This is a genomic window from Psychrosphaera saromensis (assembly GCF_002954545.1).
GTDB classification, from domain to species: Bacteria; Pseudomonadota; Gammaproteobacteria; order Enterobacterales; family Alteromonadaceae; genus Psychrosphaera; species Psychrosphaera saromensis.
Genome location: NZ_MSCH01000003.1, coordinates 2,299,362 through 2,760,734 on the forward strand (window position 1 = coordinate 2,299,362; position 461,373 = coordinate 2,760,734).

The following is a 461,373-nucleotide window of genomic DNA, read 5'->3' on the forward strand; positions in this document are numbered from 1 at the left end:
GCGTTCGTCAAATTGACTTTGCGATAGCGTAAAGGCATATAACAAGTGGAATAATAAAAGACACACTCATAATTCCATTATTCAAAATGATTAAAACATCAGCCGCAAACTTAAATAGTTACTGCGGCTTTTTGCTTCTTGGTGCGCCTAATAAAATAAACACATGACAAATGCAGACGGATAAAAATGCGCTTACGCCGAGTGCTCCGCCGTAACCATCAAAAACGGGGATTAGGTATTCAAACAGGAGTGAGAAAATAATGGATGCGCTGGTTATGGTATAAATGCCAAAGCGGTGTGGGGCGCTCATACCAATAAAAGTCCCGCCAAAGAACACGACAGCGTATAAATCAGCATTAAAACCTAATGCATCAATAATTAAATAGGCGATGATAGAAAGGGCTGCGGAAGCTCTGATACCGTCAAAGCGATTATGTCTAGCTAGGTAAAATGTTAAAAAAGCACCTAGTAGCGCCAGTATTGGGTATTCAATACTCAAAGTATTATCCCTCTGGCTAAAACAAAAATAGCCACACTGGCAAAGGCTACGCCGCCGAGTTTACCGCCAAAACCGGTAAACATATTCATTGTTAACACATATAAGCTTGCACCAATAAGCGAGATAATTGCAATTTCCCAGTAACTGGTAATTAGTTGTGTAGAGCACATGCCGGCAAAACTGCCTGCATAAATGGCAGCGTATGGATGGTTTTTATAATGTTCAGGGAACGGAATAAAAGAACCAACAAGTCCAACTAATGCTGCGGATATCACTAAAGGCAATGCAAATGTAGTATGCATTGCAAAACAGGCGACAAAGCCAAAAAAGAAAGTGATGAATTTTAACAGTAAGAATTTAATCATAAGCCTAGTAATGCAAAACCTAAATTCAAGAAATATACTTTTATATCTGTAACCCAAAATAGTGAGTTTTTTTATTGGTTAAACTTGATTTAACTTGGCAAGTTCTTCTTTAGCTTGTTCTGTATCCGCTTTTTTGTACCAAATTTTTGCTTGTTCAATATCTACAGGCTCTTTGCCTTTTCCGTAATGATAAATTTGAGCAATATTAATATAAGCTTTAGTGCGTGAAGTATTTAGCATCTTGTCAAAGTACTCAATGTTTTTAGCATATTGTATTTCATCTATGTCATACAGAGCGACTAACGTTTTGTTACGTTGTGTTTTACCCATTTTATCTGCATTAATTAAAACACTCTTTTGCTTAGTTAGATCATTTTTATAATACTTAGTGTATAAGTTAGATAGGTAGAATGTAGCGGTGGTTTCAATTTCATTAGTGGGGTTTAAGGTTAATGTTTTTTTCATGAACGCTTCTGTATTATCATAGACTAAAGTCTTCATCACACCGGTTTGTGAACCTCTATTTCCTAGAATAAGTCCAATTTCATAGATTTGATCTAAGTCATTTGATTTTAAAATATTTGAAAGGAGTAATAAGATATCTGGTATATATTCTTCTCTGTATTCTCTTCTTTTCAATAATATCCTTTTAAGATACTCAAGCTCTGTGAGCTTCTCTTCCATATAGCCTTTTTCAACCATCATGGCTTTTACTCGATCTCTGTTTATATATCCATAATAGTCATTTGTTTTCTGGTATAGGTTATAGAGATCGACTAAATCTTGTTTAGTCGCTGTTTTAATATAGACAGATTCAAGTTCTGCTGCTTTAAGCTCTAAGAAATGTTTAGAATAAAAGTTAAGAAGAGTTAACGTCGCTTTTTTATTTAGAGGGCTGTTTGCCAATTTAAGTAATTTTTCATACATTTTACGTCCATTGGGAAACGCTAACTTTTGATCATAAAACATCTTAGTTAAGGCTAGAATATCTTCTGAATTTGCATTTTCATCAATATCATCAGCCCATATTTTATATTGCTCCAAACCTTCTTTTGTAGCACCAAATTTGTATACATTACTCAGCTCTATCATTGACTTAATATCGCCTTGATTTGCTTTTTCAATTAAAGTTTCTTGAGAATTCCCAATAGAACAACCCGTTAAGAGTAAAAGTGGAATTAAGATGATTGAGGCGTAGATTTTGTGCATGTAGAGTTCTAATTTTTTGTTGTTCTTCATTTAAGATCTATTTTAACCTTAAGGATATCAAATGGTAAGTTATTTTATCTTGCGTAGGGTATCAATATCTGTATTGCTTAATGTGGTGGGGCGGACGGACAATAAAATCGAATAACAACACCTCAATTCAAGTTGCACAAAGCGTCTTTTCTAAAACAGATATAAAGTAACAGATATAAAAAAACCGCTCAGTGAGCGGTTTTTTTGTTTTAAGACTAGTAAGAATAACGAGTATTAGTCGTTATTCTTTATGCCTCTTATAGTGTTTTTGTCGTTGTAGACGTTGCACTACTTGTTGCTGATGCAGAGCCACCAGTTCTTGTAGACTTAACCACTGCTGTTCTTTCAGAGTCAGCCATTGCTGTTGGTACACCAACAGAAACTGATTCTACAGGAGTAGGCTTAGTCATTGGTGCACTTGCAAAACCTGCTGCGTTAGCTTGCGCTTTAACTGCCGCTTTTGCTTTTGGCTTAGCCGCGGCTTTCGCTTTAGGTTTAGCTGCTGCTTTAGGCTTTTCATCTGCTATTTTTGTCTCAGCTTCTACAGGAGCAGCTGGCTTTTCAGCTTTTGCTTTCGCAGGCTTTTTCGCTTTTGCTGGAGCTGCTTCAACAACGGTTTCAGTAACAACTGGAGCTTCAGTAGTAACAGTTTCAACTTTAGTTGTCTTTGTTACTTCAGCATTAGCCGTTTTACTTACTGGAGCCGCTTTAGCTTTTGGCGCTGCTTTTTTAGCAGGTGCTTTTTTAACAACTTTAGCTGGCGCTTTTACACCTTGAGCAATATTTACAATCGCTTTACGCTTTTGTTGAACCGCTTCTTGAGTGTTATTACGAATAGTACGTTTAGTCTTCATCACTTTTTTAGCAGCGACTTCATTAACGACTGCAGTATTAACTTCAACAGCTGCTGTATTCATGTCTACAACTGGTGCGTCAGTACTCGCGCTTTCTGATTTTTTAATACGTACATTTTTACGGTTACTACGACGTTGTCTACGTTCAGCATTATGCTCTTCTTTACGTTCTGGCGTTGTACGCTCAGAATTTTGAGTAGCTACAGGCTTTTTACGAGTGTCCGTGCGTGTCTCGTTACGATTGTCATTACGAGCTTCACGTGGAGCGTCTTGGTTACGACGAGTATCTTTTGGATTCGTGCGTCGAGTATCTTTTTGATCCGTACGTGTTGTGTTATCACGTTTTTCGTTACGTTCGTTTGGTTTTCTTTCACCAGAGCGAGCGTTACGAGGACGGTTCTTTTGATTGCCACCACGACGGTTCTCGTTTTTACCTTTGTAATTACTATTACGGTTTTTATTTTGAGGCTTCGGCTTTTCTTCCTTAGCAAATAAAGAACTTACCCATTTAACCGCTTTTGATATTAAGCCAGGTTGTTTAGGTTTGTCATTACTTGAAGATGCAGCTGCTTTTGGCGCCGCAGCTTTAGGAGATGCAAAACCTTTTAGTACAGGCTCTTCAATTTCTTTCTTAGATAAAGGAATAATCTCTTTAGTTAACTCAGTCTCTTCTGGACGAGTCACTAATTTAAAGCTTGAGTCTGCAATATCTTCGTCAATGCGTACACGTACAACATCATAATGTGGCGTATCCATATGGATGTTAGGGATAACCATGATGTTAACTTTGTTGTTGTTTTCAATGTGACGAATAGAGTCACGTTTTTCATTCAACAAGTATGAAGATACAGGCACTGGAACTTGTGCTTGGATTTGAGCCGTGTTGTCTTTAATCGCTTCTTCTTCAATTAGACGAAGAATTGATAACGCTAACGACTCATTACTTCTTACAGTACCTTGGCCATCACAACGAGGACAAGTATGTTGACTTGCATCACCTAGTGAAGGACGAAGACGCTGACGAGACATTTCTAGTAAACCAAAACGGCTAATTTTGCCGATTTGAACACGAGCTCTATCTTGTTTAATGCTGTCTTTTAAACGGTTCTCAACATCACGTTGGTGTTTAGGCGGAGTCATATCGATAAAGTCGATAACTAACAAACCACCTAAGTCACGTAAACGTAATTGACGTGCAATTTCTTCTGCTGCTTCTAAGTTTGTGTTTAGAGCCGTCTCTTCAATGTCGCTACCTTTGGTCGCTTTTGAGGAGTTGATATCAATAGAAACTAGCGCTTCTGTCGGGTCAATAACAATTGAGCCACCAGATGGTAATCTAACTTCACGTTGGAAGGCAGATTCAATTTGGCTTTCAATTTGATAATGAGTGAACAGTGGAACTTCACCTTGATACAGCTTTACGCGTTCAATGAAGTCAGGTCTGAATAATTCGATGTGACCGCGAGCTTCGTTATAAACGTTTTGGTTATCAATTAAGATTTCACCAACATCACGTTTTAAGTAATCACGGATAGCACGGAATACAACATTACTTTCTTGGTGGATTAAGAAAGGAGCAGGCATACTTTCTGATGCTTGCTGAATAGCTTCCCAATGTAATAGTAGGGCGCCTAAGTCGTATTCTAATTCTTCATAAGATTTACCAACACCTGCGGTACGAACGATTAAGCCCATGCCTTTTGGTAATTCTAATTTGTTTAATGCTGATTTAAGCTGCGTTCTTTCATCACCTTCAATACGACGAGAAATACCACCGGCACGAGGATTGTTTGGCATTAATACCAAATAGCTTCCTGCAACACTGATAAAGGTAGTTAAGGCTGCGCCTTTTTGACCACGTTCTTCTTTGTCGATTTGAACGATTACTTCTTGTCCTTCCTTTATCACTTCTTTGATATTTGGACGGCCAGAAAATTTGTAATCTGATGGAAAATAGTTACGAGCTATTTCTTTGAGAGGTAGGAATCCATGACGATCTGCGCCATAGCTTACGAAAGCCGCTTCTAAACTCGGCTCTACTCGTGTAATTATTCCTTTATAGATGTTGGCCTTTTTTTGTTCATGACCTGGACTTTCAATATCCAAATCATATAACTTTTGACCATCAACCAATGCAACACGCATCTCTTCTTGTTGCGTGGCATTAATTAACATGCGTTTCATTATATGTAACTCTTCTTTTATCAAAGGCCACAATTCGCACGTTTATATCTGCACTTTCTAAACACCTCGGCGCTGTATAGTTTCACAACTATTGCTTACTGTATTTCAATCATCACGATTGTAATCAAGGATACTGGATTCTATTTTTAAGAATTCTTCGGTGCCTTTAGCATATAAACGCTATTGGAATTCGTGGCACTGGTTAAGTTAACGCCTCTAAATTTCGACTGGTCTGAACGGTTAAAGTAGAGGGTAATATGATACTCGCATTACCTTACTTAGTTGGCGTGGAGGTTTGAAGCTTTTTGGTCTGCCAGTAATATGTACATGGCTTTATCTATTAACTCTGATATGATCGTGTCTTCAAACCCTGCTCCGTTACATGACTCTTATGTTCATTACCTGAGGCAGTTCAATCAGTTGCTTTATATTCTAAAGCGCCGTTATTATCGGTCGCAAATGCAGATATAGCAACTGAATTAATAGTTTATTTATATAAATGTTAAATTAATGACTAGTGAAAGCCAAAAAATGCCTGAAAATGAAATAAATTATCCAAAAGTTCAACAAGTTGAAATCGACGAAACTTATGTTGGACAGAGGATTGATAATTTTTTAATCACTCGATTAAAAGGTGTACCCAAAAGTGTAATTTATCGAATTATTCGCAAAGGCGAAGTTCGAGTTAATAAAGGCAGAATTAAGCAAACCTACAAACTGCAATTAAATGACATTATTCGCGTTCCTCCTGTTCGAGTTAGCCAAGACACACAACCGGCAATATCGGACAAGTTACAAGCGGTGCAAGACCTTGAAAAATCCATCATTTATGAAGACAAAACGTTAATCGTGTTAAACAAACCTTCTGGCATGGCGGTTCATGGTGGCAGTGGTTTAAAATTTGGTGTGATTGAGGCGATGAGAGCGTTACGCCCAAGAGAAAAAATGATGGAGTTGGTGCATCGTTTAGACCGAGATACCTCTGGCATTTTGTTAATAGCTAAACGCCGTTCAGTTTTGGTTGCCTTGCATGAGCAATTACGTATCAAAACCATGAACAAGGTTTATTGGGCATTGGTAAGAGGGCAGTGGAGTGCGAGTCAGCGTTCGGTTCAAGAACCTTTATTGAAAATCAACACCAAATCAGGTGAGCGCATTGTGGTGGTTAACCGTGAAGATGGTAAAAAGTCATGTACTTTGTTCGAGGTTATTGAAGAGTTTGATGGTGCCACGTTAATAGAAGCAAGACCGCAAACGGGCCGTACTCATCAAATTCGTGTGCATACCGCTTGTAAAGATCATCCAATTGCTTGTGATGATAAATACGGCGACAGAGAATTTGATAAGCTAGTTAAAAAAGCGGGCATTAACCGACTATTTTTACACGCTAAAGAGATCTCGTTCTTTCATCCAGTGTCGGAAACCACGGTGCATTTTGAAGCGCCATTAGATCCTGTATTGGAAAAGGGTTTAGAAAAATTAAAAGTGTTAATTCCTCAAACTAATACAGTTGGAGTCTCAGAATAAAAGTCCTTCCTAGGATATGCGTGCAAAATAAGCTTTATATATAAGATGTGTAAACGAACATGGTTGTGATTTGCTGTTATAAGCGAGTTACAACCAGGTTCTTATTCTTTAAGTCATTCGACTGTCAGTTGCCAAGCTCAGCTCCTTATTTAGAAATCACCCCTTTTGAAGTCATTGCTAAAGTCATTCATAACAGCATTAGTAACGCTATTAGTCACAAAATGGTCATACTCAAATGTTACATTGCCGATAGATGTCCTTTTATCTTAATAACGTAGGTTAATGTGTCGTATACAACCTCATGGCTTGAAGAAATCACTCGTTTAATATTAGACCGTAGTTTAACCATAGTATTCCAACCTATATTTGATGTTAGTGAAGAGTCTATTCTCGGTTATGAAGCATTAACTCGTTTACCCCCAGACTCACTTATTAATAATCCAGAGCATTTATTTAACCTTGCTAATAAAGTCGGCATGTTATCCGAATTAGAATTGCATTGTCGCAAGCTGGCGATTAATCGTTTTGCTCAACTGAAACTCAATGGTTTGTTATTCTTAAATGTCAGTCCCTGCACATTATCTCAAGCCGATCATCCAAAAGGTGAAACCTTAAACTTGTTAAAGTGCGCAGGAATAGCGCCAGATAGAGTCGTTATTGAGATAACCGAACAGTTTGAAGCAAAAGATAATCAAATATTAAAACAAAGCTTAGAGCACTATCGTGAATTGGGATTCAAAATAGCAATTGATGACTTAGGCACAGGGCATTCCGGATTAAAACAATGGTCAGAGCTTAGGCCTGATATTGTAAAAATTGATCGGTATTTTATTAGTGGTTGCCATCAAAATATTGTTAAACGTGAATTACTCAGAACTATTTTTGAACTAGGCACCGCGACAGGCGTGTCTATCATTGCTGAAGGGATAGAGCTTAACGAAGAGTTTTTGTTATTAGAAAAGATGGGAATGCAGTTTGCCCAAGGCTTCTTATTATCAAAACCAGCTGAATTTCCTGATGTTGGTTTACCAGACGGATTAAGCTTACGCCATATAGGGCCTAATAAAATCATCAAAGATAATAATCTTTTTGAATTAGAAAAGTTAATCACCTATGTAATGCCTGTTTCAATCGATGAAGTTTGCTCCGAGGTATATCAGATATTTAAGAAGTCAGCCCAAATACAGTCTATTGCTGTAATCGATCAAAACCAGAAACCAATTGGGGTTATTTACCGCGACACTTTAGCCGAAATCTTTTCGTCAGATTACGGTCACGCGCTTTATGATAAAAAGCCAATAACCAATTTAATGAGCAACTTACCCTTTATTGCTGATATATCCGCTTCAATAGATGATGTGAGTAATTTAGTTACCGACAATATCCATTTTGATTTAAGACCTGAGTTTATTGTGGTGGATAACGGTAAATATGTAGGCGTTGCGAGTATTCGTTCGTTATTGAAAATTATGACGGAACAAAAAATCCAACATGCTCAACACGCCAACCCATTAACTATGTTGCCGGGTAATATAGTGATTGAACAAAAAATCATGCAGTTACTCGCCAATAAGCAAACCTTCTCTATGGCATATTTTGACTTAAATCATTTTAAACCTTTCAACGACTTATATGGATACGGGGAAGGGGATGTGGTGATCCGCCTGGTGGCCGATGTATTATCTAAAGTTTGCAGCAAGGCGTTTGTTGGACATGTAGGTGGTGATGATTTTGTGGTGTTATTTCAATGTGCAGATTCAGAATTTGACTGCAAAAAAGTATTAGAAATATTTGAACAAAGAATTAATAGTATTTTTAAACCCGAACATTTAGCCCAAGGTGGTTACTTTTCTGTTAGTCGTAAAGGTAATAAAGAGTGGTTTTCATTAATGTCATTATCCTGTGGCATCATTCATCCGAACGTTAATATTGTACAATCTCATTTAGATGTGGCGAATTTAGCCTCGGAAGCTAAAAAAATGGCAAAGAAAATGAAAGCAGGGGAAGTTTATATACAACCTACATTAAATATTAACGTGGCGAGTGAATTAGACGGCAGTCGAGCGTAGAGGATACGTATTAGTGGTGACAACTGAGAGATGATAGCAATTAAGTAACGGCTAATTAAGCAGTGCTGTCAGCACCGACTGCTTTGTCAGCACACCTTGTACTGACAAACGCTATTAATTAACCGCTATATATAGCTATTGCTGATTCAGCTTATAGTGATATTTATCGCCAAGCTACTTGGCTTGTTGATTTTTTAAAACCGAATAGCCAAACTTCTCCAATAAGCCTACTAATTTAATAAGTGGCAATCCAACCAGCGTATTTGGATCGTCGCCCACCAATTTTTCAAACAAACAAATCCCTAATGCTTCACTTTTAAAGCTACCAGCGCATTTGTATGGCGTTTCAGCGATAAGATAAGCTTCAATGTCTTCTAACGTTAATTGTTTGAAGTAAACCTCAAACGGTTCAACTAAAGAGTGGGTTTCACCTGTGTCACTGTTAATAACCGCTAGCCCAGTTAAAAACGTTACCTTATTACCAGAGAACGAAGACAGCTGTTTAATGGCGTTTTCGTGGGTATGAGGTTTACCTAATATAGTGTCATTAAATAAAGCAACTTGATCTGAACCGATTACTAACGCATTATCGTGTGCGTTTGCAACCGCCTGTGCTTTTGCAATGGCTAATCGTTCTACTAACTGATGAGCAGTTTCATTAGGTAGAGCAGTTTCATCTACTTCTGGTTTTGCAGTTTGGAAAGATAAATTAAGTTTTTCTAAAATTTGTTTTCTAAATTCAGAAGTGGAACCTAGAATGATAGTTGGTTTTTTTTTCATAAATAGCTCAAAAAAATAGCAAAGTGGTTAATAAGTAAAATATTTTGAAGAAGTTTAGCTTTTTTTACACTTTCATACTATTTTCTTTTGACTATGTTGCTCAGTAACTATAATATGCGCGCCCTATGCAAAAGATGAAAATTCCAATATCAATCGAACCAGCAAAAGCTGCGTTAAAACGAATGACCATAAACGGTATTATCGTTAATGGTGAACTGTCTCGTTTGGCTGAAGTGGCTGATGTGTTAGATGAATACTTGGACGTAGCTATTGAATGTGGTATTGATCCACAGGAATTAGTTTTTGTTCGAGGCAATGCTTCAGCCAATCTAGAATTGCGTTGTCAGCGTTGTGGCAATGGTATAAAAATGAATGTTTCGACTGAATTTTTATACACGCCTGTGCGTCGAGGTCGTGCTGCTGAAGAGAGCGATGAACAGATACCGGATGCATACGAAGAAATCGAGTTAAATGAATTTGGTGAAATTAACCTTGTTCAATTGGTCGAAGACGAATTAATGCTGGCGTTGCCGATTGTAGCAATGCATGAACCAGAAGATTGTTCGATTACAGAAGACGACATGACATTTGGGGAGTTAGCGCCAGAAGCAATGGACGAAGAAAAATCTAATCCATTTGATATATTGAAAAATTTAAAGAAATAATTTAAAGAACTAGGAGACGGCTAATGGCAGTTCAAAAAAGTAAGAAATCCCGTGCTAGACGTGGCATGCGTCGCTCACATGATGCATTAACTACTGAGCATTTATCTGTAGATCAAACGACTGGTGAAACTCACCGTCGTCATCATATGACAGCAGACGGCTACTATAAAGGCCGTAAAGTAATATAAAGTAAGTTTAGGCTACTTTATATTATGCGTGATATTCGAATTGCGCTAGATATGATGGGGGGCGATTATGGCCCCCGATCTACTATCCCTGCAGCGATCAGAGCTGTGGATAAATATCCAAATCTACATCTGTTCCTTTGTGGTCACTCACAGAGTATTCACACCTTTCTGAATAAACATAATGCATTGGCACATCCAAGATTAACTATTGTTCATACTGAACAAGTGGTAAATCAAGACGAACGTCCCGATCTTGCATTACGTCGAAAACCCAAATCATCAATGCGTAAAGCCTTAGAACTTGTTGAACAAGAACAAGCAGATGCTTGTGTTTCTTCTGGAAATACTGGTGCTTTATTAGCGATGGCTCGTTATGTGTTAAAAACCTTGCCCGGAATTAAACGTCCTGCATTAATTAGTGCTTTGCCTACCTATGAGAATGAAAAAGTATTCTTACTAGACTTAGGCGCTAACATTAATCAATGTGCCGACACTTTATTTCAGTTTGCGGTTATGGGCTCTGTTATGGCAACAGAAGTCGAGCAAATTGAATCCCCACGAGTTGCTTTATTAAATGTTGGTTCTGAAGACATTAAAGGCAGTCAACATCTAAAAGATGCGGCGATAAAACTCAATAACTGCAAAGAAATCAATTACGTTGGTTTTGCTGAAGGAAATGACATATTTTCTGGCAAAGCAGATGTAATAGTGTGCGATGGATTTGTGGGAAATGTGGCATTAAAGACAATAGAAGGGGTTTCCAAACTCATATTGTCTAAAATAAAAGCACTTAGCGAAAAGTCATTTTTGAGCAGAATCCTAGCAGGAATGCTACTTCCAGGCATTAAAAAGCTATTTTCTAAAATGAACCCCGACCAGTACAACGGCGCGAGTCTGGTAGGATTGCGCGGAATCGTTGTCAAGAGTCATGGAAACGCATCTTCGCAAGCATTTTTTAGTGCTATAAAAGAGGCGGTTAAAGAGGCTCAACGTCAAGTTCCCCACAAGATTAAAGATAAGGTGGAACAAGTTCTCAACGACGAGAAAAAGTAAGAATAATCTAAGACGTAGAGAGGGTGCATGTTTTCAAGAATAGCAGGTACTGGTAGTTACTTTCCTAAGCAAGTACGTACCAATAAAGATTTAGAAGAAATGGTTGATACCAACGACGAATGGATCCAAGAACGTACTGGCATGAAAGAACGTCGTATTATTGGAAAAAACGAGTCCGTTGCAACTATGTCTGTCGAAGCATCTAAAAAAGCTATTGAAGCCGCTGGTATTGACCCAAGTGAAATAGATTTTGTTATTGTTGGCACAACAAGCCACGCTAGAGCATTACCAAGTGCAGCTTGTGAAGTTCAACGCGATTTAGGTTTAACATCTGGTATCCCAGCAATGGACGTTGCTGCGGCATGTTCAGGTTTCTGTTATGCGTTAAGTATTGCAGACACTTACATTAAAGCAGGTAAAGCTAAAAAAGCATTAGTTATTGGGGCCGACTGTTTAAGTCAGATGATGAGCCCGGATGACCGTTCTATGGTGATTTTATTTGGCGACGCCGCCGGTGCCGTTATTTTAGAAGCCTCAGAAGAACCTGGCGTATTATCTACTCACATCCACTCGGATGGAAATTACACTGAATTATTACAAGTCGCTATGCCGGTTCGCGGAGATGAAGCCTCGGTTCATACTTCTTGGGGAACGATGGAAGGCAACAAAGTATTTAAAGTTGCAGTGACTAAATTATCTCAAGTTGCTGATGAAACATTATTAGCGAATAATATTCAAAAATCAGATATCGATTGGTTGATACCGCATCAAGCCAATTTACGAATTATTTCAGCGGTTGCTAAAAAACTGGATATGTCGATGGATCAGGTTGTCATCAACCTTGATAGATTTGGCAATACTTCAGCAGCAACGGTTCCTACTGCCTTGGACGAAGCCGTTCGTGATGGCCGAATTCAACGTGGTCAAACTTTATTATTTAATGCATTTGGCGGTGGTTTTACCTGGTCATCTGCGTTAATTAAGTACTAATAAATTAAAGACTAGAATTAGAAATTCATAAACCTAAATTAGAGAAGTATTAAATGAGTAAAGCAATTATTTTCCCAGGCCAAGGCTCTCAAGCTGTTGGTATGTTGGCTGATCTTTATGAAAATCATCAGGTTGTTCAAGATACGTTTAAAGAAGCTAGTGATGCACTTGGTTATGATATGTGGGCATTGGTAAGCGAAGATGCTGACGGTAAATTAAATCAAACTGAATTTACTCAACCTGCATTATTAACTAGTTCAGTTGCTGTTTGGCGTGCGTATTTAGAAAATGGTGGTGAAAAACCTGCATTTTTAGCTGGACACAGTTTAGGCGAGTATTCTGCATTAGTTTGTGCCAATGTATTTTCGTTAGCTGACGGTGTTAAGTTAGTCGAAAAACGTGGTCAATATATGCAACAAGCCGTTCCTGCAGGAACTGGCGCTATGGCTGCCATTATTGGTTTAGCTGACGATGCGATTGCGAAAGCATGTGAAGACGCAGCGCAGGGACAAGTGGTTTCATCGGTTAACTTTAATTCACCAGGTCAAATTGTTATCGCTGGTAATAAAGAAGCAGTAGAACGTGCAATGGAATTATGTAAAGAAGCGGGCGCTAAGCGTGCATTACCTTTACCTGTTTCTGTGCCATCTCATTGTGCGTTAATGAAACCAGCTGCTGAGCAATTAGCAAAAGATTTAGAGTTACTAACATTTAACGAACCTACAATTCCGGTTGTTAATAATGTTGACGTTGTAGCTGAAACATCTGGCGAAGCGATAAAACAAGCGTTAATAAAACAATTGTATAGCCCAGTTCGTTGGACTGAAACTATTCAGTTTATTGCTTCTGAAGGTATTACTCAAATGTTTGAATTTGGACCAGGTAAAGTATTATCTGGTTTAGTGAAACGTGTAGACAAATCAGTAAGTTGTGTTGCAATTGGCGATAGCGCTAGTTTAGACGCAATCAATAATATTTAAGAACACATATATAAATTATAGGAATTAACATGTCTTTATTTAGCTTAGAGGGCAAAGTTGTTTTAGTAACTGGCGCCTCCAGAGGAATTGGTAAAGCGGTAGCTGAAAAATTAGTTGCCATGGGTGCAAAAGTAGCTGGTACAGCAACGTCTGATAATGGCGCTGAAAAAATTTCAGAATACTTAGGCGACAATGGTAAAGGTTATGCGTTAAATGTGACCGAAGCCGACTCTATTACTAGCGTATTAGCAGCAATTAAAGCCGACTTAGGTGATGTTGACATTTTGGTTAACAACGCAGGTATCACTAGAGATAACCTTCTTATGCGTATGAAAGACGATGAATGGAATGACATCATCGATACCAACCTATCGTCTATCTTCCGTCTAAGCAAAGCGGTATTAAGACCTATGATGAAAAAACGTCATGGTCGTATCATTAATATTGGCTCTGTAGTAGGTACTATGGGCAATGGCGGCCAAGCAAATTATGCTGCAGCAAAAGCTGGGGTTATAGGTTTTTCAAAATCTCTAGCAAGAGAAGTTGCATCTCGTGGAATTACAGTTAATGTAGTATCACCTGGATTTATTGATACCGATATGACTAAAGCGTTAGATGAAGGTCAGCGCGCAGCGATATCAGATCAAGTTCCAGCAAACCGTTTAGGTGAACCGGATGAAGTTGCATCTACTGTTGCATTCTTAGCAAGCAACGAAGCAGCGTATGTTACGGGTGAAACCATTCACGTAAATGGCGGCATGTATATGGTATAACCGTCGAAATCGTATTGATTTTGATGGAAAAGTAGCCGAATCGCACTTGTGAGGTTCGACCACCGACATAAAGTAAATAATAACTTGAATACGTGGTTATCAGTAATTAAACTAGCCGTATTCAAAATTTAAAATTTATCTTTTTATTGATAAGGAAAATAAGATGAGCATTGAAGATCGCGTAACTAAGATCGTTATAGAGCAACTAGGTGTTAAAGAAGAAGAAGTAAAATCAGAAGCATCTTTTGTTGATGATCTAGGCGCTGATTCTCTAGACACTGTTGAATTAGTAATGGCTCTTGAAGAAGAGTTTGACACTGAGATTCCAGATGACGAAGCAGAAAAAATTACAACTGTTCAATCAGCTGTAGATTATATCAAAGCACACGCTGAATAATTATATAATTGTTTTAAAAAGGCAGCTTTGGCTGCCTTTTTTTTCATCTTATATTTGTTTTACCAGTTAAGATTTAGCAGCAAATACCAATTGTATTAATGAATTTATATCCACACTAGTTCATTAATACAATTGATATTAGGTAGAAGTTTAGGAGAGTGTTTGTGTCGAAGCGTAGAGTTGTTGTGACTGGAATGGGCATGTTGTCACCTGTAGGGAACGACGTACAATCATCATGGGCAAATTTGTTGGAAGGAAAAAGTGGAGTCGATTTAATTACTCACTTTGATACAACAAATTTCGGTACTAAGTTTGCTGCAATGGTTAAAGGTTTAAATACTGAAGATTACATAGCGCGTAAAGATGCGAAAAAAATGGATCTATTTATTCAGTACGGTCTTATTGCTGCTATCCAAGCTATTAAAGACTCTGGTCTTGAAATCACTGAAGAGAATGCATACCGAATCGGTGTTGCTATCGGCTCTGGTATCGGTGGTCTTGGCTTAATTGAAGAAAACCACACTAAGCTGATGAATTCAGGTCCTCGAAAGTTATCACCATTTTTTGTTCCTTCTACCATTATCAATATGATCTCTGGTCACCTTTCTATTATGTATGGTTTAAAAGGCCCTAATATCTCTATTACCACGGCTTGTACAACAGGCGTTCATAATATTGGTCAAGCGGCGAGAATGATCTCTTACGGCGACGCTGACGTTATGGTAGCCGGTGGTGCAGAAAAAGGCTCAACTCAGTTAGGTATTGGTGGGTTTGGTGCAGCTCGTGCTTTATCTTCTCGTAATGAAAGCCCTACAGAAGCAAGTCGTCCTTGGGATAAAGACCGTGACGGTTTTGTTTTAGGTGATGGTGCTGGAGTTATGGTTGTTGAAGAATACGAACACGCCAAAGCTCGTGGTGCGACTATTTACGCTGAAATCGTTGGCTTTGGTATGAGTGGAGATGCTTATCACATGACATCACCGCCAGCTGATGGTGACGGTGCAGCACGTTCTATGATGAATGCAATAAATGACGCACAAATAAACCCTGAACAAATTGGTTATATTAATGCGCACGGCACATCAACGCCAACGGGTGACAAAGCTGAAACTGCAGCGGTAAAACGCGTATTTGGCCATCATGCGGGTAAAGTCATGGTGTCTTCATCTAAATCGATGATAGGGCACCTGCTAGGTGCTGCTGGCTCTGTAGAGTCTATTATCACTGCGATGAGCTTAGTTGAACAAAAAGTAACGCCAACCATTAACCTTGATAATCCAGATGAAGGTTGTGACTTAGATTACGTACCTCATACGGCTCGTGATGCTAAGTTAGAATACGCTCTGTGTAATTCATTTGGTTTTGGCGGCACAAACGGCACATTGTTATTTAAAAAAATGTAACTAAATGAATGATTAAGATGATAATACATCGTTAATTTGATACAAAAGCCTATCTAAATTGTTAGTTAGGCTTTTTTTATGTTTTTTTTGTGTTTTGACCACAATATAAATAAAATCTCGATAGAGAATGAATTTCAACACCAACGAAGTTTTTTATACGGAGATGGTCACTTCACTACGATGAAAGTCGTTGATGGTTTAATTCAATTTTTTTCTGCCCATTTAGTTCGTTTACAACAAGCAAATGAACGGTTAGAGTTTAATGACATTAACTGGAAATTATTAGAACTAGAATTACGAAAGCTGGCTGTTCAGATGGAGCTTGGTTTTATAAAGGTTCACTTTAGCCGAGGTCAGTCAATACGTGGGTATGGTCAATGTGCAAAAATTAACACCAATATTTTTGTCTCTAGTGATGAACTGTCAGCTCCTTTTATAAAAGAAATCCAGCAACCAAAACCAATTGCATTAACCCAATTAACAACTCAATTAGGCTTGCAACCTCTTCTTGCGGGCATAAAACACTGCAATCGTTTAGAACAAGTGTTAGCGTCTGTAGAGTTAGATAAAACCGTATTTACCGATGGTCTAATTGCAGACATTAACGGTAATTTAATAGAGACAACAAAGGCTAATGTTATCTGGTATCAACAAGGCAATTGGTACACGCCATTATTAACTAATGCGGGTGTCAGTGGCGTTATATTAAATCAGCTACTAGAGTACAATAATATCATTGCCGTAGAAAAAAATATTAATGATGTAATTCAACAAGCTGAAGCAATATTCATTTGTAATAGCTTAATTGGTATACAGGCAGTTTCAAGCATTGATGATAGAATGTTCAATACTGAATTGAGTTCGCAATTTATGCAAAAAATAATTTTATGAAAGAAGTAACAAGTGCCTAAAAATTTAAAATTTAACAAAAAAGTTCTGATTAACGTCACGCTCTTATTCTTTGTATGCCTTTCTCTTATTGCGTTTGGCGCATTAAGAGTCAGCTACACTCAACCAATTGTTTTGTCTGACGCTAAGCTCATCCATATTAAAGAAGGTGACTCACTTAACTCAATATGTCATCGCTTAACACAAGACAATTTTATTAATGACTGTATTGGCGTGAAAGTCCTTTCTAAAATCGACAGCCGTATTGGTCAAATCAAAAAAGGCGTTTATGCACTCACGCCTAATACTCCATTAAATGAATTTGTTGCAAATTTAAATGAAGGGAAAGAGCAGCAATTTCCTTTTACTTTGCTTGAAGGCGAAAATATTTATCAGGTCTTAACTAAGTTAAATTCAACCGTATTTTTGGATAACGATTTAGAGTCAGACTCGTTAGAGGAAGTCTCGACAAAATTATCATTAGCTACTAATACGCCAGAAGGTTGGTTATATCCAGATACCTATTATTACTCTGCGTATACCAAAGCGTCTGCATTATTATCACGTGCTGTCGTTAAGCAAAAAGAAGTGCTAACTCAGCTTTGGCAACAAAAACAATCAGACTTATTAGTTAAAACACCTTATGAAGCACTTATTCTCGCCTCTATTGTAGAGAAAGAGTCGTCTTTGGCTTCAGAGCGTAAACTTATCGCCTCAGTGTTTCACAACCGGTTAGTAAAACGAATGCGCTTACAAACCGACCCTACCGTTATTTATGGCGTATGGGATGAATATAAAGGCGATATTACCCGTAAGCACTTAAAACAAAAAACACCTTACAACACATACCGTATTAATGGTTTGCCACCCACACCAATTGCAAATCCAAGCCGTGCATCTATTGAAGCTGTATTAAATCCAGCGGTATCAGATTATTATTATTTTGTGGCATCTGGCACTGGTGGTCATGTATTTAATTCCACATTAGCTGAGCACAATAAGTCGGTACAAGATTATTTAAAGCAAATGAAGTTGCAAAAAAAGAACAGGCTAGAAAAGGGCAGTAATGAGTAAGTTTATCGTTGTTGAAGGATTAGAAGGGGCGGGTAAAACAACCGCACTTGAGCTAATTAAGAATTTATTATCAGGCCAAGGTATCAACTTTGTCACCACCCGTGAACCTGGCGGAACCCCGCTTGCAGAAAAAATGCGTGATATTGTTAAGTCCGAAACTGAAGAATTATTAACACCTGAAGCTGAATTGTTATTAATGTACGCAAGTCGTATTCAATTGATAGAAAATGTAATCAAACCTGCGTTAAATGATGGTAAGTGGGTTTTGGGTGATAGGCATGATATGTCTTCACTTGCGTATCAAGGTGGCGGTCGCCAAATTGATCAAGGCCTGCTCATGCCAATAAGAAATGCGGTGTTAAAAGGCTTTGAACCAGACTTAACCATATTAATGGACTTAGATCCTAAAATTGGCTTGGCCAGAGCCGCGGCTCGTGGAGCATTAGATAGAATTGAACGTGAGCAAATAGAGTTCTTTGAACGTACTCGTGCCGTCTATTTATCGTTAGCCAATAACAATCCAAAAGTCATTGTTATTGATGCATCAAAAACCTTAGAAGAGGTGCAGTTACAACTGACAGCCTCACTAACTAACTGGTTAAACGCCAACAATTCATGATGAACACTAGCCTAGATATTCTGTCATTACCAAAACAACAAGAGCAATTAGCTCATGCTTATATTTTTGAAGGCATAGATATTAATAAACGTTTGTCGAATATGTTAGGGCTGGCAAAAAGTTTATTGTGCCAAATGCAAAGTACTCACACTAAGTCTGAGGTTGGTAATTATTGTGGTCAGTGTCATAGCTGTAATTTATTTGATGCAGATACACACCCAGATTTTATGCTTGTGAATGAAGAAAGAGGCACAATAGGTATTGATGATGTGCGTAAAACCTCTGAATTTTTATCAAAAATGTCTCACTTATCTGGCAACCAAGTTATTGTATTAGAACACGCTGAAAACATGACAGAAAATGCCAGTAATGCGCTGTTAAAAACATTAGAAGAACCAACCAATAAAAGCTTTATCTTTTTACTATGTAAATCTAAAGCTGTGTTATTGCCGACTATTTTAAGTCGTTGTCAGTTTCTTCAGATTAAGAATAAGACCAAAGAGCAACTCAAAGCTATTTATCCAGATTTGGCTGATTATATTATTGGCTTTTCAAACAATTCAGAAAGCGAATTACAAAGCTGGGTAGAAGAGGAAACGTTAGAAGAGTTTACTGAAGTATATCAATTATTTATTCAGTGGCTTAAAAACCAAGTCCCCAATTTTATATTGATCAACAAAGTGGTAACTAAACCACTGATGTCTTCATTTTTATTTTATTTAATAGAGAAACGAATAAGACAGTTAATGCTCAAATCTGCAACAACCGGTAACTCTGCAAATGCGATGGCGGCATCCAGGTTATTAACCGACTTCAATCACTCGGTGATCTTGATAAAAGGTCAGAACAAATCTTTAGCTATGTCTGAATTCCTAAACTCAATAGAGTTGTTAGTTAGGTAGCGGTTAAATTAATAACAACTATCTAACTAACATTGCTATTTGGGCAAGCTCTAATCAGCCGTTAACTAATCGATTCTGACTTTTACCTTAATTCCAGCGTCTTCTAGCGGCTCGGTCTCGACCGGCTTACTCACCAGCTTTATTCTTTTACTTGTTAGTTTGGTAATAGCGGCCTGAATTGTTTGTAAGTCTAACGGTTCTTTTACTGTTTCGGCATTAGAAAACGACACGTTGGAAATTAACTGACCATGTTCAAACAACATGCTTTTATCTTTGTAAACAATGCTGAATAAACCTTTATAGAAGTTAGTGAAAATATAATCATATTCAATGTCGTTTATCGCACTGTCTATTAAATTTTCCTCCACGTATTGTGGGCAATCTAACTGATTTTTAATATATGAGGCAACAATGTTTTGTGGCGCAATTGGAATGTTATTAAATGGTTTGAAACCAACTAATATAGCTCTGCCTCGGTAAAAAGCTAAGTCGCTTGTTTTGTCATAAAATACATAAACTCGACTGGTCTTAGAACTTGCAGATTGCTGCTCAATATCATAAGTGCCAGCATGTACTTCTATGGCAATTTTGTTTGCGTTGAATTGGTGGTTTACTTCCAAATCAGTCTGCGTTTCCATCTGGTTATACAACCCAGGTAAACCTGTGGTGAAGTTAAACATAGCTGTATCAAAGTCAGCTGGGATATTGAGCTGATATGAGCTTTGATAATCTATATCAAACTTATTTAACCAGTCTTTAATTGCAAAGAAGTTAGTAATGTCGACAAAGTGAACGGACAAGTTATCTTTGTCTGTTACATCACAACTTACTTGACTGAAAGGGGTGATGGTATAGCCTGATTGAGTGACATCGGCTTGTTTAGACTTATAGGTATTATACTTGTTCAAATCTATCAGTTCATACTTAGCCAATAAGGTTCTTGCGGTTAATGGGTATGACACTGGGAATATATTGTTCTGTTTCGCTATATCTGAATTGAGTGTGGCATCTGACCACATATGCATCATGTGACTGATAAAAAATATAGAAACCAACGAGGTGGAAATTGCATTCTTATACTTAAAGTTTTGCAATTGGTGTATGCGTTTCCAAGCCATGTTACTGACAAAAAATTGATACGCCAAAATAGCGACAAAAACACATAATAATAATAACCAATAAGCATTGCCTATATGGGCAATGTAAAAATCTTCTACTTCACGAAGTTGCACCAAGGACGTTGCCGATAAGTGATATCCCAAGCTTCTAAATGACAAAACATCTAAAAACAATAACGTCTGAAAAAGGGTCGCCATCACGGACGATAATCCACGAATGTGGTGTCGATGAGGGAACAAAGCAATAATTGGGAATATCGTTAAAATAAAGCAGCTGATGGCTAAAAACGAGAAGTGGCCAACCCAGTTAACGCCTAAATAAAGCCATCCTAAAAATGTCTCAGGTAATTGAGAAGGTGAGAGATAGAAAAACGAAAATAATAAAGCCAACAAAATGTTAGCAAAGGTAAACCAATGTCCCCATGATAATAAGTTAAAAGGGCGGTCTAATTCTTTAAGGTTGGGGATTTTAATCAATTATTCAATCTCTCAGTTTACGCTAAGTCAGTCACTTATTGACGCTAGCCTTTCATCGAAGCTAGAAGGGCATCGGAAAAGCTTTTCGCAATAGCCTTTTTTTGCTTTGGCGATACATTATCGTCAATAACGTTACTAACTGTATTTCCTAGGGCAATTAATGCAAGGTCTACAGGTGCTTTGTTAGTTTGAATAACAGAAATAATTTCTTTAACTAAATTATTAATCTCATCGTTAGAGTATTTTGATATGATTGGCATAATATTTTTGAACTGCGTTGTATTTAGATTAACGCAGATGCTAACACAATAAGATGCTTAGGAAAAATCATGTCAATAACGGTTAACCAATTTTCAATCGCTTTTTATGAAAAAAAAGAAGATACCGACTTTTCTACCAAATGGGCGGTAATGACAGATACAAGTTTAGAGAAATCTAATCAGTTTGTTGAGCAACTACATAATGTCTACAACGCAAAGCCAAGTAAGAGCTATGCGGCATTTAGTGAAGAGAAAAATACTGCATTCTCTCAAGGTCTACATAGTTATTTAAATCAAGAAGTTGCCTTTGATCATGTGTCTAAAGAAACCTTGCAGATATTTCAGGCAGAATTAGAAAAATACGAATTTCAAGAAACCGGTTACCTATTACTCATCGATTATGAATACGTTGCTACACGTTACTTTATGGTTGGTGTGGTTAACTTGACCGAGCATTTCTCTATTGATACTGAATTTGGTATTCAACGCGCTCGTCATTTAGATTTAACTAAAATTCAACTAGCAGCAAGAATAGATGTGAGTAGTTTATTACATGCTAAAGATGACTTAAAAGCGATCTCCTTTATTAAAGGACGAGCTGGACGACAAGTTAACGACTTCTTTATGGACCTATTAGGCTGTACAGAAACTATTAACGCTAAAGTTCAAAGCAAAGAGTTGTTAACGGCGATTGATGACTTCATGTCTACAGAATCTATGGCGCAAAACGAAAAATCAGAAACCCGCGAAAAAGTATTTGAATATTGTAGCGAACGAATTTCAAGTGGCGAAGATGCCGATATGGGTGAACTAAACGAAGCCTTGTCGGTTATTTCAGACAATGAGTTTAAAGACTTTATTCAACAACAAGAATACAGTTTTGATGACAAAGTGACGCTAGATAAAAGTACCGTGCGTAAGTTAGTTAAATTGTCAGGCTCTGGTGGTGGCGTGTCGGTTTCATTTGACCGTACGCTATTGGGTGATAGAGTGAATTATTCGCCGGGGACAGATACGTTAACCATTAAAGGCGTTCCGGCTTCGTTGAAAGCGCATTTGTTAGATGAATTTGGTTTGGAATAAACCGCGCTTATTACTTGAATTCAATAACGTAAAATTAAACGTAAGTAGTGAAACCTAATTATGAAAAAAATCATAAACCTTAAAGCTAAGCTCAATCAAAAGATCAGAGACAAAGCCATTAGCCGAGCAAAAACTCGAATTGTCTTGGCGGGTAAAGTCCCTGAAGATTTTGATGAAGAGCAGTTAGAGATCATCGTTAAAGAAGAAGAAGACTTACTGATCAGCAATGCCAAAGGCAAAGGCTTATTGGTGTTGGCGTCTTTATTAGGCTTGTCTTTGTGGGGATGATTATGGAGGTAACAGAAACTTATGTTTAATCAGCTATTAAAATGGACATTGGTTATTTCCATTTGGCGTAAATATAAAAAGCACATAGGCATAACCATTATCTTGATATTGGCGTTGTTTTTAACTTCGTTAGTACATCAAGATTTTGTTAATTATAGCTTAGTGTCTAACAATAACAGCTTAGGTTTGTCTTACCTGGTTAAATGGTTAGTGTATGTAGCGCTAGTGAGTGTGTATTGGTTTTCAGTTGGTAAAATCAATAGAAATGCCAGCAAAGACTCTGATCTTCATAAAAAAATGAAAGCGTCGAAACAACGAACGGCTAAGTCTGCGCCTGCAGAGTCAGAAGGGGAAGATACGCCAGATCCTTTTGCTAGTATCAGAGGCAAAAAGACACTCAGATCAAAAGCCGACATCGCCCTAGAAAAACAAAATCAAAAGTAATCAACGGCATTAAGGAAAGAATATGCAAACATTTGTTATTTTATTAAGAGGAATAAATGTTGGCGGTAATAACCTATTACCAATGAAAACCTTAGTGCCGCTTTTAATCGCCAGCGGTTATCAAGATATTTCTACCTACATTCAAACGGGTAATATTGTTTTAACGTCAAACAGTGACTCCAGCCCAGAACAAGATATAAAAGCATTAATAACGGAACAGTTTGGTTTTACACCTAACATTTTTGTTATTGCCGCTAGTGAATTTTCAGAGTCTGTAGCCAATAATCCATATCAAGATTTTGAAGGTAAGTTTGTGCATTTTTATTTTTGCCAACAAGCGGTAGAGCTGCAAATGGATAATCTGACTAAATGGCTCTCAAGCACAGAAACATATCAAGTTAACAATAACGTATTTTATCTACACGCACCCGATGGGATTGGTCGCTCCAAATTAGTGGCTAATATCGAGTCTTGTTTAGGTCAGCCTGCAACTGGACGAAACCTAAATACGGTAAACAAAATTACAACCATGATTGGAGGCAAATAGTATGGGGTTTGATAAGTTTAGAAATCGTTCAATTAGAACTGGGAAAGGCATTTTAGGTGTATTTTCAATTTGTGTAGTTGGCGTTGGTTTATTTATATTGTTAGCGAGTTTGTACAATAAAAGTGAATTTAACGTGAACGCATTAATTGCTATTGTTTTGGGCTTAATTGGTTTTTATGTTGCGATGACCAGAAAGGTAAAAGAGTAACGGGGCAATAATTCAGCCCTTTAACTTAAAAATTAAAGGGCTGCGAATATAAAATAAACTACCGAACTGTTAATTCAACAAGCTAGTAAAAATCATATTTACTTAATTGCTTTAATTCATTAATACGTTGAATCGTCATATAAACCTGACATTCTTTCGACATATTAACGGCACTTTCAACGTCAGGTAAAAACGTTAAGTACTGCCACTTACAGTTTTTATTTTTAAACTGTTCAAATTCTTGGCTAGAAGCGGCAAATAAAGAAAGTGCATCTGTGCGACTTGTGACTTTCTTTAATTTTGTCTCCATATCAGTTTGCCATGTTTCTAATTCGCGCTTTTTTGTGGTCAAAACACTATCCAAACAAGTGGAATAGGTCACGTTGTCGGAAAATTTACTCTGACAATGTTTGACTTCAGCTATATCAAAACGACTCACATTATTTACATTTAGCGAATCGGCCTGCGCTGTCGTATTGATGAATATTAAAAAACAAAGAAGTAAAAACTTTTTATAGAACAAGATTAATTTCCTACTTATTGGGGTTAAATGTTTACGGAAGTACTTTTTTAAACGGTTTAACAATCGAACTTTCATAAACACCAGCATCAAGATATGGATCTGCATTTGCCCATTGTTGCGCATCTTCCAAAGAATCAAACTCCGCAACAACTAACGAACCGGTAAAACCGGCATCGCCTGGATTTTCTGCATCAACTGCTGGTAAAGGGCCAGCGATTAATAAACGACCTTGAGATGTTAATTCATGTAAACGAGCCAAATGCTTTTCTCGTGTTTGCATTCTTAAGGCTAGGCTATTTTCGACGTCTTGTGAACAGATCATGTAATACATTTAAAGATAATTCCTGTTTAGGTTATTTGATTTTTATTATTTAACTGGATATTGCAACATTTGAGCTGAAAATCAAGTCTAGAGGAAGACAGAGTATAAATTACTTGCTAGCATGCGATGCAGAATTTCGAATAATAATAATAATTTACTTAAAGGAAGCTTGTATGAGTGCTGAAAGAGAGCATTTTTCCTCAAAACTTGGTTTTATTTTAGCTGCAGCTGGATCAGCTGTAGGAATTGGTAATCTCGTTGGATTTCCAGTTGCTGCCGCCAAAAACGGTGGTGGTGCATTTTTAATTATCTACGCATTATTTGTTATCTTAATTTGTTTACCTATCATGATGGCGGAAATGTCAGTTGGTCGTCACACAAATAAAGATCCACTTGGCGCTTATAAAAGTATTTCTAACAACGATACCAAATGGAAAATAGCTGGATTGCTCGGTGTGTTAACTCCGTTCATGATTGCTGTGTTTTATATGGTGATCACGGTTTGGATATTTGGTTACCTTTATCATGCTGTAACCGGTGACTTAGCCGCCTTAGCCGATCCTAAGATGTTTGGTGAATTCATCACTAGCAATTCATTGTTTGTATACATGGTTGTTGTAGTCGGTATCACAGGCGTTATTTTAATGAGTGGCGTAAAGCAGGGAATTGAACGTGCAGCAAAAATCCTTATGCCGTCGTTATTCGTCCTCTTGATATTACTGGTTATCTACGTATTAACATTAGATAACGCCTTTGCCGGTGTGACTTTTTATCTAGTGCCTGATTTTTCTAAAATTAATGGTTCGGTGATCAATTCAGCTTTATCACAAGCGTTTTTCTCTTTGTCATTAGGCATGGGGATATTAGTTACGTACGGTTCTTACATTAGTAAAAAGCAAGATATAGCCGACTCATCAAAGCTTGTTGCGTTAACCGACACCAGTGTTGCCTTTATTGCAGGTTTGATGATCATGCCAGCGATATTCAGCTTTAACCCTTTGGTTGACCCGGATACGTTAAGTGATTCGTCAGTGACTTTAATCTTTGTATTGATACCAAAAATATTCTTATCACTGCAAACTGATATTGGGTATGTGGGCGCAAGCGCAATAGCCTCGTTGTTTTTCTTATTGGTATTCTTTGCCGCAATCACGTCTTTGGTCTCAATTATTGAAGTGCCAAATTCGGCGATTATGGATGGCATGAAAGTAAGCCGCAAAAAATCACTTGGTTACTTAGCGGTGATCATGGTGTTTTTAACAGTATTGACTTCAATGTCATTTGGCATGTCAGACAGCCTGACGGGATTAACCCATTATGCAGGTGCTTCTAAATCCTTGTTTGATGTTATCTATGATGTATTTTACGACACCATATTGCCGTTAAATGGTTTGTTAATCTGTTTGTTTGTTATGTACCGTTGGAAAATGGTTAACTTTAACAAAGAGTTATCAGACGGTTTGGAAAAGGGTAAGCACAGTATTTTACTTAAATATTCTGACATCGCATTAAAAACGTATATTCCAGTTATTCTAGCGGTTGTGTTTGTTAATACCGTTGCTATGAAGTTCTTTGGTTATAAATTATTCTTTTAATTAAATCTAACGCTGATTAAATAAAAGTACTTAACGCCAATCAATCGATTGGCGTTTTTTTATCAGGTCGACGCTAAATACCTGTTAATAGTCGTGAAAAAAATACACGTCTAAGCTAAGTTACACTCGGTCATACGCGAGGTTAACTAGTAATTGACTTAGTTTTACTGAAAGGTATAATTCGGTCAATTCCCACCTAGATTTTTGAGAGCTAATATGGCTACCACTAGAAGACAATTTGACAAAGATGTAGCGTTAGATGCGGCCATGAAAGTTTTTTGGCGTAAAGGCTACGCAAGTGCTTCTCTTGCTGATTTAACCAAAACTATGGGCATTAATAAACCGAGCATGTATAGCGCGTTCGGTAATAAAGAAGCATTATTTATTAAAGCTACCCAGCTTTATATTGATACCATCATTGAGCCAACAGGCCAGCTACTTTCTCTAAAGGAATTACCTTTAAAGGAGCGTTTACGCAATTATATGATGAGAGCGTTAGAGTTACAGTGTGATCCTAATAATATGAAAGGCTGCTACTTAGCGTTTTGTCGCTCAGAAGTGAGCACTGGTGAAATACCAGCGCAAGCTGAAAATATGCTTAAAGAGTTTGATGTAATTCCACCTCCAGCATATATAAACTTATTCAAAGATGATCCTGAGTCTATTGAATTAGGCTTAGACAAAAAAGCATATGAAAATGCAATGGCGATATTTACAATCCTAAAAGGCACAGCGTCAATGGCTCGTTCTGGTGTTGACAAAGCCAATCTTGAGTTTTGTATTGATAGTGTTATTGCAGGGATTGGGCTCAAATAAAGTTTAGTTTCTATAACTTATAGTTCCGAGAAGGCTGTTTATGTAACAGCCTTTTTTGTATTTGGAATTATTAAAAGTTTTTAAGAAAAAGCAACACCACTCTAATTACACAAATTTAAAGCAGATTGTTTGTTTGCTAATCTCAAATTGATCATTAAAAATTCTGATAAACGGACAGCAAAATTGTTGATCAGAATGAATATAAAGTTTGACTGAACTTAACCTTACTTAATAATATTACAGCTTACAGCTTACAGCTTACAGCTTACAGCTTACAGCTTACAGCTAATCAAAACTCGCCACTCGCTGCTCGACCCTCGCCACTCGACCCTCGCCCCTCGCAACTCGCCCCTCGACACTCGCCCCTCGACACTCGCCACTCTAATCTCGAACCTCTTTCCCCTAATGTTATTAATACTTGGTTGACTTTATTGTACTCATCGGTAAGAATTGCATAATCAATGTAATTAGGATGAATGTGTCAGTCATTTATCTTGCTTGCAAAATTTAGTCTCACGCTGTTTTAAGTTTTATTAATACTTATCTAGACGTGTGTTTTATGCATAAGTGCAGGAAGAGGTTTATATGGTAGACAAGATCAAAATAGATGTTGTGTCGGATGTAGTTTGTCCTTGGTGCATTATCGGTTATCGGAATTTAGAGCAAGCTATTGCTGAGTTGGGTTTACAAGATCGTGTTGAGATTGAGTGGCAGCCATTTGAACTTAATCCTGATATGCCTGCAGAAGGTGAGAACTTAAGCGCGCATTCAGCTCGAAAATATGGCTCTACGCCAGAGAGCAGTGCGCAGTTTAGACTTGATATGGCGGCTCGTGGTGCAGAGGTTGATTTCAAGTTTGACTATTTTAAAGAGATGAAAATAGTTAACACTCGCGATTGTCATGTTTTGTTGGAATACGCGAAAGAGTTTAATTTACAAACTGAGCTTAAATTACGTTTATTTGCAGCATTCTTTACTGAACACAAAGATGTTTCAGACCGTGCTGTGTTGGCAAAAGAAGCTGAGGCGGTTGGTTTGAACGTTGAAGCCGCTATGGCTAAACTGGAAGATGACAGCTGTTTGAAAGAAATTCAAGAAACAGAAGCGCAGTGGCATCAAATGGGCGTGTCGTCAGTACCGACTGTGGTGGTTAATCGCAAAAGTGCGATAGCTGGTGCGCATCCGGTTGAAGGCTTTAAACAGCTACTGCAATCAGCCATCTAGTATTAGTTATCTTAGAATAGCTTTATTACTAAGTTAATGTTTACAGAGCTTATATTCACCAAGCTAATGTTTATAAAACAGGTCAATTGACCTGTTTTTTTATGGGCGCTAAAGAATATAAAATAAGCTGATAAATTCATTTAACGGTTAACAATAGTTTAAAACCAATAGTAAGAGCTAGAGCCCGTTGCGTTAAGCTTTAGGCTTTGTATTAGCTCGGTTAGATGTATTTAAAGTGGTTGGTGCAGTTAATTTGATTATCTCTGTTAAATTGCTTGAACTTTTGACCATGTTCGTCAATTATTCAAGAATAAAGAGGCGATGATTATTCGCTTTCAACTAACAACACAACAAGAGAAATTTGCTTATGCTAATCTTTTTTATCTGCATCACTATCTTAATATTGGGCTATAAGTTCTACAGCCCATTTGTGGAAAAACAAGCGGGTATCGACCCAACCATTGATACACCTCAAAAACGTTTTAACGAAGGCGTTGACTACGTAGCGGTTCATCCTGTTCGTGCATTTCTAATTCAATTCTTAAATATCGCAGGTGTTGGTCCAATATTCGGACCTATTTTAGGTGCCTTATATGGGCCTGTTGCTTTGGTATGGATTGTCCTTGGTAATGTTTTAGGCGGCGCGGTTCACGACTTTTTCTCTGGCGTGATGAGTATAAAAGAAGATGGTAAAAGCTTACCTGAAATTGCAGGTAGTTATTACAATGTCGTTTTTAAAGGCTTTATGTTGGTGTTTACTGCGATGCTACTGTTTTTTGTAGGCGTTGTATTTATCATGAGCCCAGCGGGGTTATTAAGCCATTTAGATGTATTCAAAGGGACTATTTTTGAGAGTAATACCTTTTGGGTATTGGCTATCTTAGGTTACTACTTTTTAGCAACTTTGTTACCAATTGATAAAATTATAACTAAGTTCTATCCAATATTTGGTTTGTTAATGATAGTGATGACAACGCTTATCGCTGTCGCGTTATTAATGGATGCACCTCATCTGCCAGTAGCAGGGGATTTTTTAGCGTACTTTGAGGCTGATCATGCTCATGACTTTTTAGAACCAAATCCTGATGGATTACCAACATGGCCATTATTATTTATAACTATTACCTGTGGTGCTATTAGTGGCTTTCATTCTACTCAAGCGCCAATTATGGCTCGTTGTTTAACCAACGAAAAATACGTACGCCCAGTATATTACGGCGCTATGATCTGTGAAGGTATTGTTGGTTGTGTATGGGCTCTTGCTGGTATTGCGGCTTTCCCTGAAGGTTATGCAGGTTTAAAAGCATTGCTTGATTCTGGTGGTCCAGGTTTGGTGGTTAATCATGTCGCCAACAGCTATTTAGGTGTTTTTGGTGGCATTATGGCCATTGTTGCTGTTGCAGTATTTCCAATCACATCAGGTGATACAGCGTTCCGTTCATTACGTTTAACCATTGTTGACGCATTTAATATCCCACAAAGTTTACGTAATCGTTTATTACTTGCAGTACCAATTTTAACCATAGCGTACTTTATGACTAAGTTGGATTTCTCGGTTATTTGGCGTTATTTTGCTTTCTCAAATATGCTGTTATCAACAAGCGTATTATGGCTTGCAACTAAGTACTTGTTTGATAGAAACACTTTCCACTGGATAGCCAGTGTTCCAGCTGTCATAACTACAGCGGTAACTGTGTCTTATATTATGACAGCACCAATTGGAATTAACTTATCCAGTGACTTTGGTAAGCCTGTTGGCGTTGTTGTTGCTGTAATTGTTTTCATTTTGGTTGTGATTGCAGACGCCAAAAATAAAAAGCTACATGCGGCTTAATTAGAAACAAACTACAAGACAAGCCGATATACCTTTCTAGGTTATCGGCTTTTTTATGTCTGTTACATCCTTTATTGTCCAATTTACCTAGGTTTCCTTGTTTCATTACATTCAAATGTTTTTCTTATTTAACGTTTTCCCTCCTTATTTTATCGCTGTTTTTTTATTTGGTTTATCCAACATCAAGCTGTTTTTCACCATGTTAAATTTAGCTAATTAGTCCTGTTTTAATTATATTTGATTTTTAATAATTTAAGCGTACACTTGTGCGCTCAACTTTCAGCGTACAGGTGTACTCTCAAAATATGCTATCTACAACATTAAATAAACTAAGCCTATGGTTTCTACATCATCGTGCTTTTTCTGGGTATATTGAACCGGTAATGCAGCAATTTAAACCTGCATGGCGTCAAGGTTTGTATCGTGCTCAGGTTATTGACGTGACTAAAACGATAGGCGACTTTGTTCATATTACATTGCAGCCTCAGCCACAATGGAAGGTTCATCAAGCAGGGCAGCATGTGGAATTTACTGCCGAGTTAAACGGACGTTTGCTTACCCGTATTTTTACAATTGCATCAAGTCCAGAGCAATATGCTAAACATAAAATAATTACCTTAGTGATCAAATGTAATGAACTAGGGCGTTTTACTCCTTTGTTGGCTGATGAACTCAGTATTAATAGTTGGATAAATATCTCAGCGGCACAAGGTGACTTTACTTTTAATGATTCTCTTATCAATAGAGATGAAAATAAAGCTAAAAGCTCAGTTGAAAATACAACTAAGCCTGCGGTTATGGTTGCTGGCGGTTCTGGTATTACGCCAATGTACTCTATGTTGTCAGAGCATTTATCTGCAACCAGTGCTCCTGTTTATTTACGTTATATCGCACCAGAAAATCAACATCAATTTGTTGAGTCGTTGGAGCTATTAGCAAAAAAACATTCGAATTTTACGGTCGAGTTTATGACTCGTGCCGAACATGCAGCAAAGCCATTAACTTTGTCGGCTGAGGCACAAGTATATTGCTGCGGACCTCAAGGTTTAATGCTTGATATTGAAACGTTAAGTAAAAACGCTGGCGCTAATTTTTATCAAGAGCATTTTTCTCTTGCGCCAATTGTTACTGAAGATGGCGTAGACGTGGATGTTACCGTCACATTAAACGGCAAAGCTTTTACTGCATCCAATCAACAAAACTTATTAACACAACTAGAAACTCAAAATGCCCCGGTCATTCGTGGCTGTGGTATTGGTGTGTGTCACCAATGTCAGTGCACTAAAAAGAGTGGGCTAGTGAAAAATTTGCTAACTGGCGATGTGTCAGACAGTGGTGAACAAATTATCCAGCTGTGTATTTCACAGCCATTAAGCGACTTGGAGGTGTCAATATGACACAAATGAATTACGAACAATTTGCTCAAGAGCTTGATGCAATTAAGCTAAATACTATGGCAAAAGTAGGTGATAAAGACGCTAAGTATATTCGTCGAGTTATCCGCTGGCAGCGTTACACTGGTTGGTCTGGACGTATTATGCTGTTAACTGGATTAATCCATCCTGCTTTGTGGGTTCTTGGTATTTTATTATTGGCGGTTTCAAAGATTTTGGACAATATGGAAATTGGCCATAATGTTATGCACGGTCAGTACGACTGGATGAATGATAAATTTATTAATTCACAAAACTTTGAGTGGGATATTGCCTGTGATGGCAAAAGTTGGAACCGAGTACATAACTTTGAACACCACACATACACTAATGTAATTGGTAAAGATCGTGACTTTGGTTATGGACTTTTACGTCTATCAAATGACTTTAGATGGAAAGTTAAAAACTTGTGGCAGTTTATTACTTACATTAATTTAAGCCTATTATTTCAATGGGGTATTGCTTATCACGAGTTAGCTGCTGAACGTGTTTTCATCGGTAAGAAGAAAGAAGGGCGAGATCAAAGAACGCCACATAGCGAACTTAAACATCGTTTTTTCAGTAAAGGCGCACGTCAAATCCTTAAAGATTATGTGTTGTTCCCATTACTTGCGGGCCCTTTATTTTTGTGGGTATTAGTTGGTAACTTAATCGCTAACTTGTTACGTAATTTGTGGACATCAACCATTATATTTTGCGGTCACTTTACCGAGCACGTACATACTTTTACTGAAGCTTCAATTGAGAATGAAACTCGTGGTCAATGGTATTACCGTCAAGCCTTAGGATCTTCAAATATCCAGGGTAGCAAAGGTTTTCATGTAATGACGGGGCATTTGAGTTTTCAAATAGAGCATCATTTATTCCCTGACTTGCCGTCTTCTCGTTATCAAGAAGTGGCACCACAGGTACAGGCTGTTTTTAAAAAATACCAGTTGCAATACAATACGGGAAGCTTCGCTACTCAGTATTCATCGGTACTAAAACGTATTTTAAAATACTCTTTACCGAACGCCGCTTAGTCGCTTGATTAAAGAGTAGGTACAAACACAAAATATAGAAGCCGATTAACATTAAGTTAATCGGCTTTTTTGTGCTTTCACATTACATAACTGCGCTGTTTAAGTTACTGAAAACGTGTAAATATCTGTAATTGTCATAAGAGTTTCTTTTTCTATTTATAAAAATGAAATATTTAAACCGTAAGGTGATGTTACTGTTTAAACTTCTTATATAAGTAAAAAATGTCTATTACCTCACGTCGTAAATTTTTGCAATTATCCGCTGGAAGTGCCTTTGCCTTAGCTGTTTCTACCTCGTTAACGGGTTGTGCGGCTCTGCAAAAAAAAGCGCTAACCAGTGTCGAGTTTCACCATGGTGTTGCTAGTGGCGATCCACTCAGTGATGCATTAATAATTTGGTCGCGGGTTAATACCAAAGAGCCTACAGCAAGAGTTGGGTGGGAGCTTGCATCCGATGTCGCTTTCAGCAATATCATTAGACGTGGCACAGAAAGCACCGATAAAAGCCGCGACTTTACATTAAAAATAGATGTGCAAGAACTCCAACCTAACACCGAGTACTTTTACCGCTTTATTGGACTGGACTCATTTAGTCCAATAGGCCGCGCTAAAACATTACCTGTTGGCAATATTGATCAAATAAAAATGGTGGTCGTGTCTTGTTCAAATTATCCTGCTGGATATTTTAATGCTTATTCAGACGCAGCCAAACAAGACAAGTTAGATGTGGTTTTACACCTTGGGGATTATATCTACGAATATCCTATGGGGGGTTATGCAACTAAAACGGCTGAAAAAATTGGCCGACAATTAGCGCCTGATAACAGTGGTGAAATCATTACCTTAAGTGACTACCGTAAACGTTACGCTATTTATAAAACGGATAAGGGCTTGCAGGCATTACATGCCGCTGCGCCTTTTATTGCGGTATGGGACGATCATGAAGTCACGAACGATACTTACAAAGACGGTGCAGAAAATCATAATGAAGGAGAAGGTGACTTTTTAAAACGCCGAGCTGCTGCAATACAAGCGTATTACGAATGGTTGCCAATTCGTCCACCTATGGGTGAGCAAAATCCACAAATTTATCGTTCATTCGACTTTGGTAATTTACTTAGCTTACATATGTTAGACACTCGTGTTATCGCAAGGGACAAGCAATTAGCTTATAGCGATTACCGAGACAAAACCACGAAACAAATGGATATAACCAAATTTGTAAAAGACTTAAATGATCCTAAAAGGCAGTTGCTTGGTCATAGCCAATTAAGTTGGTTAACCTCGGCTATTAGTAACTCTAAGGCAAAATGGCAAGTCTTGGGTCAGCAAGTATTAATGACCAAAATGTTGATGCCAACCGAGATGTTTTCACAGTCCGGCAGCGCAGAAGTATTAGCGGTATTGGCAGAGCTTGCAGAAATAAAACGAGATGTATTAGCGCAGAAAACGGTAACGGCAGAGCAGCTTGCTCGAGTTAACTCGTTAATGCCATACAACTTAGATGCGTGGGATGGTTATCCTGCAGAACGTGAAACCCTGTATGACAGTGTATTAGGGCTAAGTAAAGAGACAAATAAAAAGCTCGTTGTTGTTGCGGGCGACACACACAATGCATGGTCTGGTACATTAAAAGATGCGAAGGGCAATCATATTGGTGTTGAGTTTGCGACGCCAGGAGTGACATCGCCTGGGATGGAAGCTTACTTCTCATTGAATACGGAACAAGCGCAAAAAATGGCGAGTGCATTATCTGTATTGATCAATGACCTAGAATACTGCGACTTATCGCACCGTGGTTATATGTTACTTACCTTAACTAATGAGAAAGTAACCGCCGATTGGCGCTATGTCGACAACATTGAATCAACAAGTTACAACATAGTTAACCCGCATCAAAAGGTGTATACAGCTTAGGAAACGTTAACTAAAGAGTGTTAACCAGACAGCTTTAACCAGACGAGTTAATTGGAAAAAGCTAATTGGAAAAAGCTAACTGGAAAAGCTCACAACAAATAATAGGGCGGTTACACAGATTTTGTTACAGGGTCTGGGTAACCGCCTTTTTTATTCTTTTTTCATCAAGCTTTATAGTTAAAAGCAGGTAATAAAAAAGCCACTTTGCAGTGGCTTAATTAAGGTGTTAATGAATAGTAACGTTTAAAGCAAGCTCTAGAAGTTAGAACCACCAAAGTCCATGGAGAATTCAAGTCCAAACATACGTGGTGCACCGGCTACAAATGTTGGATTACCAAACCCGCCGCCAGTATTACCCGCATCTACTAAATATTCTTCATCAAGTAAGTTATTAGCGAATAAACTAACCGACCAATTGGCACTACTTGCAATACCTAAACGGGCACTCATTAAACCAAAACCTTCCTGGCTAATATCTAAACCAGAGATAGGTGCATTTTCCGGTTCAAAAAATACATCTGTACGGTAGCTGTATATTAACGAGCTGGTTAAGTTTAATGAGCTTGAAATTTCAGTGCCATAAAACAAACCAGTACTAAAGGTCCATTCAGGCTGAAGTCTAAAGGTATTACCGGCTAATTGACCATTGTTGCTGTCATCATCAATTTCAGCATCTAGGTAAGCGGCATTAGCAAATACTTCAAACTCATCGCTTAGTAAGGCTCTTACTTCAGCTTCCAAGCCTAAGTTAGTGGCTGAGCCTGCATCAGCAGAGTAAGCAACACCGTCTTCATCTTGTAAGCTAACCTGAAAGTTTGAGTAGTTTTGATAAAACACCGCTAATGAATAATCCAATGTACTTTGTAGTGCTTTACCTTTTATTCCGGTTTCGTAGTTCCAAATAAGTTCAGAAGGGACTTCTGTAACCGATATAGCAGGAGCGCCTTGAGTGTTAGTTGTTGAGCTAACTTCTAACACTTCAGAACGTCGACCTTTTGAGATAGTCGCATAAACATTTGTGGCAGAGTTTATTTCATATAACGCATTAAAACGTGGTAACCAGTCGTCGTAATCAGCTTCTGCGTAAAACGTTTCGCCAGCCGTATCAACGGTGAAAAGTGGCGCTTGAGTTAATACGCTATTTGGCGCATCTGATTTATAACCACTGCGTTTTTCTTCTTTCACGTAACGTAAACCCGCGGTTAATTCTAATGCGTCTGTTACTTTGTAACTTACATCAGCAAAAGCAGAATACGCCGTGTTTTCACCAAAGTTAGTAAACTCAAGTGAATAAGGCAGTACGCTAGCAAGACCTCCTGTTAATACCGGTGTTAACACATTGACACTGCCGTCACTGTTTATACACGGAACACCGCTATTTAAAACACCTAGGCAGTTTAAGAAAATTGATTCTTCTGTGCTAAATGGCACTGCTTGGCTACCATCTTCACTAAAGTAGCTAGCACCAAAAATGCTGGTTAATTTGTCTTGTGTGTAAACGGCACGAAGCTCTTGGCTAAATTGGTCGCCCTCAGCTTCTTCAGCAAACTCTAAAAACCAGGCTTGAGTTCCGTCAGCATCAAAGACTTCTAAAGAATCAAAACTACGTTGAGCGGTAATTGAAGTAACCGTTAAATTGTCATTTACGTTCCAGTTAGCCGTTAAGTTAATGTCATTAACGGTACGGTCTACGCCTAAGTCTTCTTTTCCAAACACTTGTTCAGAAAGTGGAGAGCCTGACATTTCAACAAAACTATAAGGGCTAGTGTCGCCACCTGTTGGTGCATATAAGCCATTTTTGAATGACGTACCTGAGTCGTCATTTTTTTCGTAGGTGTATACCAAGTCAATCGTTACGTCGTTATTTGGTGTAATGCGTAAAGATGGACGGTAAGATACATGCTCAAGTGCATGCATATCTTCTTGCACAAATCCGCCTGCGCTTTGTGAGTTACTATCACCTGCAATGTTTTCTATAAAGCCATCACGAGCACGGTAAGTAAAGGCAACTCGGCCTTGAACTAAGTCGCTACCACCAGTAACAAAACCACTAACATTGTTTGCAGCAAAGTTACCAACAGAGGCTTTTATTTGTGCGGAAAAGTCTTGTTCTGGTTTACGAGTAGCAACACTGATTGCGCCTACTGACGCCGCCGTACCAAATAATGTAGCCTGTGGGCCTTTTACAACTTCAATGCCTTCAACATCAAACAGTTCAAAATAAGAACCACGAGATCGTGATACATCGACTCCATTATAATAAATAGATACGCGAGGAGATGACTGAGAAGAACCACTGTCAGAGGTAATACCGCGGATAACAAAACCTGGATTATTTGGGCTTTGTTCTTGTATCACTAATCCTGGAGTGATGTCAGATAATGCATCTAACTCGCCAATTCCTAAGCTTTCAAGAAAATCACCATCGTAAGCACTGATAGTTACAGGTACATCTTGAATAGACTGTGCACGTTTTTGTGCAACAACGACTACTTCCTCTAACTCTTTAGCTGCTGTTTCATCTGCATAACTGTTTACTGTAGTAGCACACAATATAGCTAGAGATAATTTTGTTAGTTTAGTAAGAGGGCGGAAAGTTGATTTACTACTTGTCATTTTAAATCCGATTAATTGGTTAAATTTATTGTCATCAAAAGGTTAACTAAGTTATGCGAATGTTTTGTGGCTAAAAAATGACGGATTTATTAAACCACATTGCAAATTTATGAAATTAAGATGTTAGTGGTTTATTTGAGGCTGTTTAGCGACGTTGGCTTTATTTAGTGTGTTTTTTTGTAAAGTGATTGGTGTCTGCCGTGGCAATAATGGCGGAACTAAATTTGGTTTTAAAATCGTAATTTTTCATATTTATGCTTGTGCTAAATGTGTTTTAATTTACTCTACAATTCTCAGATTAGTTAAAGAGATGTTAATGAATTTAAATCAAGTAACATTACCAGTAACAAATATGGATGCGGCGGCCGAGTTTTATTTACAACTTGGGTTTACTCAAATTGTCGATACTCCACACTATGCTCGTTTTGAATGTCCAGAAGGTAATGCAACGTTTTCACTTTCTTTAGAAGATGTTAGTTATTCAAATGGTGCGGTTATCTATTTTGAGCATGAAGCGCTAGATGAGTGGGTCACTCTGATTAAATCTAAGGGTATAGAGTTTGAGCAAGAGCCAACAGAGCAAAACTACTTATGGCGTGAAGCCATATTGTACGACCCATCAGGCAATAAAATTAAATTATACTGGGCTGGCGAAAACCGACTCAATCCACCTTGGCGTGTAGAAAAATACGCTAAGTAAAAAGGTAAGAGCTAATGACAAAAACTAAATCTTCAAAAAACACAAAGCGAACATTGATACAAGCCTGGTTAGCTATTGTCACTGCATTGTTAGTTTCAAGTTGTGTTAGTTGGATTGCACCAAGTGTTAAGTCTGAGTTAATAGAATTACAAGCCGGTGAATATCAACTCGACAGCCAACATGCGGCATTAATATTTAAAATTCAGCATTTAGGATTATCAACTTATGTAGGGCGTTTTAATAAATTTGATGCGCAGCTCAACTTTGATCCTAACAATATGGCCAATGCGTCATTAAATGCCGTAGTGGATATTGGCTCTGTTGATATCAATAATACTGAGCTAGCTGAAACCTTGCAAAATGATACCTGGTTTAACAGTGCAGTTTTTCCGCAAGCGTCATTTACCAGCCACACAGTGACCGTTATATCCGATACCCGTTTTAACTTCTCAGGCGATCTCACATTTAGAGGTGTTACTAAACCTGCGACCTTCACCGCAACATTTCAAGGTGGAGCGGATAACTGGATGACAGGGAAGTACACAATTGGTTTTAGCGCCGTTAGTCAAATTAAACGTTCTGACTTTGGCATGGACAGCTACATTCCCATTGTTGGTGACGACATTGATTTAGAAGTGTATGCCGAATTCCTCGACACTAGTAAGTAGCCCGTATTTAAGTGGCTAAATAGCTTATAGGTGTGTGTTTTTCTCACCCTAAAATAGTGAAAACAGAATATTAACGGCCTTGTCTTTTGTTTTTCACAATTTAGGCATATTATTTAGAAGCTTAAAGTCGTAGGATGGCTATTCGAGTATATTTGGTTCCTCAACAACGTTAACTAATAACTTCGGTCTCTTAAATGAGATGTTAGAACTACAAGGGAAGTTTCGTGAATAAATTACTGTTAATTATTAGCTGCATCATATTTTTAAGTGCTTGTACAACAAACACTCAAACTGCTCAAACCTCACAAGTTAATGCTCCTGAGTATTTAAACTTAATTGGTAACAAAGACGAAGTCTTAAACTACTGGGTAGTTGATAAGTCGGTAGCGCCTAAATACCCAATAAGTGCAGGTGAAGACAAGGTGTCTGGCTGTGTTGAATTTTCATTGATCATTGACTCCAACGGTATGGCAGACGATCTCATCATTGTAAAATCCTTCCCAGAAACCATGTTTGATAAACCAGCGATAGATGCAATTAACAAATGGATCTGGCTTCCTACTGAAACCAATATGAATAAACAAACCGTAGCAACCACCATTCAATTTGATTTCATAACAAAAGAACCGGTTAACGAAAGTGAAGTTTATGAAGCTTGTCGGATATAAACCGCACCAATAAAATTGATGCATTTTACTTAGGATTAGCTATTTAAGACTCGCTATTTAAGACTAGCTATTACGCTTAAATAGTTGGTTTTTACTGGCGTAAAACCAGGTAAGCACCAGTAACAATAAAGTAATAATAACCGCGATAGGCTCAAATGCATTGCCTAGTAACTCGCGGTATTTTTTTGCCCAAAATAAAGCAAAAAAACAGTGAGCCGTGAGTACAAATCCACACCAAAAATTAAACAGCTGAGCCCATTTCACTTGCTTAAACCCATACCAGGCTAAATTACCCAAAAAGATAGCAAACACTAACAATACCGTTGGGATAATAAAGTGCTTTCCAATAATGAATGTCTGTAACACCGCAACCGATATTAATATCGCAAAAGTAGCTAGTAACCAATCAAGGCCATGACGTAATTCTAGTTTTTTCATTATTTCACCCACTTAGTTAAATTTAAAATATATCTATTTAGAAACTTTAGCCTTTGTAAATTATAGAAAAATTAGACGTTTAGCAAATCAACAGTTTTGCAGTTTTAAGTTAACTGACAAGTGTCATTAAGGTGGCTGCCTCTGTTAGTTACAGATTAACTCAGGTGGGTGTTTCCGTTATTTGTGACCTTGGGTAAAAAGAGTGCGTCAACTGAACTCAAATAAAGGTGGGACGCTACGTTATACGCCGTTATTACGTTACTTGAATTCAAATTTAATTTAACATTTATGTTTATATGTTACGTAATGTATATTTGGTTTAAATAAATACTAAGAGAAAATGAGCAAACTACATGAAAAGATTATCAGTCTTAATATTTACCGTTTTACTTTCCTCATGTACATCGCCATATCATGCAAATACTAATGCTCCTTTTGATGGTGTTAAATTTGATAATATTGAGCCCTTTGAAGATAAAGGTATATTTGATCTGCTGAAGTGGAGAATAGGGAGTATTAGTGAATCTACTCCTTGGCCAGATAAAATTGACTCCAAGCAATTTAAACCTTCTAGTCAAAGATCAGTAAAGCCAATTATTACTGTAATCAACCATGCATCAGTTCTTATTCAGGTTGATAATATAAACATATTAACCGACCCTCATTATTCACTCAGAGCTTCACCTGTTCAATTTGCTGGCCCTAAGAGAGTTATTAAACCGGCAATAGCCTTTGAAGATTTACCTTCAATTGATATCGTTCTTATATCTCATAATCATTATGACCACCTAGATCTTGATACACTCAATCGCTTAAATGATAGAGACAGCCCCCAGTTTGTTGCAGGGTTGAAAACGAAGTCATTTTTAGAAGATAACGGAATTAATACCGCCGTCGATCTAGATTGGTGGCAAAGTATAACCACTAATAATACTAAGATTACTTTTGTTCCCTCACAGCACTGGTCGGCTAGAGGCATATTCGATAAAAGAGAAATGCTTTGGGGTGGGTTCTATATTGAAAACACTTATAAGATCTACTTTGCTGGAGATACAGGATATGGGAAGTTCTTTGAACGAATTAAAGAGAAGCTAGGTGCACCGGATCTTTCGTTAATTCCAATCGGTGCTTATGAGCCTAGATGGTTCATGAAAGATGCCCACCTTAATCCAAAGGATGCTTTACAAGCATTTAAAGATCTTGAGAGTAAAAAGATGATAGGGATTCACTTTGGGACTTTTAAGTTAACTGATGAAGGATACAATGATCCAATTGAGACTCTTCAAGAAGAAATTAAGAAATTAAACATGGATCCTCTAAAAGTAATTATTCCTACTTTTGGAAAGCCATATTCAATTTAGGTTTTATTATAGTCAGTTCATTGAGCATCAATAAAATAAAGGGCGGTTATTGTGATAAATAGCTCTGAAGCCCTTTAATATCTTCAAAAAAACAAAAAAGCGACCTAAGTAAAAAGGTAGCTTTTGTTGTTTAATTATTTATAACTTACTTGATGGCACTCGTTACAAACGAGCATTCATAGGGAATTAACTTAAAATTGCTTTTACATTTTTTAAGTTATCCCATAAATGGTGTTGACCAAAGTACATTTCAGGTGGCTTTATTGATGGGTCTATTAATTTGTTAATGGCTAATATAGCCCCACGAACACTATATTCAGTTGTGAAAACTATCCCATCTGGTATTTCAACAAATTGTCCTAACAGCGCAAAGTTTTGCGAGCCTTTAGGGACAACAGGAGGTCTGTCACCTTCGGTTCTAGGTAAAAACTGAGAGATCCCGTAGGGTAATCTACAAGGTACACAGTAAGATGTTTCAAGAAGTTCTGTTTTTTCGCTTTCGTTTAGATCTCCCCATAAATGTCCTAAAAGCTCTTCTAAAATTTCTTTTCCAGTACATTCATACATAGGTTTTTTTACAAATTGACCAATATTATCTTCACCTAATGCTGAAACCCAAATTACACAAGTATCTGCCGCTTGACCTGGGAAAAAAGGCTGGCGATAGGTGTGTACATGCATTATCCATGGAGATTGTGTTAAAGGTAAGGGGCTTTGTACTCCCATTTGTCGTTCAACTAACCATTGGAATTTTCTTTCAAAAAGGTTTCCTCTAAAAGTTACGGTAAAGTGCATCATTCTAGAAAGTGAAACGTCACGTAAATAACGGTCTGGTCTACCTAGGTCTGTTTGTTTTGATGCTATGTTTTGCCATAATTCGTAAGCTTCGCCTGGTTTTTCTACCGGTGTTGTAGATACAGGCTCATCATGAGAACCATAAGAATGATTAGAAACAATTGAGCCGATTGTCAAAAATGCTTTGTCTTGTGGTCTAACCTCTATTGAATCTAAGGTTTTATCTTCTGCATTTTTTAAATGTAAGCGTTCTACCCAGCGTTTATCATCACTTTCTTTAAAATCAACATCCGTAATACAAGTATTATAATGTATTTGAACGCCTTTTTTTGTTATGAGTTTAATAGCAGGTAGAATGAACGAATGGTAGTTTGTGTAACGTGTACGTTCTAAAGAGGTCATTTTATCCATATCAGACATACGGTGATAAAATAGTTTCATGTAACGCTTCATCTCTATCGCAGAGTGCCATGGCTGAAAAGCAAAAAGAGCACGCCACATGTACCAGTAATTACTCTTGAAAAAGTCTTCACTAAAATAATCAGTGATTTTAGCATCCGCTGGTATTTTAGATTCTGGTATTTCTATTAATCGAGCCATTTGAAGGGCTTCAGTAGCACCTAATCCAAGATCGTGTCCAGTATCTTTCTCTCCGTTTGCATGTAATAGACGAACCACAGTGTCCATATTGCATTCTTTAGCATTAGCTTCATAGTCGTCCAGGCAAGACCCAAGTTCGTCATAAGGTATTAATGACCAAAATTCTTTGGTGCAGCAATATACTTTATCTTCGTACATACGGCTGCCTCGCATTATGTAAACAGGCTTGCCATCAACCATTTTAAAAGACGCATCCATTGACCCACCGACTAAATCAGTTTCAGTGTTTTTTTCAAAAATGTGAATGTTTTCTGGGTTGAAGCCAACTTTCTGCACTAAGTAAACTGCAGCTGATAAGGAACCTAATCCTAATCCGTTTAAATAAATTTTAGAATTGCTCATAGTATGTACTCCGTTAAAGAATTATTTAACAATAAATAAAAATATACGCTTCGACTTTTTTCAGTCAAATGTTTGTTTTAACGAATTAAAGTTTAAATGATATAGAACAACTTAAGTCAGTTTTGAGAGAAAACTGTTTGCATAGCTTAGCTTTTTGTAGTCCAGTTATTAAGTTAATTAGATGCTCACAAAGAACAACAATCAATGAGAGCAAAGCGCCTGATTTTGCTCTGAATTACGAACTATCAATGGGGGGAGGTTCTGACCCCTATGGATTCAAATAAGAGAATAGGGGGGAGGTTTAGATTTTATAAAAGTGGGAGCCTCTATTAAGCTTTTTCTATTTTCAATCTTAGCTAAATTTAAAATAAGGCATAACTAATTTATTAGCATCAATGGATGTCTCCATTATTTAATTGTGGAAATATAATTTGCAAATATTGCAGTTAACAAAATTAAAACCGCAAACCCTTTTAAAATTGCTTCAAACCGACGATAAACATGCTCATTATTGCGTTTATCGTAATGATCAATAATGCCTAGAGCTAAATAAGCAATACCAACAATAAGAGCAGAAAATGCAATATAGATAGCATTCCCATAGAGAGTGACCTCTCCCTGTCTATAAGCTAAATAAAGCTCACCTTTAAATAATCCATATCCACCGTATGCCAAAAGAACAATAATTAGAATCAACTTCTCTATTCGCTTTTTAGTCGGGATATAGTTGGGAATGTAATCTTTATCTTTTACTTGTTTTTTATACATAATAGTTACGCAAAGCCTTTTTGAAACATAATAAATTTGAGTACCAGCTCTTGTTTAATTGAATAAAATAAAGAAGAGGGTGCTTCGTTATTTCTGACAATAAAATGATTTTTCTTTGTTTATAAAATCTCTCATTTTATTGTAGGCAACTTCAACATCACCGCGCATTGAAGGGTGTTTCCAAGGGGCAATCCAAGCTTTATTTTTATTGGAATAATATGGCGCGTTATTTGGTAAATCAGAGTTAACTTCTAAATCAAGCAACCAAATTAAAATATCATGTGTTGCCAATGGAACTATAATATTAGGTTTTATTAGCGCTATTTGTTTTCTTAGGAGTTCTTTGTCGTTTTTTGCGTAGGCTGAAACATGAGCCATATTAGCAGATGAGCCACCGCTAGTTTTTTTTAAATTGATCAATGCAATGCGACTGAGTGTATCTTTTAGATATTTTTTATTATTTATTATAGAAAAATCTGGGAATTGATCTAACAACCCAGCAGCCCAACGAGCTAAATTGTGCAAATATGAATATTTAGGTCCTCGTTGTGCAAGATCACGCATATCACCACCAGGCCAGTCATTTACCTCTTTTCCAATAAATAGAATTTTCAAGCACTCATCTTTATAAATTTCAGGTCTAACAATTCCATCTTTACATATCCTTGTAGAACATATGCCAATATTTTTATAATGCTTTTCCCAATCATTCCAGATGGATTCCATTGAATTCCCGTGTTATTTATCGAGCTAACACCGTTTTAAGCGGCAAACTGCAGTTGGCTAAAATAAGTGAGGCACGAACAAAAAGCCAACTGTAATTTGTCCGACTTGAAAACCCTTGTTAGGTTGCTAGTTTATTGCTTCTTTGTAACTCTACTAGATCCATTAAGGCTTTTGTATCATTTGCCAACTCCAAAAGACGAGCAGAAACTGCCATTTGTATATCTGATGCAAGAGCTAAAACGTTACTGACTTCATCATCAGGATATGTTGGTTCTATAGCATCTTCTGAGAATCTACGAGCTACTTGCTCTATCCCTCCATGTGTTAAATCATGAAAAGATTTCAGATTAAGATCAACAGTTTCTTTGATCCATTTTCCGGCAGGATCACCTGAGCTTTCAATAGCGCTAACCAGTGTGGGGAAATTAGGACATTTTCCGCCAATAAACTTTTGTATTTCACTTTTTGTTGCGACCTCCAACAGCCAAACTCCTCGAACGTAAGACTCTAGAAGTGGTCTGCATAGTGATAACGAAGGACCTGGAAGGTTGGACTCTACCAATACGATTATAGCGTCACCGATATCAAGAGAATGCTGAAGCAGCGAGACACCATACAATTTCATCTCACGTTTGATACTTAATTCATTTGTGTTTTCATGAACCCACTTCATCACATACTTCGAGTAGCCAAGTTGCCGAGCTATAGTCATGGTATTGTCAACCTAACAGCTTATTTGCAAGAATTCCTGTTAAAGGAAGTTATTCGCAGGTGGTTTTATTCTGCTAATAAATTTTTATTTCATTATACGAATAACTTAGCAGCTGATTTATGCATAAACAAACGTTTTTTGTTTTGGTTTTGCTTTTATCTCTTGCTCTAACTCCCGATTCAAAATATCTGTGTTAAATATAACTTTTCTCAAATCAGTAGGGCATGGATGCCCGATTGAGGAAAATGTTCATGGACGAATGTTTTTCCGTATTTGATGATAAAAGTTATATTTAATACAAATAGATATTTGTTTACGGGCGGCTTTTTGGCCTACCTTTTTGGCTGTTGAAAAAGGTATGGTCGCCGCAGGCGAAATAAGAACTTTCAGAATATAGTGGAACTTTACAATTAACACCAAACCACTGGCCGACAGGCCAAAAAAACCTACCCAACTTTTAGGTATTAAAGTTAAAGTCCGCGTTGCCACTCTTCCCTAAGCGGTATCATATTCGGTGTATTAATCGCCGTTTGCACTTGAGCCAACAAAGCTTGTTTGTCTTTACCCAAAATACCTTTTAATACTAGGTAGTTTGACGCGTGGTCGGAACGGAATATGGTTTTATCCAGTTCTAAATGAGTCAGCAAGGTTTCCATTTCTTTAAATAAACCAAGTTGATTTGGCAACTCAAAGCCGTTGGTGAATTTCTTAGCAAAGCGTTCTTGGCCAAGAGGGAAGGACACTACTAAGGTAGACAAATACTCAGGCTGAGTTTGGTTCATTAACTTAGCGGAGTTAATCGCATGTTGTTCGCTAAACTCTTTACCGCCTAAGCCATTTAAAATCATGACAGAGCGTTTAATACCCGCTTGTTGTAACTTATCTAATGCCACTTTGGATGAGTCAAAGGTCTCACCTTTTTCAATAAGCTCTAACACTTCATCATCGCCACTTTCACAGCCAATGTAGACTAATGAAAGCTTTAATTGTTGAAGTTCTTGCAGTTGTTCTACGGTTTTATTGGTTAAGTTTCTAGGTAAGCAATAAGACGAGATACGTTGTACGTCTGGGAAGGTTTGGTTTATTAACTCACAAATCTCTTTTAAGCGTCTAAATGGCAAGGTTAAAGCATCGCCATCTGCCAAGAAAATACGTTGAACGGGCATGCCTGAACGCTTTATAGCCATCAGTTCTTGCTCTATGTCTTCAAGTTTTTTAGGTTTGAATTTTTTCTGCTCTTGAGTATACATGTCACAAAAGGTGCAATTATTCCAAGAACAGCCATTGGTCACTTGTAATATAAGCGACTTCCACTCACTAGGTGGACGAAACACAGGTTCAATATATTTTAGTGGATACATGCTTAACCCTAATTTAACTTCTCAACATTCACTGCTCGCAACTCGAACCTCGAACCTCGCAACTCGAACCTCGCAACTCGAACCTCGCAACTCGAACCTCGCAGCTCGCAGCTCGCAGCTCGCAGCTCAAACCTCGCAACTCACAACTCGCAACTCGCAACTCACAGCTTAAGTATACGAATCTTCTTCTTCCGGTTCAGGCTCGTTCTCGTCGCCCATGAACACACCCCAACCGTCAGAGTAACCTTGGTTTTTCTCGGCGATTTTTTTGAATTCTTTTTCAAATGCAGTGATGTTTTCGTAAGTAACCATCATCACTTTTGAAACTTGCAGTTCAATGGCAATGCTTGAGTTACCGCCGTGATCGTATTTGCGACTTTCAACTTTGACAAAAGGTTCGTCGTTTTCAATTCTGGCCATAAACCGTTTAGCGACAAGATCGGCGTCTGATTCGTTGTCGAACAAGGCGAAAAAATCAATTACATATTCTTCACTGAAATCAAATTCAGCATTGGCCATATCTTGTAATATTTGGCCGGTATCATCGTTTGGAAAATTCATTTTTATCCATTATTGTCCGCATTTATACGGAAATTGTAGCTAAGTTAGTGGTTTGACCCAAGCGGTATTCCTGCAACAGGGCGAATGTTACCATCTTGTTGATTAAATACGTTTGCTTATTGTCGATTGGTTCTTATTCTATCAGGTATCAAGGTTGAACTGGTTGTTCTGTACGGATTAATATCTAATCCGCCCCTGCGTGTATAACGGGCGTAAACGGTTAATTCGCTTGGTTTACATAAGGCTTGAATGTCGGTGAATATACGCTCAACACATTGTTCATGAAATTCGTTGTGCATTCTGAACGAGATTAAATAACGCAGCAGCGACTCATGATCAATTTTTAATCCTGTGTAGCTAATAACAATACTTGCCCAATCTGGTTGACTGGTGATCAAACAGTTAGACTTTAATAAATGACTGTTTAATTCTTCAGTCACTTTTATATTCGTGGCATCTAACTGCAGCAGTTGATTGTTAAAGTCGTAGTTATCAATTTCAATATCTAACTCGTCAATGTTATTGCCATTAAGCGCGGTAACCTGAAAAGGCGCGACTTGGTCGACAGAAAGTAGATCAACGTCAACGGCTTGACCTGCACATTGGCTTAAGTCTTTTACCATAGCGCTTTGTACGTCATCCCAGTTAGCAAATTTAGTCTGGTTAAAGCTGTTTAAATAAAGTTTGAACGATTTACTTTCAATTAAATTTGCACTGGTTGCTGGCACTACAAATTCTGCAATGGCGACCACAGGCTTACCTTTGGCGTTTAACCAGCTTACTTCGTAACCAGTCCATAGGTCGTGACCATAAAACGGAAGTGGGTTACTTAGGTTTAAATCGTCTCTATTTAGGCTGCGCGGGACGGGTTGTAGCAGTTTTGGATTATATTTTGTCTCATAAGCGGTTTGTTTGCCAAGAGTCAGTTCATCTAACGCGCCAGTTTCTGTATACTTTGAAGTCATAGGGTAAACAATATCAAGTTTGAATAGCTGTATTGTAAAGAATATAAATTTAAGTGGAAGTGGATATGTCTAAAATTGAATTATTAAATCAAGCTTGGGAAGATTTTATTGGAAAATGGCAAGCTCTTGCGGAGCAAACTGGTTATCCAGAAATAGAATCAGATCCACAATGGCCGTCTGAGTGTGAGTTTGTTGTTAATGCTGGCAGCGAACAGGAAAAAACATGTTGGAAACCGGTTAAACAGCAAGACACGCTAAAGTTTGAAAATGTAGAGGAAGCGATTAACTTTACATTGGATGAGCAGTACAAGCAGTTCTTCTGTCTTTATTATGCGGATAATTTAAATGCGGAGCATGCGAATGGGCCTTTGCAGTTTTTACAAGCATGGTCACAGCCTGACTTTGAGCGTTTACAGCAAAACTTAATTGGTCATGTGATCATGAAGACAAAGCTAAAACAACCACCAACGTTATTTTTTGCCGTTACTGATGAAGACGATCTTAACCTGGTTGTGGTTAACGACGGTGGTGAAGTTTGGTTGGAATATGTAGGGAAAGAACCACATAAGAAAGTAGCTGACAATTTGACTGAGTTTATTGGTCAGTCGACGCCAGTACTTTCCCCATTGTAATGACCCTGTAACAGATGTAGTTGCTTAGCTTTTAAGCTATAAGCCTCAAAAGTGAGGCTTTTAGCTCAGCGACTTCTTGTTCTAATGTTTGTACTCGCTGCTCTAATGTTTGTTTCTCATCATTGGTCACTTTAGTCGTTTCATCTAATGGAATATCTAGGCTAGGGTTGGCGCGCCATTGTTGTAAGCCTGAGATAACCGTTGGCATAGGCGTACCTTTATCCGCACGACTTTTTATTAACGCAATTGAAGGCTCTTTACCTTGCTGGCTTAACGTTTGGCAAATTCTTATTATTTCTGCAGTATTCATATCTTTATAATTTTCTATTTTTTTAGTGTTCGTTTAGGTATTCGTTTAGGCATTAGTCTAGTTGTAAATTTAGTGGTTAATTTCACTAATTAATTGTTAATTTCGCAAGTTGCCAAGGTTTTTATTTGTTTAATTGTTAAAAATGCCATAAATAACAGTGAGTTACATTGTGGTTTTGATTTTGCTAAATAAGAGTAAATACCAATTATTCAATAATAAAGTCGAGACAACTATGAATCAAACATTTAAAACATTACTTATCGCTTTACCACTTACGCTTTCATTAACCGGTTGTGTAGTAGTCGTAGGCAACGACGACGACTCAAGTACTGAATGGAAACAAGTACAGGAATTAAATAAAACCAATATAACGGCTCTAGAAGTTGGCGCTAGTTTAACAGATATAAAAACAAAAATGGGTACGCCAAACATTAACGAAGCATTTAGTAAAAATAACCAACAGTACCAGGTTTTGTTTTACCGCACTCGTCACAAACACTCAGACGGTGAAACCACCAAAGATGAATGTACGGCATTAATTTTTGAAGATGGCCTGTTAACGTCCTGGGGTGAAAAAGCGTATCAAAAGCTTTAATTGTGTTTAGTTGATACAAAAGATCTAATACAACAAACATAAAAAAACCGAGTTAGTTTCAACTAGCTCGGTTTTTTCTTTATATTCTTGTTACAAAAAACAGTTTTTGTTAATTCTTAAGATGTTCAAAATCAACATTTTCAATGTTTTTACCTGCGTCTTTATCGGCAAATACATCGTAATCAAATTCTTTTTCCGATGTAGCAACCACACAACTCACCATACAATCGCCAGTTACATTAACCGCAGTACGAGTCATGTCTAACAATCTATCCACACCAATAATCAGCGCAATACCTTCTACCGGCAAGCCAACTTGTTGTAATACCATTGCCAACATAATCAAACCAACACCAGGAACCGCAGCCGTGCCGATAGACGCTAACGTTGCTGTTAATACCACCATTAAGTAATCACCTAATGCTAAGTCAACGGCAAATACCTGTGCAATAAATACAGTTGCGACACCTTGCATGATAGCGGTGCCATCCATGTTTAAGGTGGCGCCCATAGGCAAGGTAAATGAAGCAATTGAGTTTTTAACACCTAATTTTTTAGTGGCGGTTTCCATAGTAACAGGCAAAGTTGCACCTGAGCTTGAAGTACTAAAGGCGAATAGAGCCGCATCACGCATTTTTCTAAAAAACATAACAGGGCTTAAACCGGTAAATACTTTTAATAACGAGCCATAAACGACAAAGGCATGTAACAACAAAACAAAAACAACCAAAAGGAAGTATTTAATTAAACTGGCAATGGTTTCAAATTCTAATGTGGTAAATAACTTAGCGAGTAAGAAGAACACACCATAAGGCGCGACATTCATTAAAATAACGACTAGGCGCATAATAACAGTATTTAAGTCATTAAATAATGATGCTAAACGTTCACCTGCTTTACCCGCTAGCGCCATAGAAACACCAAACAGTAATGCAAACACAATAACTTGCAGCATGTTACCTTCAGCCATTGAGTTTATCGGGTTGGTAGGGAACATATTAATAAGTACTTGAGCAAATCCAGGCGCTTCTTTCGCAGCATAAGCTTGGTCAGTCGATAGGTTTAAACCTTCGCCTGGGCCAATTAACAATGCGAATAAGATAGCAAGGGTAATTGCGATAGCGGTGGTCATTAAGTACAAACCAATTGACTTACCACCTAAGCGCGCTAATTTGCTGGTGTCGTTTAAGCTACAGGTTCCTACTACTAAGGAAACAAAAACCAGAGGAACAACGATCATTTTTAAACTGGCAATAAATATACTGCCACCAACGTGGAATAAACCATTTACAAAAAAGTCATTGATAGAAAGGTTGGTAATACCTAAAGGAATTACAAAATCACCAGATGTGCCAAATAATGTTTGTAAAGTCACGCCGGTAAAAATCCCTGCGAACATACCTATTAAAATACGAGCCGTCAGCCCAAACTTCTGCTTTGATGCTTGTTTTGTCATTTTTAATTATTCTTATTTTTTTAAATTCGCCCCGAGTATAAACAAGTCAGTTAAAAATGTAGAGCTTTCTGGCTACCGACAGTGTGAAAATTGTTCACCTGTTAACTTATTTAGCCAATTTTAGTTATTTTGAATATAAAAAAACGACCATAAGGTCGTTTTAGTTAAAGCGATTGCATTGGGTAAACTCAATCGCTTTCTATGTTTATCTACATAAACGGGGAATTAACTTACTAGCTGTTAGCTTCCTAGCGTTGGAATTGGTAAACCGAACCAAGTTTTAGAATTTGAGTTAGTTCATCCAACGCCGCACGAGTTTCTATAACCAATAGTGGGTCTTGTAAATCTGACTCGCCAAGTTCATCTCTATAATGTTTATCTACCCAAGTATTTAATGTGGCAAACAAAGAGTCAGACATTAAAACGTTTTGATTGGTCGCGGCTAATTCCTGTTCATTTAAAGCAACACGTAATCTTAAGCAAGCAGGACCTCCGCCATTACGCATACTTTGTTTAACGTCAAAGTATTTAACATGTTTAATTGGCGTGTTTTGCTTAAGAAGCTCTGCTAAGTAGCGAGATACCGATTCATTTTCTTTACATTCCATTGGCGCGATAATGGTCATTTCACCGTTACCGGTATCCACTAACTGGGTATTGAACAAATAGGTTTTTACCGCTTCATCAACACTGACTTGTTCAGTACTGACTTTTATAAAGTGGAATTCTTTATCCGAGGTTTTCGCAAACTTGGACTGTATCTCTTTAAACTTTTCAGCGGTATTTAAAAAGGCTTGCTCATGGTAGAACAACACGTTTTGATTACCGACTGAAATAACGTCGTTATGAAACACACCTTGGTCAATCACATCTGGATTTTGTTGCATATACACAACACCAGATTCATTTAATTGGTGTAACCGTGCAACGGCTTGACTCGCTTCAAAAGTGTGACGGGCAGGGTATTTTTTTGGTGCCGGTTTTGATGAGTCAAATGCATGTTTTCCATAAACAAATAATTCAACACCAGCTTGGTCGTACTCACCACATAAACGCGTGTGGTTTGCCGCGCCTTCGTCACCAAAATGATCGTTATCTGGTAAATGCTGGTGGTGAGCAAAGTGTTGTTCATTATTAAACATGGCTTTAAGAATACGGCCACTGGTTTCTGGCTCTAACGAACGATGAAATTTATTGGTCAGGTTGGCCGGTGTAAAATGGACTTTTTTATCAGCGGTATCGGCACTTGGCGAAACCGTAGCGGCATTCGCTGTCCACATACTTGACGCAGAATACACAGCTCTTAATACTTGTGGGGCTTGTTTAGCCGCTTGTTGAAGTACAGACGCGTCGTTACCACTAAAGCCTAATCGGCGCAGCGCATCTAGGTCTGGTCTTTCATGTGGAGCGAGCACACCTTGAATTAAGCCCATGTCATGCAGGGCTTTCATTTTCTGTAGACCTTGTTTGGCCGCAGATTTAGGATTAGATGAGTCTTTTGCATTACTTAACGATGCAACATTACCGACAGATAATCCGGCGTAGTTGTGAGTTGGTCCAACTAAGCCATCAAAATTAGATTCAAAGTGTTTCATTATTATTGCTTCTCCATAAATACATCTGGGCACGATTTACATTTTTATTCACAAAAAATATTCGTGTTTATTTTTAATTAGACTAAGTTTTTAGGAATTTAATTAAATAAAAAAAGATTTTAAATTAAATTCATTTATTTTTTTTACTGGTTAATCTTCTGCAAAGCCTTGTGCCACTAGGGCTGATTAACTTAAAAGTGTTTATATTATACGCAGTTAACGCAAAAAATCTCACTTTGATGAAGAAATAGATAGCGGTTTTGACTTGAAGTCGAATAGAATCGCATATATATCTTATTACTTAGTATAAGTACGCAATTTACCCAATGAGCGATTGAGGAATTATGGGAAAGTCTCTGGTCATAGTCGAGTCACCAGCAAAAGCAAAGACCATCAACAAGTATTTAGGCAAAGATTTTGTCGTTAAATCAAGTGTTGGTCATATTCGTGATCTCCCAACCTCAGGTGGTAATAAAAAACCAGCTGAGCGTGTGTCAACAAAAGGGTTGTCGGTAGAAGAAAAAGCAAAATTAAAGGCGAAGAAAGATAAAAAAGCGCTTGTCACCCGTATGGGAATTGATCCTGAAAACGGTTGGGCTGCGCAGTATCAAATTTTACCCGGCAAAGAGAAAGTCGTTGCTGAGTTAAAGAAATTGGCTGCCTCGGCAGACCATATCTATCTCGCAACGGATTTGGACCGCGAAGGGGAAGCTATTGCTTGGCACCTGCGGGAAATCATTGGCGGTAACGAAGATAAATTTAAGCGTGTTGTTTTTAACGAAATAACCAAAAGCGCAATTAAACAAGCATTTGATAAACCTGGTGAGTTAGACATTCATCAAGTGAATGCACAACAAGCGCGTCGATTCTTAGACCGCGTTGTTGGCTTTATGGTATCTCCACTGTTGTGGAAAAAGATAGCTAGAGGTTTGTCGGCAGGTCGCGTTCAGTCAGTAGCAGCTCGTTTAGTTGTTGAACGTGAAAGAGAAATTAAAGTCTTTATTCCTGAAGAATTTTGGCGTCTTAATGTTGATACGTTAACCGCTAAAAAAGAACAAATATTATTAGAAGTTAATAAACAAAAAGGGCAGACCTTTAAGCCAACTAATAAAGCACAAATGGATGCGGTATTAGCGGATATAGAAGGTAAGTCGTTCAAGGTTTCAAACCGAGAAGACAAACCGTCTAAAAGTAGACCGTCTGCACCGTTTATTACATCAACTTTGCAACAAGCTGCAAGTACACGTCTAGGTTTTGGTGTTAAGAAAACCATGATGATGGCGCAACGTTTGTACGAAGCGGGTCACATAACTTATATGCGTACCGATTCAACAAATCTAAGCAGTGAAGCGGTTGGTGCTTGTCGTATGTTCATCCAAAGTGAATTTGGTGAGAACTATTTACCGCCTGCACCTCTTAAGTATGGCAGTAAAGAAGGCGCGCAAGAGGCTCATGAAGCGATACGTCCGTCTAGTGTTGGTATGAAAGCCTCACAGCTAGTTGGTATGGAACGCGATGCTGAACGTTTATATGAATTGATCTGGAATCAGTTTGTTGCTTGTCAAATGGTACCTGCAGAATATGACGTTACTAACGTAACGGTTACCGCAGGTGACTTTGAATTAAAAGCCAAAGGTCGAGTGTTAAAATTTGACGGTTGGACTCGAGTACAAACGGCTGTTAAAAAAGCCAATGATGACAATGTTGAATTACCAAACGTAAGCGTTGGTGATGAATTAGACGTTACTGAAATTTTACCTAAGCAGCACTTTACTAAACCAATAGCGCGTTTCTCAGAAGCCAGCTTAGTTAAAGAATTAGAGAAACGAGGCATAGGTCGTCCATCGACATACGCTTCTATCATTTCTACTATTCAAGACCGTGGTTATGTACGATTAGATAATCGTCGTTTTTACGCTGAAAAAATGGGTGAGATAGTTACAGACCGTTTGGTTGAAAACTTTACAGAATTACTTAACTACGACTTTACCGCTAAAATGGAAGGCCGTTTGGATGAAGTAGCTGAAGGCGATTTAGAGTGGAAAAAACTACTTGATACCTTCTATGCAGAATTCCAAGAAAACTTAGCGCTTGCTAATGCTGAAACAGAAGATGGCGGAATGCGCCTGAATGAGCCTGTTGAAACAGATATCGAGTGTAGTAAGTGTGGTCGTCATATGAATATCCGTACTGCAAGTACTGGTGTTTTCCTTGGCTGCTCTGGTTATGCATTACCACCAAAAGAACGTTGTACTAATACAATGAACTTAACGCACGGTGATGAAGCTGAAAATGTGTCGGATGAAGAATTAGAAACCGAAGCATTGCGTCAAATGAAGCGTTGTCCAATTTGTGAAACCGCAATGGACAGCTATTTAATTGATGAAACCAGAAAAATTCATATTTGTGGTAATAACCCAACTTGTTTGGGCCACGTAGTTGAAAAAGGTGAGTTTAAAATTAAGGGCTACGACGGACCATTAATCGAATGCGATAAATGTGGTTCTGATATGCAGCTTAAATCTGGCCGTTTTGGTAAGTACTTTGGTTGTACTAACGAGGAATGTAAAAATACTCGTAAGTTATTAAGAAGCGGCGAAGCGGCTCCACCAAAAGAAGATCCTGTCTTTATTAAAGAATTACCATGTCTTAAGTCTGACGCTCATTTTGTGTTACGAGATGGCGCAGCAGGTTTGTTCTTGGCGGCTTCTACTTTCCCTAAATCAAGGGAAACAAGAGCGCCGTTAGTTGAAGAGCTTGCATTGTATCGTGACCGCATCAGCCCTAAATTTTATTATTTAGCGGATGCACCAGCTCAAGACCCTGATGGCAAGAAAACGGTTGTGAGATATAGTCGTAAGACGAAACAACAATATGTCATGACGGAAAATGATGATGGTAAAGCGTCAGGTTGGAGTGCTTGGTTTACTGATGGTGAGTGGGTCGTTGAAGACAAACGTAAAAAACCGAAAGCTAAAGCCAAGGCTAAGCCAAAAGCGAAAGCTAAACCAGCCGCTAAGAAAAAAGATTAGTTAGCACTGGTTACAAATATGCGAAATTAAAAAAGGCTTCCCACGGGAAGCCTTTTTGTTATTTTGTTCACTCGTCACTCGTCACTCGTCACTCGTCACTCGTCACTCGTCACTCGTCACTCGTCACTCAAAACTCGCCACTCGAAACTCGAAACTCGCCACTCGCCACTCGTCACTCGTCACTCGAAACTCAAAACTCATAGCTGTTTTTCCCATTCCTCCAACCAAGGTAAAGCAAGCGTTTCAGGCTCTAACGTTTCAATCGCGTCGATTTTAATCATAGGCAAGGTTTCTTGACCTTGTAACTCAAAGAATAATTCCTGCATTTTATCACCAGCACCACAATACGTTGGATAACTAGAGTCCCCCAAAGCAATTACGCCAAATGGTTTGCCAGAGAATAATGGCATTGTACTTTTTGCCTCAAAATAAAACGATTCAATATTGCCAGGTAAGTCACCTTGTCCTGTGGTTGAGGTGATCACAAGCACAGCATCTGCAGTATCCATATCTGCAATTGAGCATGGAATGTTAAGCGTTACTGTGTGGGATTGGGCTATTAGTTTTGTCTTCACCAGTTCAGCAAGGTTTTGCGCTGAACCAAAAACACTGCCACATAGAATTGTAATGTTTGCCATTTTGCTAACCTCGGTATTCGTTTAATTAAATAAGTCGAGTAAGGGTTTTAATGTATCATCAACTTGCGCGCTAATAACCATATTTTCATTGGTGATTGGGTGAGGGAAGGACAGTGTTTTGGCCATCAGTGCCAATCTATCAAACTGTAAGTGTTCTCTAGCGGCTTTATTTTGTTTTCCATCACCATGATTAGTATCACCAATAATAGGGTGGCGTATGTGAGCCATGTGACGTCTTAATTGATGTTTGCGTCCTGTATGTGGCTTAAGCTCTACTAATGAATATCTAGTTTGTTCATAACGGCCTGAGGGAAATGGCAGTTCGACGCTTTTTAAATGTTTTAAACTGGTTTGTGCCGATTGAGGCTCTTTGTCTTTATTGGCGTTTTTATCGGATTTTTTATCCAGTATTTCTTTTAACGCATAATCAATATGTAATTTTTCAGGCGTAGTACCACGAACAACCGCTAAATAAGTTTTATGTACTAACCCCGCAATAAACAGTTCAGACATTTTTCTGGCAACCTCAGACGATAACGCAAATAATAAAACGCCAGACGTTGGTCTATCTAATCTGTGTACTGGATAAACGTGTTGGCCAATTAAATCGCGGGTAAGTTGCAAGGCGAATAAGGTTTCACGTTTGTCTATTTCACTGCGGTGCACTAACAACCCAGAAGGTTTATCGATGGCAACTAAGTATTCATCTTGATATAAAATGGTTAACTCGGGCGCAGACTCAAATACAACTTTTCTCATTTTGGCAAGTCAGCACTGATCAGTTGATCTAATTGTGTAATGGTTGTTAGCAGCGGTGTCACTTGTTGGTGCTTAAAGCTTTCTTCTGCCATTGGTAAAATGGCCATGTTTTTAGGTAATGCAGTTTGAGCATTAACAAGATAACTCATTTTAGGGATAAAGATAAATTGTAACCATTGTTCAAAGGCTAAGGTATCAACCGCAAAAGGTTGCACGCTGCTTAATTGTTCAATTGTTGGTGTTTGTTCGCTCCAAAGCTCAAGTTGTTTTAAGTCTTGCTCTAGTTGAATTAATAAGTTTGAGCATTGTTGATAAATAAACATGATAAGAATTTGTAAGCCGTGGGTAATTAGTAGGGCGTAATAATAACATCGGATTAATAATCCATATACGTAATAACCAACAAAATATACAATGCACCTGTATTTAAATTCAATCGATTGCTAAAGGTTCGTTAATGTCTGCTAGTTCTGCTAATAATCCTGTACCCACTCTATCTGCTCTAATGGAAAGCGCCAATGCCCAATGGCGAGTTTATGATATGGGACGGATAATACAGTCGATATCAAAAACTGATTTTACCGCAATTGAAAATGGTCAAAAACCATATCCTTTCCCAATACAAAAAAAGGCACGTTTTGCTATGGTGTTTTGGGATCAGGAAGAAAAAGGCCCACAAGCTAAGGCTAATCCGTTTATCTGGTTTTTACAGTTTGATTTAGATGAAATTGGGTTGTTGAATTTACAACAGCGAGACCATTACATCTCTTTAGTGATCAAAGAACTCGGCAGTAAAATGATGGACTCAAGTGAGCAGCAGTCAACATTAGATAATCATCCTTATAGCTTTACGCCAGATCAAAACCGTCAGGCGGCCTTTAACGCCAAAGTTAAAGTTGCCCTTAAGCAGCCCGCATCTATGCATTATGAACATGTTCAGGCTTTTTTTGCCGGACAGATTGATGCCGATAAATGGCAAGAGCTTACTGTCCAAGGTATTGCTGATTTTAGTGCCAGAATCGACCAGGCGAACAATGAAAAAGACTTGATCAATCATTTGTCTGAATTATCAGTTCAGACCTTGTGTGCCATTGGTGCAACGTTGGAGCATGAACAGGTCAGCTTAAACTTAACCAATAAGTTAATTGAACTCCAAGACCAGGCTCTGGCTGAAAACGATAGTGAACAAGTATTAAATTTATTACGTTGTTTAGTTGGAAGCCCTGCAAAACCACTAGTGTTATCGCAATTGAAAAAATTATTAGCCAGTGCGGAAAGTACCGATGAAACCTTGTTTATCGTGATAGTTGGACGTTTTTGGTCGTATTTTGAAGATAAAGAGTTTTTATATCTTTTCTTTGAAAAGGCCGCGACGAATACGAATAAACAATTGTTTGGCGGTTTGTTTGTGGATTTAGTGGCGATACCGTCGGTACGTGAATATATGTTGAGTTTGTTACGCGATCCAAACAGACCTGAAGCGATTTCTGCAGCAATTGGTACTGTATTTGGTAAGTAACCAAATACAGTTAAAGATAAAGTTAGCGAGAATACTGGTTAATTTTATCTATTATCGCTCTTAGTCCATTTGCTCTGGATGGACTGAGTTGGTTTAATAAATTTAATTGAGCAAGGTAACTCTCTAAATCAAACGCTTGTATTTGTGCTTGAGTTTTATTGTTAAATGCAGCTAACACTACAGATATTAAGCCTTTAACAATCTTAGCGTCGGACGATGCAATTAAGCATAGTTTGTCGTTGTTCCATTCATGTAATAACCAGACTTTGCTCTCACATCCAGAGACTAAATGTTGCTCAAGCTGATATTCAATCGGAAGCTGAGGTAATTTTTTCCCCAATAACATCAATTGTCTAAATTTATCTTCCCAACTATTTTGTTGCTTGAAGACATCAGTAACTTGAATGTCGGTTAACGTAAATTGGCTAGATAATTGGGTAACGGCTTGTTGATCTGTTGGCATTTTAAACTCTTTGTTTTAATCACTTCTGTTTCTAATAATTTAAGACGGCTAATGCTTTTTTTAAGGCAGAAATAAATAAATCTATATCTGATTTATCATTATAAATCCCTAAAGAAACTCGCACAGTTCCACTTACATTTAGTGCCTGCATAAGCGGCATAGCACAGTGATGACCACACCTTACTGCGACATTTTGCTCATTTAACAAGGTGCCAATGTCAGATACAGACTCACCTTCGACGACAAAAGAAGCAACACCAATATTATTACTAGCACCTATGATGTTAACTGAGTCTATTTTCGATAACTGATCGATTAAATAATCATAGGTTTGTGCATTATTTTTAAGTGCTTCAATAGCTGGTGCACTTTGGATAAATTCTAGTGCTGCGTTTAAGCCTAATATGCCAGAAATATTCGGCGTTCCCGTTTCCAGCATTGCAGGAATTGGGCGGAAGGTTGTTTTTTCACGTGTGACGTTTTGGATCATTTCACCGCCAAAATGAAATGGCGATATTTTATTTTTAATATTTGGGGCGATATATAAAACACCAACGCCGGTCGGCCCATACATTTTATGGCCAGAAAAGGCGTAAAAGTCACAACCTATGTCCTTCACGTTAACTGGTAAATGGGCTACCGCTTGGGCACCATCAACTAAAACGGTTGCGCCAGCTTGTTTGGCGAGTTCGGTTAACGATTTAATTGGGTGAATATTACCAAGAGCATTGGAACAATGCTGTAGAGCAACGAGTTTAGGCTTATTGGCCATTAATGCTTGGTAATGTGTTAAATCAACATCGCCATTGGGCAGGATATTAACCACTTCAAAATGGGCGTTTTTTCTAAGTGCGAGCTGCTGCCAAGGAACAAAGTTAGCGTGGTGTTCACTACCAAGTACAACAATCGTATCGCCAGATGATAAGTTGTTTTCGCCCCAAGCGTAAGCGACTAAATTTATACTTTCTGTTGTGCCTTTAGTCCAAACTATGTCGGTGTGATCGTTAGCACCAATAAAAGCTGCAATATTAATTCGAGCCTGCTCGTAACGCGCAGTAACTAAATTTGCGGTGGTGTACGAACCACGGTGAACATTCGCATTTTGTGTTTGATAAAACTCACAGATAACGTCCACAACCGACTGCGGTTTGTGTGTTGTTGCTGCACTGTCTAAATAAACAAAAGGGTTTGGTGAATTTAGATTGGAGTCTGAGAATATTTTAAATTGGCTGCGAATCGGCATAAATATGAATGGACTAGGTCAAAAGTTGTGGCAAGTATATCACTTTGTTTTAAGGTTAACATTTGCAATTAAGTTAACGGATGAAAGTAACAGGGCATGTTAACAAAAGTTAACGGGCATTAAACAACAGGCATAAAAAAAGGCAGCTGAGCTGCCTTTTTTAAATAAACGATTTATCGTTATCGTTATCGTTTATTAGGCGCTACGTAATCACGTTTCGCTGCACCAGTATATAACTGACGAGGACGACCAATTTTTTGGCCTTCTTCGCTTAACATTTCGTCCCAGTGGCTGATCCAACCAACAGTACGAGACATAGCAAATATAACTGTGAACATGCTAGTCGGAATACCGATTGCTTTTAAGATGATACCTGAGTAGAAATCTACATTCGGGTATAATTTCTTAGAAATAAAGTATTCGTCAGACAATGCAATATCTTCAAGTTTCATTGCAACATCTAGCAATGGATCTTGGATATTTAATGCTTTAAGTACTTCATGACATGTTTGACGCATTACTTTAGCACGAGGGTCAAAGTTTTTATAAACACGATGACCAAAGCCCATTAGACGGAACGGGTCATTTTTGTCTTTTGCTTTAGCAACATATTCATCAATGCGATCAACAGAACCAATCTCTTGTAGCATAGATAAACAAGCTTCATTAGCGCCCCCATGTGAAGGACCCCATAATGATGCTATGCCCGCAGCGATACATGCATAAGGGTTTGCACCTGATGAACCAGCTAAACGAACTGTTGAAGTTGAAGCATTTTGTTCATGGTCAGCATGTAACATGAAGATTTTATCCATTGCATCAGCAAGGATAGGATCAACTTTATAATCTTCAGCAGGTACAGAGAACATCATGTTTAAGAAGTTTTCTGAATAAGAAAGATTGTTACGTGGATAAACGAACGGTTGACCAATGCTGTATTTATAAGCCATAGCTGCAATAGTTGGCAATTTAGCAATTAGTCTATATGCACTACGTTGACGTTGCTTAGGATCTGAAATGTCTAAGTCGTCATGGTAAAAGCTAGACATCGCGCCTACAACACCACATAACATCGCCATTGGATGCGCATCAACCACAAAACCGTGGAAGAATGTTGCAATCTTTGCATGAACCATAGTGTGGTTAGTGATTGTTCTATCGAACTCTACTAAATCTTCAGCAGAAGGTAATTCTCCGTGAAGCAATAAGTAACATAATTCAATATAGCTTGAACCGTCAGCTAGTTGCTCAATAGGATAACCACGGTGTAATAAAATACCTTGGTCGCCATCTATATAAGTGATCTTAGATTGACATGATGCAGTTGCTAAAAAGCCAGGGTCATAAGTGAAAACGCCTTTTGAACCTAATGTTCTAACGTCAATAACATCATTACCAGCTGTACCAGACATCATTGGCAATTCGAATGCGTCTTGTCCAGTGATTTGAACTGTGACCTTCTTATCTGTCATACATGCTCTCCTCAAATTATTGTTGTATTGTAATTGTTACTACGCGTTAAATGTACTTTAAAAATCGACATTTTTCACATAGATAATTTTATTAATCTCACCATTGTAACTACAAAATAGAGTAAAAAGTCAATTTTATTGCAAAAATGATAATTTATTATACGAAAGTCTAATGCATTAGCTTGTTTTTTAAACACTTTAAATTCTTAACACATTAAATTTAAACAGAAATTGCCATATTGATTTTCGCTATATATACTGACTGGCACTGCATTCATATTCAATGTGGTTTTTATAATGATGAAGACTAACTTATAGTCCATTATTTATAACAATAGGGTGACTCATTTTTTAATTAATATATGTCACAACATTAATAAACAGCTCGGATAGGCATGTAATCGTGAAAAAACAAAGACCTGTAAATCTAGAACTGACATCTTTTATGCCAGCTTCGGCAATAGCCTCTATCCTACATAGGGTATCTGGCGTTGTGTTTTTCTTCGCCTTGATATTTGTAATTGTAGCTTGGACTATGTCTTTACAATCAGCAGAAAGCTTTGAATTAGCTAAGTCGCTAATGCAAGGTGTGATTGGTAAAGTCATTGTTATAGCCATATTAGCGGCACTTTCTTTCCATACCATCATTGGTTTACGCCATTTAGTAATGGATATGGGTTACTGGGAAGAGTTAGAGTCAGGGAATTTAAGTGCGAAACTAGCTATAGCAATATGGGTAGTAACTGTAATTTTAGCTGGAGTGTGGATATGGTGATCAACGAAGCTTCATTAAAGAGAGATGGCGTACAAGACTTCGTATCTCTTAGAACGACAGCATTAATTATGACTGCCTATATTATTTTTATTCTAGGCTTCTTTTTAACAACTCCCGTTGTTACTTATGAAATTTGGTCAGGATTATTTTCTAATATCGCAGTTAAAGTGTTTACGTTTATCACATTACTTTGTATTTTGGTTCACACACGAATCGGTCTTTGGCAAGTGTTAACAGACTACGTTAAAAACCCAAAAGTACGTGCGATTTTAAGCTTCTTCCTTAATCTACTAGGTTTAGCTTATGTTGTGACTGGTCTATTCATATTGTGGGGTGTTTAGTGTCTATTAAAGTTCAAGAATTTGATGCCGTTGTAATCGGTGCTGGCGGTGCAGGTATGCGCGCAGCTTTGCAAATTGCAGAATCAGGCCAAACAGTTGCCTTGATTTCAAAAGTTTTCCCAACTCGTTCTCATACTGTTTCTGCTCAAGGCGGAATTACAGTAGCATTGGGCAACGCCCATGAAGATCACTGGGAACAACACATGTACGATACTGTTAAAGGTTCTGATTTCATCGGAGACCAAGACGCTATCGAATTTATGTGTAAAGAAGGCCCTGAAGCCATTATTGAAATGGAAAATAAAGGCTTACCTTTTTCACGCTTTGAAGATGGGACAATTTACCAGCGTCCATTTGGTGGTCAGTCTAAGAATTTTGGTGGCGAACAAGCTGCTAGAACGGCTGCTGCGGCTGACCGTACAGGTCACGCATTATTACACCTTCTTTATCAACAAAATGTTAAACATAAGACAACCGTTTATAGCGAATGGTATGCATTAGATTTAGTAAAAAATGATGATGGTGCTATTGTTGGTTGTACTGCCATTGATATTGAGTCTGGTGAAGTTGTTTTCTTTAAAGCTCGTGCAACAGTATTAGCTACAGGCGGTGCAGGTCGTATTTATGCATCAACGACTAATGCTCACATTAACACCGGTGATGGTGTTGGTATGGCCGCTCGTGCTGGTGTCGCATTACAAGATATGGAAATGTGGCAGTTCCACCCTACAGGAATCGCTGGTGCCGGAGTATTGGTAACAGAAGGTTGTCGTGGTGAAGGTGGTTACTTATTAAATAAAGATGGCGAACGTTTCATGGAACGTTATGCTCCTAATGCTAAAGATTTAGCGTCTCGTGATGTTGTTGCTCGTTCAATGATGACCGAAATACGTGAAGGTCGTGGTTGTGATGGTCCTTTAGGTCCACATCTTAAACTTAAATTAGATCATTTGGGCCGCGAAACGTTAGAGTCTCGTTTACCAGGTGTTTGTGAATTATCTAAAACGTTTGCACACGTTCACCCTGCAGATGAGCCAATTCCAGTTCTACCAACTTGTCATTATATGATGGGTGGTGTTCCAACTAACGTAAATGGTCAAGCATTAACAAAAGCTGATGATGGTTCATTTAAAGAAGTTGAAGGTTTATTTGCCGTTGGTGAGATTGCTTGTGTATCTGTACACGGTGCAAACCGCTTAGGTGGTAATTCATTATTAGATTTGGTTGTATTCGGTCGTGCCGCAGGTAAATATTTAGAAACATATTTAGCACAAGGTAAGGGCGCTACAGAAGTTAAAGATGAAGACATTGAAAAAGCATTAGAGCGTTTCAATCGTTGGGAGTCTACTTCTGAAGGTGAAGATCCAGCTCAAATCAAAAAAGATTTACAGCAATGTATGCAACTTAACTTCTCGGTTTTCCGTGAAGGTAAAGCAATGGCTGAAGGTCTAGCTCAATTAAAAGAAATTCGCGAACGTTTAAAACATGCTAAGTTATCTGATAACTCTAAAGAGTTTAATACTCAGCGTATTGAATGTCTTGAATTAGATAACTTGATGGAAACTGCTTTTGCTACCGCATTAGCTGCTAACTATCGTACTGAAAGCCGTGGTGCTCACAGCCGTGAAGATTTCTTAGACCGTGATGACGTAAATTGGTTATGCCATAGCGTTTACGATCCAAAGAATGAAGAGATGAGCAAACGTGATGTAAACATGAGTCCAGTACATCGTGATGCATTTCCACCAATAGCTCGCACGTATTAATAAGGGGAGTAACGAATTATGAAAACTGTAAAATTCTCTGTTTACCGTTATAACTCTGACGTAGACGATGCGCCATACATGAAAGACTATCAACTAGAAATGGAAGATAATCAGGACATGATGGTTTTGGATGCACTTATTCTTTTAAAAGAACAAGATCCAACAATAGTTTTCCGTCGTTCATGCCGTGAAGGTGTGTGTGGTTCTGACGGTTTAAACATGAATGGTAAAAATGGATTGGCGTGTATCACTCCAATCTCTACTTTTGGTAAAAAGACGATTATCTTACGTCCATTACCTGGATTACCTGTAGTACGTGACTTAGTTATCGATATGACTCAGTTCTTTACTCAGTATGAAAAAGTAAAGCCATTCTTAATTAATGACGAAAAACAGCCAGCTCGTGAGTTCATTCAAACTGTTGAAGAACGTGACAAGTTGGATGGATTATACGAATGTATATTATGTGCATGTTGTTCAACATCATGTCCGTCATTCTGGTGGAACCCGGATAAATTTATAGGCCCTGCAGGTTTATTACATGCATATCGCTTCTTAATTGATAGTCGTGATACTGCTACTGATGAACGCTTGGCTGACTTGGATGATGCGTTTAGCGTATTCAGATGCCACGGCATTATGAACTGTGTTAACGTTTGTCCTAAAGGCTTAAACCCTACCAAGGCGATAGGTCATATTAAATCTATGTTATTGCAGAGGGCAGTTTAGTTTTGATAACTGGTGCTGTAATTTAACAGATAAGAAAAAGTCGTTCCGTTTCGGTGGAAGGGCTTTTTTCATTTTTTAACTAGTAAAATTAAGTCTGTAAGACTTACAAGGATATATATCTAATGCACGAAGGTGTTATGCAAAATTGGCTTGATAGTTCGCATTTATCAGCTAACAGCATGGTATATGTTGAGCAGATGTACGAATTATATTTAGATGATCCTACGTCTATATCAGATGAATGGCGTGAGGTCTTCGACCAATTACCTAAAGTTGAAGGTGTTTCGGTTGAAACTAAACATTCAGATGTTCGCGAATTATTTGCCCAACTGGCCAAAAACAAAGACCGTATGGTTGTTTCTGGAGCGGATCAAGCAGATGCAAAACAAGTAAAAGTTTTGCAGCTTATAAATGCTTTCCGTTTTAGAGGACACCAAAATGCCAATTTAGACCCATTAGGGTTGTGGTATAGAGAAACCGTTAGAGAGCTTAGTTTGGCTCATCACGGACTTGACGATGAAGACAAGTCGCGTGAATTTAACGTCGGTTCTTTTGCTGTAGGCAAAGAGAAAATGCAACTAGGTGAGCTGTACTCAGCTCTCGAAAATACTTACTGTGGTTCAGTGGGTGCAGAATATATGCACATTACTGATACTGATGAAAAACGTTGGATCCAACAACGATTTGAATCAATTCAGAGTAAACCTGCATTTTCAACGGACATCAAGAAACGTATTTTAAAAGGCTTAATTGCCGTTGACGGCTTGGAAAAGTACTTAGGTGCTAAATTCCCTGGCGCAAAACGTTTCTCACTTGAAGGTGGCGACGCTTTAGTTCCTATGATCAAAGAGATCATTCACCGCGCTGGTGAACAAGGACAAAAAGAAGTTGTTATCGGCATGGCTCACCGTGGACGCTTAAACGTATTAGTTAATGTTCTTGGTAAAAAGTCTGGCGAATTATTTGATGAGTTTGGTGGAAAAGTTGATCCATCATTAACTGCAGGTGATGTTAAATATCACCAAGGTTTCTCGTCTGATTTTGCTACAGCAGGCGGAAATGTCCATTTAGCCTTAGCATTTAACCCATCACATTTGGAAATTGTAAATCCAGTTGTAATTGGTTCAGTGCGTGCGCGTTTAGACCGTCATAATTGTACCAACGGTTCAAAAGCTTTACCAATCACAGTACACGGCGACTCGGCTATTGCCGGTCAAGGTGTTGTGCAAGAGACGTTTAATATGTCTCAAACACGTGGTTATAAAGTTGGTGGTACGATTCGTATTGTTGTAAATAACCAGGTTGGTTTTACTACATCAAATCAAGAAGATACACGCTCAACTGAATATTGTACTGACATTGCAAAAATGGTTCAGGCTCCAATATTCCACGTGAACTCAGATGATCCAGAAGCGGTTGCGTTAGTATCGCAAATTGCGGTTGATTATCGTAATACGTTCCGTAGAGACGTGGTTATTGATTTAGTTTGTTATCGTCGTCATGGCCATAATGAAGCTGATGAGCCTAGCGCAACTCAGCCAATCATGTACAAAAAAATCAAGAAACATCCAGTTCCTCGTCAATTGTATATCGATCATTTGACAAAAGAAGGTTCAATATCTTTAGATGAAGTTAAAGAACTAACTGATGGATACCGTGGTTTATTAGATAAAGGTGAATGTGCAGTTGAAGAATGGCGTCCTATGGAAGCGCATTCGGTAGATTGGACTCCATATCTAAACCATGACTGGGATATTGCTTACGATAAAGCCATTTCTGTTGAAAAATTGAATGAGCTTGGTAAGAAGATCACTCAATACCCTGAAAGCATGACTCTGCAATCTCGTGTTAAAAAACAATACGATGAACGTATTAAAATGCTTAATGGCGAAAAGCCATTAGATTGGGGTTTCGCTGAAACTCTAGCGTATGCAGATATTGTTGACCGTGGTACTGATATTCGTATTACTGGTCAAGACAGTGGTCGTGGTACTTTCTTCCACCGTCATGCGGTAATACACAATCAAGAAGATGCATCAACGTATGTACCTCTTGAAAATATAAATGAAAAACAAGGCAAATTTGAAATATATGATGCCGTATTATCAGAAGTTGGTGTTTTAGCATTTGAGTATGGTTACGCCACCGCAGAACCTGACTCTTTAGTAATTTGGGAAGCGCAATTTGGTGATTTTGCCAACGTAGCTCAAGTTGTTATTGACCAATTCATCTGTTCTGGCGAACAAAAGTGGGGACGTTTATGCGGTCTTACTATGTTATTGCCTCATGGATACGAAGGACAAGGTCCTGAGCATTCATCTGCACGTATGGAACGTTTTTTACAATTGTGTGCTGATCATAATATGCAAGTTTGTGTTCCAACAACACCAGCTCAAGTATTCAATATGATCCGTCGTCAACAAATAAGACCTATGCGTCGACCTTTGATTGTAATGACGCCAAAATCGTTGTTACGTCATCCTCTAGCTGTTTCTACAATGGAAGAGTTAGCCGATGGGACTTATTACAATGTAATTGATGAAATAGATGACAACATTGATGCTAAAAAGGTTAAACGTGTTGTGCTTTGTTCAGGTAAAGTTTATTACGATTTGTTAGAACAACGTCGTAAAGATAACCAAACTGATATTGCCATTGTACGTATTGAACAACTATATCCTTTCCCTCATGCGGAAATGGAAGTAATTGTTAAAAAGTACAAAAACGTTAAAGACTATATTTGGTGTCAAGAAGAACCACAAAACCAAGGTGCTTGGTATTGTAGTCAACATCATTTCAGGAATTCGATTCCAAAAGGGGCAGATTTAACTTATGCAGGTCGTAAAGCATCAGCTTCGCCAGCAGTAGGTTACGCATCTGTGCATGCCAAAGAACAACAAGCGTTGGTTAACGACGCATTAACGATTAAATAATCTCAAGGATTAATCATGACTACTGAAATTAAAGTTCCAGTATTACCTGAATCAGTTGCTGACGCTTCAGTTGCCACTTGGCACGTCAGTGTTGGAGATACTGTAACTCGAGATCAAATCTTAGTTGATATCGAAACTGATAAAGTTGTATTAGAAGTTGTAGCACCTGAAGATGGTGTTGTTACTGAAATACTACAAGAAGAAGGTGCTACTGTTTTAGGCGACCAACTTCTTGCTAAAATTGAAGATGCAGCAGGCGCATCAGCTCCAGCAGCCGCAGCTCCAAAAGCAGCTGAAGCAAAAGCAAGTGCTCCTGCAGCACCAGCTGGCGAAGCGAAAACAATTCAAATTAAAGTGCCTGTATTACCAGAGTCTGTTGCTGATGCAACTATTGCGACTTGGCATGTACAAGAAGGTCAAGCGGTTAGCCGTGACGAAAACTTAGTTGATATTGAAACTGACAAAGTTGTATTAGAAGTTGTTTCTCCTGAAGATGGCATAATAACTAAAATTATTAGCCCTGAAGGTGAAACGGTTCTTGGCGAGCAATTGATTGCTGAAGTTACTCTTGGTTCTGCTGCAGCCGTAGCAACACCAGCAGCAGCTGAAGAATCTAGTTCTGCAGATGATGTATTAACACCATCTGTTCGTCGTTTAATCTCTGAAAAAGGGTTAGACGCTTCTAAAATTAAAGGCACGGGTAAAAACGGTCGTGTTTCTAAAGAAGATGTTGAAAGCTTTATGAAAACTCAAGCCTCTGCACCTAAAGCATCTGCTCCAGCGTCAGCTGCAGTACCTTCTAGTCAAGTATTAGGTGAGCGTACTCAAAAACGTGTTCCTATGACTCGTTTACGTAAAACAATTGCGAAACGTTTATTAGAAGCTAAAAACTCGACAGCGATGTTAACAACGTTTAACGAAATCAACATGAAACCTATCATGGATTTACGTAAACAATATAAAGATGTATTTGAAGAGCGCCACGGTGCACGTCTTGGATTCATGTCTTTTTATGTTAAAGCAGTAGTTGAAGCGCTTAAACGCTTCCCAGATGTAAATGCGTCTATCGATGGTGATGATATTGTTTACCATAACTACTTTGACGTAAGTATTGCTGTTTCTACACCTCGTGGTCTAGTAACACCAGTATTACGTGATTGTGATAAATTAGGTTTTGCTGAAATTGAAAATGGTATCCGTGCATTGGCTATTAAAGGTCGTGACGGAAAACTAACAGTTGACGAAATGCAAGGCGGTAACTTTACTGTTACTAACGGCGGCGTATTTGGTTCATTGTTATCAACACCAATTTTGAACTTACCGCAAGCGGCTATTTTGGGTATGCATAAAATCCAAGACCGTCCAATGGCAGTAAATGGCAAAGTTGAAATCTTACCTATGATGTACTTAGCGTTATCTTACGATCACCGCTTAGTTGATGGGAAAGAGTCAGTTGGTTTCTTAGTAACAATCAAAGAATTGTTAGAAGATCCAACACGTTTACTATTAGACGTATAATAGAACAAAAAAATTAGTGTAATTATTCAAATATCGACTTTTGTCTTATTGCACTAATTTAAGGGCGTATTTATAATACGCCCGCATGTTATATCGGGCTGCAGATTCTGCGGCCTTTAACTTATAAAAATAGATGGACAGAACATCATGAACTTGCATGAATATCAGGGTAAACAACTGTTTGCTCAATACGGGCTTCCTGTATCAAAAGGCATCGCAACAAAAACTCCAGCTGATGCAGCTGCAGCGGCTGACACAATTGGCGGCGATATGTTCGTTGTTAAAGCACAGGTTCACGCCGGTGGCCGTGGTAAAGCTGGCGGTGTTAAGCTAGTAAAAACTAAAGAAGAAATCAAAGCGTTTGCTGAAAAGTGGTTAGGTAATAACTTAGTTACTTATCAAACAGATGAGAAAGGACAACCAGTTTCAAGCATCTTGGTTGAACCTTGTACTGATATAGCTCAAGAATTATATCTTGGCGCAGTTGTTGATCGTTCATCACGTCGTATCGTTTTCATGGCATCTACTGAAGGTGGTGTTGAAATTGAAACGGTTGCAGAAGAGACTCCTGAAAAAATTCTTAAAGCTGAGATTTGCCCATTAGCGGGTGCACAACCTTACCAAGGTCGTGACTTAGCATTCAAACTTGGTCTTGAAGGCAAGCAAATTGGTCAATTTGTTAAAATCTTCCTAGGTCTAGCTAAATTATTCAAAGAAAAAGACGTTGAGTTAATTGAAATTAACCCATTAGTAATTACACCAGCTGGTGATTTACACTGTCTTGACGCTAAAGTAGCTATCGATAGCAATGCTGTTGGTCGTCACCCAGATCTTAAAGCTATGCACGATCCTTCACAGGAAGATGCACGTGAAGCGCATGCTGCTTCTTTTGAACTTAACTATGTAGCTCTAGACGGAAACGTTGGCTGTATGGTTAATGGTGCTGGTCTTGCAATGGGCACAATGGATATCGTTAACTTAAACGGTGGCCGTCCTGCAAACTTCCTAGATGTTGGTGGTGGCGCAACTAAAGAACGTGTTGCTGAAGCATTCAAAATCATCTTATCTGATTCTAACGTTAAAGCTGTTTTAGTTAACATCTTTGGTGGAATTGTACGTTGTGACATGATTGCCGAAGGCATCATTGGCGCAGTGAAAGAAGTTGGCGTAACTGTTCCAGTTGTTGTTCGTTTAGAAGGCACTAACGCAGAGAAAGGTCGTGAAGTACTTGCGAATTCTGACGTTGACATCATCGCAGCACCTAGCTTACAAGCAGCTGCTGAACTAGTAGTTAAAGCTGCAGAGGGTAAATAATGAGCGTTTTAATCAATAAAGACACTAAAGTAATCTGTCAAGGTTTCACTGGTGCTCAAGGTACTTTCCACTCTGAGCAAGCTATTGAATACGGTACTAACATGGTTGGTGGCGTAACTCCTGGTAAAGGCGGTCAAGTTCACCTTGGTCTTCCTGTATTTAATACAGTAGTTGAAGCAGTTGAAGCAACTGGCGCTGATGCATCAGTTATTTATGTACCAGCAGCTTTCTGTAAAGATTCTATCTTAGAAGCGGCTAACTCAGGTATCAAACTAATCGTTTGTATCACTGAAGGCGTACCAACTCTAGACATGCTTGACTGTAAAGTTAAATGTGACGAGTTAGGTGTACGTTTAATCGGTCCTAACTGCCCTGGTGTTATCACTCCGGGTGAATGTAAGATTGGTATCATGCCAGGTCACATTCATTTACCAGGTAAAGTAGGTATCGTATCTCGTTCAGGTACGTTAACTTATGAAGCTGTTAAACAAACTACAGACGCTGGTTTTGGTCAGTCTACTTGTGTTGGTATCGGTGGTGATCCAATCCCAGGTACTAACTTCATCGACGTTCTAGAAATGTTTGAAAAAGATCCACAGACTGAAGCAATCGTAATGATTGGTGAAATCGGCGGAACAGCTGAAGAAGAAGCGGCTGCTTATATCAAAGCAAACGTGACTAAGCCTGTTGTTTCTTACATTGCTGGTGTTACTGCTCCAGAAGGTAAGCGTATGGGTCATGCCGGCGCAATCATCTCTGGTGGTAAAGGTACTGCGGAAGATAAATTTGCAGCATTAGAAGCGGCTGGTGTTAAAACTGTTCGTTCTCTAGCTGACATTGGTAAAGCATTAAAAGAAAAAACTGGTTGGTAGTCTCTACCTCTAGTTAATATCTAATGTATAAAAAAGGCGCTTTTAAAGCGCCTTTTTTTAATTTTAGACTAAACTGTCTCATAGTAAGTCCATTCGTTCCTTGTTTAGCATTAACCTTTGATTTTTTTACTGAATAGTTAGCCGATTATTTTTAATACCCTAAATTAACTCCCTGTATATTCAAATAAATACACAATAATACATTTAAAATACCATTCATTGTAAAGTAATAGTTACGATAGTGTGGTGTGGATTCAAATCCACATTTTGTATTTTTCATAAGTGTATGATAAAAGGCATAAAAATTTCAAAATTGATGTTTTTTTGTTAAATTTTCATTTCGTTTTCATTTCTTTTCAATGACACCTAGTCTAAATATTAATCAGAGGTTCAGTTGTCCTGATTAATACAAAATAATTGAATTAATAATAAGAATAATGGAGTGTCAAAGTGAATTTATCCAAAATTACATTAACAACCCTCGCTGCTTTAGCCGTTGTACAAGTATCAAATGTGGCTGCCGCCGATAAAAAATATCTGAACCAAGAACCCAGTATTAGTAACGTGATTCAAAATACATCACCTACATTATTGGCTACCAGTCCTACACAATTAGTTGGATTAGGCGCGGGTAACGAGTTAGTTGTATTAAAAGAAGTAAATAGTAACAATGGTGATACTACACGTCGTTACCAGCAAATGTATCAAGGTTTACCGGTTATTGGTGATACAGTTAGTTTAACATTTAGTAGTAATGGGCAATTAAAACGAGCACATGGCGCGGCTGTCTACGATATTGATAGTGATGTTGACTCAGTTTCACCCAAAATGACTAAAAGTGTTGCTATAGCCAAGAGCTCACCTGCAACATTAATGGCTGATGGTCTTGAAAAGCACAACGAAACATCTCGATTAGCTATTTGGGTGGATGAACAAAATATAGCTCATTTAGTTTATGAAGTTACCTATGTAACTTATGGTGCCGCACCTTCACGTCCATATCAAATTATCGATGCAAATACAGGTGATGTACTTCACAGTTACGATAATATCCAGCATGCAGACGCGACAGGTCCAGGTGGTAACGCCAAAACAGGTCAATACATTTACGGAACTGATTTTGATTTTTTAGATGTATCTCAGTCAGGTAACTCCTGCACTATGAGTAACTCAAATGTAAAAACTATTAACCTTAATGGTGGTACAAGCGGCTCTACAGCTTATTCATTTACTTGTCCTGAAAATACTTACAAAGAAATAAATGGTGCATATTCACCACTTAATGATGCGCATTATTTCGGAAATGTAATTTTTAATATGTATAACGATTGGATTGGTACTCCACCTTTGTCATTCCAATTACAAATGCGTGTGCATTACAGCAGTAATTATGAAAATGCATTTTGGGATGGTACGGCAATGACTTTTGGTGATGGTCAAAATACCTTTTATCCATTAGTAAGCTTGGATGTTTCAGCCCATGAAGTAAGTCATGGATTTACTGAGCAAAACTCAGCACTGGTTTATAGCGGTAAATCAGGTGGCTTAAATGAAGCTTTTTCTGATATGGCTGGTGAAGCTGCAGAATATTACATGAAAGGGACAAATGACTGGTTAGTTGGACAGGATATATTTAAAGGTAATGGTGCATTACGTTATATGAATAATCCAACGCAAGATGGTAGCTCTATCGATAATCAAAGCAGTTATTCTTCAGGTATGGATGTTCATTATAGTTCTGGTGTATTTAATAAAGCGTTTTATAACTTAGCTACAACATCTGGCTGGAATACACGAAAAGCATTTGAAGTAATGGCGCGAGCTAACCAATTATATTGGACAGCAAGTACTAATTGGGATCTTGCAGGTAATGGTGTGATGGATGCAGCCTGTGATTTAAATTATGAAACGGATGATGTGCAAGCAGCACTTTTGGCTGTTGGTGTGTCTTCAAATGTAAGTTCAGGAAGTAATTGTACTTCAACAACTCCACCTTCAGACGATGAAATGCTTACTAATGGCGTAACACGTACAGGTATTAGTGGCTCAGCTAAAGAACAGATGTTTTTTGTATTAGATGTTCCAGCTGGCGCAACCAATTTACAGTTTAATACAGCAGGTGGAACTGGAGATGCTGACTTATATGTCATGTTTGGCTCAAAACCGTCACTAACTAGTTATGATTGTAAAAGTACTACTGCAACGAGTACAGAAACCTGTTCGATCAGCAGTGCTCAAACTGGCCAATATTATGTGATGGTTGAAGCATGGAATCAAATATCTGGAGTGTCATTAACCGGTAGTTATACTGATGGTTCTTCAGGCGGTACAGGTCCAATTGATCGCACTGAAAGTAACATCAGTGTTGCTAGCAATGCATGGTCTCGTTACACACAAGAGCTAGATGCTGGTTACTCATCTCTTGAAGTGTCTATATCCGGCGGTAGTGGTGATGCTGATTTATACCTGAATTTTGGTTCAGCTTCATCAACATCATCATATGACTGTCGCCCATATAAAAACGGTAACAGTGAAACTTGTACAATTGACAATCCTCAAGCAGGTACTTGGCATATAGATATACGAGGCTACAGTGCAGCAAGCAATGTAACACTGACAATCAAAGCTAATTAACACTAATCAACATTCTTCAAGGGAGCATTCGCTCCCTTTTTATTTCCAATTTATTTACTTCAGTTTATAAAGTAAATTTCGATTTATAGGAATTATTTCATGAAATACTCTTTATCAAATACCTGGATAGTTTTGTCTGTATTTATTACGAGTCATCCTTTGTTTGCGCAAGATTTATTACAGCAAGATGAAAATATTTGGATAACTATTGATCCGATTGCTGCAAAACATTACACCAATAAAAATTCACTAATTAACCCGAACAATAACGTATTACAAGCTCAAAATACTCTATTGGACACTGTCAATGTAATGGAGGTAAACCAACAGGATATAAACCAACTAAGTGAATTTATGCATGATAACTATCATCGATGTGGTGGATTTGTTGCGCACGATTCTTTGGCTGAAGCAAAGCTATATACACAACAATTAGCTAATGTAGAAAACCAAACTATAAATACACTTGCTGTTAGTTACAGCATTAATAATGGTCAAACGGTACAGCAACTCATTAATAGTATTAATTCGAGTAATTTAACTAACACAGTTGATTCCATGAGTGCCTTCTATAACAGATATTACACACAACAAACTGGTGCGGATGCATCTCAGTGGTTAAAAGATTACTGGCAGCAACTCGCTAGTGCTAGAAGCGATATTAGTGTCGATTTTTTCAACCACAGTTGGGCTCAATCATCAGTGATTGTAACTATACCTGGTAGTGAAAAAGCCGATGAGATCGTCATAATTGGTGGTCACTTAGACTCAATAAATCAATCAAATGCAAGTGATGGTCGCGCTCCTGGTGCAGATGATAATGGATCTGGAATCGCTGTATTATCAGAAGCGTTAAGAGCAATAGTTGATAACAATTATACCCCACAAAGAACGATTAAAATTATGGGCTTTGCTGCAGAAGAAGTAGGCTTAAGAGGCTCGAAAGCAATAGCCGAAGATTATAAAGCCCAAGGTAAGAATGTGGTTGGCATGGTGCAGTTTGATATGACAGGTAACTTTGGTAGTACAGAGGATATAGTCATGATGACAGATTATACGAATGCCGCTCAAAACCAGTTTTTGGGGCAATTAATCGATACCTATTTACCGACGCTGACTTATGGTTTTGACCAATGTGGTTATGGTTGCTCAGATCATGCGTCTTGGTATCAACAAGGTTTTGCAGCGTCCATTCCATTTGAATCTAGAATGGCTGATATTAATCCTCGAATACATACTGAAAATGATACTAGCTTTAACGCAGAACATGCCAGTAAGTTTGCAAAGCTGGCGGTAACTTATTTAGCCGAAATAGCTAAAAATAGTGGTGACGAAACGCCTCCAGCTACCAATGTATTAGAAAATGGAGTTACGGTATCTGGTATTAATGGAATAGCTAAAGAGCAAATTTTCTTTACCTTACCAGTACCAACTTCTAGTACTAATTTAAACTTTACTACATCAGGTGGCACAGGGGATGCTGACTTATACGTTAAGTTTGACCAACAACCTACATTACAAGACTTTGATTGCAAAAGTACGACAGCATCCAGTAATGAGAGTTGCGACATTAATAATGCGCAAGAGGGGACTTACCATGTAATGGTAGAAGCATGGGGTCAGATCTCTGGAGTGTCATTAACCGGTAGTTATAGTAATGGCTCTACAGGTGGAACAGATCCAATAAATCGCACTGAAAGTAATGTTAGTGTGGCAAGTGGCGTTTGGGCTCGTTACACACAAGAATTAGGAGTAGGTTATTCATCGCTTGAAGTGTCTATATCTGGTGGAAGTGGTGATGCTGACTTATACGTGAATTTTGGTTCAGCGTCTTCAACATCGTCATATGAGTGCCGTCCATATAAAAACGGTAACAGTGAAACGTGTACGATTGACAACCCTCAAGCTGGCATTTGGTATATCGATTTACGAGGTTATAGCTCAGCAAGTGGGCTTACACTAACAATCAATGCTCAGTAGGGAACCCCCAATCTCTATAAACTAAAAAACCAAGTATTACTTAAGTAATACTTGGTTTTAATTTTTATAATATAAAACGAATAATTCGTATTATATTATTACTTACCGCCTTTGGCGATGATCTCTTTAGCCATAATATCAGCTACTTGATAAGTAGGCATGTTATCGGCTTTTGCACGCTCAAAAATTTCAGTTAATGTATCGTATATTTCACCCACTTTTGCCGTTGCTCTATCGGCTTTGTAGCCATCTTCATCTTGTTCAAAGAAGATGTTAATAATACCGCCAGCATTTATTACATAGTCAGGTGCGTATAATATGCCTAACTCGGTTAACTTATCGCCATGGCGAGGCTCTTTAAGTTGATTGTTGGCACAACCCGCAACAATTTTTGCTTTTAGTTGAGCAATAGTATCATCGTTAATCGTTGCACCTAATGCGCATGGCACATAAATATCAACATCTAACGCGTATATTTCATCTAAACCAACCGCAGTTGCAGCGTATTGATTAACCGCTTTATCAATAGAGTCTTGGTTGATATCAGTAACAAATAACTTAGCGCCATCATTGTGTAAACGTTCACAAAGGTACATGCCAACTGAGCCTAAACCTTGAATTGATAGCTTAATACCCGTTAAGTCATCGCTACCAAATTTATGTTTGGCTGCTGCTTTTATACCTAAATAAGTACCTAAAGCAGTGAAAGGTGCAGGGTTACCGCTTTTACCTTCTAAACCAACAACAAAATCAGTTACTTTATTCGCGATCATAATATCACCAGTGGTGATATTTACGTCTTCAGCAGAATAATAAGCGCCATTTAGTTTATTTAATGCATGACCAAATGCGGTGAAAAGGGCATCGGATTTTAGCTTTTTAGGATCGCCAATAATAACCGCTTTACCGCCACCAAAGTTTAGTCCAGCCATGGCATTTTTATATGTCATACCTTTAGATAAACGTAAAACATCAACAAGAGCTTCTTCGTCAGATGCATAATTCCAAAAGCGACAACCACCAACACCAGGGCCGCAGTTAGTATTATGAACAGCAATGATAGCTTTTAAGCCAGAGGCTTTATCTGAGCAGAATACAACTTGCTCATGATCATCAAAATCAGGTAGAGAAAATACTGACAAAATAGACTCCAAATAGCATTATTTTAAAAAGCGCGACTTTACCAGAGCTATGCTGACAAAGCTACTTTGATTATGGATTGAAAATAGAGCTAACCTGATGAAACTGTAAAGATTTCGCTCTAATTTATAAATAATAAAACTCGATTTTAGCTAAGTATTCTGTCGAATACTGTGACTTATATTTACCCTTCTATATACCAATAGCCTTGATTGACTAAAGTGGTAATAAGTTGAATATTTTCTAACAGTTTTAATTCAGTTTTTAACTGTTCATTAGTAATCGTTTTTTGTTGATGTAATAACCTAATAAAGTCTATTTGATGTGACTCACAGATAAACTCCTCAGCACAACAGAAGAAGCTAGTTGTATTGTCACCACGGTAAATAGATGTTTCTACACCATTCACTTTATTGATATTAAGATTCGAATTAAAAAACAAATTAACTAAATAGTCCGATGTATGCTGTTCAACTTCCTCTGGTATATCAAGTTCTCTGCTAGGGGCGGTTAAACCTTGATTAAGGAATTTTTCAAAATGACCGTCGTTATTAATTAAATCGGTTAACAACAACTGCATTTGTTTCAGTTGAGTTTTATTAATTAGGCTATCAGCATTTTTATCGATAGATAAGTCGGTATCTTTAAATCGAGTTAAGCCAATTTCAGAGTCGATAACAAAGTCGGCAAAACCACTAATAAGCTCTTGTTGGCTCGGTGCTCTAAAACCAATGGAGTAATTAATAGCTGTCTCAATTGTCTCACCATTATGTGGGCTAAAAGGTGGGATATAAATAATATCGCCAGCTTCCAATACTTGATCAACAATGGGATCAAATTCATCAACTTGTAATAAGTCTTTAGTTTTTTCAGTTTGTTGTAATTGAGTGTTAACCGCACCCGCTCTCCAACGTCGTTTTCCTTGGCCTTGTACTATAAACACATCGTATTGATCTAAGTGGCTACCAACCCCAGCATTAGGCGTTGAATAAGACACCATCACATCATCAATCCGCCACTTAGGAATGAAATTAACCGCTTCCCTTAAGTCGAATACAGACTCAAACCAGCGGTCAACACCTTGCACTAATAAACTCCAATTGCTTTCACCAAGTTGATCAAAACTTTCAATTGGACCATGAGTCACTTTCCAATCATCGTTTTTATTGGTGACTAAACGCGAGTCGATAAAAGACTCCATTGCCAAACCTGCAACTTCGTCAGGGGCAATTGGATCCTGAAAGTTGACTAGCGCATTTTTTAATACGATTGGCTTTTTTTGCCAATATTCAGTGATGAACTCTTGCTTAGAGATGGTTTGCCAATTTATGTTCATAAGTGCTCTATGTGTGATTTTTTTAATCCAAACCAACATGTTGAATTGGATTAGATTTAAATATTGAGTAAGGCTAATTACAAGGTCATTAAAACGTATGTCATAAAAAATGCCAGTCAACGACTGGCATTCTTAATCTGACAAGTGACGTTTAGTGGTTAAACTAACTCGTCAATAAAGGCGATAGCTCGACCAATATAGTTAGCCGGTGTTAACAATTTAAGTTCTGCTTTAACGGTATCAGAAAGTTCTAAACCATCAATAAACTCAGCCATAACTTGTTGATTAACTTTTTTACCACGAGTTAAGTCTTTTAATTTTTCATACGGCTTTTCAATACCGTAACGACGCATAACGGTTTGAATTGGCTCAGCCAATAATTCCCAGTTATTGTCTAACTCGTCTAATAAATTTTGAGCATTCACTTCTAATTTGCTAATCCCTTTTAATGTAGCTTGGTAAGCAATAATAGAGTGAGCAACACCAACGCCTAATGTACGTAATACAGTAGAGTCAGTTAAGTCACGCTGCCAGCGAGAAATAGGTAATTTAGTGGCTAAGTGACCGTAGATTGCATTGGCGATACCTAAGTTACCTTCCGAGTTTTCAAAGTCGATAGGGTTAACTTTATGCGGCATAGTTGAAGAACCAATTTCACCAGCGATAGTTTTTTGCTTGAAATGCCCCATAGCGATGTAACCCCAGATATCACGATCAAAGTCGATTAATATAGTGTTAAAACGTGCCATAGCATCAAAGATTTCAGCAATGTAGTCATGCGGTTCAATTTGGGTTGTAAATGGATTAAAAGTTAATCCTAAAGACGTAACAAATTCTTCAGCATGTTTATGCCAGTCATGTTCAGGGTAAGCCGATATATGAGCGTTGTAGTTACCTACAGCACCATTGATCTTACCTAACATTTCAACGCTAGCTATTTGCTTACGTTGACGTTGTAAACGCACATAAACGTTTGCCATTTCTTTACCCATAGTTGATGGCGTAGCTGGCTGACCATGCGTACGACACATCATAGGTAATGCTTTGTATTCATTAGCTAAACGTTTAAGTTCAGACAATATCTTATCGCAATAAGGTAAAATAACGTCTTCACGTGCAGCTGATAACATTAAACCATGAGATAGGTTGTTAATATCTTCAGACGTACAAGCAAAATGAATGAATTCATTAATAGCGGTTAGTTCTGCATTATCTGCTACTTTTTCTTTTAAAAAGTACTCAACTGCTTTTACATCGTGATTGGTTGTCGCTTCAATGTCTTTTACACGTTGTGCATCAGCTTCACAAAAATTATCAACAATTGAATCTAATAATGCATTTGCTTGAGCAGAGAAGTTTGGCACTTCTTTAATCGCGTCAGTTGCGGCTAATTTTTGTAACCAGCGAACTTCAACAATGACACGGTATTTTACTAAACCGAATTCACTGAATATTGGACGTAATTCTTCAGTTTTGCTGCCATAACGGCCGTCTACTGGAGATATTGCAGTAAGTGCAGATAATTGCATGACTTTACTTTCCTATACGTGTTTAAAGTTAATGAATAGATGTTAATTCTTGATTAAACGATATGACATCTTGTAATACCGTTTTACGATTAAATATAAAGTCGCGTCGTTTCCCACCCATTTGACGCCATAATACCGCAGCTCTTACGCCAGATAATAATAAAGCTCGTACTTTATGTTGGACGCTCTTTTGCTGTAATAGGGCTGGGTTACCAATAACCTGGATTTTTTGACTTAGTGGACTTAATACTTCGCTATAACACTCAGCAAAGTTTTGAATAATACTTGGATCATCAATTTCAAAATGACCTAGGCGACGTTGCACATCTGTTAGCTTATCGGTTAATGCCGACAAGGCTGAACCGTTTTTTAGCAACTTTTTAGAAATAGACATAATACCGGCTAAATAACGAGTAACTTCGACGTCTTTCTTAGTCGCGTTGCCAGATAGTTGCAGTTGCACTAATTTTGCGCCATCAGCTAACACCTCAACTGAGCCGTAGACATCCAACACTGATTTAGGATCTGTGGTTGTAATGCCATTAAATAAACAGAGTAAACTGTCTTTATTTAAGATAACGCCTTTAGATACTTGTTGTATCATCAGAGCAGACTGGCACATGGCCGCTAATGCTATTGTTTGTGAACGTCGTGAAGTCATCGAATTATTAATATCCATATTATCGAATGTACTGCTCTATGATCCCGCCACCTAAACAAATTTCACCGTCATAAAATACAGCGGATTGGCCTGGTGTAACGGCACGTTGTGGTGTATCAAAAATAACTTTTATATTGCCTTCATCATCAGGGAACACTTCACAAGCTACATCTTCTTGACGATATCTTGTTTTAACTGTGTATCTGCCTTGTGACGGACCTTTATGATCTACCCAATTTAACTGATTAGCAATCAAACCATTTGAAAAAAGAAGAGGGTGGTTTTTACCTTGACCAACAATTAACACATTACGTGCTACGTCTTTATCTACCACAAACCAAGGCTGGTCTTTATATTCTTTTAAGCCACCAATCAATAACCCCTTACGCTGGCCTAAGGTGTGATACATCAAACCTTCATGCTCACCAATCACTTCACCTTCAGGTGTTTCGATTTTGCCTGGTTGAGCCGGTAAATATTTTTGTAAGAAGTCTTTAAATTTACGCTCACCAATAAAACAAATACCAGTAGAGTCTTTTTTATCTGCGGTGATTAAACCTTGTTGCTCAGCAATTTTACGCACTTCTGGTTTTTCTAATTCGCCAACAGGGAACAAGGTTTGTCCTACTTGTTCTTGACCAACCGCATAAAGGAAATAACTTTGGTCTTTATTTTGGTCTAAACCACGTAACATTTTGGTGTTATTGTCATCTCCAGTTCTACGCACATAATGACCGGTAGCAATATAATCAGCGCCAAGAATTTCAGCAGAGAATTGCAAAAACGCTTTAAACTTAATTTCTTTGTTACACATGATGTCTGGATTTGGCGTACGGCCAGCTTTGTACTCTTCTAAAAAGTGTTCAAAGACATTATCCCAATATTCCGATGCAAAGTTGACTGTGTGTAATTCAATGCCAAGCTTTTCGCACACAGATTCTGCATCTTTTAAGTCTTCAGCCGCCGAACAATATTCGTCGTTATCGTCTTCTTCCCAGTTTTTCATAAACAGGCCTTCGACCTGATAGCCTTGCTGTAGTAACAAGTAAGCCGAAACTGAAGAATCTACGCCGCCTGACATACCAACAACGACTTTTTTATTTGCATTAACTGAATTTGAATCTGACATAAAAACTTAAAAATTAAACCGTATAAAATTGGCGCGCATTCTATCATATAAGTCGGATGAAAAGTATTGGAATTGGTCGGTAAATATAAGTTTTTTAATAGTCAGTAAAACACAAGGGAGGAGAGGAACTGGATAAAGTTAAGACACTAAAAATAAATGATTAAATTACTTTTAGTGTCTTGTAATACGCAATAACGAGTGAAAGCATATTGGTAGGTAAATTAGTGAACAGATGAAACGATTGGTGAGTTAGGTTACTCGACAAATATTTCCATTTCTTCGCCTATTTTTTTACGTATTTCCATTAACTTTTTAGCAGTAGCATGTTGTTTTATATCGGCTTCTGTTTTCGGTATCCACTCTGGGATTTTTTCAGGCTGACCATTTTGATCAACGGCCACCATGATCACAATACAATGTGTGGTAAGGCGACGATTTAATGATTTAGGATCACAAGCGTTAACTTCTAATGCAATGTGCATTGATGAATTTCCTGTGTAAATCACTTTAGCTTCTACTTCCACTAAGCTGCCTACATGAATTGGAGCAATAAAACGTATTCCGCCAGCGTAAGCGGTAACACAATAGCGTCCACTCCAGCCAGCAGCACATGCATAAGCTGCTAAATCTATCCATTTCATTACAGCTCCACCATGAACTTTACCGCCAAAATTAACGTCTTGTGGTTCGGCAAGAAAACGTAGGGTGATATCACGTTGCGGTTGGCTCATATAAGTTATGCTCTGTTAGATTTAAATATAGGATTTATATTTGATATTAAATTACTTTCAATTAAATACCAAATTTTAACTTTTGTACTGGTATCGTTATTTAATAAGCGACACATAAGTTTTTATTTATTACAGGGTTAACACCTTGTATTGGCCATTAACAATATCGTCAATTGTCCATTCACCAACGCGATAACGAATTAATCTGAGAGTAGGGTGACCAATATGTGCGGTCATTCTACGAACTTGACGGTTGCGCCCCTCAGAAATAACAATCTCCAACCAACAATCTGGAATGTTTTTACGTTGACGAATTGGCGGCTCTCTGTCCCAAACAAGTTTAGGTTGCTCAATAATCTTAACCTGTGCGGGTTTAGTCATGCCATCATTGAGTTCAACGCCATCACGTAATTGTTGTAATTTTTCATCATTTGGTATGTTTTCAACTTGAACCCAATAACACTTAGTTGTTTTGTGTTGAGGGCTAGCTATTTTATTTTGTAATTGCCCATTATTCGTCAACACTAACAAGCCTTCACTGTCTCTGTCTAAACGGCCTGCCGGGTAAACACCAGAGATTGGAATATAATCTTTCAATGTTTTTCTGCCGTCAGCATCGGTAAACTGAGTAAGAACTTGAAATGGTTTATTGAACAATACCACTTGAGTTTGTTCAGGCGCTTTTTTGGGTTGGTAATTGCCTGAGTTAAATTTACTCTTCGGGTTACCTGATGTGCGGCCTAATTTATTAGTGCTTTTAGTCTGTTTACGAGGCATAGATTTGTTTTTATTACTTTTAAGGTTAGTCTTATTTGAAAAATTCATATCGGCTAATTGGATAAAATGCTTTCATTAATGCCCCGTATTTTATAGTATTCATACCCAAAATTCAGACTTTATTATAGTTTGTTTGGTATTGTTTAAATTTCGAACAATTATATGGGGTTTAACTGATTAAATTGGCTAAATGTTGTAATTAGACAACAAGTGTTGTTTTTTTATCCATTAAAACTAGTTGGTCAGACATTCACACTGCACAATGTAGGGAAAAGCAATGACATCTAAAATCATCTATACCAAAACAGATGAAGCGCCAGCTCTGGCGACGTATTCATTTTTACCAGTAGTTGAAGCGTATAGCGCTACAGCTGGTATTGAAGTTACAACAAGTGATATTTCATTATCTGCACGTATTATCGCAAACTTGTCGGATTTTTTACCTGACAACCAAAAGATAAGTGATGAATTAGCATACTTAGGAAAAGTAGCTAAACAGCCAGATGCTAACATCATTAAACTTCCTAACGTTAGTGCATCAATCCCACAATTAAAAGCAGCTATCGTTGAATTGCAAGCTCAAGGTTACGCACTTCCTGAATTTCCAGAAGAAGCCAAAACTGACGAAGAAAAAGCAATCAAAGCAAGTTATGCAAAAGTATTAGGTTCTGCAGTAAACCCTGTATTACGTGAAGGTAACTCTGACCGTCGTGCTCCAGGTGCTGTAAAAGCTTATGCAAGAAAAAACCCTCACTCAATGGGTGCTTGGGCTAAAGATTCTAAATCACATGTTGCTCATATGACTGACGGTGATTTCTTCGGTAGTGAAAAATCAGTAACCGTTGAAAAAGCAGGTTCAGTGAAAATTGAATTGGTTAAAGAAGACGGTTCAGTTCAAGTGCTTAAAAATGCATTTGATGTTTTAGCTGGCGAAATCATTGACGCATCATTTTTAAGCGTTGCAAAACTACAAGACTTTTTAGCAGTTGAAATTGCCGATGCAAAAGCAAAAGGTGTTTTATTCTCTGTTCATTTAAAAGCAACTATGATGAAAGTTTCTGACCCAATTATCTTTGGTCATGTCGTTAAAGCTTTCTACAAAGACGTATTTGCTAAACACGGAGCAACATTTGAAGCGCTTGGTGTTGACGTTAAAAATGGTCTTGGTGATGTTTACGCAAAAATTGCTACGTTAGACGCAGCTAAACAAGCTGAAATCAAAGCTGACATTGAAGCTGTTTATACAACTGCACCAGATATCGCTATGGTTGATTCTGATAAAGGTATCACTAACTTACACGTACCTTCTGATGTGATCATCGACGCATCTATGCCTGCCGCTATCCGTAGCTCTGGTCAAATGTGGAATGCAGCTGGTAAGTTGCAAGATATGAAAGCGGTTATTCCTGATCGTTGTTATGCTGGTATTTACCAAGAAACAATTTCATTCTGTCGTGAAAACGGTGCGTTTAATCCATCAACTATGGGTACAGTACCTAATGTTGGTTTGATGGCTCAAAAAGCAGAAGAATATGGTTCACATGATAAAACATTTGAAATCCCAGCTGCCGGTACAGTAAAAGTAACTGACCAAGATGGTAATGTTGTATTTGAACACGCTGTTGAAGCGGGTGATATTTACCGTATGTGTCAGGCGAAAGATGCACCAATCCAAGATTGGGTAAAATTAGCGGTTAACCGTTCACGTTTATCTGGGATGCCTGCGGTATTCTGGTTAACTGAAGAACGCGGACATGATGCTGAAATCATCAAGAAAGTTAATAAGTATTTAAAAGATCATGACACAGACGGTTTAGACTTACGTATTCTTACTCCTGAAGCAGCAGCTCGTTTTACACTAGCGCGTTTGAAAAAAGGTGAAGATACGATTTCTGTAACAGGTAATGTATTACGTGATTACTTAACTGATTTATTCCCAATTTTAGAGTTAGGTACGTCGGCTAAGATGTTGTCAATTGTTCCTCTTATGAACGGCGGCGGTTTGTTTGAAACGGGTGCAGGTGGTTCAGCGCCTAAACATGTTCAACAGTTTGAAAAAGAAAACCATTTACGTTGGGATTCTCTAGGTGAGTTTTTAGCGCTAGCAGCTTCTTACGAGCATTTAGCTAACACAACTAACAATGCTAAAGCGCAAGTTCTAGCGGATACGTTAGATAAAGCGACAGCTAAATTTTTAGAGAACAACAAATCTCCATCTCGTAAAGTAAACGAGCTTGATAACCGTGGTTCACACTTCTACTTATCTATGTACTGGGCACAAGAGTTAGTTGCACAAACTACCGATGCTGAGTTAAAAGCTAAGTTTAGTGACGTTGCTGACTTCTTTGCGGCTAATGAAACCAAAGTTGTTGCTGAATTAGCAGCAGTTCAAGGTTCACCAATGAACATTGGCGGTTACTACAAGCCAGACGATGCTAAAGGCTTTGCAGCTATGCGTCCAAGTATTACATTTAACGAAGGGTTAGCTTTAGTTAAGTAACCACTTAGTATTTGTAGCATAAAAAAAGCCAGAGGAATTCCTCTGGCTTTTTTGTTTGTTTGTTCGTGTGTTCTGACCCGTCCTGAAATGTGTTTTTAACTTTAGTGCATCTCTGAACGTTTCGGGTTTGTTAACTTAGACTCAACCCTGTCAATTTAACTGAAATCAATTAAACGTCGGTATCATTTAAACGTTTTTCAAAAAAAGCTTTTTCTTGCTCTTTAATTTCTTTTATTTTTGGTAAAGCAAGACCAAGTTCTCTGCCTCTGAATCTAGCAAAATAAGTATTACCAATAAATGCGCCCGTGAGTAATACAACTTCAATAATGATGAATCCAATGTTACCTGTGTAAGTCCATAACGATGTTAAACCATGGATATAACACCACATCAAAACAAAGTTGCTCCAGGCATAGGTATAAGGATTACCTTGAATTAGGCCTCTTACTGCGAACAACATAGGTACCCAAAACAAGGTCATTGGTATATATGGTGCAGCATCTGGATTTGGCTCTAAAATTACAAACAGTATTGGGTAATAAGCAACTAATAATAAGTAACTAGTTAAACCTAATAGTTTGAGCTTTTTTACAAATTGAGCCATAGGTGCATTTTTAAAAGCATCTTGTACATTTTCAAATTTTTGCATGTTTATTCTTTAAAGAGTTAAATTACTGAGAAAGTTTTTTAGCGGTTATCGCTAAGCGTTGACCAAGAGTTTTACAGATAGTAATTTCACTTTTGGTTAATTCATTGTTCGAGTTTAAACCCGACACGTGACTTGCGCCGTAAGGCGTTCCACCACTTGTTGTATTATGTAATTCTGGTTCAGAGTATGGCACACCCATTAATAACATACCGTGGTGTAACAGAGGTAACGACATAGAGAGTAGGGTTGCTTCGTTGCCACCATGCAAGCTTGAACTAGAGGTGAATACGCACGCAGGCTTGTCAATTAAATCACCGTTTAGCCAGTTAATTGAAGTGCTTTCCCAAAAGGCTTTTAATGGCGCGGCCATAGTGCCAAATCGACAAGGACTGCCCAGAGCAATTGCAGAACAAGATACTAATTCTTGCTCAGTGACATAAGGGTAGTCAGCATCTTCATTGTGATCATCACTCACGGTTCTGATCTTGGCTTCTACACCCTGTGACTCAATACCTTTAGCAATTTGCTTTGCTAAGTTCAGCACAGAGCCATGACGTGAATAATATAGGACTAAAACAAAAGGGGATGAGTTTGTCATATTCAATTTATAATATAGCTAGTACGTTTTCTGGAGGTCGGCCAATAGCCGCTTTGTCACCATTGATCACAATAGGGCGTTCTATCAATTTAGGTGTGTTGACTAAAATAGTGTAAATCTCAGCATCGGTTAACGATTGGTTATCCAATCCTGTCTCTTTAAATTCAGCTTCTTTTTTACGTATGATATCCCGAACGTTAACACCTAACTTTGTCACTATAGACGTTAATAGCTCGACAGTTACAGGTGATTTTAAATACTCAAAAACGTCAGGCGTAACGCCATTTTCTTCTAACAAAGCCAGGGTTTGTCGGCTTTTAGAACATCTAGGGTTATGGAAAATAGTGATACTCATAGATTAAAATCCTTTAATGTTTTTGATGTACTTGTCACGGTCACGGTATTTAATTTTAAGTGCTTCAATACGTTTAACTTCTGACTTCTGATCTTCCGTCAACACAGTTAATGCTATATCGGCTGACTTAACCGCGTTGCGGTAATCAGAGCGTAATGCGAATAACTCAGCACTGGTTATATGGTATCTAGCCATGTTTTCATCGGCTTTATATGCATCTCGTAACAGTTGTGTCGCTAAAAAATCGTTTGGTTTCGTTAATAAATAATATTCTAAAATACGAATCGCTTGTTTTTGTTTATTACTTTTTAGCAAAACATTAGCGTAGTTTAACGTAACTACAGAATTATTGGGTCTTAATTGATAAGCATAAGCTAATTTTTCTAGAATTTTCTCCGGCTTATTTTGTGCAATATATAAATCTGATTGAGCATCTAATATGTATAAGTTATTTGTTGTTAACTCTTCTAGCTGAGCGAGTAACTCTTCGGCTAAGTCTAATTTCTCGGTATCTAAATACGCTAAGGCTAACCCATATTGAGCTGCAAATTGTTTATTTCCTTGTTGCTTTTTTACTAGGTCTTTGAATATTTCGACAACATGATCTTTATCATAGATATAACGAGCCATCACACGAGCGCGCATTAGTAAAAAATCTAAAGAATCAGCATAAAACTTTTTAGTATATTGCTGAGCTCTAAGCTTAGCGTCAGTGACTCGAGAGTCAGCTAATGGGTGAGTAACTAAAAAAGGCGCTAACTTAGTTTGATACCTTTGTTGTTCTTGTAATTTACCAAAAAACTCTGCTGCCGCATAAGGGTCAAACCCCGCTGTTGCTAACACATTCATGCCAATATTATCGGCTTCTTGTTCATTACTTCGGGTGTAATTTATCATAGCCTGCTGTGCCCCAGCCGTAGTCGCCATCATTGAGGCCATCATAGCTTGTGGGCTAATTGCCGCCAGTAATATAGAGCCGACAATACCGGCTAAGGTCATATTTGAAGTTTGTGCGGAAGCTTCTTTTCTACGTGCTAAATGACGTTGAGTAACGTGAGCAATTTCATGGCCTAGTACTGAGGCTAGTTGGCTTTCAGTTTCTGCGTTAGCAATTAAGCCTGTATGTACACCAACATATCCACCATAGAATGCAAAAGCATTAATATCAGGACTGTTTACCACAAAGAAAGTAAAAGGGAAGTTTACATCTTTAGAGTGTGCCACCAACTTATTGCCGACAGAGTTAATGTACTCTTTCACGAGTGGGTCGTAGAGTAATGACGCACGGCCTTGTAATTGGTTAAATATAACCTCTCCAAGCTGCTTCTCTTTTTCAATACTTAATACCGTTAATGCTGAAGCGCCCAAATCTGGAAGTTCATTATTAGCGGCAAAAGAGGATGCCGCTGAAAATAAACCTACGGAAATGGCAAAGGCGGTAACGGTTGAGGTAATTTTTTTATACATAAACTACTTTTATTTTCTCATTTGATTTTTGTAGGATACTGATTCAGTAAGATATTACAAATCACCATCTAGAGTTTGGCTCTTAATGACATCATCAGGTGCCAAATTTGGATTAGAGCTTTGTACATTGAATGCATCTTTTATCGACATACCTTTAACTGCGTATACATCAACTTCTTGTTTTAACGTGGTAATTATATTATTCACTACATTAAAAGCATGGACGATAAGTGCCATATCGGCTTCATCACCATTTTTATTATTAAATGCGATGAACTTATGCAATTGAGATATCCGTACCAATACTTTCATGTGAGACGGGTCCCAAACATCAAATTCCATGTTTGGATCGCCACTACGGTATTCATCAATCAGTATGTCTTTGATGTAAGGCAGGGCAATTAGTTCATAACCTTGTCTATTAAATACATGGTAAAGACAAATACGCGGCTTTTTTAAAGGCTGTGTTAACTCAATATGGCCTATTTTATTAATATCAATGGATGGGTCTATACCTAAATTATCGTAATTCCAATTACTGCGATCAACGATTTTTTTATAGGCATTTTCAAAACCATGACTGATAAAGCCTTCAGATTCCGCTACAGCATTGGCGATAAGATGAAAAAAAGCAGGCGTTTCACCCCAGTTTATTTTCTTTTTATAGGCGTTAATATCCTTAATCGTTGGATTGACAGGCAATAGCGGTGTGTCAGGATAATTAGCCATAATAAAAATACTACTCTTTAAATTACTTTAACTACAAGTATTCAGTATTGTGGTAAATTAATGAAGTAAAAAATAATTATATTAGCTTTAATTTATGATATTTAATGGAAAAGGGCTTAAATGTCCTTTGGCATTCGTAAAAGCCAAACAATACTTAATTAAAAATAACTCTAAAGAATTTATGTTTGATGATGAAATTAGCCTATACAATTTTACATCTTACCTAGATAATCAAAACATAATTTATCAGTCTCAATCTTTATGTGACTGTGTGAAAGTAAAGTTGGCTGACGATAGCAGCATAAAGTAAAGGACCCAATAAGACATGTTCGACGTATTGATCCAGTGGTACAAGAAAAACTTCTCAGATCCAAATGCCGTAACTTTAATGTTGGTTATTGTATTAACCGCATTAGTGATCACTTTATTTGGTCAATTATTGATCCCGGTATTTGTAGCGTTAGTCGTTGCATTTTTGTTGGAATGGCCGGTCAAAAAGGTAACTAAGTTAGGTTTAAATCGAAACCTAAGCACAACCATTGTTATTGCCATATTTATTGGTGTGATGACCATGGTCTTTGTTTTGGCTATTCCAGTTATTTGGAAACAAAGTATTGGTTTAGTTAAAGAATTGCCAGACATGATGGTGTACATAAAACGTTATATTTATACCTTACCAGATTTATATCCAAGTCTTGACCCTGCACTTATTACTAATTTAGTTAATAATTTTGATACTAAACTAGTCTCGGTGTTAGAGAGTTCGGTACAAGCTGTGGTGTCTTCTTTAACTAATGTCGTCGCCATACTCGTTTATGTAATTTTAGTGCCTATGATGGTGTTCTTCATTCTAAAAGACAAAGTTAAATTATTAGCCGGCTTTGATAGAATAATGCCGGTTAAACGACGTTTGATCACTCAAGTAACAACAGAGATGAATGAGCAAATCATTAACTATATTCGCGGTAAAATGATTGAGTTAGTGATTGTTGGTACCGCCACTTATATTGCATTTGCAATTATGGACTTACGTTACGCTGCTGTATTAGGTTTGTTGGTTGGACTGTCAGTGTTAATTCCTTATATTGGAGCCGCTGCGGTAACGGTACCTGTAACCATTGTTGCGTTATTTCAGTTTGGTCTAACACCAGACTTTTATGCGGTCATGATCGCTTACGGCGTTATTCAAACACTCGACGGTAACTTATTAGTTCCTTTATTATTTTCAGAAGCTGTTGACTTAAATCCTGTTTATATCATAGTCGCCGTTCTATTCTTTGGTGGTTTGTGGGGATTTTGGGGCGTGTTTTTTGCTATACCTTTAGCATCGTTAGTGAAAGCGGTTATAAATGCTTGGGCAGGGAAAAGCGAACCTGATGCTTTAGAAGCAAGTGATTGTAAATAATAGTATTGTTATTTACACACCTGTTATTTACACAGCTATACCGCTGAGACATTTAGGTAAGATAAGATAATATAAATAAAAAAGGCTTCTATTATTTAATAGAAGCCTTTTTTGTATGTAATACAGTTTATTTAAACTAATTACTTAGCTAAATCCGCCAACACATCTAATACAACCTGATGATGGTCTTTAGTTTTAAACTTATTAAAGAAATGTTTGATAGTGCCGTCTTGGCCAACCAAAAAGCTTAAACGATGAATTCCGTCGTATTCTTTACCCATGAATTTTTTTAAGCCCCATACACCAAAATCATCAGCAACACCGTGGTCTTCGTCAGATAATAATGGGAAGTTCAATTCATCTCTTTCAGTAAACTTAGTTAAGCGTTTAACGGCATCTGGGCTAATACCAACAGCAACCGTATTTAATTGGTCTAACTGCTGTTTAACGTCTCTTAAGTTTTGTGCTTGCACCGTACAGCCTGGTGTCATCGCTTTTGGGTAAAAATAAACTAAAACCTGTTTGGTTTTTAATGTTTCTGCTAAATCAAATATGTCGCCATTTTGATCTTCAAGTTTAAACATTGGAGCTTTGTCGCCTACATTAAGTGTATTCATGGTTTTATTCTGCTAATTAGTTATTTAAATTATAGTTATCTGTTCCGCGCTTAAGCCAATAATTAACATGATTGGCATAAGATAAAGTGCTTACACAGCAAGATATAAATATTACTGCTCAATAGTAATTGGGCTAAATGTACAAGTCATACTTAGAGTCTGACATAAAGCTTCACAACCAGATATGATGGTATCAAGTTCGATTTCGTCGGTTAAACCTATGTTGATTTCAGCGATTTGCCATTCTTTACCATCTTTATTGGTGGCTTTTGACTTTAAGCTACTAACACTTACTTTATGTTTAGCAAAAAAGTTGGTTAGTAAACGGATAGTACCTGAGCTATCTGGTCCATCAAAAATAACTTGATATCGAGCTCGTTCCAGACCTTTATGAGTCGTGGTTCTTTTCATCATAGTTAATAAGTTAAGCGACATCGCTAGCGGAGGAAGTTGTACTTCCAACTGGGCTAATGAGGCATTGTCGCCAGCTAATAACATGATCATAGTAAATTCACTACCAAATATAGCCATTTTACTGTCTAAAATATTACATTTACATTGTGTGATTAAGCCAGTTAATTGGCTTACTAAGCCGGTTCTATCTTTACCGATAACGGTAAGTACTAAATGTTTGGTTGGTGTAGTAGAAAGCGACGAGCTCATTGTATAAAAATCACAGTATCTATTGTTTTATGTCGGGCAAGTTTAACATATAAGGATAAAAACACACCAGAAGGTTGAAAGACGCTTGTTTTGTTATCTATGCGTGAGTAACATAGCCCGCTTAATATCAGGAGGGATCATGTCATCCACAGGAACTAATAATTTTTCAGGTTGTTTTGTCGCATTAATCACACCTATGTTTGAAAATGGTGATGTTGATTATACTGGCTTAAAGAAATTGGTAGATTGGCATATAGAAAGTGGTACTGATGGCTTGGTCATACTAGGTACTACAGCGGAAACTGCCACATTAACTGAGCAAGAACAAGCTCAGGTATTAGACGTTGCAATTGCACAAAACCAAGGTCGTTTACCACTTATTGTTGGTAATGGTTTAAATTGCACCCGTTCGACAGTCGAGAAAACCAAAAAATTAGACAACTTAGCGATAGACGGTTATTTAACCGTGACACCTTATTATAATAAACCAAGCCAAAAAGGCATGGTTGAACATTTTAAAGCGGTTGCTGCGGCAACACGTAAACCGATTATTTTATACAATGTGCCTTCTCGTACCGGTGTTGATTTAAGTAATCAGGCTGTATTTGAGTTAATGGAAATTGATAATATTGTTGGTATTAAAGACGCCACTGGTGATTTATCACGTGTTAGCGCGATGAAACAACAGGACTCATCATTTTTGTTATTTGGTGGTGATGACTTAACATCTCAGCATTATTTATCTTTAGGTGGTGACGGTGTTATTTCGGTAACTGCGAATGTTGAACCAGAATTAATGCAGAAAATGGTTAAGGAAAGTATTGCCGATAACCAGAAAGATGCAGAATTATACGATGAAAAGCTTTGTTTATTGCATCGCGATTTATTTATAGAGCCAAATCCAGTACCTACTAAGTGGGCATTAAAAGAAAAAGGCTTGATTTCTAGTGATATGGTTAGATTACCTTTGGTTACAATGGAACCAAATAACCATAAGACCATCAAACTAGCTTTACAACACGTAAATTAGTCATTCGGAGTACTAAGTGAATTTTATCAAATTGGCAGCTGTATCAGTTGTATTATCGGTTACCACGGCTTGTTCATCTTCTTTTGATGATCAAAAAGACAACGCTGAAAATAGAAAGTCAGGTTTAGTTATTCCAGCTGGATTTAGTGACCCTAAGAAAAGCAGAGAGTATGACTTACCAAAGGTTAAAGCTTCTGCTGATGTAGAAGGGGAAGTTACTTCACCTACAACCGTACTCGTTATATTTGAAGGCAGTTGGATAGATTTAGAAGATAAACATCCAGCAAAAATAAAAGTAGAAAAACCTGAATTAGTTGAAGATTTTCCTACTTTCATTGACCAAGGCATACAATCATATGCAGAACAAAACAATTTAACCTTAACAAAAAACAGTACGGGTTATCGAATTGAGCATCTTATTCAAGAAGATGACGGTTATTGGTTTTTTGAAGACTTAGTGGATGTTGAAAGCTTTGCTTACAACCTAGTGGTTAACATGAAGCCACACGGACGTAGCGGTGAAATTTACATCGACATGTTAAATTATGAAAAACTGAGTTCAGATTTAGCACCAAATCATGTTGCTAGCTATAGAAAAGAAGCGTTAGCGGTACAGTCATTAAACGACGTAATGTTAGAGCTAGACTATATTTACCGTGTTAAATTATTAAAAGAGCGTGCGTCTTTAGATATCACACTTTCACTAGTGAAAAACGTATCGGGTAATTATGTTATTAGCACGCAGCAAGATATGAAATATGTATGGTCACAAATTGATAGCATTATTGAAGACATGGGCTTTGATATTGACGACTCAGACGAAGATTTACATATATTTGATGTGACATATAGCAAATCAAATGACTCATTTTGGAATCGCTTATTCAATTCAGATCACTCAGGTAAATTAGATATTGAACCTGGTAAGTATGAAGTTGTATTAAGCTCAAGCACTACAGGTATTCATATTAGCTTCCGCTCTAAGAAAGGTTCATTCTTAGACCAAGCAAGCATGGAAAAACTGTTCGAAATAATGATGCAAATAGTAAAAGAAGATGAAGCCGAGCTTTAATCTTTAACCACTAATTTATCGGCATTAGCTTGAAAGTTAGACAATAAACAAAGGCGCTCAATTGAGCGCCTTTTTTGTTTTCAGATCAGATTATTATAAGAGTGCCGACAAATTGTACATTTATAGCGAAATGGGATCTTAATCGGATCTTTTGCTTGAATTTGAACACTTTAGCCCTTATAAACAGCTTAATAACTATAATCATCGCAATAAGAAGTCGTAATCTTATTGATATGAATCACGAATACATTCAGAGATCCTATGCCAGCTTTACATCGAATTATTTTAATCAATACCCACATGAGTGGCATCGTAGAATTAAAACTCAATGGTCACACTAATATTTGTGGTACTAACGCGTCGGGTAAAACTACCTTACAGCGCTTAATTCCTGTTTTCTATGGTGAGTATCCAAGCCGTGTTGTTCCTGCTACTCGTGATAGCTTTGAACGTTGGTATTTGCCAACTGAATGTAGTTATATAATTTATGAATACCACAGAGACAATGACGAAACGTGTCAGGTGGTATTAAGCTCAAATGGAACGGGTGTCGACTTTAGGTTAATTGCCAAAGGGTTCGACATTGAAGACTATGCAAAAAGCTCATTAACCGAAGAACGTTATGTTATTCCGCCAAAAGAATTAAGCCGAGACATCAAACGCCAAGGTATTATTTGTAGCCGCATATTAAATACCAAAGAATATAAAGCCATTATTCAAAACGATCGTAGTGTGTTGTCTACCAACCGCGACCTTCCTGGTCTTGCTCGTTTGTTCAGCTTGTGTGAACAAAATGCCAATTTACGCCATATCGAAAAACTCGCCAAAGCCGTACATTCCAAAGAAGGTAAAATGGAAACCATTAAAGCCATGGTTGCCGCTATTTTGGAAGAAGACGGCGTACAGCCGGGGGAAACCAAACTTAGCCACAACAAAGTGGAAGAGTGGATACGTGAATGTAAACTAATCAAAGGGTTTGAAGATATTCGACCTGAGTTTGGCAAATTAGAACAAGCGCATTTTGAATACGGCGAAAACAATCAAAGATTGTCCCAGTTAAAACAACAATACACTTTAGATTTATCAAAAATCGCCCAAACCATAGCTGAAAATGATGCCTTGTTAGATGAAGTGGTATTAACCATTAAACAGTCCGAGTCCATTTGGTCTGAACAAAGAGACAGCTTAAATCAAACCTTATCAGGTGCCAAAGCCGACAGCCGTAAGCTAGAGTCTGAATTAGACGCCGTTGAACAACAGTTTGACGAGTGGCAAGACAAAAACATAGAAGAGCTAAGCCAAAACTTAGAGAGTCTGCCGCGTTGGAAAAACGAATTAGAAAGTGGCGAGTCTCGTTACACCTTAATAACCGAGAAACATCAAGATATTGAAGCCACATTCCACAAACGTAAAAGTGAAGTGCAAGAGCAACATAATCAAGAACTGGAAGGGTATAACGAGCAAAAAGACAAAGGCCGTGATCTACTTGCCAGTAAAAATGCAGAGCAACAAACACAGTTACTAAATACTGAACAAAAATACAAAGATCAGATCTCTGCTGCTCAAACCGATTATCAGAATCAGCAACATGAGTTAAAAAATCAGATCACAGAAATAAGTACTTTAGTTAACAATGTTGGTTTTACCAACCAAGAGCAAAATCAAATAGATATCTTTGAACATACCATCAAAGAAGCCTCAAGCATTGAAGACAGTTGTCGCGATAGACTCAATCAAACCAACGTTGAGTTAAGCAAAGCGAAAGCGGCACGTGATAAAACCAATAAAGAATTAGAACAAACCCGTAAGCAGTTCTCTGAACAGCAAACTCGAGTGGAACACACAGAGCAATTACTGTATCCAGGTCAAAACACCTTATTAGAATTTTTACGTCGAGAAAAATCCGGTTGGGAATTTGAATTAGGTAAAGTCATTCACCCAGACTTATTAAAAAGAACCGACTTACACCCAAGTTTAGACAGTGACTCAAGTAAAGCCTTATACGGTATGTTATTGGAGTTAGGTAATGTTCCACATCCAGATTATGCAGAGTCGGAAAACGAATTAAAATCGCGTTTAGAGCAAGAACAAGAGCTGCTTAGTCAAATCGTGACCAACCAAGATGCGGTAGAAGCCAAACTGGTAGAAGCAAATAAAGCGGTACGTAATGCAGAAATGCAACAAACTAAAATTAGCACAGAGTTAAACAACGCTGAGTTAAGTCGTAAACGTGCGCAACAAGACAAAGACGATGCTTTACAAGAGTTCCATCAAGCATTGCAAGAGCGTAAACAAAGCTACACCAGTAAACTTGCCAAGCTAAAGTCAGACAGTCAAAAGCTAAACCTATTACAGCAAGAAGCGATAGAAGAGCTACAAGATCAACAACGTGAAGCTGAAATGGAACTAAGTTCACATTGGCAGCTTGTTATTACCGATATAGAGCAGCAGCTTGCGCAAATAGAAACGCATATCAGCCAATGCCGTAGCTCGTTAAAACAAGAGTTGTCTAAGCTAGATAGCTGGTTAAAAGATGAATTAGCCAACCGTGGTGTAGACGTTGACGTGATTGGTCAGTTAAAACGTGATATTACCAAGTTAAAACAAGACATTCAGTTAACCGAGAAAAACAGCCACTTAGTAGCGGAATACAAACATTGGTATAACACCTATTACATGGGTCATAAAGTTAAATGGCAAGAGCAACTTGCTGATGTTCGTAAACAGGTGAGCGATACATCGCGTGAACTTGAGAAACAACAAACCACTTATAAACAAAATGTTGAACAAGCCAAAGCAAAACAACTAGAGTTTGAGAAAAACTTAAAAGAAGCTAACGAGCAAGAGTTTGAGCTAGGCAACATCAGCAAACAATTGGCTAAATTAAAACTGCCAGTTGCAGACGTTAACAAAGAAAGCAGTTCAATCTCTCAACGTATTAACGACGGGCAAACTCGTTTAGTTAAACGTGAAGACTTAGCCGCCGACATTAAAGCTTACGTAGAACACTTTGACCAAAAAATTGCAGCCCAATCAGGTACTGGATTTTACGATACATGGGAACACAGCCGAGCGGAATGTTCAGTGGTTAACGAACAAGGTATTCGTTCACTAGATCACATTCGTTTGGTTGGCCATTTAGATCAATTTATTAATGAATTAGTACCGCAACGTATCAACGGTATTCGTGAACAAGGCCGTATATTCGGTTTAGCCTTGTCTGAATACTACAAACTTCTAAAAGACATAGAAGGGCACATAGGCGGACAAAGCAAACGTATCAGTAAAGAAGTGGATGAAGAGCTATTTTTGGATGGCGTGTCTGAGTCTGCTGTTAAAATTCGTTCTAAAATCAGCGAACTTGAATTTTGGCCAGAACTGCAACAGTTTAATAAATTGTACACGGACTGGATCAGCGAAGGCGCGCACGACTTACCTGGCGACGATTATGCTTACAGCATGCGTCGTGTTATGGATATTTTAGGTCGTTCTGCGTTAACCGGTGGCATTAGCAAATTATTAGATATTGAGCTGCATATTAAAGAAGGTAACAGCGACTTAATCATTAGAACTGACCGCCAGTTAAACGAATCGTCAAGTCACGGTATGGCGTACTTAATCTTATGTAAATTCTTATTAGCCTTTACTCGCTTATTAAGAGGCAACAGTAAAACCATTATTCACTGGCCAATAGATGAGTTAGGGACTTTGCATCAAAGTAATATTAAAAAGATATTTGATGCTTGTCAGAACAACAATATCCACGTTGTTGGTGCGTTTCCAAATCCAGAGTCAGAAGTATTGGCCTTATTTGAAAACCGTTACTTGATAGACAAAGACAAAAAACAACTACAGGTTGTTCAACCTAAAGTCAGCGCTATTACGCAAAAGTTACAAACAAAAAAAACGGATGAGAACAAATCCGATACTGGACACTCTGATATTCAAGAAGGAGCAGGCGCATGATCACAGAACAAGGTCGCGTATTAGAATTATTGTTATCCGGTCAATTTGTTTGTACAACAATAGACGAAGATGCTTTCCGTTATTTACAATCTAGCGCTAACAGAGAGCTGGTGGAGCAACAACTAAACGTACTTAATCGTCACTTATCTAGTGCAGCCGACGGAGAAGTGTATTTTTGTTCTTATAGCTCAATTGGTGAAGCCGAACGTAAAGTATTGGCAACCCACTTCAACGATGTGTCTAGCCATCTTCTGCCTTTAATTGAATGGTTATTGTTAGTACAAGAAGCCATGGGGACAGACGTACCATTGACTCAAGGTGCATTAATTCGACTACAAGAAGTGCAAACGGTCGTTGAAGATACGCCTGCGTATGCAGAGCAACTGGGTAAAATATCGCGCTATTCAATGTTTGGTTCAAAAGCTAACGAGCTCGACTCGCAGCTTAAACTTATCTTTAAGCGATTAGTTGAACTAGGTTATTTGGTTCGCCCAAATATGGATAAACAAATTTACTGTGCCACAGGCAAAATTGATTACCTATTTGACGTACTTAAGTTTGTTGATGAAACTGAAAACTTGTCGTTGTCAGAACGTGCCGAAGACTCAATTAGTCAACCAAGTTTGCTGTAGGTTTAATTAATGAATATTAACTTAAATAAATCAGGCTTGAGCTTACTTAACGCGTTAAGTAATCACTCAGAGTTGATCATGCAAACCTACTTTAGCGGTAGTGTTAATGAAGCTGAGCATTCACCAAACATTATTCAAAATCTAATCGACCTTAAAGTGCTGTGGCGACCAGAGTCAGATGTAGAATTACGTTTGCGTCCGTCGTTAAGAACTTTGTTAGAGGAAAGCTTACAAGATGAGAGTAATCGTCAGATAGATGCCAATATTGGTAACTTATTAACGACGTTAACCACTCAAGCTGAGCATTATAAAGAAGCATTAGCGCAACAAAAGTATCATGAGTCGCAAGCGTATTTGTCAGACTTAACTGAACATGTTTATACCTTAACGGAAACTTTATCAACCAATGTGCGTTTATTATGGTCGCGTATTAGTAATGAGTTTGGTTATGTGAGTTCGGTTGATGCCAAAATTCGTGAAAACGAATTAGCGCAAACTCAAGTAACCGACATGTTAAATCAGTTATCTATGTTCCATTTTGATATTTTAAGTCAGTTAGCGGGAAGCCATAGAGAGTTGCGTCATTTATTGGTGATCACGCTGCAATCTGCATTTGCTACCAGCACGCAAGAACTCAGTTTAGTGCAGAGTAAATTACTTGAGTTGTTAGGCAGATTCAGAGAATTTAAAGGCAGAACCCGTTTGCTTAAGGGCTTTATGTTACACATGGAGCAAAAGCCAGACTTTACTCCAGTTAATTATTCCTCTTTATCACAAGTTCCAAACTTGTTTAACCACGCAGCTTGTATCATTAAAGGTGCTGCGCCAGATGTTTATAACGTGGAGCATGAGTTTGAATTAACTTCACTGGTCGATAACTTACGCAGCATAAATAGATTATGGCAAGGTAAGAAAAATCGGGTAGTTGCAACGGCATTAATATTAGAACAAGAAACCTCAATAGAATTAAATGAAGACTTGTTAAAAGACGAAGTGGAACGCTATTTCTGTCAGGTGATTGACTCGGGCAAAAACACACGTGCGCTCGATTATTTTAACCAACACAACTTAGACTTTGATCAAGAAGTATGGATATACCAAGTTCTTGGTGCATTTCAAGGTTTACCAGACAGTGAACGTGACTTCTTTGATATAGATTTAGCCGGTATAGAAGATGAAATTTATACTGGAAACTTTATCATTCAAGATATTGAATTAGGGTTACGCTAATACTTGTATAGTCCGTAATAAATAACAGGTTAGCCATTGTCTCGACTATAGTGGTTAACAGATAAAATCATTAAGAAAATAGGATCAAAAATGAACCCAATTATCCAAATATTAAAAGAACACAACGTTAGCCAAGAGCAAATTAACGACTTATTTAAAACATTAACAGAAAATCCAATGGCCGCTATGATGACCATTCAAACCTTGGGTATTCCGCCAGAAAAATTACAGTCATTAATGGGCTTGGTAATGACAAATCCTGGTTTAATTAAAGAAGCGGTTGAAGAATTGGGCTTAGACTTCTCAAAAGTAGAACAAGCCAAAGAAACGTTAAAGAACGGGCAGTAGATAAGAGTTTCGAGCCGCGAGTTTCGAGATAAGAGGTAAGAGCTACGAGGTTTGAGTTACGAGGTTCGAGGTTTGAGATTCGAGTTACGAGGTTTGAGATTCGAGGTTTGAGATTCGAGTTACGAGGTTTGAGTTACGAGGTTTGAGTTTCGAGGTTTGAGTTACGAGGTTCGAGTTACGAGGTTTGAGTTACGAGGTTTGAGTTTCGAGCTATTAGTTTCGTTGTAGATAACCGAACTTATAGATAGTTGGGCTTTAGCCTCAGCCGTTGGCATGTGATTGTCAGCGGCAGTCAACCTTATCGTTCCCCAATTTAAAACTGTCAATTTATGAACTGCCGATTTACGAGCTTAGCATGCGCCTAGATAAATTCATTTGTAAAAGTACCCACTTCACACGAGCAGAGGCGCGTGAGGCAATAAGCTCTGGCCGAGTGAAAATAAACGGTTGGTACGACTGCCATGAAGCCACCCAAGTGCATGAAAATAATGTGATGACTTTAGACGGCGAAATCCTACAAGCGCGTCCATCTCGTTATTTAATGCTGCATAAACCAGCCGGCTTTGTCAGTTCTAACGTAAGTGGTCGTTATCCATCGCTATTTAATAATTTAACTATTGATAACTTAATTTCTGATGATGCTAATAATTTAGATTTAGCGGATGTAGAAAACCTACATATAGCAGGGCGTTTAGATGCAGACACCACAGGGTTAGTTTTGATCACCGACGATGGTCGTTGGTCTTTTAACGTTATTTCACCCAAAAGTGAATGTGAAAAAGTCTACCGAGTAAGCCTACGAGATCCAATCACAGACGATGCCATAAACCAACTGGTTAACGGCGTATTGCTCAGAGGCCGAGAAGAGTTAACCTTACCCGCCAAACTAACCGTCGTGACAGAAAAAGAAGTATTACTCACCATAACCGAAGGCAAATACCATCAAGTAAAACGTATGTTTGGTGCAGTCCGTAATAAAGTCGTGGCATTACACCGCGAAAAAGTAGGGCCGTTAAACTTAGATATCCCAGTAGGGCAATGGCGTTATTTAACAGAAGAAGAGGTGGGGTATTTTTATGAGGAGTAAAAGCAGTCTTAAGTCTTAAGTTGTAAGCTATAAGTCGTAAGTGTGATGTGTGATGTGACCTCGTAAAAGTAGACACGGGGTTAATTTAATTCTTCATATTGCATGGGACTCATATACCCTAGAGTGCCATGCCTTCTTACTGAGTTGTAATATTTTTCAATATAAAAACGACTTTGTACAGTCATTTCATTTCGACTCAATTGAGTTAAGTTATGCATCCATTCTTTTTTATATTGGGCAAAGAAGCTTTCTGAGCATGCATTATCCCAACAATTTCCTTTTCTAGACATGCTAATTGTCACGCCTCTCTTATTCAGCCAGCGGATTGTATCTTTTGCCCTGTACTGACATCCTTGGTCTGAATGAAACAATAAATTATCGCCATCTGGCTTACGAGCTTCCCATGCTTTCTTTAACGTCTTAATAACTAAAGAGGCATTGTTTATTCTACTCGTTGCCCAACCTACCACTTTACGTGAGTACAAGTCGAGAATGACACACAAGTACTGCCAGCCTTCATTACAACGAACTTGAGTGATGTCTGAAGCCCACACCTTGTTTGCTTCTTTCACATCAAACTGGCGTTGTAGTATATGAGTCGTCGGAATAAATGTTGACTCTTTAGCTGCCTTATTCATTCTGTGTTTTCCCGCGACTGAGCGATAACCCATACACTGTAGCAAGCGTTGTACTTTGCCTTGACTGCAATCAAAACCATGAGATACAGCTGCATCCCATAGTTTTCTATAACCTGGAATGCAATGCTCTTTATCACTAACGCGCTTTAGAAAGTCCCTCAGTAATGTGTTTTTATCTGCATGTTTACTGGGTGTTTGTTGGCACCATTTATAATATCCAGCTCTGGAAACACCCAGCCATTTACACATTTTATTAACGGGCTGTTTTGTATTCGCGTGTTTATTTATATACGCGAACCTTATTCTTTTAGCTTGTCGAAGTAGGCCTTCGCCTTTTTTAACACATCATTCTCCAATTGAGCCTCCTCAAGTTGCTTTTCGAGTTTACGTACTTGGCGCTCTAAATCAGTATAAGACTTATCTGGACCTGCATTCTTAATTGGCTTGTTTGTGTGTTTTTTAGAGGTCATTTGGTTTCTCCACCTTGATAGGGTTGCTGGATGTATTCCTAGCTTTAATGCCGTCATATTAACGGTATCTGGAGAGTCTAGCGATTGTTGAACGGCTTTTATTTTAAACTCTATGGAGTGCTTACGTCTGAATTCGATTTTCATGACACCTTATTCCTAAAAATAGGTGTCTACTTTTGTGGAGTCATATCAGGTTTAACAACGGAGTGTAAATTAGTTGACGATAGATCTCATTGACTTAGCGTATAACAAACGCCTGAACTCCGACAATGATTAGTTGTCACGGTTTTGGCAAACAACGCAAAAAGCCACGCCAACACATTGCGTGTTAGGCGGGCGTTAGATTTATATTGGAGTTACCCGCACATGGATGAACAATTAATTACATTACTTGTAGACAAAGTTGTAAGTGATGTTAGCTTTTGGACTGCTTTAATTGGATTAGGTGGCGTTGTTATCGGTGCTTTAATTGCTATCATTGGTAATGTTATTATTTATAAAATGCAAAATAAGCAGCAAGTAACTATTGATGAGGCTAGGAAAGAGCTTCTTAATAAAATGTTAAGTGATTCAAGATTTTCAGAAGGCAGATCGTTAGAAACTTTATCAAAGGTTACTGGTTCGCAACTAGATGAATGCAGAAGGCTTTTAATCGGTATCAAAGCAAGAGGATTTACACTTTCTGATGGTCGAGAAGGCTGGGTTTATATCAAGAATAGACCTTTATCTGCACAATAAATCTAACAAGAGAATAAATAGTGATTCACTTTAGTTTGTCATTTTTAGTTGCAAACACCGCAATAAAACTGCCAAACTAGTTCACACATTATTCAGGCGTTATAACTCAAGGAGGATTTATGAGTACGAATCAAAGTAATCAGAATATATTTCGTTTTATTTTACTTAAAGGTGTTTTAGGTTGGGGTATTCCTACGGCTATTGTTTTTCAATTAATTATGCATTTAACGGGTGAACGAAACTTTTTCGATGGGCTAATTTCTTCTATAATAATATTTCCAATTACAGGGATATTTTTTGGTTATTTTCTGTGGAAGTCAAAAAGTAAAAAATCACTTAAACAATAGACTTGTGGTATTTGAGTTATAACAAGCGCCTGAACTCCGACAATGATTAGTTGTCACGGTTTTGGCAAACAACGCAAAAAGCCACGCCAACACATTGCTTGTTAGGCGGGCGTTATGTTTACATGAGAGTCCTCAGATGGCTGAAAAAATATTAATCGCCTTTATTGCATCAGTGTTTTCCGCGTTTGTTGCTTGGTCAATTGCGTTAAGAAGGCACCGTAAAACGCAGTTCTGGAATAAGAAACTAGAAGTTTATACATCTACACTATCCTGCCTTCACGAATTGAAGAAGGTGAGTCATCAGATTTTAGATGATACGACCAAGAAGAGTAGTGAAGAGGTTGCAGCCCTAATAAAAAATTTTAACAATCAGAAACACGACTTACATAAGTATCGCGACCTTGGCTATTTACTTATATCTGATGAGGCAGAAGAATCTTTAGTATGGTTAATAGTGAATTTAGAAGTTAGCGCCGACAGCCATCAAATAGTAACGTCGGACTTAGAAACAGATATAGAGGTATATGAAGCGGATGAAAATTTACTGAATATTGATAAATGTATATCTCTATTTAAAGATGCAGCTAAAGATGATTTGCAGGTATAAACATAACAAGTCACTCAAAAGGACAAAAAACAGTTGGTTTTTGCTCCTTCGTCGCTTATTTTAACCAACTATTTTTTGCCTCTTAGTGGGGCGTTATGTTTTATAGGACTTACAGTGAAAATTTTACTCTCTTTATTTTTATTTTGTAGTTTAAATGCTCTGGCCAATTCTTTTGTTGCGAAAGGTAAAATCCAGGAAATAACTTTAGTTGAAGGGCGTAACGTTATGGTTGAAATCTCACATCAACCACATAAAGATGATTGCCAAGGTGATCGGTTTTATCTGAGCGTAGAAGATGAAATAGGATTACAAAATAATTTAATGCTTTTAAATACGGCTTTAGCAAACAAATACACAATTACTTTACATCAAACAACTGGGGCAGAATGCACTGGAAATAAAGTATTTTTTAACATTGTAAAAGTACAAACGTATTAAAAAACATAACAAGCTCCTTAACTCCGACAATGTTTAGTTGTCATGTTTTTGGCAAACAACGCAAAAAGCCACGCCAACACATTGCGTGTTAGGCGGGCGTTATACGCTTCGATAATTTTGAGCCTTTAGGAACTTAATATGTTTATGAACAGAGTTTTTCTTGTTAGTGCATTAATCGTGATAGTGTTATTCGGTTGTAAGCCAAATACAAGTGTGGAAGTCTGGAATTGCTTTCAAGAAACTAAAATAAACGAGGATTGGATTGGGATAAGCGAGAGCACATCAGAAATTCGTGATGGTGTATATGGTGAAACGAACTCTACAGTCATTGTCAGGGAAATATCTACCAATAAAGAGTCATTATTGAAATCAAAAGTAACTTTTGACTTTCATAAAGATGGTAACTCCGTGGAACAAACATTAATTACAGCAGACTGGGAAATTATTAATGATGAGTTAAATGTATTTTCTGAAGGAAGAGCTAGTAACCTTCTTCCTAGCATTGGTTCAACTTTATATGGGACTCAAGAGTCATTAGATAATGGAGCAGTCAAAACTACTTACGATTCAGGTTTAACAACGGAGTGTAAATTAGTTGACGATAGATCTCATTGATTTAGCGTATAACAAACGCCTAAACTCCGACAATGTAATGTTGTCATGGTTTTGGCAAACAACGCAAAAAGCCACGCCAACACATTGCGTGTTAGGCGGGCGTTATGAGTACTATGAGAAATTGGTTAATTTTAGCGTCATTGTTATTAGTTTCTTGTACTAGTACTAATATCAAGAAGCGAGATGCATTTGTAACGTGGGATGAGGCGATAGTAATATTGAACTCTGGAAATGTGGATTCTGCATTTCAAGCGCACAGTTTATATGTAGAATTGCATTTAAAAGATGGTTCGATTGTAAAAACCACATCGCCTAAGATTGATGAAATACTTAGAGAAATTCGAAGGTGTGGCAAAAAATGCACGGGCATTTCCATGATGCTAGAGTAGTACTCATAACAAGCGCCTTAACTCCGACAATGTAATGTTGTCATGGTTTTGGCAAACAACGCAAAAAGCCATGCCAACCATTGCGTGTTAGGCGGGCGTTATGTTTCTAAGTGAATATGTCTAAACTCTGCTCAAAATTATTCAAAGTATCCGATTCTGTATCTGGCGGAATTCTAGTTGTTTCGATTATAGTGGCACTATTGGCTTTTATCGTGCCGCCAGTTGCACTAGTTGTTACTGCAATTATGCTAGGTTCTAATTTAGGGAGTTGGCCTTTATTCTATATTATTGCTTTCCTCACCTTTACATATCTAACGTACAGGCATAATTTTGTTTCAGTGTTTTGCCACCTTGCATTAATCCTATTGCTGTTATTCAGTGGTAGCATCCCATATTTATATATAGTATTGTTTTTAGTATTTTTAATGCCTTATATAACCATCTATAGAGAGGCGATACATAACAAGAGAATGAATAGTGATTCACTTTAGTTTGTCATTTTTAGTTGCAAACGACGCAATAAAACTGCCAAACTAGTTCACACATTATTCAGGCGTTATGCATTTTAGGAGTTTCGGTGAAATATAATGTTTTATGGATAAATATTTGGAAAAAACTTACCAAGTTTATGAGTTTAGCGATTTCAATTCCGGTTTCTTTTGTATTTGTTATTCGTTTTTTTAAGAATGATATGAGTGTAGAGAAAACTTTTGAGCACATTACCTTAATTCAATTACCTTTATTTTTCTTAGGCATAATTGCTTTTTCCGCTTTCTTTTCGTTTCTTATTGCTATTTTGATTCGGCTTGCTGCTGTTGAAATACAAGATGGAAATCTAATTGGTCGTAACTATTGGTATTTTAAAAAAACGATACCTATTCATGCTATTTCACAGTTTTACCCTTTTAGTAATAATGGCATTGAAGCAATAGTCGCAGATGCAGGAGTTCATGGTAAAGTTTATATTTCTACACAGACTGAAAATTTAGATGAACTACTTGAATACCTTGAAGAAGGTAGTGGTGCAGGCAATGCATAACAAGGCAATCAAGAGGGACTAAAAACAGTTTGCTGTTTCGTTCCTCAACATTTTAGCAAACAATTTTTAGCCCCTTATTGAGGCGTTAAGTAGCCAAGGAAATTACGGCGTTTAAAATGACCTACGAAGAATTTTATTACAGCATTGATTGCAAGTTTCCTTACCATCAAGAAAGTGAGTGGAAGCGAATCATTGAGCAATCAATTGAAATAGGTGAAAACGCGCCTTTTCTCGTACTTCACGAAATATGCAGAGTGCCAGCCTCGGAGAAGCTGGATCAAGTAAAGCATATGGAAATGTATAAATATTGGAAGCAATCGTTTGCCAGCCCAGTGCAGGACATCGTTGAGCCAGCTTCTCTTTCATACATCAACAAAACTGAGATAACAGATTCCGAAGCACTAGATATAATGGAAAGACTTTCACCGTTTCCAAAATCCTATAATGCGCTTCAAGTTGTCTTATTTTCGTGCCCAGATGATGATGAACTGGTCGACGAAAAATATGAAAATATTGTAGCTATGTGGAAATCGGCTACTTAACAAGCGCCTAAACAACGACAATGTAAAGTTGTCATGGTTTTGGCAAACAACGCAAAAAGCCACGCCAACACATTGCGTGTTAGGCGGGCGTTATAAGCCACAGGAGTTCGGCGTGCAATTCTTCTTCATCATAGCTTTCTCAGTGCTCTTTATTGGATTTCAACTGAATGCGTTTATTCAACGAAAAAGAGGATTACTTGTATCAATAGTGTTTACTTCTGTTGTTATAGTCTTGTTGTGTATTTATGCATTTTTTACTGAGTCTTCTTCATACGCTAGAGAGTCCCAAACAATTAAATTAATTGTTGTTAATTTTATTATTTTTCTAATACCGTCAGTTGTTATTGTCTGGCTAGCTTGGATAAGCAGAGCTGTTAAACCTATGACTTTACATATAATATCTATTGTTGTTGCAATTTTACTTACAGCTGCATTCCCATTAATAGCATTGTTTACAAGTTGTTATACGGGTTTAGATTGTATATAAGTGGCTTATAACAAGGCATTTAAACGGAAAATTTACAGTTGGCTGTTTTTCGTTCCTCAAACATTATAGCCAACTATAATTTTCCGCTTAATGCGGCGTTATAAGTTTAGGAGAGTTCAGTGTCTAAATTCATTATTGTACTTTTCTTATTAAGTTTTAGTTTGAGTGCTCAAGAGAAAGTTATGGATAACATACCAAATAAAAATATCACGATTGAACAGCTTGATGAGATGTTCAGTAGTATCACCGAACAAGGTCAATGGGATTTATCCCAGCCATTACTTTGGGGTTACTTCTTCACCGATAATGATCCGAATAAATTAGAATTAGCTATGCCTAAAATACAGGCAATGGGTTACTCAGTCGTTGGAATATTTCAGGCTGAAAAAGAAGAAGAAAATGAACCAGACTTATTCTATCTTCATGTTGAAAAGCCAGAAATTCACAATAGTAAATCCCTCGATAAAAGAAACGATGAGTTCTACATTTTTGCATATCAAAACGGCTTAGATTCATACGATGGAATGGATGTTGGACCTGTTGCGCAATAAACTTATAACAAGCTGTTAAAGCAGGACAAAATACAGTTGGCTGTTTTCGTCCCTCAACATTTTAGCCAACTAAATTAGCCCCTTAACGAGGGCGTTATGTTTACCATAAGGATCGGTTATGACCTCAAAAATTTATATACTTTCATTTGCATTATTACTTTCAGGATGTAAATCCACTCCAATAGAGGCAATATATACAGAACTTGATCCTACCCCTTGGACCATTGGGTATCAAAAAGATTTCGGAGTAGGTAACGGCTATATAAGAGAATGGGTTCCAAAAGGTGAAAATATTAAGTCTTGGACAAAATTATTTTCAATAGAGTTTTTGGAAAATGAAAAAACGCCAATACATAAGTATTCAAATAACTTTTTGAAGAAAAGACAAGAGCAGTGTTCAGGAACTAAATACAAGATATTAAAGGAAACTGACTTTAGCCGAACTTACATAATTAATTTTCCATCTTGTGCTGGCCAAGAGGCACAGTCAGAAATAACTCGAATGTTCCAAGGTAATGATGGTTTGCATCGTCTATCTTATGCGGAAAAATCAGCACGTTTATCTCAGGAAGTTATTACTAAGTGGAACCAAGAGTTACAAAATTCTTATGTTGTAAAGGGCCCTAACAAAACTCGAATCAGGTAAACATAACAAGTCGTTGAAGTCGGATTCGTAACAGTTGGCTCGAATTCGCTTCGCTCAGAAAGTTTAGCCAACTGTTCCTTACCTCTTAACGAGGCGTTGAGGCCGTAGAATAACTCTTTTTTAAGAAAAATGGCCGTTTTTATGGGTTCAAAATGCATTGGCTAGTGCGAGAAAAGCGCTTAGCATTTGTTATAGGAGCTCGATTTTTCATCAATTTTGGCTGTTGGAGTAATTCTACAGCCTCGTTATGTTTCACTAGAAATGGTTCTGCACAATGAAAGTGTTTTGATACGTATTATATGTAATTGCTTCACTATTAATTAGTTTTTTATACTCAATCCTTTCAGGCGTAGTTGGAAAAATGCAGGAAGATATTTGCCAGTTGTATAATGAAATGTATTGAGATCATGTCTTGATTACATTGCTACAGCTAATGTTGTTTGGTTTGGTTGCATTTATTCTTAATAAAGTAGATTTATTAAATAAAAAATTCTTATAACTACATTTGTAGTACAAGTAATGATAGTCATATGTTTTTTTGAGGTACCTATGAAATCAGATACAATTTCTAGTATCGGGTATCAGGCGAATAGTTGTCCAAGTCTTTTGGGTATTATTTCCAAAATTATATCCACTGATTAAGGAGGGTGGTTAAATGTTTTTAAAATCAATATTACTGAGTGTTTTTCTGTATTTTATTTTTGTTTTTTATATAGTTGTCGATTCTAGAAATAGCACTGATTTCAAAGCAGATGTAGGCATAGTGTATGGGAATAAAGTTGAGCTAACAGGAAAGCCGTCATCTAGATTGGAAGCTCGATTAAAAGCCGGTGCACACCTTTATGAAAAAAAATTAATAGGTAAATTGATAGTAAGTGGTGGCATTGGAAAAGAAGGATTCGATGAAGCTAAAATTATGGCTCGTTACCTTCTAAATAACGGTGTTAATAGAGGTGATATATTAATTGACAGTAATGGTTATAATACCAATATGACGTCAATCAACGCTTTTAAATTAGTTGGCGTAGAATCATCAGTTGTCGCTATTTCTCAACAATATCATATATCGCGAGCTAAAATGTCATTGAGTAATATTGGTTTTAAAGAAATCTATGGCTTCTCTCCTGATTACACTGAGTTTCGTGATGTTTATGCATATTTACGAGAAGTAGCTGCATGGTGTAAATACTGGTTGTTAAGCTTATAAAAACATAACAAGTTGCTACACTCGGACTCGATACAGTTGTCGCGGTTTTTGCTAAAAGAAAAGACAGCAAAAACAGCACCAACTTACTCGCCGGTGAGCAAGGCGTTAGCATTCAAGGGATATAGTGAAGTACGTTTCATATTATGATATTTCAACAGAAGGCTTTTTTGATGGAGTGCTTTTTCCATTCATTTTAATGTTCTTTTTTATTTCTATTGCTGTCGGGTTACTCATAAGCAAAAAGAACTATTCTGGTTCCGACTCAGAAACTATTACCAAATTGAAATTTGGTAAGGTTTGGGCAATAGCGGCTCTCTTTATGGTTGTAACTTCACTTTATGGCTTAATAAATTCAAAAATAGAAAATAAAAATTCTTTTTCGAATAACCTAGAGATAAAGACAATCGAAGGTAAGATCTCAAAATATACCGAATTAAAAAAAGAAATTGGTTTTTCTTCCTTTTTTGTAGCTTCTGAAAAATTTGAAACGTTTAGCCCGTTTAGAGATTGTAAGTACCCTAAGTGTGGCCTATTCAATAATTTAAATGTGAGAATTACATACACGCATACTTTTATTAATAACATCACCAAAAACGATGATAAATTATTTGGTGTGGAAGTGATTAAAGCCCCACATGAAAATAAAATATTAAAAATTGAACTCAAAGAATCAGATTTTAACTTTATTACTGAAAGAAATAATAAAGCAAGGCAAAGGTGTTTAAATCAAGGTGTGTGTAGTTGAATGCTAACAAGGCATTCCAAAGGACTAAAAACAGCTGGCTGTTGTTCGTGCCTCACACATTTTAGCCAGCTATTATCAGCCCCTTAAATGGGCGTTATATTTTTCTAGAGTGCGGAGTTAACATCCATACTTTTATGTAATATACGCACTATGAGGATTTGATTGTCTTTGTGCTCTTTGTAATAAATCACATGACTAGCTTGTGGGTATTTGCTGTAACCTTCTCTAATGTAATCGCACTTAATACCTAACTCGGGTTCACCAGCTAATAAATGGAACGTGCTATCTAATACTTTTAGGTAATCATTCCGTTGAGAGGGTCCCCAAGTTATTTGGGTATATTTAGCTATTTTAATTAAGTCTGTTTTGGCTTTAGAAGATAATACAAACTTAATCATTAATGGTTATCTTCATCTAATTCAATCAATAAGCTTTCATAGCTGTACTCAGCAACACCGCTTTGCTCGCCTTGGATTAACATATTACGTAAATTTAAAAGCTTAGTTTCTTGATCTTCCAAGACCCTTAATCCAGCTCTAACAATTTCACTTGCTGAGCCATAACGACCAGTGTTAAGTTGTTGGTTTATAAACTGATCAAAATGATCGCCTAGTGTAACGCTTGTATTTTTAGCCATGCTGTAAACCTCATAGGTACCTATATATAATATATTATGGTATAAAGAATATAACAAGTCACTCAAATGGACAAATAACAGTTGGTTTTTGCTCATTCGTCGCTTATTTTAACCAACTATTATTTTCCTCTTAGTGAGGCGCTATTAACAGGGCACAAGTCTTCCAACGCTTCGCTCCACACTATAACTAATTATTTTATTACCTCTTTGCGAGACGTCAATAGTACAAAAATTTATATCAACTAATACGGAGTATTTTTATGTCTGAGACAAAAGGTAAACCTCAAATAAAAGAATCAAATGACAATTTAGATCCTCTTAGAATGCAAACCGGATTGGCACTTGCTGATTCAATGACAAAATAAAAAACGCTAACAATTATTGTAGTTGTTGGTGTGTTGGCATTTTCTGGGTTTGTGTATTTTTTATATAAAATGGCAGGTATGCAATAAGCAACGAATATCAATCTAATAAGCCGTTAAAACATTGCAGCAAACACTTGTCTGTTGCTTTAATGTCACTTATTGTAGACAAAAATTTAAAGCCTTTAAACTGGTGTGTGTGGATATTAACTAGGGCGTTATCATCAAAATATGTTTATCAAATTTAGCTATATTAATTAGTTTTACTTCAACCTCGGTATTAGCAAATGATGATCAATTTGATTACGATAATTTTGTTAAACAGTATCATCTAGCCATTATTAATACGCAAATCCCCAGTGCATCTAAAGAGGACTTAGAGCATTATTATCATTTCTAACTGAAGATATTGATAACCAACACTTTCCTAATGCTCCCGATGACTCTAGAGAGCCTGACGGTAAAAAATTAAAACGCATTACTTGTTTTTTTAACTTCTTATTGATAGCTCTTTTAAACTTTACTTATTGGTATACCCTAAGCTGTACTTACTGGTATACTCACCCTCAAATATATAACAGAAGCAATTTTTGTCAGTTAATTAAAGGGGTTGTTCTACTAATGAAGTATTTAGTAACTTTATTATTTATAAGTGTGTTTGTTACAGGTTGCAGTAAGTCTAACGATTCTGAACAAATTATTGATGAGATAGAAGAAGTTGTAGTAGGCGAAACTGAAGAAGCCGAAGAAGCAACTGAGGAAGAAGCCGAAGAAGCAACTGAGGAAGAAGTTGAAGAAGAAGCCGAGGAAGAAACGGAAGAACAAGTCGAAGAAGAAATAAAACCTTTCTCAATTACATCTATCACTCAAAATATATTTTTTGATGGTGCTAAAGTACAAGTTTCTGGCAGTGAATTAGACGATGCGATAAGTGTTACGTTAAATAACATTCCGCTTGATATTACTTCTCAAAACTCTCACGAATTATATTTCACTGTTCCTGCGATGGCTGCGGGAGATTATGAATTAGAATTCTCACATCAACAGACAAATCAACTGCACACTCAAACTCTAGAGTACGCAAACAAACAACTGGTAAATTCTATCAGCGTAGGCCAAAAACATAATTGTGCTATTAAGTCAGATAAAACGGTTGTTTGTTGGGGATCAAATGGCAATGGTGAGCTAGGTAATAATAACAAAAGAGATGGTGCTTCAGCGATACCAGTTAGTGTAGTTGGTTTAACTGAAATAATGGCTTTAGGTTTAGGGCAAGATCACAGCTGTGCTCTAAAGGGTGATGGCACTGTTAGTTGTTGGGGACGTAATGCATTTGGGATGCTTGGAGATAATTCAACAACTGAAAGGGAAAGCCCCGTTACTGTTTCTAGTTTAAGTACGGTTATCGCTTTGACTACCGGAAATCATCATAATTGTGCTTTAAAAACAGACCGCACAGTAGCTTGTTGGGGACGAAATTATTCAGGCCAACTTGGGGATGGAACCACTGTCGACGCTTTGGTTCCGGTTGTTGTGCAAGGTCTAACCAATGTAAGTGCCATTAGTGCTGGGGATAACCACACATGCGCACTTAAAGATGACAACACTATGGTATGTTGGGGCTCTAACACTTACGGACAATTAGGTGATGGCACAACAACGGATGCGTTAGCTTTTGTACCCTCAGCAGTGAGTAGTGTAAAAACCATTGAATTAGGCGGTGATAGTAGCTGTATAATTAAGCTTGATGATACCGTTGATTGCTGGGGTGATAATAGTGATGGAAAGCTCGGTAATGGCAGTTTAGATTCTAGTGTTACACCTGTTGCTGTAACAAATGTTACAAATACAGCGGCTTTAACAAATGTAGCAACATTAAGTATGAGGGATAATCACTCTTGTGCAACGACTTATGATGGCGACGGCTATTGCTGGGGAAATAATGAGGATGGTCAGCTTGGTGATGACTCAGAACTTTATATGGCAACTCCTATTCTGGTAACTCAAAGCGCAGACTTTAATTCAATACACGTTGGTTCTGATCATACTTGTGGCCTAAAAGAAGATAACTCAATTGCTTGTTGGGGTGACAATGGCGAAAATCAATTGGGTTATAATGACACAATTTCATATGCTTCAAGCCCAGTTTCAATACCATCGCTTGTTAATATTACTTCATATGATTTAGGTGATAACCATAGTTGCGCCATAAAAGATGACGACTCAGTCGTTTGTTGGGGACGTAACCAATATGGTCAGTTGGGTAACGGTGATACCGTTAATTCAACTTATGAGGTGAAGGTTGTTTCCGGTTTAGATGATGTGGCCAGTCTCGGTTTGGGGGCATCACATAGTTGTGCATTACAGAATACTGGAAGCGTTCTTTGTTGGGGATATAATTTATATGGACAACTAGGTGACAGTAGTGAAAACGATTCAAGTACACCGGTTCAAGTATTAAACCTTAATAACCCTGTGAGCGTAGAGGTTGGAAGTAACCATAATTGTGCGCTGAAAGATAATGGAACCGTAGTTTGTTGGGGGCATAACCAGTATGGTCAATTAGGCAATGGTACAGAAATAAACTCGTCAACACCTGTTGCCGTATCAAACTTAACTGATGCTGTGGATATCAAGCTAGGTGATGAACATAGCTGTGCAATAAAAAGTGATGCTTCCGTAGTTTGTTGGGGCCGTAATGGAAATGGTGCGTTAGGTACTGGTGATTTATCTAATTATTCTGTTCCGGTCGCGGTCGTTGGCCTTACAGATGTGATGGCAATTGACGCAGGTGATTTACACAGCTGTGCGGTTAAAATTGATGGCTCGGTTCAATGTTGGGGATATGATTATAGTGGCCAGTTGGGCGATGGTATAAACAACACTTTGTCAACTACACCAGTGAACGTAGTTAACCTGTCTGATGCGGTAGAAGTTAGTTTAGGCTACCGTTATAGTTGTGCGTTAAAAGCCGATAGTACTGGCCAATGTTGGGGCGAAAATAGTAATGGACAGTTAGGTGCTGGCACGTTGACCGACTCGCTCATTCCTGTTGATATTAAAGGTTTAATAGACACTAAACAGATTAGTCTTGGTAGACAGCATATTTGCAGCCTCTATGAAGATGGGGCGTTAGCATGTTGGGGTAGAAGTAGTGTGGGCAGAATCCCTCATCATTTTAGTTATCCATTTGTGCTTGAACGTGATTAGCGTAGATTGGCTTTAATTTTATTAAGTGTTAACGAGCCTGAACGCATTTATTGCGTTCAGGTTTATTTTAATAAATATGTAAAATACTTATTAAAATAGAGTAATCGAATGTTTTACTTTTAGAAGGAAAGTTAATCTAACTATTCATCGCTATATGTTCTTCTACTACACATGTCATTCCAACTCCTGGATAAGCAAAAATCAAAGCGTATATTCCTTTAACTTTGACGATGGGACTTACTAAAGTTTTTCGCTGGTAACTTAATTACAGCATTGCTATTTCCTTTATATAATATAACGTTAAGTTAAAAATACGCCTCAATATGAAACGACTTATAACAACAAAGAGACTACAACCTTGTATGCAATGATCACATTTTCGAAAGTTTTTAAATTCGGTGCTATTGGTGTTGGGGCGTTATTGCTCATTGGCTTTCTTATACCAGAACAAATTATTATTCCGGTTAAAGGCGCTACTAATAAAGATTGGAACTCAGATACGTTTTGGTATGAGCCTTGGGGATCATCAGGCGTACACAAAGGAATCGATATCTTTGGGACAAAAGGTACTTCTGTTGTTGCTGCGACAAGTGGTGTTGTTATTTTTTCTGGTCAATTGGAAAAAGGGGGGAATGCTATTGCTATATTAGGGCCAAAATGGCGAATACATTACTTTGCTCATTTAGCTAAAAATAGCGTAGCGTTTGGCGACTTTGTTACTATCAATGAACAAATAGGCACACTTGGTGATACGGGAAACGCAGCTGGTAAACAACCACATGTACATTATTCAATCTTATCTATTATTCCTATACCTTGGCTGGCAACTACGGAACGACAAGGTTGGAAGAAAATGTTTTTTTTGAGCCCGCACAAAAAGCTTATGTAAATGACAATTAACAAGGTGTTAGATTTTTAATGAAAATAGTTTTAATTAGACACGGAAAACCAACGTCAGCTGAAAATCTTGTATTAAGTGCTTCTGAATATACCAAATGGGTTCGTCGCTATAACTTCTCTGATGTTTCCAATCAAAGCCGCCCTGATACTATTAATAAGGCGTTCAGTGGGCATTACCTTGTTTCTAGTGACTTTCGTCGAGCAATTCATTCCACTGAAATTTATACCGGACGAGTTCCTGATTTAATTTCTCCAATATATAAAGAAATGGAAATACCTCGTTATAAACTACCTTTTAAGCTTAAAGCTATGACCTGGGTGTATTTGTGTCGTGTACTCTGGATGTTTGGTTTAAAAGGGCCATTTGAGTCTTATCAGTTAGCCAAACAACGTTCTGAATTAGCCTCCGAACAATTAATGGCTTTGGCGCAAGATAAAGGTACTGTTGTTTTGTTTGGTCATGGGTATATGAATTTGCATATTAGGCGAGTATTAATCAAACGAGGTTGGTCGTTAAATTGTAAAAGTAATGATTATTGGGGCGTATCTAGTCTTGAAATCGAACGTTAGTGTTAAGTAGGCAGTGTGTATTAGTGGAAAATTCAGAGCTAAATAGTTATCTTCAGGTATTAGAAGGTTTCGCCGATATTGAATTTATTGAGCGAGAGTCACATGATGTATCTGGTAAAATTAGGATTAAATTTACCGGTGATACAGGCTCCATAGACAAAGGTGAAATAGAGTTAACGTTTTATGGCGTCACTGTAATGTATTTGCCTTTTAGATTAATGCCGACTTGTGAGTTTGGCCAAAATGACGTTGAAGTTGACCGTTTTATTAGCCCGCAAGATCAAGAGGATGATTGTCACTTATACACGCTTAAAGATGACTCGGGCACGGTATGGTGGGTCTATGCTGAAGGGTTTGAAATAAAGGTGCTGCCGATATTCTACGGAAAATAACTCTAACAATATTTAAATTGTGGCAGCTAATAAGCACTACACTAATAAAACACTCATTTTACTTTAATTAAATACCAACCCATATTCCCAAACTCAGTAGCGTATTTATGATTAAATCAACTGCTAGCTTGTTATATCAATTTTATTAAATAAAAAATAATTGGCGTAATGACTGATCTGGTCGATAACAAGACTAGACATGAATTTAATCTGTTCAAAATAGCTAAACGTGTAGTCTTGTTGATTTAAGGATGGAAATTAGCTGAACTATTGAAGCGAATTAGCTGAGCTATTGAAGTGAAAGTAATTTAACTAAAGACTTATCTTTTAAAACAGAATATAAAAGAATGAATAGTCAGTTTACAAAAGTGAGAGTTTTGGCCTAAAGTAAGTGGGTATACAAATCACCTAACCCTCTCAAATAACTATAAAAAGTAAGTATGTGAAAGCAAGTATGATTATTACCAAAAAACAAATTAAGACTGCAATTTTTATTAGTATTCTTGTTGGAACAATATTGACCTTAATAAACCAAGGTGAGGCATTTATAGATGGCTCAGCATTAAATTGGTACAAGGTAGTTCTTACTTATATTGTGCCTTTTTGCGTGTCGCTGTATTCAAGTATCGTGGCAAAAATGGATACTAAACAAGACTAGTTACAAACACCTTACCTATTGGATGGCTTAATCCGCCCACATTAAATTGGAAACAGAATGAATTTTTTAAATGACATCAGTATTAACAGACGATTACTGATTGGTTTTAGTATTACTACTTTGCTAATGATCATACTCACTATGGTGGGAATATATCGAGTTAATATGATCGGTAGCTCTTTAACCACTATGACCGACATCAACTTAGTTAAACAGCGTAATGCGATTAACTTTCGTGGCAGCGTCCATGACCGAGCCATCGCCATTCGTGATTTAGCAACGTCTAGCACGCCAGCTGAAGCTAAAGTGCATATTGATAACATCAATGAATTAGCTGATTTCTACCAAAAATCACAAAGAAATATGCAAGCAATGAAGTCGTCGGGAATATATTTTAGTGCTGAAGAAACATCAATTTTACAAAAACTCGATAACATCCAACAAAAAACAGAACGTCTTATACAAAATGTGATCAACAGCCAAGTGAATATGCCCAATAACGATGGTTTGATGTTGTTAAAAAATGGGGGCAGCCAACTGTTTGTGCAATGGCTGAGTAGTATCAATTCGTTTATTGATTTAGAAGAAAATAAAAATATTATCGCAACCGATGAAATTTTGAAAAATGCAGGTACCTTTAAAACCACTATGTTGGTGTTAACCTTTAGTGCATTGGTACTTTCAATTTTAATTGCCTACATTATTGCGAATAGCTTTAAAGCTTCTCTGGGAGCAGAGCCTATGGTTGCTGCCGAGTCTTTATCGCAAATAGCTCAAGGGAATTTAGTTCAATCACTTAGTACTGAACATAAACTTAGTATGATGGCTACAATGGCAAAAATGCAGGAACGTTTGAGACACACTGTACTTGAAATTGCAGGGGCATCAAGCGACTTAAAAGTTCAATCTACGATAGTGACCCAAGGTTCTCAAGACATAATCTTACTGGCTCATGAACAAGATAAATTAACCGTAAGTACGGGGGATAATCTTAATGATATTAAAGCCAATATTACTGGAGTAGCGGAAACAGCTTCTCAAAATAAAGTAAATGCCAAACGTATGGTAGAAAGGGCAAGCACTGGACTTGAGTCGATGTCCTTAAGTGTAGAAGCGATGCAGAACGTGGCGAACATTGTTACTCAAGCAGTAGAGCAAATTAGTAAATTGGAGGCGTTAACAGAACAGATTGGTGGAATTACCAATGTGATCATCAGTATTTCTGACCAAACCAACCTTTTGGCTTTGAATGCGGCTATTGAAGCGGCTCGTGCGGGTGAAACTGGTCGTGGTTTTGCTGTTGTTGCTGATGAAGTAAGACAACTTGCTTTACGTACCGGAGAAGCTACAAGTCAAATTCAATCTACCATTGACGAAGTTCAAAAAGAAACATCGGTCGCCGTCGCTGTGATGCAAAATACGTTACCTAAAGTACAAGACGGTCAAACCAAAACTCAAGATGCGATGACCTTATTACAAGAGATTGGTGACAATGCGAATAACTCGTTTAAAAATGCAGGAATAGTTTCCGATACGGCAACTGAGCAAGTTGTAATTATCGGCTCAATAACTGAGGTTATGGCGCAAATTGATGATATCAACAAAAAGACGGTTGATTCGTTAGAGCAAAATAATACGGCGACTATTGCACTGGATAAATTAGCGGAGAGATTAAACAAAGAAATTGGTTTCTTTAAAACCTCTTAATTTCTCAAAGAGGGCATCAAAGTATTTAGCTTACTTAGTTGCTTGAGTTTATTGATATACATCCAGAGCTGACGTTCTGGATGTATGCTCATTAAACGGTAATAACATAAATCCGAAATAAAAATCCGAAATAAAACTAATCAGCAAGAACGCTAAATAACCTTACGAGTATTATAAAGAGTAAATGCTTAATCTCAGTTTAGTCTTTTATTGCCATTAAAATTTCAAGAGCGTGATGGCGCTTCTCACTGTCGTACAAATCATTGGTGAATATAAACTCATCCACCCCCAAATCCTCAACGATAGTTTCTAATTTACTTTTTATACTAGCAGGGCTGCCAATAACGCTTAGCGCTAAAAAGCTATCTACTTGCGCTTTTTCTTGTGCGCTCCATTTTCCATCCATACTTTCTACGGGCGCTTGTAACCACAACTCTTGACCTCGCATAAGCGCAAGTACACGTTGTTTTGAGGTACTCGACAAATATTGAGCTTCTTCGTCGGTATCAGCCGCAACTACAGGTAATGCCAACATAAAGTAAGGTTTATTCAGTTTGGCTGATGGTTTAAATTCTCGTCGGTATAATGCAACGGCTTCTTGTAAAAAGTGTGGTGCAAAGTGTCCAGCAAATACATAAGGTAACCCTTTTTCAGCGGCAAGCCTCGCGCTAAACAGACTTGATCCTAATAACCAGATAGGCACATTGGTATTTTCACCCGGTATCGCTCTTACTGGATGTGTACCATCGTAAGGACCTAACAGCTTTTGTAACTCTTCTACTTCTTCTGGAAACCGCTCAGCACGGCGCATATCACTATTTAACGCATGACTTGTAACCTGATCGCTGCCAGGCGCTCGGCCAAGACCTAGGTCGATTCGGTTTGGGTATAAGCTTTCTAATGTTCCAAACTGCTCCGCCACCACTAAAGTTGAATGATTTGGCAGCATGACTCCGCCGGAACCGACACGTATGCGTTTTGTTTTACCGGCTATATGACCAATTAATATTGATGTGGCTGCGCATATAATGCCTAGCATATTATGGTGTTCGGCCAACCAAAAGCGATTAAAGCCAAGTTTATCGGCTTTTTGCGCGTATTCGGTACTTTTGTTTATGGTTTCAGATACGGTTGACCCTTTTTGCATTGGGGCAAGTTCTAATAATGAAAAAGGAATGTTTGATAACAAAATAGCACCTCTTAATTAAATACATATTATGCGTTAGCATAACTAGATACTCCCATATATGGCTCTGCTTGCTACAGAATTCAAGGTGCTTTGGGTGCAAAGTTGTAAGCAATAAACTTAGTAGGCTGAGCTGTTTGTTTTACAATGATTTTATCGTTAGGTTATTATGGTTAATGTTTTTGATAACTCGCATATGTGATTTTTGATCAACTAGAGATACAACGCTTTTAAAATCAGTTCTCTTAAAATCAAAGTACTGAAAATAACAGCTTAGAAAATCAAAGCGCTGAAAATGAAAAGCTCAGTACCATCTAGATCTAGTCGAGCAGCACCGCTCACAAAGTAGGCACCTTAAATAAAGTAGAAGTAGAGCAGAAGAACACCAATGAAGAACATCCTAGACCTTTTATTGTACCGCCATCGTCGTTTTAAAGGTGAAAGCTATTTTAAAAATCACTTTCCTTTTATGTTAATTGTCAGCATGCTTTTTTCTATATTTTTAGCAGACTCATTAACTGGCTTTGTCTTTATTGTTTTATTTTTCATCGTTATAGATATGCTATTAGCATTTGCCGCTTGGCTGTATTATCCAACAAAGTTGTAAATCCTTAATCGTCACTAATTCATTCCACATTTTTCCATGCTCGGTCACCAGTATTTTTAACATACGCGATGCGTTTTTTTATTGAACAAGCTCTGGCTGTTTTGTTGAATATACCAACGACTTGGTTAAAGCGTGAACCTTATTAATAATACATAGCGTTTTACTAATTAAGTTAACCCTCTGAATATATTAGAGAACGAACGACGATAGCGGGGAAAACTTTCAAATTATTTTTGCATAGTTAATATTAATTAATGTTTATTTAGTTCTTTATACCCCTCTTGTTTTTACTGCGACTATCCTCATCTATACAGGTATAAATAGTTTGTTTAATTCACCACGATAAAACGCATTAGGAAATTAATAATGACAGATAAAACATATACACCAGCAAAAGTATGGCAATGGAATAGTGAAAACGGCGGTAAGTTTGCCAATATTAATCGTCCTATATCAGGTGCAACGAGTGAAAAACCATTAGCCCATGGCAAACATCCATTTCAGTTATATTCTTTAGCTACGCCAAACGGTGTCAAAGTCACCATAATGTTAGAAGAGTTATTGGAACGTGGTATTAAAGGCGCTGAATATGACGCGTATTTAGTGAATATTATGGAAGGGGATCAGTTTGGTTCTGGTTTTGTTGACGTTAATCCAAACTCTAAAATTCCAGCGTTAGTTGATAACAGCACTGGCGACAACACACCTATCTTTGAATCAGGCGCAATTTTAATGCACTTGGCTGAAAAGTTTGATGCCTTTTTACCAACAGAGTCAATTGCTAGAGCTAAGTGTTTATCTTGGTTATTCTGGCAAGTTGGCAGTGGACCGTTCTTAGGTGGTGGTTTTGGACACTTTTATGCTTACGCACCAGAGAAGTTTGAATACCCAATAGAGCGTTTCACCATGGAAGTAAAACGCCAGCTTGACGTATTAGACAAACACTTAGCCAACAATCAATTTATGTGTGGTGATGATTACACTATCGCGGATATGGCTATTTGGCCTTGGTATGGCGTGTTAGTCCAAGGCGGTTTGTATGAAGCGGCTGAGTTCTTAGATGTTAAGTCTTATAAAAACTTAGTGAGATGGGCGGATCAAATTGCTGAGCGACCAGCGGTTAAGCGCGGTATAAAAGTAAATAAAAGTTGGGGCGAACTAGACGAGCAATTACATGAACGTCACGACGCGTCTGATTTTGAGTTAAAAACTCAAGATAAAGTAGAGCAAAGTTAATTAGCGTATAAAGTTAACGCATTAGATAAACAGCTCTTTGATTATGAAAGCAGAATATAACATTTATATTCTGCTTTTTTATTTGCCGATTAACGTTTTTATTGTCCTAGCCGAGATTGGCATAATAAAAGTTACTTTTACTTAATTAACCTCTATAATTCGCCCGTTAATTAAGCTTGGAATATATTATGTTATCTGTTGTCGATTATACTGCTGAAAACGCAGCTCTTGAATTTGTTACCTCGTTACACGAAACGGGTTTTGGCGTATTAAAAAATCATCCTATTCAAAAAGAATTACTTGAGTCTATTTATAAAAATTGGGCTGGCTTCTTCGCATCAGATGAAAAATTTGATTATCAATTTAACGTTGAAACTCAAGATGGTTTTTTCCCTATTACAGTATCTGAAACAGCCAAAGGTAACAGTTTAAAAGACATCAAAGAATACTTTCACTATTATCCTTGGGGTCAAGTTCCTGCAGAATTAAAGCAAGAGCTTGCTGATTATTATCAACAGGCTAATACGTTAGCGGCTACCTTGTTAGATTGGGTTGAAAAACATTCACCAGCGGACGTATCAGCAAAGTTCTCAATTGCCTTATCAGAAATGATTGCGCAAAGTGAAAGAACATTATTACGTATTTTACATTATCCTCCAATTACTGGAGATGAAGAACTAGGTGCTATTAGAGCCGCAGCTCATGGCGATATAAATTTATTAACGATTTTGCCTGCGGCAAACGCGAGCGGTTTACAAGTTCAGTTAAAAGACGGGACTTGGTATGACGTACCTGGTGACTTTGGCTGTTTAATTGTTAATATTGGTGACATGTTGCAAGAAGCGTCTGGTGGATATTATCCGTCAACCATTCACCGAGTGATCAATCCAGAAGGGCAAGACAAAACGAAATCTCGTATTTCTTTACCTTTGTTTTTACATCCAAATGCTGATGTGGTTTTATCAGAGCGTTATACTGCAGATGAATACTTGCAAGAGCGCTTACGTGAGTTAGGTGTAAAATAAAGCATCTAACCTTAGCTCGTACTATAAATGGAATAATAATAATTTAATCTATTGTTCCATTGATTGTATTTAAGGCATGTAAATTCATGTCTTTTACAATTTATTCGCGTATCATGCACGCCATTACTCAGATCTCAGTCTGAACGTTATCTTTTTAGGAATATCATGAAAAAAACATTTGAACTTGTACACCCAAAAATCCAACCAGCACGTATGGTTGACTCAGTTAAACATGATGTAAAAAAATACTTAAGAAGAGAACGTAATAAACAAATACCTAAAGATGCAGATTTTTGGGATTTTGATGTTAAGTTTGGTTTAACTCAAGAAACAGCTGAAGTTATCCGTTTAAGCGAAATCAATAAATCTATTGATACTGCAGTTGAAGGTGGCGCTACCTCTTTTTATATTGAGATTATTGCTAAACCTGGTATTCGCATTATTCAAGAGCCAGAGTTTGATGAAGACGATATCGAACCAGAATTTGTTAATGATGAAGATTAACTGTTGATTTAAAAACAACAGTATTCAAGCAGTAAAAAAAGAACAGGTTTATATAACCTGTTTTTTTATGTCCATTTTTCATGGAAACACATAAACAGGGAATGTGCTCTCTTACTTGAAAACATATCCAAAGTTATAAACATAAAAAAATCCCGTTTGCATAAACAAACGGGATTTCAATACTACTTACAGCTTACAGCTTACAGCTCTAGTGCTGCAGCTGCATCCATATATTCTAATTTTAATGTATCGCCTAACGCATCAACAACGGCTTTATACGTTACTTTACCTTTATGAACGTTAAGACCATTTAATAAATGTTTGTCTTCTAACATTGCACGTTTAGGACCTTTGTTAGCGAGTGCTAAACCAAATGGCAATGTTGCATTGTTTAATGCGATAGTTGAAGTACGAGCAACACCACCTGGCATATTAGCAACACAGTAATGTACAACGTCATCTATAACATAAGTAGGGTCTTGATGAGTCGTTGCTTTTGCAGTTTCAAAACAACCGCCTTGGTCAATTGCAACGTCAACAACAACAGAACCTGGTTTCATTGCTGCAATGTGAGCTTTGTTGATTAATTTAGGCGCTGCTGCACCTGGAATTAATACCGCACCAATAACTAAGTCAGCGTTTGCACTGTATTCTTCAATTGCATCAACAGTAGAAAATACTGTTTTAACACGACCGTTAAAGATATCGTCTAATTGACGTAAACGAGGTAGAGAACGATCTAAGATAGTCACGTCTGCGCCCATACCAACCGCCATTTTAGCTGCGTTTGTACCAACAACACCACCACCTAACACTAAGACTTTAGCTGGAGCTACACCCGGTACGCCACCTAATAAAGTACCGCTTCCGCCTTGTGCTTTTTCTAAGTTATGCGCACCAGCTTGAATAGACATACGGCCTGCAACTTCACTCATAGGAGCAAGAAGAGGTAATCCACCAGTGTGATCAGTTACGGTTTCGTAAGCGATACAGGTAGAGCCTGAAGCAACTAACAATTCAGTTTGCGTAGGATCTGGTGCCAAATGAAGGTAAGTATATAAAGTTTGACCTTCACGTAACATTTTACATTCGTTAGGTTGTGGCTCTTTTACTTTAACGATCATTTCAGCTTGAGCAAATATGTCAGCAGCAGTTGCAAGGATAGTTGCGCCAGCTTCTTCATATTGTGCGTCAGTGAAACCAATTGCAGTACCAGCATTTGTTTCAACAATAACCTGATGACCATGAGCAACAAATTCTTTTGCAGAGGCAGGAGTAAGACCTACACGATATTCATGGTTTTTAATTTCTTTAGGTACGCCAACGATCATTTTAAGTCTGCCTTTTATAGTTATTTGTATTTGCGAGGCACAAACATAGTGTTGTGTGCATTTTATTTTGTGCGAGTATATGTGTAAGTAATAAATATTAAATACTGTATTTTTAGCTTTTACAGGATATTATTCTGTTACCTATTGCTTACTGAGTGGTTAAATGAATAAAACGCTAGATCGTATTGATAAGAACATTTTAATTGAATTGCAAAAAAATGGCCGAGTTTCTAATGTAGATTTATCTAAGTTGGTTGGTTTAAGCCCAACACCTTGCCTGGAGCGAGTGAAGCGATTAGAGAAGCAGGGCATTATTGAAGGCTATAAAGCGGTTGTAAATGCTGAAAAAGTCGGTGCGTCATTATTAGTGTTTGTTGAAATCACCTTAGAAAAAACGGCGCAGGATGTATTTTCTGATTTTTCAAAGTCGGTAAGTACTTTTGATGAAATATTAGAATGTCACTTAGTCTCGGGTAGTTTTGATTATTTGTTGAAAACTCGAGTTAAAAATATGGCGTCGTATCGTAAATTATTAGGTGACACCTTGTTAAGACTGCCTTCTGTTAGTGCTAGTAGAACGTATGTAGTGATGGAAGAAGTGAAGACAAATACGGCAATTCCAATTAATATTTAAATATTGAATCCATTCAAGTAGATAATCTACAAATAATTGTGTAAAAGAGCACAAACGCAATGATTCTTATCATTAAATTTGCTACAGTTTTACAGCCTCAAATGAATATTTCATATAAAACAAAAAATTGAGTGCGGAGTATATTTTGACAGAGAACCAACCGAATATGTTAAATGGATTTCAACGATTGTTAGAAGCCGGATTATTTATTGCCGGGCTTATCGCAATATTCATTTTAATCACGCTATTTACTTTTGACCCAGCGGATCCTAGTTGGAGTAAAACTGGCAACTATGAATTAATTAATAATGGTGGTGGTGCTTTTGGTGCTTGGCTATCGGACATCCTGTTATTTACTTTTGGTTGGCTAGCTTTTTTTGTCCCAGTGGCGGTTTCTTTAATTGGTTGGTTGTTATTTCGCAAATTTCATAATTTAATTGAAATCGATTACCTAGCATTAGGTTTGCGTTTAATCGGTATTTTTCTATTTATCATTGGCGCATCCACATTAAGCAGTATTAATTTTGATGACATCTACTACTTTTCTTCTGGCGGCATAATAGGCGATGTTTTTGCTTACTTGTTATTACCTATAATTGGTTTTACCGGAACCACGTTATTATTATTAGCGTTTTTAATGATTGGTATTACGTTAATGACGGGAATGTCGTGGATACGTTTGGTTGATGACTTAGGTAAATATTCATTAGTGTTATGTGGCTTACTGTATTCTAATCTGCGCACGTTTGTGCAAAATGCAAAACAAAAGAATAAGCAAAAGGGCAGTGATGTTGCTGATGTTGCTTTAGTGGCAACGCCAACAGTGGAATCAACTGAAAATGCAGCCCTTGAGAACATAAGTACAATTCCAGAGAAACTTGACTCAAATAATTCTCAGTCATTCTTAAATCAATTCTTTGGTGCTGCAGAGCCTAAAGATGAAAGCGTTGATAATCGTATAGCTCCATCAATATCAACCGCACCTTCAATATCAACCTCACCTAACAATTCAGGTTCAACTGGTGCAGAGTTAATTGAAGATGATGAGATTTCTATTGAGAACTCACAAGCAGCAGGCATGGTTGACTCTCATCCAGAGGTTGCAAAACCGACTCATAATATTTCAAAAGCAATAAACCAAGTTTCTCTTGATGACGACATGCCAATCTCATTTGAAGAATACGAGCAACAACCAACGTATTCTGGTGTGGACGACGAGTTACACGATGATGACATCAAAGGCGCATTAGACGGTTTGCAGGCGGCACATCAACGTGCACCACAACGAGATACGTCAGCAGTAGAAAATAAAACGCCATTAGTAAGAGAAGTACAACCTATTGTTTTACCGTCAATAGACTTACTAGACCGTCCAGACAAGGTAGAAAACCCAGTCTCACAAGAAGAGTTGGATGTGGTTTCAAGATTAGTTGAAGCTAAGTTATTAGACTTTAACATCCAGGCTAAAGTGGTTGGTGTATTCCCAGGTCCAGTTATCACTCGTTTTGAATTAGACTTAGCTCCTGGTATTAAAGTAAGCAAAATCACTACGTTATCTAAAGATTTAGCACGTTCACTTTCAGCATTAAGTGTGCGAGTTGTTGAGGTTATACCGGGTAAGTCGTTTATTGGTTTAGAATTACCAAATAAACATCGCCAAATTGTTCGTTTATCTGAGGTGATGGATAGCCCAAGCTTCCAAAATTCAGAGTCACCTTTAACTATGGTTTTAGGTAAAGATATAGCAGGTAAAGCCGTTACGGTTGATTTGGCAAAAATGCCACATTTATTGGTTGCAGGCACCACAGGTTCTGGTAAATCAGTTGGTGTAAATACCATGATTTTAAGCTTGTTGTATAAATCGACACCTGAAGATGTACGTTTAATAATGATAGATCCTAAAATGTTGGAACTATCTGTGTACGAAGGTATCCCACATTTACTTTCAGAAGTCGTAACTGACATGAAAGAAGCGGCAAACGCCTTGCGCTGGTGTGTTGGTGAAATGGAACGTCGTTATAAGTTAATGTCGTCTTTAGGGGTTCGTAACTTAAAAGGTTATAACGCTAAAGTGGCAAAAGCTATTGCCGAAGGAAATCCAATTTTAGATCCGCTTTGGGTTAAGTCAGACCAAATGTCAGACCGTCAACCAGCGTTAGAAAAACTTCCAGCAATTGTGGTTGTTATCGACGAGTTTGCTGACATGATGATGATTGTTGGTAAAAAAGTAGAAGAACTTATTGCGCGTATCGCACAAAAAGCTCGTGCTGCAGGTATTCATTTAGTGCTTGCGACTCAACGTCCGTCAGTAGACGTTATTACCGGATTAATAAAAGCCAATATTCCAACAAGAATGGCATTCCAAGTGTCATCTAAAATAGACTCAAGAACTATCTTAGATCAACAAGGTGCAGAAAACTTACTTGGTATGGGTGACATGTTGTATCTACCACCAGGTTCTGGTGTACCAACACGTGTACATGGTGCATTTGTAGATGATCATGAAGTTCATGCGGTTGTTAATGATTGGAAATCGAAAGCTAAACCAAATTACATTGCAGAAATCCTGCAAGGTGAAATGACAGACGAAAATATGTTGCCTGGCGAAGCAGCAGAAGCCGCGGAAGGGGAAGAGATTGACCCAGTATTCGACGAAGCGGTTGCCTTTATTACTGAAACTCGTAAAGTTTCAATTTCAAGTATTCAACGCAAACTTCGTATCGGTTACAACCGTTCGGCTCGTATTGTTGAGCAAATGGAAGTAATGGGAATTGTAACTAAAGCTGCAAACAATGGTGGTCGTGAAGTATTAGCGCCGCCTCCAGTTAAAAACATTGAAGAAGAATTTTAATAAATGAAAATAACAAAAATAGTTACACTGCTGACTTTAATAGTTAGCTTCGCCAGCAGCTTTTCGCTGTTAGCAGAACCTGCTGAAACTGAACTTAGAAAGTTATTAGCTGATTATGATGGTTTTACTGCTGATTTTAATCAGGAAGTAAAAGACACAAAAAACAATTTACTTCACAGTGCGTCAGGCCAATTGGTATTTAAACAACCAGGTAAGTTTATCTGGCAAATCAATGAACCAGAAGAAGAACTGTTATTGTCTAACGGCGCCACCTTATGGTGGTTTAATCCGTTTTTAGAACAAGTTTCTATCTTTGATGCAGCCGATGCCGTATCAACGACACCATTTGCACTATTGGTTTCGCAAAACGATGAAGTTTGGAATAAATTTACAATTACCGAGTTAGAGTCTGGTTTTATGATCAAACCTAAAGATGAAAACGACTCGCAAGTAAGTCAACTGGCTGTGTATTTTGATGAATTCTTATTAAACGAAATCGTTATTACCGACAGAACACAACAAACCAGTTCTTATGTATTAAAAAAACAAGCATTTGATAAATCCCTTAATGTTAGTTTTGACTTTGAAATACCGGATGACATTGAAATAGATGATCAACGCCAGGTACAAGAAAAGCAGGGGCAATAGGACTTATTTTGTCTCACCACACCAATATAGGTTTTGATTTTTCTCCAACGGATACAAAACCGTTAGCCGCCAGAATGCGGCCTTTAACCTTAGACCAATATGTTGGACAAAAGCATTTGGTCGGTGAAGGCAAAGCAATCCGTAAAATGATTGAAGGTAAACGTTGCCATTCAATGATTTTATGGGGGCCTCCTGGTACCGGAAAAACCACACTTGCCGAACTTATTGCACAATATTGTGATGCCGAAGTTGAAAAGCTTTCGGCTATTAGTGCAGGCGTAAAAGAAATTAGAGCCACGGTTGAACGTGCCAAAGAACGATTACAGCAAACGGGCAAAAAAACAGTGTTGTTTGTTGATGAAGTTCATCGTTTTAATAAAGGCCAGCAAGATGCTTTTTTACCATTTATAGAAGATGGTACGGTCAGTTTTATTGGTGCAACCACAGAAAATCCATCCTTTGAGTTAAACAACGCTATTTTATCCCGAGCTCGGGTTTATATCCTTAAAGCGATAGAACCTAGCGATCTTGTTGAACTTGTCGACCGAGCTTTATCCGACACTGAGTTAGGCTTAGGAAAGTTACAGCTTAAGTTATCTGCGCAAAATAAAGATCTTATTATTAGCCTAGCGAATGGTGATGGGCGTAAATTACTAAACTACCTCGAACTCTGTGGCGACTTAGTTGCAGATGATAATGTCATTACCGATGAAATTATTGAGCAAGCCACTGGCAACCAAATGGCAACCTTTGATAAAGGTGGCGATCATTTCTACGATTTAATATCAGCCTTTCATAAGTCGGTAAGAGGTTCAGCACCAGATGCTGCTTTGTATTGGTATTGTCGAATTTTAGCTGGCGGAGGCGACCCTTTATATGTTGCTCGTAGGTTATTAGCCATAGCGACAGAAGACATAGGTAATGCTGACCCAAGAGCAATGGAAATAGGCTTGAATGCATGGGATATATTCCATCGAGTTGGACCGTCTGAAGGCGAAAGAGCCATTGCACAAGCAACCTTATATATGGCCGCCGCTCCAAAGAGTAATGCGGTTTATAAAGCCTTTAATCAAGCTAAACAAGATGCTGCAAGTTTACCGAGTTACGATGTTCCAATTCATTTAACTAATGCGCCAACAGAATTAATGAAAACCATGGGCAAGGGCGCTGAGTATCGTTATGCTCATGATGAACCTAATGCGTATGCTGCTGGTGAAAAATACTTACCAGAGCAAATGAATGGCACTGAATACTATCACCCAGTCGAACGGGGCTTAGAGAAAAAAATTGCTGAGAAGCTACGTTATCTAAAAGGCTTAGATGATAATGCTTAATATCAAACAAACGCGTTTATCTGCAGTAAATATTCAAAAGGCAGTGCTATGAACAATCTAATATTTGTCGCTATTGGCGGTGCGTTAGGTGCGAGTATGCGTTATGGCGTAACTATGTTGATGGTTAGCTTGTTAGGTAAAGGCTTTCCTTACGCAACTTTGTTAGTAAATGTTATTGGTTCATTTTTCATGGGGATCTTATTTAGCGTAATTGAACATGGTATGATGTCCGACTTGCCTTGGCGATCGCTATTTGGAATAGGTTTATTAGGTGCGTTTACGACCTTTTCTACGTTTTCATTAGACACCTTGTTGTTGTTACAGGACGGTGATTGGTTTAAGGCCATATTAAATATTTCGTTAAATGTCGTTGTTTGTGTTTTTGCCGCTTGGCTTGGAATGCAAATGATGGGATTTAAACACAGTTGAATCTGAACTCAAATTGTCGAGTTTAATTAAAAAAATCAGTTATAGGGTTATTAAAAAATGTTAGATCCAAAGTTCTTTCGTAACGACATTAATGAAGCTGCAAGTCGTTTAGCCACTCGAGGCTTTGAATTGGATGTTGCAAAACTCAATGAGTTAGAAACACGCCGTAAAGACCTACAATCAGCCACACAAGATTTACAAAACGAACGTAATACAAAATCAAAATCTATTGGCCAAGCCAAAGCTAAAGGTGAAGACATTCAACCTTTACTAGCAAGTGTTGCAGACTTAGGTGACAAGTTAGATGCTGCTAAAGCTGAATTATCAGAGTTACTAGCTGAAATAGATACGATTGCATTACAAGTACCTAACTTGCCTCAGCTTGATGTGCCAGTTGGTAAAAATGAAGATGACAATGTTGAGATCTTAAAGTGGGGCACACCTAAGCAATTTAGCTTTGAGGTAAAAGATCACGTTGAGTTAGGCGAAAGCTTAAGCAAAGGCTTAGATTTTGAAATGGGCGCTAAATTAAGCGGTGCTCGTTTTGTTGTTATGCGTGGACAAGTAGCAAGATTAAATCGTGCGCTAGCGCAATTTATGTTGGACTTACATACTGAACAACACAGTTATATAGAAGCGTCTGTTCCATATTTAGTTAACCCGGAAAGTTTACTGGGTACCGGTCAATTACCTAAGTTTGAAGAAGACTTATTTCATACTAAACCTATTTCAGGCCAAACAGACAAGGAAGGTGAGCAAGATAGCCGTAAGCTTTCTTTGATCCCTACAGCGGAAGTTCCGTTGACTAACTTCGCACGTGATGTGATTTTTGATGAATCAGAGCTTCCTGTTAAATTAACAGCCCATACTCCATGTTTCCGCTCTGAAGCGGGTTCTTATGGTCGTGATACTAAAGGTCTTATTCGTCAGCACCAATTTGATAAAGTTGAATTAGTGCAAATGGTGAAACCTGAAGATTCAAATGAAGCGCTTGAGCAACTTACTAATCATGCTGAAACTGTATTACAACAACTTGAGTTGCCATACCGTAAAGTGATTTTATGTACTGGTGATATGGGCTTTGGAGCCACTAAAACTTACGACTTAGATGTTTGGTTACCAGCGCAAGATACTTACCGTGAGATCTCTTCATGTAGCAACATGGGAGATTTCCAAGCGCGTCGTATGCAAGCTCGCTTTAGAGCTAAAGGCGCGAAAAAACCTGAATTGTTACATACATTAAATGGTTCTGGTTTAGCGGTTGGTCGTACATTGGTGGCCGTATTAGAAAATTACCAAAATGAAGATGGCACAATAGACGTTCCAACTATCTTAGTTCCATATATGAATGGCCTAACAAAAATAGGCTAATCAAATAAAGCTTAATCAAATAAAGCTTAATCAAATAAAGCTTAATCAAATAAAGCTTAATCGTATAAAAGCTTAGTTGAAAATATAAAAAGCGACTGCATATAGTGTTAGTCGCTTTTTGTTTATATAAACCCTAAATTGGAAATAACACATGTTTGATTTAACCACTGTATGGCTGATTATGTTTTTTGCTTGTATTGTTGTTGTATTTTTACAGTTTAGAAAACTTGCAGAAATTGCTGAGTCAGCAGCTAAAGGTTATTGTGAACGTTATCATCTTCAATTACTTTCTGTGCCTATGCAAAGCTGGAAAGTAGGATTTAACAAGAAGTTAATTATCAAGGCTAGCTTTATATTAAATTATAGTGGCGACGGTCTAAGCGCCAAAAAAGGTGAAATTATTTTGCACAATGGCAAAGTAGAGCATATCCACCATTGGGGATAGTCTGCGCATCTGCAATGCTCTGCCGTATTTCTATCCATTAACTAATTATTCGTTAATTAAATTTAAGTGATAGTGCAGTCATTCATTATGAAACAGCCAATAAAAAAGCCTATTTAATAAATAGGCTTTTTTGTTTTAACTGTCCCGTCCTGAAATGAGTTTAATTTAAACAAGACAGTTGAATGAAAAGAATGGCATTACGCTGTCATTATTTTCACTGTGTTAGTAGCACCAATTGTTTCCATAGTATCGCCATGAGTAACGATAACTAAGTCACCTTTTTGTAATCGTTCTTGACGAACTAAGGTGTTAAGCGCTTCACGAGTATCTTCATTATCAAACAATGTAGAGTCAAAGAATACTGGGTATACACCACGGTACATTGCACTTTTATTTAATGTTTTCTCGTGACGAGATAACGCAAAAATAGGTAGAGATGAACTGATGCGTGATAATAACTTAGCGCTACCACCAGACTCAGTTAACGCCACAATCGCTTTGATACCTTGCATGTGGTTAGCTGCATACATAGCAGACATGGCAATTGCTTCAGATACATCATCAAACACTTTTTCCATACGGTGTTTTGAAATTTGTGCAGTAGGGTGTTTTTCAGCACCAAGACATACGTTTGCCATTGCTTGTACTGTTTCAACTGGGAAATCACCAGCGGCAGTTTCTGCAGACAACATAACCGCATCTGTACCATCTAATACGGCATTTGAAACGTCCATTACTTCAGCACGAGTTGGCATCGGACTAGTTATCATCGACTCCATCATTTGTGTTGCTGTGATAACCGCTTTATTAAGTTGACGTGAACGAGCAATTAGTTTCTTCTGAACACCAACTAACTCTGCATCGCCAATTTCAACACCTAAGTCACCACGGGCAACCATGATAACGTCAGACGCATGTACAATATCGTCAATCGCTGCATCAGTCGCTACTGTTTCAGCACGCTCTACTTTTGCAACAATAAGAGGTTTAAAACCAGCTTCGTGTGCTAGTGAACGAGCATAATCTAAGTCAGCACCAGAGCGAGGGAAAGAAATAGCAAGGTACTCAACATCAATTTTTGCTGCAGTAAGAATGTCAGCTTTATCTTTGTCTGTAAGAGCTGGAGCTGTTAAGCCGCCGCCTTTACGGTTGATACCTTTGTTATTTGAAAGTGGACCGGCTACGGTTACTTCTGTGAATATTTTACTACCAGACACAGACAACACTAATAATTGAACACGACCATCATCTAGTAATAGAAGATCTCCGTTATTTACATCATTTGGTAATTCTTTGTAATCGATACCAACTTGGTTTTGATCACCTTCATCACGACCTAGCTCAGCGTCTAAAATGAATTTGTCGCCAATCGCTAAATGGATTTTTGTGTCTTTAAATCTTGCAACACGAATTTTAGGACCTTGTAAGTCACCTAAGATAGCAACGTAAGTATTTAATTTTTTTGCTGTTTCGCGTACTTTTCTTGCTCTTTCAATATGATCTTCGGCTGAGCCATGAGAAAAGTTCATACGAACGACATTTACGCCACTTTTTATTATTTGCTCTAAAATGTCATCTTTGTCCGTTGCTGGACCTAATGTGGATACTATTTTTGTTCTTCTCAATACATTCGACATGACGACTATAAACTCCGTTGATATTTTTGCTTTTGTAATTTAATTACATTTTGAGACAATTTAATAAAATTACAAGGAAAAACTACTTAAACTGATTAAAAAATAACACAATAAAACAAAAAAGCAGCCTAGGCTGCTTTTTTTATTACATTAACTGAAATTTTCTTTCTTTTCAAAGCGGGACGGTCTTAACGAGTCTTTCACTTTTTTCAGATTATCTCTGAATTTAGGACCGCGTCTTAAGGTAAATCCAGTCGCGAGTATATCCACCAGTACTAGCTGAGCAATACGTGACGCCATTGGCATATATAAGTCTGTGTCTTCAGGGACATCAGAGCTGATACACATATTACACTCTCTACCTAGCGGGCTGTCTTTGGCTGTTAAGCCAATAACGGTTGCATCGTTTTGACGTGCAATTTGAGCGATTTCTACTAACGGTTTAGTACGACCTGTATGTGAGAAGATCACTACAACATCACCATCTGTACTATTAATACAACTCATACGTTGCATAACAATATCTTCGAAACAGTTTACCGGTACATTAAAACGGAAAAATTTGTTTAGGGCATCTTGTGCCACTGAAGCGGATGCACCAAGACCAAAGAAAGAGATTTTTTTAGCTTGAGTTAAAATATCGACAGCGCGATTAATCTGACCAATATCTAAGTTGCGGTGAGCTATGTCTAACGCCGCCATGGTTGATTCAAAAATCTTAGCGCAATATTCATCAGGCCCGTCGGTTTCATCAACGTGACGGTTAACGTAAGGCGTACCATTGGCTAAGCCTTGAGCCAAATGTAATTTAAAATCAGGGAAGCCTTTGGTGTCTAAACGACGACAAAATCGGTTAACAGTAGGTTCACTCACATCGGCAACTTTTGCTAATGTAGCTATGCTCGAATGAATAGCTTGTTCTGGGTTAGCAATGATGACTTCTGCTACTTTTCTTTCAGATTTACTGAAGGTGGTAATTTGAGAATTTATTTTTTCAAGAATATTCATTCTTTGTCCTTAACTTTACTAAGCTAACTCATTAATATAGTTGTTTTTTGTGTGGTAGTCTTTAATCAAAAAAGGCTATCATTTAAGTTTTCTCGAGATATCAACTTTTTATTAAATTGAAGATGGATTAACGAATAACGAGTTTTGAATAAGTTATATTCAGCATTAGAATGTAATTACGAGTTAAAAACAACAATATAAGTTAAAAATTTACTCAAAATGTAAAAAAATTACATAATTTAGGTTTACATGCACCGATATAGTTAGTTAGCATTGGAAACATGTAGTTAAATTACAAATTAATCATACAAATTTGTTTATTGGAGAATCTGATGGCCACAAATTTAAATCATAAGCCATGTGATTTAGTGTTATTCGGCACTAGTGGTGATTTAGCACGCCGCAAGTTATTACCTTCGTTATATCAATTGGAATTAGCAGGGTTACTTGCTGATGACACTAAAATTATCGGTGTTGCTCGCCAAGACTTTAGTCACGAAGAATATAAAGCGGCTGTTATTGAAAGTTTAGAACGTTTTGTGAAAGAAGACTTAAACGAAGCGGCTAAAACTAAATTCATCGCAAGACTAAGTTATTGCAAAGCTGACATGACCAACCCTAAAGATTACCAAGGGATAAAAGCGTTAGTCGACTTAGAAAACAGAACATTAGTAAATTACTTCTCTACACCGCCTTCGGTATTTGGTGATATTTGTAGTGGCTTACATTCTGCTGGCCTTGTGGTTGATGAAACTCGAGTCGTTGTTGAAAAACCAATTGGACACTGTTTAGAGTCTTCAAAAGTTATCAACGATAAAATCGCTGAGTATTTTAACGAAAACCAAATTTATCGAATTGACCATTACCTAGGTAAAGAAACCGTACTTAACCTTTTAGTACTGCGTTTTGCCAATGCCATATTCACCAACAACTGGGATCATGAGTGTATTGATCATGTGCAAATTACAGTTGCAGAAGAAGTGGGTGTAGAAGGGCGTTGGGGTTATTACGATGACGCAGGTCAAATGCGTGACATGGTACAAAACCATTTATTACAAATCCTATCGTTATTAGCGATGGAACCTCCTGTTGATGTAAGCGCAGACAGTATTCGTGATGAGAAGTTAAAAGTATTAAAAGCATTACGTCCAATTACAGAACAAAACTACCAACAGAAAACAGTACGTGGTCAATACACGTCTGGCTTTGTAAGTGGTCAAGCGGTACCAGGTTACTTAGAAGAAGAAGGCGCTAATACTCAAAGTAAAACGGAAACGTTTGCGTCTATTCGTGTTGATATCGATAACTGGCGTTGGGCTGGTGTTCCATTCTATTTACGTACTGGTAAACGTTTGCCAGTTAAAGGTACTGAAATTGCGATTCACTTTAAAAAGTTACCGCATAATATCTTTAAAGATACGTACAAAGACTTACCGGCTAATAAATTAATTATTCGTTTGCAACCAGATGAAGGCATTGAAATTCACCTGTTGAATAAAGTACCTGGCCTAGGTGAGCAAATGGAATTACAACAAACTAAGCTTGATTTAAGTTTCTCAGAAACCTTTAAAAACGATCGTATTGCCGATGCTTACGAACGTCTTATCCTAGAAGCTATGTTAGGTAATCAATCTCTGTTTGTTCGTCGTGATGAAGTTGAAACTGCATGGACTTGGGTCGATGGCATTTTAGACTCATGGGACCGTTCTAACGAATTACCTAAACCATATTCAGCTGGCTCTTGGGGGCCTGTTGCGTCTATTGCTATGTTGGCAAGAGATGAACGTGAGTGGGATGAATAATCTCACTTTTTGTTCAAAATAAAGATTAGCCAAATAGAAGCTACGGACAAAAAATGAAAGCAAAAATTAGAAAGTTTGAAAACTCTACACTTCTCAATGAAGCGTTTTCACAAGAAATTGCAGATAAATTACAAGCGGGTATTAATGAAAATGGCAGCGCCACTTTATTAGTATCAGGCGGAAATACGCCTAAACCTATGTTCTTAATGTTGAGTAACAAAGACATTGAGTGGAACAAGGTTAATATTGCATTGGTAGACGATCGTTGGGTTGAACTATCAGACTCAGCATCTAATGAAGCCATGGTAAATAGCGCGTTATTAATAAATAAAGCCAGTGTTGCCAACTTTGTTGGAATGAAAACCGAACATAAAGATGCGTTCGATGCTCAAGCAACGGTCAGTGCTAAGTTTGATGCGTTTAAACGTCCATTTGATGTTGTTATTTTAGGAATGGGAGAAGATGGACACACAGCTTCAATTTTCCCATGTTGCGCTCAGTTAGATGAAGCGTTAACAACCAGCAAAGACATTATGGCAACCGAACCAACAACGGCACCACATCAACGTATGACCTTCACTAAATCTGCGTTGTTAAATTCAAAACAACTTTATTTACACTTAGTTGGTGAAAGTAAAGAAACCGTATTATTAGACGTTGCCGCAGGTAGCGACGAAAAACAAGCACCTATACGTGCATTCCTAAATCAGTCAGTTGTACCTATGTCTGTGATGTTAGCAACGACAAAATAACCTGACTTAGCTTTGGAGAGAATTATGAATTCAGTCATTCAAGAAGTAACAAACACAATCATTGAGCGTAGCAAAGTAACAAGAGCTGCGTATTTAGCCAAAATTGAAAAAGCACGTTTAAAAGGGCCACATCGTGGCATTCTTTCTTGTGGTAACTTAGCTCATGGTTTTGCAGCTTGCTCTCCTCAAGAAAAAACCGACCTTACTCAATTGACCAAAGCAAATGTTGGTATTATCTCTTCTTATAACGACATGTTATCAGCACACCAACCTTATGAAGTTTATCCAGCTAAAATAAAAGCAGCGATTGAGAATGTTGGTTCTGTTGCCCAGTTTGCTGGCGGTGTTCCTGCCATGTGTGACGGTGTTACACAAGGTCAACCAGGTATGGATTTGAGCTTAATGAGTCGTGATGTTATTGCGATGAGTGCGGCTGTTGGTTTATCTCATAACATGTTTGATAGCGGTATCATGCTAGGTATTTGTGACAAAATCGTCCCAGGTTTGGTGATGTCAGCATTAACATTTGGTCACTTACCATTTATCTTTATTCCAGCAGGTCCTATGGAATCTGGCATTCCAAATAAAGAAAAAGCACGTATTCGTCAGTTATACGCACAAGGTAAAGTAGGGCGTGATGAGTTATTAGAGTCTGAGTCTAAGTCTTATCACTCAGCGGGTACTTGCACGTTCTACGGAACGGCTAACTCAAATCAACTTGTTGTTGAAGTAATGGGATTACATTTACCGGGTGCGTCATTCGTTAATCCAGGTACAGAGTTACGTGATGCATTAACAGATGCGGCGTCAGTCCAAGCAACCAGAATTACAGATTTAGGTACTGAGTACCGACCTGTTGGTCATATCGTTGATGAAAAATCAGTGGTTAACGGCATAGTTGCACTATTAGCTACGGGCGGCTCAACTAACCATACAATGCATTTAGTGGCTATGGCCAAAGCTGCAGGGATTTTAGTTAACTGGGATGACTTTGATGCGTTATCGTCGGTTACGCCTTTAATTGCTAAGATTTATCCAAATGGTGAAGCTGATATTAATCACTTCCAAGCAGCTGGCGGCATGGCATACCTAATCAAAGAATTATTACGCGGTGGTTTCTTACACAACGATGTAACGACTATCTGTGGTGAAGGTTTAGATAAATATACACAAGAGCCAATTGTTCGTGACGGTAAACTAATGTGGGTTGACGGTCCTGATAAAGCACTAGATTCAGAAGTATTAGCAACGATTGAAAAACCGTTTAAAGCTGACGGTGGTCTTTCTGCATTATCGGGTAACTTAGGTCGCGCTGTTATTAAAACATCGTCTCTACGTCCAGGTAAGGCAACGGTTAAAGCACCAGCAGTTGTATTTGAAAGTCAACATGACATAGACGCTGCATTTAATGCTGGCGACTTAGATAAAGATTGTGTTGTTGTTGTTCGTTACCAAGGGCCAAGAGCTGTTGGTATGCCTGAATTGCATAAACTAACGCCACCTCTAAGTGTATTACAAGATAAAGGCTTTAGTGTTGCTTTGGTTACAGACGGTCGTATGTCTGGTGCATCAGGTAAAGTACCTGCGGCTATCCATTTATATCCAGAAGCGTTGGATGGCGGTTTGATCGCAAAAGTACAAAATGGCGACATTATCGAAATTTGTGCAGAGAAAAATATTGTCCACCTTCATGTAAGTGAAGAAGAATTGGCAAAACGTATCGTTACTGTTAAAGACTTAACAGAAGATCGTGAAGGCATGGGGCGTGAATTGTTTAACGGATTACGTCAAGCAATGACAACGCCAGAAGAAGGCGCATCTTGCGTTTTTCATGAAGCATAATTCGATTTAATCGTGGATTTAAAGTATGACTATTAAAGCATTAGTTGCCGATATTGGCGGCACTAATATTCGACTTGGTATTGCGGATATGGAAACACTTTCCATATCCAATATTTTGTCTTACCAGTGTAAAGATTTTGATAATGTAGATGGTGCAATTAGCCAATACAAACAAGATTCAAAACAAGAGTTTGAGTATGCATGTCTTGATGTTGCTTGCCCTGTTGTTAGCGATGAAGTTAATTTAACCAACAACCACTGGTGTTTTTCACAAGCGGCAGTTGCTAAACAATTTGGTTTGAAAAAATTAATTGTTATCAATGACTTTACAGCCATAGCTATGTCAGTGCCAAATATAGCAAAAGATAAGCTAGTACAAATTGGTGGACAAGATGCTATACCTAATGCGCCAATTGCGATTTTTGGTGCAGGAACAGGACTTGGCGTTGCCAATTTAATCCATGCCGAAAATAAATGGATCCCAGTTGGAGGCGAGGGCGGACATGTCGACTTTTCTCCAATCGACAGCGATGAAATTGGGATTTTACAAGAATTACAAAAGAAATACGCTCGAGTTTCTGCAGAGCAAGTATTGTCTGGTTTAGGTTTAGTACAAATTTATCAATCTTTGTGTGCCATGAATAATGAAACAGCAAAAGATTATGAACCAGCCGACATTACTAAGCATGCAATTGACGGAACCGACCCATTAGCGGTTAAAACACTCGATGTTTTTTGTCGTATTTTAGGTAGCTTTGGTGGTAATTTAGCACTGACGTTAATGACCTACGGCGGTGTATTCATTGCTGGCGGCGTAGTACCAAGATTTATTGAATATGTTAAGACAAGTGAATTTAGAGCTCGTTTTGATGCAAAAGGACGTTTTGGAAAAATAATAAAAACAGTTCCTGTATACGTTGTAACAGAAGAACAACCTGGATTAATTGGTTGCGCGGCATATTTACAACAAGAAATTTAATTAGGCTTCCACACCGGAACAACCTCAAGTTAGAAAAGTTTAAAAGGGTTTAAAATGGCAGAACGTAATTGGTTAATCGACTCAGCAGAAGTATTTGCAGCAGGTCCTGTAGTGCCTGTATTAGTTATTGAGCATGTTGAAGATGCGGTTCCAATCGCTGAAGCATTAATGGCCGGTGGCATTAAAGTATTAGAAGTGACTTTGCGCACAGCCGCAGCACTTGACGTAATACGTGAAATTGCTACGCATTGCCCAGATGCCATCATTGGTGCTGGAACAGTGACAAACGCAGAACAATTAAGACAAGTAACAGAAGCGGGGGCTAAGTTTGCAATTAGCCCTGGTTTAACACCTGACTTATTAGATGCGGGTAATGCAGGTTCTATTGCATTAATCCCAGGTATTGCGTCTATTTCTGAGCTTATGACTGGATTAGATAAAGGTTACTCACACTTTAAATTTTTCCCAGCAGAAGCCTCTGGTGGTGTGCAATCATTAAAATCTATTGGTGGCCCATTCCCAAATGTTCGTTTTTGCCCAACAGGCGGCATTAACCCAGGTAACTATAAAGACTATTTATCACTGTCTAACGTTATGTGTTGTGGCGGCTCTTGGTTATGTCCAGATGACGTTATTAAAGGCAAACGCTGGTCAGAGATCACCGAGTTAGCTAAAAAGGCAACAGCAGGCTCTTAGGCTGTCAAAGTTTAGATTTCTAATTTAATTATTCAAAAACCAGCCTAAGCTGGTTTTTTGGTTTTTAAGCATAGGAATTAACTCTTGAGCTAGAGTGACTATTCTATGTTTATTGCCTTTTCCATTCCATATTCGAATGCATTTGTAGTCAAAGTCGATGTCTTGGACACGTAGTTTAACCGCTTCCATAACCCGCAAACCACTACCATATAACAAACTTGCGACCAAATGATGCCGTTTATGTAGATTAGACAGCAGTAGACTTACCTCATCCGGTGTTATAACAACAGGTAACTTTTGCTGACGGTTACTTTTAATAAAGTTTAAATTTAGTGTCAGTTCATTATCAAGGATATGTTTGTATAAAAACGACAGCGCATTTAACGCCGTAGCTTGAGTTCTAGCAGCGACATTTTTAGTTAATATTAGGTCATCCAAAAATAACTCAACCTCTCTATCACCCATGCTAGCAGGGTGACGTTTATCATGAAAATGAATATAAGCGGAAATCCAACCCAAATATGTTTCGATAGATGATTTGGCGTAATGTTTACGGTACATATATTCTACAATGCTGTTTAAAAATGGCGATCTTGTTTTCATTACACTCTTATTTTGTAACTGTATTTATATACAGCATTGATGAGTTTCCTACCAAGTCAAGAAAACAGGAAAAATGCCCATCCTTGGGGGATCACAAAAAACCGAGTTGGTACGTAACAAAGGTGTGGTAAATGTTGTAGAGGTTTGGTATTAATATTGAAAATAAATAAGAGGAACCGCGTTGTCAGAAACTTAGGCAATCGTCCTCTGATTAAATTGTTAGGGCTCAAGGACAGCTATGAACGAATCCGAGAAAAAAATTATCGGTAATATAGACGAGTATGGATGTCATATCACATCTGTAGTTGATCGAAAAAAAGAAGACCCAGATTTCACTTATACGATCGGAATTAATCAGGAAGAAAAAGCACCTGAACTAATTGTTCTCGGCCTACGTCACGAGCTAGGCTCGTGGATTGCAAATGAATATAATCGAAGAGTTAAGGGTGGGGAAAAATTCTTAGAGGGCGAATACTATAATGGCTTCCTAGAAGGGTTTCAGGTCAGTTTTCGAGAGGTCGCCGAAGAATACAAAAAAGAATTTATGCTTTCTTGTAATTGGCTGTATAAAGGTACTAATTATCCTGCGTTACAACTTGTATACCCCAATATTTCGGGTGTCTGGCCTTGGGCTGAGGATGCTGATGAAGAATTTAGGGACCTTCAGCCAAGCTTTCAAGAGAAACCAGAATGGTAAGCCCTAACAAATTGCTCCAGTTGACGCATCGGTCTACGCTCCTTTTTGTGCATTCGCGGTGCTCATTGTCGCACAAAAATCCACTACAACCGCTGCGCAACTGAGCAAGGCGTTATGTTTCTAAGTGAATATGTCTAAACTCTGCTCAAAATTATTCAAAGTATCCGATTCTGTATCTGGCGGAATTCTAGTTGTTTCGATTATAGTGGCACTATTGGCTTTTATCGTGCCGCCAGTTGCACTAGTTGTTACTGCAATTATGCTAGGTTCTAATTTAGGGAGTTGGCCTTTATTCTATATTATTGCTTTCCTCACCTTTACATATCTAACGTACAGGCATAATTTTGTTTCAGTGTTTTGCCACCTTGCATTAATCCTATTGCTGTTATTCAGTGGTAGCATCCCATATTTATATATAGTATTGTTTTTAGTATTTTTAATGCCTTATATAACCATCTATAGAGAGGCGATACATAACAAGAGAATGAATAGTGATTCACTTTAGTTTGTCATTTTTAGTTGCAAACGACGCAATAAAACTGCCAAACTAGTTCACACATTATTCAGGCGTTAGAGTTTCTTCAATGTCATACGATAAAATCATAGTCAGTGAAAATGGCGAAGAGTTTCCATATTCAGAATCATTTGATGAGGACTCTTATTATTACGAAGTAAGTATCGTTCTTGATGATCGTGATGGTGAATTATTCATTTCAAAATGGGGTTCCCATATTGCATTTGACGACGACGGTAGTTGGTTGGATTTTAAAATAGCACCTAATGAATTTTTTCCTAATCAAAAAGAGTTAACTCACGAAAATATACTCTCTTACATGGGAACTTTGCTAGATAGAGAATCTGAGGGTAAAGTGTTATCTAAAGATGAGGTAGAAAAGCATTATCAAAGGTTTTTAAAATCAGAGCAATGAAACTCTAACAAGCGCCTAAACTCCGACAATGTAAAGTTGTCATGGTTTTGGCAAACAACGCAAAAAGCCACGCCAACACATTGCGTGTTAGGCGGGCGTTAGGGGGCAAGAGTTATCATGATCGTTCAGCATATTATTGAAGATTTAGAATCAGTGTTGACTTCAACACCTGAGGCCTCGAGTTTTGAGGTGGCATTCGCCAGTTACATTGATGATGACTTTGAGCAAATAGAATTTAAAAGTATTGAAGCCTTTAATTGGGATGAGGATGAAGAGTTTTTCCTAGTACCAACAGGTATCGCTAAATATTACAATCTTGAAGAGAATGTATATTCTGCTGAAACGTTTTTAAATCAATTAAAAAATATTGAAAACACCTCTGTTTTAAATTTTGTTACCTTCGCACGAGCTAGAACAAAAATAGCAAAAGACGGTAGTGTTGCTTCCTTAAACTCACCACTTTGGGGAACAGGAATTCATAAAACTGAAAAGCTAGTATATTTTTATCACGGCAAGCAACCAGAATAGCCCCCTAACAAGGGTTTTCAAGTCGGACAAATTACAGTTGGCTTTTTGTTCGTGCCTCACTTATTTTAGCCAACTGCAATTTTCCGCTTAAAACGGCGTTATGTTTGAGTCAGGTATGGATGAAGATTTAAAGAAAAAAGTAGATGTAGTAGTTGGATTGAGCCGTCTTGCAGGTGGCACATTGATTCTTGTTGGTAGTATTTTGTTGTTCGTATTTACACAAGCTGCGCTAGACCCAAATGCTGTAATAGAAATTAATGGAGCTCCAACTAAAGATCAAGCAGATAAAATTATGGCCGCCATTTTTAGTGCTTTATTTCCAATAGCAGGTTTGTTTTTATCTTTTGCGCCAGCCAAACTTCTTGATAAATGGGCTGCAAAAATAATCAGCCGTTTGAGTTAATCTCAAACATAACAAACGCCTGAACTCCGACAATGTAAAGTTGTCATGGTTTTGGCAAACAACGCAAAAAGCCACGCCAACACATTGCGTGTTAGGCGGGCGTTATAAGGCTAGAGAATGGTTCGGTATTTGTGTTCAATATTTTTTATCTGTACGTTAGCTAATGCATCTGAACAAGTTTGCGAAGATCAGCAACAAGCTATTGACCAGCAATTTAAAACAATTAAAGATATGATCATTATCTTGGATAAAAATGATGGTGCACCTACTGATGATAGTTATTCGGTTCGCTTTATAAAAAAGCCCAATAAATGGGATTCTATTTCTAAGTGGGTTTATGTTCCTAAGTCGAGCAATATTATTATAAACTCAATTGCTCTTAGTAAAGATAAGTGCAAAATACCTCATCATGATGAATGGCTTGATTGTTGGATTAAGACAACAAATGCAACTTACCATAATGATAGTAATGAATATAAGTTTAAAGTTAGTGGTGTTCCAGAGGATAAATATTTAGGTTGTAAATCATCAAATGAATTTTATAACTGGGTAGCGTCATAGCCTTATAGCAAGGCAATCAAGCAGGAAAGTTTACAGTTGGTTTTTGCTCCTGTGTCGCTTATTTAAACTAACTATTATTTGCCTCTTAGTGGGGCGTTGAGGCCGTAGAATAACTCTTTTTTAAGAAAAACGGCCGTTTTTATGGGTTCCAAATGCATTGCCTAGTGCGAGAAAAGCGCTTAGCATTTGTTCTAGGAACTCGATTTTTCATCAATTTTGGCTGTTGGAGTAATTCTACAGCCTCGTTAGCAATACATCAACAAGGAGTAGCAATGGAAGCAAGTATTGAAAGTTCGGAAGTTGAATCTCAAGTTCAATCAAATGAAATGGAATTCTATGTAGTATCCCCAAAAAAATTCTTAATTTTATTTCTCGGTACATTTGGTATGTATACCGTTTATTGGTTTTTTAAACATTGGAGTCAATACAAAAAAAGTACAAATGAAGATATGTGGCCAATTATGAGGGGAATCTTTTCAATATTTTTTACTCATTCTTTGTTTGCCTTATTCGAAATGAAATACAAAAACAAAACTGGAGAAAATCCTAAAAGTATTAATTATCTCGCTACCATATATGTAGTATTTGCTATTGGTTGCCAAATTTGTAGTATGTTTTCTGATAATGGCTACGGTAATCCAATAACATTGTATCTTGGTTTATTAATACTCCCTATATCGTGTTGGGTTTTGTATAAAGCACAATCTTTAGCAAACTATGCTAGTGAAGATGTAAACGGTGAATCAAATAGCAAACTAACGGGCTTAAATTATTTTTGGCTTGCATTAGCTGTTGTATTTGGGTTCTTGGTTATTTTGGGGTTGTATGCAACCGCTGTTGGCATGTAACCGTATTGCTAACAAGTATTTAACAAGGCCACCTATCTTAATTTGATTCAAAATCTACACATTATTTTAAGTTTAGAGGTTGGATAAGTTTCATTTAAAATGGATGTCCACGTTATTTACGACTCCGCTAATTTGTCACTTTTAGTTGCAAACACCGCAATAAAACTGCCAAAATAGCTTACACATTATTTAGGCGTTATGTTTCTAGGAGAGGTATGAGTAAATTTGTAGTAGTGTCTAAATATTCATTCCCTTTAGATGCAAATATTGCTAAAGCTAGTTTAGATAGTGAAGGGATTCCTGCCCTCATTGCTGATGAACACACTGTTAATATGCAATGGCTTTATTCCAACGCTATGGGGGGTGTTAGATTATTTGTTCCAGAGGAATTTGAAACTGAAGCAAAGGCTATATTAGACATCAATTTTTCTGAGGATGTCGAATCAGCTTTTGATGAAAAGCCTGAACAATGCTCTAAGTGTAGTAGCGGTAATATTATCAACTTCACTAAAGGAAAAAAGCCTGCATTCCTATTGTTTATATTTTTGGGATTTCCTTTGTTTTTTTATAAACATGGTAAAAAATGCTTAGACTGTGATTTCTTCAAAGAAACCTAACAAGAATATTAAGCGGGACTGTTAACAGTTGGTTAGGTTTCGCTCCGCTTCACATTTTAGCCAACTATTAATCAGCCCTTTATTTGGGCGTTATATTTTCAAGGAGGATTGGCATTGCGTCACATCATAATTATTCTTACTTTTATTTCACTGGCAGGCTGCGCAGCTGCATTAGTTCCGTATACGAGTGATCCTAAACAAAAAATATCGGATGCCTACTGGCTTTTTGATCAAAATCAAAGAGCACTGCCAGCTCAAAAGCTTATATTAGAAGCCATTGAAATTTATAAAAAGAACAACGATAAATCAGGGCTTGCTCAAGCGTATGTTGCTTATGCTGTTTTTCTAAGATCGTATGCGGTTAACAGATATAGTGAACATTACGAAGAAACAGGCTTTAATAGCGGCAATATAACTTTTAAAGATAGATTCGATGCGTCTATTGAATACCTCGAAAAATCTAGTGCTATTTATGAAGAAAAGCAAGAATATGACAATCTAACAAACACCTATCTTCACATGGGTTTTACCTATCTCGCGAACAATAATATTCCAAAAGTTTGTGATATGTATATGAAAAGCTTGGACATGAATAAACTCTTCATGGATAAAAATCCAGATGCAAAATTAAACTTAGGTGGCTTTAAATCTTATAAAGATTATATAAACAATGAGATGCAACAAGCTAAATGTCCAGCGTAAATAAAATATAACAAGCGCCTGAAAGCGAATAAGATATGACTTTTATTATAATTAATAATTAATAATTAATGTTTCAAATTTAAAGGTGATTCAGTGTTTTATTTTAAACTATATGATGACAAAAGATTAAAAGATCTCAAGCACAGTAAGAAAGTTGAGATCGTAAATAATGCTGTAAAGCTATATCGAAAAGATATGCCATTGAATGTAACCAGCCGAATATTATCAATAATAACTTTGTGTGGTATTCCCGCTTTGGTTTTATTCTTACTCTTCAATCTTAGTTTTGCTGTTGGTTGGTTTGCGTTATCTATCTTTATCCTTGAGGTTAAAGTAGCAAATGATGAAAGCATAAATGTAGAACCGTATTTAAACCAAGTGTTAGAGTGAGGTAAATATAACAAGGCAATTCAACAAGGATAAAAAACCGTTGTTTTTTGCTCCTTCGTCGCTTATTTTAACCAACATATTATTTTCCTCTTAACGAGGCGTTATATACCAAAGGAGTATCATGGCTAGCACTAAATCACGAAGATTACGTAAGAAGCTATACCTAGGTGAATTTGCTATTTTAGGTTTTGAGTTTTCCTGCGATTTAGCTATTAATGATGATGGTGGTTTTAATTCATTCTTAGATCTATTTCTTGAGTTTATTGTAGAACGTGAACTTTACATGGGGGGCGGTGGAGATACTAAATCATTTAGTGCTTTCATTTGTTCAGATCATCGTTATGGTTCAGTAACAACAGAAGACCATGATGCTATTAGCAATTGGCTCCAATCTAATTCTTACGTCTCAAAAGTTGTTATGGGTCAATTAGTCGACGCAAACTATGGCATATAACAAGACACTATGGCGTCAATAGTTAATTTTTAACTAATGGCGCTCCACATAATTCCCCATCTATTAACATCGAATTTAGTATCACAATCATCTTTCTAATGCAGGTAATGATAGCGATCTTTTTGGATTCCAGCATCGACTAACCGCTGATAGTTTTTTTTAAACAAAAATAACAAAAATAACAAAAACACGGGCTCTAGTTAATTACTTAGAAGGAAGAGTCCTTTTCTCGTTACTCGCTGTTAGCTAATATTCACCTACAGCTCTGCATTTAAAGCTTTAGCTTTAAATGCCGTCATTTTTTACTGCGTTTCTTCTTAGAAGTCGCTGTAAAAATAAGGTTAAGCTGCCTGCAACTATTCCCCATAATACTGAACTGATCCCCAATAACGATAAGTCTGACGCTGTAACCAATAAGGTGATGATTGCGGCTTCGGATATCTTAGTATCAGTTAATGATTGTTTAATGCTGTTGGTGATTGTTGAGAAGAGGGCTATGCCCGCTAGTGCATATATTAGTGCGCCAGGTAACGATGAAAATAACAACATTAAATATCCGGCAAAGATAGCCATAACGATATAGAATATTCCGCCTGCGACGGTGGCCCAGTAACGTTGTTGTGGTTTATCACTCACTTCGTCAGTCATACATATCGCGGCGGTTATCGCAGCTAAGTTTATCGCATAGCTACCAAAAGGTGCTGCCAGTAACGTAACGCCACCAGTGACACTTAATACAGAAGAGACTGGCGCTTTATAGTTATGGGCTTTTAATACGGCAATGCCTGGTAGGTTCTGTGCGGCCATAGTAACGATAAATAATGGGATGCCTATACCAAGTAAAACTTCGATACTAAAGACTGGAGAAATGTACTGGAACTCACTAAATTGCCACGACAGTTCAACCGCTTTCACTAAGTTAAATTGCCACGCTAGCAAGCCACTGATTAATAATACAAATAACATAGTGAATTTGGGCGTTAACTGCTTACATATTAAGTAAGTAACAAACATAGAAATAACTAAAATTGGTTGTGCATTCATTTGGTTAAAAACATCAATACCAAACTTAATTAAAATGCCGGCCAACATGGCGGAGGCCAGTTGAAAGGGTAATTTACTGATCAGTCTTTCAAATAAGCCAGTCACACCACATAAGAAAATAAAGGCACCAGAAAAGATAAAGCCACCAACGGCTTCATTTAAGGTAAAGCCTTGAGTGTTCGCCATAAGTAAAGCCGCGCCTGGTGTCGACCACGCGATGAGGATAGGAATACGGTAATACAGAGAAAGGCTGATGGAGGTGATCCCCATCGACAAACCTAAAGCCAATATCCAACTTGCGGCTAGATTTACATCACCACCTAAATTAATCACGGTTTGGTAAATCAAAGCAACTGAACTGGTAAAGCCAACAATTACGGCAACTAATCCTGCGACAGTTGAACTTACAACACGATTGACTAGCATAAAATGATCCCGTAATTAATTTAAAATGTGCGAAATAACGCAGCTATACATAAAGCAGCTATAAAGAAACAAGCGTTATTTTTTGTTTTAGACTATGACAACTATTTACTTCTAAAACAAGACCTTGTGTATTGGCCATTTCAACGCAAACCATTTTTTTATAACCTAGGTCATCAAAATCTGTCATGTTTTTAGCGTTTTGTTGCCACGGATTCCAGATCACAACTGAGTCGTGTCCTTCACCTACAATATCTAATTTACGGTTTGAATTGAGTAAACTGACTTTATCTTGAGCGGTTAAATAAATACGGTCGGTATGCTTGTTTATTATTACAGGGCCGTTTTGTTTGGTTTTTCTATCATGGGATAATTTATCAATATAACTGATTTCATCTAACCCTATGATTTGAGAGTCATCAATATTATCTACTGCGAAATATGTATGGATAGCTTGAGATAGTTTTTGTGGTGTTGTGGATGTGTTTTTAGTGATTAATTCTATTTCAACATTATCAGTGAAAACATAACGCATCTTTAGACTTAAACCTAATGAGTCGGCAAGCGTTTTTGGTAATTGAGGAGATAGCACTAATTCAACCGCGTGTTCGCTTTCTTCAAAGTGTTCAAGCTTCCAGTTAACAGAACGAGCATAACCGTGTTGCGGCTCACCCGCGTATAAACCTGATGCAGGGCCAAACCAAGGCCAGCAAATTGGTGCGCCACCTCTAATTGGTTTACTGCCATCTAGTGGGCATGAATCTGACAACCATAATACATCGGCTTTGCCTTGAGGCGTAAAACTAATTAATTGCCCACCTAACTCAGTGATACGCGCTGAGAACTTAGGGTGATTTATTTGATAACTAACGCCATCGTCAATGGTGGCTTTGGTAATATATTGGCTGTTCATGTAATTACTCCAAAATACTAAAGCTTTACAGGGCTATAGTGTTACAACGTAATTTAAAAAGGCGTAAACAAAAAAGGTGACATTTAAGTCACCTTTAATAGAATCGAAATAATATTTATTTTAATAACAAATTATTTCATTAGCAACATAGCGTTGTCTAGCATGCGGTTTGAGAAAGCCCATTCATTGTCATACCAGCTCATTACTTTAACTAAACGTCCGATAACACGTGTTTCTGTGGCATCAAAGTTAGAAGAGTAAGGGATGTGGTTGAAATCGATAGAAACTAAAGGTTCATCATTTACCGATAACACTTCAGCTAAAGGACCGCCAGCAGCAACTGCTTTACGGATAACGTCGTTAACTTCATCAACGGTTGTATCTTTTTTCGCAATGAAAGTTAAATCAACTAAAGAAACGTTTAACACTGGAACACGTACAGAAAGTCCGTCTACTTTACCAGCAAGTTCTGGAACCACTAAACCAACAGCAGCTGCTGCACCGGTTTTAGTTGGGATCATAGACATTGCAGCGGCACGGGCACGACGTAAGTCAGTGTGATATACATCACTCAAACGTTGGTCATTTGTGTAAGCGTGAATTGTATTCATTAAACCAGACTCAATACCAATCTCGTCATTTAATACTTTAGCAAATGGTGCAAGACAGTTAGTCGTACAAGATGCATTTGATATTACTGTCATATCTGGTGTGATTGTTTCATGGTTAACACCATAAACAATAGTGGCATCAACGCCTTTAGCAGGAGCTGATATAATTACTTTCTTTGCGCCAGCATCAATATGTGCACTTGCTGTGTCTTTAGACTGGAACATACCAGTACATTCAAAAACAACATCAACCTTAAGGTCTTTCCAAGGTAAGTCTGCTGGATTTCTTTCAGACGTTACTTTGATTAAATCACCATTAACAGTAATTGTATCGTCGGTGTTTTCTACTTTTGCATTAAAACGACCATGTGCTGTATCGTATTTTAAAAGGTGAGCATTTATATTTGCATCGCCTAAGTCATTAATTGCTACAATTTTTAAATCGTAGTTTTTTTCTGATTCATACAAAGCTCGTAATATATTTCTACCAATTCTACCAAAGCCGTTAATTGCTACGCGAATAGTCATACTTTTACCTGTTAATGATGTTGTGTAATTTCAAATTGGTAATAAAATTACATCCATTGAACCGTAAAGTAAAGCAAAATGGCAAAAAATTAACATGATTTATGCCTATAAAAGGCCATGTAGAGGCAAAGCTTGATAAAGTCCTTTTACTGTTGCTGTTAAAGCCAATACAATTGCGCTAATTAATAAATCATCATTGGCTACGTTTACAATAATCTTAGCCAAATCTGTCGCTGTAAATAGGAATTAAATGAACGCTTCTTTAATTGAACATCTGGTTCAATCCCGTGGAATAGAATCTCAATACATAGATGCTTTGGGGCATGAACAAGTCGTCAGCCCACAGATTATAAAACAGCTTTTAGCGGCGATGGGATATCCAGTGGATGATCAAGAAGCGTTAATTAATACTGCCAATCAAGAAACTGAAAGAGCTTGGTTCACTATTGTTGAACCCGCGTCCATTGTCCGTCAGGGGCAGGGTAATGTTTTGCATTTTAAACTACCGATAGATTTTGCTAATGACGAACTAGATTTAACCATCAGCAAAGATAATCAAATTTGTAAGAAGATAAAATTTGTTCCTATAGACCAAGAGTTATTGGGTTATTTTGATGTGCGCGATATGGAAATTCAACATTATGCTTTACCCGTTGAATTAGACTTACCTATTGGTTATTACCAATTAGCACTTTTTGAGCCTGGGATTGAAGAACCTCTAGGAAGTGGTACTTTGATCATTACGCCTGAATCTTGTTATAAACATCCAACTTTAGAGCAAAACGACAAGGTGGAAACCAAAAGCCTAACACTTGCGAATGCTGAAGAAATAAATGCAATCAAAGCGCCGCTAAACAAAGCCTTATACTGTACTGACGTTATTATTGGGCAGGCTCCCGATGAATATACTACAACGAATGTACAGGCTAATACCGTAAATAATACAGCTGCTCAAAGCCCAATGAACCCAGCTGAACTTTATCAGCAGGGTTATCAGCCGATTATCGACTTATTCCGCTCTAACATGTCAGCTAACAACCGATTAAAAATAAATGATGTCTTAAGCTTATTAAGGCAGTGGTGGGTACCCAAAGCTAGTGAAGTAAACCGTGTAGCTAATGAAGGCGCTTATGTGTATTACCCATTTGACGACTTATTGGCAATATTAGCGCTTGAAAGTCAGTTAAACCAAACGGTTATCCTTGGTGGGGACTTAGCTCGTTTGCCAGAAGAAATTGCTCAGCAATTACAACAAATGGCAATTGAAGCTTAAGTTGTTGGCTTTTACATATAAATTTTTAACTAAAACGACAAGCTGTTAATCAGCATATTCCAAGGCGGAATACATAACAATAAAGGCGTTATCGCGCTGCCTTGTGCTAATTAGATTAATAAATCTGCGCCCTTGTTCATCCAATTAGCCACATAATATAAAATTATTACCGTTTAATTTCAGTTAACTGGTATGAAATTAGGCGGTAATTCTATATAATCCGCGCCAAAATTGCACTGTGCAATAACCATTATTATTGAAACTAAGAGAAGCTAATTCTATGTCAGACAACGCTATTTTATGTGATATCGGTTTTATCGGTTTAGGAGTCATGGGTAAAAACCTAGCTCTTAATTTGGCTGACAATGGTTATACCATTGCTGCTTTTGACTTGGATACGGAAAAGGTAGCCAGTGCAATTAATCAAGACAAGCTGGAAAGAGGCGACAAACCACAACGCATTTTTCCATGTACATCCTATACAGAATTACTCGCCAAATTAAAATCTCCTCACTTAGTTATCTTATCCGTTCCAGCAGGGCGTCCAGTTGATGATGTTTGTCATAAACTGATTGATGCAGGCATAGAAGCTGACGATATTATTGTTGATACAGGTAACAGCCTGTGGACTGACACAGTAGAACGTGAAAAGAACTTTGAAGGTAACTTCTTATTCTTCTCAACCGCTGTTTCTGGTGGCGAAGTTGGTGCTCGTTTTGGTGCTTCATTAATGCCAAGTGGTGACCGTTATGCTTGGACTCGTATTGCTCCTATGTTTAAAGCAATCGCAGCAAAAGTTGACGATGCAACAGGTAAACCAATCGAACGTCATGAGCCTGGTAACCCAGTAACAGAAGGCGAACCTTGTGCCACTTATATTGGTGAAACCGGTTCAGGTCATTACGTTAAGATGGTTCACAACGGTATTGAATATGCCGATATGCAATTAATTTGTGAAGCTTACAATATTATGCGCTCTGGCCTTAATATGAGCCCTGCAGAAATTGCCGTGATTTTTAGAAAATGGAATGAAGGTGAGTTACATTCATATTTAATTGAGATCAGTGCTGAAGTATTGGAGCATATCGATCCAGAAACAAACCTACCTTTAGTTGATATTATCTTAGATAAAGCAGGCCAAAAAGGGACTGGTTTATGGACAGCAGTTAGCTCATTGCAAATTGGCGCTCCATCACCAACGATTTCATCTGCCGTGTACTCAAGAGCATTATCAACATTAAAAGACGAGCGTATCGCTGCATCTAAGGTGCTTGCTGGTCCAGATATCTCTGAATTTAATTTAGATAAAGACGAAGTTATCGCACAGTTACACGATGCTTTATATTGTTCAAAAATCTGTGCTTATGCTCAAGGCTTTCAGCTAATGAGTATGGCTGGCAAAGAACACGGTTGGAACTTAGATTTTGCTGGCATTGCTAAAATTTGGCGTGCAGGTTGTATCATCCGCGCTGTATTTTTACAGTCAATTACCAAAGCGTATGAGCGTGACGAAGAGTTATCTAACTTATTAGTTGACCCATTCTTTGCCGAGCAAATTGCTAAATACCAAACAAACTGGCGTCGTACTATCGCTAATTCGTCATTAATAGGAATTCCTATTGGTGCGTTCTCGTCAGCTTTGGCGTACTACGATTCATACCGTAGCGAAATACTGCCAGCTAACCTATTACAAGGTCAGCGCGACTTCTTTGGTGCACATACATTTGCTCGTACTGACAAAGCCGACGGTAAGATGTACCACGTTGAGTGGAGTCAACCGAACCGTCCGATCGTTAAGGTATAAGCTAAACACAGTCTGGTTATTATTATTGAATTAGTAGTAACTTGCTGAGGAAAACCATATCAATAGATATGGTTTTTTTATGTCTGTGGTTTATCAAAGTCTCTTATAAAACACACGTTTGTAATGTTAATGTAGATCAATTGTATTAAGTACAAACGGATATTGATATAAAGTGGCTAACTTAATAGAAATACCAAGCAATTAAATTGCCTCAATATTTTCAGCACATCGATATCCAAATAAAATAATTAAACCGAGAGCTAAAGCGAATGACAAAATCAATAGACAAAATAGTGAAAACAGAAGCGCAGTGGCAGTCATTACTTGATGATGAAACTTACAGAGTAACCAGACTCAAAGGCACTGAACATCCATACACAGGTAAGTATTTAGAACATAACGAACAAGGTAAATATGCCTGTGTTTGTTGTGGTTCTGAATTATTTAACTCAGAACAAAAATTTGATTCTCATTGCGGTTGGCCTTCATTTGATCAAAGCATAGAAGGTGCTGTCGATTATCATAAAGATTCAACACTAGGGATGATTAGAGTTGAGATCACTTGTGCTAACTGTGATGCACATTTAGGTCACATATTTGAAGATGGACCAACAGAAACTGGTAATCGTTACTGTGTTAATTCAGTGTCACTTACATTTGGCGGCGAGAAATAACAAATGCCTTAGCTTTTGGTGTTAATGCTAAAAAATAAATAACCACCTGTTTTTAAACGGCTTTAAGCGTTAAAGGTCTTTTCTGTATGGTTTTTGATGTTACTTTTCTTGTTCGTAAGAAATGACTTATGACGCTAGTTATTTTTAACTATAATTAATTTATGTAACTAAACTTGTAATATTACATTTAAACTTACGAAATAATAATTTACAATGCATCCGCACTTGAGGCTTACGCATGGTCGTTAGCCTTCTTTAGTGAATCATTTTTGTGAATTAAATTATTATAAAGGCAGATGTAATGACGTTAACTCCTGAACAGGCTTATCAGAAAAGTTGGTTAGAAAGACAAGAATTTGCAGACCGCATGCAACCATTAATCGGTATGTTGTACCGTGGCCGCGGTATTGAAATTTGTATTTATGGCCGTCCATTAGTTTCCGCATCTGCTATTGAAATCATCAAAGCCCATAAAACCGTCACTAAGTATGAAAAAACCAAACTTAGAGTACGCGAAAGTTACGAATTCTTAGAGATCCTTTCTGGTTTAAATTTAAACCCAGCAAAAATAGATTTAGGAAAATTAGCCTTTGGTTACATTTATAAAGATAAAGGCAAAGGACTTTCAAAAGAAGACTATTTAAAACAGGAGCTAGCCGACATCTTAGACCAAGACGGACACCCCGAGCCGCAAGATGTTGTGCTATATGGTTTTGGCCGAATAGGGCGTTTATTAGCGCGTTTATTAATTGAACGTAACGGACCCAATGCAACATTACGCTTACGCGCAATTGTGGTTCGTGGCGGTAAAGACGGTGACTTAGAAAAACGCGCCAGTTTATTACGCCGTGATTCAGTTCATGGGCCATTTAACGGCAGTATCACTGTCGATAAAAAAGCCAATGTTATAAAAGCCAACGGTTCATACATTCAAGTAATTTACGCTGACTCACCAGATAGTATTGATTACACAGATTACGGTATTAACAACGCATTAATTGTTGATAACACTGGTATTTGGAAAGATGAAGAAGGCCTTGGATTACACTTAAAATCTAAAGGCGCAGCCAAAGTGTTGTTAACGGCACCTGCTGGCGGAAAAATTAAAAATATTGTTTATGGTGTTAATCACTCAGATATCAAACAAGACGACAAAATTGTGTGTGCGGCAAGTTGTACTACAAATGCCATTACACCAATATTAAAAGCCATTAATGATGAATATGGCATTGATAATGGTCATGTTGAAACGGTTCACTCTTATACCAACGACCAAAACTTAATTGATAATTTCCACAAAGGTGAACGCCGAGGCCGTGCTGCGGCACTTAACTTAGTATTAACCTCAACCGGCGCAGCAAAAGCGGTATCTAAAGCATTGCCTGAGCTCGAAGGTAAATTAACGGGTAACGCTATTCGTGTTCCTACGCCAAATGTATCAATGGCGATTATGAATTTAAACTTAGAAAAAGCCACGTCAGAAGATGAGTTGAATAAGTTTTTACTAGACGTTGCTTTGCACTCAGAACTTAGAGACCAAGTTGATTACACCAGTTCAACCGAGATTGTATCTACGGATTTAGTGGGCAACCGATATGCAGGTATTGTTGATTCAAGAGCAACCATAGTACAAGACAACCGCGCTGTATTGTATGTATGGTATGACAATGAATTTGGCTATAGCTGTCAGGTTGTTCGTGTTATGCAAGAAATGGCTGGGATTAAATACCCATCATTACCAACGGCTTAACTAATTTATATCGCTGATATCTATAGATAAAGGCGTAAATATTTATCCGTCACAATAAAGCCACGTTTTAGTGGCTTTTTTTATTTTCATTTTAATTATCCTGTCTGGTTCTAGAATGTGTTTTCGCTAAAATTTTTTAACAGATTGGGTTAATTTTAATGAATTGAAACGGCAATTAAGATACCGTTAACACCTAATCAAAAAAATCACTCAAAATGGATCGTTAGATTAAATGTTTAGTTCAGTATTTAGCTCAGTAAAGCCCAATTCTATAATCTTATTCTCACTACTTATTAGTCAGTCTTCTTTCATCGCTCAGGCTGCAACTAAAGCTCAAGCTGAAACTAAAAAAGCAAAAATAGAAACCGCTTCAGAATCAATTTTCCAACAGCCTGATTATGTTTTTGATCAACAAAAAATACAAAGTTACGGTGCATCTAATCTTTATAGTTTATTGAATTATCTCCCAGGTTTTCAGAATGTGATTGGCGAAAACGTGTCTGCTCATAGTCAGTTGCAAGTAAGAGGCGTCAATGCAGAGGACGGTTATCTGGTATTAATGATTGATGGTATTCAAATCAATAGCTTACTGTTTAATGATGTACAAATGTCATCACCATATTTCAACTTATCTTTGGCCGAACGCGTTGATGTCTATACAGGGCCTAATGCGGTTAAATTTGGTAATAATGCAGCATTAGCCGTTATTAATGTGATCACCAAAAAATCGAATTACGTGTTGTTGGAAGCCGGACAAAGTGAACATAAAAAAGGCATAGCTAGTTTATTCAGAAAAACTCGATTTGGTCAGTTCTCATTTTTCATTGCCGAGAGTCAAGGCGATGGTGGGAAATATTCAGCAAGCAATATTCCAACGTCTAGTTATTTGGACGACAAAGATCATATTAATCAACCTTATGTACACGACCAGCTTAGTGCCAGTTGGCAGCTTGGTAACTATGCGCTGAGTTATTACGAAGAGCAACATGAACAAAATGGCTTTTTAAGTAATCAAAATTATCATCCAGATAATCATTTTGAATCAAGAACTCGATTTTTATCGAATCAACTACATGGTCAACCTCATAAAAAGATCAGCTATAAAACTGACTTATCCTATACCGATCAAGAAGTTAAATATGTTGGTTTAGTAAGAGAAGGGGGGATCCGTCCTTTCTCAGAAGATTATTGGTTTGGACCTAATTGGGCTTCAAATAAACTTGAATTCAACATATCTACACTTTATGCCTGGTCTGAATGGTTAAGTTTTGAGTTTGGCGGACAGTGGCAACGACAAGAACAAGATAAAGCGGGGGTGATTACATCGCATTTAAGCCCAGACTTGCAAAATAGTTTACCCTTAGATAGATATCACTTTGACGAATTACAATCAGTATCTGATTTTGGTCAATCCTCTAGTCTATTACAAGAGATAGAAAGCCATGGTTTATTTTCCAATGTGAATTGGAAGATGACGGGTGTAGATACCTTATCTGCAGGTGTAAGATTAGAACGCAATCATAGTTTTTCTGATGATATTTCAATGCAGTTTAATTATAAACGCAGCTTAAATACCAACAGCTCTTTTACGGTTGAGTATTCAGAAGGTTTCCGTTCCCCAACATTTACTGAGTTATTCTCTAAAGAACTTTCCTATTATGGTAATCCTTCTTTAACACCAGAAAAAATTCGTTCATTTGAAGTAGGTTACTCTTATATTGCTCAAACTTGGAATGTGGATGTAACGTCATTTTACCAAGAACAAACCGATATCATTGCATTAACTGACTTTGACACTGGTTTTAGACGTTTATACAGTAACCTTGAAGACCAAGAAATGTTTGGAATAGAAACTCAAGCCGATTATAAAATGAATCAAAATTGGAAACTCGCTGGTACGTTAACGCATTATTTAACCGACACTGAAAACAACGAGTTTACGACGTTTGGTTCTTTGAGTTTACTTGGTGAACTTGGCCGTTTAAATGTGGGGTTTAATACTATATTGCGCTCTGGCGTTGAAGTTGATTTATCAGGGGAGACTAGCAGTAATGAGCAAGTGGTCTTTGATGAAAACCCAACGGTATTAGTTAATGCGATAATTAACTATAAACTAGGGCGAAGTATTTTATTCTCATTTAAAATTGAAAATGCCTTTGAACGAGATCATAAGGTTTACGACTCTAGCCAAACGTTAAATCAATACTATGTAGCTCAGCAAAAACAATTTGCGTCGTTCAGTTTAAGTTATGAATTTTAATCCTGCTTAATAAACAGAAGTTGGAAAGTAATCTCAGGCTTTTCAGGTCTACTAAAGACAATGCACTTTTATAACGTAAGAGTGCACTTTAATTATACCAAGGGCAGCAGTTGTATTTATGTTAAAAAATTTAACCACCCAAGCACTGGTGTTTGTCGCAATATTTATGGCGATCACTTGGTTCCAAGAGTCTAGTTTATTATCAACGTCAGGCGATACTAAAGCACCTGACTTTGAATTACTTGATACTAATGGCAATCAAACAAGCCTGGCGTCATTGTCAGATAAACCTACATTATTGTTCTTTTGGGCACCTTGGTGTTCGGTTTGTAAATTCACCATGCCCAACCTACAAGATTTTCATGAAACGCATTCTGACCAATTTAATGTGGTTTCTGTTGCGTTAAGTTTCCAAAATCCGGATGAGATAATAAATTTCATCCACGAGAATGATTACCAATTTCCAACTTTATTGGGTAATGATGCGTTAGCAAAAGAGTATAAAATTCAAGGCTATCCTACCTATTACGTCATAGATACCAAGGGTGTTGTGGTAAGTAAGTCGATGGGGTATAGCACTGAAATTGGAATGTTATTAAGGTCGACTATTTTATAAGCAAGTAACGTTTTAAAATAGATTACGACTGGTTTCTATTTTATTTTATGTGATATCCTCAGTAGGATAAAATTCGACGAGACCAAACCATGAGAATTACCAGCAATTTTGATAGCGGCAACATAGAAGTTGTTAGCTTAGAGTCATCTTCAGATATCCAATTAAACATCTCCAAAGACAATGAATCAGATTTTTATCAGTGGTTTCATTTCAAAATTGAATCTACCGCTGGCGAAGAACACAAGTTCAGAATTTTAAATGCGGCTCAAGCTTCTTACCCACAAGGGTGGCAAGATTATAAAACCATGGCTTCTTACGACCGTGAGACTTGGTTCCGTATCGATACCGACTATCAAGACGGCGAATTAATCTTTAATCATATCCCAGAGTTCGACCACGTATTTTACGCTTACTTTGTTCCTTATTCTTATGAACGTCATCTAGACCTTATTCACAAATCTCAACTTTCTCCAGATACTCAACTTATTACTTTAGGCCAAACCTTAGATGGCAGAGACATGTCTTTGTTACAAATAGGGCAGGAAGTTGAAGGTAAAAAGAAAGTATGGATCACGGCACGTCAGCATCCAGGTGAGTCAATGGCGCAGTGGTATGTAGAAGGTTTATTGCAGCGCTTATTCGACCATGACGATGCTGTGTCTCGTTTATTAATGGACGAAGCTGTTTTTTATATCGTACCAAATATGAATCCAGACGGATCAGCTCGTGGTCACTTAAGAACAAATGCCGTAGGCAGTAACTTAAACCGTGAATGGTTAGAACCGTCTTTAGATAAAAGCCCAGAAGTTTATTACGTGCGTGAAAAAATGCTAGAAACTGGCGTAGACATGTTTTTAGATATTCATGGTGATGAAGCCATCCCATATAACTTTGTTGCCGGTTGTGAAGGCATTAAAAGCTATGATGCTCGTCATCAAGCATTAGAAGAAGCATTTAAAGCGGCCTACGCGGCAGTAACTCCTGAGTTTCAAGATGTACACGGTTATGACAAAGACGAACCAGGTACGGCTCTACCAACGGTAGGCGCGTCTTGGGTTGGTGAGCAGTTTAAGTGTTTATCTTACACGGTAGAAATGCCGTTTAAAGATCACAACGATGCACCTGATGCATTTTACGGTTGGAACGATGTGCGTTCTGCCAAGTTTGGTGCCGACGTACTGACCGCGGTATTAGCCGTTGTTAAGAAACTACGTTAAATCCAACAATAACAAATTCGAAATGGGCTAGGAAACTAGCCCATTATTTTTATCTAACAATAACTATAACTATAATAAAAAGGAACAAACAGTGAACGCATTAAATGATTTACTCGTTTTTCTTGATGGTCTATTAGGAAGCTCATGGTGGTTTCCCTATGTACTATTAGGTGTTGGTGTTTTCTTCACCATTTATCTTAAATTTCCACAAATTCGCTACTTTAAACATGCTTGGCTTGTGGTAACTGGCAAATACGATAAAAAAGGCGCTGAAGGTGATACAAGTCACTTCCAAGCTCTTTCTACTGCGTTATCGGGTACCGTTGGTACAGGTAATATTGGTGGTGTTGCTTTAGCATTATCAATTGGTGGTCCAGCTGCTTTGTTTTGGATGTGGATGACCGCCTTTTTTGGTATGACAACTAAGTTTGTTGAAGTAACTATGTCACACAAATATCGTGTGAAAGTAGAAGATGGCACTATGGCCGGTGGCCCAATGTATTACATGGACCGTCGCTTAAACATGAAATGGTTAGCGGTTGCGTTTGCCATTGCAACGGTTATCAGCTCATTTGGTACGGGTAGCTTACCGCAAATCAATAACATCGCAGTGAGTATGGAAAGCTCATTTGGTATCGAACGTATTGTTACTGGTGGCGTATTAGCGGTTGCACTAGCGTTAGTTATTCTAGGTGGTATTAAACGTATCGCTTATGTTACGTCTCGTATTGTACCTGCAATGTCTATTATCTATGTTGTTGGTGCGCTTGGTGTTATTACGTATAACATTGAAAACTTACTTCCTTCATTTGTTTCTGTATTTGCTGATGCCTTCACAGGTTCTGCAGCAACAGGCGGATTCATTGGTGCCGCATTTGCGTATGCATTTACCAAAGGTGTAAACCGTGGTTTATTCTCGAACGAAGCGGGTCAAGGTTCTGCTCCAATTGCTCACGCTGCAGCAAAAGCCGACGAACCAGTTTCTGAAGGTATGGTTTCAATCTTAGAACCATTTATCGACACTATTATTATTTGTACCCTAACTGGTATGGTTATTTTGTCTTCTGGTGCTTGGCACGATAAGTTTGAAAATGACTTCCAACGTTCAGATATGTCTATTCTTGATGGACAGTATCTTGAAAGTTCAGAAGAGAATATGAATTCTCTATACTTATACCTAAACGGTGAGAAAAGTGAAGTTTCTAAATTCGACGGCGAATTACATATTGTTGAAGGTAAAGCAACCGCTGCTGATCCAGATTTCACCATTATTAACTCACGTTCAATTGCTGAAAACGTTACATTCTTATTACCGGGTGAACATTTATATAACGGTAAGTTAAAAGTAATTAATGGCGCATTGAAAAATGATGAGATTATTGTTCGTGGTGATTCATTAATTCACTCTGCGGCCTTAACAACAGAAGCCTTTACTAAAGGTTACTTTGGCGAGTATGGTAAATACATAGTAACGATTGGTTTATTATTATTTGCATTCTCTACCGCAATCGCATGGTCATATTATGGTGACAGAGCAATGACCTATTTATTAGGTGCGCGTTCTGTAATGCCATACCGTGTTATTTATTGTGCAGGCTTTGCCTGGGCTGCAGTTGCAGATACTTCGTTTATCTGGACTTTAGCTGCGGTTGCTATTGTTGTTATGACGTTACCAAATTTACTTGGTATCATGTTACTGCGTAAAGAAATGAAAGAAACGGTTAACGATTATTGGGTTAAGTTCGATAAAGAACATGGCGAAAATAAAGACAAATAAGTTGTTTTTATAAAAATAGTCCTCATTAACTAACTTAATGAGTTTCATCGTTTAATATAAAAAAGCATCCTGATTATATCGGGGTGCTTTTTCTGCGTTTAATCCCTACTTGATTTTTGGGATGACGGAAAGTAAATATCCTTTTGAGAGAGTGTTATATGGCAATAATCAAATGTCCCCAATGTGCAAAATCTATTTCAGATAAACAAGTTATCTGCCCTCATTGTGATCTAGATATGAAAGATTTAACTGAAGAAAAACTTCATTCATTGAGCAAGATCAAAACATTGAAAAACAGCCAAACTTTAATGACGCATCAAGCGATAGCTATGTTATTGTTTTTAGTTGGTGTTTTTACCTTTTACAACAGCGAAGACAAAACGGCTCCTCAGTATTTATTATCGCAAGTTTGTATTCTCGTTGGTTTTATTTGGTATTTAGTAAACCGAGTTCGACTTATTTTGGCTAAACGTAAAAAATTATAATTGGCGTCGTTAATAGGTATAAGTAAATGAATTTAGAACAAATGTTGGCGACTGTTACGCCTGAGGTTTTCGAAAACCTAAAATATGCAGTTGAAACTGGAAAGTGGCAAAATGGCCAGCGTTTAACGACGGAACAAAGAGAAAACTCATTACAACTGGTTTTGGCTTATCAAGCCAAAGTCGAAAAATCTAATCAGCAGTTCACTATCGGCGAAGATGGTGAAATGGTGATGAAATCTAAGCGTGAATTACAGCGCGAATTTTTACCTGAAACTGACATCGCAAGGTTTAACCAAGATGATATTTAGTAAATTATTTAAAAAGAAAAAATGGCAAAGTAAAAAAGTTAGTGAACGTCTAGCTGCGGTAGCCGAATTAGACAAAGATGACTTTGCCAATAAATCGATACTGCATGAACTCGCTTTTAATGACGGCGATGAAAAAGTACGCCGAGCGACGTTAGAAAAGTTAAACGACTTTGCTTTATGGTGGCAAGCCTTTAAACATGACTTTTCAGACAATATTAAAAAGTACGCTGAACGCATTATTATAGAGTCACTTATTGGCGAACGAGATACCAATTTAGATCCACGACTTAAAGTTGAATTTATAGAGCAGTGTAATAAAACTCAGCTATTAGAGCGCGTTGTATTTGACCTAAATGACTTAACGTTAACGTTAAACACTATTAAACGTTTAAACAAAGACAGCTTAAACTTTAAAGCGATTACTGATAGCGCTTTACCTAATGAGTCAAAACTAGCTCTGTTAGATAACTTAAACGATGTTAATCAACTTAAGCGTGTCGCTAAAAAACTAGACGGCGAGTTATTGGCTGCAGTTGAAAGCAAGCTAGAGCAATTAAGACTCGACGCAGAAAAACCAGTAAAATTAGAAAAACAAGTTCGTTTGTTATTAGCGCAATTAAACGCATTAAAAGACAAAAGTGATTTTGCCCTTATTGCTGACAAGCAAGCTGAAATGGAAAGCCAATGGCAGCAAGCCGTTAGTCAATTCAATGTGTTAGCAGACGATGTGAAAGCAGAGTTGTTGGAAAAACACGAAAAAATCAGTGCCACACTAGAACGTATTCAATCGCCTTTAAAAGCGCAGTGGCAAGAGCAGCAACAAAACGAATTATTACAACAACAACAGCAAGAGAATTTTAAAACAATCTCTGCACAATTAACCGCTGTTGAATCTAAAATCACACAATCTATTGCAGATGACAGTGAAATAGAGCAAACACAATTAAGTAATGACATTAACGCCGTAACTCACAAATGTGCTGAGTTGCAGTTAAAAGAGTCAAACCGTGTTGAATTGCTAAAGCGCGCAGAAAGTATATTTAATCGTGCGAACCAAATCCCTAAAATTCAGCAAGCTATTTTACTGGCTAAATCGTTATTGGAAAAATTACAGCAATTACCAATTCCACAAGACTTAGCCCAGTTAAATGAGATCACGCCTGAACTTAAAGATCTTAAAAAGCAGTGGCAACAAAACCTTAAAGACGTGGGTATTTCTTTACCAACGGATATTGCAACTGAATACACTAAGTTATTAAAACAAAGAGACGGTAAAGTCACTGAGTTTGAAAAACAACAACGTCAAACGTTTAATCAAATACGTCGTAAAATCCCAGAACTTGAAGAGTTGATTCAGCAGGGGAAATTTAATAACGCCTTTGGTTTATACAGAAAAATGACCTTTTGGTATGCAGACTTAAATGAGTACCAACAAGGCCAAATCGCACGTAAGTGGGAAGTACTAGAATCCGAAATTGCTAATCTTCAAGAATTACAAATGTCGTTTTCTAATCCTAAAAAACAAGAGTTATTGGCTGATGCTAAAAAGCTGGCTGAAACGCCACTGGTTGATCCAACGGAGCAAGCGCATAGAGTTCGCTTATTGCGTTCAAATTGGCAATCTTTAGGTCATGCAGGTGATGAACAAGAAGTGGCGTTAAACGACGAGTTTAACCAGTACTGTGAAACTGCATTTATACCGTGTCGTGAGTATTACAAAGAGCTTGAAGACGAACGTCAAACGCATTTGGATGCTAAGTTATTAATTATTACTCAGCTAGAAACGTTAGCGAATAACTTAAAAAATTCAGAAGTATCAAGCTGGAAAGACTTAGAGTCTGTTTTTGTTAAATTGACGCGCTTGTGGCGTGAAACAGGGTTAATAGACCGTGAAAAAGTAACGGAAATAAATAACCGTTATCAAGCTGCATTAAAACCAATTAAACAAGCCATTACCAAACACCATTCTACTAACGAGCAAGATAAGCTAACGCTAATTCAACAAGCTCAAGAATTGGTAAGCCAAGAAATGGACTTAGGCCAAAAATCTGACAAGCTAAAACGCTTACAAGCAAAATGGAAAACCATTGGCTTTGCAGGCAAAGGCACAGATCAAAAACTTTGGAATGAGTTTAGAGCGGTAAATAATCCAGTATTTGAACAAAGAGACAACGACAAAAAACAAGAAATGAGTGCCGCAAACGAACTGTTTGATACACACATGGTTATGTTGTCTGACTTAAAATATTCAATTGAAGAAGCTTCTGAAATCAATGCGTTACGTTCAATCATTGACCAGGCAGAGCAAAGCTTAACGCAAGTAAAAGGCGTTGCTAAACCGCAATTTGAAAAATTAAGACGAATCGTTTTATCTATCACTAAGCAAGCAGACGAAGCAATTACTTTGTTAAGAGCGAAACAAGAACAACAGATATACGTTGACTTATTTGCCGCTGTAGAAGCGATTGTGGAAGGTAAATCTGCCGACTTAAGTTCATTTAAATCGTCTTGGCAAAGTGCGTTTAACATGAATTCAAAAGAAGATCGCCATCATGTGACTTTACTAATGGAAATCACCGCTGGATTAGAATCTCCAGAGTCTGATAAAGCCAAACGTAATCAGGCACAAATGGAGATGTTAACAGCCAAAATGGAGCAGGGCGTTGAATATAACGTTCAAGACTTACTAGAAACTTGGTTGTCAGCAGGCATGTTTACCGACAAAGACATTGAGTTGTTGGCAAGGATTAAACCTATTTTTGTTTCTTAATCTATTTCATAAGAGATAGTAACAATGAAAAAGATCAGCTTGCTGGTCTTTTTTTATTCCACCTTTATATTTTCACTTCTTATTACTATTAAATAATTACCTTATAAAACAAATAAATAACAAGACAATTTTATTCATTTTACACAGCTAATCGTTTTAATTTACATTGGATGTCTAGTTGTATTCCTTTAGCTAATGCATGGCTAATTTGATTTGGATAAGGTGTAATAATGAGTTCAGAGTTAGCAAGTTTTGACCGTAGGAAAATGTTAAAAACCTTAACGGCAGGGGCGGCGCTTACTTTAGCGGTTCCAAGTTTAGGTCAAGCCAAGTCTCTAGGAAATTCTATTGAGTTACCAAGTATTCCATTGCGTACCAGTCCTGAGTCATTAGCCAGTAATGAAGCGTTTTGGGCTAAAATTGCCAAGTTTTATGATAAAGCAAAAGGTATCGTTAATCTTGAACATGGCTATTGGGGAAAAATGGCTCGGCCGGTGCAGGATGCTTTTGTCAAAAAAACAGAGATGGTTAATACTCAGTTATCCTACTACGCCCGTAAAAGTTACAGCGATGACGAGAAGTTAAGTGTGCATAAAGTTGCTCAGGCATTAGGTGTTAGTGATGATGAAATTGTACTCACACGTAATGCAACTGAGTCAATACACAATCTAATAAGACAATATAACGACTTCTCTAGCAAAGATACTGTGCTTTACACAGACACTGATTACCCTAGCTTTAAGCATACAATGGAGTGGCTAGCCAAATCCCGTAATGTAAAAGCGGTACAAGTTGTATTACCACCGAGAGCAAACCAAAAACAAATACTCGACCTATACGTTGAGGCTTTTGATAAAAACCCGAATTTGAAACTTATGTTACTCACCCATGTTAGTAATCAACATGGTTTAGTTTTACCTGTGACTAAAATAGCGGAAGCGGCCAAACAACGCGGTATAGATGTTATTTGTGACAGTGCTCAGTCTTGGGGATTGTTAGATTATAAAATCACCGACTTAAATGTAGATTGGGCAGGCTTTAATTTACATAAATGGATTGGTGCCCCCGTTGGTGTTGGTGCGCTGTACATGAAAAAAGGCTCATTGGCTAAGATATCGCCGTACCCTGGCGAGCTTGACCCAGACAATACCAATGCTAGAACACGTGTGCATACTGCCACATCTAACTTTGCGTCAATATTAACAATTCCTGCTGCCATTGATTTCCATCAAGCGATTGGCCCAGCCAATAAAGAAGCTCGATTACGTTACTTGCGTTCTTTATGGGTGAGTGAAGCTGAAAACATGCCACACATAGAAGTCCTTGGTGGTTTAGATGACGCATCTTCAACGGGCATGTGTTCGTTTAGGTTAGTAGGTAAAACCACATTAGAGGACGCCAAAAGCCTACAGCTACGTTTAGAAACAGACTTTGGTATTTTCACTGTTGTACGTGTTGGGCTTGCCAGCGGCTGTTGTATACGCATTACGCCTCAAGTATTTGTGACTGCAGATGAAATAGGCCAGTTAGTGACGGCAATGAAAGCGCTTGCGTGAGATTAACGCTAATTGAAACTAAAAAGTACAATAATTAATAACTAAAAGACGTATAAAAACTGATAAATAGGAAGAACATGAATAAATATATTTTAACAACGGCTTTATCGCTCGGCCTAATCATCTCTTTGTCTGCATGTGCTAAAACCACAAGTCCAGAAGACCTTATTAAAGAAGCTGGTTTGGAATTGCCTGAGCCGGTAAATCCAATTGCCAACTATGTAACATGGAGACGCTCGGGCAATACCTTGTATTTGTCTGGGCATGGTGCTTGTGAAGGAAAAAGCGTATTAGGCAAACTAGGTGATGATCTTAATGTTGAACAAGGTTACCAGGCGGCTCAGTTAGTGGGCTTATGTGCGTTATCTACTATTAAGTTGGCGGTTGGTGATTTATCTAAAGTAAAACAAGTATTAAAAATTACTGGCATGGTCAACGCAACACCGACATTTACCGATCATTCAAAAGTGATCAATGGATTTTCAGACTTATTTGTTACCGCCTTTGGTGACGATGGTAAAGCGGCAAGAGAAGCGGTTGGTATGAGTGGATTACCGGGTAATATGTCGGTTGAAATAAGCGCGATTATTGAACTTAAAGAGTAATCGCTAAATCTCAGCTACTTGTGAAATTAGCTACTTGTAAAATTAGTAACTTGTAAATTTGTTTATTCACCTAAGTAGCAGATAAATAAAAAGACCGAATTATCGGTCTTTTTTATTTTTAAGGTTTGCGGTTAAAACAAGCACAAAATCTTATGTTCGGTAAAGATGTAAGGTTTTATTTACCTACTTTAGCGTCATCTAATACCTTACGGATAAGGTTTTCTTCCACATTATGTTTAGCACTGCCTTGTTCTAATTCTTTTGGCATGGTTCTAAATAGTGAAAACCAAGAGGTGGTTGAGGTAATAGTAACTTCCTCAGTAATATCAACATTAGTGGTAGGATCTTTATAAGTAACAATATAATCGTCGTAATGATATCTAGGTACTAACCCAAGAGAGATAATATTAAAGAAACCAGTTGTTTTCTCTAACCCACTACTAATAGTCTCAATTTGTACTGAAATAAATGGAGAGATTGTTTCTTTGCCTTTTACTGCTGGTATAGCTTTTAAACCACGTTCTTTAAATAGACTAACCACCGTGCCTATACGCCCCTTGTTAGAACATGATGTTTTCATCATATTTCCGGCAGCTCTGCTGGTGTAACAATTTTGGCTTGCATCTATGCTTAATGGAAATGCTTGTAAATCTTCCTTTGCATACTTAACTTGAGGTGTATTAGGTTGTTTTAATAATTCTGGGTTGGAAATACTTCTATGAGTACAAGACGAAAGAATTAATAGTAATAAAGGTAATGTGAATATTTTCATGAAATGTCCTTTTATATGGTCATAGGTGTTTTTATAAGTCGAATAAATAGCTTAAACGACTACTGCATATGTTGTTTTTGACGCTGTAATAATTTACCAGAACTGGTTGTTTGTTTTTTCTCATGGGCATAAAGATTAAGAGTACTAAACGCACCTTTTAATTGTGATGCGGTGTAATCCAATTCAATTTTAGGTAACACATCTTGGTGTTTTTCAGGGAACAAGGCTTCAATTGCCTGCGACATCAATTCATATAAGCGTTTAAGGTTAATCTTATGAGTTTGGCCCGTTGCATTAAATAACCAATCTGTGATGGCCATAAAGTCGTCAAAGGGCTTATCCGTTAACAGGTGAGTTAATGTGTGTTTAAAACGGCCTGAATTACCTATCATGTCCCAATAGCGGGCAAACCGATTGACCAACTGCATAGTGGCAAAATCAATTCTGTCGGTACTTAATATATTAAATGGCGGCAGTGGGTTAAAACGCAGATCAAAGTTTTCTGTGTGCCTGATAATCGGGCTACCTTTAAGGCGCTTTAAAATACCCATTTGAATTTCATGTGGATGACAGGCGTAAAGCTGATCAAAGCTATCTTTAAAGCTATCAAAGGTTTCACCCGGTAACCCAAAGATTAAATCGGCATGAAGATGCGCCGCCGTATTTTCTTTTAGCCAGATCAGATTATCTTTTGATTTTGGATTATTTTGCTTACGACTAATATTGGCTTGTACTTCCTGATTGAAGGTTTGAATGCCAATTTCAAACTGCAAAGTATTTACAGGGAACTGGGCCAACATCTCTTTTAATTTTCTAGGAAGATGATCAGGCACAACTTCAAAATGCAGGTACAGATCGTCAGTCATTCTGTCTAAGAAGAACTGCATAATTTGAATAGAAGTATTTATGTCTAAATTAAAGGTTCTATCAATAAACTTAAAATTACGCGCGCCACGTTGATACAGCACTTCCATTTCTTGCAAGAAAACCGTTAACTCATACGGGTTTGATTTTGTGTCTAAAGACGACAAACAAAACTCACATTTGAACGGGCAGCCACGAGACGCTTCTACATAGAGCAATCGATTTTTTAAGTCTTCATCGCTGTAATACTGGTAGGGCATTTCAAGATCTTTTAGGTCAACCGGCTTAGACTTCATGATTTTAGTATCAGGGGCATTATTATTAATAATGTCTCTACAAAGCTCATAAAAGCTGATGTCAGCTTCACCCGTTAGAACATAATCAGACGCTTGAACTATGGTTTGATTTTCTGACTCATAACTTACTTCAGGGCCACCCAATACCACGGTAACTTCTGGTGCGATAACCTTTAACAGACTAACCACATTAGTGGTTTCAACAATATTCCAAATATAAACCCCAAAGCCCACAATGGTCGGGTTTGATGCCAATATTTGTTCAACAATATCAAGTGGGCGGGTTTGAATAACAAACTCTTTTACCTCACAGCATGATTGTAAGTCTTTTAAATTAGCGTACAGATATCGTAAACCTAAACTCGCATGAATATACTTTGAATTAAGCGTGGTTAGTAATATTTTGTCAGTATGTAAGGTATTGATAACACCAGTGTTATCTACATTTACATCGGTCCGCATAATAGTGAGTTGGTTATCGAATTGTTGAGTCGCCATTAAGGATCTTAAGTCTAGGTTAAATCTATGGGCGTAATAATACAGTAATCAATGAATCTATTCAGTATCTGATTATTATCTAACGCAAAAATGAATTTTTAGCTAATAATTTTGATTCAAATTTAAAAGAATTTATAAACTTTTAACTACACCTTTAAAACAATTGAAGAGCGTTCGTATTGTAAAATTCAACTAGGTATCTTGTTACATTATTGTAGTTTTATATCTTATACGAAATAAGATATGATTAATCACAATTAGTTATAAGAAACCTATAATCATAAATAAAACAAGTGGTTGAATATGAAATTAGAACGCATTCGAAATAGTGATTTACATCAAAAAATAATGTCAGCTGAGCAAGCTTGTGATTTCATTGAAGATGGAATGACAGTTGGCATGAGTGGATTTACTCGTGCTGGTGAAGCGAAAGCGGTTCCCAAAGCATTAGCTGAAAAAGCAAAGTTAAACCCTATGAAAATAAACTTAATGACAGGCGCGTCATTAGGTAACGATCTAGATAAAATTCTTACTGAAGCTGGGGCTTTAGCTCGTCGTATGCCTTTCCAAGTAGACAATACATTACGCAAAGCGATTAATAATGGCGAGGTAATGTTTATTGATCAACATTTATCTGAAACGGTTGAACAACTGCGTAACAAGCAATTACCTTTACCAGACGTAGCTGTTATAGAAGCAGTTGCAATTACAGAGGAAGGACACATAGTTCCAACCACTTCAGTGGGGAATTCAGCAAGCTTTGCTATTTTTGCGAAAAAAATCATTGTAGAAATTAACATGCTACATCAGCCTGAATTGGAAGGCTTGCACGATATTTATATTCCATCATATCGTCCAACAAGAACACCAATTCCATTGGTTAAAGTGGATGATCGTATTGGTAGTACAGCAATCCCAATTGACCCTGAAAAAATAGTAGGCATTGTTTTCACTAATAAAAGTGACTCATTCTCTACTGTGTCAGAACCCGATGATGAAACTGCCATGATTGCAAAACATCTTGTTAATTTCTTTGAACAAGAAGTGGCAGAAGATCGTATGCCGGCTAATTTAGGGCCTCTTCAAGCGGGAATTGGTAATATTGCAAATGCAGTAATGATGGGCTTGTTGGACTCTGATTTTAAAGATCTGACTATGTACTCAGAAGTATTACAAGACTCTACCTTTGATTTAATTGATGCAGGAAAATTAAGTTTTGCTTCTGGTTGCTCAATTATTTTATCTGAACGTTGGAATACTCAAGTATTTAATAACTTAGATAAATACAGAGACAAGCTGGTATTACGTCCTCAAGAAATGTCTAACCATCCTGAGATTGTACGTCGTTTAGGTATTATTGCGGTTAATACTGCACTGGAGTTTGATATTTACGGTAACGTAAACTCGACTCACGTTTGTGGTACAAAAATGATGAATGGTATTGGAGGCTCAGGTGACTTTGCTCGTAACGCGCACATTTCGGTATTCGTAACTAAATCAATCGCCAAAGACGGCGCTATATCAAGTGTTGTTCCTATGGTGAGTCATGTTGATCATACAGAACACGACGTTGATATTTTGGTGACAGACCAAGGTTTAGCTGACTTACGGGGTTTAGCACCACGTGAAAGAGCGGTAGAAGTTATTAATAACTGTGTACACCCAGATTATCGCCCAGCAATGCTCGATTATTTTGAACGAGCTTGTGAACGTGGTGGACACACGCCTCATATTCTTGAAGAAGCATTTAGCTGGCATACACGCCTTGAAACTCAAGGAAGCATGAAGCAGTCTTAATTTAAGCTTAGATTAAAGAACTAAAAAAACAAAAAAGCCGATTAACCTTATGTTAATCGGCTTTTTTATGGGGCGTATATAATTGAAATCACATATGGAAATATTTATATGGGAATCAACATACGATTAAATGTGAAATAAGTACTTAATTTAATAATTAAATATTATTTACAAATTTACAAATTTACAAATTTACAAATTTACAAATTTACAAATTTACAAATTTACAAATTTACAAATTTAGATGTTTTATTTTAGAGTATGGTATTCGTTATTTTGATTTTAAATACGGATCTATTAACTAACGATAATTTAGACAAGTAATTTAAATTATCATATAAACATAAAGGATTTAAAATGTTTAAAAATACTATATTGGCTATGTTAATAGCTGGAACATCATTTTCTTCATCTGCAAACTGGGTAGCTGGAGTGAGTTACATCAACTTATCAGACGTTAGTGACGGATTAGACGTTAGTTTAGATGGTATTACAGGCTCTCTTGGTTACAAAATTGACTCCAATGAGAAGTTTTATTTTATGCCTGAAGTTCGTATAGGAACTGGGATCACAGATGACTCTACGACTTTGCTTGGTATTAATGTAGATATAGAAATGAATAGCTTTATAGCGTTATCTGTTCGTGGACAATATGAGTTAAATGACAAAGCTTATATTTTTGCTTCACCATCTTACACAAATGTTGAGTTCACTACGGCGGTTTTTTATGCTGGTATAAATGCTTCAGAGAGTAATGACTCATGGGAGTTTGGCGTAGGTGGTGGTGCTGGTTACAAAATTAACGAGTCTACTTCTGCTGAATTTATGTATGAGCAATATGATGGTACAGATGTTTTAAGTTTTGGTATTAAATTTAAATATTAAACCTAGGTCAATTGTACATATACTCATTATTTTTAGTTAATAAAAAGCCGATTAAATAAGATTAATCGGTTTTTTATTTAATTTTATAAAATAGTGTTTAGAAGGTTTATTTTAATTCAAAAGAATCTTTCTATTTCTCAAGCATTCGTTTTTTCAAACGCGCTAGGTCAATCGCACTTGAACGTACTGTCAGCTTAATATGATCAAATTCATATTCCTCTTTTGTTACGCTCATACTATTGCGAATTTCACCGACAATACCTTTGGCGGTATAAGGGATAATGATTTCTTCTTCAATCATCTCTTGTTCGGCAATACCAACAATATATTCGTGCAGTTTAGCTACATCTTTAGGGTCACGCGCAGATGTTAACATCGCATCTGGAAACTCAACCATCAGCTCAGCTTGCTGCTCAGCAGTTAGTTGATCTGACTTGTTTAATATCAGTAACTTTTTACTGCCTTCAACACCAACTTCTTCTAATACTTCGTTTACCACATCAAGCTGTTTACGGAATGATGGGTCTGAGGCGTCAACCACATATAACAATAACGAGGCATCGTGTGCTTCTGCTAACGTTGAATGGAATGACGCAACTAAATCATGTGGTAATTTCTTAATGAAACCTACCGTATCAGACACTAATATTCTTGGGTGAGTCACTGGAAATAAAGCTCGTACCGTTGTATCAAGTGTGGCGAAAAGTTTGTTTTCACCTTCAACTTCACTTCCGGTAATGGCACGCATCATAGATGACTTACCAGCATTGGTATAACCTACCAAAGCAACACAAAAATGCTCAGAACGTTGCGTACGTCTGCCTTTCATTTCTTCTTGTACGCTTACCAATTGACGTTTTAGTTCGGCAAGTTGGTCTCGTACATTACGGCGGTTAAGCTCTAGCGTTGTTTCACCAGCGCCTTTACCCATTTGATGTTCTTTATCACCAGTAGAAGTTTCACGCAGTCTTGGTGCTACATAATTAAGACGCGCAATTTCAACCTGTAACTTAGCGGTTTTAGTACGGGCGTGACGGCTAAATATTTCAATAATAACGCCAGTGCGGTCAAAGACTTCAACACCTAGTTGGTTTTCAACATTACGTAATTGAGAAGGGCTTAAGTCACAGTCAAATACAACAATGTCAGCACAGGCTAATGGCAAATCATCCGATGGGATAGTGCTAAAGTCTTGATCGTAATCTAACTCTTCTTCCTCTTCAGCAGCTTCAATAATGCCTTTATTACCGGTAAGTTGCGCTATTTCAGCAAGTTTGCCTAAACCAAGTACATTTACTCGTTTAGTGGAACTCTGATTTTGCGACTGGGTACCGACAACCTTAAATCCTAGCGTTGTCACCAAACGTGCAAGTTCAGCCAGTGACTCTTCAGCCTCTGCGCCTCTAAACTCAGGTGTACGAACGGAAATAAGTAAAGCGTTATTAAGTGATGGTTTTGCTGTTAGCTGCATAAAAGATTTTTATTCGTGCCCCGTTTATTTGAATTGTAGAAAATAAACAGCGCAAGCCTAATTGTAAATATTAATAGGTGACAAGCTTACGCTGTTATGGGGAAAGTTGTAAGTTATAAAAAGCAGTTTGGGAAAAGCATCAGGAAGTCATAAGCGGTAAGCCGCAAGTAAAAGCAAGAACAAGAGCAGGGCGAACAGGGAGGTTCGCTCCCTAATTGATAATTTAAAATGGATATTTATTGGATGTGTACTATTTCAGCGGTGTTTATACTGAGTCGGGCAATAACCTCTGGACACATCAGAGCGACGAAGTTTTGCATGTTTTGTTGAACGCCCTGTGACACGAGAGCGCCAAAGTTTAAAACTGCCTGATTTTAGGCGACAGCGCATGAAGCGAATGACGTCAGATTCATTTAGACCAAATTGTTGCTCTATCGCTTCAAACGTAGTTCTATCTTCCCACGCCATTTCAATAATTCTTGACTCACTTTCTTGGGATAATCTCATTGAATACTTTTATCTGTAAATAAAATAAATATACGTTTATGCAACATTTTTAGATCAAAGAGTCATCACTTTTAAATTCAAAGTCTTTAGATAGCCGCTAGGTATAAGCTTACTCTGTGTAAATTTCATAATGCAGTACCTCCATTGTATAAGCTGCGGTGGCCATATCATTTTGTATAACCGACGTACTCAATACTCCAGAGATCCCAAAAGGGTTATAAAGAGACTCCAGTAGTAAGCCTTTTGGGTAATTAACAAAAATAATTTGATTTGGCGGCGGTGGTGGCTGATGAATACAAGCTCCAAAATAGGGCACTAAAAAAAATTGGGTAACGGTTTCGTCTTCATTAAATTCTAATGGCACAATAAAACCGGGAATTTTCACAGCTTGTTTATCCATTTCTGGGATAACATTAATAGACACAAGCGCTTGTTGGTAACGGTCATCATTGGCCGCACTAATTGCATTTTGAATCTGGCTCTCCATTTGATCTTCAATAGAGCCATCTTTTATTTCAGCAATGTAATCAGGAGGGTTTAGCAAAGCATCTAAATCGTTTTTAGGAATTAAGTCTATCCACTCTATGCTTTTAAAATTGATATCTGGAGTGTGCTTAACGGGCTTATGAATATAGTCATTGTCACGTTTTTGTAAGACGTCTTTACCAATGAATTCAGTCTTTTCTTCAGCTGTTTGTGCCGTTTTATTAAGTTCTTTTTCAGAGTTACCACAACTTAATAACTGTAATGTAATAATTCCAATAAGAAAGACCGCGAATAACTGCTGCATAGTAATACCGTTAAGATGAATGTTTTTAAAATGATATAACATATCATTTAAAGTGCAAGCAGATCATTGAAAGTAAAAGCAGTTAAAAGTCGCAAGCTTTAAGCGGTAAGTGAAAGTAAGAACAAAAAAAAGCGAACCAAATGGTTCGCTTTTAGCTGATATTAAAGATTGTAATTTTAAAGAAGGCTGTCTTTGTTATTCATAATTATTTAATAGGACTAGGCTTTTGAACTTGTTCCATCAAGTCATTATTCCACTTACCTTCAACAGAAACATGCGCGGTAGCACCTAACATAACCGCTTCAATTAAATTGTGGTTAACGTAAGCATAAAGGCCTGGTTGCTTAAAGGTATAAAGAGCAGCTGCCGCTTCACCACCAGAGATAGCCCATGTTTCGCGGTTAGTTGTTGGAACATCATCAAATGAACCACCGGTCCAAACAAGGTCACCGTGGCCACCAATTAAGTGAATGCGTGTATCACGATTGGCTTGAGAATGAAGAAATAATACGGTTTCGCCCACTTTTGCAGTCATGGCATTTTCACCTGTTAATGCGCCTACTTTGCCATTAAATGTTAAATGCGTTGGCGTAAGCGTTCTCATAACCTCCATCGTATCCATCATACCCATTACCGGAGAATCGTAACGTTTGAAGTTACCTTTTTCATCTTTAGGCACGTACCAGTCTTGTTCACCAATATAATAAGCTTTGTCGTATGTGACTAATTCTCCTTTATTGTCTTTTAGACCATCACGAGGAAGGATCATAATTGCACCATTCATACCTGATACAACATGAAAAGGGATCATCACGCCACCTGGAGCACAATGATAAACAAACACACCCGCTTTAATTGCTTTAAAGCGAAGGATCACTTGTTCACCTGGAGCAACATTGGTTAGGGCGCCGCCACCCAAAGCACCAGTTGATGCATGAAAGTCAATATTGTGAACCATAGTATTAGTTTTAGGGTTTTTCAGTGTTAACTCAATATAGTCATCTACATGAGCAACCATCATAGGTCCTGGATTTGAACCTTCAAAGGTCATAGCTTGCACAAAAACATTTGGTGCAATTTCCATTTCCTTTTCAATGATATTCATTGTCATTTCAATAATCTTAGGATTACCTTTAGCAACCTGATCATGTTTTGGTAAAAATGGTGGAGCCACTAAAGTTTGAGTGACACGCTCAAGCCCTGCAGCTTTAGATTCAATGCCAACATTTTCAATATCAAATGTTTCATCCGCGAATGACAGTGATGAAAATGATATTAGTGAAATAGTGAGTGTTATTACTACGTTTTTAAATTTTTTCATTACTTTACTTTTTAGCTCCAAAATTAACGTTATCAATAATAACGAGTACCTGTGGCAGAGTATGGGGGTATATTAAATACCGCACCTTGACCTAGATCAATATGTGTCCCGTTCTAAAACCGTCAACTTACTTCTTATGGGGGGAAATATTAAAGATGGGGGGGGCGTTATTTTTTACTCTATTTTATATTTATTAACTGCTATGATAAAAAATCATAAAAATTTGTGGTTAATTATGAGGTTAGCATAAGTGCTATGCACCTAATCTCGTCAAGGAGTGAAATTATGAAGATTTTTATTTTATCATTACGTTATTGTGTTTTATTACTTTGTTCTACTTTAGTAGTTGCTTGTGGTTCAAGTGGTAGTAAAGAGGATGTTGTCTCAGTTGAAGAGACGGCAGAAGTCATATCTGATGAAACAGTAAAAACAGGTTTCTTAACTAATATTTCAGGTGTTACTTATACAACAGAAACACAATCTGGAGTTACAGGCGAATTAGGGGCGTTTCAATATAAAGATAACGAAACAATAACCTTTTCCCTTGGTGATGTTGTATTAGGTGAGGACGTTATTGTTCAGTCTGATATGACGATGTTTGACTTGGTGCCAAAATCAGTGATTTATACGACAACCGCTGAAATTGAGGCTATGTATTATAGCCAAAAATCTGTGTCGGATGATGAGCGTATTGCGTTTTTTAAATTGAGTAATACGCTTTGGTTATTGCAGAGTTTTGATGACGATTCTGACCTCGAAAATGGCATTAATATCTCAGCCGGTGTTGGGGAGCTATTGATGAATTCAAAAATTGATTTTGAAGAAGACGACTATGATGCTTTTAAACTTACTCTTCGCCACTTTTCGAATCGAGCAGCAAATCAAGGCTTAATTAATTCAGGCGCGATTAAACCTTTTGGTTCAGTATTAGATTATTTTTATAGTGTATTAAATATAAGTCATAACTTTGTTGTAAATTCTATAACCAGTAATGATTATGGTGATGAAGTTTTTACCCACTCTTACACTTATGATTCAGCTGGAAATGTGTTGACGGATATAAGAAAGAAGGATGATGTCATAGATGAAATGATCAGCTATTCTTATGATGAAAATGGTAACCCGTTAACTTTTAGTCATGATTCTGACGATGATGGTGATAGTACAGTGAATCGTACTGGAAGTTATACTTATGACAGTAACGGCAATCTGTTAACCTTTAGCTATGATTCTAGTGCTAATGGAACAGTAAATAATATAAGAACTTATACTTATGATTCTGATGGTAATCAGCTAACGAACAGTTATGACAAAGATGTTGATGGCATAGCAGATGAACTGGAAAGTTATACTTACGATACTGACGGTAATCAGTTAACAATAAGTGAAGATTTTGACGCTGATGGTACAGCAGAAAGGCTCTCTACTTATACTTATGACACAGACGGTAATCAGTTAACCGAGACTTATTACACTGATTCCGACAGTACACCAGTTTATGTTCAAACCTACACATACGATAGTCGTGGAAACCTCTTAACTTATAGCAATGATTCTAAGGGAGATGGTACGTTAAATTATGCAGATAGTTATGTATATGATACTCGTGGAAACCAGTTAACTTATAGCTCTGATTATAATGGTGATGGTTCGGCAATTTATATTGCAACTTCCACTTACAATAGTGATGACCTCATACTAACTTTCATTACTAAGTATTACGGGACTGGTACAAAAGAGGTGACAGAGACTTACACTTATGACTCTGACGGTAATCTGTTAACTAAAAGTAAAGATTATAGCAGTGATGGTACAGTAAATTACATTGAAACTTACACATACGATAGTGACGGTAATAAATTAACCTATGCAGAGGATTATGACGCAGACGGTATAGTAGATTATCTTAATAGTTTTACTTACGATAGTAGTGGTAATCTTTTAACAGATACTCTTGATTATGATGCTGACAGTGTAGCAAATAGAGTTAATAGGTATACTTACGATAGTCAAAATAACCTTTTAACAGAAGCCTTTGATAGTGATGCTGATGGCACTGACGACTCTATTACTACTTTTACATATCTCGACTCGACTCTAGCTACAATTTTTTGTGATTTGAATAGCTGCTCAGAAATCTTTTAAGCGGTAAGTAAAAGCAAGATCAGGCAGAGCGAACCAAATGGTTCGCTTTTTTATTGGGTATTAAATATTGGAATTTTGAAGAAGGCTGTCTACGTGATTCCGTATGTTAATTGCGTACGTCACCTTCGTTCTTATCTAGGCTAGTTTTTTCCTGCACGCCAAATGAGGATAAAAAACATTAAGAGATAAAGCGGTGTTTCAATAAAGGTGTCATAGGTGAGCCACTGGTCTTCGGTTAATTGACTCGCAACACTATAATTTAGGCCTGCCTTACATAAACTGATAAATGCTAAACCTAAAACAAAATATTTATGTTGAATAGGGGAGTTTAAGTACCGTTCAAAACGGGCTCCAAAGTAACCACCTTTATTAAACACTCCATCTATTATAAGAGCTGATGCACTGATTAACCCCATAAATGTGCCCTTGAGTTGCACTAAATACTCACTTTGAAAGGCAATGGAGAATAGTGCTGATATTAACAGCATTATGGTTCCGAATACGGCAAATCCACCTAGCAAGTCCACTTTAACAAAGCGCTGGACAACAACCAGTGCTAATCCTAACGATACCCCGGTAAATGCTGCAGTAGTTAAGTCTCCGGTTATTTTTGCCACTGCAAAAAATGCTAGGCCAATAACGATGTCAGCAATAATAGACGGTTTGTTTTTTTTCCAATTTTCACTTTGAAGTTTTCTTTTATTATCTAGCTCTGGCAAATTTAACTTGGTGTTAAACTTCTCAAGTTTTGTCGTGGCAAAGTGGATGTCTTTACCTGGGTGACTTTCATAAATTAACTCGCTAGTGTTACTGCTTTGATTACTTTCCCTAACTTGGATACCGACAGTGAACCAACTAAAGTAACCTACGGATACGCTTATTTCTTTAGTTTGATTATCTGGTTCGGTTGTCTGGCTGTTAGGTTGAAACTTATGCTCAACCACTTTGAAGTCACCATCAAATAAATGTGTGGATTCGTCTACCAGTGTGCCATTACAAAATAGCTGTGACGTATAGGTTGTAAATGAAAAAAAGTATTTCACTTCATAATCGTTACCGTCATATTGAAAAGGTCTTTTAAAAGTCCATAAACGCATAATTGTCCCTGTTTTTATTTTTCTAAATTTTTTACTTCTCGCCAGCTCTGGAATTCATGTCAAATTAAGGTGGCTGTCTTTCTTATTATAAGCGACATATAGGCTCAATTACTTTGCCAGTTAAATCGATAACTAACTTCCGATTAAATTGCTTAGAAGGAACGTTGCCGTTGAATACCACATAACCGACTTTAAATATCCAATAGTTGTTTTTTAAGCCTTCTGGTGCCACAGAAGATAAGTTAAAACTTACAACATGTGCTTTTTCATTTCCTTTAAGATTACCAAGTGCCCATTTTTGAAAAATAGTATCGACTTCTTTGATAGTTAACGGCAAGTCTGAATCACCATTCCAATTTAAATTAGGAGGAGCAATAAATTGAAACATGCACGATTTACCTTTTGAACTCCAAGAGTCGAAAACAAAGCCATCAGCTAAAGAGTTAAACGATATAAAAGTAAGTATTACGAGCAGTAAGCGCATGAATTCCCTTGTGGCTTATAACGAGGTTGTAGAATTTATTCTAGCTTTTGTAATAAAGCAATAGCTTTAGTATGACCTAGTTCACTCGCTTGATTTAAATGATATTTCATTTTTTTTATATCTTTTTTAGCATGATAAATAATAGCTAGATTGTAATGTGCTCTACTTATATCATTGTCAGCCCCAATATTGTAAAAAGCTATAGCTAAGTCTAAATCAACACCAACTCCTAACAGACCAACATGATAAATATCTCCTAACAACAATGCCGCATCAGTAGTTTGTAACTCCACGGATACTTTCAAGTATTTTATAGCATTCTCAGCATCGTTTTGAGTAAAAAAATAATGTCCTAATAAATAATGAGAAACGCCTGATTTATCATCATCAATAATATCTAAGATCAGTTCCAGGGAATGATTTACATTCCTAAATTCTCCTTTGTCCAAATATAATATTTGAGCGTATAACCTAGCCCAATTAATATAGGCTTCAGATTTAAAGATAGGTTTTGATTTTTCTATCTTCTTTAGAAAATCAATACTTGAATTAAAATTATCTTGATAAAAGTAAAGCTCCGCAGCATTTTGAGCTGCGATCATATTGCCTTTTGAAAATGAATTTAAGAATAATTGTTCTGCAATATGAATATTTTCTTTATTTTCTTTCATCATATATAACAAACCCAATGAATTTTCTTTCCAGCCTGATTTATCTTCAGATAGATGATTGAATTCTTCAATCATCTGATCAACAACATCAAAGTTTTTATCTTTATTAATTAAAAGACTATCAAGCTTTCCTTGCAGGCATGCTTTATCATAATTGCAAAATAGCGTATTTGTATTTTTGTTTGCCATGACGAAAACACTGCATAAAGAAAAGCAGAAACATATAACGACATTTTTAATCATTCCCACTCCCATGCATTAATCTATTTTCAAGCCATTAAACTTCTAGTTTACCTGTAATAATAACTTTGATATACGGACGTTCCTGTGAAATCAACGCACTAATAAAAGTATCTCATCTAAATTTATTGAGTATTCAAGATGACTGTTTACGTGAATTTTTATCAATTTCCGACCTTAGGCAAAGTCTTTTTACTAACAACTTTGAATGTATCTAAATTAACTAGCATAGAAAAAACGTCGTTATTGTTAATAAAAATAACAAATAGCTCGCCTTCGGTATTAATAACGGACTTTACAATTCTACTGTAGCCTTCGATTATTTCTACATAATCGGAGCCATCTATTTTACTGATTGCAAAAGTACGTTTGTCAAAATTATTAAATTTACCATCTAAATTTGTATCACTATTGATAACCTCGTAAGTCATGGCAACCGCTTTGGTGTTATTAGAATATTCTGATCCTGAAATAGTACTAATATTGGTGATCAACTGATTAACGGATTTGAAAAGCCAGTTAGAAGTGTTTGTTTTACTGTTTAGGAATAAGGCATTTTTTGATCTTGTTTCTGTATAATAACTTCCACTTCCACCAAAGCTATCAACAACAGTTCCTCTTGACTCTACTGATAATTTTTCTGACTCTAAAGGGATATAATAGAAGTCACTTTTCCCAATTCTATTAGGGTATCCAAGGCTCCATTTTTCTTCATCTTCTTTATCATCCGCAAGGTTAAGAGTTTGCGGTGGAACATAATCTTCTTTAAGAAGGTGTTTCGTAATTTGATACCCAAAAAATAAAATGCCAACAGAAATGCCTAAAAATAAGACCAATCCATTAAAATTCCACATCCATTTAAAAAAACGTTCAGACTTCATATGACTCCATGTAATTTATAACAATCTAATAATGAACAACTTGGTCATTTTTCTACCAAAACTTTCTCACTTCCATATATAGCTTTATTAGTATCAAATTATTTAACGTCTTACTAGTTCTTGAATTAATAGAAATTGGATTAACTGGTCTTAGGTGATAAATGACTTAATGGGTTATTTACTTGAATATAGAGGGAATGGAATACCGAAATAGTAAAAATAGATAAGTCAATTTGTTACACGACCAGTTAAGTTCGCTCTGCTTTTTGCTTTTGATCTCACCTCCGATTTAAATATCTGTGTTAAATATAACTTTTCTCAAATCGATAGGGCATGGATGCCCGATTGAGGAAAATGTTCAGGGACGAATGTTTTTCCGTATTTGATGATTAAAGTTAGTATTTAATACAAATAGATATTTGGTTACGGGCGGCTTTTTGGCCTACCTTTTTGGCTGTTGAAAAAGGTATGGTCGCCGCAGGTGAAATAGTCTTTTTATCTTTATAACAAAAAAATAGATAGTGCCTTTTTGGGCTGTTGCAAAAAGGTAACTCGCCGGAGGTGAAACAGTCTTTTTATCTTTATAACAAAAAAATAGATAGTGCCTTTTTGGGCTGTTGAAAAAGGTATTGTCGAGTACATGGATGTACTCGCTTAGGTTGTGTCGGGAACTGACAATCTGCCACTTCATGGATGAAGGGATGCCATCAATACAGGGATGTATTATTGATGGCCGCCATGGATGTACTCGCTTAAGTTGTCTGTCTATTCGTAAAAGCTAAAACTGACAACCTGCCACTTCATGGATGAAAGGATGTCATCAATACAGGGATGTATTATTGATGACCGCCGAAGGTGAAACAGTCTTTTGCTTTTAATCTTCTAGGTATTGCTTTAGCTTTTAAGCAATAAACGAACCCCGCGCCTTTGATCTTAAAAAAAACCACCACGCACGCCTTTATGCAGGCGGATTTATATAATCTTTTATTTTGGTTCTTATTGTTGCAAGTTCTGGATCTTCTTCAGGAAATAGTGCGAGTAACTCTTCAAACGAATTCCATTTAGTTTGCTTAACTGTTTTATTCAGTAAATTAGATTCTTCACTTGTTAATCCAAGAATTTGTTTTAAAAACAGCGATGCCGGCATACATTTCCTTAAAGTAAAAAATTAGCTACAAGCTAAATAACGTAACAGTTAATCGACTAATATACATAGTCTCAAAAGCATTGGTTATTTAAGTAAACTAGTTATGAATTAATACTTTAGTTTTAAAGTTCAAATTTTTCAATCCGATATAGAAATTGTTTGTATCCCATCCCTAATAATTTTGCTGCTTTGGTTTTATTATTTTTGGTTTTCAGTAAGGCTTGTTGCAGCACTTGTTTTTCAAAGTCATCCCAGTTCATCCCTTCATCTGGAATATTAAAGCCCTCAAAGTCTTCATTGGCTTGTTCTGTCATTGCAGGAGCCGTTAGGTCTTTTATCAGTTCTTGTTCGTCACCAAGCAGTACAAAGCGTTCTAATTTGTTACTTAACTCTCTTACGTTACCAGGCCAGTTATGGTCAAGCAGAAGCTTTTTGGTTGATGCGGATAACTTGGCCGACTGACTCCCGTATTCATTTTCAAACTTTTTGGTAAAGTGCAGTATGAGTTTGGGAATATCTTCAGGGCGCTCTTTTAAAGAGGGCATTCTTAGAGGAACCACATTAAGACGATAATATAAATCTTCTCTAAATTCTTGTTTGCTTATTTGGCTTGGAATGTCTCGGTGAGTGGCGGCGATAACACGTGCATCAACTTGGATTTCGTCGTTAGAGCCCAAACGAGTAATAACACCTTCTTGTAAAAAGCGCAGTAACTTAGCTTGTAATAAAATAGGGAGCTCACCAATTTCATCGAGGAATAATGTACCTTGATGAGCGGCTTCAATTTTGCCAATCTTTTGAGTGATAGCGCCGGTGAACGCGCCTTTTTCAGCACCAAATAGCTCGGCTTCCGCTAATGACTCTGGAATAGCGCCACAGTTAATGGCGATAAAGCTATTGTTTTTACGGCCAGACAGTTGGTGTAATGCTCTTGCTGCAAGCTCTTTACCTGTGCCACTTTCGCCACTTATCATTACGGTAGCATTGGTATTGGAAACACGTTTAATACGCTCATACACTTGCTGCATACAAGGTGCGTTACCCACTAAATCAACCATGTTCTGTTGTTCGGTTAATTGTTTTTCTAATGACTGATTTTGAGCTTTTAATGACTTAGCCGTATTGGCTTTTGAAATCGCTAATAACAACTCTTGCGATTGAAACGGTTTACTTAAGTAATCGTCTGCGCCTTTTTCAATGGCTTCTATCGCATGTTTAACTGAGCCATAAGCCGTGGCAACCACAAAGCCTACATTAAGTGAATTGTTTCTCACGTATTCCAATAGTGAAATACCGGTTAACGTTCCTAGCTTCCAATCTGAGAAAATAACGTCGGGCAGGGTGTTTTTATCCACTAGGTTTTTTAGTGTCACAATGGCAGACTCAACGCTATCGGCTTGAGTCACTTTCATCTCGTTTGCTTCTAATATTCCAGCAACTAATTCGCGCTGATCTTGCTCATCTTCTACTAATAAAATATGCATCAGTTGCTTCCTGTATTCTTGTTTTTAGTCGTGCTTTCACTGTCACTTTCAAAGCCACTTTCAAAGCCACTTTCACTGTCATTTTCTGGCGTATTTTTTTTGCTTGTTTGTGGAATAGTGCACAAAGCGGTTACTCCAGTAATATGATCGTTGTCGGTATTATTTTGAACCGTCAACGATCCTTCATAATGTAATTCAATTAATTTCTTACTGATGTAAAGACCCATGCCAGCACCTTCTGCTTTGGTAGAGCAATGTGCTGTAAATAATCTGTTTTCTATGTTTGGGTTTAAACCTGACCCAAAGTCAGTTATTGAAATGACCGTTAGTTCATTTTTGCTGTGAGTCTTTATTATTAAGTGTATTAAACCATCATTAGGATCTTTTTTTGTTGCATTTAGATCCGCTTTTGGATTTGGCATTAGATCCTGATCTGCTATCACACTTGCTTCATAAGCATTAAATACTAGGGTATGTAGAATAGATCTGAATTCACTTTCCGCACCCAATATTTTAATAGTGTCATCCAGTACAAGATCAATCTTAAGTTTGCCTTTGCTATTGTCGTGTGTTTGTTTTAACTCTAAAACCACGTCGTTAATTAAGCCACTTAACGATAGCGTTTGTACTCTTTCTAATCCGTCAGATGTGATGGTTAATAGAGCGTTAATATTCTTGTCTAACTGCACAATTTTACTTTGAATTTTAGCAAACAGTTTTTGTTTTACCGGCTCAGAAAGGGTGTTGGATTGTAGCTGTTCTATTGCCAGTCCAATGGTGTGCATTGGGTTTCTAAGTGCGTGGGCGATACCTTTGCTTACGTCACTAATTTCAGTTAAATGATGTTGCTCTTGTAGCTTAGATTCAGCGTCGGCCAATTTAGCTAATTGGATACTCATGGTATTAAAACGTTGAATGGTTTGATTGATTTCACTCACACCTTGAGGTGTTACTTGGATACCAAATTGACCGTTTTCTAATTGCTTAAAGCCATTGATCAACTCTTGCAACGGTTTGCTAAAACGTTTACTTAACCAAAAAACCAAGAAAATTGAGAGTAGTGTGGTGAGCACTATCATTAAGATCACATAATTAAACAGTTCTGAAACTTGAGATTTTCGTTTGTTAATAACTACATTAGGGTCTTGATCTTTTACACTTTTAGCGTGAAATACTTTTGTTGTTCCGTCATCCAGAATGGTTTCTATTTTTATACTGTCATTTTCTAAACCAATGTTTTTCATATTTTCGATTTGTTTGGTTAAATGACGTTTGATCATCTTATTAGGGCGAGGGCGCTTAATACTGAGCTTAACTCGGTAACCATCTTCTGACATTTCAATGGTGTTGATTTTTTTGCTGTTTAGCTGCTGAGCCAAAGACATTACTGTTGGTTTTACTTGCTCAGGTAACTCGCCGATGACTTCCATTAATTGGTTGGCTGAATTTAAGATCTCGGCTGGTAATTCAATTTTAAAGTTAAAGTCTTTCTTTTTACTTACCTGAATTCTTAGTAAATCTTCAAACCCGATAATTGGTGGGGCTGGCATTAAAGCAACAAAGTCGACCTTTGTTTCCGAGTCTAAGATTTGATCTTCGTCTTCAATACTATCTATTGTGTATCGTAAGATCCTGTCGGCAAAGTCTTTACCTCTGCGTTCTATCTCAGATTCTACGTTACTCTTAAAATGAGACAGTAGGGCAACTTGGGCAAGTGCGATGATTAGCACTAATCCGGTGATCAATAGAAATAGGTGGCGTCTTATACTCATATAAAGTAACTCATTAATTTTGTTTGGGTCTAACTGGATAGCTTTACTCTAATATATGTGATCATATTAAGAGTGTTAGCTTAAATTCGTCTGTGATCACTTAATTACGCAATCTTCATTCCACACTTAAAAAGCTATATAAATCAGAGGTGTAGTTATTTTTCTAAGTTAAGTGTAAACCATTAATACTGTAATGAGGAATATTAATCCTTATATGGGGACTTTATTTGGGTATTTAATTAAAACTATTGGTGTTTTATTTTAACTGTATGAAAATTAGAGCTATTTTAAAGTGGCACGTTAGTTGAGTTACTTAGTCCGAATTGTAAATTATCCTTTAAAATCGGAGAGTCAAAATGAAAAACTCAAAACATAGTGTATTCGCAGCATCTTTAATATTAAGTACGGTATTAGCTACAACATTAGTAAGTGGTAATGCTTTAGCTGAAAAAACAAAAGACGTTAAAGAAAAGCCAGTTCGTGAAATGGTTAAAGTAAAAGCCGTAGAAGGCAAAGATATTAAAGTTTTTGTTGTTAAAAGCGGTGAAAAAACTAAATATACTTTCAGTGCTGAAGAACTAGAAAATATGGATAACGTTACTGCAAAATTGGGTGACTTAGACAAAGAAACATCAGATAAAATAGTCACCTTATTATCTAAACTTGAAGGTTATAACACTAAAGTTGTTGTGTTAAATGACACTGACATTACTCATGGCGATAAAACATCAAGTATTTTTATGTTAAAAACTAACGATAAAAACGGTACAAAACACATAGAAATTGATGTTGTAGGCGACGCTAAAGTTAATGACAAACGTTTAATGAAAATGTTGTTAGCCGACGGTAAAAAAATGCATAAAGGCAAACACAAAGGTGATCATAAACGTGAACACAAAGGAAAGAAAGAGCACATGAAAGATGGTAATGCAGTAAAAGTATTAACCAAAATCATTAACAAGTCTGAGTTAACCGCTGAACAAGTTGAAGAGCTAACTGAGCTATTAGCTTCTAAAAAATAAGTAGCCTCTAAAATAGCCGCTAAAAACAAATAGCTGCTAAAGCAGACAGTCACTTCAATAACGAACTTCTAAACAAAAGGCCTTTTAATTAAGGCCTTTTTTGTATCTGTTTTATTATTCGCAACGGTTAAACCCGTTGCTTAATATATTGATAGGCCAAATGCACTTTTTGGAAAGTAGACTGACAACCACCTTTGTCGGGATGATGAATGTTACAGAGTTTCTTATATTGACGTTTAAGTGAGAGCTCAGAGGGTAAATCAGTTAACTCAAGGATAGTGAGCGATTGAGTTAAGTTATCTTGACTGCGTTGAACTGGAGAGCGCGAAGACATATTGTTCCAAAAAGAGTCGAGTAAGTTATTCACACTTGTCTCAGTGGTTTTTTCAAAGTTATCCCAATTTAAGTAATACGTCCTTAATTTCTCAATAGCTTGTCGTTCTTCTCTATTTTGTACACCAGTTCCAGCTACTGAAGCGCCGTCTTGTGTCGAGGTAGAATTAGACTGAGACAAGGGCATTAATCGTATATTGGATGAGATGATATCAATATCAAATTGATTAAGTTCTAAGCCTAAATCTCTCAGGCGATATAAGGCATTAAAAATAACAAAGTGAGTTTGAAATAAGCTGAGATTATTGGACATAACCTCAGCATTAAATAAATGGTACGGCGCAGATTTAAACTTAGAAATTATCTCGTATTCACTAATGCCACCGTTAACAGCCTCTTGGCTTATCAGTTCCATTAACGCTTGATCTAATTCTAAGTTTTCCAATGCTTCTTCCTTATTTAAAAGCCATTACGGGAAGACGTTATGCTTCATACTCTAATGGGTCAGTCATGTTGTTTTTTTCAAACGCTTCTAACCGTTCTTGGCAAGCGCCACATTTACCACATGCTTTTTCACGGCCGTTATAACAAGTCCAGGTCTTGTTGTAATCTAACTTCATGTTAAGGCCATCGGCTAATATTTCAATCTTATCGCTATGCAGATAAGGCACAACGATATCAACGGCATCGTAATTGGCAATGGCACAAACATCTTGCATACGTTTGACAAATTCAGGACGACAGTCTGGGTAAATAGCATGGTCGCCAGAATGCGCGCCGTAAAATACTTTCGTGGCTTTTAAACTAACCGCATAACCAACCGCTAAACTTAATAAGATCATATTTCGATTTGGCACTACGGTGCTTTGCATGGTTTCTGCTTCGTAATGACCTTCAGGAATATCAATGTTATCGGTCAGTGAAGAGCCGGCTATAATTGAATTTATTGCGCTAATATCGACAATTTTATGGTGTACGTTTAATTCTTCACATGCGTTTTTGGCATATTCAATTTCTTTAACATGACGTTGGCCATAATCAAACGTTAATGCATGCACGTCGTAACCTTGTTTTAACGCGTGGTTTAATACTGTGTATGAATCCATACCACCAGAAAATATAACGACAACTTTCTCAAACATTTAAAAATACCTATAAATTAATTGCGAAATTGTACAAAAATATTTGTTACAATCGCCCAAATTGATGAACACAAAAACAGTGGTGTTCATATCTACACAGAATTAACGAATGTTAATTCAATATGAGTCTAGAAGAAAGTTAACTTTTTATCAGGTACCGATAACCAAGCCATGAGTAAATATAAAATAAATGAAATATTTGAGACCATCCAAGGGGAAGGTCAGTACACAGGTACCGCATCGATATTTGTTCGATTGCAAGGTTGCCCAGTTGGTTGCTCTTGGTGCGACACCAAACAAACGTGGGATCAATTAGAAAGTGATAAACAACCATTATCAACTATCATTGTTAAAACATCAGACGATCCAACTTGGTGTGATGTTGATGATTCGACAATATTAAACACTTTTGTTGAGCAAGCTTACCGAGCTAAACATGTGGTAATTACGGGCGGAGAGCCTTGTATGTTTGACTTAAACCCTTTGTGTGAATTATTACACAGCAAAGGTTATTCAACTCAAATAGAAACCAGCGGTACTTTTGAAATACAAGCACCAGAGCAAACATGGGTAACGGTTTCACCAAAGATTAATATGAAAGGTGGTTATAAAATTCTCGCATCTTGTATGCAAAGAGCAAATGAAATTAAACACCCAATTGCAAGACAAGTTCACGTTGATGAGTTGGAACAATTATTAATTGAAGCGCCGATTAAAGAAAATACGTTGATTTATTTACAGCCAATTAGTCAAAAAATTTCGTCGACTGAACTTGCCATTGAAACCTGCAAAGAAAAGAACTGGCGTTTGTCTGTGCAAGTGCACAAATACATTGGTATAAGTTAACGATGATAAAAGCTCAGAGAGGAATATAAAATGCGCCAAAGAGTCAGTGAGTTTTTTCAGAAGTACGCTGTTGCAATGCAAGACAGAGAATTAAAGCTGTTAAAGTCAATTTATCGATTACCTTTTATAATTGTTCATGATGAACCTGAAAGGGTGGTGTCTTTTGATGCAGAATTGGAAACAAATTTAAAAAAAGTATTAGAGTCATTTGACCAACGAGCAATAACGAATATTGAGGTCGAAGTAAAAAAAGCGATTCGTTTATCCAATGACATACATTTTGCTAACGTGAATTGGACGTTTAAAAATGAACAAGGCGAGATACAGTTAAGCTACAACACGTCTTATATGCTGAGCATTTTAGAAGATACTATTAAAGTTATCACTGTGATCATTGATGATGAAAACGATACTTATTTAAAACTACTTTAAGGACGGTATTCACTTTCTGAACGCCTTACAAAGAAAGTTGCTGACAGTAAGGTCTGGCAATAATTTTGAAAACCTAATTTTGAAAAGTAAAAAGCCATTTTAATTAATTAAAATGGCTTTTATTTTGTCTGTGACCTGTCCTATGTCCTCAAATACTCTTAAATAGGTTTAAGAGTGAGTGAACAAGTAACCATCACTAAGTTAGGCTTTTAATGTCGCGACTTTCATTGATGCAATAAAGTTGCTTAACTCTTCTAACATTAGCTCTTTGTCTAACAAGTTACGTTCAATAATATTCACCACTGCAGACCCTGATATTGCTCCGGCTGCACCAGATTTAATGGCTGCTTTAACTTGTTCAGGACTAGAGATACCAAAACCTAATATTGCAGGTGCGGCATTAAAACTTTTTAATTTATTAATTAGGATGTCAGCAGGCATGTTGGCTTTTGTTTCTGCGCCTGTAACGCCAGCTCGGCTTAATAAATAAGTATAACCTTCACTGTAATCAGCAATCTTTTTCATCATGCTGTCGTCAATCGTAGGTGGTACGATAAATACCGCATCAACATTGGCTTGTTTAGCGGCTTGTCTAAATCGTGCGCTTTCTCTTACTGGTACATCAGCAATAAGCACAGAGTCAATGCCTGCTTTGGCGCATAAACCATAAAACGTGTCGATACCGTGAGCCATCACTAAGTTGCTATAAAGTAATAAGCCAATTGGTGTGTTTGGAAATTCTTGTCTGATTTTTGCAACAAGATCCAAACAAGCTTGAGTTGAAATATCTTGGTTTAATGCTCTGATATTAGCGGCTTGAATAGTAGGGCCATCGGCAACCGGATCTGAAAATGGTATACCTAATTCAAGGGCGTCGGCACCAGATTCAATTAAGGTTTTAATGATCTGATAACTGGTTTCTAAATCTGGATCGCCAACCGTCACAAAAGGAATAAACGCGCCTTGGTTTTTCTCATCTAATTTTTGAAACAATGCGTTATAGCGGCTCATTATTTTTTCTCCTTTGGTGCTGACTTTACATCGCTGCTAGCAAACTTTTCGCCTAATATTTGGTGAACGTGAGTTAAGTCTTTATCGCCACGACCAGAAAGATTAACCAAAATAATCTGTTCTTTGTCTGGCGATTGTTTTGCCAGTTTTAACGCATGGGCTAGAGCATGAGATGACTCAAGTGCTGGAATAATACCTTCTTGCTTAGCTAGTATTTGGAAAGCATCAATGGCTTCATCGTCATTAATAGCAACATAATCAGCACGACCAATCGCTTTTAAATGTGCGTGTTGTGGACCAACGGCAGGGTAATCTAAACCAGCTGAAATAGAGTAAGACTCTTCTATCTGGCCATCTTTGTTTTGCATTATATGGGTGTAAGCACCGTGTAATATACCTTTTGAATCGATACCTTGATCAATAACCGCTAATGCTGCGCCGTGCTCACCAGTTTCTAAACCGTGACCGCCAGGCTCAACACCAATAAGTTCAACACCTTGTTCTTTAATAAAGTCGTTAAACATACCAATGGCGTTAGAACCACCACCAACACAGGCAATCACTTTATCTGGTAAACGACCTTCAGCCTTTAACACTTGTTGTTTAGCTTCTTCACCGATCATTTTTTGGAAGTCACGAACAATAGTAGGGAACGGATGAGGACCCGCAGCCGTACCTAATAAGTAATGGCTGTCTTCATAAGTAGAAGCCCAGTCACGCATAGCTTCGTTAACCGCATCTTTTAATGTGCCAGAGCCTGAGGTTACTGGAATAACTTCAGCGCCCATTAATTTCATTCTAAATACGTTCGGCTGTTGTCTGTCTATGTCTTTCGCGCCCATGTAAATGCGCGCTTCTAAGCCCATCAATGCACAAGCGAGAGCCGTAGCAACACCATGCTGGCCAGCGCCAGTTTCTGCAATAACGCGCTTTTTACCCATACGTTTGGTTAATAACGCCTGGCCTAATACTTGGTTGGTTTTGTGTGCGCCACCGTGCAACAAATCTTCACGTTTTAAGTAAAGCTTGGTTTTGGTACCCGCGACTATATTTTTACACAAGGTTAATGGCGTAGGACGACCTGCATAGTTTGTTAATAAACCTTCAAACTCTTCAACAAAGGCAGGATCTTCAATAGCTTCAATATAAGCTTGTTCTAATTCTTCTAACGCTGGAACAAATAGCTCAGGGACAAACATGCCACCGTATTCACCAAAGTAGGCATCTAATGTTTTTCTTTCTTTGCCATTTGGGGTTTTATCACGGTCTGTTTCATAACTGCTCATGGGTTTTCCTAATCTTTAGACTTTCTAATTCTTTAATTAAATTTAATCTGTTAGTGAGGTTTTCTTTGATTCACTAACGAAAATAACTGGTTAATTTGTTGTTCCGACTTAACACCTGGGCTTGTTTCTACCCCTGAATTCACATCCATCCCACAAACCGGTAAACCTTTAGTGGATTCTATGTTTTCTAGGTTTAAGCCACCAGCTAACATAATTTGTGGACTGGTTAAGTTAATGTCTTTTAACACATCCCAGTTAAAGGCTTGGCCTGTACCACCTGATTGACCTGTAGCTGTGTTTTTGGTGTCGAGCAATATTCTGTCTGCACTTGGCCATCGCTCTGGTAATGAGCCTTCTTCACTAATAGCTACCGCTTTCCAAATACTTATGTTTTTATTGGCGTCTGTTTTATTAATATAACCAGGTAGCTCTCTCACAGCATCAATATAACTGTCGTCTTCATCACCGTGTAATTGTAATACGCTAATGTTTAGCTCCAAGATCAGTTTATCTAGGTCTTTTAGAGGCATATTTTGAGTAACCGCAACAAATTTTAATTGGCCATTTGAGTCTTGCTCAATTATCTCTTTGGCGGTATCAATGTTTACGCAACGTGGGCTTTTGCTAACAAATATTAAACCTGCATGTTTTACCTTGTTTTCAATTAGCGTTTTAACGGCGCTTGCTTGAGTTAACCCACACACTTTATGCTCACCAATTATTAAGTCATGGCAAGCTTGGCTAAGATTTTTCTGTGCCATTAACGAACTACCTACTAAGAAGCCTTGTACATCTTGTTTTAACAAATTCACTTGCTGATGATTGTTAATACCAGACTCAGAAATAAGTACTGTGTTTTCAATTTGTTGTGCAGACGCTAAGGTGTTAAATAAGCTGACTAACTCTGGCGTTTTGTGTAAGTCGGTAGACAGATCACGCAAGTTACGATTGTTAATACCTAAGATGTCAGCTTTTAAATTCACAGCGCGGTGCATTTCTTCATCGTTACTGACTTCGGTCAATACCGACATATTAAGCTTGCTGGCTAATTGATTAAGGGCAGTGTATTGCTCGTCGTCTAATACAGAAAGCATTAACAAGATGGCGTTTGCGCCAAAATAGCGGGCTAAATACACTTGGTATTCATCAATAAAGAAGTCTTTACATAATACAGGCTGTCTTAATTTAGCCTTAACCAAAGGCAAGCGTTCAAATTCACCTTGAAAGTATTTTTCGTCGGTTAATACCGACACACAGCTTGCGTATTCATCGTAAGCTTGGCAAATCTCATCTAAGTCAAACACAGGACGGATTAGGCCTTTAGATGGGCTAGCTTTTTTACATTCTAATATAAACGCAGCGCCTTTATTTTTGTGATCGTTTTGCAACGCCAGTTTGAAGTCTCTGTCGTTAGGCGTTAATTTTTCAATAAATTCAGTTAGCGGAAAATCAAGCTTACGTTGCTCAACTTCCAGTCTTTTATCTACAACAATTTTTTCTAATACATTCATTTTATTATTCTTTTCTTATTTAAACTGTTTGTTTTTTACTAAAAACTCGCAACTCGCAACTCGCAACTCGAAGCTCGTAACTCGAAACTTAAGTCCTATTACTAAGCGCTACAAAGTTTTCCAATGTTTGAATGGCTTGGCCTGATTTAATTGCGGCCAAAGCAGTCTCTAACGCTTGTTCAAACGAGTCACACAAACCATACAGGAATAATACAGGTGCTGTGTTTAATGCAACGGCAAAAGTATGCGCTTGTGTGCCATTGCCTGATAGTACCTGATGAATGTTTTCGGCATTCTGTTTTGGTGTGCCACCGGTTAACGCCTCAAGAGGGAATGACTTAAGACCAACATCTTCTGGTGTCATTTCAAATTCGGTTATTTCACCATTAAGCAACTGAACAATTTTTGTTTTACCGTGCAGTGCAATTTCATCCATACCAGAACCATGAACAACCCAAGCGGCTTTCTTGCCTAGTAACTTAAGAGACTCAGCAATTGGACGACAAAGCTCAGGGTCGTATACACCAAGAACTTGAACCGCTGCACTTGCAGGGTTAATTAATGGCCCTAATATATTAAAGATGGTTCTAGTTTGTAACATTTGTCTTACCGGCATAGCGTGACGAATACCCGAGTGATAAACCGGCGCCATTAAAAAGGTAAGATTGGTTTGTTCCAAACATGTTTTGGCTTGTTCTGGTGTCATGTCTAGTTTAATGCCTAACTCTGACAGTACATCGGCAGAGCCAGATTTAGACGACACCGCACGGTTCCCATGCTTTGCCATTTTAACACCACAAGATGCCGCTAAAATGGCACACATGGTACTGATGTTTATGGTTTTTGTACCGTCGCCGCCAGTACCGCAGTTGTCGGCAGTATCAAAATCATGAGACGGAAAGGCAAGGGCGTTATCACTCAATGCTTTTGCTGCACCTGCAATCTCAAATACCGTTTCACCTTTTATTTTTAACGCCGTTAAATATGACGATAATAAAATAGGATCTAATTCACCAGTGACAATATGAGTGAATAGTTGATGCGTTTGCTCAGACGTTAAGTCCGCACCGCCAATAACGTTATGTATTAATTCTAAGTTGGTCATGATCATTGTCATCGTAATTGTTCCGTTATTTAATTTAATAGTCAGCGCTATTTGGTTAAATAGTTAATGGCTTGTTCTAATAAACGTGAGCCATTGGTGGTTAAGATAGATTCTGGGTGAAACTGAAAACCTAATGTTTTGTGTGTTTCGTCAATAAACACCATAGGGATATCATCTAGCTGGCCAATAACTTCAATGCTGTCAGGTAAGTCTTTTACAATTAAAGAATGGTAACGAGCAACAGACATAGTGTCACCTAAGCCGTCAAATATTTCGTGATTTTGGCAAGTAATAACAGATGACTTTCCGTGTACGGTTTCACCAGCTAACGTTACGGTTGCGCCATAATGTTCTGCAATAGCTTGATGACCCAAACATACTCCGATAATAGGAATATTACTGACGGCATATTTAATAAGCTCGGTCATACAAACTGACTCAGATGGTTTACCTGGACCAGGGGATAAAAATAACAAAGGTTTTTCACCTGCAGTTAGGCTTTGTTTAATTTGTTCAATGATCAACTCTGGGTTCACCGTATTACGAAATATCTCTATGTCGTAATGTAAGCAACGTAGTTCGTCTACCAAGTTATAGGTAAATGAGTCTTGATTATCTAAAAAGAATATTTTGCTCATGTTAGTTAACTCCCTTAGTAGATAAGCCTGAGGCTGGGGACTCGCTAGAGCCTAAATGTAATTGACTTGCTTGAATTGCTTTTAATACCGCTTGAGCTTTGTTTTGGGTTTCTTCACATTCTGCAATAGGGTCTGAGTCGTAAACAACGCCAGCGCCAGCTTGTACATGCGCCAACCCATCTTTTACAAAGGCACTACGAATAACAATACAAGTATCCATATCACCAGAGCCATTTATATAACCCACTGCGCCGCCATAACTGCCTCGTCTTGCTTGTTCAACATTTCTAATTAACGTAGCGGCTCTGATCTTTGGTGCACCTACAAGTGTGCCCATATTCATACAAGCTTGATAAGCGTGTAGGGCGTCTAAGTCGTTTCTTAATGTACCAATGACGCGTGAGACTAAATGCATAACGTAAGAGTAACGGTCTACTTTTAATAACTCTTTTACATAACGAGTTCCCGGCTCACTGATACGGGCAACATCGTTACGGGCTAGGTCGACTAACATTAAATGCTCAGCCACTTCTTTTTTGTCATTTCTTAGGTCTAGCTCTATACGGGAGTCTAAATCTGCATTAATACTACCGTCAGCTCTAAAGCCGCGAATACGAGTGCCTGCAATTGGATACACTTCAACTTGCTTAGTAGTAGAAGAGTATTTCAGTGCTGACTCAGGAGAGGCACCAAACAAGGTAAAGTCGTCAGCTTTAAGGTAAAACATATAAGGGCTTGGATTATCTTGCTTAAGATGACGGTACGCATCTAAGGCGTCAGAACAAGGCAAGCTAAAACAACGTGACGGTACAACTTGAAACACATCACCTTGCACAATATTATTTTTTAATTGAATAACTTGTTGCTGAAACGAGTCGTCGGCAACATTAACTGAAATAGCCTTGTTATTAAGTACCGACCTAGGGGCTAATTGACTAAAGCCAAAGTTCTGTTTGTGGTCATTACTATTAGCCGCGTCTTTAATGGCTTTGTTTTTAATAGCGGAATCTAGCAGCTGTTTAAGTTCTTCTAGGCGTTTACCAACAGAGAAACAATTAGCAAAAGCGTTTTCGCCACTAAATACATTACCAATGAGTTCAGTTTGTTGTTTTTGATGATCAACAATCACCATAGTTTCAGCGAGATAAAACAGATAGTCAGGGCAGGTATTTAAGCCTTCACCAACATCGGGTAATGATTCAAAGTTAGCTAACATGTCATAAGCGAATACACCGCCTAAGAATAAAGCAAACGGTGAATCCTCTGGTGCCACTATAGAGTTAACCGCAGAGCGTAATACTTCAAATGCATTGGCTTGTTTCAAGCGGGTGTCTTCGTCAACATTAGTGTCGTTATCTAGGAAGGTGATAACTAACGTATTGTCGTTTAATTGGAGGTTTGTACTGTCTGCGTATTCTTGTTTAAAAATACCAGCTAAATGATGGACAACCGGTAAACCGTTATCAACCAGAGCGGTAACTGTGACTATCTGACCGTTACATTCAAACTTAACTGCGGTATCAATTAACATTAAACTTTTTAAGTTATCTTTACTGTCAATCTCGGCAGACTCTAACAAGAGTGAGTTTTGTTTGTCTTTACTAAAAAGTGAGAATATATCAAGCGGGTCATTTAAATAATTTGCTTTAATACTGATGCTGTTTACTTCACCAATTGTTGTCGTTATTTGACTAAATACCATTTTAATTACTTTTCTTATATTTTGTTAATCTGAAATTCATACTCTGAAAACTGGTTAAGCTTGTGATTAAATAGCTAAACGTAAGCCATAAAAAAACCCGCTCAATAAGCGGGTTTCTTTTATAATGTCGTAATATTACGCGCACCACTTATTCACCCGCTGATTTGGAAAGCCACCAATGCCATGTGAATGTTGAAGTGTTCATTTAGTTAAATCCTAAAGACGTAATATTTATTAAGTGTGTGTATAAAAACGTTTTTTACTACTTCTGTCAATTACTATTTCAGTGATAGTAGAACTAAATGCTATATGACATAATACGACCATAATATTTCTACCCATTTTGAGCCTACTTTGATTTACGATTTACATAGCCACACCACAGCGTCGGACGGTAGTTTAACGCCTGTTGAACTTATTACTCGAGCCGATGTTCGTCAAGTGGGTGTATTGGCGGTGACAGATCACGATACGGTTGATGCATTAGCGCTTGCTCAGGCAGAAATAGCAGAGAAAAAATTAACGTTAAAATTGGTTAACGGTGTTGAGATTTCAACTAAGTGGCACGGCTTTGAAATTCATATTGTCGGTTTATGTATTGACCCTCACAATGCTGAATTACTATCTCATCTGGATACTCAGTTAGAACATAGAGAAGCTCGAGCTATTTCTATGTCAGAGAAGTTAGCCAAAAAAGGATTTGAAAACGTTTACCAAGATGCTCGAGCCATGGCATTAGGTAAATGTGTTAGTCGTACTCATTTTGCCAAAGTATTATTACAACGTGGTGTGATACCAAATTTTGATGCTGCGTTTAAAAAATACATAGGCAAGGGCAAACCTGCTTATGTTTCAGCTAATTGGATGGATATTGAAACGGCAGTTAACATAATTCATCAAGCTGGTGGAATAGCCGTTATCGCGCATCCAATCAGATACGATATGTCTAACAAGTGGTTAGCTAAGCTGGTGGCTGAATTTTCTGAACACGGTGGTGATGCATTAGAAGTTGGATTAACCCAACTATCACCAAATCAGAGAACGCATATTGCAGGTCTGGCTAATCAACATGATTTATATAGTTCACAAGGTTCTGACTTTCATGCTCCAGCTCGTTGGACGGATTTAGGAAAAAGTTTATACCTAACAGAACAATGTAAACCCGTTTGGGAACATCCTAAATGGCGATTTGCTTAATATGGGCGTATAGTTAACTTATTAATTATGTTTAAGTTATAGTTAATTCGTCCCTAATATGTAAAAAATAAGAAGTAAAAACATGAGCCAATTTTTTCACATTCATCCGGATAATCCGCAAGGAAGATTGATATCTCAAGCTGCTACTATTGTTAAAAATGGTGGCGTTGTGGTTTATCCAACGGACTCTGGTTACGCCATTGGTTGTGCTATTGGTGATAAAAAAGCCATGGACAGAATTATCGCCATTAGAAATGTCGATAAAAATCATAATTTTACTTTGGTCTGTAGTGACTTATCTGAAATTGCCACGTTTGCACGAGTCGATAACGCCGCATTTAGAGCCATAAGAGCTGCAACGCCGGGTCCATATACCTTTATATTTAAAGGCACAAAAGAAGTGCCAAAACGTGTGTTAAATGACAAACGTAAAACGATAGGTATACGCGTTCCCAATAATAAAATTGCTCTTGATTTATTAGCGGAACTAGGCGAGCCATTAATGTCTTCTAGTTTGTTATTACCAGGCGATGAATTTGCCGAGTCAGATCCTGACGAAATACGCCAAAAGCTAGAAAAGCATGTGGATTTAATTATTCACGGTGGCTATTTAGGTGAAAAACCAACCAGTGTTATCGACTTATCAGACGATGAACCCAAAATATTAAGATATGGCGAAGGCGATACCAGCCAGTTTGAATAATAAAACGATGACAGATCCTCAAAACCCACCTTTGGTTAAACCAGAACATGACACAACGCAAATGGTGCAGCAAGCGCTGCCATTAGCGCTTGTCCGTGGTGAAATTGTTATTAATAAGCCGGAAGACCTATTTATTCCGCCAGATGCGCTTGAGGTTTTTTTAGACGCATTTGAAGGGCCGCTGGATTTTCTGTTGTATCTGATCAAAAAGCAAAAGTTCGATATTGTTGACTTACCGATCCAAGAGATCACCTTACAGTATATGGAATATGTTGATCTTATGCGTGAGGTTAAAATGGAATTAGCCGCTGAGTACTTAGTGATGGCGGCTATGTTGGCGGAAATAAAATCTAGATTATTACTGCCAAAAAATGTATTTGACGATGAAAATGAAGAAGACCCAAGAGCCGAACTGATAAGACGTTTACAAGAATACGAGATATTTAAACAAGCGGCACAAGATATCGACCAACTCCCTCGCATGGAACGAGACACCTTTATTTCTCGTGCTGTTATGCCAGAGACTATGCATCCAGAGATGTTAGAACCAGAAATAGATATGCAAGAGTTAGTGATGGCATTTCAGTCGGTATTAAAACGAGCATCAGCCTTTAGTCATCATGAAATTTCTGCCGAAGTATTATCCACCAGAGAAAGAATGACACAATTGCTAGATAGGTTAAGTCAAAGTGATAAGTTTGTATTATTCCACGACTTATTTGACGTTACAGAAGGGCGTTCAGGCGTTGTGGTTACTTTTTTAGCTGTGTTAGAGCTAGTAAAAGAAAGTTTGTTAGAGGTTATTCAGTCAGCGGCTTACGGACAACTCCACGTTCGTTATAAACAGTCCGAAGCAAATTGAGCATAAATATGATTATTGATGAAAAACATGAAGTAACAGAACTTAAACTAAAGCAAATAGTTGAAGCTGCTATTTTTACATCAGAAACTCCATTAACTTTGGATAAATTAAAACAAACTGTATTGATTAATGTTAAAGTGAGCAACAGTTTACTAAACTCTATTTTAAGTGACATAAAAAGTGACTATTCCTCTAGAGGAGTGAACTTGGTTAAATTGGCAAGCGGTTATCGTTTTCAAGCAGCTGAAAATTTAGGCCAGTGGTTAACCAATCTGTTATATGAAAAACCAGCTAAGTACAGCCGAGCGTTATTGGAAACATTAGCGTTAATTGCTTATAAACAACCAATTACCCGTGGTGAAATAGAAAATGTTAGGGGTGTATCGGTTAGCTCTAACATAGTGAGAACATTAGTAGAAAGAAACTGGATTAAAGTGGTAGGTCACAAAGAAGTGCCTGGAAGACCTTCGTTATATGGCACAACAAACGAATTTTTAGATTATTTTTCATTAACCAGTTTGTCTCAGTTACCTGAATTAATTGAGCCAGAGTCGTTAGATATAATCGCCCAAAGAATTGAAAATGAATTTATGGGGCAAGCTGAAGAACCTGCTAACCAAGAAGTGGATAGTGAAGAAGACTCAGCAAACCCAGACAAATTAAGCGTAGAGACAGAGTAAAGAATTAATGAGTGAAAAATTACAAAAAGTGTTAGCCCGTTCTGGTGTAGGCTCTCGCCGCGAGATGGAAACCTATATTTCAAGTAACCGAGTTAGTATTAACGGTAACGTTGCTAAGTTAGGCGACAGGGTTGAAGGAACAGAAACCATCCGTGTTGATGGTCATATTATTGAAGCCCGTTCTGAAACAGAAGAAATATGCCGAGTGATCATGTACAACAAGCCGGAAGGTGAAATGTGTACACGTAAAGATCCAAAAGGACGTCCAACGGTATATGACAGATTACCTAAGCTTAAAAATAGCCGCTGGATTGGCATTGGCCGACTAGATATTAATACCAGTGGTTTATTGTTATTTACCAACGATGGTGAACTTGCCAACCGTTTAATGCACCCAAGCTATCAAATTGAGCGTGAGTATTCAGCGCGAGTATTTGGTGACGTGCAACCTGAACATTTGCAAAACCTAATCAAAGGGGTTGAGCTTGAAGATGGTTTGGCTAAATTTGATAAGATCAAAGCCGACAAATCTAATCATGATGAAAACTCTAATAGTTGGTTTAACGTATCGTTAAAAGAAGGCCGTAATCGTGAAGTTAGACGCTTATGGGCATCACAAGAATTAACAGTAAGCCGACTTATTCGAATTCGTTATGCTGATGTAACGCTAGAGAAACGTTTGATGCAAGGTGGCTGGAAAGAACTTGGACTTGAAGACTTAAATGCACTACGTAAAAAAGTAGGCCTAGATAGAGAATTAAGAGAGTTCAATACCAGTGTTACTGTAGATAATGCACAAAATAGACGTGTTGAGCATGCTCGTATAAAACGTGCGGTGCGAAAACACAAACAACGCCGCATTACTAAGTAATTAGCATACAACAAACAATACAAAAAAAGCCTCAATTTAAAGTAAATTGAGGTTTTTTTATGTCAAAAGAATTTATACTAATTTGATTAAGTATTTAGTCAATCAGGTTACTTTGGTTGTACATCCAAAGATTGACCATTCACATCTTTACTTTCATCCGACATTAAATAGAGATAACTTGGCATTAATTGCTCAGGTAATTTAAGTTTTCTAACATCTTCAGAAGGGTATGCTCTTGCACGCATATTGGTTTTTGTTGCACCTGGGTTCACACAATTTGTACGAATATTGGTATTCTCAAACTCATCTGCCATGGTTTGCATTAAGCCTTCAGTGGCAAACTTAGAAAACGCATAAGCTCCCCAAAACGCACGGCCTTTTTTACCAACGCCACTAGATGTAAAAACAACGGAAGCGTTTGGTGCTAATTTAAGGGCTGGGATTAACGCCTGTGTTAAAAAGAATGTACCTTTAAAATTCACTTTCATTACATCATCAAAAGTACCTTCATCAACATGTTGTAAAGGACTTAACGCGCCTAAAATGGATGCATTATTTAATAAACCATCGAGTTTGCCATATTCAGATATTATGGTTGATGCCATATCTTGATAATTTTTAACGGTTGCGCCTTTTAAGTCCAATGGAATTATAGAAGGTTCTTTGTAACCCGCTTCAACGATTTCATCGTAAACCGCTTCCAGCTTCTTCGTTGTTTTACCAAGTAAAATAACTTCAGCACCATGTTGAGCATAAGTTATTGCAGCTTGTCTGCCGATACCAGACCCGGCTCCAGTAACGAGTATAACTTTGTTGTTTAGTTCATTTTTTGATGTTTGAAAATCTATATGTTTCATAAATACTTAGCAAAATGTTTAAAATCCCTGCAATGTTACATTGCTGTAAAGAATAATTCACTACTGAGTATTCAAAAGATCATTAAAAGTGCAGCCAAAGTGCATAAAAACCTTATTAATTAATAATTTTGACTAGCTTATTGCAAATAAGTGAGGTAACTTTGACTGGTCTAAACTGTTAAAAAAGCGTCCATAAAAAAAAGCCAAATTAATTGGTAAAAATAATTAGGACCCAGGGGAGCAATATGAATAAATTAGCAATAAGTATCGCAATCACCAGTGTACTGGGATTGTCAGCCTGTGATGATAAATCATTAAAAGATGTTCAACAGGAATCTGTAGAAGCACAACAAGAGATAAAAGAATTAAGCACACGTCTTAGAGTGGTATGGGACCCTGCCAATGGCAACGTCTCAGCACCAACTGACTTATTATTTAGTGGTACGTCTGATTTTACATTGGAAATGCCAGGCGAAGTGGCAGCTAAAGCCGCAGGCGACGCTGTAGACTTCACAAATCCATCAAATATACTTGGTGCATTAGATGGTTGGGGAACACAAAACCCATTTGTGGTTTCAATTGAAGCTGACGATGAAAGCGTTGCTATTGACGCAACGACTATTAATGGAACATCTGTTGTTCTTTATAAAGTCGTAAGTTATCCAGATTTTAGAGATGCAGATTGTGCTGATACATCTAAAGCAACGTTAATGTGTAAAGCGGTTTCAAAACTTAATTACAATGAAGATTATATAGCAAGTACTTCAGGTAACAGTATTGTTATTGTTCCGTTAAAACCATTAACTGCACAAACAAGTTATGCATTAACGTTAACTAAAGGTATTAAAGATACCAATGGTAATTCTTTAATGCCTTCTTCTACTTATGGTTCAGTAGAGCAAGATATAACAACGACTCCATTAGTATTGCCATCATTAGCTGACAGTGAATTAAATGCGACGCAAGCTGGTATTCGTACACTACAAACTTTAGTTAATAGCTTTGAAAGTGTATTAGCCAGAGACCTTGATGCTGACCGAGATGATATTGTTTATACACAAGTATTTACAACTCAATCTGCAGGTGTAGCAGGTACAGATCCTCTACAAATAACTAAGCTACTAAGTGCTAAAGAATTTGCAACAAGACCACTTGCTACCATTCTTACATCTGAAGGTTACAACGTAGCAGAGGCATTTGCTGGAGCTGGGCAAACATTAACGCCTATTGCAACGGCTTTGTATAGCAGTGCAGATGTATATAGTGGGGCTATACCCGTTCCTTATTACCTTGATACACCAGAAACTGGCGACCCACTTACCGGTAGATGGGAAGCTGCTTGTGATAGCGGTATTGTTCTTGCTGCAGCGACTGACGCACAAAAAGCGGCTGGTACAGTAGGAGATTCTAATGATACTTGTGTAGCTTTAGGTTTAGCGGATTTAGGATTAGACACGCAACGTCATTTAACTAAATACAACCCATTACCAAAAACTAAAAGTACAAAAATTATTGATGTTCAAGCTACATTGCCAAATGTAGCAGCAGCTAATTCATTTAGAGACCTTATTTCTGGTGGACAGTATCCTGATATTGAAAAACCAGAAGCAGGTTGGCCAGTAGTGATCATCCAGCATGGTATTACGTCTAAAAAAGAAGATATGTTAGCCACAACTGGTTGGTTATCGGCAAATGGTTACGCAACTGTTGCTATTGATCATCCTTTACATGGCGAACGTAGTATTCCTGTTGGAGATGGTACATTTATAAGTGCAACTAGTTCGCTCACTGATCCGTCTGATGATACATCAGCTCCTGTATACCCAGGAAATGCGGCAACGACTTATCTTAATTTATCTAGCTTGTTAACGGCTCGTGATAACTTACGTCAATCTGCTGCTGACATTTTACAACTTAGGCTTGCGATTAATGTATTATATGATGTTACGTCAGGTGATGTCTCTGTTGACCCAGCTAATGTATATTTTATGGGGCACTCTCTGGGTGCATTAACTGGCGTTAACGCAGTTGCTGTAGCCAATACCCCTATAAGTGCAGATACAGTTGCTGATAGCACAATTGAAGATGAAACGGTTAGAGCTACAACAGCTGAAGCTACGGCGACAGCGCTAAATAATTTATATAAAATTAAAGCGGCTGTATTTGCTAATCCTGGTGCATCAGTTGCTAATTTCTTAGTTGAGTCAGGCTCTTTTGGTCCATTAGTTAAAGCATCAGTTATATTTGGTTTAGGTAATGAATTAACAGATCTTGCTACTGCTGAATTAGCAGGTTGTGGTTTTACGGCTACTGCAGCTCCAACAAGTGCTGAATTAATTTGTGCTTATACCGCATTAGAAGCTGAAGGAACTTACACTGCAGCAATAAACTCAGCTATTAGCCAATTTGCTTTTGCTGCTCAAGGTGCGTTAGAAGCGGGTGATCCGTCAAACTACACCCAACTGTTAAAAACACTTGGTACTCCAGTGTTAGTATATGAAATTGCTGGTGATGGAACGTCTGATAACTTACCAGACCAAACCATCCCTAATTCTTTATCTACCGATCCCCTTAAAGGTATTGCGGGCACTACTGGATTAGCTAATCAATTAGGGTTATCTCAGATTGTTGGTAGTATAGATGACACTGAAGCAACTAGTGGTATTGTTAGATTTACAAGTGGTAGTCATTCTACTTTTGCAGATCCAACGGATGATGCTGATACGGATGCTACTGTTCATACAGAAATGCAGACTATAATGTATCAATTCTTTAACTCTGACGGCAAAACATACTCACCTACAGCGGGTAAATGTGTTGTTAAAGATGTAAATGATGCCTCTTGTTCTGAATAATTAACTACGTTAATCGTTCATATTTAAGTTAAATGCTTGAATTAAAAAATAAAAAAAACCAGCTTCGGCTGGTTTTTTTTGTATGCACATATTCTGAACGGTGGGTTTTTAGCTAGGTTTGTTACTAAAGCTTTTTTACCGTTAGTGGTTTAAATTTACCTTTTAAGCCATATATACAAACCAATTGAATTGAAAATAAAACTTAAAACGTAAGGATGTTACCTTGGAATTTTTATACCAGTACGGATTGTTTGTGGCTAAAGCCATAACTATTGTTATTGCCATTGCTGCGATTATGGGACTTATTGTAAGTGCCGCTGTAAAAGGTAAAGCAAGTAACAAGGGCGAGTTATACGTTGATAACATCTCTGAAGAGATTGAAGACACAATAGTTGATTTAAAACGTTCGTTATTAAATAAAGACGAGCTAAAAGCGTTTGATAAAAACCTTAAGAAAGAGCTTAAACAAGAAGTTAAAAAAGACAGTAAAAATAAAGATAAAAAACGTCCTAATATGTTTGTTGTGTCGTTTGATGGAGGTGTATACGCCAATGAAGTTGAATCTTTGCGTGAAGAGATTTCTGCAATTATTTCAATTGCGCAGCCGGGCGATAAAGTATTAATTAAATTAGAAAGTCCAGGTGGTGTGGTGCACGGTTATGGTTTAGCGTCATCACAAATCGCACGTTTGCGTAATGCCGATATTGAAGTGATAGCTTCGGTTGATAAAGTAGCGGCCAGTGGTGGTTACATGATGGCTTGTGTGGCGAATAAAATCATTTCGGCACCATTTGCTATAATCGGCTCAATTGGTGTAGTGGCTCAGTTACCAAACTTTAATAAGTTATTAAAGAAACACGACGTTGAAATTGAACAGCATACAGCAGGCAATTTTAAACGTACGTTAACTATGTTGGGTGAAAACACTGACGAAGCTCGTGAAAAATTCAAACAAGAATTAGCTGATACGCATATCTTATTTAAAGACTTTGTTAGTGAATACCGTCCGCAGTTAGATATTGAGAAAGTAGCAACTGGCGAGCATTGGTATGGCAAACAAGCACTTGATTTAAAACTGGTTGATGAATTATCAACAAGTGATGACTTTGTGTTAAATGCAGTTAAAGAGCATACACTCTATAAAGTTGAATATAAGATAAAGCAAAAACTAGCAGAGAAGCTAGGCGTTGCCGCCGCCGCTGGTGTATCTAGCATGGTTAGTAAAATGACTTCTTGGTCTTTCACAGCTAATAAATAACCTAGACTCACAGAAGCTAAAAATAGTTATAAATAAAGGTAAAGATATGTTCACTGGAATAGTACAAACCAAAGCCGTAGTTTCTGCATTTGTTGGTAATGATAAATTTAGAACGCTTACGTTAGCGGTTGCCAGTGAATATTTGAATAACTTAACCATAGGCGCAAGTATCGCCATTAATGGTGTGTGCTTGACGGTAACTCATTTTGAGCAAGCGTCCTCAGTCAATGAAGGTCATTCAACTGGGCAAGGCCATTCAATAGGGATGGTCCAGTTTGATATTATTGATGAAACATTAAAACAAACCAATTTACTCAAGTTAGATATCGGCCATAAGGTTAATTTTGAGCGTTCGGTTACTTTTGGGACTGAACTTGGTGGCCATATCGTGTCTGGCCATATTCAAACCACAGCTAAGATCACAGATATTCAAACCAGTACTGATAATTGTAAAGTGTCACTAGCTGTAGATAGCCAATGGATGAAGTACATTTTATACAAAGGGTTTGTATCGGTTAATGGTTCAAGTCTCACGGTAGGTAATACCACAGAAAATAGCTTTAATTTACACCTGATACCAGAGACGTTAAAACTAACTAATTTAGGGAGTGCTGAAGTAGGGGATTATTTGAATATTGAAGTTGATCAGCAAACCTACACTACGGTAGAAACCGTAGAGCGTTACTTAAAACAGCATCATGGTTAAAAACGCTGGAAGGCTCGAAAGCTCGAAGGTTTGAAAGATGGAAATGTAAAAAACATCCAAAGCTATAAGCTGTAAGTAAAAGCTTAAGACAAATAAACTCGCAGCTCGTTGCTCGCAACTCGAAGCTCTAAACTCGCCCGCTCACGTCTCAATAAAACTGCTCGTCATCAGCATCTATGGTCAATTCAACTTTTTGTAGTGCATCGTTAAGATGCATTCCCATATGAATTGCATTGCAGCAATCAGGGCAGTCTTCGTAATAGTTTTGATCACCATTACTGGCATCAAATTCAAAATTAACTTTATGTCCACAATGCGGACATGAAATGGTTTTGTTAAATGTATTCATGTTTGCCTACCTTTTTGCCTATGTTTCGACTCGGTTAGGCTTTCTCACCTCCATGATTACTTCTACCACCGTCTACTGCAATAATTTGACCGGTAACGTAGCTTGCCTCAATTAGATATAAAATTGCTTGTGCTATATCCTCAGGTGAACCTAGCCTTTGTAAAGAAATTTCACTTATCACTTGTTGTTTGTCCTGATCATTTAAGTCATTTTCATGCCATAAAATTGCACCAGGTGCGATTCCATTAACTCTTATATTAGGTGCTAATTCACGGGAAAGCGACTTTGTTAACATAGCTAATCCGGCTTTTGCCATGCAGTAAACCGAGTAACCTTTAAGCGGACGTTCAGCATGAATGTCTATCATATTAATAACACAGCCTTTTGTTTGCTCTAGCTGCTGCTTAAAGGCCTGGATTAAAAAGAAGGGGGCTTTTAAATTAGTCGACATTAAATCGTCCCATTCACTTAATGCCGTTTCGCCAACATTAGTCGGGTAAAAGCTACTGGCATTATTTACTAATACATCTAAGCGGCCAAATACGGCGATTACTTGATCTGCAATCTGCTGATATTGCTCAAATTGCGTTAAATCTCCGCTAACCAGTTGTGCAGTGTTTGGTGATATCTGGTTTAACTCATCCACTAAGGCTTGTGCTGCATCAGTAGAGTGATTGCAGTGAACTATGGTTCTATAGCCTTTGGCGTGCAAACTGCGCACAGTTTGCTTGCCAATTCGTTTGGCTGAGCCGGTGACAAAGGCTACTTTTTGAAATTGAGTCATATTGGGTATTGCTCGCCGAATTAATAACAGATGTGTAATAGTGTCATTGTATGTCTTGCTAATACAAAACTGCAAATTGAATATTACTCAATACACCTGCAGCTCTTGCGTTAATGCTCTAGATAAAATAAAATCCGTGACTCACAAAATTCTTAAATTTATTGATATAAATACTGATTGGACTGTAACCATTCAAATATGTCATAAATCTTAACAAAATTAAGTATATGCGACGCATTGTAGGCGCCGCCACTGTACCAAGGAAACCTCATGCCAGTTATTACATTACCTGATGGAAGTCAGCGTTCATTCGAAAATCCAGTTTCAGTTTTAGATGTTGCCAATGATATTGGTCCAGGTTTAGCTAAAGCGACAATCGCCGGTAAAATCAACGGTGTTCAAGTTGATGCCTGTGAAATCATGGATAAAGACGCGACTTTACAAATTACCACAGCCAAAGATGACGAAGGTGTTGAAATTATTCGTCACTCTTGTGCGCATTTATTAGGTCATGCAATAAAACAATTGTATCCAGATTGTAAAATGGCAATTGGTCCAACGATTGATAATGGCTTTTATTATGACATCGATATGGAACATACAATTTCACAAGATGACATTCTAGCGATTGAAAAGCGCATGATGGAATTGGCTAAAACCGATTACCAGGTTGTTAAGAAAACGGTTAGCTGGCAAGAAGCGCGTGATGTATTTGAAGAACGTGGCGAAATGTACAAAATTCAAATCCTTGACGAAAATATTGAAAAAGATGATCGTCCAGGTTTATACCACCACGAAGAATACATCGACATGTGTCGTGGTCCTCACGTTCCAAACATGAAGTTTTGCCAACACTTTAAATTAATGAAAGTGGCTGGTGCATACTGGCGTGGTAACTCTGACAACAAAATGTTGCAGCGTATTTACGGCACAGCATGGGCTGACAAAAAACAATTAAAAGCATATTTAAAACGTCTTGAAGAAGCTGAAAAGCGCGATCACCGTAAAATCGGTAAAGCATTAGATTTATTCCATTGGCAAGAAGAAGCGCCAGGAATGGTGTTTTGGCACAATGATGGTTATGCAATTTATAACGAACTAGAAAAGTTTATCCGTCGCAAATTAGCTGAATATGATTACGATGAAGTGAAAGGGCCATTAATGATGGACCGCTCTTTGTGGGAAAAATCAGGTCACTGGGATAAATACGCAGAAAACATGTTCACTACGCACTCTGAGCACCGTGAATATGCAATTAAGCCGATGAACTGCCCAGGTCACGTTCAGATATTTAACCAAGGTTTAAAGTCTTACCGTGATTTACCATTACGTATGGCTGAGTTTGGTTGTTGTCACCGTAATGAACCATCAGGGTCTTTACATGGTTTAATGCGTGTACGTGGCTTTACGCAAGATGATGCCCATATCTTCTGTACAGAAGAGCAAATTCAGCAAGAAGTTATCTCTTGTATTGAAATGGTATTTGATTGTTATAAGACATTTGGTTTTGAAGATATCAGTATTAAATTGTCTACACGTCCAGATCAACGTGTTGGTAGTGAAGAAAGTTGGGATAAAGCTGAAAAATCATTAGAAGATGCCTTAAATGCTAATAATCTTGATTTTGATTTCCTTCCGGGTGAAGGGGCGTTTTATGGTCCTAAAATTGAGTTCACATTACACGATTGTTTAGGTCGAGCTTGGCAATGTGGCACAATTCAGGTCGACTTTTCAATGCCAGGTCGTTTAGGTGCAACTTATGTTGCTGAAGATAATGATCGTAAAACACCAGTGATGATCCACAGAGCAATTTTGGGCTCAATGGAACGTTTTATCGGAATTGTGATTGAAGAATATGCTGGATTGTTACCAACTTGGTTAGCACCAAAACAGGTAGTAATTATGAATATTACTGATTCTCAGGCCGAATATGTGCAAAAAGTGCAAAAAAAGTTAAAAGAACATGGAATTAGAGTCATTTCGGACTTGAGAAATGAGAAGATAGGCTTTAAGATCCGTGAGCATACTCTTAAACGTATTCCTTACATGTTAGTTGTTGGCGAAAAAGAGAAAGAAACAGGACAAGTTGCAGTCCGAACTCGCAAGGGTGACGATTTAGGTTCTGTTACTTTGGACGAATTTATAGCCCAATTTGATGAAGTAGTGAAAAACTACAAGTAAGAATATAAGTAAGAAACTGCAATTTAGTTTTACAACATTATAAGACTAAATTGCATTAAAAAATTCAAGGTGAGTTGAACAAACATTAAGTAATAGTGATGTTCGACTTTTAAGATTCTATTATTGGAGGATTTTGCCATTAGAGCGCAAAACAAGAGAGGCCAAAAGGCTGCTCAAAACAGGTTAAATGAAGAGATTACACTTACTGAAGTTCGATTAGTTGGACTTGAAGGTGAGGCATTAGGTGTTGCTACAATTGAAGAAGCACTAGCGGCTGCGGCCGAAGCTGGTGTTGATTTGGTAGAAATTAGTCCAAATGCAGAGCCACCTGTTTGTAAAGTGATGGACTATGGCAAATTTCTATACGAAAATAGCAAAGCTCAAAAAGAACAAAAGAAGAAGCAAAAACAGATCCAGGTTAAAGAAATTAAATTTCGACCTGGGACTGATGAAGGTGACTACCAGGTAAAACTACGCAACCTGCGTCGCTTCATCGAAAGTGGTGACAAAACGAAAGTTACGATCCGCTTCCGAGGCCGTGAGATGGCACACCAAGGCATAGGTATTGAGTTATTAAATCGTGTTAAAGCTGATTTAGATGATATATCAAATTGTGAGTCTTTCCCTTCTCGTGCAGAAGGAAGACAAATGGTGATGGTACTCGCGCCAACCAAGAGCAAGTAATTGCTCTTAAAATGTCGGTAACTAGGGCCTTAAAAGTAGCTAACTATTCTTTTTAAGAACAAGTAACTCGCCTTATTACCATTTTATTAACACTGACCAATGCGGAGTCCAGGCAATGCCTAAAATGAAGACCCATAGTGGAGCGGCTAAACGCTTCAAAAAAACTGCCTCTGGCGGTTACAAACGTAAACAGTCTCACTTACGTCATATTTTGACTAAAAAGAGCTCTAAGCGTAAACGTCACTTACGTAACAAAGAAATGGTATCGAAGGTTGATAAACCGTTAATTGATCGTATGTTGCGTGTAGCTTAAGAGAGGAGACTGAATTATGGCAAGAGTAAAACGTGGTGTACAAGCTCGCAAGAGTCACAAAAAAGTACTAAAGGCTGCTAAAGGTTATTACGGAGCACGTTCACGTGTTTATCGCGTAGCGTTTCAAGCAGTAACAAAAGCTGGTCAATATGCTTACCGTGACCGTCGTCAAAAGAAACGTGTTTTCCGTCAATTATGGATAGCTCGTATCAATGCGGCAGCTCGTCAAAACGGTTTGTCTTACAGCAAATTCATGAATGGCTTGAAAAAGGCATCTATTGAAGTTGATCGTAAGATCTTAGCTGATATCGCTGTATACGACCAAGCAACATTTGCTGTTTTGGTTGTTAAAGCTAATGAAGCTTTAGCTGCTTAAATTAAGCACATAGTTTGATTATTAAAAAAGGAAGCCTAGGCTTCCTTTTTTATTTCTACTTTTATATATCTATCTTTTTTATCTTTAGAAAACACACCATATTCATTTGAATCCCCATACTGTCTAACAAAGACTTGGTTTGGCATAAAACAAGGTTTGTTAAATTCAATATAAACATTGCCTAAATCTTCACCTGTCTTTTTAAATACACTCGACAAGCATTGATGAGCGTTAAACATTCCATGAATTAACACTGACTTTAAGCCTAATTTTTTGGCTAGGTAAGGGTGTAAGTGAATTGGGTTCAAATCGCCTGACAATAAAGCATATTTCCATGAGGTTTTTAGGTTTATTGCGTAGCTACAAAAGCAGTTGTTTAACTGAGCGAGTTCAGACTTTTCAGTCGTTTCTCTTTGGTTGGCTTTATATCCTGCTTTTTTATCTAACATCACATTGGTATTACGGATTGTGAGTTCATCTTGTTGGTAAAACTCGGACTCTATTTTATAAGTAAGTCCTTTGTTGCTAGATTTACATTCTTTAATCGTTACCTGGATATCGTAAGGTAAAAACCAATTGTGCTTAGCATGTTGGGATATTTCACAGCTTAAATGAATTAAGCCCATTAACGACGAAGGAATAGGTGCTTGTGTTACGCACTGTATCATCGACTTAAAACCAGCTAAAAAAGAATAACTTTTTATGTCATCAGGTTGACCAAATACCTTAGTAAATGAGGTTATTTGTTTTTCTGAGGCATAGTTGTTTTTTATGGTGATAGAGAAGGGCTTAAAATCTTCTAAATTAGTTTTTTTTGCACGTAATGCACGAATAATTAACTTTGGAACTGAATGTGATGGTTGAATAATAGACATAGCATTACTTGATAGATTAACCTGCGACAAGGATAAGAAACTAATGAGATGGATTCAATTGTAGATTGCTATAATTTTCATTTAATTGTCATATTAGGGTTAAAATAGCCGTTTTTATTCGAATTTGATATTCAATAAAGTTATTTATAGCTTATTTAGCCTTAATTTATGACAGTCAGTAACAACTGAACTCAGTGTTAAGTTATTTGTTAAAAGTATTTTGAATTGTTATAAAGCCCAAATGAAATTAAAAGTCAGTATTGTTAAATACTGGCAGAGTTATATGAATTGGCATTCATTATATAAACCATATAATTGCATTGTCTATTTGCTATTGCGCTTAGCCGTTTACTCACAAAATTAAGTAAGAAGAAAAATAAATGAAAATTGATGTTATCCCTGTCACAGCGTTCCAACAAAACTGCAGCATAATTGTATGTACTCATACAAATAAGGCCGCAATTGTTGACCCAGGCGGGGAAGTAGACAGAATTAAAGCAAGGTTAATTGAGCTAAACGTGGAGCCTGAAAAAATACTGATCACTCATGCTCACATCGATCATGCTGGCGGTACCAAAGATTTAGCTGACGCACTAGATTTACCCATTGAAGGGCCTGAAAAAGAGGACCAATTTTGGATAGATAAATTAGATGACCAATCTCGTATGTTTCAATTCCCTGAAGCTAAACCCTTTGTGCCAACTCGCTGGTTAAAACATGACGATACCGTCACGGTTGGTAATTTATCGTTTGAAGTTAAACATTGTCCAGGGCACACGCCAGGGCATGTGATTTTCATTAATCACCAGTTTAAGTTTATCTGGGTAGGTGATGTATTGTTTAAAGGCAGTATGGGGCGCACAGACTTCCCTAGAGGCGATCACCAAACACTAATTGACTCTATCCATGCAAGTTTATTAACTCTACCAGATGATTATCAGTTTCTGTCCGGCCATGGTCCAGTGTCTAATATTGGCCATGAAAGAACAACAAATCCATATATTATCAATAATTAAGCTTTTGAGCATCGCACTCATTTAATTGGACGTACTAGAGTGAAAGAAACAGAAAGACTAAAACATCAATTTTACGTTATGTTACACAAGATATGCTCCGAGACATCAAGTGGTTTAATAAAAATAATAATAATTTTATCAAGTACTTATATGTTAACTGCTTGCTCCCTATCTTCGAGAGTTTGGGCAATAGGAGCACATTCAATTGAAGGATACGCAAACCAAAGTAAGACCTTAGAAAATGGTGAGAGCTTAGTTAGATTATCAGAAGCCGAATTGGTCAGTGGCGGTGATACTCAACCACTACAGAGTTTGAATAAAATGGTCAAACAAAACCGTTTTGACTATGAAGTGATAACAGTAAAAATAAATATAAACGATATAGTGTGGGATGATGAAAAGAACGGAACTATTAGCATAGTGATTGATGGCGATTTAAAAGAGTTTCAGGTTAATAAGAGCTCCAACAGTTTAAAATTGGTTCATTACTATAGAGATTGGTATAGCTATCCGGCACAAACTTTATTAGTTCCAGCTTATATCTCTGATGTAACAAGTTCTTTAGTCATTGTTACCTTATACATCATAGCCACATAATGAATTATCTTTTGAGGTTATTCCAATAACAGTAATAACATTGAGTAAGTGCGTTAGCTAATTATTAGACGGTATTTAAAATATGAAATACATTTTTTAGCATGTACCCCAATTTACAAAGTATTTAAACTTCACCCATTTAAAGTGGGTGACACTGTTATATACAATTGGTAATGAAGTTGTTGCATAAGAAAAACTACGAGATGGCCCGCAAACAACCTAACTTATATTTGAAGCGTTAGAAGCCATGTATCAGTATTAGCATATTGTTGTATGGATAGGGGGAGAAAACGTTTTACGTGAGATTTAAGAGCATAAAAAAGTCCTATTATGATTTACTCATAATAGGACTTTTTTATAATTTGCAAGCTTGTTTTTTAAGCGAGATTAATTAGCTTTTTTGTATTCGTCACAAGCTTTCGTGTCATTACATTCACCGTAAAGATATAAGCTGTGGTGTGTTAGTTTTACATTGTAACGTTCTGCTACCATAAGTTGATGTTGTTCAATAACATCATCTTCAAATTCGATAACTTTGCCACATTTTAAACAAACTAAATGATCGTGATGATGTTTATCACTTAATTCAAATACAGATTTACCACCTTCAAAATGATGGCGTGTCACAATACCGGCATCGTCAAATTGATTAAGCACTCGATAAATAGTGGCTAATCCAATTTCAGCATCCTGCTCTAACATCAACTTATAAAGGTCTTCAGCACTTATATGTTCGTCAGGAATAGATTTAAGTATCTCTAACACTTTAAGTCTTGGAGAGGTAACTTTTAGTCCGGCGTTTTTTAGTTGAAGATCGTTTTCAATCATTTGTAATTTTTCTTCTTATTAATTTGATTGTGATTATAGGCAATAAAAGCAAGTAATTAAACCATAAGTAAATTAAGGTTATTTTTTACTGTTATTTACTGCCTAATAATTGGTTATATCGTGCTTGCCCATAAATCGTATTCATCGGAATGGTCGATTTTAACGTCTACTAACTGCCCAGCTTCTAGATTAGTTTCGCCATTTAGGTACACCATACCATCAATTTCCGGTGCATCAGCAAAGGTTCTGCCAATCGCGCCTTCTTCATCAACTTCGTCAATTAAAACGGACATGGTTTTACCAATTTTAGCTTTTAATTTATTGGTGCTAATAACTTGTTGTTTTTCCATGAAACGAGCATAACGCTGTTCTTTCACATCTTCATCAACTTGGCCTTCAATTTCATTGGCTTTTGCACCTTCAACTGCGCTGTACTTGAAACACCCAACACGGTCTAACTGAGCGTCTTCCAACCAATCTAATAACATTTGGAAGTCTTCTTCAGTTTCACCAGGGAAACCAACAATGAAGGTAGAACGAATGACAATTTCAGGACAAATATCACGCCATTTTTGAATGCGTTCAAGTACTTTTTCTGCTTGGCCTGGGCGTTTCATCGCTTTAAGTATTTTAGGACTGGCATGCTGAAAAGGTATATCTAAGTAAGGTAGTAATTTACCTTGGCTCATAAGTGGTATTACTTTATCAACTGACGGGTAAGGGTAAACATAATGTAGACGAACCCACATGCCCATTTCACCTAGTTTTTCACACAAGGTTTTCATATCTGTTTTTACTGGCGCGCCGTTCCAAAAATCCATCTTGTGTTTTACATCAACACCGTATGCGCTAGTGTCTTGCGAAATAACTAATAGTTCTTTTACGCCAGCGGCTTTTAAGCGCTCGGCTTCTGATAGCACTTCACCGATTGGACGAGAAACTAAATCACCCCGCATTGACGGAATGATGCAGAAAGTACATCTGTGGTTACAACCTTCAGATATCTTTAAATAAGCAAAATGTTTTGGTGTTAATTTAACGCCATGGTCCGGCACTAAATGTTCAAACGGGTTATGTTCTGGTTTTGGTAAATGTTGGTGAACTTGATTTAACACTTCTTCGTAAGCGTGAGGACCAGTAACCGCAAGAACATTTGGGTGGATTTCGCGAATTTCATCGTCTTTAACACCTAAACAGCCGGTTACGATAACGCGTCCGTTTTCTTTTAGTGCTTCACCAATGGTATCTAATGATTCTTGTACTGCAGTATCAATAAAGCCACAAGTGTTAACAATAACTAAGTCAGAGTCGTTATAAGTGTTGACCACTTCATAACCTTCAGTACGTAACTGAGTAAGAATACGCTCTGAATCCACAAGGTTTTTTGGACAACCAAGACTAATAAATCCTATACGACTTCCAATATCAAAAGACTGACCATCTTTAGCAGCTTGTTCGTGCTGTTGTTCAATCACCTTAACCGGTGTTTCTAAAGTAGTGGTTTGTTTTGCTTTCGCAGGGTCGAATTTGTTTACTGTCATTTTGTCTCTAAAAAAATAAGGCGTTAAAATTGCGCGTATTATATAGCAAACATAACTTAGGTGGTATGAGTAGATATCCTAAAGTGGATATTAAATACCAAAACATCACAATTAAATCACAATGTCCGGTTTATCTAACGGTTATAGATTGTTGAAAATTATTAGTTAATTGAGGTTTGGTAAATGACAGTTTAAAGTCCAAAAACTAATCATAATACGATTAGTCATCACTACGGTTAGCACAACTCTTGCTATTGAAAACGACGGCTCTAAAATCAGAACGTGCAAATCGGCGACAAGACAATAGAAATAATAAGATGTAACTGTCATGTCATACATCGTAATAAAACATAATTGAACGCATGAAATTTAAACGTTCGACTTTTATTCTTATTTACAATAGCTTACGTTCTGTTTTTCTACTTATTAAGGAAGGCCATTAAAATGCTATTCAAATTATCCAGACTTGTTATTGGACTTACAGCACTAACTTGCTCATCAATTGCAGCTGCCGAAAAAATAACATTTGAAACCAGTGTCAGCAAAACGACTGATACATTGGTTGTGTTTCACGGTAAAAACCAATCGAATATGATATATGAAAAATATAATAAAAAAGCGAATGGACAGCTTGATAAAGCGATTGCCGCGATTAACTTTAAAGGTAATTACGGTAAATTTATTGAAATCTTAGCGCCAAACAACTTAGCTTATCAACGTGTCGTGATTGTTGGTACGGGTGAAAAAACGCTTTCTAAAGACAAGCTAACAAAATTAGGCGCTAATTTATCTGCAAAACTTGAGAAAAAATCAATTTCTAATATTACCATTGCTGCTGATGATCTAGATGGCAGTAATGCAGAAACCAGTGCGTTATTAGCGCATGGTATTAGCTTACGTGCTTATAGCTTTGATAAATACCTTAAAGAAAAGCGTCAAGAAAAAAACTACTACTTTGACGTAAGTGATGGCAAAGCAGCAACTAAAGCTTATCTACCATTAAGTTATATAGAAAGCGGTGTGTTCTTAGCGCGTGACTTAACAAACGAAACTGGGACGGCAATGACACCGGTTGAGTTTGTTGAGGCGGCAAAAACGTTGAAAAAGTACGGCGTAAAAATAAAAGTATTAACACCTAAAGAGCTTAAAAAGCTTAACATGAACGCCCTTGAAGGTGTAGGTCGAGGCAGTCTTCATGGTGCACGATTAATTATTGCCCATTATGAAGGTAATAATGACACTCCGATTGTATTGGCGGGCAAAGGTATTACCTTTGATACGGGTGGATACAATATCAAAACGAAGAATATGGTATTACAGAAAAAAGACATGGGGGGGGCTGCAACGGCTTTAGGTACAGTTAAAGCCTTAGCTATGATGAAAGCTAAAGTAAACGTTGTTGCTGTAATGGGAATGGCTGCGAATATGGTGTCAGAGAAAGCAATTCTCCCAGGCGATGTACTATTAACCGCAGAAGGTATATCGGTTGAGGTTATTAGCACTGATGCAGAAGGGCGTTTAGCACTTTCTGATGCAATGTGGTACGCCCGTAAGAATTACAACCCTGAAATTATGATTGATATTGCAACATTAACGGGTTCTAAAATTGGAGCCGTAGGTACTGAATATGGTGCTATTTTTTCAGCTGACGATCAATTAGTGCAAGAGTTAACTTTTGCGGGTAAACAAGTTAACGAACATTTGTGGCGTTTGCCTTTAGGTTATAAAGGGAAATTGAAAAGCGATATAGCCGATTTAAGAAATACAGGTACTGGTGGACCAGGCGCTACAACAGCCGCCACTTTTTTACAGCACTTTGCCGGTGATACTAAGTGGGCTCATTTAGATATAGCAGGTAATGCTTTAATTAAATCTGCAAAAGACGAATCACCCAAAGGTGCAACTGGCTACGGTGTAAGATTATTAACTGAGTGGATTTTGACTCGCGAAAAACAATAAATAGTAAAGTTGGATTGCGTTTCAGTAACGCTGATTTAAAAGAAACCGTAAATTCGTAGTTTTACGATTACTTGATTTGAATAAAAAGCACCATTTGTTTGGTGCTTTTTTATTTTTTCATTTAAAACTTAGTGTTTTTACAACTATTTCTGCCTACTTTTTCTCTTTGATGAGAATTATTCATGGACATTTAACGGTTAATATCAGTTATATGTCGTTGAACGGTTGCGTATTTTTAGTTGTGCATGCTTTAATATGATCATCTAAATGTAAGGAAAATTATTATGGCGTCAAAGCACATTGTTTATGCTTGTATTATTACGTTAGGCTTTAGTTCTTGGGTTTCATCAAAAGAAGCAATTAATGAACAAACTAAAGAACCTGTTTTAGTTCAGCCAATTGAACTTAAGAAAATAATGTCTGATCCTAAATGGATTAGTAATTCACCACAAAATGCGCACTGGCTACCCGGTTCTAACACGATTGTTTTTGAAAAAAATAAAGAGCAAGGCGCACTAGAAACCACATTAAAAGATACATTTGTCCTAAACCTAGATACTAAAGAGATCCAACAAACGGCATTAGCTGACTTTTACCAAGTGAAACTGGATGAGTTGGTTTATAGCCAAGATGGAAAACAAGCAGCTTATGTATATGAAGGTGATATATATTTATTAGATGCTATTTCTAATTCAGACGAGACAACCGAAGCTAGTTTAGAAGACGTTTCAGCCGAACTAGCTGAGGTTTCTGATGGTGCAGATGTAAAAGATACTATTTTAGATGAACTTATCGATGAAGTATCAGACGACAGTGCTCAAATTATACAATTGACCAACACCTCAGCAAGAGAGTCATCGCCTCAGTTTTTAAATAACGACTCATTAATTTATTGGGCAGGCGAAACGGTTTTCTCGATAGACTTAACCACCAATTTAACTTCAGAGCTTATTAAGCTAGAAATGGCTGAGCCACCAAAAGCACCAGAAGTATCAGACGATATCATAGCGCAAGAGCAGCACGAGTTAATTGACTATGTAGTGAATAAACAAAACAAAACGCTAGAACGCTTTAATCAGAAAAAAGCGATAAAAGAAAATGATTTACGCGTGACCAACAGCTCAGTTTATTTTGGCGAAGGCCAACGTTTGGTTAGCGCAGAAATATCACCTAAAGGTGACCGACTATTTGTTGTGACAAGTAAAGATGTACCGTGGCGTTCAAAAGGCGATTTAATGCCTAACTACATTGGAAATGATGGTCGCATACAGTTTGACCAAGTAAGACCTCGAGTTGCAGATGCAACACCAAATCAACAGAATTATTGGTTGGTTGATATTGCGAGCAAACAGGTTGATAAATTATCGATAGATACTTTGCCAGACTTTGATAAAGATGTGCTTAAGTCTGTGAAAATCGAAAACTATCGTGAAAGAGGCGAGAAATATAAAAGTAGAAAAGAGCCAAGAACCATTAACTTAATTGTTGATTGGAGTTGGTCGCAAGGTGCTGTTCAATGGCATAAATCCGGCGAACAAGTCGCGGTTATGTTAGAAGCTTGGGATAACAAAGATCGCTGGATTGCTACTGTAGACTTTAAACGTAAGAAATTTGTACCTCAACATCAATTACATGATGACGCTTGGATTAACTATACCTTTAATGACTTTGGTTGGTTTAATAACTCAGAAACCTTGTACTTTTTATCTGAACAAACCGGTTACTCTCATATTTATACTAAGTCGGTTGACTCTAGAAGTGTAAATCAGATAACGGCTGGTAAATACGAATCTTCAGAAATCCTGTTAACTAAAGACGATAGCTCGTTTTACTTTAGAGCTAATGTTAATCACCCAGGTAATTATCAAGTTTATCGTGTAGACAGTGACGAAAGTAAAGTTAAAAAGCCTACAGCAATAACTAATTTAAAAGGTAACAACTCATTTGAAATGAGTCCAGATGAAAGTCATTTGTTAGTAACTCACTCAAACTTATTGACGCCAGAAGAGCTTTATTTAGTTAATGCTGATGGTTCAGGTGATGCTGTTAGATTAACCAACACAGTGTCTGAAGAATTTAAAGCTATGCCTTGGACTAAGCCTGAAGTAGTTGAAGTTGCCTCTTCTTATACTGATCAACCTATATACGCGAAAGTGTATTATCCGGCAGATTATAAAGCGGGTGAAAAACGCAAAGCGGTGATTTTTAATCACGGTGCTGGCTACTTACAAAATAGTCACTTTGGTTGGTCTGGCTACTTTAGAGAATTTATGTTCCATAGCATGTTAGCGCAGCAAGGTTATGTGGTAATGGACATGGATTACAGAGCCTCAAAAGGTTACGGGCGTGATTGGCGTACTGCAATTTATCGTCAAATGGGAACACCAGAAATTCAAGATTTAAAAGACGGGGTTAACTGGTTGGTTCAAAATGCGAATGTTGATAGAGGTCGTATTGGGACTTATGGTGGTTCATACGGTGGCTTTATGACGTACATGGCACTATTTAACGAACCTGAGTTATTTCAAGCTGGAGCCGCATTAAGACCAGTATCTGACTGGGCGCATTATAATGACGGTTATACATCTAATATACTAAACCGACCTGAAGACGATATGATTGCTTATCGTAAAAGCTCGCCGATTTATTTTGCAGAAGGTTTACAAAAACCATTATTGATCAACGCGCCTATGGTTGATAACAATGTATTTTTTGTTGATACCGTTCGATTGGTGCAGCGCATGATTGAATTAGAAAAAGAGAATTTTGAAACGGCTATTTATCCGGTTGAAGCGCACGGCTTTCAACAACCATCAAGTTGGTTAGATGAATACCGTCGTATTTATAAATTGTTCGAAACTAATTTATAATATTACTTACTTTTACATTTGCTTTCAGAGAACGCTAGTCACGACTAGTCGTTAGCAAAAATAGAGAAGGCCTGTTAATACAGGCCTTTTTGTTTTCTTAATGTTATTTTGTCAGGCTAAGGGGTTATTTATTTAAACTTACTTTATTTGGATCTACTTTATTGGGCTCTGCTTTATTAAAAAACAAGTAACCTAATCCCATCAAAATACCAACAATACAGCCGATTAAGTGTGCTTCCACGGCAACATCAGCTTGAATAAGATCTTTAGTAGATTGAGCAGGCCCTACAATTAATTCATATAAAACTTTAGCTGTGATCCCAATTAATAATAACCAGCCAGTTTTTTCATGCTTTTTAATATCGATGATAGCGCCGTAAACAATCAGGGTATGCAAAATACCCGACACGCCAGCATAGTTAGTGTTACCACCAAATAACAAAATACCAATACCTACCAATATCAAGCTAATACAGATGGCTACAACATAGTGCTTAGTATTGTAATATTCGCCATGTAATGCCCAAACTAGGGCGACGCCACTGACATTCAACAGTACGTGATTAAAATTCGTGTGTAACATTTGTCCGGTCATTAAGCGCCAAACTTCACCGTTTAAAATATCGCCGGGGATAAAGCCAAACCATTGCATACTCACAGGTTTAGTGACCTCTAGCAGAAATAGAATAGCTATAAAACAAAGTGGGGCTGTAAGGTATTGTTTTTGTGTTGGAAAACCTAACATTGTTATCCCTAGGTAATTATAAAAATTAAACTGTGTTTTAACTTTTATATTGTTAATATTAACCCAATCGATTAGTCATGAGGTCAATCTATAATGCGCGTATTTAGTCTTATTTTAGTGTTATTTGCAACTCCAGTGTTCAGTAATGAGCCATCAAGGGCAACACCAGAAGCTTTTACCGGCCTTAATTATACAAAAGCCAGTTATTCAGACAAGGCAATGGTCAGCGCTGCCAACCCACATGCGGTTAACGCAGGTGTGCAAATGTTAAAACAAGGTGGTAGTGCAGTTGATGCTGCTATAGCCGTACAACTGGTATTAAATTTAGTTGAACCACAATCATCGGGTATCGGAGGTGGTGCATTTTTAATGTGGTATGACGGTAAAAGTAAGCAGGTTAAAAGTTATGACGGACGTGAAACTGCCCCAGCTGATGCGACACCAGAATTATTTCTAGATGATAACGGCAAGCCAGTAAGCTGGATTGATGCCGTTGTAGGTGGGCGCTCTGTTGGTACGCCAGGTGTTTTAAAAATGTTATGGCAGTTACATCAAGAACAAGGGAAGTTACCATGGAAAGTATTATTCCAGCCCGCAATTGAATTGGCTGACCAAGGTTTTTTAGTAAGCCCTAGATTAGCTAAGCTGGTTGCTATCGTTTCAAATCCTGGGATGAAAAAATTACAAACCATTAATGACTACTTTTATCCAAATGGTCAAGCCATTCAAGAAGGGCAGTTGCTGGTGAATAAACCGTATGCAAATACCCTCAAACGTATTGCAAACAAAGGTGTTGAAGAATTTTACCAAGGTGAAACGGCAAAACACATAGTTGCTGCTGTGCAAACAGCATCAATAGCGCCTGGGAAATTGTCTTTATCTGATCTTAAAAATTACACATCAAAAGAACGTCCAGCGGTTTGTACAGATTATAAAGCTGCAACGGGTAACTACGAAATCTGTAGTATGGGACCACCAAGCTCTGGTGGATTAACCGTCTTGCAAATGCTGAAACTACTAGAACCTTTTGATCTTCCGTCTCATCCAATAGACAGCGCTGAAACAGTTCATCTTTATACCCAAGCGGCAAAATTAGCATTTGCAGATAGAAATAAATACTTAGCCGACAGCGACTTTATCGCTGTGCCAGTTGATGGTTTTTTAAATAAAGACTATTTGGCAAGCAGACGTTTGTTGATATCCAGTAAAAAAGATTTAGGAACCGCACAAGCTGGCACTATTGGTACACAAGAGTTGGCTTCCAATACCTCAATCGCTCAGCCAAATACTAGCCATATGTCTATAGTTGATAGTTTTGGTAATGCTTTATCTATGACAACAACCATTGAAATGGCTTTTGGCTCAACTGTTATGGTTGATGGGTTTATCTTAAACAACCAGTTAACTGACTTTTCATTGGACCCTGTTAAGGATGGCAAGTTGGTTGCTAATCGAGTTGAAAGTGGTAAACGTCCACGTAGCTCAATGTCGCCAGTTATTGTATTAAAGGATGGTGAAGTATTTGCTGTTCTGGGATCTCCAGGTGGTAGTCGAATTATCAACTATGTGGCATATGCATTAATTGGTTTGTTAGATTATGGTTTAGATATGCAAGCTGCAGCTAATTTACCTAGAGTTTCAAATCGTAATGGTGCAACTTCGTTAGAAATAAATACACCTCTGGATAAAATAAAAGCTGATTTAGAACAACTTGGTCATACGGTTAATATGATCCAGATGACGTCGGGTGTTCATGGCATATTAAAAACGAATAAAGGTTGGCAAGGAGCTGCAGACCCAAGACGAGAAGGGACTTCAGTAGGGCTTTAATAAGCTAATCGTTATACAGTAAAATGGTTACAGATAATAAAAAGCTCAGTTCAAATTGAACTGAGCTTTTTTCGTGGATGTTTGTTACATGAAAAAATATTTTATATGACTATTTTTTTGCGTAAGGGTCATCATCAATGCTGTCAATTAACCAATCGCCATCTATTTTTAGAAAGTTAACTTTTCTTACATCGTTAATTCTGTTGTCATTTAACATTCCAGTAAAAAGAATGTTAACCGATGACTCATTCGCTTTACCTGTAGTCACTTGATTTAATGAACGGTCAATTTTCAACTCTACACCTGGATCCATTTGTAGGTTTAATACATAACGGGCGTAGCTACGAGCTGTTCCATAAGAAGTAATGATACGTGATAACTTTGGCGTCGCATGCTCCTGAGCTTTAACTACATCTCGTTCATTATAAATGGCACCAAAAAATGCTAAGGCTCTATATTCAGGAGCATCTGGATTTGCAAACGCTGGAAGGTCGTCATTTGATTCACTACAAGCCGTGATTAAATTCAACGACAATATTAATGTTACTAGTTTAAAGAACTTCAATGTTCTACTCACTTTTTATCTAAGTTAGTTATATTGTAACCAAAAATCAGGCATATATAAGGAAATATTTTATAAAAACAAAATAAAGAGTGAAAATCTTATATTTATGCAGCAGTAATTAGCGTCACTAGACACAAAAAACGCCGTTGAATTACTATTCAACGGCGTTTTAATTATACTAATAATTTATAGACGAGCTTATTACTGTACTAGTTCGTCGTCACTGAATACATCAGAGAATAAAGCAGTAGATAGGTATCTTTCTGCTGAGCTAGGTAAGATAACAACAATGTTTTTATCTGCGTACTCAGGTGTTTCAGCTAAACGTTTAGCTACAACAACCGCAGCGCCAGAAGAAATACCCGCTAAAATACCTTCTTCTTTCATTAAACGATGTGACATAGCAATCGCTTCTTCATTAGAAACTGACTCAGCACGGTCGATAACACTTAAGTCTAAGTTACCTGGAATGAAGCCTGCGCCAATCCCTTGTATTTTATGAGGACCAGGTTTAAGTTCGTCGCCTTTAAGTTTTTGGCTGATCACTGGAGAATCGACAGGCTCTACTGCGATTGACTCAATGTTTTTGCCTTTTTCTTGTTTGATATAACGACTAACACCTGTAATTGTACCGCCAGTACCAACACCTGCGATAAATACATCAATGTTTCCGTCCGTTGCTTCCCAAATTTCAGGACCTGTAGTCTCAAAGTGAATTTGTGGATTAGCTGGATTTTCAAATTGTTGCAGTAAAACATATTTGTCAGGGTCAGAAGCGACAATTTCTTGTGCTTTAGCGATAGCGCCGCCCATGCCTTTTGGACCTTCAGTCAACACTAAGTTAGCACCTAGAGCTTTTAACAACTGACGTCGCTCTAGGCTCATCGTAGATGGCATAGTAAGCGTTAATTTGTAACCTTTAGATGCAGCTACAAATGCTAATGCAATCCCTGTATTACCAGATGTCGCTTCAATTAATTCTTTACCTTTAGTTAAACGACCTGATTTTTCAGCATCCCAAACCATGTTTGCGCCAATTCTGTCTTTTACACTGAACGACGGGTTTCTAGATTCAATTTTTGCAAATACATTACCGCCAGTAACGCGGTTTAATTTTACAAGTGGCGAGTTACCAATTGATAATGTGTTATCGGCTAATATTTTTGACATGTTATTTCCTAACTGGAATTAATAATTGCTGCTAGTTAATACTAAGCGTGAGCTTAACTGAAGTTCCATTTTTAACTATTATATTCAAATTGTTTATAACCTAATGGTCTTGAAAATGTAAATGCGTGTTTTTTTAGTTATAGACAGTAGTGGTATTTTGTTATTAGCAATCTAAAGATACGGTGTTACAATTGATTTCATTAAATTTAATAATCCGACAGTGACTAATTATGGCGAGACGATTACCCCCTTTAAATTCGCTTAAAGCTTTTGAAGCCGCGGCTAGAAACCTCAGTTTCACTAAAGCTGCAGAAGAACTTTTTGTAACTCAAGCTGCTATTAGCCATCAAATTAAGTTATTAGAAGAACATTTAAGCATGAAGTTATTTATGCGTCGTAATCGTTCTTTGTTATTAACGGAAGAAGGGCAAAGTTACTATTTAGATATTAAAGATATCTTTGTCCATTTATATGAAGCGACAGAACGACTATTAACTCGTGGTGCCAAAGGTTCTATCAGCATCGCACTTACTCCAAGTTTTGCCATTCAGTGGTTGATACCAAGACTCAGTGAATTTTCTAGCTTACACCCAGACATAGACGTAAAAATTAAAGCCGTTGATTATGATGATAACTCACTAACCGACGATGTTGATGTCGCTATTTATTATGGTTTAGGTAATTGGCAGGGCGTATTTACCGACAAATTATATACTGAATACTTAACTCCGGTTTGTTCTCCTTTACTGCTTAGTGGTGAAAAGGCGTTAACGTCTCCTGCTGATTTAGTCAATCATACGTTATTACACGATACTTCAAGAAATAACTGGAAAGAATGGATCAAAGTCGTTGGTGTTCAAGATATCAACGTGAATCAAGGGCCTATTTTTTCTCACTCTTCTATGGTGCTACAAGCTGCAATTCACGGACAAGGTGTCGCATTAGGAAACAGTGTATTAGCTAAACCTGAAATTGAATCTGGCCGTTTAGTCACACCGTTTAATGAAGTATTAATCAGTAAAAATGCGTTTTATCTTGTGTGTCGAGAAGGCCAAGTAGACTCACCTAAAATTGTTGCGTTTAGAAATTGGTTATTAGATGCGGTTCGATTGGAACAAGAAGATGTCTGATCAAATAACTAAAAAAAGCAGTAAGCAAAACCCTAAGTCAGTTATCCAAAAAACGGCTCAAGGGCTAGTTAGAACGGTTTACCAAAATAGTGATTTGTCGGATAAAGCCGTCGTTCTAATTGCTCACGGAGCGGGTGCGGGAAATCAAAATGATTTTATGGACTCATTTTGTACTAAGCTTGCAGAGCAAAATATACAAGTGATTAGTTTTAACTTTTTGTATATGCAAACCATGTATGAAACAGGTAAACGCCGACCGCCAAATCCTAACAAGCAATTATTACAACAGTTTGAACAAGAGATCTTAGCGGTAGATTCATCTTTGCCTGTGTTTATTGCTGGAAAAAGTATGGGGGGACGTGTTGCTTCGCAAATATGTGCCTCAACTGGATTAGGACCTAAGCTTAGCTTTACTCCAAATTCAGATGTAACCGCAAAACTACGCGGTTGCATTGCCCTAGGTTATCCATTTATGCCACCGGGAAAGCCTGAAAAGTTTACCGATAGAACTCAGCACTTTAAACAATTAACCGTACCTTTGTTAATTAACCAAGGTGAGCGAGATAGCTTTGGCGATTTGAACAGTCTTAGTACGGAACAACATAAAAGTGTGTTGGATAACAAAATGGTGCAGTTGTCGTGGATAGCATCGGGCGATCATAGTTTTAAACCATTAAAATCCTCGGGTTTTACATTGGACGATAATATAAAGACTGCAGTGACTAATACATTGGGCTTTATTAATCAGTTAATTTGAACTTCTAATTTAAGAAGCTAATTTAAGATCTTAGCTTAAAATACCGATTTAAAAGACTTATGAAATTACATTTAAACGCAAAATCATTTAAATTATTTGCCGCTATAAGTGGGCTGTTAGCGGTTGGCTTAGGGGCGTTTGCCGCTCATGGTTTAAAGGGCTCTTTATCAAGTTACTCATTGGGTATTTGGCAAACGGCTGTATTTTATCAGTTTGTACATACCTTAGTGATATTACAGTTAAGTCACTTAGTGTCATCTCGTTTATTAATACGTAGCCAAACCTGGTTTGCTTTGGGAATTATATTATTTTGTGGTTCACTTTATGTATTAGCGTTAACTGGGATAACAAAATTAGGCATGCTTACACCAGTAGGTGGTGTGTGTTGGCTGTATTTGATTGTAAATATTATTAAGCAGGATTAGCCAATGATTTTTAGCCAAACGCACTAGCTAAGAATGACTAAGCAAAACCTATCAACATATTGCTATATTTTTTTATAGGTTATGAAAGAGGGGTGTTAATCGTTACCGATTGACGGATTGCTTTGTATAAAAAGTCTAAGGTTGTTCTGACTCGTTTACTGTTTTTAAGCATAGTGTCGATAACTTGGTGTTCTGTGATCTGAGCCTTACCATTTATTAGGTGCTGGAAAAAATAGGTTGCCACTATAATTAATAGAATATTATCGTTTATTGGCTTGTCGTCTTGCTCGACTCGTTTACCCCTTTCTAAGAAATAAAAGTACTGCTCAATTATATCGGTATACACTTTTGGCAATAACCAACTTTTACTTAACAACAGACTTATTTTTTTCCAATTATCTAACGCCGCTAATCCAAACAACTCGGATAAACAAACGGTTTTATCCGCATTTGGCGCGGCTAAACGCGCAGGTGAGCTTGCTGCATAAGATACCTTTGGAATGGTCATTAGCGCTATCATCAAAATACGGCCAATCAATTCGTGATATTTAGGCAAACCTATATTAGTGTGACGATGAAGCTCAGACGCAATATGGCTAAACAGATCAATTTTATAATTAACAACATCCGCTCCCATTTTTCTTACCTGGTATTGCTTCACTTTAATGTTGTCGTTACATAACGTTGGAAATAGCTGCTCTTTGCCTAACATGGCGATGGCGTGACTAATGTCGGTCACCGTTTGTTGTTGTCGGTTTTTGTTCGTGGCGTAATCTAACAGTAACTGGGACTGTTCGGGATAATCAGCTAATACTTTACATAAGGTTTTATTATTGTTGCTTAAAAAGCTCCTAGATATATTTCGCCAGTCGTTATCTGCACGGTAGCGATTAACGCCATTAATAGACGTTAACTTGGTATATTCATTTTGAGCATCGATATCCGCATCTAATTTATGGCTGGCAAGTAACCCAATTAATACAGCTTGATCTATGATTTGTTGAGGTAATATTATTCTAACCTGTTCAGCGTCTACTTCTTCATATTCCGTAGCGTCATCAATTGAAGTTTGGCTAAATTCGAAAATACCAAGCTGGAGTGTTGACGGGTTTTGTTCGACCAACAAAGCTAAGTTCTTACTCCGTAACCTTACCAGTACGCCATTAAAGTCTGACAAAGAATTACACAATTTACTCAATTCAACTTTGTAAGGCGTTAATTGTTTCTGCTTTATTTGCAAAGGGCTCTGAGCGGCTAATAAGCGATTTAACGCGGTACCAAAGGTAAGTTTGTCGTTAAAGCCTGCAAATGCGCTTAGCGTACAGTTTAAAGAGACGACAACTAAAGATTGCATGTAGATATTGGCGTTTGAGTAGGTATTAGCACCTGCTATTTGGCTCAGCAGTTTTAACGTAATGTTATCAGTCAGTTTAAGCTTTTTAGCCAGTTGAAAACTGCTAGTCAGGCAGCTGTTTAATGCTCTTTTTAAGTAAGGTAATTGTTTGTGGTCTTTTTTGGCTGCTATTAATTCAGGCAAGACGAGATATAACAATAACAAGCTGGCTTTAATTAATGAATGTATTTGCTCTGGGTCTAATTTTGACTTTATACAAAGTGAACGACTAAAACAGGCTTGTTTTAAAATAAATGATGCAACAAAGTGCATGCTTTTATTGGTGGTATTTAAAATGACCCCAGCAAGGTTTGGACTAACATCTAATAAAGTATCAATTTGATTTAATAATAAATCGATACTTGTTTCTAAATCACTTTCTGCACGAGAAACAAATATCTTATGACAGTCAGATGCCAATAAACAAAGTTGGTTATAGGGGGCTAATCGCTCAGTTTGCAAAGTTAGATGTTATTAAATTGTTGATAGGCACTGTCGCCCCAAGCAATTAAATATCCATTTTTGAACAACATAGGTGTGCACTCATCTTTGGTTGTAATACCATCTGATTGTAAATGCTGAGTTCGATAAAACATTACTTGAAAGCTTGTGTCATCTTTACGTTTTGCTTCGGTAAGGTCTGGCGAACCTAATGTTTGGATCACGTTAGAGCGCTCAATATTTTCATCGAGAGAAAGGGCACTAATATATCGTTTATTGAATGCTTGCCTGTCTTCCCAGCCCATATTGTCAGTATCATCTTCATAAAACGTTAATACTAAAGCTGCAAATACTGCATATAACCCAAATCCAATAACAACAAATTTAACGACCTTTTTATCCATCATGCGCTCTCTAATACTAGGTTCTTTTTATTATAAGGTTTTATTATAACGTGATTACTTTGTTATCTGTCAAAAGAAGTTTATCTTTTGTTATGAAACTATATTAATTTGATAACAAGGCTCATATTTACTTCCAGGCATTTTCATTCTTCCTTGCTCAACAAATGCCATTAATAATTTATCCATTTTCTGCATCAAAGAAGGATCGCCGGTAAGGATAAATGGACCTTTCTGTTTAACCGCTAACACGCCTTGTTCTTTTATATTACCAGCAACGATACCAGAAAATGCTTTTCTTAAGCTTGCCGCTAGTAGCGTCTTTGGTTGGTCAAGGTTGAGATTAAGCGCTGCCATATTTTCGTGGCTCGGGTCAAAACTATGCTGGAAGTCAGCATCGATAGATAATGTCCAGTTGTATTGATAAGCATCACCAACAGAACGTCTAAAGTCACGAACCTCAACCATTTTGGCTTTTATAAATTGAGCCACTCGCACTGGATCGTTAGGCATTATTTTTAATAAATCGCGGGCTTCTTTACCTAAGGTAGACTCAACAAACTCGGCAATCTCTTCAAAGTAAGCAATAGACTCTTCAGGGCCCGTCAGTACAATAGGTAATACTTGAGATTTATTGTTCGGATTCAGCATGATACCTAAAAGGTATAGCAATTCTTCAGCGGTGCCAGCGCCTCCTGGGAAGATAATAATAGCGTGTGCAACTCTGACAAAAGCCTCTAAGCGTTTTTCAATATCGGGTAAAATCACCAGTTCATTGACTATTGGGTTAGGGGCTTCAGCTGCAATAATACTTGGTTCGGTTAGGCCTAAATAGCGACCGTTTTTAATACGTTGTTTTGCATGACCAAGCGCTGCACCTTTCATTGGACCTTTCATGGCACCTGGGCCGCAACCGGTACAAATATTTAAACCACGTAAACCTAATTGATAACCAATTTCTTTGGTGTATCTATATTCATTTTCTTTTATCGAGTGGCCACCCCAACAAACGACTAAGTTTGGTAAGTCAGTCGGTAAGATAACGTTAGCGTGACGAAGAATATCAAAGATGGCATTGGTGACTTCGACGCTATTGGTAAAGTCAGTTGTTTCATACTTTGATGAATTAAATAAGATGTCACGAATAACCGACTGTAAATGTTCTTGAGTCCCTGTGATTATTTCTCCATCGACAAGAGCTGCCTCCGGTGGATTGATTAGCTCTATTTTTAGACCACGTTCGCGGCTTAATAAATTTATATCAAAGTCATCGAACTCGTTATACAAATCATCACTTTCATGACCAACATTTAATACGGCTAAAGCACAACTTCTAAAAAGGGTATATAAAGGACTATTTGACGACTTTTGTAGTTTGGCCACTTCGTTTTGAGACAGTAAATTCATTCCATCAAGCGGGTTAAGTAGTATTCTCATTCAAACTCCTGTTTGATCATATAAAGGTGGTATGACTTAATTGGACATAAGGCGGTAAAATCGTGGAGACTTGTTATCTGTAACAAGTCTTATTTCGGCCAGTCTGTTTCGCTTCATAAAGTGCCTTATCAGCACGCTCAAACAGAGTATGGGTATTGTCCGTGTCGTTAAGCATAGAAACACCAATAGAAATGGTGATATTGAGTCGATCGTTTTTAATTGCAAAGGGAATAGCTTCTATTGCTTTTCTCACTTTTTCCAATGGTGACTTAGTGTTTTTCAGATCTGTATCCATCAAAATACAAGTAAATTCTTCACCACCATAACGGGCAACATAATCAGAAACTCTAAAATATTTTCTAAGTGTTTTGGCAACAATTTGTAAGGTTTTATCACCGACACTATGACCATATTTATCATTGATTTTTTTAAAGTGATCTATGTCGATAATCGCTAAGCATAAAGGCTCTGGATGACGAACCCAACGGTGGAATTCTTCATCAAATCTCTTATCATACGCGCCTCTATTGGGCAAACCGGTTAATGCATCGGTTTCGCTGCGAGATTTTTCCTCTAACCATTTAGTTCTATAAAATGAGGTTCTTTCTTCCATTGTTGAAAGCTTCGATTCCATTTTGGTTAGAGTTGAATTTAACTCCGAGGTTCTTTGCTTTTCTATATTTTCTTTCTGATTAATAGAGTCTGTAATTGAGTTGAGTTTACTATTAATAAGTACTTGTAACTGTTCAACATTACTTGCTTTGCCAGACTTATTGGATAAGTCGTTAATTTGCTTTTCAATTTGAACATTGAGTTTACCCAGCTCTAAATCATAATGTTTTGAGTTAGCCAATGACTCGACTAAAACATGCTGAACTTCTTCAAGAGCTGAATTTATATTCAACACTAAGGTTTGTGTTTGTTTAAACTCTTCGCCAAATTGCTCAATCACATCTGAGAAGGTTTTAATGCAAAGATCTAATTTGTTTTTTTCTTCTGTGCTGTTTTTTATTTGGATTAAGCGTTTATCCAAAGAGGGCACCAATACATCGCTTTTGGCTAGATTATCTAAATTTTTAACCAACAACTCGGTAATGTTATAAAGAGTTGCGTCTTTTTTGCTGTCACTTGGGGAGTCTGTATTTTTTAACGTACTATTTAAAGCACTATAGATCTCAAGTAGTTGGATGATTTGCGGTTGCAATTCGATGAAAATATTTGCAGTCCCTGATTTTAACTTATTAACCACCATTCTAAGTTGGCGTCTTAACGTATCAGGCAATCCTGTTGTGCTTTGTAAGGATTCTCCAGCTTCAATTAATGCATCTTTAAGGGCTATTTGAGACGCTTTATTGGTTTGCTCTAACGCGTTAACTTTAACATTTGCAGATTCGATGGCACTAAGTACCGATTTAAAGTCATTGTCTTTGGTCACTAACTTTCTCAACTTAGTGAGTTGGCTGTCTAATTCTGGATGACTGCCTTTTGTGACATTACTTAATTTGTCTACTAAGCCAAACGACGCTTTATAAGCTGCGTTTTTTAATGCTTGCTCAAGTTTTTTTTCGTCAACGTTATCGTTCAATTTTATGTCCGCATTTAAAGATTTAAAAAGAGAAGAGTTTGATAAATAAATCCCCGTAATGTCATTAACTATAAAGGTATAACAAAAAAAAGCCATCTATTAAGATGGCTTTTTATCGATAAAAGGTAGGCGCGTTAATTATTTAATAAATAATAAGGCAACCAGCTGTTTTCTTCATATTGTTCAACAATCATTATAGGCCTGCTCTGTTATTAATATAAACAAGGTTGGGACTTGTTTGGCTGATTGTACTTGAATAAAAAACATTATGTAAGTCATTTTGTAATATTACATAATCGGTTACGTGTTTTGTTTGTGAAAAAATAAGGGATATGTGAGTTTGTATGAAAATAGACGTTTTTTACTCGATAATAGGGTTCGGTAATGCTTTATTTCGAGGTTTTATATCGGTTGATAGTACTAGGAGCTAGGAAGTGGATGTTGTTATGCGATTGTTTTGTGTTGTTTTTTTTGTAATGTTTCTCGCTCGCGTTCAATTTGGTTGCATTCAGGTGTGGTGTTCAGCTAGGTTGTGCCAAATAGGTTTTGGTACACCCTTGTAGCGTGTTGATCAGACATACTTGCTAAATGATCAGATAAGATACGATTAGGGTTTTGTTTATTCTGCTCTGCATTTATCCAGTCTTGTTTAATGCTATTAGGCAACAACCTGACGGGATCGCTTTTAAACGCATCAAACATCGACATCAACATGCGTTGTCCCTTAAATTCTAATTGCTGAATTTGAGTTGCCATGATCACGTTATTAAATACGAACTTTTTTAGTACGCTAAGTAAAGCTAGAGCTGAGTCGACGAGTGTTGCATTGTACTTTAGCAAAGGCTCTTCAAAGGCGTCATTCGTTTTTATCAGGATAATATTGGTTATTAAGTGATTAACCAAAGCGCCAATCGCATTTTTGCGTAAATGATGTTCATTACTGAATAACATTTCAGTTAAGTTTTCGCTGTATTTTTTAGACCAAGGGTTATCAATCTTTAATAAAACAGGCAAGGCTTGTTCTAACCACATGGCTTTAGTCACATTTTTTAATACGATGGCATCTTCTAAGTCATGCACGCCATAAGCAATATCGTCCGCCAACTCCATAATAGAAGCATCAAGTGATTTATATTGAGTGAGATTGTTGTTAAGTGTTAACAGTAGTGCGGCATCTTGTTTAGTTAAGTGTTTAATAACCCATTCAAAGCTTTCTTTATCATCAACGAATATGCCTTTGGTTGGCTTCCAATCAGACGCTTTAATTAAATACATACCATTTTCGACAATGTTTGATGGCGTTGGCCCATCAAGTAAACGCGGATATTTAATTAAACCTAATATGGTTCTGCGAGTTAAGTCCATGCCAAATGATTTGGTATAAGGTTCTAACTCAGTAACAATTCTAAAGGTTTGACCATTTGCTTCAAATCCACCAGAGTCGCGCATCATATAATGTAAGGCGACTTCGCCACCGTGACCAAAAGGTGTATGGCCTAAATCATGAGCTAACCCCAATGATTCAATTAAGGCATCGCTTGGCAGTAAGGCGTTTAAGGCTTCATTAGCTAATACTTGTTTGCTTTGTCTTAGCTGAGCCGTTAATCCTGTGCCGATTTGTGCAACTTCTAACGAATGGGTTAAACGTGTTCGGTAAAAGTCATTTTTGCCAACACTTAGAATTTGAGTTTTGGATTGTAAGCGACGAAACGCAGCAGAATGTAAAATTCTGCCTTTGTCTCTTTGGTAAGCATCCCTATGATCATTAGGTCTTAAGTTGTTCTCACCGGAAAGTCGCTCGTGCCAAATGCTCATAAGTCTGCGGATATCTCATCTAAACTGAGGCTGAAACTAGGGACAAATACGTCCATAAAATAATTAACTTCAGGAGTACGATATTTCTCTAGTGTTTTTTCAATATTGTTTTTGGCTTTTTCAAATTCATGATTACCCGCTGAAATTTCTTCAAGCGCTTTTAAGTAACCACAAATAACATCGGCCGACTTTACTAAAAAGGCGATATCTTTATCAATTTTTTCATGTTGAATAAGCGGAATAAAGTCCTGTTGGAATTCCTCTGGCAACATATTGACTAAGCTTTTCTCAGCAATAGATTCTATCTTTTTATATTCTTTGGCGATGTCTTCATTAAAGTATTTAATTGGGCTAGGTAAGTCACCGGTTAATACTTCAGAACTGTCATGGTAAAGCGCCACTAAAGCCGCGCGCTCTGGGACTATATTGCCGTTGAACTTTTTGTTTTTTATTAGTGCTAATATGTGACTTACGATTGCGACTTGATAACTATGTTCTTGAACATTTTCTTCTGTTACGGTTCGCATTAAAGGCCAACGATGAATTAATTTTAGTCGTGCTAAGTTGGCAAAAAAATGACTACTCTTCATTTATAAAATACAGCCTTAGGTTGTGAATAGCGTTATTGTTTATAATGCTTAAAAAAGTCAGCTAGGTCGGCAAGCGCTGGTTTTAACTCTTCTAGGTGTGGTAAAAATACCAATCTAAAGTGATCTGGTTTATCCCAGTTAAAGCCTCGACCATGAACTAACAAAATGTGTTTTTGTTTTAACAAGTCTAACACCATTAATTCATCGTCTTTAATGTTAAATTTTTCTAAATCAATTTTAGGGAATAAATACATAGCGCCTTGCGGGCGAGTACAACTTATTCCGTCAATGTCATTGAGTGCTTTATAGGCAAATTCCATTTGTTTGTACAAGCGGCCACCAGGCTCTACCAAGTCATCAATACTTTGGTATCCGCCTAATGCTTGCTGAATGGCATACTGACAAGGCACATTTGGACAAAGTCTCATGGATGCCAACATGTTCAAGCCTTCAATGTAATCACTTACGTGTGTGCGATTACCAGATAACAACATCCAACCAATTCTAAACCCAGCCGCTCGGTAATTTTTAGACAAACCACTAAAAGTAACGACGAATAAATCAGGTCTTAATACCGCTATGCTGTGGTGAATGGTTTTGTCGTATAAAACTTTGTCATAAATCTCGTCACTGAAAATGATCAAACCATGCTGCTCAGCCAGCTCTGCAATTTCCAACAAACATTGTTTACTGTAAACAGCACCTGTTGGGTTGTTCGGGTTAATTAAAACAATGGCTTTGGTGTTTTTTGTGATCTTAGACTTAATGTCGTCAATGGATGGCGCCCAATTCTTTTCTTCATCACATAAGTAATGTACTGGTTTCCCACCACTTAAATACACGGTTGCCGTCCACAATGGATAATCTGGTGATGGGATCAATACTTCGTCACCATTATCTAACAGTGCTTGCATAGACATAGCAATTAATTCACTTACGCCATTACCGATGTAAATATCTTCAACTCGAACGTCTTTAAGACTTTTTTGCTGATAATACTGCATGATAGCCACACGAGCAGAGTACAAGCCTTGCGAGTCACTATAACCTTGTGCTTTAGGTAATTGCTTAATGACATCTTTTAGCATGTCATCAGGGGCTTCAAAACCAAAAGTAGCTGGGTTGCCAACGTTTAAGTTTAAAATTTTATGTCCTGCGGCTTCTAACTGTTTTGCATAATCGAGTACAGGGCCACGAATGTCGTAACAAACGTTATTTAATTTTGAAGACTTTTTAATGGGTTTCATTTACTTACCGGCTACTTATGGTTTACAGATTATTGAATATCACAGTGGCTTCTACTAATTGACTACTACTAATGAATTGGTATCAAACACATCTTGTTGCACATATTTACAGACAAAGACTAATTTATGTCAAATAATAATTTTGTCTAAGAGATTCTACCGAGGTGGATATGGCGTTACCTTTAATCGCAATCGCTAGTGTTATTGGGGCTGGTGTGGCACATGAGTCGAGAAAAACAAAATATAAAAATTTGGAACAATTACGTTTAAGCAAAGCGACTAACTCGAAAAACTTAACCGTGGTTAAAAGTCCGTCAGATAATTATTCTTCCGATAGTTATGCTGAGCCTCTGCCTGGCAGTCTTGTATGTTGTGAGGTTTTTAACTTATTTGATCATAGCGGCATCTGGATTGATCAAGATACTATTATTGAATTGAGCAGTAATGGATTAGTTAAAGCCGTATCCGCAAATCGATTTTTAGCAGACCGATCAGGTGAGAATATTTTTGTAGCCTGTAACGCTAAACATCAACCAATAATTGTTGAAGGTTGTGAAGATAGAGCGGTAAATAGTGTATTTACTTATCGCGAGTACGATGTACTAGAAAACAACTGCCATCGGTTTGCCTACTATTGTCTATCAAACAAAGACGTTAAGGTTTCTCGTTTTGCTCGGTTAAATGAATTATTAATTACTATGGTAGAGCAAAATATATATTGGGATAAAGTTAAGGTTTGATCATAACAATGTTAGTATGACCGCCTTAATTTTTTGAGGTATATAATGTTTGTCAAATTAGTTAGTAAAATCTTAATCATCGCTCTTGTTGTATTAGCTGCGGTATATCCTGTCTTGAATCCACCGAAGTCTCCAACTGAAACATCCACGGATAAAGAATCATACACGGTTGTAAAAAATACAACTTTGCCGGATTTCACCACGTATACCGATGTGAAAGAAAAGAAAGTCGCTTTTTTTAGTTATTTAACGCCTTATGTTGAACAAATTAATCGTGAGATTTCGCTTAAACGTGACTTTATCCAAGGGATAAATAAACTTCCTGAGAATGCTAAAGTCCTTAAGAAGTTAATGAAAATAGCAGATAGCTACGATGTTGATACAGATGTTGAATTTGTAGAACTAAAACGTCGCCTATTATCCAAAGTAGATGGTTTGCCTCTTGTACTCGTATTAATGCAAGCTGCCAATGAAAGTGCATGGGGAACATCACGTTTTGCCCTTGAAGCAAATAACTTATTTGGCCAATGGTGTTTTAAAAAGGGCTGCGGTCTAATACCAAGTGGACGCCCTGTAGGTAAAACCTATGAAGTAAGAAAGTTTAAATACCCAATCAACTCGATACGTAGTTACTTTCATAACTTAAACACAGGTTTTGCATATAAAAAATTACGTTCTTTACGTGCGCAATTGCGTAAAGATAATAAGAAACTAGATGCAACGATAATTGCAGATGGTTTAATATCTTATTCTACTCGTAGAGAAGCTTATATTGCTGAGTTAAAGCACATGATTAGAATTAATAAAAAATACATTAAAAATCAACCGGCTGATAAACCGAGTACTAAATAGAGTGTCACAACGAGTACTAACATAGAGTGTTACAACGGGTACTAAAATAGAGTGTTACAACGGGTACTAAAATAGAGAGCTAAATAAAATGCAAACAATAAAATACGGTGTATTAACTGGGTTGTTGGTATTAATGACCAGCAGTTTATTGCCTATGGCAGCGCATGCAGCGTCTGAAGAAAATCAATTAGTTCTTAACTATGATGGCTTTTTTGATCGACTAGAAGATCTTAATGAGTCTGAATACCAAGATATAAAATTAGCGTTTTATTTTATGAATCAACAAGGCGATGCTTGCCCTGTAAAGTCGGTTAGATTGCAAACTCAGTTGAATAAAATGGAAGTGTATTATTTGCCAAGTGGTGAGATCTTATTGCCATTTGATCATCAACTTGACGCTGATAAAGCGGCGATTGTGATTGAAAAAGCAGATGATCAAATTTGCGGATTAAACATGCGTTTGGAAAGTGTCATTTTATTAGATAAAGACGTTGATGTTACAAAAGCAAAGTCATTAATAAGCACATTTGATTTAGCGTTAAATGATTTAGCTGGAATGATGTCGTTTACGTTACCTGATGTAGTCGGTATTAGCTTTAAAACGGCAGCGGATGAAACTCTAACTATTAATAATATGATAGCGGGCGAATGTAAGTTAAATAGCTGCACCTTGAGTTTAGCTGACTTAGATTTGTACCAAGATAAAGTCAGTTTTTCCCATTCAATTGTAAAAGCACTACCGCATATAAAATAACAAAAGTAACAGAGGCATACATGTGTCTCTGTTTTATTTTATTGATTAAAGGATTTCAATCTCAATATCTTCATTTGGTATGCTACAACAGGTAAGTATTTCACCTTTTCTAACAAAGGCGAGCGGCTCGTTGATATAGGATATAGAGCCAGACTTCAGCTTACAGCGGCACGCACCACAAAACCCTTCTTTGCAGTGATACAGCATGTCTACCGCGTTCTTTTGTAATGAGCCTAACAAAGTCGCGTCGGTATTAACGAATTCAATTTCCGTTTCTATAATGCCGTTGCGGTGAACTGTCACTTTACTCATAGTTATAAATTAAACTCTCACTTTTGATGCAAGAATATAACTAGAAGCTTGGTTGAAATATTGATGAGCGGACGCCGAAATAATGGAAGCGATATGTTTAATTGTGTTATTGAACATAATTTGATTGATCAGCCTTTGTTATTATTTTTGTCAGCGTATTGATGCAGTTTGAAGAAAAGGATTATAACGTAATAGTCAGATTAATTCACCTGAAGAGTAAGGCGTTATTCGATAAAATAACGCCTTTAATTGCAGTGTGTTTATGGGCGATTTAACGTTCAAGTTTTTCAGTGAAAGCCAAACCGCCTAATACTTAGTTTTTAAGTAAGTGCTGTAAACCGTCTCTAATAAAGTTAGGTAGGGCGAAGGCTGCTGTATGAACGCCTTTGTTGTAGTACTTAAAGCTTAAACCACTTGCATCAACTGCATCAGCGTTAAAGTCGCTGATTGGATGATATTTTTTAGATGCCAAAGTAAAGCACCATAAACCGCCTGGGTAAGTTAAGTTACTGAAGCTATACATATAAGTATTATCAAAAACGTTATTTAATACGCTAAGCAAAGAGTGTTGAATTTCTTTACCGTACCAAGGCGTTTCACCTTGAGAGACAACAATACCGTCGTCAGACAAACATTTGTTTACGTCCTGGTAAAACTCTTCGCCAAATAATGGTGTCGCAGGACCAATTGGGTCTGTGCTATCGATAATAATTACGTCAAATTTTTCCGTGGTGTCTTTTACAAACTGAACACCGTCACCAATAATCAACTCTATTCTGTCGTCATCTAATGCACTGGCTGTCAGTGGGATAAACTCTTTACAGGCATCAACCACCATAGCGTCAATTTCTACCATAGTGCATTTTTCAACGCCTTTATGACGAATAACTTCTCGTGCACTGCCGCCGTCACCGCCACCAATAACTAATACTTTCTTTGGGCTAGGGTGAATAAACAAAGGAACGTGTGAGATCATATCGTGATAAGCAAATTCATCACGTTCAGTAACCATGATCAAACCATCGTTAAGTAACATTTTGCCATGACCTTTGGTTTCAACCACGTCGACAGTTTGAAATTCACTTTTACCTGAGAATAAAACTTTTTCTACTTTTAAACGAAGTCCTAAAAAGTCTTCAAATTTTTCTTCTACCCATAAATCAGAGTGCATGGTTATCTCCATTGATATTAATTTTTGCAGGTGAAGTAAATTCAGCTGATGGTTTTAAGTAGTTACTGAATTTGACTTCATAACCATTGGTTAATGTTTGTTGAATTTTACAGGTAGCTTGATATTCGCTTGGGATAAATTGATTTACTTTTTCTACGTAATCAAATTCATTGTAAGTCAAAATATCAAACGACTCTGGCTCTAACACTTTCATTATCTGTGGCGTTAACGAGATTAAGTCGATGTTGGACTCAAAACTAACATAACTGCTCGACTCTTGTGGAGTCACATGAATAGTTAAGTACTTGTCATCTTTAATCGCATTTAACGAGTAACCATAAGGGTCAAATACAAAGTCATCTATTACAAATTCAGGAATAAGCTGGTCAAAATTAAACAAGGTTCTAATTTGTTGTTTAGATAAACCTTCTGTAGATAATAATTTTGATGCTCGTTCACTTATTTGATAAGCCAAAAGCTCATAAGTTTTGTCTTGTTGATCCGCCTCAAAATCATTTTCGTAATGGAAAATGTAATTATGGTGACCATCAAGTGCGCCAAATCGATAGGCTTGTCCGTCTACGTACTTGGCAAGTATTTTTAAGTCATCGCCAAAACAGCTAGGTTGAGCATGGGAAAAGTATTCATTTTTACGTTGATAGGTAACTTGCTTTAAAATGGCAACATCATAGGTTTGAATAAAAAATTCAATTGAGTTGATCAGTTTAGTTTCGCCACAGGTTAAAATTAAAAATCTATCATCCCAAACAAACAGGCTAGATTCAGATAACAGAAAAGCTTTACAATATTTATTCTCAATTGATGATAATATTTTTGCTTCGCATTTATGCACTAAGTCATGCCAATATTCGTTTGGAATGTCGTTTAGTAGCGATAGTTTTTCACTATCAACTTGGATTTCGGCTTTTTTTTCAGCGCCTTCAAAAAACAAGAATAGAATCTCCGCAAGTTTAAAGCTTATAAGCTATTTAATACCGATTGGCATAAGAGGGCGTATTTTACAAAAATTAGCTTATTTCACAATAAATGATCGAGTTTTTAGTAAAAAAAATTATAATGCCGCAATCCTCTCTATATAGAGTAATTAGTTACAAATTTTATTTAGGCGTAGTAATGGATCTAATAAAAGCAATTAACCTTGATCTCACACCATCTGATGTGGTTTTTGAATGTGCCTTAGAACACACCGGCATTTTTAAAAACACCATTCATATTGTTGGATTTGAGTTTGATGGAACCGCGTGTTTCCGTAAAGGCACTAAAGATGGCCCTAACGCATTAAGAGCGGTTTCAGATGGTATAGAGTCTTATTCTCCGTATCTTGACGACGACATCGATGGCGTGTCGTTTGTTGATCTTGGTAACTTCTCATTATTTTCGCCAGATTCAGCGCCTATGTCTGCAGATGATTTGAAATCAGCATCGCCTGAATTCATTCAAGCATTATGGCAAAAGGGCACTGATGACTTTATTAAGCTATTTTCTGATGTAAAGTTAGAACAAGACCAAGTGAAAGTGATCACCTTAGGTGGTGAACATTCAATCTCTTATGCGCCGATTAAAACCTATTTAGAGCAATATGATGATTTAGCCCTAGTGCATTTAGACGCTCATGCTGATTTAAGAGACGGTTATTTAGGTTATCACTACTCTCACGCCTCTATTATCCGTCGAGTAGTCGACCATTTTGGACCAAAGCATGAGCTTATCCAATATGGAATTCGCTCTGGCACCAAAGATGAATACGTTTGGATGAATGAAAATAACAGCCTAATTAAGGACAGAACCTCGTTTCTTAAGAAAATAGAAAGTATTCCAAATGACAGACCAATTTACTTAACGTTAGATTTAGACTACTTTGATCCAAGCTTTTTCCCAGGAACCGGCACACCAGAGCCGGGCGGTGAGGATTTTCATTCTTTTATTAGTCTTTGCAAAATTTTAACAACAAAAAACTTTGTCGGTTGTGATGTCGTTGAACTTGCACCCAATATTGATGCATCAGGAAACAGTGATGTATTTGCAGCAAAAGTAGTACGCGAACTTATCCTATGTTTAAATCGCAGCGGTAATAATAGTAGTAGCAATAACAATGGTGGTGCCGTAAACAATGCCGAATAATACAACAGATGCGAAAGATTGGGATCACGAAGACTCAGAAAAGCTATATGGTGTAAGCCGTTGGAGCAAAGGGTACTTTTCGATAGGCAGTAAAGGCGACTTATTAGCAACGCCGGATCATCATCAGCCGAACCTAACGCTGAACATTCAAGAAATTGTGGAAGAAATGACTGAAACTGGCATTAAATTCCCAGCGGTTATTCGATTCCACGATATTCTGCGCTCACAAGTAGAAATGTTAAATACCACATTTCGCCGTGTTATCGCCGATGCTGAATACACCGGACAATATTTTGGTGTATTTCCAATTAAAGTTAACCAAATGCGTGAAGTGGTTGAAGAGATTGTTAACGCCGGTGAAAAATTCAATTACGGCTTAGAAGCCGGTTCAAAACCTGAACTAATGGCCGCTTTAGCCTATAACACTAATAAAGACTCTTTAACCATACTTAATGGTTATAAAGATGAAGAGTACTTTAGGTTAGCTTTGTTAGGCCAACAAATTGGTCGCAACATCATCATTGTTATCGAAAAATTTAACGAATTAAAAACCTTAGTTCAAATTGCCAAAGAAATGGGCGTGACGCCAGTGATTGGCTTACGCAGTAAGCTTATGGTTAAAGGCAAAGGTAAGTGGAAAAACTCCAGCGGTGAACGCGCTAAATTTGGTTTAAGTTACGTTGAGATGCTCCATGCTGTCGATTACTTAAAACAAGAAGGTTTTGCAAGCAGCATTCAATTATTACATTTTCATATTGGCAGCCAATTAACCGACATACGTTCGATTAAAGATGCGATTCAAGAAGCGTCAATGGTCTACATGAACTTAGTTAAGTATGGCGTCCCACTACAGTATATTGATGTTGGTGGTGGTTTAGCGGTTGATTACGACGGTAGCCAGTCGACTAACAATTCATCGTGTAACTATTCTACAGAAGAATACATACTGGATATTGTTTATGGCATTAAACAGACATGCGACTTAAACGATATTCCACATCCTAATATTGTCAGTGAAAGTGGCCGAGCGATTACCGCTCATCACTCTTGTGTTGTAGCCAAAGTGATTGGTGAAATAAAACCAAACACCACTCAATACGACACCAGTGTTGCCGCAGACGAACACATATTAATTACTAATATGCGTGAGATCACGCAAGAGCTGACATCAGAAAACTATCAGGAAATGTACAACGACTTAGTATCGATAAAAGAACAAACCGTTAGTGCGTTTAACTTAGGCGTGCTTAGCTTAAAAGACATGGCTAAAATGGAAACGCTTTATTGGCAAACGTTAGAGCAAATTAATCAGCACTTAATTGGTGAAGAGTTTGTACCTGAGCAATTAATGAAGATCCCATCGCTGTTATCGTCTCAATACCTAGTTAACTTTTCTGTGTTTCAATCAACCATAGATTCCTGGGCAATTAAACAAGTATTACCTATTGTGCCAATTAATCGTTTGTCGGAAAAACCAACCAAAATCGCCAGCTTAGTTGATATAACCTGTGATAGTGACGGTAAAATAGACCATTTTATTGAAGCTAACGGCAGCTCTAATACGTTGCCATTACATGAACTTAAAGACGGTGAGGATTATCACATAGGTATATTCTTAACCGGTGCGTATCAAGACGTAATGGGCGACATGCATAATTTGTTTGGCCGCTTAAACGAAGTGCATATTTATAGTTATGACGACGATCCAAAAGATTATTACATTGAAGAAGTGGTAAAAGGCTCAGCAATGGGAGATGTATTATCAACCATGCAATACAGCTCTGAAATATTAGCTAATAACATTAAAAAAGAAATCGATAAACGAGTATCAAAAGGACAGATAAAACCTAGAGTCGGCGTACAACTGACTGACTTCTATGAGAACTGTTTGAGTAGTTATACTTATTTAACGGATGATAAAGAAAGACGAAACCGATGGATTAGTCGTTAATTGGCTTTGCTATTTAAAAGTAAATTATTTTAGCCAAGAGCTAGAAACAAAAAAGGTGATTTCAGAAATGAAATCACCTTTTTTGTTTATGTATTTTTAGCTCTTAGCTCAGAACTCTTAGCTCAGAACTCGTCTCTCGCAGCTCGAAACTTATAGCCTAAAGCTCAAAATCATCAAACGCACTTGCATCAACGTCAGAATCAATCTGACCAACAAGGTAAGAGCTGATCTCAGACTCTTGAGGCGCAACTTGCACATTGTCAGACTCTAAGTATTTGTTCATCCAAGGAAGAGGGTTGCTCTTAATGTCGTACATTGCTGGAATACCAATGGCAGATAGACGGTGATTGGCAATATATTCAACATATTGACATAAGATCTCTTCATTTAGACCTATCATAGAACCATCTTTAAACAGGTATTTAGCCCATTCTTTTTCTTGGTTTACTGCATTTACAAAAATCTCTTTGGCTTCTTGGAAACACTCAATGCTGATCTCTTGCATTTCAGGATCGTCCTGACCATCTGCCCACAAGTTTAAGATGTGTTGGGTAGAGGTTAAATGTAAGTTTTCATCACGGGCAATCAAACGAATGATCTTAGAATTACCTTCCATAATTTCACGTTCTGCAAAGGCAAAAGTACAAGCAAAACTCACATAAAAACGAATCGCTTCTAACGCATTAATAGAGTTAACCGCTAAATAAAGTTTCTTTTTAAGTTCTCTAAGAGTGATGTTGTAAGTAACACCATCAACAACATGTTCGCCTATTCCAACGGTTTGATATAACTGAGTACAGAATATTAAATCGTCGTAGTATTTAGAAATATCAGACGCACGTCTTAAAATCTCTTCATTTCTTACGATATCGTCAAACACTTCACTTGGATCAGTAAATAAATTTCTTAAGATATGTGTGTAAGAACGAGAGTGAATAGTTTCACTGAACGACCAAGTCTCAATCCAAGTTTCTAACTCAGGTAGAGACGTAATTGGAAGTAGGGCAACGTTAGGGCTACGGCCTTGAATTGAATCTAACAGAGTTTGATATTTTAAATTTGAGATAAAAATATGTTTTTCACTGTCCGTCATCGCTTGGAAGTCGGCACGATCTTTACTCACATCAATTTCTTCTGGACGCCAAAAGAATGAAAGTTGTTTTTCAATTAACTTTTCAAAAATAGCATGACGTTGTTGGTCATAACGAGCAACGTTAACTGGCTGGCCAAAAAACATAGGTTCTTTTAACGCGTCGACGATATTTTGATTAAACGTGGTGTATTTCATATTGGTTTTTATCTCTTATTCTTTAACTGTCCACCAGGATTAAGTGGTGGACATATATTCCCTGTATTTAACTCTTGTTTAAAACAGGAGTTAAATCTTACAAGCGCCGCCTTCACAATCGTCATCATCTTCAATAACAACCGTCGTTGGGTTAGCTTCAGATGCTGACTTTTGCTTACCTGTAGTAATACCAGCACCATCACGGGTGTTATGATAGTACAACGTTTTCATTCCGTATTTATATGCAGTTAATAAGTCTTTCAACAATTGTTGCATAGGCACTTTGTTATCTGGGTATTTAGTTGGGTCATAATTGGTATTAGCCGAGATAGTTTGGTCGATAAACTTCTGCATAATTCCGCATAATTGCAAATAACCTTCGTTATTTGGAATATCCCACAATAATTCATATTGGTTACGTAAACGGTTCAGTTCTGGAACCACTTGTTTTAACACGCCATCTTTACTTGATTTAACAGAAATCAAACCACGTGGTGGCTCAATACCGTTAGTCGCGTTGGAGATTTGCGATGACGTTTCAGAAGGCATAAGTGCCGACAATGTAGAGTTACGTAAGCCATGCTTAACAATATTAGTACGTAATGATTCCCAATCTAAATGAAGAGGCTCATCACAATAAGAGTCTACCGACTTCTTATAAGTATCTATTGGTAATAGACCTTGAGAGTACGTCGTTTCATTAAACTTAGGACATGCACCACGTTCTTGCGCTAAATCGTTAGACGCTTTTAATAAGTAGAACTGGATAGCTTCAAAAGTACGGTGAATTAATCCATTACCGCTACCATCTGAATACTTAGCACCATTTTTAGCTAGGTAATAAGCAAAGTTGATAACACCAACACCTAACGTTCTACGACCCATAGTTGCATTAAGTGCAGCTGGAACAGGGTAGTCTTGGTAATCTAATAAGTTATCTAATGCTCTTACTGCTAATTGAGCAAGTTCATCTAGTTCATCTAACGAATCAATGGCACCTAAGTTGAAGGCTGATAATGTACAAAGTGCGATTTCACCTTCTTCATCATTTACATTCTGTAAAGGTTTCGTTGGCAAGGCGATTTCTAGACATAAGTTACTTTGTCTAATTGGCGCAAATTCAGGGTTAAATGGACTGTGAGTATTACAGTGATCTACGTTTTGTAGATAAATACGACCTGTACTCGCACGTTCATTTAAAAACAGAGCAAATAACTCAACCGCTTTAATGCGTTTTTTACGAATATTTTCGTCTTGTTCATATTTAACGTATAACTCGTCAAACAAGTCTTGGTCTGCAAAATAAGCATCGTACAAACCAGGTACGTCAGAAGGGCTGAACAAAGTAATGTATTCATCTTTAATAAGACGTTGGTACATAGTTCTGTTGAACTGAACACCATAGTCTAAATGACGAACGCGATTTTCTTCAACACCACGGTTATTTTTAAGAACTAATAATGACTCAACTTCCAAATGCCATAACGGGTAGAACAAAGTTGCTGCGCCGCCACGAACACCACCTTGAGAACAACTTTTAACCGCTGTTTGGAAGTGTTTATAAAATGGAATACAACCTGTATGGAAAGCTTCACCGTTACGGATAGGGCTACCAAGTGCACGAATACGACCCGCGTTTATACCGATACCAGCACGTTGGCTTACGTATTTAACAATTGCTGATGTAGTGGCATTTATAGAGTCAAGGTTGTCACCGGCTTCTATTAATACACAAGAGCTAAATTGGCGAGTAGGTGTACGAACACCAGCCATAATTGGCGTTGGTAATGAAATCTTGAATTTTGATGTCGCGTCGTAAAAACGCTTAATGAAATCTAATCTGGTTTCTTTTGGGTATTTAGCAAATAAACAAGCAGCAACTAATACATATAAGAACTGAGCGCTTTCATATATTTTGCCAGTAACACGGTTTTGGACTAAATATTTGCCCTCTAACTGTTTTACCGCAGCGTAACTAAAATCTAAATCGCGCGAATGAACAATGAATTTATCCATTTCGTCAAAGTCAGCAGCGGTGTAGTCTTCTAATAAGTGTTCATCATAACGCTTATCTTCAACCATAGATTTTACATGATCATATAAACGAGGTGGCTCAAATTGGCCATACGCTTTTTTACGTAAATGGAATACAGCTAAACGCGCTGATAAATATTGATAATCTGGCGTTTGCTCAGATATCAAATCAGCCGCAGCTTTAATGATCGTTTCGTGGATGTCTTCAGTTTTAATGCCATCATAGAATTGAATATGAGATTTTATTTCCACTTCAGAGACAGAAACGTTGTCTAAACCTTTGGCGGCCCAAGTGATAACTCTATGAATTTTATCTAGATCAAGAGGCTCTTTAACTCCATCTCTTTTACTAACGGATAGCTGCTGATTCATCTTACGAATTCATCCTTTATATTATTTGTTCTAGCAATGCTGAAATTGTTTTTTTGTTGACAACTAAATGTAGTAGTGATTTTGTTTAAAAACACATCATGTAGTGCCTAACTTGTATTATAGGCACAAGATAGTGTGTCTTGGGTGGGAATGCAAGCTGAAATTTGTTTGGCTTTGTGTGCAATAAATCGTCTTGTAAGTAGCTCCTAACGCTACACAATAAACCGCGAATAAGAGCTTGAAAAAGTCTAGGTCAAATAACAAAAAAAACCTAATTTATAAATTAGATTTTTTCTTACGTAGCCAATTTAAAACTAAAAATTGGCTACAAATAGACTTCTGTCTTGAACAAGTTAAACAATGTACTTAATTGGTTTTAAAATGATCGTTTACAGGGTATTTATTAAACTTTTTTCGAAATAGGTCTAATTTCTTATTGATCGAGTTTTTCAAAATATAAAATGTAATTAACATCGATATTCGGCTTTAACGTAAATTGTTCATTTAACGGATTGTAATGTAGGCCAATAGCATCTCTTATTTTTAAACCGTATTGTTCTGCCCATTTTATAAGTTGGGCTGGTTTTATGAATTTTTCAAATTCATGAGTGCCATTAGGTACCAGTTTTAATATTTTCTCTGCAGCAACAATAGACAACAAATAACTCTTCGCTGTTTTATTTAACGTGGAGAAAAATACCTTACCACCAGGTTTACATGCATTTGCTGCGGCACAAATAATAGATTCTGGGTCAGGGACATGCTCTAGCATCTCCATACAAGTGACGACATCAAAGTGTTGGTAGTTTTGTTGGCTAAAGCTTTCAGCACTGATGTTTTGGTAAGACACATTTTTAATACCAGCTTCTAATGCATGTAACTTAGCTACATTTAATGAATCTTGCGCTAAATCGATACCAACCACGTTAGCCGACAGTTTAGCCAAACTTTCGGCTAATATGCCGCCGCCACAACCAATGTCTAATAATTCTTTATGAGCAACCGACTCTGTCATCTCTTGGATATACGACACTCGCACTGGGTTTAACTTATGCAGAGGCTTAAAGTTGCCTTCGATATCCCACCAAGACTCGGCAATGGAATTAAATTTCTCGATTTCGTTGGAATCTACATTGGTATTTTCAACAGGATTTGAACTCATAAAATTTGTGCCACTATATATAAGGTAATTAATTGTGATTATATGAGTCACAAAAAAATAAAGATAGATGAAATAATCGTAATTGTTCAATTAAAACGCAAATAGAGTGTACTCAAACGCCGAACAATCAATTTTTATACATTTTGCATAGGGTAGGCCATAAAGACGCTGAAATTGGACTAGCGTGACGATAAGATTGTGTTACAATCGCGAGTAACATAATACTAATAAAAACTTACTATTAAGTAGTTGCAGGGAATCATACGTTTATGACAGATCATACTGATAATATTAGTCCTATTAATATTGAAGAAGAATTAAAAACCAGTTACCTAGATTACGCCATGAGCGTTATCGTAGGTCGTGCATTACCAGATGTACGTGATGGATTAAAACCGGTTCACCGTCGTGTATTATTCGCGATGAATGAATTAAAAAATGACTGGAACAAACCGTACAAAAAATCTGCACGTGTTGTCGGCGACGTTATCGGTAAATATCACCCACATGGTGATAGTGCGGTATACGACACAATCGTTCGTATGGCTCAGCCTTTCTCTTTACGTTATACACTTGTTGACGGCCAAGGTAACTTTGGTTCGGTCGATGGTGACTCAGCGGCAGCAATGCGTTATACCGAAATTCGTATGCAGAAAATGGCACACGAACTTTTAGCTGATTTAGAAAAAGAAACGGTAGACTTCGTACCAAACTACGATGGTCAAGAACATATCCCAGTTGTATTACCAACTAAAGTTCCTAACTTATTAGTTAATGGTTCTTCTGGTATCGCTGTTGGTATGGCGACAAATATTCCGCCACATTCATTACGTGAAGTTATTGACGGTACATTAGCCTTATCTTTCAACGAAGATATTACTGTTGAAGAGCTAATGGAACATATCCCTGGTCCTGACTTCCCAACTGGCGCTATCATTAACGGCAGAAAAGGTATTGTAGAAGCTTATAATACGGGTCGCGGTAAAGTTTATATTCGTGCGTTGGCCAATATTGAAACGGACGAGTCAAACGGTAAAGACACTATTATCGTTACCGAAATTCCATATCAAGTTAACAAAGCAAGATTAATTGAAAAAATTGCTGAGTTAGTTAAAGAGAAAAAAGTGGAAGGTATCACTGCATTACGTGACGAGTCTGATAAAGACGGTATGCGTATTGTTATTGAGATCAAACGCGGTGAACCAACAGAAGTTATCCTTAATCAATTATATTCACTAACTCAGTTACAAACTGTGTTTGGTATGAATATGGTTGCATTGACTCACGGTCAACCAAAAATACATACGTTAAAAGAAATGCTTGAAGCATTCCTATCTCACCGTCGTGAAGTTGTTACGCGTCGTACTGTATTTGATTTACGTAAAGCTCGTGACCGTGCTCATATATTAGAAGCGCTTGCGATTGCACTTGCTAATATTGATCCAATTATTGCCATGATCAAAGACTCACCAACACCTGCAGAAGCTAAAGTAAAATTAGTGGCGCAAGGTTGGGAACTAGGCCATGTATCTCAAATGCTTGAAAAAGCAGGTGAAGATGCAGCACGCCCAGAATGGTTAGAACCTGAGTTTGGTTTACGTGATGGTCTTTACCATATGACAGAGCAACAAGCTCAAGCCATATTGGAATTACGTTTACACAGATTAACTGGCTTAGAACATGAAAAAATTCTTGCTGAATACAGTGAAATCTTAGAGCTAATTGCTGAGTTACTAGAAATTCTTGGTAGCCCTGAGCGTCTAATGGAAGTTATTCGTGAAGAATTAGCTATCATCCGTGAAACTTACGGTGATGAACGTTGTACTGAAATTCGTGATGCGTCACACGATATCAACCTTGAAGATCTTATTAATGAAGAAGATGTTGTCGTAACACTTTCACACGAAGGTTACTGTAAATATCAACCATTAACAGATTATCAAGCACAACGTCGTGGTGGTCGTGGTAAGTCAGCAACTAAGATGAAAGATGAAGACTTCATCGAGAAGCTTTTAGTGGCAAACACACATGACACTATCTTATGTTTCTCTGATAAAGGTCGTTTGTACTGGTTGAAAGTATATCAATTACCTCTAGCTAGTCGTCAATCTCGTGGGCGTCCAATTATCAATTTATTACCATTGGATGCAGACGAGAAGATCACAACTATCTTACCTGTACAAGAATACGAAGCTGATAAGTTTGTATTTATGGCAACGGCTAACGGTACAGTTAAGAAAACAGCATTAACAGAATACTCTCGTCCAAGAGCAAACGGTATTATCGCACTTGGCTTGAATGACGGAGACAAACTAATTGGTGCATCTCTTACTAATGGTAAGAATGAAATCATGTTGTTCTCTCAAAACGGTAAAGTAGTTCGTTTCCATGAAGAACAAGTTCGTTCTATGGGACGTACCGCAACGGGTGTTCGTGGTATTAAATTAACGCAAGACGCTAAAGTTGTTTCGTTAATCGTGCCAGATGAAGACGGCAATATCTTAACCGTAACTGAAAATGGTTTTGGTAAGCGTACTCCTCAAGCCGATTACCCAGCTAAGAGTCGTGCAACACAAGGTGTTGTATCTATTAAAGTTAGTGACAGAAATGGATTGGTTGTTGGTGCAACACAAGTTGCAGATACCCATGAAATCATGATCATTAGTGACAAGGGCACTTTAGTTCGTACTAAAGTAAATGAAGTTTCTGTTGTTGGTCGTAACACACAAGGTGTGCGTTTGATCAGAACAATAGAAGGTGAAAACGTTGTTGCTCTAGCTCGTATAGAAGAGATTGAAGAAGACGATACATTATTGTTAGATGAAGACGGTAATGTGATTGAACCTGAAGTCTCAGAAGCGGCAGTTGAAGGTGAACAAACACCTGAAGCTTCAGACGCAGAATCTACTGATGAAAATGTAGATAAAGCTGATGACGAATAGTTAATCCTTGATTAAGATAAAAAGGCTCATTACGAGCCTTTTTTTGTGCCTGAATGTTAATTGTAAAATTAGTCATAAAAGGCTGAAAAACAATCAAATAGGCGACAAAATTTAACCTTTACCCAAATTAATGACAAAGTTGCAAAAATATCAATTGAGTGAAATTTTATAACGCGTTAGAGTCAATACTCAATTTGAAATGTCCCTTATCAATATTTTCAAATATCCACCACAAATTGCATCCAAAATGAGAACAAGATGACTGTATATAACTTTTGCGCTGGCCCTGCCAAACTACCTGATGAAGTAATGATCAAAGCCCAAGCTGAATTTAGAGATTGGAATAATACTGGTTGTTCGGTTATGGAGTTAAGCCACAGAAGTAAGTCTTATATTGAAGTATACGACCAAGCCGTAGCTGGGATTAAAAAATTATTAAACATCAGCGACGACTACAGTATTTTATTTATGCATGGTGGCGGTAGAGGGCAGTTTTCAGCAGTTCCATTGAACTTGATCACTGAAAATAAAAAAGCGCATTATGCGGTTACCGGTTCTTGGTCTAAGTCTGCAGTTGCAGAAGCTGAAAAGTTTGCTGATATCACAGCAGCCGATTATGTTAGTACCGACGAGCAGGGCAATAAGTTCGTACAAGACTTTGATAAGTGGCAAGTTGATCCACAAAGCGGATTTTTACATTATTGTCCAAATGAAACGGTAGATGGTATTGAGATTTTTGATGCACCCAAATTTGACGTTCCAGTGGTTGCTGATATGTCCTCCACTATTTTATCGCACCAGATTAACGTCAACGATTACGGTTTAATATACGCAGGCGCACAAAAGAACATAGGTCCGTCTGGCGTCAGTATTGTGGTTATAAAAAACGAACTACTATCTCGTAGCAGTGATTCAATTCCATCAATACTTAACTACAAGTTAACCGCAGAAAACGGCAGCATGTTTAACACTCCACCGACTTATGCAATCTACTTAGCAAAGTTAGTGTTTGATTGGTTAATTGAACGTGGTGGCGTAGAAGCGCAAGAAAAAATTAATATCAAAAAAGCAGAATACTTATATAGCGCGATAGATAAGTCTGACTTTTACTCAAACCATATTGCCGCGAGTAATCGTTCACGCATGAATATTCCATTTTTCTTAGCAAATGATGAGTTAGATAAACAATTTTTAAGCCAAGCTGAAGATAATGGCTTATTGGCACTTAAAGGTCATCGTATCGTTGGCGGAATGCGCGCGAGTATTTATAACGCCTTACCATTTGAAGGTGTTAAAGCGCTAGTTGAATTTATGCAGGAGTTTGAACGTACTCATGCTTAATAAAGAAGTGGTTAATTTAAACAAACATGACTCATTAACGTTAAAACATATTACGGCATTTAGTGGCGATGTAACGGTTCCAGGCTCAAAAAGTCTTTCTAACCGCGCCTTATTATTAGCGGCATTATGTGAGACAAAAACAACAATACGTAACTTATTAGACAGTGACGACATTCGTCATATGTTAACGGCGTTAAAATCGTTAGGTATTAATACTGAATTAAACGATGACAAAACCGTTTGCGTCGTTAATGGCAAGGGTGGTCAATTTAATACACCAACCGAACCTCTATTTCTCGGTAACGCTGGAACAGCTATGCGTCCATTGGCTGCTGTGCTTGCTTTTTCTGGTATTAATGCCGAATTAACTGGCGAAGCGCGTATGTTTGAAAGACCAATTGGTCATTTAGTCGATGCGTTATTACCACTAGGTGCAAAAATAGATTATCTAGGTGATACAAATTATCCACCTCTACAATTGAGCCCGTTTGAACAAGTGACTTGTTCAGAAGTTAATATAGATGGCAGTGTATCGAGTCAGTTTTTATCTGCATTATTAATGGCTGCGCCTTTATTGGGACGCACGATCACCATAAACATGGTGGGTGAATTAGTGTCTAAACCTTACATAGATTTAACGTTAGATATCATTAAACAGTTTGGCGTAAATATTACCAACAACAATTATCAATCGTTTGTTATTGATGGTGGCCAAGCTTACGTTTCACCAGGCGATTTTATGGTGGAAGGTGATGCATCATCGGCCTCTTACTTTTTAGCGGCTGGCGCGATTAGTGGCGGACCGGTTAATGTATATGGTGTTGGAAAAAATAGTGTGCAGGGTGATATTCAGTTTGCCGACGTATTAGCCAAAATGGGGGCAACAATCACCTATTATGACGATCATATATCGGTCACTTCAAATGGTCAGTTAACCGCTGTTGATATGGATATGAATCATATTCCAGACGCGGCAATGACAATCGCGACAACTGCATTATTTGCTAAAGGCACCACAGCGATTAGAAATATATATAACTGGCGTGTAAAAGAAACAGACCGTTTACATGCAATGGCAACTGAACTTAAAAAAGTTGGTGCCACGGTAGAAGAAGGGCACGATTATATTATCGTAACCCCAAATGAGATAAATCACGCGGCAATAGACACGTATGACGATCACCGTATCGCAATGTGTTTCTCATTATTGGCGTTTGATAAACAAAGCGTAACCATCAATGACCCTAAAGTAACCAGCAAAACCTTCCCGGATTATTTTGCTCGATTCAACTCTTTGGTCAAATAACGACTAGATATTTACTCGTTATTTTCTCATATTTATGCAAAGGCCCTTAACTGGGCTTTTATGCGTTAAATAAATTACTGTTAAATCAATTTCATTTTATTGTATTTCAAGTATAATCTCGCCCGCAAATTCACCTTATGGAGTATTTATGGAGCAAACAATTCCGGTTATCACTATCGATGGCCCGAGCGGAGCAGGTAAAGGCACAGTCTGTCGTTTACTCGCTCAGAAATTGGGTTGGGAAATATTAGACAGTGGCGCAATTTACCGAGTATTAGCATTGGCTTCCATCCATCATCAAATTGAACCGTCAGATGAAGAGAGCTTAATGCCTCTTGCTGCGCACTTAGACGTTCAATTTTTGTCGACTGAAACAAGTTCTAAGATTGTGTTAGAAGGCGAAGAAGTTACGCAAGCGATTCGAAACGAAGAAGTTGGTGGTATAGCCTCACAAATCGCAGCATTGCCGCGTGTTCGTGAAGCATTATTACGCCGTCAACGTGCTTTTAGACAACTACCTGGTCTTATTGCCGATGGCAGAGATATGGGAACGGTTGTTTTTCCTGATGCGGAAATTAAAGTTTTTCTTACGGCAAGCGCCGAAGAAAGGGCGAATAGACGTTATTTGGAGTTGAAAGAAAAGGGTCACGATGTTAAAATCGGCGACCTTTTGAGCGAGATACAAGCTCGAGATGACCGAGATACTAACCGAGCAGTAGCGCCTATGGTGCCTGCAGAGGATGCTATCGAAGTTGATTCGACACATATATCAGCGCAAGAAGTGTTTCAACAGCTAATTTCAGTTGTAGAAGCTAAATTTTGTAAATAGCAGTTGGCGACCTTTTGTTTTAAAAGGTTTTTAACATAATTAACAGCCTTGTTAGCATGGACGTAACAAGTTAAAAATCAACCCTTAGTCGCAGGAACGCCTCTTTGGCCATTAGAAGATAAAAAATGACAGAAAATTTTGCAGCATTATTTGAAGAAAGCCTTCAAACGATAGAAACACGCCCTGGTTCAATTGTTAAAGGTACAATTATCTCAATTGACCGTGACTTAGTATTAGTAGACGCTGGTCTTAAATCTGAATCTGCAATTCCTGCAGCTCAGTTTAAAAACCACGCTGGTGAGCTTGAAGTTGCTGTAGGCGATGTAGTAGACGTAGCGTTAGAGTCAATCGAAGACGGTTTCGGTGAAACTATCTTATCTCGCGAAAAAGCGAAACGTTATGAGTCTTGGGTACGCCTTGAAAAAGCTTGTGAAGAACAAGAAATCGTTAAAGGTGTTATCTCTGGTAAAGTTAAAGGCGGTTTCACTGTTGAAGTTGAAAGCATCAGAGCTTTCTTACCAGGTTCTCTAGTAGATGTTCGTCCAATTCGTGACACGTCTCATCTAGAAGGCAAAGAATTAGAATTTAAAGTTATCAAGCTTGATCAAAAACGTAACAACGTTGTTGTTTCTCGTCGCGCAGTTATCGAAACAGAAAACTCTGCAGAACGTGAAGAGCTTCTTGCTAACCTTGAAGAAGGTTCAGAAGTTAAAGGTATCGTTAAGAACCTTACTGACTACGGCGCGTTTGTTGACCTTGGTGGCTTAGACGGTTTATTACACATCACTGATATGGCTTGGAAACGTGTTAAGCACCCAAGTGAAATCGTAGCAGTTGGTGACGAAATAGACGTTAAAGTACTTAAATTTGATAAAGAGAAAAACCGTGTTTCTCTAGGTCTTAAGCAATTAGGTTCAGATCCTTGGGGTGATATTGCTGGTCGTTACCCAGAAAGTTCACGTCTTAAAGGTCGTGTTACTAATCTTACAGACTACGGTTGTTTCGTTGAAATCGAAGACGGTATCGAAGGTCTTGTTCACGTTTCAGAAATGGACTGGACAAACAAGAACATCCATCCTTCAAAAGTTGTTAACTTAGGTGACGAAGTTGAAGTTATGGTTCTTGAGATAGACGAAGAACGTCGTCGTATTTCTCTTGGTCTTAAACAATGTAAAGACAATCCTTGGGAAGTATTCGCTAAAACTCATAATAAAGGCGATCGTGTTTCTGGTAGCATCAAATCTATCACTGACTTCGGTATCTTTATTGGTCTTGACGGCGGTATTGACGGTCTTGTTCACTTATCTGACATTTCTTGGAATGTTTCTGGTGAAGACGCAGTACGTGAATTCAAGAAAGGCGACGAAATCGAAGCTGTTGTTTTACAAGTTGACCCAGAGCGCGAACGTATCTCTCTAGGTGTTAAACAAATGGATTCTGACCCGTTCAGTGAATACCTAGAAGCGAACAAGAAAGGTTCTTTAGTTAAAGGTCAAGTTAAAGACGTTGACGCTAAAGGCGCTACTATTGTTCTAGGTACTGAAGTTGAAGGTTACATTCGTGTATCTGAACTTTCAGCAGAACGTGTTGAAGACGCTTCTACAGTATTAAAAGCTGGTGAAGAAGTTGAAGCTAAGTTTGTTGGTGTTGACCGTAAGAATCGTGTTATTAGCTTATCTATTAAAGCTATCCACGCTGCTGACGAGAAAAATGCACTTGATAACTTGCAAAGTCAAACTCCTGAGTTTGAAAACGCAATGGCTGCAGCATTCAAAAATGCACAAAAAGACTAATATTAATTAGTTTGTGAGAAGGGAGCTTAATAGCTCCCTTTTTTTATACAAAAATTTTACAAAATCATTTTTATGGTCTTTAATAAATAAAATGTAACTTATTGAAGTGCATAAATATATTTTGGTGCTACACTAATTCGAATTCCATATAAAACACTTGGTTCGTTATGAACGGACAATTACTATTTTACTTAGGTGAAAAAATGACAAAGTCTGAACTAATAGAAGCATTAGCAGAAAAATACCCAAATCTACCAATTAAAGACGTAGAGTTAGGCGTTAAAAGCATAATTGATAACATGGCAGAAACCCTGGCAGCCGGTGAACGTATTGAAATACGTGGCTTTGGCAGCTTTTCATTGCATTACCGTGCCCCACGAGTTGGCCGTAATCCAAAAACAGGTGAGTCAGTTAATTTAGAGGCGAAGTATGTTCCTCACTTTAAACCGGGTAAAGAATTGCGAGAAAGAGTGGATTTTCCGCAATCCTAGATTGACTCTAATTGCTAGTTACAATAGCCTAATACTCTTGGATAAACGGAGTATTCGCTATTGAAAGTTTTATCATACATTTTTTTAATTATTCTTATCATAATCGCATTAGCTTTAGGCAGTGAAAACGGCCAGCTTGTGTCGGTAAATTTATTATTTGTAAGAGTAGAAATGAGCTTAGCTGCAGTAATTTACAGTGCATTTGTGTTTGGCTTACTTTCTGCGTTATTAATCTTCCTATTAAAGAAATTAAAACCTAATGCTTGAGTTGCTATTTTTATTGTTACCTGTTTCCGTCGCGTATGGTTGGGTAATGGGAAAGCACAGTGCTAAAAAAGAGTTAAAGCAACAACAAGCTTCAATGAATCGTGCGCTAACATCCAGTGTTAGCCTTTTATTGAATAACAAAGAAGAACAAGCTTTTGATCAATTGATCAAATACCTCGACGATACACCTTCCAGTATTAATAATTATTTGACCATGGCACAGTTATTTCGCAAAAAAGGTGAAATAGACAAAGCCATTTCCATCCATGAAGGTTTATTAAAAACCGAGCATTTAGAATTACCCCTTCAGCAAAAAGAAACCATCCAGTTAGAGTTAGCTCAGGACTTTTTATCGGCGGGAATGTTAGAAAGGGCACTATACGCCCTAGAACCTATGATGCTAAGTGACCGAGCTGACGACGCGTTAACATTAGCTTTACATATCTACGAGCAAACTCGTGAATGGGATGAAGGCGTTAAGGTATTTTTAGATGTGCCAAATGGCCAGGTAAGCTCAGAGAACCGCCAATTAGTGAGTCACTTTTATTGTGAAATAGCGGACAAGACCGAAAACATTAAAACCCAAAAACAATTATACAAAAGGGCACTTAAAGTAAACTCAGGTTGTACTCGTAGTTTAGTGTCCTTGGCTAAGTTGTATATGGACACCAATCAAAAACAAAAATCGCGTGAATTCATTATTACAATTTTAGACAACGAGCCGAGCTTTGCTCCTGCGTTGTTTAATATAGCGCCTGAATGTTTTGTTGACGAGTTTGAACAAACTGCATGGTTATATTGGTTAATTAAAGACAAAAACATTACCAGCGTAACCGCCCATAACCAAATGGCGGATTACATAGTAAAAGAAAACGGCTTGGAGTCAGGCAGAGAATATATCATTGAGCATTTGCAGCAAGTACCAAGTGTACGTGGCTTTGCAAAGTTAATTGAACTAGAACGCGAGTTTATGTCTAATTCTCACTTTGACCAACTGCTCAAGTTACTCAACCGTTATATAGAATTAAAACCCAACTACGAATGTAAAAGTTGTGGTTTTTCGTCCAACTACTTTACATGGCGATGCCCAGCCTGTAACAGTTGGCAAACAATGAAACCGTTAACCGGATTAGATGGCATTTAACAAATAGTTAGTGAGATAAGAAAACGTGGATAAGAAAAATATTGTTGTAGCATTAGACTTTGAAAACAAGTCAGAAGCATTAGCCTTAATTGATAGATTAGATCCAAGCCTTTGCCGCCTAAAAATAGGCAAAGAAATGTTTACTCATTTTGGCCCTGAGTTTGTGACAGAAGTACAAAACAAAGGTTTTGATGTATTTTTAGATTTAAAATTCCACGACATCCCAAACACAGTAGCAAAAGCCGTTAAAGCGGCAGCCGACTTAGGCGTATGGATGGTTAACGTTCATGCATCTGGTGGCAGTAAAATGATGCAAGCTGCGCGTGACATATTAAAACCTTATGGCGACAAAGCACCTTTGTTAATTGCTGTAACGGTATTAACGTCAATGTCAGAAGAAGACTTGTTAGATTTAGGCATCACCAAATCACCAGAGCAGCAAGTAAACTTTTTAGCTGGTTTAGCACATAAAGCAGGAATGGACGGCGTTGTATGCTCAGCACAAGAAGCACAAATGCTAAAACTGAACTATGGCGTAGACTTTAAACTTATCACGCCAGGTATTAGAACAGCAGACGCTTCAGTAGATGATCAAAAACGTATAATGACACCAGAAAAAGCAGTTAATGCAGGTTCTGATTATTTAGTTATCGGCCGAGCAATCACCAAGTCAGCTGATCCAATTAATACCATGAAAGAAATATACAGCTCACTTAATAGCTAATTGCACTGTCTTAAAGACTGTATATACACAATAACGCAAATACGCTTGAATAACGTATCTGCGTTATTGTTTAAAAGCCTTTATTCTTTGCTGTATAAATAATAAATCATGACTAACAATGGAATGTTTTTGGTAAGAGGGCCAAACGGGTGTAGCCAGAACTCAGGCTCAATAATCGTCAGTAGTAAGCTATAAGATATGATAGTAACCAACTGAATAAGATAACAAAGCTTCAATTTTTTGCCTATCAGCAACCATACACCAATGAACATATCTAAAAGACTGCCAGATAAAATAATCAAATCTGCAAAACTATCTGTAATTCCAATATTAGCTAAGACATCGTAACCAATCTGTTTGGAAAAAAACTGTGATGTGATCCCCGTAAACAACCACAAAAAACTCAAACTAAGTCTCGCCACTAAATAAAGCCTAGAATTCACTGTATAAGCTCCTATATAACTGAAAATGGTTTGTACACCATTAACCAGAAGATCACTAATATTGAAATGAAAGCCGGAATACCTAACGCCGTCCATAACCGCATCATTTTTTTAAAGTTTGGGTCTATGGTTCCGATTTTTAACGACGAGTCTGCAAGTGCTCTAAGTTTATACTGGATTAATACAACGGGAACCCAACATACACCTATAAATATAAACAATGTAATCACCCATAAAAACCAGGTTGAAGTAAATGTATAACCTAGCTTAAGCATAAGAAGTATACCGCTGACAAACTGGACTATTACGGCAGGCGTTGTGAATAGCCAATCGGCTAGAACCACGTGACGTGCAGTTATAGCCAAGGCTTCTACATTGGAAGAACGGTTGGCCATAAACATAAAGAAAGCGATGCCCATACCAGTACCCGCTATGATCATCGCGCTTAAAATATGTATCATTTTTAATAAAAGATAGTTATCCAACGTTTTTCTCCGTTTGGTGGAAAATACCTAGAGGCATTGCTTCTTGATCAAATTCTTCCAATGTATAAAGACCTAAACAAGGTGTTGCACCTCTGGTCTGTATACTTCCTGTTATTAATTTCTTTGCAATAATTATGGTTGAAATCGTAGGGATGTAAGGACCAATATTGTCGTTGGCATTTAGCGTCCACTTAATATGTTTTACTTGGTTTGTATCGTCTAAGCCGGATAAGTTTATTTGCATCGCACCTTTGTCAGTGCCCAATCGTTTAAATAACTCACTAGATTTAAAAATAGGTTTAGTAAATTTAGACCAGTCTTTTATTAATCCAACTTTGGCTAAAGCCGCCATGAAAACCATACCAAAATGTAATAAAGGTAGTTCTAATCCAGCTTGGAATTTAACCGTGTTAACTGGTTTATAACGTTCAGGAAACAACTCAAGATCGGGAATGTCGATATTAGCCAGCCAACGTTTACCAAGGCCTGAGCCAAAGTTTAATTTTCTAGGAGACATCCAACCATATTGGTTAATCCATTCACCATTGTGAAATGCAGAGAAAGGGTGGCCGGTATAGGAAAGTATGCCTTTAACTGTCGCTTCGCCTCGTTCCGCTTTATTTCCTGGGGCAATTGCAAAGTCAATTTCACTAAGACTTGAAAACTCACCGATGAAACTATCTATAACCGTAGATGATAACCCTGGTACTGAACTAGCGCCTGAAACAACTAATAAATCTTTGTTTTTGGCAGCGTCATTAAGTGACGTAATATCACAAACGAAACGACGATCATCTGCTAAATCAATGTAATGGCTGCCTATAGAAATACACGCTTGTGGGACGTGGTAGTTTTGTCCCTGAAAAGGCCCACCGGTATGTATAACAAGATCAGGGGATAATGATTTAAGTTCATCAACAAATGTTGCTTGATAAATATCGATAACCGCAGATTCTAGTACTGCATTAGCGCCGTTTAAAGATAATGCCTGACATAGTTTTTTTGCCTTGTTACGGTTTCTTCCTGCGATAATAATAGTAATGTCTTTTACTTCAGATAAATTTTCGGCGATACGTTTACCAAAGTTACCGTAACCACCCAAAATTAATACTCTACGTACAAGCATGTATAGTTCTCTAATCCTTAATGTATGCTATTCATATTGCCTTAGGGTTATTTGGATGTAAAGAAAGCTAAGTTATTCCTATCGTTAAGAATATTAACAAAAAGCACACACCAAAAGCTTAACAAAACCATCTGGATAAAACAGCCAGCAAAGATTGTTTAAATATCAAGCAAACCTGTCATACTCAACCTTTGGATAAAAAACAAACAAATAATATAGGTTTGTCGGCGAGTATTGTTTCCCTCTATACTATTTCTTATAACAGTACCTAAAGCTTATGTTCTTGTTTAACAATGAAAATAATAATAAAAGAATTTTGATTTTGGCCGATAAAACTTTATGTCGTTTAAAAGCGTATAAAAATACAGATACAAGTTAGCTGGATAATCAACCAAAAATCGCCAAATCAAACCTAACAAAAAATGAGAGAACTATGCTCAAATCATTAAAGTTCACCACCAAAGTTACGCTGGCTGCGTCTTTAGTTTTAGTGTTTGTATTGGGTTTATTTACCGTAAATAACTTTGTTGTAATGCAAAATCAGACTCAAGAGCAGTTATCTCAAGTACTGCATGAAATATCAGAGTCGGTCTCACAAAACATCTCTAACTGGCTTAACGGTAAACTTGCTATTGTCTCAGGTGTTGCCAATGTCTATAACAACGACTTAACCAAAACCCAAATATTGGAACGTCTAGATCTTGCTGATGAAGCAGGGGGCTTTAAAAACGTATATATAGGGCGAGTAGATGGCACCTTTATATTAGACGACCAAACGATTCAATTACCAGACGGTTACGACGCCCGTGAGCGACCTTGGTATCAATTGGCTAAAAACCAAGAAACCACCACCTTTACCGCACCTTATATTGACGCAACCAACAACGAATTAATCATTTCAGCCGTTGTACCTATATTTGAAGATGCCGAATTTTCAGGTGTTGCCGGTGGCGATATCGACATGACTACTATTACTGAGATCGTCAACAGTATCGACTTTTTAGGTTTTGGTTATGCGTTTTTAGTCGACAGTAATAAACAGATCTTAAGTCACCCAGAACAAAAATATAACAGCCTGCCTATGTCTAAGTTGTTTAACCAGGACCTAGCGTTAAACGCTGAATTTGCCTCAGTCAAATTAGATGAAACTGACCATTTAGTGTCGTTTATAAAGATCAGCGGAATTAAAAATGTAGATTGGTACTTAGGTGTGGTTATCGGAGAAGAAATAGCATATTCGTCAGTTTCTAGCTTTAGGAATATGGCGGCGCTTTATATGATATTAGGCGTTATTGTTATCGTCATTATGCTGCAAACCTTATTGAAATATTTAATGCAGCCTATGCAACGTTTAAGTGACGCCATCAAAGATATATCACAAGGAGAAGGGGACTTAACTAAACGTTTAGTAGTTGAGAACAACGATGAATTTGGCGAGCTTTCTCATCACTTTAATATGTTTATAGAAAAAATACATGGCTCTATAGAACAAGTTAGAACCAGCACCATACAATTAGAGCGCAGCGTAGAGAACTTAGTGGAGTCCACTACAGCCACACAGGAAATGTACTCGGATCAAACTAAATTGACCGACGGTTTAACCTTAGCCATAGAAAACCTTTCAGCTAGCGCTCGTGATATATCTTCCAATGCAACCAACGCATCTGAACTTGCTTCTAACGCTAATGCTGAAGCTAACTCTAGCCATGACTCGTTAGATAAAAACATTGCCGTAATTAAAAACTTAGCAAATAAAATGACAGAAGCTGAACAAGAAATTGAAAGTCTTGAACAGCACACAATTAGTATTGGCCAGGTATTAGAAGTTATTAAAGGCGTAAGTGATCAAACTAACTTATTAGCACTGAATGCTGCAATTGAAGCCGCTAGAGCTGGCGAAGCTGGCCGAGGTTTTGCGGTTGTTGCCGACGAGGTTCGTCAATTGGCATTTAGGACGCAAGAGTCGACTCGCGAAATTGAAGAAACGGTTGGTCAATTACAATTAAGTGCCGCGTCAGCCGTAAGTTCAATGAAGTCCAGCTTAGCCGACACCCAAGCATCCGTTGAACAAGCAACACATGCTGGTGAGCAAATGGAAAACGTGAGTAAAGTGATAGGTGCTATAGATGAAGTTAATCACAGCGTAGCAAATGCCACCACAGAGCAAAACAATGTAACTCAGTCAATTGATAACGATGTTCACCATATAAGAGACATTGCCACCAAAGGGCAACAAAACTTATCCGACGCGCTAAACGAATGCACCAACTTAAAAGCGCAGTTTTATGAACTAGAAAAACTAGTGTTAACGTTTAAGGTTTAGTGCGAAGTTAATCAAGATACTTAGGATTTAAAGCTCCAGATTTGTTATTTAGCCGTATAATCAACAAGAGAAAATATGAAATTAATTACTCTAATATTACTAAAGTTGATTACCTTTGAAACAAAAGGAACTAGCTTCTTATTGTGGTGAGGAAGAAGTTAAGTAAACTGGACTAAGCAATAAATTGTGGGTTTTTAGATAGAATTAAACAGTTTATAAATGATATCTCCGTATCCCCAAATCATAGTTCCAATGATAGCCCAAACAATTAGATTTATTTCTACCAAAGTATCATACGGTTTAATAATTTCACGCATTTCATTATCAGCTGATAGTGAGTAATAAGGCTTATTACTAGGTTCTAAATCTACTTTTAAGTTGTCTATAATTAGTTTTTGGGTGAATGAATATAAGAGGTTCATTTTATTCTTATGCTTCAATTCAAGTATTATTGCAGTAATAACAATTATTGAACCGCTGCGTTGAAACCAAATGCTTGGTGTATCTTCGTAATAAGAAAATACTTGTGAATAAGCAATAACAACGACTGTAAATAAAAATGAGTTGAAAAATAGAATTCGAAACCAAGGAGCTAAACTATTTAGATTATAAAGTTGTAAGGTTTTTATAAAGAACCATAGCTCTTGTTTAGGCTTTATTTGTTCATCCATATATACAATTCCATATAATATTAATTATCCGAGTTTAAGTTAGTTGACTGTCTAGTTACAGTCAAAGTTGATTTTTAAAAAGAAGCTGTGTTAAGCATTCAATATAGGATAGCTATTAATTTAAGATAGCGTATATCCCTCTTAGCTAACTACATACGCAAATGCGCATAATGTATATTATGTTAAATAGAATATTAATGTAACATCCTGGTTAACAGTATTTACTAGGATGATGTTGTTGATATTCTTTAATTGTACTATTTAAAAATTATAGCCAAACTTAAATAATTCAATTGATACGATTAATGCTCTGTCGTTCTTATCCGTAAAGTTTACTGACGGATGCGAAAAATGACTATTTTCACCACTTATGTACCTACCAAATTGTATATTGCCAGATAAGTAGGCGTTGTTTTTAAAGTAAGTCCAACCTAATACAGCGCCAACACCTAGCTTAACTGTTGAATCCAATTCATAATTATTACGCGTGATGGCCTCAATATAAGCTACTTTTGTAAAGCCTCCCCAATAAACATTAATACCGTCATTCATAGGTTGGACGTATTTGCGCCATTGATATTCAGCTGTAAACAAATCTAGCGGATTATTGTCGTTCTTTTGGCTGGCGTAAAGTACTGGTAGTGCATGTTCAATACCTTGTTCTTTATTAAAGATAGAATATGTACCTGTATAAGTTTCTCCACCACCACTTAAGGATGTTGGATTAATAAATAATCTAAAGGGATTTATTGCTATACCGTGCGTGTATTGTGCGGCTACCGAAGGTGTTGTTATTAACAGTGTTAATATAACTATTATCCACTTCATATAAATTCCTTTTAATTATAAATCGATCTAATTTTTATCATTTAAAAATGATGTCTGCAACTGACTAATATTGTACTGGTTTTTGCCAATATGAAACAAAGTCAAACTCGGCTGTTTTATCGTTGGCCATTTCTACTTTTAATATCCAGGTCATTTCTGGCTGCGAACATAAACCTAACATAAATGAAGATTGGTAAATAAAGTTACCGTTGTCGCTTTCTATTAATTTATAGATAAGTGGCAAGGTTCCCATGTTCATATTGGAGCCTTCTATATACATAGACTCAATGGGCTGTGTTGAGGTGATGTGCATTTGGTATTGCTGTTCAACTAAAATAACGTCGGTGTTTAATGTTATTTTCAGCTGTGGGTTTTGCATTGTAATACATAGCTCGTCACAGGTTTGTTGATTGACGCCTTGTTCAGCACTACAGGCTGAAATTAAGCTAATAATAAATGCACTGGTTATTAATTGAATAATAGTCGGTGTTTTTTTAACCATATGTTATTAACTCTCTTGATCTATGACAATATTTTATGGATAGCAGCTATTATTTTATCCTTAAAGTCTTTATTATGCATCTGCCCATAAGCTTATCTGTTTGATTTTGGTTATTTTTCACAAAATAACTAAAAAGAGTCTAAACTTTTAATCTTGATTACAATAATTTTCACATGTAAGTGGAATCATAAATATGACAACAACGACCATCGCTCATCCAGAGTACAACTATAAAGTTGTTAAGCAATTTGCTTTAACGACTGTTTTCTGGGGTTTAATCGGTATGACAGTTGGTGTATTAATTGCTGCGCAATTGATATGGCCTGCGTTAAACTTTGAAACTCCATGGCTAACATTTTCGCGTTTACGCCCACTTCACACAAATGCTGTAATTTTTGCATTTGGTACAAGTGCCCTATTCGCTACCTCGTATTACGTTGTACAACGTACTTGTAAAGTTAAACTCATCAGTGACAAAGTCGCTGCTTTCACCTTTTGGGGATGGCAGGCGGTTATTATTGCTGCGGTAATTACTTTACCTATGGGTCTTACGACTTCTAAAGAGTATGCAGAATTAGAGTGGCCAATCGATATTTTAATTACGATTGTTTGGTTAGCTTATGCGTATGTCTTTTTAGGCACAATCGCGATTCGTAAAACAAGTCATATTTATGTAGCAAACTGGTTCTATGCTGGTTTCATCATTACCGTTGCGGTATTGCACTTAGTTAACAGTGCAGCTATTCCGGTTACCTTGTTTAAGTCTTACTCTATATACTCTGGCGCAGTTGATGCCATGGTTCAGTGGTGGTACGGACATAATGCAGTGGGTTTCTTACTGACGGCTGGCTTCTTGGGGATGATGTACTACTTTGTTCCTAAACAAGCAGAACGTCCGGTTTACTCTTACCGTTTGTCGGTTGTTCACTTCTGGGCTCTAATATCTTTGTATATTTGGGCTGGTCCACATCACTTACATTACACAGCTTTACCTGACTGGACTCAGTCTTTAGGTATGGTTATGTCTATGATTTTATTCATCCCTTCTTGGGGCGGTATGATCAACGGTATTATGACGTTATCGGGTGCTTGGCATAAGCTAAGAACTGACCCTATCTTACGTTTCTTAATCGTTTCTTTATCTTTCTACGGTATGTCTACGTTTGAAGGCCCAATGATGGCAATCAAATCTGTAAACGCTTTGTCTCATTATACAGACTGGACAATTGGCCACGTACATTCAGGTGCACTTGGTTGGGTTGCTATGGTTTCTATCGGTGCTTTATACCACTTGATCCCACGTTTATATGGCAAAGTTGATATGGCAAGCACTAAGCTAATTAACACGCATTTCTGGTTACACACAGTTGGTGTTGTTCTTTACATTGTTGCTATGTGGATTTCTGGTGTTATGCAGGGTCTTATGTGGAGAGCGGTTAACTCAGACGGGACATTAACTTATAGTTTTGTTCAAAGTTTAGAAGCTTCTTACCCGTTCTACTTTGTACGTTTCCTAGGTGGTCTATTCGTTGTTGCTGGTATGTTAGTAATGGTATACAACGTCGTTAAAACTGTTCGCGAAAGCAAACAAGTTACTGCAGCAGCGTAAGGAGAGCTAAAGATATGGCTAATCATCACGAGAAGATTGAAAAAAGCGTTACCCTAATGGCCATCCTTACGGTTGTTGCGATTAGTTTTGGTGCGCTAGTAGAAATTACACCATTGATGTTCCAAAAAGATACAACAGAACCTGTTAAAGGCATGCGTGCCTTAACAGCTTTAGAAATGGAAGGTCGTGACATTTATATACGTGAAGGTTGTAATAACTGTCACAGCCAAATGATCCGTCCATTCCGTGCTGAAGTTGAACGTTACGGTCATTATTCTGTTGCTGGTGAATCTGTTTGGGATCACCCTTTCCTTTGGGGATCAAAACGAACTGGGCCTGATTTAGCCCGTGTTGGTCAACGCTATAGTGACGACTGGCATTACGCACATTTATTAGATCCACGTTCGGTTGTTCCACAATCAAACATGCCATCTTTTAAATGGTTAGATGAAGCAGTTTTAGACGGTGAAATCATCGGTAAGAAACTAGAAACATTTAACTGGCTAACTAAAGGTAAAACCCATAAAGATGAAGCTGGAAACTATATTCCATTGTATACAGCTGAAGAAATAGCGGGCGCTCAAGAGGCTGTTGCAGGTAAAACTGAAATGCAGGCTTTAATCGCTTATTTACAACAACTTGGCACTCACCTTAAGTAAGTAATGAATATGGATTACGGTACGTATCAAGGCGTTCATACGCTAATATTAATGGTTTTGTTTTTCGTGATCGTTTACTGGGCATACAGTAAAAGTCGTAAAAGTAAGTTTGACGACATTGCCCAATCTATCTTAAATGATGATGACTTAAACGATGATCCTAATGTAAAGGAGCAAAAAAATGGTAATGACTGAATTTTGGCATTGGTGGATAATACTACTAACTAGTATTTCCCTAGTCGGTTGTTTCTGGATTATTACAGTTAATCTTAAGAACTATGCTGGTGTCCCTGAAGGCGAATCTATGGGTCATGAGTTTGATGGCATAGAAGAGCTTAACAACCCGTTGCCTAAGTGGTGGACATATATGTTCTACTTCATCTTAGTATGGGCAATTGGTTACTTAATCTTAATGCCTGGTATGGGTAATTGGGAAGGTTTACTAGGTTGGAAAAGTTCTAACCAAGGTATTGTTTCTCTAGAAGAATCTAGAACATTATCAGCTAAAGCAATAGATGAAGGCTTATTGGTTCAGTTTGACCAAGAAGTTAAACATGCTGACGAAGTGTACGGTCCTGTATTTCAAGCTTTCGCAGCTAAACCTATTGCTGAATTAGCTTATGACGACGATGCCTATAAAGTAGGACAACGTTTGTTCTTACAAAACTGTGCTTTATGTCATGGCTCTGATGCTCGTGGTTCTAACAAGTTCCCTAACTTGACTGATACTGATTGGTTATACGGCGGAACACCGGAAAAAATTAAAGAAACACTTTTACACGGTCGTAAAGCAGCAATGCCAGCTTGGGGTCCTGCCCTTGGTGAAGACGGCGTTCAAGAAATGACAGCGTATGTTTTAAAATTAGCTGGGCGTAAAGTTAACGATAAGTTAGCTGACGCTGGTAAGGCTAAGTTTGGAATGTGTGCAGCTTGTCACGGTGCTGACGGTAAAGGTTCTTTAGCCCACGGTCTACCATTTGGTGCCCCTAACTTAACAGATAATGTTTGGTTGTACGGTGGTTCTAAAAAGGCTGTTGAAGAAACGATACGCGCAGGCCGAAATGGTGTAATGCCAGCTTGGAAGGATGTATTAGGTGAAGATAAGGTACACGTGATTTCAAGTTACGTTTATCGGATCTCCCATCCAAAAGAATAGGTAACATCAGAAAAAAGCCTCTTCGGAGGCTTTTTTTATTTCCAATGTATTTTCATGAATGACAAAGGTTTTCAATTCTCGTAATGAGCGTAAGCTCTTAGTTTCCATAATGTATTTTAGTTATTCATTATCGTTTTATAAAAAAAGTAATTTGTTAAGTTTTTTTCTTTATGAGTCGGTGGTGTCAGTTGTATCATTTAGCTGATGTCTAGCAGTAATAATTATTAGGTGGAATATATGAAATCGGAAAGTTGGTATCGTAATCCTTGGGTTTGGCTGGTCATCGCTTTACCTATGTCAGCAGTTATCGGTGGTATTGCCACCATCATCATAACCAATAAACACCAACCAGATATGGTGGTTGACGACTATTACAAAAAAGGCAAAGCCATTAACCAAGAATTAACTTTGTACGATAATGCCCAAAAGCTAGGCATTACATTAGAAGTAAAAGTTAATGAACACAGAATTGAAGTGAAATCGCCAACCGAATTCAGTGCATTAAAAGTGAAGGTCATCCACTCTACTCTGGCTGATCAAGATTTTGATTTAGTATTGACGCCTAATGCGATAGGCACACTGTCCTCATCTATCGAGACAATCATGCCGGGTAAATGGCAAATTGTTGTTATGCCGATGGATAATTCATGGAAAGTTAGAAAAACCGTGGCGTTACCAAATACAAATTGGATGGCATTCTAAATAAATGTCTAAGACTGCAGCCTGTTACCATTGTGGTAACGATTTACCGTTAAATCAGACACCTATCATTGCTGATGTATATCAACCTAATAAGGATGAAGCACATTATGAGGTATGTTGTTTAGGCTGCAAGTCGGTTACCGAACATATATATAATAATGGTTTAGGTACTTATTATCAGTTTCGTTCTGATATGGCCTCCAAACCAGAAGACGATATCACTGACGAACGTTATTTAGTTTTTGATGACATTGGTTTTCTTGAACAAATATCTTCTGAAGTGCCTTCCAAAGATCCAAATACTCCCAATTTAAGAAAAGTCATATTGTCGGTGGATAATATTCACTGTGCGGCTTGTGCCTGGCTTATTGAGCAATCTTTATTAGTGTTAACCGGTATTGAAAAAGTTAACGTCAACACGATTAACCAAAGAGCCGAAATATATTGGGATAATTCTCAATTAACCTTATCCGCTATTTTAACTAGATTAAGCGCTATTGGTTATCCGTCGTCACCATTTAACGTGACAGACACAGAGAACAAAATTAAACGCCAAGAAAAACAATATATAAAACGTTTAGGCGTGGCCGGTTTGTTTACCATGCAAGTGATGATGCTGGCTTTTGCTATGTATTTTGGCGCATTCACTAATATGGAGTCTTATCAGGTAGGATACTTTAAATGGCTGAGTTTGTTGTTGTCTGTCCCTGTTGTATTTTATTCTGCCTTACCATTTTTATTTGGTTGTTATTATTCGTTAAAAGCCAAAAGACTTAATATGGATGTGCCGGTGGCATTTGCCATTTACGGTGCTTTTTTTGTCAGCTTTTATCAGTTGTTAATTAATGGATTGGACGGTGACAAAGGCGAAGTATTTTTTGAAAGTATTTCCATGTTCACCTTTTTGCTGTTGATTGGTAAATACCTGGAATTTAAAGCTAAAAGCAAAGCCATATTATCCAACGCAAACTTAAATAAAAACATTCCAATCACGGTTAATAAGCTAGTTAATGGCGAGCCAGTTGTTGAGTTAGTTAAGAATATAAACCTGGGCGACTTAGTATTAATAAAACCGGGACAAAACATAGCGATTGATGGGGTTATTGTTGACGGTATTACCAGCGTTAACGAGTCAGTCTTAAATGGTGAGTTTGAACCTATTCGTAAAGGCCTTGGCGACAGCGTATTAGCTGGCAGTATAAATACCGACGGTGTTATTACCGTTGAAGTAAATGCCATCGGTGAGCAAACCACCCTATCTAAAATTGGTCACTTACAAGAAGAGTTTTCGCGTCATAAACCTATCTATACTCAATTTGCCGACAAAATCGCGCACTGGTTTGTATTCAGCCAATTAATACTGGCGGTGCTTACGTATGTGATTTGGATGTTTGTTGAGCCTACTGATGCACTTTGGGTAAGTTTATCTGTATTAGTAGCTACCTGTCCTTGTGCATTAAGCTTAGCTACGCCAACGGCTTACACTTGTGTTATTTCTGCATTAAACAAACAAGGGATCTTAATTAAAGACCCACAAGCCTTTGATAAGTTAAATCACTTAACTCATGTGTGTTTTGATAAAACAGGTACGTTAACCAAAGGTAAGTTTGAAATTCAGCAAGCATTTTATTATCAAGCTGACATTGCCAAGCTTGGCCTTGCGATGAATTCCGACTTGTTAAAATCTATTATTATTCAATTACAAAAACATTCTGAGCACCCTATTGCTCATGCATTTGACAACAAGCTGTTTGAACTGAAATCGTCAGATGATGATGCTGTTTCCAGTCAAAGTGAAATGTCAGCAGAAAATGCAGCTGAAAATGTGGATGTATTATTTAACCCTGCTGATTTAACTGAGATTTCTGCGGTTATTGGTTCTGGTATTCAAGGCCAATATTTAGGCCATACCATTAAAATTGGTAGTGCTGAATTTTGTCAAAACGGCGCTTTAACTGACAACACAGCTAATACCATCAATAAGACCAGTAGTAACATCAGTCGCAAGCAGCAGCTTAGTAATGCTAATGTATTTGTTAGTTATCAAGGTATTGTTCTGGCAGAATATTATGTTTCCGATCAGTTAAAACCTGAGTCTATTCAAGTACTACAGCACCTTAAGCAAAACCAAATGCATTTAACTATGCTCACCGGTGACTCTTCTGAGCAGGCAAGCAGTTTAGCGACAAAATTAGAGCTTGAGAGTTACAAAACGGGGTTTTCACCTGACCAAAAAGCACAATACGTTAAAGATATTCAGCAAGAGTCAAAAACCAACTTAGTGCTAATGGTTGGCGACGGCATTAATGACTCACCGGTTTTTGCCGCTGCTGATATCAGCATAGCGATGGGCGATGGCGCCGATGTGACTAAATACGCTGCCGATATTATTATTTTAAAAGGTAATTTAAATGCAATAACCTCTTTGGTTAATGCCGCAAAACAAACCAGAAAAACGATTAAGTCGAACTTATATTGGTCGTTAATTTACAACTTAGTTATATTACCTGTCGCTATGTTTGGTTTAGTAGCGCCTTATATTGCCGTGATTGGCATGTCTGCAAGTTCCATATTAGTGGTGACGAATTCGTTACGCTTACTAAAGGTTAAATAGATTTATATGAATGTTATTTATTACTTAATTCCAGTGGCTATTTTGTTCGTAATTGTTGGTGTTATTGCTTTCTTCTGGGCAACAAAAACAGAACAATTTGATGACTTAGAAAAACACGGGTTATCTATTTTAATGGATGACGACGAACTACCAACGAAACAAGAATCTAAGCAAGAAACTAAATAATAATGACATTCCCATTTGAGTATCTTATTCCGGCATTTTTAATGGGCTTTCTTGGTAGCGGTCATTGCGTTGCTATGTGCGGATCGTTATCGATGGCACTTGGGTTTTCGGTACCAAAAGAAAAGTCGTTTTTACTCTACTCCATTTTGATCAGTATCGGCCGAGTGTTTGGTTATGGCTTAATTGGCTTTATTGTTAATTTTTTTGCTCAGTCGGTTGTCAGTATTACCCAAGGTGGCGTGTTATATCTGACGCTGTTCTCTTCCATATTAATGTTTGGCATCGGTTTACATATCGCTAATATCAATAGCTTTGTGCTTAAAACTGAATTTATTGGTAAGTGGTTCCAGCCATTTATCGACCCAATTAAATCTAAAATCTTGCCAATAGACTCAGTACTTAAATGCTTGTTATACGGTTTATTTTGGGGCTTTTTACCTTGTGGTTTAGTTTACACCGCGCTAAGCCTAGCGTTAACATCACCAACACCATTAACTGGTTTTTCCGTTATGTTAGCGTTTGGGTTGGGTACATTGCCAACATTGGTTGGAATGACTCTAATAAATGCTAAATTAAATAGCATTTTAAATCATAGTTATGTTAGGTTTGTGTTAGGCAGTAGCGTAATTTTAATGGCCGTGTGGCAATTTTATTTCGCCATTAACCGTATCTCTTTTTTCTAGTTTTATAGCGAGTCACCTTATGTCGTCAAGTCAATGTAGCAACAAGAGTTTTAGTTTAAATTGCGCTAACTGTAGTTTAAATCAACTTTGTATTCCGTTTTCTTTAGATGAAACCGAGTTACGTAGGTTAGACGATGTTATTGAACGTAAAAAACCATTTCATAAAAGTGACTGCATGGTTGAAGCTGGCCAAACGTTTACCTCGTTATATGCGATACGCTCAGGTAGCTTTAAGTCTTATTTGGTTGATGACCAGGGTGTTGAACAAATAACAGGGTTCCATTTACCTGGTGACGTTATTGGCTTTGATGGTTTAGCAAAACTAAAACACCAAACGTACTGCCAGGCATTAGAAACGTCTATGGTGTGTGAAATTCCGTATACCACTATGGATGAGCTTGTTGAGAAAATGCCCAAACTACGCAGTCAGTTCACTCGTTTAATGAGCAGTGAAATATCGTCAGATCAAAATATGTTTATGCTGCTAAATAAAAAAACAGCTGAGCAACGTATCGCCTCCTTTTTAACAACCCTTTCCGATAGATTTGCTGAACGAGGATTATCTAAAAATTCATTTAGATTAACCATGACCCGTGGCGAAATTGGTAATTACTTAGGCTTAACCGTAGAAACCGTTAGTCGTATATTTAGTAAATTTCAAAAGTCTGGATTTATCCAAGTTGACGGTAAGTTAATAGAGATTAAAGATGTAGAAAAATTTAGACGATTAGAAGAGTAATTAAAACTATTAATAATTAACTAAAAAGCAGTTTTACACAGCAGGATTTATTATATTAGCTACACTTATCATGTACATACAAAATAATGGAAGGTGAATGATATGAGTCACTTTAATAAAGTATTAGTCGTAATCGACCCCACTGAAGATAATCACAAAGCACTGTCTCGTGCGCTAGAAATGTCTGCCAAACACCCTTGTGATATAACCGTATTTTTAACTATTTATGATTTTTCGTATGAGATGACAACCATGTTATCTCCTGAAGAACGTGAACTGATGCAAAATGCCGTATTAGAAGACAAAAAACAATGGCTGAATGAGTTAGTTAAACAAACTGGTAAAGATTGTAGCCGTGTTACAACGGAAGTCGTTTGGCATAATCGACCATACGAAAGCATAATCCGAGCAGTCATTGAAGGTCAGTTTGATCTTGTAATGAAAAGTACTCATAAACACGATACGTTGAAATCTGTTATTTTCACGCCTACCGATTGGCATTTACTAAGAAAGTGCCCTAGCCCAGTTTTATTAGTTAAAGATCATGCTTGGCCTAAAAGTAGTAAAGTCTTAGCCGCCGTGAGTGCTGTAACGGATGATAGTAGTCATGAGCTACTAAATTACGAAATAATCAACTACGGCTGCTTTATGTCCAACATATTGCAATCTGAAATCCACCTGGTTAACGCGTATCCACCTACACCAATGAATATAGCGGTAGAAATTCCTGAGTTTGATACTGTGCAATACAATGAAAATATGAAACGTCATCATAAAGAATCATTAGCTAAGTTGGCGTTAGACTTTGATATTGACGATGATCAAACTCATGTAATTGAAGGTTTACCTGAAGATGTTATTCCAGAAGCGGCACTGTTGTTAGATGCAGAGCTAGTGGTTATTGGCACCGTTGGACGTACAGGAATAAGTGCTGCACTAATTGGTAATACGGCTGAGCACGTTATCGATAACTTAAATTGTGACTTATTAGCGTTAAAGCCACCTGACTTTGTAAGCCCAATAAAAGCATAATCGTCAAACTGTTAAATAAGTAGAAACCGCTGTTTGTTTACGTTGAAATTAATCTAGCAATGTAAATTAGCGGTTTCTTTGTGTCTGTAACGACATTATAATGCGCGCCTTATATCAATTAGCTAATTGCTATTGATGTGTAATTTGAGAGGCAGTATGGCAACATCTTTAGAAGCAAAACAAAAACATAACTTTAATAAACTAGAAAAACGAATTCGACGTCAAGTTGGCCAAGCTATTGGTGACTACAACATGATAGAAGATGGCGATCGTGTGATGGTTTGTTTATCTGGTGGTAAAGACAGTTACACCATGTTAGATATTTTGATGAGCTTACAAAAAGCTGCGCCAATTAGCTTTGAATTAATTGCGGTTAATTTGGACCAAAAACAGCCTGGTTTCCCGGATCATATATTGCCTCAATACCTTGAAGAGCTCGGGGTTTCATACCAAATTGTTACCGAAGACACTTATTCGATTGTAAAAGAGAAAACCCCAGAAGGTAAAACCACTTGTTCGTTATGTTCAAGGTTACGCCGAGGTATTCTGTATCGTACCGCTAAAGAGTTGGGTGCCACTAAAATTGCCTTAGGTCACCATAGAGACGATATTATTGAAACGCTATTCTTGAACATGTTTCACGGTGGCAAACTTAAATCTATGCCGCCTAAGTTAAAAAGTGATAATAATGAACATGTGATCATTCGCCCTCTTGCTTATGCCAAAGAAAAAGAAATTGAAGAATTTTCACAACTAAAAGGCTTCCCTATTATTCCGTGCAATTTATGCGGCTCACAAGAAAACCTTGAACGCCAAAACATTAAGAAAATGTTAAACGACTGGGATCAACAATTCCCAGGTCGTATTGAAAGTATGTTTAGTGCGATAAAAAATGTGGTTCCAAGTCATTTGGCCGACACTGAGTTATTTGACTTTAAAACGTTAAGCCAAGATGTTGAAGAAGGCGATGTGGCCTTTGACGCGCCAGAAATTGCTAAGTTTGTTGATGCCGATGTAGCCGCTGAAACAGAAACTAATGAAACAACCGTAAATGTTATTGAGTTAGTTTAATCTGGCTCTAATTAACGTAAGTAAATAGTTTAAGTAAAATGCTATTAACAAAAAGCACTCATAAAAAAACCTAAACATTCGTTTAGGTTTTTTATTGTCTAAGCTAGTAGAGCTAAGCATTTACTGCTTGAGAATGGATATTAACGAGTGCTTATTTAGACTCGTTATTAGTCCATGTATCTCTAAGACCTACCGTTTTATTAAATATCAACTTACCATCTGCATTTTTATTGCCGTCAAAGCAAAAATAACCCAAACGTTCAAACTGGAAGCCTTGTTGAGCTTTTGCATCAACCAAACTAGGTTCAATGTACCCTTTTGTGATCACTAAAGAGTCAGGATTTAATACTGTAGTGAAGTCTTCAACTGCAGCCGGATTAGCAACGGTAAACATACGATCGTAATTTCTGATCTCAGCTTCAACACCGTGTGATGCAGAAACCCAATGAATAACGCCTTTCGCTTTACGACCATCAGCCGGTAACTTACCTAAAGTAGTTTCATCATAAGTACAGTAGATAGTAGTAATATTACCTTGCTCGTCTTTGTCACAACGTTCAGCTTTAATAAAGTAAGCGTTACGTAAACGTACTTCTTTACCGATAACTAAACGTTTGTATTTTTTATTGGCTTCTTCACGGAAATCTTCACGCTCAATATAAACGACTTTGCTAAATGGTAACTTACGCGTTCCCATGCTTTCATCACTTGGGTGATTTGGCGCGTCTAACCATTCAATATGATCATCTGGTAAGTTCTCGATAACCAATTTAATTGGATCAACAACTGCCATCGCACGTGGAGCACTTTCGTTTAAGTCTTCGCGGATACAGGCTTCTAACACGCCCATTTCAATGGTGTTTTCCATTTTAGTAACACCAATGCGCTTACAAAACTCTTGAATAGCGCCTGGGGTGTAACCTCTGCGTCTTAAACCCGCAATAGTTGGCATTCTAGGATCATCCCAACCTTGTACGTGATTTTCAGTTACAAGAGCGTTTAACTTACGCTTGCTCATCATAGTGTATTCAAGGTTTAATCTTGAAAACTCATATTGATGTGGACGCGTTTCAATCGAGATATTATCCAATACCCAATCGTATAAACGACGGTTGTCTTGGAATTCTAATGTACATAACGAATGTGTAATACCTTCAATCGCATCAGAAATACAATGAGTGAAGTCATACATAGGGTAAATACACCATTTGTCACCAGTTTGGTGATGGTGAGCAAAACGAACACGATAAATTACTGGATCACGCATACACATGAAACTAGAAGACATATCGATTTTAGCTCTTAAGCAGCACTCGCCGTCTTTGTATTTACCATCACGCATGTCATGGAATAACTGTAAGTTTTCAGCTGGCGTTGTATCTCTATAAGGACTATTTGTTCCTGCAGATGTCAAAGTACCACGCATTTCGCGCATGGTTTCTTGATTTGAAAACTCAACATAAGCTAACCCTTTGTTGATCAGCTCTTCTGCATAAGCAAATAGTTGGTCAAAATAGTTTGATGAATAACAAACTTCACCACTCCATTTAAAACCTAACCAGCTAACGTCATTTTTAATGGCGTTAACATAATCAATGTCTTCTTTTTCTGGATTGGTATCATCAAAACGAAGATTACATAAACCATTGTAATCTCTAGCAATACCAAAATTTAATACGATTGATTTTGCATGCCCTATATGAAGATAACCATTAGGCTCAGGAGGAAAACGAGTATGAGTTGTAGGGTATTTTCCTGCCGCTAAATCGGCGTCGATGATATTTCTAATAAAATTAGATGGACGATTCTCTGCATCCGCCATTTATAAAACCTTTTAAACAATTTAATTGGCGCGAGTATATCATTTACATTTAGGATTTTTCCAAGTTTAAATAGATAAATTATTGATTTAATTAGGGCTGAACTTAATTCCAACATCTAATATTAAAACTGGGTTTGTTAGTTATGACTGCATAGTTAAGCTAAACATTGGTTAAATTAACCAAAATGATAATCAATTCAATAAGATGATGCGATGTTTGGTTTGTAACCCACTGTATTTAATGGGAAAAATAACTGGCATTAAATGTGTAATAAGCAATGGCAATAGCAGTAATAAGAGAAGATCAATGTAACAGTTAGCAACAAAACTGATATCAATAGATTTATAACCATTTAACTTTTACCTAAAAAAATATTGTTGGAGAATATTTAATGAATACATCAAAAAATACAACCGCCCTTTCTATCCTTCTTTCTGGCCTATTGGTATTTAATAGTTCAGCGGTCATGGCCCATGACGAAGAAAATCAGTGCAACTTATCATTAAATAACGACTTGTCAGTGACTCCAGAACACATTCGTATTATTGAAGATGATGAAACTTTGGTTGATATCTACCAGGACAATATTTTGTTCATTAAGGGGGAGCAAATGAATCTTAACGATGAACAACAAAAAATGATCGTTGAATATTCAACGTCTATCCGTAAAGCTCTGCCAGAAGTGACTAAAATTGCGGTAGACGCTGTAGGTTTGGCATTTGAAGGATTGAACATAGGTTTAGGTGAACTTGTTGATATGGATGAACACGAGGAAAAATTTAAACAACTGCAACAAAAAATCAACGATAAATATCAAGATAATGAAGGCAGTTATTCTGTTACCAAAGGTGATTTTAATATTGAAATAGATGACGAAGAAATTGACGTTTTAGTTGAAGATCTTGTGGAAGGTATCGTTCCGAGCCTTATTGGTGGTTTAATATCAGGGATAGGTCAAGCTATCGCATCGGGTAACGACATAGATATAGAGCTTGATGATATAGGTGAAAAGGTTGAGCGCGAAATAGAAGCTAAAGCGGAATTGATTGAGATAAGAGCTGACGCCTTTTGTAACCAAATGAAAAGCCTTGATAAACTAGAGCAGAAACTTATAAACAGTAATTCTGACTTTAAAGATTTAGACTTGTTAGAGATTGAACATTAAGCTTATTTTTAGTTACGCATGCTGTTTAATATAAATTCTCTAATATAAAGAGATACATTAGGGGACATTAAAGTCCCCTTTTTTATAACAAAAACTCGCCAATTAAAATATTTGAAGCTAAACCTATCATTACCACTCCCATTACCCTATCGAAAATATGAGCATTAGTTTGGAAGAACTCTTGTACGCTTTTATGGGTTAAAATTAACGACAAAAAACAAAACCAGACTGCGGTAGCAACCGCCATATAAAGCCCATACAAACCTTTAATAACCAAAGGCGTATTTATATCGACAACCACAGTAAACAACGCTAAAAAGAACAAAGTCGCTTTAGGGTTAATGCCGTTAGTAAAAAAGCCCATTAAAAATGCTTTTTTAGATGAAATGGTTTTAACTTGCGCATTCTCTTTAATCTCCTGCTCAGTTACAGGCTGTGAGCGTATTGCGCCAAAACCAAGGTATAGCAAGAAACCAGATGCCACTATAATTAGTGCATTATAAAGCCAAGGCGTTGTGCTGATCACCAAACCGATACCCGCTAACGCATAAGTGACGTGTAAAAATATCGCCATACCAACACCGAGACTGGTAATTAATGCGATTTTTTTACCGTAACTAATCGAGTATTTCATCACGATAGCAAAATCAGGACCTGGGCTTGTTACCGCAATTAAGTGTGCAAATGCAATGGTAATAAACTCAGCCGCATATTGACTGTAATCCAAAATATTCTCCAACTTTGCTCAATTAGGTTTATATAAAACAGAACATTTAAATGCTTGGTTATTCAACAAGGCTTTTATTCAAACAGCCCTGCTACAACTTGTATTGGGTGTTTTAGTTTCTGGCTTTCATAACGTTTAACCTGACTACGACAAGAGAAACCGGTTACCAATACTGGATTTTCATCCGCTTGCTGTAACGCAGGCTTCCAGCTTAGTTGGTAAATGTCACTAGAAGCCTGTTGGTTCTTAGCTTCGTGACCAAAGGTCCCCGCCATACCACAACAACCTGTGTTAATAGGTTTAATGGTCATATTTAGCTTGCTGAAAATAGTTTGCCATTGAGTGTTTATATTGGGTAATACTGACTTTTCAGTACAGTGGGTCATTAAGTTAAACTGCAGCGTTTGATTGTCAGTAATAGTTGCTAGAGTATCTGATGACAAAGCAAAGTCTTGTTGCCATAACCATTCACTTAACAAACTCACCTTGTAGTTCACCTTGTCAGCGCCTAAAGCTTCAATGTATTCATCTCGGTAAGCAAATACCAAAGACGCGTCCATTCCCACCATAGGGATATTATACTTGGCTATGGTGTTGTAAAACGCGCTAGCTTTTGAAGCTGTACGTTTAAAATTAGCTAAAAAGCCTTTTACGTGTGCAGGTTTACCGTTTTCTTTAAAGGGTAAGACAAAAGGCATAAAGCCTAGCCCTTTTAATGCGGTTACCGTATCAAGCAATAACTGAGACTCATAAAAGCTAGTGAACGGGTCTTGTACAATGAAAACCGCTTTTGCTTGTTCAGATTCAGACAAGGCTTCTATTTTATTTTTACTAAACTTAAACTCTTCTTTTAAGTTTGAACCTAGGTATTTGCTAAACAAAGGTGCGTCCAAATAGCCAACAATATTACGAGTAACCCAAGTTGATACTGGATTGTTCATTATCAAGTTACTTAGCTTTGGTGTCTTTGCTAAGGTTGGTAATAAGTGCTCAATATTAGCCACCATATAATCACTCAGCGGTCTAAAGTAACGTTGGTGATACATGTCTAAAAACTTAGCTCTAAAACTTGGTACATCCACTTTAATTGGACAAGCAGTACTACACGCTTTACACGCTAAACAGTTATCCATTGAGTGTTTAACTTCATGGCTGTAATCGTACACGCCCATTTTTGCACCTAAGCTTCTAAATGCTTTATATGGCAAGGTCATTAACTGAAAAATAGTATCGCGTGACCGAACCAGCTGTTCATTGGTAATGCTTTCACCTTGTAACCTAATCCACTCACGCATCAGGTTCGCTCTACCTTTTGGCGAGAAAGAACGGTCTTTAGAATGTTTATAAGACGGACACATAGGACTGTTTACGTCGTAATTAAAACAAAGCCCGTTACCATTACAATTTACCGTGGTTTCAAAGTTTTCGACTACAGATAATGGAATTTGTTTATCAAAATGCGCTCGTTTAATGCCATCAACAGACACTAGTTTTTCCGTGGAGTCGATAGGCGTACAAATTTTACCAGGGTTTAATCGGTTGCCTGGGTCAAAGCTGGTTTTAACTTTTCTCAGTTCGTTAAATAAGGTTTCACCAAAAAACTCTGGGCCATATTCACTTCTGTAACCACGGCCATGTTCGCCCCACATTAACCCGCCATATTTGGCGGTAAGCTTTACAACTTGATCGGAAACCACGCGTAATAACTGTTCTTGTTTTGGGTCGCTTAAATCAAGTGCCGGTCTGACATGCAATACGCCAGCATCAACATGACCAAACATGCCGTAATCAAGTTGGTGGCTATCTAATAACGCTCTAAATTCGGCAATAAAGTCGGCCAAATGTTCAGGTGGTACTGCGGTGTCTTCCACAAAGGCAATTGGTTTTTTAGTGGATTTTGCATTACCTAATAACCCCACGGCTTTCTTGCGCATACCATAAATTTTATTAATGGCACTTAAGTCTTCAATTATTTGATACCCGATCACACCATCTTGATTGTTGTTTGCTATCAGCGCATCTAAACGTTGGCATAAGCTGGTTATTTTGAGTTTTTGATTATCTGGATCTTCATCGTTGTATTCAACAATATTAAGACCATCCATAGTTTGATTTGGCACATCTGTGATCAAATCTGATACTGAATCCCAAACCACATCTTGTTTGGCTAAGTTTAAAACCTTGGAGTCTACGGTTTCTACCGAAGTCGCATTAGCTTCTACCAAAAATGGTGAGTTTCTAAGGGCAGAGTCAAAATTGTCGTATTTAACATTCACCATTGTTTTGAATTTAGCTATGGGCGTAATGTTTAATTTAGCTTCTGTGATAAAGGCTAATGTACCTTCTGAACCTGTAAGAATACGTGATAAATTAAAACGACTCATGTCGTTGTTAAACACGTGTTCAAGGTCGTAACCGGTTAAGAAGCGATTAAGCCGTGGGAAAGTGCTTAAAATGCTCTCTCTTTGATTTGTACAAGTATCCAGTACTTGTTTGTAGATACCACTTAATGCGCTGTTACCATTTGCTAATGCTTGAGCATCAGCCACTGGCATGTCTGTGGTGAATAGTTTTTCGCCTGAAATTGTTACCGCTTCTAATTCAAGAACATGGTCACTGGTTTTGCCGTAAACCAAAGAACCTTGGCCTGACGCATCGGTATTTACCATGCCCCCTATGGTTGCGCGGTTAGACGTTGATAAATCTGGTGCAAAGAAAAAACCATAAGGGCGTAAAAAGTCGTTTAATTGATCTTTAATAACACCAGTCTGTACCCTAACCCATTTCTGCTCTACGTTAATCTCTAATATTTCACGCATGTGGCGCGACATATCAACAATCAAATGATCCGTTAACGATTGTCCATTTGTGCCAGTACCACCGCCTTTTGGCGAGAAACGTAATGACAGGTATTTATCCTGGTTGGCTAACTCAGTAAGCACTAAAATATCGTCAGTATTACGCGGAAATAAAATACCCTGAGGTAACGACTGATAAATACTGTTGTCGGTCGCTTGAGAAATACGGGCAGAATAAGACGTATCCATCTCGCCAGTAAAGCGAGAACCATTGGCTGCGGTATACGTTTTTAGTTCGTTGCAGAAGTTTGAAACCGTAACCGATACTATTTCTTGTTTTGTAATACGACGTATCATAGATAAATAGCTAAATAATTGAGTTATTAGGCGATTGATTATAACGAGAATTAAAATAAATGAAATTGATCTAACTAGTTTGTTATCACATTTACTCATTTATATGAGCGTTAATATGAAAAACCTAATTTATAGTGGAATGTTTGTGTATAAATAAGCGCAGAGTCGAATGACGTTAACAACAAATAAGGACTAAGCGACTTTATTGAAAGTTCTTGATTGCTCTAAAGCGCTAAACCAAGAATCGATATCCATCTCTACATATCCTTTCTCTATTTCAGTAGGCTTTGCAGTTGTGATATTTTTTGCATTGTCTTTAATAGGTTCTTCATTGATATGCGTTTGTCTTTGAATATCTTGATATAACTTAGCTTGCTGGTTGATATCTAAATTATTATAAACTTGCTGAGGTAAGTTACCCGTTGTCTTAATATCATCATTGGTGGTGATAAAAGCTTGAGGATGTAAATTAAGAAACAACGTAAGACTTTCTCTATTACCTGTTTTTACTAATTCGTTCAGTAATAAATCTTGTTCGTTGTTGGGTTTCTCAATTAATTTTTGCGGTACCACGTGAAATGTTTTTTCTAAGTCAGATACCGTTTTTAACGGTTTATTGCGGGGTAAATGAAATTCATCTAACTCTAATGCATCCTTAGTGACCATAGCTAAAAGTAAACTAAAGGTAGACGCGTCTTTAGTTTGAACCGAATTTTGAATGCCAGAATATACAGAAGATTCCCGTATGGCATTAATTGGTTTTATAACTGTTTCATTAAATTCGGTTTGCATTACAACGTCTTTTTTATGTGTCTGAATACATAATCGGCTGTTAAGCAAAAAACTTTAGTAAGTTGTGATCTAATATTTAGCTGTTTTAATCATTTTTTATGCCTTCTGGATATAAAATCAGCAGTTAAACAAAAAATGTGATTTTTTTGTTTACAGAAAAAAATAAATAGGTAATATGCCCAACCTCAAGTGGAGGGGTTCCCGAGTGGCCAAAGGGATCAGACTGTAAATCTGACGGCTCAGCCTTCGATGGTTCGAATCCATCTCCCTCCACCACTTATTCGATAAGCCGATGTTAAGCAATTAACATCGGCTTTTTTGATCTTAGGCTCTAATATTTTGGAGTTGCTCGCTTAAGCTTTATATACGGGCATCACTACCTCAAAAACAGCGTTCAATTTATTTAAACTGACTCGTTATAAATAATTAATTTAAAATAACACTTGTATTTATCTGTAATATTACAAGAATGGTCATAGATAACTTATATTTAAGTAGTAGACTTTGCGTTCAAAAAGTATTTTTAGCGGTAAAAACATACTCATAATTGACGACCAGAAACCATTTCAAATAATGCTTCGTGGAATGTTAAAAGATCTTGGTGTGGATAAAATTTCAGTTGCCCAATCGGGTGAAGCTGCAATTGTTGAGTGTGGGCAAAACCGATATGACATCTTGTTTATTGATTACAATCTAGGTGACGGTAGAAATGGCCGACAATTGTTTGAAGAAATTAAAGATCGTAAATTAATCCCCGACACCAGTATATGTCTGTTAGTGACAGGTGAAAGCCAAGCAACTACAGTGGTTGGTGCCTTAGAAGTATTACCAGACGATTATATTGTTAAACCATTTTCTCAAAACCTATTGTTACAACGAGTCGCTAAGTCCTGGTTGAAAAAACAAGTGTTTGTGCCCTTTTACATCAGTATGAACGCGAACGATTATGAAAATGCCCTTGTTGTTATCGACGACATTTTAGAAAACTACCCAAGATACAAAGCAACGTCTAACAAATATAAGGCTCAGGTTCTATTTGAGTTGGAACAATACACTCAATTAAGCGAATACCTAGATGAATTTTTAGAGAAGAAGCGTTTGAATTGGGCGTTGATCTTTAAATCTAAAATACTCAAACAAGAGAAAAAGTACTTAGCCGCCATTAAGTTTGCCAAAGAAGCGGTATTACAAAGTAAGATGAATCTTGAAGCTTATGACGTGATCACCGACTGTTATCTGGCTAAAGGCGATATTGAGCAAGCTTATGATTGGGTTCGCTCTGGTATCGAAAAGTCCCCTTTTTCTGTTCCGCGCCAATATAAATTAAGTGCCGTTGCCAAATTAAACAATGACTTTGAATCTTCAATCAAAGCCTGTAATCAAGTAGTTGACTTAACCTCTCATTCTTTTAAGAAAGATTATCGCCATTTGCTAAATCACATTAGAAATATCATTGATATTGTTGACCTAGAAGATGATGACAAGAAAAAGCGTAAGTTTAATCAACATGCTTTACATGTATTACAACAATCAAAACGTGACAGCGCTTCGTTTACCGACCTAGAACAAGAAGATTTTGAGCAAATGTGTTTAGCCCGACTGGACTCAGTTAACGGATTAAACCTAAAAGCCAAAAAGTCCTTTTCTCAGCTCACCAGTAAGTTCAACACCACAGATTATCAACTGCCAACGGACTTATTAGCCGATAGCATTTCATTAATGTTAAAAATTGGTGAATTTGATAATGCACTGGAATATGTAAACCAGATAAAAGAATTACAAATCGAATTAGACGACTTTACTAAGGCGATGATAGCTGACGCACAAGAGATGGCTAAAGATCAAATAAAAAGCGTCAAACTATTAAATGAAAAAGGCATTGAAGCTTTCACCGATGGTGATTATCAAGAAGCCTGTAGCTTGTTTGAAAAATCATTGGTTATCGCACCTATGAATACAGGCAGCGCGTTAAACTTAGCCCAAGTACTGATTGAGCTTATGAAAATGAATACTAAGCTAAAATGGACTTATATAGACCGTTGTAAAGGCGTATTTAAAATCATCGACGGAATGCCAATAGGTAAAGCCCACCAAAAGCGCGCAGTCGACTTAAAAGATCAGTTTAACGGCGTATTATCATTAGACAAATAATTGCCCCGCTTTAGTCATTTTGAATAAATAACTTTGGGTTTTGTGGATAAAATAACTCAGCTCGGCAGTCTTGGTAGGCAAACATTTTAGCGTCTTTGTATGGCAACTTCATAAAACCAGAGACACCAATGCCATTGATGTATTTTAGGTTAGTTAAAATCCCTTTAAGATGAAATTCAAACTCAGTCACTTTAGTTTTATCTAACAAGTTATAGTAATTGTGGATTTTAAGGTGCTTAGGTAATACTTCAAAAATAATGCAGCCGGTATGACGAATTTCGTTTAACGCGACTATGTGAGTCATGATTTGTTTCGGCAATTGCAAACGTTCATCTGGGTCGTCACCATCTTCAAAGTAGGAATGGTGTTTACCTTCTTCCATCTGCGGAACATGTGTCACTTCAAAGGGAATAGACGGTATTTGTTTTAGCTCAAAATGCTCTTGTTCATTTTTACGCTCCACATGAATGGTATTTTTAGCATCAAACAAACAGCTTTTAAACGTGCCATCGCGTAAATCTAATGCCCGTGCAATATCAATAATGTTATTTACGGTTTCGGTTACGCTTTTACGATACACATCATCAAATAAATTAAGGTTGGAGTCGACGTACATACCATCTGGCAACCAATGAATAGCAAAGCCCCCAACGATTGGAAATTCGCTTAACCGACTTACCGCAGCAACAAACGCCTTCTCATTGTCTCCCATGCCTTGTAAGTAGTTTTTGTAATACTTATCTAGCTGAGCATCTTTAATACTGTGCAAGTCACTATGAATACCCTGCTGGCGTAAAAATGATTTACGTGACGAGTACACAACAGTATCTAACTTACTCTCAGAACGTTTATTCCATATTGGGATATAAGCTGACTCAGGTTGTAGTTTGAGTTCAGGTAAAAACCAACTTTCCATTTGCTGAACATGTTGAATAAACTGGTCGCCAGCTTTTTGTTTTGCTTGTACGTTTTTTATATTGTCTTCTACATTAGCTTTTGTATCGTCACTCAGTAAATGAGTCAGTGTTTGAGCAAAGGCTTTTGGTAATCCTAACGATGATGGAGGTATTGCATTGTAGCCGTACCGACAGTTCTGGTTTGATGCTATCGCATATAAAGTCGCTGCTGCGCCTTGCTCATCAAATCGTGAATTCGATAAACCGCCGTTAAGCTGATCATCTCCAATAAAATAAACATCCCCTAAACGTGCATTGGTGTTTTGCATGTCGGCCGACATCAATTCCATTACGTTATTGGCTATCGGTTGGGCATTTTCATCTAACTGGGCAAATACGCAAGAGCCCCAGTCTATTAACGATAACACTTCGCTTTGCTCATCCCACATTAAGTTAGACGGTTTGATATCACCATGTACGATAGGTTTAGTTTCATACTGGCCATTGACACTTAACATAGTGAACTGTCGTAAATATTTAATAATGTTGGCTAACTGAATGGCAATTTTCACCACTGTATTTACTGGTAAACGACCTCGTAGTTTAGATAATTCGTGTAGGTCAATTCCCTGGCCACGCTGCATGACCAAAATGCCTTGTTTTTTAATATTCTCAAATGCGATAAAACCAGGAATATTAGGGTGGGAAAGTAGGTTCAACATGTAACCTTCTTCTTCTAACCGCTCTCTAACGTTTTGCGGTAAGGTAATACGAGAAAATTTAAATACCCGTTCAGTTTGGTTTTTGTCTGTACCAACAAAGACAAAACCATAAGCGCCTTTTCCTAGCATTTCTACTTGAGAATACCCCATCTTTTGCAGCTGAGTTTTACATAGCTCAACCCAATCTCTTAGTTTCTTGGCGTCATTGGCTGACAACAAGTAAATAGATTGTTCATCGGCGATGTAAAAGTTTTTTAAATTTGATTCCAACGCTATGTATTACCTTAATAATCTAGATTTTAAGTATGGCATTAATTGTTTTTCTTTGTCTTGAATTACTTAGAAAAAAAATGCCCAGCTATTTTTACACAACTGGGCATTTCAACATCAACACGTTTAATTACAAAAGCTCATTAAGGTTTATCCAATTTAAGCACGGCCAAGCAAAACAAAGCTCAGAATTGTTTTAAATCATATCCATAAACATTGAGCTTGGGTTTTGTAAATATTGGGTCCAAAGGTTATTAAATCGGGCAATTGTGCCACCATCAATAACACGATGATCGCCAGACCAACTTACTTGCATTAACTGACGAGCTTGTACTTCACCTTTGTCGTCAAACCTCGGTAAGGTCTGCATTTTTCCTAATGCGACAATCGCCACTTCTGGTTTATTAATAATAGGCGTCGCTGTTGTTCCGCCTAATGCACCAATATTAGAAATTGAGATAGTCCCACCTTTTAATTTATCTGGTGGTAAACGACCTTCTCTGGCTAATTCAGTCATTTCCATTACGGCAATGGCAATGTCTTTAATACTCTTGTTTTGACAGGATTTGATATTAGGCACCAATAAGCCAATTTTAGAGTCAACGGCCATCCCTATATTATGATCGTTAAAATAGGTTAACTCGGTACAGTCTTCATTTGGTTGCGAATTTAAGACTGGGAATTGTTTTAGCGCCATTGACATGGCCTTCATGAAAAACGGCATCATAGTTAATTTAATGCCTTGCTGTTCATAATCAGGTTTTAACTGTTTACGCAGTTTTACCAGCTCGGTTAAATCTATTTCATCTGAAAAGGTAAAGTGCGGAATCGTTGAAACTGAATTTTGCATGGCTTTTGCCATGACCGCTTTAATGCCTTTAATTGGCTCAACATAAGATGAACCGTGAACCTGTTGAGTATTTGGTTTAACTTGTATTTCCGTCTCGCCCTGTGAATGTATAACAGACGCTGCAACAAATGCCGGTTGAGATTTTGTATGGGCTATCAAGTCTTGCTTATATACTCTGCCTTTCACCCCCGAACCATTGACTGTACGAATATCTAAATTCATTTCACGAGCTAATCGTCTAACCGCAGGTGACGCCACCGCTTTATTTGTCGCTGTAGCAATTTGTACAACATTGCTAATGGCAGGATCTGAATGATCCTTGTCGGTGTTTTGAGAAACCTTACTAGGATCCTGTTTCATCTCAACACTTTCTAAGTGACCACTTGTCTTGTCAGTTAACTGACCGTTGGTTATATTATCTAAAGCCGCTGTATTACTTGATGATGAGCTATCAAGTGCTATAGCAAATAGTGGTTTGTGAACTTCGGCGACATCGCCTTTTTTATAATAAAGTTTATGAATAATACCGTCAGATTTAGACGGTATTTGTACCAATGCCTTATCTGTCATCACATCACAAATAGCCTGGTCTTCTTTTACTTTTTCACCTTCAACAACCAACCACTCAACCACTTCACATTCAACAATTCCCTCACCAATATCCGGTAATAGAAAGTCTTCATGGATAACTAAATTAGTTGGTGAAATCGGTGTTTTGTCCATGATCTGTTCAACAACACCTTGTGATGGTGTTGATTCTTGTTGTGCTTCTTGAGCTGAAGACACCGCAAACAAAGGCGCGTGTACTTGCGCAATGTCACCTTTTTTATAATATAACTTAGTGATCACGCCATCACTCATCGCCGGAATTTGTACTAAAGCTTTGTCTGTCATTACATCACAAACCGGTTGATCCTCTTTAATCTCGTCACCTTCAGCAACAAGCCATTCAACCACTTCACATTCAACAATACCTTCGCCAATATCAGGCAATATAAAATCTTTACTCATTATAAATTCCTCTTGGCTAGTAATTAACAGAGCGCTTGATGGCTTCGTAAACTTTTAGGTGATCGGCCATATATTCTTTTTCATGGGCTAACGGATACGGCGTGTCTAATCCACACACTCGGTCGATTGGAGACTCAAGATGTAAAAAGCATTCTTGCTGGATAGTTGCACTAATTTCAGACGCAAAACCAGCGGTCACTGGCGCTTCTTGTGACACGATCAAACGACCTGTTTTCAGTACTGAATTAACGACCGTTTCTACATCCCAAGGTAACACCGTTCGTAAGTCAATGATTTCACAAGAAATACCTTCTTGTTCTGCCATAGCTGCTGCTTTTTCTATTATCTCAACCTGTGCACCCCAGGCTAATAAGGAGATGTCTGAACCTTGTTTTACCACTTCAGCTTTGCCCAACGGAATTGAATACTTTTCTTCTGGTACTTCGCCAACAGAAGCACGGTAAAGTCGTTTGGGTTCAAAGAAAATCACTGGGTCGTTAGACTCAATACATGAGGTTAACAGCCCTTTTGCCTGATAGGCATTACGTGGAAATACCAGCTGTAAACCTGGAGTGTGAGCAAAGTAAGCTTCGGGAGATTGTGAATGGTATAAACCTCCAGCAATACCGCCGCCATAAGGCGTACGAATAACTAAATTTCCTACGTTAAATTCGTTACCTGAACGATAGCGGAATTTAGCGGTTTCATTAACTATTTGGTCAAACGCCGGAAAGATATAATCGGCAAATTGAATTTCCGCAATAGTGGTATAACCTAAGGCCGCTAAACCATTAGCAAATCCCATAATGCCTTGCTCTACCAAAGGTGTATTGAATACACGTTCCTTACCAAACTTTTCCTGTAAACCACTTGTTGCTCTAAACACACCACCAAAATGACCAACGTCTTCTCCAAATACACAAGAACGTTTGTTCTCTTCCATGGCAATGCTAAGCGCAGAGTTGATGGCTTGTAACATATTCATTTTAGCCATTATTTAGCCTCCTGTGTATTTGATACTATTCTTGCAGCCGTCGCAGGATAGGCTTCTGGGTATTTAATTATATGTTGCTTAAGTTGCTCGTATTGACGCTGTAAGTGCGGTGGCACTTGTTCATAAACATCGGTAACAAGTTCTTCCAGTGCTGGAACTTCTATTTTCTCAGATGTTTTAAGCGCATCTAATACTTGTTGGCGTATTTCATCTTTGGCTTTTTCGTCTTGAGCTTCGTCTAACCAACCTTGTTTCAATAAGTAAGATTTAAAACGCGCGATTGGACAGTTTTCACGGAAATTTTCTTCTTCATCTTTAGAACGATAACCGCTTGGATCATCTGAGCTCGAATGGGCTGCTAATCTATAAGCGATAGATTCTATTAACACAGGTTCATTATTAGTAACCGCATAATCACGAGCCATTTTTACCGCTTCATAAACGGCTAAAGCATCAACACCGTCGACACGAATTGCTTTCATGCCGTAACCAACACCACGACAAGCAATACCGTCGCCTTTAAACTGTTCACTTGCCGGAGTTGAGATTGCATAGCCGTTGTTACGAGCAAAAAACAAAACTGGCGCTTTATGTACTGCCGCCATATTCAGTCCTGCATGGAAGTCGCCTTCTGATGCGGCACCTTCACCAAAGTAACAAATAGAGCAGGCGCCCTCACCGTCTAACTTTTGTCCGTAAGCGTAACCTGTAGCTTGTGGTATCTGAGTGCCAAGCGGAGAAGATATGGTCATATAATTTAATTCTTTAGAACCATAGTGAATAGGCATTTGACGGCCTTTACCTAAGTCTTTTTCATTTGAGAAATTTTGGTTCATAAAATTTTCAAGGGAAAAGCCACGATACGCTAAAGCAGCTTGTTCACGGTATTGAGCAAAAATCATGTCTTTGTCTTCAAGCGCTGCTGCACTTGCTGTAACGGCGGCTTCTTCACCAAGGCACTGCATATAAAAACTAATACGACCTTGACGTTGTGCCGCTAACATACGTTCATCGAGTACTCTTACAAAGCGCATGGTTGCATAAATACGAAGAGCCGTTTTTTTATCCATGGTGGATTTCATCGCGCCTTTGTACATTTTACCGCTTGCATCCAACATCTTAAACGAAGGGATAGATAATGCATGTTCGGAAACAAACTCAAGCGACAGTGTATCGCTTGAATTTATGTTGTTGGGATTATCTATATTGTTCAGTTTACCCATTGATAAAGTACTCCTATTTTCAGGCAGCATGTTTTGATATTCGACCGACAAGATAAGGTCCATGTGCTGAATATTATTATTGTGATTTTTATTATTGTTATCGTATTTTTTTATTGTATATCATGGTTATAAACCATACTGAGCCCGACTCTACCCTTAGGTAACAGGCATTTCAATTTAGTAGAAATTTAGAGTAAATAGTTTAGAAATGGAAAGTGTTCAGAATAATTGCCACTTTGGTTTTAAAGGTATTAATTCATAAAGCTAGATGTTTACAATTTAAATAAAAAAGCCCCTAATTTAAATAAATTAGGGGCTTTACATTACTGCGTAAGTTACTGGTTTTTACAAGCGCAGTTAAATCAGATTATCTTCAATATTAGTAGGAACAACGGTGAGTAACGCTCTTTGTCCATTGGCAACATGTGCATTAGGGAATACGATTGCTTCTCCGTTTTGATCGGCCTTAATATCATTACTATCTTCTGTAGCAAACACATCACCTTGGTTAAACGCGGTGAAGTTAGCAACGTCATCAGCAAAGGTTAATTTGAACGACTCGTTATGCTTAACCACCTCTTTGTGTACCGACATAAATTGATACGCGCTTGAGTCAAACTTGGCGGTATCCACTTCAACACCACCAATTAAGTTAATCAATGTTGCTTTAGTTGCTGCAAATTTAGTTTGGTCGTTTTCGCCAAATGGTCTTACTTTGCCAAGCTCGATAGTAAATGAACTAGCGTCATGTACATTGGAAGAGTAATAACTGAATGTGGTCGCTGGTTTTTGCATTAGCAAAAATGTCGTTACGCCCATACTTTTTACTATTTCAAACTGTTCTTTACTCCACGGCTTACCGTGGATAAATGGATATACCGCAAACTTCTCGTGTGCTGAGTCTCTAATGGCCGTATGCAAGTCATAATGAGTACGTTCTGCATTGATATGCTTTTGGTAAAACTGGCTCACAAAGTCTTCTAGCTTTGCTGCTCTTATTTGTTCTTTATTTTCATTGCGTGCTAAAGGTGTTTTGCCTTTTTGCATACCGCTGAATAAACGGTTTAAATTCTCTTCAACAAAACGCTCACCAATATTAATCGACGCTGGATTACCGTATATAAATAAGGTTGGATGGATTAAGTTGATTGTATTGGTTAACAAACCAGTAATGATGTCATTACATATTTCAATTGGAGCGGTTTCGTTACCATGAATAGCGCTGGATAGCACAATGGCTTTTTTACGAGAACTGTTTATATTTTTTGGGCAAAAGTAGATCACTCCTGTGTCCCATATTTCAACGACACACTGTTCATGATCTAGGGTAAAAGGCGTTAACTGGTGTTCATTTTCACGAGTTAAGGATAAAAAGTCATTGTTTGGTATTGTGTTCATAAACTCTACTGCTATTAACTAAGTTTGCTACGAGTACTGCATTTTGCCATATTTATATTTTAAATATGTTACAAACGCAGAATAAAAAAAAGCCATCATATTATAGATGGCTTTCTTTGTTTACAGTTAGCACTGAAAAGCACTAATCCTTGCAGGTACTACTATAACCCTGCAGAGGTAAACGCTTGAGACACAATTGCTTGTGCTTCTTTTTCGATCGCCGCAAGATGTTTTTCGCCAGAGAAACTTTCCATATATATTTTATAGATATTCTCAGTACCCGATGGTCTTGCTGCAAACCAACCATTTTTAGTAACCACTTTCAGGCCACCGATTGACGCGCCATTACCAGGTGCTTCAGTCAAAATAGCTTCTATTTTTTCACCAGCAAGTTCAGTCGAGGTAATATCAGCCGGTTCTAAATTACTTAATACTGACTTTTGCTCAGGATTTGCCGGTGCATCAATACGTTTATAAATTGGCTTGCCATGTAACTCAGTTAATTCATCGTAATACTGTGATGGATTCTTACCTGTCACTGCTAATATTTCGGCGGCTAACAAGGCCAAAATAATACCGTCTTTATCTGTGGTCCATACATCGCCTGATTTGGTTAAGAAACTCGCGCCTGCACTTTCTTCGCCACCAAACATAATATGATGATTGGTTAAACCGTCCACAAACCATTTAAAGCCAACGGGAACCTCTAATACGTCTTTATTGTTTGCCGCTGCAACACGGTCAATCAATGAGGTACTAACAAGGGTTTTACCAATTTTTAACGTTGGATCCCAATCTGGTCTATGTTTGCTTAAATAATCAATACAAACTGCTAAATAGTGATTTGGATTCATTAAACCGTGAGTTTTAGTCACTATGCCGTGACGATCGTAATCTGGGTCGTTGGCAACAGAAATATCAAAATCATCTTTTATGCTGATTAAACTTGCCATGGCAGATTCAGAAGAACAATCCATGCGGATTTTTCCGTCTTTATCTAAGGTCATAAAACCAAAGGTTGGATCAAGATTGTCATTAACGAGTGTTAGGTCAATTCCATAGGTTTCTTTGATCACAGGCCAGTATTCAATACCAGCACCGCCTAATGGGTCGACACCTAATTTAACGCCCGCATTTTTGATAGCATCAAAATCAATAACGGTATTAAGCGCGTTAACGTATTGCTCAATAAAGTTTTGTTCTTTTACGTAGCCCGTTTTCAATGCTTGTGAAAATGGATAAATTTGTACGTCGGCTAAGTCTTCAATAAGTAGTTTATTGGCTCTGTCTTGGATCCAATTGGTTACATCACTGTCTGCCGGTCCACCATGAGGCGGATTGTATTTAATCCCGCCATCTTCCGGTGGATTATGTGACGGCGTAATAATGATCCCATCCGATAAAAACGATGGATGTTCTTGATTATATTGAATGATCAAATGTGAAATAACCGGCGTTGGGGTAAACCCTCTGCCCGTTTGCACTATTGTTTCTACTTCATTTGCCACTAATACTTCTATCGCAGAACTATACGCTGCTTCCGATAACGCATGGGTATCAAAACCTAGAAATAACGGACCTTCATAATGCATCTTTTTACGATAATCACAGATAGCTTGAGTCACGGCTAAAATATGTGATTCATTGAAAGTGGTTTTTAATGCACTACCTCTGTGACCTGACGTACCAAAAGCAACTTTTTGCTCTGGGTATTTTACAATGTCAGGCTCGTTTAGATAATAACTAGACATTAATCTAGGTACGTTTATTAAATCTGATTTTTGTGCTGGTTTGCCAGCATTTGGATGATTTGCCACGTTATCTTCCTTAAAAATATATTCACTAAATATTTTAGATTAAATATAGTCTCTTAATTTCTCAGCTTGTTCTGGTGTATAACCAAGAGCCAAGGCTGCGCCATTAATAATTAGTTTCTTTCTAGGGGTATTGTTATTAGTTACAACCCAAAACGAACTATCTGGAATTTCTTTAGGCTTAATACTGCTGCCATGTGCTTCAAGCTCTTGTGAACTTGTTGCAAAGTAATCACGTTCACGCCCTTTCACTTCTAATACTTTAGTGAAGCTTGCTGGGTGAGCACGATGTAATGCAGATAATAAAAATAAGAATCGGCCAACTGCACCTTTTTGTGTGGTGACTTCTTCTTGATTAATAAAGTTAAACACAGAACCTTCTTCAACTTCTGGCTCTGTTACTCGCTCAGGCGTTGATTTAGTAACGACTTCAGGAGCTTGTTCCTGAACACGTTCTGATGTTTGCTGTACCGCTGGTAGAATAATAGCGTCAGGTACTTCAGGCGTAGGTGCATTAGCATCACCTAATAATAAACGCCTAAGGATCTCAGAGGCACTTTCGCCGATATTCTGAGTTTGTGATGCTATGTAATGGTATAAGTCTTCTTCGATTTGAATATTTTTCATAATTTGGATTTACACAGTTTGGATCTAAAAGTTTGAGAAAATGGAGATTGAATTTTAATAACTAAATATAACAAAATCATTGGTATATTCGGTTATTATATCAGTGTTCAATTGCATATTGTTACACACTATAAGAAAATACCTTACTTCGGGTCTAGATAGAATAGTTAATTTGAATTTCCGTGATCTTTCGTCACACTTTTCGTCACTTAATTTAGTTTACTGCAGGAATACACATGACAATATCGTATCAAGTCTTAGGTCAAGGTAAGCCTTTAATCATCATTCACGGTTTATTTGGTACATCTGACAACCTAAAACAAATAGCTAAAGCACTGTCTGATCAATGTAAAGTATATCTGATAGACGCACCAGCTCACGGTGACTCTACCACTCCAAGCCCTTTAACCTTAACGACAATGGCGCAAGCGGTTCTTCAATTTGCAGATGAACAAGGTTTAAACCAGTTTAGTTTACTGGGTCATTCCCTTGGCGGAAAAATAGCCATGGAAATTGCTTTGTTAGACAATTCAAGAGTTGACCGTTTAATTGTTGCCGACATAGCACCCGTTCAATACACACGTAGACACGATAATATTATCCAAGGTTTAAATGAGATTAATCTAGTTACATTAGAAAATCGTCAGCAAGCAAATGAAACCTTAACTCAATATATTGATGATGCAGGCGTAAGAGGATTTTTGTTAAAGAGTTTAACTCGAGCCGAAAAACCAGCAACAGGTTGGCGCTGGCGTTTTGACTTACAAGTATTACAACAAAATTACGACAATTTAATAAAAGGTAATTCAGAGCTTAGTTTCCCAGGTCCTACGTTATTTATTGTCGGTGGAAACTCCAATTATGTATTGCCAGAGCATAAACCCCAGATAGTTTCGCGCTTTGCAAATGTGAATGTAAAAGTAATACAAAATGCAGGTCATTGGCTACATGCTGAAAAAGCCACCGCTTTTGTGAAAATATGTCGAGATTTTTTAGCATAGTTGCTGAATTGCAAGGATAGATTTGCTACACTCCTGCGCCGTTTGGGTAAGATAATTAATTTTTATTTAATATTCAGATCCAGATCAAGGTAATACTATTTAGTTATTAGTATTATAGAAAACGAAAAACAATAGATAGAGAATCTCTATGACGCCAGAGCAATACGATATAGTTGAAATTATTGGCTTGAATTTATTTTTTGCTGGTATCTTTTTTTTCATCGGTATGGCAATTAAAGACGTACTTAATAAAGGCGACGTGCCTATGTACGGAAAAGTATTTGTTTGGCTGGTTTTATTTTTGGGCTGTTTTGGATTTGTGGCTAAAGGCCTTATTCAAGTGTACTGGGAAATGAACGGGTTAGCATAATGGCAAAAGTAACTGTCGATAGAGCAACCATAGATTTATTTGCTACAGACAAACAACGTGGCAGACCAAAGAGTTCACCTTATAGTCGTGAACAACAAATGCGAATTAACAAAAAAAATCAGTTAATACGCGACAAGCAAAATGGTCTAAAACGAGTAGAAATTAAGTTACACAGAGAAATGTACGATAAAGCCTCTGTGCTCGCTGCTGAAAAAGGCTTAAGCCGTAGTGAACTTTTAGCAGAATTAATCAACAATTCATTAGAAAATTTATAGAAGGTTATCCAAATGGCTAGTGTAGGCATTTATTTCGGTAGCGATACTGGAAACACTGAACATGTTGCAAAACTAATCCAGAAACAACTAGGTAAAAGTTTAGTTGATGTTCATGACATAGCTAAAAGCACAAAAGAAGAAATTGCTGAATATGACTTATTGTTATTCGGTATTCCAACTTGGTACTACGGCGAAGCGCAATGTGATTGGGATGACTTTTTTCCTGAACTAGAAGAAATCGACTTTGACGGTAAGTTAGTTGCTATTTTCGGTTGTGGAGACCAGGAAGATTACGCTGAATATTTCTTAGATGCTATGGGCATGGTAAGAGATATCGCTGAAGCTAAAGGCGCAATTGTTATGGGCCAATGGTCTACAGAAGGTTACGACTTTGTTGCTTCTAAAGGTTTAGCTGACGAAAATCACTTTGTTGGTTTAGGTATCGACGAAGACAGACAACCAGAGTTAACAGAAAAACGTGTTAAACAATGGTGTGATCAAATCTCTGAAGAAATGTGTTTGGCTGAATTAGCGTAAGCTAAAACATCCAGATATAACCGCTTATTAACAGCGGCTTATTTCACTAAGATTTAATCAGTAATAGATAAGGGCAGTTTTTAACTGCCCTTTTTTGTGCCTGTTTAAAACGGCCTATTAAAAGATAATAATTAAGATATGAGTGAGCCAAATCCAACTTTTAGTTCATCCAAAATACTCATATCATCTATTGTTGATGGAACTTGAACCTCTTCACCATCCACCATTTGGCGCATTACTTTCCTTAGTATTTTGCCTGAACGAGTTTTTGGCAATCTATCCACCGTTAACACTTCTTTTAATGAGGCAATCGCGCCTATTTGCTCACGAATTAATTCTTTAAGATTGTTATGGATATGTGATGTTTCATCAACACCATTTTTCAATACAATAAGCGCCAAAGGTACTTGCCCTTTTAATTCGCACTTAATACCAATAACCGCACATTCAGCCACATCTTTATGATTAGAGATAACTTCCTCCATTTCCCCCGTAGATAATCGGTGACCTGCCACATTTATAACATCGTCCGTACGACCCATAATAAACAGATAATCGTCTTTATCGATAAAGCCGCCATCCCCCGTAACATAATAACCAGGGAAACTGGTTAAATAACCAGTTTTAAAGCGTTCTGGATTGTTCCAAATAGTGGGCAAACAACCCGGAGGTAAAGGCAGCTTTATTGCAATATAACCAGACTCACCTTGTTTTACGGCATTGCCATCATGATCTAATATTTCTACCTGGAAACCAGGTATAGCAACACCAGCAGCACCTTCTTTTGGCTCAAGCATTTCTATGCCGACTGGAATTCCAGCAATCGCCCAACCAGTCTCAGTTTGCCACCAATGATCAATTACAGGTAAATGGGTAATGTCTTTTAGCCAGTGGTATGTAGCTGGGTCTAAACGTTCTCCAGCAAGATATAAACGCTTTAACGCCGACAAGTCATACTTGGATATTTCAGCCCCATTAGGATCTTCTTTACAGATAGCCCTAAAAGCCGTTGGCGCAGAAAACAAAGCATTAACTTTATACTCTTCACACACACGCCAAAAAGTGCCAGCGTCTGGTGTTTTAATGGGTTTACCTTCATATAAAATGGTTGTGCAGCCGCTAATTAATGGCCCATAAACAATATAAGAATGCCCTACTACCCAACCCACATCCGATGCAGCCCAAAATACGTCACCGGGTTTCATGCCATAAATAACATCCATGGAGTATTTCATCGCAACCGCATGTCCGCCGTTTTCTCTAACCACACCTTTAGGTTTTCCAGTAGTGCCAGATGTATAAAGTATGTATAACGGGTCAGTGCCAAGTACCGGAACCGGCGCGTGTTCTTCGGCGGTTGCCATCGCAGTTTGCCAGTCAACATCTCTTTGCGGGATTAAATCAGCGTTAAGTACGTCTCTTTGAAAAACAATACAGGTGTCAGGTTTATAATTAGCATCTTCAAATGCTTTATCAATCATAGGTTTGTATGGAATTACTTTTTCGATTTCAACACCGCAACTGGCGGTAACCACAACCTTTGGTGTGGCATCGTCAATTCTAACGGCCAGCTCATGGGGAGCAAAACCACCAAAAACCACAGAATGAATAGCACCAAGCCTTGCTGTAGCTAACATAGCTATAGCGGCTTGTGGGATCATCGGCATATAAATTAATACCCTATCGCCTTTGGTTACGCCCTGTGAAGCTAATACATCGGCAAACTTAGCAACCAGTATTTTCAATTCTGAATAAGTGTATTGTTCTTTGGTGTTAGTCACTGGAGAGTCATAAATCAATGCAATTTGATCACCACGGCCTTCATTGACATGAAGATCTAGAGCCAAGTAAGAAGTGTTAAGTGAACCATCGGCATACCAGTGATAAAAGTCGTCTTTATCTTGGCTAAGAATATTATTAGGTGCTTGATACCAGTCGATTAGCTTGGATTTTTCTTGCCAATATTCCATTGGGTTGGTTTTGGAGTGACTGTACTGGGTTTTATAACTCATGGTTTTATCCTTACACTTTTTATGGTTTAAGGATAAAGAAATTATTACCAAGCTTATATTAGACCTTTGGCTATATTGTCGACAATTAGTCTAAATACTAGCCAAGATTGAGGTTGTACAAACGCCCTAATAGCATTTAACGCCATCACAATTCTTAACCGTTAATGGCGGTGATGGCTTTAGATAGGTTGTTATTTACTTTTTATCGCGGTTGATTAATGGCTTGAGCTAAATTTACGGCGTTTCTCCAACGCTTGGAGGCTTGTAATTCATCTAAATCAATATGTGTGTTAGATAATAAACTTAACGCGTTAGATTGCTTGTCAGTGACTTTGTGTTGCAGTTCGCTTAATACCTGTTTAACGGCATTCTTGTCGTTACATATGAGTACCATGTCACAACCTGCCGTCACCGCCTTTAACGCTTTTTCTGCATAAGACAAATGTTCGCCGGCACCAACCATAGATAAGTCGTCACTAAAAATAACGCCGTTAAAGCCCAGTTTTTGCTTAAGAACCGTTTGTAACCAATACTCACTGTAACCAACCGGATTGTCGTCGACCGCACTAAAACGAATATGTGCTGGCATCATGCCTTGTAGTTTATTGTTGGCGATCATAGTTTTGAAAATCGCCATGTCGTTTTGTTCCAACTCAGCAAACGAACGCGTATCAACAGGCGCCGCTACGTGAGTATCTTCTTTGGTGCTGCCGTGTCCTGGGAAATGTTTACCAATACAAGCCATGCCTGCATCGGCTAATCCATCACACCAATAGGTAGCTAACTCAGTTGCCAGCTTAATATCAGAATTAAATGACCGATCACCAATAACATCTGAACCACGTTCTAAATCTAATACGGGTGAAAACGACACATCAATACCATGAGCAAAACATTCAGAGGCTAACAACCAAGCTAACTCGCTCACGGTTTCAGTTTTATCAACAGCGACTTCACCTTTTGCTGCAACCGCTTTTTCAAAAAAAGGAGCCAGTTTTCCCATTGCTGGAATTGGGGTAAAACCGTCAGTTTTAAAACGTTGAACTCGGCCGCCCTCGTTATCAACGGCAATAACAATTGGTTGTTTTGCTGCTTGGCGTACATCTTTGATTAATTGAGTTAGTTGTTTCGAGTTGTCAAAGTTACGACTAAATAGAATTAAGCCGCCCACGAGTGGACTTGCTAACATGACTTTTTCGTCTTCAGCTAACACTGTGCCTTCTAAGTCCATCATAACGCTAGATTGGTTGATCATGAGTTTATAAATCCTGCTGCTAAAAATGGTAATAGTTCATCAATGATCTGTTCAGTGTTCATTTTCTGATGAAAGTCTTTGTTGGATATATCTGACAAGGCATGCGAAGCCGCCAAAGTAAAAACCGAAGTACCTAAAATAAAATGTAAACGCCAGAATAAATCCGCAGGTGTGAGTTCAGGTTTGGTTTTATGAAACGCTTGTTGAACTTGCGTTAACGCAGAACCATATTTGTCCGTAATGAAAACGCGTAAATGTCCTTGGTAATCCACATACCCTCTTCCTAACATTTGTAAAAAGTACACTGAGCCGTGAGTATTGATTTTTTCCAAGTCTAACAAAGGTTGTTTAAAGCAGCTGCACAGTTGAGTAATTGAGTAATCCGGCTGGGTTTGACTTAGCTGTTTAATCTCAGTTAACAACTGAGGTAAAAACTGAGACAGGTATCTGTCCATTACCGCTTGTATCAAATCTTTTTTAGAACCAAAGTGGTAATTAACCGACGCTAAATTAACATTTGCCTTACTGGTTATTTGACGCATAGAGGTTTCGGCAAAACCGGTTATTGCAAATAAATGTTCAGCCGCATCTAAGATTTTATCTTTGGTACTACTCTTGTTGGTCATATAAAGTGAGGGTTCTGTTTTAAACGATTGTTTAAGACTAATAAACATAACCGTTAAATACAATTATCATTTCAAAAGGATTGTGATAAACGTACACTAATTATTCAATCAGTGAATTCTGTCAAAAAACGCCTTGCATTTTAACGGCCTGATACATAAGATAGCCGCCGTTAAAACACATCCAGTGCTTTAACTCTACAAAACAATACAACCGTAGCTCAGTTGGTTAGAGCACTACCTTGACATGGTAGGGGTCGGTGGTTCGAATCCACTCGGTTGTACCAATTTCCTCAAGCACTTACGTTATCCTAAATTCAAAAAACACCAAGCAAAAATCAATTGATACCACCAATTATAAATGCATCTGGAATCATTTTACGTACTTTATAGCATTCATATTTTAAGTAACAGGTGCTACATCTTTAGTGAGTTTATAAACAATAGAGCGAATAGCTAAGATTACGTTCATCATTATTAATATGCTCACTTCCTCAGCAGACGTCATAAGTTGCTTTTAAACGTTTCACTAAATCAATAAAACACTTTTGTTGTTTTTCAGTAATCAGTACAAATTCAACTGAGCAATGGTTTGTCCATTTTATTATTAACGCCATAGCTGATCATACACAAGGTGTTAAATACAAATAACTGATGAATATCAGGACGATAACGAATCGTTAATTGTTAAAAGGCTTCAAATATTGGAGCTTTGTCGTGCATAGCGCTTTTAAATTCAAATACGACTAGCGGCAACCCATTAACATAGAAAATACCGTATGGAATAAGCTTAGCGCCCGTAGCCATTCGATTAATGCGTTAAATATTTTGACCAGTTGAGCTAATAGCGTACTCAATGTTACCCTCTGCCACAATCGCTAATTCAGGTTGAAGCTGCGGTTCTGATTCCTTAGCAAATAAACTTTCTTTAACAACTTGTCCGCCATTTAAGTGCGGATAACCTTGTTCGCCAGACAGCTCAATAATCGCTTGTTCTAATTTAGCCTCAGTGAATTTCATATTACAGTCTCTGCTAATTATCTATTAGTGTTTAAAGAACCAATTAAGTTAGGTTTATCGTGCGCAACAGAGCCTTTAAGAAAGTTAGTAACTACATTTGAAATACGTTGCACTAACTGTTTATCTTTAGTGAAAAATCCTAAAGGGATATGCACTGGGCTTAAGTCTGGCATTGAAATATGGTAACTAACCGCAGCAAACTCATTTTCCAATAAAATCACTTCAACACTACCGTCAAACAATCCATTTAAAACACCTTCGCATGAAGATAAATTACCAAGCTTTTGCTTCCATTCCCGAATAGCTTTTTCTTTAGCTTTATATTGATCATCGCATGGTAAATACATAGCCAATTGGTAGTTATTACCTTTAGCACTTTTTTGATATGCCAACAGACTTTCTTTTGATTTATTGAAGCTTTCACTTATGCCCCAATATCGCGTATTAGCGCCTACCCAACTTAGCTCTTTTATTTTAGCTTGTTGCTTTGTCGGTTTTAACTGCTTCAATAATTGCTCTATTTTCGTCCACGGTTGATTACCATAAAGAGGACCTATGAGAAGTTCATAAGGCTTATTGCCCGTAGTTGTTCCCATTTCAGCAATCATTCCCCGAAAATCAATATCGTCAGTCTTTATAAAACGAGCAACCGACATATCTTCAAAAGCATCCCAAGCTTGTTTAATGTTTCCGGTATTATTCCCTAATCGAAGGCTATCTGTATCTTTAGAGATAGCCTGACTAATCTCGTCGTCATTCTCATATGTTTTATTTACATAGAAAGGTTTAATCTTATTATCAAAATCTATTTCAAATTTTCTCTTTATCCTATGCGCAATAGTTCGCTTTCGTGTAACTGCATCTACAGAATAAAGGCTTGGTAACGAGTTATCATGTGTTTTTAATTTCCCTAACTCCCCTGACTCAACAAAACGTTGAAAATGCTTTGCAAACATTTTTCTAGCATGCTGTTCACTCATGCTTTGGACTTCATGATTAACGTCGAGTCTTAACCCCATGTTCCAGCCACTATGTTGATTAGTGACTTTATTAAACCCTGCTAACTCAAAAGTTACTTGCGACGTTCTCGATTGAGGTTTCTCTACCATGGGTTTATCTTCTAAAGATGAAAAATACCCTTTTGCTAAAGCCGTGAGGCATAACCTACCATCTTCTAGGTACGACACTTCACTTTTATTAATGGGCTCTTCTATTGCAACATTAAGCTCCCTTTGGTTAAAACCAAAAAAAGAAGCCAATTCAAACTTAGATAGTGGCGATATATACAAAGCACGAAGTAGAAATTCTTTTGTAAAAGGAAAACCCTGCTTACTCAAATATGAATATTCAATGCTATATGTTTCAGCAGGAATAATATAATCCACTTCATTAAATTCAATGTAATGATTTTTCATAATAATTAAACCGCCTTTTTATGGTTATTAGTCAATACGTTCAGGAAGGCGTATTGGCCTGTATTGTTATTTTCTTCCATAAACTTAATAACATTACCAAACGGTAAATTACTATTTTTCCCCTGCCACATCCGTTTATCTCCAACAATAACAAGACGGTCCATAGCGCGTGACAGTGCTACATTAATTCGATTGGGTAACCGTAAAAAACCAGGGCTTTGTTTATGTTCAGAACGAGTAACCGATAAAATGATAATACGGTTTTCTTTACCTTGGTAACTATCCACCGTATCAATTTTTAACAAAGCAGTAAGTGCCTCTGAAATCCCAGCCTTTTTAACTTTTTGTCGAATACGTTTTTTCTGTTCACCGTACATACAAATAACGCCTATAGCGGCTTCTCCCTCTTTAACTTGTTTGTATAGTGAATTAACCAAATCAGCATCTTCATCAATACTCAGAAGTAAATCTATAATGGCATCAGCTTCTGCATCGTTAAAGATACTGGTACCCGAGCCTTTCTGATGATGTGCCTTTTTGCCTAATGAGGAGGTATCTAACCAAGTTGCAGGGGCTACTAATTGCTTAGGAATATTGGTATAAATATCAGGAATGATACGCTCGCCGTTTTCTAGTTCACCTTGATAAAAACATTGTGAAACCAAAGTGCCTATTGGTGGAGCCATACGATATTGCACTAATAACTTCGCTCCTATTTGCTCACCATAATGAGAATTAAAAGCCCGAGCAAAATCACTTTCAATAAGCTCATCTATATCACTACTCGATTTAATTCCTAATTTTCTGGCAAGTGCCTTTTTATGTGGCTCTGAATACAAAGGCGGAAGTTGCTTGTGATCACCAACCAGTAAAACTCTTTTACCTACCTGCATTGCTATTGCTAATTCACTGGCAATTGATCGCGCAGCTTCATCAATAATGACCCAGTCATATTGGTTACTCGCTATATCAATATGCCAATTGCCAATACCTACGCAAGTACCTGCGACCAATTGGCGAGATCGAGCTAAAAATTCATCGAGATTTGCATTGCCTGAATTCATGACTCTTAGCATATCTTTCGATAGTTCAATTAGACGCTTTACACTGTTAGCAATATGAGGTTCTATTGCGTATTCATGGTTTAAATTTTTTATTAAAGTGTCACCAACAGCACTTAAATCATCATGCCAATCTTTATTTGTTTGAGCTTCCATTGGTAAGCGACCATTCAGTAATGACTTTCGTTCACCAATTCGTTTTTTAAGCTCTTTTTTTTGTTTACCTTCTAATTCTTTATCATCCAGTTTAGTTAATGCGTTAAGCTGCTCGTCAATAGTCGATAACACTCGCTTATCTAATTCAAGAAAAGCTTCTAAATAATCCTTAGGCGCTTTTAATGACTTAGCTAATGCCATCACTCTAAATTTTAGTTGTGTAGAAAATTGCTCCGCTTTTTGGCTGACAATATTACTTGAAAGTACATCTTGTAGTGAGTTTGATACGGCTGAATCGCGACTACTAAATCTAACGACATCAAGAGGGGTTTTGTGACGACTACAATGCTTACGAATTCTCTCTGCAGCCGTATTTACCGCTTCGTGTGACTGACTTACCAATAATATCCGCTGAGTACCTAATTTTTCGACTAAGTAATGAACAAAAGCGGCAATAAATTCTGTTTTACCCGTTCCTGGAGGACCTTGTAGCATTGAAAGTGGCCCAAAGTTCAGTAATTTTTGAAACGCTATTCGTTGTTTGTCATTAAGTTTAATAATATTACCATTATCATCTTTTCGATTATAACGGTCAAAATCTTCTTCGGTGACTGTATGACCATAGTCAATAGGATCGTGCAGGCAATCAGGATCAAAGTAATCAACTAAGTTTTCGATAACAGAGTCTTTCTCAATAAGTCGAGTTAATGCATTTTTACGCTTATTAAATGAAGATTTATCAGCTTTACTTCTAAAGTAAATAATATCCTCTTCTTTAAGTCTATGAACACGACTAGCATAACGTGAAAAGGTTACTTTATTCAGTCCAGATCTTGCTAGATTTACTTGTCCAATAAGAAACTCATTTTCTCCATCGACAATAATAGCCTCAACCTCATCCTTTGCGGTAAAGGCATCAAGTGGATCTTTATCAGCTTCATAAGGAAGGACAATTACGTCTTTGTTATCCTTATGTTGCATTGCTTCACCGGTAAGCTCTACATAGGGATGTGATTCAGATTCTGTTTGGATAATGGCTTGCCACAGATCTCGCGTAGAAATAGGTTCAACAGTAGTTTCAGGGGTGTTAATTTCAGCAGGTGATAGTAATTCGGTAACAACATTACGCTCAGAGTTTTCACTGCTTTCAACATTTTCAAATAAAGATTTATTCGCTTCTTTACGTTTAAGCTCAAATTGTTTAATAGCATTTTCAAAGCTGTAAAGTTGTTTAATCCGGCGATTTAAACTCCCTAATTGACTCGCCCGTCCTTGTTTAATATGAATTGCAAAAGGCACTTCAAAGTCGGCATTGTCAACTTCCCGTCTCGAAACACTGTCCCTAATAAGTGGGCTCATACCATGATCAAACTCAAAGCCTACTTTATCGAAAAATAGCTTTTGAATACCACCTATTCCACAAAAGCTAATAACTAATCCTGAGGGTTTATTTCGGCTCTCTTCTATCGACACATACAACTTACCGTTATCTGGATATATTGTTAATGGCTCAAAATCATCCCGGCTACCAATTTCAATACTTATCGTTTCGATAGTCGCTTCTATACTTTGTGCGGGGTTATCAACCGCGTCTTTAAAGCGTGTTAACTCTTTAAAGCCATAATCAGCATCTTTTAATTCTTCAATAATTGCAGCGCTAATCGCTGGATGGTTAGTATTTTCTTGGTTCCATTCAATGTGTAATAGTTCTGCACATATTTTCATTACGGCATAATTATCACGTTCAAATGCTGAGCTATTTTCAATATTTACAGGGCTATATTCAGAATTATAAACATCTTCAGCATCATGATGAAAATCTAAAACGTCAATAATAAAAACGTCGCCAGTGTCTGCCAAAATAATATTTTCAAGCTTTAAGTCTCCGTGTGAAAAGCCAAGTGAATGCATATGCATTACATTTGAGATTAAGGCTTTAACAACATCTTCAGTACCTCTTCGCCTTATAGTAGGATCTATTGGAGAACCCGCTATCCACTCTGACACCAAGTACATAGCACTATCACGAGAAGTTATACCAACGTCGATAACTTTTGGTACAAAACTTAAGTCAAGGCTCTGTAGTTTCTCGACACGCTCTAAAAAGAACAATGTTCGTTGGCCAAGTCCAGGACTAATTTCTGAAGGGTTAATGTTATTCCATACCTTTACTAAACCGGTATCTGCCTTGTAAACTTCTTTACAGTCAGTCTCAGAAATAAACTCAACTTCTGGGTGTAAACGACTAATTTTGCTATGTTGAATAAATCGTTCCAGTTGTTTACTTGAAAACGAAAATTGTTCTTCTTGGTTTGGTTCACTTTTAACTAAGGCATCTAACAACTCTCCCGCGTTAGCATATCCTTTGCCCTCAACTGCATTTATAAGAACAGAAGTGAACCACTCGTCACTATCGATAAGTTGCTTCGCAATATTTTGTTCAAATTTAGGTGTTAATCTTTCAGCGTTAATTATGGCCCACGCAATTATCGCTAAGCGTGATACATCGTATTGATAATGACTTTGGAAGTTACCTTTTTGGTCGTAAACCGATAATTCATCACGAATTGTACCAACGGTTTCTTTCTTACGTTCAAAAGCAGAAATAAAATTAGAAAGCGCTACACGTTGCCCAGTGCTTAGCCAAACACTATGACTACCAATATCTCTGTGAGCTAAGTGCAGTTCATGTAAATCAGCAAAACGTGCAACTAATACCTTTACTAAGTTTACTCGTTCATCAATTGACAGGTTCTCTCCGTAGGCAGTAATAAAGTCATTAAGACGTTCTTGCCCTAGTGGAAGCTCAACAACCTCATTGTACTGAGAAGTTATTTTGTCTTTTGATGGAATGGTTAACGAAGAAACACAATGATCATATAAATCACGGTTCTCTCGTTTAATTTTGGTTAGTACTTCACGTTCTCGTGAGACTATTTTAAAACGTCCACCGGGCGTTTTTGCTTCAATATTCGAAAGTTTGTCAAAGTCCCAACGACGGATAATAGCGCGATCGTTTTTATCCGATTCACTCTGTGCATAAAACTCAGAATAGATTTCAGTTGGGTGCTTAAATATTTCTTCTTGGCCTACCCAACCATCTACCGATAAGGGTTTTGACTCAACCTTGTTATCATTTAATAACTGTTTCTCTATTAAATGAACATCGTTCAGTAAGACTTTCGAATTAGAGTGAGGAGTAAAGCGTTTATCAAAGTCATGCTCATTGACACATAGCTTACAAAAGTCATTTAAACTAATAGTGTCTGCAAGTTCCTTTTTTGGTAATTTTGAAAAATCACTTGTGCCTGTCATTACCACTAAAAAATATACACGCGGAGCATATCCGACATTACTAAACTTTCCCTTTAAAGGTTTTTGATTTAGTAACTGTTCTAATAGGTGTTTTTTATTCCGGGTTACTTCAAGCGGCGACTTACCTCTGTCGTTATTTCCAAAGAACCATTTCCCTTGATTTGAAGTTATCGGTAGCCCATTCCAATCTTTCAACTCTATAATTAAAATATTGCAATGTGTAACAATCAGTAAATCAATCTCACCTTGCTTATTTTTATTAACAAAGCGAAAACCTGCATAACCTTTCCAGCCACTATTAAAAGGTTTTTTTAATACTTTAAGAGCATCAAATCCTTGGCCGTGAGTCTTAGCTTTACTTGGCTTATCTTTAGGATCTGATAGAACATTTTTAATTTTTTCGATTGCGTCTACTTCATGGCGTTCAAGGCCGCCTTGCCAATATTTGATATCCATATTTTACTTCTTAATTGTTATTATAATAATTTATTAAATTGTATTAACTACGACTAAGCAACTTCAGTAGCGTTCTCAATAGTTATTACGTTTGATGTTTGAATAGTCACTTCCTCTCCCATCATCATTTGATAATGTGCTAAGTGACCTGAGTAATTAAATACATTCTTGAAAACACCAACAAATTGCTCTGTAGAATCACCAACCTCCTGAATAAATAGATCATCGGGTAAGCAATGAGAGCCATCATTTATCCAATACAGTAGTGATCTACAAATCTGTTGTTCTTCAACACTTTCAAATTTCTCAACAATATCTTCATCACTAAAATCACCTAGTATCTTAAAGTAATTTTCCAGTATTCTTCGCATAGTGTTTTGAATAGTTATTGATGAACCTGGTTTGCGGTCTTTAATTTCTCTCCATAACAACTCATAAGATGAGGATATGGGGTTTTTGTCGTTATACGGTTGAATACTCGTTATATTATTTGCTTTTCTTAGAATCCAAAAGTGGGTTTTATTACAACCGTTTGAACGACCACCTTGATATGAAGCTTCTTTGTGAAAATATACATTATGAGTAAATAGTAAAAGCTGCTTAATACTTGAACCCTCTTTGATCTCGCGGGTTAACTTTTTGATAATTGCACTGACAATATAAAGCACATTACTATCTAAACTAGATATTGGATCATCAATAACTAATACCCGATCTTCAGTTACACTCTCTTGGGTTAAGGCACCATTGGCTAATTGAATAAAATAAAGAAAAGTAATGAAAGTAACCTCACCTTCACTCAAGGTAGCTAATGCTAAGTCACCATTTTCTCGCTCTATGCTGTAATGGTTGGGTAGTACCGTTGATGGAACAATACTAAAATTAGTAAAGCCATAAGCTTTAAGCATTCGATTTATCTCGTCAACAGCAGGCTGAACACTGGTCATATTTTTGCTTAGCTCTTTAATTTCAGCATCTAGAGCAACTATACCTAATTGTCTTTTTTTAACTAGCTTGCTGATACCAGCAATAGCCTTACTCGTTCCTTTACTTTTTTTCTTATACTCCGCAATCTCGGTTTTAACCTGAACCACTAAAAACCGCCAAACCTCTGCTGTAAATGTTGATATTTCAGAGTCGTAATTTGTAGCAAGTTGATTGTGTGAATTTATTGTTATATTGGCTGTGGCAATTAGCGCTATTAGCTCTTCTATTTCAATGTGAGTATCATCAATATCTATCTGCATGCTGACTTTTTCTACTTTAGAACACATAATTAAATGATTAGATTTAAATTTACTTTGAAGTATCGACAAGAAGTTATCATACCCATCTATATCAAGTTTACTGTCAGGGTTAGACTTTTCCGTTTGTTGAATCTGTTCAAAGTGATTTAATAATCGGTCTACTTCTTTTTTGTAGCTTTGTTCAAATAACGATACCCTTTGACTATTTTCAACAAACGTTTCATCAAAAAATGCCCCTAATTGTGCTTTAAAATCATTATCAATTGTTTCTTTTTGACAAAATGGGCAGGTCTCATCTTCAATGAATTGTTGTCCCATACTTACCCAGTCGTTGCTATTGAGATGTGTGATCAAAGCCGCAATATCAACATTACTTTTACCTACAATGACTTTTTCCCAAATATCATTTTGTTCATAACCACTAATATTTGTAGATGTTACAAGAGGGATTCTTGGAAAAGTCGATGGCCTTTCACCTAATAGGGTTTCTGCTTTATTTAATAGGCTTGCGTGTTCTTTAAGCTCTACTAAAGATCTATCTGCATTACTTTCAGTTATAACTTTATTCATGAAGGCTTTCTTACTACCAATAGAGCCTTTTAAAACTTGATTGAAGTCATCCTGATACTGTTTATAAACAGCCCAACAGACGTTTTGGAAGTTAGCTGTTTGCTTTTCCAGTTCCGACTCTTTCCCATCTAAGGTTGTTTTCTGCTGTTTTTGTTGCTGATTAAAATTATCTAATTCTTCTTTTTTAGATTGAATTAAAGCTATTTCTTCTGCTGAAGCCTGACCTAAACTAAATACACCAGCAATATCATTAGAGCCTACAAAATTCGCTTCTCTAAATTCTTTATTATAAACAAGGGTCTTTAATGCTTGATCGGCCACCCAACGTACTGAACATTGAGTGAATTTTTCATTAAAAGGCTGAGCAAGATAATTAGAAGAAGTGGTTTTACCACAACCATTAGCGCCATAAAAAAAATTAATGGGCTTAAGGCCTGTAACTTTTATCCCTACAGCATCATAACTAGCAACACTTTTCAGTTCATAGCTCTCTATCATTGTTCACCTCCGCTAAACCTTTCCATATCGATAACGTGTATTTCATAAATATCCCTATTTTTAACTGGCTATTTTTTCTTCGCGAATTTTCTTTAGTTTTGATGTTTTCTGTGGGTGATTCGTTCCAAGCCTCTGCTCTTTAGTAGTCAAATAACAACACTTAAACGCCGATATCCTTAAGGGAGTCACCAGGCCTTGCTTGGTAAAAATATGCAAAGCTCTCAATCTTTTTTTTGGTGCCTAACAATTTAATAGTGAGCGATTGGGTCATTTCCTACCCAAAATGTTCTCATTTTATACTTAATCTATTAATATCAGATCCATCAATCTCTTACTAGACTTCCGTTTTATAATAATGGCGCTAACGGGTCTTAGATGATAAATGACCTAATGTGCCGTTTACTTGAATATGGTAGAAACTGCCCTTGCCTCCAAAGCCCAAAACACTTATTTTATGCTTTTAATCCATAAGTTAATGCTTGTATTCGCTCATGTAAATAACATTGCTCTTTTTATCAATATCAGCACTTGTCTTAGCGTCGGTATCATCACTTGTATCAACACCGCTATCAGCACTTGTCTTAGCGTCGGTATTAGCATCAAGCTCGCTATAGGTTTTGCTATCCGTTGCAGGTGTTGAGTTACTGCTTATTATTTCTTTGCAATAAATTAATAACTGTTCAATGGGGATGAATTTTTCTTTATGTCTGGTTTGTTTGTTAGTGACACGCTTAGTTTGGGTATTTAAATAGCAGGTTAACTCTAATGCCAGTTCTGGCGTTAAGCTATCAAGTTCATTCTCTTCAAGTGTTTGGCTTATCCAAAGAGCGGCATCACAAATATGGCCATTAATGCTCAAATCGTTATTTTTCACCCACTCAGGTGTAAAGCTAATTTGAGACAAAACACTTAACAAATAAGCAATGTCACTATTAGGCATCAATTGATAGTTTTCTAGTGTTGCTGCAAGCGTCAGTTGCCAATTACGTTGTAGAGCCTCTGTTAATTCTTGCTGTGATGATCTTGTTGTGACTGGAATGAAAAACAAAAAACGGCTATTGGCTTCACAAGCAATAATTGTTTTTTGATATGACAGATGTTGATTATCAATAATATGCACTTGCCAGCTGAAGGTTTTAACATCGGACATTAATGTATTCACCCCAGCTTGCTTACCCTCTTCAAGGGGCAAGCGAGGTAAGTCTGTGTTTAACCATTTATTAAGTGCATTAGTCGCGGTTAGTAATAATTTCATGTTAACTTTTTTAAACTTTGCTTATATGGGTAAACTAACATTAACCTTTGAATTTAAAAAGTGAACTCATTCATTCTCTTTTTCCAGAGGCGAGATAACGTCACCTTTGTTAGCGTCCTTAGTGAAGTATTGAACTGTGGTACAAGTAACCACATCACCTAAAACATTAACCGACGTTCTGCACATATCTAATATTCTATCAACACCAAGTATTAACGCGATTCCCGCCGCTGGAATACCAACGCCTTCAAGTACCATGCTTAATATGATGATCCCTGCTCCTGGTGTTGCCGGTGAACCAATTGAGGCAGCAACTGACATAGTGACAATAAATACATAGCTAGTTAAGCTTAAATCTACGTGAAACACTTGAGCTAAAAATACAGTGGCAACGCCTTGATAAAGTGCGGTACCTGTCATGTTGATTGTGGCGCCTAATGGCACTAAAAATCGAGAAACATCCGGTCTTACATGTAACTTATCTTCTACTACTTGTAAGGTTATTGGCATAACCGCCGCTGAGCTGCTGGTTGAAAATGCTAATAACAGTAACTCTCTTACGTTGCCAAAGAACTCACGAGAGCGCTGGGCTAAGGTGAATTTGGCAACAATAATGTAACCAATGGAAATGATAAAAAGTCCTAGTATTACCGTTGCCATATATATGGCCATTCCGGTTAACACATCTAAACCAAGGTTGGCCACGAGTTTGGTTATTAAACCAAAAACAGCTAAAGGTGCTAACAACATTGCCCAGGAAACAATCCGTAAACTCACTTCTTGTAATGCACCTAATAAATCAAATAATGGCTTAGACTGCGACGCTGGAATGGATAACAATGCAGCACCTAATACAGCAGCAAATAGTATAACTTGCAGCATTTCACCAGAAGCCATGGAGGCAAGTGGGTTTTTAGGAATTAATGCAGAGACTTTATCTGGAAATTCAGACGCATCAGGGAAACCAGTAGCAACGGCATTTACCGCAGGGGTAATATTGGCATCAATTAACGCTGTGGCATCAACAAAGTTTCCGGGTTGAATATTCAGAGCCAATAAAATACCAATAGCTGCGGCTAATGCTGTAGAGATAGCAATAAACACTAATGCGATAAGACCATTTTGTTTCATGGCGGCTGGATTGTTATTAGCCGCTAAACCTCTAACAATCGACGCAACAACAAGCGGCACAACTATCATTTGGATAACCGCTAAGAACACCTGACCCGGCAGAGCTAACCAAGCCGTGATGATCTTTACTGTTCCCGCAGACACTAAGTTGAGATCAGGCCCCAGTAAAACGCCTAAAATAACTCCCAGCGCTAAGGCAAATAACACCTTAAGCCAGAGTCGACCATTAACCAATTTATCAAACTGATTGGTTAGGTTTTTTAGCGGGTTGAAAAACAATTGTGGCTTTGCCATTTTTAATCCATTTTATGTGTTTAGCTTTCGCTTCGTTATTGTTGAGCTATTTAGTTTTGCTCAGCTTTTCAACTTTAGACTCAAGTACTTCAATCTCTTCAAGTAAGTCCAAAACCAGAGCGATCCCAGCTTCATTTATTCCTAAGTCTCGCTGCAGTCTCATTGCTGTGCGTGCTCGTTTTAGGCTATCAGCTGAAAACTTCCATTGGGTTTGTTCCTCTAACGATATTTGTTGATAGTTAACTGGGTCTAACACCCCTACTTCAACTAAAGTAACCACCCAGGTTGTTGGACTGGAGCAGGCGTAACAAAACTCCTCGAGAGAAAATTCAGTATCTTCATCTAGTAGTACACCCTGTAATATAATGTCGTTCATCAGTCTATACTCCTAGTGCTTTGCGTGGATTAAAGTCTAACTCGTCATGCATTTTTTTATAGAGAGCTTTGGCTTCATCTGTGTCGGCCGCAGGTAAAACAATTTGTGTGACCACATACAAGTCGCCAGGTGTTTTAGCCGGAATGCCGCGAGATTTTAATCTAAGCTTTTGACCCGTTTTAGTTCCTGGGGCAATTTTTAAATCGACTGAGCCTGCTGGTGTTGGCACTTTGACCGTTGCGCCTAATGCAGCTTCCCAAGGCGTGATTGGTAAATCGAGATAAACGTCGTGCTGTACTACCCGATAAATTGCATGGCTGTTAAACGCCAACTCAAGGTAAAGATCTCCCGCTTTCCCACCATTAAAGCCTGGACTGCCTTGACCAGATAACCTAATTTTTTGCCCTTGTTTAACACCTTTAGGGATTTTTATTTTTAACGTACGTTGTTTATTAACGACGCGTCCTTGTTGGTCAACCTCAGGTGATTGCAAGGTTATGCTACGTGCTGCACCGTTATAAGCGTCTTCCAGTTCAATGGTTACTTTGGCATGACTGTCTTCACCACGGTTATTGTTAGGTCTGCGTTGTTGGCCAGATTGATTGGAACCAAACTCTTGGCCAAAGCGATCGCCAAACATGGACTCAAAGAAATCACTGTAATCTTCTTGGTTTTGTCCGCCTGATTGCCCTCCAGTTTGACCGCCTCGATATTCAAAGCCTGAATCCCAATCTGGTGGTGGACTAGATTGTCCTGACTCCCAGTTTTTACCGTATTTATCATAAGCTGCGCGTTTCTCAGGATCTTTTAGTACAGCGTAAGCTTCACCCACTTCTTTAAAACGAACTTCTGCGTCGGGTTCTTTACTTACGTCTGGATGGTATTTGCGAGCGAGCTTTTTATAGGTGCGTTTAATTTCCGCCAAACTGGCGTCTGGGGCAAGGCCCATTATTTGATAATAATCTTTAAAATCCACAGATATCTCCAACTCAGTGCATTTTAAATATTAAAAACGCACTATTTATGTAAAGTTCAGTACCATCAGTAAAATGTAACAATAAGCTGCTTTAGGTTTTTGGCACTTACTTGGGGGCAATGGCCTTTGCGTACTTATCTTATGCACCAATACTATAAAACTTTTCTCCAACGACACTAGAATAATATGTACACAATTTAACTAAAACATGACCTAGGTCATGCTTTTTAAGTAATAGTCAGTCGTCTCCCTACACTTCCTTACATTTTCATATATAACCCTTACAACTTTAGATAACTAAACCGAGTAATCTTGCCTGCAATATCAACTATGACTAGGTTTATTTAATGAGAATAACAACTTCACTCACCCCGCTATCTTTGCTTATCGCAAGTATTTTGAGCCCTACCGTTTTTGCTGACTCTTTTGGTGTGAAGGCAGAGCCTGTCGAAAACACAGAGTCTTACGCTATGGCTTTTGAACAAGCTGAGCCTGAACAAGAATCTAAACTTGATCCTAAACAAGAGCAAGAAATCGAACGCATTGGTGTTGTTCGTAGGCGCACCAGTGTTATGTCTGAAATAACAGAAAGTGCTGACAAATTAGTTGTTATGCCTGGTGCGGGTGGCGATCCATTACAGGCTGCGTTTGCTTTACCTGGAATTGTTGCAGCTGGAGGTTCTAGCTCTTCACCTGCAGTTAGAGGGTCATCGCCAGATGATAATTTATTTGAAGTGGACTTTATGCCTGCGGGCTATATTTTTCATGACTTTGGTCAGTCTATTTTTAATAAGCACTTAATACAGGACTTTCAATTACTGTCTGCGGGTTACGGCACCAGTTATAACAATGCTACCGGTGCAGTATTTGACGTTAATTTACGTACTCCTAAGCAGCAAGAATTAAAAACCATTGTTGATTTTAGTCTGTTTAATTTTGGTGTTTTTATGGAAGGTGAAGTAACTGAAAATAGTGCTTTTTACTTCTCCGCCCGTAAAAGTATGTTGCCTGTGTTCTTTGGTGCCGGAGATACATTAGACGATGAGGAAACCATCACAGTTAACGAGCCTTTTGATGACAATGATTATCAAGGTAAATGGGTATGGGATATGACATCTAACGATGTCTTGTCTGTGTCAGTAACGGGTGCAGAAGATAAAGCGGGTATTAACCTAACAGAGAGATCGGATATTTCATTGCGTTCTCCTGAGTTTGCAGGCGATGCAGACTTTAATAAGAAATTTACCAGTCAGAGCGTTATTTGGGATCATTATGGTAAAGACCTGCAGTTTAAATTAGGTGTTGGCTCATTAAATAACAGCCAAGTGCTGAGCATAGGTAAAAATGCAGAGTCACCAAATGGTATTTATGTTGACGAAAGCAAAGAGCAGTTAACCTATAAATCACGTTTAAGTTACCGTTTAAACGATAGCCATAAACTATTAGCCGACGCGGCTTATTACGATCAAACAACAGAATATGAGTATGATATTTTCTTACAGATTTGTACGGAAATCGATCCTAATTGTGGTGATAACGGTGACAGAGTCAGTGATGAGATATCAATAGATACAAGTAGTCACTTTATTGGTTTGTCTGATGTGTTTACCGTTAATGACTTTTGGCAGTTAGAGCTTGGTGTGCAGTGGCAACATTATAATTATACCGATGAAGACTTTGTACAGCCTAAGGTTGCGGTTAATTACTTTATTAGCGACAACAGCATCATTAAAGCTAAGTATGGACTTTACAGTCGCCAACAGAATACCGATGAAATAGTGCCTAAGGTGGGTAATCCAAATTTGTTGTCACAAACGGCTGAGCATTTTACGCTTGGTTTTGAACAAGACTTAGACAATGACTGGATATGGTCTATTGAAGGCTATTACAAGGAAATGAATGACTTGCCTTTAGCCCTTGATGACAGCCAAGCTGATGCTGACTTGTTATACAGTAATGATGTGTCTGGTACTGCATATGGCCTTGATTTATTGATTAATAAGAACATTACCGACAATTGGTATGGCTGGTTGTCAGTGAGTTATTCTAAAAGTGAACGCACTAATCTACGTACTAATACGGACATTAACTATTACGCAGATACACCTGTGGTTATTAACATGGTATTTAACTACAAAATTAACGACGATTGGACTGCGGGTTTCAACTTTACTGGCAGAAGTGGCCAACCTTACACCCCTATTATTGGCGTTAAAGAAAACCCAGATTACGATGACCGCTATCAACCAATTTATGGCGAGGCCTTCACTGAACGTTTTGACTTGGCACACCGTTTAGATGTGAGAGTGGAACGTAAAACAACCGTTTGGGGATTTGACGCTATGTGGGTGTTTGAAATAATGAATGCGTATGGACAAGAAAATACCGCATCTATTGATTTAGATTATCAAGAGGTTAACTCCACAGACGATTTGATTATTGTCGAAAACACCGATGACTTTGTTATTAGACCATCTGTAGGATTTAGTATTACCTTCTAGTTTCTATTGTTAAATGCTTTACACAGTTTTAGTTATAAGGTCAAAACACACAAAAGGGTTACATAGAAATTTAAACAATCTCTATGTAACCCTTTTTTATTAGAGGCTAATTGTTTACGGGATATGTACTTACGGGCTAAGCGTTTGAAGGTTACGTACTTGCAGGTTAAGTGCTTAGCGGTCTAGGTATTGGCGTACTAGGTATTTAGGTATTAACGTGGCAGTCTTACTTCAACTCTAGCGCCTAGTAATGTTTCACAACGAGTTATCTTAAGTTGACCGTTATGCCATTCAGTAATTCTGTTCACAATGGCTAGACCCATACCGTAACCTTTTGTAATGTCAGTTGCGGCATTGCCACGTACAAAGGGTTTTAACATATCTTGATGGTTGTCATTAAATCCTGCACCATCATCCGCTATGGTTAAACATATATTATCTTTGTCTTGGTACAGTTTTACATGGACGGTACTTTTTCCATAATTGATGGCGTTTTGTAATAGGTTGTTAATCAAAATACTTAGGTATTTACTATCACCTGTCACCATTACATCTTCATCAGGGAAGTCTAATTGCTTTTGTGAATCGAATAATATCTGAGTCTTGTCTGATTGTTTATTGTGAATACAACCTTCAACTAACTTAGAGATATTCACGGATGTTTTATCTAGATTGATCATAACTTGTTCTAAACGCGAATAATCTAGCAACACTTCAACTAACTTTGTCATCTCATCAACGTCTTGCCCTAAGCGCTGTAAATACCGTTTTTGTTGAGCTGGGTCTTCTTCTTCAGCTATGGTGTCTATACCAAAGCGCATTCTGGCTAATGGCGTTCGCATATCGTGAGAGACCGCGCTGCCAATTAATTTCACGTCATTCACTAAGTTAGTGATACGTTGTGCCATTTGATTAAATTCCAACTCTAAGTCTTTAACGTAAGATACCGCGCCTACTTCTATTCTTTGCTCTAACTGCCCTTTACCAAAGGCTTGAGCTGTGTTGCGTAAATTAATTAATCGTGCGATTAAAGGGTGAGTCCACATCCAAATAAAGAAGATAAGAAAGGCATAAAAAACTAAGGTTAATATAAGCTTAATACTGGCATTATTTGAGCCATCATCAATCAAGGTTGATTTAACAACTAACCAACTATTATGTTTGGATAAAAAGTAATAAAGGCTTATTTCATTATCATCTGTTAACAGTAACGGTTGCCCTTCTCTGACTTGTGTCATGAGGGCTTGTGGTAATTGGATGTCGCTACTTTCAAAATAAACCAGGTTAAAGTGACCTTGTTTAGGCCAATTATTAATGAATGCTTTTGGTTGTTCTAAATCATTAAGGGTTGTGGATAGATCTTGCCCTATGGTTTCCAGCGTAGTTATGTTGTGTATGTTGTTGTCTGTATCGGGCGAAAAATAATAAAACAAATTATCCAACGCCCACCCTAAACCTATGGTGGCAACGAGCACCCCAGTGATTAAAGATAAGGTTAATAGGCGCATAGATTTACCAAGCATCTGGAACAAACAAGTACCCCTTAGCCCAAATGGTTTTTATTTTTTTAGGATCTTTGGACTCATCGCCCAATTTTTTACGTAATTTAGAAATGTGTATGTCTATGGTGCGGTCCATGCCATCGTATTCTAATCCACGAACTTGGCTAATCAGCATGTCTCTTGAGAAAATTGTTCCTGCATTAGACGCTATGATCCATAACACTTCAAACTCTTTTGAGGTTAGTTTTATGGCTTGATTATTTAAACTGACTTCTTGTGAGATAGGATCAATGTGTAAGCCATTAAAAGATAGGGTTTTATCTGGCGTTGGTAACTCCGTGTCACTGGTTTGATTGTCAGTATTACGAGCAAGGCATTTGTTTATACGAGTTAACAGCGCACGTGCACGAACAGGTTTGAGCATGTACTCATCAGCACCAAGTTCTAAGCCTAATACCTCGTCAATTTCTTCATCTCTTGCGGTTAGCATTAAGATGCTGCCGTTATAACTTTTGCGTACTGTTTTACATACGTCAAAGCCATCTAAGCCTGGTAACATGCCGTCAAGTATGACAATTTCAGGTTGTGTATTTAAGATTAAATTAACCGCATCATCGCCTCTGTAGCATTGGGTTACATTAAAGTCCTTGTTGCTTAAATAATCACAAATCCAATCAGATAAAGATTTATCATCTTCCACTAATAGTATATTTACCTTGCTCTTTTCCATTAGAATAACCGCCATGACAAACGAGATTTTTGTTTCTTTTTATACACCCAGGATACATTGAGCCTAGCTTCAGCAATGATGGCATACGGTTTATAAGTCAACATAAAACGAGTTTTAGGAACTTGAGTCAACATAAAACGAACGTTTTCCTTGGTATTTAATTCATATTCAACCGTACCTTGGCTTACGTTTTCCCAGCAAAAAACGGGATCTGGTGTTTGTGTGCTATATAAACAATAATCATTAACCAAATCCGCTTGCCAATTAACGACTATTTGAGCAAAACATTCCTGCCCTTCGTGTAAGGAAACACAGGTTTGAGGCTTAACTTGCATTATTACAACATTCTCTGATTGTTCTTGAGCAAAGGTATTTTTCATACCCGTTATCATTATCAATAAACCGATAATTAAATAGGGATACGTGTTTAATTGCCTCAAGGTTATTCCGTTAAAATAAGACATAGGTTACAGATATTTGAGCTTGGGATTCTAAGCGCGTGTTAATAAGAGGACTGTTATAAATGCTATCGGGTAAACGAGTGAATTTTAATGAACTTTCAAGCAACCAATCTTTGGCCAGTGGATATGCGACTCCAAACTCTGCACTGACGGATATACCGCTACTGGCTTTGTAAGATTCAAATTTATCACTGATATCATCTCCTGCAATACCATAATAATAATCAAGCATATTGGAATTATAATATTGAGCATTTAATGTTGCATGAAAGTTCATGTTTTTATGTTGCCATGTTTTACCGTACCAACCTGCTAGATAAGGACTAACATCTGCCATTCCTTTTAGATCTGATATTGGCGCTACAACAATTCTCACAACCGTAGTATCGTCAATAAAATGAGTCGCGCGTAATGAAATTCTATCGTCTGAATCTCTAGGTGTTATACCAATTAAACCGTCTTGTTCGCTAATGACACCATTTTCTATATGACCTTCATCGTCCCATAAAATCGCAGGATGGGTTTCTGTAATAAAGACATCGAACATCCATGCGTTCTGGTTATAAAAATTGTAACCAATGCCTGGGAAACCTAATCCTTTAAAACCTTCGTATTCTAAAAAAAAGTTATTCCAGTAATAACGAAAGCGTAAATCTGCCACTAACCCTATATCTTTAGGCGCATCAATATACCGACTATCTAATGCTACGACTCCTGCTGTAACTTCAAAAAAGCCACCATCTTCAGTATCAGAAAACTTATTATTGATTTGTTCTTTAGCGTTAACGGTAAAAACAACGGCGTTAACAATAAAAAATAGCATGATGGATAAGCTTAAATAATACATAGGACGCTGTTTGATTAAGGTGTTCAAATTACACTTTCCATCGGTTATTCATATAGTTGGCTCATATTAATATATTTAGAACTCGCTAATTGTATTAAATTGTATGATTTTGTTTTTAACAAAATAGATGGAATTAGCATAAACAATTTTATCCCAATAATCTTGCACTATATTTAATCGCGCTGATAAGTTAAATCTATGTATTAATGGATATTCTTTAGTCTTCGTTAATCAAAAACAAACGGTTCTTTGTTGGCCTTAATTCTGATCCAGTTCAGCGTCGACTGTACTGATTTACGGCCAAGAAGGTTACGTTCAAGCTTATCTTTGCCTGGAAATGGAACTAGGCTCAGACCAATTAACAAGGTAATTATGCCTTGTCCCGGTAAAACTAACATGGCAAGTCCACATAGGATCAATATTACCCCAAGAATTATTTCGGCTGCCTTCACCATGTAAAATACTGTGTGATTTACGGCATGTCGCATTAGGGTTAATTGATGATTTTTCTTACTGTCATTAGCCGATACTTTTTTACTAATAAAGTATCGTGTGTCCATTTGTGTAATGATGTAAGTTATAACGATAAAATAAACGATTGAAGCGGATGTGGTGAGCAAAATAATTAAGAATATATAATCGGAGTTTAACACCTCCATTAAATAGTTTGAGATACTGTTGTAATATTCTTTAATCACTTTTGTTCTCCATTATTTATACAATTGTTACGAGACACGCATTATTAAGTAGAGCGGTATGCAAATATTTGAAGTATTGGTTAATTGGATTTATGTTAACTGGGTAACCCTCATCGTTATTTTCCATATTAGCTTATCTCTGGTGACATCGGTACATGTACTTTTGTACAAAGAAAATGAACGCACGTCTTTGGCTTGGATTGGCCTTGTTATACTGTCACCCGTGATAGGAAGCTTGTTTTATTGGCTTTTTGGTATAAACCGAATTCAGCGTTCAGCGAAAAAAAATCACCCTAAGAAGCTGAACTACGATATCGAGCAGCTCGCCCTTAATAAACAAGTTCTTTGTAAACAAGAACAAAAAGACAAACAAGCTAACTTTGACAATACTCTAGTTAATTGCCCCATCCCTCCTAATTGGCACAGTGCCATTATTGCCGGACATAAAATTCATCCGGTCAATTATCTTGCAGGTAATACCGTTGAACCTCTTATTAATGGAGATGCGGCCTACCCAGCTATGATTCAATCTATTGATGATGCAAAACACAGTATTGTTTTATCTAGTTATATATTTGATTACGACTCGCTTGGACGCCAATTTATCAATGCGTTAGCACAAGCACAAAAACGAGGCGTTGCGGTCAACGTATTACTCGACAGAATTGGTATTGGTTATAGCTGGCATAAATCAAACCGGGCATTAAAAAAGATGGGGGTAAAAACAGCCAGTTTTTTACCCGCGATATCCCTCAGTAGTATTCGCTTTATTAACTTAAGAAACCACAGGAAAATCCTCTGCGTTGACGGTGAAGTCGCGTATGTCGGTGGGATGAACATAAGTGAAGATAATCTAGTTGAATCATCAGCAAGCCCGATTGATGATATTCAGTTTAAAATAACCGGTCCGGTCATTGACCAGATAAGTCAGATATTTATCAAAGATTGGTATTTCACCACCAACGAGTTAATTGAGTTCCCAAGCTATAAAGAACAGACCGCGTTAAATAAACAACTGGAAGCCACTGAACAAACTGTTTTTGCCCGAGTCATTGAAGATGGCCCAGATGAAAATCATAACAAAATACGTTGGACGTTAATTAATGCCTTAGTGTGCGCACAAAAAACCGTAAAGATCATGACGCCCTATTTCATACCAGATCAAACCTTGATGAATTCTCTGCACAGTGCAGCTATGCGAGGTGTCTCTGTTCAGATTATTGTGCCTGAGCACAGTGATATTCCTTTTGTCGATTGGGTAATGGAAGCTAACTTTTCTAGAATAATGGCACACGGAATACAAATATATAAAAACAACAGGCCTTTTGATCACAGTAAAATCGTTATTATTGATGATGTTTGGTCATTCATTGGCTCGACCAATTGGGATGCGAGAAGTATGGAATTCAATTTTGAGATCAATTTAGAGTGCTTCGACAAAAAACTGAATAGCCAACTGACCGATTTTTTTACCAAGAAGAAACTAAACTCGTCACTTGTTGTGCAGTCACAAATGAACAAATTATCGATTTATAAGAAGATCAGAAACAATTTATTTCGTTTGTTCTCGCCATATATGTAGTGGTATTAGATCTACAAAGACTAAATGCTAATTGATAGCCAAAAACGGCTAGCTAAGACCTCTTATAAATAAGGGCCTTTAAACGGAAATACATTATGATTAAACACAGGTATAAATTAGTTGAGTCCCTAAAGCTTATGGGCCGTGCGCCCAAGCTGGTACTTGGCCCTAATATAGAAGTACTGCTGTGGAATGTTTTTAAATGTAAAAGAAAAGGATGGCAGGACGATTTCATCAATTTAGTGTGGGACAAAGACTTAGTTTTATTACAAGAGGCGATATTAAACACCCCTTTTGACATCCACTTTAACCAATCGTTACGTCACGAATGGATTATGGCGCGCAGTTTTAAAACGGTAAAAACCGATATAGACACTGGCGTAAAAACAGGTTCTAACGTGGCAGCACAAGAACATTACTTTTGCGTATCAAAACACCATGAACCAATATCACAAACCAAAAAAATGTCGCTGGCAACTGTCTACCCATTAGATAATAAAGGCCAATCATTACTTGTGGTAAATTGTCATGTTATTAACTTTGTTACGTTTGAAAAATTCAGTGTGCACTTAGACCAAGTTTTCCAATCTCTAGCCGATCATAACGGACCCATACTATTAGCTGGAGATTTTAATACATGGAATGGCAAAAGGCTGCGCTACTTTAATCAACTAGCAAAGTCGTTTCAGTTAGATGAAGTGAATATCAAGCGTAAGCCAAGGTTAAGCCATTTATTACAACACCTGGACCATGTTTACTGCCGAGGCTTAACCGTATTAGATGCGCAAGTGCATACCCATATAAAATCCTCAGATCACTACCCAATTAGTTTGACGTTAAGTACATTAAAACAAACGTTTCAATACACGAGTGAGCCTAAGTAATGAACCAACTAGTTAAACAAAATAGTCCAGAGTTGTGGGCAGATAGACTACCTGTGTTACAGCAAGATGGTAACAAGTTTACCCGAGGCCACGCTTTAATTTGGGGTGGATGGCCAGCCACAGGAGCTGCACGTATGTCGGCTAGAGCGGCTGCGCGTATAGGGGCTGGATTAACCACAGTTGCAGTGGATGTTAGTCAAAATGAAACGGCTTTAATGGTTTATGCCAGCGCACTAATTAGTATCATGGTAACCCCTATAGCCAAACTACAAGACCTTGATACTATACTTGCAGATAAACGCATTACTGGGTTACTTATTGGCCCAGGCGCAAGTGTTGGCGAGGAAACAAGAGCTCGAGTATTAGCAATGCTTAAATCGAAAAAAGCGACCGTATTAGATGCAGGTGCCCTTTCTTCTTTTAAGGAAGAACCGCAATTGTTATTTGCAGCTATTGATGGTGTATGTGTGCTGACACCTCATCAAGGTGAATTTGCTCGTATATTCCCTAATATAGACTCGTGTGATGACAAAATAAGTCGAGCTCGCAACGCAGCTAAAATCAGCGGTGCCATAGTGGTACTTAAAGGCAGTGAAACTGTCATTGCCGCACCTGATGGTCGTACGATTAGCAACAAAAACGCACCTGCTACTTTAGCAACGGCAGGCTCAGGTGATGTTTTGGCTGGCATTATACTTGGACTCCTAACACAAGGTATGGAGCCTTTTATGGCCACCGCTGCTGCCGTATGGTTTCATGGTGAGGCGGCCAATATTTTTGGCCCAGGCTTACTAGCCGAAGATTTACCGGATTTATTGCCGGCGGTTCTGAGACAGCTTTATGCTAGCTAATTAATTTATACTCGATATCAGTTACCTGATGTTAATTAAGAAAGACGCTAGTATTCAACCTAACGCTAAAGCTGGTTGCTTTTTGCAACGCTTAACTTGAACTAAAGAATTTACTTTATAAATTATTCACTTAAACTAAACCGAGCAGTTTACTTGCAGTTTTAATATATGGATTATTGTTTACCTATTTTCCTAAGCTTTATATAACCTGGACTAATAAAATGACAGATAACAAAAAAGCCTCCATAAAGTCGATGACAACTAATACGTTTCGTCTTTCCGCTCTTGTTGCCACTTTGGCAATACTATCAGCGTGTGGGGGTAACAAGGACGATGCACAACAAGTAAAACCAATTCAAACAGTGAAATTAGCTGTGGTTTCTAATATTCCAGAAGAAAGCCAAATGTCTTTTCCTGCCGAAGTAACCGCAGTAAAAACAATAAATATGAGCTTTGAAGTAACTGGTCGTTTGAGCGAGGTTCATTTACGGACGGCCAGCCAAGTTAAAAAAGGCCAATTATTAGCTCAAATAGATCCAATCCCTTTCCAGCGTCAAGTTAAAGAAGCTAAAGCCAGATTCAATCAAGCAGAGTTAGATTTAAAACGCATAAAGTCAACACTGAGCAAAGGCGTCGCATCGCAAAGCCAATTGGATAGTGCTGAAACTGCATTTGAATTGGCTGAAATCATGCTAAATAACGCCAAGCAAAACTTAAGTTACACCCGTTTAACCGCGCCTTTTGACGCTCAAGTTTCAGAACGACTGGTTGAAAACGATAGTTATGTAAAAGCTGGCGATACCATTGCTAAGTTGCAAGATATCTCACAGTTATATTTTAATATCAACATACCAGAAAGATTGTTAAGCGCTTATAAAACAGGTTCACTTATCAAAGCTACAGCCCATTCATTATCAGCACCTGATAAAGAATACGAATTAGAATATGTTGAACATTCCACTATGCCAGACCCAGTAACTCAAACCTATAAAGTGGTATTTGCGGCTCACTCAGCACCAAAACAAAGGCTGACTCCTGGCGCTAGAGCAATTGTTAAATTAGTGGCTAATCAACAAAGATCTATGTCTGAATTAATCATCCCTTTTACCGCTATCAACGGTAATAAAGCGAAAGGCTTTAATGTGTGGGTATTTGATGAGAAAACGAAACAAGTAAGCAATAAGCAGATTCAAGTTCTTAAAGTTGAAAAAGGCTATGCAATAATAAGCGGTGACATCCAAAAAGGTAATTTTGTTGTTGCTGCAGGAACAACTAAGATGCAAGAAGGTCTAGTTGTAAAACCATATACGGCGGAGCGCTAAACTATGGGCATTGCAAATTACACCTTTAAAAAACCAGTCAATACATGGCTAATGGTTGTTGTATTTGTACTTGGTGGCTTGATTGGATTAAGTAACATTGGTCGACTAGAAGATCCCGCGTTTACCATTAAAGTCGTACAAATAGTAACCCAGTTCCCTGGCGCTAGCGCTGAGAAAGTAGAACGAGAAGTCACAGAACCATTAGAAATTGCTTTGCAACAAATGGCACAGCTGAAAAAATTAGAGTCTATTTCTAAGCCTGGTGTTTCTGAGATAACCCTTGAAGTTAAGTCTAACTATGACTCAGACTTACTGCCTCAAATTTGGGATGAAGTTAGAAAACGCTTAAATGATGCGGGTAAAAATTTACCAACCGGCGCTCAACAACCTGCGGTTTATGACGACTTTGGTGAAGTATATGGTATGTACTACGCGTTAAGCGCTCCAGATTTTTCAACTTATGAGTTACGTGAATTTGCTCGAATTATTCGACGTGAATTATTAGTAACCGACGGCGTCGCTAAAGTTCAAGTTAGTGGTGTTCAACAAGAACAACTAGTCGCTTATATAAACCCTTATCAAATTGCTGGTTTAGGTATTTCTTTCCCTGATCTTATGGGTTTATTACAAGAAAACTTAAAACCCTTTAATGGCGGACGGTTAAACGTTGAAGGCCGTAAAGTAAGACTGCTAGTTGATAGTTCGGTTAATCATATTGAAGAAATTTATAACTTACCTTTAGTTGTACCAGGTTCAAATAAGTCGATTAAAATCCGTGATTTTGCTGAATTAAAGTTTGAACCAATCGATGTTCAACCTGTATTAGTTCGTTATCAAGGCCATGAAGCAATTACATTGGCCGTTGCGGCATTAAACGACGTGAATATTGTTGAAGTTGGACAGGCTGTTACGAACAAAGTAAATAGTATTTTAACTAAACTTCCAGCTGGTATCACCCTAACCCCTATTTATGATCAAGCTGCTTTGGTTGATGAATCTGTACAAGGCTTTATTGATAATTTAATACTGTCTGTGGCCGTTGTAACGATTACATTAATGCTCTTTATGGGCTGGCGTTCAGGTGTTGTGGTTGGCTCTGTATTAATCGTGACCGTAATGGGCACAGTGTTGATCATGTGGTTAATGGGACTGCAACTACAACGCATATCGTTAGGCGCAATGGTTATTGCCATGGGGATGTTAGTTGATAATGCGATTGTGGTCGCTGAAGGCATGATGCTGAGGATGCGCCAAGGTAAAAAAGCACTTGAAGCCGCCTCTTTTATTGTTAAACGTACTCAATGGCCATTATTGGGTGCCACGGTTATCGGTATTGCTGCATTTTCTGGTATTGGCTTGTCCGATGATGCCACCGGTGAATTCCTGTACTCATTGTTTGCCGTGGTATTAGTATCGTTAATGTTAAGTTGGGTATTAGCAATTACCTTAGTGCCATTACTTGGTAAGTACCTTTATAAAACGGGCAACGATGACGAAAACGATGCAAACAGCGGTGCTTTTTATAAAGGCTATTTGAAAGTTCTTCATTTTGCTTTAAAACACAGATGGATAACGGTTTGCGGATTATTGGCAATTACTGTGACAGCATTTGGTAGTTTTGGTCTGGTTAAACAAGGTTTCTTCCCATCGTCTAATACCCCTTTATTTTATGTGCATTATTGGGGACCTCAAGATAGAGATATCAGACAAACCACAGACGTTATGGTTGCGGCTGAAAAGATTGCACTTGGTTTTGAAGAAGTGAATATTGTATCTACCTTTATTGGCCGAGGCGCAGATAGATTTACCTTAACCTATCAAGCACAAACCCCTAACGAAAGTTACGGTACGTTTTTAATAGAGACTCATACTAAAGATCAGATCCCAACCTTAATACCTAAACTATTGGAAAAACTAAAGTTAACCGATTTAGATGCTGAATTTTATGTTGAGCGTGTTCAGTTTGGACCTGGCGGTGGCGCTAAGTTAGCGGCACGTTTCTCAGGCCCAGACGCAACAGTATTAAGAGAGCTAGCTGGTAAAGCTGAAGCACTTATGAGAGCAGATGGCAGTATTAAAGACATTCGTCATGACTGGCGCGAGAAAGGATTAGCGTTAAATACTAATTATGACTCGTTTAGTGCTGGTATTGCGGGGGTGTCACGCAATGACTTTAGTCAAACGGTTCAATATGCATCTAGCGGATTAGAGTTAGCTCGACTGCAAGATGGCGATTATAGTTATCAAATTAAAGCTAAAATGGCGAATTCTCAGACATCTGAGGTTGAAGCTATTGAACAAAGCCAAGTGTGGAGTAGTGAACAAAGGGAATATGTGCCCTTTCAACAAATTTCATCTGGTGTTGAGCTAATTAATGAAGAAACTCAAATTCATCATAGAAACCGAGTCCGTACCATAACGGTTAAATCAGACCCTGGTTTCTCAGAAACCGCAGGTGAAGCATTCGCTAGAATAAAGCCTCAAATTGAAGCTATTGATATTCCAGATGGATATAAACTTGAATGGGGAGGCGAATACGAAAACGCAGCTGAGGCACAACAAGCACTAGGTAAAGGCTTGCCTATGGGATTCTTAGTTATGTTTTTAATCTCGGTACTCTTGTTTGGCCGTGTTAGACAGCCGCTTATTATTTGGTTAATCGTACCTATGGCTATTGTGGGTGTTGTAACAGGTTTATTACTGACTGATATGCCGTTTGGCTTTATGTCTTTGTTAGGCTTCTTAAGCTTGTTTGGTATGTTGATCAAGAATGCGATTGTATTACTTGAAGAGATTGACTTGCAGATTGTTGAAGGTAAACATCCTAGAATTGCGATTGTAACGGCTAGTTCTAGCCGTTTACGCCCTGTTGCTCTAGCTGCTATTACTACAATATTAGGCATGGCACCTTTGTTGTCAGATGCATTCTTTGCAGATATGTCGGTGACAATTATGGGCGGGTTAACGTTTGCAACTGTGTTAACGCTCATTGCAGTGCCTGTTTTATATAGTATCTTTTATAAAGTGAGTTATAGAAACCCTAAGGACTAATAATTTAGTTCTTGTTTAATACGTTAAACAGAAATAAAAAACGCGATTTATGTCGCGTTTTTTTTATGCCTATTAATAACATCAGTTAATCATAGTTAGCTAAGGTGATAGCTCTATCCTTTGTTTAAATTAAACATGAAAACTAAAGGTTATTGGCTATTTTTAGACGTTCAATGAGTTCTACTTCTTCACCAATAGCCGCTACACGGTCTGACATATTAGTGATTGCTGTAACATTAGCGTCTACATCTTTACTTGTTGTTGCAGATGCATCTCTTAAGCTTTCAATTTGCTCTGTTAATTTAAGCGTACTTGAGCTCATTCTAGACATGAAGTCTTCAATTACACCGACCGTTTGTTCTATTGCCGTGGTTGACTTAGTAACCGATGCGATAGTGTCACTGGTTTGGTCTAGACTATGTTGTGTATTTTTAGACAGTTGGCGTACTTCATCGGCAACAACTGCGAAACCTCTGCCAGCTTCACCAGCTCGAGCCGCTTCTATAGCCGCATTTAACGCTAAAAGATTGGTTTGATCTGCGATAGCCGAGATAACTTTTAAAATGGCTAATACTTGATCTGAACTTTCTTTTAGTTCGTGTACATCATTACCTAAAATGCTCATTTTACTTTCTTGTAATGTTATATCGTCTTTTAGATCGTAAAACGCACCACTTGCATCATTAATAATGACTTCGGTTTGTTGCGAGTTTTTAGTAATGCCGTTGAAGCTTGTTAATACACTTTCTAATAATGGACGATATTCAGATAAACATTCAATCAAGTGACTTTGTAATCTGTTTATTTGCATTAAGCTGTTAACTTTTGATAATAAAAAGAACTGTTTGTAGTTACTGTAATGAATTGGAAAGTTATCAACCAATGGATCTGAGAACCGTTCGCCATTTTCCACATTGAAAAAGAACAGCGCGGTTAACGTTTGATTCATGTGCACGCCCAAAAGCTCACCAAATGTGGAAAAACCTGCCGCTTTAATATTTTTAAATGCCGTTAGTTGATTTAACTTATCACTATTATTAACACGTCGTAGAATACAGTCATTGGCTAACATGGCAATTGGAGCTGGTTTGTTTCTTAAATACTCATCTAGGGCTTGTTTGGTGCTATTAGCGAAGTCTTTAGCTTCAACTAAAATAAGTTCGTCACCAAAGTCTAAATCACAGAAGAAATTTAATACTTTGTTTTCAACATCTATGCCGGAGATTGAACGTATAAATAATTCATCTTTGATCTCTACGCCAAATGAAAACCCAGTTAATTTAGCTTCTAATTTATCAGGCGTACAACGAAGATGCTGACAAAGGTGATCAACTATGTTCTCTACCTTGCCCGTGTCTTTGGAGATAACACTTGTTACTGTGCGTTTTTGAGGGTCAGACTCAGCAATATAAAATGATTTGTTTGTTTTATGGAAGTTATGCGTTTTCAATATACCGTAGCGGATATTAGGTGCAAGTTTAGTAAAGATAACGACACTGGCATTGTCTGCCACTTTGTTACCATCAAATACAGCCGCTTTTTGAAAGTCCAGTTTCCCACCTGCAGAGCCACCAATAAAGTGACACGGAAAACGTTGGCTATCGTACAAGGCTTGCATGAAGAAGTTTTCACTGGCTGACAATCCATCCATAAACGTCATGGCAACCGTATCTTGGTAGTTGACCGACATATTCAAAGAAACTTTTTCAATTTCATTTTGAATCGCTTTAATTCTATCGGTTTTTGATTTGGTTGCTTTGCCCTGCTTTAAGTCTTCACAGTGTAAAGGTATGGTTTTAATTTCAATATCGGCAAATACACTGTCACTAAAGCTCTGTAAAACAATAGAGTCCCAATTGCCCTCTGTAGTTTGGTAAAAGTTATTTTCTTGGCTGTTCAACTCACCAGCGGTCATCATAGCGACTACCTTGGAACAAAATGGTGTCGCATTTTGAATGGACTTTACCGTCTGTTCGAAATCAAGGTTTGGTGAAATAAATGCAAGAATCAATTGAGTTTTATACTCTTGAAAATCTAAGTTTGCTAGACGGTCTAAAGATATTTCAGATGCCCTTAACTGTAGTATTTTTATTCCTGTTTCACTTACTTGATGTTGTTTGCTTTTTTGTTTGTTAAACCAAGACATTATCCATTCCTTTTGACTTCACTACTAATACACTTATTAACACTATTAAGCTGATTAAATAAAGAAAGCCTTTATTTACACTACAATAGCCTTAAACGACTTCAATATTTTATGAAAAAATTAACGTATTTAAACATAATATTATGCATTGACGAGTGATTACTCTACAACTTGTTCTATTACTAATCGGCGGTCTTACAAGAAACTGTAATAATTTAACTAACTAATTTGATTAAAGTTTTTTATATAAGCTATAAAATTAGAGTAAATACTTAATAAGAATCACTATTACAGGTTAGTTTTAATATATCTATGTTTAAATTTACATATCAATATTTTGTGCTACTTGGAGTGATTAAATGAGAATGATTGATTTGACAATATATGAGTAGATTAATTTATTGTTTGTGGCAGTTCCTACTTTATATTTTGAGTTAACTCCAGTGGTTCAATATTATAGGTTTTTAGTTTCATTTAGCGGCCGCCATTTGATGTCTTGTTAATAACGCGTGTTGTAGGAGCGTTTTACTAATATCAAATAAATCACACTCTACATCGTGAGCTGATAACTTATGAGCGCTACCTGGCATCCCCCATATTAAGCTACTATTTTCATCTTGAATTATAGTTTTTGCGTCTTGTTGTTTCAGTTCTAACATTCCTTGAGCACCATCGTTCCCCATGCCTGTTAACAAGACAGCTTGGACATTGTCAGCCATAGGTAACAAAGAACGAAACAATACATCTACCGATGGTTTATGGCGGTTAACTTTTTCGGAGTCATCAAATACACAAAACAAGGCTCCATTTTTCTCTTTTACAATTAAATGAACAGCCCCTTGAGCTATATAAACATTACCTTCTTTAATCTTGGTGCCATGTTTAGCTTCTTGTACTGTCATTTCACATAACTCATTCAATCTACTAGCAAAACGTTCGCTAAATGTAGGTGGTATATGTAGAGCAACAACTACAGGAGGTGAGTTTTTAGGTAACTGGGTCAATACGACTTTTAATGCTTCCGTCCCACCAGTTGAAGCCCCTATTGCGATAATATGATCTTTTCTTGCCGTGCCTGCAAAGGGTAATATTTTGCTGTTTTTGCCATGAATAAACTTGCTCGTTAATTGATGCTGCTTTTGATTAACGCTTACCGCTTGTTTAACTTTATCAATGATAAGTTGTTTGAATGACGATTTAGTAGTGAGCAATTCATTAAAACTAGGTTTTGCTATAAAGTCGATTGCGCCTAATTCTAGCGCTTGCAGTGTAATGTCGCTGCCTTTGGTTGTTAACGTTGATAACATAACGACAGGCATAGGCCTTAATCGCATTAAATTAGCCAAAAATGTAATGCCATCCATTTTTGGCATTTCCACATCTAACGTAATAACATCTGGATTGAGACTCTTTATTAATTCTCTTGCCACAAGTGGATTTTCAGCCTCTCCAACAACATTAATTTCGGAGTCTGACGACAATAACTCACGTACAACTTTTCTAATAACTGCTGAATCATCAACAATTAATACCTTAATTTGTTTCATCATATTATCCAATTATTAGAACAACTCTACTTCCCCACCTACTTCACTATTGTCTATAACGCTACGATAATCATTTTCACGTCGTACGATAGTGTCGTTTTGTAAGTTATATAATTTCTTAACGAAGGCTTGACCTGTGGTGGGATCAAATAGCACTTTCCTTGGGTGAACTGAACCAACATCTGTTTTAACAATTTCTATATTTTCGTTGTCCAAGTACTCAAGTACAAACTCGATGTTACGTTGACCAACATCCGACAATTTTTTCAACACTTTACCACCACCAAAAACTTTGGCCTTTAAATTAACTTTTCGGCCGCCGTATTTGAGTATCGTATTAACAAGGTGCTCCATTGCAAAATTACCATATCGAGTCGAGTCAGAAGACTTACCTCTACTCCCCCAATTCACTTCATGCTCTTCTTGGTCAGTAACTGGCAGCATAAAATGATTCATACCGCCTATTTTTGCATGTTCATCCCAAATGCAAGCGGATATACAAGATCCTAATGTAGTTGCTATTAATGAATGAGATTTAGATATAAAAAACTCCCCTGGCAATATCTTAGATACGGGGCATTGCCTTTGTTTATCAAAGTAATGATTTATATGTACAAACTCGGGAAAACAGTTTGAAATGTACTCTTCCATGGCTTCGTGACTATGCAATGTATTATTCTTCCAATATTAGACTTTTCTAAAGACGGTGCGGCCTACTGTTTCGAAATACTCTTGGCATTTACCTAAATTCTCACTATGCCCTAAAATTAACAGGCCACCTGGGCTCAAAAGCTGATGAAAGCGACTGAATAGATCATTTTGCGTTTCTTTATCAAAATAAATAACAACATTACGACAAAAAATAACATCAAAAGGCCCTTTCATTGGCCATTCGTGTAATAGATTTAACTGCTTGAATGTAATTAAGTCTTTTATATTTTGTTTTGCTCTAATTCTTTCTTTATTTTGAGCGGTACCTGTACTGAAAAATCGTTTTTTAGTGGCAATCGGCATAATATTATTTTTGTCTAAATATATACCGTCACTCGCCTTAGCTAATACGTTACTATCGATATCTGTTGCTAAAATTTTCACATCCCAGCTAGATAGCTTGTCCGCCATAAAGTCCATCACTGTCATGGCGATAGAATACGGTTCTTCTCCTGTTGAACTTGCGGATGACCATATTCTTATCCGCTTATTTGAATTGTTTTTTAACAGCTGAGGTAACTCAGTTCGTGTTAAAAATTCAAAGTGATGCGATTCCCTAAAAAAGCTAGTTAAGTTTGTGGTGATTGCATTAACAAAGTACGTCATTTCACTTTTTGGGTTTGTTCTTAATAATTGGCAATATTGAGTAAAGCTATCGAATTTTCGTTCTCTCACTATCTGAGATAAACGTCGATAAACCATCTCTCTTTTACCTTCACTAAGTACAATCCCAGTATTCTCATACACAAACTCACAAATGAATTTGAAGTCTTTTTCTGACAATACTGAGTCTGCTGTACGAGTATTATTCATAACCTCCTCTAAAACTCTTCCCACTCTTGATCTGACGGTGTAGATGGGCGTACTTTGTGAGATGTTAATGGTCTTGATTTAGGTGCGGTGCTTGGCCTTACTTGAGCAGACCGAGCTTGGGTAGGTCTAGCTTGAGGCGTTCTTCTAACAGGCGTAACAACTTCTTCCTCCTCATCTTCTCCGTTATTAAAAAAGGCAATTTGCTGTAATAAGGATTGTGCTTGATCTTCCATTGATTGACTAGACGCACTTGCTTCTTCAACTAAAGCTGCATTTTGTTGAGTCATTTCATCCATTTGGCTTACGGCTGCACTCACTTCGCCAATGCCTGCAGATTGTTCTTTCCCTGCGTTATCAATGTCGGTAAGCATTCGACTTACTTCGTCAATGGCAGAGACTAATTCAGTAAACGTTTGGCCTGTCGCATCCACTAATTTAGTGCCCTGGCTTACGGCTTCAACACTGTCATTGATTAACCCTTTTATTTCTTTTGCGGCACCAGCTGAACGTTGAGCAAGATTTCTTACCTCAGCCGCTACAACAGCAAAACCACGGCCTTGCTCTCCAGCTCTCGCGGCTTCAACGGCTGCATTTAACGCTAATAGGTTGGTTTGGAAGGCAATCTCATCGATTACGCTAATAATATCTGCAATTTTTTTACTGGATTTGTTGATATCGCTCATTGCTGTGATTGCATTTTTAACGACGTCGCCGCCATCAGTGGCTTTTTGCATAACACCAGCAGATAACTTAGTGGCTTCCGACGCATTTTCTGCATTTTGCTGAACGGTACTGGTCAATTCTTCCATTGCCGATGCAGTTTCTTCTAAGCTGGACGCTTGAGTTTCTGTACGGTGGCTTAGTTCGTTATTACCAGCGGCAATTTCTTTAGATGAATCAAACACTTGTTTTGATGCATAACGAATATTGCTAACCATGCCATTTAATACATCAATAAATTCATTAATTGAAATGCCAATAATATTAAACTCGCCAATTAATTCGGCTTCAATTTTTTGGGTTAAATCGCCTTCAGATAAGGTCATTAGCGTTTCTTTTATTTGAGAAATTGCTTTTTTACGAGCCGTAATATCAGTTGCGTATTTGACAACTTTCATCGTATTGCCGCTTAAATCTAAAATTGGATTGTATGACGCTTGTATCCAGACCTCTTTTCCAGCTTTACCTATGCGTAAATACTCATTGCTGTCGTATTCACCACGATTTAACTTTTCCCAAAATTGCTGATATTCAAGTGTGCTTTTATAACTAGGTGTTACAAATATACTATGGTGCTGGCCTTGTACTTCAGCAAGTGAATAGCCCATTGCATTTAAGAAGTTATCATTAGCTGTGATAATAGTGCCATCCATATTAAATTCGATGACAGCCTGTGATTTACTAATGGCTTGTATTTGACCTTCGAAATCCGCATTTTTTAATTTTTGTTCCGTGACATCAGTAGCAAACTTAATCACTTTATAAGGCTTATTATTCGCATCAAAAATAGGATTGTAAGAGGCTGCAATCCAAACTTCTTTACCACTTTTTGCTATACGTTTATATTCTTTTTGTTCAAATTTACCTGCATTTAAACTTTCCCAGAACTCTTTATATTCATAACTATTTCCAAAATTAGGCTCGACAAATATACGGTGATGTTTACCTTTAATTTCGTCAAGGCTATAGCCCATCGCATTCAAAAAGTTATCATTAGCGGTGATAATAGTGCCATCCATTTCGAACTCAATGATAGCCTGGACTTTATGAATGGCCTTCATTTGCGCCTGCATTTCTCTCAGTTCAACATTGTTACTTTGTGGCTCAACCGAATTATTTACGCTTGTTGTCGTGTTCTCATCTGTGCTCATATCGATATTTCCTTCCGATTGAATATCATCGTTTAATTTTTGTTAGTTTTCTATTAAGAATATTGTGCAACTACTATCTTGATATCATGCGTTAGATTTAGAATATTATTCACTACAAGTGATACAACTCATCCTGATTTAATAACGTTTGACTGTTTAATAAAATAATCAACTTTTCGCCATGTGACGCTAACCCCTGTATAAAACAGCGGTCAATTTTATTGCCAAAGTCAGGAGCTTCTCTTATTGATTTATCACTGAATTTATAAACTTCAGACACGGCATCTACTACTAAGCCAACCACCATAGGTTTTATTGCAGTCTGGTCTCTAAGAATAACAATGACGGTTTGGTCATTATATTTAAGCGCCTGTTTTGCAAAACGCTCTCTGAGATCAACAATAGGAATGATCACACCTCTGAGGTTTATCACCCCTTTTATATAGTCAGGTTTATTGGGTAATGTTGTTATAGGTGATAACACTCGAATCTCTTGGACGCATAAAATATCAACGCCAAACTCTTCACCGTCTAGTAGGAATGTTAAATACTCTTGTTCAATTTCATTCATCATTGATTACATCCATCAATTTGGTGTTTCTCAATTTTATATAACGCTTCAGGGGTTAATAATGTAACAACGTTAGTATCTTGATTAACTAAGCCGGTGATAAATTCAGGAGGAATAGAGCCACCAAATGCGGGGGCTTTTTTTATATCATCAGCTTCTGCATTTAATACATCCGAAACGGCATCAACAACAAAACCAATAACTTTTGATTTATGCTCAACCTCAATTGTTAAGACAACGACGACCGTCGTTACTGTGTAAGTACATTGGCCAATACCAAACTTCATGCGCAAATCAATGATAGGCACAATGATGCCACGCATGTTAATCACGCCTTTGACATAATTGGGTGAGTTGGGAATTTGCGTTGGTCTTTCCCAGTTGCGAATTTCTTCAACACATAAAATATCAATAGCAAATTGTTCATTACCTAAAACAAAGGTTAGGTATTGTTCTGCGTTGTTAATGAATTCAATACCTTCAAGTGATTGTTCACCTTGGGACGGAATATCTTTGGCGAGCGATTGAATATCCATTAAACAACCTCTACGTTATTATTTACTGTTGCTTTTTGAGCCACTTGAGCTTGTTTTAATGCCATAGTGATCATCCCTGGAATATCTAGAATCATGGCAACAGAACCGTCACCTAAAATAGTGGCTCCTGAAATACCATCTACTTGCTGATAGTTATCCTGTAGGCTTTTAATAACGACTTGCTGTTGAGCTAATAAATCATCAACCATCAAACCTACTTTTTGCCCATCAAATTCCACGACAACCAAGAGTGCATTTTCTATTTCTGTACACTGAGCTTCCAAGTTAAATAGTTGATAGATAGGGAGCACAGGAACATTGTCTTCTCTGAGGCGATACAAAACCATATTGCCTGATACTCGGTTAATTAATTCTGCTTTGGCTTGTAAGGATTCAACAATTGTAATAAGCGGTATGATGTACACTTCTGTGCCAACACGTACTAATTGCCCATCTAAAATAGCTAATGTCAGAGGTAAATTAACTTTAAAGCAGCTGCCCTTACCTGGTTCAGATTCGACTTGTATTCTGCCACCTAAAGACTGGATGTTTTTCTTAACCACATCCATACCAACACCACGGCCAGAAATATCAGTCACTTCACTTGCGGTTGAAAAACCAGGTTCAAACAGTAAGTCGAATACCTGAGCATCAGTAAGTGAGCTGTTAGGCTCTACAATGCCCTTTTCTATTGCTTTGTTTAATACGGCTTCTCGATTTATTCCACCGCCGTCGTCGTTCACTTCTATAACAATTGAACCGCCCACATGATAAGCGTTGAGCGATATTGTGCCTTTCGCACTTTTCCCATTGGCTAATCTAACTTCGGTAGACTCAATGCCATGATCTGCCGCGTTTCTTACAAGGTGAACCAAAGGGTCGCCTATTTGCTCCATTACCGTTTTATCAAGTTCAGTTTGTTCACCTTTGATAACTAGCTCTATTTGTTTACCTGTTTTTATAGATAAATCATGTATTAATCTTGGGAAACGATTAAAAGCAAAACTAATAGGTAACATACGAATGCGCATAACGCTTTCTTGTAATTCTTTGGTGTTTTGGAGCAGTTGATCTAAACCTGATGTTAGTTTTTCAACTTTAGATAAATCAAAGTCATTGCCTAATTCGGATAACATTGATTGCGTTATAACTAGCTCACCGACCAAATTAATTAGCATATCTACTTTATCAACGCCAACACGAATAGAGCCAACATCAGGTTTCGCTTTTGCTGGAGACGCTTTATCTTTACCCACAATTGCACTTTGCGGTTTAGTTGTTAATACGTTTGTATCTGTGGTGATTGTGTTTGGTGACAATGGCTCTGCTAGCTCTTGTTTAGATGATTGTTCAGATTCTGGTTGTGTGCTTTGAACTTCAGGGTCTTGTTCTTGAGTCTCATTATTTACAGCTTCATCTTCTTGAACGTTAGGAGTAGCATCATTCGTTAATAAAGTGATTTCCAATGTACATTCATCTTCTACCCATTCGAAGACTTCTCTTATGTCGTCTTCTGTAGCATCTGAGCTTGTTAGTTTTATTTGCCAACTTAAATAAAGCTCTTTAGGTTCTACATCAGAAAAAGCGGGTAATTCACTGGTATTACATACAATTTCAAGCTCTCCTAAATCAGCGAGTGCATTAAAAAGAAATAGAGGGTCATTACCGGTCTGGACCAAATGAGGTTGAGGAGTAAAATCAATTAACCATGATTGTGCATCTGTAGCACTTTGAGTTTTTTCAGATTTATTGTCGTTTTGTGGCTGAGTATCAGTGCTAGATGATTTAAGTGACTCATTTAATAAGCCCTCTACATTACTTATACTTTCATCTTCACATACGACTTTATTATGATCGGCATCAATTAATAAACGAATACAGTCGACCGATTGAAGCAATATTTCAATATCACTTTTCAGTATTTCTCTTCTACCGTCGCGCATTTCATCTAACAGGGTTTCAACTAAGTGAGTAAATTCAGTCACTTGATTAAAACCAAATGTTCCAGCTCCACCTTTAATTGAGTGAGCAGCCCTAAATATAGAATGTATGGAGTCGTCTTCTGAGCTTTGTAAATTTAACAAGCCCGTTTCCATTATTTCTAAACCTTCATAGCTTTCTTCTAAAAACGTAGGAAGAAACTGTGCGAGATCAATACTCATATAACTTACCTAACAACACGTTTTATTGTTGCGAGTAACTTATCTGGATTAAAAGGTTTAACCAGCCACCCAGTGGCACCAGCTTCTTTACCACGTACTTTCATATCACCTGAGCTTTCAGTTGTTAACATTAAAATAGGTGTAAATTCAAACGATGACAATTTCCTAAGCTCTTTGCAAAGCTCTATACCATCCATATTTGGCATGTTTACATCGGAAATAACGAGATCAAAGTTTTCACCTTTAGCTGTTTGAAGGCCTTGTAATCCGTCGGAGGCTTCAACCACGTCGTAACCTGCACTTTTAAGAGTGAAGCTAACCATTTGTCTAATAGAGTTAGAGTCATCTACTATCAAGAATTTAGGCATTCTTATTCCTTGTATTAATTAATTTGGAGATATAATTTAAAATCTGAATTTTCTAGACCAAGTTGTTTAATGCTTTTTTGTAAAATTTCAGAGTTGATCTGCCAGGTGAAGGTCTTTTTTTGCGTGATTAGTTCGTTCATTACAACTAGCAATAGTTGTACGCCAACGGTATCTATTTTATTTAACGATTTATCAGTAAAAGTAATATGCTCTGAGTTTTCAATTAACTCGGTTACCTTACTTTTGAACGCGGATAAATGAGATATGGTTAGATCATTTGGTAATTCAAATTCTTGTTTTTCCATTAAACTGATACATCCCTAATAAACATTCTAGTCCTAAAATTTATAGACAACAGATCCCCCAAACGCAAGACTGAGTTCAAAAAAAGAACAATAAAATCTCAATTTAGACAATTACTTAAATCAATAAAAATTTAAAACTCTTAACAACAAAATGTTTTTTTATATCTATACTCAAAAACACTAGGGAAATAACAACTGTTTACCCATTTTGAAAAATGCGCTAATTCAGATTTAGAATAAGAAGGATGTAGACAAAATATGCCAAGCGACAACTCAAAAGTTCCAGGTCAAATATTTGCATGGTTTGAAAAAATGAAAGGGAATTATGAAAAAAACTTAGCCACTATGATGGAACGTTTTGAACGAAATGTAGATAAACAAAATCTAAGGATAGATACTCAAAACCTAGCACACATCGAAGAGTTAAAAATCAATTATAAACAACAATTAAATGATAAGAATCAGACGGTTGAATATCTAAATAGTGAGATTGATTTTTATAAACAACAAGTATTTAAACAACAAGAAATGCTTGAGCAATTAAATAGTCGCTACGATGCAGTAATGCATACCTTGCTGTCAGAAAAAAAACAAATATCAAATCTAAAAGAAGTTGTGAGTAGCGAGCATAATCAAACAAGCTCAGAAACCAACCATACTGACACAGCCGAGCAAGAACATTCTAATCAAGTCTCTTTTGACCAAAATCCGTTAAGTCAGACAAACATAACTATGGGTGATATTTCAGCTAAGGAAAGTATAGAAGAGCGAGCCGACTTGTACGCCCAGGCTATGGAGTTAAGACTTAATGGTGATCAAGAAAGTGCATTTATATTATTTGAAGAAGCCGCGAAGTCAGGTGATATTAAATCAATGGGAGCCTTAGCCAGAGCTTATTTTTTAAATGAAGGTGTAGAAGAAAATCAATTACTTGGCTTATCCTGGTTAATTACAGCTGCAAGTTTAGGTTATGAACCAGCAATTAAAAAATGTGAAGACTTTAAACGTACCTCACCTGAATTATATGAACAGTCACTAGCTCTAGTGGAACAATTATAATGACTTATATCTCTGAAACTACCCATCAAGCCGCAATTGTTGGTGTCGACTAGTTTTAGTTATAACACTCGTAAATCATTTAAAGCTTTCAACCGCTTTTAATAACTCCATTAACTGAAATGGTTTATGGATTGTTGCATCAAAAAAGCAGTCAGCTGTCACTTTTAAGTCGCCGGTCACTAATATCTTATAAATTGTATTTGGTAACTGTGAAGCTACCTCGTCACCTTTCAAATCGGTTAGTCGGTAATCTACAAATAAAACATCGGGTGGCGTGTTGGTACAGTAGTCAATCCCCTCATGTTCGTTGGTGAAGGTTACAATTTTATGTTGTGTGTTTTCAAACACTAATTCGAATAGTTTTATTAATGCTATATCATCATCTAAATAAACAATGGTGGCCATTTTATATCCTTATTTTACTTGGTAAACCCATGACTCACTAATCGTATTTATTGGTCTAAATAACGATGTCATATATAACTAATTTAAATATTCCATTTAATGCAGTATTATTTTTCGAGAGAATTGTCGGGACAATAAACCTGTTTCAAATCTTTAATTATATTGGCAATACGTTCGCTAGATTTTAAAATAACATCTAATTTTTCATTTGTATTTGCGTCTATCCCAGGTTGAGCCTTTATCAACTCGGTATAGCCTGAAATAATTCCTAAGGGGTTATTTATTTCATGTGCAGTGGCGTTAACGAATTTGTTAATTTCTTCATTACTGTTCTTTGATACATATTTTGCTGCAATAAATATGTTCCGAACTTCAACATCAATAAAAGCCGTACAGCTTAATCTGAGGGACTTGCCATTTAAATGTATATAGTTCTGTTCAAAGTTTATTAACGGTTTGTCTCTAGACAGCTCAGACATTAATTTTAATGTTTTTGTTACATCATCTTGATGCATTAGATCTTTTATATTGGTTAATAGCACCTTTTCTTTGGTGTAACCCAAGTTATGGACAAATGCGGTATTAATGTCTAATAAATTACCTTTATCATCGGTTATAAATAAAATGTCACTTGAGTGATTAAAAAAGGTTTCGTACATTCGACTATCCATCGTTAAAATAACTCAACATCACCAGAGTCTTCTATTTCTAATCCTTTATGTACACTAGCGTCTTGGACTTTTTCCATTTGGAGTTTCAAACCTTCCAGTCTATTCATTATTTCAACTAAAATTTCTTCCGCATTACTTAACTCTTCTGTGGCAGCTTCAATAAGTTTATTCAAAAATAGCTCTTGAGGCTCTGTCATTTCCAATGAATGATAACTACCAGCTATTTCTAACATAACATTTGTCATAACAGAGTTAATGATTTTGTTATGTTGACCAACACCTAACTTGAGCTCACCTATGTTTTCAGCCAATTCAAGAATTGCTTTACCCATACCATCTTGAGAGTGTAACTCCAATATTTTTGCTTCTAATCCCTCAATCATAGCGGCGGTATAATCTCTAATTTGACCTAAACTATGTTCGTCTTTTGGAGGGTTTTTGATAATGAAAGAAACGTGTTCATCGTTAACTATCATACGGTTAGTAAACATATATAACCGCCCTTTTGGTTCCAACAAAGCGTAAACATCGATTTCTATCGGAGATATTTCTATGCCATCGCTACGAAAATAAGTATCTTGTGGCAACTTAAACTTAATTGATGTATTTAGTCCAAAATACTGCATACTTTCGAAGAATACTTTTGATGCATCTTCAATATCTTTACATTTACTTAAGTTTTTAAAAAAGCTCATCACTTGGCTATACTGTGATGCTTGCTCCATGGTTGTGTAGATTAGTTGCTGACTTTCAGCAGCGTCACAAATTAACTTTTGCTCTTTAACTTTGCGTTGAACACTACTTTTAACTTTGAAAACTAACTCCTGAAGGTCAAAGGGTTTTGTTAAGTAATCGGCTACACCAGCCTCAAAAGCAGTAAGTTTTGATAATGGGTCCGTTTCACCAGACACAATAATGATATCAACGTCAGTATTTGTGCAGTATTCACTAAAAAGTATCTCGCAGAATTCTATGCCATTAATATCAGGCAAGTTAAGATCAAGTAGTATTGTTTTTGGTGCTAGCTCCTTGAATTTTTTTAATGCATCTTTAGCGCTAGTAAAAGCTACCGTGTTGAATTCAGAGTCTAGAATTTGCTGGTACATGTCTAAGTATTGTTTATCATCTTCTATTAAAAAGACTACATCTTTACTGCTCATAAAGCTTCCTTAATTAAAAACAGATATTTCAATTGTCAAATTTATCGCGTATGCAAACTTCAAATTCATAAGTTAAGTAAATTGAATTTTAAGAGTATAGGTTGCGTTTTATAATTTTCCATTTATTGGCAAATCTAACTGTTAGATTTCATGACTGTTTTATAAATTAAAATTATTTTTCATATATATAGGACAAAATTTTGGTTTTTAACTACAGTTATCAATTGTTAAATACCCAAGATGCATAAATAGGTCATCTACAATAAAACAAGTTATTATTGAACCCTTGCTTTTAAAGGGATAAAAAAACAATTACACTAAAGAAAATGCGTATTTTGTCGATAGTATTCAATATGCTATTTATTTATACAGAGATTTAAGTCCAAGGATTATCATGGCTAGAATAAAACCGTTATTATCAATACTGTCTACCGCACCACTACTTTTAATAAGCTTACCGTCTATAGCTGCTGAAGATGATATGGCTAAAAGTAAATTTAGCTTTAATTTTACTACTTTAAGATATGAAAAATATGAAAGCTCAGCTGCTCGTATCGGTTTTGGTTACAAACCAAGTGATGATAGCGGACTTGTTATGGACTTCGGCTTAGAGCACATCGTTAACTTTAACTATGTATCTGGCGGTGCTGATTTTAAACATGACTTTACCAACTTACGTTTGGCACCTGGTTATCAGTTTGACTTGACGGACAACTTTAGTATTACACCGAGCTTAGGTTTAGCCATTAATGTTGAAGAGATGAATGACATTAATTTACAGTATGGCGCGACTCAAGGTTATACAGGTTTAAAACTTTCTTATGATGTTACTGATGTATTAAGCTTTGTTGCAGAAAGTAATTATAACTTTGGTTCAACTTTGTTTGGTGACGCAGGTTCAATTGGCATTGGTTTTAAATATACACCTCAGTACAAGGTAACTAGTCTTTCATTAGCAAAACCTGAAAGCCAAGACACTGTAGAACCAAGTAATACAGCTTTAGCAGTTGTTCCTATTGTTCCTGTACAAGCACCTGTAGATGCCACATTAACAAGTTCAGTTACCGGTGTTGTTGATGACACTCTATTGGCTGCGCCTATAGAAGAAGAAGTAGTTGAACCAGTTGTTGTTGAAGAAACTAATTATGCAGATTTACCATATACTATTCAAATTGGCGCATACCAAAGTATGGTTTCGGTAAATAGATACCTTCAACAAAACTCAATAAACTCTGAAGATGTATACACTAGAGAAATTAATGGTTTACAAAAAATCTATTATAAAGGTTTTGAAAGTGTAACTTCTGCTAAACAGTCGTTAGCAAGTTTAAAAGCGAAAGGTGTAAATGGCTTTGTAGTGAATACACCAAAGCAAGCCGCTACTAAGCCTGCGGTTCTTGGTTCTGTTTACGCTATTCAATTAGGTAGCTTTAGTACCTTAAGATCAGCCGACCCGATTATTAATAAGCTACAGGAGTTAGATCGTCAGACGTTTATTAAACCATCTGGTGATTTAATTAAATTGTATACTGGCAAATTTGATACTCAGTCTAAAGCTGACTCAGAATTAGCTCGATTAAAAGATTTAAATATTAGTGGCTTTGTTGCTAAAGTAAATTAATTGTTTATAACAACTTAATTTATAACAATCAGCGATTTGGTTTATAACCAAGTCGCTTTTTTTTTGCTTTGCATTTACCTTTTTAGCTCAGAGTTACAATCAACTTTTAAGCTGATTTTCACTAGCGTTACACAAGGTCAGCTATGTTGTATTTTATTAATTAGATTTAGTCTGGGCTGAGGGTTAAGTTTGGTGTGGTGTGTTTATTGTGTATAGAGCTCGTTGGGTTTTATATCGATAGGCTTTTTGTTTTATTGCAGTGGTATCTTATTTTTTTCTTACTTACCCTCTAGTTCGTTACCGCTTTACAATTAGAGACTTACCACTTAATAACGAATTAGATCATACACTTTAATTAATCGGGTTATTTACCAGAGTGAGAACAGGCACAAAATAGAAGCCATATCCATTTTACTAACTTATATTTTTCTTAGACTCTTCATCTAGCCATTCAATATATGAGTCAAATGGTAATGGTCTAGATATATGGTAGCCCTGTGCCATCTCACAATCTAACGACTTTAATAGGTTAAGGGTTTTTTGGTCTTCAACGCCTTCAGCCACTACATCTAAACCAAGACTGTTGGCCATATTGATGGTTGCTGACACTATTGTGAAATCTTTTTCTGACTGATCTAAAAATTGAATAAACTCACGGTCAATTTTCAACTTATCAAACGGATGTTTACTAACATAAGTTAATGATGAATAACCGGTACCAAAGTCATCAATCGCTAAACTGAAGCCGATGTCTTTTAATTCCAGCATATTACGAGTGAATTTTTTGGTATCAGTAACCGAAACCGTTTCAGTTAGTTCTAATACGAACATTTCAGCGCGTAAATTGTATTTATTAATAGTTCTTATTAGGTAAGTAATAAAGCCATTGTGCATAACATCGTGCACTGACATATTGACTGAAATAAGATGATTGTTAACGCCTAACCTTAATAGCTCAACTAAATGTACGCAGCTTTGATTGAATACCCATTCACTGAGCTTATTGATTATCCCAGTGTCTTCTGCAATACGTACAAACTCATCTGGCGGAATAAAGCCATAGCTTGGATGTATCCATCTTAATAATACTTCACTACCAATAATATCGCCGGTAGCAATAGAGGTTTGTGGTTGATGATAAAGCTGTAAAGAATCTTCATCTATTGCTGTTTGTAAGTCAGATGCCAGTTGGATTTTTCTTTGATCATTACTATTGAATTGGTCATCATAAATACCATATAAATTGCCCTTTTCAATAGCCAACTCGATGGCCTGTTGAGCTTTATTAACCAACTCGTTGGTACTTTTAACTAATTTCGTATTGGTTGAAGCCCCTATCAAACATTTAATATTGATAGATAACCCATCAGAGCTGTAACTAATCGGTTGCTGAGAAGCAAAGTTGTTCATTATATTTTGCAATAAGTGTTCATCATTACTTGAAACTAGAAAAGCAAACACACCTTCTCTTATCATGGCTGTTTTTGGATATTCATTTTTTCTATCAATATCGATTAGCAATAATTCATTGCTCAACTCACGCTCTACATCGGTTACAAATTGGTAAATAATTGACTTTAAACTTTCGGTTGGTAGGTAAGGTACGATAGATTCATATTTTGCTATTGATACAATAACTACGGAAAAAGAGGCGTGTTTCTGCTTTTCAACAATAGACTCCACCGCTATTTCTAATAAATTATTATTAGCAAAACCAAATACATGATCGTGTGAAGCTTGATATAAACGTTCTTGTTCACTGATTCTTAATCGGTGAGCTAAAGCCATTGCCATAAAAGTAATTTCAAAAATAACGCCAAATAACAAAGCATGGCGAGTCCAAAAACTATATTCAATATGTCCTGTTAATAATAGAGGTCCAACGGCTGCACCAATGAATAATGGTAACCAAGAGATGATATAAAAATTAGCCCATCTAACGCCTTCTTTAACTTTTACATACATCATAATAATTCCGAATGCATATAAAAATATTTGTAAAGTAAAGAAGAATTGAGCAGCTATATATTCAATAACAAATAATGCAACTACCGCAAATACTAAGTTTAATTTACTCAGTAAATTAACATAACGTGTAATTTTCCGTTCGGGCTCTTCGTTGAACTTCAAAAAATGTAAGGCAAACATTAATGAAAAATAAGCCAACAAGAAATTCACAGATATTACATTCTTAGAAATAAAATCAAACAAAGGTAATGGCATTATGTAAGCACCATAACCATGCACAATACTGAGTTCAACTAAGAATGTTGCAATGTAACCTATGTATAGTACGTATATTTTTTCTTGGGTGCCAACAAATAAGATTAAGTTATACACACTCATAACGATAACAATACCGATAAATGCGCCCCAAATTAAATACACGGCATCTTTAAATCGATGAAAGTTCACTGTATCGAAAATTGAAATTGGGAGGTTAGCGGCCCCTGTTGTGCTGGTGTAGATTAAAAAAGATAACTCTTGTTTAGCCTGAAGGTTTATTTTGTTATTTGGAAACCCTATTTTTTCTTTGGAGTTTGCTAAGTTACTGTCACCTAAACTACGAACGAATGTGTATTGCTCACCTACATGTTGATAGATATTAATTATATCTATCATAGGATTATCTAAAAACATCGTTAGATCTCGAGGTCGATCTAACGTATTGATAATATCAATTTGATACCAAAACCCAATATTACCAAAGTCTGTTTTTGCTTTATTTAGAGGCACTTCATCGAATTCATCTAACTTAGCCACAACTTGATTTAAGGTTAGATCGTTATTCTTGTCCATTAGGTACTTATATCTGATATCTATGCTGATATCGTTTTGGCCAAGAGATAGGCTATTTAAGCCAGTTAGAGAGGTTGTTATTTTCGTTAACAGAAATAAAATTGGAAATGTAATGAACATAATTAATAGCCACTTATTAAGTTTGCTCATTTGTTATGGGTACTCCAATTAATATTACGAAAATCGATGTTGATTATTATAACTCTTTTCTAAGGGTTGTAACGTTAAAGCATAAAAAAAGTGTTGAATTTTAATACTGGATAAACTACTGTATATAAAACCACTGTATAAAGTAACAGGACTAAAATGAATACTAACAATAGAAACCTTAAAGTTTTAACTCAGCCGCTACTTTGTGTTGACTCTATTTCAAAGCCAGAATTAAGTTCTCACCTTGAATTAGTTAACATTATTAAGCGTTTTGAATATTGCAGTGGCTGGACTTTGTTAATAGCGCCAGATCATTTACCTAAAAAAGATGTTTTAAAGCAATATGCGGTTAATTTAGACAAGGTACTCATTGTGCATAAAAAACACTGCAACGACGTTTTATTTACTGCGTATCAAGGTTTGAGAAATGAAAATTGCTCAGCTTTAGTTATTTGGGATGGTTTAATTTCAAAAAGTGAATATGCATTATTGAACGCAAAAGCAAAAACCGTCAATACAGCGCTTTACTTACTAAATAAAAACACTGATGATCAAGCTGTCGTTCATCATTAGAAATAACTATTATGCTGTGTTTTTGTAAGTCTGGAGAATCTTTCTCCAATTGTTGTGAAGCGTTATTGTCAGGTAAAACACAAGCGGATACTTGTGAGCAATTAATGAGATCTCGATACAGCGCATTTGCTGTTGGTAATGCAGCCTATTTATTAACGACTAGTTCTACCAACCTAGCGAAAACATTAACTGAACAAGAGTTAATTGAAACCTGTGATACATTTAGCTTTGTGCATTTAGATGTATTAAATCATCAACAAGATACGGTTGAGTTTATCGCTCACTTATTATTGGGTGATCAGCACCACCAAATTCATGAACGCTCTCACTTTATAAAACAAAGCGGTAATTGGAAATACGATACCGGCCAATTATCTGACACACCAATTATAAAGCTTAGTCGAAACGATGCATGCCCTTGCCAGTCAGGCAAAAAATTCAAAAAGTGCCATTCAGTTTAACCCTATCCATAAGCCATAATCCATAAAAAGAATAGCGACTTTCAAACATAAAAAAACGCGATGTATAAATACACCGCGCTTTGTCTAGCTATTGTAAAAACTTAAAATTAACTTTTTTGTTGTTCAGCCAAGTATAACCAAGTTTCTAATACTGTATCTGGATTTAACGAGACAGAATCAATCCCTTGTTCAACTAACCATTCAGCAAAGTCTTCATGATCTGATGGACCTTGACCACAAATGCCTATGTATTTACCTTGCGCTTTACACGCTTTTATTGCCATAGAAAGTAGCATTTTAATTGACTCATCACGCTCATCAAACAAATGGGCAATTAAGCCAGAGTCTCTATCTAGGCCAAGTGTCAACTGAGTTAAATCATTTGAACCAATAGAGAATCCATCAAAGTACTGCAAGAATTGGTCGGCTAATAAAGCATTTGATGGTAATTCACACATCATGATCACGCGTAAACCATTCTCACCACGTTTTAAGCCATGTTCAGTTAATAACTCACTGACTTTTTTCGCTTCGCCTACCGTTCTTACAAACGGGATCATTACCTCAACATTAGTAAAGCCCATATCATCACGAACGCGTTTTAACGCTTCACACTCTAATGCAAAACACTCTCTAAAATCTTCAGAGATATAACGAGCCGCACCACGATAACCTATCATAGGGTTTTCTTCTTCCGGCTCATATTGATCGCCGCCAACAAGATTGGCATATTCATTAGATTTAAAGTCAGACATTCTAACAATAACTTTTTCAGGGTAGAAAGCCGACGCTAACGTAGCCACACCTTCTTTAATTTTATTGATATAGAACTCAACAGGCGATTCATACCCTGCAATTAATTCGTCAATTTCTTCTTTTAAGTCGGCATCTTGTTGTTCGTAGTTAATTAATGCTTTTGGATGCACACCTATCATACGGTTAATAATAAATTCTAACCGAGCAAGGCCAACACCCGCATTTGGTAAACGCGCAAAGTCAAACGCCCTATCAGGATTACCCACGTTCATCATTACCTTAATTGGTAAGTCAGGCATTTGATCAACTTTTGAGGTAACCACATCAAAGGGTAAAATCTCACCATAGATGAATCCAGTGTCACCTTCAGCACAAGATACGGTGATCTCATCACCCGTTGTTAATAACTCGGTCGCATTACCACAACCAACTACTGCAGGAATACCAAGCTCACGTGCGATAATCGCTGCATGACACGTTCTGCCACCACGGTTTGTGACTATAGCCGATGCACGTTTCATGATAGGTTCCCAGTCAGGGTCTGTCATATCAGTTACCAGTACATCACCTGGTAAAATCTTATCCATTTCAGCGATTGAACTTAGTACTTTAGCCGTACCAGAACCAACTTTGTGACCGATAGCACGACCTTCACAAACCACAGTTCCACGTTTTTCAAGCTGGAACGTTTCTATTACGTTGGCTTCTTCGTTACTACGAACGGTTTCTGGTCTAGCTTGAACTATATATAACTGTCCATCTAAGCCATCTTTAGCCCATTCAATATCCATCGCTCGGCCGTAATGTTTCTCTATAGTTACGGCTTGTTTGGCTAGCTCCATAACTTCATCTTCGGTCAACGAGAACTGGTTACATTTGTCCGCATCAACATCTTCAATCTTAACTTGTTTACCGTGGCCCTGATCTTCTGAATAGATCATCTGAATGGCTTTACTGCCCATAGTTTTACGAACAACGGCTGGTCTATTAGCTGCCAGTGTTGGTTTGTGCACATAAAACTCGTCCGGGTTTACCGCACCTTGTACTACCATTTCACCTAAACCATAAGCCGAGGTGATAAATACAACATCTTCAAAGCCTGATTCGGTATCGATTGAGAACATAACACCAGAGGATGATATGTCTGAACGTACCATACGTTGTACGCCAGCAGATAAAGCAACGCCTTTATGGTCATAACCTTGGTGTACACGGTAGGAGATTGCTCTGTCGTTAAACAAAGATGCAAATACGTGTTTTACCGCAACTTTAATGGCGTCTAAACCTTTAACGTTTAAGAAGGTTTCTTGCTGTCCGGCAAATGAAGCATCTGGCATGTCTTCAGCTGTTGCTGATGAACGTACGGCAAATGAGGCTTGTTCACCTAATTCACCAGCCAGTTGTTGGTAAGACTCGGCAATAGCTTGCTCTAAATTAGCGGTGAATGGCGTTTCTATAATCCAATTACGAATTTGTTCGCCCGCTTTAACTAGCTCATTAATATCTTCTACATCTAACGAGTCCAATACATCGTGAATGCGCTTTTCTAAGCCACTTTGCTCTAGAAATTCATTAAACGCATATGATGTAGTAGCAAAACCGCCTGGAACTTTAACCCCTGCATTTGCTAAATTACTGATCATTTCGCCTAACGACGCATTTTTACCACCAACTTGGCTTACGTCATTCATTCCTAATTGCTGGTACCAAAGTACATATTCTTGCACGATGCAATCTCCAAAATTTTTAGTTGCGTTATTTTAGTTGCGTTAAAATGTGTGTTCTGTATTTTGTACTATTACAAAAGCACTTTCATAATGAGTGCATTCTACACCGAGTTTTTAATCGGATACAAATGTAATTATTTTTGTTGATTTATTACTACAAGAGAAGAGTTATGCCCCACACTGCCTTTTATATATCAGACGGTACAGCCATCACAGCAGAAGTCATTGGCCACGCGACTTTGTCACAATATCCTATTGAAATAGAGCATATAACCAGCCCGTTTATTGAAACTAAGGAGTTGGCATTACAACTGTGCGATCATATAAACCGTTGTTATAAAACAACAGGCAATCGCCCTTTTGTATTTTTTACTTTTGTCGAACAGGAGTTTAAAAAGTTAATTAAGCAAACTGAGTGTATCTGTTTTGATGTTTTAAGCCCGTTTACCAAAGACATTAGTTCTGTGCTTGAGATGAAACCGACACCTAAGTTGCACAGAACGCATTCAATTAACTTAGAAAGTTATGACTATCGAATAGGCGCAATGAACTACGCACTTGCCAATGATGACGGACAAACGACCAAACATTATGATGATGCAGATGTCATATTAGTCGGCGTATCAAGAAGTGGTAAAACGCCAACCAGTTTATATCTGGCTTTGCAGTACGGTATTAAAGCTGCAAACTACCCATTTGTAGAAGATGATATGGAGCACTTAAGCTTATCGGCGGAATTAAACAACAATAAAAAACGAATTTTTGGTTTAACTATTGACCCAGCAAGACTCGCCGCAATAAGACATGAACGTTACGCAAATAGTAAATACGCATCTATACGTCAATGCAGAATGGAATTAAGGGAAGTTGAACGCATGTATAAGAAGTATAAAATCCCATTCATCAATACCACTCATTTCTCGGTAGAAGAAATATCGGCCAAAGTGATATCTGAAATGGGATTAGAAAGACGTAAGTATTAGTCGCCCTAATCTTTACGTACCTGTTTGTACGCTTTAGTTTAAATATTCTAAAGCGTAAAATATCCCAAACAGTATTGGTTGATGTACCAAATATATAATTAAGCTGTGTTGCCCCATTGTTTCTATGAAACGGTTCGATTTACCTATCGGCTTATTCTGGTGTTCCGACAAGGTAAACGAGCCTACCTTAGTTCCAGTTTCACCAATAAACCAATGTCCACAATAAATGCCAACTAGTACGACACCAATCCAAGGTATTAACGGTAAGAAATCTAATGCCGGTCTTATGGTTTCGCCCATTCCTATCCAATGTAACCAAATAGAATTAAACAATGGGAATGTCACACTGTGACCAATAGCAAAAATTGCGATACCTAACACTAAGGCTAGTTTTGGTTTATTAATAAAAGGTAATACAAGAAAGCTCGCAACTAAGATAAATTGCAATATACCAAATATGGTTATTTTATGCGGTGCGATAAAGTAACCAGAACCCGACACAAATAAACAGGCAATCACCAATTGAAAAGAACGTTTTTTGACACTCTGCCAATTAATACCTTTGTGATGCACTATGACTAAACTAATACCGACCAAAGCCAAAAAGCCAATCACGATAATATATCGAAATGGTATCCATGCTCCGCGGCCAAACGCAGTATCAATGTAGCCAAATAAATCCAAGTCGTAACAAAAATGGTAAATCACCATTAGCAGAATAAAGAAACCTCTTAACCAGTCAATAAATGGCAAACGGTTTGGTTTGATTGTTATGGATTCACCTGTGATGGACTGCACTGCGGGTGTGGTTTCAGACAAAATAAATAACCTTTAATAACTTGAATTCAATTAATCTGATCACTGTACAAAAAAAACCAACTATTTGATAGTTGGCTTTTTATTTTTATAACCTGTGATCCCAATTACATCTATATAGTTGGTTACAGCTTTTTAGCATCTTTTAACGCGTCGGTAATTAAAAATGCTAGCTCTTGCACTTGGTCTGCATTTAATCTTGGATCGCATTGTGTTTTATAGCGTTGTGATAAATCAGCTTCACTTAAACCGTATGCGCCACCAGTACACTCAGTGACATTTTGTCCTGTCATTTCAAAGTGAACACCGCCGGCCCAACTGCCTTCGGCTTTATGAACCGCAAAGAATTGCTGAATTTCACGTAATACCGAATCAAAGTTACGTGTTTTGTAACCATTAGACGCTTTAATTGTATTACCGTGCATAGGATCTGAACTCCATACAACCTTACGACCTTCAGACTCAACTTTACGTACTAACGCTGGTAGTTTATCACCAAGAACATCGGCGCCCATACGTGTGATCAAGGTCAAACGACCCGCTTCATTGTTAGGGTTAATCGCATCTATCATACGAATGAGATCATCCGGGTCCATACCTGGGCCAACTTTTACCCCAACAGGATTATGAATACCTTTGAAGAATTCCATGTGGGCATGATCTAACTGACGTGTACGTTCACCAATCCACAGCATATGTGCAGAGCAGTCGTACCAATTACCAGATAAATGATCACGACGTGTTAACGCTTGTTCGTAGTTCAGCAATAATGCTTCATGTGACGTGAACAGCTGAGTTTCTTTTATTCTAGGCGTGGTTTCTGACGTTAAGCCAATCACTTCCATAAATGCTAACGTTTCTTCAATTCTGTCAGCTAGGTTCTGGTAACGTTCACGGTTTGGATTAGACTCAACAAAGCTCATATTCCAACGATTTACTTGATGTAAGTCCGCCAACCCACCTTGAGCAAAGGCTCTTAATAGATTTAATGTAGACGCTGAATGGTGATAAGCCGTTATTAAACGGCTTGGATCCGGTTCGCGTGCTTCTGGTGTAAATTCAAAGCTATTAACATTGTCACCGCGGTAACTCGGTAACGATACACCGTCGATAGTTTCTAAGTCAGATGAACGAGGTTTCGCATACTGACCAGCTACACGTGCAATTTTAGTTACTGGTACTTTCCCACCAAAGGTAAGAACAACCGCCATTTGCAGCATAACCTTAAAGGTATCTCTGATATTAGCGGCGTTAAAGTCTGCAAACGACTCAGCACAGTCGCCACCTTGTAATACAAAGCCACGGCCTTCAGCAACTTCGCCTAGTTGGCGATGCAATTCTCTTGTTTCCTCGGCAAAAACAAGAGGAGGAAAACTTTGTAATTGCTGTTCAACATTTAATAATGATGCCTGATCTTTATAAGTCGGTTGTTGTTGGATAGGGAAATTTCTCCAGCCATCCGGTGTCCAAATACTCACAGCGTTACCTTTTATTTTGAGAGTGTATTAATTAAGCCATCGCTGGCATCTTCGATTAAATCCAAAACGGTTTCAAAGCCCTGATCACCACCATAATAAGGGTCAGGCACTTCATCGTAATCTGGATGATTTGTTGCGTAGTTTAAAAACAAGTTTATTTTATGCTGATAAATTTCTGGGCATCTGGCCATTAAGTCTTGGTAATTAGCGTTATCCATTACCAAAATGTGATCGTAAAATTCAAAATCGTCATCAATTACTGCTCTTGCAAACAAATTAGAAAAATCATAATTCCTTGCTTGACCATGTTTAATTGAACGTTTATCTGGAGTTGCGCCAATATGATAACTTGCTGTACCGGCACTTTCTAATACCACATCTAACTTAGTTGCTTTTAACTTTTGACGAAACACCGCATGTGCTGTGGGTGAACGACAAATATTCCCCAAACATACAAATAAAACAGATGTGCTTTTCGCCATGATAACTTACCGCATTTTAATGAGAAGCTTGACCCCACTGTCATTATCAGAAGAGGAAGCAATAAACTTGATAATTCAAAAATTAATTAAACTATCTTATATGCCAGACTTTGCCATATAGAGGCTAATATAGAAACCTCTAAATCGGCTTTTTTAGAGTTTATGTACTATTTGGTTGGTTAAGTTGGCCGAAATAACAAACCGCATTAACCGCTTCAATAAAACGTCCCCTACTATGAAGGTTTCGACTGACAAATAAACGCTAATTAAAACAATAAGAAACTGGTGTAACTGGCGTATACAATCCATAATGCAACATCGTTATTATTATTAAAAAGTCGTTTATGAGAGTATTTGATTTTACTGAAGTAAGACACATATTGAAGTTGGCTATTCCATTGTTGTTAACTCAAATAACGGCCAGCTTAATGTTCTTTACTGACACAGTAATGGCCAGTAAAGCTGGACACGTTGATATGGCGTCAGTGTCTATTGCTACCGGTTTATGGTCTCCAGTGATCTTCTCTGCTCAAGGTTTGTTAATTGCGGTTACGCCAGTTATTGCGCATCTATTTGGATCCAGTAAAGGAGCCAATAACAACCAAGCTCAAATGGTTTCTACCTTATTCCAAGGTGCTTATATTGCTGCAGCGATTACCATCGTCATTGTATTTATCTTTCAGTTTGTTCATATCCCATTAGATAATCTTAATTTAGAATCTGAATTACACGACAAGTCATTAGGCTATTTGAATTATGTTGTTTGGGGGATATTACCCACCTGTTTGTTCTTTGCATTACGTGCTTTTTGTGAGGGTATTAGTGTCACTAAACCTGCATTAATCGTTAGCGTTATTGCGTTACTTGCCAATATTCCGCTTAATTATATATTTGTATTTGGTGAATTTGGCGCACCTGAGTTAGGTGGCGCAGGGTGTGGACTGGCTACTGCAATCGTACAGTGGATAAGCTTAATCAGTTTGCTTATTTACTTTAAAATTTCTCGTAAATTAAAACCCTATCAAATATTTAAACATGTTGAAAAACCTAATTTAGAAAGTATTAAAACACTGACTAAACTTGGAACGCCTATCGCCTTGTCTTTATTATTTGAGTCGAGTCTTTTTGCCTTTATGGCGCTGTTTATCGCACCGCTTGGTTCCATTGCGGTGGCCGGACATCAGGTTGCCTTTAGTTATAGCGCCGTGGTGTTTATGTTCCCATTAAGTTTGGCGATGGCTGCCACTATACGGATTGGCTATTTAAAAGGTGTCGGGGATTTAAGTAAACTAAAGCGCTCTATCAAAACGTGCTTTTTCATGGCCTGTAGTTTTGGTATTTTAGTGATGTTGACTACCCTTTTATTCCGTGAACAAATCATCCTTATTTACACGTCAAACCCTGAAGTTGTTTCGTTAGCTGCGAGTATTTTAATTATCACCGCGATTTATCAATTGCCAGATGCAATCCAGGTAATGGCTGCGGGTATATTTAAAGGATTAAAAATAACTAAACCGCTATTTTACATTACCTTTATCTCTTATTGGCCAATTGGATTTACCTTAGGTTATTTATTAGGTAGAACCGATTACATAGTGCCAGCTATGGGACCGCAAGGATTCTGGGTTGGTACGGTTATCGGCTTATCCACCGCTTCCGTGTTATTCCTTATATGGCTTAAGATCACAATGAAAAAGTTAGACTTAACTGCTCCTGTTTAATATATGGCGGCTTAATACTCAAAAACTTAATATATTTAAGCTAAAAATAAGCATAAAAAAAGGTGAACCTAAGTTCACCTTTTTGCTTTTTAGTTTCTGATTTTTATCTTATCTAGATAAAAACCAATAAAACAGAAGTTGTTATTCGTCTGTTAAGGTCATTAATGATGTATTACCGCCAGAGGCTGTAGTATCAATACTAATGGTCTTCTCCGTCACTAGACGTTGGATTAAGTTATCGTTATATTCAGCGGTGATCGTTGGTAAAATAGCTCCAACACGTTGCGCTAATTTATGTGCAACGTACGCACTACGACGACATTCCGAGTCAATAACCACACCCGCTAATGCTTCATGCTCTAACAAAGGCTGTAAGTGATCCAATCGAGCCACTTGTAATACGCCTTTATCTGCTCCGGTTTTATTGAATTTATTCATAAACTCAATGGCTTCTTCATAAAACACATCAGAAACCACGGCGATAACGGTATTGCCCGTAGACAATGCCGTTACAATAGACATAACCCAGTAATGGAATGTTGCGTCTTTATCGGCAAAACAAACTAACGTGCCTCTTGGCTCCAAATACAAGATATTAGACTCGCCTGTTGGCCCAGGTAATACCGTTGGTTTTTTCAACTTACGTTCTATGTCGATTAACTGAGAACGTGCCGTCGCTAAGGTTTTATCTAAGTCGTCCGCAAACTCAACTGTATGTTCAACCGTTGCCATTTCAGCCAATAACTGACGCACATGAGAAGTACGAGTGTTTAAGTCGGCTAAACGCCATGACTTTTCGCCTTCTTGTGCTTTATCCATTAATTTGTTTGCTTCTTTAATGGACTTAGTTGTTGGCTCTAATGCGTCATCGGCTAAAACAAGTTCATCTTCACTTGGTGTTGATTTCTCTTGCAACAAACGTGGTAAATAGTTTGGACCGCCCGCTTTTGGACCTGTACCAGATAATCCTCGTCCACCAAATGGTTGAACACCAACCACAGCACCAATCATATTACGGTTAATATATACATTACCCGCTCGAGACTTTTTAGCTAAAGCTATGGCACGGCTTTCAATACGAGAATGAATCCCCATCGTTAAACCAAAGCCCGTTGAGTTAATTTGCTCAATAACGTTATCTATATCTTTACCAGAGAAACGAATGACATGGACACAAGGGCCAAATACTTCTTTTTGTAACTGGCTAATATCGCTAATTTCATACAGACGAGGTGCAAAGAAATGGCCGTTTTGCGTTTCTTCACCCATTTCACATTGATATAACAACTCACCGTGAGTCTGCATATATTCTGCGTGTTCGTTTAATGCATTTAATGCTTTAGTATCAATAACAGGGCCAATATCGGTAGATAACATAGCTGGGTTACCAATATGTAACTCTTTCATAGCACCTTTGATCATACGAATAACGTTATCGGCAATATCATCTTGCACAAACAATACACGTAACGCCGAACAACGTTGACCTGCACTTTGGAAACCAGATGCTATCACGTCATCAATAACTTGCTCTGGTAACGCTGTAGAGTCAACGATCATGCAGTTTTGGCCGCCAGTTTCACCAATAAATGGAACTTGCTCACCACCACGTTGGGCTAAAATTTGAGAAATTAATGTGCCTGTTTGCGTTGAACCAGTAAACATAACGGCTGCAACTCTTGAGTCTGGTAATAATACCTTACCTACATCAGAGCCTTGAGCAATAACAGACTGAACAACGTTCTCTGGTAAACCTGACTCAATCAATAATTCAATCGCACGTAATGCAATTAAACTTGTTTGCTCTGCAGGTTTAGCAATAACCGCATTTCCAGTCACAATCGCCGCAGCAACTTGGCCTAGGAATATTGCTAACGGGAAGTTCCAAGGGCTGATACATAAGATAACGCCACGTGGTTCTAAACGCGTATCTTTTGCTAATACTTCAGCTTCATTGGCGTAATAACGACAGAAATCAACCGCTTCACGAACTTCATCAATACCATCTTGAGGTGTTTTACCTGCTTCTTTAATACAAAAAGCAATTAACTCATCCATGTTTGCTTCTAACGCATCAGCGGTTTTTCTTAATACCTCTGCACGTATCTTAACTGGTGTTGTAGACCAAGTATTAAAGGCGGTTTGGCCTTTATCTAACATGGCTAACATATCTTCTTGATTAGCAACTTTTACTCGGCCTATCACTTCATCTAAATTAGCCGGATTAATTACCGCTAATTCATTTTCTGCCAAGGTTGTAATATCAATTTGGTTTTTCTCAAACCAGCTGTTCAAGTTATCTCTAAGTGGTGAGATTTTAGTAATATCAGTTAAATCTAAACCTTTTGAATTAGCGCGTTCGTCACCAAACAAGGCAATCGGCAAGGCAATTTTCTCGTTGTAAATTTGCTCTACTCTGTGAGTACGCTCAACTGGATCTTCTAGTAAAGATTCAACTGGTTTATCAACATCAACAATCGCGTTTACAAATGATGAGTTAGCCCCATTTTCTAATAAACGTCTTACCAGATAAGCCAACAAGTCTTCGTGTACACCAACTGGCGCATAAACACGACATTGAATTTTTTCTTTACTGACAATTTGGTCGTATAAGGTATCGCCCATGCCATGTAAGCATTGGAATTCAAACCCTTCTTTATCGTTGCCCGCCAGCTCTAAAATCACCGAGGCTGTGTAACCGTTATGCGTAGCAAATTGCGGATAAATAGTATCGCGATACTCCAATAACTTATTTGCACATGCGTGGTAAGACACGTCTGTAGAGGCTTTACGAGTAAACACAGGATAATGTTCTAAACCATCTTTTTGACCGTTTTTAATCTCTGTATCCCAATACGCACCTTTAACTAAACGCACCATTATCTTACGGCCAACTCTTAATGTAAGCTGACGTAACCATTCGATAACAAAAAACGAACGCTTTTGATAAGCCTGAACCGCTAAACCAAAACCATTCCAACCGTTTAAGTCTTTATCTGAAAATACAACTTCAATCACGTCTAATGATATATCTAAACGCTCTGATTCTTCCGCATCTACAGTTAAACCAATGTTGTATTGTTTAGCTAATAAACATAAGGCTTTTAATCTTGGTACTAACTCAGTCATTACACGGTCACGGTGACTAAATTCATAACGTGAATGGATAGCGGATAACTTAATTGAAATACCAGGACTAGTACGTGGCCCTTTGCCTTGAGCTGCTTTTCCAATAACGTGAATAGCTTGTACATAAGCTTCATAATAACGGTCAGCGTCGTCCATGTTACGGGCACCTTCCCCTAACATGTCGTAAGAATATACATAACCGTTGCGTTCTTTTTCTATTGCGCGTTCCGTGGCAGCTTCAATGGTTTCACCCATAACAAACTGTTTACCCATGATTTTCATGGCAACGTTCATTGCTTTACGTATTACAGGCTCTGAAACTTTACCTAAGGTACGTTTAACTAATCCAAAGTCTTTCTTTAGATTGCTATCAGAATACTTAACCATGCTACCTGTTAATAACAAGCCCCAAGACGAGGCGTTAACAAACATAGAGTCGCTTGAGCCTAAATGAGAACTCCACTGGCCTTGCGATAACTTGTCACGGATTAATTCGTCTTGTGTTTTTTTATCTGGTACTCGTAATAAAGCTTCCGCAAGACACATAAGTACAATGCCTTCTTCTGAAGACAAAGAATATTCATTTAATAGAGCGTCAATACCGCCTGAACCTTCAGATTCAAATCTGATCTGCAGTACCATTTTACGCGCACGTTCCCACGCTCGACTTCGAGCAGCCATGCTAATTTCAGCTTCCGGTAATAGATGTATAATCGCTGTTTTTTCATTAATGCGATAGTAATCACGGATTTTCTGACGAATTGGACAATCTGTCATCAAGTTGCCATTAAACAACATAAGCTTAAACCTTTATAATTAGTGGTGTGTGGGCGTAATATTAGCGGGCATTCTAGTCCACCAACTTAACATTTTGCTAATCAATTATTTTGAAACGCAACTATAAACAAAACTAATGCTTAACCCTAAATTTATTAGTATAAAAATTGTTGATTTTATTTCGCTATTTTAACGAAATACAAACCAACTTTATTGATATTAGCTTATATTTTCAAATAGTTATGACTATTTAGCTATAAGGTAAAAAATATTTAGTAGACTAAGTTTCTGAGCCTTGAACAGAGGGAATTCAGGCTCACATAAGGCAAACTAATCTTAAATGGCTATTAACTTAGGCTCTTAAATTCAAGTAATTAGTTTGCGACAAGTAAATTATTTGCAAAAATGTGGGCACTAAACTTAATCCCAATATGAAACCGTGTCAGTCTGCTTTTTCGCTTTTTTAATCGGCGTATCTTCCATAGGTGTTCCTAAGTACATAAAGCCAATAACTTCATCTTGTTCACTTAAGCCAAGCGCTTCATTTACATAGTGGTTTTGCGAGTAATTACCGGTACGCCAAATTCCGTTAAAGCCTTGAGCAAACGCCGCTAACTGCATATTGTGTAAGGCACAAGCCGTTGTCGCTACCTGCTCTACTCTTGGCACCATGTCATGGTGTTTGTATTTGCAAATACCAATAATGATCATAGGCGCACGAAGCGGTAAGATTTTCGCTTTTTCTATCGCTGCATCATCAAAGCCCGACTTAATAGCCGCTTGATGATAAATATCCGCCAGTTTTGTTAACCCATCGTTTTGGCAAACAATAAATTCAAATGGTGAAAGGTTTGCGTGATCTGGTACTCGGTGTGCCGCTGATAAGATATTGTCTAACGCTTCGCCACTTGGTGCTGGCGCAACAAGTTTATTATAAGACGAGCGAGTTAATAAAAGGTCTAATGCATTCATAATAAAGCTTCTAAGGTAAGTAAGAATTCAATCTTACCTTAAAATAATGGCACATCAAAAAAGGATGTGTATTTATCTTTCCTTCGTATATCCGTCAAGTAGATATAAATAGTCAATTGATATACAAAAAAGATAAATACACATTAAGTGGGAAAACGTTTATTTTTGTGGAAAAAAGCGCTTAGCTAAATAATGATCAACACTGGTATAACGCCCTGCACCAAAGAAAAACAAGACTAACAGCATAATAAAGTAAGTAATTGAGAACTCGATACCATTATTCAAAATAGTAAAATTACCACTGCTTGTTAGCCATTCGTAATTACCATGTTTTTGTAAGATTTCGATTGCCATTTGTTTCTTTTCAACCGCAGCCATAATCGATTCATTATGAAATATAGTGCCATCTGCTAACCAACTACTTGCATCTGCAAGCGCAAGCCAACCATTTTCGATATGGACACTAAACGCAGCTACCAACATAGTCACCATTAAAGGAATAGAGATTAAGCGAGTAAACAATCCCAATAATAATAACCAACCACCAAAAAACTCAGCACCAGAAGCTAGAGCAGCAAGCAGTTCTGGAAAAGGTAAACCTAATCCCCAATCTGCATTACCAAACCATTGAACGGTGGAGTCAAAGTTAGAAAGTTTATTCCAACCCGCTTGAATAAATATGGGAGCTAAATATAATCGAAGAAACAGAGGTGCTATGCCGTCTAGCTTGGAAATAAATGTCATTGCTTTTTCATAAGTGCTGGTTATTGCAGATAGAGTCATAGAACTTCCTTTAAAAAGTTTGTATTGTTACAACCGTTAACAAGTAGAACTAACTTTATAGTTTCTTATTTCACTTAAAGAAAGAAAAAAAATGAAATCACCTCTTACTGAGTTAGAAAAAAAAGAACGTTTGCAGCGAGCTAAAAACAAATTTCAGCTTATTAGACGCCAGTTAAACGATAAGAAAACCAATAAGCATAAATTATTGGCTCTTGTGCAAGAACTGGCTTCTCAACGTCCAGAAGTCACAGTACAAATCCTTAAAAAGTGGATAGATACCAGTCGTTAATCCAGTTTAGGTATTTGATACGCTATGTTTTGGTGAAATCTCACCATCAACTGATTTGATTGTGGTTCAATATCTAACTTATTGCTAATTTGTTTTAACGCACTTTGAATACGATTTACAAATCGGCCGTATGCTTTGTTATTAATGTCATTTTCATTGGCAACAAAAACCAAGGTAAAGGTATTGGTTAAAATAGTGCTATTCCATTTAGCAATGCAGTTCTGATCCACCTCACCATTAAAACCTAAGTAAATTAGCTCACCGTCGTTATGCACAAAACCATGTTTACTTGAATTAACAATGGGATGACGACCGTTAGCAATCATCACTGCATTTTTTATATTCAACTCATCAGTTACCTGACCAACGACCTGAGATATTTTGCTATAAAGCTCATTGTACGGTGCAGTGTGTGTTGCGGTTTTATTCATTTTCTCCACCATAGTTTCATTAATTGGCAGCTCTGCAACTATGTAACCCATTTGGTTATTTAATGGTGGAATTAATACCGACTGCTGTTTGTATCTGTGCTTAACTTGACGCAGTTCATGGGTGGACGTTTTTTTATCGCCTTTTTCAGCACTAAACAAATCATAGGTTATGTGTTGATGATCTTTTATCTTAATTAAATTGGATGCAAATCCCATCGCCTCAGCTAGCTCTACTGCCATCTCAACTGCTTTTTGGTGCAACACAAAAGCCGATTGCCTAATCTCATCACCATTGGCAAGAACAAGTAAACTAACCTTCTTAGCGGTTTTTGTTCGGTCGTAATAACTTTGAAAACCTTTGTGGTTATTTGGATCGTAAAACACTATTAATTGTTCTTGGGTTTCAATAACCTGCGACTCTTCACCGTAACGTAAACGCACCAACTTATCATTGGCGACAAATAATCCACTTTTAATGCCGTTTCTTTTGCTGATTGAGATAAACGATTGTTTAAGCTGCATATAAAAGTCTGATAAGACAAATTCATTGATTTCTGTTTCGCCCGAAACGGTTTGTAATAATTCAGACGTAATTGGAAGTTCGACAATTAAATAATGATTTTCACGATTGGTAGCAGGTACGTAAACCTTGTTAGCATTAAACTTCTTGCTAGTATGTGTTGTAATATTTGTATTCAACATATCTTCATCTCCTTATTTAATTTGGCTGTAAATTAACAAGGAGTTATGACGGTTAGGTGACTCATTTATGACAGTTAAGTGACGTGTAAATACAGGCGTATGATAAGTGCAATTTGATACCAACAAGCCAGATTAAATCATTAATCGTAAATTTTTTAATAGATACAAGTTCATACAAAGCATAATAGTGTTGGTATTACGCTAACAGCTAGATTAAAATTGCGCTCCGCTTCTAAAAATTAAGTTAATAACATGTCTTCTGTATTCGTAAAAGCTGACCGCGAGAAAACTCTCAAACGTAAACATCCTTGGATCTTCTCTAAAGGCGTCACCAAAATTGAAGGCGAGCCAGAGTCAGGCGAAACAGTCGATGTATTCTCAGAAAGTGGTAACTGGTTAGCTAAAGGCGCCTACTCTCCTCATTCTCAAATCAGAGTCCGTATTTGGAGCTTTGAAAAGCGACCTATTAACAAACAGTTCTTCATTGAAAAAATCGAACGAGCCAGAACCATACGTAAACCTATCATTAAACGCGGCGGCCTTACGGGTTATCGTTTGTTATGTGCCGAGTCTGACGGTTTACCAGGTGTGACCGCAGATGTTTACAATGACACGATTGTTATTCAGTTATTAAGTGCGGGCGCAGAATACAAACGTGATTTAATTTTTGATGCGCTTAAGCATTGTTATCCAGAATTTAATATATTTGAACGCTCAGACGTCGACGTTCGTAGTAAAGAAGGTTTACCAAAAGTATCCGGTTTAGTGCATGGTAAAATGCCAAAACAAGTGATCATTGAAGAAAACGGCATTAAAGCTTATGTCGACATCGCTCAAGGTCACAAAACTGGTTATTACGTTGACCAACGCGACAGCCGCGCTGCATTAGAAAAATACGTTAAAGGTAAGTCAGTATTAAACTGCTTTAGTTACACAGGTACATTTGGTTTATACGCATTACGTGGTGGTGCTAAATCAGTGGTTCAAGTTGATGCTTCACAAGATGCACTAGACATAGCCGCTAAAAACGTTGAATTAAACAAACTCAACATAAACAAAATGTCATTACTTAAAAAAGACGTATTTAAGTTATTACGTGAATACCGCGACAACGGCACCAAGTTTGACGTTATTGTTATGGACCCGCCAAAATTTGCTGAGTCTAAAGCTAAGTTAAACGACGCATGTCGTGGTTATAAAGACATTAATATGTTGGCAATGAAGCTACTTAATCCAGGTGGTTATTTATTAACCTTCTCTTGTTCTGGTTTAATGGAAACTGCATTGTTCCAAAAAATAGTTGCAGATGCGGCACTAGATGCTAACCGCGATATGGTATTTGTAGAACGCTTAAGCCAAGCACAAGATCATATTGTTGGCAGTGCTTACCCTGAAGGTTTCTATCTGAAAGGCTTTGTTTGTCAGGTGTTTTAGTCTGACTTACATAACTTGCGAGATCTCCTTAATGTTAGGAGATCTGGTAAGTTAAAAGGTAACGTTTTTTTAGAATCATTTAATTTTGTTTTTCAATGATGAAAATAGTAAAAACAAAATAGCAAACGGGCCAAAAATGAAACCTAACATAAACCAAGTAAGGCTATTTCTAGGTTGATTTTGGGTTATACCAAAACAAATCGCTCCAAAAATAACACCCCATATTAACGCTATAAACATCTTGTTCTTCCATTATATCCATGACTCTGCTGACTTAAACCTGTTATAAAATCTTGCTGGCCATTTACAATATCAAGGTTTAACGTTTTAGTTTGAGCCAACTCTTTAACAAGCAACTCGGTTAATTCGTTGCTGGCGACCTCATTAAAGTTGTCTGACTGGGGATTAGCATAACCATGTTTTAACTCAACTTGAACAACACCTACATTCTGTTTTGTAACAAGATGTTGAATAACGGCTTCTACATCAAAGTGGTCTTCTGATCCTGGGAATACCAAGGTAAAAGGACATAACGGCGTTAATTCTAGTGAATGCCTAATTTGGCCTGGATAAAAACCAATACAGTGAGTTAACGCAACTTTATCAAAAGACTTTGCTGCCACCTTCCATAAAGCCGATGCACCAGCACTAAAGCCAACGCAAATTATAGGCTCATTTGTTTCAGTCACTTGTTGTAAAGCTTGTTCTACTTTTTCAGCGTATTTATCTATACCGCCGCTGAGCTGAAACTGCTGATAAGCTTGTTCTTCGTTAGCAAATAATGTTGCATCCGTTAATGAGTCATATGTTGCAATATAAGGGTTGATATAAGGGCTGAGACACATAGCATTGTGCCCTTTTGCGCGCCAAGATTGGATTAACGATTGGCACCAGTTGGTTTCACCAAATATATCTGTAATTAAAACTAACAAGTTTTTCACTCCAATCTTACGATTCTAAAGACGTAATATTAACCAAATCATTATGTTATCAAAGAAATTAGATAAATAAGTGACAAACTTAATGGCGAAATATCAATTCTTCTATTATTTTTGTTAACAAGAACAAATTGTTAACTCATATATTGGTGCTTAATGTCACAACACAACTCTTGTACATATCATGACTTAGAAGGTAAATCCTGCGAAGGCGAAGATTTAGGAAACGGTTATTGCTTTTGGCATGACAAAACCATAGATAAAACGGGAATGGACTTAAGAGAACGTTTAGAAACCTACGCTAAAAATGGCGGCATGCTGCAAGGATTACAATTAAAACAAGCAAACTTGCGTGATATTCGCTTAGTTCGCCGTGGTTGCTCCACAGGCTACGATATGCGTAATTGTGATTTATATCATGCAGATATGCATAACGCTCACCTGTTCAATATTAATTTATCCGGCTCTTCTTTAATGAAAGCTAAGTTAAATAACTCCAAATTACACAAAGCCAATTTACAAGACACCAATTTACTGGGTGTCAAACTTGTGAATTCACGGATAGATAATATAAAAATAGGTAAATATATCCAGCAAGAATCTATTGCCCACTTAGCGGATAAAAATAATGACCGGGAAACCGCGATTGATAATTATGAACAGTCGGAAGAAATTTATCGTAATTTAAGAAAAACGGCTGAGTCTGACGGATTACATATATTAGCTGGCCGTTTGGCACATAAAGAGTTGGTGATGCGCCGCAAGCAATATGCACCATTGTCTAAAGACAGACTTGTATCTAAAGCGGTAGACTTATTCTGCGGTTATGGCGAAAGTCCAATGAATGTCATTGTGTTTTCGTTGGGTATGATATTTTTCTGTGCAATTATGTATTTTATCTTTGGTATAAAAGAAGCAGATACCATAGTGAAAATGTCATTATCAAACTCCTTTATTGATAACTTATATAACTTTTTCTCAACCATTTACTTTAGCGTAGTGACCTTCACGACTCTAGGTTATGGCGATATTACGCCAGTTGGATTTTCAAGGTTAATTGCCACCATAGAAGCCTTTATTGGTAGCTTTGCACTGGCCTTATACGTGGTCGTTTTTGTACAAAAAACCACACGTTAAAAGACAGTAAGCTAAAAGGTTGTAAGGCTGTAAGGCTGTAAGGCTGTAAGGCTGTAAGGCTGTAAGGTTGTAAGGTTGTAAGGTTGTAAGGCTGTAAGGTTGTAAGGTAAAAGTTTAGGTAAAAGTTTAGGTAAAAGTTTAGGTAAAAGTTTAGGTAAAGAAAAAGCCTGTTTATTTTTTAGTAAACAGGCTTTTTTATAGTGTTATTTATCGCTTTGCTTATAGATGATTATTTTAGATTTGCTTTTAACATCAAGCTCAAGCCTGACTGTCTTACGGTTGCCTTGTTTACTGCTTGCTGTATTTCCTGTGCCTGACCAAACAATGTAAATTGTTTTTTCGCTCGGGTTAAGCCGGTATACAAAATTTCTTTGGATAAAATTTTATTGTTTTGATTTGGCTCTGGTAACACCAAAGCAACATGACTGAATTCTGAACCTTGGCTTTTATGAACTGTCATCGCGTATACGGTTTCGTGCTTAGGCAAACGTTGGCAAGCTACCGTTAATACTTCTCCGTCGGCTTGGATGAAATACGTCATTAGCTGTTTTGTAATACCATCAATTAACTGTAAACCAATATCGCCATTGTATAAGCCCAAGTGATAGGCATTTTCTGAGATCATAATTGGTCGGCAATGATAATGCTGCTCGTATTGATTCACCAACCTACGACTAGCAAGTCGAGTTTTGATATGACGATTAATTCCTTCTATACCGTGTTCACCATCTTTAACACAGGTTAATATTTGAAATTGCTGTAAGTGATTAAATAACTCGTTTAATACACCTCGGCTTTTAGTAGCAATGTTTTGCGCTTGTCCACTATCTGTTTTAATGTCCGTTTGAAGGTCACTAAAGGCTTTGGCTTTTTCAATTAAGGCTAATTGATGTTTAAAACTGTGCTCTATTAATAAGTGATAATTATCCAGCTCTGGTTTTATCCAGTTGAGTTCACTGGCCGCCAACTTCTGTGTATCTGTGTTGGCGTGCTCAGATAACAAGCTAATGACTTTATGGCTATTACCTAAATTGATTTCAGTGGCTAAACGCCCTATTAAACCTGCTGCGTTAAAACGATAACTCTTTTTGAGTTCTACCACTAAGTTTAACGACTGAGTTTCCGGCCTGCACAGTTCAGATAAAACATTGCCCGTTTCTACCGACGATAGCTGTTGTTTATCGCCTAACAAAATAACTTGAGCGTGTGCCGGTACGGCAGATAGTAATTTACTCATTAAGCTTAGGTCGACCATAGATGCTTCATCCACAATCAAGACATCTAAAAACAGCTTATTGTTTTCATTATAAGCAAAATCATTTAAACCTTGCGGCTTAAGTAATCTATGAATAGTGACTGCCTTGTTGGGAATTGAGCGTTTAGTCTCTTGGTCTACGTCTATATTTGTCAGTGAGTTACTAATAGACTCTGCCAAACGTTGTGCCGCTTTCCCTGTTGGTGCGGTAAGTTGAATGTTTAATCCGCTTTTTGAGTCATGAGGTTTATACAATTGCACTAACGCAGCTAAAAGCTTAACCACTGTGGTTGTTTTGCCTGTACCTGGACCGCCTGAGATCACTGAAAAAGACTTAGTTATTGAATTGATAACCGCTTGTTTCTGCCAGTCAATCTCGTTACTTGTAGTATCAAGCTGTTGGCTTTGCGGAAATAACTCGGCCACAGTACTTTCAACTTGCTCATTGCTAAGCGCATCAAACCAATATAACTGGCTTTTAGCCGTTACATTAGTACTTATATTTAAGCTCGGGTTTTGGCTAATAAACTTAACCACTGAATGCTCGTAATTGAAATAACGACGCATGTACAAACATTGTTGAAATAACACTAATGGTGTTTCGTCATGTAATAGCTCTATATGCTGAGGCTCTGTATGCTGTGGCTCCTTAGCTAAAGCGCTTTTACTTTCAATCAAACCACTTTGATCTTCAACTAAACCGCTGCGCAGTAGAATATCTTGCATGTCTGTATTGGTAACTGCACATTGGGCTAACACGTTTTGAGTTAAGCTGTGACTTTGCAGCTCTGGTGCTAACCAACCAAAAGGTTGCGCTAAATTAATAAGCTCTAAGTTTAAACAAGAATCTTGCAAACTCATGTCGTAACTTAACTTGGCCGACAGTAGCAAAATCAAATTGATCTCGGCTCTTGTTAAAGCAGCGTGAGTCTGTGCGCCTGATTCAGAGATGATCACCAGCTCGCCATACATAAAACAAGCAAAGTGATAATCCATAGACTGAATAACTTGATGTTGCTTTAACAACAGCAGCCATTGTAACGTTTCTGGTAATTCTCGGTTGCCTAAATGGTTGCCGGTTTTATTGCTGTTTGTGTCGCTGTTTGTGTCTATGAGTGTGCTATTACCTGAATCACTTGCTAGATCACTTAAATCTATGGTTTTAGCTTTACCTTGTACAAAATCCAGACCCTGTACAAAAATAGACGTGTCGGCAAACCATTGTTTAACTTTCTTGGTTGTCGACGTTGCTGCAACCTGGCTTTGTGAGCTTGTATTTGTATTGTTGTTATCAGTCAAAATCAAACCCCATTTGTGGTACTGCTTTTGTTTCGGCTTCTGCAGGTACGGTTTCTGTAGGTGCGTTTTCTTTAGGTGCAGAGTCGATTTGCACATCTACTGCTTCAGTAGTCTTCGCTGTGGTAATGTTTTCTGCGGAAATGTTTCCTGCGGTATTCGCTGCTCTATCCACCGTTATGCTTTTTACTGAGTTTTCACCTTCATCATTTAACGCAGAATCCAAATATTCAATCACATCTTGTTTGATGTTCATTGTGTAAACGCCTGTTTGATCTTGCTCTGTGTCTTTGTCATTCATGCCACGTAAAAATAAATACATAGCACCACCAACATGCAGATTGTAATCGTAATCTTGTAAACGGGTTTTTAACCAACGATGTAATGCCAAGGTATAAATTAACGCTTGAATTTCATAATGATGATCGGACATGGAAACGGCTAAATTAGCTTGTGTATACGAGGCGAAATCATCACCTAAAAAGTTAGATTTATAATCCACCACATAATATTTACCTTGATGATGTACCGTTAAATCGATAAAACCTTTAACAATGCCAGACAATCCAGCTGGTTCTGCATCATTTTCTAAAAAGTGACCAAAGTGTACAAATTTCAAGCCCATCATACGTAACGCGTTACAAATAACTTCTGAATTAAGACGGTTGAAATTAAAGTAAAACTCCATTTCAACCAGACAGTTAGCTTGATTTATATCGGCTAATGACCAACTTATCTGGTTACCTACCTCAACTTGGTTATGCGTTACTGTCGCGTTTGATATTTGCTCAGTTAAACTGCAATTTATAACTTGTTGCATCCATTCAACCGCAACAGAGAGCCATAAAGTGTCTATTCCGTATCGGGTTAATCCAGACTCTACAACATCCGCTTGTTCTGCTATTGGTTGTTGGAAATTAACATTCTCTAAAATCCAATGTAAACAAGTACCAGCGTTGGCTCCTTTGGGAAATGAGAATCGATTCAGTTCTGGTTCTGGTTTTAATTCAGGTTCAGATTTAGCTAACGTGGCTGATGTTACAAAAGCTACAGAAGCTTGTTCGTCCGATAATCCAGCCACCCATATATCGTTAAGCTGTTCTTGAGCAATACTTACAGTAGCTATTTTGTCCGTTTCAAGAACCTTTGTATTGTCTAAATGATGTGCCCCGGCCACTAATGACGAGTAACTCAGCATTTTCCAGTTGTCCTTTACGTCACCGGTAAACGGGATAAATTGTAGTTGTGCGTTATGGTCATTCTGTAAGTTCACACCTGCGTGTTTAGCTTGGTTAAACTGCGTGACCAATAAGTCTTCCGCCAATGAAGAGTAAGTAAAGCAAGTTCCTTGGCTGTTTTCAGTGCTAACAAAACGTTCACAGGTTTGCTGTATTAAGTCATTACTTGGTTTTTGATCTGTGGCTAATTCGCCTAGCAGCAATTGCCCTATCCCTGTGTTATCAAGCACTAGGCGTTTATAACCATCTAACAAGTTGAATACACCAATCACCAATTTATAAATAGGTCTGGTCATGGCAACGTACAACAAACGTAAGTCTTCGGCTAAACGTTCGCCCTCTGCTTGTTGTAGCTCTTGTTTACGGTTATCAACTCGATACGTTAAGCCCTGTTTATTTGTTAATTCATTTGTTTTATTCGAGGTATAAATGGCCGACTTAGCCGCTTTAAACTCGCAGACAAAAGGCAAATATACAATTGGATATTCCAGGCCTTTAGAAGCGTGGAGCGTGGCTATCTGTACTAAGTTGCTGTCAGACTCCAACCTTAGTTGTTGATCGTCTGTGGCGTCACTCCAGTTATCCTCAGAGATAACTTGTTGTTCAAACCAATGTAATAACTTCTCAACACCTGCATGCTTAACCGATTGCTGCTGTATAAGCTCTGACAAATGGCGTTGGTCGGTGATTAACCTTTCGTATTCGGTTGGTTCCAATAACTGCCAATTTGATAATGTGTCGGCTTGTAAAATAATGTATTCAATAGCACTCGATATTTGGCCGTAAGCCCATGTTTGATGGGCATTGTAAAACCATTCTAGGTGTTGCTGCCATAAAATAGGATCGTGTTGTAGGGCAAATAACTGCTCTACGTCGTAGCCAAAAAAGCGAGTTGCACAAGCGGCTCTGACCTTTTGCTCGTTAAATGGTGAGTTGATGGCCATTAACAAACGTAACAAGTCTTTGGCTAATGCGGTTTTAAATATGTTGTCTCGGCTAATAAACACAGAGCGGATATTCAATTGCGCTAAGGTTCTTTTGATCAAGCCTGCTTGATTACGGTTTCTAACCAGAACACAGATATCATTGGCTTGCACAGCGCGGGTTTTACCTGATTTGTCGATATAGGTCTTGTTCTCGCTCGCCTCTAACAAGGTTGTTTGAATTTGAGCCGCACACCATTTTGCCAATAAACCTTCAGCTTCTGGGCCTTTAAAGCCTATTTTATCTGAGGTTGCAGTGTCTGGCAGTAAATGGCAAAACATCAGCTGATTATCATCTACGCCATTACTCACCAATCTATTTGATGGTGATTGCCCTGCTGATACCACTTCAAATGGGATCTCTTTTTGTTTAAAACCTTCTTCACTTTGCACAAACACTTGGTTAACGGCGTTGATTAAATTTGGATGCGAACGCCAATTGGTGGCTAACGTGTAATGCTGTGTCTCTGGCAAGTCTTGTTTAGCCTGGATATACGTGAAAATGTCAGCACCACGGAATTTATAAATGGCTTGTTTAGGATCGCCAATTAAAATCATATTGGACGGCACTTGTAACAACTCCGAGCTGCCATTGTCAGGCGTACTTTCAACCACATCTGAGTTGTAAATGGCGTTAAAAATACCGTATTGAACTGGGTCGGTATCTTGGAATTCATCAATAAATGCAATTGGATACTTAGTTCTAATAGCGTTTAACAATAGATCATTGTTATTTTTCTCAGAATCGCCTGCACCAGAATCTGGGTTAATTGCGCTTAATAATTGAGTAAGTAAATCATCTGGATTAATGATCTGTTGCTCATTTTTTATTTGCTGAGCACGTTGTTCTATATAGCCTTTAGCTAATGTTAACCAATAACTTTGAAAGCCACCGTTTTTAAGTTCGTGTTCAACTTGCGCCAATTTATCGATAACCTGGCTAATAGGATGATTTAGTGGCTCTGCCTTTGCAGTGTAGTTTTTGCTGTTATTAAGCGAGTCTGTGCCCCACAAAGACCAATCGTCGTCTTTTAAAAATGGCGGGAACCAGTCATCTGACTGCATAAACTCAGTTAATAAAGGAATTCGTTTGTAGATTTTACCCGTCTTTTTTAGCTGTGCGTCTAACAATATTTTAGAAAAGTCGGCTTTTTGCCATTGTTGTTTTAATGTCACGATTAACGATTGGTAATCGTCCATCAAGGCACGGTAAGTTTGTTCGTTCACCTGTGGTGTTAATACGATGCTTTTGCCTAATACGCTAGCAATGTCTTTGTATAAGACATCTGGTGTACGCCAGTTTTGCTGAAACCACGAGAATTCAGCGCCATTTAGCCCAACGACAAACTTACGCCAAAAGTCGTACAACGCCCCTTGTAAAACGGGCTTGTTGTCCATTTCAAACTTTTGCTCAAAACTAGAGTTGGTTTCAAAAGCAAATTGCTTAATACAACGGTGGCAAAAACCATGAATGGTAAAAATAGAGGCTTCATCAATTAACGTAATAGCGTTTTGCAGTCTGTGATACGCGTATAATATCGCTTGTTGTTTTTGCTCTAGCTCAGAATCTGCCTGCTCCTTGTCTTTTTCAGTACTAACTGAAGGAGAAAGAGAAGCAGACGCGTCAATCCAACGTACAACAAAGGTTTTTAATAACTCAACCAGGTTGCTATCCCAATTACTATAAAAGTTGCTATCAAAATCGTTTGAGCCTGATTCTGGCTCATATAACGCCTTAGATAACAGAACTTGCTGCGCTTCCAATAGCTTCTTTCTAACTCGGTCTCTGATCTCTTGCGTAGCGGCTTCAGTAAAGGTGACCACTAAGATTTGTTCTATCGACTTAGGTCGTAAATTTGGCTGACCATCCACTAAACCTAACAAGGCACGTAGATACAAAGTGGTGATGGTGTAGGTTTTACCCGTACCAGCACTGGCTTCAATTAATGCATTTTGATCAAGCGGTATAGTTAATGGGTTTAATATATTCATAATATTCACTCCGCTCCTTGATCTTTTGAGACGCCTATTAAAGGGCTTGTTCGGCTTGAGTTAACTTCTGAACCAGCAGCCAACGCGCCTTTAACATCGCTAAGTACTTTATTGGCTTTCCCTTCTTGGTACTGCTCAAATAGCTCAGCCAAGTTAAGCTCAGACAATTGATAAAAGTTATCATCAAAGTCTTCTAATTTTTTCAGGTGTTTAGCAGCGTACTCATCATCTGTTAAGTTTCTCGCACTTAAGCTGAAGGTACTCGGTGTTATGTGTTTGGTCACTGTATTTTGCAAACTTAACTCTGACGCCCCTGCTAGTTTTTCTTTAAACCAATCAAATGCTGGGTCACTGTGCCATTTCAACATTTTGTTTTGTTGTTTGTATTGTACAAATACGCTTACCCAAAGTGATAACGCCTGTTGAGCTTGCTGCGGCGTTATTGGCTCAAACCAGCCCAATGTATTGTCATTACCAATTAATACGGTTGTAGAGCCGTCAAAGGCCGCACATTTGCATAAATGCGTTAACCAGGCAGATAACTTATCTGAACTTCTTATTCTGCCGCTACGAACAAACAAACTGGCTTGTTGCCTATTTGACGACATAGTGGACAAACCATTACCAAACACAAACCTTTCTATGGTCGCTTGTACTTTTACCTCTATCACGCTTTGAGTTGCCTGACTCGTACTTGGTAATTCAAGCTCAATAATACTTTGCTTTTTAACGAGTTTGGCTTGTTGCTTTAATGACTCATCAGGATCTAAGTTAAGCAAGTCTTTCACTAAGTTAACTATGTCTGCACTTTGCTGTTGATAAGCATTGAGTACCGACTCGCCCCACTTTTTAGCTGGGTAATTACCAGAGCGTAAGTACTTGTCGTTAGCAAAGTGATTATCTTGGTCAGTGTCAGATGCATCAGAAAAAAGCAGTTGCTCTAATAAAGCTGACTGATTGGTATATTTTTGTAAACCGTCATGCTGAAACACTTCATGATCGGATAAGGCGTCGTTATTAAAGTCGAGTTTAATGTCTAACACTCTACGATAAAAATACTTAATAGGATGACGCCAGAACTCGATTAAGTCATTTAGCTCTACAACTTCATTAAAGGACGCATCATTAACTGGCATCTCATTAACTGGGCTCTCATTAACTGGGCTCTCATTAAGTGAACTAGCACCAAGAACACTTTGATCTTTATTTATTTTTATAGGATCAAAGCCTGATCTAGTTTGATCACCGAGATCTTTAATTGGATCTTTAGGGCTGTTTTTGTGATCAAACTGATCGTTTTTCAGATCCTGTCGATCTTGCGGACGATCAAAGTGATCCTCACCTATTCCCGCATTGTCTAGTGTGTGTCCGTAGTGGTCACTCACTGTACTATTATCTTTTGCGTTATTTTGTGTTTCACAAACGTCAAACCAACGCTTAGAGTATGATTTATAAGGCTTATTTTGATTGACCGTTAAAAAGTACTCTTTGTTAAATGGTTGTAGTTTATGCTTGATTAACACACGATCAACCACTTGATCTGTTACTTGAGTAGCGTTTAATCCTTTATCCTTTGAATTGTCGACAATAAACGACTGCTCTATGTAGTCGATCAATTCCGACAAAATCACCGACGGCATTAAGCTCTGATTATTTTTTACCGACTGCCCTATAAAACTTAAATGAAGTTTATTTCTGGCTGAACTTACCGCTTCTAAAAATAAATATCGTTCATCTAATTTTGGTGAACGGTCACCTTTTCTCGCGTTATTTAAGCCAACTAAGTCAAAACTGATTGGGTCAACATGACGAGGATAATCTCCGTCGTTTAAACCCAAAATACAAATCACTTTAAATGGCACTGAACGCATTGGCATCAAAGTACAAAAATTCATGCGCCCTGCCAAAAATCGTTGAGCTACTCCACTCTCACTTAAATGCTGTGCAAAAAAGTGATGAACTAAGTGATAGTTAAATTCGCCAGTAAAATCTCGGTCATCCAAATACACAGTTAATTGTGCAATAGCATTCCTAATTTTTTGAATGGTGATCTCGTCGAGCTTTTTCTGATATTCAGTTTGATGCTCACCGTCTTGACCATTGGCACTTGAGGTGAACTCGTCCAGCGTAAACAAATGCGTAACAAACTGTTCAAGTAACTCGGTCCATTGTTCAATGGATTTGTCACCTGATAGAACCTGTTCTAATTCGCTTATAAAACTAAAGTAGTTTAATAACTTACCCAGAATGGCTTGATTAAGCCCTTCTATTTTTTGGTAAGCCAAAATGTTATTCCATAAACCTTGCTCACCCAACGACACACCAAGCACCATACGTTTTAATCCGTACACCCAAGTGTTTAAGTCAATCTCAGGTAATTGCCATTTGGTTTTGTGTTTTGCGTCTTTCGCCCATTTGATTTGGCTTTGTTCAATCCACTGCTTGATTAAATTAATATCCGCCTGGCTCAGCTTAAAAGTGGCCATAACTGCAGGTACTTCAAGGTGATCAAACAACTCAGAAACAGTAAAGCGCGACGAAGGCAGCAGTAATAAGTCTACAAAAGTGTTTAACAGTGGATTTTCTTCTAAGCCACCACGGTCAGAAATAGTAAAAGGTATGTTTTGTTTGTGCTGGCTTTTCTGTTTGTCGAAAGACTTACCAGCAGACTTTGTATCCACCGACTTAAAAACCGACTCAATAAAAGGCGCGTATTGATTGACGTCTGGCACCATAACCAAAATATCTTTTGGTAATAATGTTGGGTCTTGCTCTATCCAACCTAATAATTTGTCTTTTAATACTTCCAGCTCACGAATTCTGCTGTGGCAGTTATGAATAAGTATTGAGTCGTCGTTTTTATCTAATAGTACTTTGCCAAAATTTGAGTTGATTTGCTCTGGCGATAGAGGTGTTTGTTCGCCACGATATTCTAAATTTAAAATATCGTTTTGTACTTTCTCTAAACTAGTAAAGTCTTTAGATTCAGCGTTTAATGGTGAGACATCAATAAAAAAGTCACGTATTTGAATGTCTGAATTGGTTAATACATCTAAATAATCACGGCCAACTTTACCCCAACTGGCAAGCAGTGGATTACCCGTTACAAAATAGTCTTCTTTATGATTGATATTTAGCTGAGCTAATTCTTGTTGTTTGCTGTTTAAGCGCGCAATAGTTTTGTCACTTAAAATGTCACCCCAATACTGACTACACGGATTCAGCCATAAAATTTGCACGTCAATATGCTCTGACAATGCCGTTAATACTTCAAGCTGGTGGGTCGGCAACGTTGAGATGCCAAAAATAAATAGTCTATGTAATGGTTTTGGTAAAGCATCTTTTAATTGTTCTGTGCTAATTTTTGCTAATTTTTGCAACAACAACTTATGCATACTGGCACGGTGCAACGGACTTTGCTGTTGTTGGTCGGTAAATTCTACTAAGGCTTGCCACAAAATTGGCTGCCATTGCTGGCCTTTTATATCATCCCCCATATTAGTGTCTTCAATGGGTAAGTCGGTATGACCTTGTTGCCAGTGTTTTAGCCAATGTGGGCGATACATTAAATAATTGTCGAATACGTCAGCCACTTTTTCTGCTAACTGGAATAACCTAAGTTGCTCGTAGCTAGTTAGTTCGCTTGAATTATATGCTTTGGATTTATATGTATCAGTAGATGCTGAGTGTGTTGATAAATTAGCTAATCTGGTCTCAAGCTCAGAGTCCACCGATATTGGTTTTTCTGTATTCAAATAATCGTAAATAGATTTAAATTCTGGCTTGTCCAAATGCTGGGGTAAAAGTTGATACAACTTCCACGTCATGCGGTCTTTATTAAACGGACTTTGAGCCGGAACGTCAGGCAATAAATGCTGATACAAACGCCAAATAAAGCTACTCGGTAATGGAAAGTCGATATTAGCGGCAATGCCATTTTGTTCGGCTATTTGCAGTTTTAACCACTGAGACATACCTGGACTGTGCACCAAAATTGTCTCAGGTGCTAACGCATTGTCACTGGCTGGGAATTTAATTTGAGTCGCCAGTAGAGTAACTAAGGCTTCTAATCTATTTGATTGATATAGGTTTAACATTGAATGCTAAGAAATCCATTTGTTATTATTTTAACGCTGATTTGTATAGTAAGGGATCTTTTATCAATGTGGGAGTGTTTTATAAAAGGAATCAGATGGAAAAAGTAAACAATGAAGTTATAAATCACCTCTTACTGCATAACTTGCAAAGCCTTAATAAAGTCTAAGGGTTTGGTTTATTGAGCTTAGGTTTATCGAGCTTAAGTTTTATTGGTTTGATAACAGATAATTAGCAAAGATCCCTATTTGAGCCAGTGAGTGGTTTTCCGATGACTTGTTTGTTAGCTTCCATTGCAGCTATTTTCCCACTCAGTAAAAAGTGCTGTTACAGCTTCTGATATATCCTCACGCAAATGCATATCCTGCGCCTGAACCTTATACTCATAATAAATTGATTTATATTCAACGGTTTGAGTACAGCTATAACTACCAGCTGCCTCTAAACAGCTACCTATATACCAATCGTCAGGGAGTTTTGTTTCAGGTTTCTGCTTTGGCGGGTATTTTACAAGGTGCCACATAAATAGTGGTTTATGATATTGGTAAACCCTAGTTAATGGGAGAATATTGTCTTTTTCAATAAAAACACTCTCGCTTTCAGAATAGATATTCCAAGCCGAACTTGCCATGCCCTTCGGGTTACCTATTTGAGATTTTGCATAAGCCAAGCCGGTTAAAGAATGTTCAAAATTAACATTGTGAATATTTACATGACTTATCGTGTAATCAGGTACCTTCTTTTTTATCTCAGAAGCTGGAATGTAAATTAAATCTTGCCCATCTGAACTATCAAGTTGATCAGATATAGGTGCCAAAATAGCACTTATAAATGAAGTGTCTGGAGAGTAGCTTGCCGGATAACAAATTAAAGTTTTATCAAGTTTTACTTTTCTCAGCCCTTCGCCATAACTTAGATGACAAAATCCTAAGAGAGTAATAATAACTGCACTATTTAAAATTTTACTCATAACATCCCTGAAAGCTTAGGCTTTGCTAAGCGGAAAATAATGGTTGGCTAAAATTGCGAGGAACGATCGCTAGCCAACTGTTTAGCGCCCGTTTGAAGTTCTTGTTAGGGAGAGTTTGCTATGTACAAGCATTGATAATTAACTCCCTTATTTGTGCCGATATATTGCTATTATTATTCGCAATACTCAATAGTAATTCTTTGTGGTTAGATGCACAAACCTGTTCTAAAAGTTGATCACAATCGCTTTTACGCATATGAGTTAATGCTTCAATTATTTCATTAACAGGTTCCCATCGCTCTCTTGGATGCACCTTTTCATTGAAGCATAAATCTAAATTTTTTAAGATTAATTGAATACTAGATTTCATCTGGGACTTCCATTTTGAAATTCTCTTGGTCTTGGCATGGCAAAACACTCAATGTATCAATATAGGTACAATTAAGTTTAGTGCAGTCTAAAAAACTGTCAAATTAAGATGGTTGGCCATGTTATTCAGTAAATTTTCCCTCTTGATTGGCTTGTTATAAAGCAATTACTCACAAGCCTTAATTAAACTAGCATGATACTCAGCAAGACTATTAACTTTATTAGATAATTCTGAGTTCCAATCTAGGCTATCAACTGCAAAACGAAGTAAAGACTTAACACTATTATTTACCTCTTTTGCTGACGTTGATGAATGGCAATTATAAGATAACTTACTTAAGTGGTTTACGAGATACCAGCTCTTAGACTCTTGGGCAGGATTAGTTGACTTAAGCTCATTAAGCAAATCATCAATTTTACATACAAAACTTTTATATGACGCCATAGTTACCATGCTTTATAACGCCGCGTTAAGCGGACTAAAATTGTGGGTTATAATGTGTAGCGAAGCGAAACGTAACCCACTGTTTTAGTTCCGTTTAAACGCCTTGGTATACGATTTAATCGTCAAGCTTCATGTTAAAGAAATGAGTGATTCTGTAATGGTCGAGTTTACTTCTTTCAGACACCCTACGTAAGGCTTCATGTAAACTCCTCCCAAATACATCTCTAGGTTTATCTCCCTCAGTTGGGTTAAATATCCCCATACTTTCACGAACAACCCCTAAAAGGTCACTGTTATCATCACTAACTAGGAATTCAAATATTTCATCAACACTATGATTTCCTAAATACTCTTCATCTTCAGGGTTCCACCCACGATTTTTAACTATTTTAGATAAAACAGCATAAATTGAATGGTGTTGATTAAAATCTTTCTCCTTATCTTCAATTTTTTTAATTAAGTCTTGGTTATTTGTGATGTGCTTCAGTTGTTTTATTAGCGCAGGATCATCACAATCCATTTTCAATACGACATATTTATCTATCCATTCACTTTTCTTAAACTTATCTTTAAGTTCATTTAATGTATCTAGTATTGGGTGCAACTCTCTAAGGGAAACTGAAACTAAATGTTCTTCAAGGAAGCCTTCCAAACCTCGGATGACATCATCGCTTGTTGATAAGAAATTGTTATTATAGAAACCCCAAACCTCTGTTAATTTTGATGAGATATTATTCTCAAGTTGCCTTTGATTAAGAGCAAGTACATTTTTCTTGAATAAATCCTCATCCATCCAGCCATCTTCAATATAATTAATAATCTCGGCTTCATGATCGGCATAATAGATATAGCCCAATGAAGAGATACGTTTCTGTAGGTTTTTGTCACTATCCTCTTTATCAGATAAGTAACTAAATACACGTTCAATTTCACTTGCTCTGATATTGATGCTTGGCTCATGGTGAACATATGTAAGAATTGCAATTGTACTAAGAAGATCAAATTTAACAGCATCTTCTGAATCCTTAATAAATTTCATTAACCCATTAAGATTCCACTTTATATGTTTGATTATCCTTATATTGTTTAAATTCTCAGATTTAAATGTGTTACATATAAGGTCTCTACATGAATGATGATTAAACTCTATATCTATATTATTAACCGATTTAGGTGAGTACTCTAACTCCAAATCAATCACTTTTTCCCTGTATCGGTCGATTTCTGTCTTATCTTCTTCATTCAAAGTATCATCGTTGAATATCAATACAATTTTACATTTACTTGATTCACTTAGGTTAGAGACATAACCAAGTAAAGTAGACATTGATAATTTTTGAGACTTTCTTTCTAAATCATCTATACAAATCAGATAATCATTAACCAATGAATTCTCAATGGCTGACATAGCATTTGCATACTTTGAAACTTGTGGAATATTTTTTGCGATATTTCCGACTTTTTTTAAGTTTGATTTGATCGTAGAAGAGTTAGTGTCAGACTTCATTGGTCTAGCATTATAGAAGACGCCAGATTGTAGTTCTTTTAAACCATCCAAACCAAATAAAGATATATAAGAGTAGTTAGAGAAATCTAGTGAATTTGAATGATTTTCTACAATTTTGTTCCATTTAAAAGTCTTTCCTACCCCCCATTTCCCCTTAATTACTAACACCTTTTTCTCATCATGTTTGAGAAATGAAACTACGTTTTCTTCGAAATTTTCCATAACCCCACCATAAATTGTATAACGCCCGCCTAACACTCAATGTGTTGGCGTGGCTTTTTGCGTTGTTTGCCAAAACCGTGACAACTAATCATTTTCGGAGTTTAGGCGCTTGTTAGTTGCTTTTTGCAAACTGCCAAAAGTCTCTGTTTGCGAATAAAACCCAATTTAAACTTTTTGGTACCATATAGAAGTAAAGAATTTCGGTAGAGCTTTGAAAAGCATTAAAGTTAACCCAGTTTAAATCTAGCTGTTCAGTTAATCTTTTAGTTAAACCTGAGTCTTTGTATATGCGTTCGAAAGACTCAAATACAAACACAGTATCATTATTTTGAAACTCTGATAACTTTGAAAAAACCTGATTAAACTGTTCTTCAGATAACCAAGGTTCCAATTCTGAATTGGAGTTTTTAGTGATTACCCAAGATTTAGAAGTAAGCTTTAATTCTTGGTCATTTTCAGTATCGATAATCGATTTCAAATCATCAAAATTCAACTGTGACTCCTAAGCCAACTAACGCCCTAATAATGGGCAATAAATTGTTGGCTAAAATGTTGAGGAACGAAAACAGCCAACTGTTTTTTGTCCTTATTAATTAGCTTGTTAGGTGGCATTATACACAGACCTAAATTCACTTTCCTTATTGATTGAACTGAGATGTACAATAATGGGATTAAGTTCATGGTATCTATGGAATGCACTGAATTTCGAAAACTCAAACACCTCAAATAACAATTCATCATCATGCCAAGTGGTGAGAACAAGTGACTCATCTGGAATTTCAGCATTTTCGAATTGTGCGATGTTAGCCAAATCAACTGATGTATCCCATGAACTTGCCTCAACCCCCCAAGCCATCATATATAGACAACCAGAATCGACCAACCACTTACTAATTTGATTTTGGCGCAGTTCAGAAACTTCTTCCTCTACTACAACGATAGATTTGAACTTGCCAAAACATGAAATATCTGGAAGTTCACATAAACCGGAAAGTTGAACATACTCCATATGACACCTAACGCCTCAATAAGAGGCCAAGTTAAGCTTGGCTATAATCCGTGAGGAACGAACGCGAGCCAAGCTTGACGCGTCCGACTTTATTGACTTGTTATCTAGCCGATTGCTAGATTAAAACGCAAACCCCATTAGAACCACAATGACAATAAATATCACTAAAAACCATAAGCCAATCTTATGGTTACTATCTTGTTGATCAGAATGCGGAACATGTAACTTCTCGATTATTTCTCCGTTACTCATTCCTTTGCAATGAGTACATGTTGTGTCTTCCAACAAATACTCCAATCCGCATCGGTTACATCGCATTGTCTCTCGAGGTTGAACATGAGTTCTTCCACCGATGTTAAAAATTCGCATAGATATTCTTAGGCTATATAACGCCCGCCTAACACGCAATGTGTTGGCATGGCTTTTTGCGTTGTTTGCCAAAACCATGACAACTTTACATTGTCGGAGTTTAGGCGCTTGTTATATTTATGCGCCTGAATATTGCCATAAATTATCAATACGACTGGATAGCATCGCTATTTGACTTATACTCGCAGGTTTATTTAGCAAGCTAATAATCTCTTGATAATTATTAACAATTTGCGTGGTTTGAACAGTACGTGTGCTCTGTTGGCTCAGGATATAGCTGCGAATAATTGACAATAGAGCTTCCATTTCTTGTTTATCTTCGTCCGACAAAGTATTTTGACAAAAGTTTTGACCAAAATCTTTAAGTCTACAAATACCGCTTTTTAGATCGACGTCAGTATTCATCAATTCTCCATTAAAATATAACGCCCGCCTAACACGCAATGTGTTGGCGTGGCTTTTTGCGTTGTTTGCCAAAACCATGACAACTTTACATTGTCGGAGTTTAGGCGCTTGTTATATGACTATACTTATTGCTTCTTAAATTTATGGGAAAAGTAACCGCATACCAGTGAAAGCAATAAACTAAGTAGCAAATATATTTTTACATTACCATCCCAACGACTCGTGAGACGAGAGTATTCGGGTAAGCTAATACAACTTTGGATTTCACTGTTTTCACAAGAATACAGTATGTTAACAGCTTCGGTTGCAAGATCGATTTGGCTACTAGCAAGAAAAGTAAAATAAATACTTAGGCCTACTGCAATAGCAAGAATTAAACGGGCTTTATAGTTCATATACCAAATTCCATTTAGTCATATAACGCCCGCCTAACACGCAATGTGTTGGCCTGGCTTTTTGCGTTGTTTGCCAAAACCATGACAACAAAACATTGTCGGAGTTTAGGCGCTTGTTATATGGATAATTGCTCATTGATACTTTGAATATACTTATCAGAATCTTCTTTCCACATTGGCTCAGATTTAGATATATCTTCAAAAGTGCTTTTAGCTTCTTCCAACTTTCCAGTCTTATATAGTGCACGAGCTTTTGCCCATTGAAAACTGGATTCCCCCGGAAACTTTTCTATGTAGCGATCAACATTATCTAAAATTGCTCTTTGGTCGCCGGAACTATCCCAGTCTGAAATTCTCGTAGCAAATTTATCAAGGATCTTAGGAAACAATGAACGCTTTATATTTAATCCAAAAGCAAATATAAAAAATACTAAAAAAACACCAAACAAATAAAACAAAATATTAATTTTTTCATCCACACTCATAGTTTACATATCCATATAACGCCCAAATAACGGGCTTAAAAAGCTTGGCTGTGTTTTGCGACGAAGGAGCTTAAGCCAAGTTTTTTCAAGTCCTTCGTTGATTTGTTTGTTATATGCCATGTTTCTCCACATGCAAAACAAATTTGTCAGTTAGCTGAGATAATGCTGCTATTAAAGCCTTTGTTTTTGCTTCATCTCCCCACTCAGAGCCATCTCCGGCATATGGGCTAATTGCTACTAATCTAGACGCACCTGCAGAGGATATGGTTAATACATTTGTATTATTTTTCGAAAATGCACCTTCAGTTACAACTATTTGTTTACCTGTGACAGGGCAAACCATCATTAGAGTACTAAAACAAGCTACGCCATAAGGAATCATTAAAGCATAAAGCGCAGAGTTCATTTCAGTCGACGCTGTACGTATTTTAAGGTCAAGACTAATTTGAGTCCGCTCGTCATTTGAACCGTATATTTGATCAAGAGTATTTTTAAACAGTTCATTAAGTTGATTTTTTAACTCGGGAGCGTTACGCCATTTTGCAGGCTCGGTTTCAATGTCGACATTCGAAATTTTAACCAATGGAAACCAATGAGCAGTATTAGGATGTTTTTCTCGAATTGATTGCACCAACCGATTAGTTAACTCGGTTTTATTGCGTTCTATCCAATCAGGCTGAATGTAAAAATATTCCCCTGTATTGAAGTTGTCAGGAGCTGTAGATTTAAAGGAAGTACAACCTAAAAGAGATATGATTGTATAAATTACTATAATTACACGCATGGCTGTCCTTAATGGCATATAACGCCGCAATAAGCGGAAAATTATAGTTGGCTATAATGTTTGAGGAACGAAAAACAGCCAACTGTAAATTTTCCGTTTGATTGCCTTGTTAGGCATAATTAATGCCCAACCCCATACTTAAGAAAGATAGCGAGAGCCCAAGTGGCTACAAAAGTTGCAACATACACTTTATTAGAGTTTAAACTGAAAGATAGTGGGTTTGAATTTATTAAAGAATATAATTTTTTGCGGTCGTCAAATAAAATAGCCAGTAACATACAAAGGAAAACAGCATTGATGTATGGTGTACCTTCCCAACCAAGTGATATTGGAATTATGAAAATACAAACATGCATGGGTAGTAGCATCAAACTAGCAATTAAACGGAAACGACTTATAAGCAATAAGCCACCAATTACTGTTTGCATTATGGCTATGAAATAACCGAATAGACCTAAGCCATATTTTGATAATTCATCAATTAGCCACACAGGACCAATAATATTTGGAAAGCCAGAAATTAATTTACTTAACCCGGCAGAAAAATATATTATTCCGATAGTTACTTGAAAGATGGTTAGAAAATAATTCCATTTAATACTGCTCAAAACCTTTCCTTTATGCCTAACGCCCGCCTAACACGCAATGGTTGGCATGGCTTTTTGCGTTGTTTGCCAAAACCATGACAACATTACATTGTCGGAGTTAAGGCGCTTGTTATGAGTACTACTCTAGCATCATGGAAATGCCCGTGCATTTTTTGCCACACCTTCGAATTTCTCTAAGTATTTCATCAATCTTAGGCGATGTGGTTTTTACAATCGAACCATCTTTTAAATGCAATTCTACATATAAACTGTGCGCTTGAAATGCAGAATCCACATTTCCAGAGTTCAATATTACTATCGCCTCATCCCACGTTACAAATGCATCTCGCTTCTTGATATTAGTACTAGTACAAGAAACTAATAACAATGACGCTAAAATTAACCAATTTCTCATAGTACTCATAACGCCCGCCTAACACGCAATGTGTTGGCGTGGCTTTTTGCGTTGTTTGCCAAAACCATGACAACTTAACATTGTCGGAGTTAAGGCGCTTGTTATACGTACTATGGCAACAGATCCAAGTTGCATTCAACTCTTTGTTTGCCATTTAATGCACTGCAACCTTCCACTGGGTATTTATTTAAGAATTCGATGATTAGTTTATTTGTACGCAACGTTGGATAATTTACATTCATTTGATCACAGTATTGTCCCTGACATATTTGTCCAGAATCATAATTCACCAAAATACTCCAACGTAAATGATTTGGTATTTTTTCGGGGTGTTCTATTGAAGTTTCATAAAAATCAATCAGACGAGACGTCTGTAACTCCTCATCTAGTGCAAATTCAGTTAGCTGGTTTAAACTTTTAACTGTGTCTATCGTTATAGTGTATGTGTTAAATGCCGTTCCTATAAAGAAGCTAAGTACACACATTAAAATAACAAACATTGAGAGTATTAATTTTCGCATAAGTCCCTGTACGTATAACGCCCAATTAACGGGCAAAAAATGGTTGGCTAAAATAAGTGAACGTAGTGAACAAAAAGCCAACTGTTTTTTGTCCCTGTTTAATTTCTTGTTATGTGTTTAAGCACCAATGTATTGAGGTACTTTTTGTTTAAATAACTTAATTAGAGCTGGTTCCATATATTCGTAATTATCTGGAATACCTAAACAAATAACACGTTGTTCTTTTAAGTGTTCTTTAAAATGTGTACGCAGCTTCTTTTTCTGCGCTTGCTCCATAACAAAAATACAATCAGCCCAAACAACATCTTCAATGCCTAAAGGTATTTCTGCGTTGTTATTTAATCCTGCGGAGCGAACATTAACATTTGGTACATCTGAAAATACTGATTCAGCTGTAGGACTTCTTAACTTATTTTGGCTACATACAAATAGTAAATTCATCTACTTCCTAGAGAAACACATAACAGCTTATTAGCGCGAATTCCTGTTAAAGGAAGTTATCCACAGGCTGATTTATCACGCTTATAACCTTTTTTATTTATTAATGTTAATAACTTAGCAGGTGATGTGAGTATAAACAATCGCTTTTTTGTTTGGGGAAAACGAGCCATTTACATAACGCGCCGTGAATGGAGCGTTATGTAAAATTTTTATTTAAATAATTTATCGTAAAATCAGAAGCTTACTAAAAACCTCTACTTAATCGAGCCATATTTAAAATTACATAACGTGCCATGACTATGATAATCCACTAACCTTCACTTAAACCTGTATATGCACACAGTTAATTGATTGCTTTTTATTTTAGCGAAATTATTCAAAAAGACGCACTGCTTTTGCTTTTAACTCTCCATCTAAATATTCCCGAAATAAATTAAGTTTTCAAAAATATGAGACATTAATCCATGGATGGATGTAATTAGAACAACGCAGGACGCAGTTGTCGGGGACGTCGAGTAAGGGATAGTGTTTCACATCATGGATGATGAGATGTCATCAAAACAGGGATGCTTTACTAGATGACCAAAGAACGAATGCAAATATTAAGGCCACCCACTTTTAAAACTATAAATTTAGGTAGCTCGTTATTTTATTCAGTAACTATTAACTGAATAATATTAAGAAGCTTAAATGCTTCCAAAAATTGATATGGGTTCCTCTTTTAATTCTTTCGGCAACTACAATGCTGTGAAATTTACGAAAACGCTTATTTTACCTTTTATTTATCTTTCATCCGGCTGTAATTAGAAGCTTTAATTGAACTTAAGCGAACAAAGTTATCATAATCGATAAACTTAATTAGCTCATGTTTTTCATATTCACCTTTTTTATAAGACAAAAAATAGGTTGATTCATTGAGATCGAATGTGAAAAAATCAAATGGCATACCAAGGGCTCCTCCCTCAACAAGATCTTTATGAGTATGTACACCATCAAAGTCTTCGCCAAACATTAGATTATTATTAAACATAACCCTATAATCACCTTCCCAAGTACCGGTCAAAAACTTTCGATCGACATCAAAGCCTAATTTAGATTTGGTTTTTACTCTAAACGCTTTAGTATCAGAACCTATGAGTTGAATAGTATTATTATCAATAATATTAAATTTCATCTGTTTTTCATTTTCTGGAGTAAAGCTGAAATAACCGTCACCCTTCTCGATTATAATGGGAGATATTGCCGTTTCTGTACTTTCGTTTTCTGAGCCCCTAGCAGAAATATAAAAATTATTTTCAATAACGAATGCATCAAAATAAGTTATATCTAGCTCCTTATTTAAATGCTCTCTGATAAAATCATCGGTAAGAAAATCAGCCTTATCATGACTATCCCTATAACTAGACATTTCATTAAAAATTTCGTTGTAAACTTTATCGTAATCATAAAATGTCCAAACACCATTTATCTCGAAGTCAGTTTTTTTACCTGTGCAGGAAAATAAAAAAATGGATAATATTGTTATCAGTGAAACTTTTAAAATATTTTTCATATAGAACTCTTCTTAATAAATAACATTACCACCCACTTTAAATATTTACACCCACATATCATTTGGGGCTGTAAGTTCACTATCAGAATCACCTGTATTGACGACGCCTTTTGGCTCAACAAGCATGATTTTACATTCATTAACGGCTAAAGGTTTGTGCTCCATTCCTTTAGGTATGACAAACATTTCTCCTGAATTAAGCGTTACAACCCCTTCACGGAATTCAATATTGAGGGAGCCTTCAATTACAATAAACACTTCATCTGTATCAGGATGGTTACGCCAAACAAACTCCCCTTCGACTTTTGCTAATTTAAATTGATAATCATTCATTTCGGCGATAACACGTGGAGACCAATGATCGTTAAACTTAGTGAATTTTTCTTTAAAGTTGATGGCATCAAACTTCATTTTTGTCTCCATGTTTTTATGTTGTGCTAAACGTATTTAACAGCCGCTGATTTAGCTGAGTTATGGCTATTTATTGGGAATGATCACAAAACTTACTCTTTATAACAGTGCAGCTTATTAATAACCGCTCTGATTATTCATAACCGTGCTACTGAATAATATTCAGCTGTTTAAAAGCCTCTAACGTTAGTTTTTTTCTTAGAGGTAAATCTGAGTTTTGTTTTATCTCTAGATGATTGGCAAAAAACCAGGTTTGATTATTTGTTACAAGGTAGCCTACATACCAACCGTCTTTACCTGACCACCCTGTTTTTGACCAAATTTTTATCTTGCTATCACTTTTTGACAACATAATGCGTTTTAATGTTTGTATGTGCTTTGTTTGTATTGGTAGGTCTTCTGCAACTAGCTTTCGTAAAAATTTGATCTGCTCTTGCACTGTAATTTTTAAATCACCGGTTAACCAAAATTGAGTAATGTCATCACCCGTTAAGTAGTTTCCGTAATCAAAGTCTTTAAGGTATTTGTGGTACTTTACATGCCCTACTTTTTTGGCATAACGCTGATAACACCAAACACATGAATATTGAAAAGCGGTTTTAAGTGTTTGGTCTTGATTCCATGCTGCGTATTCATGCTCAGTGCCATCCCAAGTAATGATCTCAGATAGGTCTTTAATTAAACCTTCTTGTAATATGATCAATGTATTAGGGATTTTAAATGTTGAAGCTGGAACAAAGCGCTCGTTGTTAACGTTATATTGATATTTTATTTTGCCGTCTAAAGACTCAATGAGTATTGAGCCAGTAACGTTATTTTCTTTGTAAAGTTGTTCTATGCTTTTGTTTGTATTGTTTGCTAGAACATCCTCAAAACTATAAGAGTTTAGTGATAAAACGAGTGTAAATAGTAAGATTAAATATTTCATAATTTCCTGATGTTAATGTTATTAGAGGGGTTTTTACTTTAAAATAGTAAATTACTACTTTTAACGTAAAAATAGCCAATAAGAGCCACGCTTGCATATAAAAGTGTTTTTAATGACGTTAGCCAATTGTGCTTAATGTTAAATAAAGTAACTGCAATTGCAGATATAAAGGCACAACACCAGATAATAACAATCACAAAAGCAAACAGTAAATCTATTACATCGCCTAATCCATAAGCCTCTTCTGGTGCTACAGGTATATGTGGATATATTTGAGATCGATACACTAATCCGCTGAAGGCGAAAATGTGAATAAAAACCGCGCTAAATGCTAATAATTTATCGAACTTTGATTCCATTTATAAAATAACTCCAAGGTGTATCCATAAAAGCTTAAACCTTAGCTGGTTTAATTTACGTTTAAACAATCGCTGTGTGTTTAATTATTGTTTTTATTTGAATCTTTGAATGGGTCTGCAGCTTTAACTTGTAGCAGTTCTTCTTCGGTTAACATCTTGTAATCTCTTGGATAAGGCCAGCCGTAACCCCATCTAAATGGTGTTGGTAAATATGGATTACCACCTACTATTACACCAGCGAGCATAAGCTCTGCTATTTTGGGTTGCCCTACTTTAGCAACACAGTTTTTCAGTTCTTTGTCTGCTATTTCTTTTTGTTCGGCTGTACCACCTTGCCAATATGCGTAATCGTGTGCGGTGCAACAAGCTAACCACAAGTCTTTATGTTCAAGTGTTCCGTCGGGGAAAATACTGCAACCGTCGGATGTAAACGGCTTAAGTTTTTCAGCAAGCACGCTATTTGATGCAAACAGTGTTATTAATACAAAAATGAGAGTTAACGCGGTACGCATGTTCTTTTACAACCTAAAATTGATACAACTTATTCAGCGGTTTTACAGGCTAATTTGTAGTAATGATTATTATTGAATTCAAAGTGTTTTATCACAGTTAATGGGGTTTTTCTGGTGTGTGCTTCGTAAGAACGTGGATTTATTTTATTAATAAAGGTAACCATAATTGGATAGCGTTTGGACATTTCACTTAAAGAATAATTGAAGATTTTTTCAAATACGCCTTGGCCTCTTACTGACTTATCTACACATACTGGGCCGTATTGGTAAGAGTTATCTTTAGTAATGCTTTGCCCCAAACAAGTAGAGTCGTCTAAATGTTTGATCATAAATTCAAACATTGGCCACTGAGACCAATAATCCCAGGATGCAGCCATTGCGTAAGCCACTATTTTATTGTCTACGCTTGCAGTAAAAAGCCCATTTTCATGCTGAATTAAATTAGTTAAATGCTCTTTAGTAAAGGCGGTAGTTATAAAGCCATCGGCTTTATCGTCTTCACTTATAGAGTCAACTTGATAGCGGTAATGCAGTGCTAATATTTCTTCAATATTGGCTAAAGTGGCTGTTTTTAATTCTATATTCATTGGGTGCTTACTTAAGGTTGGCTAATTTTGTAAAAAAGTTAAATGAAACTCAGTGTATTAGATAAATACACTAAGTTTTATTAATCAGCAGTGTTAGTTACCTGCGTGAGACTCTCTATGTATATCAATAACTTCTATTGTTAAAATGTAATCGCCTAGGTCTAATTTTTTCATCTGTAATAGTATTGAACCGCTTAGTTTTGCTTTTTGCTCGTCAGTACGTCCAGAAAGTATTTTTGCCGCAATATGAATAAACGGACTTTTTGTTTTACCAACTTGATAATTCGCGTATGACAATGTTCTGGTTTTTATGTCATTTTCATTAAACAATTCTGACGCGGCAGCACCTGTGAATACTGAACTGATAAGCTCATCAATGTTTTTATTAAAATTTTCTGAATGTTCAATTATGCAATGTGGCAAAGTGTAACTCCTGTTGAAATATACAATTTAGTAACCGGCTAATAACGTAGATACTTACTAGATTACCGCCTCTTTTTATTTTATATATTTGTAACAAATACACTACCGCTTTGCTAGTTATAATTCATCAATCACGGTTATATAAAGGGCTTTATTAATTAACTGAGCTTAGATTATGCTGGTTTAAACACGTCACTACTAAGCTCTTTGTTACAAATAGATACATAATATAATCCCCCTTATTACTTTTAATCAAAATTTTAACTAAAAAATTATGATATAACATTACGTTTTAATTCACCCATCTCGTTAATCGAAATAATAGAAGAATTATATTATGAAATTTAGCCCTATTAAATTGGCACTGATCACTGCAATTACAGTGAGTTCAGTTGCACTTAGTGGTTGTATGACCACAACCAATGAAACATCAACAAAAGCCTCAATGGAGCAAACCGCTCCTGTTATTCGTGATTTTAACGAAGCATTATCAGCCGATTACGCCGCTATGCGTAAACAACAAATTAGTGATGTTGGCTACTCGCTTTATTTCAACATAGGTCATACGGAAACTTCTTATAATGGTAAGTCGGTTATTGACTTCACTATGGCTGAAGGCAATAAGTCACCTATTACTATCGACTTTGAGTCTGGTAATGTTGAGTCTGTTAAAGTAAACGGTAAAACAGTATCGTTTGATTATGAGAAGTGGTTTATCTCTATTGCGCCAACGGCGTTTACTAGTGGAAAAAATACCATTGAAGTCATTTATAACCGCCCTTATTCAAATGATGGTTCTGGTTTACATCGTTTTAAAGACCCTGCCAACGGTGACGTTTATTTATACTCTGACTTTGAACCTTACTCAGCAAACAAGATGTTTCCACATTTTGACCAACCAAACTTAAAGTCAACTTACAAAGTAGAAGTTGATGCACCAAGTCATTGGCAGATCATCTCAACAACTCGTGAAACATCAATTGTTGAAAAAGAAGGCGTTAAACATTGGGACTTCCCAGTGTCAGCTAAAATATCGTCTTATGTTTTTGCACTTCATGCCGGTAAATATGCGGTATGGGAAGACACTTTCCACGGTAAAGATGGCGATATTCCATTGCGTTTGTTTGCTCGTCAAAGCTTAGCTAAATACGTAAAAATTGACGATTGGTTTACACCAACAAAACAGAGCTTTAAGTTCTTTAATAACTACTTTGATATTAGTTACCCGTTTGGCAAGTATGACCAGGTTATGGCACCGGATTTTAATTCTGGCGCGATGGAAAATGTTGCCGCCGTTACTTTTAACGAAAGCTTTATTAGTCGTGGTGAGAAAACCACATCACAACGTTTATCACTAGCAGACACAATTGCTCACGAAATGGCGCACATGTGGTTTGGCGATTTAGTGACTATGGACTGGTGGAATGGCTTGTGGTTAAACGAAAGTTTTGCAAGTTACATGGCCGTTTTAGCTCTTGAAAAAGGGTCTGATTTTGACAATGTATGGGATGATTTCTATACCGGATTTAAACAGTGGGCTTACCGAACCGATAAATCAGTTAATACCCATGCGATTGAATTACCAGTAGCAACAACAAGCGATGCCATGACTAACTTTGATGGTATTACTTATGGTAAAGGCGCATCTGTACTTAAACAAGTTCCTAAATATTTAGGTGAAGAAAACTTCCGTAAAGGGGTTAGTAACTACCTTAAAAAATATTCTTACCAAAATACTACATTAAACGACTTCATCACTTCTCTAGCACAAGCGTCTGATACAGATTTAACTCAGTGGACACAAGATTGGTTATATAAAGCCGGTGTGAATACCATTGAAGTTAGTTATCAATGTAATGCTGGTGTTATTAGTGAGTTTGCCATCAAGCAAAGTGCGCCCGAAGAATACCCAACACTTCGCCAACAAAGAGTGAATGTTGGTTTATTTAATTACAGTAATGACGCTATGTCATTAACTAACGAAGTAGCGGTAACTTACAAAGGTGCAAGTACTGATGTAAGTGAAGTTGTTGGTAAAGCCTGTCCTGAATTAGTTTATCCAAACCTTGACGATTGGGGTTATGTACAAGTTAACCTAGATAAGAATTCACTTGAGTCATTAAACAAACATATTAATGACTTTAAGAACCCTTCTCTGCGTTTAATGTTATGGCAGAGCTTGTTCGATAGCGTTAGTGATGCAAAATTATCACCAGAGACTTTTGTCGATTTTGCTTTAAAGAATTTAGACGGTGAAAAAGACTTGAGTGTTATCCGTTCAATTTCAGGCCAACTATCTGGTGCGTTAGGTTATTTAACAACGGCAACACGCTTAGGAATTAAAGACTTTAACGACAAGCGTAACCAAGTGAATGACTTTTACTTTAAACAACTAGAAAATGCTGAAGCTGGCAGTGATTTACAAAAGTTATGGTATGGACGTTTTGTTTCAACCACAAGAACTCCTGCCCAATTAGCTAAGTTAGTGGCAATTTTAGATGGGAAGTTAGCGTTTGAAGGATTACAAATAGACCAAGATAAGCGTTGGAGAATAGTTCGTACTTTGAACCACCATGAAGTTGGTAATTATAAAGAACGTTTAGCTGAAGAGATCAAGCGTGATAATTCTGATATTGGTGCTAAAAATGCGATATTAGCGGAAGTATTACGTCCTGATCCTGCGGTTAAAGCTAAATGGTTCGACATTATTATTAACAACCCTGACAACCTGAAACTAGCAACCTTGCGTTATGCAATGTTTGGTATGTTCCCTGGAGATCAAAAAGCGCTTGAAGCGCCTTATAAAGATCGCATATTGGCACATATTGAGTCATTAAATACACAAGGTAATCTTAAGTTATTAGGTGCTTTTGCTGGCTCTATGTTGCCAACCAGTTGTACCAATGAAAGTTATCAAGAACTTGGTGAGCTTGTTGAAAAATATAAAGACATGAAACCGCAAGTTCTAAAAGGCGTTAAGCGTAGTCACCAAGAAGTTGGTCGTTGTGTGAAGGTGTTAAACTTACTAAAGTAATTTAACCAGAGCCTTAAACTAAAAAAACCAATCAACGCTGTTGATTGGTTTTTTTACATTAGGAAATCTACTTTTTTATCATCTCAAGGTATTAAGGTTAGTAACCTTAACAACCAATGTTAAACCACTTTAGTTCAGTTTAAGGTCAACGACTGCAAATAATATGCAAAGGCTCAAATAACGCCCTATAGATAATGATTAGTTTTTTGTGTCCGTAAAATAATTCCAGTTAAGGTAACGTCGATATTGCTTTGGACTGATGTATTCCTTATACAACATATCCGCCAAAATACGCTTGAGCTTTTTCTTATGTCGTTTAGATAAATATTTATTTTTGAAAATACTGTAATGGTATTTTCTAGGTGATGGCAACATGACTGCTAAGAAAGCGCCCTCTGCGGCATTAATTTCTGACGGTTTTTTATCAAAGTAATATTTGGACGCGTGAGCTACGCCGTATATATCTGGACCAAACTCAGCCACATTTAAATACATCTCTAATATTTCATTTTTAGACAAATGTTGCTCTAATTCTCGGGTAACAAACAACTCGGTAAACTTACGATGTAAGCTTTTTGTATTAGAACGTAGGTACACATTTTTTGCTACTTGCTGAGTGATCGTTGAAGCACCGTAACTAAACTTACGACGCTTAATATTCTCACCAATGGCATTCATTAATGCGTCCCAGTTAACGCCGCTGTGAGTGAAAAACTGACCATCTTCACTCATAACAATTGAATACAATAAATCACGATTAATATTATCTATTCGTACCCATTTGTATTCTTGTTTTTTGCTTTTTGAGTCAATTTTTTCATGAACACTTTCTACCGCAACTTCTCTGACCGTTTGAAAGTTAACGTCTTCTAAATCAGGTACATTGCTAAAGACACTATAGAAATATATGGCTAATAACAATAAGCCAAGCCACACCAAACCACCGGTAATAATGAAGGTGTTTTTTAGTATATGTAAAGGATGTGAAATTGCTGCCTTTGCCGCGCGTTGGATCCTGCCCTTAAGCTTCACGGTAAATTCGCGTACTGCCGATCCCTTTTGTTCTTCACTCATATTTAACCTGTATTTTTAATGGGGTTACTTATTAACAACTGAAAGTTAAATCACTTACCTATTTTTAACTTTATTTTGCCCCTTTGATGATGTTTATAACTTTATACTTTTACTGAATAAATTACTGCTCAGTAGGTATTACTTTATCTTCTATATTGTTTTCAACAGAGCTTTTTTGTTTTCTAAGAAGTCGCTCTCTATGTTCGCTAATTACACGAAATAAGCTTATGTCTTTTTTTACAATACCGACCGCTAAGTCCATTTGTTTTATTGCTTCTTCAATCTGACCATCTGCTTCATAAGCTTCCGCCAAACTATCGTATGTGTTTGCCGACTTTGGAAACTCCATAACATTGCGTGCAAATATTTTAATTGCCGCTTTAGGGTCTTTCTTTTGTACTAAGTGATAGTACCCCATGGCATTTAAGGTATTTTCACTCATAGGAATATGGAATCCAAAGTACTCTGATAACTTAATATAGTGTTCCTCTGCGGCCTTTATACCTAGCCCCATATTTGCAGTGGGAAACGCCCAATTAGCAAAAAGTTCTCTATACGCATAAAACTGACCAATCACAGGCGTTGTCATGTGAGTTTCCTTTTCAAAGTACTCACGTTTGAAAATGAACTCATTTGGCTTTTTGTTATATAAGGCTTCAGATAATTCATCAAATGCGGTTCTCACTTGCCCTTTTTGATCACCAATATTCATATAAAGGAAGTTTTTTAAGGTCGGCGTTTTAGCAAAAAAATTTATCGCATCGGTAACCGTCGATTTTTCATCCCAGCTAAGGCTTGGACTAAAGGCAAAATGCGCTTGAAATAAGTGAGGTCTCGTATGTAAAGAATGTATTGCAAAAAGGCCAGCTAATGCATGGCCTGTGATGATTTTATAGTCTTCAGTTCTGTACAAGCCGTCGATATAAGGAATGAGTTCTTTTTCTAGAAAATCCAGAAACTTGTTCGCGCCACCACCTTCTGTTTCTTTATTGTTTTTTAATGGCGGTGTTAAATCACGAGTCCTATTGGTATTGGCAATAGCAACGATGATCAATTCTGGCACTTCACCAGACAAACTTAAAAAATCTAATGTACCTGATGTATGGCTAAGATTAGATGGACCATCAAGTAAGTACATTACAGGGTATTTACGCTTTGAGTCTTTGTTATAACTACTCGGTAATTGGATAACGATAGAACGTTTTTCACTGAGGATTTGAGATTGAAATTTATCGTGGATTGGTAAACGTACATCAGCAATTGCACTATTGACTGCAAGTAGACTAAAAACAAATACTGCATGCATAAATCGTTTTATCATGATTACTTTCCTTTGCCTGATATCAAATATTTTCTTGTTATTATAATGGCAATAACTTAACAACTATACTTTTGATTAACAATAATATTAAAAAAGTAAACTGAGTCATTAATTGGCTGGCTGTTTAAATATATGCACGCAGTATTGGAACAAATAATACTCCGGCTTTAACTTTTGTATGTTGAAAATAATGAGGGAATTAATTGAAAGCTTATTTGATGTTCTTAAACAAATCATTGTAAAGAACATCAAATAAGTTGGAGATATTATTCGGTAAGTTTTGCTTTAAGGCGGTTTTGTACCACTTCCACTAAAAGGTCTGGTTGGAACTTAGACAAGAAATCATCACAACCAACTTTTTGCACCATCGCTTTGTTAAAGTCACCACTTAAGGATGTATTTAACACTATAAATAAGTCTGAGATACGTGGATCTTTTCTAATTTCATTGGTTAGCTTATAACCGTCCATTACAGGCATTTCAGCATCGGTTATTAACATTAAAATTTCATCTTTAACGTTTTTACCTTCGTCTGCCCACCCTTGTAAAAGAGTTAATGCTTCTTGACCATTTTTCACTGGGATAATTTCAATCCCTAACTGAGCTAGAGTACTTGCCACTTGATTTCTGGCCGTTGGAGAGTCGTCAGCATGGAGTATTTTTCTACCGACAAATTCTGAAAGAATATTTTCATCAACAACACCTTGAGTTATCTCAACTTTGTAATGAATTATTTCAGCTAATACTTTCTCTACATCAATGATTTCAACTAAAACTTCTTTGTCGTCTTCCATTATTTTAGTGATAGCCGTTAAGTAATGCTGGCGGCCTACCGTGCCAGGAGGCTCCATAATTTCGCCCCAAGTCATATTTACAATATGCTCAACTTTACCCACTAAGAAGCCTTGAACACTACGGTTATACTCAGTAATGATTAGATTAGATTCTTCGTCAGCATCCATAGGACGCATACCAATGGCCGATCTTAAATTGATCACAGGAATAGAGTCACCGCGAATATTAGCAACGCCTTCAATACTAGAATGAGAACTAGGTAACATACTTAACTTAGGTAACTTAACCACTTCTTTGATTTTAAATACATTAAGTGCAAAAAGTTGTCGACCAGATAGATGAAATAATAATAACTCTAAACGATTCTCACCGACTAAGTTTGTACGCTGATCAACTGTATTCAGCATATTTGACATAAAGATATTCCTAAATTACTCAAGAGTTTCAAGTTTAGCCCACTTCACAGAAAATAATAACGCTTCTATTAAATTTATAACGTATTGAAGTGAACACTATAATAAATGTTGGATATCCAACACTTTTGATTTAGACAATTTCATCTTAAAACATGCGGTAAAGCACAAAGTTATGGTGTGTAATCTAGCCTAATAACCCTATATTGTATTAAACATATTGATTAATCAATTAAAGGTTGTACCAGCTTTGACGGTTTTATTGCGATTATTCTGACACAGGAGTCAAAATAAAACCCGCAAGGTTTGCAGGTTTTGTTTTGTATTTGACGTTTAAGCTGCGCTTAGCTTGCTATTTTGCTTTGCCATTAACACTAGTATTATTGATAACAAGGCACAAATTAGAAATCCAATCGTCAGTGGCATAACACTTCCGTTATACAAATAACCTATATAACCACCGATGAAAACAGAGATTAAGGTTTGTATAGAACTAATTACTGATGTCGCAACACCTGCAATATGCCCTAAAGGCTGAACGGCCAGTGCATTTAAGTTACCAAACAAGATACCAAAACAGAAAAATGTGGCTGACAAATACATCATTAAAACAAGTAATGCGGGTTCACCTGTGATGACTAAGCAATACACTAAAAACATGGTACTAAAGGCTAATAAACCGGTTAACGACACTAAACATAAGTTAACCATTTTATAGCGCATAACTAATTTAGAATTAGCAAAAGATGATAAACCAACCGCCAAGGCTAATACACCAAAGTACAGCGCAAATTGCTCACCTAATTGATAATGCACCTGTAATAACTGCTGTGACGAACTTAAATAACCAATAAAAGAACCAAATATAAAGCCTGAAGCCAACATGTAATTACGGCTTGTCTTATTACTTAAGGTCTCTTTAATACCGTGTACAATCACAGTGATTGTAAAAGGTAATCGTTTTTCAACTATTAAGGTTTCTTCTTGCCTAAAGTGCAACCACACGATAGACAATAAACTAACAACAAATACAAATGCAAAAATTGCGCGCCAATCACCAACCCATAATATGCCCTGCCCAATTGATGGAGCAATGGCTGGAACTATGATGAAGAACATCACAATCAATGACATAACGCGACCCATTTCAGGCCCTTCAAACTTGTCTCTGATCATAGCTAAACTCACTACTCGACAAGCCGCTGCGCCAAAGCCTTGAATAACACGACCGATGATCATCATGTTAAAATCAACAGCAAACAGTGAGATTAAGTCTCCTAAAATAAAGACGCCAACACCAAGATAAATAGTTTTCTTACGACCAAATGAATCTGATATAGGCCCGTAAAAAATAAGACCAAATGCCATACCAAAAAAGATAGATGACAGGACCAATTGGATATCATTTCCTTCGGCAACTTGTAAATCAGAACCAAGTTGTGACAAAGCTGGTAAAACTGAATCAATGGCTAAAGCAAGTAACGACATTAATAATGCCATCAAACATATAAATTCAAAATTACTGACGGGTTTTGACTGAGAATTCATTTGGTTTCTTAATAGTAATGGATAAAAAAGAGGGTTACTTCTGTTTTTCCTAACTGGGCTAATTAGAATTGAATTCTAACGACGTTAGGAAGCTAACAAGGAACTCGATGTGGCGGGATTTTAGCATAGGTAATGATCAATAAATACGCACATGACAGACAAATACGATGAAACAAGTTATCTATAGGTTAAATGTATTTAATGTTTGTACACATTAAATTCAACCTTGGTATAACTCCAAAGGTAAACCGTCTGGGTCACTAAAAAAAGTAAACTTTTTATTGGTAAACTCATCAACGCGTATTGGCTCTACTTCCACGCCTTTACTTGTCAGGTATTGTGCAACGTCTTCGACTGAATCAACACAAAATGCTAAATGCCGTAAACCTTGAGCTTCTGGAAAACTTGGTCTTGCTGGAGAATTAGGGAAGGAGAACAATTCTATTTGTCCTCCATCTGGCAATTTAATATCTAACTTGAATGAGTTTCTTGCAGCACGAAAATTTTCAGCAACTATTTCCAATTTCAAAATGGATGTATAAAAGTGTTTTGATTTTTCATAATCAGAACAAATAATCGCAACATGATGGATTGATTTAAGCATTCAAATTCCTAAACATTGATACTTATGTCATAAGCTTTATACATAAAGTTTAAACATGGAGTTTATAAAGGTGGATCTATTTTATCCGCAATAGAGGTATTAACACGAAACCAACCCGCTATAGAATAACGGTCTCGGTTTGCTTTGAGTACTTCATGGGGGAATTCTTCACTTAAAAACGCCACTAAAGTTCCCATCAATGGAATAACTTTGGTTCCGTCTTTATCGTTATCGTCTTTATATATTACTAACTCGCCACCGTCGGTATTAGTCCAACCTGAGTTAAAATAAGCCACTATCGACAACACTCGGTTTGCATCGCCTCTAAATGCATCGTAATGACGTTTATAATAATCACCGGGGCCATAATGAGCAAAGTGACTTTCAAATGAGAACAGTCCTAAAAACAATCTACGATTTAAAAAACTTTGTAAACTTGCAGTCCAATCTAACCACTGTTTACTGGCGTCGGTTTCGCCATTAATCCAGCAAATTTCATCCGTACGGACAAACTCGTTTTTTAGGTACTCATTACCACGGCCAATACCTGCATTAGCGAATTTTTCAGCTTCCATGGTTTGTTGATGAATAAACAATGAATCCGTGAGTTCTATAGGAAGTGCACCTGGTCTAATGCTGTAACCTTGTTGCTCAATATCTTGTGCTATTAAGCCAAAAAGGTTTTCATCTATTGTTCCATTATTATCAGTTCCATTACCATGAAACAGGGAGATTTTTTTTACGGTGACCAAGTTATTCACTCTTTATAAAATAGCAATTATGGGAAATGCAGTACTGTGGTGCGCATCATACTTAAAATAAAAAAAGACACCCTTTTTATCTTGCTGAATATGCAAAATAAAATGGACGTCTTTTTATAAAGAACAAAGCATGTCCTCATTGAAGTACTTTTATAAGAACGAACGGTCTGCTTAATATTTATGACCAAGGAACCTGTCTATTAGTTTTGAGATACGTTCCATGACTTCTTCTTCCACTTGATCAAAGGTTACGTGCAGTTTATCTAGCAACAAAGTCGCCCTTTGTTCTGGCAAAGTTACATCATTCATCAATAATTCTAGCTCTGGCAAGGCCTTGTCATAACGTGGCACTATGGTGAAAGATAATTGAATATAATCTACTTTTGAAAACACTTTATTTGCGACTTCACAAAAAGCTTCTACGTGATCTAACCCATCAGGCCCTAATGACCCCGGCTCAACTCTAACAATTAATTTTAAATCTAAATCTTGACTCATATTGAGCGTTACCTCATAAAAATTCTATTACTATCTAAGCACACTTTTGGCTATTCGGCGAACTTACTACCATCTATTACTTTGATAAATCACTACATAAACCAAACACCTAGGTTAATTTTACAATCTAGGCTGTCTAACGCCATATGTATCATTAAGCCTAGCCCAACAAACTTAAGTGGTTTAATAAAACACAAGGCTAAATAAGCCGGAATAAAAACTAATTGATGCAGAGGATGAAATCCGATGCTACATCTTAGTGGGTCATAAATTGGCGTTGCTAATAAGTGGTCAATATCAACAGCCATAGTTAACATCATAATGATTAAGGCTTTTTGCCAATGTTCACGGAAAAATATTAAGGCAACCAACAAGGGAACAATAAAATGTAAAAGTAGATGGAACATAAAATAAGATCTAAATAATTTATTAACTTACGCATAGTAAACTGCGCTATTTAATCACGCTAGTACTATTGGTTTAATTACGCCTATAAAAAAATTACCATATAAGGAAAACTCGCATACTTACTTGTGTTGTTAGCTGTTATAATGCCGCTAATTTAATTATTTACTACTTTTCAAGGTATAACTTTGACACAAACATCATTTTCATCATTGGCACTTAATCCAGATCTTGTTAGCAATTTAGCGACGCTAGATTATAACGAAATGACGCCAATTCAAGCGCAAAGTCTTCCTTTAATTATTGAAGGTAAAGACGTAATTGCTCAAGGTAAAACTGGCTCAGGTAAAACAGCTGCTTTTGGTTTGGGTTTATTACATAACTTAGATGTGAAACGTTTTCGTGTTCAGTCATTAGTGTTATGCCCTACCCGTGAATTAGCCGACCAAGTTGCTAAAGAAATTAGAAAACTAGCTCGTGGCATTCACAACATTAAAGTATTAACACTTTGTGGTGGCGTTCCTATGGGACCACAAATTGGTTCATTAGAACATGGCGCACATATTATTGTTGGTACGCCGGGTCGTATTTTAGATCACTTAGACCGTGGCCGTTTAAACTTAGATAACTTAAATACTTTAGTTTTAGATGAAGCTGACAAAATGTTAGAAATGGGCTTTCAAGATGCCGTTGATGCCATTATTGATTTAGCACCTAAAGATAGACAGTCATTATTATTCAGTGCCACTTTCCCAGATCAAATTAAAGGTATTAGTAGCAAACTACTTAAAGACCCGATTATGGTTAAAGTTGAGTCTACTCATTCTGAGAGCAGCATAGATCAAAAGTTCTTTAATGTTGATAACAATAACGCTCGTAAACAAGCGATACAGTTATTGTTAATGGAATACCAACCAGAGTCTTGCGTTATCTTTTGTAATACAAAAGTAGAAACGGTAGAAGTTACAGACTTCTTATTAGACGCAGGCTTCAGTGCTATCGAACTAAATGGTGACTTGGAACAAAGAGACCGAGATCAAACATTGGTTCGTTTTGCTAATAAAAGCATTTCAATCTTAGTGGCAACCGATGTTGCTTCTCGTGGCCTAGATATAGACAACTTAGACGCAGTAATTAACTATCAATTAGCTCATGATGCCGACACACACGTTCACCGTATTGGCCGAACAGGTCGTGCGGGCAGCAAAGGTGTTGCCTGTAGTTTATTTACCAATAAAGATTCTTACAAAGTAGTTGAGATTGAAGACTACCTAGGCATTCGTATTAGTGAATCTGAATTACCAGATGCGTCTGTGTTAGAAAGAGAAATTTTCGCGCCTAGAATGGGCACGATTCGTATTGACGGTGGTAAGAAACATAAAGTACGTCCGGGTGACATTCTTGGTGCACTTACTGGAAAAGATGGTATTGCTGGAAAAGACGTTGGAAAAATTAACGTATTAGAGTTCTGTGCTTATGTCGCGGTAGACCAATCTGTTGCCAAAGAAGCATTACACAAGTTAGAAAAAGGCAAATTAAAAGGCCGTAGTTTTAGAGCTTGGCGTATCCGTTAAGCTAAAAGAACACAACTTAATGCTAATAATTAACACAGTAAATGTGTTAATTATTAGCTGTATTACTAATGTTAGAGCCCTTAGCTATAACGAGCTTATTTTAACTGTTATTTATTAGTGTAAATCCTATATGCTAATGATAAGTAACAATCACTTTATCCATTTTTGCCACAAACCCACTTTTAGTTTGCACATAAACGACTTTGTTAGTTACCGCTGTGACATGAGAAAATATCATTTTTACATTCCCTTCCATTACGGTTTTACCGTTAGCCATACTTACTGTGTTTGATGTTATTTGAGGCTGTTCGTTTTCTGAGTGTGTGATTTGTACATTGCCAATATAGGTATGTACTTTGTTGTTGTTTGTTACTACTTCTTTTTGAGCTGTGATCTTGAGCTCTTGGGCGTAAGAAAAGTGGGAAATAACAAATATGCACAGGAGTAATTTTTTGAATAGTTTCATATAAATTCCTTTTATTCTTAACTTCTTTGACGTCTTAACCCTTTAGGTGGTTAAGTACGAGTCATTAAAATTGTTTAATTATATGCGTTACTTACATTTCGACTTTAACTTTCAATGTAAACACATATATTACGGCTCAAAACGTCATGTTCTCTAAAGCCAGAACAACATAGCAAAAGATTTAATTTTAAACAAATGAAAATTATGACGTCACGTGAACCTAGTACTTCATCCTCTATAAACTACATACATTTGTAAATAAAAAATCCATAACATCTTGATTATTTAATCATCAGATAACATCGACTTTAGAGTGAATACTCTGTATAATACGCGCGCTCTAGTTGGCAATAACTGGCATTCAGATCAGTTATCGTTCTGCAAGCCCCACATATCAGGAAATACCCTTTGATCACTACCGCAAATATCACCATGCAATTTGGCGCTGTGCCATTGTTTGAAAACATCTCAGCTCAGTTTGGGCATGGCAACCGTTACGGTTTAATTGGCGCCAATGGTTGTGGAAAATCAACCTTCATGAAAATTTTGAGCGGTGAGTTATCGCCTTCATCAGGTAATTATTCTATTACTCCAGGTAATAAACTCGGTGTGCTAAGCCAAGATCAATTTGCGTTTGAAGAATATTCAGTAGTTGATACGGTAATTATGGGTGACACCAAATTGTGGGAAGTTAAGAAAGAACGTGACCGCATTTACTCTTTAGCTGAAATGTCAGAAGAAGATGGCATGAAAGTAGCTAACCTTGAAACTGAATTTGCAGAAATGGATGGTTACACTGCAGAATCTCGTGCAGGCGACATTTTGTTAGAAGCGGGTATCGACGAAGAATTCCATTTTGGCCTAATGAGCCAGGTTGCTCCAGGTTATAAAGTGCGTGTGTTATTAGCACAAGCCCTATTCTCTAACCCAGATATATTATTACTAGACGAGCCAACCAATAACTTGGATATCCATTCAATAAACTGGTTAGCTGAAGTATTGAACCAACGTAAATGCACTATGATCATCATCTCGCATGACCGTCATTTCCTTAACTCTGTTTGTACGCACATGGCGGACATTGATTACGGTGAATTACGCATTTACCCTGGTAACTACGAATATTTTGTTGAAGCATCTTCACTTATCCGTGAACAGCTATTAACAGAGAACGACAAGAAAAGTGCAGAAATTGCAGAACTAACCGCCTTTGTGGCACGTTTTGGTGCCAATGCATCTAAAGCAAAACAAGCCAGTTCTCGTGCTAAAAAACTAGATAAAATTGAATTATCAGAAGTTAAGTCGTCAAGCCGACGCACTCCTTCTATCTCAATCAAACAAGAAAGAAAATTACATCGCCAAGTTCTTATTTTAGAAGAGTTAGGTCACGGTTATGATGAAGGTCCATTATTCCAAAATGGTAATTTGATCTTAGAAGCCGGTGCAAAACTTGCGGTCATTGGTGAAAATGGCGCAGGTAAAACCACTTTCTTACGTTGTTTAGTTGATGAATTAAAAGCAAATTCAGGTGTGGTTAAATGGTCTGAAAATGCAACCATCGGTTATTGTCCACAAGACAGCACCACAGACTTTGATTGCAACTTAAGTTTGTTTGATTGGTTAAGCCAATGGCGTACTAAAAAGCATGACGACATCGCAGTAAAAGCTATGTTAGGTCGTTTATTATTTACCGCTGACGACTTTGAAAAGAAAGTTAGAGTATGTTCTGGTGGTGAGAAAAACAGACTATTGTTTGGTAAATTAATGATGATGGACTTAAACGTACTTATCATGGACGAACCAACCAATCACTTGGATATGGAATCTATTGAAGCGCTTAACCATGCGTTAAAAGAGTTTGATGGCACATTAATCTTTGTAAGCCACGACACTCAATTTGTATCGTCATTGGCCAGTCATGTTATTGAAATTAAAGATAGCAGCATGGATATCTTCCACGGCTCTTACAATGAATATAAAGCAAGCCAAAAACTAAAGAATAAAGTTGCATAGCTTTATTCTTTAGCTGCTAACAGCTAAGCTAATAATCGCTAAGAAAAATGCCTAGATAATATTATCTAGGCATTTTTAGTTATTACGTCTAATAATCAGTGTTGTATCTATTAATTTATACTAGCTCTTTGTATTTATAACTCTTTACTTTTTAGTACCTGTAACACGCCCAATGTAGCAACCACAGTCGAAACTAATATTGTTGCTATAACACCCGGTATTGAAGTGACCCAAATACTTCCAATTAACAAGATTGCAGAGCCTAGCGCCCACAATAAATCGCCAAATGAAAAATACAAAACAAGTAGTTTATTTGGCGGTGTTTGAGCAGAAGCCCAAATTAAATGAAGGCCATTTACCACTAATACCGCTCCCAACAAAAACAGCACTAATTCTGGAGCCGGATCATCCGCTGATAAAAATAAAGCGATTTCCAGCGGTGCCCATAAAAACATCAAGCCAAAAATAATACAGCTTACTGCGTTAGCTCTTAAAACATTTTTTAATGTGATCATTTTCTTACCCTCATGTATACTTAGTTGACATAGAGTAGTTTAAGGATTTTATTATGTCAACAAAGTTGACAACTAACAATTTGCCAATGGCTGAAAGCCAAACTCTACAATTAGTGCTTGGCGCTGGACAAGTTAATGACTCTATATTTCAATATTTAGCCAACACATTGAAAGACAAGGGTTATAAATTTGCATCTCCTTCGGCGTTAAGCTTTTTGAGTACCTTAGAATGTGGTGTAAATTACGCATCAGACATAGCCAGAAACCTTGGGGTTTCTCGTCAGATGGTCGCTAAAACGGTAAAAGAACTCTGTTCAGCTGGTTATTTAGATCAGGTAGATGATATTGGTAAGCAAAAGAAAATAATCTTTACAACAAACGGAGAAGTTTTAATATCCGATGCAAGACAATTACTAGCGGACATAGACAAGGCGCTAGAAAATAAATTAGCTGTAGATACAGTATCAAGCACACTAACAAGCTTAAATATGATACAAAAATTAGTTAATCAATTAAACAATATATAACGTTCAAGGAATATGAAATGAAAAAGACAATATTAGTTATTGCAACAACATCACTTTTAATGGCGACAACCGCTATGGCTGCCGTTATTGATAAAAAAGCAATTCGCGCTGCAGATGCCAATATTGCAGAGCAAGTTGCAGTGATGAAATCAGATTGTGGTAATACGTCGTTAGAAGTTAATGTTGTCTGGGATGATGTTAAAGGGATGATCAAAACAAATAAAGACGCATTAAAGTCTGATAACTATAAAGGTGTATGGGTTCTTAGTCACACTGGTGAACGTACAGTTGCGGCATTAGAAGCTATGTCTAAAATTTGTAAAACCGATGCGGATTACAAAGAAGAGCTTGCTAAGGTAACAAACATTATTGTGAAACCTAAAGCGAAATTTGACGATTCAAAAAGTGCATTTTCTTTTGCTGAAACGACCATCACCATTGAATCAGGTCATAGAATGACTCGCAGTGCCTCTGACTTTATTACGCCAATTAAAAGCTTATTTTAACGGGTAGAAAATATAAGACATTCAATACTTATACTATTGAGTGTCTTTCTATACCGTTTTAAATCTACTTATCACCGCCCCTGCAAAACTAATTAACTTCTACGTTACCCTGCTAATTAAGTAATATTTGTATTAATAACTTTAACTATAAATAAAGCATCGACATTGAAAACTAAAGGGAAGACGAAAGTAAAGTAAAAAGAGTAAATTTAATATGGGCAAATAAATGAGCCGGTTTAATGGCTTAATTGAATATTTTTAACGGTTACCGCTTGTTGCCACAAAAGGCTAAATAATTCATTTAAACTTAGCTTCGCGTTTTGATTTAACGTTGGCTTTTGATCTGGACTGAAATTTTGACCTTGCCCTGAGCTGTGAGCTGACATTTGTCCTGAACTATAAAACTCTATTTGTCCCCTGTTATCATCCTCAGCTGTTTTATCTGACAATAAAGCTCTTGTTTCTAATTGGCGTTTTAACTCCAAACACACAGGATAAGAAGGTTCTATGATGTTAACTGAGCTTACTTTCAATTCAGCTAAACATTGGTTAATACCTGGGATTAAAAAAGCATAATGAGTACAGCCTAATACCAAGTGATCTATGCCCTTTTCTATTAACGGATGTATATAGTTTTTTATCGCTTGTTGAGTAACGTCACTGTTAAGTTGACCTTGCTCTACTAACTCTACAAACAAAGGACAAGCAACCAACTCCACAGATACTTTATCTTCAAAACGTGACTTTAATGCTAATAAGGATTGGCTTTTAATTGTTTGCTCTGTCGCAAGCAAACCTACAACACCGGTTTGACTTAACTCAGATGCAGGCTTTAATGCTGGCTCTACTCCAATAATAGGAATATTAGTCAACGTCCTTAAATAAGAAATAGTGTGTACAGTCGCAGTGTTACATGCAACAACGATAGCTTTACAACCTCGGTTAACAAAGTAATCGATTATAAGCGACGTACGCTGCTGTAAGGTTTCTGTTGATTTATTACCGTATGGCGAATAAAGGTGATCGGCTATGTAAATAACGTTTTCGTTTGGCATTAAGGTATGAATGGTCTTGGCTATGGATAATCCGCCAACCCCTGAGTCAAAAACCCCAATGGGTGATTGTTGTGTCATTTATCTTAATACCTTATTTGAACTTGTTATATTTACCAGCACGCCAGAGCGAATGCTTTACCAATCAATAAGTGATTGTTGCAAAACAGAAAACACAATGTGCCTATGTTACTTGTTGAGGTGGAATATTGAAATTGTTTATCTATTTTATTTTGTTAGTTTGGCTATTTTCCTTTGCTATCAAATTTAGTTAAAGGCATGATCAGGTTATATCTGTCCACTTTCTGATAAAAAGAATTAAACATGAAAATCATCTCATTTAATATAAATGGCATTCGTGCCCGCATTCATCAACTTGCAGCTTTAATTGAAAAACACAATCCAGATATTATTGGTTTACAAGAAACCAAAGCGCACGACGAAGTATTCCCGTATGCAGACGTTGAAGCCTTAGGTTACACACCTATTGTCCACGGTCAAAAAGCCCATTACGGTGTGGCTATGTTAGTTCGTAACGATGTTGCGGCTCGTATGACGCATAGTCAAAAAGGTTTTCCAACTGACACTGAAGAACATCAAAAGCGTATGGTGATGGTTACCGTAGAAACTGAATCAGGTAACAAAATCACCGTGCTAAATGGTTATTTCCCACAAGGTGAAGCCATTGATCATCCAATTAAGTTTCCATATAAAAGACAGTTCTATGCTGATTTAATGGATTACTTAAATACCAGTGAAGATGCTAGCGAGAATGTGGTTGTTATGGGCGACATCAATATTTCCCCTACTGACCTAGATATTGGTATTGGCGAGCCCAATAAAAAACGTTGGTTGAAAACTGGAAAATGTTCATTTCAGCCAGAAGAACGTGAATGGTTAAAAACATTGTTGGATTGGGGTTTTAAAGATACATTCAGAGAACAACACCCTACTACCGATGACAGATATTCATGGTTTGATTATCGCTCAAAAGGTTTTGACGATAACCGTGGATTAAGAATTGACGTTGTTTTGGCCACACACGGCTTAAATGATAAGTGTTCTGAAACTGGAATAGATTACGAATTACGCGGCATTGAAAAACCATCTGACCATGCGCCAATATGGTCTGTATTTGATATTTAACTTTATATTCAATCTTAAATAGGAATGACAATGAAATTATCAGCAAGTTTATTACTACCATTAATGTTTGTATCGGCATCAAGTTTTGCTGACTGGACACTAAATAATGACAAGTCCAACTTAAACTTTATCTCAGTTAAAAAATCAGCGGTAGTCGAAGTACATCACTTTAAAACACTAACCGGTACTGTAGAAGATAAGTCGGGAAAAACGAGCATAGAGATTGATTTAACAAGTCCTGAAACTATGATCCCTATTCGTAACGACCGTTTACAGTCTATGTTGTTTCAAACTGACATGTATCCAAAAGCGATAATCATGGCTAAGGTTGATGCTAAAAAAGTAAACCAATTAAAGTCAGGTCAATCGTTTCAAGACAAACAAACGCTAACCTTAGATTTACATGGTGTTAAAAAGCTATTTGTTGCTGATATTCAAGTAACAAAATTAGCCGCTAACGTTATTAACGTAAGTTCGGTAAAACCTATTGTGTTAAACGCCGCTGATTTTAAATTGGTAGAAGGTATAAACGCACTAAGAGACATCGCTGGTTTACCGTCCATCACAACACAAGTTCCTGTGACATTTAACTTAGTGTTTGATGCAAAATAATCTGCTAAATATCTTGTGTGAATACACAAGGTTTAAACGGATATTTTAAATGGTTATTCTAGGTGTATTGTGAAATGTATTATGCGCTTTAGAGTTTGATCTGCATGTTATAAAAAAGGCTGTTGTTGTTACTAACGACAGCCTTTTTTAATCAAATTTGCTCTAACCTTACAGCCCTACAGCCCTAAAGCCTTATCAGTCTTTCAACTTAAATGCAGTAATGAATTTTGTTATACGTGCCGCATTAGCGCCTAAATCACTCATACCAACACGAGAGATAGAACGTAAATCAATTTTACTGCCAGAATCCGTCATTTGAACACGAATCGCCACGTCGTCTTTAAACGCCCAAAGTAAAGTGGTATCTACCGCTTCAATCATGCCTGAGTCTTTGTTCTGAGCAACAATTTCCCAACCTAAGTCGTTAGTTACATCAACAGCTTTAGCAAAGGCCGCATCTACATTAAGTTCACTGACGATAGTTTGCAATTGCGGATATGCAGCCTGTTGAAGAGGCGCTAATTTTTCACTGTCATAATCTAACGGATTACTGTTTTCACCACGTAATGCAACAATAACTTTAAACTTAGGTAAATCAACCGTGTCTGTGCTTACCTGATGGATAAATGGCAAAGACTTAGCTTTAGCCGCTTGCATTGACAATCCAACAACCGGTAATGCCACTAATACGGCAACTACCGCACACGTTTTAGCTAGGTCTTTTTGTTTTTTCACTAACGCAAATATTGCGACCAATATCGCAATCAACAACACAGCCATACTGATAAACCCAGTAAGTTTAATGATTTGAAATGAAGTCCCCATAGACCAAAGCTCTAATCTATAAGCAATTATCGCAACAGGAAAACCAAGTAACAGAGGAATTACTGCGTATTTTAAAAATTTTGTGATGTTATCGATAACCATTATATTTCCTTAAATAGAGGTTGAATGTGTGTTGTTCAGCGCAGCATTCTTATTTAAACGGCTCCGCCAAAGCGATTTGGTGGTATTTAAACGCATTTAAAACATAAGCGCTATTGATATTGAGACTTTATTTTGAAATTGCATTACTTTTGGCACGGTTACTTAGTACATTAATTTAAGCTGACGAATATCAGTTGTAAAATTGAACTGCCTTTACAAATCATGTCGTTCGCATTACTGTTGGTTTTACGAACAATTACACTTAGTTATTTTAGGTGCTGTATTAGCTGTAATGCTAGATGTGCTACTAGATACATTACTCGGAAGTATTCCTGAGCTATTCCTTAACTATTTCAGAACTAATAAACTAAAGCGCAAATTTAAACTGGTGTAATTAAACGAGAAGGATTTCCAATTGACGGCTCACACGCAAGAAAGCTCTAACTCAAACAATGTAATGCAAAACTACAATACCGACACAAGTAAGTGGGCTATTGCGGTGCATAGAGTAACCACTACCAGTGCCGAGGTATGGGTTGGAACACTTTTCACTACGCTTATAAAACCTAAACATGCTCGTGTACACCTTATTGAAGATGGCAAAATTGTCCAAACCAAATACATTCAAAAATCCAATTGGAAACGCCCTTTCAGTTTCACTAAAAAACGTTTTTTCTCACTGCAAACCTTTGACAATTTAAAGCCCAACACCTGTTACAGCGTTCGTTTTGAACGGTATATTGCACCTGATGAACAAACATTACCAATTGGCTGGGTCCCTTTAAGAAATGCGTATTTATCAACATTGCCTGAGCAAATTTCTGAGCAATCTTCTTTCACTGTTGGTTTAGCGAGTTGTTTTTATCCTCATAGAGACGGTGGACGTGCGGCTGAAGCCTACCAGGCACTTTATGAAAGAGGCCATAAGGATATAAAACCAGACATCACCTTCTTAACTGGTGATCAGGTCTATTTAGATATCGGCTTTGACTCTCTTTCCAGAGATCCCGATGAAATAAGACAACGAATTGGTAGTGATTACGCGGAAAATTGGCAACTATTAGGCGGTATATTAAACAGAGGCGGTACCTGGATGTTGCCAGACGATCATGAATATTGGAATGACTATCCATTTCATGACTCGCTCATTCCACAATTACTGGCATTAAAATTACAAAGTGTACGTGAACATTGGACCCGAGCATCTAAAGATGCAGTTAAAAACATTCAACGTTCTCCCAAAGTTGAAACCTTTAACATTGGTAACGACCTATCCTTTTGCCTTGCTGACTTACGATCTTACCGGTCTAAAAGAAACTTTTTACCACCAACCGCATTTAAGCAATTAATCAACTGGGCCGAGTCACTTACCAGCCCTGGCGTGTTAGTTATCCCTCAGCCGCTTATTGTTAACGTGAACAATACAGAAAGAAATCTGTTGAGCTTTAACGCACAATATAAACAATTATTGGAGGCATTGGGCAGTACAGGCAACAATATTGTGATCCTATCTGGTGATGTTCATTATGGACGTATTGCCTCTTGTCCAATTGGTGATAACGGAGCGACATTAACTGAAGTCATATCTTCTCCTATGTCCAACTTAACTTACCTAAACGGCATCGCAACCGCTAAACCTGAGTTTACTCCAGAACAATTTCCTCACTCAGACAGTTTACCCAAAGGTTGGCAACAACAAACAGTCTCTTACTACCAAGACTTTTCAGTAAGCACCAAGAAAGGCTTCCTGTTCTCACCATATCCAAAGGAACGTACACGAGAGCACTTTATGACGGTTGGCTTTAAGAAGGTGAACGGGAAATTACAAATGACCGTCAACGCATGGCGCATTAGAGAACACGACCCAGACACCTATTTACCAAACAGTGACTTTGGCAAAGCTTATCGGGTACTTTTGAGTTAATCGGGTACTTTGCGTTACGTTAAATGTACAAAAGAAATTTATTTCAAAGCCCATAGGAAACCTGACATCACAGACAAGAATAAAACCTAACTAAAAAGCTAAGTTGAAGATTTTAGATGAAAAAATATTCGTATTTACTTAATTAAAGGAATTTAATGACAAATAACTTATTAGAACTATGCTCAAACATAGAGCCACTATGTCTTTACTGTAATAAATTTGTTATATTAGCGACTTATTCAACTGGAATTTTCAATTAGTACTTAATGAGTAGTGTATTATTTACTTGGCATAACAATGGCCACTCAATCTCTGAGTTTGAATCAGGCTTAAAGCTAGCCTTATCTAGTGATGCGTCGAGTCTATTAATTCTTGCATGCCAAGATAATCAGTTTACAGCACCGCAAATCAATCCTTTACTTTCTGCCTGCCCCCTACCTATTTGCGGTGGTATTTACCCTCAGTTAATTTATAAAAATCAACTGATGGAACAAGGCTGCATTATCATAGGTTTTGAGCAAGAAGTTGACATAAGCCTTATTCGCCAGGCATCCAAACTAATCACAGATGAACAATTAGTTGAAGCCATAGAACAAACTTCACTTATGAACGCTCAAGTATCAAGCAATGGCAGTTTGCTGATGTTTTACGACTCGCTGGTTAATAACACTGAAGACTTTCTTGACTGCTTATTTGAGTGTTTAGATTATCAAACAAATATTATAGGCGGCGGAGCCGGTAATTTAGAATTTAAGCAAACACCTTGTTTATTTACCAATGACGGCTTAATTGACGACGCTATTCAAATCGTGGCTTTAAAGAGTAAAATAACCACAGCAGCAACCCATGGTTGGCAAATACTAAAAGGCCCTTTCCTTGTTTCTGAAGTAGATAAACAAACGGTCATGAGTTTAGATTACCAACCAGCATTCAGTCTTTATAAAGATGAAATTGAAAGCATTAGTAGCCTTAGGTTTGATGAGAGCAATTTCTTTGAGATTGCTAAAAATTACCCTTTAGGAATACAAGGCATTAACAATCAACTTATTGTACGAGACCCTGTTTTAACCAAAGACGGTTATCTACAATGTGTGGGAAGTATTCCGGTTAATTCTATGGTGTATTTGCTTAAAGGCAGTTCAGATTCTTTAATTGCAGCAGCCCAAGATGCGGCGATAAAAGCCACCACTAATCTTGATGCTTCTGCCGATAAAATTGATTTTTCTGCGACTATGGTATTTGATTGTATTAGCCGTGCATTATATTTGGGTGATAAGTTTAATCTAGAGCTTGATTCAATATCTAAACACACATCCGAGCAAACATTATTTGGTGTGGTGTGTTTTGGTGAAATTACAAATAGCGAAAGTGGAGCCATAAAACTACTTAACAAATCAACGGTTATGGGCTCTTGGTAACTTTAGGGATAGCTTGATAAGTAAGCTTAAGGATCAAAAACACAATGAACAACGCACTATTTATAATTTCTTTACAACATGAAATTGCCATGGCTATTGGTAACAAGTTAGATCTTAAAGACATGTTAAAAGTTTTTTTAAAGGTGTGTTTCAATCGTCTCAATTTAACCAGTGGCCATATTTATATGTATTGTGACGACAATGGCCTTCCCATCAAATTGGCGACACAGCAAAGTGCCCCTCATCAACATTTATTAAGCATACCAAAAATGAAGGATGGGCAAGCGTCCTGTGCTGACCGAGAGCTATCTTCTTTTGTAAAAGAGTTAGATGAGATACAGCAGCCACATTCATTCCAGTGTCATAACTCACAGTACTTGTTTGGCTTTATTATCCCTCAGCAAGGTTTATTGATTTTTGAAACGCATTATCCTCTAGAAGATACGATACAAAAAGCCCTTACCCCTATTTTGCAAAAGCTAGCAACAAGCTGCTATTCCTCCATTGTCCATGACTCTTTGGTTCAAGAAATACACTCAAGAGAAGTCGCTGAAAAACAAGTTATTTACCATGCACAACACGACGGATTAACCGGATTAATCAACCGCCAGCATCTAAATAATTTATTAGACCACGCCATTACCAACGCAGTTTTTGACTCACACAGTGGTAGTGTTATTTTCATAGACTTAAATAAGTTTAAACCCATTAATGACGTTATGGGCCATACCATTGGCGATCAAGTACTATTATCTTTTGCCCAAAGATTACAAAGTCTAGCGAATGAAAATATCGACGTAGCTCGTTTTGGCGGCGATGAATTTATTTTAGTTATCAAAAAGTTACCCGATGATCATCAAAGAGTAATTGAACAGACGATACAAAAAATCAATAAGCTTTTGTCCGTACCTATCATTTTCGAAAGTAACTCATACAAGTTAACGTGCTGTATTGGCTACGCCATATTTCCACAGCAAAGTAGTGACGTAACCAACATCATTAAGTTTGCTGATATAGCCATGTATGAAGCTAAAAAAGCCAATACATTACAAGGTATGCAGTATCACACCGACATGTCAGACAAGATCAATAAGCGTTTAGCTTACAGCGATGCCATGAAGCAAGGCTTAACCAATAATGAGTTTAAGTTATATTATCAGGCTCAATACAATCACAATGGCGACATAATTGGAGCCGAAGCGCTGATCCGTTGGGCACACCCTATTTTCGGAATGGAATCCCCTTCTATTTACATTCCAATTGCAGAAGAAACGGATTTAATTTTAGATATTGGCCAATGGGTGCTTGAACAAGCGTGCCGAGATATCTATCAATTAGAACAAAAACACTTACCGACTACTTTTAGAAATATCGCCATTAACATTAGTGCCAAGCAACTGATCCAACACGACTTTCAGTCACTCATATTAAAGACAATTAAAAGCCACAATATTATCCCAAGCCACCTCACCTTAGAGCTAACAGAAAGTTTATTGATTGAAAATATAGATACCTCAATTGAGCTACTGCGTAACTTAAAGGCAGAAAATATTGGCTGCGCTATTGATGATTTTGGCACAGGTTATTCATCATTAACCTACCTACAACGCATCCCAGCTAACGTGTTAAAAATAGACCGTTCATTTGTGACCAACATAGACCAAAGTAATGAAAGCATTGCGATAGCGACTATGATAATTAGCTTAGGGAAAATGCTTAATATGGAAGTATTAGCTGAAGGCGTAGAAACCTCCGCAGAACTGGAATGTTTAAAAACCTTAGGGTGTTATCACTACCAAGGTTTTTACTTCAGTAAACCAATGCCACTGCCTGAATTAATGAGTTTATTAGATGATAAAAACAGCGGTAAGTCGTAAGCTATAAGCGGTAAGTAAAAACAATAAAATATAAAATGAAAGCGAACTAAGAGTTCGCTTTTTATTAGATTTAAAAACCAGTGTCACTTTTATTTTTAACTAGCTAACGACCCAATAGCTTCAGAGACGGTTAAAAAATAGATTTTAGTAAGACAAACTGAAGCTTTATTAAATTCATGAGCACGTATTAAGTCAGTGGCTTCATCAGTAGACAACGCCCTATCTTCTTTAGTCAATTCAAGCTTCCCTGAGATAACCTCTATTAGATAACAATGACCTAATGAGTCAATAACATAATCATCGTCACTAAAAATAAGTTCGCTACATTCTGAATTCAAATTTTGTAGAGAATCTAAGTAAATAAGCTCATCATCACCATCAAGTTTCAACATGCATGGCCAAGAAATCATAACAGCTACCCCACGCTTTTAAGGTGTAAATAATAGTTGGCTAAAATAAGCAACGAAGAAGTGAAAGCCAACTGTTTTTTTGCTTGAACGCGTTGAATTTATTACGCACTTAAATAACTCCATTCAAACAACTGTCAAATTTAAGTGGATGGCCTTGTTTATAGCCAATACAGTATCGAGTGAATTTTTAACACCTACTTTTCAACTAAGAATTAACTTTCATTCTCATTCGGTTAAAACAGAAACCGTTCATTACTCTTTTAAAAAATCAGGTTTTTCATACGTTGGAGCTGGATATTTATAGAACCCTTCCCTTGTTGAAACACCTAATTTATTTTTATCTAAATAATTATCTTTTAGATATTTTACTGCTTTAATCTTTAACGGATCCTTGGTTTTATCAGCTGCCATTTTATTAATATTATAAGCTGTTGTAATCCCTACAACATCCAAAATCCCAAAAGGCCCCAAAGGCGCCCCAGTTGCTTTCATCCATGTTTTATCTATGGTTTCTACATCTGCCACTTCATTTACTAATAAATTGGTTGCTGCACTTAACAAAGGCACTAATAGAGAATTTAGAATGTAACCAGCTTGTTCTTTATATAGCGGCAAAGCCAACATTCCTATAGCTTTAGCAAAACTCACTACATCTTCAAAAACTTTTGGATCGGTAGTCGGATGCCCCATAATTTCTGCTGTATTGTGAATCCAAATAGTATTAGCAAAGTGCAGAGCTAAAAACTTAGAAGGTCTTCCAGTAACATCCGCAAATTGACTAGGTAAAAGTGTTGACGAATTAGTTACAAAAATAGTTTTCTCAGGGGCCACTTTTGTTAACTTGTGGTAAAAATCAATTTTAATTTGGGGATTTTCAGGAACTGCTTCTATTAATAAATCTGCATTTTTTACAGCTTCTGCTAAATCTGAAGAATAACTTAGTTGCTTATAAGTCTTATCCAATTGTTCTTGCGTAGCATTTAAATCTTGTTTAAATGCTTCACTCATGGCTGTAAACTTTGTCTTCGCTTTCGCTAAAACCTCATCATTTATATCATAAACAGTGACATGAAACCCATGAAATGCTGATTGAAAAGCAATTTGGTATCCTAAAACACCACTTCCAGCTACGGTAATATTTTTATAGTTCATTTTTATAGTTCACTTTTTAAGTTGAAGCCTAACAATATTCTAAGGAAAACTATCATTATAAATATTAAGGCTGTTATATAAACAATGCTTAAACCCCCAATAAATGGGGGAATTAAAATGAAAAACTATTGTTCCAATTACTGATATCAATGTCGAACCCTAATTAAGCACGCTCATTATTTTTAATTGAATGGATATTCCAATAGCCATTAATCCTCTAAATAATAACCCAAAATCCGACATAAGAAGGGAAATGACAATAGTCATAAAATAATTAAACATTAAAAGCAGGCTAACAACAAGGTATAAAATCCCACCTATAAGATACCATCCTCCGCCTTCACTTTTATTACAGATAGCATAAGCAAAACCACGTACCAATATAGGTCCGTGTGGGTTTAGTGTACTTTAAATAACTGTCAAATTAAGGTGGGTGGCCTTTTTATTTGCTAACGACCTCTACGACTGTAAGATCAATTATTGCAAACAAGCTTCATTTAAAACTGACAAGGTAGATTGTTAGTAATAGTTTCAGAGGCTATTTGGCCAAATAATGCCTGAGTAGTTTCGTCACCTTGTAATGTATCAATAAATGGTAATAAATCAGCAGATTCACCAGTAATTGTTTCATACAATACAAATGAGGTAAGTGTTGCCCCTAACGTTGAAGCATGATTTCCATCTGGACTATGAAGTTTTAAACTGGGTAATATTGATAACGTGCTATTCCACGTTAATCCTACAGGTGCAACACAACTTGATTGCTCAGTCGCCATTTCTTTATGAATATTGTGCACATATTCTGCCTCTTTTAGTTTGCCAAAAGGCGGGTGTTCTGGAAACAATATAGGTGTTGCTCCAACTGCTTTAGCACGCTGTATCCAAAGAATTGTAGCATCAGTTGGATAAAGTCTCATTTGACTTTGAGAGTACTTTTGCCCTTGCAATATAACATGAGTCCATTTTTGATTGTTAATCAACTCAGTAATATTTCCATCATTAACTATCGTATCAAGGAATTGACCTTTACGTGTTTCAATAGTTACATTTTTAGCTTCATTATTGTTTTCAAAAATTGTAGTTAGCAATGACTGAATGCCACTAACATGACTATTACCTATAATTAATATTTGGTAGGAAAGTTTATTTCTATTGTCAGGAATAGCCAAATTTTCGGAAGGATTTATCGGTTCAGAAATTGAACCAAGATTAGAGGTGTCTTCTAATCTTGAAGTGCCTCCACAAGCCGATAATAAAAATAACGTTGCCATAATAACTAAGTGCTTTCTCATAATTCCCTCAATTATATCCAGTTGCTCGAATAACCATTCGATTTCTTTTTCTTAAACACCTCGAACATTGCACAATCCTATATTTGTAAACTAACGCCCGCCTAACACGCAATGTGTTGGCGTGGCTTTTTGCGTTGTTTGCCAAAACCGTGACAACTAATCATTGTCGGAGTTCAGGGGCTTGTTATAACTCAAATACCACAAGTCTATTGTTTAAGTGATTTTTTACTTTTTGACTTCCACAGAAAATAACCAAAAAATATCCCTGTAATTGGAAATATTATTATAGAAGAAATTAGCCCATCGAAAAAGTTTCGTTCACCCGTTAAATGCATAATTAATTGAAAAACAATAGCCGTAGGAATACCCCAACCTAAAACACCTTTAAGTAAAATAAAACGAAATATATTCTGATTACTTTGATTCGTACTCATAAATCCTCCTTGAGTTATAACAATTTAATATCGACCCAATGGGCCGTTTTTCTGCCGAAAACTTTCTCATTTTCATACATAGCTTATTAGTATCAGATTATTTAACTTCTTACCAGAACAGGAATTAATAGAAATTAGATTAGCTGGTCTTAGATGATAAATGACCCAATGGGTCGTTTACATAAATATAGGGGAAAGTGTGATGGAACTGTTTTAATAAACAGTGTTTCTTACAAATAAAACTACCCCCGCTCAAATCTTACTTTCAACAGCTTAGCCAAGTCCATATACGTTAACTTCTGTGAATTCGACTTTTTAACGTCGCCCTCTTTTATTAATTTATTACTTTTTTGTAATTGTTCTTCAATTTCTTTGTACCAGCTTTTTAAGCCACTCGATAAACGAGCTTCTGCTTGTTTGCCCAGTAAGTAATAACCATGAACGGGTAACGACAAAATTAATAGTGACATCGCCAATGCGGTATTTAAACTTTCCATGCCTATATAAGACAGCTGTAACCAGGCGGTAATAAACGCAATAACGGGAGCAACCGTTAACGATAAGTCGGCAAGTTTAATGTAACCAGTTTGAGGGAATGAAAGTAAATAAGGTTCTTTTTTAGGCCATGTTTGGCTAAATTTATAACCTGCATTTAAGGTAGTAACTAAAATAACAATCACCTTTATTAACGTGTAATTAATCCAACGAATATGCCATCAGTATAACAGTAACTTAGTAGTATGCGACCAAGGGACGTTATAACAATTTCTTAAACTAAATATTTGTACTAGAATACTTACTTTAATTATGAAGTTCAAAAACTTAAGGTAACTATGAGTTCTGAAAAAAATATTCTAGTTTTAAACTGTGGTAGCTCTTCGTTGAAGTTTGCCGTTATTAATAGTACGACAGCTGAAACCGTGATCTCTGGTTTAGCCGAACGTTTAGGCTCTAATAAAGCAACAATAGCTATTAAATACAATGGTGAAAAACAAGTTGTTAAATTAACCGAAAACAACCAGCATTTAGGTGCTATAGAATATTTAGTTAGTGACTTACATACTAAAAATTTAAGTAACTCGTTAACTGCTGTTGGACACAGAGTGGTTCATGGTGGAGAAGTTTTCACATCATCTGTAATTGTTACCGAACATGTAATTAATGAAATTATAAGAACCAGTGGCCTCGCACCGTTACACAATCCAGCCAATTTAGTTGGCATTCAGGCCGCTCAAAAAAGTTTTCCAACCTTGCCACAAGTAGTTGTATTTGATACTGCATTTCATCAAACTATGCCGCAACACGCTTATATGTATGCGATAGATCGTGATTTGTACACAGGCAAAGGCTTACGCCGTTATGGCTTTCATGGCACTAGTCATTACTTTGTTAGCCAAGAAGCCGCCAAACATTTAAAACAATCGCCAGCTGAAACTTCCGTTATTACCGTTCATTTAGGTAATGGCTGTTCTATTTGTGCCATAGAAAATGGTCAAAGTGTTGATACTTCAATGGGTTTAACCCCAGCTGAAGGTTTAGTTATGGGCACTCGCAGTGGCGATGTTGACCCTGGCCTTATTATTTATTTAATGAATCAATTCAACTACAGCGGACAACAAATTGATGACTTATTAAATAAGCAAAGTGGTTTATTAGGCTTATCTAAAATGAGTAACGACTGTCGCACACTTGAAGAGGCTGTTTTTGGTGATGATAAAAAGCTGAAAGAACAAGCTAAATTAGCGTTAGATGTTTTCTGCTACCGTGTTGCTAAATATATTGCTTCATACACAGTCGCCCTTTCGCACTTAGATGCGATTGTGTTTACCGGTGGTATTGGTGAAAACTCAGATTATATTCGTGCACAAGTTATCAGCCAATTATCTATATTAAACATAAAGTTAGCCAAAGACCTAAATGAGAAAGCTCGTTTTGGTGCTTTTGGTGAAATCCAAGCGCCTGACTCGCAGTTTAAAGTTTTAGTGATCCCAACCAATGAAGAATGGGTTATCGCTCAAGACGCTGCTCGACTATCTGAGAGTAAATAATATGTCCCATAGAATTATGTTAGTCCCCGTTGGATTTGGTGTTGGTTTAACGTCAATTACCATGGGTTTAGTACGTGCCATGGAGCGCCAGGCGGTAAACGTCAACTTTTTCAAACCTATTTCACAGCCTAAACTAGGCGAAAATGGCCCTGAAAAAAGCACCGAGATTTTTCGTAACTTATCTCACCTTAATCCACCAGAGCCTTTTGACTTAACGTATGCAGAAACCTTAATTGGTGATGGTAATGTTGATGTTTTATTAGAAGAAATTGTTGGCCGCTTTGAGTCTAAAATAGACTCCAATGACGCCGTAGTCATTGAAGGTTTAGTGCCAACCAAACACCAAGCTTATGCCAACAAAATTAACCGACAAATTGCCTCGGCACTAGGTGCTGATGTTGTATTTGTTATCGCTCCAGGTGGCGAGCACATTGACTCTTTAGAAGATCAATTAGAAATTGCGGCAGACAATTACGGTGGGTTTGATAAAGAACAAGTTATAGGCTGTATTTTCAATAAAATAAATGCGCCTAAGGATATCCAGGGCAACCTGGCCAATGACTTTACCGAACAACTAGCGGACTCAGCCATTGAAGATGCCGCACATAAGTACCAGCAGATGTCTATTTTTAGACATAAGTTCAAAATGCTTGGTTGTGTTCCTTGGAACCCTGAGTTGATTGCGCCAAGGGTGCAAGACTTACAAAAGTACTTAGGTGCTAAAGTATTAAACCAAGGCGACATGGAATTCAGGCGCTTAAGAAGTATTACATTCTGTGCGCGCACCGTTGGTAATATTTTAGGCAGTGTTCAACCTGGTGTTTTATTAGTGACCCCAGGAGACCGCTCAGATGTATTGGTCGCTGCTTCTCTTGCAGCAATGAATGGGACTAAGTTAGGTGCTATTTTGTTAACGGGTGGCTTTATGCCAGAACCAACTATCTTAAACCTTTGTAAACAAGCCTTTGAAACTGGCGTCCCTGTGTTATTAACAGAAACAGCAACGTGGGAAACCTCTTTGCTATTACAAAAGTTTAATATGGAAGTCCCTACCGACGACGAACAAAGAATTGAACGCGTAAAAGAGCATATGGCAAATCATATCTCTAAAGAGTGGATCACCGACATGATCCAAAATGTAGCTAAGTCACGTAAACTGTCTCCAGCTGCATTTAGATACTTGTTAGTAGATAAAGCCAAGAAAGCTAACCGCACTATTGTTCTGCCTGAAGGTAATGAACCAAGAACCATCAAAGCAGCAGCTATTTGTGGTCAAAGAGGTATAGCCAAATGTGTATTACTTGGTGATGCAGATGAGATCAAACTGATTGCATCACAACAAGGTGTTGAGCTTAATCAAAATGTGATCATTGAGAACCCTGATAAAATTCGTAATCGTTACATTGCCCCTATGGTTGAGCTTAGAAAGCACAAAGGTTTAACTGCCGTTGTCGCTGAAGAACAATTACAAGATAACGTGGTGCTTGCTTCTATGATGCTAGCGCTAGATGAAGTTGATGGTTTAGTATCTGGTGCCGTGAGTACCACCGCGAATACTATTCGTCCGCCGTTACAGTTAATTAAAACAGCGCCGGGTTCAAACTTAGTGTCGTCTATATTCTTTATGTTATTGCCAGACCAGGTATTGGTTTACGGTGACTGTGCTATTAATCCAGACCCAAATGCAGAACAGCTTGCTGATATTGCTATTCAATCTGCTGATTCAGCTAAGTCGTTTGGTATTGAGCCTAAAGTTGCGATGATAAGTTACTCAACGGGAACCTCAGGCGTTGGTGCCGATGTTGATAAAGTAAGACAAGCGACTGAAATTGCTAAAAAACTACGTCCAGATCTTATTATTGATGGTCCATTACAATACGACGCTGCGGTTATGGAAAATGTTGCTAAGAAAAAAGCACCAAATAGCCCAGTTGCAGGTCAAGCCACAGTGTTTATATTCCCAGACTTAAACACGGGTAACACAACATATAAAGCAGTACAGCGTAGTGCTCATGTTGTTAGTATTGGTCCTATGTTACAAGGAATGAGAAAACCAGTTAATGACTTATCTCGTGGCGCATTGGTTGATGACATTGTTTACACAATTGCATTAACTGCGATCCAAGCAAAGGATTAAACTTGTATTTTTAACTGTTAAACTTACAAAAAGAGACGTTAGCGTCTCTTTTTGTTTATTAATTGCTAGTTTAACTCGCTATAACTGCGAGTTAATTGTACGACTGTTCAAAATATGACACCTTTTGATCGTTTTAAAATAACCAACAATTACAACAAGTTACAAAGTTGTGAATTGGAACCCCACAAAGTTATCCACAGATATTGTGGAAAACATTCAAGTTAATTTAAAAAGTCACCATTAACTATAAATTATAGCTATTTAACATAGATAAATTTAATAAGAGATAACTGTTTTTTTTAATTAAACATAGTATATTCAGTTAATATAGCGTTTAAGATTTTTAAAAGGATTGTTATTTATGCCAAAACAAACTTTGCAGGTATTAGCCGAATCGTTTTCTGTTCACAGTTTTGATCATGATCAATCAGTCCCTACGGCGGTATTTTCATCGCCTATTTATTTTATTAGTAAAACACCCGACGAGCTTTCCGTCGTCTGCCCTTCATATATTCAACTCGAGAGTTTAGAGCATGAAGATGATTGGGTCGCACTTGAAGTGTTGGGGCCATTAGGCTTCTCATTAACCGGAATATTATCCAATATTTCTGGCGTACTTGCGGCGGCGGATATTAGTATTTTTGTTATCTCTACTTTTGATACCGACTATATCTTAGTGAAGAAAGACGCCGTACCAACAGCAATTAAACAACTGCGTAATAATGAATATAGAGTGCTAACTGACGAGGCTTAATCATAAACTATGTTATTTCACTCCATTGTTAATTTTACCACGCCAGACTTAGCCAAAGGCATAAAGATAGGTGCGCCTGTATCAGGTAAAGTATTTAACATTGCAAAACTTGCTGGTAACCAATCATTTTATAAACGCGCTGGCGAAGGCGTGGCGATTAAAATGGAAGGTCATCAGGTGAACTCGCCAATTAGCGGTACGGTTATTGACATAACACCGAGCCATGGCAAGGTGATTATTCAAGCTAAAAACAAGTTACGTTTTTTACTGCAGTTCTCTTTTGAATATATCCAGTTCAATGGCATAGGCATCAAGCCATTGGTCACTATTGGACAAGCCGTAAATATTAACGACCCTTTATTAGTTGTTGATTTGTATAAAATGAATCAACACATGAAACCTGTTTATTTATATTTTATTTTACTCGACGTTAAAGCATTTAAGTCGATTGAAGTTTTTCATAAACATGTGCAAATAGGCTCAGATCCTGTTTTCTCATTAGTTCCTAAACCTGCAGCCCCTAAAGCTGGAACACCTAAAGCCACAACACCCAATATTTCAACAGCCAAACCTATAAAAAAGAAGTAACTTTATGATCACTATGTACGGTATAAAAAACTGCGACACGATAAAAAAAGCCAGAAAATGGTTAGACAATCAAGGGATTGAATATACTTTTCATGACTATCGTGTGGACGGCCTTGATAAACAATGGCTGATAAATACCTGTCAAAACTTAGATTGGGAATTAGTGTTAAATAAACGAGGCACCACCTTTCGTCAATTAGACAGCGCAATCAAAGACAATATTGATGAAGCAATGGCAATAGAACAGATGTTACTTTCCCCAGCTATGATAAAGCGCCCTATTTTAAGTGTTGGTAATCAATTATATATTGGTTTTAAAGACGCTCAATACGCTGAAATTTTTAACCGATAGGAAACGCTCGTATGACTAAGCTATCCAGCACACTCGAATTAGCCATAGACTTACTCAGTAAGCCGTCTGTTACTCCTGAAGATGCAGGCTGCCAACAACTTATGGCGTCACGTTTAGAAAAGTTAGGTTTTGATATCGAGTCTTTGTTTTACGTCGACACCTTAAATATGTGGGCACGTAAAGGAAAACAAGAACCCGTTTTTTGTTTTGCTGGTCACACTGACGTTGTCCCAACTGGTGACGTGAGTAAATGGACATACCCACCATTTGAGCCAACCATAGTTGACGGTATGTTATATGCTCGTGGTGCGGCCGATATGAAAGGCAGTTTAGCCGCGATGGTGGTGGCAACTGAGAATTTTGTTACTAAGCATCCAGATCACAAAGGTTCTATTGCATTTTTAATTACCAGCGATGAAGAAGGTCCGTTCATTAATGGCACAATGAAAGTGATAGATACATTAGAAAAGCGTAACGAAAAGATCACTTGGTGTTTAGTTGGTGAGCCTTCAAGTACCAATTACTGTGGTGATATAGTAAAAAATGGTCGTAGGGGTTCGTTAACTGGTGATTTAAAAGTAAATGGCGTTCAAGGTCATGTAGCCTACCCTCATTTAGCTGATAACCCAGTGCATAATGTTGCTCATGCGTTATTTGAATTAACTGAGATTAAGTGGGATGAAGGCAACGATTATTTCCCACCAACGAGTTTTCAAGTTTCTAATATAAATGGCGGAACTGGTGCAGGAAATGTGATCCCTGGTGAATTAGATATTATGTTTAATTTCCGTTATTCCACAGAAGTTACCGCGGCTCAACTTGTTGAAACCGTTGAAACCTTGTTTAACAAACACCAATTAAATTACCAACTCGACTGGACCTATAACGGCTTACCGTTTTTAACTGATACTGGTACATTTATAGACGCTGTCAGTAGCGCGATAAAAGACGTGACTGGCAAAGAGCCTGTACTTTCAACATCTGGTGGCACATCCGACGGACGTTTTATTGCACCAACGGGTGCACAAGTTATTGAATTAGGTCCATGTAACGCCACTATTCATAAAATTAATGAGTCTGTGGGTGTACAAGAACTTGATGACTTAACTCTCATGTATGAAAAAATCCTAGAACGTACTTTATTATAAATAACGGTTATAACTAGATTGGAATAATTACGGAACTTAAATGCTATTTGAATCAAATAAAAACCAAACACTAGGCACCACTGACGAGCACATTGTCGATATAGGCCAAGGTACGTTTGTTAACGTAAAAATGGCAGATGCGTTTTTGTTATTACAACAAGAAGGGAAACAAGCTGGTTTTGATATTTGCATTGCCTCTGGGTTTAGAAATTTTGAACGCCAGTTGGCAATATGGAATGCTAAGTTTAATAACCTTAGACCGGTATTAGATAGACAACAGCAAACCATTGATATGACAAAGTTAACTGACTGGGAAAAAGTACAAGCGATTTTAACTTACTCAGCCTTACCTGGTACAAGCCGTCACCATTGGGGCACAGACATCGACATTTACGACAAAAATGCAGTGCCAGCCGATTACCAATTGCAATTAGTACCAAGTGAATATACTCAAGGCCCTTTTGTTCAGCTATCAAAATGGATAATAGACAACAGCCATAAGTTTGGATTTTATTTACCTTATCAGAGTGATAATGCTGGCGTTGCACCTGAGCCATGGCATTTGTCTTACCAACCGCTTTCATCACAATATCAAGATGCTCTTCAGCAAAACCCTCAGTGGTTAATTGATTGTTTAGGCGCATCAGACATCGGCGGTAAACAAGCCATAATAGACAATATAGAGCAGATACTGTCTCATTATGTATTTAATATAACGCCAGCAGATAGGATGATTTAAGCTATGAGCATATTTGTTATTGTCATTATTGTATTCGTTTTAGGTTTTGTCATTGCCAATATTATATTACTGAAACAAACCGCAAAATTTCCCATGGAAAAAACAAAGACGGCAAATGATGAAATAAGTCATGAGCCAATAAATAAAGATTTGATAAATAAAGAGAATGTCAAAGCCAATCAGGCTTTGGATCACAGCACAAAAGATGACTAGCATTTAACCTTAATGAAGATTTATTACTCAAGTTAAGATAGTTTTCGCCGCTAATAACCTATATATTAAAAGTTAAAACAGTATCTGGCATAAACAACAATAACAGCCTGAACTGCAAGTTTTTAACAAAGTTAAAAACATTTAAAGACTTTAAACAGCGGGGTATTTTAAGTGGCGCTTCACTTTACAGTAAAACAACGGTTATTAGCTTTATCTATTGGCTTGTCTCTCATTCCATTATCTTTAGGTGTTTGGTTTACCGGAGAAACCTCTTTAAGCCTAATCCAACAATCCCTCAATACCTCTAACCAAAATTTATTGGTATCGATTAGAGAAAATAAAAAACAGCAGATCACTAATTACTTAGAAAATATGCAAGGTCAGATATCGACCTACGCTGGTAATGAAATGATCATTGCAGCTGTGGATGAATTCTCATATTCATTTGAAGATTACCTTAGTGAATATAAAGCCCCTAATGATGATCTCAGCAAATTTTATAATACCGACTTCAAACAAAAATTTAAAAGCATCAACAAGACTGACTTAGATGTATCCAGTTTAATTCCAAGTACTGACAGCACCGCTTACAGCCTACAAACATCTTATATTGCTCATAACGCTCATCCTATTGGCAGTAAAGATGCCCTAGAACTTGGTCAAGACAGCACAATGTACAGTAAAGTACATCAAACCTATCATGGCAGTATCCGTAAATATTTACAGGAGTTTGGGTTTTACGATATTTTTATTGTCAGTAAAGAGACTGGCGATGTCATTTATTCAGTTTATAAAGAAATTGATTTTGCCACCAACTTAAACAATGGTGTTTTTGCTCAAAGCGGTTTAGGTAAAGCATTCCAAGGCGCAAAAGACTTGGCTGAAGGTGAAATTTATACAACGAGTTTTTCTGCTTATCAGCCTTCGTATAATGCCCAAGCTACCTTTATGGCCAGCCCTATTTACGACCAAGGTCAAAACTTAGGCGTCTTAATATTTCAACTTCCCGTTGACCGCATTACTAATATCATGACCAATGATAAGCAATGGAAGTCCGTTGGTCTTGGTAATACCGGCGAGACGTATCTTGTTGGTGAAGACAAAACACTACGCAGCGAAAGCCGTTTATTGCTAGAGCAGCCAGAGCAATATTTTGAAATGCTAAAACGCACGGAGCAAACGGCACAAATTGATTTAATTGAAAAGCTTGGCAGCTCAGTGGGTATTCAAAATGTGACATCGCAAGGAGTAGAGTCAGCACTTAATAAACAAACTGGCTTTGCTAAATACATAGGTTATAAAAACACGCCTGTGTTATCGGCTTATACCTATATTGATTCTGGCGGCGAAACCTGGGCGTTAATTGCGGAAATAGAAGACGAAGAAGCCTTTTCTACTTTTGATAATTTAAAGGCTGAACTCTCTTATATGTCAGTTATTACTGTGATCTTATTTTTAATCGTCGGCAGTGTTTTAGGTTACTTAGTGGCAAGAAGTATTAGTGAACACCTTAATGAGTTATCTGACATTATGAATGATATCGCCAAAGGTGATGGCGACTTAACCGCAAAAATTGAATACGACGGCATCAATGAATTTGGTGATATATCCCGAGCATTTAACGAGATCATCAGTAAATTTCACAGCATTATTTACGATATTAGAAACACATCGAAGCAAATTTTGGTTGAGTCCGACGTAGTGTTAAACGTTGCGAAACAAAGCCAAGGTATTATTTTATCGCAAACCGATGCAACCAGAAATACAGTCGCAGCGTTAGAACAGTTTGAAGCATCCATTGCCACTGTGTCACAGATAAGTGATAACTGTCAGGCGATAAGTTTAGAGGTGGTTAAAGAGTGTGAAACCAGTAGTACTAATGCCGCCCTCGCCTCTGAAGATATTCAACTGTTAATGACAACATTACAGGAAACATCTCAAGTTGTTAATGAATTGAACAATGAAGTAAAAGAGATCACTTCGGTACTCGACTTGATCACTTCAATTGCCGACCAAACTAACTTACTTGCATTAAATGCAGCAATAGAAGCAGCAAGAGCCGGTGAGCATGGCCGAGGATTTAGCGTAGTCGCTGACGAAGTTAGAAATCTAGCGTCTAGAACGCAAGAGTCTACCGTTGAAATTCAGAAGAAATTAGAGATACTCGACAAAACTACAAATGGTGCATTAGCCAGCATGGATAATGCCACTAACATTGCCAGTAAAGGCAGTACACGAGTATTAGATTTAAAAGAGACCATTGATGGCTTAACCGATAGGATTCATCAAATGGAGCAGTTGATTGTCTCTGTGGCCACGGCAACGGATGAACAAACCCAAACGATTGGCGAGATAAATAAAAATATGTCGTTAATAGATCATCAATCAAAAGATGTTGCACAAAAAGCGGTAGAGAATGAGCAAGCATCGAACAAATTAACCGATGTATCAAAAAGCATTAACACTCAAGTTTCTCAATTTAAGTTAAACGATTAACTTTGTTAAATGAGTGAGTGCTAAAGAAGCTAGACTGAATTGTTATTTACACAATCCAGTCTGGCTTTTACTTATTCCCCAGTTCCATAATAAATAGCAATCAACGCTAGTCATCAAGAACCGCCATCAATAACAGCTAAACTTTCGAGGAATAAGAACTAAAACGGCTACGCCACTAAGGTTGAGCTAACTTCAATATTATGATTATTAATATTCAACCACATTTGACCGTCTTGAATGGTTACTTGGATTTGCATGTTACGTTCAGTTAAGCCAGATAATTCACCAGCAAGCTCTGCAGGTAATGTCACTACAGATAAATTTGAACGTTGAGATAATTTGTTACCCTCTTTGCTCCACCATTGATTAAAACTGTTGTCTGCGTAAGAATAAATCATCATTTTTTGTGACTGGTTACAGCCCTTTTTAATGCGTTGCTCTGACGGTTGTCCTAGCTCAATCCACAACTCAATAACATCTGAATAATCTTTTTGCCATAAATCAGGCTCTTCGTCGTCACTCAACCCTTTACTAAAGGTTAAAAATTCGTGGGCATTTTGGATGAATGCAACAATGCGTAACATCATTCTTTCGTCAGTTTCCGACGGGTGTCTGGCGACCGTTAAATTATGATCTTGGTAATAATTTCTATCCATATCAGATATGGAAATTTCGGCTTTAAATATTGTCGCTTTTTGCGCCATTGGATCTCTTCTTTTATAAATTCATTAATACATTTAGTCTAAACCTAGGATTATGTAGGTTTAGAAAATGGTATTGGGTGTCGTTTAATTGGATCTGGTTAAATGGATCTGGTTAAATAGATCTGGTTAAATGATAAATAATATCAATTGAGCTTATGATAACACTCTAGCCTGCAACATAATAACGGCAAAACATGTATTTATGATGTCAAAGCCAATTAACCTTTGGGGGGAATACGACTAACTAGCAGCCATGATCGTTTGGTTTTTATAAACTTTACTGATCAAAGGAGCGTTTAACTTCTGTTGTAAAAATGCCATATTTTCATCCGCGATGGCATTACTGCCATCAATAAAATTGGCAATCCAACCTATGAGTTCACAACCACTTTGTTCAATAGCGTGTGCAGTTAATAAAGCATGATTTAAACAACCTAATTTTATACCAACCACTAAAACCACAGGTAACTTTTGCAGGGCAACCCAGTCACTCAATAATTCAGTGTCATTAAGTGGTAAATACCACCCACCCGCACCTTCAATAACCTGTACATCGCCTAATGTTTCAACGTCTGAAAATGCCTTATTTAATCGCTCAAAACCCAGCACTTTATTTTCTGATTTTGCAGCGATATGAGGCGCAATCGGCTGTTGAAAAACGATTGGATTGATTTGTTCCAAACTATAACGCCCTTGCACTGCACTCCATAAAGAAACCGCATCTTCATTAGCTTTGACTATAAAGTGACCACAAGTCCGATTGCATTTATGACCGAGGGTCGAATTTAATTTGGATCCTTTTACAGCTAAATCAATATGATCCTTTACTCCAGCAGAAATAGGCTTAAATGGAAACACATCGAGTCCGCTTTTCAGCAAGGTTTTTACCATTAAACTTGCGCAGTAAGTTTTACCAACTTCCGTATCTGTGCCAGTAATAAATACTTTTTTATGTTGGGTAAACAACTCGGTAATATTCATTATTTTTTTAGCTTTAAATACATAACTTGATACGTGGCTGGAATAGCTTGTTTTTGGTCATTATGAAAAGCACAGTGATAAGCTGCTTCCATTTTTTGCCAGGTACTTTTTGTCATTAAGCCTTTATTTTTCCTGTTTTGCACAAAGTTAGCCCCCAAAAATTTAAGTTCTTTGGCCAACATTTTCGCATCACTAAACCAAAATTGTTCCGTTTGCTTATCCAAACTGACTTTGCTCCAAGGCAAAGCCGCAACCACAGAAGTTATTTGCTCTATAGTCAGGTACTCATGAATGTGCTTATCCGAGTCGACATTGCGCCATGCATACTCTAGTTCAAATAAAGTGCCATCAACTAAAGTGGCTATAACTGCCCTACCATTTGGTTTTAATGCGTTGTGCACTTGATGCAAGACCTGGTTTAAGTCACACCACTGCACCATTAAACTGGAATAAAATACATCAACACTGGCGGGTAAAAATGGTAATGCATGGGAATTGGCTTGTACTTTATTTTGAGCCGACACATTCGCTTGTAACATGTCATTAGCCAAGTCTAATGCAATAACTTTGTTAAAACGTTGACTAAGTTGCTGAGTAAATAAACCAGGACCGCAACCCAAATCGACACAGGTTAAATTGTGCTGTGAGATTGAGAATAAGTTTGAATTATCCGCTCTTTGGTTTATCACAGCTTCTTTAGCAAAGCACAAAGGCAAACTTTCTATAAGCTTAGTAAATAACGTTTGCCCAACTTTATGCTGTAACTGCGCACCTTGTTCATAGGTTTGGGCTGAATCTGAGAAATGTTTTTGAATTTGTTGAAACGCGATTGGTTGCAAACAAGGTTGTTTCAAGTCAACTAATACACTCATGCTGACACCTGTTGAATAAGCTGGTCTAATTGTTGTTTTGAATGTGCCGCTGAAATAGTAATACGCAATCTAGCTTGTTGTTTTGCTACCGTTGGATAACGCATAGCCGACGCCCACACACCATTAGCTTTTAATTGCTCAGACAATTGCACGGCTTTTGTTTCATCACCAATGATTATCGGCTGAATTGGCGAGTTACTATTGGCTAAGGTAAATTTGCACTGGCTCATGTGAGTTTTAAAATACTCGATATTTTCAGCCAATTTTTCTCTACGCCAATCATCCGCTTGAATGTTTTTTATATTGACGATGGCCGCGGCACTTTGCAATGGAGATAAATGGGTAGAGTAAATATAATCACGGCTGAAGTTAGTTAGATATTCTATGGTTTGTTTTGTAGCGATAACCGCAGCACCTTGAGCGCCGATGGCTTTACCAAAAGTGATCACTAAAATGTCGCAGTCGGTTAGTGCCATTTTTTGTGCCGATAAACTGCCCGCGCCATTTTGGCCATGAATACCAATTCCATGAGCGTCATCCAACATCAACCAAGCGTTATTGGCTTTGCTTATTTGAGTTAACTGCAGCAAGTCTGGCTGGTCGCCATCCATGCTAAATACACCTTCGGTCACCACAAGTTTATTCTGTATATCACGGGCGCTTTTGTCGTGAGCACTTTTAGCTAAAATGGAAGCTAAACTGGTTAAGTCGTTATGCATAAATCGTAGCTGACGGCAGTGACCTAATGCTTGACTATTTCTGCCAACATCCATTAATGACGCGTGATTAAACTTATCTTGCACCAGTAATGCGTCTTTGTTTTTGTCATTAAACAAAGCACTTATTACGCCCGTATTGGCGCTGTAACCTGAACCAAATAATAAACAATCATACGTTTGTGGAGCTCCGACCCAGTCCAGTAAAAGCTGCTCTAATTCTTGATGGATTTTATGACGCCCAACCACTAATGGACTTGCCATAGCGCCAGCAGTTAAATGTTTATCTTTATATTTCTCAGTAGCGAGAAGCGTTTCAGCTGTGTTGTCAGACGCGATACCAAGGTAATCGTTACTAGCAAAGTTAATATATTGTTTATTATCTACGGTTAAATATGCCGCCGATATTTCATCGGCAACAATACGGCGGCGTAACAAACCTAAATTATCTCGCTGCGCTAGCTTGTCTTTAATTATTGAATCAAACATAAGTAATGTTCTATTTTATGCTGGATAAAACAGTTCTTTTTCTTTAGGTTTTGCCTGTTCGCTAATTTTTTCAAGAAGCGCCGCTTCTTTGGTTTCGTCAGAATAGTCACGGCCTTTTTCGGAATTAATACCTAACTTCTTAAATAATTTTTGGTCAAAGTGTTCATCAGGGTTCCCTGTTGTTAATAACTTACAACCGTAAAATATTGAATTTGCACCCGCCAAAAAACACATGGCCTGCATTTGTTCATTCATGCCTTCACGCCCTGCCGACAAACGTACGTGTGATTTAGGCATCATAATACGAGCAATAGCGATGGTACGTATAAACTCAAAAGACTCTAAATCTTCAACATTATCAAGCGGCGTACCTTCAACTTTAACTAACATGTTAATTGGAACACTTTCAGGATGACGCGGTAAATTTGCTAGGGCAATTAGCAGCCCAGAGCGGTCTTTGGCACTTTCGCCTAAGCCAACAATACCACCAGAACATACGTTCATGCCTGCATCACGCACGTTTTGTAACGTCACAAGACGGTCTTCATAAGTACGGGTTGTGATAATGTCACCATAATATTCAGGTGAGGTATCTAAGTTGTGATTGTAATAATCCAAGCCCGCTTCATTAAGTGCCAGTGCTTGTTCTTTGCTTAACATGCCAAGGGTCATGCAGGTTTCTAACCCTAACTTTCTAACGCCTTTGATCATTTCAATTACATAAGGCATATCTCTGTCTTTTGGATTACGCCATGCAGCGCCCATGCAAAAACGAGTCGAGCCTATCTCTTTGGCTTCTTTGGCTCTGGTCAGTACTTTTTCAACTTCCATCAGTCGTTCTTTTTCAAGGCCTGTAGAGTAACGAGCACTTTGTGGACAATATTTACAATCTTCAGGACAAGCCCCTGTTTTTATTGATAACAAGGTACTGACTTGTACTTGGTTTGGATCAAAATGCTCTCTGTGTATCACTTGAGCTTTAAACATTAAGTCGTTAAATGGCATAGCAAATAGTTCGCTTACTTGCTCTAACGTCCAATTATTTCTGATTTCTGTATTCATATTTATTCCAACAATGTCCGACGATGTGAGGTAACTAGGCTAAAAAGTTTTAAAAGACCATGTATCTAAAAACTATATATTTAAAAGCTAAGTATTTAAAAACAAGTATTGAGCCTGTGACATTTTTTGGCTAGTCTAGCGGCCGACAAACAATTGTCAATTTACAAATAACAACATAGTTTACATTGGATTAATTTATGAACAAATCTATTGACGTTAAATTTGATGAACAACATATTTGGCACCCATACACGTCAATGCAATCCCCCTTGCCTTCTTACCCTGTAAAAAGTGCAGATGGAGTCCGTATCACATTAGAAAATGGTACTGAGTTAATTGATGGGATGTCTTCTTGGTGGTCCGTTATACATGGTTATAACCACCCAGTTATCAATCAGGCTATAACTGAACAGTTAAGTAAAATGAGCCATGTTATGTTTGGCGGTTTAACTCATCGCCCTGCAATAGATTTGTGTAAAAAACTGGTTGAGTTAACACCGAAAGGACTTGAGAAAGTATTTTTAGCTGACAGCGGTTCTGTCAGTGTTGAAGTGGCGCTCAAAATGGCGATCCAATGCCAATTGGGCCGAGGTTATAAAAATAGAAATAAATTTGTCACCATAAAACATGGTTACCATGGCGATACTTTTGGGGCTATGGCGGTATGCGACCCAGTTAATTCTATGCATTCCTTGTACTCAGACATCCTACCGAAAAACTATTTTATCGACGCCCCCAAAAGTAAACCCAATGGTACTTTTAACTTAGCAGAATTAGATGAATTAAAAGCCTTATTACAAAACAGCAATGAGCATATTGCGGCGTTAATCCTTGAGCCTGTGGTGCAAGGCGCTGGCGGTATGCGTTTCTATCATCCAGATTTTATCAGTGGAGCAAAAGCCATCTGTGAGCAATATAATATTTTGTTAATTGCCGATGAAATTGCTACCGGCTTTGGCCGTACAGGTAAAATGTTCGCTTGCGAACATGCTAAAATAACACCAGATATATTGTGTTTAGGTAAAGCAATAACCGGTGGTTACATGACTTTGGCGGCCACACTCTGTACTGATAAAGTTGCTTTGGATATTAGTCAATGTGAAGCGGGCGTATTAATGCATGGGCCTACGTTTATGGCTAATCCCCTTGCTTGCGCTGCTGCTAACGCCAGTTTAAGTTTATTAATGACTGGAGAATGGTTTGAGCAAGTAAAACAAATTGAACTAGGATTACGTGATGGATTACAAGCTTGTTTAGAACTTGAAACAGTAGCGGATGTACGTGTTTTGGGGGCAATTGGTGTGGTAGAAATGAAGAAAGCTGTGAATGTTGCAGAGATTCAAAAACTATTTATGCAATATGGTTTATGGATAAGACCGTTTGGTAAGTTAGTCTATGTTATGCCGCAATACGTGATCTCGAAACAAGACTTAACTAGCTTAACTTCTGGCATTGTTAATACGTTAAAAGCACTGTAAATGCTTTTAACGTACTGTAAACATCTTCTTTTACTCTTATCTTTAGTTAGTTACTTCTAATGAAAAGAGGCGAGATTTAGTTAAGCAATTTAAGACGCGGTTACAAAGGTAAAAAATACCAAACTCATCACAAATAACATATACATGTTGTATCTTTGTCTGTCTGTGCGTCGTTTTAATCTAAACTGATTTAACACTATTGTTAACAGTGATAATGACAAACAAAAATATAAGGTTATTTCCAACCAACCTTTCAAATCTACTAGCCAATCGGTTCTCACATTGACTTGTTCGTTTACCATTTGATAAACAAAATACTCAACTTCTGGTCTCGCATAATGAAAAATAACCAGCGCAATTAAAAAAACTACCCAAGAAAATATATTAAACAGATTAATAGCAACGCTGACCCAATCTGAATTACCGCGTCGCTGTTCTTTACCGTACCACATGAAATAAACCTCTGTATTTCGTTTTCAACCCTTTCATATTGAACATATTTTGTTCAATTAAGCGTATTTTGTTTAATAACTTTAGCCTACACTCTATTAGTGCTTGTATCTAGCCCTCAAGCCAGTAATATTGCCAACATATATTTAAATTTTTAATACGATATTTAGACCGAAAAAAATATGGCTCATAATTCAGTAAAATCATTATTAGCTGGCGAATTTTCTGCCGGCGACACAGTAACCGTTAAAGGTTGGATCCGTACTAAGCGTGATTCAAAAGCTGGGATCTCATTTTTGGCCGTTCATGACGGTTCATGTTTTGACCCTATTCAAGCAGTTGCCCCTAATTCACTTCCAAATTACGAAGACATTACTAAGCTTACAACAAGCTGTTCTGTTGAAGTAACGGGTGAACTTGTGCAATCAGAAGGCCAAGGTCAAGCATTAGAAATTCAAGCAACTGACGTGAAAATTGTTGGTTGGGTTGAAAACCCTGATACTTATCCAATGTCAGCTAAGCGTCATTCAATTGAATACTTAAGAGAACATGCGCACTTACGCCCTCGTACCAATATTATTGGTGCGGTTGCTCGTGTACGTAACTGCCTAGCTCAAGCTATTCATCGTTTTTTCCATGAACAAGGTTATTACTGGATAAGTACTCCTATCATCACAGCATCTGACTGTGAAGGTGCTGGTGAAATGTTTAGAGTATCTACCTTAGACATGGTTAACACACCAATGAATGACAAAGGTGAAGTTGATTACAGCCAAGACTTTTTTGGTAAAGAAGCGTACTTAACGGTTTCTGGCCAATTAAATGGTGAAACTTACGCTTGTGCATTAAGCAAAATTTATACGTTCGGGCCTACTTTCCGTGCCGAAAATTCAAATACTAGCCGTCACTTAGCTGAATTCTGGATGATTGAACCAGAAGTTGCTTTTGCTGATCTAGCTGATATTGCTCAGTTATCTGAAGATTTATTAAAATACGTATTTAAAGCCGTACTAACTGAATTACCAGATGACATGAACTTTTTCGCACAACGTGTTGAAAAGACAGCAATCTCTCGTTTAGAGCAAGTAATTAATTCACCGTTTGTTCGTATGGACTACACTGATGCAATTGATATTTTGTTAAAATCAGGTAAAGAATTTGAATTCCCAGTTGCTTGGGGAATTGACTTATCTTCTGAACACGAACGTTATCTTGCAGAAGAACATGTTGGTGCGCCAATTATTATGCAAAATTATCCTCGTGATATTAAAGCATTCTACATGCGTCAAAACGACGATGGTAAAACCGTTGCAGCAATGGACGTACTTGCACCAGGTATTGGTGAAATCATTGGTGGTTCTCAACGTGAAGAAAGATTAGACGTATTTGATGCTCGTTTAGAAGAAATGGGATTAGATAAAGAAGATTACAGCTGGTACCGTGACTTACGTCGCTACGGCTCTGTTCCTCACGCTGGTTTTGGCTTAGGTTTTGAACGTTTGGTTGCTTATGTAACTGGTATGCAAAATGTTCGTGACGTTATCGCCTTCCCACGTGCACCAGGTACAGCAAACTACTAAAATAGTAGTTTTAGCTTAGAGATTAATAATTCAACCAGTTTTTAATTAAATTGGTATAGGGGCTAATTAAAGCCCCTTTTTAATGAAAAAGAACATGAGGTTTATCATGAAAATATTAGGTATAGAATTAAACGCAAAAGAAGCTGTATTGTGTTTAATGGCATCAGAGTCAGGATTATTTAACGTTATGGAATGTCGTACTCGCGGCATCGAATTACGTGATGCAGAAACAGCTGAAGGCGTTCGTGGCTTTCAATTTCAAATGATTAAATTGATTGACGATTACGCTATCGACAAGGTTGTGATCAAACAACGTCATGCTAAAGGTAAGTTTGCAGGCAGTACTAACAGCTTTAAAATGGAAGCGGCGATTCAATTAATCGACACAGTTTCTGTTGAAGTGATCCCAGCGACTGAGATTAAAGAAACGTTGAAGAAAAATCCATTGGATTACAACATGAAAGATTTGGAATTACGTAAATTCCAAGAAGACGCTTTTTATACTGCGTATACGTTTGCATTGCGTGATTTATAATACGCTTTAAATAAAATCGTATTCAATAAAAACCACTTATTTAAGTGGTTTTTTATTGTCTTATTTTTAATATCAGTCAAAAACTATACAATGAAAACACGAGCCCAATCCTTTAAAATTAGCGCCTGTAAGTCCAAATATTTATACATCATTACAAAAAGGGGATATTAGCTCTGAGTTTTTAGATGATTTAACTGAAATAGACAACAAAAAATACACTTTATAATAAATAATAGAAGGGGGAAACCCCTTCTATTAATGTCCTTTGTAATCGTCGTTTAGTATTTCATAAGCCGCATTTGAAGGGTTGTTAATGTTTCTTAGTGATATAGGAGTGTTATGATCTTGAACTGTTAGGTAATCATATCTTGGATGATTGGTTGAAAATTCAAACTCTAACGGATTATAAAATGTAGGCACTTTAATACCGATTAAACCCATTAAAAAAGCAACGGTCATTAATAATAAATATGGAATATTCATTACCATTTCATAAATTAGCAATAGCGGTTTTAATTGCAACACCGCTAAAATAATAGGCGTAATTCTTTCAAAAAAATTAGCCGTAAATCTATGTAATGGATATTTGCCGTCACGATCACCATAATTTGATTTTTCATCAAACTGAAAACGTAATTCTTTATTCCTATGTTTGACTAATAAATATTGTACAGGCCATTCTATAACGTAACGAGTAATTGGCTTTAAAAACTCTCTAATCAAAAAAATAGGAACAGCCCATGAAACGTATAAAATTAGAGTATCAGTATCTACAAAAATAGATTTAATGTAATTAACGTAATTCATGTAATACTTACTTTGCGAAGGCATATCATCTGCTTTAGTTACAAATATGATTAGTGCCCAAACTAAACCGTAAAATACAGGTAACACCACATTAAGTAATACAGAAAATTTTTTAAAATCAGCCTTCATGAATTCAAATAACCCTAACGGTTTCTTTGGTAATTCTGTTGTTTTATTTTCCATTTTATCCACTTATTCACACCAATCTTTAACTTTCTTTCCACAGTCATAAGCAACGGCAAGATCTGTTTTTAAAATATTTTCGATTAAACTTATAAACATCCCCAACTATGCGAAAATATTTAACTCAATATAATAAAAACATATAATGAATTTTTTCAACTTCACTGTAAATTAATTAAGTTAATAAAATCTATTTTACCTTCAGTCGATTATTTGCATCGCGGCTTTCACGAATAAGTTTGTCATTTTCAATATTCAAGCTCGACTTAGCGACTCTGTCGTATAACACCACATTAACAGACGCACCTAAATTCAAACTGCCATTGGTCGGCATAAAAACCACGTGATCCGCTTTATCGATAAGCTGCTGTTTTATTGAACCATCTTCTGGGCCAAATACATAAAATGCATTATCTGGATGTTGAAACTCAGGTAAAGGCGTTGCCCCTTCTACCAAGTCTACGCATATTAGAGGGACACCTTCTGGTTTCTCTGCTAAAAAATCTTCAACATGAACCATGCCTATCTCATTATTTATATTTTGAGTATCGGTAGTGAATTTTTTAGCGCGGTCATAACGATTACCGGTATAAAGGATCTCATTAGCACCAAAACAACCTGCGGCTCTAAGTACTGCGCCAACATTAGTTGGGCTTTTAGGATTGGTTAAACAAATTGTCACTTTATTAGTATTTGCAGATGTCATAGTTTGTTCTTTGTTTTTACGTTAAAGCAGTAAAAAGCCAAGCGGATGCTTGGCTTTCGAATATAGGTAATTTTTACATTATCGTCTGAGTATTGATAGCGGTAATTACATTTTATTATCGGATAAATAACAACTAAGTGACAATAGCCTAACGTTTAAATGATAGCCGCTAAGTCTGCCCCTTGGCGAATTGCACGTTTAGCATCAAGCTCTGCCGCTATACTTGCACCGCCAATTAAATGTACGGTCACGCCACTTTCTTTTAATTCATCATATAGTTTGCTGTTAGACGTTTGCCCTGCACACACAATGACATTGTCTACATCTAAGTATTGTTGTTTGCCATCAATAACCACTTCTAAGCCTTTATCTGACAAACTCTTATATTCGACTTTATTGATCATTTTCACGCCTGCACGTTTAAGCTCAGCTCTATGAACCCAACCGGATGTTTTACCTAAGCCTGCGCCTACTTTTGTGTCTTTACGTTGCATAAGATAAACAGTTTTATTTACTTTATCTTCTGTTATTGGTTTGACCGCGCCACGATTTTCATACGTTTTATCAACTCCCCAGTAATCTAACCAATGCTCTAAGTCTAAAGTATGAGACTCAGGCTGTACTAAACTACAAGCAACGTCAAAACCAATACCACCGGCACCAATAATGGCAACCTTATCACCTACTGGTTTTTTAAGTTTTAATACATCGATATACCCCAGTACTTTGTCTGAGTCGAACCCTGGCAAGTCAAGTGTTCTTGGTGTAATACCAGTGGCGACTATAACTTCATCGAAGCCCATGGCTTTTAAGCTTTCAACAGATTGGAATTGACCTAAATGAAGCGTTACATTTTCGTCTTTTAATTTATTTTCAAAATAACGAATGGTTTCATAAAACTCTTCTTTGCCCGGTATTGTTTTGGCAATATTAAACTGACCACCAATTTCATCCGCTGCATCAAACAAATGCACATCATGACCTTTTTCAGCGGCGTAACTTGAGAACGCCATGCCTGCAGGACCCGCTCCAATAACCGCTAGTTTTTTAGCTTTACTTGTGGTTTTAAATACTAATTCAGTTTCATAACACGCCACTGGATTAACTAGACAGGTTGCACGTTTACGAGCAAAAACATGATCTAAACAACCTTGGTTACAAGCAATACAAGTATTTATCTTGTCACTTTGATCCGCCGCCGCTTTGTTAACAAATTCCGCATCGGCTAATAATGGACGAGCCATAGAAACCATATCGGCTTGACCACTTGATAATATTTCTTCGGCTATTTCTGGTGTATTAATACGGTTAGTTGCAATAACTGGAATAGAAACTTCTTGTTTTACTCGTTCAGATATCCAAGTGAATGCTTTTCTTGGTACCGATGTCACTATGGTTGGAATTCTGGCTTCGTGCCAGCCAATACCTGTGTTTAATATAGTAACGCCAGCTTGTTCTAATAATTTAGCCAGTTGCACAACTTCTTCAAAAGTAGAACCATCATCAACAAGATCTAACATAGAGAGTCGGAAGATAATAATGAAATCCGTCCCTACTTTCTCTCTTGTTTGTTTTACAATCTCTAGTGCTAAGCGTGTTCTGTTTTCAAAACTTCCGCCCCACTGGTCTGTACGTTTATTGGTTTTTGGCGCTATGAATTGATTAATTAAATATCCTTCAGAACCCATGATCTCTACACCGTCATAACCGGCTTTTTGGGCTAAACCTGCACACTTAACAAAATCACGTATGGTTTTGTTTATGCCGCGTTCTGATAAGGCTTTAGGTTTAAACGGATTTATTGGCGCTTTTATCGCTGAACTGCTGACATTAAATGGATGATAAGCGTAACGACCTGTGTGTAAAATTTGTAAGCAAATCTTACTGTCATGTTTGTGGACAGCACTCGTAATGATTTTATGTTTTTTAACATGCCAAAAATGACTTAACTGGGAACCGAATGGCTCTACACGACCTGCAAAATTAGGTGCTATACCACCGGTGACCATAAGGCCAACACCACCTTTGGCTCGTTCCTCATAAAAAGCAGCTAATTTATTAAAGCCTTTTTTCTCTTCTTCTAAGCCTGTGTGCATTGACCCCATCAATACACGATTTGATAACTGAGTGAACCCTAAATCTAGTGGTTTTAATAAGTGCGGATAAGGCATAGTCGACCCTTTTGATTATTATTTTTTTAATTATTTTGTTACTCTAACCAACTACTGGTCGGACTTCAATTAAATAATTAGTTACAAAGCTGCTCTGGCAATATTGCCAAAATTATTTAACAATAAGTTTAATCCAAATTACAAACTTTAGAGAACAATATGGAAAATCAAGTGAAAAGAAATAACAACTGGATTAAGGATTTACTAAAGGCTTGTTGGGGCGTACTTAGTTTTACTCGTACAGCCACGTTAAATCTCTTATTTCTCATATTAACAATATTCATTTTGATGGCTATTTTAGCCGGTGGTGAGCCTCCGGTTGTGGTGGAAAATGATTCCATTTTAAAAATGAATCTATCTGGTGAAATTGTTGAAGAGAAAACCTTTGTAGACCCTTATAGTGAATTTATGGCCGATGCATTAGGCGATAGTGATTCAAGTCCAGAAATATTACTCACTGATATTCTTGCTACTTTAAAAGATGCGGCGGCTGACTCTAGAATTAAAGCATTAATAATTGATGTTCAAAACCTAAGAGGCGGTGGTTTAAGTAAGTTACAAGAAGTTGGTCAAGCACTCGACAAATTTAAACAAACAGGTAAACCTGTTTTAGTTTACGGTGATTACTTCTCTCAATCTCAATACTATATTGCAGCCCACGCTGATGAAGTAATTTTACATCCTATGGGTGCTGTCGCTATTGATGGTTTTGGCCGCTACCGTATGTACTTAAAATCAGCATTGGCAAAACTAAAAGTAAATACTCATATCTTTAGAGTTGGAACCTATAAATCAGCGGTTGAACCATTTTTACGTGATGACATGTCTGAGCCTGCAAAAATAGCTAATCAACAATGGTTAAACGACTTATGGTCTGATTATAAAACAGACGTAAGCAAAGCTAGAGGTTTTGACCTTACTAACTTTGATGAACAACTTGATGACTTGTTAGCTAAATTAAAAGACGTTAATGGCGACCTAGCCCAATTTGCCCTTAACAACTCTTGGGTTGATAAATTAATGACTCATCAAGAATTTGATTTATACATTGATGAACAGTGGTTAGGACAAAAATCGAAAACCATTACGTTAAGCGACTACTTAGCTGCAACTAAACAACCAGCTCTTGACCTTAGTGGTGATAAAGTTGGGATAGTGATTGCTAAAGGTACTATCTACAATGGCAGTCGTACACCGGGTGAAATTGGTGGTGATTCAACAGCTAAATTACTGAAACAAGCTCGTGAAGATGATGAAATAAAAGCAATTGTTTTACGTGTAGACAGCCCAGGAGGTAGTGCATTTGCTTCTGAGGTTATTCGTAATGAAATAGAAGCGATAAGACAAAGCGGTAAGCCTATTATTGTTTCTATGAGCTCTATGGCAGCCTCTGGTGGATATTGGATATCTGCATCAACTGATGAGATTTGGGCATCCCCTACTACTATCACAGGTTCAATTGGTATTTTCGGTATGTTAACCACATTTGAAGATTCTCTAGCAGAGTTTGGCATTAAGACAGATGGGGTTGGCACAACTGAAATGGCTGGCTTTTCGGTAACTCGTTCTCTTAACCCTGTTATGGGCGAAGTTATTCAAACCTCTGTTGAGCATGGTTACGACCAATTCATTGGTTTAGTGGCAAAAGAAAGAGACATGACAAAAGCCGAAGTTGATAGCATTGCACAAGGTCGTGTTTGGTCTGGTAAAAAAGCACTTGAATTAGGTCTAGTAGACAAATTAGGTTCTTATCAAGATGCAATTGACTCTGCTGCAACTCATGCAGACTTAACCGATTACCAAGTTAAGGTTATAAAGAAGAAGCTGTCACCTTATGAAGCATTTATGAATGACTTGTTTACAAGCTACGCAGTAAATTATGCTCCTAAAGTTACAACGACACATAACAGTAGCAGCATGATGAGTGTTATTAATCGGATCATGAAAGAGACTCAAACCTGGACTGAATTGAATGACCCTGTTGGCATGTACTTATATTGTTACGAATGTGATGTGAACTAAACAAGATTAAACCATACCAAAGTATGATTTAGCTCAATTCAAGCTTGGTTTACAGCAAATTTGAAACTAGAATACGCCCACTTATCCAGTGGGCTTATTTTTTTCTACCGATTTCTGTCCGCTTACTAACATCGAGACTTCCCATGACTTCAGACAAAAAACGCATTTATATCGCTTACACTGGCGGTACAATTGGTATGAAAAAATCGCCTAATGGCTATATTCCTGTCGAGGGTTATATCACAGACGTATTAAATTCAATGACAGAATTGAATCGCCCTGAAATGCCTGAATTTACTATTTCTGAATTTTCTCCTGTACTAGATTCCAGTAACATGGCACCTAACGACTGGCAAAATATTGCTAATGACATCCATAAAAACTACCACGACTATGATGGATTTGTAGTATTACATGGCACTGACACTATGGCCTATACAGCTTCAGCCTTGTCATTTATGTTAGATAATTTAGATAAACCCGTTATTGTCACTGGTAGTCAAATACCTCTATCTGAAATTCGTTCTGACGGATTGCACAACTTACTGAACGCTTTATATATCGCAGCTAACTACCCTATCAGCGAAGTAAGTTTATTTTTTAATAATCGTTTATACCGTGGTAACCGAGCAACAAAAGCCGATGCTGATGGTTTTAATGCTTTTGACAGTCCTAACTTTCCGCCATTGATTAATGCGGGTATTCAAATAGATTTGAATTCAACCGCCCTAAACGCTAATAAAGCATTTAAAAACATTACCAATAGCTTTAACGTTATCAATATAAAAGATCAGCCAATTGGCGTTGTCAGCTTATATCCAGGTATTTCACACTTGGTTATTAAAAATATTTTAGCTCAACCGGTAAATGCATTAATCATTCAAAGCTATGGTGTTGGTAATGCGCCAGAAAACAAGGCTTTGTTGAATGAAATCAAAAATGCCAACGAACGAGGTATCTTAGTGGTTAATAGAACGCAATGTCATCGTGGTAGTGTTGATATGGCGGGTTATGCAACAGGAAAGGCATTACAAGAAGCGGGTGTACTTTCTGCTTACGACATGACGCTAGAAGCTTGTCTAACTAAAATACATCATTTGTTAAGCCAAGATCTTCCATTTAACACAGTCAGAGAGTTATTTAGCCAAAGTCTCAAAGGTGAAATGACCATTAGTTAATATTTATATAAGCTTCGTCGCATGGCTTTTTAAATAAAGGCCATGACGATTTCTTATTTCTTATTTCTTACAAGCCAAGCGTTTAATTGTTTTACTTGCCCACATTTTTGCGCTGCATACGTTAACCGAATAGCATTACTTAAAATAGTACTGTCATCCCAATCGGTTAATTCACGAATTTCGTTCAAACACTGCTGAGCTTCTTGAGTTAAATAGCCTCGAACTTCTTTTTTTCCAAGCAACTCTTTCTTATCTCGATAGCGTTTTTGCTTCTCAGCGTTGGTTAATGCTATTTTTTTGTCCATAATCTCAAATAATTAACTGTTCGGAGTTGTTTAGCGTACAAGTGTACGCTAAATTAGCGACCTAATTTCTTGGAACTAGTATAAGTTTATTTATGCCACAAAAAAACAGCTTTGATAAAAACGATTTAATTGCATGTGGAAACGGCGAGTTATTTGGTGAAGGTAACGCACGTTTACCATCAGATAATATGTTAATGATGGACCGTGTTATTAAGATCACCGAAGAAGGTGGGAAATATGGAAAAGGCGAAATTATCGCTGAATTAGATATTACTCCTGATTTATGGTTTTTCGACTGCCACTTTAAGGGTGATCCAGTAATGCCTGGATGTTTGGGACTTGATGCTATGTGGCAGCTTATTGGCTTCTTCCTAGGTTGGGCCGGTGGTCCAGGTAAAGGGCGAGCGCTAGGTGTTGGTGAAGTTAAATTCACAGGACAAGTACTGCCTACGGCTAAAAAAGTGACTTACCGTATCGACTTAAAACGTGTTATTAAACGTAAGTTATTTATGGGGCTTGGTGATGGCGTTGTTGAAGTAGATGGTAAAAAAATCTATGAAGCAAATGATCTGAAAGTTGGATTGTTTACTGATACCTCTTCATTCTAGCTTGAGTCATATTTATAAAGCTCAATGAATGAAAAGCGAATGAAAAACAAAAAAGCCCGTTTAATTACGGGCTTTTACGTTAATGAATACGAATTACTTAAATAATCCGTCGTTCTTATCTCCAATGGCCTCTCGCCATCCTCCTAACCACTGCGACTTACTTCCACTTTGCTGATATGGGCATGTCTCTCGGGAGCGTCCTGTAATACCAGCTTTATAACCCTGTGAATGTGCTCTATCTAACCGATCACGTTTCTGTCTTTTCATTGGCAGTTCCTTAATATTTTTATTTTTGGAATTTGTTTGAAAATGCGCATTGCCTTTAAAAGCAAAGCACAGCTATATGAATAGCCAAAAATTAATATTTGTTCAATGACTTTTTTGAAGGTTTTATGACAGAAAAAAGTAAGCCCATGAATGTCATGGGCTTTTTTATATAGAATGGTTAGTTATATAGATTTGCGTCTAATATACAAAAGAGTGCTTAAGAAAATAAGTAACATAGGCGTACTAGACAAGCCTTTGCGTTCATATTTATCGGCCTCATCTTCACTACAAGTCTCTATCTCACCTGATATTGGTGACAACAGAACTGAAACTGCTACTTGTTCCATATAAGCTTCTCCTGCTGAGTCATACAGAAAGTTACCTAGAGAGTCACGATATTCAACTAATTTTAATGCAGTGGCCGCTATTTGATTATTATTGTTAATATCTTTCATTTCAACAATTTCAAACTCAGAGTTACATCCAATTAAATCATTGATATCAAACAATTCTTTGGTATTAATATCATAAATAAAACCATGCTTTCTACGCACTGTATCGGTTGTTACTTCATATTCAGCTTCTCCAACAACTTTACCTAAGTCATTAATTGCATTCGCTGAACTTTCCGCTGTCGTATAAAAGGTCGTTGGAATTTGTAGTTCATCATTTAGAATGTCATAAACGAAAAATTCATCGTTATATGTACCATCGTAATAAGTTTGCACCTTGCCAACAACAATATTAGAACTATTAATATCAGTGGCATAGCCTGCATCATACAAATCGTTATCAATAAGACTTTCAGTACCATCGGGACCAAACAATAGAGGTTGAGTTCTAATGTTTTCATCACTGTTTGGTATTTGACCGTAACCAACACCGACACCATCATCATTAACTGCTGTAATAATAGCTGTGTAAGTCCCAGTTTGAGTCTCAGTTGGAGTAAAAGCTAGTCCAAATTCGGTACTAGATAAAACCTCTCCAAAGTCATCAACTTGCCAAATATAAGGACGTTTTGTATATATCTCTCCACTGAGTTGTGTAGTCCAAACACATACTAAAAGCGGTGAACTCTCGTTCGTACAATCTGTTTCAATACTTGTTTGTGCAGCCTCTACCAGTGCAATAGAAGAGTAACCCGCAACATAACCAGAATCACTAATGTCAACCGCAGAGGTTACACCGCCATATTCGCTGAACGCTGGTTCAATATTTGTACCAACTCCATTTACATAAACAACTGCACGAGTTTTATAGTCACGTTGCCAAAACCTTACATCTGTTGATATATTATCGTCACTTGTATAAGTGAAGTCGACTGGAATGAAAGGCGCTGAGGCTGTACCTACCGCAATATTAGTAGCGTTTATTGCTTTTAGTTCTTCAAGATTACTATGGGTGTAATCACCTAACTCTGAATCTTCAACATCCGTTAAAATCGCTAAACTAGTATCACTACCTGAACTAATAAATGATTTAGAGCTCCCTACTTTCTGGTAAAGAGGGTTTCCACTATATTCAGCTAATTCGTTCCCTAAACATTTTGTAGAGCTAGCATCAAAAATCCCGGATGCTAATTCGCTATCGGATAAACCGCAACTTGTTTTATAAGCATCTAAATATGATTCTAAATAAAATGGGAAATTGAAAGTATCACGAGTAATGCCGACCACAGTACCTGAGTCATTCAACCCCATAGAAAAGTGTTGTTTATACTTATCCAAAGGTGCAATTTCTTTGATCTCATATTGCGCGGCAAAGGCTTGACCCGATTGAGCTATAAATGCTGTTGCCAGCACTGACTTAATAAACAGTTTTGTGTTCAAAATAATACTACCTAATTCAATTTTGTTGTTTTTCTTCTAGCTCTTCCCAGCGAGAATAAGCAACTCCAAGCTTCGACTCAGCTTCAGCTAATTGGTTCAATTTTGATGACGTAAATTCAGCATCTTGTTTGAAAAAATCCGCAGAGTTAACTATTTCCTGAATTTCAGCGAGCTCAGATTCGATTGTTTCTAACAATTTTGGCAGAGATTCTAACTCTGTAGCTTCCTTGTATGAAAGCTTTTTCTTTGCTTTATTAACATTGCTGCTACTTTTAACTTGTGGCTTTTCCACAACGACCGCTTTTTCTACTGGCTTAATTTGCTTAGATTTTACGCGCTCTAAGTAATCTTCGTAGTCATGATAACCACCAACTACTTTATTAATTCTTGCGTCACCTTCAAATGCCCAAATAGACGTTGCCGTGTTGTCTATGAATTCACGGTCATGGCTTACTAATAAAACCGTGCCTTCATAATTAGCGACTAATTCTTCTAATAGTTCCAGAGTTTCCACATCCAAGTCATTAGTCGGCTCATCCAGAATTAACAGATTTGACGGTCTTACGAACAGCTTAGCAAGTAACAAACGATTCTTCTCACCACCTGATAATGCTTTCACTGGTGTTCTTGAACGCTCTGGTGGGAATAGGAAATCTTGTAAGTAGCTTAATACATGACGAGTGCCACCATTAAACTCAACTTCTTGTTTACCTTCAGCAACATTATCTTGAACACTTTGTTCTTCGTCTAATGCCAATCTGTGCTGATCAAAATACGCAACTTTAAGGTTTTCGCCAATTTTAACAACACCAGCGTCTGGCTCAATCTGCCCCATCATAAGCTTGATTAAAGTAGATTTACCCACACCATTTGGACCAACTAACGCTATTCTGTCGCCTCTTGCTACTAACGCATCAAAGTCACTAATAAGCGTTCTATCTTTAATCGCGTACGATATATTAATCGTTTCAAATACTTTCTTAGCAGATTTATCACCCGATTGAATCGACATTTTCGCATTTTTAGGTGCGTCAATTCTGGCACCACGTTCATTACGTAGGTCTTTTAACGCTCTAACGCGGCCTTCATTTCTTGTACGTCTGGCTTTTATGCCTTGGCGTATCCACACTTCTTCTTGCGCTAACTTTTTATCAAACAAAGCATTTTGTTGTTCTTCAACTTCCAACAAACGTTGTTTTTCTTCTAGGTAGTACTCGTACGTACCTTCAAAAGACACTAAGTTACCACGGTCTAAATCGATTATGCGCGTGGCTAAGCTTCTGATAAATGCTCTATCATGCGAAATAAATACGATAGCACCAGTAAACTCTTTCAAAAAGGTTTCTAGCCACTGAATCGCGTCTATGTCTAAATGGTTAGTAGGCTCATCAAGTAGTAAAACATCTGGTTGTTTTACTAATGCACGAGCAAGTGCCAGTTTTCTTAACCAACCACCCGACAATTTATTAATGTCTTGATCCGGTTCTAAACCTAATTTTGTTAACGTTTGGCTAATGGTTGTTTCCAATGTCCAACCATGTAGCTGTTCAATACGGTTTTGAACTTTTTCTAACTTGTTCATTAACTCTGGTTCATCACAAACTTTTAATGCCAGTTCGTTGTACTCATCCAGTAGTTGTTTGGTTTCTTCTAAACCTTTAGATACAAACTCAAACACAGTACCGTGTTGTCCACGAGGTGGATCTTGCTCAAGCCTAGCAACAATAACGTCGCTAACTATTTGTAGTTTACCGTCATCTAACGTTAAATCATGGTTAATGATCTTCATCAATGAGGATTTACCGGCGCCGTTTCGACCAACAATACAAACACGTTCACCGCTGTTTAATTGAAAATCGGCTTTGTCTAATATTGGGCTGGTGCCAAAGGCTAATTGAGCCTTAGAAAGTCTAACTAATTCCATAAAATTTCAAATACTGCTTAATTTGTTCTGCGTCAAATGGCCAAAACAAGGCCTGTTCTTCGCGTTCCACCAATAACACTGGAATATGTTCACCATATAAATGAACTAAATCATCGTCTTCAACAATATCGATAATTGTTGGTGACAATCTCAGAGATTGGCATAATTTAAGGGCATCATCACAAAGATGACACCCATCGGTTGAATATAATAATACTTGTTTAATCATTACGACTTATTTATTACAAAAGACTACTTTAAAGATAGCTTCCAACATTGATGAATCTTACTATTGCGTTGAAAATCTTCAGGCAATGTTTGTTTTGTCATATCTTTAATCGCAAAACCTAACTCTTCAATAGCTGCAACGTCCAATTTAAAGTTACGTAAGTTGTTTGAAAATAACAGTTCACCGCCATCATTTAAACGATCTTTTACTAATTTAATGATTTCAACGTGATCACGCTGTACATCCCAAGTTCTATCCATTTTTTTAGAATTAGAAAAACTTGGTGGATCTAAAAACACTAAGTCAAATTTATCGTGACACTTAGTTAACCAATCTAAACAATCTGCTCTTTGGAAAAAATGACTCTTAGTATCAATCCTGTTTAGTCTGAAGTTATCTTCACACCAATCTAGATAAGTGTTAGACATATCAACACTAGTTACACTTTTAGCGCCACCTAATGCTGCATGCACAGACACACTACCTGTATAACAAAATAGATTCAAAACCGTTTTATCATTACACCAAGAGGCAAACTCTTTACGTGTCGAGCGATGATCTAAAAATAAACCAGTATCTAAGTAATCATGGATGTTAACGTAAAACTGAGCATTAAACTCATTTACGGTAAATCTATGGAATTTACTGTCTTCTTTTTCATATTGGTCTTTGCCCTTTTGCGATTTACGTACTTTCAATGCAAAGGTGTTTTCATCCAAATTGAATTTTTGCTGCAGGATACTTAATACATCCAACAAACGTGTTTCCGCTAAAACAGCATTAACTGTTTTTGGCGCTTGGTATTCATAGACAACAATTTTGCCGTCATAATAATCAACGGCTACGTTGTACTCTGGAATATCAGCGTCATATATGCGGTAACAAGTAACGTCTTCTTTTTTCGCCCACTTAGTTAAACGTTTTAAGTTTTTATCTAAACGCCCTTCAAATGCTTGACCATCTTTACTTAAATAGTATTTACCGTTTTTAGCACTTTCAGACAATTCACATTGTTGAGGCGTTAAAACATAATTGGTTAATACCGTATCTATTTGACCATTTTTTAATTTGAACTCTTTGCTTTTTTGCAGTCTCAGTAACTTGATTAACATCGGTTGGCTAGATAATAAAGACACATGCCAATTTTCGTAGTTCTGTTTTAAGTTAAGACCTAAACGTTTGAATAACGACAATAACACAATAGACTCGCCAAGACGTTCACCGTAAGGAGGGTTTGAAACAATCCAACCTGGCTCTAATGATTTTGAAACCATTGCTTTAGAAGCGTCTTGCTGAGCAATCGTGATCACGTCTTCTAAACCAGCGTTTTCAACATTAAGCATTGCTTTATCGACTACGTACTTTGAAATTTCATAACCAATAAAGGTAGTAGATGCAGGAACTTCCTGTGCAATCACTTCGTCTCTTAATGCTTCATACTTAAATACACTAAACTCAGGGTGTTTAACAAACGGGAAACTACGTTTATTTAAACCAGGTGCACGTTTCATATGCATACCAGCAGCTTCTATCAATAGCGTTCCTGAACCAGAAAACATATCGACAAACGGGCTTTTTTCATCCCAGCCACTTCGTTTTATAATAGCGGCGGCTAAATGTTCTTTTAATGGAGCTGCGCCCTGTTCTGTTCTAAAACCACGTTGGTGTAACGATGGACCAGAAAAATCGACGTAAATTTTACATTTACCTTTGAACATTCTTGCCTGAATTCGAATGTCTGGATTCTCTTTATCTATATCCGGACGTTTACCTGATTCTTCTCTTAAATTGTCCACAATGGCATCTTTGACTATTAATGCGCCAAACTGTGTATTTCTTATACTTTTGTCTGTTCCAACAAACTCGACAGAGAACGAACGACTTTTTGTAAAGTAAGGATGCCAGTCAAAGCCTAGGACACCATTGTAGATATCATCTTTATCACTTCCCTTAATTTCCGTTACGTAACGTAAAATACGAGTCGCAAGTCGTGACCAAAGACATATACTTTGTGCAACTTCAAAAGTTGCAGTGAAATACACAGACTGTAGTTTATGGTGCACATCGGTTGCACCTAAGCTTTCCAGTTCGGTGGCTAAAAGAGGTTCAATTCCTGCGGATGTAAGAGCAATAAAGTTAGGCATAAGATCAAAAGTTAGTAAATTTGCGTCATTATAAGCAATTTTCAATGAAAAGACCTATTTATTACAGTTTTTTAATTTAATACTTGCATAAATATTTTTAAACACTATTATACGCACCTCGTTGAGGCAGAGAGTTTCAGCGAATTTTATAAGTCCTTTAAGTAAGACTGTAAAAATGCAAAAAATAATGGCGCGGGATGGAGCAGTCTGGTAGCTCGTCGGGCTCATAACCCGAAGGTCGTAGGTTCAAATCCTGCTCCCGCAACCAATTTTTTTTGCACAGATTCTTTGATAACAGAATTAAATCAGTTATTGGCTTGTTTAACTTTATAGTTAAACCATTCGGACGCGGGATGGAGCAGTCTGGTAGCTCGTCGGGCTCATAACCCGAAGGTCGTAGGTTCAAATCCTGCTCCCGCAACCAATTTCATACTTCATAAATCATACTTCATAAATCATCAGGTCGTAGGTTCACTTCTTACAAGAGATGCTGCTCCCTCAACCAATTTCATACTTCATAAATCATACTTCATAAATTATCAGGTCGTAGGTTCACTTCTTACAAGAGATGCTGCTCCCTCAACCAATTTCATATTTCATAAATCATCAGGTCGTAGGTTCGCTCTTACAAAAGATGCTGCTCCCGCAACCAATTTCACATTTCATAAATCGTTAGGTCTGGTTTGCTTTTTATAAAAGCTTCACTCTCCACAAAAGACGCGGCTCCCGCAACAAACTCTTAGTAATACCTCTATAGGTTTTTAGCTTTCTACCAATTTCAAACTATCTATCAAATGTAAGACGCTAAATTTAGTTTTAATAAAGGTTTCGCATTACACAATTTACGTTCGTCTTTAATAATTCCATTTAACAAATACCTAAGCCAACCACTGCAAATTCAATTAATAAATCTAATTAGCTTTAAACAATACACAACCTGATTTATTATTGTCATCAATGATTTAGTATCTAATTAAAAAATTTATAAAGGAATTTTCAATGAAACCAATTTCTGCCCGTATATTACATCGCTATTTAGGATTTTTCTTAGCTGGTATTATGACCATATACGCACTCAGCGGTATTGTTTTAATTTATAGAAATACCAACGTATTTAAGCTGTCACACCAAATTGAAGAGACTTTATCTTTAAACCTAAACGCAGATTCACTTGGTAAAGCATTAAAGATGAGACGATTTAAAGTAGATTCTGAAGATAGTGAGTTTATTTACTTCAAAGATGGCTCTTATAATAAAGCTTCAGGTGCAGTTAGTTATACCCAATTTGAACTCCCTGTTGTGTTAGACAAAATGACTCACCTACATAAAGCGACAACCAACTCGCCAATTTATTGGTTGAATATCTTTTTTGGTGCTTCATTATTATTTTTTGCATTGTCTTCTTTTTGGATGTTTTTACCAAAAAGTAAAACATTTAAAACTGGCGTAAAAGTAAGCATAGCTGGCGCTATTTTAGCCTTAGTACTGATTAGCTTAAGTTAAAATATTATTTTCTTTAATTTATCCACTTAAACAAGGGCGTTTATTTAACGCCCTTTTCCCCCTGCCTACTATCACTTTAAATTTTGAAATTAAAGCTCCACTTACCGATTTTATTTTACTTTCTAGTTGTTATCTTATTACGAAACAGATAAGTTTAAAGGTATATCAGCATCCTTAAAGTCGAGTTGTATTAAGTGTTTAGATACTTTTTAATTTTTATTCTTTTATCGTTTCATAGCCAAGCAAAACAAGTAGAAATAAGCGTTGCTGCTCCTGAAATATTTCCTTTTGTTTATTTGAATGACAAACAAGAAGTTATTGGTTTATTTGTAGATTGTTTAAACAACAGTACAAATGAAAATTATACTTTTAAAGCCATGGTTTTACCTTGGGCTCGAGCCTTGGAAGAAGTAAAGCATAATCGTATTGATGCTCTTATGCCTGCCGCTTACACAAAACAAAGAGCTAAATACTTAGCTTATCCCGACACTCCTATGTTTAAGTTTTTAAGTGATGTTTTAGTAAAAAAAGAATCTTCTTCATTCACCTCATTTGAAGAAGCTAAAAAACAAAATAAATTAATCGCTAAAGTACGTTCTAAAGCATTAAGAGAAGATATAAAGGCAAGAATTGAATCGCCTGGATTAACAATTTTAAATATAAAGGATACAAAAACAGCATTGAAAATGGTCTTACAAAATCGAATAGATTATTTTGTAGGCGACCCTCAAATGATAAAATATACCGCTCAG

Annotated in this window: 417 protein-coding genes, 4 tRNA genes and 3 pseudogenes (2 of these 424 running past the window's edge); 215 read left to right on the forward strand and 209 right to left on the reverse strand. The window is 37.3% G+C overall.

What is annotated here, in order from left to right; translation table 11 throughout:
• Positions 1–32, forward strand: partial view of a HigA family addiction module antitoxin gene (locus BTO11_RS10390; RefSeq protein WP_105052534.1) — the 3' end only. Its footprint begins 262 nt before the window's first position; 32 of the gene's 294 nt are visible here — the last part of the coding sequence; its start codon lies beyond the left edge, outside the window; the stop codon is at positions 30–32.
• A gap of 86 nt (positions 33–118) precedes the next feature.
• Here BTO11_RS10390 and BTO11_RS10395 read toward each other — a convergent pair whose 3' ends face one another.
• The 4 genes from BTO11_RS10395 to rne form a co-directional block, all read right to left on the reverse strand.
• Positions 119–499: a hypothetical protein gene (locus BTO11_RS10395; protein ID WP_105052535.1), complete on the reverse strand. Its 381-nt coding sequence runs from the start codon at positions 497–499 to the stop codon at positions 119–121.
• Positions 496–864 (reverse strand): hypothetical protein, encoded by a 369-nt coding sequence (locus BTO11_RS10400; RefSeq protein ID WP_181135886.1) that lies wholly within the window; start codon positions 862–864, stop codon positions 496–498. The genes BTO11_RS10395 and BTO11_RS10400 overlap by 4 nt, the downstream gene beginning before the upstream one ends.
• Before the next feature lie 78 nt (positions 865–942).
• Positions 943–2,103, reverse strand: coding sequence for an SEL1-like repeat protein (locus BTO11_RS10405; RefSeq protein ID WP_146105480.1), 1,161 nt, complete (start codon positions 2,101–2,103; stop codon positions 943–945).
• Positions 2,104–2,360: 257 nt separating this feature from the next.
• Entirely contained in the window at positions 2,361–5,141 is a 2,781-nt protein-coding gene (gene rne, locus BTO11_RS10410; RefSeq protein WP_105052537.1) for a ribonuclease E, read from the reverse strand.
• A 531-nt stretch (positions 5,142–5,672) separates the two neighbouring features.
• Between rne and rluC the strand changes: the two genes are divergently transcribed.
• Positions 5,673–6,668, forward strand: coding sequence for a 23S rRNA pseudouridine(955/2504/2580) synthase RluC (gene rluC / locus BTO11_RS10415; protein WP_105053734.1), 996 nt, complete (start codon positions 5,673–5,675; stop codon positions 6,666–6,668).
• A 284-nt stretch (positions 6,669–6,952) separates the two neighbouring features.
• Positions 6,953–8,737 carry a GGDEF domain-containing protein gene (locus tag BTO11_RS10420; RefSeq protein WP_105052538.1) on the forward strand — a complete coding sequence of 595 codons (1,785 nt, stop codon included), beginning with the start codon at positions 6,953–6,955 and terminating at the stop codon, positions 8,735–8,737.
• Between the two features lie 174 nt (positions 8,738–8,911).
• Here the strand turns inward: BTO11_RS10420 and BTO11_RS10425 are convergent, their stop codons facing one another.
• Positions 8,912–9,517, reverse strand: a complete 606-nt coding sequence (locus tag BTO11_RS10425) for a Maf family protein (RefSeq protein WP_105052539.1) — start codon at positions 9,515–9,517, stop codon at positions 8,912–8,914.
• Positions 9,518–9,642: 125 nt separating this feature from the next.
• Between BTO11_RS10425 and yceD the strand changes: the two genes are divergently transcribed.
• The 12 genes from yceD to BTO11_RS10485 all read left to right on the forward strand — a co-directional run bounded on the left by yceD (position 9,643) and on the right by BTO11_RS10485 (position 19,449).
• Positions 9,643–10,182, forward strand: a complete 540-nt coding sequence (gene yceD / locus BTO11_RS10430; protein ID WP_105052540.1) for a 23S rRNA accumulation protein YceD — start codon at positions 9,643–9,645, stop codon at positions 10,180–10,182.
• A 23-nt stretch (positions 10,183–10,205) separates the two neighbouring features.
• The gene (rpmF, locus tag BTO11_RS10435) at positions 10,206–10,370 is read left to right on the forward strand and encodes a 50S ribosomal protein L32 (protein WP_105052541.1); all 165 of its coding nucleotides are present in this window, start codon (positions 10,206–10,208) and stop codon (positions 10,368–10,370) included.
• Between the two features lie 21 nt (positions 10,371–10,391).
• Entirely contained in the window at positions 10,392–11,423 is a 1,032-nt protein-coding gene (gene plsX, locus BTO11_RS10440; protein ID WP_229793396.1) for a phosphate acyltransferase PlsX, read from the forward strand.
• A gap of 27 nt (positions 11,424–11,450) precedes the next feature.
• Positions 11,451–12,413, forward strand: a complete 963-nt coding sequence (locus tag BTO11_RS10445) for a beta-ketoacyl-ACP synthase III (protein ID WP_105052543.1) — start codon at positions 11,451–11,453, stop codon at positions 12,411–12,413.
• A gap of 53 nt (positions 12,414–12,466) precedes the next feature.
• On the forward strand, positions 12,467–13,393 hold the full coding sequence (gene fabD / locus BTO11_RS10450; protein ID WP_105052544.1) for an ACP S-malonyltransferase: 927 nt from the start codon (positions 12,467–12,469) through the stop codon (positions 13,391–13,393).
• A 29-nt stretch (positions 13,394–13,422) separates the two neighbouring features.
• Entirely contained in the window at positions 13,423–14,166 is a 744-nt protein-coding gene (gene fabG, locus BTO11_RS10455) for a 3-oxoacyl-ACP reductase FabG (RefSeq protein ID WP_105052545.1), read from the forward strand.
• A 163-nt stretch (positions 14,167–14,329) separates the two neighbouring features.
• A complete protein-coding gene (gene acpP, locus BTO11_RS10460) occupies positions 14,330–14,563 on the forward strand; it encodes an acyl carrier protein (protein ID WP_105052546.1) in 234 nt (77 codons plus the stop codon).
• 164 nt (positions 14,564–14,727) lie between these two features.
• On the forward strand, positions 14,728–15,966 hold the full coding sequence (gene fabF / locus BTO11_RS10465; protein WP_105052547.1) for a beta-ketoacyl-ACP synthase II: 1,239 nt from the start codon (positions 14,728–14,730) through the stop codon (positions 15,964–15,966).
• 78 nt (positions 15,967–16,044) lie between these two features.
• Positions 16,045–16,857 carry an aminodeoxychorismate lyase gene (gene pabC, locus BTO11_RS10470; RefSeq protein WP_105052548.1) on the forward strand — a complete coding sequence of 271 codons (813 nt, stop codon included), beginning with the start codon at positions 16,045–16,047 and terminating at the stop codon, positions 16,855–16,857.
• A 12-nt stretch (positions 16,858–16,869) separates the two neighbouring features.
• Positions 16,870–17,928, forward strand: coding sequence for an endolytic transglycosylase MltG (gene mltG / locus BTO11_RS10475; protein WP_105052549.1), 1,059 nt, complete (start codon positions 16,870–16,872; stop codon positions 17,926–17,928).
• A complete protein-coding gene (gene tmk, locus BTO11_RS10480) occupies positions 17,921–18,547 on the forward strand; it encodes a dTMP kinase (protein ID WP_105052550.1) in 627 nt (208 codons plus the stop codon). The genes mltG and tmk overlap by 8 nt, the downstream gene beginning before the upstream one ends.
• Positions 18,544–19,449, forward strand: a complete 906-nt coding sequence (locus tag BTO11_RS10485) for a hypothetical protein (RefSeq protein WP_105052551.1) — start codon at positions 18,544–18,546, stop codon at positions 19,447–19,449. The genes tmk and BTO11_RS10485 overlap by 4 nt, the downstream gene beginning before the upstream one ends.
• Before the next feature lie 65 nt (positions 19,450–19,514).
• On the opposite strand, the gene BTO11_RS10490 is transcribed toward BTO11_RS10485, so the two are convergent.
• Both BTO11_RS10490 and BTO11_RS10495 read right to left on the reverse strand, forming a co-directional pair.
• A complete protein-coding gene (locus tag BTO11_RS10490) occupies positions 19,515–21,044 on the reverse strand; it encodes a DUF3413 domain-containing protein (RefSeq protein WP_105052552.1) in 1,530 nt (509 codons plus the stop codon).
• Between the two features lie 44 nt (positions 21,045–21,088).
• Positions 21,089–21,304, reverse strand: a complete 216-nt coding sequence (locus BTO11_RS10495; RefSeq protein ID WP_105052553.1) for a YejL family protein — start codon at positions 21,302–21,304, stop codon at positions 21,089–21,091.
• A 69-nt stretch (positions 21,305–21,373) separates the two neighbouring features.
• Here BTO11_RS10495 and BTO11_RS10500 point away from each other — a divergent pair, with 69 nt between their 5' ends.
• Genes BTO11_RS10500 through BTO11_RS10520 form a run of 5 tightly spaced genes read left to right on the forward strand, consistent with a single transcriptional unit; the run spans position 21,374 to position 23,874 of the window.
• Positions 21,374–22,387: a nucleoid-associated protein gene (locus BTO11_RS10500; RefSeq protein ID WP_105052554.1), complete on the forward strand. Its 1,014-nt coding sequence runs from the start codon at positions 21,374–21,376 to the stop codon at positions 22,385–22,387.
• A 60-nt stretch (positions 22,388–22,447) separates the two neighbouring features.
• Positions 22,448–22,675, forward strand: coding sequence for a hypothetical protein (locus BTO11_RS10505; RefSeq protein ID WP_105052555.1), 228 nt, complete (start codon positions 22,448–22,450; stop codon positions 22,673–22,675).
• A gap of 21 nt (positions 22,676–22,696) precedes the next feature.
• Complete coding sequence (locus BTO11_RS10510) at positions 22,697–23,119, forward strand: hypothetical protein (RefSeq protein WP_105052556.1); 423 nt, start codon at positions 22,697–22,699, stop codon at positions 23,117–23,119.
• A 22-nt stretch (positions 23,120–23,141) separates the two neighbouring features.
• On the forward strand, positions 23,142–23,666 hold the full coding sequence (locus tag BTO11_RS10515) for a DUF1697 domain-containing protein (protein ID WP_105052557.1): 525 nt from the start codon (positions 23,142–23,144) through the stop codon (positions 23,664–23,666).
• Between the two features lies 1 nt (position 23,667).
• Positions 23,668–23,874 carry a hypothetical protein gene (locus tag BTO11_RS10520; RefSeq protein ID WP_105052558.1) on the forward strand — a complete coding sequence of 69 codons (207 nt, stop codon included), beginning with the start codon at positions 23,668–23,670 and terminating at the stop codon, positions 23,872–23,874.
• A gap of 82 nt (positions 23,875–23,956) precedes the next feature.
• Here the strand turns inward: BTO11_RS10520 and BTO11_RS16495 are convergent, their stop codons facing one another.
• Positions 23,957–24,226 carry a lysozyme inhibitor LprI family protein gene (locus BTO11_RS16495; RefSeq protein WP_181135887.1) on the reverse strand — a complete coding sequence of 90 codons (270 nt, stop codon included), beginning with the start codon at positions 24,224–24,226 and terminating at the stop codon, positions 23,957–23,959.
• Between the two features lie 202 nt (positions 24,227–24,428).
• On the reverse strand, positions 24,429–24,728 hold the full coding sequence (locus BTO11_RS10530; RefSeq protein WP_105052560.1) for a YciI family protein: 300 nt from the start codon (positions 24,726–24,728) through the stop codon (positions 24,429–24,431).
• A gap of 164 nt (positions 24,729–24,892) precedes the next feature.
• Between BTO11_RS10530 and BTO11_RS10535 the strand changes: the two genes are divergently transcribed.
• The 7 genes from BTO11_RS10535 to BTO11_RS10565 all read left to right on the forward strand — a co-directional run bounded on the left by BTO11_RS10535 (position 24,893) and on the right by BTO11_RS10565 (position 34,560).
• Positions 24,893–26,314, forward strand: coding sequence for a sodium-dependent transporter (locus BTO11_RS10535; RefSeq protein ID WP_105052561.1), 1,422 nt, complete (start codon positions 24,893–24,895; stop codon positions 26,312–26,314).
• Positions 26,315–26,530: 216 nt separating this feature from the next.
• Positions 26,531–27,130 (forward strand): TetR/AcrR family transcriptional regulator, encoded by a 600-nt coding sequence (locus BTO11_RS10540; protein ID WP_105052562.1) that lies wholly within the window; start codon positions 26,531–26,533, stop codon positions 27,128–27,130.
• Positions 27,131–27,715: 585 nt separating this feature from the next.
• Complete coding sequence (locus BTO11_RS10545; RefSeq protein ID WP_105052563.1) at positions 27,716–28,354, forward strand: DsbA family oxidoreductase; 639 nt, start codon at positions 27,716–27,718, stop codon at positions 28,352–28,354.
• A 367-nt stretch (positions 28,355–28,721) separates the two neighbouring features.
• Positions 28,722–30,188 carry a carbon starvation CstA family protein gene (locus tag BTO11_RS10550; protein ID WP_105052564.1) on the forward strand — a complete coding sequence of 489 codons (1,467 nt, stop codon included), beginning with the start codon at positions 28,722–28,724 and terminating at the stop codon, positions 30,186–30,188.
• Positions 30,189–30,493: 305 nt separating this feature from the next.
• Positions 30,494–31,585, forward strand: coding sequence for a flavin reductase family protein (locus BTO11_RS10555; RefSeq protein ID WP_105052565.1), 1,092 nt, complete (start codon positions 30,494–30,496; stop codon positions 31,583–31,585).
• A complete protein-coding gene (locus tag BTO11_RS10560; protein ID WP_105052566.1) occupies positions 31,582–32,643 on the forward strand; it encodes a fatty acid desaturase family protein in 1,062 nt (353 codons plus the stop codon). The genes BTO11_RS10555 and BTO11_RS10560 overlap by 4 nt, the downstream gene beginning before the upstream one ends.
• A gap of 222 nt (positions 32,644–32,865) precedes the next feature.
• Positions 32,866–34,560 carry an alkaline phosphatase D family protein gene (locus tag BTO11_RS10565; RefSeq protein ID WP_105052567.1) on the forward strand — a complete coding sequence of 565 codons (1,695 nt, stop codon included), beginning with the start codon at positions 32,866–32,868 and terminating at the stop codon, positions 34,558–34,560.
• Positions 34,561–34,815: 255 nt separating this feature from the next.
• On the opposite strand, the gene BTO11_RS10570 is transcribed toward BTO11_RS10565, so the two are convergent.
• Positions 34,816–37,176 (reverse strand): TonB-dependent receptor, encoded by a 2,361-nt coding sequence (locus BTO11_RS10570; protein ID WP_105052568.1) that lies wholly within the window; start codon positions 37,174–37,176, stop codon positions 34,816–34,818.
• Positions 37,177–37,492: 316 nt separating this feature from the next.
• On the opposite strand from BTO11_RS10570, the gene BTO11_RS10575 reads away from it, so the two are divergent.
• The 3 genes from BTO11_RS10575 to BTO11_RS10585 all read left to right on the forward strand — a co-directional run bounded on the left by BTO11_RS10575 (position 37,493) and on the right by BTO11_RS10585 (position 39,212).
• Positions 37,493–37,876, forward strand: coding sequence for a VOC family protein (locus BTO11_RS10575; RefSeq protein WP_105053735.1), 384 nt, complete (start codon positions 37,493–37,495; stop codon positions 37,874–37,876).
• A 14-nt stretch (positions 37,877–37,890) separates the two neighbouring features.
• Positions 37,891–38,544 (forward strand): YceI family protein, encoded by a 654-nt coding sequence (locus BTO11_RS10580; RefSeq protein WP_105052569.1) that lies wholly within the window; start codon positions 37,891–37,893, stop codon positions 38,542–38,544.
• 224 nt (positions 38,545–38,768) lie between these two features.
• Positions 38,769–39,212 carry an energy transducer TonB gene (locus BTO11_RS10585; protein ID WP_229793393.1) on the forward strand — a complete coding sequence of 148 codons (444 nt, stop codon included), beginning with the start codon at positions 38,769–38,771 and terminating at the stop codon, positions 39,210–39,212.
• 63 nt (positions 39,213–39,275) lie between these two features.
• Here the strand turns inward: BTO11_RS10585 and BTO11_RS10590 are convergent, their stop codons facing one another.
• A complete protein-coding gene (locus BTO11_RS10590; RefSeq protein ID WP_105052570.1) occupies positions 39,276–39,650 on the reverse strand; it encodes a hypothetical protein in 375 nt (124 codons plus the stop codon).
• Between the two features lie 353 nt (positions 39,651–40,003).
• On the opposite strand from BTO11_RS10590, the gene BTO11_RS10595 reads away from it, so the two are divergent.
• The gene (locus BTO11_RS10595) at positions 40,004–41,011 is read left to right on the forward strand and encodes an MBL fold metallo-hydrolase (RefSeq protein WP_105052571.1); all 1,008 of its coding nucleotides are present in this window, start codon (positions 40,004–40,006) and stop codon (positions 41,009–41,011) included.
• 186 nt (positions 41,012–41,197) lie between these two features.
• Here BTO11_RS10595 and BTO11_RS10600 read toward each other — a convergent pair whose 3' ends face one another.
• The 7 genes from BTO11_RS10600 to queF all read right to left on the reverse strand — a co-directional run bounded on the left by BTO11_RS10600 (position 41,198) and on the right by queF (position 47,901).
• Positions 41,198–42,808 (reverse strand): oleate hydratase, encoded by a 1,611-nt coding sequence (locus tag BTO11_RS10600; protein ID WP_105052572.1) that lies wholly within the window; start codon positions 42,806–42,808, stop codon positions 41,198–41,200.
• Positions 42,809–43,216: 408 nt separating this feature from the next.
• Positions 43,217–43,576 carry a hypothetical protein gene (locus BTO11_RS10605; protein WP_105052573.1) on the reverse strand — a complete coding sequence of 120 codons (360 nt, stop codon included), beginning with the start codon at positions 43,574–43,576 and terminating at the stop codon, positions 43,217–43,219.
• A gap of 87 nt (positions 43,577–43,663) precedes the next feature.
• Positions 43,664–44,302: a hypothetical protein gene (locus BTO11_RS10610; RefSeq protein WP_105052574.1), complete on the reverse strand. Its 639-nt coding sequence runs from the start codon at positions 44,300–44,302 to the stop codon at positions 43,664–43,666.
• A gap of 118 nt (positions 44,303–44,420) precedes the next feature.
• A complete protein-coding gene (locus BTO11_RS10615; RefSeq protein WP_105052575.1) occupies positions 44,421–45,014 on the reverse strand; it encodes a DUF6988 family protein in 594 nt (197 codons plus the stop codon).
• Positions 45,015–45,484: 470 nt separating this feature from the next.
• Positions 45,485–46,375, reverse strand: a complete 891-nt coding sequence (locus tag BTO11_RS10620) for a radical SAM protein (RefSeq protein ID WP_105052576.1) — start codon at positions 46,373–46,375, stop codon at positions 45,485–45,487.
• Positions 46,376–46,543: 168 nt separating this feature from the next.
• On the reverse strand, positions 46,544–46,936 hold the full coding sequence (locus BTO11_RS10625) for a ribonuclease E inhibitor RraB (protein ID WP_105052577.1): 393 nt from the start codon (positions 46,934–46,936) through the stop codon (positions 46,544–46,546).
• Positions 46,937–47,052: 116 nt separating this feature from the next.
• The gene (gene queF / locus BTO11_RS10630; RefSeq protein WP_105052578.1) at positions 47,053–47,901 is read right to left on the reverse strand and encodes an NADPH-dependent 7-cyano-7-deazaguanine reductase QueF; all 849 of its coding nucleotides are present in this window, start codon (positions 47,899–47,901) and stop codon (positions 47,053–47,055) included.
• Between the two features lie 65 nt (positions 47,902–47,966).
• Here queF and syd point away from each other — a divergent pair, with 65 nt between their 5' ends.
• The gene (gene syd, locus BTO11_RS10635; RefSeq protein ID WP_105052579.1) at positions 47,967–48,533 is read left to right on the forward strand and encodes a SecY-interacting protein; all 567 of its coding nucleotides are present in this window, start codon (positions 47,967–47,969) and stop codon (positions 48,531–48,533) included.
• A 31-nt stretch (positions 48,534–48,564) separates the two neighbouring features.
• On the opposite strand, the gene BTO11_RS10640 is transcribed toward syd, so the two are convergent.
• A complete protein-coding gene (locus tag BTO11_RS10640; protein ID WP_105052580.1) occupies positions 48,565–48,843 on the reverse strand; it encodes a hypothetical protein in 279 nt (92 codons plus the stop codon).
• Positions 48,844–49,075: 232 nt separating this feature from the next.
• On the opposite strand from BTO11_RS10640, the gene BTO11_RS10645 reads away from it, so the two are divergent.
• Positions 49,076–49,438, forward strand: a complete 363-nt coding sequence (locus tag BTO11_RS10645; protein WP_105052581.1) for a DUF3192 domain-containing protein — start codon at positions 49,076–49,078, stop codon at positions 49,436–49,438.
• Between the two features lie 109 nt (positions 49,439–49,547).
• Here the strand turns inward: BTO11_RS10645 and BTO11_RS10650 are convergent, their stop codons facing one another.
• Together BTO11_RS10650 and astB are read right to left on the reverse strand one after the other, a co-directional pair.
• A complete protein-coding gene (locus BTO11_RS10650; protein WP_105052582.1) occupies positions 49,548–50,894 on the reverse strand; it encodes a dicarboxylate/amino acid:cation symporter in 1,347 nt (448 codons plus the stop codon).
• Between the two features lie 248 nt (positions 50,895–51,142).
• Positions 51,143–52,489, reverse strand: a complete 1,347-nt coding sequence (astB, locus tag BTO11_RS10655; RefSeq protein WP_105052583.1) for an N-succinylarginine dihydrolase — start codon at positions 52,487–52,489, stop codon at positions 51,143–51,145.
• Positions 52,490–52,833: 344 nt separating this feature from the next.
• On the opposite strand from astB, the gene topA reads away from it, so the two are divergent.
• On the forward strand, positions 52,834–55,521 hold the full coding sequence (gene topA, locus BTO11_RS10660) for a type I DNA topoisomerase (protein ID WP_105052584.1): 2,688 nt from the start codon (positions 52,834–52,836) through the stop codon (positions 55,519–55,521).
• A gap of 197 nt (positions 55,522–55,718) precedes the next feature.
• On the opposite strand, the gene BTO11_RS10665 is transcribed toward topA, so the two are convergent.
• Genes BTO11_RS10665 through BTO11_RS10675 form a run of 3 tightly spaced genes read right to left on the reverse strand, consistent with a single transcriptional unit; the run spans position 55,719 to position 57,241 of the window.
• A complete protein-coding gene (locus BTO11_RS10665) occupies positions 55,719–56,159 on the reverse strand; it encodes a flavodoxin domain-containing protein (RefSeq protein WP_105052585.1) in 441 nt (146 codons plus the stop codon).
• Between the two features lie 21 nt (positions 56,160–56,180).
• Positions 56,181–56,918 (reverse strand): tRNA pseudouridine(65) synthase TruC, encoded by a 738-nt coding sequence (gene truC, locus BTO11_RS10670; RefSeq protein WP_105052586.1) that lies wholly within the window; start codon positions 56,916–56,918, stop codon positions 56,181–56,183.
• Positions 56,915–57,241, reverse strand: coding sequence for a YqcC family protein (locus tag BTO11_RS10675; RefSeq protein ID WP_105052587.1), 327 nt, complete (start codon positions 57,239–57,241; stop codon positions 56,915–56,917). Before BTO11_RS10675 ends, truC begins: the two co-directional genes overlap by 4 nt.
• Before the next feature lie 134 nt (positions 57,242–57,375).
• On the opposite strand from BTO11_RS10675, the gene BTO11_RS10680 reads away from it, so the two are divergent.
• Complete coding sequence (locus tag BTO11_RS10680) at positions 57,376–58,437, forward strand: DUF3549 family protein (RefSeq protein ID WP_105052588.1); 1,062 nt, start codon at positions 57,376–57,378, stop codon at positions 58,435–58,437.
• A gap of 22 nt (positions 58,438–58,459) precedes the next feature.
• On the opposite strand, the gene BTO11_RS10685 is transcribed toward BTO11_RS10680, so the two are convergent.
• From BTO11_RS10685 to gltA, 3 genes are all read right to left on the reverse strand, one after another.
• Positions 58,460–58,900 (reverse strand): SufE family protein, encoded by a 441-nt coding sequence (locus tag BTO11_RS10685; protein WP_105052589.1) that lies wholly within the window; start codon positions 58,898–58,900, stop codon positions 58,460–58,462.
• A gap of 31 nt (positions 58,901–58,931) precedes the next feature.
• Entirely contained in the window at positions 58,932–60,143 is a 1,212-nt protein-coding gene (locus BTO11_RS10690; protein WP_105052590.1) for an aminotransferase class V-fold PLP-dependent enzyme, read from the reverse strand.
• A 185-nt stretch (positions 60,144–60,328) separates the two neighbouring features.
• The gene (gltA, locus tag BTO11_RS10695) at positions 60,329–61,615 is read right to left on the reverse strand and encodes a citrate synthase (protein WP_105052591.1); all 1,287 of its coding nucleotides are present in this window, start codon (positions 61,613–61,615) and stop codon (positions 60,329–60,331) included.
• A gap of 403 nt (positions 61,616–62,018) precedes the next feature.
• On the opposite strand from gltA, the gene sdhC reads away from it, so the two are divergent.
• The 10 genes from sdhC to BTO11_RS10745 all read left to right on the forward strand — a co-directional run bounded on the left by sdhC (position 62,019) and on the right by BTO11_RS10745 (position 76,477).
• Positions 62,019–62,390 carry a succinate dehydrogenase, cytochrome b556 subunit gene (gene sdhC, locus BTO11_RS10700; RefSeq protein WP_146105482.1) on the forward strand — a complete coding sequence of 124 codons (372 nt, stop codon included), beginning with the start codon at positions 62,019–62,021 and terminating at the stop codon, positions 62,388–62,390.
• Positions 62,384–62,731: a succinate dehydrogenase, hydrophobic membrane anchor protein gene (gene sdhD / locus BTO11_RS10705; RefSeq protein WP_105052592.1), complete on the forward strand. Its 348-nt coding sequence runs from the start codon at positions 62,384–62,386 to the stop codon at positions 62,729–62,731. Before sdhC ends, sdhD begins: the two co-directional genes overlap by 7 nt.
• Entirely contained in the window at positions 62,731–64,497 is a 1,767-nt protein-coding gene (gene sdhA / locus BTO11_RS10710) for a succinate dehydrogenase flavoprotein subunit (protein ID WP_105052593.1), read from the forward strand. Before sdhD ends, sdhA begins: the two co-directional genes overlap by 1 nt.
• A gap of 18 nt (positions 64,498–64,515) precedes the next feature.
• The gene (locus BTO11_RS10715; protein WP_105052594.1) at positions 64,516–65,226 is read left to right on the forward strand and encodes a succinate dehydrogenase iron-sulfur subunit; all 711 of its coding nucleotides are present in this window, start codon (positions 64,516–64,518) and stop codon (positions 65,224–65,226) included.
• A 122-nt stretch (positions 65,227–65,348) separates the two neighbouring features.
• The gene (sucA, locus tag BTO11_RS10720; protein ID WP_105052595.1) at positions 65,349–68,159 is read left to right on the forward strand and encodes a 2-oxoglutarate dehydrogenase E1 component; all 2,811 of its coding nucleotides are present in this window, start codon (positions 65,349–65,351) and stop codon (positions 68,157–68,159) included.
• Positions 68,160–68,174: 15 nt separating this feature from the next.
• Positions 68,175–69,677, forward strand: a complete 1,503-nt coding sequence (odhB, locus tag BTO11_RS10725; RefSeq protein ID WP_105052596.1) for a 2-oxoglutarate dehydrogenase complex dihydrolipoyllysine-residue succinyltransferase — start codon at positions 68,175–68,177, stop codon at positions 69,675–69,677.
• A 147-nt stretch (positions 69,678–69,824) separates the two neighbouring features.
• On the forward strand, positions 69,825–70,991 hold the full coding sequence (gene sucC, locus BTO11_RS10730) for an ADP-forming succinate--CoA ligase subunit beta (protein WP_105052597.1): 1,167 nt from the start codon (positions 69,825–69,827) through the stop codon (positions 70,989–70,991).
• Positions 70,991–71,863 carry a succinate--CoA ligase subunit alpha gene (gene sucD, locus BTO11_RS10735; protein ID WP_105052598.1) on the forward strand — a complete coding sequence of 291 codons (873 nt, stop codon included), beginning with the start codon at positions 70,991–70,993 and terminating at the stop codon, positions 71,861–71,863. Before sucC ends, sucD begins: the two co-directional genes overlap by 1 nt.
• A gap of 450 nt (positions 71,864–72,313) precedes the next feature.
• Positions 72,314–74,497: a M4 family metallopeptidase gene (locus BTO11_RS10740; protein WP_105052599.1), complete on the forward strand. Its 2,184-nt coding sequence runs from the start codon at positions 72,314–72,316 to the stop codon at positions 74,495–74,497.
• 99 nt (positions 74,498–74,596) lie between these two features.
• Positions 74,597–76,477: a M28 family metallopeptidase gene (locus tag BTO11_RS10745; RefSeq protein ID WP_105052600.1), complete on the forward strand. Its 1,881-nt coding sequence runs from the start codon at positions 74,597–74,599 to the stop codon at positions 76,475–76,477.
• Positions 76,478–76,575: 98 nt separating this feature from the next.
• On the opposite strand, the gene BTO11_RS10750 is transcribed toward BTO11_RS10745, so the two are convergent.
• The 7 genes from BTO11_RS10750 to BTO11_RS10780 all read right to left on the reverse strand — a co-directional run bounded on the left by BTO11_RS10750 (position 76,576) and on the right by BTO11_RS10780 (position 83,780).
• Positions 76,576–77,619: a Leu/Phe/Val dehydrogenase gene (locus BTO11_RS10750; protein ID WP_105052601.1), complete on the reverse strand. Its 1,044-nt coding sequence runs from the start codon at positions 77,617–77,619 to the stop codon at positions 76,576–76,578.
• Positions 77,620–77,801: 182 nt separating this feature from the next.
• The gene (locus BTO11_RS10755; protein ID WP_181135888.1) at positions 77,802–78,953 is read right to left on the reverse strand and encodes a cupin domain-containing protein; all 1,152 of its coding nucleotides are present in this window, start codon (positions 78,951–78,953) and stop codon (positions 77,802–77,804) included.
• Between the two features lie 158 nt (positions 78,954–79,111).
• Positions 79,112–80,482 (reverse strand): adenylosuccinate lyase, encoded by a 1,371-nt coding sequence (gene purB / locus BTO11_RS10760; protein WP_105052603.1) that lies wholly within the window; start codon positions 80,480–80,482, stop codon positions 79,112–79,114.
• Between the two features lie 28 nt (positions 80,483–80,510).
• On the reverse strand, positions 80,511–81,143 hold the full coding sequence (gene hflD / locus BTO11_RS10765) for a high frequency lysogenization protein HflD (RefSeq protein ID WP_181135889.1): 633 nt from the start codon (positions 81,141–81,143) through the stop codon (positions 80,511–80,513).
• Between the two features lie 19 nt (positions 81,144–81,162).
• Positions 81,163–82,272: a tRNA 2-thiouridine(34) synthase MnmA gene (gene mnmA / locus BTO11_RS10770; protein ID WP_105052605.1), complete on the reverse strand. Its 1,110-nt coding sequence runs from the start codon at positions 82,270–82,272 to the stop codon at positions 81,163–81,165.
• A 254-nt stretch (positions 82,273–82,526) separates the two neighbouring features.
• Positions 82,527–83,003, reverse strand: a complete 477-nt coding sequence (locus tag BTO11_RS10775; RefSeq protein ID WP_105052606.1) for an acyl-CoA thioesterase — start codon at positions 83,001–83,003, stop codon at positions 82,527–82,529.
• Between the two features lie 129 nt (positions 83,004–83,132).
• Positions 83,133–83,780, reverse strand: a complete 648-nt coding sequence (locus BTO11_RS10780) for a pseudouridine synthase (RefSeq protein ID WP_105053738.1) — start codon at positions 83,778–83,780, stop codon at positions 83,133–83,135.
• A gap of 277 nt (positions 83,781–84,057) precedes the next feature.
• Between BTO11_RS10780 and BTO11_RS10785 the strand changes: the two genes are divergently transcribed.
• The gene (locus BTO11_RS10785; RefSeq protein ID WP_105052607.1) at positions 84,058–86,280 is read left to right on the forward strand and encodes an NADP-dependent isocitrate dehydrogenase; all 2,223 of its coding nucleotides are present in this window, start codon (positions 84,058–84,060) and stop codon (positions 86,278–86,280) included.
• 169 nt (positions 86,281–86,449) lie between these two features.
• Here BTO11_RS10785 and BTO11_RS10790 read toward each other — a convergent pair whose 3' ends face one another.
• The 5 genes from BTO11_RS10790 to BTO11_RS10810 are packed head-to-tail and all read right to left on the reverse strand — an operon-like array spanning position 86,450 to position 90,078.
• The gene (locus BTO11_RS10790; RefSeq protein WP_105052608.1) at positions 86,450–86,929 is read right to left on the reverse strand and encodes a DUF2069 domain-containing protein; all 480 of its coding nucleotides are present in this window, start codon (positions 86,927–86,929) and stop codon (positions 86,450–86,452) included.
• Between the two features lie 22 nt (positions 86,930–86,951).
• Positions 86,952–87,527 (reverse strand): NAD(P)H:quinone oxidoreductase, encoded by a 576-nt coding sequence (gene wrbA / locus BTO11_RS10795; protein WP_105052609.1) that lies wholly within the window; start codon positions 87,525–87,527, stop codon positions 86,952–86,954.
• Between the two features lie 7 nt (positions 87,528–87,534).
• A complete protein-coding gene (arsC, locus tag BTO11_RS10800) occupies positions 87,535–87,882 on the reverse strand; it encodes an arsenate reductase (glutaredoxin) (protein ID WP_105052610.1) in 348 nt (115 codons plus the stop codon).
• A gap of 3 nt (positions 87,883–87,885) precedes the next feature.
• Positions 87,886–89,349, reverse strand: coding sequence for a beta-barrel assembly-enhancing protease (gene bepA, locus BTO11_RS10805; RefSeq protein WP_105052611.1), 1,464 nt, complete (start codon positions 89,347–89,349; stop codon positions 87,886–87,888).
• A 54-nt stretch (positions 89,350–89,403) separates the two neighbouring features.
• Positions 89,404–90,078, reverse strand: coding sequence for a hypothetical protein (locus BTO11_RS10810; protein ID WP_105052612.1), 675 nt, complete (start codon positions 90,076–90,078; stop codon positions 89,404–89,406).
• A gap of 325 nt (positions 90,079–90,403) precedes the next feature.
• On the opposite strand from BTO11_RS10810, the gene BTO11_RS10820 reads away from it, so the two are divergent.
• On the forward strand, positions 90,404–91,483 hold the full coding sequence (locus BTO11_RS10820) for an AI-2E family transporter (RefSeq protein ID WP_105052614.1): 1,080 nt from the start codon (positions 90,404–90,406) through the stop codon (positions 91,481–91,483).
• 140 nt (positions 91,484–91,623) lie between these two features.
• On the opposite strand, the gene bcp is transcribed toward BTO11_RS10820, so the two are convergent.
• The gene (bcp, locus tag BTO11_RS10825; protein WP_105052615.1) at positions 91,624–92,100 is read right to left on the reverse strand and encodes a thioredoxin-dependent thiol peroxidase; all 477 of its coding nucleotides are present in this window, start codon (positions 92,098–92,100) and stop codon (positions 91,624–91,626) included.
• A 111-nt stretch (positions 92,101–92,211) separates the two neighbouring features.
• Positions 92,212–92,763, reverse strand: coding sequence for a glycine cleavage system transcriptional repressor (locus BTO11_RS10830; RefSeq protein ID WP_105052616.1), 552 nt, complete (start codon positions 92,761–92,763; stop codon positions 92,212–92,214).
• 139 nt (positions 92,764–92,902) lie between these two features.
• Here BTO11_RS10830 and dapA point away from each other — a divergent pair, with 139 nt between their 5' ends.
• From dapA to BTO11_RS10865, 7 genes are all read left to right on the forward strand, one after another.
• The gene (gene dapA, locus BTO11_RS10835) at positions 92,903–93,793 is read left to right on the forward strand and encodes a 4-hydroxy-tetrahydrodipicolinate synthase (protein WP_105052617.1); all 891 of its coding nucleotides are present in this window, start codon (positions 92,903–92,905) and stop codon (positions 93,791–93,793) included.
• Between the two features lie 16 nt (positions 93,794–93,809).
• Positions 93,810–94,865 (forward strand): outer membrane protein assembly factor BamC, encoded by a 1,056-nt coding sequence (gene bamC / locus BTO11_RS10840; RefSeq protein WP_105052618.1) that lies wholly within the window; start codon positions 93,810–93,812, stop codon positions 94,863–94,865.
• 261 nt (positions 94,866–95,126) lie between these two features.
• Positions 95,127–98,831: an ATP-binding protein gene (locus BTO11_RS10845; RefSeq protein WP_105052619.1), complete on the forward strand. Its 3,705-nt coding sequence runs from the start codon at positions 95,127–95,129 to the stop codon at positions 98,829–98,831.
• Entirely contained in the window at positions 98,828–99,463 is a 636-nt protein-coding gene (locus tag BTO11_RS10850; RefSeq protein WP_105052620.1) for a hypothetical protein, read from the forward strand. The genes BTO11_RS10845 and BTO11_RS10850 overlap by 4 nt, the downstream gene beginning before the upstream one ends.
• A gap of 9 nt (positions 99,464–99,472) precedes the next feature.
• Positions 99,473–100,693 carry a phosphoenolpyruvate carboxylase gene (locus BTO11_RS10855; protein WP_105052621.1) on the forward strand — a complete coding sequence of 407 codons (1,221 nt, stop codon included), beginning with the start codon at positions 99,473–99,475 and terminating at the stop codon, positions 100,691–100,693.
• A gap of 90 nt (positions 100,694–100,783) precedes the next feature.
• Positions 100,784–101,041 carry a DUF2999 family protein gene (locus tag BTO11_RS10860; protein ID WP_105052622.1) on the forward strand — a complete coding sequence of 86 codons (258 nt, stop codon included), beginning with the start codon at positions 100,784–100,786 and terminating at the stop codon, positions 101,039–101,041.
• Between the two features lie 355 nt (positions 101,042–101,396).
• On the forward strand, positions 101,397–102,128 hold the full coding sequence (locus tag BTO11_RS10865) for a pseudouridine synthase (RefSeq protein WP_105052623.1): 732 nt from the start codon (positions 101,397–101,399) through the stop codon (positions 102,126–102,128).
• Between the two features lie 80 nt (positions 102,129–102,208).
• Here BTO11_RS10865 and BTO11_RS10870 read toward each other — a convergent pair.
• Positions 102,209–103,380 (reverse strand): IS3 family transposase gene (locus BTO11_RS10870; RefSeq protein WP_105051382.1). Its coding sequence is split into 2 segments (ribosomal slippage): positions 102,209–103,107 and positions 103,107–103,380, totalling 1,173 coding nucleotides; the frame shifts between segments, so codons are not numbered across the junction.
• Between the two features lie 222 nt (positions 103,381–103,602).
• Here BTO11_RS10870 and BTO11_RS10875 point away from each other — a divergent pair.
• The 12 genes from BTO11_RS10875 (at position 103,603) to BTO11_RS10935 (ending at position 111,587) form a co-directional block, all read left to right on the forward strand.
• A complete protein-coding gene (locus BTO11_RS10875) occupies positions 103,603–103,974 on the forward strand; it encodes a hypothetical protein (RefSeq protein WP_105052624.1) in 372 nt (123 codons plus the stop codon).
• A 119-nt stretch (positions 103,975–104,093) separates the two neighbouring features.
• The gene (locus tag BTO11_RS10880) at positions 104,094–104,321 is read left to right on the forward strand and encodes a hypothetical protein (RefSeq protein ID WP_105052625.1); all 228 of its coding nucleotides are present in this window, start codon (positions 104,094–104,096) and stop codon (positions 104,319–104,321) included.
• 136 nt (positions 104,322–104,457) lie between these two features.
• The gene (locus BTO11_RS10885; RefSeq protein ID WP_105052626.1) at positions 104,458–104,928 is read left to right on the forward strand and encodes a hypothetical protein; all 471 of its coding nucleotides are present in this window, start codon (positions 104,458–104,460) and stop codon (positions 104,926–104,928) included.
• A gap of 114 nt (positions 104,929–105,042) precedes the next feature.
• Complete coding sequence (locus BTO11_RS10890; protein ID WP_105052627.1) at positions 105,043–105,366, forward strand: hypothetical protein; 324 nt, start codon at positions 105,043–105,045, stop codon at positions 105,364–105,366.
• A gap of 138 nt (positions 105,367–105,504) precedes the next feature.
• The gene (locus BTO11_RS10895) at positions 105,505–105,981 is read left to right on the forward strand and encodes a hypothetical protein (protein WP_105052628.1); all 477 of its coding nucleotides are present in this window, start codon (positions 105,505–105,507) and stop codon (positions 105,979–105,981) included.
• Between the two features lie 104 nt (positions 105,982–106,085).
• Positions 106,086–106,370, forward strand: a complete 285-nt coding sequence (locus BTO11_RS10900) for a hypothetical protein (protein ID WP_105052629.1) — start codon at positions 106,086–106,088, stop codon at positions 106,368–106,370.
• Positions 106,371–106,947: 577 nt separating this feature from the next.
• Entirely contained in the window at positions 106,948–107,409 is a 462-nt protein-coding gene (locus BTO11_RS10905) for a hypothetical protein (RefSeq protein WP_105052630.1), read from the forward strand.
• Between the two features lie 116 nt (positions 107,410–107,525).
• Positions 107,526–107,951, forward strand: a complete 426-nt coding sequence (locus BTO11_RS10910; protein ID WP_105052631.1) for a hypothetical protein — start codon at positions 107,526–107,528, stop codon at positions 107,949–107,951.
• Between the two features lie 648 nt (positions 107,952–108,599).
• A complete protein-coding gene (locus BTO11_RS10920) occupies positions 108,600–108,989 on the forward strand; it encodes a ribonuclease E inhibitor RraB (protein ID WP_229793411.1) in 390 nt (129 codons plus the stop codon).
• A gap of 118 nt (positions 108,990–109,107) precedes the next feature.
• Positions 109,108–109,635: a hypothetical protein gene (locus tag BTO11_RS10925; RefSeq protein WP_105052633.1), complete on the forward strand. Its 528-nt coding sequence runs from the start codon at positions 109,108–109,110 to the stop codon at positions 109,633–109,635.
• A 655-nt stretch (positions 109,636–110,290) separates the two neighbouring features.
• Positions 110,291–110,842: a YdcF family protein gene (locus tag BTO11_RS10930; RefSeq protein ID WP_105052634.1), complete on the forward strand. Its 552-nt coding sequence runs from the start codon at positions 110,291–110,293 to the stop codon at positions 110,840–110,842.
• A gap of 124 nt (positions 110,843–110,966) precedes the next feature.
• The gene (locus BTO11_RS10935) at positions 110,967–111,587 is read left to right on the forward strand and encodes a hypothetical protein (protein WP_105052635.1); all 621 of its coding nucleotides are present in this window, start codon (positions 110,967–110,969) and stop codon (positions 111,585–111,587) included.
• A gap of 104 nt (positions 111,588–111,691) precedes the next feature.
• On the opposite strand, the gene BTO11_RS10940 is transcribed toward BTO11_RS10935, so the two are convergent.
• Together BTO11_RS10940 and BTO11_RS10945 are read right to left on the reverse strand one after the other, a co-directional pair.
• A complete protein-coding gene (locus BTO11_RS10940) occupies positions 111,692–111,985 on the reverse strand; it encodes a type II toxin-antitoxin system RelE/ParE family toxin (protein ID WP_105052636.1) in 294 nt (97 codons plus the stop codon).
• A complete protein-coding gene (locus BTO11_RS10945; RefSeq protein ID WP_105053740.1) occupies positions 111,985–112,224 on the reverse strand; it encodes a type II toxin-antitoxin system ParD family antitoxin in 240 nt (79 codons plus the stop codon). Before BTO11_RS10945 ends, BTO11_RS10940 begins: the two co-directional genes overlap by 1 nt.
• 983 nt (positions 112,225–113,207) lie before the next feature.
• Between BTO11_RS10945 and BTO11_RS10960 the strand changes: the two genes are divergently transcribed.
• From BTO11_RS10960 to BTO11_RS10985, 6 genes are all read left to right on the forward strand, one after another.
• Positions 113,208–115,796 carry an RCC1 domain-containing protein gene (locus BTO11_RS10960; RefSeq protein WP_105052637.1) on the forward strand — a complete coding sequence of 863 codons (2,589 nt, stop codon included), beginning with the start codon at positions 113,208–113,210 and terminating at the stop codon, positions 115,794–115,796.
• A gap of 367 nt (positions 115,797–116,163) precedes the next feature.
• Positions 116,164–116,685: a M23 family metallopeptidase gene (locus BTO11_RS10965; RefSeq protein ID WP_105053741.1), complete on the forward strand. Its 522-nt coding sequence runs from the start codon at positions 116,164–116,166 to the stop codon at positions 116,683–116,685.
• A 29-nt stretch (positions 116,686–116,714) separates the two neighbouring features.
• Positions 116,715–117,266, forward strand: a complete 552-nt coding sequence (locus tag BTO11_RS10970; protein ID WP_105052638.1) for a histidine phosphatase family protein — start codon at positions 116,715–116,717, stop codon at positions 117,264–117,266.
• Between the two features lie 23 nt (positions 117,267–117,289).
• Entirely contained in the window at positions 117,290–117,658 is a 369-nt protein-coding gene (locus BTO11_RS10975; RefSeq protein WP_105052639.1) for a hypothetical protein, read from the forward strand.
• Positions 117,659–118,100: 442 nt separating this feature from the next.
• A complete protein-coding gene (nrtS, locus tag BTO11_RS10980; RefSeq protein WP_219846466.1) occupies positions 118,101–118,316 on the forward strand; it encodes a nitrate/nitrite transporter NrtS in 216 nt (71 codons plus the stop codon).
• Positions 118,317–118,373: 57 nt separating this feature from the next.
• Entirely contained in the window at positions 118,374–120,023 is a 1,650-nt protein-coding gene (locus BTO11_RS10985) for a methyl-accepting chemotaxis protein (RefSeq protein ID WP_105052640.1), read from the forward strand.
• A gap of 199 nt (positions 120,024–120,222) precedes the next feature.
• On the opposite strand, the gene BTO11_RS10990 is transcribed toward BTO11_RS10985, so the two are convergent.
• The gene (locus BTO11_RS10990; RefSeq protein WP_105052641.1) at positions 120,223–121,212 is read right to left on the reverse strand and encodes an LLM class flavin-dependent oxidoreductase; all 990 of its coding nucleotides are present in this window, start codon (positions 121,210–121,212) and stop codon (positions 120,223–120,225) included.
• A gap of 385 nt (positions 121,213–121,597) precedes the next feature.
• Between BTO11_RS10990 and BTO11_RS10995 the strand changes: the two genes are divergently transcribed.
• From BTO11_RS10995 to BTO11_RS11010, 4 genes are all read left to right on the forward strand, one after another.
• Entirely contained in the window at positions 121,598–121,816 is a 219-nt protein-coding gene (locus BTO11_RS10995) for a hypothetical protein (protein WP_105052642.1), read from the forward strand.
• A gap of 366 nt (positions 121,817–122,182) precedes the next feature.
• Positions 122,183–123,052, forward strand: coding sequence for a glutathione-dependent disulfide-bond oxidoreductase (gene yghU, locus BTO11_RS11000; protein ID WP_105052643.1), 870 nt, complete (start codon positions 122,183–122,185; stop codon positions 123,050–123,052).
• Positions 123,053–123,237: 185 nt separating this feature from the next.
• Positions 123,238–124,077, forward strand: a complete 840-nt coding sequence (locus tag BTO11_RS11005; RefSeq protein ID WP_105053743.1) for an isopenicillin N synthase family dioxygenase — start codon at positions 123,238–123,240, stop codon at positions 124,075–124,077.
• A 165-nt stretch (positions 124,078–124,242) separates the two neighbouring features.
• Entirely contained in the window at positions 124,243–124,581 is a 339-nt protein-coding gene (locus BTO11_RS11010) for a DUF6172 family protein (RefSeq protein WP_105052644.1), read from the forward strand.
• A gap of 200 nt (positions 124,582–124,781) precedes the next feature.
• On the opposite strand, the gene ald is transcribed toward BTO11_RS11010, so the two are convergent.
• Positions 124,782–125,912, reverse strand: coding sequence for an alanine dehydrogenase (gene ald / locus BTO11_RS11015; RefSeq protein ID WP_105052645.1), 1,131 nt, complete (start codon positions 125,910–125,912; stop codon positions 124,782–124,784).
• Between the two features lie 163 nt (positions 125,913–126,075).
• Between ald and lrp the strand changes: the two genes are divergently transcribed.
• The 7 genes from lrp (at position 126,076) to BTO11_RS11050 (ending at position 133,624) form a co-directional block, all read left to right on the forward strand.
• Positions 126,076–126,546, forward strand: a complete 471-nt coding sequence (gene lrp / locus BTO11_RS11020; protein ID WP_105052646.1) for a leucine-responsive transcriptional regulator Lrp — start codon at positions 126,076–126,078, stop codon at positions 126,544–126,546.
• 166 nt (positions 126,547–126,712) lie between these two features.
• Positions 126,713–129,397: a DNA translocase FtsK gene (locus BTO11_RS11025; RefSeq protein ID WP_105052647.1), complete on the forward strand. Its 2,685-nt coding sequence runs from the start codon at positions 126,713–126,715 to the stop codon at positions 129,395–129,397.
• A gap of 3 nt (positions 129,398–129,400) precedes the next feature.
• The gene (gene lolA, locus BTO11_RS11030) at positions 129,401–130,045 is read left to right on the forward strand and encodes an outer membrane lipoprotein periplasmic chaperone LolA (RefSeq protein ID WP_105052648.1); all 645 of its coding nucleotides are present in this window, start codon (positions 129,401–129,403) and stop codon (positions 130,043–130,045) included.
• 74 nt (positions 130,046–130,119) lie between these two features.
• Positions 130,120–131,379: a replication-associated recombination protein A gene (locus tag BTO11_RS11035; protein ID WP_105053744.1), complete on the forward strand. Its 1,260-nt coding sequence runs from the start codon at positions 130,120–130,122 to the stop codon at positions 131,377–131,379.
• A gap of 48 nt (positions 131,380–131,427) precedes the next feature.
• A complete protein-coding gene (gene crcB, locus BTO11_RS11040; protein WP_105052649.1) occupies positions 131,428–131,808 on the forward strand; it encodes a fluoride efflux transporter CrcB in 381 nt (126 codons plus the stop codon).
• Positions 131,809–131,865: 57 nt separating this feature from the next.
• The gene (gene serS / locus BTO11_RS11045; protein ID WP_105052650.1) at positions 131,866–133,179 is read left to right on the forward strand and encodes a serine--tRNA ligase; all 1,314 of its coding nucleotides are present in this window, start codon (positions 131,866–131,868) and stop codon (positions 133,177–133,179) included.
• Between the two features lie 151 nt (positions 133,180–133,330).
• On the forward strand, positions 133,331–133,624 hold the full coding sequence (locus BTO11_RS11050; RefSeq protein ID WP_105052651.1) for a DUF3301 domain-containing protein: 294 nt from the start codon (positions 133,331–133,333) through the stop codon (positions 133,622–133,624).
• Between the two features lie 197 nt (positions 133,625–133,821).
• Here the strand turns inward: BTO11_RS11050 and pyk are convergent, their stop codons facing one another.
• Together pyk and BTO11_RS11060 are read right to left on the reverse strand one after the other, a co-directional pair.
• Positions 133,822–135,261: a pyruvate kinase gene (gene pyk, locus BTO11_RS11055; protein WP_105052652.1), complete on the reverse strand. Its 1,440-nt coding sequence runs from the start codon at positions 135,259–135,261 to the stop codon at positions 133,822–133,824.
• Between the two features lie 150 nt (positions 135,262–135,411).
• Complete coding sequence (locus BTO11_RS11060) at positions 135,412–136,269, reverse strand: MurR/RpiR family transcriptional regulator (protein WP_105052653.1); 858 nt, start codon at positions 136,267–136,269, stop codon at positions 135,412–135,414.
• Between the two features lie 332 nt (positions 136,270–136,601).
• Here BTO11_RS11060 and zwf point away from each other — a divergent pair, with 332 nt between their 5' ends.
• The 5 genes from zwf to BTO11_RS11085 are packed head-to-tail and all read left to right on the forward strand — an operon-like array spanning position 136,602 to position 142,340.
• Entirely contained in the window at positions 136,602–138,071 is a 1,470-nt protein-coding gene (gene zwf / locus BTO11_RS11065; RefSeq protein ID WP_105052654.1) for a glucose-6-phosphate dehydrogenase, read from the forward strand.
• Positions 138,072–138,124: 53 nt separating this feature from the next.
• The gene (gene pgl / locus BTO11_RS11070) at positions 138,125–138,823 is read left to right on the forward strand and encodes a 6-phosphogluconolactonase (protein WP_105052655.1); all 699 of its coding nucleotides are present in this window, start codon (positions 138,125–138,127) and stop codon (positions 138,821–138,823) included.
• 24 nt (positions 138,824–138,847) lie between these two features.
• Positions 138,848–140,665, forward strand: coding sequence for a phosphogluconate dehydratase (gene edd / locus BTO11_RS11075; protein ID WP_105052656.1), 1,818 nt, complete (start codon positions 138,848–138,850; stop codon positions 140,663–140,665).
• 25 nt (positions 140,666–140,690) lie between these two features.
• Entirely contained in the window at positions 140,691–141,644 is a 954-nt protein-coding gene (locus BTO11_RS11080) for a glucokinase (RefSeq protein WP_105052657.1), read from the forward strand.
• 54 nt (positions 141,645–141,698) lie between these two features.
• Positions 141,699–142,340, forward strand: coding sequence for a bifunctional 4-hydroxy-2-oxoglutarate aldolase/2-dehydro-3-deoxy-phosphogluconate aldolase (locus BTO11_RS11085; RefSeq protein WP_105052658.1), 642 nt, complete (start codon positions 141,699–141,701; stop codon positions 142,338–142,340).
• Between the two features lie 57 nt (positions 142,341–142,397).
• Here the strand turns inward: BTO11_RS11085 and BTO11_RS11090 are convergent.
• A pseudogene (locus BTO11_RS11090) lies at positions 142,398–142,943 on the reverse strand (phage integrase N-terminal SAM-like domain-containing protein); the annotation flags it as partial.
• 238 nt (positions 142,944–143,181) lie between these two features.
• Between BTO11_RS11090 and BTO11_RS11095 the strand changes: the two are divergent.
• From BTO11_RS11095 to BTO11_RS11140, 10 genes are all read left to right on the forward strand, one after another.
• Entirely contained in the window at positions 143,182–143,640 is a 459-nt protein-coding gene (locus BTO11_RS11095) for a DUF4262 domain-containing protein (protein WP_105052660.1), read from the forward strand.
• Positions 143,641–144,224: 584 nt separating this feature from the next.
• On the forward strand, positions 144,225–144,569 hold the full coding sequence (locus BTO11_RS11100) for a hypothetical protein (protein WP_105052661.1): 345 nt from the start codon (positions 144,225–144,227) through the stop codon (positions 144,567–144,569).
• Positions 144,570–144,686: 117 nt separating this feature from the next.
• Positions 144,687–145,097: a hypothetical protein gene (locus BTO11_RS11105; RefSeq protein ID WP_105052662.1), complete on the forward strand. Its 411-nt coding sequence runs from the start codon at positions 144,687–144,689 to the stop codon at positions 145,095–145,097.
• Between the two features lie 115 nt (positions 145,098–145,212).
• Complete coding sequence (locus BTO11_RS11110) at positions 145,213–145,500, forward strand: hypothetical protein (RefSeq protein WP_146105483.1); 288 nt, start codon at positions 145,213–145,215, stop codon at positions 145,498–145,500.
• Between the two features lie 117 nt (positions 145,501–145,617).
• Positions 145,618–146,061 (forward strand): hypothetical protein, encoded by a 444-nt coding sequence (locus BTO11_RS11115; RefSeq protein ID WP_105052664.1) that lies wholly within the window; start codon positions 145,618–145,620, stop codon positions 146,059–146,061.
• A 272-nt stretch (positions 146,062–146,333) separates the two neighbouring features.
• Positions 146,334–146,909, forward strand: coding sequence for a hypothetical protein (locus BTO11_RS11120; protein WP_105052665.1), 576 nt, complete (start codon positions 146,334–146,336; stop codon positions 146,907–146,909).
• 215 nt (positions 146,910–147,124) lie between these two features.
• Positions 147,125–147,526 (forward strand): putative signal transducing protein, encoded by a 402-nt coding sequence (locus BTO11_RS11125; RefSeq protein ID WP_105052666.1) that lies wholly within the window; start codon positions 147,125–147,127, stop codon positions 147,524–147,526.
• Between the two features lie 114 nt (positions 147,527–147,640).
• The gene (locus BTO11_RS11130; RefSeq protein ID WP_105052667.1) at positions 147,641–148,228 is read left to right on the forward strand and encodes a hypothetical protein; all 588 of its coding nucleotides are present in this window, start codon (positions 147,641–147,643) and stop codon (positions 148,226–148,228) included.
• 93 nt (positions 148,229–148,321) lie between these two features.
• Complete coding sequence (locus BTO11_RS11135) at positions 148,322–148,618, forward strand: hypothetical protein (RefSeq protein WP_105052668.1); 297 nt, start codon at positions 148,322–148,324, stop codon at positions 148,616–148,618.
• A gap of 121 nt (positions 148,619–148,739) precedes the next feature.
• Positions 148,740–149,072 carry a YggL 50S ribosome-binding family protein gene (locus BTO11_RS11140; protein WP_105052669.1) on the forward strand — a complete coding sequence of 111 codons (333 nt, stop codon included), beginning with the start codon at positions 148,740–148,742 and terminating at the stop codon, positions 149,070–149,072.
• Positions 149,073–149,094: 22 nt separating this feature from the next.
• Here the strand turns inward: BTO11_RS11140 and BTO11_RS11145 are convergent.
• The 4 genes and pseudogenes from BTO11_RS11145 to gap form a co-directional block, all read right to left on the reverse strand.
• A pseudogene (locus BTO11_RS11145) lies at positions 149,095–149,239 on the reverse strand (IS110 family transposase); the annotation flags it as partial.
• A 118-nt stretch (positions 149,240–149,357) separates the two neighbouring features.
• Positions 149,358–150,542, reverse strand: coding sequence for a benzoate/H(+) symporter BenE family transporter (locus tag BTO11_RS11150; protein ID WP_105052670.1), 1,185 nt, complete (start codon positions 150,540–150,542; stop codon positions 149,358–149,360).
• A gap of 58 nt (positions 150,543–150,600) precedes the next feature.
• Positions 150,601–151,452: a D-hexose-6-phosphate mutarotase gene (locus BTO11_RS11155; protein WP_105052671.1), complete on the reverse strand. Its 852-nt coding sequence runs from the start codon at positions 151,450–151,452 to the stop codon at positions 150,601–150,603.
• A gap of 131 nt (positions 151,453–151,583) precedes the next feature.
• Positions 151,584–152,591, reverse strand: coding sequence for a type I glyceraldehyde-3-phosphate dehydrogenase (gene gap / locus BTO11_RS11160; protein ID WP_105052672.1), 1,008 nt, complete (start codon positions 152,589–152,591; stop codon positions 151,584–151,586).
• Between the two features lie 250 nt (positions 152,592–152,841).
• Here gap and BTO11_RS11165 point away from each other — a divergent pair, with 250 nt between their 5' ends.
• The 13 genes from BTO11_RS11165 (at position 152,842) to BTO11_RS11225 (ending at position 169,686) form a co-directional block, all read left to right on the forward strand.
• Positions 152,842–153,864, forward strand: coding sequence for a 4-alpha-glucanotransferase (locus BTO11_RS11165; RefSeq protein ID WP_105052673.1), 1,023 nt, complete (start codon positions 152,842–152,844; stop codon positions 153,862–153,864).
• Positions 153,865–154,144: 280 nt separating this feature from the next.
• Positions 154,145–155,668, forward strand: a complete 1,524-nt coding sequence (gndA, locus tag BTO11_RS11170; RefSeq protein WP_105052674.1) for an NADP-dependent phosphogluconate dehydrogenase — start codon at positions 154,145–154,147, stop codon at positions 155,666–155,668.
• 269 nt (positions 155,669–155,937) lie between these two features.
• On the forward strand, positions 155,938–156,342 hold the full coding sequence (msrB, locus tag BTO11_RS11175; RefSeq protein ID WP_105052675.1) for a peptide-methionine (R)-S-oxide reductase MsrB: 405 nt from the start codon (positions 155,938–155,940) through the stop codon (positions 156,340–156,342).
• Between the two features lie 301 nt (positions 156,343–156,643).
• Entirely contained in the window at positions 156,644–158,092 is a 1,449-nt protein-coding gene (locus BTO11_RS11180; RefSeq protein WP_105052676.1) for a glyceraldehyde-3-phosphate dehydrogenase, read from the forward strand.
• A 232-nt stretch (positions 158,093–158,324) separates the two neighbouring features.
• A complete protein-coding gene (locus tag BTO11_RS11185; RefSeq protein ID WP_105052677.1) occupies positions 158,325–160,352 on the forward strand; it encodes a TonB-dependent receptor in 2,028 nt (675 codons plus the stop codon).
• Positions 160,353–160,470: 118 nt separating this feature from the next.
• Positions 160,471–160,968: a TlpA family protein disulfide reductase gene (locus tag BTO11_RS11190; RefSeq protein ID WP_105052678.1), complete on the forward strand. Its 498-nt coding sequence runs from the start codon at positions 160,471–160,473 to the stop codon at positions 160,966–160,968.
• 89 nt (positions 160,969–161,057) lie between these two features.
• Entirely contained in the window at positions 161,058–162,185 is a 1,128-nt protein-coding gene (locus BTO11_RS11195) for a M14 family metallopeptidase (RefSeq protein WP_105052679.1), read from the forward strand.
• 91 nt (positions 162,186–162,276) lie between these two features.
• On the forward strand, positions 162,277–163,962 hold the full coding sequence (locus BTO11_RS11200) for an alanine/glycine:cation symporter family protein (RefSeq protein WP_105052680.1): 1,686 nt from the start codon (positions 162,277–162,279) through the stop codon (positions 163,960–163,962).
• Between the two features lie 158 nt (positions 163,963–164,120).
• Positions 164,121–164,447, forward strand: coding sequence for a hypothetical protein (locus BTO11_RS11205; protein WP_105052681.1), 327 nt, complete (start codon positions 164,121–164,123; stop codon positions 164,445–164,447).
• A 26-nt stretch (positions 164,448–164,473) separates the two neighbouring features.
• Entirely contained in the window at positions 164,474–164,755 is a 282-nt protein-coding gene (locus BTO11_RS11210) for a YeaC family protein (protein WP_105052682.1), read from the forward strand.
• On the forward strand, positions 164,745–167,525 hold the full coding sequence (locus tag BTO11_RS11215; protein ID WP_105052683.1) for a DUF349 domain-containing protein: 2,781 nt from the start codon (positions 164,745–164,747) through the stop codon (positions 167,523–167,525). The genes BTO11_RS11210 and BTO11_RS11215 overlap by 11 nt, the downstream gene beginning before the upstream one ends.
• 230 nt (positions 167,526–167,755) lie before the next feature.
• On the forward strand, positions 167,756–169,081 hold the full coding sequence (locus BTO11_RS11220) for an aminotransferase class V-fold PLP-dependent enzyme (protein ID WP_105052684.1): 1,326 nt from the start codon (positions 167,756–167,758) through the stop codon (positions 169,079–169,081).
• A 77-nt stretch (positions 169,082–169,158) separates the two neighbouring features.
• Complete coding sequence (locus BTO11_RS11225; RefSeq protein ID WP_105052685.1) at positions 169,159–169,686, forward strand: RidA family protein; 528 nt, start codon at positions 169,159–169,161, stop codon at positions 169,684–169,686.
• 175 nt (positions 169,687–169,861) lie between these two features.
• On the opposite strand, the gene BTO11_RS11230 is transcribed toward BTO11_RS11225, so the two are convergent.
• Positions 169,862–170,458, reverse strand: coding sequence for a hypothetical protein (locus BTO11_RS11230; protein WP_105052686.1), 597 nt, complete (start codon positions 170,456–170,458; stop codon positions 169,862–169,864).
• Positions 170,459–170,517: 59 nt separating this feature from the next.
• Positions 170,518–172,116, reverse strand: coding sequence for a B12-binding domain-containing radical SAM protein (locus BTO11_RS11235; RefSeq protein ID WP_105052687.1), 1,599 nt, complete (start codon positions 172,114–172,116; stop codon positions 170,518–170,520).
• A gap of 303 nt (positions 172,117–172,419) precedes the next feature.
• On the opposite strand from BTO11_RS11235, the gene BTO11_RS11240 reads away from it, so the two are divergent.
• Both BTO11_RS11240 and BTO11_RS11245 read left to right on the forward strand, forming a co-directional pair.
• Positions 172,420–173,913 carry a succinyl-CoA:acetate CoA-transferase ScpC gene (locus tag BTO11_RS11240; protein WP_105052688.1) on the forward strand — a complete coding sequence of 498 codons (1,494 nt, stop codon included), beginning with the start codon at positions 172,420–172,422 and terminating at the stop codon, positions 173,911–173,913.
• A gap of 357 nt (positions 173,914–174,270) precedes the next feature.
• Positions 174,271–174,798 carry an outer membrane beta-barrel protein gene (locus BTO11_RS11245; protein ID WP_105052689.1) on the forward strand — a complete coding sequence of 176 codons (528 nt, stop codon included), beginning with the start codon at positions 174,271–174,273 and terminating at the stop codon, positions 174,796–174,798.
• Between the two features lie 130 nt (positions 174,799–174,928).
• Here BTO11_RS11245 and hflX read toward each other — a convergent pair whose 3' ends face one another.
• The 4 genes from hflX to nirK all read right to left on the reverse strand — a co-directional run bounded on the left by hflX (position 174,929) and on the right by nirK (position 178,887).
• Positions 174,929–176,269 (reverse strand): GTPase HflX, encoded by a 1,341-nt coding sequence (gene hflX, locus BTO11_RS11250; protein WP_105052690.1) that lies wholly within the window; start codon positions 176,267–176,269, stop codon positions 174,929–174,931.
• A 255-nt stretch (positions 176,270–176,524) separates the two neighbouring features.
• The gene (locus BTO11_RS11255; RefSeq protein WP_105052691.1) at positions 176,525–176,776 is read right to left on the reverse strand and encodes a TIGR03643 family protein; all 252 of its coding nucleotides are present in this window, start codon (positions 176,774–176,776) and stop codon (positions 176,525–176,527) included.
• A gap of 109 nt (positions 176,777–176,885) precedes the next feature.
• Positions 176,886–177,566: a DUF3299 domain-containing protein gene (locus BTO11_RS11260; RefSeq protein WP_105052692.1), complete on the reverse strand. Its 681-nt coding sequence runs from the start codon at positions 177,564–177,566 to the stop codon at positions 176,886–176,888.
• Positions 177,567–177,771: 205 nt separating this feature from the next.
• Complete coding sequence (gene nirK, locus BTO11_RS11265) at positions 177,772–178,887, reverse strand: copper-containing nitrite reductase (protein ID WP_105052693.1); 1,116 nt, start codon at positions 178,885–178,887, stop codon at positions 177,772–177,774.
• A 255-nt stretch (positions 178,888–179,142) separates the two neighbouring features.
• Here nirK and BTO11_RS11270 point away from each other — a divergent pair, with 255 nt between their 5' ends.
• Positions 179,143–181,032, forward strand: a complete 1,890-nt coding sequence (locus BTO11_RS11270) for an RHS repeat domain-containing protein (RefSeq protein ID WP_146105484.1) — start codon at positions 179,143–179,145, stop codon at positions 181,030–181,032.
• Positions 181,033–181,172: 140 nt separating this feature from the next.
• Here BTO11_RS11270 and BTO11_RS11275 read toward each other — a convergent pair whose 3' ends face one another.
• The 7 genes from BTO11_RS11275 to BTO11_RS11305 form a co-directional block, all read right to left on the reverse strand.
• Positions 181,173–182,129 carry a hypothetical protein gene (locus BTO11_RS11275; protein WP_105052695.1) on the reverse strand — a complete coding sequence of 319 codons (957 nt, stop codon included), beginning with the start codon at positions 182,127–182,129 and terminating at the stop codon, positions 181,173–181,175.
• Positions 182,130–182,214: 85 nt separating this feature from the next.
• Positions 182,215–182,517, reverse strand: coding sequence for a hypothetical protein (locus BTO11_RS11280; RefSeq protein WP_105052696.1), 303 nt, complete (start codon positions 182,515–182,517; stop codon positions 182,215–182,217).
• Between the two features lie 131 nt (positions 182,518–182,648).
• Complete coding sequence (locus tag BTO11_RS11285; RefSeq protein WP_105052697.1) at positions 182,649–183,473, reverse strand: tetratricopeptide repeat protein; 825 nt, start codon at positions 183,471–183,473, stop codon at positions 182,649–182,651.
• A 215-nt stretch (positions 183,474–183,688) separates the two neighbouring features.
• Positions 183,689–184,405: a hypothetical protein gene (locus BTO11_RS11290; protein WP_105052698.1), complete on the reverse strand. Its 717-nt coding sequence runs from the start codon at positions 184,403–184,405 to the stop codon at positions 183,689–183,691.
• A 958-nt stretch (positions 184,406–185,363) separates the two neighbouring features.
• Positions 185,364–185,552: a hypothetical protein gene (locus BTO11_RS11295; protein WP_105052699.1), complete on the reverse strand. Its 189-nt coding sequence runs from the start codon at positions 185,550–185,552 to the stop codon at positions 185,364–185,366.
• Positions 185,553–185,674: 122 nt separating this feature from the next.
• Positions 185,675–187,036, reverse strand: coding sequence for a sigma-54-dependent transcriptional regulator (locus BTO11_RS11300; protein WP_105052700.1), 1,362 nt, complete (start codon positions 187,034–187,036; stop codon positions 185,675–185,677).
• The gene (locus BTO11_RS11305) at positions 187,036–188,808 is read right to left on the reverse strand and encodes a sensor histidine kinase (RefSeq protein WP_105052701.1); all 1,773 of its coding nucleotides are present in this window, start codon (positions 188,806–188,808) and stop codon (positions 187,036–187,038) included. Before BTO11_RS11305 ends, BTO11_RS11300 begins: the two co-directional genes overlap by 1 nt.
• A 356-nt stretch (positions 188,809–189,164) precedes the next feature.
• Between BTO11_RS11305 and BTO11_RS11310 the strand changes: the two genes are divergently transcribed.
• Positions 189,165–189,830, forward strand: a complete 666-nt coding sequence (locus BTO11_RS11310) for a hypothetical protein (RefSeq protein WP_105052702.1) — start codon at positions 189,165–189,167, stop codon at positions 189,828–189,830.
• A 127-nt stretch (positions 189,831–189,957) separates the two neighbouring features.
• Here BTO11_RS11310 and BTO11_RS11315 read toward each other — a convergent pair whose 3' ends face one another.
• Entirely contained in the window at positions 189,958–190,608 is a 651-nt protein-coding gene (locus BTO11_RS11315; protein WP_105052703.1) for a DNA-J related domain-containing protein, read from the reverse strand.
• 37 nt (positions 190,609–190,645) lie between these two features.
• Positions 190,646–191,305 (reverse strand): 7-cyano-7-deazaguanine synthase QueC, encoded by a 660-nt coding sequence (gene queC / locus BTO11_RS11320; RefSeq protein WP_105052704.1) that lies wholly within the window; start codon positions 191,303–191,305, stop codon positions 190,646–190,648.
• 171 nt (positions 191,306–191,476) lie between these two features.
• Here queC and queE point away from each other — a divergent pair, with 171 nt between their 5' ends.
• Positions 191,477–192,151, forward strand: a complete 675-nt coding sequence (gene queE, locus BTO11_RS11325; protein WP_105052705.1) for a 7-carboxy-7-deazaguanine synthase QueE — start codon at positions 191,477–191,479, stop codon at positions 192,149–192,151.
• Between the two features lie 30 nt (positions 192,152–192,181).
• On the forward strand, positions 192,182–192,583 hold the full coding sequence (locus BTO11_RS11330) for a hypothetical protein (protein ID WP_105052706.1): 402 nt from the start codon (positions 192,182–192,184) through the stop codon (positions 192,581–192,583).
• 201 nt (positions 192,584–192,784) lie between these two features.
• Here the strand turns inward: BTO11_RS11330 and trpA are convergent, their stop codons facing one another.
• The 6 genes from trpA to BTO11_RS11360 all read right to left on the reverse strand — a co-directional run bounded on the left by trpA (position 192,785) and on the right by BTO11_RS11360 (position 199,836).
• Entirely contained in the window at positions 192,785–193,594 is an 810-nt protein-coding gene (gene trpA, locus BTO11_RS11335) for a tryptophan synthase subunit alpha (RefSeq protein WP_105052707.1), read from the reverse strand.
• The gene (gene trpB, locus BTO11_RS11340) at positions 193,594–194,880 is read right to left on the reverse strand and encodes a tryptophan synthase subunit beta (protein ID WP_105052708.1); all 1,287 of its coding nucleotides are present in this window, start codon (positions 194,878–194,880) and stop codon (positions 193,594–193,596) included. Before trpB ends, trpA begins: the two co-directional genes overlap by 1 nt.
• Before the next feature lie 50 nt (positions 194,881–194,930).
• A complete protein-coding gene (gene trpCF / locus BTO11_RS11345) occupies positions 194,931–196,391 on the reverse strand; it encodes a bifunctional indole-3-glycerol-phosphate synthase TrpC/phosphoribosylanthranilate isomerase TrpF (protein WP_105052709.1) in 1,461 nt (486 codons plus the stop codon).
• An 88-nt stretch (positions 196,392–196,479) separates the two neighbouring features.
• Positions 196,480–197,508 carry an anthranilate phosphoribosyltransferase gene (trpD, locus tag BTO11_RS11350; RefSeq protein WP_229793388.1) on the reverse strand — a complete coding sequence of 343 codons (1,029 nt, stop codon included), beginning with the start codon at positions 197,506–197,508 and terminating at the stop codon, positions 196,480–196,482.
• A 35-nt stretch (positions 197,509–197,543) separates the two neighbouring features.
• Complete coding sequence (locus BTO11_RS11355) at positions 197,544–198,134, reverse strand: aminodeoxychorismate/anthranilate synthase component II (RefSeq protein WP_105052710.1); 591 nt, start codon at positions 198,132–198,134, stop codon at positions 197,544–197,546.
• 1 nt (position 198,135) lies between these two features.
• Complete coding sequence (locus BTO11_RS11360) at positions 198,136–199,836, reverse strand: anthranilate synthase component 1 (RefSeq protein ID WP_105052711.1); 1,701 nt, start codon at positions 199,834–199,836, stop codon at positions 198,136–198,138.
• Between the two features lie 354 nt (positions 199,837–200,190).
• Between BTO11_RS11360 and BTO11_RS11365 the strand changes: the two genes are divergently transcribed.
• The 5 genes from BTO11_RS11365 to rluB all read left to right on the forward strand — a co-directional run bounded on the left by BTO11_RS11365 (position 200,191) and on the right by rluB (position 204,149).
• Positions 200,191–201,033 (forward strand): PHP domain-containing protein, encoded by an 843-nt coding sequence (locus BTO11_RS11365; protein ID WP_105052712.1) that lies wholly within the window; start codon positions 200,191–200,193, stop codon positions 201,031–201,033.
• 82 nt (positions 201,034–201,115) lie between these two features.
• Entirely contained in the window at positions 201,116–201,736 is a 621-nt protein-coding gene (locus BTO11_RS11370; protein WP_105052713.1) for an L-threonylcarbamoyladenylate synthase, read from the forward strand.
• A 7-nt stretch (positions 201,737–201,743) separates the two neighbouring features.
• A complete protein-coding gene (locus BTO11_RS11375; RefSeq protein ID WP_105053746.1) occupies positions 201,744–202,598 on the forward strand; it encodes a segregation and condensation protein A in 855 nt (284 codons plus the stop codon).
• Positions 202,599–202,606: 8 nt separating this feature from the next.
• Complete coding sequence (gene scpB / locus BTO11_RS11380; protein WP_105052714.1) at positions 202,607–203,278, forward strand: SMC-Scp complex subunit ScpB; 672 nt, start codon at positions 202,607–202,609, stop codon at positions 203,276–203,278.
• A 7-nt stretch (positions 203,279–203,285) separates the two neighbouring features.
• Positions 203,286–204,149: a 23S rRNA pseudouridine(2605) synthase RluB gene (gene rluB / locus BTO11_RS11385; RefSeq protein WP_105052715.1), complete on the forward strand. Its 864-nt coding sequence runs from the start codon at positions 203,286–203,288 to the stop codon at positions 204,147–204,149.
• 107 nt (positions 204,150–204,256) lie between these two features.
• Here rluB and BTO11_RS11390 read toward each other — a convergent pair whose 3' ends face one another.
• Positions 204,257–205,006 carry a YciK family oxidoreductase gene (locus BTO11_RS11390; RefSeq protein ID WP_105052716.1) on the reverse strand — a complete coding sequence of 250 codons (750 nt, stop codon included), beginning with the start codon at positions 205,004–205,006 and terminating at the stop codon, positions 204,257–204,259.
• Positions 205,007–205,251: 245 nt separating this feature from the next.
• Between BTO11_RS11390 and BTO11_RS11395 the strand changes: the two genes are divergently transcribed.
• The 3 genes from BTO11_RS11395 to BTO11_RS11405 all read left to right on the forward strand — a co-directional run bounded on the left by BTO11_RS11395 (position 205,252) and on the right by BTO11_RS11405 (position 209,825).
• Positions 205,252–207,861 carry a VolA/Pla-1 family phospholipase gene (locus BTO11_RS11395; protein WP_105052717.1) on the forward strand — a complete coding sequence of 870 codons (2,610 nt, stop codon included), beginning with the start codon at positions 205,252–205,254 and terminating at the stop codon, positions 207,859–207,861.
• Positions 207,862–208,084: 223 nt separating this feature from the next.
• Positions 208,085–209,119 (forward strand): protease SohB, encoded by a 1,035-nt coding sequence (gene sohB, locus BTO11_RS11400; RefSeq protein WP_105052718.1) that lies wholly within the window; start codon positions 208,085–208,087, stop codon positions 209,117–209,119.
• Between the two features lie 46 nt (positions 209,120–209,165).
• On the forward strand, positions 209,166–209,825 hold the full coding sequence (locus BTO11_RS11405; RefSeq protein ID WP_105052719.1) for a riboflavin synthase subunit alpha: 660 nt from the start codon (positions 209,166–209,168) through the stop codon (positions 209,823–209,825).
• A gap of 148 nt (positions 209,826–209,973) precedes the next feature.
• Here BTO11_RS11405 and BTO11_RS11410 read toward each other — a convergent pair whose 3' ends face one another.
• Complete coding sequence (locus tag BTO11_RS11410; RefSeq protein ID WP_105052720.1) at positions 209,974–210,174, reverse strand: CPXCG motif-containing cysteine-rich protein; 201 nt, start codon at positions 210,172–210,174, stop codon at positions 209,974–209,976.
• Positions 210,175–210,208: 34 nt separating this feature from the next.
• Entirely contained in the window at positions 210,209–210,958 is a 750-nt protein-coding gene (locus tag BTO11_RS11415) for a pteridine reductase (RefSeq protein WP_105052721.1), read from the reverse strand.
• A gap of 270 nt (positions 210,959–211,228) precedes the next feature.
• Between BTO11_RS11415 and thrS the strand changes: the two genes are divergently transcribed.
• The 4 genes from thrS (at position 211,229) to rplT (ending at position 214,512) form a co-directional block, all read left to right on the forward strand.
• A complete protein-coding gene (gene thrS, locus BTO11_RS11420; RefSeq protein WP_105052722.1) occupies positions 211,229–213,139 on the forward strand; it encodes a threonine--tRNA ligase in 1,911 nt (636 codons plus the stop codon).
• Between the two features lie 123 nt (positions 213,140–213,262).
• Positions 213,263–213,823: a translation initiation factor IF-3 gene (gene infC / locus BTO11_RS11425; RefSeq protein WP_105052723.1), complete on the forward strand. Its 561-nt coding sequence runs from the start codon at positions 213,263–213,265 to the stop codon at positions 213,821–213,823.
• 115 nt (positions 213,824–213,938) lie between these two features.
• On the forward strand, positions 213,939–214,136 hold the full coding sequence (gene rpmI, locus BTO11_RS11430) for a 50S ribosomal protein L35 (protein WP_105052724.1): 198 nt from the start codon (positions 213,939–213,941) through the stop codon (positions 214,134–214,136).
• 16 nt (positions 214,137–214,152) lie between these two features.
• A complete protein-coding gene (gene rplT / locus BTO11_RS11435; RefSeq protein ID WP_105052725.1) occupies positions 214,153–214,512 on the forward strand; it encodes a 50S ribosomal protein L20 in 360 nt (119 codons plus the stop codon).
• A gap of 35 nt (positions 214,513–214,547) precedes the next feature.
• Here the strand turns inward: rplT and BTO11_RS11440 are convergent, their stop codons facing one another.
• The gene (locus BTO11_RS11440; protein ID WP_105052726.1) at positions 214,548–215,387 is read right to left on the reverse strand and encodes a MaoC/PaaZ C-terminal domain-containing protein; all 840 of its coding nucleotides are present in this window, start codon (positions 215,385–215,387) and stop codon (positions 214,548–214,550) included.
• Between the two features lie 380 nt (positions 215,388–215,767).
• On the opposite strand from BTO11_RS11440, the gene BTO11_RS11445 reads away from it, so the two are divergent.
• Both BTO11_RS11445 and BTO11_RS11450 read left to right on the forward strand, forming a co-directional pair.
• Positions 215,768–216,403 carry an MBL fold metallo-hydrolase gene (locus tag BTO11_RS11445; protein WP_105052727.1) on the forward strand — a complete coding sequence of 212 codons (636 nt, stop codon included), beginning with the start codon at positions 215,768–215,770 and terminating at the stop codon, positions 216,401–216,403.
• A 150-nt stretch (positions 216,404–216,553) separates the two neighbouring features.
• Positions 216,554–217,000, forward strand: a complete 447-nt coding sequence (locus tag BTO11_RS11450; RefSeq protein WP_105052728.1) for a hypothetical protein — start codon at positions 216,554–216,556, stop codon at positions 216,998–217,000.
• Positions 217,001–217,387: 387 nt separating this feature from the next.
• On the opposite strand, the gene fur is transcribed toward BTO11_RS11450, so the two are convergent.
• On the reverse strand, positions 217,388–217,828 hold the full coding sequence (gene fur, locus BTO11_RS11455; RefSeq protein ID WP_105052729.1) for a ferric iron uptake transcriptional regulator: 441 nt from the start codon (positions 217,826–217,828) through the stop codon (positions 217,388–217,390).
• A 113-nt stretch (positions 217,829–217,941) separates the two neighbouring features.
• Positions 217,942–219,369, reverse strand: coding sequence for a 30S ribosomal protein S12 methylthiotransferase RimO (gene rimO / locus BTO11_RS11460; RefSeq protein ID WP_105052730.1), 1,428 nt, complete (start codon positions 219,367–219,369; stop codon positions 217,942–217,944).
• A 438-nt stretch (positions 219,370–219,807) separates the two neighbouring features.
• Between rimO and BTO11_RS11465 the strand changes: the two genes are divergently transcribed.
• Together BTO11_RS11465 and BTO11_RS11470 are read left to right on the forward strand one after the other, a co-directional pair.
• On the forward strand, positions 219,808–221,328 hold the full coding sequence (locus tag BTO11_RS11465; RefSeq protein ID WP_373295208.1) for a leucyl aminopeptidase family protein: 1,521 nt from the start codon (positions 219,808–219,810) through the stop codon (positions 221,326–221,328).
• Positions 221,329–221,612: 284 nt separating this feature from the next.
• Positions 221,613–224,198, forward strand: coding sequence for a S9 family peptidase (locus BTO11_RS11470; protein WP_229793387.1), 2,586 nt, complete (start codon positions 221,613–221,615; stop codon positions 224,196–224,198).
• Positions 224,199–224,322: 124 nt separating this feature from the next.
• On the opposite strand, the gene rrtA is transcribed toward BTO11_RS11470, so the two are convergent.
• Positions 224,323–224,943: a rhombosortase gene (rrtA, locus tag BTO11_RS11475; protein ID WP_105052732.1), complete on the reverse strand. Its 621-nt coding sequence runs from the start codon at positions 224,941–224,943 to the stop codon at positions 224,323–224,325.
• A 93-nt stretch (positions 224,944–225,036) separates the two neighbouring features.
• Here rrtA and ggt point away from each other — a divergent pair, with 93 nt between their 5' ends.
• A complete protein-coding gene (gene ggt, locus BTO11_RS11480; protein ID WP_105052733.1) occupies positions 225,037–226,773 on the forward strand; it encodes a gamma-glutamyltransferase in 1,737 nt (578 codons plus the stop codon).
• Between the two features lie 109 nt (positions 226,774–226,882).
• Here the strand turns inward: ggt and BTO11_RS11485 are convergent, their stop codons facing one another.
• Complete coding sequence (locus tag BTO11_RS11485; RefSeq protein ID WP_146105486.1) at positions 226,883–227,350, reverse strand: hypothetical protein; 468 nt, start codon at positions 227,348–227,350, stop codon at positions 226,883–226,885.
• 189 nt (positions 227,351–227,539) lie between these two features.
• Positions 227,540–228,508 carry a cysteine synthase A gene (gene cysK, locus BTO11_RS11490; protein WP_105052735.1) on the reverse strand — a complete coding sequence of 323 codons (969 nt, stop codon included), beginning with the start codon at positions 228,506–228,508 and terminating at the stop codon, positions 227,540–227,542.
• Positions 228,509–228,738: 230 nt separating this feature from the next.
• Between cysK and BTO11_RS11495 the strand changes: the two genes are divergently transcribed.
• Genes BTO11_RS11495 through BTO11_RS11505 form a run of 3 tightly spaced genes read left to right on the forward strand, consistent with a single transcriptional unit; the run spans position 228,739 to position 230,820 of the window.
• Positions 228,739–229,638: a transcriptional regulator GcvA gene (locus tag BTO11_RS11495; protein ID WP_105052736.1), complete on the forward strand. Its 900-nt coding sequence runs from the start codon at positions 228,739–228,741 to the stop codon at positions 229,636–229,638.
• On the forward strand, positions 229,631–230,395 hold the full coding sequence (locus tag BTO11_RS11500) for an alpha/beta family hydrolase (protein ID WP_229793386.1): 765 nt from the start codon (positions 229,631–229,633) through the stop codon (positions 230,393–230,395). The genes BTO11_RS11495 and BTO11_RS11500 overlap by 8 nt, the downstream gene beginning before the upstream one ends.
• A gap of 59 nt (positions 230,396–230,454) precedes the next feature.
• Entirely contained in the window at positions 230,455–230,820 is a 366-nt protein-coding gene (locus tag BTO11_RS11505) for a DUF423 domain-containing protein (protein ID WP_105052737.1), read from the forward strand.
• A 79-nt stretch (positions 230,821–230,899) separates the two neighbouring features.
• Here the strand turns inward: BTO11_RS11505 and BTO11_RS11510 are convergent, their stop codons facing one another.
• From BTO11_RS11510 to BTO11_RS11540, 7 genes are all read right to left on the reverse strand, one after another.
• Positions 230,900–232,675, reverse strand: a complete 1,776-nt coding sequence (locus BTO11_RS11510) for a hypothetical protein (RefSeq protein WP_105052738.1) — start codon at positions 232,673–232,675, stop codon at positions 230,900–230,902.
• 2 nt (positions 232,676–232,677) lie between these two features.
• Positions 232,678–233,058: a DUF3192 domain-containing protein gene (locus tag BTO11_RS11515; protein ID WP_105053749.1), complete on the reverse strand. Its 381-nt coding sequence runs from the start codon at positions 233,056–233,058 to the stop codon at positions 232,678–232,680.
• A gap of 90 nt (positions 233,059–233,148) precedes the next feature.
• Positions 233,149–234,492: a nucleotide 5'-monophosphate nucleosidase PpnN gene (gene ppnN, locus BTO11_RS11520; protein WP_105052739.1), complete on the reverse strand. Its 1,344-nt coding sequence runs from the start codon at positions 234,490–234,492 to the stop codon at positions 233,149–233,151.
• A gap of 73 nt (positions 234,493–234,565) precedes the next feature.
• A complete protein-coding gene (locus tag BTO11_RS11525; protein ID WP_181135890.1) occupies positions 234,566–236,077 on the reverse strand; it encodes a GGDEF domain-containing protein in 1,512 nt (503 codons plus the stop codon).
• Between the two features lie 525 nt (positions 236,078–236,602).
• Complete coding sequence (locus BTO11_RS11530) at positions 236,603–237,892, reverse strand: anti-phage deoxyguanosine triphosphatase (RefSeq protein ID WP_105052741.1); 1,290 nt, start codon at positions 237,890–237,892, stop codon at positions 236,603–236,605.
• A complete protein-coding gene (gene yfbR / locus BTO11_RS11535; protein ID WP_105052742.1) occupies positions 237,889–238,482 on the reverse strand; it encodes a 5'-deoxynucleotidase in 594 nt (197 codons plus the stop codon). Before yfbR ends, BTO11_RS11530 begins: the two co-directional genes overlap by 4 nt.
• Before the next feature lie 32 nt (positions 238,483–238,514).
• The gene (locus tag BTO11_RS11540; RefSeq protein ID WP_105052743.1) at positions 238,515–239,729 is read right to left on the reverse strand and encodes a pyridoxal phosphate-dependent aminotransferase; all 1,215 of its coding nucleotides are present in this window, start codon (positions 239,727–239,729) and stop codon (positions 238,515–238,517) included.
• Positions 239,730–239,899: 170 nt separating this feature from the next.
• Here BTO11_RS11540 and BTO11_RS11545 point away from each other — a divergent pair, with 170 nt between their 5' ends.
• From BTO11_RS11545 to BTO11_RS11555, 3 genes are all read left to right on the forward strand, one after another.
• On the forward strand, positions 239,900–240,469 hold the full coding sequence (locus BTO11_RS11545; RefSeq protein WP_105052744.1) for a hypothetical protein: 570 nt from the start codon (positions 239,900–239,902) through the stop codon (positions 240,467–240,469).
• 45 nt (positions 240,470–240,514) lie between these two features.
• The gene (locus BTO11_RS11550; protein ID WP_105052745.1) at positions 240,515–241,321 is read left to right on the forward strand and encodes a glucosaminidase domain-containing protein; all 807 of its coding nucleotides are present in this window, start codon (positions 240,515–240,517) and stop codon (positions 241,319–241,321) included.
• An 88-nt stretch (positions 241,322–241,409) separates the two neighbouring features.
• Positions 241,410–242,075, forward strand: coding sequence for a DUF2987 domain-containing protein (locus tag BTO11_RS11555; RefSeq protein WP_105052746.1), 666 nt, complete (start codon positions 241,410–241,412; stop codon positions 242,073–242,075).
• Positions 242,076–242,120: 45 nt separating this feature from the next.
• On the opposite strand, the gene yfaE is transcribed toward BTO11_RS11555, so the two are convergent.
• The 3 genes from yfaE to BTO11_RS11570 all read right to left on the reverse strand — a co-directional run bounded on the left by yfaE (position 242,121) and on the right by BTO11_RS11570 (position 244,510).
• Complete coding sequence (gene yfaE / locus BTO11_RS11560; protein WP_105052747.1) at positions 242,121–242,387, reverse strand: class I ribonucleotide reductase maintenance protein YfaE; 267 nt, start codon at positions 242,385–242,387, stop codon at positions 242,121–242,123.
• A 313-nt stretch (positions 242,388–242,700) separates the two neighbouring features.
• A complete protein-coding gene (gene speE, locus BTO11_RS11565) occupies positions 242,701–243,558 on the reverse strand; it encodes a polyamine aminopropyltransferase (RefSeq protein ID WP_105052748.1) in 858 nt (285 codons plus the stop codon).
• Positions 243,548–244,510, reverse strand: coding sequence for an adenosylmethionine decarboxylase (locus BTO11_RS11570; protein ID WP_105052749.1), 963 nt, complete (start codon positions 244,508–244,510; stop codon positions 243,548–243,550). Before BTO11_RS11570 ends, speE begins: the two co-directional genes overlap by 11 nt.
• Positions 244,511–244,692: 182 nt before the next feature.
• On the opposite strand from BTO11_RS11570, the gene BTO11_RS11575 reads away from it, so the two are divergent.
• Together BTO11_RS11575 and speA are read left to right on the forward strand one after the other, a co-directional pair.
• The gene (locus BTO11_RS11575; protein WP_105052750.1) at positions 244,693–245,700 is read left to right on the forward strand and encodes an agmatinase family protein; all 1,008 of its coding nucleotides are present in this window, start codon (positions 244,693–244,695) and stop codon (positions 245,698–245,700) included.
• On the forward strand, positions 245,690–247,651 hold the full coding sequence (gene speA / locus BTO11_RS11580; RefSeq protein WP_105052751.1) for a biosynthetic arginine decarboxylase: 1,962 nt from the start codon (positions 245,690–245,692) through the stop codon (positions 247,649–247,651). Before BTO11_RS11575 ends, speA begins: the two co-directional genes overlap by 11 nt.
• Positions 247,652–247,808: 157 nt before the next feature.
• Here speA and nrdB read toward each other — a convergent pair whose 3' ends face one another.
• The 3 genes from nrdB to ubiG form a co-directional block, all read right to left on the reverse strand.
• Entirely contained in the window at positions 247,809–248,939 is a 1,131-nt protein-coding gene (gene nrdB / locus BTO11_RS11585; RefSeq protein ID WP_105052752.1) for a class Ia ribonucleoside-diphosphate reductase subunit beta, read from the reverse strand.
• A 90-nt stretch (positions 248,940–249,029) separates the two neighbouring features.
• Positions 249,030–251,345, reverse strand: a complete 2,316-nt coding sequence (nrdA, locus tag BTO11_RS11590; RefSeq protein ID WP_105052753.1) for a class 1a ribonucleoside-diphosphate reductase subunit alpha — start codon at positions 251,343–251,345, stop codon at positions 249,030–249,032.
• Positions 251,346–251,778: 433 nt separating this feature from the next.
• Positions 251,779–252,507, reverse strand: a complete 729-nt coding sequence (ubiG, locus tag BTO11_RS11595; protein WP_105052754.1) for a bifunctional 2-polyprenyl-6-hydroxyphenol methylase/3-demethylubiquinol 3-O-methyltransferase UbiG — start codon at positions 252,505–252,507, stop codon at positions 251,779–251,781.
• Between the two features lie 269 nt (positions 252,508–252,776).
• Between ubiG and gyrA the strand changes: the two genes are divergently transcribed.
• From gyrA to pyrF, 9 genes are all read left to right on the forward strand, one after another.
• Positions 252,777–255,449 (forward strand): DNA topoisomerase (ATP-hydrolyzing) subunit A, encoded by a 2,673-nt coding sequence (gene gyrA / locus BTO11_RS11600; RefSeq protein ID WP_105052755.1) that lies wholly within the window; start codon positions 252,777–252,779, stop codon positions 255,447–255,449.
• A 258-nt stretch (positions 255,450–255,707) separates the two neighbouring features.
• The gene (serC, locus tag BTO11_RS11605; RefSeq protein WP_105052756.1) at positions 255,708–256,790 is read left to right on the forward strand and encodes a 3-phosphoserine/phosphohydroxythreonine transaminase; all 1,083 of its coding nucleotides are present in this window, start codon (positions 255,708–255,710) and stop codon (positions 256,788–256,790) included.
• Positions 256,783–258,096 carry a 3-phosphoshikimate 1-carboxyvinyltransferase gene (gene aroA, locus BTO11_RS11610; RefSeq protein WP_105052757.1) on the forward strand — a complete coding sequence of 438 codons (1,314 nt, stop codon included), beginning with the start codon at positions 256,783–256,785 and terminating at the stop codon, positions 258,094–258,096. Before serC ends, aroA begins: the two co-directional genes overlap by 8 nt.
• A gap of 148 nt (positions 258,097–258,244) precedes the next feature.
• Positions 258,245–258,925: a (d)CMP kinase gene (cmk, locus tag BTO11_RS11615; RefSeq protein ID WP_105052758.1), complete on the forward strand. Its 681-nt coding sequence runs from the start codon at positions 258,245–258,247 to the stop codon at positions 258,923–258,925.
• A gap of 125 nt (positions 258,926–259,050) precedes the next feature.
• Positions 259,051–260,718 (forward strand): 30S ribosomal protein S1, encoded by a 1,668-nt coding sequence (gene rpsA / locus BTO11_RS11620; protein ID WP_105052759.1) that lies wholly within the window; start codon positions 259,051–259,053, stop codon positions 260,716–260,718.
• Positions 260,719–260,921: 203 nt separating this feature from the next.
• On the forward strand, positions 260,922–261,209 hold the full coding sequence (locus BTO11_RS11625) for an integration host factor subunit beta (protein ID WP_105052760.1): 288 nt from the start codon (positions 260,922–260,924) through the stop codon (positions 261,207–261,209).
• Between the two features lie 60 nt (positions 261,210–261,269).
• Positions 261,270–261,476: a LapA family protein gene (locus BTO11_RS11630; protein WP_105052761.1), complete on the forward strand. Its 207-nt coding sequence runs from the start codon at positions 261,270–261,272 to the stop codon at positions 261,474–261,476.
• On the forward strand, positions 261,469–262,620 hold the full coding sequence (locus BTO11_RS11635) for a hypothetical protein (RefSeq protein ID WP_105052762.1): 1,152 nt from the start codon (positions 261,469–261,471) through the stop codon (positions 262,618–262,620). Before BTO11_RS11630 ends, BTO11_RS11635 begins: the two co-directional genes overlap by 8 nt.
• Before the next feature lie 25 nt (positions 262,621–262,645).
• Positions 262,646–263,344, forward strand: coding sequence for an orotidine-5'-phosphate decarboxylase (pyrF, locus tag BTO11_RS11640; RefSeq protein WP_105052763.1), 699 nt, complete (start codon positions 262,646–262,648; stop codon positions 263,342–263,344).
• An 80-nt stretch (positions 263,345–263,424) separates the two neighbouring features.
• On the opposite strand, the gene BTO11_RS11645 is transcribed toward pyrF, so the two are convergent.
• Genes BTO11_RS11645 through BTO11_RS11655 form a run of 3 tightly spaced genes read right to left on the reverse strand, consistent with a single transcriptional unit; the run spans position 263,425 to position 265,398 of the window.
• The gene (locus BTO11_RS11645) at positions 263,425–263,787 is read right to left on the reverse strand and encodes a DoxX-like family protein (protein WP_219846467.1); all 363 of its coding nucleotides are present in this window, start codon (positions 263,785–263,787) and stop codon (positions 263,425–263,427) included.
• An 11-nt stretch (positions 263,788–263,798) separates the two neighbouring features.
• On the reverse strand, positions 263,799–264,272 hold the full coding sequence (locus tag BTO11_RS11650) for a DUF2269 family protein (RefSeq protein WP_105052765.1): 474 nt from the start codon (positions 264,270–264,272) through the stop codon (positions 263,799–263,801).
• Complete coding sequence (locus tag BTO11_RS11655; protein ID WP_105052766.1) at positions 264,265–265,398, reverse strand: saccharopine dehydrogenase family protein; 1,134 nt, start codon at positions 265,396–265,398, stop codon at positions 264,265–264,267. The genes BTO11_RS11650 and BTO11_RS11655 overlap by 8 nt, the downstream gene beginning before the upstream one ends.
• A 433-nt stretch (positions 265,399–265,831) precedes the next feature.
• Here BTO11_RS11655 and BTO11_RS11660 point away from each other — a divergent pair, with 433 nt between their 5' ends.
• Entirely contained in the window at positions 265,832–267,721 is a 1,890-nt protein-coding gene (locus tag BTO11_RS11660) for a methyl-accepting chemotaxis protein (RefSeq protein WP_105052767.1), read from the forward strand.
• A 194-nt stretch (positions 267,722–267,915) separates the two neighbouring features.
• On the opposite strand, the gene BTO11_RS11665 is transcribed toward BTO11_RS11660, so the two are convergent.
• The 3 genes from BTO11_RS11665 to BTO11_RS11675 all read right to left on the reverse strand — a co-directional run bounded on the left by BTO11_RS11665 (position 267,916) and on the right by BTO11_RS11675 (position 269,722).
• Positions 267,916–268,392, reverse strand: coding sequence for a hypothetical protein (locus tag BTO11_RS11665; RefSeq protein ID WP_105052768.1), 477 nt, complete (start codon positions 268,390–268,392; stop codon positions 267,916–267,918).
• A gap of 261 nt (positions 268,393–268,653) precedes the next feature.
• A complete protein-coding gene (locus BTO11_RS11670; RefSeq protein ID WP_105052769.1) occupies positions 268,654–269,220 on the reverse strand; it encodes a hypothetical protein in 567 nt (188 codons plus the stop codon).
• Between the two features lie 64 nt (positions 269,221–269,284).
• Complete coding sequence (locus BTO11_RS11675) at positions 269,285–269,722, reverse strand: hypothetical protein (protein WP_105052770.1); 438 nt, start codon at positions 269,720–269,722, stop codon at positions 269,285–269,287.
• Positions 269,723–269,915: 193 nt separating this feature from the next.
• Here BTO11_RS11675 and ccoN point away from each other — a divergent pair, with 193 nt between their 5' ends.
• From ccoN to ttcA, 11 genes are all read left to right on the forward strand, one after another.
• Positions 269,916–271,331, forward strand: coding sequence for a cytochrome-c oxidase, cbb3-type subunit I (gene ccoN, locus BTO11_RS11680; RefSeq protein ID WP_105052771.1), 1,416 nt, complete (start codon positions 269,916–269,918; stop codon positions 271,329–271,331).
• Positions 271,332–271,345: 14 nt separating this feature from the next.
• Positions 271,346–271,990, forward strand: a complete 645-nt coding sequence (gene ccoO, locus BTO11_RS11685) for a cytochrome-c oxidase, cbb3-type subunit II (RefSeq protein ID WP_105052772.1) — start codon at positions 271,346–271,348, stop codon at positions 271,988–271,990.
• Between the two features lie 9 nt (positions 271,991–271,999).
• Positions 272,000–272,185, forward strand: coding sequence for a cbb3-type cytochrome oxidase subunit 3 (locus BTO11_RS11690; RefSeq protein ID WP_105052773.1), 186 nt, complete (start codon positions 272,000–272,002; stop codon positions 272,183–272,185).
• On the forward strand, positions 272,178–273,146 hold the full coding sequence (ccoP, locus tag BTO11_RS11695; protein WP_105053750.1) for a cytochrome-c oxidase, cbb3-type subunit III: 969 nt from the start codon (positions 272,178–272,180) through the stop codon (positions 273,144–273,146). The genes BTO11_RS11690 and ccoP overlap by 8 nt, the downstream gene beginning before the upstream one ends.
• 237 nt (positions 273,147–273,383) lie before the next feature.
• Positions 273,384–273,848, forward strand: a complete 465-nt coding sequence (locus tag BTO11_RS11700) for a FixH family protein (RefSeq protein WP_105052774.1) — start codon at positions 273,384–273,386, stop codon at positions 273,846–273,848.
• Between the two features lie 4 nt (positions 273,849–273,852).
• A complete protein-coding gene (locus BTO11_RS11705; protein WP_105052775.1) occupies positions 273,853–276,462 on the forward strand; it encodes a heavy metal translocating P-type ATPase in 2,610 nt (869 codons plus the stop codon).
• 6 nt (positions 276,463–276,468) lie between these two features.
• Positions 276,469–276,648 (forward strand): cbb3-type cytochrome oxidase assembly protein CcoS, encoded by a 180-nt coding sequence (gene ccoS, locus BTO11_RS11710; RefSeq protein WP_105052776.1) that lies wholly within the window; start codon positions 276,469–276,471, stop codon positions 276,646–276,648.
• Between the two features lie 2 nt (positions 276,649–276,650).
• A complete protein-coding gene (locus tag BTO11_RS11715) occupies positions 276,651–277,331 on the forward strand; it encodes a sulfite exporter TauE/SafE family protein (protein WP_105052777.1) in 681 nt (226 codons plus the stop codon).
• A 19-nt stretch (positions 277,332–277,350) separates the two neighbouring features.
• Positions 277,351–278,070 (forward strand): fumarate/nitrate reduction transcriptional regulator Fnr, encoded by a 720-nt coding sequence (fnr, locus tag BTO11_RS11720; protein ID WP_105052778.1) that lies wholly within the window; start codon positions 277,351–277,353, stop codon positions 278,068–278,070.
• A gap of 102 nt (positions 278,071–278,172) precedes the next feature.
• The gene (uspE, locus tag BTO11_RS11725) at positions 278,173–279,102 is read left to right on the forward strand and encodes a universal stress protein UspE (protein WP_105052779.1); all 930 of its coding nucleotides are present in this window, start codon (positions 278,173–278,175) and stop codon (positions 279,100–279,102) included.
• Positions 279,103–279,258: 156 nt separating this feature from the next.
• On the forward strand, positions 279,259–280,173 hold the full coding sequence (ttcA, locus tag BTO11_RS11730; RefSeq protein ID WP_105052780.1) for a tRNA 2-thiocytidine(32) synthetase TtcA: 915 nt from the start codon (positions 279,259–279,261) through the stop codon (positions 280,171–280,173).
• Between the two features lie 151 nt (positions 280,174–280,324).
• Here the strand turns inward: ttcA and glnS are convergent, their stop codons facing one another.
• The gene (glnS, locus tag BTO11_RS11735) at positions 280,325–281,995 is read right to left on the reverse strand and encodes a glutamine--tRNA ligase (protein ID WP_105052781.1); all 1,671 of its coding nucleotides are present in this window, start codon (positions 281,993–281,995) and stop codon (positions 280,325–280,327) included.
• A 392-nt stretch (positions 281,996–282,387) separates the two neighbouring features.
• On the opposite strand from glnS, the gene BTO11_RS11740 reads away from it, so the two are divergent.
• Positions 282,388–283,161 (forward strand): DUF2884 family protein, encoded by a 774-nt coding sequence (locus BTO11_RS11740; RefSeq protein WP_105052782.1) that lies wholly within the window; start codon positions 282,388–282,390, stop codon positions 283,159–283,161.
• Between the two features lie 82 nt (positions 283,162–283,243).
• Here BTO11_RS11740 and BTO11_RS11745 read toward each other — a convergent pair whose 3' ends face one another.
• From BTO11_RS11745 to BTO11_RS11755, 3 genes are all read right to left on the reverse strand, one after another.
• A complete protein-coding gene (locus BTO11_RS11745; protein ID WP_105052783.1) occupies positions 283,244–283,888 on the reverse strand; it encodes a LysE family translocator in 645 nt (214 codons plus the stop codon).
• 74 nt (positions 283,889–283,962) lie between these two features.
• A complete protein-coding gene (ydiJ, locus tag BTO11_RS11750) occupies positions 283,963–287,043 on the reverse strand; it encodes a D-2-hydroxyglutarate dehydrogenase YdiJ (protein ID WP_105052784.1) in 3,081 nt (1,026 codons plus the stop codon).
• A 192-nt stretch (positions 287,044–287,235) separates the two neighbouring features.
• Positions 287,236–287,835: a VC2046/SO_2500 family protein gene (locus BTO11_RS11755; protein ID WP_105052785.1), complete on the reverse strand. Its 600-nt coding sequence runs from the start codon at positions 287,833–287,835 to the stop codon at positions 287,236–287,238.
• A gap of 191 nt (positions 287,836–288,026) precedes the next feature.
• Between BTO11_RS11755 and BTO11_RS11760 the strand changes: the two genes are divergently transcribed.
• Both BTO11_RS11760 and BTO11_RS11765 read left to right on the forward strand, forming a co-directional pair.
• A tRNA-Tyr gene (locus BTO11_RS11760) sits at positions 288,027–288,111 on the forward strand.
• Between the two features lie 228 nt (positions 288,112–288,339).
• Positions 288,340–289,986, forward strand: a complete 1,647-nt coding sequence (locus BTO11_RS11765; RefSeq protein ID WP_105052786.1) for a tetratricopeptide repeat-containing response regulator — start codon at positions 288,340–288,342, stop codon at positions 289,984–289,986.
• Between the two features lie 10 nt (positions 289,987–289,996).
• Here the strand turns inward: BTO11_RS11765 and BTO11_RS11770 are convergent, their stop codons facing one another.
• From BTO11_RS11770 to seqA, 7 genes are all read right to left on the reverse strand, one after another.
• A complete protein-coding gene (locus BTO11_RS11770) occupies positions 289,997–291,880 on the reverse strand; it encodes a protein kinase family protein (RefSeq protein ID WP_105052787.1) in 1,884 nt (627 codons plus the stop codon).
• A 190-nt stretch (positions 291,881–292,070) separates the two neighbouring features.
• Entirely contained in the window at positions 292,071–293,735 is a 1,665-nt protein-coding gene (locus BTO11_RS11775; protein ID WP_105052788.1) for a dihydrolipoyllysine-residue acetyltransferase, read from the reverse strand.
• A 16-nt stretch (positions 293,736–293,751) separates the two neighbouring features.
• Positions 293,752–294,729, reverse strand: a complete 978-nt coding sequence (locus BTO11_RS11780; RefSeq protein WP_105052789.1) for an alpha-ketoacid dehydrogenase subunit beta — start codon at positions 294,727–294,729, stop codon at positions 293,752–293,754.
• Complete coding sequence (locus tag BTO11_RS11785; protein ID WP_105053751.1) at positions 294,729–295,934, reverse strand: thiamine pyrophosphate-dependent dehydrogenase E1 component subunit alpha; 1,206 nt, start codon at positions 295,932–295,934, stop codon at positions 294,729–294,731. The genes BTO11_RS11780 and BTO11_RS11785 overlap by 1 nt, the downstream gene beginning before the upstream one ends.
• A gap of 375 nt (positions 295,935–296,309) precedes the next feature.
• Positions 296,310–297,350, reverse strand: a complete 1,041-nt coding sequence (gene astE / locus BTO11_RS11790) for a succinylglutamate desuccinylase (RefSeq protein WP_105052790.1) — start codon at positions 297,348–297,350, stop codon at positions 296,310–296,312.
• Between the two features lie 161 nt (positions 297,351–297,511).
• Complete coding sequence (pgm, locus tag BTO11_RS11795) at positions 297,512–299,167, reverse strand: phosphoglucomutase (alpha-D-glucose-1,6-bisphosphate-dependent) (protein WP_105052791.1); 1,656 nt, start codon at positions 299,165–299,167, stop codon at positions 297,512–297,514.
• A 39-nt stretch (positions 299,168–299,206) separates the two neighbouring features.
• Positions 299,207–299,791, reverse strand: a complete 585-nt coding sequence (gene seqA / locus BTO11_RS11800; protein ID WP_105052792.1) for a replication initiation negative regulator SeqA — start codon at positions 299,789–299,791, stop codon at positions 299,207–299,209.
• Between the two features lie 236 nt (positions 299,792–300,027).
• Between seqA and BTO11_RS11805 the strand changes: the two genes are divergently transcribed.
• From BTO11_RS11805 to fldA, 4 genes are all read left to right on the forward strand, one after another.
• Positions 300,028–300,792, forward strand: coding sequence for an alpha/beta fold hydrolase (locus BTO11_RS11805; protein ID WP_105052793.1), 765 nt, complete (start codon positions 300,028–300,030; stop codon positions 300,790–300,792).
• 148 nt (positions 300,793–300,940) lie between these two features.
• Entirely contained in the window at positions 300,941–301,162 is a 222-nt protein-coding gene (locus tag BTO11_RS11810; protein ID WP_105052794.1) for a DUF2788 domain-containing protein, read from the forward strand.
• Positions 301,162–301,437, forward strand: a complete 276-nt coding sequence (gene ybfE / locus BTO11_RS11815; protein WP_105052795.1) for a LexA regulated protein — start codon at positions 301,162–301,164, stop codon at positions 301,435–301,437. Before BTO11_RS11810 ends, ybfE begins: the two co-directional genes overlap by 1 nt.
• A gap of 12 nt (positions 301,438–301,449) precedes the next feature.
• Positions 301,450–301,974, forward strand: a complete 525-nt coding sequence (fldA, locus tag BTO11_RS11820) for a flavodoxin FldA (protein WP_105052796.1) — start codon at positions 301,450–301,452, stop codon at positions 301,972–301,974.
• A gap of 131 nt (positions 301,975–302,105) precedes the next feature.
• Here the strand turns inward: fldA and BTO11_RS11825 are convergent, their stop codons facing one another.
• From BTO11_RS11825 to BTO11_RS11835, 3 genes are all read right to left on the reverse strand, one after another.
• Positions 302,106–304,028: a propionyl-CoA synthetase gene (locus BTO11_RS11825; RefSeq protein ID WP_268245085.1), complete on the reverse strand. Its 1,923-nt coding sequence runs from the start codon at positions 304,026–304,028 to the stop codon at positions 302,106–302,108.
• Between the two features lie 160 nt (positions 304,029–304,188).
• Positions 304,189–305,241 carry a beta-N-acetylhexosaminidase gene (nagZ, locus tag BTO11_RS11830; RefSeq protein WP_105052798.1) on the reverse strand — a complete coding sequence of 351 codons (1,053 nt, stop codon included), beginning with the start codon at positions 305,239–305,241 and terminating at the stop codon, positions 304,189–304,191.
• Positions 305,238–305,867: a TetR/AcrR family transcriptional regulator gene (locus BTO11_RS11835; RefSeq protein ID WP_105052799.1), complete on the reverse strand. Its 630-nt coding sequence runs from the start codon at positions 305,865–305,867 to the stop codon at positions 305,238–305,240. Before BTO11_RS11835 ends, nagZ begins: the two co-directional genes overlap by 4 nt.
• A 207-nt stretch (positions 305,868–306,074) precedes the next feature.
• Between BTO11_RS11835 and BTO11_RS11840 the strand changes: the two genes are divergently transcribed.
• Positions 306,075–306,151, forward strand: a tRNA-Val gene (locus BTO11_RS11840).
• Between the two features lie 532 nt (positions 306,152–306,683).
• Here the strand turns inward: BTO11_RS11840 and BTO11_RS11850 are convergent.
• The 8 genes from BTO11_RS11850 to BTO11_RS11885 form a co-directional block, all read right to left on the reverse strand.
• Positions 306,684–306,884 carry a hypothetical protein gene (locus BTO11_RS11850; protein WP_105052800.1) on the reverse strand — a complete coding sequence of 67 codons (201 nt, stop codon included), beginning with the start codon at positions 306,882–306,884 and terminating at the stop codon, positions 306,684–306,686.
• A 17-nt stretch (positions 306,885–306,901) separates the two neighbouring features.
• The gene (locus BTO11_RS11855; RefSeq protein WP_105052801.1) at positions 306,902–308,299 is read right to left on the reverse strand and encodes a hypothetical protein; all 1,398 of its coding nucleotides are present in this window, start codon (positions 308,297–308,299) and stop codon (positions 306,902–306,904) included.
• A gap of 5 nt (positions 308,300–308,304) precedes the next feature.
• Entirely contained in the window at positions 308,305–313,287 is a 4,983-nt protein-coding gene (locus tag BTO11_RS11860; protein WP_105052802.1) for an AAA domain-containing protein, read from the reverse strand.
• Between the two features lie 53 nt (positions 313,288–313,340).
• A complete protein-coding gene (locus tag BTO11_RS11865) occupies positions 313,341–315,602 on the reverse strand; it encodes an AAA family ATPase (protein WP_105052803.1) in 2,262 nt (753 codons plus the stop codon).
• 472 nt (positions 315,603–316,074) lie between these two features.
• Entirely contained in the window at positions 316,075–316,857 is a 783-nt protein-coding gene (locus BTO11_RS11870; RefSeq protein WP_181135891.1) for an amino acid adenylation, read from the reverse strand.
• Positions 316,858–316,923: 66 nt separating this feature from the next.
• Complete coding sequence (locus BTO11_RS11875; RefSeq protein ID WP_105052804.1) at positions 316,924–318,282, reverse strand: dicarboxylate/amino acid:cation symporter; 1,359 nt, start codon at positions 318,280–318,282, stop codon at positions 316,924–316,926.
• 46 nt (positions 318,283–318,328) lie between these two features.
• Positions 318,329–318,658, reverse strand: a complete 330-nt coding sequence (locus tag BTO11_RS11880) for a chaperone modulator CbpM (protein ID WP_105052805.1) — start codon at positions 318,656–318,658, stop codon at positions 318,329–318,331.
• 4 nt (positions 318,659–318,662) lie between these two features.
• On the reverse strand, positions 318,663–319,634 hold the full coding sequence (locus tag BTO11_RS11885) for a DnaJ C-terminal domain-containing protein (protein ID WP_105052806.1): 972 nt from the start codon (positions 319,632–319,634) through the stop codon (positions 318,663–318,665).
• A 347-nt stretch (positions 319,635–319,981) separates the two neighbouring features.
• On the opposite strand from BTO11_RS11885, the gene BTO11_RS11890 reads away from it, so the two are divergent.
• On the forward strand, positions 319,982–322,135 hold the full coding sequence (locus BTO11_RS11890; protein WP_105052807.1) for a TonB-dependent receptor plug domain-containing protein: 2,154 nt from the start codon (positions 319,982–319,984) through the stop codon (positions 322,133–322,135).
• Positions 322,136–322,347: 212 nt separating this feature from the next.
• Here the strand turns inward: BTO11_RS11890 and BTO11_RS11895 are convergent, their stop codons facing one another.
• From BTO11_RS11895 to BTO11_RS11915, 5 genes are all read right to left on the reverse strand, one after another.
• Entirely contained in the window at positions 322,348–323,643 is a 1,296-nt protein-coding gene (locus tag BTO11_RS11895) for a HAMP domain-containing sensor histidine kinase (RefSeq protein WP_219846468.1), read from the reverse strand.
• 4 nt (positions 323,644–323,647) lie between these two features.
• Positions 323,648–324,367 carry a winged helix-turn-helix domain-containing protein gene (locus tag BTO11_RS11900; RefSeq protein WP_105052809.1) on the reverse strand — a complete coding sequence of 240 codons (720 nt, stop codon included), beginning with the start codon at positions 324,365–324,367 and terminating at the stop codon, positions 323,648–323,650.
• Entirely contained in the window at positions 324,367–324,747 is a 381-nt protein-coding gene (locus tag BTO11_RS11905; RefSeq protein ID WP_181135892.1) for a DUF3019 domain-containing protein, read from the reverse strand. Before BTO11_RS11905 ends, BTO11_RS11900 begins: the two co-directional genes overlap by 1 nt.
• Before the next feature lie 70 nt (positions 324,748–324,817).
• The gene (locus tag BTO11_RS11910; protein ID WP_105052811.1) at positions 324,818–325,702 is read right to left on the reverse strand and encodes a MipA/OmpV family protein; all 885 of its coding nucleotides are present in this window, start codon (positions 325,700–325,702) and stop codon (positions 324,818–324,820) included.
• A gap of 200 nt (positions 325,703–325,902) precedes the next feature.
• Entirely contained in the window at positions 325,903–326,373 is a 471-nt protein-coding gene (locus tag BTO11_RS11915; protein ID WP_181135967.1) for a hypothetical protein, read from the reverse strand.
• Between the two features lie 58 nt (positions 326,374–326,431).
• On the opposite strand from BTO11_RS11915, the gene cls reads away from it, so the two are divergent.
• From cls to BTO11_RS11940, 5 genes are all read left to right on the forward strand, one after another.
• Complete coding sequence (cls, locus tag BTO11_RS11920; RefSeq protein WP_105052812.1) at positions 326,432–327,955, forward strand: cardiolipin synthase; 1,524 nt, start codon at positions 326,432–326,434, stop codon at positions 327,953–327,955.
• A 95-nt stretch (positions 327,956–328,050) separates the two neighbouring features.
• Positions 328,051–328,839: an endonuclease/exonuclease/phosphatase family protein gene (locus BTO11_RS11925; protein WP_105052813.1), complete on the forward strand. Its 789-nt coding sequence runs from the start codon at positions 328,051–328,053 to the stop codon at positions 328,837–328,839.
• Positions 328,839–329,690, forward strand: coding sequence for an NAD(P)H-hydrate dehydratase (locus tag BTO11_RS11930; RefSeq protein WP_105052814.1), 852 nt, complete (start codon positions 328,839–328,841; stop codon positions 329,688–329,690). The genes BTO11_RS11925 and BTO11_RS11930 overlap by 1 nt, the downstream gene beginning before the upstream one ends.
• 221 nt (positions 329,691–329,911) lie before the next feature.
• Complete coding sequence (locus BTO11_RS11935; protein ID WP_105052815.1) at positions 329,912–331,012, forward strand: efflux RND transporter periplasmic adaptor subunit; 1,101 nt, start codon at positions 329,912–329,914, stop codon at positions 331,010–331,012.
• A gap of 3 nt (positions 331,013–331,015) precedes the next feature.
• The gene (locus BTO11_RS11940) at positions 331,016–334,063 is read left to right on the forward strand and encodes an efflux RND transporter permease subunit (RefSeq protein WP_105052816.1); all 3,048 of its coding nucleotides are present in this window, start codon (positions 331,016–331,018) and stop codon (positions 334,061–334,063) included.
• A gap of 142 nt (positions 334,064–334,205) precedes the next feature.
• On the opposite strand, the gene BTO11_RS16715 is transcribed toward BTO11_RS11940, so the two are convergent.
• From BTO11_RS16715 to BTO11_RS11990, 11 genes and pseudogenes are all read right to left on the reverse strand, one after another.
• On the reverse strand, positions 334,206–335,012 hold the full coding sequence (locus BTO11_RS16715) for a methyl-accepting chemotaxis protein (protein ID WP_425319647.1): 807 nt from the start codon (positions 335,010–335,012) through the stop codon (positions 334,206–334,208).
• Between the two features lie 24 nt (positions 335,013–335,036).
• Positions 335,037–336,209 (reverse strand): annotated as a pseudogene (locus BTO11_RS16720) (FIST signal transduction protein); the annotation flags it as partial.
• A 470-nt stretch (positions 336,210–336,679) separates the two neighbouring features.
• Entirely contained in the window at positions 336,680–337,756 is a 1,077-nt protein-coding gene (locus BTO11_RS11950; RefSeq protein WP_105052818.1) for a protein-glutamate methylesterase/protein-glutamine glutaminase, read from the reverse strand.
• 15 nt (positions 337,757–337,771) lie between these two features.
• Positions 337,772–338,425, reverse strand: a complete 654-nt coding sequence (gene cheD / locus BTO11_RS11955; RefSeq protein ID WP_229793385.1) for a chemoreceptor glutamine deamidase CheD — start codon at positions 338,423–338,425, stop codon at positions 337,772–337,774.
• Between the two features lie 18 nt (positions 338,426–338,443).
• Complete coding sequence (locus tag BTO11_RS11960; RefSeq protein WP_105052819.1) at positions 338,444–339,280, reverse strand: CheR family methyltransferase; 837 nt, start codon at positions 339,278–339,280, stop codon at positions 338,444–338,446.
• An 8-nt stretch (positions 339,281–339,288) separates the two neighbouring features.
• Positions 339,289–341,151: a methyl-accepting chemotaxis protein gene (locus BTO11_RS11965; RefSeq protein WP_105052820.1), complete on the reverse strand. Its 1,863-nt coding sequence runs from the start codon at positions 341,149–341,151 to the stop codon at positions 339,289–339,291.
• A 112-nt stretch (positions 341,152–341,263) separates the two neighbouring features.
• Positions 341,264–341,725: a chemotaxis protein CheW gene (locus BTO11_RS11970; RefSeq protein ID WP_229793384.1), complete on the reverse strand. Its 462-nt coding sequence runs from the start codon at positions 341,723–341,725 to the stop codon at positions 341,264–341,266.
• Positions 341,722–342,258 carry a chemotaxis protein CheW gene (locus tag BTO11_RS11975; RefSeq protein ID WP_105052821.1) on the reverse strand — a complete coding sequence of 179 codons (537 nt, stop codon included), beginning with the start codon at positions 342,256–342,258 and terminating at the stop codon, positions 341,722–341,724. The genes BTO11_RS11970 and BTO11_RS11975 overlap by 4 nt, the downstream gene beginning before the upstream one ends.
• On the reverse strand, positions 342,258–344,420 hold the full coding sequence (locus tag BTO11_RS11980) for a chemotaxis protein CheA (protein ID WP_105052822.1): 2,163 nt from the start codon (positions 344,418–344,420) through the stop codon (positions 342,258–342,260). The genes BTO11_RS11975 and BTO11_RS11980 overlap by 1 nt, the downstream gene beginning before the upstream one ends.
• Before the next feature lie 5 nt (positions 344,421–344,425).
• Complete coding sequence (locus tag BTO11_RS11985) at positions 344,426–344,788, reverse strand: response regulator (RefSeq protein ID WP_105052823.1); 363 nt, start codon at positions 344,786–344,788, stop codon at positions 344,426–344,428.
• 14 nt (positions 344,789–344,802) lie between these two features.
• Positions 344,803–345,093 (reverse strand): hypothetical protein, encoded by a 291-nt coding sequence (locus BTO11_RS11990; protein ID WP_105052824.1) that lies wholly within the window; start codon positions 345,091–345,093, stop codon positions 344,803–344,805.
• Positions 345,094–345,351: 258 nt separating this feature from the next.
• Between BTO11_RS11990 and BTO11_RS11995 the strand changes: the two genes are divergently transcribed.
• A complete protein-coding gene (locus BTO11_RS11995; protein ID WP_105052825.1) occupies positions 345,352–346,152 on the forward strand; it encodes a sel1 repeat family protein in 801 nt (266 codons plus the stop codon).
• Positions 346,153–346,227: 75 nt separating this feature from the next.
• On the opposite strand, the gene BTO11_RS12000 is transcribed toward BTO11_RS11995, so the two are convergent.
• The 3 genes from BTO11_RS12000 to BTO11_RS12010 form a co-directional block, all read right to left on the reverse strand.
• A complete protein-coding gene (locus BTO11_RS12000) occupies positions 346,228–346,557 on the reverse strand; it encodes a response regulator (protein ID WP_105052826.1) in 330 nt (109 codons plus the stop codon).
• A gap of 107 nt (positions 346,558–346,664) precedes the next feature.
• Positions 346,665–347,216, reverse strand: a complete 552-nt coding sequence (locus tag BTO11_RS12005; RefSeq protein WP_181135893.1) for a histidine kinase dimerization/phospho-acceptor domain-containing protein — start codon at positions 347,214–347,216, stop codon at positions 346,665–346,667.
• 14 nt (positions 347,217–347,230) lie between these two features.
• Positions 347,231–348,388, reverse strand: a complete 1,158-nt coding sequence (locus tag BTO11_RS12010; protein ID WP_105052828.1) for a response regulator — start codon at positions 348,386–348,388, stop codon at positions 347,231–347,233.
• A 394-nt stretch (positions 348,389–348,782) separates the two neighbouring features.
• Between BTO11_RS12010 and BTO11_RS12015 the strand changes: the two genes are divergently transcribed.
• Positions 348,783–350,009, forward strand: a complete 1,227-nt coding sequence (locus BTO11_RS12015) for an SPOR domain-containing protein (RefSeq protein ID WP_105052829.1) — start codon at positions 348,783–348,785, stop codon at positions 350,007–350,009.
• 414 nt (positions 350,010–350,423) lie between these two features.
• Here the strand turns inward: BTO11_RS12015 and BTO11_RS12020 are convergent, their stop codons facing one another.
• Positions 350,424–352,808 (reverse strand): EAL domain-containing protein, encoded by a 2,385-nt coding sequence (locus BTO11_RS12020; protein WP_189620514.1) that lies wholly within the window; start codon positions 352,806–352,808, stop codon positions 350,424–350,426.
• Positions 352,809–353,114: 306 nt separating this feature from the next.
• Between BTO11_RS12020 and BTO11_RS12025 the strand changes: the two genes are divergently transcribed.
• Complete coding sequence (locus BTO11_RS12025) at positions 353,115–353,531, forward strand: hypothetical protein (RefSeq protein ID WP_105052831.1); 417 nt, start codon at positions 353,115–353,117, stop codon at positions 353,529–353,531.
• A gap of 11 nt (positions 353,532–353,542) precedes the next feature.
• The gene (locus tag BTO11_RS12030; protein WP_105052832.1) at positions 353,543–353,992 is read left to right on the forward strand and encodes a YchJ family protein; all 450 of its coding nucleotides are present in this window, start codon (positions 353,543–353,545) and stop codon (positions 353,990–353,992) included.
• Positions 353,993–354,099: 107 nt separating this feature from the next.
• Here BTO11_RS12030 and ppsA read toward each other — a convergent pair whose 3' ends face one another.
• Positions 354,100–356,475, reverse strand: a complete 2,376-nt coding sequence (gene ppsA, locus BTO11_RS12035; protein ID WP_105052833.1) for a phosphoenolpyruvate synthase — start codon at positions 356,473–356,475, stop codon at positions 354,100–354,102.
• A 170-nt stretch (positions 356,476–356,645) separates the two neighbouring features.
• On the opposite strand from ppsA, the gene ppsR reads away from it, so the two are divergent.
• A complete protein-coding gene (ppsR, locus tag BTO11_RS12040; RefSeq protein WP_105052834.1) occupies positions 356,646–357,458 on the forward strand; it encodes a posphoenolpyruvate synthetase regulatory kinase/phosphorylase PpsR in 813 nt (270 codons plus the stop codon).
• Between the two features lie 33 nt (positions 357,459–357,491).
• On the opposite strand, the gene BTO11_RS12045 is transcribed toward ppsR, so the two are convergent.
• The 3 genes from BTO11_RS12045 to BTO11_RS12055 all read right to left on the reverse strand — a co-directional run bounded on the left by BTO11_RS12045 (position 357,492) and on the right by BTO11_RS12055 (position 360,234).
• On the reverse strand, positions 357,492–358,277 hold the full coding sequence (locus BTO11_RS12045; RefSeq protein ID WP_105052835.1) for an acetyltransferase domain-containing protein: 786 nt from the start codon (positions 358,275–358,277) through the stop codon (positions 357,492–357,494).
• A 122-nt stretch (positions 358,278–358,399) separates the two neighbouring features.
• Complete coding sequence (locus tag BTO11_RS12050) at positions 358,400–359,752, reverse strand: class II 3-deoxy-7-phosphoheptulonate synthase (RefSeq protein ID WP_105052836.1); 1,353 nt, start codon at positions 359,750–359,752, stop codon at positions 358,400–358,402.
• An 11-nt stretch (positions 359,753–359,763) separates the two neighbouring features.
• Positions 359,764–360,234, reverse strand: a complete 471-nt coding sequence (locus BTO11_RS12055; RefSeq protein ID WP_105052837.1) for a low molecular weight protein-tyrosine-phosphatase — start codon at positions 360,232–360,234, stop codon at positions 359,764–359,766.
• Between the two features lie 344 nt (positions 360,235–360,578).
• On the opposite strand from BTO11_RS12055, the gene BTO11_RS12060 reads away from it, so the two are divergent.
• Positions 360,579–361,955 carry an MATE family efflux transporter gene (locus tag BTO11_RS12060; RefSeq protein ID WP_105052838.1) on the forward strand — a complete coding sequence of 459 codons (1,377 nt, stop codon included), beginning with the start codon at positions 360,579–360,581 and terminating at the stop codon, positions 361,953–361,955.
• Positions 361,956–362,096: 141 nt separating this feature from the next.
• Here BTO11_RS12060 and putA read toward each other — a convergent pair whose 3' ends face one another.
• From putA to BTO11_RS12075, 3 genes are all read right to left on the reverse strand, one after another.
• Positions 362,097–365,882: a bifunctional proline dehydrogenase/L-glutamate gamma-semialdehyde dehydrogenase PutA gene (putA, locus tag BTO11_RS12065; RefSeq protein ID WP_105052839.1), complete on the reverse strand. Its 3,786-nt coding sequence runs from the start codon at positions 365,880–365,882 to the stop codon at positions 362,097–362,099.
• A gap of 399 nt (positions 365,883–366,281) precedes the next feature.
• Positions 366,282–366,833 (reverse strand): NAD(P)H nitroreductase, encoded by a 552-nt coding sequence (locus BTO11_RS12070; RefSeq protein ID WP_105052840.1) that lies wholly within the window; start codon positions 366,831–366,833, stop codon positions 366,282–366,284.
• A gap of 159 nt (positions 366,834–366,992) precedes the next feature.
• Positions 366,993–367,616, reverse strand: a complete 624-nt coding sequence (locus tag BTO11_RS12075) for an HvfX family Cu-binding RiPP maturation protein (protein ID WP_181135894.1) — start codon at positions 367,614–367,616, stop codon at positions 366,993–366,995.
• A gap of 91 nt (positions 367,617–367,707) precedes the next feature.
• Here BTO11_RS12075 and BTO11_RS12080 point away from each other — a divergent pair, with 91 nt between their 5' ends.
• Positions 367,708–367,905 (forward strand): hypothetical protein, encoded by a 198-nt coding sequence (locus BTO11_RS12080; RefSeq protein WP_105052841.1) that lies wholly within the window; start codon positions 367,708–367,710, stop codon positions 367,903–367,905.
• Here BTO11_RS12080 and BTO11_RS12085 read toward each other — a convergent pair.
• Positions 367,902–369,038 (reverse strand): DUF3083 family protein, encoded by a 1,137-nt coding sequence (locus tag BTO11_RS12085; RefSeq protein WP_105052842.1) that lies wholly within the window; start codon positions 369,036–369,038, stop codon positions 367,902–367,904. The two genes, BTO11_RS12080 and BTO11_RS12085, sit on opposite strands and share 4 nt — an antisense overlap.
• A gap of 252 nt (positions 369,039–369,290) precedes the next feature.
• On the opposite strand from BTO11_RS12085, the gene BTO11_RS12090 reads away from it, so the two are divergent.
• The gene (locus BTO11_RS12090) at positions 369,291–370,472 is read left to right on the forward strand and encodes a class I SAM-dependent methyltransferase (RefSeq protein ID WP_105052843.1); all 1,182 of its coding nucleotides are present in this window, start codon (positions 369,291–369,293) and stop codon (positions 370,470–370,472) included.
• A gap of 230 nt (positions 370,473–370,702) precedes the next feature.
• Here BTO11_RS12090 and BTO11_RS12095 read toward each other — a convergent pair whose 3' ends face one another.
• Positions 370,703–371,404, reverse strand: coding sequence for a dienelactone hydrolase family protein (locus BTO11_RS12095; RefSeq protein ID WP_181135895.1), 702 nt, complete (start codon positions 371,402–371,404; stop codon positions 370,703–370,705).
• 162 nt (positions 371,405–371,566) lie between these two features.
• Between BTO11_RS12095 and BTO11_RS12100 the strand changes: the two genes are divergently transcribed.
• Positions 371,567–372,547 carry an ion channel gene (locus BTO11_RS12100; protein WP_105052845.1) on the forward strand — a complete coding sequence of 327 codons (981 nt, stop codon included), beginning with the start codon at positions 371,567–371,569 and terminating at the stop codon, positions 372,545–372,547.
• A 229-nt stretch (positions 372,548–372,776) separates the two neighbouring features.
• Here BTO11_RS12100 and recD read toward each other — a convergent pair whose 3' ends face one another.
• From recD to BTO11_RS12225, 24 genes are all read right to left on the reverse strand, one after another.
• Complete coding sequence (gene recD, locus BTO11_RS12105) at positions 372,777–375,101, reverse strand: exodeoxyribonuclease V subunit alpha (protein WP_181135896.1); 2,325 nt, start codon at positions 375,099–375,101, stop codon at positions 372,777–372,779.
• On the reverse strand, positions 375,094–379,311 hold the full coding sequence (gene recB / locus BTO11_RS12110) for an exodeoxyribonuclease V subunit beta (protein WP_105052847.1): 4,218 nt from the start codon (positions 379,309–379,311) through the stop codon (positions 375,094–375,096). The genes recD and recB overlap by 8 nt, the downstream gene beginning before the upstream one ends.
• A gap of 5 nt (positions 379,312–379,316) precedes the next feature.
• Complete coding sequence (recC, locus tag BTO11_RS12115) at positions 379,317–383,408, reverse strand: exodeoxyribonuclease V subunit gamma (protein WP_105052848.1); 4,092 nt, start codon at positions 383,406–383,408, stop codon at positions 379,317–379,319.
• A 281-nt stretch (positions 383,409–383,689) separates the two neighbouring features.
• Positions 383,690–384,376 carry a hypothetical protein gene (locus BTO11_RS12120; protein WP_105052849.1) on the reverse strand — a complete coding sequence of 229 codons (687 nt, stop codon included), beginning with the start codon at positions 384,374–384,376 and terminating at the stop codon, positions 383,690–383,692.
• A gap of 118 nt (positions 384,377–384,494) precedes the next feature.
• Positions 384,495–384,746 carry a hypothetical protein gene (locus BTO11_RS12125; RefSeq protein WP_105052850.1) on the reverse strand — a complete coding sequence of 84 codons (252 nt, stop codon included), beginning with the start codon at positions 384,744–384,746 and terminating at the stop codon, positions 384,495–384,497.
• A 165-nt stretch (positions 384,747–384,911) separates the two neighbouring features.
• A complete protein-coding gene (locus BTO11_RS12130) occupies positions 384,912–385,190 on the reverse strand; it encodes a hypothetical protein (protein ID WP_146105488.1) in 279 nt (92 codons plus the stop codon).
• Positions 385,191–385,305: 115 nt separating this feature from the next.
• Positions 385,306–386,919, reverse strand: coding sequence for a P-loop NTPase fold protein (locus tag BTO11_RS12135; protein ID WP_105052852.1), 1,614 nt, complete (start codon positions 386,917–386,919; stop codon positions 385,306–385,308).
• Between the two features lie 112 nt (positions 386,920–387,031).
• Positions 387,032–387,412, reverse strand: coding sequence for a hypothetical protein (locus tag BTO11_RS12140; protein WP_105052853.1), 381 nt, complete (start codon positions 387,410–387,412; stop codon positions 387,032–387,034).
• Positions 387,413–387,520: 108 nt separating this feature from the next.
• Entirely contained in the window at positions 387,521–387,928 is a 408-nt protein-coding gene (locus tag BTO11_RS12145) for a DUF7684 family protein (protein WP_105052854.1), read from the reverse strand.
• A gap of 120 nt (positions 387,929–388,048) precedes the next feature.
• Entirely contained in the window at positions 388,049–388,297 is a 249-nt protein-coding gene (locus tag BTO11_RS12150) for a hypothetical protein (protein ID WP_105052855.1), read from the reverse strand.
• Positions 388,298–388,414: 117 nt separating this feature from the next.
• Entirely contained in the window at positions 388,415–388,702 is a 288-nt protein-coding gene (locus BTO11_RS12155; RefSeq protein WP_105052856.1) for a hypothetical protein, read from the reverse strand.
• A 511-nt stretch (positions 388,703–389,213) separates the two neighbouring features.
• A complete protein-coding gene (locus tag BTO11_RS12165; protein WP_105052858.1) occupies positions 389,214–389,582 on the reverse strand; it encodes a tetratricopeptide repeat protein in 369 nt (122 codons plus the stop codon).
• 109 nt (positions 389,583–389,691) lie between these two features.
• Complete coding sequence (locus BTO11_RS12170; RefSeq protein ID WP_105052859.1) at positions 389,692–390,366, reverse strand: hypothetical protein; 675 nt, start codon at positions 390,364–390,366, stop codon at positions 389,692–389,694.
• Positions 390,367–390,485: 119 nt separating this feature from the next.
• Positions 390,486–390,974, reverse strand: a complete 489-nt coding sequence (locus tag BTO11_RS12175; protein WP_105052860.1) for a hypothetical protein — start codon at positions 390,972–390,974, stop codon at positions 390,486–390,488.
• Positions 390,975–391,092: 118 nt separating this feature from the next.
• The gene (locus BTO11_RS12180) at positions 391,093–391,377 is read right to left on the reverse strand and encodes a hypothetical protein (RefSeq protein WP_105052629.1); all 285 of its coding nucleotides are present in this window, start codon (positions 391,375–391,377) and stop codon (positions 391,093–391,095) included.
• A gap of 101 nt (positions 391,378–391,478) precedes the next feature.
• A complete protein-coding gene (locus BTO11_RS12185; protein ID WP_105052861.1) occupies positions 391,479–391,889 on the reverse strand; it encodes a hypothetical protein in 411 nt (136 codons plus the stop codon).
• A 117-nt stretch (positions 391,890–392,006) separates the two neighbouring features.
• A complete protein-coding gene (locus tag BTO11_RS12190; RefSeq protein WP_105052862.1) occupies positions 392,007–392,330 on the reverse strand; it encodes a low molecular weight protein tyrosine phosphatase family protein in 324 nt (107 codons plus the stop codon).
• Between the two features lie 778 nt (positions 392,331–393,108).
• Entirely contained in the window at positions 393,109–393,882 is a 774-nt protein-coding gene (locus BTO11_RS12195; RefSeq protein ID WP_105052863.1) for a hypothetical protein, read from the reverse strand.
• Between the two features lie 45 nt (positions 393,883–393,927).
• Positions 393,928–394,293: a cupin domain-containing protein gene (locus BTO11_RS12200; RefSeq protein ID WP_105052864.1), complete on the reverse strand. Its 366-nt coding sequence runs from the start codon at positions 394,291–394,293 to the stop codon at positions 393,928–393,930.
• A 148-nt stretch (positions 394,294–394,441) separates the two neighbouring features.
• Positions 394,442–395,221, reverse strand: a complete 780-nt coding sequence (locus BTO11_RS12205) for a penicillin-binding transpeptidase domain-containing protein (RefSeq protein ID WP_105052865.1) — start codon at positions 395,219–395,221, stop codon at positions 394,442–394,444.
• A 38-nt stretch (positions 395,222–395,259) separates the two neighbouring features.
• A complete protein-coding gene (locus BTO11_RS12210; RefSeq protein WP_105052866.1) occupies positions 395,260–395,580 on the reverse strand; it encodes a hypothetical protein in 321 nt (106 codons plus the stop codon).
• Positions 395,581–395,660: 80 nt separating this feature from the next.
• On the reverse strand, positions 395,661–396,092 hold the full coding sequence (locus BTO11_RS12215) for a hypothetical protein (RefSeq protein ID WP_105052867.1): 432 nt from the start codon (positions 396,090–396,092) through the stop codon (positions 395,661–395,663).
• A 29-nt stretch (positions 396,093–396,121) separates the two neighbouring features.
• Positions 396,122–396,679, reverse strand: coding sequence for a GNAT family acetyltransferase (locus tag BTO11_RS12220; RefSeq protein WP_219846469.1), 558 nt, complete (start codon positions 396,677–396,679; stop codon positions 396,122–396,124).
• 93 nt (positions 396,680–396,772) lie between these two features.
• Complete coding sequence (locus tag BTO11_RS12225) at positions 396,773–397,102, reverse strand: 5-carboxymethyl-2-hydroxymuconate Delta-isomerase (protein ID WP_105052868.1); 330 nt, start codon at positions 397,100–397,102, stop codon at positions 396,773–396,775.
• A gap of 337 nt (positions 397,103–397,439) precedes the next feature.
• Here BTO11_RS12225 and pepN point away from each other — a divergent pair, with 337 nt between their 5' ends.
• Positions 397,440–400,136: an aminopeptidase N gene (pepN, locus tag BTO11_RS12230; RefSeq protein WP_105052869.1), complete on the forward strand. Its 2,697-nt coding sequence runs from the start codon at positions 397,440–397,442 to the stop codon at positions 400,134–400,136.
• A gap of 198 nt (positions 400,137–400,334) precedes the next feature.
• Here the strand turns inward: pepN and BTO11_RS12235 are convergent, their stop codons facing one another.
• The 8 genes from BTO11_RS12235 to BTO11_RS12270 form a co-directional block, all read right to left on the reverse strand.
• Entirely contained in the window at positions 400,335–401,210 is an 876-nt protein-coding gene (locus tag BTO11_RS12235) for a biosynthetic peptidoglycan transglycosylase (protein ID WP_105052870.1), read from the reverse strand.
• Positions 401,211–401,331: 121 nt separating this feature from the next.
• On the reverse strand, positions 401,332–402,531 hold the full coding sequence (locus BTO11_RS12240) for an alpha/beta hydrolase-fold protein (protein WP_105052871.1): 1,200 nt from the start codon (positions 402,529–402,531) through the stop codon (positions 401,332–401,334).
• Positions 402,532–402,797: 266 nt separating this feature from the next.
• Positions 402,798–403,742, reverse strand: coding sequence for a chemotaxis protein CheV (locus tag BTO11_RS12245; RefSeq protein ID WP_105052872.1), 945 nt, complete (start codon positions 403,740–403,742; stop codon positions 402,798–402,800).
• A gap of 330 nt (positions 403,743–404,072) precedes the next feature.
• The gene (locus tag BTO11_RS12250) at positions 404,073–405,287 is read right to left on the reverse strand and encodes a multidrug effflux MFS transporter (protein WP_105052873.1); all 1,215 of its coding nucleotides are present in this window, start codon (positions 405,285–405,287) and stop codon (positions 404,073–404,075) included.
• 220 nt (positions 405,288–405,507) lie between these two features.
• Positions 405,508–405,891 (reverse strand): SMU1112c/YaeR family gloxylase I-like metalloprotein, encoded by a 384-nt coding sequence (gene gloA2, locus BTO11_RS12255; RefSeq protein WP_105052874.1) that lies wholly within the window; start codon positions 405,889–405,891, stop codon positions 405,508–405,510.
• Between the two features lie 62 nt (positions 405,892–405,953).
• On the reverse strand, positions 405,954–406,625 hold the full coding sequence (locus BTO11_RS12260) for a 2OG-Fe(II) oxygenase (RefSeq protein WP_105053757.1): 672 nt from the start codon (positions 406,623–406,625) through the stop codon (positions 405,954–405,956).
• 198 nt (positions 406,626–406,823) lie between these two features.
• Positions 406,824–407,150, reverse strand: coding sequence for a hypothetical protein (locus BTO11_RS12265; RefSeq protein WP_105052875.1), 327 nt, complete (start codon positions 407,148–407,150; stop codon positions 406,824–406,826).
• A 92-nt stretch (positions 407,151–407,242) separates the two neighbouring features.
• Complete coding sequence (locus BTO11_RS12270) at positions 407,243–407,557, reverse strand: DUF6122 family protein (protein ID WP_105052876.1); 315 nt, start codon at positions 407,555–407,557, stop codon at positions 407,243–407,245.
• Positions 407,558–407,743: 186 nt separating this feature from the next.
• On the opposite strand from BTO11_RS12270, the gene dbpA reads away from it, so the two are divergent.
• Positions 407,744–409,129 carry an ATP-dependent RNA helicase DbpA gene (gene dbpA / locus BTO11_RS12275; protein ID WP_105052877.1) on the forward strand — a complete coding sequence of 462 codons (1,386 nt, stop codon included), beginning with the start codon at positions 407,744–407,746 and terminating at the stop codon, positions 409,127–409,129.
• A gap of 133 nt (positions 409,130–409,262) precedes the next feature.
• Here the strand turns inward: dbpA and BTO11_RS12280 are convergent, their stop codons facing one another.
• The gene (locus tag BTO11_RS12280; RefSeq protein WP_105052878.1) at positions 409,263–409,595 is read right to left on the reverse strand and encodes a hypothetical protein; all 333 of its coding nucleotides are present in this window, start codon (positions 409,593–409,595) and stop codon (positions 409,263–409,265) included.
• A gap of 408 nt (positions 409,596–410,003) precedes the next feature.
• Here BTO11_RS12280 and BTO11_RS12285 point away from each other — a divergent pair, with 408 nt between their 5' ends.
• Complete coding sequence (locus BTO11_RS12285) at positions 410,004–411,608, forward strand: ABC-F family ATPase (RefSeq protein WP_105052879.1); 1,605 nt, start codon at positions 410,004–410,006, stop codon at positions 411,606–411,608.
• Positions 411,609–411,742: 134 nt separating this feature from the next.
• Here BTO11_RS12285 and BTO11_RS12290 read toward each other — a convergent pair whose 3' ends face one another.
• Positions 411,743–412,123 carry a hypothetical protein gene (locus tag BTO11_RS12290; RefSeq protein ID WP_105052880.1) on the reverse strand — a complete coding sequence of 127 codons (381 nt, stop codon included), beginning with the start codon at positions 412,121–412,123 and terminating at the stop codon, positions 411,743–411,745.
• A 53-nt stretch (positions 412,124–412,176) separates the two neighbouring features.
• Here BTO11_RS12290 and BTO11_RS12295 point away from each other — a divergent pair, with 53 nt between their 5' ends.
• Entirely contained in the window at positions 412,177–412,650 is a 474-nt protein-coding gene (locus BTO11_RS12295; RefSeq protein ID WP_105052881.1) for a helix-turn-helix domain-containing protein, read from the forward strand.
• A gap of 17 nt (positions 412,651–412,667) precedes the next feature.
• A complete protein-coding gene (locus BTO11_RS12300) occupies positions 412,668–413,156 on the forward strand; it encodes a hypothetical protein (RefSeq protein WP_105052882.1) in 489 nt (162 codons plus the stop codon).
• 236 nt (positions 413,157–413,392) lie between these two features.
• Here BTO11_RS12300 and murI read toward each other — a convergent pair whose 3' ends face one another.
• Positions 413,393–414,289: a glutamate racemase gene (gene murI / locus BTO11_RS12305; RefSeq protein WP_105052883.1), complete on the reverse strand. Its 897-nt coding sequence runs from the start codon at positions 414,287–414,289 to the stop codon at positions 413,393–413,395.
• 243 nt (positions 414,290–414,532) lie between these two features.
• Between murI and xthA the strand changes: the two genes are divergently transcribed.
• Together xthA and BTO11_RS12315 are read left to right on the forward strand one after the other, a co-directional pair.
• Entirely contained in the window at positions 414,533–415,354 is an 822-nt protein-coding gene (gene xthA / locus BTO11_RS12310) for an exodeoxyribonuclease III (protein ID WP_105052884.1), read from the forward strand.
• A 30-nt stretch (positions 415,355–415,384) separates the two neighbouring features.
• Positions 415,385–415,966, forward strand: a complete 582-nt coding sequence (locus BTO11_RS12315) for a YceI family protein (protein ID WP_181135897.1) — start codon at positions 415,385–415,387, stop codon at positions 415,964–415,966.
• Positions 415,967–416,161: 195 nt separating this feature from the next.
• Here BTO11_RS12315 and BTO11_RS12320 read toward each other — a convergent pair whose 3' ends face one another.
• Positions 416,162–416,893: a DUF1499 domain-containing protein gene (locus tag BTO11_RS12320; protein ID WP_105052886.1), complete on the reverse strand. Its 732-nt coding sequence runs from the start codon at positions 416,891–416,893 to the stop codon at positions 416,162–416,164.
• 415 nt (positions 416,894–417,308) lie between these two features.
• Between BTO11_RS12320 and BTO11_RS12325 the strand changes: the two genes are divergently transcribed.
• The 3 genes from BTO11_RS12325 to BTO11_RS12335 all read left to right on the forward strand — a co-directional run bounded on the left by BTO11_RS12325 (position 417,309) and on the right by BTO11_RS12335 (position 422,112).
• A complete protein-coding gene (locus tag BTO11_RS12325) occupies positions 417,309–418,817 on the forward strand; it encodes a metallophosphoesterase family protein (RefSeq protein WP_229793297.1) in 1,509 nt (502 codons plus the stop codon).
• Positions 418,818–419,083: 266 nt separating this feature from the next.
• Complete coding sequence (locus BTO11_RS12330) at positions 419,084–420,235, forward strand: FIST signal transduction protein (protein WP_105052887.1); 1,152 nt, start codon at positions 419,084–419,086, stop codon at positions 420,233–420,235.
• A 44-nt stretch (positions 420,236–420,279) separates the two neighbouring features.
• Positions 420,280–422,112, forward strand: coding sequence for a putative bifunctional diguanylate cyclase/phosphodiesterase (locus BTO11_RS12335; protein ID WP_105052888.1), 1,833 nt, complete (start codon positions 420,280–420,282; stop codon positions 422,110–422,112).
• A gap of 95 nt (positions 422,113–422,207) precedes the next feature.
• Here the strand turns inward: BTO11_RS12335 and BTO11_RS12340 are convergent, their stop codons facing one another.
• The 5 genes from BTO11_RS12340 to BTO11_RS12365 all read right to left on the reverse strand — a co-directional run bounded on the left by BTO11_RS12340 (position 422,208) and on the right by BTO11_RS12365 (position 426,080).
• On the reverse strand, positions 422,208–422,522 hold the full coding sequence (locus tag BTO11_RS12340) for a DUF4144 domain-containing protein (RefSeq protein ID WP_105052889.1): 315 nt from the start codon (positions 422,520–422,522) through the stop codon (positions 422,208–422,210).
• 252 nt (positions 422,523–422,774) lie between these two features.
• Entirely contained in the window at positions 422,775–423,674 is a 900-nt protein-coding gene (locus BTO11_RS12345; protein ID WP_105052890.1) for a 3-hydroxyacyl-CoA dehydrogenase, read from the reverse strand.
• A 497-nt stretch (positions 423,675–424,171) separates the two neighbouring features.
• Positions 424,172–424,966 carry a hypothetical protein gene (locus BTO11_RS12355; protein ID WP_105052892.1) on the reverse strand — a complete coding sequence of 265 codons (795 nt, stop codon included), beginning with the start codon at positions 424,964–424,966 and terminating at the stop codon, positions 424,172–424,174.
• Between the two features lie 206 nt (positions 424,967–425,172).
• Positions 425,173–425,400, reverse strand: coding sequence for a hypothetical protein (locus BTO11_RS12360; protein WP_105052625.1), 228 nt, complete (start codon positions 425,398–425,400; stop codon positions 425,173–425,175).
• Between the two features lie 242 nt (positions 425,401–425,642).
• Positions 425,643–426,080 (reverse strand): DUF412 family protein, encoded by a 438-nt coding sequence (locus BTO11_RS12365; RefSeq protein ID WP_181135898.1) that lies wholly within the window; start codon positions 426,078–426,080, stop codon positions 425,643–425,645.
• Positions 426,081–426,233: 153 nt separating this feature from the next.
• On the opposite strand from BTO11_RS12365, the gene BTO11_RS12370 reads away from it, so the two are divergent.
• From BTO11_RS12370 to BTO11_RS12410, 9 genes are all read left to right on the forward strand, one after another.
• Positions 426,234–427,448, forward strand: coding sequence for an acetate kinase (locus tag BTO11_RS12370; protein ID WP_105052894.1), 1,215 nt, complete (start codon positions 426,234–426,236; stop codon positions 427,446–427,448).
• 1 nt (position 427,449) lies between these two features.
• Positions 427,450–429,585 (forward strand): phosphate acetyltransferase, encoded by a 2,136-nt coding sequence (gene pta, locus BTO11_RS12375; RefSeq protein ID WP_105052895.1) that lies wholly within the window; start codon positions 427,450–427,452, stop codon positions 429,583–429,585.
• A 361-nt stretch (positions 429,586–429,946) separates the two neighbouring features.
• A complete protein-coding gene (locus BTO11_RS12380) occupies positions 429,947–430,339 on the forward strand; it encodes an ACT domain-containing protein (RefSeq protein ID WP_105052896.1) in 393 nt (130 codons plus the stop codon).
• A 9-nt stretch (positions 430,340–430,348) separates the two neighbouring features.
• Positions 430,349–430,927 (forward strand): PTS glucose transporter subunit IIA, encoded by a 579-nt coding sequence (locus BTO11_RS12385; protein WP_105052897.1) that lies wholly within the window; start codon positions 430,349–430,351, stop codon positions 430,925–430,927.
• A gap of 4 nt (positions 430,928–430,931) precedes the next feature.
• Positions 430,932–431,279 (forward strand): ArsC family reductase, encoded by a 348-nt coding sequence (locus BTO11_RS12390; protein WP_105052898.1) that lies wholly within the window; start codon positions 430,932–430,934, stop codon positions 431,277–431,279.
• A gap of 11 nt (positions 431,280–431,290) precedes the next feature.
• A complete protein-coding gene (gene dapE / locus BTO11_RS12395) occupies positions 431,291–432,427 on the forward strand; it encodes a succinyl-diaminopimelate desuccinylase (RefSeq protein ID WP_105052899.1) in 1,137 nt (378 codons plus the stop codon).
• 40 nt (positions 432,428–432,467) lie between these two features.
• Positions 432,468–433,166 carry a M15 family metallopeptidase gene (locus tag BTO11_RS12400; protein ID WP_105052900.1) on the forward strand — a complete coding sequence of 233 codons (699 nt, stop codon included), beginning with the start codon at positions 432,468–432,470 and terminating at the stop codon, positions 433,164–433,166.
• A 3-nt stretch (positions 433,167–433,169) separates the two neighbouring features.
• Positions 433,170–433,379, forward strand: a complete 210-nt coding sequence (locus BTO11_RS12405; protein ID WP_105052901.1) for a DUF2897 family protein — start codon at positions 433,170–433,172, stop codon at positions 433,377–433,379.
• A 171-nt stretch (positions 433,380–433,550) separates the two neighbouring features.
• Positions 433,551–435,875 carry a methyl-accepting chemotaxis protein gene (locus BTO11_RS12410; RefSeq protein ID WP_105052902.1) on the forward strand — a complete coding sequence of 775 codons (2,325 nt, stop codon included), beginning with the start codon at positions 433,551–433,553 and terminating at the stop codon, positions 435,873–435,875.
• A 167-nt stretch (positions 435,876–436,042) separates the two neighbouring features.
• Here the strand turns inward: BTO11_RS12410 and BTO11_RS12415 are convergent, their stop codons facing one another.
• The 5 genes from BTO11_RS12415 to bioB all read right to left on the reverse strand — a co-directional run bounded on the left by BTO11_RS12415 (position 436,043) and on the right by bioB (position 440,699).
• Entirely contained in the window at positions 436,043–436,579 is a 537-nt protein-coding gene (locus tag BTO11_RS12415) for a YaeQ family protein (RefSeq protein ID WP_105052903.1), read from the reverse strand.
• A 240-nt stretch (positions 436,580–436,819) separates the two neighbouring features.
• Entirely contained in the window at positions 436,820–437,560 is a 741-nt protein-coding gene (bioD, locus tag BTO11_RS12420; RefSeq protein ID WP_105052904.1) for a dethiobiotin synthase, read from the reverse strand.
• Complete coding sequence (locus BTO11_RS12425; RefSeq protein ID WP_105052905.1) at positions 437,560–438,432, reverse strand: methyltransferase domain-containing protein; 873 nt, start codon at positions 438,430–438,432, stop codon at positions 437,560–437,562. The genes bioD and BTO11_RS12425 overlap by 1 nt, the downstream gene beginning before the upstream one ends.
• Positions 438,429–439,637, reverse strand: coding sequence for an aminotransferase class I/II-fold pyridoxal phosphate-dependent enzyme (locus tag BTO11_RS12430; RefSeq protein WP_105052906.1), 1,209 nt, complete (start codon positions 439,635–439,637; stop codon positions 438,429–438,431). Before BTO11_RS12430 ends, BTO11_RS12425 begins: the two co-directional genes overlap by 4 nt.
• A 15-nt stretch (positions 439,638–439,652) precedes the next feature.
• Entirely contained in the window at positions 439,653–440,699 is a 1,047-nt protein-coding gene (gene bioB, locus BTO11_RS12435) for a biotin synthase BioB (RefSeq protein WP_105052907.1), read from the reverse strand.
• Between the two features lie 197 nt (positions 440,700–440,896).
• Between bioB and bioA the strand changes: the two genes are divergently transcribed.
• Positions 440,897–442,177, forward strand: coding sequence for an adenosylmethionine--8-amino-7-oxononanoate transaminase (gene bioA / locus BTO11_RS12440; protein WP_105052908.1), 1,281 nt, complete (start codon positions 440,897–440,899; stop codon positions 442,175–442,177).
• A gap of 89 nt (positions 442,178–442,266) precedes the next feature.
• On the opposite strand, the gene BTO11_RS12445 is transcribed toward bioA, so the two are convergent.
• Positions 442,267–442,629 (reverse strand): hypothetical protein, encoded by a 363-nt coding sequence (locus BTO11_RS12445; protein ID WP_105052909.1) that lies wholly within the window; start codon positions 442,627–442,629, stop codon positions 442,267–442,269.
• A 180-nt stretch (positions 442,630–442,809) separates the two neighbouring features.
• Here BTO11_RS12445 and asnS point away from each other — a divergent pair, with 180 nt between their 5' ends.
• Together asnS and BTO11_RS12455 are read left to right on the forward strand one after the other, a co-directional pair.
• Positions 442,810–444,207, forward strand: a complete 1,398-nt coding sequence (gene asnS / locus BTO11_RS12450) for an asparagine--tRNA ligase (protein WP_105052910.1) — start codon at positions 442,810–442,812, stop codon at positions 444,205–444,207.
• Positions 444,208–444,313: 106 nt separating this feature from the next.
• Positions 444,314–444,742: a DUF3010 family protein gene (locus BTO11_RS12455; protein ID WP_105052911.1), complete on the forward strand. Its 429-nt coding sequence runs from the start codon at positions 444,314–444,316 to the stop codon at positions 444,740–444,742.
• Between the two features lie 255 nt (positions 444,743–444,997).
• Here the strand turns inward: BTO11_RS12455 and BTO11_RS12460 are convergent, their stop codons facing one another.
• The 3 genes from BTO11_RS12460 to BTO11_RS12470 form a co-directional block, all read right to left on the reverse strand.
• Positions 444,998–445,732 carry a hypothetical protein gene (locus BTO11_RS12460; RefSeq protein WP_105052912.1) on the reverse strand — a complete coding sequence of 245 codons (735 nt, stop codon included), beginning with the start codon at positions 445,730–445,732 and terminating at the stop codon, positions 444,998–445,000.
• Between the two features lie 190 nt (positions 445,733–445,922).
• Positions 445,923–446,438 (reverse strand): RNA methyltransferase, encoded by a 516-nt coding sequence (locus BTO11_RS12465; RefSeq protein WP_105052913.1) that lies wholly within the window; start codon positions 446,436–446,438, stop codon positions 445,923–445,925.
• A gap of 155 nt (positions 446,439–446,593) precedes the next feature.
• Positions 446,594–448,609: an NADPH-dependent 2,4-dienoyl-CoA reductase gene (locus BTO11_RS12470; protein WP_105052914.1), complete on the reverse strand. Its 2,016-nt coding sequence runs from the start codon at positions 448,607–448,609 to the stop codon at positions 446,594–446,596.
• Between the two features lie 171 nt (positions 448,610–448,780).
• Here BTO11_RS12470 and sppA point away from each other — a divergent pair, with 171 nt between their 5' ends.
• Together sppA and ansA are read left to right on the forward strand one after the other, a co-directional pair.
• Positions 448,781–450,631: a signal peptide peptidase SppA gene (gene sppA / locus BTO11_RS12475; protein WP_244904492.1), complete on the forward strand. Its 1,851-nt coding sequence runs from the start codon at positions 448,781–448,783 to the stop codon at positions 450,629–450,631.
• 143 nt (positions 450,632–450,774) lie between these two features.
• Complete coding sequence (gene ansA, locus BTO11_RS12480; protein WP_105052916.1) at positions 450,775–451,809, forward strand: asparaginase; 1,035 nt, start codon at positions 450,775–450,777, stop codon at positions 451,807–451,809.
• Between the two features lie 53 nt (positions 451,810–451,862).
• Here the strand turns inward: ansA and BTO11_RS12485 are convergent, their stop codons facing one another.
• The gene (locus BTO11_RS12485; RefSeq protein WP_181135899.1) at positions 451,863–452,114 is read right to left on the reverse strand and encodes a hypothetical protein; all 252 of its coding nucleotides are present in this window, start codon (positions 452,112–452,114) and stop codon (positions 451,863–451,865) included.
• Between the two features lie 92 nt (positions 452,115–452,206).
• Between BTO11_RS12485 and fabA the strand changes: the two genes are divergently transcribed.
• Entirely contained in the window at positions 452,207–452,722 is a 516-nt protein-coding gene (gene fabA / locus BTO11_RS12490) for a bifunctional 3-hydroxydecanoyl-ACP dehydratase/trans-2-decenoyl-ACP isomerase (protein WP_105052918.1), read from the forward strand.
• Between the two features lie 93 nt (positions 452,723–452,815).
• On the opposite strand, the gene rmf is transcribed toward fabA, so the two are convergent.
• The 5 genes from rmf to rlmKL all read right to left on the reverse strand — a co-directional run bounded on the left by rmf (position 452,816) and on the right by rlmKL (position 459,163).
• A complete protein-coding gene (rmf, locus tag BTO11_RS12495; protein WP_105052919.1) occupies positions 452,816–452,989 on the reverse strand; it encodes a ribosome modulation factor in 174 nt (57 codons plus the stop codon).
• A 182-nt stretch (positions 452,990–453,171) separates the two neighbouring features.
• Positions 453,172–454,821 carry a DUF3466 family protein gene (locus BTO11_RS12500; protein WP_181135900.1) on the reverse strand — a complete coding sequence of 550 codons (1,650 nt, stop codon included), beginning with the start codon at positions 454,819–454,821 and terminating at the stop codon, positions 453,172–453,174.
• Positions 454,822–454,837: 16 nt separating this feature from the next.
• Positions 454,838–456,745: an ATP-binding cassette ATPase Uup gene (gene uup, locus BTO11_RS12505; protein ID WP_105052921.1), complete on the reverse strand. Its 1,908-nt coding sequence runs from the start codon at positions 456,743–456,745 to the stop codon at positions 454,838–454,840.
• On the reverse strand, positions 456,732–456,974 hold the full coding sequence (locus BTO11_RS12510; protein WP_105052922.1) for a glutaredoxin family protein: 243 nt from the start codon (positions 456,972–456,974) through the stop codon (positions 456,732–456,734). Before BTO11_RS12510 ends, uup begins: the two co-directional genes overlap by 14 nt.
• A 23-nt stretch (positions 456,975–456,997) precedes the next feature.
• Positions 456,998–459,163, reverse strand: a complete 2,166-nt coding sequence (gene rlmKL, locus BTO11_RS12515; protein WP_105052923.1) for a bifunctional 23S rRNA (guanine(2069)-N(7))-methyltransferase RlmK/23S rRNA (guanine(2445)-N(2))-methyltransferase RlmL — start codon at positions 459,161–459,163, stop codon at positions 456,998–457,000.
• A gap of 146 nt (positions 459,164–459,309) precedes the next feature.
• Between rlmKL and BTO11_RS12520 the strand changes: the two genes are divergently transcribed.
• The 4 genes from BTO11_RS12520 to BTO11_RS12535 form a co-directional block, all read left to right on the forward strand.
• A tRNA-Met gene (locus tag BTO11_RS12520) sits at positions 459,310–459,386 on the forward strand.
• A 79-nt stretch (positions 459,387–459,465) separates the two neighbouring features.
• Positions 459,466–459,542, forward strand: a tRNA-Met gene (locus tag BTO11_RS12525).
• A 575-nt stretch (positions 459,543–460,117) separates the two neighbouring features.
• A complete protein-coding gene (locus BTO11_RS12530; RefSeq protein WP_105052924.1) occupies positions 460,118–460,621 on the forward strand; it encodes a hypothetical protein in 504 nt (167 codons plus the stop codon).
• A 194-nt stretch (positions 460,622–460,815) separates the two neighbouring features.
• Positions 460,816–461,373, forward strand: the 5' portion of a protein-coding gene (locus BTO11_RS12535) for a substrate-binding periplasmic protein (RefSeq protein WP_105052925.1). Its footprint extends 150 nt past the window's final position; the window shows 558 of its 708 coding nt (coding positions 1–558); it begins with the start codon at positions 460,816–460,818; its stop codon lies beyond the right edge, outside the window.

Coding starts and splice junctions, on each gene's coding strand:
- pabC (WP_105052548.1), top strand. CDS start 16,045: ATGTTTTTTTTGTGTTTTGACCACAATATAAATAAAATCTCGATAGAG.
- syd (WP_105052579.1), top strand. CDS start 47,967: ATGTCTAAAATTGAATTATTAAATCAAGCTTGGGAAGATTTTATTGGA.
- ppnN (WP_105052739.1), bottom strand. CDS start 234,492: ATGAGAATACTACTTAACCCGCTTGATGGAATGAATTTACTGTCTCAA.
- seqA (WP_105052792.1), bottom strand. CDS start 299,791: ATGAAAAATATTCAAATCGAAGAAGACTTATACCATTACATAGCATCA.
- BTO11_RS12190 (WP_105052862.1), bottom strand. CDS start 392,330: ATGAATTTACTATTTGTATGTAGCCAAAATAAGTTAAGAAGTCCTACA.
- BTO11_RS11165 (WP_105052673.1), top strand. CDS start 152,842: ATGAACGCTTCTTTAATTGAACATCTGGTTCAATCCCGTGGAATAGAA.
- BTO11_RS11900 (WP_105052809.1), bottom strand. CDS start 324,367: ATGGAAAAGAGCAAGGTAAATATACTATTAGTGGAAGATGATAAATCT.
- BTO11_RS12245 (WP_105052872.1), bottom strand. CDS start 403,742: ATGTCAAATATGCTGAATACAGTTGATCAGCGTACAAACTTAGTCGGT.
- thrS (WP_105052722.1), top strand. CDS start 211,229: ATGCCAGTTATTACATTACCTGATGGAAGTCAGCGTTCATTCGAAAAT.
- BTO11_RS11940 (WP_105052816.1), top strand. CDS start 331,016: ATGGGCATTGCAAATTACACCTTTAAAAAACCAGTCAATACATGGCTA.
- BTO11_RS10580 (WP_105052569.1), top strand. CDS start 37,891: ATGACAAAAACTAAATCTTCAAAAAACACAAAGCGAACATTGATACAA.
- BTO11_RS10830 (WP_105052616.1), bottom strand. CDS start 92,763: ATGAGCTCGTCGCTTTCTACTACACCAACCAAACATTTAGTACTTACC.
- BTO11_RS11930 (WP_105052814.1), top strand. CDS start 328,839: ATGAACCAACTAGTTAAACAAAATAGTCCAGAGTTGTGGGCAGATAGA.
- cmk (WP_105052758.1), top strand. CDS start 258,245: ATGGAGCAAACAATTCCGGTTATCACTATCGATGGCCCGAGCGGAGCA.
- BTO11_RS10930 (WP_105052634.1), top strand. CDS start 110,291: ATGTTTTTAAAATCAATATTACTGAGTGTTTTTCTGTATTTTATTTTT.
- BTO11_RS10650 (WP_105052582.1), bottom strand. CDS start 50,894: ATGACAAAACAAGCATCAAAGCAGAAGTTTGGGCTGACGGCTCGTATT.
- BTO11_RS10960 (WP_105052637.1), top strand. CDS start 113,208: ATGAAGTATTTAGTAACTTTATTATTTATAAGTGTGTTTGTTACAGGT.
- BTO11_RS11355 (WP_105052710.1), bottom strand. CDS start 198,134: ATGAGCAAAATATTCTTTTTAGATAATCAAGACTCATTTACCTATAAC.
- BTO11_RS11450 (WP_105052728.1), top strand. CDS start 216,554: ATGTTAACTGCTTGCTCCCTATCTTCGAGAGTTTGGGCAATAGGAGCA.
- BTO11_RS10675 (WP_105052587.1), bottom strand. CDS start 57,241: ATGTTTATTTATCAACAATGCTCAAACTTATTAATTCAACTAGAGCAA.
- BTO11_RS11295 (WP_105052699.1), bottom strand. CDS start 185,552: ATGCCGGCATCGCTGTTTTTAAAACAAATTCTTGGATTAACAAGTGAA.
- wrbA (WP_105052609.1), bottom strand. CDS start 87,527: ATGACAAACTCATCCCCTTTTGTTTTAGTCCTATATTATTCACGTCAT.
- BTO11_RS10875 (WP_105052624.1), top strand. CDS start 103,603: ATGGATGAACAATTAATTACATTACTTGTAGACAAAGTTGTAAGTGAT.
- fldA (WP_105052796.1), top strand. CDS start 301,450: ATGGCTAGTGTAGGCATTTATTTCGGTAGCGATACTGGAAACACTGAA.
- gltA (WP_105052591.1), bottom strand. CDS start 61,615: ATGACAGATAAGAAGGTCACAGTTCAAATCACTGGACAAGACGCATTC.
- BTO11_RS11625 (WP_105052760.1), top strand. CDS start 260,922: ATGACAAAGTCTGAACTAATAGAAGCATTAGCAGAAAAATACCCAAAT.
- uup (WP_105052921.1), bottom strand. CDS start 456,745: ATGGAATTAGTTAGACTTTCTAAGGCTCAATTAGCCTTTGGCACCAGC.
- zwf (WP_105052654.1), top strand. CDS start 136,602: ATGGCCACAAATTTAAATCATAAGCCATGTGATTTAGTGTTATTCGGC.
- BTO11_RS11370 (WP_105052713.1), top strand. CDS start 201,116: ATGAGCCAATTTTTTCACATTCATCCGGATAATCCGCAAGGAAGATTG.
- BTO11_RS11495 (WP_105052736.1), top strand. CDS start 228,739: ATGGCGAGACGATTACCCCCTTTAAATTCGCTTAAAGCTTTTGAAGCC.
- gyrA (WP_105052755.1), top strand. CDS start 252,777: ATGACAGATCATACTGATAATATTAGTCCTATTAATATTGAAGAAGAA.
- rmf (WP_105052919.1), bottom strand. CDS start 452,989: ATGAAAAGACAGAAACGTGATCGGTTAGATAGAGCACATTCACAGGGT.
- tmk (WP_105052550.1), top strand. CDS start 17,921: ATGAGTAAGTTTATCGTTGTTGAAGGATTAGAAGGGGCGGGTAAAACA.
- BTO11_RS11755 (WP_105052785.1), bottom strand. CDS start 287,835: ATGCAAACCGAATTTAATGAAACAGTTATAAAACCAATTAATGCCATA.
- glnS (WP_105052781.1), bottom strand. CDS start 281,995: ATGGCGGATGCAGAGAATCGTCCATCTAATTTTATTAGAAATATCATC.
- BTO11_RS11080 (WP_105052657.1), top strand. CDS start 140,691: ATGACTATTAAAGCATTAGTTGCCGATATTGGCGGCACTAATATTCGA.
- BTO11_RS12155 (WP_105052856.1), bottom strand. CDS start 388,702: ATGAATACTGACGTCGATCTAAAAAGCGGTATTTGTAGACTTAAAGAT.
- BTO11_RS11670 (WP_105052769.1), bottom strand. CDS start 269,220: ATGAAGTGGATAATAGTTATATTAACACTGTTAATAACAACACCTTCG.
- BTO11_RS12090 (WP_105052843.1), top strand. CDS start 369,291: ATGTCTTCTGTATTCGTAAAAGCTGACCGCGAGAAAACTCTCAAACGT.
- BTO11_RS10505 (WP_105052555.1), top strand. CDS start 22,448: ATGAAAAAAATCATAAACCTTAAAGCTAAGCTCAATCAAAAGATCAGA.
- BTO11_RS12000 (WP_105052826.1), bottom strand. CDS start 346,557: ATGGCCACCATTGTTTATTTAGATGATGATATAGCATTAATAAAACTA.
- BTO11_RS11970 (WP_229793384.1), bottom strand. CDS start 341,725: ATGATGAATGAAATTGAACAAGAGTATTTAACATTCCTACTAGACGGT.
- trpB (WP_105052708.1), bottom strand. CDS start 194,880: ATGAGCAGTTATGAAACAGACCGTGATAAAACCCCAAATGGCAAAGAA.
- pepN (WP_105052869.1), top strand. CDS start 397,440: ATGAAATTTAGCCCTATTAAATTGGCACTGATCACTGCAATTACAGTG.
- BTO11_RS11855 (WP_105052801.1), bottom strand. CDS start 308,299: ATGAAAAATCATTACATTGAATTTAATGAAGTGGATTATATTATTCCT.
- rluC (WP_105053734.1), top strand. CDS start 5,673: ATGCCTGAAAATGAAATAAATTATCCAAAAGTTCAACAAGTTGAAATC.
- BTO11_RS11085 (WP_105052658.1), top strand. CDS start 141,699: ATGGCAGAACGTAATTGGTTAATCGACTCAGCAGAAGTATTTGCAGCA.
- BTO11_RS12250 (WP_105052873.1), bottom strand. CDS start 405,287: ATGAATTCTCAGTCAAAACCCGTCAGTAATTTTGAATTTATATGTTTG.
- BTO11_RS11125 (WP_105052666.1), top strand. CDS start 147,125: ATGAGTAAATTTGTAGTAGTGTCTAAATATTCATTCCCTTTAGATGCA.
- BTO11_RS11895 (WP_219846468.1), bottom strand. CDS start 323,643: ATGCGCCTATTAACCTTATCTTTAATCACTGGGGTGCTCGTTGCCACC.
- BTO11_RS10785 (WP_105052607.1), top strand. CDS start 84,058: ATGACATCTAAAATCATCTATACCAAAACAGATGAAGCGCCAGCTCTG.
- yghU (WP_105052643.1), top strand. CDS start 122,183: ATGACAGATAAAACATATACACCAGCAAAAGTATGGCAATGGAATAGT.
- BTO11_RS11100 (WP_105052661.1), top strand. CDS start 144,225: ATGTCATACGATAAAATCATAGTCAGTGAAAATGGCGAAGAGTTTCCA.
- BTO11_RS11675 (WP_105052770.1), bottom strand. CDS start 269,722: ATGGTTAAAAAAACACCGACTATTATTCAATTAATAACCAGTGCATTT.
- BTO11_RS10895 (WP_105052628.1), top strand. CDS start 105,505: ATGTTTATGAACAGAGTTTTTCTTGTTAGTGCATTAATCGTGATAGTG.
- trpD (WP_229793388.1), bottom strand. CDS start 197,508: ATGACAATGATCATGACCAACTTAGAATTAATACATAACGTTATTGGC.
- BTO11_RS11505 (WP_105052737.1), top strand. CDS start 230,455: ATGAAATTACATTTAAACGCAAAATCATTTAAATTATTTGCCGCTATA.
- BTO11_RS10560 (WP_105052566.1), top strand. CDS start 31,582: ATGACACAAATGAATTACGAACAATTTGCTCAAGAGCTTGATGCAATT.
- BTO11_RS11115 (WP_105052664.1), top strand. CDS start 145,618: ATGGTTCGGTATTTGTGTTCAATATTTTTTATCTGTACGTTAGCTAAT.
- murI (WP_105052883.1), bottom strand. CDS start 414,289: ATGACACAACAATCACCCATTGGGGTTTTTGACTCAGGGGTTGGCGGA.
- sucA (WP_105052595.1), top strand. CDS start 65,349: ATGCACGAAGGTGTTATGCAAAATTGGCTTGATAGTTCGCATTTATCA.
- BTO11_RS11210 (WP_105052682.1), top strand. CDS start 164,474: ATGAATTTAGAACAAATGTTGGCGACTGTTACGCCTGAGGTTTTCGAA.
- recB (WP_105052847.1), bottom strand. CDS start 379,311: ATGAATATATTAAACCCATTAACTATACCGCTTGATCAAAATGCATTA.
- yceD (WP_105052540.1), top strand. CDS start 9,643: ATGCAAAAGATGAAAATTCCAATATCAATCGAACCAGCAAAAGCTGCG.
- ccoP (WP_105053750.1), top strand. CDS start 272,178: ATGACTGAATTTTGGCATTGGTGGATAATACTACTAACTAGTATTTCC.
- rpsA (WP_105052759.1), top strand. CDS start 259,051: ATGACAGAAAATTTTGCAGCATTATTTGAAGAAAGCCTTCAAACGATA.
- bioB (WP_105052907.1), bottom strand. CDS start 440,699: ATGAATACAGAAATCAGAAATAATTGGACGTTAGAGCAAGTAAGCGAA.
- BTO11_RS10665 (WP_105052585.1), bottom strand. CDS start 56,159: ATGGCAAACATTACAATTCTATGTGGCAGTGTTTTTGGTTCAGCGCAA.
- BTO11_RS11215 (WP_105052683.1), top strand. CDS start 164,745: ATGATATTTAGTAAATTATTTAAAAAGAAAAAATGGCAAAGTAAAAAA.
- xthA (WP_105052884.1), top strand. CDS start 414,533: ATGAAAATCATCTCATTTAATATAAATGGCATTCGTGCCCGCATTCAT.
- aroA (WP_105052757.1), top strand. CDS start 256,783: ATGCTTAATAAAGAAGTGGTTAATTTAAACAAACATGACTCATTAACG.
- rluB (WP_105052715.1), top strand. CDS start 203,286: ATGAGTGAAAAATTACAAAAAGTGTTAGCCCGTTCTGGTGTAGGCTCT.
- ccoO (WP_105052772.1), top strand. CDS start 271,346: ATGGCTAATCATCACGAGAAGATTGAAAAAAGCGTTACCCTAATGGCC.
- BTO11_RS12165 (WP_105052858.1), bottom strand. CDS start 389,582: ATGAGTGTGGATGAAAAAATTAATATTTTGTTTTATTTGTTTGGTGTT.
- BTO11_RS10645 (WP_105052581.1), top strand. CDS start 49,076: ATGAATCAAACATTTAAAACATTACTTATCGCTTTACCACTTACGCTT.
- BTO11_RS11780 (WP_105052789.1), bottom strand. CDS start 294,729: ATGGCTAAAATGAATATGTTACAAGCCATCAACTCTGCGCTTAGCATT.
- rne (WP_105052537.1), bottom strand. CDS start 5,141: ATGAAACGCATGTTAATTAATGCCACGCAACAAGAAGAGATGCGTGTT.
- BTO11_RS11395 (WP_105052717.1), top strand. CDS start 205,252: ATGAATAAATTAGCAATAAGTATCGCAATCACCAGTGTACTGGGATTG.
- BTO11_RS12390 (WP_105052898.1), top strand. CDS start 430,932: ATGATCACTATGTACGGTATAAAAAACTGCGACACGATAAAAAAAGCC.
- BTO11_RS10810 (WP_105052612.1), bottom strand. CDS start 90,078: ATGGCTAATTATCCTGACACACCGCTATTGCCTGTCAATCCAACGATT.
- BTO11_RS11105 (WP_105052662.1), top strand. CDS start 144,687: ATGATCGTTCAGCATATTATTGAAGATTTAGAATCAGTGTTGACTTCA.
- BTO11_RS10790 (WP_105052608.1), bottom strand. CDS start 86,929: ATGCAAAAATTTGAAAATGTACAAGATGCTTTTAAAAATGCACCTATG.
- crcB (WP_105052649.1), top strand. CDS start 131,428: ATGAACAATCTAATATTTGTCGCTATTGGCGGTGCGTTAGGTGCGAGT.
- BTO11_RS10820 (WP_105052614.1), top strand. CDS start 90,404: ATGTTCGACGTATTGATCCAGTGGTACAAGAAAAACTTCTCAGATCCA.
- BTO11_RS11965 (WP_105052820.1), bottom strand. CDS start 341,151: ATGAGCACAGATGAGAACACGACAACAAGCGTAAATAATTCGGTTGAG.
- BTO11_RS11530 (WP_105052741.1), bottom strand. CDS start 237,892: ATGAGCATTTGGCACGAGCGACTTTCCGGTGAGAACAACTTAAGACCT.
- gloA2 (WP_105052874.1), bottom strand. CDS start 405,891: ATGCTTAAATCAATCCATCATGTTGCGATTATTTGTTCTGATTATGAA.
- BTO11_RS11310 (WP_105052702.1), top strand. CDS start 189,165: ATGAAAAACTCAAAACATAGTGTATTCGCAGCATCTTTAATATTAAGT.
- purB (WP_105052603.1), bottom strand. CDS start 80,482: ATGCAATTATCTGCACTTACTGCAATATCTCCAGTAGACGGCCGTTAT.
- BTO11_RS12010 (WP_105052828.1), bottom strand. CDS start 348,388: ATGAGCAGTAAAGATGTAGTCTTTTTAATAGAAGATGATAAACAATAC.
- BTO11_RS12385 (WP_105052897.1), top strand. CDS start 430,349: ATGTTATTTCACTCCATTGTTAATTTTACCACGCCAGACTTAGCCAAA.
- BTO11_RS11140 (WP_105052669.1), top strand. CDS start 148,740: ATGGCTAGCACTAAATCACGAAGATTACGTAAGAAGCTATACCTAGGT.
- BTO11_RS11150 (WP_105052670.1), bottom strand. CDS start 150,542: ATGCTAGTCAATCGTGTTGTAAGTTCAACTGTCGCAGGATTAGTTGCC.
- recC (WP_105052848.1), bottom strand. CDS start 383,408: ATGTTAAACCTATATCAATCAAATAGATTAGAAGCCTTAGTTACTCTA.
- BTO11_RS10745 (WP_105052600.1), top strand. CDS start 74,597: ATGAAATACTCTTTATCAAATACCTGGATAGTTTTGTCTGTATTTATT.
- BTO11_RS11190 (WP_105052678.1), top strand. CDS start 160,471: ATGTTAAAAAATTTAACCACCCAAGCACTGGTGTTTGTCGCAATATTT.
- BTO11_RS10775 (WP_105052606.1), bottom strand. CDS start 83,003: ATGAGCCAACCGCAACGTGATATCACCCTACGTTTTCTTGCCGAACCA.
- BTO11_RS10845 (WP_105052619.1), top strand. CDS start 95,127: ATGCCAGCTTTACATCGAATTATTTTAATCAATACCCACATGAGTGGC.
- ald (WP_105052645.1), bottom strand. CDS start 125,912: ATGATCGTTGGCGTACCTAAAGAAATTAAAAACCATGAATATCGTGTA.
- BTO11_RS11995 (WP_105052825.1), top strand. CDS start 345,352: ATGCCAAGCGACAACTCAAAAGTTCCAGGTCAAATATTTGCATGGTTT.
- BTO11_RS11905 (WP_181135892.1), bottom strand. CDS start 324,747: ATGAAAAATACCTTTGCTCAAGAACAATCAGAGAATGTTGTAATAATG.
- BTO11_RS10530 (WP_105052560.1), bottom strand. CDS start 24,728: ATGTATTACATGATCTGTTCACAAGACGTCGAAAATAGCCTAGCCTTA.
- BTO11_RS11575 (WP_105052750.1), top strand. CDS start 244,693: ATGGATCTAATAAAAGCAATTAACCTTGATCTCACACCATCTGATGTG.
- BTO11_RS10535 (WP_105052561.1), top strand. CDS start 24,893: ATGAGTGCTGAAAGAGAGCATTTTTCCTCAAAACTTGGTTTTATTTTA.
- uspE (WP_105052779.1), top strand. CDS start 278,173: ATGAGTCACTTTAATAAAGTATTAGTCGTAATCGACCCCACTGAAGAT.
- cysK (WP_105052735.1), bottom strand. CDS start 228,508: ATGTCAAAAATATTAGCCGATAACACATTATCAATTGGTAACTCGCCA.
- BTO11_RS11700 (WP_105052774.1), top strand. CDS start 273,384: ATGAAATCGGAAAGTTGGTATCGTAATCCTTGGGTTTGGCTGGTCATC.
- BTO11_RS11245 (WP_105052689.1), top strand. CDS start 174,271: ATGTTTAAAAATACTATATTGGCTATGTTAATAGCTGGAACATCATTT.
- BTO11_RS10680 (WP_105052588.1), top strand. CDS start 57,376: ATGTCTGCTAGTTCTGCTAATAATCCTGTACCCACTCTATCTGCTCTA.
- BTO11_RS10595 (WP_105052571.1), top strand. CDS start 40,004: ATGAAAAGATTATCAGTCTTAATATTTACCGTTTTACTTTCCTCATGT.
- BTO11_RS11655 (WP_105052766.1), bottom strand. CDS start 265,398: ATGCTTGTACGTAGAGTATTAATTTTGGGTGGTTACGGTAACTTTGGT.
- BTO11_RS11935 (WP_105052815.1), top strand. CDS start 329,912: ATGACAGATAACAAAAAAGCCTCCATAAAGTCGATGACAACTAATACG.
- BTO11_RS12055 (WP_105052837.1), bottom strand. CDS start 360,234: ATGGCGAAAAGCACATCTGTTTTATTTGTATGTTTGGGGAATATTTGT.
- edd (WP_105052656.1), top strand. CDS start 138,848: ATGAATTCAGTCATTCAAGAAGTAACAAACACAATCATTGAGCGTAGC.
- BTO11_RS11060 (WP_105052653.1), bottom strand. CDS start 136,269: ATGAATATTCTTGAAAAAATAAATTCTCAAATTACCACCTTCAGTAAA.
- BTO11_RS12405 (WP_105052901.1), top strand. CDS start 433,170: ATGAGCATATTTGTTATTGTCATTATTGTATTCGTTTTAGGTTTTGTC.
- BTO11_RS11095 (WP_105052660.1), top strand. CDS start 143,182: ATGAACGAATCCGAGAAAAAAATTATCGGTAATATAGACGAGTATGGA.
- BTO11_RS12185 (WP_105052861.1), bottom strand. CDS start 391,889: ATGCGAAAATTAATACTCTCAATGTTTGTTATTTTAATGTGTGTACTT.
- BTO11_RS11035 (WP_105053744.1), top strand. CDS start 130,120: ATGCGGCCTTTAACCTTAGACCAATATGTTGGACAAAAGCATTTGGTC.
- bioD (WP_105052904.1), bottom strand. CDS start 437,560: ATGAATATTACCGAGTTGTTTACCCAACATAAAAAAGTATTTATTACT.
- BTO11_RS11925 (WP_105052813.1), top strand. CDS start 328,051: ATGATTAAACACAGGTATAAATTAGTTGAGTCCCTAAAGCTTATGGGC.
- BTO11_RS11540 (WP_105052743.1), bottom strand. CDS start 239,729: ATGAAACCCATTAAAAAGTCTTCAAAATTAAATAACGTTTGTTACGAC.
- astE (WP_105052790.1), bottom strand. CDS start 297,350: ATGAACACAATACCAAACAATGACTTTTTATCCTTAACTCGTGAAAAT.
- BTO11_RS12100 (WP_105052845.1), top strand. CDS start 371,567: ATGTCACAACACAACTCTTGTACATATCATGACTTAGAAGGTAAATCC.
- BTO11_RS11740 (WP_105052782.1), top strand. CDS start 282,388: ATGAATACATCAAAAAATACAACCGCCCTTTCTATCCTTCTTTCTGGC.
- BTO11_RS12270 (WP_105052876.1), bottom strand. CDS start 407,557: ATGTTCCATCTACTTTTACATTTTATTGTTCCCTTGTTGGTTGCCTTA.
- BTO11_RS10925 (WP_105052633.1), top strand. CDS start 109,108: ATGACCTCAAAAATTTATATACTTTCATTTGCATTATTACTTTCAGGA.
- BTO11_RS12335 (WP_105052888.1), top strand. CDS start 420,280: ATGAACAACGCACTATTTATAATTTCTTTACAACATGAAATTGCCATG.
- serC (WP_105052756.1), top strand. CDS start 255,708: ATGACTGTATATAACTTTTGCGCTGGCCCTGCCAAACTACCTGATGAA.
- ttcA (WP_105052780.1), top strand. CDS start 279,259: ATGGCAACATCTTTAGAAGCAAAACAAAAACATAACTTTAATAAACTA.
- BTO11_RS11470 (WP_229793387.1), top strand. CDS start 221,613: ATGGCGTCAAAGCACATTGTTTATGCTTGTATTATTACGTTAGGCTTT.
- nrdB (WP_105052752.1), bottom strand. CDS start 248,939: ATGAAATACACCACGTTTAATCAAAATATCGTCGACGCGTTAAAAGAA.
- queE (WP_105052705.1), top strand. CDS start 191,477: ATGAGTAAATATAAAATAAATGAAATATTTGAGACCATCCAAGGGGAA.
- ubiG (WP_105052754.1), bottom strand. CDS start 252,507: ATGAGTTCAAATCCTGTTGAAAATACCAATGTAGATTCCAACGAAATC.
- gap (WP_105052672.1), bottom strand. CDS start 152,591: ATGACTATTCGCGTAGCAATTAACGGCTTTGGTAGAATTGGTAGAAAT.
- BTO11_RS12240 (WP_105052871.1), bottom strand. CDS start 402,531: ATGATAAAACGATTTATGCATGCAGTATTTGTTTTTAGTCTACTTGCA.
- BTO11_RS11010 (WP_105052644.1), top strand. CDS start 124,243: ATGAAAAAAACATTTGAACTTGTACACCCAAAAATCCAACCAGCACGT.
- BTO11_RS11880 (WP_105052805.1), bottom strand. CDS start 318,658: ATGAACGACATTATATTACAGGGTGTACTACTAGATGAAGATACTGAA.
- BTO11_RS12320 (WP_105052886.1), bottom strand. CDS start 416,893: ATGGTTATCGATAACATCACAAAATTTTTAAAATACGCAGTAATTCCT.
- BTO11_RS12150 (WP_105052855.1), bottom strand. CDS start 388,297: ATGCGAATTTTTAACATCGGTGGAAGAACTCATGTTCAACCTCGAGAG.
- BTO11_RS10880 (WP_105052625.1), top strand. CDS start 104,094: ATGAGTACGAATCAAAGTAATCAGAATATATTTCGTTTTATTTTACTT.
- BTO11_RS10615 (WP_105052575.1), bottom strand. CDS start 45,014: ATGACTATAGCTCGGCAACTTGGCTACTCGAAGTATGTGATGAAGTGG.
- BTO11_RS11440 (WP_105052726.1), bottom strand. CDS start 215,387: ATGTCTATTATTCAACCATCACATTCAGTTCCAAAGTTAATTATTCGT.
- BTO11_RS11665 (WP_105052768.1), bottom strand. CDS start 268,392: ATGGATGAACAAATAAAGCCTAAACAAGAGCTATGGTTCTTTATAAAA.
- BTO11_RS10405 (WP_146105480.1), bottom strand. CDS start 2,103: ATGAAGAACAACAAAAAATTAGAACTCTACATGCACAAAATCTACGCC.
- rimO (WP_105052730.1), bottom strand. CDS start 219,369: ATGACAGTAAACAAATTCGACCCTGCGAAAGCAAAACAAACCACTACT.
- BTO11_RS11985 (WP_105052823.1), bottom strand. CDS start 344,788: ATGCCTAAATTCTTGATAGTAGATGACTCTAACTCTATTAGACAAATG.
- sucD (WP_105052598.1), top strand. CDS start 70,991: ATGAGCGTTTTAATCAATAAAGACACTAAAGTAATCTGTCAAGGTTTC.
- BTO11_RS11110 (WP_146105483.1), top strand. CDS start 145,213: ATGGATGAAGATTTAAAGAAAAAAGTAGATGTAGTAGTTGGATTGAGC.
- BTO11_RS10510 (WP_105052556.1), top strand. CDS start 22,697: ATGTTTAATCAGCTATTAAAATGGACATTGGTTATTTCCATTTGGCGT.
- BTO11_RS12220 (WP_219846469.1), bottom strand. CDS start 396,679: ATGAATATAGAATTAAAAACAGCCACTTTAGCCAATATTGAAGAAATA.
- BTO11_RS11270 (WP_146105484.1), top strand. CDS start 179,143: ATGCACCTAATCTCGTCAAGGAGTGAAATTATGAAGATTTTTATTTTA.
- pta (WP_105052895.1), top strand. CDS start 427,450: ATGTCCCATAGAATTATGTTAGTCCCCGTTGGATTTGGTGTTGGTTTA.
- BTO11_RS12470 (WP_105052914.1), bottom strand. CDS start 448,609: ATGCCTTATCCGCACTTATTAAAACCACTAGATTTAGGGTTCACTCAG.
- pgl (WP_105052655.1), top strand. CDS start 138,125: ATGAAAGCAAAAATTAGAAAGTTTGAAAACTCTACACTTCTCAATGAA.
- BTO11_RS11810 (WP_105052794.1), top strand. CDS start 300,941: ATGACGCCAGAGCAATACGATATAGTTGAAATTATTGGCTTGAATTTA.
- BTO11_RS11555 (WP_105052746.1), top strand. CDS start 241,410: ATGCAAACAATAAAATACGGTGTATTAACTGGGTTGTTGGTATTAATG.
- BTO11_RS12215 (WP_105052867.1), bottom strand. CDS start 396,092: ATGCGTACCGCGTTAACTCTCATTTTTGTATTAATAACACTGTTTGCA.
- BTO11_RS12380 (WP_105052896.1), top strand. CDS start 429,947: ATGCCAAAACAAACTTTGCAGGTATTAGCCGAATCGTTTTCTGTTCAC.
- BTO11_RS11300 (WP_105052700.1), bottom strand. CDS start 187,036: ATGCATATTTTATTAGTAGAAGATGAGCAAGATCAGCGCGAATTAGTT.
- lrp (WP_105052646.1), top strand. CDS start 126,076: ATGAATAAAACGCTAGATCGTATTGATAAGAACATTTTAATTGAATTG.
- dapA (WP_105052617.1), top strand. CDS start 92,903: ATGTCATCCACAGGAACTAATAATTTTTCAGGTTGTTTTGTCGCATTA.
- BTO11_RS12355 (WP_105052892.1), bottom strand. CDS start 424,966: ATGAGAAAGCACTTAGTTATTATGGCAACGTTATTTTTATTATCGGCT.
- BTO11_RS12290 (WP_105052880.1), bottom strand. CDS start 412,123: ATGATCACATTAAAAAATGTTTTAAGAGCTAACGCAGTAAGCTGTATT.
- BTO11_RS12485 (WP_181135899.1), bottom strand. CDS start 452,114: ATGGACAAAAAAATAGCATTAACCAACGCTGAGAAGCAAAAACGCTAT.
- BTO11_RS12145 (WP_105052854.1), bottom strand. CDS start 387,928: ATGGAGTATGTTCAACTTTCCGGTTTATGTGAACTTCCAGATATTTCA.
- queF (WP_105052578.1), bottom strand. CDS start 47,901: ATGACTTCAAAGTATACAGAAACTGGCGCGTTAGATGAACTGACTCTT.
- BTO11_RS10610 (WP_105052574.1), bottom strand. CDS start 44,302: ATGGAATCCATCTGGAATGATTGGGAAAAGCATTATAAAAATATTGGC.
- BTO11_RS11415 (WP_105052721.1), bottom strand. CDS start 210,958: ATGACTCAATTTCAAAAAGTAGCCTTTGTCACCGGCTCAGCCAAACGA.
- BTO11_RS10850 (WP_105052620.1), top strand. CDS start 98,828: ATGATCACAGAACAAGGTCGCGTATTAGAATTATTGTTATCCGGTCAA.
- BTO11_RS11280 (WP_105052696.1), bottom strand. CDS start 182,517: ATGTTTCAATTTATTGCTCCTCCTAATTTAAATTGGAATGGTGATTCA.
- odhB (WP_105052596.1), top strand. CDS start 68,175: ATGACTACTGAAATTAAAGTTCCAGTATTACCTGAATCAGTTGCTGAC.
- BTO11_RS12020 (WP_189620514.1), bottom strand. CDS start 352,808: ATGGACAAGAATAACGATCTAACCTTAAATCAAGTTGTGGCTAAGTTA.
- BTO11_RS11240 (WP_105052688.1), top strand. CDS start 172,420: ATGAAATTAGAACGCATTCGAAATAGTGATTTACATCAAAAAATAATG.
- BTO11_RS11975 (WP_105052821.1), bottom strand. CDS start 342,258: ATGGATATTCAATCGCTCGCCAAAGATATTCCGTCCCAAGGTGAACAA.
- BTO11_RS10855 (WP_105052621.1), top strand. CDS start 99,473: ATGAATATTAACTTAAATAAATCAGGCTTGAGCTTACTTAACGCGTTA.
- BTO11_RS10565 (WP_105052567.1), top strand. CDS start 32,866: ATGTCTATTACCTCACGTCGTAAATTTTTGCAATTATCCGCTGGAAGT.
- BTO11_RS12300 (WP_105052882.1), top strand. CDS start 412,668: ATGAAAAAGACAATATTAGTTATTGCAACAACATCACTTTTAATGGCG.
- ybfE (WP_105052795.1), top strand. CDS start 301,162: ATGGCAAAAGTAACTGTCGATAGAGCAACCATAGATTTATTTGCTACA.
- arsC (WP_105052610.1), bottom strand. CDS start 87,882: ATGAGTATCACTATTTTCCATAACCCTAGATGTTCTAAAAGCCGACAA.
- BTO11_RS12330 (WP_105052887.1), top strand. CDS start 419,084: ATGAGTAGTGTATTATTTACTTGGCATAACAATGGCCACTCAATCTCT.
- BTO11_RS10780 (WP_105053738.1), bottom strand. CDS start 83,780: ATGCCTCGTAAACAGACTAAAAGCACTAATAAATTAGGCCGCACATCA.
- fur (WP_105052729.1), bottom strand. CDS start 217,828: ATGATTGAAAACGATCTTCAACTAAAAAACGCCGGACTAAAAGTTACC.
- BTO11_RS11690 (WP_105052773.1), top strand. CDS start 272,000: ATGGATTACGGTACGTATCAAGGCGTTCATACGCTAATATTAATGGTT.
- pyk (WP_105052652.1), bottom strand. CDS start 135,261: ATGTCGAATGTATTGAGAAGAACAAAAATAGTATCCACATTAGGTCCA.
- yfbR (WP_105052742.1), bottom strand. CDS start 238,482: ATGAAGAGTAGTCATTTTTTTGCCAACTTAGCACGACTAAAATTAATT.
- BTO11_RS11775 (WP_105052788.1), bottom strand. CDS start 293,735: ATGAGTAAAGATTTTATATTGCCTGATATTGGCGAAGGTATTGTTGAA.
- BTO11_RS12280 (WP_105052878.1), bottom strand. CDS start 409,595: ATGAAACTATTCAAAAAATTACTCCTGTGCATATTTGTTATTTCCCAC.
- BTO11_RS11445 (WP_105052727.1), top strand. CDS start 215,768: ATGAAAATTGATGTTATCCCTGTCACAGCGTTCCAACAAAACTGCAGC.
- BTO11_RS11890 (WP_105052807.1), top strand. CDS start 319,982: ATGAGAATAACAACTTCACTCACCCCGCTATCTTTGCTTATCGCAAGT.
- BTO11_RS12075 (WP_181135894.1), bottom strand. CDS start 367,616: ATGACTCTATCTGCAATAACCAGCACTTATGAAAAAGCAATGACATTT.
- gndA (WP_105052674.1), top strand. CDS start 154,145: ATGTCAGACAACGCTATTTTATGTGATATCGGTTTTATCGGTTTAGGA.
- fabA (WP_105052918.1), top strand. CDS start 452,207: ATGCCACAAAAAAACAGCTTTGATAAAAACGATTTAATTGCATGTGGA.
- BTO11_RS12530 (WP_105052924.1), top strand. CDS start 460,118: ATGAAACCAATTTCTGCCCGTATATTACATCGCTATTTAGGATTTTTC.
- BTO11_RS12205 (WP_105052865.1), bottom strand. CDS start 395,221: ATGAAATATTTAATCTTACTATTTACACTCGTTTTATCACTAAACTCT.
- BTO11_RS12415 (WP_105052903.1), bottom strand. CDS start 436,579: ATGGCGCAAAAAGCGACAATATTTAAAGCCGAAATTTCCATATCTGAT.
- BTO11_RS10685 (WP_105052589.1), bottom strand. CDS start 58,900: ATGCCAACAGATCAACAAGCCGTTACCCAATTATCTAGCCAATTTACG.
- BTO11_RS11275 (WP_105052695.1), bottom strand. CDS start 182,129: ATGCGTTTATGGACTTTTAAAAGACCTTTTCAATATGACGGTAACGAT.
- BTO11_RS12295 (WP_105052881.1), top strand. CDS start 412,177: ATGTCAACAAAGTTGACAACTAACAATTTGCCAATGGCTGAAAGCCAA.
- BTO11_RS12135 (WP_105052852.1), bottom strand. CDS start 386,919: ATGGAAAATTTCGAAGAAAACGTAGTTTCATTTCTCAAACATGATGAG.
- BTO11_RS10985 (WP_105052640.1), top strand. CDS start 118,374: ATGAATTTTTTAAATGACATCAGTATTAACAGACGATTACTGATTGGT.
- cls (WP_105052812.1), top strand. CDS start 326,432: ATGCAAATATTTGAAGTATTGGTTAATTGGATTTATGTTAACTGGGTA.
- BTO11_RS12130 (WP_146105488.1), bottom strand. CDS start 385,190: ATGGCGTCATATAAAAGTTTTGTATGTAAAATTGATGATTTGCTTAAT.
- BTO11_RS11255 (WP_105052691.1), bottom strand. CDS start 176,776: ATGAGATTATCCCAAGAAAGTGAGTCAAGAATTATTGAAATGGCGTGG.
- BTO11_RS11180 (WP_105052676.1), top strand. CDS start 156,644: ATGACGTTAACTCCTGAACAGGCTTATCAGAAAAGTTGGTTAGAAAGA.
- BTO11_RS11515 (WP_105053749.1), bottom strand. CDS start 233,058: ATGGATAAAAAGGTCGTTAAATTTGTTGTTATTGGATTTGGGTTATAT.
- BTO11_RS11715 (WP_105052777.1), top strand. CDS start 276,651: ATGACATTCCCATTTGAGTATCTTATTCCGGCATTTTTAATGGGCTTT.
- BTO11_RS12510 (WP_105052922.1), bottom strand. CDS start 456,974: ATGATTAAACAAGTATTATTATATTCAACCGATGGGTGTCATCTTTGT.
- BTO11_RS12025 (WP_105052831.1), top strand. CDS start 353,115: ATGAATACTAACAATAGAAACCTTAAAGTTTTAACTCAGCCGCTACTT.
- trpA (WP_105052707.1), bottom strand. CDS start 193,594: ATGAGCCGCTATAACGCATTGTTTCAAAAATTAGATGAGAAAAACCAA.
- BTO11_RS12005 (WP_181135893.1), bottom strand. CDS start 347,216: ATGTACGAAACCTTTTTTAATCACTCAAGTGACATTTTATTTATAACC.
- BTO11_RS11850 (WP_105052800.1), bottom strand. CDS start 306,884: ATGAAATTCACTGAGGCTAAATTAGAACAAGCGATTATTGAGCTGTCT.
- BTO11_RS10445 (WP_105052543.1), top strand. CDS start 11,451: ATGTTTTCAAGAATAGCAGGTACTGGTAGTTACTTTCCTAAGCAAGTA.
- BTO11_RS11545 (WP_105052744.1), top strand. CDS start 239,900: ATGGCGTTACCTTTAATCGCAATCGCTAGTGTTATTGGGGCTGGTGTG.
- bepA (WP_105052611.1), bottom strand. CDS start 89,349: ATGTATAAAAAAATTACCTCAACCGTTACCGCCTTTGCCATTTCCGTA.
- BTO11_RS11705 (WP_105052775.1), top strand. CDS start 273,853: ATGTCTAAGACTGCAGCCTGTTACCATTGTGGTAACGATTTACCGTTA.
- asnS (WP_105052910.1), top strand. CDS start 442,810: ATGGCTCATAATTCAGTAAAATCATTATTAGCTGGCGAATTTTCTGCC.
- BTO11_RS12425 (WP_105052905.1), bottom strand. CDS start 438,432: ATGAGTGTATTAGTTGACTTGAAACAACCTTGTTTGCAACCAATCGCG.
- hflX (WP_105052690.1), bottom strand. CDS start 176,269: ATGCAGCTAACAGCAAAACCATCACTTAATAACGCTTTACTTATTTCC.
- BTO11_RS12170 (WP_105052859.1), bottom strand. CDS start 390,366: ATGCGTGTAATTATAGTAATTTATACAATCATATCTCTTTTAGGTTGT.
- rplT (WP_105052725.1), top strand. CDS start 214,153: ATGGCAAGAGTAAAACGTGGTGTACAAGCTCGCAAGAGTCACAAAAAA.
- BTO11_RS10910 (WP_105052631.1), top strand. CDS start 107,526: ATGACCTACGAAGAATTTTATTACAGCATTGATTGCAAGTTTCCTTAC.
- trpCF (WP_105052709.1), bottom strand. CDS start 196,391: ATGAATGTATTAGAAAAAATTGTTGTAGATAAAAGACTGGAAGTTGAG.
- hflD (WP_181135889.1), bottom strand. CDS start 81,143: ATGACTTCACGACGTTCACAAACAATAGCATTAGCGGCCATGTGCCAG.
- BTO11_RS12430 (WP_105052906.1), bottom strand. CDS start 439,637: ATGTTTGATTCAATAATTAAAGACAAGCTAGCGCAGCGAGATAATTTA.
- BTO11_RS12370 (WP_105052894.1), top strand. CDS start 426,234: ATGAGTTCTGAAAAAAATATTCTAGTTTTAAACTGTGGTAGCTCTTCG.
- BTO11_RS11865 (WP_105052803.1), bottom strand. CDS start 315,602: ATGATAGAGAGCTATGAACTGAAAAGTGTTGCTAGTTATGATGCTGTA.
- BTO11_RS10555 (WP_105052565.1), top strand. CDS start 30,494: ATGCTATCTACAACATTAAATAAACTAAGCCTATGGTTTCTACATCAT.
- BTO11_RS12400 (WP_105052900.1), top strand. CDS start 432,468: ATGCTATTTGAATCAAATAAAAACCAAACACTAGGCACCACTGACGAG.
- BTO11_RS10965 (WP_105053741.1), top strand. CDS start 116,164: ATGATCACATTTTCGAAAGTTTTTAAATTCGGTGCTATTGGTGTTGGG.
- BTO11_RS12060 (WP_105052838.1), top strand. CDS start 360,579: ATGAGAGTATTTGATTTTACTGAAGTAAGACACATATTGAAGTTGGCT.
- BTO11_RS10605 (WP_105052573.1), bottom strand. CDS start 43,576: ATGTATAAAAAACAAGTAAAAGATAAAGATTACATTCCCAACTATATC.
- BTO11_RS10540 (WP_105052562.1), top strand. CDS start 26,531: ATGGCTACCACTAGAAGACAATTTGACAAAGATGTAGCGTTAGATGCG.
- nirK (WP_105052693.1), bottom strand. CDS start 178,887: ATGAAAAAATTTAAAAACGTAGTAATAACACTCACTATTTCACTAATA.
- BTO11_RS10575 (WP_105053735.1), top strand. CDS start 37,493: ATGAATTTAAATCAAGTAACATTACCAGTAACAAATATGGATGCGGCG.
- fabD (WP_105052544.1), top strand. CDS start 12,467: ATGAGTAAAGCAATTATTTTCCCAGGCCAAGGCTCTCAAGCTGTTGGT.
- BTO11_RS11285 (WP_105052697.1), bottom strand. CDS start 183,473: ATGGCAAACAAAAATACAAATACGCTATTTTGCAATTATGATAAAGCA.
- BTO11_RS10865 (WP_105052623.1), top strand. CDS start 101,397: ATGCGCCTAGATAAATTCATTTGTAAAAGTACCCACTTCACACGAGCA.
- BTO11_RS10715 (WP_105052594.1), top strand. CDS start 64,516: ATGAAAACTGTAAAATTCTCTGTTTACCGTTATAACTCTGACGTAGAC.
- BTO11_RS10690 (WP_105052590.1), bottom strand. CDS start 60,143: ATGCCGATTCGCAGCCAATTTAAAATATTCTCAGACTCCAATCTAAAT.
- BTO11_RS11410 (WP_105052720.1), bottom strand. CDS start 210,174: ATGAATACATTTAACAAAACCATTTCATGTCCGCATTGTGGACATAAA.
- BTO11_RS12455 (WP_105052911.1), top strand. CDS start 444,314: ATGAAAATATTAGGTATAGAATTAAACGCAAAAGAAGCTGTATTGTGT.
- BTO11_RS11950 (WP_105052818.1), bottom strand. CDS start 337,756: ATGAAACAAATTAAGGTATTAATTGTTGATGATTCAGCAGTTATTAGA.
- BTO11_RS12345 (WP_105052890.1), bottom strand. CDS start 423,674: ATGAACTATAAAAATATTACCGTAGCTGGAAGTGGTGTTTTAGGATAC.
- BTO11_RS11990 (WP_105052824.1), bottom strand. CDS start 345,093: ATGGAAAAACAAGAATTTGAATTACCAAATGATCTAACCATATCTCAT.
- lolA (WP_105052648.1), top strand. CDS start 129,401: ATGAAAATAACAAAAATAGTTACACTGCTGACTTTAATAGTTAGCTTC.
- BTO11_RS11360 (WP_105052711.1), bottom strand. CDS start 199,836: ATGGTATTTAGTCAAATAACGACAACAATTGGTGAAGTAAACAGCATC.
- nrdA (WP_105052753.1), bottom strand. CDS start 251,345: ATGAATCAGCAGCTATCCGTTAGTAAAAGAGATGGAGTTAAAGAGCCT.
- BTO11_RS11875 (WP_105052804.1), bottom strand. CDS start 318,282: ATGGCAAAGCCACAATTGTTTTTCAACCCGCTAAAAAACCTAACCAAT.
- mnmA (WP_105052605.1), bottom strand. CDS start 82,272: ATGTCAGATTCAAATTCAGTTAATGCAAATAAAAAAGTCGTTGTTGGT.
- BTO11_RS10545 (WP_105052563.1), top strand. CDS start 27,716: ATGGTAGACAAGATCAAAATAGATGTTGTGTCGGATGTAGTTTGTCCT.
- BTO11_RS11405 (WP_105052719.1), top strand. CDS start 209,166: ATGTTCACTGGAATAGTACAAACCAAAGCCGTAGTTTCTGCATTTGTT.
- BTO11_RS11960 (WP_105052819.1), bottom strand. CDS start 339,280: ATGAATAATACTCGTACAGCAGACTCAGTATTGTCAGAAAAAGACTTC.
- BTO11_RS10500 (WP_105052554.1), top strand. CDS start 21,374: ATGTCAATAACGGTTAACCAATTTTCAATCGCTTTTTATGAAAAAAAA.
- dapE (WP_105052899.1), top strand. CDS start 431,291: ATGACTAAGCTATCCAGCACACTCGAATTAGCCATAGACTTACTCAGT.
- BTO11_RS11980 (WP_105052822.1), bottom strand. CDS start 344,420: ATGAGTATTGATCTCGCACAGTTTCTTCCTACGTTTTTAGAAGAAAGC.
- BTO11_RS10945 (WP_105053740.1), bottom strand. CDS start 112,224: ATGGCTAAAAATACAAGCGTTACACTAGGCGATCATTTTGATCAGTTT.
- BTO11_RS10995 (WP_105052642.1), top strand. CDS start 121,598: ATGAAGAACATCCTAGACCTTTTATTGTACCGCCATCGTCGTTTTAAA.
- BTO11_RS10860 (WP_105052622.1), top strand. CDS start 100,784: ATGAACCCAATTATCCAAATATTAAAAGAACACAACGTTAGCCAAGAG.
- ccoS (WP_105052776.1), top strand. CDS start 276,469: ATGAATGTTATTTATTACTTAATTCCAGTGGCTATTTTGTTCGTAATT.
- msrB (WP_105052675.1), top strand. CDS start 155,938: ATGACAAAATCAATAGACAAAATAGTGAAAACAGAAGCGCAGTGGCAG.
- ggt (WP_105052733.1), top strand. CDS start 225,037: ATGCGCGTATTTAGTCTTATTTTAGTGTTATTTGCAACTCCAGTGTTC.
- topA (WP_105052584.1), top strand. CDS start 52,834: ATGGGAAAGTCTCTGGTCATAGTCGAGTCACCAGCAAAAGCAAAGACC.
- yfaE (WP_105052747.1), bottom strand. CDS start 242,387: ATGAGTAAAGTGACAGTTCACCGCAACGGCATTATAGAAACGGAAATT.
- nagZ (WP_105052798.1), bottom strand. CDS start 305,241: ATGATCAACCAATCTAGCGTTATGATGGACTTAGAAGGCACAGTGTTA.
- BTO11_RS10520 (WP_105052558.1), top strand. CDS start 23,668: ATGGGGTTTGATAAGTTTAGAAATCGTTCAATTAGAACTGGGAAAGGC.
- BTO11_RS11835 (WP_105052799.1), bottom strand. CDS start 305,867: ATGACCAACAAGAGTAGTACCAAAGATAAAATCTTAGATGCGGCTGAA.
- BTO11_RS12200 (WP_105052864.1), bottom strand. CDS start 394,293: ATGAAGTTTGATGCCATCAACTTTAAAGAAAAATTCACTAAGTTTAAC.
- sucC (WP_105052597.1), top strand. CDS start 69,825: ATGAACTTGCATGAATATCAGGGTAAACAACTGTTTGCTCAATACGGG.
- BTO11_RS11805 (WP_105052793.1), top strand. CDS start 300,028: ATGACAATATCGTATCAAGTCTTAGGTCAAGGTAAGCCTTTAATCATC.
- BTO11_RS12030 (WP_105052832.1), top strand. CDS start 353,543: ATGCTGTGTTTTTGTAAGTCTGGAGAATCTTTCTCCAATTGTTGTGAA.
- rpmI (WP_105052724.1), top strand. CDS start 213,939: ATGCCTAAAATGAAGACCCATAGTGGAGCGGCTAAACGCTTCAAAAAA.
- BTO11_RS10640 (WP_105052580.1), bottom strand. CDS start 48,843: ATGAATACTGCAGAAATAATAAGAATTTGCCAAACGTTAAGCCAGCAA.
- fabG (WP_105052545.1), top strand. CDS start 13,423: ATGTCTTTATTTAGCTTAGAGGGCAAAGTTGTTTTAGTAACTGGCGCC.
- BTO11_RS12315 (WP_181135897.1), top strand. CDS start 415,385: ATGAAATTATCAGCAAGTTTATTACTACCATTAATGTTTGTATCGGCA.
- ccoN (WP_105052771.1), top strand. CDS start 269,916: ATGACAACAACGACCATCGCTCATCCAGAGTACAACTATAAAGTTGTT.
- rrtA (WP_105052732.1), bottom strand. CDS start 224,943: ATGTTAGGTTTTCCAACACAAAAACAATACCTTACAGCCCCACTTTGT.
- BTO11_RS11660 (WP_105052767.1), top strand. CDS start 265,832: ATGCTCAAATCATTAAAGTTCACCACCAAAGTTACGCTGGCTGCGTCT.
- scpB (WP_105052714.1), top strand. CDS start 202,607: ATGATTATTGATGAAAAACATGAAGTAACAGAACTTAAACTAAAGCAA.
- BTO11_RS12265 (WP_105052875.1), bottom strand. CDS start 407,150: ATGAGTCAAGATTTAGATTTAAAATTAATTGTTAGAGTTGAGCCGGGG.
- BTO11_RS11635 (WP_105052762.1), top strand. CDS start 261,469: ATGCTTGAGTTGCTATTTTTATTGTTACCTGTTTCCGTCGCGTATGGT.
- BTO11_RS12210 (WP_105052866.1), bottom strand. CDS start 395,580: ATGGAATCAAAGTTCGATAAATTATTAGCATTTAGCGCGGTTTTTATT.
- BTO11_RS10590 (WP_105052570.1), bottom strand. CDS start 39,650: ATGAAAAAACTAGAATTACGTCATGGCCTTGATTGGTTACTAGCTACT.
- bioA (WP_105052908.1), top strand. CDS start 440,897: ATGAACAAATCTATTGACGTTAAATTTGATGAACAACATATTTGGCAC.
- BTO11_RS12460 (WP_105052912.1), bottom strand. CDS start 445,732: ATGGAAAATAAAACAACAGAATTACCAAAGAAACCGTTAGGGTTATTT.
- BTO11_RS10570 (WP_105052568.1), bottom strand. CDS start 37,176: ATGACAAGTAGTAAATCAACTTTCCGCCCTCTTACTAAACTAACAAAA.
- BTO11_RS12360 (WP_105052625.1), bottom strand. CDS start 425,400: ATGAGTACGAATCAAAGTAATCAGAATATATTTCGTTTTATTTTACTT.
- speE (WP_105052748.1), bottom strand. CDS start 243,558: ATGCACTCTGATTTATGGGTAGAAGAAAAATTTGAAGACTTTTTAGGA.
- BTO11_RS10755 (WP_181135888.1), bottom strand. CDS start 78,953: ATGAACATAAATTGGCAAACCATCTCTAAGCAAGAGTTCATCACTGAA.
- BTO11_RS10550 (WP_105052564.1), top strand. CDS start 28,722: ATGCTAATCTTTTTTATCTGCATCACTATCTTAATATTGGGCTATAAG.
- BTO11_RS10600 (WP_105052572.1), bottom strand. CDS start 42,808: ATGAGCAATTCTAAAATTTATTTAAACGGATTAGGATTAGGTTCCTTA.
- BTO11_RS12125 (WP_105052850.1), bottom strand. CDS start 384,746: ATGAAATCTAGTATTCAATTAATCTTAAAAAATTTAGATTTATGCTTC.
- BTO11_RS10400 (WP_181135886.1), bottom strand. CDS start 864: ATGATTAAATTCTTACTGTTAAAATTCATCACTTTCTTTTTTGGCTTT.
- BTO11_RS12235 (WP_105052870.1), bottom strand. CDS start 401,210: ATGAGTGAAGAACAAAAGGGATCGGCAGTACGCGAATTTACCGTGAAG.
- BTO11_RS12015 (WP_105052829.1), top strand. CDS start 348,783: ATGGCTAGAATAAAACCGTTATTATCAATACTGTCTACCGCACCACTA.
- BTO11_RS12070 (WP_105052840.1), bottom strand. CDS start 366,833: ATGAATGCATTAGACCTTTTATTAACTCGCTCGTCTTATAATAAACTT.
- BTO11_RS10625 (WP_105052577.1), bottom strand. CDS start 46,936: ATGAATTTTCCAAACGATGATACCGGCCAAATATTACAAGATATGGCC.
- putA (WP_105052839.1), bottom strand. CDS start 365,882: ATGTTGTTTAATGGCAACTTGATGACAGATTGTCCAATTCGTCAGAAA.
- sdhD (WP_105052592.1), top strand. CDS start 62,384: ATGGTGATCAACGAAGCTTCATTAAAGAGAGATGGCGTACAAGACTTC.
- BTO11_RS12080 (WP_105052841.1), top strand. CDS start 367,708: ATGAAATCACCTCTTACTGAGTTAGAAAAAAAAGAACGTTTGCAGCGA.
- ppsR (WP_105052834.1), top strand. CDS start 356,646: ATGCCCCACACTGCCTTTTATATATCAGACGGTACAGCCATCACAGCA.
- BTO11_RS12465 (WP_105052913.1), bottom strand. CDS start 446,438: ATGACATCTGCAAATACTAATAAAGTGACAATTTGTTTAACCAATCCT.
- BTO11_RS11225 (WP_105052685.1), top strand. CDS start 169,159: ATGAATAAATATATTTTAACAACGGCTTTATCGCTCGGCCTAATCATC.
- BTO11_RS11155 (WP_105052671.1), bottom strand. CDS start 151,452: ATGAACAGCCAATATATTACCAAAGCCACCATTGACGATGGCGTTAGT.
- truC (WP_105052586.1), bottom strand. CDS start 56,918: ATGAGAAAAGTTGTATTTGAGTCTGCGCCCGAGTTAACCATTTTATAT.
- BTO11_RS11195 (WP_105052679.1), top strand. CDS start 161,058: ATGAGAATTACCAGCAATTTTGATAGCGGCAACATAGAAGTTGTTAGC.
- BTO11_RS12085 (WP_105052842.1), bottom strand. CDS start 369,038: ATGTTGAATACAAATATTACAACACATACTAGCAAGAAGTTTAATGCT.
- BTO11_RS11290 (WP_105052698.1), bottom strand. CDS start 184,405: ATGAAGTCTGAACGTTTTTTTAAATGGATGTGGAATTTTAATGGATTG.
- BTO11_RS11185 (WP_105052677.1), top strand. CDS start 158,325: ATGTTTAGTTCAGTATTTAGCTCAGTAAAGCCCAATTCTATAATCTTA.
- BTO11_RS11220 (WP_105052684.1), top strand. CDS start 167,756: ATGAGTTCAGAGTTAGCAAGTTTTGACCGTAGGAAAATGTTAAAAACC.
- BTO11_RS11870 (WP_181135891.1), bottom strand. CDS start 316,857: ATGAAATTATTACTAACCGCGACTAATGCACTTAATAAATGGTTAAAC.
- ansA (WP_105052916.1), top strand. CDS start 450,775: ATGACTTCAGACAAAAAACGCATTTATATCGCTTACACTGGCGGTACA.
- BTO11_RS10425 (WP_105052539.1), bottom strand. CDS start 9,517: ATGAAAAAAAAACCAACTATCATTCTAGGTTCCACTTCTGAATTTAGA.
- BTO11_RS10885 (WP_105052626.1), top strand. CDS start 104,458: ATGGCTGAAAAAATATTAATCGCCTTTATTGCATCAGTGTTTTCCGCG.
- BTO11_RS10485 (WP_105052551.1), top strand. CDS start 18,544: ATGATGAACACTAGCCTAGATATTCTGTCATTACCAAAACAACAAGAG.
- BTO11_RS12120 (WP_105052849.1), bottom strand. CDS start 384,376: ATGAGTAAAATTTTAAATAGTGCAGTTATTATTACTCTCTTAGGATTT.
- BTO11_RS11120 (WP_105052665.1), top strand. CDS start 146,334: ATGGAAGCAAGTATTGAAAGTTCGGAAGTTGAATCTCAAGTTCAATCA.
- serS (WP_105052650.1), top strand. CDS start 131,866: ATGTTAGATCCAAAGTTCTTTCGTAACGACATTAATGAAGCTGCAAGT.
- BTO11_RS11050 (WP_105052651.1), top strand. CDS start 133,331: ATGTTTGATTTAACCACTGTATGGCTGATTATGTTTTTTGCTTGTATT.
- BTO11_RS11230 (WP_105052686.1), bottom strand. CDS start 170,458: ATGAAAATATTCACATTACCTTTATTACTATTAATTCTTTCGTCTTGT.
- BTO11_RS10495 (WP_105052553.1), bottom strand. CDS start 21,304: ATGCCAATCATATCAAAATACTCTAACGATGAGATTAATAATTTAGTT.
- BTO11_RS12180 (WP_105052629.1), bottom strand. CDS start 391,377: ATGAGTACTATGAGAAATTGGTTAATTTTAGCGTCATTGTTATTAGTT.
- BTO11_RS11025 (WP_105052647.1), top strand. CDS start 126,713: ATGTTAAATGGATTTCAACGATTGTTAGAAGCCGGATTATTTATTGCC.
- BTO11_RS10620 (WP_105052576.1), bottom strand. CDS start 46,375: ATGTATCCACTAAAATATATTGAACCTGTGTTTCGTCCACCTAGTGAG.
- BTO11_RS10970 (WP_105052638.1), top strand. CDS start 116,715: ATGAAAATAGTTTTAATTAGACACGGAAAACCAACGTCAGCTGAAAAT.
- astB (WP_105052583.1), bottom strand. CDS start 52,489: ATGAAACACTTTGAATCTAATTTTGATGGCTTAGTTGGACCAACTCAC.
- bcp (WP_105052615.1), bottom strand. CDS start 92,100: ATGAATACACTTAATGTAGGCGACAAAGCTCCAATGTTTAAACTTGAA.
- BTO11_RS11235 (WP_105052687.1), bottom strand. CDS start 172,116: ATGGCGACTCAACAATTCGATAACCAACTCACTATTATGCGGACCGAT.
- BTO11_RS16715 (WP_425319647.1), bottom strand. CDS start 335,012: ATGAATCAAACGTTAACCGCGCTGTTCTTTTTCAATGTGGAAAATGGC.
- speA (WP_105052751.1), top strand. CDS start 245,690: ATGCCGAATAATACAACAGATGCGAAAGATTGGGATCACGAAGACTCA.
- BTO11_RS11205 (WP_105052681.1), top strand. CDS start 164,121: ATGGCAATAATCAAATGTCCCCAATGTGCAAAATCTATTTCAGATAAA.
- BTO11_RS11375 (WP_105053746.1), top strand. CDS start 201,744: ATGACAGATCCTCAAAACCCACCTTTGGTTAAACCAGAACATGACACA.
- BTO11_RS11330 (WP_105052706.1), top strand. CDS start 192,182: ATGCGCCAAAGAGTCAGTGAGTTTTTTCAGAAGTACGCTGTTGCAATG.
- rpmF (WP_105052541.1), top strand. CDS start 10,206: ATGGCAGTTCAAAAAAGTAAGAAATCCCGTGCTAGACGTGGCATGCGT.
- BTO11_RS11550 (WP_105052745.1), top strand. CDS start 240,515: ATGTTTGTCAAATTAGTTAGTAAAATCTTAATCATCGCTCTTGTTGTA.
- BTO11_RS11305 (WP_105052701.1), bottom strand. CDS start 188,808: ATGAGTATAAGACGCCACCTATTTCTATTGATCACCGGATTAGTGCTA.
- BTO11_RS10900 (WP_105052629.1), top strand. CDS start 106,086: ATGAGTACTATGAGAAATTGGTTAATTTTAGCGTCATTGTTATTAGTT.
- BTO11_RS11860 (WP_105052802.1), bottom strand. CDS start 313,287: ATGGATATCAAATATTGGCAAGGCGGCCTTGAACGCCATGAAGTAGAC.
- ydiJ (WP_105052784.1), bottom strand. CDS start 287,043: ATGATACGTCGTATTACAAAACAAGAAATAGTATCGGTTACGGTTTCA.
- BTO11_RS12340 (WP_105052889.1), bottom strand. CDS start 422,522: ATGATTTCTTGGCCATGCATGTTGAAACTTGATGGTGATGATGAGCTT.
- fnr (WP_105052778.1), top strand. CDS start 277,351: ATGTCGTCAAGTCAATGTAGCAACAAGAGTTTTAGTTTAAATTGCGCT.
- BTO11_RS12445 (WP_105052909.1), bottom strand. CDS start 442,629: ATGTGGTACGGTAAAGAACAGCGACGCGGTAATTCAGATTGGGTCAGC.
- acpP (WP_105052546.1), top strand. CDS start 14,330: ATGAGCATTGAAGATCGCGTAACTAAGATCGTTATAGAGCAACTAGGT.
- BTO11_RS11500 (WP_229793386.1), top strand. CDS start 229,631: ATGTCTGATCAAATAACTAAAAAAAGCAGTAAGCAAAACCCTAAGTCA.
- BTO11_RS10515 (WP_105052557.1), top strand. CDS start 23,142: ATGCAAACATTTGTTATTTTATTAAGAGGAATAAATGTTGGCGGTAAT.
- BTO11_RS11260 (WP_105052692.1), bottom strand. CDS start 177,566: ATGCAGCAGTTATTCGCGGTCTTTCTTATTGGAATTATTACATTACAG.
- BTO11_RS10940 (WP_105052636.1), bottom strand. CDS start 111,985: ATGATTAAGTTTGTATTATCTTCTAAAGCCAAAACAGACTTAATTAAA.
- BTO11_RS12195 (WP_105052863.1), bottom strand. CDS start 393,882: ATGAAAAATATTTTAAAAGTTTCACTGATAACAATATTATCCATTTTT.
- queC (WP_105052704.1), bottom strand. CDS start 191,305: ATGTTTGAGAAAGTTGTCGTTATATTTTCTGGTGGTATGGATTCATAC.
- BTO11_RS11390 (WP_105052716.1), bottom strand. CDS start 205,006: ATGAAACATATAGATTTTCAAACATCAAAAAATGAACTAAACAACAAA.